Annotated in this window: 386 protein-coding genes, 32 tRNA genes, 1 other RNA gene and 11 pseudogenes (2 of these 430 only partly in view); 195 read left to right on the top strand and 235 right to left on the bottom strand. The window is 70.2% G+C overall.

The genetic code is table 11. The features are described 5' to 3' along the window. Positions 1-3,331, bottom strand: partial view of a cold-shock protein, DNA-binding protein gene (locus ACSP50_RS30315; RefSeq protein WP_014693119.1) — the 5' portion only. 1,058 nt of this gene lie to the left of the window's left edge; 3,331 of the gene's 4,389 nt are visible here — the first part of the coding sequence; it begins with the start codon at positions 3,329-3,331; the stop codon falls past the left edge of the window. A gap of 210 nt (positions 3,332-3,541) precedes the next feature. Here ACSP50_RS30315 and ACSP50_RS30310 point away from each other — a divergent pair, with 210 nt between their 5' ends. Next, positions 3,542-4,147, top strand: coding sequence for a hypothetical protein (locus ACSP50_RS30310; RefSeq protein WP_014693118.1), 606 nt, complete (start codon positions 3,542-3,544; stop codon positions 4,145-4,147). Between the two features lie 20 nt (positions 4,148-4,167). Here ACSP50_RS30310 and ACSP50_RS30305 read toward each other — a convergent pair whose 3' ends face one another. The 3 genes from ACSP50_RS30305 to ACSP50_RS30295 all read right to left on the bottom strand — a co-directional run bounded on the left by ACSP50_RS30305 (position 4,168) and on the right by ACSP50_RS30295 (position 8,004). Beyond that, on the bottom strand, positions 4,168-5,673 hold the full coding sequence (locus tag ACSP50_RS30305; protein ID WP_014693117.1) for an NYN domain-containing protein: 1,506 nt from the start codon (positions 5,671-5,673) through the stop codon (positions 4,168-4,170). 587 nt (positions 5,674-6,260) lie between these two features. Continuing rightward, the gene (locus ACSP50_RS30300; RefSeq protein ID WP_014693116.1) at positions 6,261-7,142 is read right to left on the bottom strand and encodes a hypothetical protein; all 882 of its coding nucleotides are present in this window, start codon (positions 7,140-7,142) and stop codon (positions 6,261-6,263) included. A gap of 184 nt (positions 7,143-7,326) precedes the next feature. After that, the gene (locus ACSP50_RS30295) at positions 7,327-8,004 is read right to left on the bottom strand and encodes a TetR/AcrR family transcriptional regulator (protein WP_014693115.1); all 678 of its coding nucleotides are present in this window, start codon (positions 8,002-8,004) and stop codon (positions 7,327-7,329) included. Positions 8,005-8,087: 83 nt separating this feature from the next. Here ACSP50_RS30295 and ACSP50_RS30290 point away from each other — a divergent pair, with 83 nt between their 5' ends. The 19 genes from ACSP50_RS30290 to ACSP50_RS30200 all read left to right on the top strand — a co-directional run bounded on the left by ACSP50_RS30290 (position 8,088) and on the right by ACSP50_RS30200 (position 50,451). Beyond that, positions 8,088-9,620: a DHA2 family efflux MFS transporter permease subunit gene (locus ACSP50_RS30290; RefSeq protein WP_014693114.1), complete on the top strand. Its 1,533-nt coding sequence runs from the start codon at positions 8,088-8,090 to the stop codon at positions 9,618-9,620. Beyond that, positions 9,551-11,395: an ABC transporter ATP-binding protein gene (locus ACSP50_RS30285; RefSeq protein WP_198149516.1), complete on the top strand. Its 1,845-nt coding sequence runs from the start codon at positions 9,551-9,553 to the stop codon at positions 11,393-11,395. The genes ACSP50_RS30290 and ACSP50_RS30285 overlap by 70 nt, the downstream gene beginning before the upstream one ends. Continuing rightward, on the top strand, positions 11,392-13,101 hold the full coding sequence (locus ACSP50_RS30280) for an ABC transporter ATP-binding protein (RefSeq protein WP_014693112.1): 1,710 nt from the start codon (positions 11,392-11,394) through the stop codon (positions 13,099-13,101). The genes ACSP50_RS30285 and ACSP50_RS30280 overlap by 4 nt, the downstream gene beginning before the upstream one ends. A gap of 200 nt (positions 13,102-13,301) precedes the next feature. After that, positions 13,302-17,600, top strand: coding sequence for a non-ribosomal peptide synthetase (locus tag ACSP50_RS30275; RefSeq protein WP_052311770.1), 4,299 nt, complete (start codon positions 13,302-13,304; stop codon positions 17,598-17,600). A gap of 36 nt (positions 17,601-17,636) precedes the next feature. Beyond that, a complete protein-coding gene (locus tag ACSP50_RS30270) occupies positions 17,637-18,446 on the top strand; it encodes a thioesterase II family protein (protein ID WP_014693110.1) in 810 nt (269 codons plus the stop codon). Between the two features lie 47 nt (positions 18,447-18,493). Then, positions 18,494-20,128 (top strand): (2,3-dihydroxybenzoyl)adenylate synthase, encoded by a 1,635-nt coding sequence (locus ACSP50_RS30265; RefSeq protein ID WP_014693109.1) that lies wholly within the window; start codon positions 18,494-18,496, stop codon positions 20,126-20,128. After that, positions 20,125-21,435 carry a salicylate synthase gene (locus ACSP50_RS30260; protein ID WP_014693108.1) on the top strand — a complete coding sequence of 437 codons (1,311 nt, stop codon included), beginning with the start codon at positions 20,125-20,127 and terminating at the stop codon, positions 21,433-21,435. The genes ACSP50_RS30265 and ACSP50_RS30260 overlap by 4 nt, the downstream gene beginning before the upstream one ends. Positions 21,436-21,475: 40 nt before the next feature. Then, a complete protein-coding gene (locus ACSP50_RS30255; RefSeq protein WP_014693107.1) occupies positions 21,476-23,341 on the top strand; it encodes an AfsR/SARP family transcriptional regulator in 1,866 nt (621 codons plus the stop codon). Between the two features lie 104 nt (positions 23,342-23,445). Then, positions 23,446-25,050 carry a radical SAM protein gene (locus ACSP50_RS30250; protein ID WP_014693106.1) on the top strand — a complete coding sequence of 535 codons (1,605 nt, stop codon included), beginning with the start codon at positions 23,446-23,448 and terminating at the stop codon, positions 25,048-25,050. A gap of 188 nt (positions 25,051-25,238) precedes the next feature. After that, positions 25,239-26,498, top strand: coding sequence for an NAD(P)/FAD-dependent oxidoreductase (locus tag ACSP50_RS30245; RefSeq protein ID WP_014693105.1), 1,260 nt, complete (start codon positions 25,239-25,241; stop codon positions 26,496-26,498). Next, on the top strand, positions 26,495-27,769 hold the full coding sequence (locus tag ACSP50_RS30240) for a cation:proton antiporter (protein ID WP_014693104.1): 1,275 nt from the start codon (positions 26,495-26,497) through the stop codon (positions 27,767-27,769). The genes ACSP50_RS30245 and ACSP50_RS30240 overlap by 4 nt, the downstream gene beginning before the upstream one ends. A 34-nt stretch (positions 27,770-27,803) precedes the next feature. Next, entirely contained in the window at positions 27,804-29,462 is a 1,659-nt protein-coding gene (locus ACSP50_RS30235; protein ID WP_014693103.1) for an NAD(P)/FAD-dependent oxidoreductase, read from the top strand. Positions 29,463-29,500: 38 nt separating this feature from the next. Next, positions 29,501-35,683, top strand: coding sequence for a type I polyketide synthase (locus tag ACSP50_RS30230; RefSeq protein WP_014693102.1), 6,183 nt, complete (start codon positions 29,501-29,503; stop codon positions 35,681-35,683). Further along, positions 35,680-44,550: a type I polyketide synthase gene (locus tag ACSP50_RS30225; protein WP_080128078.1), complete on the top strand. Its 8,871-nt coding sequence runs from the start codon at positions 35,680-35,682 to the stop codon at positions 44,548-44,550. The genes ACSP50_RS30230 and ACSP50_RS30225 overlap by 4 nt, the downstream gene beginning before the upstream one ends. A gap of 4 nt (positions 44,551-44,554) precedes the next feature. Next, positions 44,555-46,825: a type I polyketide synthase gene (locus ACSP50_RS30220; RefSeq protein WP_014693100.1), complete on the top strand. Its 2,271-nt coding sequence runs from the start codon at positions 44,555-44,557 to the stop codon at positions 46,823-46,825. Beyond that, positions 46,822-47,586, top strand: a complete 765-nt coding sequence (locus ACSP50_RS30215) for a thioesterase II family protein (protein ID WP_014693099.1) — start codon at positions 46,822-46,824, stop codon at positions 47,584-47,586. Before ACSP50_RS30220 ends, ACSP50_RS30215 begins: the two co-directional genes overlap by 4 nt. Positions 47,587-47,594: 8 nt before the next feature. Continuing rightward, positions 47,595-48,116, top strand: a complete 522-nt coding sequence (locus ACSP50_RS30210; RefSeq protein ID WP_043512456.1) for a flavin reductase family protein — start codon at positions 47,595-47,597, stop codon at positions 48,114-48,116. 23 nt (positions 48,117-48,139) lie between these two features. Then, positions 48,140-49,495 carry an NAD(P)/FAD-dependent oxidoreductase gene (locus tag ACSP50_RS30205; protein ID WP_014693097.1) on the top strand — a complete coding sequence of 452 codons (1,356 nt, stop codon included), beginning with the start codon at positions 48,140-48,142 and terminating at the stop codon, positions 49,493-49,495. Beyond that, the gene (locus tag ACSP50_RS30200) at positions 49,492-50,451 is read left to right on the top strand and encodes an alpha/beta fold hydrolase (protein ID WP_014693096.1); all 960 of its coding nucleotides are present in this window, start codon (positions 49,492-49,494) and stop codon (positions 50,449-50,451) included. Before ACSP50_RS30205 ends, ACSP50_RS30200 begins: the two co-directional genes overlap by 4 nt. Before the next feature lie 41 nt (positions 50,452-50,492). On the opposite strand, the gene ACSP50_RS30195 is transcribed toward ACSP50_RS30200, so the two are convergent. From ACSP50_RS30195 to ACSP50_RS30170, 6 genes are all read right to left on the bottom strand, one after another. Then, on the bottom strand, positions 50,493-51,689 hold the full coding sequence (locus ACSP50_RS30195; RefSeq protein ID WP_014693095.1) for a cytochrome P450: 1,197 nt from the start codon (positions 51,687-51,689) through the stop codon (positions 50,493-50,495). A gap of 128 nt (positions 51,690-51,817) precedes the next feature. Beyond that, positions 51,818-52,462 (bottom strand): TetR/AcrR family transcriptional regulator, encoded by a 645-nt coding sequence (locus tag ACSP50_RS30190; protein WP_014693094.1) that lies wholly within the window; start codon positions 52,460-52,462, stop codon positions 51,818-51,820. A gap of 51 nt (positions 52,463-52,513) precedes the next feature. Further along, positions 52,514-53,602: a Trans-acting enoyl reductase gene (locus ACSP50_RS30185; protein ID WP_014693093.1), complete on the bottom strand. Its 1,089-nt coding sequence runs from the start codon at positions 53,600-53,602 to the stop codon at positions 52,514-52,516. Beyond that, positions 53,595-59,072 carry a non-ribosomal peptide synthetase gene (locus ACSP50_RS30180; protein WP_014693092.1) on the bottom strand — a complete coding sequence of 1,826 codons (5,478 nt, stop codon included), beginning with the start codon at positions 59,070-59,072 and terminating at the stop codon, positions 53,595-53,597. Before ACSP50_RS30180 ends, ACSP50_RS30185 begins: the two co-directional genes overlap by 8 nt. A 165-nt stretch (positions 59,073-59,237) precedes the next feature. Next, entirely contained in the window at positions 59,238-60,593 is a 1,356-nt protein-coding gene (locus ACSP50_RS30175) for an ATP-binding protein (protein WP_014693091.1), read from the bottom strand. Continuing rightward, on the bottom strand, positions 60,590-61,159 hold the full coding sequence (locus ACSP50_RS30170) for a hypothetical protein (RefSeq protein WP_155123677.1): 570 nt from the start codon (positions 61,157-61,159) through the stop codon (positions 60,590-60,592). The genes ACSP50_RS30175 and ACSP50_RS30170 overlap by 4 nt, the downstream gene beginning before the upstream one ends. Before the next feature lie 27 nt (positions 61,160-61,186). Between ACSP50_RS30170 and ACSP50_RS30165 the strand changes: the two genes are divergently transcribed. From ACSP50_RS30165 to ACSP50_RS30155, 3 genes are all read left to right on the top strand, one after another. After that, positions 61,187-61,864: a response regulator transcription factor gene (locus ACSP50_RS30165; protein ID WP_043515780.1), complete on the top strand. Its 678-nt coding sequence runs from the start codon at positions 61,187-61,189 to the stop codon at positions 61,862-61,864. 258 nt (positions 61,865-62,122) lie between these two features. Continuing rightward, a complete protein-coding gene (locus ACSP50_RS30160) occupies positions 62,123-64,078 on the top strand; it encodes a M4 family metallopeptidase (RefSeq protein ID WP_014693088.1) in 1,956 nt (651 codons plus the stop codon). A gap of 85 nt (positions 64,079-64,163) precedes the next feature. Beyond that, complete coding sequence (locus ACSP50_RS30155) at positions 64,164-64,667, top strand: hypothetical protein (RefSeq protein ID WP_014693087.1); 504 nt, start codon at positions 64,164-64,166, stop codon at positions 64,665-64,667. Positions 64,668-64,723: 56 nt separating this feature from the next. On the opposite strand, the gene ACSP50_RS30150 is transcribed toward ACSP50_RS30155, so the two are convergent. Then, a complete protein-coding gene (locus ACSP50_RS30150) occupies positions 64,724-66,139 on the bottom strand; it encodes a GGDEF domain-containing protein (protein ID WP_014693086.1) in 1,416 nt (471 codons plus the stop codon). A gap of 80 nt (positions 66,140-66,219) precedes the next feature. On the opposite strand from ACSP50_RS30150, the gene ACSP50_RS42605 reads away from it, so the two are divergent. Beyond that, positions 66,220-66,423 carry a hypothetical protein gene (locus tag ACSP50_RS42605; RefSeq protein ID WP_099343902.1) on the top strand — a complete coding sequence of 68 codons (204 nt, stop codon included), beginning with the start codon at positions 66,220-66,222 and terminating at the stop codon, positions 66,421-66,423. Between the two features lie 68 nt (positions 66,424-66,491). Here the strand turns inward: ACSP50_RS42605 and ACSP50_RS30145 are convergent, their stop codons facing one another. Then, the gene (locus ACSP50_RS30145; protein ID WP_014693085.1) at positions 66,492-67,880 is read right to left on the bottom strand and encodes a S28 family serine protease; all 1,389 of its coding nucleotides are present in this window, start codon (positions 67,878-67,880) and stop codon (positions 66,492-66,494) included. A gap of 75 nt (positions 67,881-67,955) precedes the next feature. On the opposite strand from ACSP50_RS30145, the gene ACSP50_RS30140 reads away from it, so the two are divergent. Next, entirely contained in the window at positions 67,956-69,770 is a 1,815-nt protein-coding gene (locus ACSP50_RS30140; RefSeq protein ID WP_014693084.1) for an esterase-like activity of phytase family protein, read from the top strand. A gap of 53 nt (positions 69,771-69,823) precedes the next feature. Here the strand turns inward: ACSP50_RS30140 and ACSP50_RS30135 are convergent, their stop codons facing one another. From ACSP50_RS30135 to ACSP50_RS42590, 6 genes are all read right to left on the bottom strand, one after another. After that, positions 69,824-71,413: a cellulase family glycosylhydrolase gene (locus tag ACSP50_RS30135; RefSeq protein ID WP_014693083.1), complete on the bottom strand. Its 1,590-nt coding sequence runs from the start codon at positions 71,411-71,413 to the stop codon at positions 69,824-69,826. A gap of 136 nt (positions 71,414-71,549) precedes the next feature. Continuing rightward, entirely contained in the window at positions 71,550-74,369 is a 2,820-nt protein-coding gene (locus ACSP50_RS30130; protein WP_014693082.1) for a hypothetical protein, read from the bottom strand. Next, complete coding sequence (locus ACSP50_RS42600; RefSeq protein ID WP_014693081.1) at positions 74,366-76,255, bottom strand: WD40 repeat domain-containing protein; 1,890 nt, start codon at positions 76,253-76,255, stop codon at positions 74,366-74,368. The genes ACSP50_RS30130 and ACSP50_RS42600 overlap by 4 nt, the downstream gene beginning before the upstream one ends. An 80-nt stretch (positions 76,256-76,335) precedes the next feature. Further along, complete coding sequence (locus ACSP50_RS43200; protein WP_014693080.1) at positions 76,336-76,494, bottom strand: hypothetical protein; 159 nt, start codon at positions 76,492-76,494, stop codon at positions 76,336-76,338. A gap of 127 nt (positions 76,495-76,621) precedes the next feature. After that, positions 76,622-76,834, bottom strand: coding sequence for a hypothetical protein (locus tag ACSP50_RS42595; RefSeq protein ID WP_014693079.1), 213 nt, complete (start codon positions 76,832-76,834; stop codon positions 76,622-76,624). A gap of 151 nt (positions 76,835-76,985) precedes the next feature. Beyond that, on the bottom strand, positions 76,986-77,396 hold the full coding sequence (locus ACSP50_RS42590) for a hypothetical protein (protein WP_014693078.1): 411 nt from the start codon (positions 77,394-77,396) through the stop codon (positions 76,986-76,988). Positions 77,397-77,658: 262 nt separating this feature from the next. Between ACSP50_RS42590 and ACSP50_RS30120 the strand changes: the two genes are divergently transcribed. The 4 genes from ACSP50_RS30120 (at position 77,659) to ACSP50_RS30105 (ending at position 81,343) form a co-directional block, all read left to right on the top strand. Beyond that, entirely contained in the window at positions 77,659-78,129 is a 471-nt protein-coding gene (locus ACSP50_RS30120; RefSeq protein ID WP_014693077.1) for a hypothetical protein, read from the top strand. Between the two features lie 172 nt (positions 78,130-78,301). Beyond that, the gene (locus ACSP50_RS30115; RefSeq protein ID WP_155123676.1) at positions 78,302-78,586 is read left to right on the top strand and encodes a hypothetical protein; all 285 of its coding nucleotides are present in this window, start codon (positions 78,302-78,304) and stop codon (positions 78,584-78,586) included. A 42-nt stretch (positions 78,587-78,628) separates the two neighbouring features. Continuing rightward, entirely contained in the window at positions 78,629-79,318 is a 690-nt protein-coding gene (locus ACSP50_RS42585) for a hypothetical protein (protein WP_155123675.1), read from the top strand. A gap of 1,207 nt (positions 79,319-80,525) precedes the next feature. Continuing rightward, positions 80,526-81,343, top strand: a protein-coding gene (locus tag ACSP50_RS30105; RefSeq protein ID WP_085945659.1) for an IS5 family transposase whose coding sequence is annotated in 2 segments (ribosomal slippage) — positions 80,526-80,856 and positions 80,856-81,343 — 819 coding nt in all. Because the reading frame shifts where the segments join, the coding sequence is not laid out codon by codon here. Between the two features lie 443 nt (positions 81,344-81,786). Here ACSP50_RS30105 and ACSP50_RS30100 read toward each other — a convergent pair. From ACSP50_RS30100 to ACSP50_RS30070, 7 genes are all read right to left on the bottom strand, one after another. Further along, complete coding sequence (locus tag ACSP50_RS30100) at positions 81,787-83,124, bottom strand: glucose/sorbosone family PQQ-dependent dehydrogenase (protein ID WP_014693072.1); 1,338 nt, start codon at positions 83,122-83,124, stop codon at positions 81,787-81,789. Positions 83,125-83,160: 36 nt separating this feature from the next. Next, positions 83,161-83,694: a hypothetical protein gene (locus ACSP50_RS42580; protein ID WP_155123674.1), complete on the bottom strand. Its 534-nt coding sequence runs from the start codon at positions 83,692-83,694 to the stop codon at positions 83,161-83,163. Beyond that, positions 83,691-85,760 carry a galactose oxidase early set domain-containing protein gene (locus tag ACSP50_RS30090; RefSeq protein ID WP_052311768.1) on the bottom strand — a complete coding sequence of 690 codons (2,070 nt, stop codon included), beginning with the start codon at positions 85,758-85,760 and terminating at the stop codon, positions 83,691-83,693. Before ACSP50_RS30090 ends, ACSP50_RS42580 begins: the two co-directional genes overlap by 4 nt. Continuing rightward, on the bottom strand, positions 85,757-86,953 hold the full coding sequence (locus tag ACSP50_RS30085) for a glycosyltransferase (protein WP_014693071.1): 1,197 nt from the start codon (positions 86,951-86,953) through the stop codon (positions 85,757-85,759). Before ACSP50_RS30085 ends, ACSP50_RS30090 begins: the two co-directional genes overlap by 4 nt. Further along, positions 86,950-88,515 carry a glycosyltransferase family 39 protein gene (locus ACSP50_RS30080; protein ID WP_014693070.1) on the bottom strand — a complete coding sequence of 522 codons (1,566 nt, stop codon included), beginning with the start codon at positions 88,513-88,515 and terminating at the stop codon, positions 86,950-86,952. The genes ACSP50_RS30085 and ACSP50_RS30080 overlap by 4 nt, the downstream gene beginning before the upstream one ends. Next, positions 88,512-89,747 carry a glycosyltransferase gene (locus ACSP50_RS30075; protein ID WP_014693069.1) on the bottom strand — a complete coding sequence of 412 codons (1,236 nt, stop codon included), beginning with the start codon at positions 89,745-89,747 and terminating at the stop codon, positions 88,512-88,514. The genes ACSP50_RS30080 and ACSP50_RS30075 overlap by 4 nt, the downstream gene beginning before the upstream one ends. Before the next feature lie 298 nt (positions 89,748-90,045). Next, positions 90,046-90,642, bottom strand: coding sequence for a TetR/AcrR family transcriptional regulator (locus tag ACSP50_RS30070; RefSeq protein ID WP_043512443.1), 597 nt, complete (start codon positions 90,640-90,642; stop codon positions 90,046-90,048). Between the two features lie 191 nt (positions 90,643-90,833). Here ACSP50_RS30070 and ACSP50_RS30065 point away from each other — a divergent pair, with 191 nt between their 5' ends. The 6 genes and pseudogenes from ACSP50_RS30065 to atzF all read left to right on the top strand — a co-directional run bounded on the left by ACSP50_RS30065 (position 90,834) and on the right by atzF (position 98,915). Further along, complete coding sequence (locus ACSP50_RS30065; RefSeq protein ID WP_014693067.1) at positions 90,834-92,384, top strand: amino acid permease; 1,551 nt, start codon at positions 90,834-90,836, stop codon at positions 92,382-92,384. Continuing rightward, positions 92,381-93,187 carry an urea amidolyase associated protein UAAP1 gene (locus tag ACSP50_RS30060; protein ID WP_014693066.1) on the top strand — a complete coding sequence of 269 codons (807 nt, stop codon included), beginning with the start codon at positions 92,381-92,383 and terminating at the stop codon, positions 93,185-93,187. Before ACSP50_RS30065 ends, ACSP50_RS30060 begins: the two co-directional genes overlap by 4 nt. Beyond that, complete coding sequence (locus tag ACSP50_RS30055; protein ID WP_014693065.1) at positions 93,184-93,789, top strand: urea amidolyase associated protein UAAP2; 606 nt, start codon at positions 93,184-93,186, stop codon at positions 93,787-93,789. The genes ACSP50_RS30060 and ACSP50_RS30055 overlap by 4 nt, the downstream gene beginning before the upstream one ends. A gap of 3 nt (positions 93,790-93,792) precedes the next feature. After that, positions 93,793-95,109, top strand: a pseudogene (locus ACSP50_RS45225) (acetyl/propionyl/methylcrotonyl-CoA carboxylase subunit alpha); the annotation flags it as partial. A 3-nt stretch (positions 95,110-95,112) separates the two neighbouring features. After that, positions 95,113-97,272 (top strand): 5-oxoprolinase/urea amidolyase family protein, encoded by a 2,160-nt coding sequence (locus ACSP50_RS45220; RefSeq protein ID WP_369793967.1) that lies wholly within the window; start codon positions 95,113-95,115, stop codon positions 97,270-97,272. Continuing rightward, positions 97,269-98,915 carry an allophanate hydrolase gene (atzF, locus tag ACSP50_RS30045; RefSeq protein ID WP_014693063.1) on the top strand — a complete coding sequence of 549 codons (1,647 nt, stop codon included), beginning with the start codon at positions 97,269-97,271 and terminating at the stop codon, positions 98,913-98,915. The genes ACSP50_RS45220 and atzF overlap by 4 nt, the downstream gene beginning before the upstream one ends. Before the next feature lie 235 nt (positions 98,916-99,150). On the opposite strand, the gene ACSP50_RS30040 is transcribed toward atzF, so the two are convergent. Next, the gene (locus tag ACSP50_RS30040) at positions 99,151-99,867 is read right to left on the bottom strand and encodes a hypothetical protein (protein WP_014693061.1); all 717 of its coding nucleotides are present in this window, start codon (positions 99,865-99,867) and stop codon (positions 99,151-99,153) included. Positions 99,868-99,909: 42 nt separating this feature from the next. Here ACSP50_RS30040 and ACSP50_RS30035 point away from each other — a divergent pair, with 42 nt between their 5' ends. After that, complete coding sequence (locus ACSP50_RS30035) at positions 99,910-100,983, top strand: N-acetyltransferase (RefSeq protein ID WP_231956747.1); 1,074 nt, start codon at positions 99,910-99,912, stop codon at positions 100,981-100,983. 360 nt (positions 100,984-101,343) lie between these two features. On the opposite strand, the gene ACSP50_RS30030 is transcribed toward ACSP50_RS30035, so the two are convergent. Next, positions 101,344-101,640: a hypothetical protein gene (locus ACSP50_RS30030; protein WP_014693059.1), complete on the bottom strand. Its 297-nt coding sequence runs from the start codon at positions 101,638-101,640 to the stop codon at positions 101,344-101,346. A gap of 193 nt (positions 101,641-101,833) precedes the next feature. Between ACSP50_RS30030 and ACSP50_RS30025 the strand changes: the two genes are divergently transcribed. Next, positions 101,834-102,139, top strand: coding sequence for a hypothetical protein (locus ACSP50_RS30025; RefSeq protein WP_014693058.1), 306 nt, complete (start codon positions 101,834-101,836; stop codon positions 102,137-102,139). Positions 102,140-102,233: 94 nt separating this feature from the next. Here the strand turns inward: ACSP50_RS30025 and ACSP50_RS30020 are convergent, their stop codons facing one another. Beyond that, on the bottom strand, positions 102,234-102,674 hold the full coding sequence (locus tag ACSP50_RS30020; protein WP_014693057.1) for a MarR family winged helix-turn-helix transcriptional regulator: 441 nt from the start codon (positions 102,672-102,674) through the stop codon (positions 102,234-102,236). A gap of 111 nt (positions 102,675-102,785) precedes the next feature. On the opposite strand from ACSP50_RS30020, the gene ACSP50_RS30015 reads away from it, so the two are divergent. From ACSP50_RS30015 to eccCb, 3 genes and pseudogenes are all read left to right on the top strand, one after another. Next, positions 102,786-104,279, top strand: a complete 1,494-nt coding sequence (locus ACSP50_RS30015) for an MFS transporter (RefSeq protein WP_014693056.1) — start codon at positions 102,786-102,788, stop codon at positions 104,277-104,279. A 179-nt stretch (positions 104,280-104,458) separates the two neighbouring features. After that, positions 104,459-106,411 (top strand): annotated as a pseudogene (locus tag ACSP50_RS45215) (FtsK/SpoIIIE domain-containing protein); the annotation flags it as partial. Between the two features lie 109 nt (positions 106,412-106,520). Continuing rightward, on the top strand, positions 106,521-107,597 hold the full coding sequence (gene eccCb / locus ACSP50_RS30000) for a type VII secretion protein EccCb (RefSeq protein WP_014693054.1): 1,077 nt from the start codon (positions 106,521-106,523) through the stop codon (positions 107,595-107,597). Between the two features lie 53 nt (positions 107,598-107,650). Here eccCb and ACSP50_RS29995 read toward each other — a convergent pair whose 3' ends face one another. Together ACSP50_RS29995 and ACSP50_RS29990 are read right to left on the bottom strand one after the other, a co-directional pair. Then, complete coding sequence (locus ACSP50_RS29995; protein ID WP_014693053.1) at positions 107,651-109,048, bottom strand: hypothetical protein; 1,398 nt, start codon at positions 109,046-109,048, stop codon at positions 107,651-107,653. A 204-nt stretch (positions 109,049-109,252) separates the two neighbouring features. Beyond that, positions 109,253-110,176 (bottom strand): hypothetical protein, encoded by a 924-nt coding sequence (locus ACSP50_RS29990; RefSeq protein ID WP_014693052.1) that lies wholly within the window; start codon positions 110,174-110,176, stop codon positions 109,253-109,255. 269 nt (positions 110,177-110,445) lie between these two features. Here ACSP50_RS29990 and ACSP50_RS29985 point away from each other — a divergent pair, with 269 nt between their 5' ends. The 4 genes from ACSP50_RS29985 to ACSP50_RS44320 are packed head-to-tail and all read left to right on the top strand — an operon-like array spanning position 110,446 to position 114,203. Next, positions 110,446-111,726: an ABC transporter substrate-binding protein gene (locus tag ACSP50_RS29985; RefSeq protein WP_014693051.1), complete on the top strand. Its 1,281-nt coding sequence runs from the start codon at positions 110,446-110,448 to the stop codon at positions 111,724-111,726. A gap of 5 nt (positions 111,727-111,731) precedes the next feature. Then, positions 111,732-112,649, top strand: coding sequence for a carbohydrate ABC transporter permease (locus ACSP50_RS29980; RefSeq protein WP_014693050.1), 918 nt, complete (start codon positions 111,732-111,734; stop codon positions 112,647-112,649). A 2-nt stretch (positions 112,650-112,651) separates the two neighbouring features. Next, positions 112,652-113,476: a carbohydrate ABC transporter permease gene (locus ACSP50_RS29975; RefSeq protein ID WP_014693049.1), complete on the top strand. Its 825-nt coding sequence runs from the start codon at positions 112,652-112,654 to the stop codon at positions 113,474-113,476. 28 nt (positions 113,477-113,504) lie between these two features. Further along, positions 113,505-114,203 carry a DUF1565 domain-containing protein gene (locus ACSP50_RS44320; RefSeq protein WP_014693048.1) on the top strand — a complete coding sequence of 233 codons (699 nt, stop codon included), beginning with the start codon at positions 113,505-113,507 and terminating at the stop codon, positions 114,201-114,203. Positions 114,204-114,209: 6 nt separating this feature from the next. Here ACSP50_RS44320 and ACSP50_RS29965 read toward each other — a convergent pair whose 3' ends face one another. After that, positions 114,210-115,835, bottom strand: coding sequence for a membrane protein (locus ACSP50_RS29965; RefSeq protein ID WP_014693047.1), 1,626 nt, complete (start codon positions 115,833-115,835; stop codon positions 114,210-114,212). A 135-nt stretch (positions 115,836-115,970) separates the two neighbouring features. On the opposite strand from ACSP50_RS29965, the gene ACSP50_RS29960 reads away from it, so the two are divergent. Beyond that, positions 115,971-117,512 carry a diguanylate cyclase gene (locus ACSP50_RS29960; protein WP_014693046.1) on the top strand — a complete coding sequence of 514 codons (1,542 nt, stop codon included), beginning with the start codon at positions 115,971-115,973 and terminating at the stop codon, positions 117,510-117,512. Positions 117,513-117,522: 10 nt separating this feature from the next. On the opposite strand, the gene ACSP50_RS29955 is transcribed toward ACSP50_RS29960, so the two are convergent. Then, a complete protein-coding gene (locus ACSP50_RS29955; RefSeq protein WP_043515758.1) occupies positions 117,523-118,332 on the bottom strand; it encodes a mycofactocin-coupled SDR family oxidoreductase in 810 nt (269 codons plus the stop codon). A gap of 79 nt (positions 118,333-118,411) precedes the next feature. Between ACSP50_RS29955 and mftD the strand changes: the two genes are divergently transcribed. After that, positions 118,412-119,638: a pre-mycofactocin synthase MftD gene (mftD, locus tag ACSP50_RS29950; protein WP_014693044.1), complete on the top strand. Its 1,227-nt coding sequence runs from the start codon at positions 118,412-118,414 to the stop codon at positions 119,636-119,638. 7 nt (positions 119,639-119,645) lie between these two features. Here the strand turns inward: mftD and ACSP50_RS29945 are convergent, their stop codons facing one another. From ACSP50_RS29945 to ACSP50_RS29935, 3 genes are all read right to left on the bottom strand, one after another. Then, positions 119,646-119,918, bottom strand: a complete 273-nt coding sequence (locus tag ACSP50_RS29945) for a hypothetical protein (protein WP_014693043.1) — start codon at positions 119,916-119,918, stop codon at positions 119,646-119,648. Positions 119,919-120,183: 265 nt separating this feature from the next. Further along, positions 120,184-120,948, bottom strand: a complete 765-nt coding sequence (locus tag ACSP50_RS29940; RefSeq protein WP_014693042.1) for a thioesterase II family protein — start codon at positions 120,946-120,948, stop codon at positions 120,184-120,186. A 26-nt stretch (positions 120,949-120,974) separates the two neighbouring features. Then, a complete protein-coding gene (locus ACSP50_RS29935) occupies positions 120,975-121,316 on the bottom strand; it encodes a glyoxalase/bleomycin resistance/extradiol dioxygenase family protein (RefSeq protein WP_014693041.1) in 342 nt (113 codons plus the stop codon). A gap of 201 nt (positions 121,317-121,517) precedes the next feature. Here ACSP50_RS29935 and ACSP50_RS29930 point away from each other — a divergent pair, with 201 nt between their 5' ends. The 3 genes from ACSP50_RS29930 to ACSP50_RS29920 are packed head-to-tail and all read left to right on the top strand — an operon-like array spanning position 121,518 to position 125,046. After that, the gene (locus ACSP50_RS29930) at positions 121,518-122,846 is read left to right on the top strand and encodes a KamA family radical SAM protein (protein ID WP_014693040.1); all 1,329 of its coding nucleotides are present in this window, start codon (positions 121,518-121,520) and stop codon (positions 122,844-122,846) included. Beyond that, positions 122,843-124,096: a pyridoxal phosphate-dependent aminotransferase gene (locus tag ACSP50_RS29925; protein ID WP_014693039.1), complete on the top strand. Its 1,254-nt coding sequence runs from the start codon at positions 122,843-122,845 to the stop codon at positions 124,094-124,096. Before ACSP50_RS29930 ends, ACSP50_RS29925 begins: the two co-directional genes overlap by 4 nt. Before the next feature lie 11 nt (positions 124,097-124,107). After that, complete coding sequence (locus tag ACSP50_RS29920; RefSeq protein WP_014693038.1) at positions 124,108-125,046, top strand: ACP malonyltransferase; 939 nt, start codon at positions 124,108-124,110, stop codon at positions 125,044-125,046. Positions 125,047-125,095: 49 nt separating this feature from the next. On the opposite strand, the gene ACSP50_RS29915 is transcribed toward ACSP50_RS29920, so the two are convergent. Next, positions 125,096-125,344 (bottom strand): phosphopantetheine-binding protein, encoded by a 249-nt coding sequence (locus ACSP50_RS29915; RefSeq protein ID WP_014693037.1) that lies wholly within the window; start codon positions 125,342-125,344, stop codon positions 125,096-125,098. Between the two features lie 103 nt (positions 125,345-125,447). On the opposite strand from ACSP50_RS29915, the gene ACSP50_RS29910 reads away from it, so the two are divergent. Beyond that, complete coding sequence (locus ACSP50_RS29910; protein ID WP_014693036.1) at positions 125,448-126,983, top strand: AMP-binding protein; 1,536 nt, start codon at positions 125,448-125,450, stop codon at positions 126,981-126,983. 46 nt (positions 126,984-127,029) lie between these two features. On the opposite strand, the gene ACSP50_RS29905 is transcribed toward ACSP50_RS29910, so the two are convergent. Continuing rightward, on the bottom strand, positions 127,030-128,580 hold the full coding sequence (locus ACSP50_RS29905; RefSeq protein ID WP_043512436.1) for an AMP-binding protein: 1,551 nt from the start codon (positions 128,578-128,580) through the stop codon (positions 127,030-127,032). A gap of 125 nt (positions 128,581-128,705) precedes the next feature. Here ACSP50_RS29905 and ACSP50_RS29900 point away from each other — a divergent pair, with 125 nt between their 5' ends. The 4 genes from ACSP50_RS29900 to ACSP50_RS29885 are packed head-to-tail and all read left to right on the top strand — an operon-like array spanning position 128,706 to position 146,498. Then, on the top strand, positions 128,706-144,545 hold the full coding sequence (locus tag ACSP50_RS29900; RefSeq protein WP_014693034.1) for a type I polyketide synthase: 15,840 nt from the start codon (positions 128,706-128,708) through the stop codon (positions 144,543-144,545). After that, positions 144,545-145,459, top strand: coding sequence for a proline iminopeptidase-family hydrolase (locus ACSP50_RS29895; RefSeq protein ID WP_014693033.1), 915 nt, complete (start codon positions 144,545-144,547; stop codon positions 145,457-145,459). The genes ACSP50_RS29900 and ACSP50_RS29895 overlap by 1 nt, the downstream gene beginning before the upstream one ends. Then, complete coding sequence (locus tag ACSP50_RS29890; RefSeq protein ID WP_014693032.1) at positions 145,444-145,938, top strand: flavin reductase family protein; 495 nt, start codon at positions 145,444-145,446, stop codon at positions 145,936-145,938. Before ACSP50_RS29895 ends, ACSP50_RS29890 begins: the two co-directional genes overlap by 16 nt. A 38-nt stretch (positions 145,939-145,976) precedes the next feature. Then, positions 145,977-146,498: a hypothetical protein gene (locus ACSP50_RS29885; protein ID WP_043512432.1), complete on the top strand. Its 522-nt coding sequence runs from the start codon at positions 145,977-145,979 to the stop codon at positions 146,496-146,498. A 28-nt stretch (positions 146,499-146,526) separates the two neighbouring features. Here ACSP50_RS29885 and mftR read toward each other — a convergent pair whose 3' ends face one another. Further along, positions 146,527-147,138: a mycofactocin system transcriptional regulator gene (mftR, locus tag ACSP50_RS29880; protein ID WP_014693030.1), complete on the bottom strand. Its 612-nt coding sequence runs from the start codon at positions 147,136-147,138 to the stop codon at positions 146,527-146,529. A 153-nt stretch (positions 147,139-147,291) separates the two neighbouring features. Here mftR and ACSP50_RS29875 point away from each other — a divergent pair, with 153 nt between their 5' ends. Beyond that, positions 147,292-147,588 carry a hypothetical protein gene (locus tag ACSP50_RS29875; protein WP_014693029.1) on the top strand — a complete coding sequence of 99 codons (297 nt, stop codon included), beginning with the start codon at positions 147,292-147,294 and terminating at the stop codon, positions 147,586-147,588. On the opposite strand, the gene ACSP50_RS29870 is transcribed toward ACSP50_RS29875, so the two are convergent. Then, entirely contained in the window at positions 147,569-148,393 is an 825-nt protein-coding gene (locus ACSP50_RS29870; RefSeq protein ID WP_014693028.1) for an AfsR/SARP family transcriptional regulator, read from the bottom strand. The two genes, ACSP50_RS29875 and ACSP50_RS29870, sit on opposite strands and share 20 nt — an antisense overlap. Positions 148,394-149,124: 731 nt before the next feature. Here ACSP50_RS29870 and ACSP50_RS29865 point away from each other — a divergent pair. Then, positions 149,125-150,288 (top strand): IS110 family transposase, encoded by a 1,164-nt coding sequence (locus ACSP50_RS29865; protein WP_014691928.1) that lies wholly within the window; start codon positions 149,125-149,127, stop codon positions 150,286-150,288. Positions 150,289-150,846: 558 nt separating this feature from the next. Here the strand turns inward: ACSP50_RS29865 and ACSP50_RS29860 are convergent. Both ACSP50_RS29860 and ACSP50_RS29855 read right to left on the bottom strand, forming a co-directional pair. Beyond that, positions 150,847-151,116: a hypothetical protein gene (locus tag ACSP50_RS29860; RefSeq protein ID WP_014693027.1), complete on the bottom strand. Its 270-nt coding sequence runs from the start codon at positions 151,114-151,116 to the stop codon at positions 150,847-150,849. Between the two features lie 248 nt (positions 151,117-151,364). Beyond that, positions 151,365-151,955, bottom strand: coding sequence for a TetR/AcrR family transcriptional regulator (locus ACSP50_RS29855; RefSeq protein ID WP_014693026.1), 591 nt, complete (start codon positions 151,953-151,955; stop codon positions 151,365-151,367). Between ACSP50_RS29855 and ACSP50_RS29850 the strand changes: the two genes are divergently transcribed. From ACSP50_RS29850 to ACSP50_RS29840, 3 genes are read left to right on the top strand one after another with little or no spacing between them, the layout of a single operon-like run. Then, entirely contained in the window at positions 151,954-153,213 is a 1,260-nt protein-coding gene (locus tag ACSP50_RS29850; RefSeq protein WP_369793879.1) for an FAD-dependent monooxygenase, read from the top strand. The two genes, ACSP50_RS29855 and ACSP50_RS29850, sit on opposite strands and share 2 nt — an antisense overlap. Then, positions 153,210-153,659, top strand: a complete 450-nt coding sequence (locus ACSP50_RS29845; RefSeq protein ID WP_014693024.1) for a hypothetical protein — start codon at positions 153,210-153,212, stop codon at positions 153,657-153,659. The genes ACSP50_RS29850 and ACSP50_RS29845 overlap by 4 nt, the downstream gene beginning before the upstream one ends. A gap of 51 nt (positions 153,660-153,710) precedes the next feature. Continuing rightward, entirely contained in the window at positions 153,711-155,012 is a 1,302-nt protein-coding gene (locus ACSP50_RS29840) for an IS256 family transposase (protein ID WP_014693023.1), read from the top strand. Positions 155,013-155,161: 149 nt separating this feature from the next. Here the strand turns inward: ACSP50_RS29840 and ACSP50_RS29835 are convergent, their stop codons facing one another. Continuing rightward, on the bottom strand, positions 155,162-155,311 hold the full coding sequence (locus ACSP50_RS29835; protein WP_014693022.1) for a phage integrase family protein: 150 nt from the start codon (positions 155,309-155,311) through the stop codon (positions 155,162-155,164). Between the two features lie 181 nt (positions 155,312-155,492). On the opposite strand from ACSP50_RS29835, the gene ACSP50_RS29830 reads away from it, so the two are divergent. Then, a complete protein-coding gene (locus ACSP50_RS29830; protein WP_080128074.1) occupies positions 155,493-155,777 on the top strand; it encodes a putative quinol monooxygenase in 285 nt (94 codons plus the stop codon). A 91-nt stretch (positions 155,778-155,868) separates the two neighbouring features. Here ACSP50_RS29830 and ACSP50_RS29825 read toward each other — a convergent pair whose 3' ends face one another. Further along, the gene (locus tag ACSP50_RS29825) at positions 155,869-156,342 is read right to left on the bottom strand and encodes a hypothetical protein (protein WP_014693021.1); all 474 of its coding nucleotides are present in this window, start codon (positions 156,340-156,342) and stop codon (positions 155,869-155,871) included. A gap of 252 nt (positions 156,343-156,594) precedes the next feature. Between ACSP50_RS29825 and ACSP50_RS29820 the strand changes: the two genes are divergently transcribed. Together ACSP50_RS29820 and ACSP50_RS45210 are read left to right on the top strand one after the other, a co-directional pair. Beyond that, the gene (locus ACSP50_RS29820; RefSeq protein WP_014693020.1) at positions 156,595-157,671 is read left to right on the top strand and encodes a hypothetical protein; all 1,077 of its coding nucleotides are present in this window, start codon (positions 156,595-156,597) and stop codon (positions 157,669-157,671) included. A 22-nt stretch (positions 157,672-157,693) separates the two neighbouring features. Further along, a pseudogene (locus ACSP50_RS45210) lies at positions 157,694-157,848 on the top strand (transposase); the annotation flags it as partial. A 23-nt stretch (positions 157,849-157,871) separates the two neighbouring features. On the opposite strand, the gene ACSP50_RS29815 reads toward ACSP50_RS45210, so the two are convergent. The 3 genes from ACSP50_RS29815 to ACSP50_RS29805 form a co-directional block, all read right to left on the bottom strand. Beyond that, a complete protein-coding gene (locus ACSP50_RS29815) occupies positions 157,872-158,219 on the bottom strand; it encodes a transcriptional regulator (RefSeq protein ID WP_014693019.1) in 348 nt (115 codons plus the stop codon). Further along, complete coding sequence (locus tag ACSP50_RS29810; protein ID WP_014693018.1) at positions 158,216-158,659, bottom strand: hypothetical protein; 444 nt, start codon at positions 158,657-158,659, stop codon at positions 158,216-158,218. Before ACSP50_RS29810 ends, ACSP50_RS29815 begins: the two co-directional genes overlap by 4 nt. A gap of 416 nt (positions 158,660-159,075) precedes the next feature. Beyond that, positions 159,076-159,663 (bottom strand): TetR/AcrR family transcriptional regulator, encoded by a 588-nt coding sequence (locus ACSP50_RS29805; protein ID WP_043515742.1) that lies wholly within the window; start codon positions 159,661-159,663, stop codon positions 159,076-159,078. Between the two features lie 83 nt (positions 159,664-159,746). On the opposite strand from ACSP50_RS29805, the gene ACSP50_RS29800 reads away from it, so the two are divergent. From ACSP50_RS29800 to ACSP50_RS29760, 9 genes are all read left to right on the top strand, one after another. After that, complete coding sequence (locus ACSP50_RS29800; protein WP_014693016.1) at positions 159,747-161,330, top strand: MFS transporter; 1,584 nt, start codon at positions 159,747-159,749, stop codon at positions 161,328-161,330. 711 nt (positions 161,331-162,041) lie between these two features. Beyond that, positions 162,042-164,849 carry an AAA family ATPase gene (locus ACSP50_RS29795; RefSeq protein ID WP_014693015.1) on the top strand — a complete coding sequence of 936 codons (2,808 nt, stop codon included), beginning with the start codon at positions 162,042-162,044 and terminating at the stop codon, positions 164,847-164,849. A 165-nt stretch (positions 164,850-165,014) separates the two neighbouring features. Then, a complete protein-coding gene (locus ACSP50_RS29790; protein WP_014693014.1) occupies positions 165,015-165,446 on the top strand; it encodes an SRPBCC family protein in 432 nt (143 codons plus the stop codon). Positions 165,447-165,457: 11 nt separating this feature from the next. Further along, complete coding sequence (locus tag ACSP50_RS29785; RefSeq protein WP_014693013.1) at positions 165,458-166,885, top strand: NAD(P)/FAD-dependent oxidoreductase; 1,428 nt, start codon at positions 165,458-165,460, stop codon at positions 166,883-166,885. Positions 166,886-166,993: 108 nt separating this feature from the next. Next, on the top strand, positions 166,994-175,255 hold the full coding sequence (locus tag ACSP50_RS43575; protein ID WP_014693012.1) for a type I polyketide synthase: 8,262 nt from the start codon (positions 166,994-166,996) through the stop codon (positions 175,253-175,255). Further along, entirely contained in the window at positions 175,255-179,856 is a 4,602-nt protein-coding gene (locus tag ACSP50_RS29775; protein WP_014693011.1) for an SDR family NAD(P)-dependent oxidoreductase, read from the top strand. The genes ACSP50_RS43575 and ACSP50_RS29775 overlap by 1 nt, the downstream gene beginning before the upstream one ends. Positions 179,857-179,894: 38 nt before the next feature. Continuing rightward, positions 179,895-195,185, top strand: coding sequence for a type I polyketide synthase (locus ACSP50_RS29770; RefSeq protein WP_014693010.1), 15,291 nt, complete (start codon positions 179,895-179,897; stop codon positions 195,183-195,185). An 8-nt stretch (positions 195,186-195,193) separates the two neighbouring features. Further along, positions 195,194-210,844 carry a type I polyketide synthase gene (locus ACSP50_RS29765; protein ID WP_014693009.1) on the top strand — a complete coding sequence of 5,217 codons (15,651 nt, stop codon included), beginning with the start codon at positions 195,194-195,196 and terminating at the stop codon, positions 210,842-210,844. Between the two features lie 32 nt (positions 210,845-210,876). Beyond that, complete coding sequence (locus ACSP50_RS29760) at positions 210,877-216,027, top strand: type I polyketide synthase (protein ID WP_014693008.1); 5,151 nt, start codon at positions 210,877-210,879, stop codon at positions 216,025-216,027. 52 nt (positions 216,028-216,079) lie between these two features. Here the strand turns inward: ACSP50_RS29760 and ACSP50_RS29755 are convergent, their stop codons facing one another. From ACSP50_RS29755 to ACSP50_RS29745, 3 genes are all read right to left on the bottom strand, one after another. Further along, positions 216,080-217,339, bottom strand: a complete 1,260-nt coding sequence (locus ACSP50_RS29755) for an LLM class flavin-dependent oxidoreductase (protein ID WP_014693007.1) — start codon at positions 217,337-217,339, stop codon at positions 216,080-216,082. A 1-nt stretch (position 217,340) separates the two neighbouring features. Beyond that, positions 217,341-218,189 carry a mycofactocin-coupled SDR family oxidoreductase gene (locus tag ACSP50_RS29750; RefSeq protein ID WP_014693006.1) on the bottom strand — a complete coding sequence of 283 codons (849 nt, stop codon included), beginning with the start codon at positions 218,187-218,189 and terminating at the stop codon, positions 217,341-217,343. 117 nt (positions 218,190-218,306) lie between these two features. Then, positions 218,307-221,075: an AAA family ATPase gene (locus tag ACSP50_RS29745; RefSeq protein ID WP_155123672.1), complete on the bottom strand. Its 2,769-nt coding sequence runs from the start codon at positions 221,073-221,075 to the stop codon at positions 218,307-218,309. 279 nt (positions 221,076-221,354) lie between these two features. Between ACSP50_RS29745 and ACSP50_RS29740 the strand changes: the two genes are divergently transcribed. From ACSP50_RS29740 to mftE, 5 genes are read left to right on the top strand one after another with little or no spacing between them, the layout of a single operon-like run. After that, positions 221,355-221,558 (top strand): DUF5988 family protein, encoded by a 204-nt coding sequence (locus ACSP50_RS29740; protein ID WP_014693004.1) that lies wholly within the window; start codon positions 221,355-221,357, stop codon positions 221,556-221,558. 44 nt (positions 221,559-221,602) lie between these two features. Then, positions 221,603-221,755: a mycofactocin precursor MftA gene (gene mftA, locus ACSP50_RS29735; protein WP_014693003.1), complete on the top strand. Its 153-nt coding sequence runs from the start codon at positions 221,603-221,605 to the stop codon at positions 221,753-221,755. After that, a complete protein-coding gene (gene mftB / locus ACSP50_RS29730) occupies positions 221,745-222,041 on the top strand; it encodes a mycofactocin biosynthesis chaperone MftB (RefSeq protein ID WP_043515728.1) in 297 nt (98 codons plus the stop codon). The genes mftA and mftB overlap by 11 nt, the downstream gene beginning before the upstream one ends. Next, positions 222,041-223,450: a mycofactocin radical SAM maturase gene (gene mftC, locus ACSP50_RS29725; RefSeq protein ID WP_014693001.1), complete on the top strand. Its 1,410-nt coding sequence runs from the start codon at positions 222,041-222,043 to the stop codon at positions 223,448-223,450. Before mftB ends, mftC begins: the two co-directional genes overlap by 1 nt. A 1-nt stretch (position 223,451) precedes the next feature. Then, on the top strand, positions 223,452-224,141 hold the full coding sequence (mftE, locus tag ACSP50_RS29720) for a mycofactocin biosynthesis peptidyl-dipeptidase MftE (protein ID WP_014693000.1): 690 nt from the start codon (positions 223,452-223,454) through the stop codon (positions 224,139-224,141). Between the two features lie 359 nt (positions 224,142-224,500). Here the strand turns inward: mftE and mftF are convergent, their stop codons facing one another. From mftF to ACSP50_RS29705, 3 genes are all read right to left on the bottom strand, one after another. Further along, on the bottom strand, positions 224,501-225,901 hold the full coding sequence (mftF, locus tag ACSP50_RS29715; protein WP_014692999.1) for a mycofactocin biosynthesis glycosyltransferase MftF: 1,401 nt from the start codon (positions 225,899-225,901) through the stop codon (positions 224,501-224,503). A gap of 49 nt (positions 225,902-225,950) precedes the next feature. Further along, on the bottom strand, positions 225,951-226,799 hold the full coding sequence (locus ACSP50_RS29710) for a metallophosphoesterase (RefSeq protein ID WP_014692998.1): 849 nt from the start codon (positions 226,797-226,799) through the stop codon (positions 225,951-225,953). A gap of 102 nt (positions 226,800-226,901) precedes the next feature. After that, positions 226,902-227,399, bottom strand: coding sequence for a DUF4440 domain-containing protein (locus ACSP50_RS29705; RefSeq protein ID WP_197688099.1), 498 nt, complete (start codon positions 227,397-227,399; stop codon positions 226,902-226,904). On the opposite strand from ACSP50_RS29705, the pseudogene ACSP50_RS44315 reads away from it, so the two are divergent. Next, positions 227,394-227,519, top strand: a pseudogene (locus ACSP50_RS44315) (hypothetical protein); the annotation flags it as partial. The gene ACSP50_RS29705 and the pseudogene ACSP50_RS44315 sit on opposite strands and share 6 nt — an antisense overlap. Here ACSP50_RS44315 and ACSP50_RS29700 read toward each other — a convergent pair. Then, positions 227,471-228,580: a LacI family DNA-binding transcriptional regulator gene (locus ACSP50_RS29700; protein WP_014692996.1), complete on the bottom strand. Its 1,110-nt coding sequence runs from the start codon at positions 228,578-228,580 to the stop codon at positions 227,471-227,473. The pseudogene ACSP50_RS44315 and the gene ACSP50_RS29700 overlap by 49 nt on opposite strands. Positions 228,581-228,665: 85 nt before the next feature. On the opposite strand from ACSP50_RS29700, the gene ACSP50_RS29695 reads away from it, so the two are divergent. After that, positions 228,666-229,091, top strand: coding sequence for a ricin-type beta-trefoil lectin domain protein (locus tag ACSP50_RS29695; RefSeq protein ID WP_014692995.1), 426 nt, complete (start codon positions 228,666-228,668; stop codon positions 229,089-229,091). A gap of 97 nt (positions 229,092-229,188) precedes the next feature. Continuing rightward, on the top strand, positions 229,189-230,766 hold the full coding sequence (locus ACSP50_RS29690; protein WP_014692994.1) for a glycoside hydrolase family 27 protein: 1,578 nt from the start codon (positions 229,189-229,191) through the stop codon (positions 230,764-230,766). Positions 230,767-231,240: 474 nt separating this feature from the next. On the opposite strand, the gene ACSP50_RS29685 is transcribed toward ACSP50_RS29690, so the two are convergent. Continuing rightward, positions 231,241-233,235, bottom strand: coding sequence for a M4 family metallopeptidase (locus tag ACSP50_RS29685; RefSeq protein ID WP_014692993.1), 1,995 nt, complete (start codon positions 233,233-233,235; stop codon positions 231,241-231,243). Positions 233,236-233,592: 357 nt separating this feature from the next. On the opposite strand from ACSP50_RS29685, the gene ACSP50_RS29680 reads away from it, so the two are divergent. After that, a complete protein-coding gene (locus ACSP50_RS29680; protein ID WP_014692992.1) occupies positions 233,593-234,147 on the top strand; it encodes a Polycystic kidney disease protein 1-like 3 in 555 nt (184 codons plus the stop codon). Positions 234,148-234,172: 25 nt separating this feature from the next. Here ACSP50_RS29680 and ACSP50_RS29675 read toward each other — a convergent pair whose 3' ends face one another. Continuing rightward, complete coding sequence (locus ACSP50_RS29675) at positions 234,173-234,712, bottom strand: GNAT family N-acetyltransferase (protein WP_014692991.1); 540 nt, start codon at positions 234,710-234,712, stop codon at positions 234,173-234,175. A 118-nt stretch (positions 234,713-234,830) separates the two neighbouring features. Between ACSP50_RS29675 and ACSP50_RS29670 the strand changes: the two genes are divergently transcribed. Continuing rightward, positions 234,831-235,721: a DMT family transporter gene (locus tag ACSP50_RS29670; protein WP_014692990.1), complete on the top strand. Its 891-nt coding sequence runs from the start codon at positions 234,831-234,833 to the stop codon at positions 235,719-235,721. A 74-nt stretch (positions 235,722-235,795) separates the two neighbouring features. On the opposite strand, the gene ACSP50_RS29665 is transcribed toward ACSP50_RS29670, so the two are convergent. Both ACSP50_RS29665 and ACSP50_RS29660 read right to left on the bottom strand, forming a co-directional pair. After that, complete coding sequence (locus tag ACSP50_RS29665) at positions 235,796-236,278, bottom strand: hypothetical protein (RefSeq protein ID WP_197688098.1); 483 nt, start codon at positions 236,276-236,278, stop codon at positions 235,796-235,798. A 17-nt stretch (positions 236,279-236,295) separates the two neighbouring features. Next, positions 236,296-236,841, bottom strand: a complete 546-nt coding sequence (locus ACSP50_RS29660) for an oligopeptide:H+ symporter (RefSeq protein ID WP_014692988.1) — start codon at positions 236,839-236,841, stop codon at positions 236,296-236,298. A gap of 768 nt (positions 236,842-237,609) precedes the next feature. On the opposite strand from ACSP50_RS29660, the gene ACSP50_RS42535 reads away from it, so the two are divergent. The 3 genes from ACSP50_RS42535 to ACSP50_RS29645 all read left to right on the top strand — a co-directional run bounded on the left by ACSP50_RS42535 (position 237,610) and on the right by ACSP50_RS29645 (position 240,660). Continuing rightward, on the top strand, positions 237,610-239,274 hold the full coding sequence (locus ACSP50_RS42535) for a hypothetical protein (protein WP_155123670.1): 1,665 nt from the start codon (positions 237,610-237,612) through the stop codon (positions 239,272-239,274). 448 nt (positions 239,275-239,722) lie between these two features. Continuing rightward, a complete protein-coding gene (locus ACSP50_RS29650) occupies positions 239,723-240,028 on the top strand; it encodes a hypothetical protein (protein ID WP_014692985.1) in 306 nt (101 codons plus the stop codon). Between the two features lie 176 nt (positions 240,029-240,204). Next, on the top strand, positions 240,205-240,660 hold the full coding sequence (locus tag ACSP50_RS29645) for an RNA polymerase sigma factor (protein ID WP_014692984.1): 456 nt from the start codon (positions 240,205-240,207) through the stop codon (positions 240,658-240,660). Between the two features lie 178 nt (positions 240,661-240,838). Here ACSP50_RS29645 and ACSP50_RS42530 read toward each other — a convergent pair. The 9 genes from ACSP50_RS42530 to ACSP50_RS29605 all read right to left on the bottom strand — a co-directional run bounded on the left by ACSP50_RS42530 (position 240,839) and on the right by ACSP50_RS29605 (position 247,198). Further along, positions 240,839-240,913, bottom strand: a tRNA-Asp gene (locus ACSP50_RS42530). A 113-nt stretch (positions 240,914-241,026) separates the two neighbouring features. Next, the gene (locus tag ACSP50_RS29640; protein ID WP_014692983.1) at positions 241,027-242,232 is read right to left on the bottom strand and encodes an IS110 family transposase; all 1,206 of its coding nucleotides are present in this window, start codon (positions 242,230-242,232) and stop codon (positions 241,027-241,029) included. Between the two features lie 380 nt (positions 242,233-242,612). Further along, positions 242,613-242,685, bottom strand: a tRNA-Ala gene (locus ACSP50_RS29635). 152 nt (positions 242,686-242,837) lie between these two features. Further along, positions 242,838-242,912: transfer RNA gene (locus tag ACSP50_RS29630), tRNA-Leu, on the bottom strand. Between the two features lie 412 nt (positions 242,913-243,324). Then, positions 243,325-243,753, bottom strand: a complete 429-nt coding sequence (locus ACSP50_RS29625) for a hypothetical protein (RefSeq protein ID WP_155123669.1) — start codon at positions 243,751-243,753, stop codon at positions 243,325-243,327. Positions 243,754-243,999: 246 nt separating this feature from the next. Next, positions 244,000-244,614: a hypothetical protein gene (locus tag ACSP50_RS42525; protein WP_014692981.1), complete on the bottom strand. Its 615-nt coding sequence runs from the start codon at positions 244,612-244,614 to the stop codon at positions 244,000-244,002. Between the two features lie 365 nt (positions 244,615-244,979). Further along, positions 244,980-245,396, bottom strand: coding sequence for a hypothetical protein (locus tag ACSP50_RS29615; RefSeq protein ID WP_155123668.1), 417 nt, complete (start codon positions 245,394-245,396; stop codon positions 244,980-244,982). Positions 245,397-245,434: 38 nt separating this feature from the next. Then, a protein-coding gene (locus ACSP50_RS29610) for an IS5 family transposase (RefSeq protein ID WP_085945656.1) occupies positions 245,435-246,252 on the bottom strand; the annotation gives its coding sequence in 2 pieces (ribosomal slippage) (positions 245,435-245,922 and positions 245,922-246,252; 819 coding nt in all). A 121-nt stretch (positions 246,253-246,373) separates the two neighbouring features. After that, positions 246,374-247,198 carry an IS5 family transposase gene (locus ACSP50_RS29605; protein ID WP_014692977.1) on the bottom strand — a complete coding sequence of 275 codons (825 nt, stop codon included), beginning with the start codon at positions 247,196-247,198 and terminating at the stop codon, positions 246,374-246,376. Positions 247,199-247,596: 398 nt separating this feature from the next. On the opposite strand from ACSP50_RS29605, the gene ACSP50_RS29600 reads away from it, so the two are divergent. The 3 genes from ACSP50_RS29600 to ACSP50_RS29590 are packed head-to-tail and all read left to right on the top strand — an operon-like array spanning position 247,597 to position 250,600. After that, positions 247,597-248,265: a response regulator transcription factor gene (locus ACSP50_RS29600; protein ID WP_014692976.1), complete on the top strand. Its 669-nt coding sequence runs from the start codon at positions 247,597-247,599 to the stop codon at positions 248,263-248,265. Between the two features lie 2 nt (positions 248,266-248,267). Beyond that, positions 248,268-249,653 carry a HAMP domain-containing sensor histidine kinase gene (locus ACSP50_RS29595; RefSeq protein ID WP_080128068.1) on the top strand — a complete coding sequence of 462 codons (1,386 nt, stop codon included), beginning with the start codon at positions 248,268-248,270 and terminating at the stop codon, positions 249,651-249,653. Next, complete coding sequence (locus ACSP50_RS29590; protein WP_014692974.1) at positions 249,650-250,600, top strand: TAXI family TRAP transporter solute-binding subunit; 951 nt, start codon at positions 249,650-249,652, stop codon at positions 250,598-250,600. The genes ACSP50_RS29595 and ACSP50_RS29590 overlap by 4 nt, the downstream gene beginning before the upstream one ends. Here ACSP50_RS29590 and ACSP50_RS29585 read toward each other — a convergent pair. The 15 genes from ACSP50_RS29585 to ACSP50_RS42515 form a co-directional block, all read right to left on the bottom strand. Next, a complete protein-coding gene (locus tag ACSP50_RS29585) occupies positions 250,570-252,006 on the bottom strand; it encodes an NAD(P)/FAD-dependent oxidoreductase (RefSeq protein WP_014692973.1) in 1,437 nt (478 codons plus the stop codon). The two genes, ACSP50_RS29590 and ACSP50_RS29585, sit on opposite strands and share 31 nt — an antisense overlap. Beyond that, on the bottom strand, positions 252,003-253,151 hold the full coding sequence (locus ACSP50_RS29580; RefSeq protein ID WP_052311758.1) for a M23 family metallopeptidase: 1,149 nt from the start codon (positions 253,149-253,151) through the stop codon (positions 252,003-252,005). The genes ACSP50_RS29585 and ACSP50_RS29580 overlap by 4 nt, the downstream gene beginning before the upstream one ends. A gap of 7 nt (positions 253,152-253,158) precedes the next feature. Beyond that, on the bottom strand, positions 253,159-254,160 hold the full coding sequence (locus ACSP50_RS29575; protein WP_014692971.1) for an HTTM domain-containing protein: 1,002 nt from the start codon (positions 254,158-254,160) through the stop codon (positions 253,159-253,161). Beyond that, entirely contained in the window at positions 254,157-254,819 is a 663-nt protein-coding gene (locus ACSP50_RS29570) for a DUF5819 family protein (protein WP_014692970.1), read from the bottom strand. The genes ACSP50_RS29575 and ACSP50_RS29570 overlap by 4 nt, the downstream gene beginning before the upstream one ends. Before the next feature lie 25 nt (positions 254,820-254,844). After that, positions 254,845-256,623 (bottom strand): protease pro-enzyme activation domain-containing protein, encoded by a 1,779-nt coding sequence (locus ACSP50_RS29565; protein WP_014692969.1) that lies wholly within the window; start codon positions 256,621-256,623, stop codon positions 254,845-254,847. 104 nt (positions 256,624-256,727) lie between these two features. After that, positions 256,728-257,063 carry a hypothetical protein gene (locus tag ACSP50_RS29560; protein WP_014692968.1) on the bottom strand — a complete coding sequence of 112 codons (336 nt, stop codon included), beginning with the start codon at positions 257,061-257,063 and terminating at the stop codon, positions 256,728-256,730. A gap of 480 nt (positions 257,064-257,543) precedes the next feature. Further along, entirely contained in the window at positions 257,544-258,437 is an 894-nt protein-coding gene (locus ACSP50_RS29550; RefSeq protein ID WP_014692967.1) for an IS5 family transposase, read from the bottom strand. 237 nt (positions 258,438-258,674) lie between these two features. Then, entirely contained in the window at positions 258,675-258,896 is a 222-nt protein-coding gene (locus ACSP50_RS29545) for a hypothetical protein (RefSeq protein ID WP_014692966.1), read from the bottom strand. After that, positions 258,893-259,111 carry a hypothetical protein gene (locus ACSP50_RS42520; RefSeq protein WP_014692965.1) on the bottom strand — a complete coding sequence of 73 codons (219 nt, stop codon included), beginning with the start codon at positions 259,109-259,111 and terminating at the stop codon, positions 258,893-258,895. Before ACSP50_RS42520 ends, ACSP50_RS29545 begins: the two co-directional genes overlap by 4 nt. Beyond that, positions 259,108-259,512, bottom strand: coding sequence for a hypothetical protein (locus ACSP50_RS29540; RefSeq protein WP_014692964.1), 405 nt, complete (start codon positions 259,510-259,512; stop codon positions 259,108-259,110). The genes ACSP50_RS42520 and ACSP50_RS29540 overlap by 4 nt, the downstream gene beginning before the upstream one ends. 2 nt (positions 259,513-259,514) lie before the next feature. Then, positions 259,515-259,772: a hypothetical protein gene (locus ACSP50_RS29535; RefSeq protein ID WP_014692963.1), complete on the bottom strand. Its 258-nt coding sequence runs from the start codon at positions 259,770-259,772 to the stop codon at positions 259,515-259,517. Between the two features lie 61 nt (positions 259,773-259,833). Continuing rightward, on the bottom strand, positions 259,834-260,061 hold the full coding sequence (locus tag ACSP50_RS29530; RefSeq protein ID WP_014692962.1) for a hypothetical protein: 228 nt from the start codon (positions 260,059-260,061) through the stop codon (positions 259,834-259,836). Position 260,062: 1 nt separating this feature from the next. Continuing rightward, positions 260,063-260,278 (bottom strand): bacterioferritin-associated ferredoxin, encoded by a 216-nt coding sequence (locus ACSP50_RS29525; RefSeq protein WP_014692961.1) that lies wholly within the window; start codon positions 260,276-260,278, stop codon positions 260,063-260,065. Further along, complete coding sequence (locus ACSP50_RS29520) at positions 260,275-260,754, bottom strand: DUF6292 family protein (protein ID WP_014692960.1); 480 nt, start codon at positions 260,752-260,754, stop codon at positions 260,275-260,277. The genes ACSP50_RS29525 and ACSP50_RS29520 overlap by 4 nt, the downstream gene beginning before the upstream one ends. Next, positions 260,754-260,912 (bottom strand): hypothetical protein, encoded by a 159-nt coding sequence (locus ACSP50_RS42515; protein WP_014692959.1) that lies wholly within the window; start codon positions 260,910-260,912, stop codon positions 260,754-260,756. Before ACSP50_RS42515 ends, ACSP50_RS29520 begins: the two co-directional genes overlap by 1 nt. A gap of 101 nt (positions 260,913-261,013) precedes the next feature. Between ACSP50_RS42515 and ACSP50_RS42510 the strand changes: the two genes are divergently transcribed. Next, positions 261,014-261,247, top strand: coding sequence for a hypothetical protein (locus tag ACSP50_RS42510; protein WP_043512409.1), 234 nt, complete (start codon positions 261,014-261,016; stop codon positions 261,245-261,247). A 222-nt stretch (positions 261,248-261,469) separates the two neighbouring features. Here the strand turns inward: ACSP50_RS42510 and ACSP50_RS29510 are convergent, their stop codons facing one another. The 18 genes from ACSP50_RS29510 to ACSP50_RS29430 all read right to left on the bottom strand — a co-directional run bounded on the left by ACSP50_RS29510 (position 261,470) and on the right by ACSP50_RS29430 (position 266,382). Next, a complete protein-coding gene (locus tag ACSP50_RS29510) occupies positions 261,470-261,949 on the bottom strand; it encodes a hypothetical protein (protein ID WP_197688097.1) in 480 nt (159 codons plus the stop codon). A 204-nt stretch (positions 261,950-262,153) separates the two neighbouring features. Next, on the bottom strand, positions 262,154-262,336 hold the full coding sequence (locus tag ACSP50_RS29505) for a hypothetical protein (protein ID WP_014692955.1): 183 nt from the start codon (positions 262,334-262,336) through the stop codon (positions 262,154-262,156). Beyond that, the gene (locus ACSP50_RS44695; RefSeq protein WP_014692954.1) at positions 262,329-262,457 is read right to left on the bottom strand and encodes a hypothetical protein; all 129 of its coding nucleotides are present in this window, start codon (positions 262,455-262,457) and stop codon (positions 262,329-262,331) included. Before ACSP50_RS44695 ends, ACSP50_RS29505 begins: the two co-directional genes overlap by 8 nt. Before the next feature lie 71 nt (positions 262,458-262,528). Further along, a complete protein-coding gene (locus ACSP50_RS29500) occupies positions 262,529-262,753 on the bottom strand; it encodes a hypothetical protein (RefSeq protein ID WP_043512408.1) in 225 nt (74 codons plus the stop codon). Continuing rightward, positions 262,750-262,974, bottom strand: coding sequence for a hypothetical protein (locus tag ACSP50_RS29495; protein WP_014692952.1), 225 nt, complete (start codon positions 262,972-262,974; stop codon positions 262,750-262,752). Before ACSP50_RS29495 ends, ACSP50_RS29500 begins: the two co-directional genes overlap by 4 nt. Beyond that, complete coding sequence (locus ACSP50_RS29490) at positions 262,971-263,162, bottom strand: hypothetical protein (protein ID WP_155123666.1); 192 nt, start codon at positions 263,160-263,162, stop codon at positions 262,971-262,973. Before ACSP50_RS29490 ends, ACSP50_RS29495 begins: the two co-directional genes overlap by 4 nt. Then, the gene (locus ACSP50_RS29485) at positions 263,159-263,347 is read right to left on the bottom strand and encodes a hypothetical protein (protein ID WP_014692950.1); all 189 of its coding nucleotides are present in this window, start codon (positions 263,345-263,347) and stop codon (positions 263,159-263,161) included. The genes ACSP50_RS29490 and ACSP50_RS29485 overlap by 4 nt, the downstream gene beginning before the upstream one ends. Then, positions 263,344-263,607: a hypothetical protein gene (locus ACSP50_RS29480; RefSeq protein ID WP_014692949.1), complete on the bottom strand. Its 264-nt coding sequence runs from the start codon at positions 263,605-263,607 to the stop codon at positions 263,344-263,346. The genes ACSP50_RS29485 and ACSP50_RS29480 overlap by 4 nt, the downstream gene beginning before the upstream one ends. Further along, positions 263,604-263,822: a hypothetical protein gene (locus ACSP50_RS29475; protein ID WP_014692948.1), complete on the bottom strand. Its 219-nt coding sequence runs from the start codon at positions 263,820-263,822 to the stop codon at positions 263,604-263,606. Before ACSP50_RS29475 ends, ACSP50_RS29480 begins: the two co-directional genes overlap by 4 nt. Positions 263,823-263,841: 19 nt before the next feature. Beyond that, positions 263,842-264,099, bottom strand: coding sequence for a hypothetical protein (locus ACSP50_RS29470; RefSeq protein WP_014692947.1), 258 nt, complete (start codon positions 264,097-264,099; stop codon positions 263,842-263,844). Positions 264,100-264,182: 83 nt separating this feature from the next. Continuing rightward, positions 264,183-264,368, bottom strand: coding sequence for a hypothetical protein (locus ACSP50_RS29465; RefSeq protein WP_014692946.1), 186 nt, complete (start codon positions 264,366-264,368; stop codon positions 264,183-264,185). Continuing rightward, a complete protein-coding gene (locus ACSP50_RS29460) occupies positions 264,365-264,589 on the bottom strand; it encodes a hypothetical protein (protein ID WP_014692945.1) in 225 nt (74 codons plus the stop codon). The genes ACSP50_RS29465 and ACSP50_RS29460 overlap by 4 nt, the downstream gene beginning before the upstream one ends. Before the next feature lie 166 nt (positions 264,590-264,755). Further along, positions 264,756-264,920, bottom strand: coding sequence for a hypothetical protein (locus ACSP50_RS42505; protein ID WP_014692943.1), 165 nt, complete (start codon positions 264,918-264,920; stop codon positions 264,756-264,758). After that, a complete protein-coding gene (locus tag ACSP50_RS29455) occupies positions 264,917-265,168 on the bottom strand; it encodes a hypothetical protein (protein ID WP_014692942.1) in 252 nt (83 codons plus the stop codon). Before ACSP50_RS29455 ends, ACSP50_RS42505 begins: the two co-directional genes overlap by 4 nt. Beyond that, positions 265,165-265,371, bottom strand: a complete 207-nt coding sequence (locus ACSP50_RS29450) for a hypothetical protein (protein ID WP_014692941.1) — start codon at positions 265,369-265,371, stop codon at positions 265,165-265,167. Before ACSP50_RS29450 ends, ACSP50_RS29455 begins: the two co-directional genes overlap by 4 nt. A gap of 246 nt (positions 265,372-265,617) precedes the next feature. Next, entirely contained in the window at positions 265,618-265,812 is a 195-nt protein-coding gene (locus tag ACSP50_RS29440) for a hypothetical protein (protein ID WP_014692940.1), read from the bottom strand. An 82-nt stretch (positions 265,813-265,894) separates the two neighbouring features. Next, positions 265,895-266,104, bottom strand: coding sequence for a hypothetical protein (locus ACSP50_RS29435; RefSeq protein WP_014692939.1), 210 nt, complete (start codon positions 266,102-266,104; stop codon positions 265,895-265,897). Between the two features lie 2 nt (positions 266,105-266,106). After that, a complete protein-coding gene (locus ACSP50_RS29430; RefSeq protein ID WP_014692938.1) occupies positions 266,107-266,382 on the bottom strand; it encodes a hypothetical protein in 276 nt (91 codons plus the stop codon). A gap of 288 nt (positions 266,383-266,670) precedes the next feature. On the opposite strand from ACSP50_RS29430, the gene ACSP50_RS29425 reads away from it, so the two are divergent. The 3 genes from ACSP50_RS29425 (at position 266,671) to ACSP50_RS42500 (ending at position 268,501) form a co-directional block, all read left to right on the top strand. Beyond that, on the top strand, positions 266,671-266,898 hold the full coding sequence (locus ACSP50_RS29425; protein WP_014692937.1) for a hypothetical protein: 228 nt from the start codon (positions 266,671-266,673) through the stop codon (positions 266,896-266,898). A gap of 170 nt (positions 266,899-267,068) precedes the next feature. Continuing rightward, a complete protein-coding gene (locus tag ACSP50_RS29420; RefSeq protein ID WP_014692935.1) occupies positions 267,069-267,938 on the top strand; it encodes a Scr1 family TA system antitoxin-like transcriptional regulator in 870 nt (289 codons plus the stop codon). 8 nt (positions 267,939-267,946) lie between these two features. Continuing rightward, the gene (locus ACSP50_RS42500) at positions 267,947-268,501 is read left to right on the top strand and encodes a DUF6879 family protein (RefSeq protein WP_155123665.1); all 555 of its coding nucleotides are present in this window, start codon (positions 267,947-267,949) and stop codon (positions 268,499-268,501) included. 166 nt (positions 268,502-268,667) lie between these two features. Here ACSP50_RS42500 and cutA read toward each other — a convergent pair whose 3' ends face one another. Then, positions 268,668-269,012 carry a divalent-cation tolerance protein CutA gene (cutA, locus tag ACSP50_RS29415; protein WP_014692934.1) on the bottom strand — a complete coding sequence of 115 codons (345 nt, stop codon included), beginning with the start codon at positions 269,010-269,012 and terminating at the stop codon, positions 268,668-268,670. Positions 269,013-269,191: 179 nt separating this feature from the next. On the opposite strand from cutA, the gene ACSP50_RS29410 reads away from it, so the two are divergent. From ACSP50_RS29410 to ACSP50_RS29395, 4 genes are all read left to right on the top strand, one after another. Further along, a complete protein-coding gene (locus tag ACSP50_RS29410; protein ID WP_155123751.1) occupies positions 269,192-270,430 on the top strand; it encodes an IS701 family transposase in 1,239 nt (412 codons plus the stop codon). 35 nt (positions 270,431-270,465) lie between these two features. Then, positions 270,466-271,197: an alpha/beta fold hydrolase gene (locus ACSP50_RS29405; RefSeq protein ID WP_052311754.1), complete on the top strand. Its 732-nt coding sequence runs from the start codon at positions 270,466-270,468 to the stop codon at positions 271,195-271,197. A 310-nt stretch (positions 271,198-271,507) separates the two neighbouring features. Next, on the top strand, positions 271,508-271,930 hold the full coding sequence (locus ACSP50_RS29400) for an RIP homotypic interaction motif-containing protein (protein ID WP_014692931.1): 423 nt from the start codon (positions 271,508-271,510) through the stop codon (positions 271,928-271,930). Continuing rightward, positions 271,927-275,958 carry a hypothetical protein gene (locus tag ACSP50_RS29395; protein WP_014692930.1) on the top strand — a complete coding sequence of 1,344 codons (4,032 nt, stop codon included), beginning with the start codon at positions 271,927-271,929 and terminating at the stop codon, positions 275,956-275,958. Before ACSP50_RS29400 ends, ACSP50_RS29395 begins: the two co-directional genes overlap by 4 nt. Positions 275,959-276,178: 220 nt before the next feature. Here ACSP50_RS29395 and ACSP50_RS44310 read toward each other — a convergent pair whose 3' ends face one another. Continuing rightward, complete coding sequence (locus ACSP50_RS44310) at positions 276,179-276,565, bottom strand: hypothetical protein (protein ID WP_231956746.1); 387 nt, start codon at positions 276,563-276,565, stop codon at positions 276,179-276,181. A gap of 10 nt (positions 276,566-276,575) precedes the next feature. Here ACSP50_RS44310 and ACSP50_RS29385 point away from each other — a divergent pair, with 10 nt between their 5' ends. Beyond that, positions 276,576-279,746: an NACHT domain-containing NTPase gene (locus tag ACSP50_RS29385; protein WP_231956745.1), complete on the top strand. Its 3,171-nt coding sequence runs from the start codon at positions 276,576-276,578 to the stop codon at positions 279,744-279,746. A gap of 411 nt (positions 279,747-280,157) precedes the next feature. On the opposite strand, the gene ACSP50_RS42495 is transcribed toward ACSP50_RS29385, so the two are convergent. The 5 genes from ACSP50_RS42495 to ACSP50_RS29365 all read right to left on the bottom strand — a co-directional run bounded on the left by ACSP50_RS42495 (position 280,158) and on the right by ACSP50_RS29365 (position 285,441). Further along, a complete protein-coding gene (locus ACSP50_RS42495; RefSeq protein ID WP_014692928.1) occupies positions 280,158-281,054 on the bottom strand; it encodes a hypothetical protein in 897 nt (298 codons plus the stop codon). Positions 281,055-281,259: 205 nt separating this feature from the next. Further along, positions 281,260-281,658 (bottom strand): hypothetical protein, encoded by a 399-nt coding sequence (locus tag ACSP50_RS29380; RefSeq protein WP_014692927.1) that lies wholly within the window; start codon positions 281,656-281,658, stop codon positions 281,260-281,262. Further along, complete coding sequence (locus ACSP50_RS29375; RefSeq protein ID WP_014692926.1) at positions 281,655-282,089, bottom strand: hypothetical protein; 435 nt, start codon at positions 282,087-282,089, stop codon at positions 281,655-281,657. Before ACSP50_RS29375 ends, ACSP50_RS29380 begins: the two co-directional genes overlap by 4 nt. A gap of 571 nt (positions 282,090-282,660) precedes the next feature. Then, positions 282,661-283,056 (bottom strand): hypothetical protein, encoded by a 396-nt coding sequence (locus tag ACSP50_RS29370; RefSeq protein WP_080128064.1) that lies wholly within the window; start codon positions 283,054-283,056, stop codon positions 282,661-282,663. A 1,083-nt stretch (positions 283,057-284,139) separates the two neighbouring features. After that, on the bottom strand, positions 284,140-285,441 hold the full coding sequence (locus tag ACSP50_RS29365) for an IS256 family transposase (RefSeq protein WP_014692924.1): 1,302 nt from the start codon (positions 285,439-285,441) through the stop codon (positions 284,140-284,142). Positions 285,442-286,092: 651 nt separating this feature from the next. Between ACSP50_RS29365 and ACSP50_RS29360 the strand changes: the two genes are divergently transcribed. From ACSP50_RS29360 to ACSP50_RS29325, 8 genes are all read left to right on the top strand, one after another. Further along, positions 286,093-287,574, top strand: a complete 1,482-nt coding sequence (locus ACSP50_RS29360; protein ID WP_043512398.1) for a hypothetical protein — start codon at positions 286,093-286,095, stop codon at positions 287,572-287,574. Beyond that, positions 287,571-287,759, top strand: coding sequence for a hypothetical protein (locus tag ACSP50_RS29355; protein WP_014692922.1), 189 nt, complete (start codon positions 287,571-287,573; stop codon positions 287,757-287,759). Before ACSP50_RS29360 ends, ACSP50_RS29355 begins: the two co-directional genes overlap by 4 nt. Further along, positions 287,756-288,055 (top strand): hypothetical protein, encoded by a 300-nt coding sequence (locus ACSP50_RS29350; protein ID WP_014692921.1) that lies wholly within the window; start codon positions 287,756-287,758, stop codon positions 288,053-288,055. Before ACSP50_RS29355 ends, ACSP50_RS29350 begins: the two co-directional genes overlap by 4 nt. A 119-nt stretch (positions 288,056-288,174) precedes the next feature. After that, positions 288,175-288,414, top strand: coding sequence for a hypothetical protein (locus ACSP50_RS29345; protein WP_014692919.1), 240 nt, complete (start codon positions 288,175-288,177; stop codon positions 288,412-288,414). 176 nt (positions 288,415-288,590) lie between these two features. Further along, positions 288,591-289,016: a hypothetical protein gene (locus ACSP50_RS29340; RefSeq protein WP_014692918.1), complete on the top strand. Its 426-nt coding sequence runs from the start codon at positions 288,591-288,593 to the stop codon at positions 289,014-289,016. 28 nt (positions 289,017-289,044) lie between these two features. After that, a complete protein-coding gene (locus ACSP50_RS29335; protein WP_014692917.1) occupies positions 289,045-289,440 on the top strand; it encodes a hypothetical protein in 396 nt (131 codons plus the stop codon). A gap of 2 nt (positions 289,441-289,442) precedes the next feature. Continuing rightward, positions 289,443-290,963: a hypothetical protein gene (locus tag ACSP50_RS29330; RefSeq protein WP_014692916.1), complete on the top strand. Its 1,521-nt coding sequence runs from the start codon at positions 289,443-289,445 to the stop codon at positions 290,961-290,963. Between the two features lie 106 nt (positions 290,964-291,069). Then, positions 291,070-293,445 (top strand): cell division protein FtsK, encoded by a 2,376-nt coding sequence (locus ACSP50_RS29325; protein ID WP_014692915.1) that lies wholly within the window; start codon positions 291,070-291,072, stop codon positions 293,443-293,445. Between the two features lie 2 nt (positions 293,446-293,447). On the opposite strand, the gene ACSP50_RS29320 is transcribed toward ACSP50_RS29325, so the two are convergent. After that, positions 293,448-293,648: a hypothetical protein gene (locus tag ACSP50_RS29320; protein ID WP_014692914.1), complete on the bottom strand. Its 201-nt coding sequence runs from the start codon at positions 293,646-293,648 to the stop codon at positions 293,448-293,450. Between the two features lie 59 nt (positions 293,649-293,707). Here ACSP50_RS29320 and ACSP50_RS29315 point away from each other — a divergent pair, with 59 nt between their 5' ends. The 9 genes and pseudogenes from ACSP50_RS29315 (at position 293,708) to ACSP50_RS42485 (ending at position 299,363) form a co-directional block, all read left to right on the top strand. After that, entirely contained in the window at positions 293,708-294,139 is a 432-nt protein-coding gene (locus tag ACSP50_RS29315; RefSeq protein WP_014692913.1) for a metal-dependent hydrolase, read from the top strand. A 180-nt stretch (positions 294,140-294,319) separates the two neighbouring features. Further along, a pseudogene (locus tag ACSP50_RS29310) lies at positions 294,320-295,164 on the top strand (IS5 family transposase). Positions 295,165-295,213: 49 nt separating this feature from the next. Next, entirely contained in the window at positions 295,214-295,432 is a 219-nt protein-coding gene (locus ACSP50_RS29305) for a metal-dependent hydrolase (RefSeq protein ID WP_014692910.1), read from the top strand. After that, positions 295,429-295,707, top strand: coding sequence for a hypothetical protein (locus ACSP50_RS29300; protein WP_014692909.1), 279 nt, complete (start codon positions 295,429-295,431; stop codon positions 295,705-295,707). Before ACSP50_RS29305 ends, ACSP50_RS29300 begins: the two co-directional genes overlap by 4 nt. A gap of 30 nt (positions 295,708-295,737) precedes the next feature. Continuing rightward, the gene (locus ACSP50_RS29295) at positions 295,738-295,971 is read left to right on the top strand and encodes a hypothetical protein (RefSeq protein ID WP_014692908.1); all 234 of its coding nucleotides are present in this window, start codon (positions 295,738-295,740) and stop codon (positions 295,969-295,971) included. Continuing rightward, complete coding sequence (locus ACSP50_RS29290) at positions 295,968-296,345, top strand: hypothetical protein (RefSeq protein WP_014692907.1); 378 nt, start codon at positions 295,968-295,970, stop codon at positions 296,343-296,345. Before ACSP50_RS29295 ends, ACSP50_RS29290 begins: the two co-directional genes overlap by 4 nt. Positions 296,346-296,615: 270 nt before the next feature. After that, complete coding sequence (locus tag ACSP50_RS29285) at positions 296,616-298,418, top strand: deaminase (RefSeq protein WP_014692906.1); 1,803 nt, start codon at positions 296,616-296,618, stop codon at positions 298,416-298,418. Positions 298,419-298,432: 14 nt separating this feature from the next. Next, the gene (locus ACSP50_RS29280) at positions 298,433-298,804 is read left to right on the top strand and encodes a hypothetical protein (RefSeq protein WP_014692905.1); all 372 of its coding nucleotides are present in this window, start codon (positions 298,433-298,435) and stop codon (positions 298,802-298,804) included. 295 nt (positions 298,805-299,099) lie between these two features. Next, positions 299,100-299,363 carry a hypothetical protein gene (locus ACSP50_RS42485; protein WP_155123663.1) on the top strand — a complete coding sequence of 88 codons (264 nt, stop codon included), beginning with the start codon at positions 299,100-299,102 and terminating at the stop codon, positions 299,361-299,363. 901 nt (positions 299,364-300,264) lie between these two features. Here ACSP50_RS42485 and ACSP50_RS44305 read toward each other — a convergent pair. After that, positions 300,265-300,432: a hypothetical protein gene (locus tag ACSP50_RS44305; RefSeq protein WP_231956744.1), complete on the bottom strand. Its 168-nt coding sequence runs from the start codon at positions 300,430-300,432 to the stop codon at positions 300,265-300,267. Here ACSP50_RS44305 and ACSP50_RS29275 point away from each other — a divergent pair. Continuing rightward, positions 300,416-302,344, top strand: coding sequence for an MFS transporter (locus ACSP50_RS29275; RefSeq protein WP_369858110.1), 1,929 nt, complete (start codon positions 300,416-300,418; stop codon positions 302,342-302,344). The two genes, ACSP50_RS44305 and ACSP50_RS29275, sit on opposite strands and share 17 nt — an antisense overlap. 518 nt (positions 302,345-302,862) lie before the next feature. Here the strand turns inward: ACSP50_RS29275 and ACSP50_RS42480 are convergent. Together ACSP50_RS42480 and ACSP50_RS45205 are read right to left on the bottom strand one after the other, a co-directional pair. Next, positions 302,863-303,171, bottom strand: a complete 309-nt coding sequence (locus tag ACSP50_RS42480) for a hypothetical protein (protein WP_014692903.1) — start codon at positions 303,169-303,171, stop codon at positions 302,863-302,865. A 305-nt stretch (positions 303,172-303,476) separates the two neighbouring features. Continuing rightward, positions 303,477-303,530 (bottom strand): annotated as a pseudogene (locus ACSP50_RS45205) (hypothetical protein); the annotation flags it as partial. A 348-nt stretch (positions 303,531-303,878) separates the two neighbouring features. Between ACSP50_RS45205 and ACSP50_RS29265 the strand changes: the two are divergent. The 5 genes from ACSP50_RS29265 (at position 303,879) to ACSP50_RS29245 (ending at position 307,605) form a co-directional block, all read left to right on the top strand. After that, positions 303,879-304,163, top strand: coding sequence for a hypothetical protein (locus ACSP50_RS29265; protein ID WP_014692902.1), 285 nt, complete (start codon positions 303,879-303,881; stop codon positions 304,161-304,163). Beyond that, a complete protein-coding gene (locus ACSP50_RS29260) occupies positions 304,160-305,587 on the top strand; it encodes a hypothetical protein (RefSeq protein ID WP_014692901.1) in 1,428 nt (475 codons plus the stop codon). The genes ACSP50_RS29265 and ACSP50_RS29260 overlap by 4 nt, the downstream gene beginning before the upstream one ends. A gap of 22 nt (positions 305,588-305,609) precedes the next feature. Beyond that, on the top strand, positions 305,610-306,653 hold the full coding sequence (locus ACSP50_RS29255; RefSeq protein ID WP_014692900.1) for a hypothetical protein: 1,044 nt from the start codon (positions 305,610-305,612) through the stop codon (positions 306,651-306,653). Beyond that, a complete protein-coding gene (locus tag ACSP50_RS29250; RefSeq protein WP_014692899.1) occupies positions 306,650-307,177 on the top strand; it encodes a DUF4913 domain-containing protein in 528 nt (175 codons plus the stop codon). Before ACSP50_RS29255 ends, ACSP50_RS29250 begins: the two co-directional genes overlap by 4 nt. Positions 307,178-307,251: 74 nt before the next feature. After that, positions 307,252-307,605 (top strand): DUF4265 domain-containing protein, encoded by a 354-nt coding sequence (locus ACSP50_RS29245; protein WP_080128061.1) that lies wholly within the window; start codon positions 307,252-307,254, stop codon positions 307,603-307,605. On the opposite strand, the gene ACSP50_RS29240 is transcribed toward ACSP50_RS29245, so the two are convergent. The 12 genes from ACSP50_RS29240 to ACSP50_RS29185 all read right to left on the bottom strand — a co-directional run bounded on the left by ACSP50_RS29240 (position 307,559) and on the right by ACSP50_RS29185 (position 321,561). Further along, positions 307,559-308,542, bottom strand: coding sequence for a hypothetical protein (locus ACSP50_RS29240; RefSeq protein WP_080128060.1), 984 nt, complete (start codon positions 308,540-308,542; stop codon positions 307,559-307,561). The two genes, ACSP50_RS29245 and ACSP50_RS29240, sit on opposite strands and share 47 nt — an antisense overlap. 252 nt (positions 308,543-308,794) lie before the next feature. Next, on the bottom strand, positions 308,795-310,021 hold the full coding sequence (locus tag ACSP50_RS29235) for a toprim domain-containing protein (protein WP_014692897.1): 1,227 nt from the start codon (positions 310,019-310,021) through the stop codon (positions 308,795-308,797). A 6-nt stretch (positions 310,022-310,027) separates the two neighbouring features. After that, complete coding sequence (locus tag ACSP50_RS29230; RefSeq protein ID WP_014692896.1) at positions 310,028-311,944, bottom strand: type IV secretory system conjugative DNA transfer family protein; 1,917 nt, start codon at positions 311,942-311,944, stop codon at positions 310,028-310,030. A 21-nt stretch (positions 311,945-311,965) separates the two neighbouring features. Then, complete coding sequence (locus tag ACSP50_RS43570) at positions 311,966-314,899, bottom strand: LAGLIDADG family homing endonuclease (protein WP_014692895.1); 2,934 nt, start codon at positions 314,897-314,899, stop codon at positions 311,966-311,968. Between the two features lie 115 nt (positions 314,900-315,014). After that, on the bottom strand, positions 315,015-315,920 hold the full coding sequence (locus tag ACSP50_RS29220; RefSeq protein WP_014692894.1) for a hypothetical protein: 906 nt from the start codon (positions 315,918-315,920) through the stop codon (positions 315,015-315,017). Beyond that, entirely contained in the window at positions 315,917-316,309 is a 393-nt protein-coding gene (locus ACSP50_RS29215; protein ID WP_014692893.1) for a hypothetical protein, read from the bottom strand. The genes ACSP50_RS29220 and ACSP50_RS29215 overlap by 4 nt, the downstream gene beginning before the upstream one ends. Beyond that, the gene (locus ACSP50_RS29210; protein WP_014692892.1) at positions 316,306-317,232 is read right to left on the bottom strand and encodes a hypothetical protein; all 927 of its coding nucleotides are present in this window, start codon (positions 317,230-317,232) and stop codon (positions 316,306-316,308) included. Before ACSP50_RS29210 ends, ACSP50_RS29215 begins: the two co-directional genes overlap by 4 nt. Further along, positions 317,229-317,810: a hypothetical protein gene (locus ACSP50_RS29205; protein ID WP_014692891.1), complete on the bottom strand. Its 582-nt coding sequence runs from the start codon at positions 317,808-317,810 to the stop codon at positions 317,229-317,231. The genes ACSP50_RS29210 and ACSP50_RS29205 overlap by 4 nt, the downstream gene beginning before the upstream one ends. After that, entirely contained in the window at positions 317,807-318,415 is a 609-nt protein-coding gene (locus tag ACSP50_RS29200; RefSeq protein ID WP_014692890.1) for a hypothetical protein, read from the bottom strand. Before ACSP50_RS29200 ends, ACSP50_RS29205 begins: the two co-directional genes overlap by 4 nt. Before the next feature lie 46 nt (positions 318,416-318,461). Beyond that, the gene (locus ACSP50_RS29195) at positions 318,462-319,883 is read right to left on the bottom strand and encodes an SCO6880 family protein (protein WP_063714093.1); all 1,422 of its coding nucleotides are present in this window, start codon (positions 319,881-319,883) and stop codon (positions 318,462-318,464) included. Between the two features lie 47 nt (positions 319,884-319,930). Beyond that, the gene (locus ACSP50_RS29190; RefSeq protein WP_014692888.1) at positions 319,931-321,148 is read right to left on the bottom strand and encodes a hypothetical protein; all 1,218 of its coding nucleotides are present in this window, start codon (positions 321,146-321,148) and stop codon (positions 319,931-319,933) included. 122 nt (positions 321,149-321,270) lie between these two features. Next, positions 321,271-321,561 (bottom strand): hypothetical protein, encoded by a 291-nt coding sequence (locus ACSP50_RS29185; protein ID WP_014692887.1) that lies wholly within the window; start codon positions 321,559-321,561, stop codon positions 321,271-321,273. 395 nt (positions 321,562-321,956) lie between these two features. Here ACSP50_RS29185 and ACSP50_RS44300 point away from each other — a divergent pair, with 395 nt between their 5' ends. The 5 genes from ACSP50_RS44300 to ACSP50_RS45200 all read left to right on the top strand — a co-directional run bounded on the left by ACSP50_RS44300 (position 321,957) and on the right by ACSP50_RS45200 (position 341,284). Next, positions 321,957-322,865, top strand: a complete 909-nt coding sequence (locus tag ACSP50_RS44300) for a hypothetical protein (RefSeq protein ID WP_231956742.1) — start codon at positions 321,957-321,959, stop codon at positions 322,863-322,865. Positions 322,866-322,976: 111 nt separating this feature from the next. Then, positions 322,977-339,176: an AAA family ATPase gene (locus ACSP50_RS29175; RefSeq protein ID WP_014692885.1), complete on the top strand. Its 16,200-nt coding sequence runs from the start codon at positions 322,977-322,979 to the stop codon at positions 339,174-339,176. A gap of 53 nt (positions 339,177-339,229) precedes the next feature. Next, entirely contained in the window at positions 339,230-339,955 is a 726-nt protein-coding gene (locus ACSP50_RS29170; protein WP_014692884.1) for a hypothetical protein, read from the top strand. A 62-nt stretch (positions 339,956-340,017) separates the two neighbouring features. Next, entirely contained in the window at positions 340,018-340,470 is a 453-nt protein-coding gene (locus ACSP50_RS29165) for a hypothetical protein (protein WP_155123662.1), read from the top strand. Between the two features lie 304 nt (positions 340,471-340,774). Continuing rightward, positions 340,775-341,284, top strand: a complete 510-nt coding sequence (locus ACSP50_RS45200) for an RICIN domain-containing protein (protein ID WP_080128059.1) — start codon at positions 340,775-340,777, stop codon at positions 341,282-341,284. Between the two features lie 395 nt (positions 341,285-341,679). On the opposite strand, the gene ACSP50_RS29155 is transcribed toward ACSP50_RS45200, so the two are convergent. From ACSP50_RS29155 to ACSP50_RS29145, 3 genes are all read right to left on the bottom strand, one after another. Beyond that, positions 341,680-342,354: a hypothetical protein gene (locus ACSP50_RS29155; RefSeq protein WP_014692882.1), complete on the bottom strand. Its 675-nt coding sequence runs from the start codon at positions 342,352-342,354 to the stop codon at positions 341,680-341,682. A 210-nt stretch (positions 342,355-342,564) separates the two neighbouring features. Next, the gene (locus ACSP50_RS29150; RefSeq protein WP_014692881.1) at positions 342,565-343,041 is read right to left on the bottom strand and encodes a GNAT family N-acetyltransferase; all 477 of its coding nucleotides are present in this window, start codon (positions 343,039-343,041) and stop codon (positions 342,565-342,567) included. An 11-nt stretch (positions 343,042-343,052) separates the two neighbouring features. Continuing rightward, the gene (locus tag ACSP50_RS29145) at positions 343,053-344,411 is read right to left on the bottom strand and encodes a helix-turn-helix domain-containing protein (RefSeq protein WP_014692880.1); all 1,359 of its coding nucleotides are present in this window, start codon (positions 344,409-344,411) and stop codon (positions 343,053-343,055) included. Positions 344,412-344,720: 309 nt separating this feature from the next. Here ACSP50_RS29145 and ACSP50_RS29140 point away from each other — a divergent pair, with 309 nt between their 5' ends. Next, on the top strand, positions 344,721-345,416 hold the full coding sequence (locus ACSP50_RS29140; RefSeq protein ID WP_014692879.1) for a hypothetical protein: 696 nt from the start codon (positions 344,721-344,723) through the stop codon (positions 345,414-345,416). Positions 345,417-345,497: 81 nt separating this feature from the next. Here ACSP50_RS29140 and ACSP50_RS29135 read toward each other — a convergent pair whose 3' ends face one another. Beyond that, entirely contained in the window at positions 345,498-346,541 is a 1,044-nt protein-coding gene (locus ACSP50_RS29135; protein WP_014692878.1) for an ATP-dependent DNA ligase, read from the bottom strand. Between the two features lie 351 nt (positions 346,542-346,892). Between ACSP50_RS29135 and ACSP50_RS29130 the strand changes: the two genes are divergently transcribed. Further along, positions 346,893-347,468, top strand: a complete 576-nt coding sequence (locus tag ACSP50_RS29130; RefSeq protein WP_052311748.1) for a GNAT family N-acetyltransferase — start codon at positions 346,893-346,895, stop codon at positions 347,466-347,468. Positions 347,469-347,575: 107 nt separating this feature from the next. On the opposite strand, the gene ACSP50_RS44295 is transcribed toward ACSP50_RS29130, so the two are convergent. Together ACSP50_RS44295 and ACSP50_RS45195 are read right to left on the bottom strand one after the other, a co-directional pair. Next, positions 347,576-348,049, bottom strand: a complete 474-nt coding sequence (locus ACSP50_RS44295) for a transposase (protein WP_014692876.1) — start codon at positions 348,047-348,049, stop codon at positions 347,576-347,578. A 3-nt stretch (positions 348,050-348,052) separates the two neighbouring features. After that, complete coding sequence (locus tag ACSP50_RS45195; protein WP_369809694.1) at positions 348,053-348,190, bottom strand: helix-turn-helix domain-containing protein; 138 nt, start codon at positions 348,188-348,190, stop codon at positions 348,053-348,055. Between ACSP50_RS45195 and ACSP50_RS44290 the strand changes: the two genes are divergently transcribed. Next, complete coding sequence (locus ACSP50_RS44290; RefSeq protein WP_231956741.1) at positions 348,152-348,406, top strand: hypothetical protein; 255 nt, start codon at positions 348,152-348,154, stop codon at positions 348,404-348,406. The genes ACSP50_RS45195 and ACSP50_RS44290 overlap by 39 nt on opposite strands. A gap of 70 nt (positions 348,407-348,476) precedes the next feature. Here ACSP50_RS44290 and ACSP50_RS45190 read toward each other — a convergent pair. From ACSP50_RS45190 to ACSP50_RS29115, 3 genes and pseudogenes are all read right to left on the bottom strand, one after another. Beyond that, a pseudogene (locus ACSP50_RS45190) lies at positions 348,477-348,875 on the bottom strand (ISL3 family transposase); the annotation flags it as partial. Between the two features lie 273 nt (positions 348,876-349,148). Beyond that, positions 349,149-349,397: a DUF389 domain-containing protein gene (locus ACSP50_RS43190; protein ID WP_014692874.1), complete on the bottom strand. Its 249-nt coding sequence runs from the start codon at positions 349,395-349,397 to the stop codon at positions 349,149-349,151. A 194-nt stretch (positions 349,398-349,591) separates the two neighbouring features. Then, positions 349,592-350,209 carry a hypothetical protein gene (locus ACSP50_RS29115; RefSeq protein ID WP_014692872.1) on the bottom strand — a complete coding sequence of 206 codons (618 nt, stop codon included), beginning with the start codon at positions 350,207-350,209 and terminating at the stop codon, positions 349,592-349,594. A gap of 563 nt (positions 350,210-350,772) precedes the next feature. Between ACSP50_RS29115 and ACSP50_RS29110 the strand changes: the two genes are divergently transcribed. Continuing rightward, a complete protein-coding gene (locus tag ACSP50_RS29110; RefSeq protein ID WP_014692871.1) occupies positions 350,773-350,991 on the top strand; it encodes a hypothetical protein in 219 nt (72 codons plus the stop codon). 224 nt (positions 350,992-351,215) lie between these two features. On the opposite strand, the gene ACSP50_RS29105 is transcribed toward ACSP50_RS29110, so the two are convergent. Next, on the bottom strand, positions 351,216-351,887 hold the full coding sequence (locus ACSP50_RS29105; RefSeq protein WP_043515655.1) for a hypothetical protein: 672 nt from the start codon (positions 351,885-351,887) through the stop codon (positions 351,216-351,218). Between the two features lie 434 nt (positions 351,888-352,321). Here ACSP50_RS29105 and ACSP50_RS42455 point away from each other — a divergent pair, with 434 nt between their 5' ends. After that, the gene (locus tag ACSP50_RS42455) at positions 352,322-353,053 is read left to right on the top strand and encodes a hypothetical protein (protein WP_155123660.1); all 732 of its coding nucleotides are present in this window, start codon (positions 352,322-352,324) and stop codon (positions 353,051-353,053) included. 317 nt (positions 353,054-353,370) lie between these two features. On the opposite strand, the gene ACSP50_RS42450 is transcribed toward ACSP50_RS42455, so the two are convergent. Then, positions 353,371-353,547: a hypothetical protein gene (locus ACSP50_RS42450; protein WP_155123659.1), complete on the bottom strand. Its 177-nt coding sequence runs from the start codon at positions 353,545-353,547 to the stop codon at positions 353,371-353,373. 121 nt (positions 353,548-353,668) lie between these two features. Continuing rightward, on the bottom strand, positions 353,669-353,962 hold the full coding sequence (locus tag ACSP50_RS29100; RefSeq protein WP_014692868.1) for a YciI family protein: 294 nt from the start codon (positions 353,960-353,962) through the stop codon (positions 353,669-353,671). Between ACSP50_RS29100 and ACSP50_RS42445 the strand changes: the two genes are divergently transcribed. Then, positions 353,955-354,323 (top strand): hypothetical protein, encoded by a 369-nt coding sequence (locus tag ACSP50_RS42445; protein ID WP_155123658.1) that lies wholly within the window; start codon positions 353,955-353,957, stop codon positions 354,321-354,323. The two genes, ACSP50_RS29100 and ACSP50_RS42445, sit on opposite strands and share 8 nt — an antisense overlap. Before the next feature lie 73 nt (positions 354,324-354,396). Here ACSP50_RS42445 and ACSP50_RS29095 read toward each other — a convergent pair whose 3' ends face one another. Further along, positions 354,397-355,470, bottom strand: a complete 1,074-nt coding sequence (locus ACSP50_RS29095) for an alkene reductase (RefSeq protein WP_014692867.1) — start codon at positions 355,468-355,470, stop codon at positions 354,397-354,399. Positions 355,471-355,633: 163 nt separating this feature from the next. Here ACSP50_RS29095 and ACSP50_RS29090 point away from each other — a divergent pair, with 163 nt between their 5' ends. From ACSP50_RS29090 to ACSP50_RS29075, 4 genes are all read left to right on the top strand, one after another. Beyond that, positions 355,634-356,200: a TetR/AcrR family transcriptional regulator gene (locus ACSP50_RS29090; RefSeq protein WP_014692866.1), complete on the top strand. Its 567-nt coding sequence runs from the start codon at positions 355,634-355,636 to the stop codon at positions 356,198-356,200. Positions 356,201-356,612: 412 nt separating this feature from the next. Next, positions 356,613-358,229, top strand: coding sequence for a methyl-accepting chemotaxis protein (locus ACSP50_RS29085; protein ID WP_014692865.1), 1,617 nt, complete (start codon positions 356,613-356,615; stop codon positions 358,227-358,229). Positions 358,230-358,353: 124 nt separating this feature from the next. After that, the gene (locus tag ACSP50_RS29080) at positions 358,354-358,617 is read left to right on the top strand and encodes a hypothetical protein (protein WP_014692864.1); all 264 of its coding nucleotides are present in this window, start codon (positions 358,354-358,356) and stop codon (positions 358,615-358,617) included. Between the two features lie 56 nt (positions 358,618-358,673). Beyond that, complete coding sequence (locus ACSP50_RS29075) at positions 358,674-359,186, top strand: GAF domain-containing protein (RefSeq protein WP_014692863.1); 513 nt, start codon at positions 358,674-358,676, stop codon at positions 359,184-359,186. A gap of 424 nt (positions 359,187-359,610) precedes the next feature. Here the strand turns inward: ACSP50_RS29075 and ACSP50_RS29070 are convergent, their stop codons facing one another. Beyond that, entirely contained in the window at positions 359,611-360,030 is a 420-nt protein-coding gene (locus ACSP50_RS29070; RefSeq protein WP_014692862.1) for an STAS domain-containing protein, read from the bottom strand. 414 nt (positions 360,031-360,444) lie between these two features. On the opposite strand from ACSP50_RS29070, the gene ACSP50_RS29065 reads away from it, so the two are divergent. The 3 genes from ACSP50_RS29065 (at position 360,445) to ACSP50_RS42440 (ending at position 362,642) form a co-directional block, all read left to right on the top strand. Beyond that, complete coding sequence (locus tag ACSP50_RS29065) at positions 360,445-360,741, top strand: hypothetical protein (protein ID WP_014692861.1); 297 nt, start codon at positions 360,445-360,447, stop codon at positions 360,739-360,741. A gap of 364 nt (positions 360,742-361,105) precedes the next feature. Beyond that, positions 361,106-362,224: an IS630 family transposase gene (locus ACSP50_RS29060; RefSeq protein ID WP_014692860.1), complete on the top strand. Its 1,119-nt coding sequence runs from the start codon at positions 361,106-361,108 to the stop codon at positions 362,222-362,224. A gap of 22 nt (positions 362,225-362,246) precedes the next feature. Next, the gene (locus ACSP50_RS42440) at positions 362,247-362,642 is read left to right on the top strand and encodes a hypothetical protein (RefSeq protein WP_155123657.1); all 396 of its coding nucleotides are present in this window, start codon (positions 362,247-362,249) and stop codon (positions 362,640-362,642) included. Positions 362,643-363,234: 592 nt separating this feature from the next. Here ACSP50_RS42440 and ACSP50_RS29055 read toward each other — a convergent pair. Continuing rightward, positions 363,235-363,999 (bottom strand): hypothetical protein, encoded by a 765-nt coding sequence (locus ACSP50_RS29055; protein WP_155123656.1) that lies wholly within the window; start codon positions 363,997-363,999, stop codon positions 363,235-363,237. A gap of 488 nt (positions 364,000-364,487) precedes the next feature. Here ACSP50_RS29055 and ACSP50_RS43565 point away from each other — a divergent pair, with 488 nt between their 5' ends. Next, positions 364,488-364,967, top strand: coding sequence for an NUDIX domain-containing protein (locus tag ACSP50_RS43565; protein ID WP_014692858.1), 480 nt, complete (start codon positions 364,488-364,490; stop codon positions 364,965-364,967). 197 nt (positions 364,968-365,164) lie between these two features. After that, on the top strand, positions 365,165-365,635 hold the full coding sequence (locus ACSP50_RS29045; protein ID WP_043512382.1) for a permease-like cell division protein FtsX: 471 nt from the start codon (positions 365,165-365,167) through the stop codon (positions 365,633-365,635). Positions 365,636-365,875: 240 nt separating this feature from the next. Here the strand turns inward: ACSP50_RS29045 and ACSP50_RS29040 are convergent, their stop codons facing one another. After that, entirely contained in the window at positions 365,876-366,409 is a 534-nt protein-coding gene (locus ACSP50_RS29040; protein WP_014692855.1) for a prepilin peptidase, read from the bottom strand. A 621-nt stretch (positions 366,410-367,030) separates the two neighbouring features. On the opposite strand from ACSP50_RS29040, the gene ACSP50_RS42430 reads away from it, so the two are divergent. From ACSP50_RS42430 to ACSP50_RS28985, 12 genes are all read left to right on the top strand, one after another. Further along, positions 367,031-367,585 (top strand): hypothetical protein, encoded by a 555-nt coding sequence (locus tag ACSP50_RS42430; protein ID WP_155123655.1) that lies wholly within the window; start codon positions 367,031-367,033, stop codon positions 367,583-367,585. Further along, entirely contained in the window at positions 367,579-368,454 is an 876-nt protein-coding gene (locus tag ACSP50_RS29030; protein ID WP_014692853.1) for a hypothetical protein, read from the top strand. Before ACSP50_RS42430 ends, ACSP50_RS29030 begins: the two co-directional genes overlap by 7 nt. Continuing rightward, positions 368,451-369,143, top strand: coding sequence for an SAF domain-containing protein (locus tag ACSP50_RS29025; RefSeq protein WP_014692852.1), 693 nt, complete (start codon positions 368,451-368,453; stop codon positions 369,141-369,143). Before ACSP50_RS29030 ends, ACSP50_RS29025 begins: the two co-directional genes overlap by 4 nt. Positions 369,144-369,146: 3 nt before the next feature. Continuing rightward, a complete protein-coding gene (locus ACSP50_RS29020) occupies positions 369,147-369,953 on the top strand; it encodes a hypothetical protein (protein WP_014692851.1) in 807 nt (268 codons plus the stop codon). Continuing rightward, positions 369,946-371,469: a CpaF family protein gene (locus tag ACSP50_RS29015; protein ID WP_014692850.1), complete on the top strand. Its 1,524-nt coding sequence runs from the start codon at positions 369,946-369,948 to the stop codon at positions 371,467-371,469. Before ACSP50_RS29020 ends, ACSP50_RS29015 begins: the two co-directional genes overlap by 8 nt. Positions 371,470-371,475: 6 nt before the next feature. Beyond that, the gene (locus ACSP50_RS29010; protein WP_014692849.1) at positions 371,476-372,357 is read left to right on the top strand and encodes a type II secretion system F family protein; all 882 of its coding nucleotides are present in this window, start codon (positions 371,476-371,478) and stop codon (positions 372,355-372,357) included. Next, positions 372,354-373,220, top strand: a complete 867-nt coding sequence (locus ACSP50_RS29005; protein WP_014692848.1) for a type II secretion system F family protein — start codon at positions 372,354-372,356, stop codon at positions 373,218-373,220. The genes ACSP50_RS29010 and ACSP50_RS29005 overlap by 4 nt, the downstream gene beginning before the upstream one ends. Positions 373,221-373,253: 33 nt before the next feature. Then, the gene (locus ACSP50_RS43560) at positions 373,254-373,436 is read left to right on the top strand and encodes a hypothetical protein (protein ID WP_014692847.1); all 183 of its coding nucleotides are present in this window, start codon (positions 373,254-373,256) and stop codon (positions 373,434-373,436) included. Between the two features lie 77 nt (positions 373,437-373,513). Beyond that, the gene (locus ACSP50_RS43555) at positions 373,514-373,849 is read left to right on the top strand and encodes a hypothetical protein (RefSeq protein WP_014692846.1); all 336 of its coding nucleotides are present in this window, start codon (positions 373,514-373,516) and stop codon (positions 373,847-373,849) included. Then, positions 373,846-374,289: a hypothetical protein gene (locus ACSP50_RS28995; protein WP_014692845.1), complete on the top strand. Its 444-nt coding sequence runs from the start codon at positions 373,846-373,848 to the stop codon at positions 374,287-374,289. The genes ACSP50_RS43555 and ACSP50_RS28995 overlap by 4 nt, the downstream gene beginning before the upstream one ends. Next, positions 374,286-374,705 carry a hypothetical protein gene (locus tag ACSP50_RS28990; protein ID WP_014692844.1) on the top strand — a complete coding sequence of 140 codons (420 nt, stop codon included), beginning with the start codon at positions 374,286-374,288 and terminating at the stop codon, positions 374,703-374,705. Before ACSP50_RS28995 ends, ACSP50_RS28990 begins: the two co-directional genes overlap by 4 nt. 16 nt (positions 374,706-374,721) lie before the next feature. Beyond that, entirely contained in the window at positions 374,722-378,033 is a 3,312-nt protein-coding gene (locus ACSP50_RS28985; RefSeq protein ID WP_014692843.1) for a hypothetical protein, read from the top strand. A 104-nt stretch (positions 378,034-378,137) separates the two neighbouring features. On the opposite strand, the gene ACSP50_RS28980 is transcribed toward ACSP50_RS28985, so the two are convergent. Continuing rightward, on the bottom strand, positions 378,138-378,536 hold the full coding sequence (locus ACSP50_RS28980; RefSeq protein ID WP_014692842.1) for a hypothetical protein: 399 nt from the start codon (positions 378,534-378,536) through the stop codon (positions 378,138-378,140). A gap of 315 nt (positions 378,537-378,851) precedes the next feature. Here ACSP50_RS28980 and ACSP50_RS28975 point away from each other — a divergent pair, with 315 nt between their 5' ends. From ACSP50_RS28975 to ACSP50_RS28940, 8 genes are all read left to right on the top strand, one after another. After that, positions 378,852-379,394, top strand: a complete 543-nt coding sequence (locus ACSP50_RS28975) for a hypothetical protein (protein ID WP_014692841.1) — start codon at positions 378,852-378,854, stop codon at positions 379,392-379,394. A gap of 147 nt (positions 379,395-379,541) precedes the next feature. Next, a complete protein-coding gene (locus ACSP50_RS28970; RefSeq protein ID WP_155123654.1) occupies positions 379,542-379,721 on the top strand; it encodes a hypothetical protein in 180 nt (59 codons plus the stop codon). After that, positions 379,718-380,131 carry a hypothetical protein gene (locus tag ACSP50_RS28965; protein WP_014692839.1) on the top strand — a complete coding sequence of 138 codons (414 nt, stop codon included), beginning with the start codon at positions 379,718-379,720 and terminating at the stop codon, positions 380,129-380,131. The genes ACSP50_RS28970 and ACSP50_RS28965 overlap by 4 nt, the downstream gene beginning before the upstream one ends. Positions 380,132-380,327: 196 nt before the next feature. Next, on the top strand, positions 380,328-380,651 hold the full coding sequence (locus ACSP50_RS28960; RefSeq protein ID WP_099344186.1) for a hypothetical protein: 324 nt from the start codon (positions 380,328-380,330) through the stop codon (positions 380,649-380,651). A 583-nt stretch (positions 380,652-381,234) separates the two neighbouring features. Continuing rightward, positions 381,235-381,444, top strand: coding sequence for a hypothetical protein (locus tag ACSP50_RS28955; RefSeq protein WP_014692837.1), 210 nt, complete (start codon positions 381,235-381,237; stop codon positions 381,442-381,444). Positions 381,445-381,657: 213 nt separating this feature from the next. Then, complete coding sequence (locus tag ACSP50_RS28950) at positions 381,658-382,224, top strand: hypothetical protein (RefSeq protein WP_014692836.1); 567 nt, start codon at positions 381,658-381,660, stop codon at positions 382,222-382,224. 133 nt (positions 382,225-382,357) lie between these two features. Continuing rightward, positions 382,358-382,735 carry a hypothetical protein gene (locus tag ACSP50_RS28945; RefSeq protein ID WP_014692835.1) on the top strand — a complete coding sequence of 126 codons (378 nt, stop codon included), beginning with the start codon at positions 382,358-382,360 and terminating at the stop codon, positions 382,733-382,735. Between the two features lie 23 nt (positions 382,736-382,758). Next, the gene (locus ACSP50_RS28940; protein ID WP_014692834.1) at positions 382,759-383,127 is read left to right on the top strand and encodes a hypothetical protein; all 369 of its coding nucleotides are present in this window, start codon (positions 382,759-382,761) and stop codon (positions 383,125-383,127) included. 411 nt (positions 383,128-383,538) lie between these two features. Here ACSP50_RS28940 and ACSP50_RS28935 read toward each other — a convergent pair. From ACSP50_RS28935 to ACSP50_RS44690, 34 genes are all read right to left on the bottom strand, one after another. Next, positions 383,539-383,611 (bottom strand) — tRNA-Arg (locus ACSP50_RS28935). Positions 383,612-383,707: 96 nt separating this feature from the next. Further along, positions 383,708-383,778, bottom strand: a tRNA-His gene (locus tag ACSP50_RS28930). 2 nt (positions 383,779-383,780) lie between these two features. Beyond that, positions 383,781-383,854: transfer RNA gene (locus ACSP50_RS28925), tRNA-Val, on the bottom strand. 1 nt (position 383,855) lies between these two features. Continuing rightward, positions 383,856-383,941 (bottom strand) — tRNA-Ser (locus tag ACSP50_RS28920). 44 nt (positions 383,942-383,985) lie between these two features. Next, positions 383,986-384,059: transfer RNA gene (locus ACSP50_RS28915), tRNA-Asn, on the bottom strand. Positions 384,060-384,064: 5 nt separating this feature from the next. Then, positions 384,065-384,138, bottom strand: a tRNA-Glu gene (locus tag ACSP50_RS28910). 1 nt (position 384,139) lies between these two features. Further along, positions 384,140-384,215, bottom strand: a tRNA-Val gene (locus tag ACSP50_RS28905). Position 384,216: 1 nt separating this feature from the next. Beyond that, positions 384,217-384,292: transfer RNA gene (locus ACSP50_RS28900), tRNA-Met, on the bottom strand. 1 nt (position 384,293) lies between these two features. Beyond that, positions 384,294-384,367: transfer RNA gene (locus ACSP50_RS28895), tRNA-Lys, on the bottom strand. Positions 384,368-384,378: 11 nt separating this feature from the next. Then, positions 384,379-384,452: transfer RNA gene (locus tag ACSP50_RS28890), tRNA-Arg, on the bottom strand. A 14-nt stretch (positions 384,453-384,466) separates the two neighbouring features. Beyond that, positions 384,467-384,537 (bottom strand) — tRNA-Lys (locus tag ACSP50_RS28885). A 97-nt stretch (positions 384,538-384,634) separates the two neighbouring features. Next, positions 384,635-384,709 (bottom strand) — tRNA-Arg (locus tag ACSP50_RS28875). 7 nt (positions 384,710-384,716) lie between these two features. Next, an RNA gene (gene rnpB, locus ACSP50_RS28870) (RNase P RNA component class A) lies at positions 384,717-385,083 on the bottom strand. A 6-nt stretch (positions 385,084-385,089) separates the two neighbouring features. After that, positions 385,090-385,163 (bottom strand) — tRNA-Ile (locus ACSP50_RS28865). Between the two features lies 1 nt (position 385,164). After that, a tRNA-Ser gene (locus tag ACSP50_RS28860) sits at positions 385,165-385,252 on the bottom strand. Positions 385,253-385,257: 5 nt separating this feature from the next. Further along, positions 385,258-385,329 (bottom strand) — tRNA-Asp (locus ACSP50_RS28855). 30 nt (positions 385,330-385,359) lie between these two features. After that, a tRNA-Ala gene (locus ACSP50_RS28850) sits at positions 385,360-385,435 on the bottom strand. A gap of 5 nt (positions 385,436-385,440) precedes the next feature. Then, positions 385,441-385,515 (bottom strand) — tRNA-Leu (locus tag ACSP50_RS28845). A gap of 1 nt (position 385,516) precedes the next feature. Next, positions 385,517-385,592 (bottom strand) — tRNA-Thr (locus ACSP50_RS28840). A 4-nt stretch (positions 385,593-385,596) separates the two neighbouring features. Beyond that, positions 385,597-385,670: transfer RNA gene (locus ACSP50_RS28835), tRNA-Leu, on the bottom strand. 110 nt (positions 385,671-385,780) lie between these two features. After that, positions 385,781-385,853: transfer RNA gene (locus ACSP50_RS28830), tRNA-Gln, on the bottom strand. A 35-nt stretch (positions 385,854-385,888) separates the two neighbouring features. Next, positions 385,889-386,332, bottom strand: a complete 444-nt coding sequence (locus ACSP50_RS28825; RefSeq protein WP_014692832.1) for an HNH endonuclease — start codon at positions 386,330-386,332, stop codon at positions 385,889-385,891. A 34-nt stretch (positions 386,333-386,366) separates the two neighbouring features. Next, a tRNA-Gly gene (locus tag ACSP50_RS28820) sits at positions 386,367-386,438 on the bottom strand. A gap of 5 nt (positions 386,439-386,443) precedes the next feature. Then, positions 386,444-386,516, bottom strand: a tRNA-Thr gene (locus ACSP50_RS28815). Position 386,517: 1 nt separating this feature from the next. Then, a tRNA-Leu gene (locus tag ACSP50_RS28810) sits at positions 386,518-386,592 on the bottom strand. Between the two features lie 144 nt (positions 386,593-386,736). Next, positions 386,737-386,813 (bottom strand) — tRNA-Gln (locus ACSP50_RS42425). Positions 386,814-386,954: 141 nt separating this feature from the next. Next, positions 386,955-387,028 (bottom strand) — tRNA-Gly (locus ACSP50_RS28805). Positions 387,029-387,109: 81 nt separating this feature from the next. Further along, a tRNA-Glu gene (locus ACSP50_RS28800) sits at positions 387,110-387,181 on the bottom strand. A gap of 64 nt (positions 387,182-387,245) precedes the next feature. Continuing rightward, positions 387,246-387,318, bottom strand: a tRNA-Ala gene (locus tag ACSP50_RS28795). A 157-nt stretch (positions 387,319-387,475) separates the two neighbouring features. After that, positions 387,476-387,548, bottom strand: a tRNA-Gly gene (locus tag ACSP50_RS28790). Between the two features lie 199 nt (positions 387,549-387,747). Beyond that, positions 387,748-387,821, bottom strand: a tRNA-Trp gene (locus ACSP50_RS28785). A gap of 699 nt (positions 387,822-388,520) precedes the next feature. Beyond that, entirely contained in the window at positions 388,521-388,997 is a 477-nt protein-coding gene (locus ACSP50_RS28780; protein WP_014692830.1) for a phosphotransferase, read from the bottom strand. Next, complete coding sequence (locus ACSP50_RS28775) at positions 388,939-389,298, bottom strand: hypothetical protein (protein WP_014692829.1); 360 nt, start codon at positions 389,296-389,298, stop codon at positions 388,939-388,941. Before ACSP50_RS28775 ends, ACSP50_RS28780 begins: the two co-directional genes overlap by 59 nt. Before the next feature lie 292 nt (positions 389,299-389,590). Then, positions 389,591-389,725, bottom strand: a complete 135-nt coding sequence (locus ACSP50_RS44690) for a hypothetical protein (RefSeq protein WP_255344711.1) — start codon at positions 389,723-389,725, stop codon at positions 389,591-389,593. A 184-nt stretch (positions 389,726-389,909) separates the two neighbouring features. Between ACSP50_RS44690 and ACSP50_RS42420 the strand changes: the two genes are divergently transcribed. Then, the gene (locus ACSP50_RS42420; RefSeq protein WP_155123653.1) at positions 389,910-390,053 is read left to right on the top strand and encodes a hypothetical protein; all 144 of its coding nucleotides are present in this window, start codon (positions 389,910-389,912) and stop codon (positions 390,051-390,053) included. A 64-nt stretch (positions 390,054-390,117) separates the two neighbouring features. Here ACSP50_RS42420 and ACSP50_RS28770 read toward each other — a convergent pair whose 3' ends face one another. The 3 genes from ACSP50_RS28770 to ACSP50_RS28760 all read right to left on the bottom strand — a co-directional run bounded on the left by ACSP50_RS28770 (position 390,118) and on the right by ACSP50_RS28760 (position 393,078). After that, a complete protein-coding gene (locus ACSP50_RS28770; protein ID WP_014692827.1) occupies positions 390,118-390,732 on the bottom strand; it encodes a hypothetical protein in 615 nt (204 codons plus the stop codon). A gap of 217 nt (positions 390,733-390,949) precedes the next feature. After that, positions 390,950-392,188: an IS701 family transposase gene (locus tag ACSP50_RS28765; RefSeq protein WP_014692826.1), complete on the bottom strand. Its 1,239-nt coding sequence runs from the start codon at positions 392,186-392,188 to the stop codon at positions 390,950-390,952. A gap of 302 nt (positions 392,189-392,490) precedes the next feature. Beyond that, positions 392,491-393,078, bottom strand: a complete 588-nt coding sequence (locus ACSP50_RS28760; protein ID WP_014692825.1) for a DUF4240 domain-containing protein — start codon at positions 393,076-393,078, stop codon at positions 392,491-392,493. 170 nt (positions 393,079-393,248) lie between these two features. Between ACSP50_RS28760 and ACSP50_RS28755 the strand changes: the two genes are divergently transcribed. Continuing rightward, positions 393,249-393,644 carry an N-acetyltransferase GCN5 gene (locus ACSP50_RS28755; protein ID WP_014692824.1) on the top strand — a complete coding sequence of 132 codons (396 nt, stop codon included), beginning with the start codon at positions 393,249-393,251 and terminating at the stop codon, positions 393,642-393,644. Between the two features lie 139 nt (positions 393,645-393,783). Here ACSP50_RS28755 and ACSP50_RS42415 read toward each other — a convergent pair whose 3' ends face one another. After that, positions 393,784-394,173 carry a hypothetical protein gene (locus ACSP50_RS42415; protein ID WP_155123652.1) on the bottom strand — a complete coding sequence of 130 codons (390 nt, stop codon included), beginning with the start codon at positions 394,171-394,173 and terminating at the stop codon, positions 393,784-393,786. A 137-nt stretch (positions 394,174-394,310) separates the two neighbouring features. Here ACSP50_RS42415 and ACSP50_RS28750 point away from each other — a divergent pair, with 137 nt between their 5' ends. Both ACSP50_RS28750 and ACSP50_RS28745 read left to right on the top strand, forming a co-directional pair. Next, on the top strand, positions 394,311-394,835 hold the full coding sequence (locus ACSP50_RS28750) for a SigE family RNA polymerase sigma factor (RefSeq protein ID WP_014692823.1): 525 nt from the start codon (positions 394,311-394,313) through the stop codon (positions 394,833-394,835). 367 nt (positions 394,836-395,202) lie between these two features. Continuing rightward, a complete protein-coding gene (locus ACSP50_RS28745; protein WP_231956739.1) occupies positions 395,203-396,111 on the top strand; it encodes an RNA polymerase subunit sigma-70 in 909 nt (302 codons plus the stop codon). Between the two features lie 54 nt (positions 396,112-396,165). On the opposite strand, the gene ACSP50_RS28740 is transcribed toward ACSP50_RS28745, so the two are convergent. Next, the gene (locus ACSP50_RS28740) at positions 396,166-396,771 is read right to left on the bottom strand and encodes a hypothetical protein (protein ID WP_014692821.1); all 606 of its coding nucleotides are present in this window, start codon (positions 396,769-396,771) and stop codon (positions 396,166-396,168) included. A 256-nt stretch (positions 396,772-397,027) separates the two neighbouring features. Between ACSP50_RS28740 and ACSP50_RS28735 the strand changes: the two genes are divergently transcribed. The 19 genes from ACSP50_RS28735 to ACSP50_RS28645 all read left to right on the top strand — a co-directional run bounded on the left by ACSP50_RS28735 (position 397,028) and on the right by ACSP50_RS28645 (position 415,500). Continuing rightward, complete coding sequence (locus ACSP50_RS28735) at positions 397,028-397,441, top strand: YbaB/EbfC family nucleoid-associated protein (protein WP_014692820.1); 414 nt, start codon at positions 397,028-397,030, stop codon at positions 397,439-397,441. A 31-nt stretch (positions 397,442-397,472) separates the two neighbouring features. Further along, positions 397,473-398,492, top strand: coding sequence for an SMI1/KNR4 family protein (locus tag ACSP50_RS28730; protein ID WP_155123749.1), 1,020 nt, complete (start codon positions 397,473-397,475; stop codon positions 398,490-398,492). Positions 398,493-398,502: 10 nt separating this feature from the next. Then, on the top strand, positions 398,503-399,678 hold the full coding sequence (locus tag ACSP50_RS28725; RefSeq protein ID WP_014692818.1) for an SseB family protein: 1,176 nt from the start codon (positions 398,503-398,505) through the stop codon (positions 399,676-399,678). Between the two features lie 72 nt (positions 399,679-399,750). Then, positions 399,751-400,098: a hypothetical protein gene (locus tag ACSP50_RS28720; protein ID WP_014692817.1), complete on the top strand. Its 348-nt coding sequence runs from the start codon at positions 399,751-399,753 to the stop codon at positions 400,096-400,098. Between the two features lie 22 nt (positions 400,099-400,120). Next, complete coding sequence (locus ACSP50_RS28715) at positions 400,121-404,593, top strand: hypothetical protein (protein ID WP_014692816.1); 4,473 nt, start codon at positions 400,121-400,123, stop codon at positions 404,591-404,593. Between the two features lie 53 nt (positions 404,594-404,646). Continuing rightward, positions 404,647-405,111, top strand: a complete 465-nt coding sequence (locus ACSP50_RS28710; protein WP_014692815.1) for a DUF6301 family protein — start codon at positions 404,647-404,649, stop codon at positions 405,109-405,111. A gap of 1 nt (position 405,112) precedes the next feature. Beyond that, complete coding sequence (locus ACSP50_RS28705) at positions 405,113-405,571, top strand: hypothetical protein (RefSeq protein ID WP_014692814.1); 459 nt, start codon at positions 405,113-405,115, stop codon at positions 405,569-405,571. A gap of 431 nt (positions 405,572-406,002) precedes the next feature. Then, entirely contained in the window at positions 406,003-406,488 is a 486-nt protein-coding gene (locus ACSP50_RS28700) for a DUF6301 family protein (protein WP_014692813.1), read from the top strand. A 53-nt stretch (positions 406,489-406,541) separates the two neighbouring features. After that, complete coding sequence (locus ACSP50_RS28695) at positions 406,542-406,946, top strand: hypothetical protein (RefSeq protein ID WP_043512371.1); 405 nt, start codon at positions 406,542-406,544, stop codon at positions 406,944-406,946. A 103-nt stretch (positions 406,947-407,049) separates the two neighbouring features. Next, the gene (locus tag ACSP50_RS44685) at positions 407,050-407,181 is read left to right on the top strand and encodes a hypothetical protein (RefSeq protein WP_014692811.1); all 132 of its coding nucleotides are present in this window, start codon (positions 407,050-407,052) and stop codon (positions 407,179-407,181) included. Positions 407,182-407,195: 14 nt separating this feature from the next. Further along, positions 407,196-407,669: a DUF6301 family protein gene (locus tag ACSP50_RS28690; protein ID WP_014692810.1), complete on the top strand. Its 474-nt coding sequence runs from the start codon at positions 407,196-407,198 to the stop codon at positions 407,667-407,669. Positions 407,670-407,672: 3 nt separating this feature from the next. After that, positions 407,673-408,065, top strand: a complete 393-nt coding sequence (locus ACSP50_RS28685) for a hypothetical protein (RefSeq protein WP_014692809.1) — start codon at positions 407,673-407,675, stop codon at positions 408,063-408,065. An 86-nt stretch (positions 408,066-408,151) separates the two neighbouring features. Then, positions 408,152-408,469 (top strand): hypothetical protein, encoded by a 318-nt coding sequence (locus tag ACSP50_RS28680; RefSeq protein WP_014692808.1) that lies wholly within the window; start codon positions 408,152-408,154, stop codon positions 408,467-408,469. A gap of 72 nt (positions 408,470-408,541) precedes the next feature. Beyond that, positions 408,542-408,985 (top strand): DUF6301 family protein, encoded by a 444-nt coding sequence (locus tag ACSP50_RS28675; protein ID WP_231956738.1) that lies wholly within the window; start codon positions 408,542-408,544, stop codon positions 408,983-408,985. Beyond that, positions 408,982-409,443 (top strand): hypothetical protein, encoded by a 462-nt coding sequence (locus ACSP50_RS28670; RefSeq protein ID WP_099344182.1) that lies wholly within the window; start codon positions 408,982-408,984, stop codon positions 409,441-409,443. The genes ACSP50_RS28675 and ACSP50_RS28670 overlap by 4 nt, the downstream gene beginning before the upstream one ends. A 755-nt stretch (positions 409,444-410,198) precedes the next feature. Beyond that, positions 410,199-410,684, top strand: coding sequence for a hypothetical protein (locus ACSP50_RS28660; protein WP_014692805.1), 486 nt, complete (start codon positions 410,199-410,201; stop codon positions 410,682-410,684). Beyond that, positions 410,681-412,978: a M48 family metalloprotease gene (locus ACSP50_RS28655; protein ID WP_014692804.1), complete on the top strand. Its 2,298-nt coding sequence runs from the start codon at positions 410,681-410,683 to the stop codon at positions 412,976-412,978. Before ACSP50_RS28660 ends, ACSP50_RS28655 begins: the two co-directional genes overlap by 4 nt. Before the next feature lie 531 nt (positions 412,979-413,509). After that, positions 413,510-414,622 (top strand): Abi family protein, encoded by a 1,113-nt coding sequence (locus tag ACSP50_RS28650; protein ID WP_014692803.1) that lies wholly within the window; start codon positions 413,510-413,512, stop codon positions 414,620-414,622. A gap of 140 nt (positions 414,623-414,762) precedes the next feature. After that, positions 414,763-415,500 (top strand): lysozyme, encoded by a 738-nt coding sequence (locus tag ACSP50_RS28645; RefSeq protein ID WP_014692802.1) that lies wholly within the window; start codon positions 414,763-414,765, stop codon positions 415,498-415,500. Between the two features lie 242 nt (positions 415,501-415,742). Here ACSP50_RS28645 and ACSP50_RS28640 read toward each other — a convergent pair whose 3' ends face one another. The 3 genes from ACSP50_RS28640 to ACSP50_RS28630 form a co-directional block, all read right to left on the bottom strand. Then, positions 415,743-416,546 carry a DUF4259 domain-containing protein gene (locus ACSP50_RS28640; protein ID WP_014692801.1) on the bottom strand — a complete coding sequence of 268 codons (804 nt, stop codon included), beginning with the start codon at positions 416,544-416,546 and terminating at the stop codon, positions 415,743-415,745. Between the two features lie 192 nt (positions 416,547-416,738). Beyond that, the gene (locus ACSP50_RS28635) at positions 416,739-417,770 is read right to left on the bottom strand and encodes a Dyp-type peroxidase (RefSeq protein WP_014692800.1); all 1,032 of its coding nucleotides are present in this window, start codon (positions 417,768-417,770) and stop codon (positions 416,739-416,741) included. Between the two features lie 5 nt (positions 417,771-417,775). Further along, on the bottom strand, positions 417,776-423,493 hold the full coding sequence (locus tag ACSP50_RS28630) for an RHS repeat-associated core domain-containing protein (RefSeq protein ID WP_080128048.1): 5,718 nt from the start codon (positions 423,491-423,493) through the stop codon (positions 417,776-417,778). A 533-nt stretch (positions 423,494-424,026) separates the two neighbouring features. Between ACSP50_RS28630 and ACSP50_RS28620 the strand changes: the two genes are divergently transcribed. From ACSP50_RS28620 to ACSP50_RS28585, 8 genes and pseudogenes are all read left to right on the top strand, one after another. Next, a complete protein-coding gene (locus tag ACSP50_RS28620; protein WP_052311738.1) occupies positions 424,027-426,783 on the top strand; it encodes a tetratricopeptide repeat protein in 2,757 nt (918 codons plus the stop codon). 711 nt (positions 426,784-427,494) lie between these two features. Beyond that, positions 427,495-427,803 (top strand): STAS domain-containing protein, encoded by a 309-nt coding sequence (locus ACSP50_RS28615; protein ID WP_014692795.1) that lies wholly within the window; start codon positions 427,495-427,497, stop codon positions 427,801-427,803. A 74-nt stretch (positions 427,804-427,877) separates the two neighbouring features. After that, positions 427,878-428,183: a hypothetical protein gene (locus ACSP50_RS28610; RefSeq protein ID WP_014692794.1), complete on the top strand. Its 306-nt coding sequence runs from the start codon at positions 427,878-427,880 to the stop codon at positions 428,181-428,183. Between the two features lie 71 nt (positions 428,184-428,254). After that, positions 428,255-428,533 (top strand): annotated as a pseudogene (locus ACSP50_RS45185) (helix-turn-helix domain-containing protein); the annotation flags it as partial. 289 nt (positions 428,534-428,822) lie between these two features. Beyond that, entirely contained in the window at positions 428,823-430,004 is a 1,182-nt protein-coding gene (locus ACSP50_RS28600; protein WP_231956736.1) for a methyl-accepting chemotaxis protein, read from the top strand. Between the two features lie 67 nt (positions 430,005-430,071). Then, complete coding sequence (locus ACSP50_RS28595) at positions 430,072-430,335, top strand: hypothetical protein (protein ID WP_014692792.1); 264 nt, start codon at positions 430,072-430,074, stop codon at positions 430,333-430,335. A gap of 65 nt (positions 430,336-430,400) precedes the next feature. After that, positions 430,401-430,913, top strand: coding sequence for a GAF domain-containing protein (locus ACSP50_RS28590; RefSeq protein ID WP_014692791.1), 513 nt, complete (start codon positions 430,401-430,403; stop codon positions 430,911-430,913). A 211-nt stretch (positions 430,914-431,124) separates the two neighbouring features. Then, positions 431,125-431,691 carry a histidine kinase dimerization/phospho-acceptor domain-containing protein gene (locus ACSP50_RS28585; RefSeq protein WP_014692790.1) on the top strand — a complete coding sequence of 189 codons (567 nt, stop codon included), beginning with the start codon at positions 431,125-431,127 and terminating at the stop codon, positions 431,689-431,691. Positions 431,692-432,012: 321 nt separating this feature from the next. Here ACSP50_RS28585 and ACSP50_RS45180 read toward each other — a convergent pair whose 3' ends face one another. Continuing rightward, positions 432,013-432,282, bottom strand: a complete 270-nt coding sequence (locus ACSP50_RS45180; protein ID WP_369793965.1) for a pentapeptide repeat-containing protein — start codon at positions 432,280-432,282, stop codon at positions 432,013-432,015. A 62-nt stretch (positions 432,283-432,344) separates the two neighbouring features. On the opposite strand from ACSP50_RS45180, the gene ACSP50_RS44285 reads away from it, so the two are divergent. After that, positions 432,345-432,767, top strand: coding sequence for a hypothetical protein (locus tag ACSP50_RS44285; protein WP_231956735.1), 423 nt, complete (start codon positions 432,345-432,347; stop codon positions 432,765-432,767). 111 nt (positions 432,768-432,878) lie between these two features. On the opposite strand, the pseudogene dnaB reads toward ACSP50_RS44285, so the two are convergent. The 22 genes and pseudogenes from dnaB to ACSP50_RS28475 all read right to left on the bottom strand — a co-directional run. Further along, positions 432,879-434,000, bottom strand: a pseudogene (dnaB, locus tag ACSP50_RS28575) (replicative DNA helicase); the annotation flags it as partial. After that, a complete protein-coding gene (locus tag ACSP50_RS28570; RefSeq protein WP_014691959.1) occupies positions 433,997-434,995 on the bottom strand; it encodes an IS481 family transposase in 999 nt (332 codons plus the stop codon). The pseudogene dnaB and the gene ACSP50_RS28570, both read right to left, overlap by 4 nt. A 79-nt stretch (positions 434,996-435,074) precedes the next feature. Next, a pseudogene (locus tag ACSP50_RS28565) lies at positions 435,075-435,353 on the bottom strand (DnaB-like helicase N-terminal domain-containing protein); the annotation flags it as partial. Continuing rightward, the gene (locus ACSP50_RS28560; protein ID WP_014692787.1) at positions 435,304-435,750 is read right to left on the bottom strand and encodes a hypothetical protein; all 447 of its coding nucleotides are present in this window, start codon (positions 435,748-435,750) and stop codon (positions 435,304-435,306) included. The gene ACSP50_RS28560 and the pseudogene ACSP50_RS28565, both read right to left, overlap by 50 nt. Then, a complete protein-coding gene (locus tag ACSP50_RS42410) occupies positions 435,743-436,678 on the bottom strand; it encodes a hypothetical protein (RefSeq protein ID WP_014692786.1) in 936 nt (311 codons plus the stop codon). The genes ACSP50_RS28560 and ACSP50_RS42410 overlap by 8 nt, the downstream gene beginning before the upstream one ends. Then, a complete protein-coding gene (locus tag ACSP50_RS42405; RefSeq protein ID WP_014692785.1) occupies positions 436,678-437,463 on the bottom strand; it encodes a GIY-YIG nuclease family protein in 786 nt (261 codons plus the stop codon). Before ACSP50_RS42405 ends, ACSP50_RS42410 begins: the two co-directional genes overlap by 1 nt. 306 nt (positions 437,464-437,769) lie before the next feature. Continuing rightward, complete coding sequence (locus tag ACSP50_RS42400) at positions 437,770-438,033, bottom strand: hypothetical protein (protein WP_014692784.1); 264 nt, start codon at positions 438,031-438,033, stop codon at positions 437,770-437,772. Continuing rightward, entirely contained in the window at positions 438,012-438,410 is a 399-nt protein-coding gene (locus tag ACSP50_RS28545; RefSeq protein WP_014692783.1) for a helix-turn-helix transcriptional regulator, read from the bottom strand. The genes ACSP50_RS42400 and ACSP50_RS28545 overlap by 22 nt, the downstream gene beginning before the upstream one ends. After that, entirely contained in the window at positions 438,410-438,784 is a 375-nt protein-coding gene (locus ACSP50_RS28540) for a hypothetical protein (protein WP_014692782.1), read from the bottom strand. The genes ACSP50_RS28545 and ACSP50_RS28540 overlap by 1 nt, the downstream gene beginning before the upstream one ends. Next, positions 438,781-439,017 (bottom strand): hypothetical protein, encoded by a 237-nt coding sequence (locus ACSP50_RS28535; protein WP_014692781.1) that lies wholly within the window; start codon positions 439,015-439,017, stop codon positions 438,781-438,783. The genes ACSP50_RS28540 and ACSP50_RS28535 overlap by 4 nt, the downstream gene beginning before the upstream one ends. Beyond that, complete coding sequence (locus ACSP50_RS28530) at positions 439,014-439,229, bottom strand: response regulator transcription factor (RefSeq protein WP_014692780.1); 216 nt, start codon at positions 439,227-439,229, stop codon at positions 439,014-439,016. Before ACSP50_RS28530 ends, ACSP50_RS28535 begins: the two co-directional genes overlap by 4 nt. Further along, the gene (locus ACSP50_RS28525; protein WP_014692779.1) at positions 439,226-439,528 is read right to left on the bottom strand and encodes a hypothetical protein; all 303 of its coding nucleotides are present in this window, start codon (positions 439,526-439,528) and stop codon (positions 439,226-439,228) included. The genes ACSP50_RS28530 and ACSP50_RS28525 overlap by 4 nt, the downstream gene beginning before the upstream one ends. A gap of 91 nt (positions 439,529-439,619) precedes the next feature. Then, positions 439,620-439,928, bottom strand: coding sequence for a hypothetical protein (locus ACSP50_RS28520; protein WP_014692777.1), 309 nt, complete (start codon positions 439,926-439,928; stop codon positions 439,620-439,622). Further along, the gene (locus ACSP50_RS28515) at positions 439,925-440,155 is read right to left on the bottom strand and encodes a hypothetical protein (RefSeq protein ID WP_014692776.1); all 231 of its coding nucleotides are present in this window, start codon (positions 440,153-440,155) and stop codon (positions 439,925-439,927) included. Before ACSP50_RS28515 ends, ACSP50_RS28520 begins: the two co-directional genes overlap by 4 nt. Next, positions 440,155-440,397: a hypothetical protein gene (locus tag ACSP50_RS28510; RefSeq protein ID WP_014692775.1), complete on the bottom strand. Its 243-nt coding sequence runs from the start codon at positions 440,395-440,397 to the stop codon at positions 440,155-440,157. The genes ACSP50_RS28515 and ACSP50_RS28510 overlap by 1 nt, the downstream gene beginning before the upstream one ends. Continuing rightward, the gene (locus ACSP50_RS28505) at positions 440,394-440,810 is read right to left on the bottom strand and encodes a hypothetical protein (protein ID WP_014692774.1); all 417 of its coding nucleotides are present in this window, start codon (positions 440,808-440,810) and stop codon (positions 440,394-440,396) included. Before ACSP50_RS28505 ends, ACSP50_RS28510 begins: the two co-directional genes overlap by 4 nt. Continuing rightward, entirely contained in the window at positions 440,807-441,292 is a 486-nt protein-coding gene (locus ACSP50_RS28500) for a hypothetical protein (RefSeq protein WP_014692773.1), read from the bottom strand. The genes ACSP50_RS28505 and ACSP50_RS28500 overlap by 4 nt, the downstream gene beginning before the upstream one ends. Beyond that, on the bottom strand, positions 441,289-441,498 hold the full coding sequence (locus ACSP50_RS28495; protein ID WP_014692772.1) for a hypothetical protein: 210 nt from the start codon (positions 441,496-441,498) through the stop codon (positions 441,289-441,291). The genes ACSP50_RS28500 and ACSP50_RS28495 overlap by 4 nt, the downstream gene beginning before the upstream one ends. Then, positions 441,495-441,740, bottom strand: a complete 246-nt coding sequence (locus ACSP50_RS28490) for a hypothetical protein (RefSeq protein WP_014692771.1) — start codon at positions 441,738-441,740, stop codon at positions 441,495-441,497. The genes ACSP50_RS28495 and ACSP50_RS28490 overlap by 4 nt, the downstream gene beginning before the upstream one ends. Next, a complete protein-coding gene (locus ACSP50_RS28485) occupies positions 441,737-442,063 on the bottom strand; it encodes a hypothetical protein (RefSeq protein ID WP_014692770.1) in 327 nt (108 codons plus the stop codon). Before ACSP50_RS28485 ends, ACSP50_RS28490 begins: the two co-directional genes overlap by 4 nt. Then, positions 442,060-442,323: a hypothetical protein gene (locus tag ACSP50_RS28480; protein WP_014692769.1), complete on the bottom strand. Its 264-nt coding sequence runs from the start codon at positions 442,321-442,323 to the stop codon at positions 442,060-442,062. The genes ACSP50_RS28485 and ACSP50_RS28480 overlap by 4 nt, the downstream gene beginning before the upstream one ends. Further along, entirely contained in the window at positions 442,320-442,607 is a 288-nt protein-coding gene (locus ACSP50_RS28475; RefSeq protein WP_014692768.1) for a hypothetical protein, read from the bottom strand. Before ACSP50_RS28475 ends, ACSP50_RS28480 begins: the two co-directional genes overlap by 4 nt. Positions 442,608-442,728: 121 nt before the next feature. On the opposite strand from ACSP50_RS28475, the gene ACSP50_RS28470 reads away from it, so the two are divergent. Together ACSP50_RS28470 and ACSP50_RS28465 are read left to right on the top strand one after the other, a co-directional pair. Then, positions 442,729-442,965 (top strand): hypothetical protein, encoded by a 237-nt coding sequence (locus tag ACSP50_RS28470; protein WP_014692767.1) that lies wholly within the window; start codon positions 442,729-442,731, stop codon positions 442,963-442,965. A gap of 3 nt (positions 442,966-442,968) precedes the next feature. Further along, on the top strand, positions 442,969-443,301 hold the full coding sequence (locus ACSP50_RS28465; protein ID WP_080128042.1) for a GIY-YIG nuclease family protein: 333 nt from the start codon (positions 442,969-442,971) through the stop codon (positions 443,299-443,301). Between the two features lie 226 nt (positions 443,302-443,527). Here ACSP50_RS28465 and ACSP50_RS44280 read toward each other — a convergent pair whose 3' ends face one another. From ACSP50_RS44280 to ACSP50_RS28370, 20 genes and pseudogenes are all read right to left on the bottom strand, one after another. Continuing rightward, complete coding sequence (locus ACSP50_RS44280; protein WP_231956734.1) at positions 443,528-443,704, bottom strand: hypothetical protein; 177 nt, start codon at positions 443,702-443,704, stop codon at positions 443,528-443,530. 179 nt (positions 443,705-443,883) lie between these two features. Next, positions 443,884-444,126 carry a MarR family transcriptional regulator gene (locus ACSP50_RS28450; RefSeq protein WP_014692764.1) on the bottom strand — a complete coding sequence of 81 codons (243 nt, stop codon included), beginning with the start codon at positions 444,124-444,126 and terminating at the stop codon, positions 443,884-443,886. Continuing rightward, positions 444,123-444,305, bottom strand: a complete 183-nt coding sequence (locus ACSP50_RS42395) for a hypothetical protein (RefSeq protein WP_014692763.1) — start codon at positions 444,303-444,305, stop codon at positions 444,123-444,125. The genes ACSP50_RS28450 and ACSP50_RS42395 overlap by 4 nt, the downstream gene beginning before the upstream one ends. After that, positions 444,302-444,496 (bottom strand): hypothetical protein, encoded by a 195-nt coding sequence (locus tag ACSP50_RS28445; RefSeq protein WP_014692762.1) that lies wholly within the window; start codon positions 444,494-444,496, stop codon positions 444,302-444,304. Before ACSP50_RS28445 ends, ACSP50_RS42395 begins: the two co-directional genes overlap by 4 nt. Before the next feature lie 2 nt (positions 444,497-444,498). Beyond that, a complete protein-coding gene (locus ACSP50_RS28440; RefSeq protein WP_014692761.1) occupies positions 444,499-444,993 on the bottom strand; it encodes a single-stranded DNA-binding protein in 495 nt (164 codons plus the stop codon). After that, positions 444,993-445,223, bottom strand: a complete 231-nt coding sequence (locus ACSP50_RS45175; RefSeq protein ID WP_043512363.1) for a helix-turn-helix domain-containing protein — start codon at positions 445,221-445,223, stop codon at positions 444,993-444,995. The genes ACSP50_RS28440 and ACSP50_RS45175 overlap by 1 nt, the downstream gene beginning before the upstream one ends. After that, positions 445,220-445,351: pseudogene (locus tag ACSP50_RS45170) on the bottom strand (dCTP deaminase); the annotation flags it as partial. The gene ACSP50_RS45175 and the pseudogene ACSP50_RS45170, both read right to left, overlap by 4 nt. A gap of 288 nt (positions 445,352-445,639) precedes the next feature. Beyond that, the gene (locus ACSP50_RS28425; RefSeq protein ID WP_080128040.1) at positions 445,640-446,260 is read right to left on the bottom strand and encodes a hypothetical protein; all 621 of its coding nucleotides are present in this window, start codon (positions 446,258-446,260) and stop codon (positions 445,640-445,642) included. A 5-nt stretch (positions 446,261-446,265) separates the two neighbouring features. Beyond that, a complete protein-coding gene (locus tag ACSP50_RS28420) occupies positions 446,266-446,544 on the bottom strand; it encodes a hypothetical protein (RefSeq protein ID WP_014692758.1) in 279 nt (92 codons plus the stop codon). Further along, on the bottom strand, positions 446,541-446,705 hold the full coding sequence (locus ACSP50_RS42390; RefSeq protein ID WP_014692757.1) for a hypothetical protein: 165 nt from the start codon (positions 446,703-446,705) through the stop codon (positions 446,541-446,543). The genes ACSP50_RS28420 and ACSP50_RS42390 overlap by 4 nt, the downstream gene beginning before the upstream one ends. A gap of 9 nt (positions 446,706-446,714) precedes the next feature. After that, positions 446,715-447,218 (bottom strand): hypothetical protein, encoded by a 504-nt coding sequence (locus ACSP50_RS28415; protein WP_014692756.1) that lies wholly within the window; start codon positions 447,216-447,218, stop codon positions 446,715-446,717. Continuing rightward, positions 447,215-447,595 carry a hypothetical protein gene (locus ACSP50_RS28410; RefSeq protein WP_014692755.1) on the bottom strand — a complete coding sequence of 127 codons (381 nt, stop codon included), beginning with the start codon at positions 447,593-447,595 and terminating at the stop codon, positions 447,215-447,217. Before ACSP50_RS28410 ends, ACSP50_RS28415 begins: the two co-directional genes overlap by 4 nt. Before the next feature lie 13 nt (positions 447,596-447,608). Then, complete coding sequence (locus tag ACSP50_RS28405) at positions 447,609-448,025, bottom strand: hypothetical protein (RefSeq protein ID WP_052311734.1); 417 nt, start codon at positions 448,023-448,025, stop codon at positions 447,609-447,611. A 44-nt stretch (positions 448,026-448,069) separates the two neighbouring features. Further along, on the bottom strand, positions 448,070-448,450 hold the full coding sequence (locus ACSP50_RS28400) for a hypothetical protein (protein WP_014692753.1): 381 nt from the start codon (positions 448,448-448,450) through the stop codon (positions 448,070-448,072). Beyond that, the gene (locus tag ACSP50_RS28395) at positions 448,447-449,619 is read right to left on the bottom strand and encodes a hypothetical protein (RefSeq protein ID WP_014692752.1); all 1,173 of its coding nucleotides are present in this window, start codon (positions 449,617-449,619) and stop codon (positions 448,447-448,449) included. Before ACSP50_RS28395 ends, ACSP50_RS28400 begins: the two co-directional genes overlap by 4 nt. Before the next feature lie 10 nt (positions 449,620-449,629). After that, positions 449,630-450,697 (bottom strand): hypothetical protein, encoded by a 1,068-nt coding sequence (locus tag ACSP50_RS28390; protein WP_014692751.1) that lies wholly within the window; start codon positions 450,695-450,697, stop codon positions 449,630-449,632. Further along, positions 450,684-451,061 (bottom strand): hypothetical protein, encoded by a 378-nt coding sequence (locus ACSP50_RS28385; protein WP_014692750.1) that lies wholly within the window; start codon positions 451,059-451,061, stop codon positions 450,684-450,686. The genes ACSP50_RS28390 and ACSP50_RS28385 overlap by 14 nt, the downstream gene beginning before the upstream one ends. Further along, a complete protein-coding gene (locus ACSP50_RS28380) occupies positions 451,058-451,588 on the bottom strand; it encodes a hypothetical protein (protein WP_014692749.1) in 531 nt (176 codons plus the stop codon). Before ACSP50_RS28380 ends, ACSP50_RS28385 begins: the two co-directional genes overlap by 4 nt. After that, positions 451,585-451,716: a hypothetical protein gene (locus tag ACSP50_RS44680; protein WP_255344709.1), complete on the bottom strand. Its 132-nt coding sequence runs from the start codon at positions 451,714-451,716 to the stop codon at positions 451,585-451,587. The genes ACSP50_RS28380 and ACSP50_RS44680 overlap by 4 nt, the downstream gene beginning before the upstream one ends. Before the next feature lie 176 nt (positions 451,717-451,892). After that, a complete protein-coding gene (locus ACSP50_RS28370; RefSeq protein ID WP_014692747.1) occupies positions 451,893-452,216 on the bottom strand; it encodes a hypothetical protein in 324 nt (107 codons plus the stop codon). A 165-nt stretch (positions 452,217-452,381) separates the two neighbouring features. Here ACSP50_RS28370 and ACSP50_RS28365 point away from each other — a divergent pair, with 165 nt between their 5' ends. After that, positions 452,382-452,582, top strand: a complete 201-nt coding sequence (locus tag ACSP50_RS28365) for a hypothetical protein (RefSeq protein ID WP_043512357.1) — start codon at positions 452,382-452,384, stop codon at positions 452,580-452,582. A 444-nt stretch (positions 452,583-453,026) separates the two neighbouring features. Here ACSP50_RS28365 and ACSP50_RS28360 read toward each other — a convergent pair whose 3' ends face one another. The 6 genes from ACSP50_RS28360 to ACSP50_RS43180 form a co-directional block, all read right to left on the bottom strand. Continuing rightward, on the bottom strand, positions 453,027-454,766 hold the full coding sequence (locus ACSP50_RS28360) for a DNA cytosine methyltransferase (protein ID WP_014692745.1): 1,740 nt from the start codon (positions 454,764-454,766) through the stop codon (positions 453,027-453,029). A gap of 274 nt (positions 454,767-455,040) precedes the next feature. Further along, on the bottom strand, positions 455,041-455,247 hold the full coding sequence (locus ACSP50_RS28355) for a hypothetical protein (protein ID WP_014692744.1): 207 nt from the start codon (positions 455,245-455,247) through the stop codon (positions 455,041-455,043). After that, positions 455,244-455,804, bottom strand: a complete 561-nt coding sequence (locus ACSP50_RS28350) for a GIY-YIG nuclease family protein (RefSeq protein ID WP_014692743.1) — start codon at positions 455,802-455,804, stop codon at positions 455,244-455,246. Before ACSP50_RS28350 ends, ACSP50_RS28355 begins: the two co-directional genes overlap by 4 nt. Continuing rightward, positions 455,801-455,986: a hypothetical protein gene (locus ACSP50_RS42385; protein WP_155123650.1), complete on the bottom strand. Its 186-nt coding sequence runs from the start codon at positions 455,984-455,986 to the stop codon at positions 455,801-455,803. Before ACSP50_RS42385 ends, ACSP50_RS28350 begins: the two co-directional genes overlap by 4 nt. Continuing rightward, the gene (locus tag ACSP50_RS28345) at positions 455,983-456,585 is read right to left on the bottom strand and encodes a nucleotide excision repair endonuclease (protein WP_014692742.1); all 603 of its coding nucleotides are present in this window, start codon (positions 456,583-456,585) and stop codon (positions 455,983-455,985) included. Before ACSP50_RS28345 ends, ACSP50_RS42385 begins: the two co-directional genes overlap by 4 nt. Beyond that, complete coding sequence (locus ACSP50_RS43180) at positions 456,582-456,851, bottom strand: helix-turn-helix transcriptional regulator (protein WP_014692741.1); 270 nt, start codon at positions 456,849-456,851, stop codon at positions 456,582-456,584. The genes ACSP50_RS28345 and ACSP50_RS43180 overlap by 4 nt, the downstream gene beginning before the upstream one ends. 156 nt (positions 456,852-457,007) lie before the next feature. Here ACSP50_RS43180 and ACSP50_RS28340 point away from each other — a divergent pair, with 156 nt between their 5' ends. Further along, on the top strand, positions 457,008-457,436 hold the full coding sequence (locus tag ACSP50_RS28340; protein ID WP_014692740.1) for a helix-turn-helix domain-containing protein: 429 nt from the start codon (positions 457,008-457,010) through the stop codon (positions 457,434-457,436). A 396-nt stretch (positions 457,437-457,832) separates the two neighbouring features. On the opposite strand, the gene ACSP50_RS42380 is transcribed toward ACSP50_RS28340, so the two are convergent. From ACSP50_RS42380 to ACSP50_RS28320, 5 genes are all read right to left on the bottom strand, one after another. Next, positions 457,833-458,621, bottom strand: coding sequence for a hypothetical protein (locus ACSP50_RS42380; RefSeq protein WP_155123649.1), 789 nt, complete (start codon positions 458,619-458,621; stop codon positions 457,833-457,835). Positions 458,622-459,198: 577 nt separating this feature from the next. Beyond that, positions 459,199-459,843 carry an SMI1/KNR4 family protein gene (locus ACSP50_RS28335; RefSeq protein ID WP_014692738.1) on the bottom strand — a complete coding sequence of 215 codons (645 nt, stop codon included), beginning with the start codon at positions 459,841-459,843 and terminating at the stop codon, positions 459,199-459,201. A 95-nt stretch (positions 459,844-459,938) separates the two neighbouring features. Beyond that, positions 459,939-460,730, bottom strand: coding sequence for a hypothetical protein (locus ACSP50_RS28330; protein WP_014692737.1), 792 nt, complete (start codon positions 460,728-460,730; stop codon positions 459,939-459,941). 15 nt (positions 460,731-460,745) lie between these two features. Next, positions 460,746-461,060, bottom strand: a complete 315-nt coding sequence (locus ACSP50_RS28325; RefSeq protein WP_014692736.1) for a type VII secretion target — start codon at positions 461,058-461,060, stop codon at positions 460,746-460,748. Further along, positions 461,057-461,373, bottom strand: partial view of a hypothetical protein gene (locus tag ACSP50_RS28320; protein WP_043512352.1) — the 3' portion only. Its footprint extends 406 nt past the window's final position; the window shows 317 of its 723 coding nt (coding positions 407-723); its start codon lies off the right edge, out of view — the gene reads right to left on this strand; it ends in the stop codon at positions 461,057-461,059. The genes ACSP50_RS28325 and ACSP50_RS28320 overlap by 4 nt, the downstream gene beginning before the upstream one ends.

Raw genomic sequence — 461,373 nt, 5'->3', positions numbered from 1 at the left:
GTCCGTAGATCGCGACGCCAGCGCCGGGCCCGGTCGCCTCGACCAGCAGCGCCTCAATCTGATCGACGAGTTCCTCGCGTCCGAAGAACATATCTGGGTCGGTGACGGTACGGCCGGCGGCACCATCCTTGAACGGGTTAGGGCTGATCTTGGTGAAGTCGGCCTCGGACATCAGGCGTACGGCGAGCGTCGCACTGATCCGGCCCTTTTCGTTGGTACGGGTGCGGTAAGTGACGTCGATCGGCAGGCTGAAAGCGCCCGATGCGACCAGTTCCTTGCTCAGCTCCACCTGGATCGACGAGATCTTGGCGTCGCCGCCGCGCACGGTCGGCACGGACTTCACCACATCGAGCACCTTGATGCCATCGGCCGCGGCGGCGAGGTTGACGACCAACTCGGGCGACTCCACGGGCGCACAGCTAGGCTCATTGTAGAGCTTCACCTGCACGGTGATCCGGTTGTGCAGGTCCGGGGTGTACTCGACGAGCGCCAGCGAGAGGGTCGGGTCGGGCTCACGATCGGCGTAGAGCCGCTCTAACGTCTTGTCCACCTGAGCCAGGGTGCGGGAGGCGATCGGCAACAGGTTCCGAACGGCCAGCCGGGTCGGTGCCGCCTTCACCTGTTCGGCAAAGTCCCTCATCGCGCCTTGTACCTGCAGGTAGCGGAACTCGCGCTCCTCGAAACCGGGCTCCTTGAGCCCATACTGCAGCAGCCGGAAGTTCGTCTGCAACTTTCGGCAGGCTTCTCGGTCTACCGCCAGCGCGACCGTCCGCTCGCTGTGCAGGTTGTCCAACACCGTGAAGGCGCGATCAAGACTGACCTCGCCGACTTCTAGGCCATGCAGGAGTCGCAACTGCTGTTCGATCTCGTCGCGGTCGGACTGCCGGCGCAGACCTGCTTCCCGCCACGCCTCGATTACCCGTTCGGTGGTCACATCGGGGGACCGGAGATCCAGGAACTCGGCCAGGTGCCGGCGGGCCGCCCGGGCAAGCGAGGGGACGTGCTCGATCGCACGGATAGCCGACTCAGAGGCGAATCTGGTGCGGGCTGCGAGCTCGTCGACCGCCTCGAACAGCTGTTGAACACTTTGCTCGGGAACTTCCCGGAGGTCGTCGGCGAGGGCGGCGCCCACCTCGGCCGCCGACAGACTACTGTTGCCGCCTCGGTCGTGGGACACCGTGAGGGACTCCGGGCTGTCGAAAATCGACCGAAGGTAGCGCTGCAGGGCGTTCCAATACTCCTGCATGGTCGGTTGCCGGAGCTGATCGGCCAAGGCCAGAGCCTCGAAGTAGATTTCCCTGGCTACCTCGGTGTTGGTTGACAGCATGGTGTCACCGAGCGCGGTGAGCCCGCGTAGCAGCAGATCAAAGAAAGCTTGAGCGTTACGCTCAGCGCTTTCGGACCCGCCACCGTCAACGGTGGAGACCTCGAGCTCGATTCTCGCGGCCGAGATGTACGCGTCGTACCTCTCCCGGCTGCGCTTGTTGCGTGCCTCCTGTGCTCGAGTCCGAAGGTAGCGGATGTCGTTAGCGGCAAACTTGCGTTGCTGCCTGATGCCGTCGGCGGCCTCGGCGAAATTGTCCAGGATGTACTGACCAAAGTCGGAGATCGCCTCGAACCTGATGTCGGACAGGCGGCGGACCAGCAAGTCCAGGTCTGCTGTGCTGCCGCCCTCGCGCATCTGCCGGATCTTGTCCACGATCTCCAGTGCCTGCGCGTCCTCCTTGCTGCGCAGTTCCTCGATGACCTCTTCGGCTTGGTCCAGGTCGCCTGGTTGGTCCCGGCGCATCAATGCGATGGCGTATGTGCGGCGGGCCGACGCCTCCGACGGCGCGACCCGCAACAGCTCCTCAGCGTATGGCGTGGCGTCCTGCGAAAGGCTGAGTTTGGCCTGGCAGATCCGCCGCAACACCACCTTGCGCTGCCCCGCCTCCAAATGTCCGGCGAGCATCGGCTCCAGCAGCCGTAACGCGTCCTCGTACCGCTGGGAACCCATGTAAAAGTCGATGAGGATCTGATCTAGGGAGGCGCTCGGCGGCAACCGATCAGCGAACTCTTCCTCGATTACCTGTAGAGCGGCCTCCGGCCCATCGACCCTACGGGTCAGCCACGCCAGGTCCTTGATCGCACTCTCCGCATTGATGTTCTTTCGGATCGCGTCCCGATAGGCCATTTTCGCCCGCTCCAAGTCCTTGGCCCGGTGCTCGAGGTACTTGGCCTGGTCATACTCGTTCCGCTCCGCCCGTCGCTGGCGAGTGGCCGGCTTGGCCGGCGGTGGTAGCGGCCGCTGCGGGGGTGGTGCCGGCACGATTCGCGGTGTCACGCTCTTTGGGTTGATTCGGGCCGGCATATCCAGGGACGGGAGTGTCGGCACCGAGAGGACGGCCGCTTCAGGGCCGTTCTGCAGCATCTTCGCGGCACGGGCCGCGAGTTCCACATCACCCGCACTGCTGGCGAGGCTGTGGCAGGCCTCAAGCACCGAACGTCGTACCTCGGGCGTCGCCTCAGCCTCCGGGCGGATCAGGTGGAGCAGGCCAGCAGCGCCCAACCGTTCGCACAATGCCAGCAACGCCCACCATGCGTCTGGATCCTCCTGCGGCGTCGTGCCGTCGATATAGCGGATCAGCCCCTGCCGAGCGATATCCACCCGGTCGGCGCGAAGTGCCGCGATCGCCGTGTCGAGCCACCAATAGGGCGCGACATCCGGGACGATGAGCGCCGCACTTAGATAGCGGTCGCTGGCCGTCTGTAGATGGCCAGCCATGTAGTGCAGGTAGCCGGCCAGCCGGAAGGCCGAGCTCGAATGCGGTTCGCCGAGCAGGATCTGGTCCATCTCTGTGGCCATGCTCGTGCACCGGCCGAAGCGCGGATCGAGCTCTTTCACTCGAACGGCGTACTCGAGCTGCTGTCGGACGCGGTCCAGTGCAGCCTCGTGGCTGTGCACGTTGAACAGCTCGTCGTTGGCATACGTGACGAAATCCGGCGCGGCCAATGGACGCTGCATAATGATCGTCGCCGCGCCAGAGGGCACGATCAGGCGCGGAATGACCGGCGGTGCTTCCGGGATGCGCGCAGCCGGTTCGACCGGCGGCGGCACCGAGGCATTGGGCGGGATCGGTTCCGCAGCGGTGGCCTTCTGCGGCTGGCCGGTGGTCACGGTGATTATGCTGGCCAGCGCGACCGCGTGCTTGATCCCGGTGCCCTGCTCCTCCACTACGAGATGGCTCATGCTCAGCGTGGCCAACGTCCCAGCGATCTGATGGCCGGTGGTCTGGTACACATAGATGAAGTCGCCGACCTTGGCAACCGCCTGAACAAGGTCAAGATCCACCTTTGTCCTCATTGTTTCGGGAGCGGGTTGCCGGCACGAACGTGAGTGCCGCCCTGACTGCGTCCGGAAATCCGAGGCTACGCGGATGTTACGGCCTCGGCTATCATCGAACGGGCGATTCCATTCCGTCAATCGGACGCCCGTCGGTCACGTGGATCGCGAAGGTCCAGCCGATTGCAATGATCAATAGCTAAGCCCTACCATATGCCGATGAAGTCGGCCGACTGGGCCCTGATCATTTCTGCGGCTGCGTTGTTGATCTCCCTGGGCGGCACAGCAGCGGCGATCTGGCAGGCTCGTATTGCCCGGCACGCGGCGGAAATTTCCGGCCGAGCCGCGGATGCGAGCTCCGCCCAGGCCATCGCCGCTATCCAACAGACGAATGTGCTGAGACGCCAGCTTTCCGCCGAGGACGACGACCGCGCTTTGCGCGACGCCCCGGAATTCGTTATTGAATTCGTTGGTGAAGGCGAGTGGGGCACCTGGCGGACAGACCGCCGTGGCGGTCGCCGGTTTGCCGCGATCTCGCGGCACAACAACCCGTCGGTCCATGACTGGGTGAAGCGGCGCCAGCTAGTTCTCGGGCACCGACGCGGTCCGGCGGTGCGCACCTCGATCGCAGTCGACGGCCGGCAACCGCCAGATGCCGAACTGCTCGACCCTGGCCCGTTCGACATGGTCGAGGGCGCCAGCCGACGGATTCCGATCGTCACGGTGCACGCGCTCGAGGGCGCGGAGTTGACCGTGGTGATCACCAGCGAGGAGTTGTCCGGGCAGGGTCGCCGCTGGGTCAGCCGTCGCGTATTGGCACTGTGACGTCAGGAGTTGTGATCGCATCAGGAGATCCGTTCCAGCCACGGCGTACGTTTGAGCCGCACCATCGGCTCGCTGCCTTGCGGCCGGTCCAGCAAGCTGGAACGGCGCAGCACTCGCAGAAACCGCTGGCGGTCGCGGTTGTCGTAACCGAAGAGAACCTGGGCGTCGGCGTGCTCGTCTCGTTCGCGCATCAGAGCGAGCACCTCGTGCTCGGGAACGGCGACGCCGACTTGGTCCGCCAGGAGATTGCCGAGCGTACGCAGGGCGCTGGCAACCGAGTGGGCCACTGGGTGAGTCTCGATGACCGTCAGTGCATAGCCGTCCGATCCCGCTGGGATGGCGTCGATGACGCCGATCCGGCGGGCATGGTCGATGACCTCGTGCGCGGCCTTGCCGCCCTTCCGGTCTATGTCGGCGGCGATCGGGGTTGACCGCAGATCCTGGAATAGCCGATCGCGGGACACACCCTCGGTGTAGCTGGCGAATGCCCTCCGGTTGATCTCACAGATTACCCGCCACAGCGGCTCCAGCAGCCCGTCGGCCGACCACTCCAGGCGCGACTCGAACCGGCCGTCCGACCGCTCCATAAGCCAGCCCACGTCCTTCATCGCGCCGATGACCCGAGCAAGGCGCCGGCCGTCGTCGGCTGCGAACCGGCCTACCCCCAGGTCGCCGATGGTCGGCAGCCGTGCGGCATTGCCTGTACGCCTAAGCACCCAGTCCGCGTCTTCGACGATGTCCAGGACGGTCGCAGACGCGAAATTCAGGTAGGTGCGCCGCAGCACGGCGGGGCGGTTACCGGTGTCCCGCTTTGCTGGCACGGCGACCTTACGGGTATCGACCCGAGCGAACTGCTGCAGGCACGCAGTGTGCTCTACCTCTTCATCGCCCGGCTGCAGCAGGCCCCAATCCGCAAGCATGCGTATATTGCGGGTCTGGTCGCCGCCGAGGACACCGCCGGCCATGCACACCCGGTAGAGGCTTAGCACCCGGGTAGCGGCCGCTTCGGCGTCCGACTCCGGCAGCGGCTCGATGTCCAGGACGTCGGTGAGCGACAGCAGCCTGACGTTTTGCTGGGCCGCGATGCGCCGATACTCCGGGGAGAGCGTGCGCGTCGAGGCGACGACGAGCACAACCTCGGCCCGGGCCTCGATCATGCGGTCAACCAACGGAATGAAATCCTGGTCGCCGGTGGCCAGCAGAAACAGTCCGGGCCCGCCGCCTGGGGCGTGAATGTGATCCATCGCCAGCACCGCGAGCACAAGATCGGCCTGTTCCTTGGCGGTGCGGGTCTTGTGGATGCGAGCAATAAAGGTGCTGGTGATTGCACCTTCTACACTGGGCGCGAACTGCTCACCGACGAAGTGAGCGCGCACCAAGTCTGGCGAGCCATGCCGGGCGCACTCGTCACGAGCGATCTTGATCAGATCGCCGACCAGATCGGAGCCGAAGGACAGGCGCTGATTCTTCAGGTGGATGCTGAGATTGAGCCAGTCGACCAGGAGGACCGCTTCGTTGATCGTCATCAGCACACCATTCGAGTCGCTACGGAGGCAGCGCGCTTATTTTGGACCAAGAAGACCGGGAATGAAACCCTACGATCGGCTGACCGGGATTAGATAGCTCGGTAAGATCAAAAAAGACCATCGGAAACCTGCCGAAGAAAAAGTAAGCCCCGATGTAAATCGAGGCTTACTACGGGGTTCGTGGCTGGATTGTGCTTGTTGGTGACCGACATCGCCGGTCGCAATCCACCAGCCGCCCTCAGTATCTGCAACAGTACGCCGGACTTGAGCACATCGCAAACGTCGGTCGACGGCCTCAGCGGGATGGCACATGGGTACCCCCGTAGGTCGGTCTCCCATTGCGCGCGCTAGGTGTAGTGACCACGAGAGGTGTTGACACCGCGTGACTGCTTGATCAAATAGAAGCCCTCCGGCGAGGCGGAAGTTGCGACGGTTCACCCTTGACCGGAGGTCTCTAAAGCCGACCGTAAAGCCCGGCTGACCGTGTATGGCTGATGCTTGTCAATCCAGCGTCTCGTCACCGACCGGGGCCAGGTCGCGCACATGGTCTAAGAGCTCGGCATGTGGCGCCCGGTCGTGCCCGGGAGTCAGCGGTCTCGGCGCTGGGTGGCGAGGGCCGAGGGGAAGTTGAGGTCCGCCTTCATCACCGCGGCGCTCAACGGGGTCGTCAGGTCGGCCAGCCGGCCGCATCCGTCCGCTCCGATCGCCTCGTAAGGGTAGGTGGCCAGCTGGTCCGTGCGGGCTTCGAGGGATCGGCGCCAGCGCTCTCCTTCGGGGTTGAGGGTGAGGTCGGGGCCAGGGGCGAGCCATCCCCGCGCGCGGAGCCGGTCGATGCCCGCGTTCCACTGTTCGTCGCTCCAGAATCGGCTGACGCGCAGCGCCTCCGGCGGTACGGCACCGGTGGCGGCGTGGGTGATCAGTGCCTCCGGCCCGTCGAGTCCTTCGGTGTGCAGCAGCGCGACGTGGCTGTCCCCGCGGAACTCGCGGAGCAGCGTCTGCGCGTGCCAGAGCACCAGATGAGGCGCGCGTGGCCACGCCAGCGAGGCGTGCGCCGCGAACAGCGGCCGCCCCGGGAGACGGTCGCACGCCCGCTCGGCGGCGCGGCGCGCGAGGTCGGCGGCCTCGCGTACCGCGGAACCGCCGGTGTCGTCGCCCCAGGCCTGGCGCAGTGAACGGTCGACGGCCTCGTACCGCGCCTCGACGACCTGTGCCGCAGTGGCGATGTCCCAGGCCGCGGGAAGGGCGGACCGGACCGCGTCCGGGTTGAAGTTGAAGAACGTCGCCACGGTGACTTCCGCGGGCACCGGACCCATCGCGGCCGACCGCGGTGCGAAGTACGTCATGGCGCGGCCCGTCAGGCCGATGCCGGCATAGGTGTCGCGGCCGTGCGGTGAGAAGTAGATCATCCCGTGGATCGGCTCTGCGGCCCGGAACGTGAGCCGTGCGGTGTCCGGCGAAACGTCGCTCATGTGACTCCCATCGGGACGGAGGGCGAGGTCGGGCAAGGCCCGCCTGGTTCTCTGCCGGGCGGGCGGGACGGGGAACTCCCGAGGGTGCGGCCCGGGCACAGCGACATCCTTCCATTTCGTCGACCCGGTGAGCCACCTCCGGCGCACCGACGTCGAGGCCGCCGCGCCGGCCGTGGGAACGCCGTCACCCGTCCTGCGATGGCCCGGACCGGTCGCGGAGCACACCGTCGATGATGCCCGCCAGGCCCCGGTGCACGTGGTCGCCGGCGATGAGCTCGCCCCACTGCTCGGACAGCGCGGCCAGGTGCGGGTACTCCTCGGCGGGCAGCGTGGTCAGCAGCCGTTGGCGTCGCGACGGCTGCTCGGGCTTGCGCGTGCCCGCGTTGATGAACAGCTCCCCGGCCACGAAGCTCCACAGCAGCTGGTAGAGCTCGACCGCCTCCTGCCGGTCCAGGCCGCACCGGATGGCCGCCTCCAGCAGGTGTTCGACGGCCGGCAGGGTCACCACGCCGACCAGCTCCTGCGACCCGAGGATCTCGGGCAGCCACGGGCACCCGTCGAGCAGGTGGTGCAGGTGCACCGCCGCGGCCAGGAGATAGTCGCGCGGCTCGGCCGGGAAGTGCGGCAGCGGCGTGCTCTCGGTCTTGGTCGCCAGCAGCATCAACAGCAGCGCGTCGCGGTCCCGAACGTAGTGGTAGAGCGCCATCGGTGTGGTCTCCAGCTCGCGGGACAGCCGGCGCATGGACAGGTGCTGCACACCCTCGGCGTCCACGATGGCCTGTGCCCTGGCCGCGATCATCTCCTGCGTGATCCGGGCGGGGCGGCCCAGTTTGGCACGGCGTGGGGGGACGGCAGGTTGCACGGCGATTCCTTCCGGTCCGGGGGTGGCGATAGACTTATCTTACGCGTATAACTTGTGTGTAAGAAAACGATGAGGGAGTGCGCATGGCTCAGTTGGAGCCGAAGAGGGGCGGGGCTCTCGCCGCCGTCGCCCTGGCCCAGTTCATGGTCACGCTGGACATGACCATCGTGAATGTGGCCCTGCCGTCGCTCGGCGGTGACCTGGGGTTCGAGCCGACCCAGCTGCCCTGGGTCGTCAACGTCTACGCCCTGCTGTTCGGCGGTCTGCTGATGCTCGGCGGCCGGGCCGCCGACCTGTTCGGACAGCGCCGGATCCTGCTGTCCGGCACGGCGCTGTTCGCCCTCGCGTCGCTGGCCGGCGGCCTGGCGCAGGCGCCCTGGCAGCTGATCGCGGCACGGGCGGTGCAGGGCATGGGCGCCGCCCTGATGGCCCCGGCGGCGCTCGCCCTGCTCACCCTCACCCAGCGCGAGGGCCGGGAACGCACCCGCGCCCTCGGCGTCTACGCCGCGGTCTCGGCCGTGGGCGGCGCCGCCGGTGTGCTCAGTGGCGGTCTGCTCACCCAGTTCGCCGGGTGGCGGTGGGTGATGCTGGTCAACGTCCCGATGGCCGCCTGCGTCGTGGTGCTCGCCCTGATCGGCGTCCCGGGCGGGCAGCTCAGCTCCGGGCCCCGCCGCACACTGGACGTGCCCGGCGCGGTGCTGGTCACCGGCGGCGTCGGTGCGCTCGTGCTCGGGTTGCTGCGCACCGACCACTACGGCTGGGCCTCCGCGACCACCCTGGTCACCCTGGGCATCGCCGTACTGCTGATCGTGCTCTTCCTGCTCTGGGAGGCCCGCGGGATCAAGAGTGATCCACTCATCCGGCTCGGCCTGCTGGCCAAGCGCAACGTCGCCGGCGCCAACCTGTTCATCCTCCTGCTCTGCGCGGGCCAGTTCGCGGCGTTCTACTTCATCTCGCTCTACCTGCAGGACGTCCTGCATCTGGACGCGGCCCGCGCCGGCGCGGCCTTTCTGCCGCTCACCCTCACCGTGGTCGTGGCGATCAACATCTCCACCCGGCTGGTTCCCCGGCTCGGGCCCAAACCTCTGCTGGTGACCGGCGGCCTGCTGGCCGCCGCCGGGTTCGCGTGGTTCGGCGCCCTCGACGCCGACGGCGGCTTCCTCACCGACCTGCTGGGCCCCTCGCTGCTCACCGGGCTGGGCATGGGCCTGTCCTTCGTGCCGCTCACCGGCGCCGCGGTCGGTGGCCTCCCGCGGCACGAGGCCGGCATGGCCTCGGCGGTGCTCAACAGCTCCCGGCAGATCGGCGGCGCCCTCGGCCTGGCCGCCCTGGTGACCGCGCAGGCGTCGCGCACCGATGCCCGGCTCGCCGCCGGTGACCCGCCTCTGGAGGCGCTGACCAGCGGATTCGGGATCGGCCTGAGCCTGTCCGGCGCCCTACTGCTGGCCGCCGCACTGGTGGCCCTGATCGTGCTCCCCGGTAAGCGGGCCGCCGGCGTCCCGGCCGGCGAGCCAGCGGCCCAGCGCGGCGCGTCGTCGTCTTCCCCGTGGCCGACGAACGCGCCCGCTGGGTCGCCCCCGCTCGACGCCGCCTCGTCCGTGACCGAGCCGAGGTGACGGTGCCGATGACCCCGCCGACCGGCCTCTGGCCACTGCTCCGGCCGCACCGCTACCAACTGCTGGGCGCCCTGCTCCTGCAGACCGTCAGCGCCGTCGGCGGCGTCGTGCCCTACCTGGCCGTCGTCGAGCTCGGCCGCGAGCTGCTCGCCCCGCACGCCCCCGACCGGCACCGGGTCTGGCTCGTCGTGGCGGCCGGTGCGGCCGGCCTGCTGGTCCGGCTGGTCGCCGGGGCACTGGCCTCGGCCGTCGCGCACGCCGCCGACAGCAGCCTCCAGCTGTCGTTGCGCCGGCTGCTGGCGCGTCACCTGACCGCCGTGCCGATGAGCTGGTTCTCCCGCCAGAGCGCGGGCGGCCTCAACCAGATCGTCCAGAACGACGTCAACGACCTGCACACGCTGGTCGCGCACACCCCCGGCGAACTGACCTCGGCGGTGGTGGTCCCCGGCCTCGCCCTGGTCTACCTGGCCGCCGTCGACTGGCGGATGACGCTCGTGGCGCTCGTCCCGGTCCTGGTCGGGCTCGTCCTGCGCCGGGCGCTGTCCACCGAGCGACGCAAGCGCGACGAGCAGGAGGTGGACGCGGCGATGGGGCGCATCGCGGTCGCAGCGGTCGAGTTCGTCGAGGGCATCGCGGTGGTGAAGACATTCGGCGGGGGTGGCCGTGCCCACCACCGCTTCGTCGGCGCCGCTGACGACTTCGCCCGGCTCTTCCTGCGCTGGGTGGGCAGCGCGGCCTGGCTCGCGTCCCTGGCCACGCTGGTGCTGTCGCCGATGGTGGTGCTGCTGACCGTGCTGACCGGCGGCGCCGCGATGATCGGTGCGGGTGCCCTGGCACCGGCCGACCTGCTGCCGTTCCTGCTGCTGTCGCTGGCCCTGACCGCGCCGGTCGCCGCGCTGGCCCACGGCCTCGACAACGTCAACGCGGCCCGCCGGGCGGCCGGCCGGATCGGGGCGGTACTGGCCGAGCCGCCCGCCCCGCGTCCCGCGGCGCCGCGGCTGCCCGACGGCCACCTCATCGAGCTGCGTGACGTCGGGTTCGCCTACGACGAGGAGCACCCCGTGCTGCACCACCTCGACGTGGTCATCCCGCCCGGCAGCAAGGTGGCCCTGGTCGGTCCGTCCGGGGCCGGCAAGTCCACGATCGCGCAGCTGCTGCTCGGCTTCCTGACCCCGACCACCGGATCGGTCCGGCTCGGCGGCGTGGATCTGCGCGACATCGAGCCGTCGGCGCTCTACCGGCGGATCGCGTTCGTGCCGCAGGACGTGCGCCTGCTGCGCACCAGCGTGGCCGACAACATCGCGCTGGCCTCGTCGTCGGCCGGGCGCGACGAGGTGGTGGCCGCGGCCCGCGCGGCGGGTGTCGACGACCATCTGGGCAGCCTGCCCCGCGGCTACGACTCGGTGGTGGGCGAGGACGCCGGGCTGTCCGGCGGCGAGGCGCAGCGCGTCTCGGTCGCCCGGGCCCTGCTGCTCGACGCGCCGGTGCTGGTCCTGGACGAGGCGACCGCGTTCGCCGACCCGGTGACCGAGGCGGCGACCCGCGCGGCGATCGACCGCGCCGGGCAGGGCCGTACCCGGGTGGTGATCGCTCACCGGCTGGCGACGATCCGCGACGCCGACCTGGTCCTGGTCCTGTCCGAGGGCCGGGTCGCCGAGCGCGGCACCTTCGACGAACTGCTCGCCGCCGACGGGCTGCTCGCCGGCATGTGGCGCGCCCAGCAGGAGGACGCCACCGGGGTGGCGACCGCGCCGCAGAGAGGAACCGTACTGTGATCACCCTGCTGTCGCGCATCCTCGGACCCGACTATGCGCGCCCGCTGCACCGGGCGATCGCCCTGATGGCGATCGCGTCGATCGCCGAGGGCCTGGCCTACGCGCTGCTGATCCCGCTGCTGCGGGCATTGCTGGCCGGCGACACATCGGGCGCCTTGCCGTGGCTGGGCGCGTTCGCCGGTGCGACGGTGGTCGCCCTGCTGCTGCGGTTCCGCAGCGACGTCGCCGGCTTCGCCACCGGCGCCGCGCTGTCCCGGGGACTGCACCACCGCCTCGGCGACCACCTGGCCCGTTTGCCGCTCGGCTGGTTCACCCGCCGCCGGCTCGGCGAGGTCGGCATGCTCACCAGTCGCGGGGTGCTGTCCACGATGGCGGTGCCCGCCCACCGGCTGCAGCCGATGATCAGCGCCGTGCTGACCCCGGCGACCGTCGCGCTCGTGCTCTTCCTCGTCGACTGGCGGCTGGCGCTGGCCGCGGTGCTGACCGCACCGCTGATCCTGCTGGCCCAGGTCTGGACCGGCCGGACCACCGCGAGCCTCGATCGGGAGCGCTCGATCAGTGCCGACGAGGCCGCGAGCCGGGTCGTGGAGTATGTCCGGGCCCAGCCGGTGCTGCGGATGGGCGGCACCACCGGCCGTGGCTTCGGATTGCTCGACTCCGCGCTGGTCGAGCAGCAGCGCACCGGGCGCCGGGCCGCGATCAGGGCGATCCCCGGGGTGCTGGCGCTGTCGCTCACGGTCCAGGCCGGGCTGACCGCGCTGCTCGTGCTCGGCGCGGACCTGGCCCTCGGCGGGCGGATCGCGACGGTCGACCTGCTGGTCGCGCTGATCCTGGCCACCCGGTGCGTCGACCCGCTGCTGTCGCTGTCCGACCTCGCCGGCCAGATGCGCAACTCGCGGGAGGAGCTGGAACGGATCGACGGAGTGCTGTCCACTCCCACGCTGCACGAGCCGGCCGAGCCGGTCGCGGTGCGCGCCGGTGATCTCGAACTCGACGACGTCACCTTCCGGCGTGATGGCCGCGAGGTGCTGCACGGCGTCTCGGCCGTCGTCCCGAAGGGGGCACGCGTGGCGTTCGTCGGCCCGTCCGGCGCCGGCAAGAGCACCATTCTGCAGCTCATCGCCCGGTTCCATGATCCATATTCGGGAAGCGTCAGACTCGGTGGAAACGATCTCAAAACGCTGGCGTCCGGGCAGCTCGCGCAGAACGTTTCCATCGTGTTTCAAGATGTGTATCTTTTCGACGGGACGATCGCGGATAACGTGCGGATGGGCCGACCCGAAGCCACCAGCGAAGAGCTTTCCGCGGCGGCCCGGTCAGCGCATTTGACGGAGGTGATCGAGCGTCTTCCGCAGGGCTGGGACACCCGGGTCGGCGAGGGTGGCGCGGCGTTGTCCGGTGGCGAGCGTCAACGCGTTTCGATCGCGCGTGCGCTGCTGAAGGACGCACCCGTGCTGCTGCTCGACGAGCCCACCGCAGCGCTCGACCCGGTCAGTGAAGTAGCAGTTCAAAGTGCGTTGGACGGTCTCATGGTCGGCCGCACGGTGGTCATGGTGGCGCACCGTCTGCGTACCGTGCGGCATGTCGACCGCGTCTATTTCGTTGAGGAGGGGACTATCGTCGAGTCGGGGACCCATGACGAGCTGCTCGCGCAGGGAGGCCGGTATGCGAATTTTTGGAACATGACGCATATGAGGCACTGTTAAAAAGTGTCAAGCCATTTATAAATCTCTACTACTAGGCTAGTCTGGGCCAGGTTAGAGTCACCGCTCCGTAGGGGCGAGACATCTAAAGGAGGTCCCGGATGCCGACGAATTCCGCGCTTTCCGAAAACAGCGATACCATCGATCGGAGCTCTTATTCACAAGGTGCTGCCGACGATTTACGAGCCTTCGCCTCGACACTATTGGGCAGGTCGCTGACCCCCGACACCGACGGCACGTCACTGATCGAGCTCGGACTGCAGTCGTTGCACCTGATGCGGCTCGTCGGGCGGCTGCGGCGGGCGGGCCGGACGGTCGGCTTCGCCGAGCTGGCCGCCGATCCGACCATCACCGCGTGGGCCCGGCTGCTGGGCGACGATCCCCCCGCGGAACCGGCGGCGGACCGGGAGCCGGCGGGCGACGAGCCCGCCGGCGACGTGCCGTTCACGCTGACACCGGTGCAGCAGGCGTACTGGGTGGGTCGCGGCGACGACCAGCCGCTCGGTGGTGTCGGGTGCCACGCCTATCTCGAGTTCGAGACGCGTGACCTGGACGTCGCGCGGCTGGGCGAGGCCTTCCGCGCCCTGCTCGCGCGGCACCCGATGCTGCGCGCGGTGTTCGCCGGGGACGGCACCCAGACGATCGCCGCCGAGTCGGGCTGGTCCGGCCCCGAGGTGCACGACCTACGATCGAGCACGCCGGCCGAAGCCGGGGCGGCGCTGCGCCGGCTTCGGGAGGGCTTGTCGTACCGGCGGTTCGCGGTGTCCCGCGGCGAGGTCGTCGACCTGCAGGTCAGCCGCCTGCCCGGCATGGACCGGCTGCATTTCGACGTCGACCTGCTGGTCTGCGACGTGCAGAGCATCCGGGTGCTGCTGGCCGACCTGGCCGCGCTCTACGACGGGCGGCGGCCACCCGAGCTGAGCCTCACCTTCGCCGGCTACCTGCGCCGCCGTGCCGCGGGCGACGCGCCGGCCCGGGCCTCGGCCCGCGACTACTGGCACGCCCGGCTGGCCGACCTGCCGGGCGGGCCACGCCTTCCCCTCGCGATCGAGCCCGGCCGGCTGGACACCACCCGGTTCACCCGGCGGATCCGGCGATTGAGCCCACCGGAATGGGCGGCGCTGGGACAGCGCGCCGCGGCCTGCGGAGTCACCCCGGCCACCCTGCTGCTGACCGCCTACGCCGAGGTCCTCTCGCGCTGGAGCGGCGACCGGCGGTTCCTGGTCAACATCCCACTCTTCGACCGGGATCGCGAGGTCCACCCGGACGTCCCCCACCTGATCGCCGACTTCACCAGCCTCACCCTGCTCGACGTCGACCTCGACGCCGCCGGCGACTTCGCCGGGCGCGCCCGGGCGATCCAGCGACGCCTGCACGCCGACCTCGATCACAGCGCCTACAGCGGTGTCGAGGTTCTGCGCGACATGCTGCGCGCCGACCCGGAATCGCCGCGGACCGCGCCGGTGGTGTTCGCCTGCAACGTGGACGCGCCGCTGGTGCCGCCCGCCTTCGCCGAGCGGTTCGGTGACTTCACGTTCATGCTGTCCCAGACCCCGCAGGTCTGGCTCGACAACCAGGTCTACCTCGACCACGACGGCGGGCTGACGATCGCCTGGGACGCCGTCGAGGACCTCTTCCCGGTCGGCCTGCTCGACCACATGCAGGACGCGTACGCCGGCTTGCTGCGGTCGCTGGTCACCGCCGAGTGGGCCGGGGAGCCGGCGATCGGCCTGCCGGAGAGCACCCGGTCGCGCCGCGCCGAGGTCAACGGAGCCGTCCGCGCGCACAGCGGGCTCCGGTTGCACGACGGGTTCTTCGCCCGGGCGGCGCGAGACCCCGGGCGGCCGGCGCTGCTCGGGGGCCACGACGGCTGCCTGACCTACGGCGAGCTCGCCGACCGGGCGTGCCGGATCGGCGCCGCCCTGCGAGCCCGGGGTGTCGGCCGCGGCGACACCGTGCTGGTGAGTGCGCCCAAGGGGGCGGATCAGATCGCGGCGGTCCTGGGCGTGCTCGCCGCCGGCGCGGCGTATGTGCCGGTCGGCGTCGACCAGCCGGCGGCGCGCCGCGACCGGATCGCCGCCGTGTGCGGGGCCGCGGCGGTGCTCACCGCCGGCCCGGGCGCCGCGGACGGCGCCACGCTGCCGATCGCCGAGGCGCTGCGCGAGCGGCCCGTCGCGCCGGTGGCCGGCGAGCCCGGCGACACGGCGTATGTCATCTTCACCTCCGGCTCGACCGGCGAGCCCAAGGGCGTGGAGGTCAGCCACCGTGCGGCCGTCAACACGGTGGAGGAGGTCAACGAGCGCTTCGCCCTCCGGGAGGACGACCGCGTCCTGGCCGTGTCCGCGCTCGACTTCGACCTGTCCGTCTGGGACATCTTCGGTCTGCTGGCGGTCGGTGGGGCGGTGGCGCTGGTGGCGGAGGACGAGCGCCGCGACGCCGCCGGCTGGCTGCGGCTCTGCGCCCGGCACCAGGTGACCGTCTGGAACTCGGTGCCCGCCCTGATGGACATGCTGCTGACCGCGGCCGAACCGGATCCACTGCCCGCGACGCTGCGGCTCGCCCTGCTCTCGGGCGACTGGGTCGGGCTGGACCTGCCCGAGCGCCTGGCCAAGCAGACCGGCGGCCGGTGCCGGCTGGTCGCGCTCGGCGGCGCCACCGAGGCGGCGATCTGGTCGAATGCCTGGGTGGTGGAGTCGGTCCCGGCGCACTGGCGCTCCATTCCGTACGGCACACCGCTGCGCAACCAGAGCTACCGCGTGGTCGATCCGGCCGGCCGCGACTGCCCCGACTGGGTGCCCGGCGAGCTGTGGATCGGCGGGGACGGCGTCGCGGAGGGCTACCGGGGCGACCCGGAGCAGACCGCCCGGCGCTTCGTCCACCGGGACGGGCAACGCTGGTATCGCACCGGCGACCTGGGCCGCTACTGGCCCGACGGCACTCTGGAATTCCTCGGGCGCGCCGACCAGCAGATCAAGGTCAACGGCTTCCGGGTCGAGCTCGGCGAGGTCGAAGCGGCGCTCGTGGCCCACCCGAGCGTCGCGCGGGCCGTCGTGGTCGCCGACGGCGAGCGCAATCACCGGCTGTCCGCCCTGGTGGTCGAGGAGACTCCGGTGACCGGCCCGACACCGTCGCCGGGCCCGGCCGCGGAGCCCACCGCGGGCGGCCGGGACGCGGCCGCGGCCGTGCTCACCGCGCTGCTGGCCGACCTCGGGGCGAGCGACCAGCCGACGCCGATCGCGGGCCTGCCCGTGTCCGCGCGGCATCGGGACGCGCTGCACGCGTGGCTCGAGCTGCTGTCCGAGCGGGGCTGCGCCCGGGTCGAGGCCGGAGTGATCGACGAGCTGCACCGGGCGGACGCGACGCCCGGCGACGCCGGGACGGCGTCGCTCGACCGGGCCCGTCCGCTGCTGGCCGCGGTGCTCGCGGGCACGGCCGACCCGGCGGCCCTGCTGGACGACCCGGCGCTCTCGCCCGAAGGCGTGGACCTGCCCGGCGTCGCCGACTGCCTGCGGGCGGCCGGTGAGGTGGTCGGCGCGGCCGTCACCGCGCCCGGCGCGGCCGGTCTGGTCGTGGAGTACGCCGCGCACGGCGGTCGCACGGCCGACCTGCTGCTGGCCGGCGGCACCCGCGGCGAGGGCACGACCTACGTGACGGTCAGCCGCTTCCCGGAGGTGCCGGCGGCCGCCCGGGCCCGGCTCGCCGGTACGGCCACGATCCGTGGCGAGGACGGCACGACGGTGCCGGACGACCTGCTGCACCGCGCCGACATCGGGCTGATCAACGACACGTTCGCGATCACCTCACCGGCCGAGGCACTGGCCGGTCTGCGGCCCATGCTGCGCCCCGGCGCCCGGGTGCTCGTCGTGGCCGGCGCCGAGGACAGCCCGTCCGCGCTGGTGCTCGGTCCGCTGCTGCGCGGCCCGGGTCCGCGGCGGGCCGCCCCGCCGGTCGCGTCGTGGCTGGCCGGGTTCGCCACGGCCGGGTTCACCGCATGCGAGATCGTGTGCCCCGGCAACGGCGTGGCCCTGATCACGGGCTGCCTCGACGAGACCGCCCCGGTCGTGGCCGCCGGCCGGGTCCTGGACTGGGTCGCGACGCGCCTGCCCGGTCACATGGTGCCGGCCCGGCTGGTGGTGGTGCCGGCCCTGCCGCTGAGTGCCAACGGCAAGGTGGATCGGGGCGCCGCGCTGCGGCTGGCCGCGGCCACCCCGGTACCGGCGGCCGAGTCCGCGGCGCCACGGGGACACCTCGAGGAGGCCGTCGCCGGACTGTGGCGGCGCTCGCTCGGGCGGGACACGGTGGGCCGCCACGACAACTTCTTCCAGGCCGGCGGCGACAGCGTGCTGGCCACCCGGATGCTCGCCGACATCCGGGCGACGTTCGGCACGACCCTGCCGATGGTCGACGTTCTGCGGGCGCCGACGGTGGCCGGCATGGCCCGCCTGATCATCGAGCGCTCCGGCGCCGGTGCCACCGAAGAGACGGAATCCGGCGTGCTCTAGCCGCCGGGTCACCTTCTGTCCGTACATGGGGGATTCATGACAACGACCGAAGAAACCGCTGCGCGCGCGGCGCAGGGACCGCTGCGCCGATACGCCGTCCGCCCGCACGCCCGGGCCCGACTCGTCTGCCTGCCGCACGCGGGCGGGTCGGCCAGCCAGTTCCGCCGGTGGTCGGTGGACGCACCGTGGGATGTGGAGATCCTCGTGGCCCAGTATCCGGGTCGGGAGGACCGCTACGGCGAGCCGCCTCACGAGGCGATGTCCGCCCTGGTCGCCGAACTGCTCCCGGCAGTCGTGGCCGACCGCGGTTCACCCGCGCGCCGACCGACCGTCCTGTTCGGGCACAGCATGGGTGCCTCGGTGGCGTACGAGCTCGCGTGCCGGCTCACGGCTCTGGGTGACCCGCCGGCCGGGCTGGTCGTCTCCGGCCAGCCCGGACCCGGGCGCCTGCGCCGTACCAGCCTGCACACGGCCGGTGACGACGAGCTGATCGCGGATCTGACCCGGCTGCGGGGCACCGGCGAGGCCGTGCTGCGCGACCGGGCGCTGCTCGGTGCGCTGCTCCCGGCGATCCGCAGCGACTACCGGGTGATCGAGACCTATCGGCCACCGGTCCACCGCCCGCTCGGCATTCCGGTCACGGCGCTGCGCGCCGTCGACGACCCGGAGGCCGACGCGGACGAGGTCCAGGCCTGGCGTGCGGTCACCACCGGCAGTTTCCAGACGTACGTGCTGCCGGGCGATCACTTCACGCTGCTGGACCCCGGCGGCCCGGCGCTGGCCCGGGTCATGTCCGCCGTGCGCGCGGCGGTCGGTGCCACCGTGTCCCCAACCTTCGCGCCCTGATCGCACCGCACTGAACCCTCTCCTCCTCGGATCGACCCTGCACAGAGATGGACAGCCGCGTGCTCGAAAACTGTGTTCCCTGGCCCGACGAGATCACCGTCGCCTATCGGCAGGCGGGTTACTGGACCGACGAGGTCCTCGGTCGATGGCCGGCCGGTGACCCCGGCCGCGCCGGCCGCCCCGCCGTGGTGACCGCCGGGCGCACGATGACCTACGCCGAACTCGACCGGGCGGCCGACCGCCGCGCGGCCGGCCTGCTCGACCGCGGCATCGGACGTGCCGACCGGGTCGTCGTCCAGCTACCCAACGACGTCGACCTGGTCGTGTGCATCCTCGCGCTGCTGCGGATCGGCGCACTGCCGGTCTTCGCGCTGCCCGCACACCGCACCATGGAGATCGTCGACCTGGTCGAGGCGTCCGGCGCCCGGGCGTATCTGTGCGCCGACGTGCTCCTCGGTCACGACTTCCGGGCCATGGCGGCCGAGGTTGTGCGGCGGACCTCGACGCTCACCGAGGTCTTCGTGGCCGGTGCGCCCGGCGACTTCACCGCGCTCGCCGACGTCGACGCCGAGCCACGGCCGATCACCCCGCCGGCCCCCGGCGACGTGGCGATGTTCCTGCTCTCCGGCGGCACCACGGGCAAGCCCAAGCTGATCCCGCGCACCCATGCGGATTACGCGTACCAACTGCGCGCCAGCGCCGAGGTCTGCGGCGTGGGCCCGGACAGCCGGGTGCTGGCGGCGTTGCCCGTCGGACACAACTTCCCGCTGGGCTGCCCGGGCGTGCTCGGGGTGCTGCGCGCCGGCGGCGTGGCCGTGCTGGCGCCGTCGCCGGCGCCGGACGACTGCTTCCCGCTGATCGCGTCGGCGGGCGTGACCCTGACCGCCCTGGTGCCGCCGATGGTGCCGCTCTGGCTGGAAGCCGTCGAGTGGCTGCCGGACGACCTCTCCTCGCTGGAGGTGCTCCAGGTCGGCGGCGCGCGCCTGGATCCGGTGACGGCGGGCCGGGTCGTCGGCGGCCTCGGCTGCCGCCTGCAGCAGGTCTTCGGGATGGCCGAGGGGCTGCTCAACTTCACGCGCCTCGACGACCCGCCGGAGCTGGTGCTCACCACCCAGGGCCGCCCGCTCTCCCCGGCCGACGAGATCAGGATCGTCGCGCCGGACGGCACGGAGGTCGCCCCGGGCGAGCCCGGCGAGCTGCTCACCCGGGGGCCGTACACACTGCGCGGCTACTACCGGGCGCCCGAGGTCGACCGGGTCCGCTTCACCGAGGACGGGTTCTTCCGGACCGGCGACGTCGTCCGGGCCCGGCGCACCGGTCACCTGGAGGTGGTCGGACGGATCAACGACGTCGTCAACCGGGGCGGCGAGAAGGTGCCCGCGCAGGAGCTGGAGGAGCTGCTGACCACGCTGCCGGCGGTGGCCGGCGCCGCCGTCGTGGCCGTGCCCGACCCGGACATGGGCGAGCTGACCTGCGCCTGCATCGTCGCCCGGGAGTCGCAGGGCGCACCGGAGCTGCACGAGATCCGGGGCGCCCTGAGCGAGCGCGGGGTGGCCGCCTTCAAGCTGCCGGACCGCCTCGTCGTGCTGGACCGCTTGCCGCTCACCGCCGTCGGCAAGATCGACAAGAAGGCCCTCGCGGCGCGCGCCGCCGTGCAGACGACCGGAGGAGGAGCCCGATGACCAGGCACTATCGAACCGCGGTGATCGAGACGAGCGACGAGCCGATCGCCTGCGCCCTCGCAGTGGCCGACCTGTTCGACGACTACGTCGTCTACGAGGCGCCGGACGGCTGGTACGTCGCCGGCGGCTGGGCCGCCGAGGTCGTGGTCGGGCCGCGGACGGTGCGGTGCGTCCACGACGGACAGGTCACCGAGACGCCGTGGGACGACGACCCGCTCGTGCCGGTGCGCCGCTTCCTCGACGGGCTGCCCCTGGCCGGCTGGCGGGCGTACGGCTGGTGCGCCTTCGAGCTGGGCGCGGCGATCGCCGGCCTGGAGCCCCCGGAGGACGTGCTCGCCCACTTCCTGATCCCCACCGTCGAGACGCGGCTGCGGGGGACGCAGGCCACCGTGCGCGGCCTCACCGCCGAGGACCTCGCCCTGGTGGAGCGCCGGCTCACCACGCCGGTGCGCCGGGCCGGCCGGGCCGCCGGACGCGCCCGGGTCGACCTGGGCGCCGGCACCGCCGAGTACCAGGACGCCGTGGCCACCCTGGTCGGCGACATCCGGGCCGGAAAGCTGGAGAAGGCCGTGCTGTCCCGGGTGATCGGCGTGCCCGAGAAGATCGACTTCCCGGCGAGCTTCGAGGTCGGGCGCCGCCGCAACACGCCGGCCCGCTCGTTCCTGCTCGACATGCGCGGTCTGCAGGTCTTCGGCTTCAGTCCGGAGATCGTGCTGAGCGTCGATGCCGACGGCACGGTGGTGAGCCAGCCGCTGGCCGGCACCCGGGCGCTGTCCGGCGACGCCGAGACCGACGAGCGGCTGCGCCATCAACTGCGCACCGACCCCAAGGAGATCCACGAGCACGCGATCTCGGTCCGGGTCGCCGTCGAGGAGCTGCACGAGCCGTGCCGGCCGGACACCATCGCGGTGTCGGAGTTCATGGCGGTGAAGGAGCGCGGCTCGGTCCAGCACCTGGGCTCGCAGGTGACCGGCCGGCTGGCCGAGGGCCGGGACGCTTGGTCGGCTCTGGCCGCCGTGTTCCCCGCGGTCACCGCCTCGGGGGTGCCCAAGCAGGCCGCCTACGAGGCGATCAGTCGGCTCGAGGGCCAGCGGCGGGGGCCGTACGCGGGAGCGGTGGTGACCGTCGGCGCGGACGGGACCATGGACGCCGCTCTGGTGCTGCGCAGCGCGTACTCACGGGACGGGGTGACCTGGCTGCGGGCCGGCGCCGGCGTCGTCGGGCAGTCCCGGCCGGAACGTGAACTGGAGGAGACCCGCGAGAAACTCGGCTGCATCGCCGGTTATCTCGTGGTCAGCGAAGGCTGAGGCGGCTCGGCCGCATTTCGTCGTCAAGAGGTGATCGCAAGTGTCCACGGGGACGAACATCCACATCGAGTTGCTGGGGCCGGTCCGGGCCTGGCGCGACGGCCAGGCCGTGCACCTGGGCCCGCCGAAACAGCGTGCCGTGCTGGGGCTGCTGGCCAGCCGGGCGGGCGAGGTCGTCGGCGTCGAACAGATCGCCGACGCGGTCTGGGGATCCGACATCCCGCAGACCGCGGCCAACGGCGTGCACACCTACGTGGCGGGTCTGCGACGGGTGCTCGAGCCCAGCCGCAGCCGGCGGCAGACCGGCGAGGTGCTGGTCTCGGCGGTCGGCGGCTACTCGTTGCAGACCGACGCGCGGGCCGTCGACACCGCGCTCTTCACCCAGATGATCGGCGAGGCCCGCCAGCTGCGCGGCGGCGGCGACGTGACCGGGGCGGTGGAGACGTTCGAGGCCGCTCTCAAGCTGTGGCGCGGCGAGGCGTTCGGCGGCGTGCCCGGCCCGTTCGCCGCGCTGGAGCGCAGCCGGTTGCAGGACCTGCGCCTGACCGCGGCCGAGGACCACGCCGCGTGCCTGCTCGACGCGGGCCGCCACACCGAGGCGGTCGGCTGGCTGACCGAGGCGATCGGCGAGGACCCGCTGCGCGAACGGCTGCGGGGCTCCCTGATGATCAGCCTCTATCGGTCCGGCCGGCAGGCGCATGCGCTGCGGGTCTTCCGCGAGACCTGTGAGCTGCTGCGCGACGAGCTCGGCATCGACCCCAGCCCGGAGCTGCGTGAGCTGCACCGCCAGATCCTGGTCAGCGACCCGGCCCTGGGCGCCGCCGCCGCGCCGCCGAGCACCCCGGTCGCCGTGGTTCCACCGCTCCCGGCGGCGCCACCGGTGCAGTTGCCGGCCGTGCCGTCCGGGTTCGCCGGGCGCGACGAGGAACTGGCCCTGCTCAGCCGCGAGCTGCTGCGCGCGGACGGGGACGAGGGAGCGGTCCGGCTCGCCGTGGTCGACGGGCCACCCGGGGTGGGCAAGACCGCCTTCGCGCTGGAGCTGGCCAAGCGCATCGGCGGGTCCTTCCCGGACGGTCAGCTCTTCGTCGACCTGCGCGGCACCGACCCGGCCAGCGCGCCCGCCGGCCCGGCCGAGTGCCTGCTGTTCCTGCTGCGCAGTCTCGGCGTGCAGGACGCGCGCATCCCCGATGACCTGGTCGGGCGGATCGCGCACTACCAGAGCCTGGTGCACGCACGGCGTCTGCTGATCGTGCTGGACGACGCCCGCAGCGCCGACCAGGTCCGGCCCCTGCTTCCGCGCGGTTCGTCGTGCGTTCTGGTGACGAGCCGGGTCCGGCTCAGCGGCCTGGTCGCCCGCGACGGGGCGCACCGGGTGCCCATCCGGCCGCTCGATCCGGAGGTGTCGGCCGAACTGCTGGCGCACCTGGCCGGGCGGGAGCGGATGCGCCCGGACAGCCCGATCACCCGGCGCCTGGCGCACCTGTGCGGGCATCTTCCGCTCGCGCTGCGGCTGGCCGCCAACGCGTTCGCCACCGATCCCGGCCATCCCCCGGCCGAGCTGCTCGAACGTTACGTCGCCGAGCCCAGCCGGCTGGACCGGCTGGCCGTCGCCGACGATGCCTCGACCAGCCTGCGGGCGGCGCTGGACGTCTCCTTCCAGGCACTGCCGGACGACGCCGCCCGGATGCTGCGGAGTCTGGGCGCCGCCCGGCGCGAGACGATCACCGCCACCTTCGCCAGCGCGGTCACCGGCGCTCCCCGGCAGCAGGTGCAGCAGCAGCTGACCGTGCTGGCCGACAACCGGCTGATCGAGGAGGCCGGCCCGGGCGAGTACCGGCTCAACAACCTGGTGGCCCTCTACGCCCGGGAGTGTGCAGGCGATGCCGGCCGGGAGCGGGCGTCCTGAGCGGACGGTGCGGGAGGTACAGAGCGAAACCATAGGCCCTACAGACGTCGATGCCAGGCTGGTCAGGCCGGAACGGGACGTGCGCGAGAACGGGAGCGGCATACATGCGTGTCTTGCTGATGAGTGGGCTCGGCCCCGCCAACCTCAACTCGGGATACCTCTCCGGGTCGCTGCTGGAGGGGGACCGCGGCCCACGGGCGACGCAGGTGCTGCAGCGGGCCGGGCACCCCGACCTGGACGTGAACCAGCTGGCCTTCGAGAAGGGTGGGCGCCGGTACGCACTGCTGCGCCCCCGCCCCGACTCGGTGCCGCACCTGACCTCGGTCACCCTCACCTCGATCCTGGCCGCCAGCGGCCACGACTTCGTGCGGGTGCCGCTGGAGGAGGTGTGGACGTCGCAGGCCCGGCCACCTTCCGGTGACATCGACGTGGTGCTGCTCTCCTCGACCTTCATCTGGAACGAAGGGATCGTGGCCACCGCGCTGAAGTGGATCGCCACGCACGTGCCCGACACCCCGGTGGTGATGGGCGGCCAGTACACGAACCTGAAGTTCATGCCGGTGATGCGCGATCACCCCGAGGTGATCGCGGTGGTCCGCGGCGACGCCGAGGAGAGCCTGCCCCGGGTGCTCGACGCCCTGCAGGCCGCAGCCACGCTCGACGGCATCCCCAACGTGGTCTGGCGCGACGGGCCCCGGATCCAGATCAATCCCCTCGCGTACGTCGACATGGAGCTCTTTCCGTCCCCGACGGTGAGCGGCTCGGCGCCGATCGTCCCCTACGAGTCGATGCGCGGTTGTCCGTTCGACTGCAAGTTCTGCTCGTTCCCGGCCGCGTCGCCGAAGTGGCGGTACAAGTCGGCCGAGAAGATCGTGCACGACTGGACGGCGTACGCCGCGCACAACGACGCCAAGATGATCTCGGCGATGGACTCGACCTTCACGGTCCCGCCGACACGCCTGCGTCGCCTGCTGGAGTTGCTGCCCGGCGCCGAGACGCCGCCGTGGGAGGGCTTCAGCCGGGCCAACACCATCAACTCGCCCGAGCTGGTGGAGAACCTGGCCCGGTCGCGGTGCCGGCAACTGCACATCGGCTTCGAGTCGATGAACGACGAGACGCTCAAACGGATGAGCAAGCGGGTGAGCGTACGGCAGAACCGGCGGGCCGGTGAGTTGCTGAGCCGCAGCGACGTCGGCTATTACGTCTTCTTCATCGTCGGCTACCCGGGGGAGACCCCCGAGGCGTTCGCCGACACCAGCGACTTCCTGGTCGACGAGTACGTCGGTCACTTCGCGCTCAGCAGGTTCTCGATCACCGACGAGACGATGCCGCTCTGGCAGGACCGCGACGAGCTGCGCATCGTCTCCGACGACCCGACCGATCCGACCGCCGCGTGGTCCCACGTCGGCATGGACAGCGCCGAGGCGTCCCGGTTGCAGAAGGAGACCCTCGACCGGGTGCGCCACGGCAGCGAGACGGCCGTGCTGCACCTGTGGCAGCACTCCTTCCAGCACTGGCTCATGCCGCACCGGGACCGTTTGACCAACATCCGGGTCGAGAAGTGCGTGGAACGGATGGCGATGGCACCGGTCGACTATCCCGACGTCGCCCAGGCGGCGAAGGTCGTCAACGACGAACTCGGCAAACTGCGCGACCTCGGCATCGAACGGACCGACGATTCCCGGACGCTGTGCCGGGACGCGATATAGCGGAAAAGAACCACGCGCGGGCGCCGGATGCCACCGGCGCCCGCTCTTTTTTGCCGCATCGAGGCACCCCAGAAACCGTCCAGAAGGCCTCCAGAGAGACGACAGCGGAAGCGACCAAGATGAAGACGTACGTGGATCGAAGGCGGAATCCGCGCCCGGTCTGTTCGCCATCAGGAAGGTCGGTCTCGATGTCCTCCCAGCTATTCGGAGTCCCCGACGAATTCGACGTCATCGTCATCGGCGGTGGGCCGGCCGGTGCGACCACGGCCGGTCTGCTCGCCCAGCGGGGGCACAGCGTCCTGGTCCTCGATCGCGAGCGGTTCCCGCGCTACCACGTCGGGGAGTCGCTGATCCCCGCCTTCATGCGCCCGATGAAGGAGCTCGGGCTGACCGAGCGGATGGACGCCCGCGGCTTCGAGCGCAAGTACGGCGGCACCCTCATCTGGGGCAACGAGCAGGTGCCGTGGCAGTTCTCGTTCATCGAGGGCGGGTACGAGTACGCCTACCACACCCGTCGCGCCGACCTGGACGCGCTGATCCTCGACCGGGCCCGTGAGCTGGGCGCCTGCGTCGTCGAGGACGCCACGGTCCGCGAGACGATCGATGTCGACGGCCGGGTCACCGGCGTCCGCTACGCGCTGCGTGGCGGCGACGGCCTCGTCGAGGCCCGGGCCCGGCTGGTCGTCGACGCCTCCGGGCAGGCCCGGGTGATCGGCCGCCGGCAGACCGGCGTGAAGTGGCACGACGAACTGCGCAACGTCGCCGTCTGGACCTACTTCGACAACTGCGAGCGGCTGCCCGGCGACGAGTACACCAACATCCTCATCGAGGGCCTCGACGAGGGATGGTTCTGGGGGATCCCGATCGACAAGGGCACGATCAGCGTCGGCTACGTGACGCGCGCGTCCATGGCCGGCGAGGGCGACCAGAAGCTCGAGCAGATCTTCCGCGAGCAGGTCGAGCGCACCACCAAGCTGAAGAAGATGCTCGCGCCCGGGCGGCGCTCGGCCGGATTCCGGACGGCCCGGGACTGGTCCTATCACAGCGACCGTTTCTACGGCGACGGATGGGTTCTCGTCGGTGACGCGGCAGCCTTCGTCGACCCGCTGTTCTCGACCGGTGTCGCCCTGGCCACGCTGGCCGGCAGCACCCTCGCGAAAATCGTCGACCAGATCATCGAGCACCCGGAGATCGAGGAGAAGGCACTGGACCGGTACGCCACCGCGTACTCGAATTTCTTCGACGAGATCCGGACATTCGTCGAGCGGTTCTACGACCGTACGAAATATAAGGAGTTTTATCACAGCCTGGCGCAGGAAATGGTTGATCCGGAGCAGAAGAACAAGCCGTCGCAGGACTTCGTCACGCTGATCTCCGGAATGAGCGGCAAACACGCGATGTTCCACATCGACCTCAGCGACCTGATCGCCGCGGACGACGGGCGATGAGCAGCACCCAGGTGCAGCTGCTCTTCGTCGACCTGGCCCTCATCCTGCTCCTCGCCCAGGGGTTGGGGCGGCTCGCCGTCCTGGTGCGCCAGCCGCCGGTGATCGGCGAGATCGTCGCGGGCATCCTGCTCGGCCCCACCCTGCTGCACGGCCGGCTGTCCGCCACGCTCTTCCCCGGCGGCGTCCGGCCACTGCTGGGCGCGATGGCTGCCCTGGGTGTGCTGCTGTTCATGTTCGGCGTCGGGGTGGAGGTCGAGCACCACGTCCTGCGCGGCCGGGGACGGGCCACCGCGCTGTGCGCCCTGGGCTCGATGCTCGTGCCGTTCCTGCTCGGCGCCGGACTCGCCGGGACACTGCTGTCCGGCCACCGCACGGCGAGCCCGACCGGATACGTGCTCTTCGTCGGTTTGGCCGTTTCGGTGACCGCCTTCCCGGTGCTGGCCCGCATCCTCAGCGACCGCGGGCTCGCGACGACCGCGGTCGGCGGGGTGGCACTGGCCGTGGCCGCGCTCGTCGACGTGATCGCCTGGGCCGCGCTGGCCGGCGTGCAGGCGTTCACCGGCGGTCCCGGACAGCACTGGCGGGTGGCGCTGATCCTGCCCTTCGCCGCGTTCCTGGCGTTCGTGGTGCGCCCGCTGGCCCGCCGCTGGCTGCTGTCCGCCCGGGCCGGCGCCGACCCGGGGGAGCCGTCGCCGCTGCGCTTCGGCGTGGTGGTGATCGGGGCGCTGCTCAGCGGCGCGGCGACCGAGGTGATGGGCCTGCACTATCTCTTCGGCGCCTTCATGTTCGGGCTGGTCATGCCCCGTGAGGGGGCCCGTGGGCTGCGCGACGGTCTGTTGCGTCAGGTCGGGCGGGTCACCGCGCTGCTGCTGCCGGTCTACTTCGTCGTGGCCGGCCTGCAGGTCGACCTGAGCCACCTGGGCGTCACCGCGTTCCTCGAACTGGGCGCGATCCTGGTCGTGGCGATCGCCGGCAAGTTCGCCGGCGCCTACCTCGGCGCCCGCACGCAGGGCCTGGCCGCCCGGCCGTCGGCGGCGCTGGCGGTCCTGATGAACACCCGAGGCCTCACCGAGCTCATCATCCTGGGCGTCGGGCTCCAGCTCGGCCTGCTCGACGGCGGCCTCTACTCGCTGATGGTGGTCATGGCATTGGTCACCACCGCGATGACCGGACCACTGCTGGCCCTGGTCTACCGCAAGCCCGTCGAGATCACCGTCCCGGCCCCGGCCGCGTCCCCCGCGCTGTCCGGCGCGGCCGGCCGCGCCGGCTGACCGCCCGCCCGTCCCCGACCGGAGGAACGTACCGATGAATCAGCACATCGCCGGCAAGCGAGACACCTACGACGTCGCCATCCTGGGCGCCGGCATGGCCGGCGGCATGCTCGCCGCAGTGCTCGCCCGCCACGGCGTACGGGTCCTGTTGCTCGACGCCGGCGTCCACCCCCGCTTCGCCGTGGGGGAGTCGACCATCCCGTACACCTCCGGCATGACCCGGCTGATCGCGCAGCGCTACGACGTCCCCGAGCTCAAGGCACTGTCCAGCTTCAAGGGCATCCGCACCAGGGTCTCGCGCTCCTGCGGCCAGAAGCAGAACTTCGGCTTCGTCTACCACCGGGAGGGACAGGCACAGGATCCGGGACAGATCAACCAGCTGGTGGTCCCGTCGGCGATCCGGACCGAGACGCACCTGTTCCGGCAGGACGTCGACGCCTACCTGTTCCACCTGGCGGTGGCCAAGGGGGCCGTCCCGCGACTGGGCACCAGGATCGAGAACATCGAGATCGACCCGGACAGCGGGGCGGTGCTGCGCAGCACGACCGGCGAGGAGTTCCGGGCCGCTTACGTCGTCGACGGCAGCGGCTTCCGGTCCCCGCTGGCCGACGCGTTCAGCCTGCGGGAGACGCCGACCCGGGCGCGCACCCACAGCCGGACGATCTTCACCCACATGGTCGGGGTCACGCCGTTCGACGACGCGCCGGCGGCCCGGCACCACAAGAACCCGAACCCGTGGCACCACGGCACCCTGCACCACGTCTTCGACGGCGGGTGGCTCTGGGTGATCCCGTTCGACAACCACCCCAGCTCGCTCAACCCGCTCTGCAGCGTCGGTTTGACGCTCGACCCGCGGATCCATCCCCAGGACGGCCGGTCCGGGCAGCAGGAGTTCGACGACTTCCTGGCCCGGTTCCCGCAGATCGCCCACCAGTTCCGCGGAGCGTCCGCCGCGCGGCCCTGGGTGAGCACCGGACGACTGCAGTACTCGGCCAAGCAGGTGGTCGGCGACCGGTTCTGCCTGACCTCGCACGCCGCCGGCTTCATCGACGCCCTCTACTCCCGCGGCCTGACCAACACGATGGAACTGGTCAACGCCCTGGCCTGGCGCCTGATCGCCGCCGCCCGCGACGGCGACTGGTCGACCGAGCGCTTCGCCTACCTGGAGGCGCTGCAGCAGGGGCTGTTCGACTTCCACGACGACCTGGTGTACGCCTCGTTCGTCGGGTTCGGCGACTACGAGTTGTGGAACGCCGTCAACCGCACCTGGATGCTCGGCACGATGCTCGGCAACGTCATGCTCGAGGACGCGTACTACCGCTTCCTGCGCACCGGCGACGACGCGGTCTTCCTCGACCTGGAGAACAGCGCCCGCCCCGGCTCGCCGCTGCCGGTCAGCGACGGCTTCAACCGGATGGGCGTGCTGGCCCGCGAGCTGTGCGAGTCCGTCGAGGCCGGCACCACCAAGCCGGGTGATGCCGCCGCCGCGATCCTCGGCCACATCGGCGGCGCCGACTTCATCGCGCCCTCCTTCGCCTTCGGCGAGCGCGACACCCGCTGCTTCAACATGACGCCCGCCAAGATGGCGCGCAACGCGGTGTGGTGCCGCCGGGAGGCCCCGCCCGAGATCGGCCCTCGAATGATCAACGCCAGCAAGGGTCTCGTGCGGATGCGGCTGCGCGGCGGCGAGTGATCTCCCGCCCCAGCCGACCAGAGGAGAGGAGGAGCGGCATGGAGACACATCACCACATGGACGAGACCCCGCTTGCCGTGGTGGGCATGGCCGGCCGGTTTCCCGGCGCCGCCGACATCGACGGCCTGTGGAAGCTGCTGATCGACGGCGCCGACGCCATCGGCCCGGTCCCGGCCCGGCGCTGGGACGCGGGCGCCGTGCTCGACCCGGAACGGGCGATCCAGGGCGTCGGCGGCTTCATCGACGGCGTGGAGGAGTTCGACGCCGGGTTCTTCGGTGTCTCTCCGCGCGAGGCGGCCGCGATCGACCCGCAGCAGCGCCTGCTGCTGGAGACGGCCTGGCGCACCCTCGAGGACGCCGGCATCCCGGCGGCCGGTCTCGCCGGATCCCGAACCGGTGTCTACGTCGGCGCCTCCTGGCACGACTACGAGCTGGTCCGTGGGCGCAGCGCCGCACCGGCCACGCCGCACAGCCTGGTCGGCAACGCGCTGGACGTGATCGCCGCCCGGGTGTCCTACTTCCTCAAACTGCGCGGCCCGAGCATGACCGTCGAGACCGGCTGCTCATCGTCGCTGGTGGCGCTGCACCTGGCCGGGCAGGCCCTGCGCTCGGGGGAGATCGGCGCGGCGCTGGTCGCCGGGGTCAACCTCATCCTCGACCCGCACGTCACGGTCGGCCTGACCCACTTCGGGGCGCTCTCGCCGGACGGGCGCTGCGCCACGTTCTCCGACGAGGCCAACGGTTTCGTCCGGGGCGAGGGGGTCGCCGCGCTCTGTCTCAAGACTCTCGACCGGGCGCTGGCCGACGGCGACCGGATCCACGGGGTCATCGCGCGGACCGTGGTGAACAACGACGGCGGCGGGGAGAGTCTGGTCACTCCCAGCCCGGACGGGCAGGAGGACCTCATCCGCTCGGCGTACGGCCCGCCGGGCGAGCCCACCGGTCCGGCGCCCTTCTACATCGAGGCACACGGCACCGGCACCGACCGGGGCGACCCGATCGAGGTCACCACGCTCGGCCGGCTGCTCGGCCGTCCCGGTGACGAACCCCTGCACGTCGGATCGATCAAGACGAACATCGGCCACCTCGAGGCCTGCGCCGGCCTGGCCGGGCTGATCAAGCTGCTGCTCGTGCTGCGGCACCGGGTCGTGCCGCCGAGCCTCAACTCGGCGCGCCTCAACCCGGCCATCCCGTTCACCGACCTGGGCGTGCGGGTGGTGCGTGAACCGGTGCCGGTGCCGGCCGGCCCCGTCCGGCTGGGCGTGAGCTCGTTCGGCTGGGGCGGAACCAATGCCCACGTGGTGGTGCAGGACCCACCGGTGGGCGGGCCGGAGGCCGGGCGGGACGGGGCTTCGACCGGACTTCCCCCGGTGACCATGCTGTCCGCCAAGGACTGGCCGTCGCTGACCCGCCGGGCCGCTGACCTGGCCGCCGCCGTACCCGCCGCCGCCGACCGGGTGCCCGGGCTGGCGGGCACCCTGGCCTGGCGACGCGACCACTTCGGGGTGCGGGCCGCGGTGGTCGGATCTCGGCCGCAGGAGCTGCGCCGGCTGCTCGACGCGCTGGCCGGCCGGGCCGAGGACGCCCAGGACGACCCCGGTCTGGTCACCGGCCGCGCGGTCGAGACCGGCCGGGTCGCGTTCGTCTACCCCGGCCAGGGCGCGCAGTGGGCGGGGATGGGCCGCGAGCTGTACCGCGACAGCCCGGTGTTCCGGGACGTGATCGACCGGTGCGCCGTGGCCCTGCGCCCGCACCTCGACGAGGACCTGCTGGACGTGTTCGCCGCCGGCGGCGACGACCGCTGGATGGACCGCCTCGACCGGCTGCAGCCCGTCCTCTGGGCGACCGCACTCGGCCTGACCGCGCTGTGGCGTGCCTGCGGCGTGGAACCCGACGTGGTGATCGGCCACAGCCAGGGCGAGGTGGTGGCGGCCACCGTCACCGGCGCGCTCAGCCTCGACGACGCCGCCCTGGTGGTGGCCCGGCGCAGCCGGATCGCCGCCCGCACCAGCGGTCGCGGCCGGATGCTCATGGTCGACCTCGACGTCGACTCGGCGTACGCCGCGCTGGAGGGTTTCGAGGACACCGTCGCGCTGGCCGCGCACAACGGACCGACCTCGTGCGTGCTCTCCGGCGACGCCGACTCGGTGCTGATCCTCAAGGAACTGCTGGAGGCCGAGGGCACGTACTGCCGCCTGGTCAACGTCGACTACGCCTCGCACAGCCCGCAGATGGACGCGCTGCGCCCCGATCTGCTCGACGCGCTGAGCGCCGTCCGGCCCCGGCCGGGCCGTCCCGCGATGATGTCCACGGTGCGCCGGGCGCTGGTGTCCGGCACCGAGTTGGACGCCGCCTACTGGGTGGACAACCTGCGCCGTCCGGTGATGTTCGCGGACGCGATCGGCGACCTGCTCGACGACGGCGTCACGCACATCGTCGAGATCAGCCCGCACCCGATCCTGGTCACCCCGATCAAGCGGGTCTCGGCACGGCGCGCGCACGCCCCGGCCGTCCTGGCGACCCTGCGGCGCGGTCAGGGCACTGTCGGAGACTTCGCGACGGCCGCCGCGGCCGCCTACGTCGCCGGCCTGGAGCCGTTCGGCGGCCTGCCGCGCGAGGGTGTGGCCGCCGCCCCCGGATATCCGCTGCGGCCGGAGCCGTACTGGCCGGTGGAGGCCCCCGGCGCCTGGTCCGGCACCCAGGGCTTCGCCGCCCGGCTGCGCCCGGCACCGGACGACCCGGGCAGCTGGACCGCCACCTTCACGCTCTCCTGCGCCGGGGTGCCGTGGCTGGCCGAGCACCAGGTGCACGGTGTGCCGGTCCTGCCGGGCGCGGCCGTGCTGACGGCCCTGCTGTCCTGCGCACGGCAGCGGTGGCGGGCGGCCCCGGGGCTGATCACCGGGCTGCGGCTCACCGGCGCGGTGGCTCTCGGCGAGGCCCCGGTCGGGCTGGCCGCCCACTGGCGCGACACCGCCCGGGGCGCCACCGTCCGGCTGCTCGCGCTGCCCGAGGCGGCCACGACGTGGGAGGAGAAGGCGACCGCTCGTGTCGTCCGCGCTCAGCAGCCCCGCCTGGCGCCGGCCTTCCCCGACGATCTCGCCGCCCGGCTCACCCATGACGCCGACGACTTCTACCGCCTCTGGCACGGGCGCGGCCTGCAGTACGGGCCGGCTCTGCGCGGCATCCGGCGCCTGGCCGCCGGCGACGGGCGGGCGCTGGGCGAGATCGTGCTCGCCGAGCGGCTGCGCGCGGCCCCGTCCCACGGCGCCCCGCATCCGGCCCTGATCGACGCCGCACTGCAGGTGGCACTGGCCGCCTGTGAGCCGGCCGGCGACACCGCCGTGGTGCCGGTCGCGCTGGGCACGGTCGAGATTCTGCGGGCGCCCGAGGACACCACGGTCACGCTCTGGTCGTACGCCGAGCGCCGCGGTCCCGCCGATGCCGACGTGATCGTCTTCGACGAGGCCCGGCACCCGCTGATGGTGCTGCGCGGCCTGCGGTTCGAGCCCCTGGCCGAGCACGGCGCGAGCGCGGACGACGCGTTGCGCTACCACCTCGCCTGGACCGAGCCGGTCGAGCCGGACCCCGTGCCCGTCCCCGGCCGATGGGCGCTCTGCACCCCGCCGGCCGGGTCCGGTGACGCGCTGGCCGAGGCGATGGCGGAGCTGGGCGCCGAAGTCGTGCCTCACCGGTCGGGCGACACCGTGCCCGACGGCCTGGATGGCGTCGTCTTCCTCGCGCCGTCCGCGTCCGCCGACTGCGAAACCCAGGAACGTGGGCTCAGCGCGCTGGCCGGCCTCGCCACCGCCGGCACCGCCGCCGGGACCACGCCGCGCCTCGCGGTGATCACGGCCGGCGCACAGGCCGTGACGGCCGACGACGTCGTGAACCCCTGCGCCGCGCTCTACTGGGGCTTCACCCGGGTGCTGCGCCGCGAGCACGGCGAGCTCGGCGCGCGCCTGATCGACGTCGACGCGGCCGGTCCGGAGTGGGCCGCCCGGGCCGCCGCCGAGGTGCTCGGAGCCTCCGCCGAGGACCAGGTCGCCCTCCGCGGGCGACGGCGTCTCGTGGCCCGGCTCCGCCCCGGGCCGGGTGCGCCGCCCGTGCTGCCCCCGCCGGTCACCCCGCCGCAGCCGTTCCGCGGCGCGGTGACCGACGCGGGGCAGCTGATCTGGGTGCCGGACCGCGTGCGTCGCTGCGGCCCCGGCGAAGTGAGTGTCGCGGTGACCGCCGCGGCCGTCGACGAGCATGACGAGGCCCGGCTGCGCGGTGCCGCCACCGGTGACGGGGACACCAGCCTCGGCACCTCCTGTGCCGGCATGGTCACCGCGGTCGGACCGGACATCACCGGCATCGCGGTGGGCGACCGGGTCGTCGCCTGCACTCCGGGCGCGCTGGCCGCCGAGGTCACCGTCCGGGCCGATCACACCCGGCCGGCGCCTCCGGCGCTGAGCGACGCCGAGGCGGCCGCCCTGCCGCTGGTACTCACCACCGCCTGGCACGCCCTGGTCCGCCTGGGTGGGGTGGAGACCGGCGACACCGTGCTGATCCACGCGGGCACCGACGGCACCGCCCTGGCCGGCGTCGCGCTGGCCCGCCTGCGGGGCGCCCGGGTGCTGGCCACCGCGGGTGACACGACCGCGGGGGAACTGGCCGAGTCGGCCGGCGCCGCGCTCGTGGTCGACACCCGCGACCCGGACTGGACACGGACGGTGCTGTCCGCCACCGGTGGCCGCGGCGTCGACATGGTGCTGCACCCGCAGGCCAACCCGGACGTGGAGATCGAGGACAGCCTGACCGTGCTCGGCGTCGAGGGCCGCGTCGTGGTGCTGGGCGCCGACCCGGTCCGGGTGCACCCACCGGACCTGCTGCGTCCCGGCGTGGGGCTCAGCGTCTGCGACGTCCGGCAACTGCTCGGCCGGCACCCGCACCGCTTCGCCCGCACGCTCGAACTGGTGTGGGATCTGGTGGCGGCCGGCCGGGTGCCGGCCCTGCCGGTGCGGACCATGACGTACGGCCAAGCGGCCCGGGCGGCGCCGGACCGGAACCGCCGCGGCGCGCAGCGGCTGGCGCTGACCGACCCGGCCACCGCCACCGAGGTGACCCCGGTGCCCCGCCCCGACGGTCAGTTCCGGGCCGACGGCGCCTACCTGATCACCGGTGGGCTCGGCGCGCTCGGCCTGTCGCTGGCCGAGCATCTCGCCGACCGGGGAGCGGGCGCCTTGGTGCTGCTCGGCCGCTCCGGCCCGGACCCCACCGCGGAGCTGCGGGTCAAGGCGATGCGCGCCCAGAACGTCCAGGTCGAGGTCGTCGCCGGCGACGTCGCCGACAGGGACGCGCTCGGCGCGGCGCTGGCCGGCGTCCGGGACCGGATCCCCCCGCTGCGCGGCGTCGTGCACGCGGCCGGCGTCCTCGCCGACGCCACCGTGGCCAGCCTCACCGACCGGCACCTGCACACCGCCGTCGGCGTGAAACTCGGCGGAGCCCGGCACCTCGACGCGCTCACCCGCAACGACCCGCTCGACTTCTTCGTCCTCTTCAGCTCCGTGGCCGGGCTGCTGGGCAACCCGGGCCAGGCCGCCTACAGCGCGGCCAACGCCGCCCTCGACGCGTTCGCCGAGGCCCGGCGCCGGGCCGGCCGGGCGACCACGAGCATCCAGTGGGGGCCGTTCGCCGGCATCGGGCTGGCCGCGGCCGAGCGGGGACGCGGCGACCGGTTGGCCAGCCGGGGGATGGGCGGCATCGAGCCGGAGGCGGCGTGGGCGCTGCTGACCGCGGCGCTCGACGAGGACCGGCCGGTCACCGCCTATGTCGACCTGGACCTGCGGCGCTGGTTCGACGCGAACCCCGAGACGGCGGCCCTGCCCAGCTGGCGCACCCTGCTCGAGCTCTCGCGCCGGGACGGCGGCCCGGCGGTCGCCGACGGCGACTTCCTGGCCCGCCTGCACGCGGCGGAGGGTGCGGACCGGCTGCGGGTGGCCGAGATCAAGGTGCGCGAGCTGACCGGCCGGGTGCTGCGGCTGGACCCGGCGGCCATCGAGGCCGACGCCGGTTTCAAGTCCCTCGGCCTGGACTCCCTGCTCAGCCTGGAACTGCGCAACCGACTGGAGTCGATCTTCGGCCTGCGGCTGTCACCGACCGTGCTCTGGGCCCACAGCTCGGCCCGCGCCCTGGCCGGCGCACTCTGCGAGCGCCTGACCCCCCACGGAGGACCGACGTGACATCCGAGACCGAATCCGCCGACCGGGGCCCGCTGCGCCGGGCCATGGCCACGATCCGTACGTTGCAGAGCCGCCTCGCCGCCCAGGACGAGAACCGGCCCGTGGCGATCGTCGGCGCCGGCCTGCGGCTGCCGGGCGGGATCACGAGCCTGGCCGGCTACTGGGACGCGCTCGCCGCGGGCCGCGACCTGGTCGCTCCGATGCCGGCGGCCCGGCAGGCCCGGTTCGCCGCCGACTGGGCGACGCTGCCGCGGCGCGGCGCCTTCCTCGACGACGTCCTCGGCTTCGACGCCGCCTTCTTCGGCCTGAGCCCGCGGGAGGCCCGGCACCTCGACCCGCAGCACCGGCTGTTGATGGAGGTCGCCTGGGAGGCGCTGGAGGACGCGGCGCTGCCCGCCGACCGACTCGGCAGCCGCTCGGCCGGTCTCTTCCTGGGCATCATGTGGCAGGACTACCGCGACTGGCAGGCCGGCGAGCCGGACGCCTTCTGGACGACCGGCAACGGGCACAACTTCGCGGCCGGGCGGATCGCCTACACCCTGGGTCTGACCGGGCCCACCCTGGCCGTCGACACGGCCTGCTCCTCCTCGCTGGTCGCCCTGCACCTGGCCGTGCAGGCACTGCGCCGGGGCGAGTGCGAGGTGGCCCTGGCCGGTGGGGTGAACCTCATCCTGTCGCCGCGGTCGACGCGGCTGGTCGTCGAGACGCGCTCGCTGGCGCCGGACGGCCGCTGCAAGAGCTTCGACGCCGCCGCGAACGGCTTCACCCGCGGTGAGGGCTGCGGCGTGGTGGTCCTCAAGTCGCTCGACGCGGCGCGCCGTGACGGCGACCGCATCCATGCGGTGATCCACGGATCGGCGGTCAACCAGGACGGCCGGTCGGGTGGCTTCACCGTGCCCAACGTCCTGTCGCAGGTGCGGCTGATCGAGGACGCCCTCGCCGACGCGCGGCTCACCGCGGCCGACATCGGGTTCGTCGAGACGCACGGCACCGGCACCGCGCTCGGCGACCCGATCGAGGTGGAGGCGCTGGCCGCCGCGCTCGGGCGCCGCAACGGCGGCGCGCCGCTGCCGGTCGGGGCGGGCAAGACGAACCTGGGACACCTGGAGTCGGCGGCCGGCGTCGCCGGGCTGCTCAAGGCGGTGCTCAGCCTCCGGCATCGGCAGGTCCCGCCGGTCGTGCACTTCCGCACCCTCAACCCACGGATCGACCTCGACGGCACCGGTATCGTCGTGCCGGCGCGGCTCACCGAGTGGGCACCCGGGGCGGGCCGCTACGCAGGGGTCAGCTCGTTCGGCATGAGCGGCACCAACGCGCACGTCGTGCTGGGCGCCGCGGAGCCGTCCGGCCCGCCACCGGACGACGCCCCGGCCCCGGCCGGGTTCGAGATCTCGGCCCGGACCGAGCCGGCGCTGCGCGAGCTCGCCGCCCGGTACGCCGCCCGGCTGGCCACACTGCCCGCCGCCGACTTCCCGGCCCTCGCGTCCACCACCGCGACCGGTCGCAGCCGGCTGGCCGAGCGTGCCTGGATCGCCGCGGCCGAGCCCGCCGCGGCGGCCGCCGCCCTGCGCGAGCTGGCCGAGGGGTGGGCGACGCCGCAGGTCGTACGGCTCGGTCCGACCGACCCGGCCCCGGAACCACCGCCCGTCGTCCGCCGGGTCGTCGACCTGCCGAACTACCCGTGGCAGCGCAAACGCTACGAGCCGGAGCAGCGGGAGCAGCCGGTCGAGCCGGCGCCGCTGTTCACCCTCGACTGGCGCCCGGCGGCTCCGGCCGGCCCGTCGACCCGGCGGGACCCGCTCGTGGTGGCCGGCGACGACACCCGGCTGCTCGAGCTGATCGTGCGCGAGGCGGCCGCGGCCGACCTGACCGGGACCGTGCTCGGCCCGCTCGCCGGGCCGGTGCCGCCCGGCTGGGACATCGGCGACCTGCCGGCCGACCGGGACGGCTGGAGCGCCTTCTGGTCGGCGCGGACCGGCCGGGCCACCGTGCTCCTGGTGCCCGCCGCCACGCCGCTCGCGCAGGCCACGTCGACCGGGGCGGCCCGCTGCGCGGCGATCGTGGCGGCCGTCGGCGCGGCGGCCGACCGGCGCGGCGGCCGGACCCACCTGGTCACCCGGGCGGCCCGGCGGACCGGGGACGACGACCGTCCCGAGGCCACCGACCACGGCCTGCTGCACGGCCTGGCGCCGACCCTGGGCCTGGAGTACCCGGACGGTTGGGGTGGGGTGGTGGACCTGCCGGCCGATCCGCGGCCCACCGACGTCCGCCCGATGCTCGACCTGATCACCGCCGATGACCCGCCGGAGCTGACCGCCGTCCGCGCCGGCGTGGTGCTCGCCGCGCGGCTGACCCCGGCACGGCCCGGCGCGGGGCTGCCGGAGTTGCATCCGGACGCCACCTACCTGGTCACCGGCGGCCTCGGCGCGGTGGGCCGCCACCTGACCGCGGAGCTGGTCGCCCGCGGTGCCCGCCATCTGCTGATCATCGGCCGGCGGCCCCGCGCGGCGCTGCCCGACCCGGCCACCGGTTTCCTCGCCGAACTGGCCGCTCAGGGAGTCGACGTCCACTATCGCGGCGACGGCTGCGACACCGCCGTGGACCTGGCCGCGGCCTGCGCTCCCCTCGCCGGGCTGCCGCCCGTGCGGGGCATCCTGCACCTGGCCGGCACCGTGACCAGCGCCGCCCCCGCAGATCTGGACCCGGCCGCGTTCGCCGCGGCCGCCGCGGCCAAGGCCGGCGGTGCCTGGCTGCTGCACCGGGCCGCCGTCGACTGGCCGCTCGACTTCTTCGTGCTGGTTTCCTCGGTCTCGGCGCTCTGGGGCTCCAAGGGGCACGCCGCCTACGCCGCCGCGAACGGCGCGCTCGACCTGCTCGCCGCGTACCGGCGCGGGCAGGGACTCCCGGCGACCAGCGTGGCGTACGGGCCGTGGGCCCTCGACGGGGAGGGCATGGCGGACCGGGCGACCCGGGAGCGCGCCGAGCGCACCGGCATCGGCGCGATGGGCGCGGCCGAAGCCCGTTCGGCCCTGGCCGTGGCGGTGCCCGGCGCCGCGGGACACGTGATCGCCTGTCGCGCCGACCTGGTTCGCCTCGGCCGCGTCCTGCCCCGGTTGCGCGCCGGCCTGCTGGCCGGCCACGCCGAACCGGTCACCGGGACGGCCGCCGGACCGGTCAGCGGGACGACCGCCGGACCGGTCGCGCCGCCGGCGCCCGTCGATGCCGCCACGGTGCGCGACACGGTCGCCCACCTGCTCGCCGTGCAACTCGGCTACGACGGTGCCGCCGACATCCGACCCGACATGGGCTTCGCCGACCTCGGCCTCGACTCGATCAACGCGGTCGACCTGGCCGAGCGGCTCACCGCCCGGCTGGGCCGGGCCGTGCCGGTCACCGCGCTCTTCGACCACCCCAGCGTGGCCGAGCTGACCGCGTACCTGACCGGCGCCGGCCGCCCGGCCGCCCCCGCGCCGCCGGCCCGCCCGTGGTCGGCTGAGACACCGGCCGCCCCCGCGCCGCCGGCCCGCCCGTGGTCGGCTGAGACACCGGCCGCCCCCGCGCCGCCGGCCCGCCCGTGGTCGGCTGAGACATCGGCCGCCCCCGCGCCGCCGGCCCGCCCGCGGCCGGCCGAGACACCGGCGGCCGCCGACCCGACCCGGGTCCGGCCGTCGCCCGGCGGCGAGCCGATCGCGATCGTCGGCATGGCCTGCCGCTTCCCGCAGGCGGACTCGGCCGGGGAGCTCTGGGAACTGCTGGACGCCGGGATCGACGCGGTCGGCCCGGCGCCCGCGGACCGCTGGGGCAGCGGGATCCTGCGCGGCGGGCGGGTCACCACCGACCAGGGCGGCTACCTGCGTGGCATCGACCTGTTCGACGCCGGCTTCTTCGACGTGCCGGCCCGTGAGGCGCGCAGCATGGACCCGCAGCAGCGGCTGCTGATGGAGACGGCGTGGCACGCGCTGGAGGACGCCGGCATCGCCCCGTCGGCGCTGCGCGGAACCGCGACCGGGGTGTTCGTCGGGATCAGCTACGCCGACTACGCCCGGCTGTTGGCCCGGGGCGGCGCCGACGACGTCGACGCCTACTACGGGACCGGGACCGCGCTCAACGCGACGGCCGGGCGGCTCGCGTACGCCCTGGGACTACACGGACCGGCGCTGGCCGTGGACACGGCCTGCTCCTCCTCACTGGTGGCCGCGCACCTGGCGGTGCGCGCCCTGCGCGCCGGGGAAGCCGACGCGGCCCTGGTCGGCGGGGTCAACATCCTGCTCGACCCGATGTCGTCGGTGGCGGTGAGCCAGGCCCACATGCTGGCGCCGGACGGCCGGTGCCGGACCTTCGACGCCGACGCCGACGGCTTCGTCCGCGCCGAGGGGTGCGGTGTGCTGGTACTCAAACGCCTCGCCGACGCCCGCCGCGACGGTGACGACGTGCTCGCGGTGATCCGCGGCAGCGCGGTCAACTCCGACGGTGCCTCGTCCGGCCTCACCGTGCCCAACGGCAGCGCCCAGGAGCGGCTGCTCACCGCGGCGCTGGCCGACGCCGGGCTGCCCGGCCACGCCGTGTCCTACCTGGAGGCGCACGGCACCGGCACCCGGCTCGGCGACCCCATCGAGGTGGCCGCGGCCTGGCGTGCGCTCGGTCCCGGCCGGGACACCGGCGAGCCGCTGCTGGTCGGGTCGGTCAAGAGCAACATCGGGCACTGCGAGTCGGCGGCCGGGCTCGCCGGGATCGTCAAGGTGCTGCTCGCGCTGCGCCACGGCCGGATCCCGGCGAACCTGCACTTCCGTACGCCCAATCCGCACGTGGACTGGGCCGGGACGAATGTCCGGGTGGTGGCGGCCGGAACCCCGTGGCCGCGTGGCCCGGTTCCCCGGGTGGCCGGTGTCTCCGGCTTCGGCTTCACCGGGACGAACGCCCACCTGGTGCTGGCCGACCCCGATCAGCCCTCGGTGACACCACCGACCCGACCCGGCTCGGCACACCTGGTGACCGTGTCGGCGCCCGACCCGGACGGCCTGGCCCGGGTGACCGCGGCCTGGCACGACCGGCTCACCGGCGCGGCCGACGGCGACCTCGCCGCGCTGGCCGCGGTGAGCGGGCGCGGCCGCACCCACTTCCGGTACCGGCGGTCCGCGGTCGGGCGTACCGGCGCCGATCTGGCCAGGGAGCTGACCGCCGCCGGACCGGTGTACGGCGCGGCGCAACCGCCGCGGGTCGCGTTCCTCTTCACCGGCCAGGGCAGCCAGTACTTCGGCATGGGACGCGACCTGTACGAGACGGAGCCGGCTTTCCGCGAGGTGTTCGACCGGTGCGACGACCTGATGCGGCCGCGGCTGGGCACGAGCCTGACCGAGCTGGTCTTCACCGGGGAGGACGCGGCCGCGCTGCACCAGACGAGGGTCACCCAACCGGCGCTGGTCGCCCTGGCGCTGTCTCTGGTGGCGACCTGGCGCAGTTGGGGCGTGGAGCCGGCGACCGTCCTCGGGCACAGCGTCGGGGAGATCGCGGCGGCGGTCTGCGCCGGCATCCTCGACCTGCCTGCCGCCTGCGAGTTCGTGGTCCGGCGGGCGGAGCTGATGCAGAGCACCGGGCCCGGGCGGATGCTGTCGGTGCCGGCGCCGGAGAAGCTGGTCGAGGAGTGGATCCGGGACACCGGCCTGGATCTGGCCGCGGTCAACGGGCCGGAGGCGACGGTGGTCGCCGGGCCGGCCGACGCGATCGAGGCCCTGGCCGCGCGCCTGAGCGCCGAGAACGTACGGCACCGGCCACTGGCCACCTCGCACGCCTTCCACTCCCGGCTGATGGATCCGATCCTGGACCGGCTGCGCGGCGAGCTGGCCGGGCTGCGCACGGCCCCCGAGACGATTCCGCTGGTGGCCAACCTGACCGGGCAGACCGGGACCACCCTCGACGCCGAGTACTGGTGCGAGCAGGTCCGCCGGCCGGTGCGCTTCCACGACGGCCTGGTACGCCTGGGCGAAATCGGCGCCGACGTGCTGCTGGAGATCGGCCCCGACCGTACGCTCACCAACCTCGCCGGTGCCGCCGGGCTGGTACCGGCCGGTGGGGCCGTGTCCTCGCTGCGCCGGGGGATACCGGCACGCACGGCCATGCTGACCGCCGCGGCCGCGCTGTACCGGGCCGGGCAGCGGCTGGACTTCGACCGCGTGCACCCGACCCGCCCGGGACGGGTGGACACCCCGCGCTATCCGTTCGCCCGCACGTCGTACTGGGTGCGGCCGCAACCGGTCGCCGCCACGACACCGGACGCCTCGGCCGGCCCGGCGTGGGGAACCGAACTGCGCTCGCCGGCGCTGCCGGGGCGCGTGTTCGCGAGCCATCGCAGTACCACCTACCCGGCCCATCTGACCGACCACCGGCTCTTCGGCACGGTCTCCGTACCGGGCGCATCCCAGCTGGCCACGGTCCTGTCCGCGCTCTCCGGTGGCCGCGACACCGTCCGGCTGCAGGACGTGCACTTCCCCCGGGCGCTGGTGCTGCACGAGGGCGAGCGCTACGAGCAGCAGGTGATCGAGTCAGCGGGGCCGGACGGTCGCCGGGTCACCGTGCAGAGTCTGGTCCACGAGGAGACCGGCCGCTGGCAGGAGCATCTGGTCGCGCGGCTGCCGGCCGAGCCGCCCGCGACCGGCGCCGACGACGGCCCCCGGGCCGACCACCTGCGTCACCGGGCTGACCGGGAGCTGACCGGTGAACGGTTCTACCGGCACCTGCACCTGCTCGGCTACCACCTCGGCCCGTCGTTCCGCTGGATCGACCACATCTGGATCGCCGGTGACCAGGCGCTGGTCCGCCTGACCCGCCCGGTCGAGACACGGGAGGATCCGGGTGGGTACGCGGTGCACCCGGGACTGCTCGACAGCTGCCTGCAGAGTGCTGTCTGCTTCGCCGTCGACGGCGAGCCGGACGGCGAGCCGGACAGCGAGCCGGACAGCGGGGGCGCGGGGTTGGCCATCCCCTTCTCGGTGTCGCGCCTGGCCTGGCACGAACGCCCGGCCGCCGACGCGGAGCTGTGGGCCCACGTGCGGGTTCGGCGCGACGCCGATGGTGCCGGGCTGCTGCGGGTGGGCTCGGCCGACATCCGCCTGACCGGTCCGGATGGGCGGACGAGCGTGCTGATCGAGGACTTCCGGTTCCGGTACGCGCCGCGCGCGCTCGTGGAGGCGTCGCTGAGCGCCCGGGCGGAGGTGCGGCGCGTCGACTGGACGCCGGTCGTCGATGACGGCGAACGGCCGGGCAGCGTGACGGTGCTCGGTTCGCCGCCGATCGAGACCGCGTTGCGGGAGGCCGGTCTGCGACTCACCGGCCTCGACGCCGACGTGCTGGTCGACGCCCGGTTCACCGCCGATCGGCCGGCCCCCGCGCAGATCGCCGCCGAGGTGACCCGGATCCTCCGGACGCTGCCGGCGGATCGCGGCTACGCCTTCGTCGGCCCGCCCGGACCGGACGGCCGCCCCGTCGTGGAGGCGATCTCCGGGCTGTTGGCCGGCCTGCGGGCCGAGCAGCCGGACCGGCGGGTGCGCGTCGTCGAGCCCCGCGAAGGCTGGCGCCCGGAGCACCTCGCGGCCGCGCTGACCGCGGCGATCCCGGAGGACGGCGTACTGCTCGCCGCCGGCCCGGACGGCCTGCGCGCCCGGCATCTGACCGGCCTGCGGCCGCCGGCGTCACCACCGGTCTGGGACACGGCCGGGTCGGCGCTGATCACCGGCGGCCTCGGCGCGCTCGGCCTGAGCGTGGCCTCGTTCCTCGTCGCGCGCGGCGTCCGGCACCTCACCCTGATGGCCCGGTCCGGGCCCGACGAGCCGGCCCGTCAGGTCCTCGCCGACCTGGCCACCGCCGGCGCGACCGTCCAGGTCCTCACCGGCGACGTCACCGACCCGGCGGACTGCCGCACGGCGGTCGAGCAGGCCGGCCGGGACGCGCCCGTACGCTTCGTCCTGCACCTGGCCGGTACCACCGACGACCGGGCCTTCGACGGGCTGACGCCGGACTCGTTCGACTCCGTCTTCGCGGCCAAGGTCACCGGGGCGGTCCAGCTCGCCGCCGCGGTCGGCACCCGGCCGCTCACCGCGTTCGTCCTGTTCTCGTCGGCGTCGGCGGTGCTCGGATCGGCCGGTCAGGCCAACTACGCCGCCGCGAACGGGTACCTGGACGGGCTGGCCACGGTGCTGCGCGGAGCCGGCGTTCCGGCGACCAGCGTCGGCTGGGGGCCGTGGAGCACCCGCTACCGTGACGGGCTCGCCGACACCCCCGCGGTACGCCGGGCGATGAGCGTCCGTGGGCTCCGCGCCCTCACCGATGAGCAGGCCTGGCCGGTGCTCGACGCGGTGCTGGCCGGCGGCCCCGATCGGCTGGTCGTCGTGGCCGGGGGCGCCGAGCCGGCCGTCCCACCGTCCCCGGCGCCACCGGCCGCGGCGACCGACCGTGGCTGGCTGCGCGACCGGCTCGGCGACCCGGCCGGGCTGCGGGCCGCGATCGGGCGGATGGTGGGCGAGGTGCTCGGCGACCCGGGGCCGGTCGACCCCGGCCTCGGGTTCATGGACCTCGGCCTCGACTCGATCATGACGGTCGACCTGCAGCGGCGTCTCTCGCACGCGCTCGGCCGGGACCTCCCGGTGACCGTGGCGCTCGACCACCCCACGGTCGACCGGCTGGCCGCCCACATCGAACCCGCGGTGGCCGGGGAGGCCACCGAGCCGGCGGACGACCTCAATCGGCTCGACCGGGACGACCTCGATCCGCTCGACCGGGACGACCTCGATCCGCTCGACCGGGACGACCTCGGCGAGATGTCCCTCGACGACCTCGTCCGCGCGGTCCGCGCCGACGTCGCGACGGAAGGGTGAGCACATGGACCAGCAGGAGATCCGGCAGCTGATGGCGACCCAGCTGGAGAAGTCGCGCCGGCTGCAGGCCCGGATCGGTGAGCTCGAGGCGGCGTCGCGCGCCCCGGTGGCGGTGGTCGGCATGGGCCTGCGGCTGCCCGGCGGGGTGACCACGCCGGAGGACTACTGGGACCTGCTGCACCGTCCCGGCGACGCGTCCCGCGAGATCCCGGCGGACCGACCGGGGCTGCGCGCGGTCTACGACCCGGTGCCCGGCCGGGCCGGGCGGTCGTACGTGGACCGCGCCGGCTTCCTCGACGACGTGGCCGATTTCGACGCCGAGTTCTTCGGCATCTCGCAGCGGGAGGCGGCACGGCTCGACCCGCAGCAGCGGATGCTGCTCGAGACGGCGTGGGAGGCGCTGGAGCGCGCCGGCGTCGCGGTGCGGCGCGCCGACCGGCTCGACGTCGGCGTCTACCTGGGCATGATGGCCTCGGAGTACAACGAGCGGTTCGCCGACCGCGGCGACGCCGGCCGGGTCGACCCCTACTACACCACCGGCGGCGGTCTCTGCTTCGGCGCCGGCCGGATCAGCTACGTGATGGGCTTCAAGGGCCCGGTGATCAGCGTCGACACCGCCTGCTCGTCCTCGCTGTCGGCCCTGCACCTGGCCGTGCGCGCGCTACGTTCCGGCGAGTGCCGGTACGCCCTGGTCTGCGGCAGCAACCTGCTGCTGTCGGCCAACCTGATGGTCTCGCTGAGCCAGGCACGGGCCCTCTCGCCCGGCGGCCGGTCACGCTCGTTCCTGGCCGGAGCCGACGGATACGGGCGCGGCGAGGGCGTCGGCGTGCTGGTGCTGCAGCGCCTGGCCGACGCCGAGCGGGAACGCCGTCCCGTCCTGGCCGTGGTCCGGGGCACCGCGATGAACTCCGACGGCGCCGCTTCCGGGCTGACCGCGCCCAACGGCCCCGCGCAGCAGGAGGTGGTCCGGGCCGCGCTGCGCGACGCCGGCATCGACCCGGCTGAGCTCGGCTGGGTCGAGGCGCACGGCACCGGCACCGCACTGGGCGATCCGATCGAGGTGCACGCCCTGGCCGAGGTGCTGGGCGAGAGCATCCGGCGGCGCGGCGTCCCCCTGGCGATCGGCAGTGTCAAGGCACGCCTCGGCCACCTCGAGGCCGCGTCGGGGATCGCCGCCGTGATGAAGACCGCGCTGATGCTGCGGCACGGCGAGATTCCGGCGGCACTGGATCCGGAGGACGGGCCGCTCAACGAGCACATCGACTGGGCCGGCCTGCCGTTCACCGTGCCCCGCGACCACCAACCGTGGCCGGCGGTCCCGGGCGGGCGGGTCGCCTCGGTCAACTCGTTCGGCATGAGCGGGACGAACGTGCACGCGGTGCTCGCCGCCGCCCCGCCGGTCCCGGACGGCGACCCGGTCCCGCCCGAGCAGCCGCATCTGCTCACCCTGTCGGCCCGCAGCATGCCGGCGCTGACCGCGCTGGCCCGGGCGGTGGCCAGCCGGCTGGGCAAGGCGGCACCGGCCGAGATCGCGTCGATCTGCCACACGCTGCGATGCGGGCGCACCGCGTTCCCGTACCGGCTCGCTGTCGTCGCCTCGACCGGGCCGGACCTGGCGGTACGCATCGAGGAGGCGCTGCGGCGGCCGATCGCCGCCGCGCCCCGCGGCGGGCCCGGTCCGCTCCGCCTGCGGTCCGGTGACGCCGGCGCACCGCCGCTGCTGCACCGGCTCGGGGTGCGCACCGTGCCCGAGCCGGGCACCGGTCCGGCCCGGCTCGCCTGGGGTGACCGGCGGTATCCGCTGACCACCCCGGAACTCACCCTGACCGCCGTCGCGGCCCTGTTCGAGGACGGCGCCGACCTGCGGTTCGACGCCCTGCGCGGACCGCACGACCGTTTCGTCGACGACCTGCCGACCTATCCGTTCCAGCGGCGGCGCTGCTGGGTGGACGAGCCGGTGCCGGACGGCCCGGCCGTGACCGCCGCGCCCGAGCGGGCCGACGGCGCCGTACCGGACGCCGCCGACCGGACGGCCGTGCACGATTACCTGGCCGCGCGGCTGCGGGAGGTGCTCGACGCCGACGAGCTCGACGAGCAGCGCTCGTTCCTGGACAGCGGCGGTGACTCGTTCGCCTCGGTGCTGTTCGTCCAGCGGGTCGAGGAGGCTTACGAGGTCGGCGTGCGCCCCGAGGACCTGCCGCTCGACCTGCCGCTGGCCGAGTTCCTCGGACGGCTGGCGGCCGGCGTCACCCGGCGCACCGGGACAGCGTCGTGACCGGCCTGTTCGTGCAGCCCCGACGCCTGGCCGACCCGGAGCTCACCCTGGTGGTCTTCCACCACGCGGGCGGCTCGGCGGCCGGGTACCACCCGCTCACCCGGTGGCTGCCGGCGAGCTGGGATCTGCTGATCCTGGACATGCCGGGGCGCGGCAAACGCGTGCGCGAACCCCTGCCGGAGACACCGGCCCGGTTCTACGACGGGCTGCGCCGCGACCTGCTGAGCCTGCCCGGCACCGGGCCGTACGCGCTGTTCGGGCACAGCCTCGGCGCGGTCGTCGCGGTGGAGGCGGCGTACGCGCTGCGCGAGCGTGGCATGCCGCCGGTGTGGGTGGGCGTCTGCGGTCGTCTCCCACCGGGCCGGTCCCTCCGCACGCCCGGCCTCGCCGCCGACATGCCCGACGACCGGCTGCTGGCGGCGCTGCACGCCCTCGGCGGTCTGCCCGACGGCCTGGACAGCGTGCCCGCCTTCCAGCGGCGTTTCCTCGAGCTGCTCCGTCACGACCTGCGGATCCTCGACGCGCATCGGCCGGATCCGGCGCGCGGGCCGCTCGCCGTGCCGCTGACCGTCTTCGGGAGCACCGACGACCCGCTGACCCCGGTTCCGGAGCTCGCCGGCTGGGCGGCGGTGACGACCGCCCCGGTCCGGCAGCGGATCTTCCAGGGCGGCCACTTCCCCTTCCGGCGCGACGGCTTCCGGGAGCTGGGGGCGGCGATCACCACCGAGATCCGCGCGCTGTCGCTGACCGACGGGAGATGAACGGCCCCATGACCATCGATCCGATCATCGGCACGCCCCCGGCCGGCGACCTGCGGCTGCTGATGGCGTCGTTCCCGACCGGTGTCAGCGTGGTGACCGCGCTGGGGGAGTCGGCGGTTCCCCGCGGCATGACCTGCACGTCGCTGTGCAGCGTGTCGCTGGACCCGCCGGTCCTGCTGGTCTGCCTGCGCTCGGACAGCCCGACCCGGGAAGCGGTGGCGAGCAGCAGCCGGTTCGCGGTGAACCTGCTGCATGCCCGGTCCCGGCAGATCGCCCACATGTTCGGCTCCGGCCGGGCCGACCGCTTCGACCTGATCCAGTGGCGCCACGGCGACGGGGCGGCCGGGCCGCACCTGGTGGCGGACGCGCACACGGTCGCCGACTGCTCGGTCATGGCGACCCACGTCGTGGGGACCCACACGGTGGTCATGGGTCTGGTCGAGCGGGTCACCGCCCTCCGCGAGCAACACCCGCTGCTGTACGGCTTGCGCCGCTATGCCACCTGGCCCGACTCCCCTGAGCCGGCCTGAGCCCGCCGCTAGAGAGGACCCCCATGGTCGCAGGACCCACCCGGCACGCCCTGGTGCTCGGCGCCGGGCTGGCCGGCTCGCTCGCCGCGGCCGCCCTGGCCCGCCACTTCGACACGGTGACGCTGGTCGACCGCGACGACCTCGGCCCCGGCGCCGGCCCGCGCCGGGGCATCCCGCAGGCGCGCCAGTCCCACCTGCTGATGGGCGCGGGCGCCCGGGCGATGGAGCGCCTCGTGCCCGGGGTGCTCGCCGACCTGCGCGGCGCCGGCGCGCACTTCCTGGCCGCACCGACCGAGGTGGCCTTCCTGACCAAGTACGGCTGGCTGCCCCGCACACCCCACGACGAGTACGTCGTCTGCTGCGGACGTGATCTGCTCGACCGGGTGGTCCGTGACCGGGTGCTGGCCCGGCACCGGATCGACGTGCTCGGCGCGCACGACGTCGTGGGGCTGCTCGGCGGGCCGGCCGCGATCGACGGTGCGGTGCTGCGCGATCGGCGCACCGGCGAACGGTCCACGGTCGCCGCCGACTTCGTGGTCGCCGCGACCGGGCGGTCCAGCCGGGTCGCCTCCTGGCTGCGGGAGGTCGGTCTGCCCGAGGTGCCGGACGAGGTGGTCGACGCCGGCACGGCGTATGCGACCAGGATCTTCGACGCCGGCCTGCCCCCGGGCCGGCGCCCACCGGCGATCGTCATGATCGCCAACGTGACCGGTGACGCGGTCGGCGGCGTGTTGCTGCCGATCGAGGACGGCCTGATGACCGCCACGATGATCGGCATGCGCGGCTCGGAGCCGCCGACCGGCGACGCCGAGTTCCTCGCCTTCGCCAAGCAGCTGCCCCACCCGGGGATCGCCGACGCCCTCGCCGCCGCGCAGCCGGTCGGTCCGGCGCGCGGGTTCCGGGGCCTGGTCAACCGCCGTTCGCTCTTCGAGCGGCTGCCGACCTGGCCGGAGCGGTTCGTGGCGGTCGGCGACGCGGCGGCGGTGCTGAACCCGGCGCATGCGCACGGCATGTCGGTGGCGGCGTTCGGGGTGGCCGCGCTGGCCGCCGGCGTCGGGCGGCACGGCAACACGCCGGGCCTGGCCGGCCGCGTGCAGCGCGCCGTCCGGCGGCGCGGCCGCGACGCCTGGGACCTGTCGGTCAGCGACGACCTGCGTCATCCGCGGGTGCTCGGCCCGCGGCCCGGCCCGGCCGGACGTCTCCAGAACCGGTACGCCGACCGGATCACCCACGTCGCGACCGCCCGCCCGCCGGTGGCTCGGGCGCTCGTGGACGTCATCGCCCTGGCGAAGCCGGTGTCGGCGCTGCTGACACCGCGACTGCTCTGGGCCGCGGCCCGCGGACCGGATCGGACACGACGGCAGGAGGCCGGGAAGTGATCGAACATCACGACGTCGCACTGAGTGGAGTCCGTCTGCACGTGGCGGAGCAGGGCACCGGGCCCCTGGTGGTGCTGCTGCACGGGTTCCCGGAGTTCTGGTACTCGTGGCGTCACCAGCTCGCCGGCCTGGCCGCCGCCGGCTACCGCGTGGTCGCGCCGGACCAGCGCGGCTACGGCCGCAGCGACCGTCCCGCCGACGTCGAGGCGTACACGCTGCCGCAGCTGGCCGGTGACGTCGTCGGCCTGATCCGGGCGCTCGGCGAGAAGCAGGCGTTCGTGGTCGGGCACGACTGGGGTGCCCTGGTCGCCTGGGCGGTCGCCACCATGCGGCCCGACATGGTGCGCGCGGTGGCCGGCGTCAGCGTGCCGCCGCTGGCGCCGCGCGGCCCGCAGCCGCCGCTGCTCGCGGCCCGGGAGCGGTTCGGCGGCCGGTTCTACTGGAACTACTTCGAGACGCCGGGCGTGGCCGAGGCCGAATTCGGCAAGGACCTCGGCACGACGTTCCGCCGGATGCTGTTCGGTGCCTCGGGCAGCCGACCGGCCGACGCCGGTCCGGTGGCGCCCCTGGTGCCGCCCGGCGGCGGGTTCCTGGACCTGGCGCCCGAGCCGCCGGTCACCCTGCCGCCGTGGCTGACCGAGGCGGACATCGCGGCCTACGTCGAGGCGTTCACCGGGTCCGGCTTCACCGGCGGCCTCAACTGGTACCGCAACCTGGACCGCAACTGGGAGCTGACCGCCGTGTACGACGGCGCCGTCATCACCGTGCCGGCCCTGTTCGTCATCGGCGAGCGGGACAAGGCCTTCACCGGGGTGGCGGCGATGGACGCCGCGGTCGCCGCCCTCGCACCCGGCCACCGGGGAACGGTCGTCGTTCCGGGTGCCGGCCACTGGGTCCAGCAGGAGTCCCCGGAGCACGTGACCGGGATCCTGCGGGAGTTCCTGGCCACGGCCTGAGCCGGGGCGGGCCCGCTCCAGCACCGGAGCGGGCCCGCCGGTCAGGCCCGGGTGAACCGCACCGGCAGGTGGTGCGGCCCGCGGACCAGGATGCCGTGACGCCACGCCAGCGCGGCCGGGTGTGCGTCCAGCTCCAGACGGGCGAAGGCTCGCAGCAGGCCGGCGAACGCGATGCGGACCTCCATCCGGGCCAGCGCGTTGCCCAGGCAGTGGTGGATGCCGTGGCCGAACGCGACGTGGCCGGTGGTGGCCCTGCGGATGTCGAAGCGCTCGGGGTCGGCGAAGCGGCCGGCGTCGCGGTTGGCGGAGTTCAGGGCGACCATGACCGCCTCGCCCGGCGCGATCTTCACGTCGCCGATCGAGATCGGTTCGAGGGCGAAGCGGAACGTCGCGCTCTCCACCGGGCCGTCGTAGCGCAGCATCTCCTCGACGGCACCGTCGAGCAGACCGGGATCGGCCCGCAACGCCGCCATCTGGTCCGGATGGGCCATCAGGGCATACGCGCCGTTGCCGATCAGGTTGGTGGTGGTCTCGTGCCCGGCCACGATCAGCAGGAAGACCGTGCCGCGCAGCTCGTCGGCGCTGAGCCGGTCGCCGTCGGTGTCGGTGGTCCGGATCAGCGCGCTGAGCAGGTCGGGCCCGGGCTCGGCGCGCTTCTGCTCGATGAGCGCGTCGATGAAGCGGGCGGCGTCGCGCGCGGCGGCCTGCCGCTCGGCCGGAACGCTGGAGGAGACCGCAGCGTCGGCCCAGCGGCGCACCTCCGCGCGGTCCAGGAACGGCACCCCCAGCAGCTCGCAGATGACGGCCATCGGCAGCGGGAACGCGAAGTCGTCGACCAGGTCGAATCGGTCGCCCGGCCGGGCCAGCACCGCCTCCAGCAACTCGTCGGTGAGCTGCTGGACCCGCTCGCGCAACGCCTCCACCCGGCGCGGGGTGAACTCGCCGGCGACCAGGCGGCGCAGTCGGGTGTGCTGTGGCGGGTCGGAGTTCATCATGTGGCTGCCGGACGGGCTCTTGATCGGGAACGACTCGCTCGCGGAGTGCCACTGCTTCGACAGCCGGGTGTCGCTGAGCGCCGCGCGGGCCTCGTCGTAGCCGACGACGAGCCACACCTCGGCGCCCTCCGGCATCCAGACCCGGTGAACGGGGCCCTGCTCACGCAACCGGGTGTAGACGGGGTACGGATCGCGGGCGAAATCGTCGCCGAGCGCGGCGAGATCGAGGGGTGCGGTGGTCACAATTCCTCCAGAGCGCTGCCAAAAATGCGGGAATCAGGCGCTCTTCGATGCTATGGAAGGTGACCATGCGACCTTCTAAAGGAAATCTGGACGACAATTTCCCGTACGCGATGATCACCCCTTCCCGGTCAGCGTCCGACGGTCTGGCGCAGCAGCCCGTCGACGATCGCGATCAGCCCCGGCCGGTGCATGTCGCGCGAGGTCAGGGCCGGCCACAGTTCGGACAGTGAGGACAGGCGCGGGAACTGCTCGGGGTCCAGGTTCGCGAATGCCTTCTCCCGATGTGCGCCGGCGTCGGGTCGGGCGTAACGCTGTTCCCGAGCGACGCGCAGCATCAGTTCACCGGCGGTGTAATACCAGATCACCCGATAGGCGTACACGGCTTCTTCGGGCGTCATGCCGCAGCGCACGGCGCCATCGATGATATTCTCCACTATCCACAGGGCGGACACCGCCATCAGGTCGTCGGAGGCGAGCACCTCGACGATCCACGGGCAGTCGGCCAGGATGTCGTACAACAGCTGGGCGGCCTTGATCAGGTGGTCGCGCGGGTCATCCGGCATGTCGGTGCGCGGGAACTGCCCGGCGTGCGCCTCCAGCAGCAGGAGCAGGAGCTCGTCCTTGTCCTTGACGTGGTGGTAGAGCGCCATCGGGGTGCTCTCGAGGTCTTTGGCGACGCGGCGCATCGAGAGGTTCTTGGCACCCTCCTCGGCGAGGATCCGCTTGGCGGCCTCGACGATGGCCTCCCGGGACAGGCGGGGAGGGCGTCCCATCCGGCCGCCACGCGACGGGGAAGACTGCATACTGCTCGGTACCCCCTACCGTTAGAGGACGCCTTCGACCTGCTCCGCCGATGCCGTCGAACACGGGACGTCCCCGGTGAACCGCACCACCGTATCCGGCAGACGGCGCTGAAGGGCGGCCAGTAGCCGCCGCGAGTCGACGACGTCCGAGGCGTACCGGACACCGGGCCGCACCTGCCCGCCCAGCACGGACAGCACCGCCTCGGCCGCGACCACACCGGTCAGGGCGGAGCCGTCCGTCCCGCGGATCACCGCCGAGCGGTGCACCGGCCGGCCGTCGTCGGTGTATCCGTCGAGCTCGCCGTGCAACACCTGGTAGGGGCGACGGCCGGCGGCGTCGAGCCGGCTCGCCCGGACGAGCTCGGCGATCGCCTCCGCGCCGGGCGGCCCGGCCCCGCGTCGCCGGGTCGTCGCGGCCAGCAGGTGCGGGCCGTCGAAGGCGTTGAACCACGACGCCCGGGCCAGCGGCAGCATGAGCGCCTGCCGGCGCAGCTCCGCGGTCAGGTACGGATATCCGGTCAGCGCCCGGTCGACAGTCGGCACCCGGAAGTCCTCGTCGACCTGCAGCGCCCGCGGCACCTCCCGCCCGTGCCAGCCGGCCAGCGCGACGCCGTACCCGGCGTCCAGACTGAGCAGGTAGTCGGCGGCGGCGCCGGCGGTGAGGCCACCGAGGCCCGCGTACGCCCCGGTGAAGCTCAGCGGCCCGGTGAGTCCCTCGGCCAGCAGGCGCGGCAGCATCCCGGACAGACCCGGCGAGACGCCCGCGGCCAGCACGACGGTGCGCCCGGCGGGCGGGGGCGGCGTCCGCCCGTCGTCCATCACCGACACGTAGTCGGCGCCCGCGTCGACGACGGCGGCGCGCACCCGGTCCATCAGCGTGTACGCCGGGGCCGTGCAGTCCAGGACGAGACGGCAGCCGGTGGCGAAGCGCCGCACCGTGGCCGGGTCGGTCACGTCCACGGCCACCGGCCGCACCCCGGCCCGCGCCGGGCCCGGGCGGCGGCAACCGGCCCTCACCCGGACGCCACCCCCGGTGAGCAGGCAGGTCACCGCGACCGTGCCCACCGCGCCGCCGGCACCGAGCACCCCGACCAGGGCCGGCTCACGCATGCTCGCCCCGCGGCACGGCGAGGCGCACGGCCCGGGCCACGGCCGGCACGTTCGGTGGTCGCATGCAGGTGAAGTGATCACCGGGAACGTCGACGATGCGCAGCTCACCGGTGCACACGTCGCGCCAGTAGTCGCTCATGTCGCGGTGCATCCCCGGGAAGACCTGCGCCTCACCGCTCTGCCGGACGAAGGTCACCGGACCGTCGTACGGCGTGGGCCGGTGCGAGGCGACCGCGACCAGGCTGTGCTTGACGATCCGGAACTGGCGGCGCAGCCGGTCCACGGAGGTCAGCCCGGCGTCGGAGACCGGCATGGCCGCCCCGATCGCGGTCAGCCGCTCATCGGGGTCCATCGCGGCCAGGCGCCGGAATCCGGCGACCGTCTCCGGGCGTACGCCGTTTTCACCCGGCTCGAGCAGGCTGCCCTCCGGGACCCGCCCGCCGTGGCGGGCGACCGCCCCGGCGACGATCCGCCGGGTCTCGGTCTCGTCGGCCGGGTAACCGAGCCGGATCGGGTCGGCTCGCATCACCCGGGCGAAGATGTACTCGGCCAGCAGGTCGTCCTCGACCAGGTAGGGCACCCGGTAACTGCTGACGATCGTGGTCGCGGCGACCCGGATGCCGGCCGCCGTCAGCCGGGTGGCCAGCTCGGTGACGAGCAGCCCGCCCATGCAGTAACCGATCAGGTGGACCTCCTCGTGGCCGGCCGCGACCAGGGTGGCGGCGTGCCGCCGGGCCAGCGTGCCGGTCAGCGTGTGCGGGTCGCTGTCGAGGTACTCCTGCTCGTCGTCGAGGACGAGGCCGGCCATCGGCACGTCGGGGGAGAGCTCCCGGACCAGCGCCCGGTAGGGGATCAGGGTGCCGGTGCCGTCGTGCACGAGCACATGCAGCGGCTGCCCGGGGCCGGCGGCGGGCCGGCGGGCCCGGTCGCCCACGGAGACCAGCGACGACGGGGCCGGCGCCGGCCCGGACGACTCGAGCGAGCGCAGGTAGGCCGCGATGTCGGCGATCGTCGGCCGGTTCAGCACCCGGCGCAGCAGGTGGTCCCACTCGACGTCGCGGGCGGCCGGCACCCGGTCCCGGATCCGCCCGACCAGCTGGGCGACGAGCAGCGAGTCGCCACCCGCGGCGAAGAAGTCGGTGTCCCGGCCGATCCGGGTGACCGGCAGGATCGCGCACCAGATGTCGGCCAGCAGCCGTTCGGTCTCGTCGGCGGGCGCCGACGCCGCCGAGCCGGCCGCGTGCCGCCCGCCGCGGACCGTCCACCGGGCCAGCCGCCCGCGGTCCACCTTGGCGTTGCCGGTCAGCGGGATCCGGTCGAGGGTGTGCAGCTGGGCCGGAAGCATGTACTCCGGCAGGCGTTCGGCCAGGTGCCGCTGTACGTCCGCGACCTCCACCGGCGCGCGGTCGGCCTTGAACCGGGACACGAAGACGTGTTGCCCGATCAGCGACAGGGCGTCGTCGGCGGCCGGCAGTGTGGCCACCACCTCGGCGCCGGCCTCGTCGAGCAGGGACAGCCACCGGTCGCGGGGCACGAACGTGGTCCCGGTCTCCCGCCGCTCGTCCTCGAACCCGGTGAGCCCGGCATTGAACTCCATCGAGGTCATCACGTGGTACGCGTCGCGGGTGGCCTCGATGAAGACGAGCCAGCCACCGGGCCGCACCAACCCCTTCAGCAGCTCCAGCGCCCGGCCGGCGTGCACCGCGTTGTGCAGCACGTTGGCCAGCAGGATCACGTCGAACCCGTTGTCCGGCATCTGCTGCTCGACGTGGTCGGCGTTGAGATCGAACAGCCCGAACCGGACCCAGGGGTAGGCCGCGAAGCGCTCGGCCGCCGCATTGAGGAAGAAGTGCGAGAGGTCGGTGAACAGGTACTCGACGGCGAGGTCGTCCAGCGCGGGGATCAGCTCGGTGCTGGTGCCGCCGACCCCGGCGCCGATCTCCAGGATCCGCAGCGGGCCACCGCCGGAGTGCCCGGTGGCGATCGTGCGCAGCGCGGCGATGACGGCCGCGTTGTTGTAGCGGCTGATCAGGTTGTCGCGGTACGCGGCCTCGGCGGTGTCGAGCCGCCCGTGCGGGAACAGCAGCGTCTTGAGGTCGATGTCGTTGCGGACCAGCGCCTGCAGGTTCTCCTCGGAGGTCCGGTGATAGCGCACCAGCTCGGCGCCCCACCGGACGGCCGGTTCCAGGACGTCGACGCGGTCCCGCAGGCGCTTCGCCGCGGCCTCGTCCGGCCGGGTCAGGCCGTGGTACGCGCCGGTGTCCGGGTCCCGTCGGACGAGGCCCTCGTGCTCCAGGGCGCCCAGCCATCGTCGCACCAGATAATGGTTCGCCGGAGCGGCCTTGACCGTCTCGATGATCTCCTGGTCGCTGTGCCGGCTCCCGACACCGGCGAACAGCCCGCAGTCCACCAGCAGTCGGCTGATCGACTGCAGGGCGGCACGGTCGAGCAGCTCCACCATCTCGGCGACCCGACCCCGGTCGACGGCGCCGATGCGCGCCGCGGCCGCCGCGGCCATGGTCTCGGGCAGCCGCTCCGGCAGCGGGGCGCGGTCCGCCGCCGCGGGTTCGACGAAGGCGGCGAGATGGCGTCCGGCCTCGTCGTCGTACGGGATCACCGCGGCCGCCTGCACTCCGGGGTGGGCGAGCAGTGCCGCCTCGATCTCGGCGACCTCGATGCGGTGCCCGCGGATCTTGATCTGGCCGTCCTCGCGCCCGAGGAACTCGATCTCCCCGTCGGGAAGCCGCCGGCCGAGGTCGCCGGTGCGGTACAGCCGCCGTCCGTCGCGCGGGTGGTCGACGAACCGTTCGGCCGTGCGCGCCGCGTCGCCGAGGTAGCCGAGGGCCACGCCGGCGCCGCCGATGTACAGCTCGCCGACCACCAGCTCCGGGCACTCCCGCAGCACGTCGTCGAAGACGTGGAAGCTCTGGTTGGCCAGCGGTCGGCCGTACGGGATGCTCGGCTGGTCCGGGTCGACCGCGCCGACACGGTGGTGAATCGACCAGATCGAGGCTTCGGTCGCCCCGCCCAGGCTGATCACCTCGGCCGAGGGGGCGTGGCGGCGCACGGTGTCGGGCAGGGTGACCGGGATCCAGTCGCCGGAGAGCATGACCACCCGCAGCCGGCTCAGGTCGTGGCCGGGCGCCGCCGCCAGATACTCGGTCAACAGCTGCATCTGGGCGGGCACCGAGTTCCACACGCTGACCCGCTCGGTGACCATCAACTCGGCCCAGTGCGACGGGTCCCCGCGCCGTTCGGCCTGCGGCAGCACCAGGGCGCCGCCCACCGACAACGGGCCGAACACGTCGTAGACCGACAGGTCGAAGCCGAGCTGCGCGAGCCCGAGGACCCGGTCGTCGGCGCCGACGCCGAAGCGCCGGTTGATGTCGTCGACCGTGTTGCGGGCCGCCTCGTGGCTGATCATGACGCCCTTGGGCGTCCCGGTGGACCCCGAGGTGTAGATGACGTACGCCAGGTCGCCCCCGACGGGCCCGGGCGCCTCGGCCGGCCGGGCCGGTGTCGCGGGCAGCCGATCCGCCTCGATCGTGACCACGCCCGACCCGGCCAGCTCCCCGGCGTGGACCGCGTCGGTGACGACGAACCGGGCCCCGGCGTCGCGCAGGATCGTGTCCCGCCGCCGGGCCGGTTGCCCCAGATCGACCGGCAGGTAGGCGGCCGCGGCGAGCAGGATTCCCAGCACCGCCACGACCTGGTCCGCGCCCTTGGGGGCGACGACCCCGACCCGCTCGCCCGGCTCGCACCCGGCGTCGCGCAGCAGCCCGGCCAGCGACTCGGCCCGGGCGAGCAGCTCGCCGTAGGTCAGCGTGCACCCGGCCGCGATCACGGCGACCCGTCCGGGGTCGCGGCGCGCCCGGTCCAGGAACGCCGCGTGCAGGGGCCCGCGCACCCGCGGCTCGGCGGTGTCGTTGGCCGCGGCCACCAGCTCCCGCTGCCGGCGGGGCAGCACGACCGGGTCCGCCTCGTCGACGGCGTCACCGTCGGCGAGCCGCTCGACGAGCTCGGTGAAGGCGGCGAACATGTCGGCGGCGACCCCGTCGGGCAGGACGCCGTCCCGGACGTCCCAGTGCAGCAGCAGGCCGCCGTCCTCCGCCATCATCTGGCAGTCGATCCACACCTGCGGCGTCTGGCTGATCCCGTACCTCAGGCGCGCTCCCGGCATCAGGCCGGCGCCGGGCGTCGGGGCGCCGCTCACCGTGCTGGTGAACGTCACCGGCAGGGCCGCGGCCGCCCGGCCCCGGCGGCGCGCGATCTCCCGCAGCACCTCGACGCCGCCGCAGAGGCGGTGATCGAGGTCCTGCCACAGCCGTCCGTGCAGGGTGGCCAGACGCTCGCCGAACGCCGCGACCGGGGTCGTGTCCACGTCCAGAAGGCTGACCGAGCTGAAGTCGCCGATGACCCGGGCCACGTCCGGGTGCAGTGGCAGCCGGTTCTGCACGGTCAGGCTCAGGGTGAAACGGGGGTGGCGGCTCCACCGCCCGATCGTCTCGGCGTAGGCGCCCAGCACCGCGGTGGAGGCGGTGATCCCCAGGTCGGTCGCGCGCCGGTGCAGTTGCTGCCAGCGGGGCCCGGCCAGCCGGGTGGCGAAGCGGGTGAAGTGCGGCGCCGCGAGTGGCGCGTCCGCGCGGACCGGCAGCTCGGGCGCGGGCGGCAGCTCGTCGACCCGGCTGAACCAGTACTCACGGTCGCGCCGGTGACGTTCCGTCTCCCCGATGCCCTGCAGGGCCAGGACGTAGTCGCGGAAGGTGACGGCCGGCGCGGCGTCGCCGCCCTCGCCGGTCACCTCGCGCCGCAGCTCGTCCAGCAGCAGCCGGAAGCTGCTGTAGTCGCAGATCAGCAGGTCGATCGAGAAGTGCAGCAGCAGACCGTCGGGTGTGCTGGTCGCGCGCAGATCGAACAGCGGCCACCGATCGGTGGGCCGCACCCGGTGGGACAGCTGCTCGCGCACGGTGGCGATCGCCTCCCGGACCGCCTCCGGCCCGGCGTCACGCAGATCCGCGTGTGCGACCGGGTAATGGGGCACCTCGGCCGCGACCTGCTGGAATCCCTCGGCCGCGACGGTCGCGCGGAGCATGGCGTGCCGGGCCACCAGTCGGTTCCAGGCCGCCTCCACCTCGTGAACCGGCCAGTCCGGGACGGCCAGCTCCAGGTAACCGTGGCAGGCCACCCCGCCGAACTCGAACGCGCTGCCCCGGCCGAGCAGATACGCCGACTGCACCTCGGTCAGCGGGAACGGCTCGCCGGCCCGCTCGGGGTCGGCGGCGAGCGGGCCGCCGAACTCGTCGCCGTCCGCGCGCAGCACCGCCAGGACGTCCGGTTTGTGGTCACGCAGCCAGCGCAGCCGTTCCGGGGTGGCCACGCCCTTCGGCGCCTGATAGCGGAGGTCGTCGCCCTCGGCGTACAGCACCATGCCGGCCGCCCGCAGGGCCGCCACCGTCTCCACAATGGCCATGTTCTTCCTTCCCGGAAGCCCGTTGTCACTGTCTCGACACACCCTTGCAAAGGTGACTGGTGAATCTCTGGAGACCGGTCCCGGCGCCGCTTCGCGGTTACCGGTCGACCGCGAACTTCCGGGAATTCCCGCGCGGACCCGCCTGCGAGCCTGGAGCGACCGACGTCACCGGCGGGCGTGGGCGCCGCCGAGGCCGTGCCACCAGCGGCGCCGGCGCGGTGCGGCGGCCGGTGTCTCGTCCGGCAGCGTGCCCAGGGTGAGGCTGACCCGGGCGCCGCCCCATTCGTTGCCGCTCACCGTCAGTGTGCCGCCGGTGTCGGCGGCGAGCCGCTGGGCGATGTCGAGCCCCAGGCCGGTGGAGTTGGCGTCGCTGGCGCCGCGGGCCAGTGCGGCGTCCGGGTCGGTGAAGCCGGGGCCGGCGTCGTCGACGATCACGGTCGCCGACCCGTCCGACCGGACGACGGTGACCCGGCAGGCAGCGTCCTCGCCGGTGTGGTGGAAGACGTTGCCGAGCAGGACGTCCAGCGCTTCGGTGACCCGGGACCAGGCCGCCGGCACGGTGAGCCCGTCGGGCGGCGGGTCGGCCTGCCACGGCCGGCCCTGGTCCTCGGCGAGCGCGCCCCAGAACCCGGTACGGTCGGCCACGACGGCGCCGAGATCGCACTGCAGGCGCGGCCGGGCGGCCAGGGGACGGCTCGCCTCGCTGATCACCGCGCTGATCTCGTACTCCAGCCGGTCGACGACCCGCAGCTGGCGGTCCCGGTCCTCGCCGGCGGTCAGCGCCTCGGTGTTGAGTCGCAGCGCGGTCAGCGGCACCCGCAGCCGGTGGGACAGGTTCGCGGCGAGCGCCCGCTCCTTCGCGAGCAGCTCCAGGAACCGGTCGGCGAGCAGGTTGAGGGCCGCGCCGACCTCCTCGATCTCGCGGGGGCCGCTGGGGCGTACCCGGGCATGCAGTTGACCCGCGCCCAGGCTGGTCGCGGTCCGTGCCAGGTCGCGGGTGGACCGGACGATCCGGGCGGCCAGCCGGTCGGCGAGCGCCATGCAGAGCCCGACCAGCACCACCGCCTCCAGGACGAGGACCAGCACCGCCGTTCCGACGCCGGCCCGCAGCGCCGTGCCCGGGACGAACACCTCGATGACCGCGATCAGTCCCTGCGGCAGCGCCACCGGCCGCAGGTAGACCCGGCCGCCGTCGACATCGACGGTGCCGGCCGTCTCCCGCTGCCGCACCTGGATGACGGCGTCGGGCGTGACCCGGCTGACGCCGACGGTGCCCAGGGTGGGCAGGTGCGCGGCGAGCTCGCCGTTCTGCCCGGCGCGGGTGCTCATGATCGAGTTGAGGACGAGGTCGCGGTCGGTGGCGACCACCACCACGGCGGAGAGGCCGAGGGCCTGTCGTTCGGCCTCGCGCATCGCACGGTCCTGCACGGCGCTGTGCACCAGCAGCGCGAGCGGGATGACGAACGCCAGCGCCACCAGGGTGGTGACGGCGAGGGCGACCAGTGCGTAACTGCGTCTCATGCGCCGTAGTCCTCGATGACCTGGGCCGCCGGGCCATCGTTCCAGTACGCCGTGATGGCCGAGGTGTGGCCGGGGCGGGACAGCCGCGCCACGACGATGGTGTCGCTGCGCCGGACGACGTCGACCGTGTAACCGGGCAGTGGATCGGCGCCGACCACGTCCACCCGGGTCGCCGAATAGGCGACGGTGATCGTCCCGGCGTCGGCGTTGATCCGGTACCGGGGCCGCTGGTCCACCGTCGGCGTCGGTGACGGCGAGGGTGCCGACGGGGGCCGGGCGCTCGGCTGGCGGCTGGGCGTCCGGCTGTGCGCCGGCGGTGCCGGGGTGTGCGACGGAGGGGACTTCGACGGGCCGGGCGCGGCCCGGCTCGGCGTCGCGGACTCCGCGAGCCCGAACCGGATCTCGGTGTAACGGCGGTTCACGTCGATCGCCACCGGAGGCTCGTCCGTGATCGCCGGAGCCACGCCGAGCCGGACACCGAACCAGGAGACGGCGACCGCGGTGATCGTCACCGCGAGCCACCCCGCAACATAACTCCAGCTCCGGCCCATGGTCGTATTCTGCACGAGCGATACGGTGAGGCAATGCCCCAGGTGTTGGTGATCGAGGACGACGTCGACGTCCGGCAGGCGGTCGGCCGGTTGCTGAGCGCGACCGGGCACGACGTCCGGTTGTGCGCGACGGCCCTCGACGGTCTGCGCGAGGCGGCCGCGTGGGCGCCGGACGTGGTGGTGCTCGACCTCGGACTGCCCGATCTCGACGGCGCGGCCGTCCTGCGCCGGATCCGGGCCACCTCGCAGGTGCCGATCGTCGTCGCCACCGCCCGCGAGCAGGAGAGCGAGATGATCCGGCTGCTGCGGGCCGGCGCCGACGACTATGTGGTCAAGCCGTACTCGGCCGAGCAGATCGAGGCCCGGATCGCGGCCGTGCTGCGCCGCGGCCACGGCGGCCCGGCGGCCACCGGCCTGACCGTGGGCGGGCTGTCACTGGATCCGCAGGGGCGCACGGCCAGCCTCGACGGGGTGCCGCTGCAGCTGTCCCGGCTGGAGTTCGACCTGTTGGCGTACCTGATGCAGCGGGCGGGCACGGTGGTGACCCGCCGTCAGCTGCTGTCCGACGTGTGGCCGGCGGAGAGCCGATCGCTGGAGACGGTCGACGTCCACGTCACCTGGCTGCGCCGCAAACTCGGGGAACGGGCCGCCCAGCCCCGCTATCTGCACACTGTCCGCGGCGTCGGTGTCCGCCTCTCCGCGCCGGAACCCGGCCGATAGGACCCGTCGCTTGTCACCGCGACGACGCTCACCGTCACGTACCGCATCGCTCCGATAAAGGTTCCCGTAAGGGCTCCGTAAGGAACTGAAACGGAACGCTTCCGAGCTTTAATCATGCATTAAGTGCATTGACCGAGATATTGCTTCGACGAAGACTTGCAACGGCTCGGAACACGAGCGAATCCCTCACTTCGCGACGGCGGACGACTGGGCACGACCCGGAGAACGGCCCCGCGAGTATTCGTGCAAGGAGCATCGTTGAAGCACAAAGTCGCGGTGGCGAGCGGCATAGCGGCCGTCACCGTAGCGGGATCGATCGCCCTGACCATGCCGCAGGGCAACGCCGCTACCACCCCGAGCCACCAGCAGCCCGCGGCCGACGGGCCGGCGCCGGTCGCGCTGGCCACGTCCTCGGCCGCGGACCTGGTTACCAACAAACCCAAGACCTTCTTCAAGAGCCGGTACGACAAGCTCGACCGGCGCCAGGTGGTCAGCCAGAACGGCCTGCAGTACGTGGTGTACGAACGCACCTACCGCGGCCTGCCGGTGCACGGCGGTGACGCGGTGGTCGTCGCCGACAGCCGCGGCCGGGTGCTCAACGAGTACGTCGCGCAGGAGCAGGCGCTGTCCATCCCGGTCACCGCGAAGATCTCCGCGGCCGCCGCGGCGAAGACCGCGCGCAAGCAGCTCGCCAGGGTGACCACGGTGTCCCCGGCCACGTTGCAGGTCGTCGCGCAGGGTGCCGGTGTGCTGGCGTACGAGGTGGTCGTCGCCGGCGCCAAGCGTGCCCCCGGCGGTCTGGCCCCGAGCAACCTGCACGTCTTCGTCGACGCCACCACGGGCAAGGTGCTGCCCGACCTGACCCGGGACGACATCGTCGACGCGGCCGGGCACGGCGCCTACTACGGCGACGTCACGTTCGACGACACCAGCAGCGGCGGCCGGTTCACCATGAGTGACCCGAAGCGTCCCGGTCTGCAGTGTGGCGGGCAGAACGGTGTCGCGTTGAGCAAGGCCACCGACAGTTGGGGTGGTGGCGCGGCCACCGACCAGGAGACCGGTTGTGTCGATGCGATGTTCGTGGTCTCCCGCGAGTGGGACATGCTGCACGACTGGCTGGGCCGTAACGGTATCGACGGTAACGGGCATGCTTTCCCGATCCGTGAAGGCCTCAACGATGTGAACGCGTTCTGGAACGGCTCCCGGGTGGAGATCGGGCATTCCTCGGACGGTCGGCGGCTGCTCAACACGATCGACGTGTTGGGTCACGAGTTCGGTCACGCGATCAACCAGTTCACCCCGGGCGGGTCCAGTGGTGGCAACGAGGCCGGGGGGATGAACGAGTCGACCGGTGACATCTTCGGCGCGTTGACCGAGTTCTTCGCCAACAATCCCCTGGACAAGGGTGACTACACCGTCGGTGAGTTGGCGAACCTGACCGGTAACGGGCCGATCCGTAACATGGCGGACCCGTCGAAGCTGGGTGACCCGAACTGTTTCTCCAGCGCGATCCCGAACACCGAGGTGCACTCGGCGGCCGGGCCGCAGAACCACTGGTTCTATCTGCTGGCCGAGGGTTCGCGCCCGACTGATGGTCAGCCGGTCAGTCCGACCTGCAACAACAGCACGGTCACCGGGGTCGGGATCCGGAAGGCCGGTCAGATCTACATGGCCACGCTGATGCGTAAGACCACAGGCTGGAACCACGCCAAGGCCCGGGCCGCCTCGGTCGCCGCGGCCGCCCAACTGTTCGGCAACGGCACCGAATGCGCCACCGTCAAAGCCGCCTGGGACGCCGTCAGCGTACCGGCCGGCACCGGCGAACCGTCCTGCACCGGCGCCGGGACCCCGACCACCGGTCCCACCGCCACCAGCCCCGCTCCGACCCAGGCACCCACCGGTGACTGCCAGGCCGGGTTCTCCTCGCACGACAGCGGTGCGGTCACCGCCGGCCAGACCGTCGTCAGCGACACCTTCACCGCCGGCGGCGGCCGCCACAGCGCCTGCCTGGCCGGACCGGCCGGGACCGACTTCGACCTGTACCTCGACAAGTTGGTCAGCGGCCGGTGGACGGCCGTGGCCCGCTCGGTCGGGGAGACGTCCCGCGAGGCGATCTCCTACACCGGCACGGCCGGCAGCTACCGGTACCGGATCGTCTCGTACAGCGGCTCCGGCAACGCCGTTCTCGGCTGGAACGTCCCCGCCGCGAGCTGACCATCGGGATCGGGCCGGGGCCGCGCACCAGCGCCGTCCCGGCCCGATGCCGGCCTGCCATTCCGACGATCCTGGAGAGACCGCGGTGCGACAGTCACACATATCGGTAGTCCTCGCGGCGCTGCTGCTGGCCGGAGTCGCCGGCTGCGCCAACGGCGAGCCGGCCGCAGCGCCACCGCCGGTGGCCGCCTCGTCCTCCGCGACACCGGCGTCCTCCGCCATGTCGGCGCCCACGGCTTCCGCGGCCCGTGCCGTCCCGCTCACCGTCACCCGGCGCGGCGGCTTCGCCGGCGTCGAAGAGAGCGTCTCGATCGCCGCCGACGGCTCGGCCACCGCCACCCGCAAGGGTCAGGCGGCCGCGCCGGTCCGGGTGCCGACCGCCACCACCACCGAGTTGCGGCGGCTGCTGGGCACGCCGGGCCTGGCCGCGCAGGCGTCGCCGTCGCCCGGCGCGCCGGGCTGCGACGACGGCTTCGAGTACACGTTCGTCACCCCGTCGGCGACCACGGTCGTGCAGGACTGCGAGGGCGGGCACGGGGCCACCCTCGACCGGCTGCTGACCCTGGGCGCCGGCCTGTTCGCCCACTGACCGCCGGGCGGCGTCACCGGCAGCCGTCCTGCCGGTGACGTCGCGGCCCATGGCCGCTACGCCGCGACTACCCAGTTGCCCTTGCCGCGGTGCTTCGCCGCGTACATGGCCTCGTCGGCCGCGAGCAGCGCGGCCCGCCGCGCATCGGGGGACGTGGTGACGTGCGCGGCGATGCCGATGCTGACGCCGACGGCGAGCTGTCGCCCGCCGAACTCGACCGGGCGCGACACCTCCGTGACGATCCGCTGCGCCAGGTCCTGGCCGTACGTGACGTCCGCCGCGGTGCAGGCGATGACGAACTCGTCACCGCCGAGCCGGGCCACCAGGTCGCTGCTGCGAACCGCCGCGGTGAGCCGCTGGCCGACCGCCTTGAGCACGGCGTCTCCGGCCTCGTGACCGTCGCGGTCGTTGATTGCCTTGAACCCGTCGAGGTCGAGGTAGAGCAGCACTCCGGCGGTGTCCTCGTCCAGGTGCTCGGTGAAGGCGGCACGATTCGCCAGGCCGGTCAGCGGGTCGTGCCGGGCCTGGTAGGCCAGCTGGGCCTGGGTGCGTTCGAGCCCGCGGACGGCCTGCAGGAAGCGGATCAGCACGCAGGCGATGCAGGCGAGGGTGGCCGCCATCAGGATGGTGCGACCGCCGGGACCCAGGCCGGTGTGCGTGAGCACGACCGTGGGCGCGGTGGCCAGGGCCGCCCCGAGGAAGAGCACCCGGGCGGGGTGCAGCACCTCGACGGCCCGGCCCGGCTCGGTGAGCTCGCCGCGGCGGGGGTGCAACCCCGCCGCGGCGAGCAGGCAGTTGCCGAGCAGGACGGCGCCGTCCAGGTCCCACGAGACGTCGCTGTGCACCACGTACATGAGGACGTTGTTGGCCGAATCGGTGAGCAGGTACAGCGTCGCGGCGACGAGCATCAGGTAGGTGGGTCCGCCGCGTCGCCCGGGGGAGAGGAACAGCATGAGCACGCCGGCGAGCAGCATGACGTCGCCCAAGGGGTACAGGGCCGGTGTCACGCTCTCCAGGGTGCTGAAGCCCTCGTCGATGATCGGCAGGCAGAAGTAGACGTACGCCGCGATCCCGGCGGCGAACGTCAGCGTCAGCCCGTCCAGCACGACACCGCGGACGCGGCCGGCCGCCCGGTAGCGGGCCATCATCAGGAGGGCGGCCGCCATGGCGGGGTAGCCGGCGAGCCAGAGCACGTCCGAGAGCCCGAACGGCGGCACGTAGCCGGCGTAGTACTGCAGGGTCTGCACGCCGTCGCCGCTGAGCCACAGCACCAGCGCGAGGGCGATCAGGCACCACGGCGCCCGGTTCCGTCTGGCCGGCTGGCGCGCCGCGGTGACACAGACGGCGACGGCCAGCGGGACCGTCCAGGCGAAGTAGATGATGTCGGAGGTCGGCGTTCCCCGGCGCCACCACATCGCGGCTGCCGCCAGCACCGTCGCGCCGAGCAGCAGCCAGACCACCTTGTTCTTCACGCCGCGCCATGTCGTCGCAGCACGCCCGTCCTTGAGGTGAAGTGGCGTACGGCATACCGCCGGAGCGGGTCTCTCAGCCCGTGGCCGGTCCCCGCGCCCCGATGCCCGGCCCGCAGAGCGCCCCGAGCATGACCAACGGGTCGGTCACCGTCACGCTGCCCGCCCGCAGCGTGACGACGCTCGTGACCACCGTGGGCGGCACCGTCCCACCCGGCCCGGCGGCCAGCCCGTCGGCGAGTTCGTCGCCGGCCGGCGGCGCCGGGCCCGGGTGGTCTACACGATGAGCACCTGGAGACCGTCAAGATCGGGTTCCAGGCCACTCACACCGGCAACACCGCCGAACCGGCCGGTTTCACCCTCGACGGGGTGCCCTGCACCGTGGTGTGACGCACATGTCGTCCAGCGGCACATCGATGGGCGACGGGGCCGCCAGGCCGGCCGGCACCCCTGCCCACCGGCGCACCATGGCGGTCGCGGTGGCGTTGTCGGCCGGGGCGAGGCCGGCGATCTTCGCGCCGTGGTTCGCGCCCGGGGCGACGAACAGCGCCGAGTCGTGGCGGCTCGGGGTGAAGCGTTCGGCGCTCCACGGATCGTTCTGCCCGTACACGAAGAGCATCCGTTCCGAGGCGGTGCGGACCCACCAGTCGACGTCGAGCATCGGCAGCGGGTGGTGGACCCGGCGCAGTTCGGCCGGCAGGGACGAGTTCGCGGTGTAGAGGCCCGGGTAGTGGCGCAGGCCGCGCAGGTGCTCGAACCGCAGGCTGGGCCAGCCCAGCTGGCTCGCCGCCTGGTAGTAGTACGGCCAGTAGTACTCCAGGCCCTGGTCGGTGTAGAAGCTCCACCCGGCCACGGCGTCGGTCCAGGCGTACAACTCGTCGTCGGTCGCCGTGGCCGGCGGCACCGCCGCGCAGTCGGCGGCCGTGCTGTACTGCCAGAACGCCCACACCGAGTCCAGCACGGTCATCTCGAACGAGCGGTCCGCGGTGCCCAGCGTGCGGGTGAAGGTCCAGCCCTGCGCCGCGGCATCCGCTTGCAGGTGGGCGACCAGCCGGGTCCGGCGCCGCAGCGCTTCGCGCTGCACCTCGTCGAGCGCGGCGCGGCAGGAGGCGGTCCCGACGGTGTCGAAGAAGGCGTCGTACGCGCGGTCGACCGGATTGATCGCGTCATCCGGTGCCACATAGGCGACCACGCCGTCGACGTCACCGGGGTAGAAGCGCCGGTGGTACACCGAGGTCATGCCGCCCTTGCTGCCGCCGGTCTGAATCCAGCGACCGGTGTAGACGCCGCGCAGCGCGGTGACGATCCGGTGCTCGTCGGAGGCTTCCTGCCAGATGTCGAGATCCGACCAGTCGGCCGGGGCCGGGCGCGACGGGGTGAAGAAGCGGTGCTCGACCGACACCTGGTTGGCGCCCAGCAGCGCCGTCGGCTCGGTCTGCGTCGGACGCGGACTGGCGGCCAGGCCGTACCCGCTGGTGTAGAGGACGGTGGGCGCGGTGGTCGACCGGTGCAGCAGGGTCAGCCGCTGCTCGTAGCCACCCCGTCCCGGATGGCGGTGATCGGCGGGCTGGCGATAGGTCAGGACGAAGAACCGGTAGCCGGCGCCCTGGGTGTCGGAGACGACGGTGATGCCGGGGATCGCGGTCAGCTGATCCCGCAGCGGGTCGTCGGCGGCGCGTGCCGGCGTGACCGGGGTGACGGCCACCAGCAGGCAGGCGAGGATGGCGACAAGACGTTTTCGCACGCCGTCATGCTATCGATAAACCCTAATACATCAACGGGTCATCCGACGGCCATCTCCGGCCGCTTGGTTGCGGGGATGCTCCTGTTCACTTCTCGCGCCCGCAGGCGGGCGGCAGTCGTCGGCGGTACCACCGCCGTCCTCGTTCTTGCCTCGATCGGCACCGCCTGGGCCGACCCGTTCGGCTGGCGAGGCGGCCGCCAGCATCCGTTCGCCGTGCGGCCGGACACCGGTGCCGCGTCCGCCAACGTGCTGGCCAACGATCGCGGCGCCACCGCGGTGGTGCGCAGCACCGGCCTGGACGACCCGGCGGCCGGCAGCTTGGCGGTGCACCCCGACGGCTCGTACGTCTTCACGCCGGCGGTGCCGGGAAGCCACGGCACGGTGCACTTCGGCTACACCGCGACCGACGCGGTCACCGTCTACTCCAGTGCGGTGCGGGGCGGCGCCCGGATTCCGCCGCTGGGCGGCCTGGAGGGTGCGGACGGCAGCACCGTGCCGATCTCCGGTGGCGGTTACGGCTCCTCGTTCGTCGCGGCGCCGGGGCGGCCCGGCTGGTTCTACGGGGTCACCGACCGCGGGCCGAACGTGGACGACGACGGACCGAGCGGGCAGAAGGCCTTCGCCGATCCCGGATTCCACCCGCAGATCGGGCTGTTCCAGCTGGCCGGTGGCAGGGCGGTGCTGCAGCGGACGATCGTCCTGAAGGCGCCGGACGGCACCCCGTACAACGGCCTGCCGAATCCGGTGACCAAGCGGGCCGCGAGCTCCGAGAAGACCGAGGACCTGTACGGCGACTACATCGACCCGGCGCAGCCGTACACGGTGCCCGGCACCGGTCCGGCGGTGACCCTGGACCCGGACGACGGCTACGACTCCGAGGGTCTGGTCGCGCTGGCCGACGGCAGCTTCTGGGTCTCCGACGAGTACGGGCCGTTCCTCACCCACTTCGACCGGGACGGCACCGAGATCGAGCGGCTGTCGCCGTGGGGCGCCGACGCCGGGCACAACGTCGACACCGCGCACCCGCTGCCCGCCGAGCTGGCGCTGCGGACGAAGAACAAGGGCATGGAGGGCCTCACCGTCACCCCGGACGGTCGGACCCTGGTCGGCATCATGCAGGCGGCGCTGACCGTGCCCGACTACGGCACCGACGCCAAGGGTAAAACCGTTAAACCGGGCAACGTCTCGCCGGTCCGCATCGTGACGGTCGACCTGCGGACCCGGGCCGTCCACCAGTACCTGTATCTGCTCACCAACCCGAACGCCACGGGCGGTGCGGTCAGCGAGATCACCGCGCTGTCGGCCACCCGGTTCCTGGTCGACGAGCGCGACGGCCTGCAGGCCGGGCCGGGCCGGGCGGTGGCCAAGTACCTGTACGAGATCGATCTGACCGGCGCCACCGACGTCACCGGCACCGGCCCGCTCGGCTACCTGATCGGCGGCACATCGATCGAGGCGTACGTCGGTGACGCCCCCACCGCGAAGGCCGCGCTGCTGCTGTCCCAGGCCGGTGTCATCCCGGTCGGCAAGAGTCCGTACCTCGACCTCGGCTCCGTGCTGAACCAGCTCGACCCGTCCGGCAGGTTCTTCGGCCACGACAAGATCGAGGGCGTCGCGACCTCCGACGGCGGCCGCGTGCTGTACCTCGCCAACGACAGCGACTTCGGCATCGACCACCTGCTCGGCCGGGACGAGGCGGCCTGCGAGGCGTCCGGGCTGTCCGACACCACCGCCTGCGCGCCGGTGAAGTCGGCGACCACCGGGAAGTTCCTCGTCCACCAGAAGACGCTGGACGCCGCCGGCGTGGCCGACGACGGCGAACTGCTGCGGGTCGACCTGGCCAAGCTGCCGGTGGTGCTGGGCAGCACCACGGTCACCATCCGGTACTGAGCCCGCACGACGGCGGCCCGTTCCCGCGGGACCGGGCCGCCGTTCGGGAAGACTCAGCTGCAGGCGGCGCCGTTGAGGCGGAAGCCGGTCGGGGCGGCGGCGTTGCCGGTGTGGGTGGCCTGGTAGCCGATGGTGGTCGAGGCTCCGGCGGCGAGGGTGCCGTTGTAGCCGACGTCGGTCGCGGTGACGGTGCCGGTGGCGGGGCGGTAGGTGGCGTTCCAGCCGGAGGTGATCGTCTGTCCGGCGGCCAGGGTGAAGGTCAGCGTCCAGCCGTCGACCGCCGTACCGCCGGTGTTGACGATCGTGATGTTGTCGGTCAGCCCGGTGTTCCAGGCGCTGACCGCGGTGGTGACCCGGCAGGCGCCGGTCGGGGTGTTGGACGGCGAGGCGGACGGGGTCGCCGACGGGCTGCCGCCGGGCGGCGGGCTCGTGCTGGTGCCGCCGGCCGCGCTGATGATGGCGTCGATGATGCTCTGCTGGGTGACCGTCGCGGAGCTGCGGTTGAACAGCCCGAAGCCGTACGCCCCGGTGTAGCCGTTGTCCCAGTACGCGGTGGCCGCGCCGTACTTCTTGGCCGCGGTGACCAGGGCGCGCGCGTAGTCGGCGCGGTACCGGTTGTTGGTGGGGTCCGCCGCGGTCTTGTCGATCGAGCCGTACTCACCGACCAGGACCGGGTAGCCGCGCGCCACGAACGTGTCGTGCACCTTCTTCAGCTGGCCGTCGAGGTAGTCGGCCTGCCCCCAGGTGGACGTCTTCGCGGGGTTGGTGGCATTCGGGCCCCACTGGGTGACGGTGCCGTCCTCCTGGCCGGTGAAGTCCCACGGGTCGTAGTAGTGGACCGAGATCATGATCCGCTGCTCGGTGCCGGGGATCGACGTCGACCGGTACTGGTCGGTGGGCAGCGCGAATCCGTAGTTGCCGACCGTGTAGTCGATGTTGGTGTTCCAGCCGGGGACGAGCAGCCAGCGCGAGGCGTTGGTGCCACCGGTCCTGCGGACCGTGTCGACGAAGATCTGGTTGTACGCGTTGATGTTGGAGTAGCACGGCTGCGTCGGGTTGCCGTACTGGCCGTCGAACTCCTCGTTCATCGACTCGAGGATCAGGTGCTCGGTGTAGCTCGCGAACCTGGTCGCGACCTGCTGCCACACCTTCTGGTACCGGGCCCTGACCGTCGTCTGGTCGGCGGCGTCGCAGATCAGCCACGAGCCCGTGACGGATTTGTAGCCGTCACCGTGCATGTTGATCACCACGTACAAACCCTGGTTGTACGCGTAGTCGACCACCTCCTGGATCCGGTTCAGCCAGGTGGCGTCAACCGTGTAGGTCGGGGCGGCGCCGATGGCGCCCAGGTAGGAGACCGGAATCCGGATCGTCCTGAAGCCGGCCGCCTTCACCCGGTTGATCAGGGCCTGCGTGATGACCGGGTTGCCCCACGCCGTCTCGCCGGGGATGCCGTTGTTGCTGGCTTCGAGCTGGTTGCCGAGGTTCCAGCCGGCGCCCATGTCGGTCACCAGCTGAGGAGTGGTCAGCGGGGCGGCCGCCTCGGCGGACGCCGACGCCGACGTCACGCCGTACGCGGCTCCGGCCAGGGCCAGCGCGGCGGCGGTGAACGCGAGCCCGGCCTTTCTTGCCATCGATCTCATGGGGCTTCCTCTCGTGCGGTCCGCGGCGCCGAAACGGCGGTGAATCCGTTTCGCGCCTCGCCGAGAAGTGTCGAATGGGAACGCTCCCAGGTCAATCGAACCGCTTCGATAACGCGGCCCTCGGGGAAGGAACGGCCTACCGGAGCCGGAGGTCCCAGGTCAGCTCCCACACCCGGACCGTCGTGTCCCGGCAGGCGGCGACCAGGAAACGGCCGTCCGGGCTCAGGCAGGCCGCGGTGATCGCGTCCGGCCGGTCCGCGGGTTCGAACAGCGGGTCGCCGGTCGCGAGGTCGTGCAGACTCAGCAGGTGGTCGCCCGCGGCCACGGCGTAGCGGCCGTCGTGACTGAGCTGGACGTCGGCGAGGTGCGACCAGTCCGGCGGCTCGAAGGCGCGCAGCCGATCGCCCGACGCGAGGTCCCACAGCCCGGCGCGGCCGTCGGAGTCGACGGTGAGGACGCTGCCGCCGTCGGCGCTGAGCCGAACGACCTCCACTTCTTCGGGGTCGAGGACGCGCACACAGTCTCCGGTGTCCGGATCCCACACGCGGGCCGTGCCGTCGTGGCTGCCGGAGACGGCCAGCCGCCCGTCCGGGGTGATGGCGACGGTCGGCACGCCGCCGGTGTGGCCGTCCAGGCGGCGCAGGCGGGTGCCGGTGGTCAGGTCCCACACCAGCAGGCGGTCGCCGTCGCGGGCGCTGGACACCGCCCGGCGGCCGTCGGCACTGACCGCCACCGAGTACACGACGCTGCCCTGCCCGGTCAGCGTGCGCACACACGCACCGGACTCGGCATCCCAGACCCGGATCGTCTTGTCGCGGCCTGCCGAGACGATCGTACGACCGGTGCCGTCGGTGGTGACCGACAGCACCGAGCCGGTGTGGCCGGTGAGCGTGCGAAGGCACGCGCCCGATTCCAGGTCCCAGATCCGCAGCGTGCCGTCGCGGCCGCCGGAGATCGCGGTGCGGCTGCCCGGGACGGCGCAGATCGACTCGACGCGGTCGGTGTGACCGTGCAGCGTGCGCGTGACCAGCACGTCCTCGACCGCGACGCGGTCGATCCGGGCGCTCAGCCGCTGCCAGGCACGCAGGGCACGCGGCGTCCGATCATGCCGCCGGTCGGTGCGCAACCGGACCAGCAGGGCGTGCGCCGTGCCGAAATCCTCCTCGGCGATCGCCCGCTCCGCCCGATCGAGGAGGGTGTCCGCCTCGGCGTTGATCACGACGATTGCGGCGTACGAGCGTGGCACGCACGGCTGGGGCGGCGCGGCATAGCCGGTGGGCGCCGGGATGTCCCACACCCGCACCACGCCGCTCAACCCACCGGCCGCCGCGGTCCGGCCGTCCGCGCTCAGCGCCGCCGTGTCGTCGTAGTCGCTGGTGAACGTGCGCTGGCAGCGCCCGATCCGCAGATCCCAGAGCCGCACGGTGTGGTCGGTCCCGCCCGCCGACACGGCGTACCGGCCGTCGGCGCTGACGTCCAGCCCGCGTGCCTCACGGACATGCCCGGTGAGCCGATGGCGGCACTGTCCACTGTCGAGGTCCCAGACGCGCAGCACCGGGTCGAACTGGCCGGCGGAGACGGCCACCCGGCCGTCGGCGCTGAGCCGGATCACGCCGACGAGGGAACGGTGCCCTTCGAGGTGTGCCAGGCACTCTCCGGTCCGCAGGTCCCACAGCCGCAGGACACGGTCGAGGCCGGACGACACGGCCCGCGTCCCGTCGGCCGACACCCCGGCCCCGATGATCGGTCCGCCGGGGTCGATCACCCGCAGCAGCCGGCCCGCGTGCAGGTCCCACACCTGCAACCCACTCCGCACCGTGATCACGGCGGTCCGTGCCTCGGGGTCGGTCCAGATGTCGACGACCCGGTCGCCGGTCTCCAGCCGTCGCCGCAGCCTGCCGTCCTCAGCGGTGCGCCACGAGACGGTCCCGTCGCCGGTGCCGGACAGCACGTGCCCCCCATCCGGGGTGAGGTGCAGGGCGGTGGCCGTGGCGGTGTGCTCGTGCGCCTCCTGCAGGCATCGGCCCGTCCTGGTGTCCCACACCTGCACCGTCTCGTTCCCGGCGGTCGCGGCGATCCGGCCGTCGGCGCTCAGGCGTACGTGGTCGACCTGCCGGCCCGGGCCCGCGTGCAGCGAGTCCGAGCGGATCCCCGGCCGGACCTGAACCGTGCGCGGCTGCAGCCGGTGCGGGCGTTCGGCCTGCACGGCGTACCGGAAAGCGTCGGTGTCCTTCGCGGTCCGCAGCAGCAGCGGCAGCGCGGCGGCGGCATCGCCGCGCTCCAGATGGACCAGGGCGCGCAGGTGATCGCTGTCCAGGGCGGCCAGCAGCCGGTCGTCGGTCAGTTCGCCGGTGCGCCAGCGCAGCAGACCGCTGTGGTAGGTGGCCTCGGGGTGCCCCGGATGCACGGCCAGTGCCTGGTCGAAAAGGGACTGCGCGGCGTCGACGCGGCCGAGCACGGTCAGCATGATGCCGTGATCGGTGAGCTCATCCGACGTCCGGGTGAGCGGGACAGGGGCCGGTCGCGGGTAGGGCCGGCCGCACTCCTGCCGGTAGGTCCCGGTCAGGCGGTCGATGACGTCCGCCATCCGCAGGCCGTCCGGCAGGGCGGGCCCGCCCAGCTCGCGCACCAGTCTCCGGACGGCGGTCACGTCGGCCTGCCAGGCGGCCGCCGCGGGGACGCCGAAGCCGGTGATCTTGACGGTGCCGTCCGGGGTGACCAGCACGGCGTCCGGCCCCACCGCGCCGTGGGCGACGTCGTGGCGGTGCGCGTGCTCGAGGCCCCGGGCGGCCTGGATCGCGATGTCGAGGGCCTGGTCGATGGTGGACACGGCGTCGATGCGCAGCGGGCCGCCGTCGACCTGCTCGGCGTCGGCGTAGTAGCGGGCGCGGACGTTCGGGTGCCGACTCAGCGACATCCAGCGTTCCGCGGCTTCGTCCTCGGGCCGGGTGCTCATGCGACCGTCAGCACGGCGAGGCCCTCGGCACATCCGATCGCCAGCCGGGAGCCGGCCGCGGCCAGGGTGAGCACCTTGCTGCCCATCCGGTGCGAGCTCAGGCGGCGCCAGTCCAGCGGATCCCGCAACTCGACCTCGTCCCGGCGGGCGACGGCCAGCACCTGCCCGCCGCCGGCGTCGGTGAGCAGGCACGGGTGCCGGCCGGGTAGCTCGCCGAGGACCTCCCGGCTGACGACGTCGTGGACCTGGACCGTGCCGTCGGCGGTGCCGACCGCCAGCAGTACACGGTCGTGCCCGGCCGGTGTCGCGGCCAGCGACCACACCGGCGCCCGCTCGGCGAACGGGTCGCCGACCGGCAGCCCGGTGACCGGATCCCACAGCCGGGCCGCCCAGCTGCCGCCGCGTGCCGGCGTGGCGTTGCTCGCGGCCAGCAGCGTGCGGCCGTCCGGCATCGGCACCGCCGCGACCGCCCGCAGCGGCGGCCGGTCGAGCCGGGTGAACATGTCGCTGGCACTGGCCCCGGTCTCCGGATCGCGCAGCCGCAGGACGTTCACGTCGTTGCCGACGGCGAGCAGGGTGCGCCCGTCCGGCATGACGATCGGCGCCATCGAGCGGACCACGTGCGAGCGGGCCGCGGGCACCTCGGCGAGGAGCTTGCCGGTCACCGGGTCCCGGGAGCGGATGGTGCCGGCCTGGTCGCAGGTCACCAGCACGAGCCGGCCGTCCGGCAGGGATGCCGACGCCACGGCGGTGACAGCCCCGGCGTGCCCGGTCAGGGGAGCGCGGGCGGGTTCGCCGGTGAGCACGTCCCAGAAGCGGACGCCGGTGGTCAGCACCGTGCGGCCGCCGGGCAGCGTCACCGGCGCCAGCAGGTCCACCGGGCCGACCCGTTCGGCGTCGGGCAGCGGTGGTGTCTCCGCCGGATCCCACAGCCACAGGGTGCCGTCCGGGCCCGGCCCGGCCAGCAGGGTGGGGTCACCGGGCACTGCCGCCACCGGCCGCGGGACGCCGTTCGTGCCGGCGTCACCGACCCGGCGGCCGGAACCCGGATCCCACAGCCCGCCCCCGGCGGCCAGCAACGGAACCGGGCCGGGCACGGCCAGTGGGCCGGCACCCTCGATCGGGCCGCCGATCCGCCGGCCGGTGGCCGCGTCCCACAGCCGGGTGACGAGACCGTCGTCCTCGTCCCCTCGGGACACCGCCAGGATCAGCCGGCCGTCCGGTTGCGGCAGGGCCACCAGCCGATGCGGGTGGGCCTCGTCGTGCCGGGTACGCAGCACCTGGCCCAGCGGATCCCCGGTCAGCGGATCCCAGGAGCGGACCACCGCCTGGCTGTCGTCGCCGTGCAGGGTCAGCAGCAGGGGACGGCCGTCCGAGGTTTTCGCCGCCGTCACCGCCCAGATGCCCGGCGGCCACGGACCGGCCACCGGATCGCCGGTGGCCGGGTCCCACAGTCGCAGCGTGCCCGCCACCTCCTCGACGACGGCGAGCAGGTGACGGCCGTCCGGAACCGAAACCGCCGCCAGGCCCGACCCGTCGAACGGGCCGGGCAGGGGCGCGCCGACCCGCTCACCCGATGCCGGGCGCCACACCTGCACCAGCGGACCGTCGGCGTCGGCGTAGGCGACCGCGAGGAGGCCGGGCAGCGCCACCATCGCCAGGACCGCCTCCGCCGGGTGGGTCAGCGGCTCGCCGACCCGCTCGCCGGTCGCCGTGTCCCACAGCGACACGACCGCGGGCGGCCCGTCCCCGCCGGCGACCGCCAGCAGGGTGCGGCCGTCGCCGCCGGTGACGACGGCCACCACCTCGGCACCCTCCACGTCGACCCGGAGTGCCGGCCGCAGCCTGCGGGCCGGCCGCTCCCAGGCGATCACCGCGTCGTCCATGTCGGCCGCCTCCCCGATGTCGAGCCGACCGCCAGGTTACCCAGCGCCCGCACCCCGGGCCGGACGCCGCCGCCCGCCGGTCAGCGCAACGCGCGGCGTCCCTTGACGACCCCGAGGACGATCGAGGCGATCAGCGCCACGACGCCGATGATCAGCAGCCACTTCAGCGCTTTGAGCAGCAGTCCCAGCACGATCAGCACCACCGCGGCAACACCGAGGGTGACAAGCAGCGCACGCATGGCGGATCTCCTTCCGCGCCGGCACCCCGCCGGATCGCCAGCGGTGCGTACCCGGCGCCCGGCAGCTGTATGCACCGTCGGGGCCGCCGGTCCGCCTGCCGCGTGTGGCGGCCCGTCGAAGGGGCGATCAGGTACGCCGCTGCGATCGGCCGCCGTCAGTGGCGCGGATGCCGAAATTCCCGAACGCGGGCCTGACCGCCCTGGGATCAACGCCTTGGCCGGCCGGCCCACCGAGCGGCAATCCCACGGCATCGGCACCGCCGTCATTCACACCGCCGAGGCTTTCGCCGCCCGCCGCGGTCACCGCCACATCGGCCTCGGTGTCGGCGACGGCCGCCACCCGAGACTCCTCAGCTACGCGACGTGACGGTGCTCGTCGCCACGATCGCCGGCCGGACCACGGCGGTTGACCCTCCAGACCATCGAGCCGCCGAATGACTTGTCACCATCTCAAGGGCGTGCGCTGAACTGAGCAGCAGCAAGAGCCGCGGTCAACGCGGCACCGGGATCGGCTCTTGCGGCCAGTCGGCCACGATGACTAAGGGGTTTGAGTCCGGCGATCGATATTCGTCGCCGGGAAGGTACTCGATGTGCTGATGCCGGTTCACGCCCCGGTCGTCCGCGGCCTCGGCCAGATGCGCCACGCCGTCGAGCCCGTCCCACAAGATGTCGAGGTATTCGCGGCCGCCGGAAACATGCAACGTGGTCGCATCTCGCAGGCCGACGAGCAGCGGGCCGCCGGTCACCTCCTGCACCACAGAGCCGCCGGCGATCGCTACCTCCAGAGGTGTCGCACCTGACTGGCGGAGCCGCTGGCTGAGGGCACGGAGTGCGGCCGGCGGGCCGGCGAGCTCCAGTTCGCCGTCATTAACGGAAAGACGACAAAGCTGATGATCACCCATCCGCTCATTCTCGCTTCCCCTACCGCCAGGGCGGGAAGCACCCGCTCGCTGGTTCAGAGAAGGCACTGGGACAAGGTGAATGCGGCGGAACCAGCCGATCTAGCCTTCGACGCCGCCCGTCTCGTGGGCTCCTTCGATGCCTGGCTGGCAGTAGAAGACGTCCAGGCCGATCCCCGGTGAGTTCACGAATACTGACGCCGAACGCGTCTGAACTCGCGGCCGCAACAGCCCAGGGGCGGGCGAGTTCGACCTTCGTCGGGTGATGCTCGACGATGAACTCGTGGAGATCAGCGAACTGCTGCAGCCGGGTGTGACCAAGCCCCACGTCGATCACGCCGCGCGTGCTTCCTGGCTCGCCGCCATGCACGAGGCGATGAGAAGCGTCGGCGGGGCCGTTGTCACCGCTGCCGAGGAACCGGCGGTGGGCCGCAACTATTACCGGGTGGGCGTGGAAGCCCGTGACAGTATCGCAGGGGCCATCTTGTTCAACGCGGCCGCGGTGTTGGTCGCTGCGGCCGAGGCGACCGATCCTCAGGAGATCGCTGTGGTGTTCGCAGCCGTGCCAGGCAGCGGGGTGTTCTCGGAGCGAGGATTTCAGGTGGCCAGCCCAGAACAGCTCAATGAACCGCTCAGCGAGCACCATCTGCACGCGCTCACGGCGGATGAGCGGCGTGATGTCGTCTACCACCGTCCGTCTCGACTCGGAGATCTGCTGTTCAACTGGTTCGACTGACGCGTAATGCCATCAGGCGGAGCACGGCCGAGTGGGCGCCTTGCGATAGTGCCGATCGTGAACTTCCCTCTGGATGAGCTGGGGCCAGCCGTGTCGGCTCGGGCCGAGACCCTGGGAACGGCTGGGACTCGAATGGCGGCTTCGCCCGGTCGCGCCGAACCACGGCAAGCCGGTGATCGTCAGTGAGTTCGAGTCGGCGGCCTGGCAGGGCGGCCTGCTGATCTGGATCAGCGGCGAAGCGGAGCTTGATGCCGTCCGTGTCTCCGATGATCAAGCGGTTAGCAAGCACTACGACCTGACCGGGCTGGACGACCTGGAAGTGCTGCTCGGCGAACTGGACGCTCTGCTGACCTCCGGTCGCGTTCCCGATGCCGCCGTTGTCCACCAGCATCCGTTCTGCCAGATACCGGCCATCGCCGGACAACACGGCGCGATCGTGCCGAGAAGCGGACGTTGAACCAGCGGCCACGCATGCCTCACCGTGTCGGAGAATGGGCTGATGTCGCACGCGCACGTCCTTGTCCACCCTTCGCCGCTGGGCGCGCGTGCGCAGGATTTCTTGACTGCGCACGCGCGGGTGGTGCCTGTTGAGGCAGGACCGAGCGATGACGAGTGCCGGGCTGCGATGCGCTCGGTGCTTGGACACAGCGACGAGAGCGCCCTGACCACTTTCCGGCGCATCCAGCAACGATATTCGGGGTTGACCTACTTCAGCCATTTCCGCGGCGCCGAGATCGTGTTCGAGCCCTCGTTCGAGGTGGATCGCGATACCGCGCAGGTTCTTTTCGAGTACGCCGTCATGGACGTCACGCCCGACGGTTGTCGCAGTGGACTCGTACGGCCCGACGAAGCGGTGTGGTTCGGCTTTCTGCACGTGGATGTGCCGGCGTTTCCCTCGCTTGACCACTTTTTGGAGTGTGATGCCCTACTTCATCACGCCCGCCAGCAGCGGCTTTTGTCCGCCGCGACTCCGCTGGATGCCAATGCCTACCTGACCGCCCTCCGCGCTCGCCATCCAGGCCTACGGCCGGTGAAATCGGCAAGCGGATTCTCAGTGGGTTGGTGGAGCGATGACGAGCGACTCGTGTACGTCAACGGCTTCGAAGCGCGACTGGCGGCTGACGGACGCGCCATGAGCCCTGTGCCGACCGTCGTGACGACCTGGCTCATCGACGAACCCCTTCGATAGGGGAGCCCGCAGCCACTCTTGGCGACTCCGCACCCGCTCATGCCGATGACAGTGCGTGGTTATTTCAGCCTGCTGGTGTAAGAGGATTCTGCTAAGCGTGAGTAAGAAATCTTCGGAGTTCAGGCTCTGCCTCACGCCATGCACTGATTACCTCCGCGCGCCGCACGATTAGGCGCATCCTCCTCCCTGGCGGTGGGGCCCATGGTGGCGGTTCACCCCACGCCCGTTTCGGGCGGGTAGTGAACGCGAAGACCATATCTTGCTCGGTTGTTTCAAGCGTGATGGTCAGGTGGTCGAAGGTATCGCCAAGGATCAGAGGCTTCGGTCCGTGCGTGCTCCGCCATTCTGCGATGGCGACCAAGGTCTGTAGATCCTGGATATGCGGATAGAGGGCGGTGGTCGTGGCATCACCGAGCGCGTTGCCACGAACGTAGAGTTGGAAAATCCCGAAACGGCCGTCGTTGCTGGTCGGCGTGTACTCCGCCCTGAACTCCCAGATGTCTCCACCGCCGACCGTCGTGTCCCGCCGTACCGCGCGCTGCCAGATCAAGGGCCACGGCAAGCTGGCGCGAGGAGGAACTGGGGGGCGATCGCCCGACGCGTTCCAGGGATATGCCGACCGGTCCCAGGAGCGGGCTCCACAATGCGGACAATGCGGCGGCAGCCGAGTGCGCTCGCACGCCGGGCAGCGGTCAGCGGGGACTTCGCCTGACCGGTACGCGTCAATCAGGCGGGCCACCACTGTCACCAGGGGTTCCGTCGGGTGATGCTCCGGATCTGGGCAGAACGCGAGCCATTGCGGCCATGCATACCAAGCGTCATCGTCTCCAGGTCGACGTCGGCCCACAGCCTTATCCTTCCGACGTCGCACAGAGAACGCCTGCACTTCGGCGAGCCAGAGTCGTCGAGCGTCCTCCAATTCGGCAACGGCGCGAAGAAGCGAGTCAGGATCTGACTCCAACGACACGGGTATACCCGCTCGGAGGACCAGGTGGTGCCAGGTGGCACGAAAACCGTACGGGGCGAAATGCAGAACACATTCACGTAGCGCAAGTAAACGGTGGTGCAGCGGCAAACCGACGTTCCGAACTCGGCCCGCCTGTGCCGGGAAGCTACTCACGTCACGAGCTTAAAAGCACCTAACACGATCTGTTGAATCGATGTTCATCAGCGTTGCGGAGTGAGGATCAGTCTCGTTCCGGTCTTCGTGAGCAAGGCCTGGGTCGTCGATGACGAGTTGTGGAAGCTGATCGAGCCGGTGCTGCCTGCTTGGCCAGCGAGGGCGCCGGGACCGCGGCCGGTGCCGGACCGGCTGTGCTTGCAGGGCATCCTGTTCGTCCTGCACACCGGGATCGGCTGGGAGGACCTGCCGCAGGAGCTCGGGTTCGGCTCGGGGATGACCTGCTGGCGCAGGCTGCAGCGGTGGACCGAGGCAGGCGTGTTCGACCAGGTCCACCAGATACTGCTGGACAAGCTGAACGCGGCGAACCGGATCGACTGGTCGAGAGCGGCGATTGACGCCAGTCACATCGACGCTAAAAAGGGGGTGCCGGGACAGGCCCGTCGCCGGTCAACCGGGGCAAGCCCGGCTCCAAGCACCACCTGATCTGCGACGGCAACGGCACCCCGATCTACGTGCTGACCAGCGGCGCGAACGTACCTGACATCAAACGTGCCCTGGATCTGCTCGACTGCTACCCGCCGATCGCCGGCAGGCTGGGCCGGCCTCGGCGCCGGTTCGCGGCGCTGCTGGCTGACAAGGCCTACAGCAGTGCGGCGTTCCGCCAGGCCTGCCGTGAACGTGGCACCGAACCCCTCATCCCCAAACCGAAGGCCACCGGGATCAAGGGCCTCGGCAAGCTCCGGTACGTCGTCGAGCAGACCTTCGCTCTGCTGCATCAGTTCCGCCGATTGGCTGTTCGCTGGGAGCGCCGCCTCGACATCCACGACGGCTTCGTCAGCCTTGCCTGCGTCCTGATCTGCTGGCGCAGATTGATCAATTGGACCGATCAGAGATCGTGTTAGGAGTTTTAAGGATCTCCAAGGCCGAGAAACCAGCGTAATACCGCAGCTGTCGCTCACGCGGCCCGGCAGGCCCTCTCATGCCGCGATCCGGATGTCGATGAGCTTCTCCTGGTGGCCCGGAGTAGGTAGCGGAGCGGCATCACGTGGATGGTGCCGGGTCGGCGCTGCGGTGCGGGAGAATCCGGGCGCGGTCGGCTTCGTCGCCTCCGCACTCAGCCCCACCGCCGGCGAAGTCGAGGCACCTCCGCTCCAGCCGGCGCAGGCGATCCACCGGTAGGTGCGCGAACGTCCGCCAAGAGCCGGAGCCCTCCACCTCGACGACCCGCGTCGCCCGCCACGACTTCGCCGACCCCTGCCGGTTCCCGCTGAAGCCTCTCCGGACCGCGCCGGGCTGATGACCAGTCGGATCCCGGCCTCGACGACACGGGCGATCTCGCCGCGGGTCAGGAGGGTGCGGTGTGGTGGTAGGCGAGGATGGCGCCCGGGTGCTCCAGGTTCGTCGTGGGCCGGCCGTCGCGGCCGAGGGTGGTTCCGGACGGGTCGGTGGCGACGAAGACGGTGCGGCCGTCCGGGCTGATCGCGACGTCCCGGTAGCGGTCGACGGTGTGCAGTTCGGCGACCGGGTCGCCGGCGCCGCCGGGCGGGATCCGGTACACCGTGCCGTCCTTGAGGGCCGGCATCAGCAGCGACCCGCGCCAGGCCGGGATGCCCGGGGCGTCGTAGAAGTCCAGGCTCGACGGTGCCACGGTGGGCCAGCACATGTTCGCGGCGCCGGTGCAGCGTGCGTCGCGGAAATCGTAGCCGTCGGGCACGGTGCCGATGGTGCGCAGCGGATCGGTGTACGCCGGGCTGGTGAAGCCGGTCTCGGTGTAGGTGGGCACCGAGGGCGGGATCGTGTAGTCGCTGTAGGTCAGCGAGGAGCACGGCGCCGGCGCCGAAGCGGACCAGTCGGCGTACCGGTAGGCCTTGTCGTCGCGGCGGCCGGCGACCCGCGGCCAACCGTAGTCCCCGCCCGGGCGGATCTGGTTGATCTCGTCGTCGGTTTTCGGGCCCTGTTCGCTGGAGTACAGCCGGCCGTGCCCGAAGACCAGGCCCTGCGGATTGCGGTGGCCGTAGGACCAGACATGCGTGCGTACGCCGCCGAGCACCGGATTGTCGGCCGGAACCGTGCCGTCCCGGTCGAGCCGGAGCACCTTGCCCTGGTAGGCGGACCGGTCCCGTGGCCCGGCCGGCAGGTCGCGAGCCCGGTTCCGCAGGCAGAACCGGTCGAGCTGGTCGTTGCCCTGGTCGCCGATCGTGTAGTAGAGCTTGTCGTCCTCGCCCAGCACGAGCCGACCGGCGTCGTGATCCGGGCTGGCCGGCAGTCCGGTCAGCAGGTCGGCGTGGTGGCGCAGCGTGCCGGTCGAGGCGTCGTACCGGAAATCGGAGATCTTGAATTGCTCCCGCATGCCGGCGGACGGGTCGGCGTCGTAGCTGTAGGCGAGGTAGACGTCCGGCAACCGCAGCGCCATGCCGAGCAGGCCGTCCTGCCCCCGCGTGCCCCCGACCGCTTCGGTGACGGTGCCGGCCACCCTGGTGGCGCCGGTTCCCGGGTCGATGCGCAGCACCCGGTGCCCGCTGCGCTCGGTCACCCAGAGCCAGCCGTCCGGCCCGGTCAGCACCTCCCAGGGGTTCCGTAGGCCGGCGGCGAGCACCCGCATCGCGAAGCCGCCCGCCGCGGGCACCGTGGGGGAGCAGGTCAGCAGGACGGCGGTCGACGCCGCCAGCAGAAGTCCGCGCACCGGGCGCGCATACCCGGATCGGGACGGGACAATCGGCTACCGGCAGGCGACGTGGTCGCCGTCGGGGTCGAGCCTCTGGTCGTCCCGACCGGCCACGACAAGGCTGGTGAAGCCGTGCGCTGTCAGCCAGGCGCACTTCGTGGCGGCGTCGGTGAGACCGCCCGGGAAGGTCAGCGGGACGCACTGGGTCGGTGTGCCGTAGTTGTGGTCGCAGCCGTCCACGAACGCGGACACCTTGACCGGCCCCGCCGGCGACTTCCGTGGGGCCGCCGGGCTGGCTGCCGGCCCGCCGGCGAAGTGCTGGACGAAGGGCGCGGGCCTGACGGCCGGTACCGCGGCCGACGCCGTAGCCGGCCGCTCCGCCGGGGATGCCACCGGCGCGGGGGGCGAGGGCGGCACCGTCGCGGCGACGGCCGGAGCGGCCGCCACCACCGAGGGCGGCACCGTCGCGGCGACGGCCGGAGCGGCCGCCACCACCGAGGGCGGCGTGAAAGCCGCGCGGCCGAGCGTCACCAGGACCGCCGCGGCGGCCGCCGTCCCGACGGCCACCGAGAGCCAGGTGATCCTCATCCGACGTGCACCCACTGCGCCACCGACGGCACCCCGTTCGTCCCCACCACGAACAGCATGTACCAGCCGGGCGGCGCGATGTTCGGGTTCGACGTCAGGTTCAGCCCGATCGTGGTCCCGTTCACCGACATCGGCAGGTCGACGAACCGCTGGTTCGGGTCGCTGGAGTGCGTCACGGCCTCGGGCCGGATCAGTTCCGCCTTCAGGATCGGGCCGTCCACCGTGATCGTGTGGCTGGACCCGTATGCCCACCGGTTGTCGGGCATGGCCAGGATCTGCGGCCGCGCCCCGCGGAACAGATACGGCGGCGAGTAGACCGACAGCCGCATGTCGAACGTCCCGTCCCCCGGGTTGTCGCCCACCGCCATCACCCGGCCGTCCGGCAGCAGGAACGCCGACGAGTGATACGTGCGTGGCACCGGGTCGGTCGCCATGCCGGCGGTGAACGTGGCGGTGGCCGGGTCGTACATCGAGGCCTCGTAGACCGGATCGGCCCGGTTGTGCAGGCCTCCGCCGGTCTCGAACACCTTCCCGTCCGGCAGCAGCACCGCCGACACGTACATCTTTGCGGCCGGCAGTGCGGGCCCCGCCGCGTACACCGGATTCGCCTGTTTCAGATCGATGATGTCGGTGAGCCGGTTGGCGTCCACATTGGTGTTGATGTTGCCGCCGCCCAGGGTGAGCACCTTCTGGTCCTGCGCGGGCGGCAGCAGCACACTCGTCGACTGGTCGCGCTCGTCCTTGTTCCGCAGCCCACTCACCGCAGTGATGGTGTTCGCGCCGTAGTCGTAGATCGACGCCCCGGTGCCCGGCAACCCGTTCCCGAAGACGTGACTGCCGGTGTAGAAGAGCCGCCCGTCCTGCAGCAGGATCATCGACGGGTACAGCCCCCAGAAGGCCCACGTCTGGTGCGCCTCGCCCAGACCCAGCCACCGCTGCTGGGCATTCGAGAAGTACTGCGTCGCCACCGTGCCGGACGAGTCCTCCCCGAGGCCGCCCAGCGAGATGACATCCCCGTTGCCCAGGACGGTCGCCGACGGATACCAGGATCCCGCGGTCATGTCGTCGACCCGGGTGTAGCTGTCGGTGGCCGGGTCGAAGACGTACGAGCTCCGCAGACCCTCGTACCCGTGGCTGCCGTCGGCCGCCGGATAGGCCTTGTTCCCGCCCATGATCAACACCCGTCCGTCGGGCAGCTGCACATGCCCCGAGCAGAACAGGTCGGCCGGGGTCGCCACGCTGCTGAACGTGCCGCTCGCCGGGTGGTAGACCGCGGTTGTGAAGGTCTTCGCCGCGAAGTCGTCCGGGTTGTTCCCCGACCCGGCGACCAGCAGTACGTCCCCGTTGCGCAGCACCACCGAGTGGATGCCCCGGACCGGCGAGTCGAACGGCGACACCTGCCACACGCCCTTGGTGCAGGCGTCCCCGGCACTGCACGAGGTGCCGGTCGCCGGCGCGGTCACGTCGTTCATCGCGTAGTCGTCGGTCTGCAGTGTGCCGACGCCGTAGATGGTCACGCCCCAGACGATCTGGTCGGTGTTCGCGGGCACCTGCGGCGTGCGCACGGTCTTCCGCGTCCAGGCCGAGGCCACCGGCAGCGTCGCCAGATCGGTCCAGTACACCCACCCCTGCGCCAAGTCGTGCCGGAACACGGTCATCACGGTGTTCGCGGTGCTCGTCGTGTACCAGGCGGACAGGTCGTACTGGTGTCCCGGCGTGACGGTCGGCGCGCACGACGGGTTCTCCAGCATCATCGCCTTGCGGTCCCCGCTGGGCGAGGTGGCGAGGCTGATCCGCATGGCGGTGGCGCCGGTGTGGCCGGGGCTGCTCACCCCGAAGGTGAAGCTCTGATCACCCCAGCCGGACTTCTCCCAGCACACCGGGAAGCCGGCCGGGTCGAGGTTCTCCAGGCCGGGGTTGGCGACCAGGTTGGCGCTCGCCCGCGCCGGCCCTGCCGGGACCGTAGCGGCGAGCACCGCGAGGAGGGCGACGACGAGCGCTTGGCCGATGCGCTTGCGGTCCGTCCCGCTCAACCACGGCCTGGGGTACGACCTGAGCACCGTCACGCCGGCACCGGCCGGAGGGTGCGCGCCCGATAGATCACCTTGTCCGAGATGAGGAACCGGGCCGCGAACGACACCACCAGCGTGACCAGGTTCGCCGGCAGGACGCCGAGATGCGCCCCGTCGACCAGTAGCGCCAGCAGCGGGATGCGCAGCAGCAGGTCGGCGTTGCCGAGCAGGAAGAACCGGCTGAGCCGGCTCCGGAGGCTGCGGTGCGCCCGCCGGGAGCGGTAGAGCAGCGTGTCGGTCAGCGCGAAGTTCCACCCGACCGCGACCAGGTTGGCGAGTACGGCCGCGGCCAGGTAGTGCACCCCGGCCAGGTGGTTCAGCGCCCACAGCGCGGCCTGGTTGGGCAGCAGCCCGGAGAGGCCGATCAGCGCGAAGATCAGCAGCCGGGAGCGCTGGGCGCCGAACCGCAGCAGCCCGAGGTGCCGGAGGAAGCGCAGCCCCTCGGCGATCGACGACTTGGACTCGCCGGCGTGCCGCGGCTGGAAGGAGTACGGCACCTCGACGATCCGGCCGGGCCGGTTGCGGACCACCAGCTCCAGCAGGATCTTGTAGCCGAGCGGCCGCAGCTCGCCCACCTCCAGGGAGCTGGTGCGGATTGCGAACAGGCCGCTCATCGGGTCGCTGACCTGCAGCAGCGCAGTGCGGAACAGTAGCTTGGTGACGACCGTCGAGCCGCCGGAGACGAGCCGCCGGTATCCGCCGGCCAGCCCGTCGCGGTTGCCGCCGCCCGCGTACCGGCTGCCGACGACCAGGTCGGCGCCGTCCCGGACGCCCGCCGCGACCAGGCCGGGCACGATCTCCGGCGGGTGCTGCAGGTCGGCGTCCATCACCACGATCCATTCGCCGCGGGCCCGTCGCATGCCCTCGACGACCGCGCCGCCGAGGCCGCCGGCACCGTCCTCCCGGTGGTGCACGGTCACCGGGATCGGGCAGGTCTTCGCCGCCTCCCGGATCACCTCGGGGGTGTCGTCGGTGCTGTCGTCGACGAAGACGATCTCGGTCTGGTCGGCGGGCAGCGCTGCGGTGAGGCGGGCGAGCAGGGTGGCGATGTTGTCCCGCTCGTTGAAGGTCGGCACCACGACGGTCTGCCGCAGCGCGGTCCGCACCACCGGCTCCCCGATGGTCCCGCGCATCGTCGCGCGCGCCCTCCCGGGCTGCGCCGTCTCGGTGTGAACGGTGAGGGTCATGACGTTGCCTCCTTGGCCACACGGCGGATCTCGATCAGGCCGTCCGGCGGGCCGAACGAGGCGATCACGGTCGAGTTCGTCAGCAGGGTCCGGATGGTGGGCAGGCTGTTCGGGTCCTGCCGGATGGCCGGTGTCGAGACGATGTAGTCGACGTCGCGCCACCCGCCGGGCAGCCGCTCGGCGACCGCCGAGTCGAGGTCCACCTTGTAGAACCAGAGCACCCTGTCCGGCGGGTAACCGGCGTCGACACAGTCGAGCCAGAGCACGTCGTCGACCACGATCGTCCCGCCCTGCGAGCCGGCCAGCCGCTCGTGGAGATAGCCGGCGACCTGCGCGTACGGCGCGTTGTCGGTCGTGGTCAGCGCCCGGTGGTCTCCGACGTACCAGCGGGGGACCACCACCGTGAGTGACAGCGCCACCGCGGTGCCGAGGATCGCCCACCGCCACCGGGTGCGTCCGGGGCGCAGCGTGGCGACGGCCCAGGCGATCACCCCGGCGATCGCGATCGCGAAGAACGGCATCACCTGCACCACGTACATGGCCGGCAGGTAGCCGCCCGGCCGCAGCGCGACCAGCACCAGGATCGTCCCGGCCAGCGCGGCCGGCCGGACCCGCCGCAGCGCGAGCCCGGCGAAGGCGGCCACCGCCCCGGCGATCAGCAGCACCGAGTCGTAGTAGAGCCACGAGTGCAGCAGCGACGACGCCCCCGAGCCGGCCGAGAAGACGCTGCCCGAGCCGGCCCGGGAGCCCAGCTGGAACTCCCAGGCGCCGATCAGCGACACGTGCCCCGGGCCGGGGAACAGTTCGCCGCGCAGCACCGCGTACAGCGGGTAGAAGCAGCCGATGAGGACGAGGCCGCTGAGGAAGGCGCCGAACGCCCACGGCCGGGTGGAGCTGCGCGCCGCGTTCTGCCACAGTGCCACGACCACGGCCGGCAGGACGACGGCGATCGTCTCCTTCGACAGCACGGCGACCGCGGCCGCGCCGCCGGCCGCCGCGAAGTGCCACAGGTGCCTGCGCGGGGACAGCGCCAGGGCCAGCGCGCCGAGCATCCACACCACGGCGAACGCGTCCAGGTAGATCTGCCGTCCCATGGTCAGGTACAGCGGCGACAGGCCGTAGGTGACCAGCGCCAGCGCGGCCGCCCAGCGCGGCAGCCCGATCCGGCGGCTGACCAGGTGAACCAGGAGCAGCCCGGCGGCCTGCACCGGCAGCATCGCGATCCGTCCGGCGGCGACCGCGGTCAGCGCCGGGAAGAGCAGTTTCGGGAGCCAGGCGAGCCCGGCCAGCTGGACCCAGGCCAGCGGCGGATGGTCGTACCAGTAGGTGTAGTGCGCCAGACCCCGGCCGTGCTGCACCGCCCAGGCCTGCGCCAGGTAGGTGCCCTCGTCGTCGCTGGCCGCCGGGAAACCGGTGATGTTCCAGGTCAGCAGAGCGACGATCACCGCGGTCAGACCGAGGGCCACGGCCAGGTCCGCTCGTCCCTCGCGATGTCGCGGCGGTACGTCACTGCCCGCTGCCGGGACGACCGGGGCGGGCCGGGCCAGGTCGATCGTGGTCATGCCGCCGCCGCCTCGGTCAGGTGCGCGCCGACGTGGGAGGTGAGTTCCCAGTTGCGGCGGCCGGTGTATTCGCGCCAGACGGCTCGCAGCGCCGCCACGGCCAGCACGATGGCGTACGGGAAAGCGCCGATGATCAGGCGGGCGTAGTGGTGCCAACGGATCCGCAAGTCGTACTCCTTGCCGAAGTCGCGCAGCCCGATCACCTGGAACATCAGGGTGGCCACCATCGGCAGCACGGGCAGGAAGGTGACCAGGGCGACCAGCACGGGCAGCTGCGCCCAGAGTGCGATCGCCACCCCGATCGGGATCACCACGCCGGCGAAGGCCTGCACGAACGGGCTGGTCAGCGTGTAGCGGGCGAGGATCCGCTGGCGCAGCGTGGGCAGCCGCCGCCACTCGCCCTTGCGCAGCACCTGCAGGAAGCCCTGGTGCCACCGGGTGCGCTGCTTGAGCAGGCCGGGCAGCGAGTGCGGGGTCTCCTCGCGGGTGACGATCGTGGAGTCGTAGGCGACCACCACCTTGGCCCCGCGGCTCGACAGGCGCACCCCGAGGTCGCAGTCCTCGGCCAGGCAGGTGCCGTCCCAGCCGTTCGCGCCGCGTAGCACGTCGGTGCGCACGAACACGGTGTTGCCGCCGAGCGGGATGAAACCCTTCTTGGCGTGCAGGTGCAGCCGGCTGCGGAACCAGAAGAAATACTCCAGGCAGTTGTGCAGGCTGTACCAGCTGGAATGGAAATTGATCAGCTGAACACCGCCCTGAACCACGTCGGCGCCGGTCGCCCGGAATGCGTGGTCGACGTGTTCCAGCAGGTCGGGATGCACCTGATCCTCGGCGTCGAAAACACCGACCACGTCACCCCGCGCATAGGCCAGCGCGGTGTTCAGTGCCCGTGGTTTGTTCTTCACCTCGTTGTGGTCGGTGACCACCAGGATCCGGCCCGGCGCCCCCGCCGCGACCCGGTGGGCCACCGCGGCGGTCTCCGGGTCGTCGTGCCCGACGATCACGATGATCTCGAACGCCTCGTGGGTGGACCGCAGCAACCGCTGCACGGTGTGCTCCAGTACGGCCTGCTCGTGCCGGGCCGGGACGAGCAGGGAGAACGTCAGATGCTGTTCGCCGTCCGGCGGTGCGAACCGGGTGGCGGCCAGGGTCTCCGGCGTACGCCAGGCGTGCATCGTCCACCACAGGGTGACCACGGCGAACGCCGAGAGGACCACCGAGACGAAAACCATGACGGCGGCAGCCAATGTCTTGTGCCTTTCCGAAATCGGCGGGCCTCGCTCCCGCCGTTCGAGGCAGAGTCAACTGCGTGACGTCGATGCTGTTCAAGGCTCATGTCGACTATTTTGCAATGCGCCGGGAAGGGTTTTCGCGGCCGAAACACAGGCGCAACGCCAACTCCGACATGCCGGAAATGGCCGCCCGATCCGCTGCCGGGGAATGGGTTGCCGGAATGTTGCGCGCGAATATCCCGATTAGTGTGACCGGGCTCATTGCGACGGCGCGTGACGCCATTTATAACAGTAGAAATCAATCGTTCTCGATGAGGCGCAGGGCGGCCGCGGCGATGGCGTCCTGCAGTTGGTCGTGCGGCGGCAGCACGGCCAGATCGCGGCGCATCCCGATCACGCTCTCCACCAGGCCGAGGATCAGGTCGCCGGGGATGACGCCGCCGGCCAGCTCGCGGTAGGTGACGCGGAGCTGCTCCCGGCCGGCCCGGAAGTGCGCGAACGGCTCGGTGGCGATTTCCGGCAGCGCGTACAGGATACCGATGTTCCAGCGGGCGCCGAGCAGCACCCCGACGTCGTAGCGGACCAGGGCGCGCAACGTGTCGGCGGGGCCCAGGCCCTGCGCCGACAGGGCGGCCGCGTAGTCGACCGACGGCCGGACCGTGGCCTCCAGCATCTCGGCGAGGATCTGCTCCTTGGTCCGGAAGTGGTAGTACAGCGACGCCTGCCGGACGCCCACCCGCTCGGCGATCATCCGGGTCGAGGTGGCCGCGTACCCGCGCTCGGCGAACAGCGCGGCGGCGGCGTCCACGATCTCCTCGCGGGCGGAGCCGCCGAGGCGTCGCGCGCCGCTGGACCGGGGGCGGCCGACCGGGGCGGCGGGGTGCGGAGAACTCACCCCGGCATCGTGTCACGCGCCGTTTCGCACCGGCCGCACCGGAGCGATGTAACGCTGCCGACACATCCGGCAACTCAACGTTTACGACCGGGAAACCGCCCGCGGCCCGCGGTCGCCGAACCTGTCAATCGACAGGTATTCGGCGGCGGGCGAGCGGCGCCCGGCCGCCGCCTGCTCCCCGGGAGGCGGTTATGACCACCACCACCAGCACCGACGCCGCGGACCTGCGCGGCTTCGGCTACGAGCCCGAACTTCGCCGCAGCATCGGCAGCTACGCCTCGTTCGCCGCCGGCTTCTCCTTCGTCTCGATCCTGACCACGGTCTTCCAGCTGTTCGCCTTCGGCTTCTCGTTCGGCGGCCCGGCGTTCTTCTGGACCTGGCCGCTGGTCTTCCTGGGCCAGTTCACGGTGGCGCTCAACTTCGCCGAGCTGGCCGCCCGGTACCCGCTGTCCGGTTGCATCTACCAGTGGTCGCGGCGGCTCGCCGGGGCCACGGTCGGCTGGTTCGCCGGCTGGGTCATGATCATCGCGCAGATCGTCACGGTGGCCTCGGCCGCGATCGCCCTGCAGGTGGTGCTGCCGCAGATCTGGTCCGGCTTCCAGCTGGTCGGTGGCGACCCGTCGCTCACCTCGACCACCGGCGCGACCAACGCGGTCATCCTCGGCGCGATCCTGATCGCGCTGACCACCCTGGTGAACGTGATCGGCGTCCGGCTGATGTCGATCATCAACAGCACCGGCGTCACCCTGGAGATCATCGGCGTCGCCGCGGTGGTGGTGCTGTTGCTCGTGCACGCCGAGCGCGGCCCCGGCGTGGTCCTGCACACCGGCGGCCTGGGCAGCGGACTGTCCTATGTCGGCCCGTTCCTGGTGTCGGCACTGATGGCGGCGTACGTGGTGGTCGGCTTCGACAGCGCCGGGGAGCTCAGCGAGGAGACCCACGACCCGCGGCACACCGCGCCCCGGACCATCCTGCGGGCCCTCGCCGCGGCCGGGATCGGCGGCGGACTCCTGCTGCTGGTGGCACTGATGGCCGCCCCCAGCCTGACCGACGGCCGGCTCGCCACCGAGGGCCTGCCCTACGTGCTGACCAGCCGCCTCGGCGAGACCGGCGGCCGGATCCTGCTGATCGACGTGGCCATCGCGGTCGCGGTCTGCACCCTGGCGATCCAGACCGCGGGCAGCCGCATGATCTTCTCGATGGCCCGCGACGAGGTGCTGCCGTTCTCCGCCGCGCTCAGCAGGGTGAACCCGCGGACCGGCACCCCGGCGCTGCCGGCCATCGTGGTCGGCGTCGGCGCGGCCGCGCTGCTGCTGGTCAACATCGGACAGGCCGCCCTGTTCACCGCCCTGACCAGCGTCTGCATCGTGCTGCTCTACCTCGCCTACGCCCTGGTCACGATCCCGCTGCTGGTCCGCCGGATCAAGGGCTGGCCGGTGACCGGGCCGGACGTCACCACCACCGAGCGCGGCGGCCGGCTGTTCTCGCTCGGGCGGACCGGCATCGTGGTCAACGGGGTCGCCGTCGTCTACGGCCTCGGCATGATCCTCAACCTGGGCTGGCCGCGCGCGGAGGTCTACGACCCGGCCGGCGCCCACTGGTACCTGCACTACTTCTCGCTGCTGTTCGTCGCCGCCACGCTGATCGGCGGGGCCCTCGCCTACGCCCGCTACCGGACCCGGGCGATGTCGCTGCACCTGCCGTCGTTCCCGGCCGTCGTCGCCGAGGGGGACCCCGCATGAGTACCGCCACCACGGCCGGCGCCCGGCAGCACGCGCGGGCGCAGGCCGGGACCGTCACCGAACACATGCCGATCGTGCCGGCCAGCCGGGCCGGGGCGGGCCTGGTCTGGGCCGAGACCGTCCCGGGCGGCGGTTACGCGAGCAAGCGGCTGGCCCGCGGCACCACGCTGCGGCTGACCGCCCCGCACGGCGACGCCTGCGTCTCGGTGCTGCTGTTCAACGCCGACGAACCGTGGGAACGCCTCAACGTCGCCGACACCGTCAAGGTCCTCTGGCAGGCGTACGTCGGCGAGGGGCACCTGCTCCTGTCCGACCAGGGCCGGGTGCTCGCCTCGGTCACGGCGGGCGCCGCGGATCTCTCGGACACCTTCTGCGGGACGACGACGATCACGAGCAACATCCGGCGGTACGGCGACGGCAGCGCCCACTCGGGCACCCCCGCCGGGCGTGAGCTGTTCACCCTCGCCGCCGCGAAGCACGGGCTGACCCGCCGGGACCTGCCGCCGAGCATCTCGTTCTTCCAGGGGGTCCGGGTCGGCGACGACGGCCGGTTCGCCCCGCCCGCGGCGGCCGGGCCGGGTGCCACCGTGGAGCTGCGTGCCGAGATGCCGCTCACCGTGCTCCTGGTGAACGTGCCGCACCCACTCGATGAGCGGACGACGTACACCTGCAATGCCGTCGAGGTCAGAGCCGCGACCGGGGCCGCGACCGCGCCCACCGACCGCCTGTGGTCTCGCAGCCCGGAGGGCGAGCGGGCCTTCCTGAACACCGCCGACTACCTCACCGCGCGGGGGATCGCATGACGACCGTTCTCGACCAGATCGTCCCGGCGCGCGCGCCGTGGTCGGCGATCGTGCGCCACGACCAGACCTTGACCATCGTGGACCTGCACGGCAACCAGGCCGTCGACTGCCTGATCTACAACGCCGCCGACACCGCCGAGCGGTACTCGGCGCCGGACACCGTCGCGGCGCAGGGCGGGATCTTCCTGACCACCGGCAGTGTGCTGCGCTCCAGCGAGGGGAACCCGCTGATGACGGTGATCGCCGACGAGGTGGGGCGGCACGACACGGTCGGCGGGGCGTGCAGCCGGGAGAGCAACACGCTGCGCTACGGCCACCACACCCAGCATCAGCACGCCTGCGTGGAGAACTTCCTGATCGAGGGCAGCCGGTGGGGGCTCGGCAAACGCGATCTGGTCAGCAACATCAACTGGTACATGAACGTACCGGTCGACCCGGACGGCAGCCTCGGCATCGTCGACGGCCTCTCCGCCCCCGGGCTGACCGTCACGCTGCGCGCCGAGCTGGACGTGCTGGTGCTGGTCTCCAACTGTCCGCAGATCAACAACCCGTGCAACGGCTTCGACCCGACGCCGGTCCGCATGATCATCTCGGAGGGCTGACCGGTGTTCGACACCCTGCTCGTGGCCAACCGGGGTGAGATCGCCTGCCGGATCATCCGGACCGCCGCCCGGCTCGGCCTCAAGACGGTCGCCGTGTTCTCCGAGCCGGACCGGGCCGCGCCGCATGTGCGGATGGCCGATCAGGCCGTGCTGCTCGGACCGGCGCCGGCCCGGGAGAGCTACCTGGTGGTCGACCGGGTCCTGGCGGCGGCGCTGTCGACCGGGGCGGGCGCCGTGCACCCCGGATACGGGTTCCTGTCCGAGGACGCCGCGTTCGCCACCGCGGTGGAGGCGGCCGGGCTCGCGTTCGTCGGGCCGACACCCGCCCAGCTGACCGCGTTCGGCGCCAAGCACACCGCCCGTCAGCTGGCGAGCGCGGCCGGCGTGCCGATGATCCAGGGCACCGGGCTGCTGTCCGGTCTGGACGAGGCGCTCACCGCCGCCGCGGCGATCGGCTACCCGGTCATGCTGAAGGCGACCGGCGGCGGTGGCGGCATCGGCATGCAGGCGTGCTTCGGCCCGGACCAGCTCGCCCGGGCCTACGACCGGGTGGAACGCCTGGCGGTCGCCAACTTCGGCAGCGGCGGCGTGTTCCTGGAACGCTTCGTGCCGCGGGCCCGGCACGTCGAGGTGCAGGTCTTCGGCGACGGCGCCGGCCGCGTGGTGGCGCTCGGCGACCGGGACTGCAGCCTGCAGCGGCGTCATCAGAAGGTGGTCGAGGAGGCGCCCGCGCCCGGCCTGCCGGCGGCGGTCCGCGACCGGCTGCACGAGTCGGCGGCCGCGCTGTGCGCGTCGGTGGGCTACCGGTCGGCCGGCACCGTCGAGTTCGTCTACGACGCGGCCCGGGAGGAAGCCTCGTTCCTGGAGGTGAACACCCGGCTGCAGGTGGAGCACCCGGTCACCGAGGAGATCTTCGGGATCGACCTGGTCGCCTGGATGCTGCGCCTGGCCCGGGGCGACGCGGGCATGCTCGACGAGCCGCGGCGGGCGGCCGGGGTGGCGGTGGAGGCCCGCGTCTACGCCGAGGACCCCACCCAGGACCACCGGCCCGGCGCGGGACTGATCACCGACGCCGTCTTCCCCGGCGACGTGCGGGTGGACGGCTGGGTGGCCGCCGGGACCGAGGTGGGCACCGCCTACGACCCGATGCTGGCCAAGGTGATCGTCACCGGAGCGACCAGGGGCGAGGCGTTCGCCAACCTGCGTACCGCCCTGGCCGGAACCCGGATCGACGGGATCGAGACGAACCTGGGGCTGTTGCGCGCGGCCGCCGCGCACGAGGACGTGCTGGCGGCGCGACACTCGACGGCGACCCTGGCCGGAGTGCACGACACCGAGCCGCGGGTCGTGGTGCAGCGGCCCGGGACGCTGACGACGGTGCAGGACTGGCCCGGGCGCATCGGGCTGTGGGAGGTCGGGGTGCCGCCGTCCGGGCCGATGGACGACCTGTCGTTCCGGCTGGGCAACAGGGCGCTCGGCAATCCGGAGGGGGCGCCCGGCCTGGAGTGCACGGTGGACGGGCCGGCGCTGCGGTTCACCGCCGAGACCACGGTCTGCGTGACCGGGGCACCGGTGCCGGTGAGCGTGGACGGGCGGCCGGTGCCGCAGTGGGAGCCGGTGGTGGTGCCGGCCGGTGCGGTGCTCGACGTGGGGACGGCGACCGAGGGAGGGTTGCGGGCGTACGTGCTGTTCGCCGGGGGCCTGGACGTGCCGCGGTACCTGGGGAGCGCGGCGACGTTCACGCTCGGGCAGTTCGGCGGGCATGGCGGGCGGGCGTTGCGGGTCGGCGACGTGTTGCGCTCGGCTGTCGGCGCGATCGGGGCCGGCCGGCCCGTCGCCGCGCCCCCGCACATCGGTCATGACTGGCGGATCAGGGTGACCGAGGGGCCGCATGCCGCCCCGGAGTTCTTCACCCGTGAGGACATCGACGCCTTCTACGCCGCCGAGTGGCAGGTACACTTCAACTCCGCCCGCACCGGCGTGCGGCTGGTCGGACCGAAGCCCCGCTGGGCCCGCACCGACGGCGGCGAGGCCGGACTGCACCCCTCCAACATCCACGACACCCCGTACTCGGTCGGCGCCGTCGACTTCACCGGCGACGTGCCGATCCTGCTCGGCCCGGACGGTCCGAGCCTGGGCGGCTTCGTGTGCCCGGCCACGGTGATCACCTCGGAGCGGTGGAAGCTGGGGCAGCTCAGCCCGAGGGACACGGTTCGTTTCGTACCCGTCGACGACCTTGATTTCACGCCCTTGATCAGGACTCGGGACGACGGCGTCCTGGCGAGGACCGACGACGCCACCTACCGGCGTTCCGGCGACGACAACCTGCTCGTCGAATACGGCCCGATGACCCTCGACCTCGGCCTGCGGATGCGCGGGCACGCGCTGATGGACCGGCTGCGCGCCGAAGGCCTGCCGGGCGTCGTCGACCTCACCCCGGGCATCCGCTCGCTGCAGATCCACATCGACCCGGCGGTGCTGCCGGTCCGCAAGCTGCTCGACGTGGTCCGGTCGATCGAGCTGCCCGCGGTCCGCGATCTCGAGGTGCCCAGCCGCACCGTGCACCTGCCGCTGTCCTGGGACGACCCGGCGACCCGGGAGGCGATCGCCCGCTACATGAACGGGGTCCGCGACGACGCGCCCTGGTGCCCGTGGAACATCGAGTTCATCCGCCGGGTCAACGGCCTCGACGCGGTCGAGGATGTCTACCGGACGGTGTACGACGCCAGCTACCTCGTGCTCGGCCTCGGCGACGTGTACCTCGGCGCGCCGGTCGCCACCCCGCTCGACCCGCGGCACCGCCTGGTCACCACCAAGTACAACCCGGCGCGCACCTGGACGCCGGAGAACGCGGTCGGGATCGGCGGGGCGTACCTGTGCATCTACGGCATGGAGGGTCCGGGCGGCTACCAGTTCGTCGGGCGCACCGTGCAGGTCTGGTCCCGCTGGCAGCGCGAGGCCGGCGACCCGTGGCTGCTGCGCCACTTCGACCGGATCCGGTGGTACCCGGTCGGCGCGGAGGAACTGCTCGACCTGCGGGCCGACATGGCCGCCGGGCGGCACCGGCTGCGCATCGACGACGGCACCTTCCGGCTCGCCGACCACGAGGACTTCCTCGCCGCGAACGCGGACTCGATCGCGGCGTTCCGGGCCACCCAGGCGGCCGCGTTCGGCGCCGAACGCGACGCGTGGGCGGCGGCCGGTGAATTCGACCCGCGGCCCGAACCCGAAGCGGCGCCCGCCGCCGGGCAGGTGACCGTGCCGGACGGCGGCGCGCTCGTCGAGGCGCCGTTCGTGTCCAGCGTGTGGCGGGTCGACGTGCGGCCCGGCGACCGGGTGGCCGCGGGGCAGCCGCTGCTCGCGCTGGAGGCCATGAAGCTGGAAACCGTCGTCACCGCGCCGCGCGCCGCGACGGTCACCGACATCCTCGTCACCCCGGGTGCGCAGGTCGCGCCGGGCAGTCCGCTGGTGGTGCTGGCATGAGACCGACGACCCGGGTACGCGCCGCGTACGACCGCCTTGCCCGCAACGAGCGGCCGGAAGCGTGGATCACGCTGCGGCCGGTGACGGACCTGCTCGCCGACGCGGTCGTGGTGGAGGCGCGACTCGCCGCCGGAGAGGAACTGCCGCTGGCCGGGAAGCTCGTCGCGGTCAAGGACAACATCGACGTGGCGGGGCTGCCGACCACGGCCGGCTGCCCGGCGTACGCCTACCGGCCGGCGGTCAGCGCCACGGCCGTGCAACGGCTGGTGGACGCCGGGGCACTGATCCTCGGCAAGACCAATCTGGACCAGTTCGCCACCGGGCTGGTCGGGACCCGCAGCCCGTACGGGGCGGTCCGCGACGTGCGTGACCCGACCCGCGTCTCCGGCGGCTCCAGCTCGGGATCCGCGGTGGTCGTCGCGCTCGGCATCGCCGACCTGGCGCTCGGCACCGACACCGCGGGGTCGGGGCGGGTGCCGGCCGCGTTCCAGGGCATCGTCGGGATGAAACCCACACCGGGCCTGGTGCCGACCGACGGGGTGGTGCCCGCCTGCCGCAGCTTCGACTGCGTGACCGTTTTCGCCCGCACCCTCGGGGAGGGGCGTCAGGCGCTCGGCATCATCAGCGACCCGATGCCGCCCTCGGGCGCAGCGCCGCCGCATCCGATCGTCGCGGTGCCCGACCGCTGCGAGCTGACCGCGCTGTCACCGGACCGGCTCGATGCGTTCGAGCAGGTCACCAAGGATCTCGAAGCCGCCGGTGCCCGGCTGCGGCCGATCCGGCTCGCCCCGTTCCTGGCCGCGGCGAAGCTGCTCTACCAGGGCGGCTTCGTCGCGGAACGCTACGCCGCCGTCGGCGCGTTCATCGACGAGCATCCCGCCGAGGTCGACCCGACGGTGCGCGCCATCATCGGCGCCGCCCGCGACATCCCCGCCCACGTGCTGGTCGCCGACACCGAACGCCTCGACCGGCTGCGTGCCGAGGCGATGGCCGAGTGGGGCGACGCCGACGCGCTGCTGCTGCCGACCGCGCCGACGCACCCGACGAGCGCCGAGGTCGCCGCCGACCCGATCGGCGTCAACGCCACGCTCGGCACCTACACCAACTTCTGCAACCTGTTCGGCCTCAGCGCGGTCGCCGTTCCGGCCGCCTTCGGCGTCCAGATCATCGCCCGGGGATTCGCCGACACGGTCGCCGCCGACGTCGCGGCCCTCGTCCTCGGCGAAACACCCTGCGGCGGTACGACCGGAACCGGGCTGCCGTTGCTCGTGGTCGGCGCCCACCTGACCGGTCAGCCACTGAACCACCAGCTCACCGAGCCGGGCGGCCGCTTCCTGCGGGCCGTCCGCACCGCGGCGCACTACCGGCTGCACGCCCTGCCCACCGACCCGCCCAAGCCCGGGCTGGTCCGGGTGGCCGCGGGCGGCGCGGCGATCGAGGGGGAGGTGTGGGCGCTGCCGCCGGACGCGCTCGGCCGATTGCTGGCCGGGCTGCCGAGCCCGATGGCGCTCGGTCCGGTGCGGCTGGCGGACGGCACGACGGTCACCGGCTTCCTGTGCGAGGGTGTCGCCGCCGAAGGTGCCCCGGACATCACCGGGCACGGCGGATGGCGCGCCTACCTGTCGTCCCGGGCGGGATCGTGATGCGGCGCATCGGTCTGCGGGCGCCCCGCTATGTGCTCGGCGACCTGCTGCTCACCCTGCTGGGCCGGGCCTGGCGACGGATCCGGCGGAGAAGGCGCCGCTGACCGCCCGACCCGCGTGGGGCGGCCGAGCCGGCTCACCGTCCCGGCGCACCGCGCTCACCACGGCCGCCGGCAGAAGGTACGCCGGTCCGGCTCAGCCTGCGCAGCCGGCGCGCTCCTTGTCTCCTCGCCGGCTACGCCGGGTCGGCTGACGTGCTCCGGAATGCCTCGGTGACCAGGCGGAGGTCGCTTGATGTCAGCTCGGCGTCGGCGCTGCGGTAGGCGTGCGATCCGAGGCACACCAAGGCTTGGTCAACGATGGTCCATCCGCAGTCGCGCGTCCAGAAGCGAGGGCTGTCGAGCAACTCTTCGGCGACGGCGTGGGTACCGGACACGGCGCCGACAGCGGTGAGGGCGGCCGCCACCATCTCGGTCACGTCGCTGGGGCGGTCGCGATCTGCGCAGGCCGGCAGGAGAAGCAGCAGTCGTTCAGCGGACGTGTGAGGGGCGCCGGGGGGTCGCGCGGTGTCGATCAGCTCCGGCCAGGCGAGTGCCGGCCCTCGGAAGTGTCCGTCCAGCGCAGCGAGCGGAATCGACCTGCTCCCGGTGCCGGGGTCGAGAACGTAGTCGACACCGCCGTCGTCGGGAAGGTTCCGCATCACGACGTGCAGCTGACCGGTGCCGGCGAGCAGCAGCGAGAACACCGGCCACTCGTGCTCGTCCAGGAAAGCGTCGACCATCTCGTCGAGGTCGGCAGGATCAGCGCCGAAAGCGTACGGCGCCGTTGCAGATCCGCCCACGGTGGACAGGAACGCCGGCCAGAACAGGTCGTGCGCCATCAGCGCGGAGCCGTCGACCAGGGGCGAGTCGACGATCGGCGGTTCGTACCCGTCCAGATATCCCGGGATCATCACCCCGTCATGCTCGCAGCAACCCGGCGCCGACTACAACCGGTGACGTACACCCGGTGCCCGGCGCACACGGACGGCGGCAGATCCGGTCGTCGTGCCGATCGCGGCGGCTGTGGGGCCAGCCGTTATCCCCCTTTGACAAGGCGGTCGTGGAATCTTCATGCGCGCGAGTCATGGGCCGGCACTCTGGCGGCGAAAACCGATTGCGTGGTCTCTGCGGTGTGGTTGGGTCGACGCATGTCGATCACGATGCAGCTTGCGACGCCGGATTCGTTAGGCGAGATCGTTGAGGCGGTAGCGGTCTGGCAGCACACCGGCGGGCCCGTGCAGCTTCATCCAGGCGACCTCGGGTGGCACTGGAGGTTCGGCGGGCGGGAGTTGGCCGAGGCCGTCCGGGTGTGGACCCGTAACGGGCAGATCCTGGCCGTTGGCCTGGTGGACGACGGGGTGATCCGCATGGGCATCGCACCGGGCGTCGACGAGGACGCCGCGTTCGCCGCCCGGCTGCTGGCCGATCTGTCGGATCCGGGGCACGGGGTACTGCCCGACGGCGCCGGGGCCGTCGAGGCCCGTTTCGGCGCTGCTCTTCGACACCTCCTCCGTCGCAGCGGTTGGGTGCCCGACGAACCGTGGACCCCGTTGTCTCGCGAACTGATCGAGCCGGTGGAGGACTGCGGGCTCAGGGTCGAGGTCATCGAGGCGCACAACGTTCGGGATCGGTTCGTCGATGATCGGGTCGCGGTGCACCGGGCGGCGTTCGCCAACTCGACGTTCACTGTGGAGCGCTGGCGCGCGATGGCCGCTGCCCCGCCCTACCGTCGGGCCCGGTGCCTGGTCGGTTACGACGGCGACGGCGATGCGGTCGCCGCGGCGACGGTCTGGTCGGCCGGGGGCGGGCGACCGGGTCTGCTCGAACCAATGGGCGTTCATCGGGATCACCGTGGCCACGGGTACGGCCGCGCCATCACGGTGGCCGCGGCCGCCGCGTTGCAGGAGATGGGGTCGTCCAGCGCGATGGTGTGCACCCCGAGCAGCAACGTCGGCGGCGTGGCGACGTACGTCTCGGCCGGCTTTCAGAAGGTCCCGGACGTTACCGACTTCCGCCGCACGAGTTGACTGAACGACGAACTCGAAACACTCAATACGATCTCTGTGTATTCGCGCGCGGCTGGGTGACGGTATTGGTCGTACGATCAGGGGCACACGAAGTGGCTGATCGTCCTTGCCGTGAATTCTGAATCTGGCGTGCGTGGCACATTCAGCGTTGTCTTGCGAAGCCGCCGGCGGGCCGGCACGCTGTTGGTCCGGCGGCGGTTTGTCGTAGCGGTTCACCACCTGATCAGCGGAAATGGGGAGACTCCGGTGGCGCTTTCCTCCGTGCTTGATCCGACCGCTCGACGTGGCGCGGCTCGTACGGCACGGCGGGCGCTGCCGAGTCGCCATGCCCGGCAGCGCCCGCGGATGCTCGAAGACTTATCAGTGCGTGCGCGGGTCGACGTCGCTGCTGCGGCTACCGGCCTTGGCCAGGCCGCGGCTGATCATGTAGCCGATGGTCAGCAGCGTGATGTACCACCACGCTTTGTCAGCGGCGAAATGGTCGGTGCCGTTGTTGGCGGCCCCGTCGCCGACGGTGTAAGAGGCGATCAGTACGCCGATGACTGCGAGCACATAAACAATCAGCTCAGTGGTCTTGAAGGAGGGCTTGGTCTCCTCGCCCCGGAACCGGTTTCCCTTCACGGCGACGTTCTCGTGTGCGTGGGTGCTGGTAGCCATAATCAACTCCTGAAATTCACGTTTAAGCCGTCGGAAAACTGGCGTGACCACTGACTACCCGGCCGGTGAGGTGACAATCGGCAAACGCACGGGTGTTTCCAACCCGTTACCAAGACAAGGGCTCGCGGTCGCGGGAAAATAACGCACCGGTAACGGCACGTCGTGGTGCGGTCGCCAGCAGAGGAGGACGACGGTGGGTCCTGATGAGAACACCTATGTCCGGGATCAGAACGCCCGTGTGGATCCGATGCTCACCATCGGCACGATCACCGCCGCGGGGCTGCGGGACATTCTCGCCGACCTGCCCGACGACGCCGTGGTGGTCGTCGCGAGGGATGGAGCGGGCGACGACACCTGTTCACCGTTGGCCGATGTGGAGGAGTGCTGGTACCTCGCGGCGTCCGGTGAGTCCGTTCCCCTCGGGCGTGACGGCGACGGCAATGTCCACGAGCCCGGCCCCGGCGACCTGTACGCCGTCCTGCTGCGCCCCACCTGCTGACTCCGAGCAGCGGCGAACCTGCCCCGGGCTGTACGGCACGAAGTGCGGCAGGAGGGACGCCGGCTGCGAGACGCAGCCCGACGCACGGTGCCGGTCAGCTCTCGTCGAGGGCGGCGTGCATGCGGGTCAGCAGGGTGCCGAGCAGCGCCCGCTCGTCGTCGCTGAAGGCCGCGAGGGCCCGGTGGGTCGCCGCCATCTCGGCGCGCACCATTCCGACCACCTCCTCGCCCGCCGGCGTCCGCCCGATGATCTTGATGCGGCGGTCGGTGGGGGCGACGTCGCGGCGGACCAGGCCGCGGCGCTCCAGCCGGTCGACGAGGCCGGTGACGTTGGAGGCGTCGCAGGACAGCTGCTTGGCCAGCGCCCGCATGGACTGCGGCCGGTGCACCAGGATCAGCAGCTTGACCTGCGTGGAGTTGAGGTCGTGCCGGTCGGCCACGGCGGCGAACTCCTGGTAGTACGTGCTGCTGGCCAGCACGAACCGCTCGATGAGCTGGGTCGTCGAGGGGCTGTCCGGCTCCGGTGGGTGGCGCACGGCACCAGCGTACCGAGAAGCTTGACTTTTTCAACAGTTGCCATTTACGGTCCCATTCACTTGAAAAAATCAAGCTTTTAGCAAATCAAGCTTTGTGAAGGACACCCGACGATGTCTTCCCCCGCCGCGCGCCGCGAGACCGTGCTGGTGCTGGTCCTCGGTGTCGCCACCATGGTGGTGTCGATGATGCAGACCCTGGTCGTGCCGATCCTCGGCCTGATCGGGCACGACCTGCACGCCAGCACCTCCGAGGTCAGCTGGGTCACCACGGCCACGCTGCTGTCCGCCGCCGTCTTCACCCCGCTGCTCGGCCGGCTCGGCGACCAGTACGGCAAGAAGCCCACCCTGCTCGCCGTCCTGGTGGTGATGGTCGCCGGCTCCGTGCTGGCCGCCCTGACCCACTCGCTGGGCTGGCTGATCGTCGCCCGGGTGCTGCAGGGCGCGGCCACCGCCATCTTCCCGCTGGCCCTGTCCGTCGTCCGGGAGCACCTGCGCCCGGAACGGCTGCCCGGCGCGATGGCCCTGATCAGCGGCACCCTCGCGTTCGGCGGCGGCCTGGCACTGGTCACCACCGGCCTGCTCACCCAGGGCGCGGACGCCGACTTCCACCGGGTGTTCTGGCTCTCCGCCGGCCTCGCCGTGCTCGCCCTGCTCGCCGTCGCCGCGATCGTGCCGTCCGGCGGGCACCGCAGCGGCGGCCGGGTCGACGTGTGGGGCGCGCTCAGCCTGGCCGGCGTCCTGGTGGCGCTGCTCCTGCCGATCTCCCAGGGCCACGGCTGGGGCTGGGCCAGCGCCCGCACGCTGGGCTGTTTCGCCGCCGCGGCGGTCCTCGCCGTCGTCTGGGTGCTGATCGAGCGGAGCGTCGCCGAGCCGCTCGTCGACCTGCGGATGTTCACGCACCGGCCGGTGTTCTTCACCAACCTGGCCGGCATCCTGGTCGGGTTCGGCATGTTCACCCAGTCGATCGGCATCTCGTATCTGGTGCAGATGCCCACCGCGCTGGCCGGCTACGGCTTCGGCGCCTCGGTGCTGCGCGCGTCGGTGGAATACCTGCTCCCGGCCGCGGTCGCCTCGCTGCTCGCCGCCCAGCTCGGCGGCGTCCTGCTGCGCCGGATCGGCGCCCGCGCCACCCTGGTCGCCGGCGCCGCCCTCGGCGCGGGCGGCTTCGCCTGGCTGGCGGTCACCCACACCCGGCCGGCCTCGGTGATCGCCGCCGGCGCGGTGATCGGCGCCGGCGTCGCCCTGGGCTACGCTGCCATGCCCGCGCTGATCATGGCCAGCGTCCCGCACCACCAGTCCGGCATCGCGAACGGCATCAACTCCATCTCCCGCTCCACCGGCAGCGCGATCGGCAGCGCCACGGTCACCTCCCTGCTGGCCGCCGCCAGCGTGCCCGGCCTGCCGCCGGGTGTGCCGCCGCTGCCCGCCGAAAGCCAGTTCACGCTCAGCTTCGTCCTGGCCGGTGCCGCCTTCGCCGTCCTGATCGTGATCACCCTGACCGGCCTGCGCCGCCACCCGCAGACCCCGGCCACCCCGGCCGCCCCCGCCATCCCGGCGACCGACCCCATCCACCCCGATCCGGCGCCGGTGGCGGCCGCGCGCTGATCAGGCGTTCCGACGATCCGGCGCCGGTGGCGGCTGTGCGCTGATCAGGCGTTCCCATCATCCGGCGCCGGTGGCGGCCGCGCGCCGGCCGTCGGGCTGTCGGGCTGTCGGGCTGTCGGGAAACGGTGACGACCTACGATGGCGCCGTGCCCAGCGAGCGTGAGATCTTCTGGCGGCCGATGCGCGATCCGGGGCCGCGACCTCCCGACGGCGCGATGCCGGCCGGTGGCCGTGAGCAGCTGCGGTATGTCGCGCGGCGGCGAGCCGCCGAGCTCTGGCGACATCCGGAACCCGGGGCGCTCTGGTCGGTGGCGGCCTCGTCGCGGATGTGGGAGCGGCGGGTCACCGACGACGACTTCGCCGAGGTCCGGATCGGGACCACCGCGGTGCGCACGGACGGGTCGTACGGGTCGCTGGGCGCCACCGCGGTGGCGCAGCTGCCGGTGCGGCTGCGGCTGACGGATTTCCCGCGGGTGGTGCTGCACGGTGATCGGGACCACACCACCGCGCTGATCCGGGCGGTGCTGGCGCAGCTGGCGGTACTGCACGCGCCGGACGAGCTCGGCATCACGGTGGTCGCCGCGGCGCCGCGGCAGGTTGACTGGGCGTGGGTGGCGCAGCTGCCGCACGCCGATGCCGACGGTGCGCCGGCGCACCGGGTGCTGGTGCTGGACGGGGTGGAGCCGCCGCCGGTGGAGGGGCCCGGCACGGTCCTCGACATCGACGGGCGACTGCCGGGGGACGGGATCCACCTGACCGTCTCGGCGGGCGCCGTGTCGGTGATCGGCCGGGAGCACGAGGGCCCGGTGGCGGTCCCGGACGGGATGGACGAGGTCCACGCGGCGGGGCTGGCCGCGTTCCTGGCCGGATATCAGGCGCCGGCTCAGGCGTGGCAGCCGAACGAGACCCTCGCGCACCTGGTGGGGCTCGCGGACCCGGCCCGGCCGGGGCCGCGGCGGGAGCCGGGCGGGCTGCGGATCCCGATCGGGCGGACGCCGGACGCCTCGATCGTGGAGCTCGACCTCGGCGAGCACCCGCACGGCCTGCTGGTCGGTGCGACGGGCTCCGGCAAGAGCGAATTGTTGCGTACGATCGTCGCCGCCCTCGCCGTGACCCACGCGCCGGACGAGCTCACCTTCGCGGCCGTCGAGTACCGGGGTGGTGCGACCTTCCGGGAGCTGGACAGGTTGCCGCACGCGGCCGGCGTCATCAGCAACGTGGAGTTCTCCGAGGACTGGCGCACGCCGGAACGGATGCAGGCCGCCCTCGTCGGCGAGCTCGACCGGCGACGGCGGCTGCTGCGGGCGGCGGGGCCGTTCGCCTCCCGCGGGGAGTATGCGGCCGCCCGGGCCGGCGGCGCGCCCCTCGCCCCGCTCCCCGCGCTGCTCATCCTCGTCGACGAGTTCAACGGCCTCCTCTTGGACCGGCCGGATGTCGCCGACCTGTTCCTGCGGATCGTCCGGGTGGGCCGCGACCTCGGCGTCCACCTGCTGCTGGCCACGCAACGCCTGGAGGAGGGGCTGCTGCGCGGGCTGGAGAGTCACCTGAGCTACCGGATCGCACTGCGCACCTTCTCGTCCCGGGAAAGCCGGCAGGTGCTGGGCGTTCCGGACGCCTACGAGCTGCCCCGCCATCCCGGGCACGGCTACCTGCGGGCGGGCGCCGAGCCGACGGTGCGGTTCCACGCGGCGCACAGCTGCGGCTGGGCTCGGCTTCCCGACCTGGACGAGCTCGGCGACCCGACCGGTGTCGAGGAGCACGACCGCCGGAGCGACCTCGAGAAACTGGTCGACGCGCTGGCGGGCGAGGAGCCCCGCGCACACCGGATGTGGCTGCCGGTGCCGCCGGAGTCACCGTGCCTCACCGGGTTGCTCGCCGGGGCCGGAGGCGATCGACTGCGCGTGCCGGTCGGCATCGTCGACGAACCGTACGAGCACCGGTACGGCCCCTTGCTGCTGGACGTGGCCGGCAACGTCGCGATCGTGGGAGACACCCGCTCCGGCAAGAGCACCCTGGTGCACACGCTGACGACCGCGCTCGCCCTCCGGCACAGCCCCGCCGACCTGCAGTTCTTCCACCTCAACCCGGGCGCGGAGCCACTGCCGCACCGGTCGGCCGCGGCCGGCTGGGGCGACACCCACGGGGTGCGGCGGATCGTCGGGGAACTCCGGCGCCTCCTGGAGAATCGTGCGGCGGGCGAGACGTGGGACGACCCGTACCAGACGATTGTTGTGATCGTCGATGGCTGGAACGGGTTGCGCAACAGCCCCCCGGGGTCTGGAGGCCGCCGTCGTCGAGCTGGTCCGCCGCGGCCCGGAGCACCGCATCCACGTGGTGCTGACCGCCGACCGCTGGGCGGATCTCAGCGCCGGGCTGCCGGAGTCCGTCGGCACCCGGCTGGAGCTGCGGTTGCGCGACGCCGAGCGGTCGATGGTCAGCCGTCGTGCCGCGCTGGCCGTGCCGCGCCGCGATCCCGGGTACGGGCTCACCCCGGACGGCCGGCATTTCCGGTCCGCCGCGCCGTGGCCAGACGCGGCCGTGCCGATCCGGGCCGCCTGGTCGGGGCAGACGGCCCCGCAGATGCGGATGCTGCCGGAGCTGCTGAGCCCGGCGGACCTGCCGGACCGGCCCGGGGAGGGCTTCCCGATCGGATTGGACGAGTCCACTCTGGAACCGGTCCGGTTCGATCCGGGCGCCGACCAGCACCTGGTGGTCGTCGGCGATCCGGGATCCGGCCGGACCGGGGTGCTGCGGTTGATCGCGCAGTCGATCGTGGCCCGTTGCATGCCGGCGGAGGCCCGGCTGATGCTGGTCGATCCCCGCCGCGGCCTGACCGGCGCGGCCGACGGCCGGCACCTGCTGATCCACGCCGGCTCCCGGGCGGCGGTGGCCGACGCCGTCGCCACGGTCCGGCAGGCGATGACCGAACGGCTTCCCGGCCCGGAGGTGACCGCCGAACGGCTGCGCAAGGGCCGCTGGTGGCGAGGACCGGACCTGTTCGTGCTGGTCGACGACTACGACCTGGTCGCCGGCACGGACGGCGACCCGCTGGCCGAACTGGTCCCCCTCCTGCCGTACGCGCGGGACATCGGCCTGCACCTGATCGTCGCCCGTCGCACGGCGGGCGCGGCCCGGGCGATGTACGAGCCGCTGCCCCGCATGCTCACCCTGCTGAACAGCGCGTTCCTGCTGCTCTCCGGCAGCCCGGCGGAGGGCCCTATCGTCGGTGACGTCCGCCCCGCCAAGCAGCCCCCGGGCCGCGGCACGCTGGTCACCCGGGCCGGCGTCCGGGTGGTGCAGACGGCGTACCCGCAATAGCCGGGCGCCCGGCGGCACCGGCCCGGGGAGAGGGTGCGGGCCGTCCGGGTGCGTCACAGGATCATCAGGCCGGGGACGGTGCGGTGCCGGCTCAGGTGTCGCACCGCCTCGCCGGCCGGGATCGGGGGGCGCCGGCCGGGGGCCGTGGTGGCGTGCCGGAGGTAGTCGGTGGCGTGCCCGGCCGCCGCCGGCAGGGTGGGATACCGGCGGGCCAGCAGGTTGCCGACGGCGCCCCGGCCGGCGAAGGCGGCGATCGAACGCCAGTGCGCCGGGGCGGCCAGCCGGCCGTGCGGTGTCCCGGGCGGGTCGGGCAGCACGGTGATCCGGTCGTAGGGCCGGCTGCCGGCCAGCCACCACTCCGCGGCGGTGGCCGCGGCGTGCGACGACGACTCGCACCAGTAGGGCACGACGCCGGCGTCGAACGCCTGCCACGGATCGGTCATCCGGCCGGTGCCGACCAGGGCGTGCCGGGCGCCCGGCGGGGGTGACAGCCACGCCCGGTGCAGGTCGGCGACGGCGGCGCTGAGCGCGTGCGGGTCGCTGTAGAGCAACCGGTGGCCGGCCGATCCGCCGGCCGCGGCCACGGTCCGGATCTCCGCTTCCAGGCCGGGCTCGCCGCTGGTCTCGGCGTAGTGCCGGGGTGTGCCGGCCGGCGGGTCGGTCCAGTCGCCGGCGCCGATCCGGTGCAGCAGCCGGCCGAAGGCGTCATCGCCGCCGCGGTAGTCGGCCGGGTCGCCGCCGGCGACCGGCGACCCGATCTGGAAGCTGTAGCCGGGTGGGCCGCCGTCCACCGGCCAGGTCCGCAGGTCGCGGACGAACAGGTGGACGCCGTCCGGACCGCGGGTGGTGAGGAACGACCGGTACGCCGCGGGCAGCGTGCGCCACCGCACCTGCAGGGACACCGTCGCACCACACAGGACGCCGCGGGACACGGGATCGTGCACCTGCCGCACGGTGACCCCGGGATTGCGGTCCAGGATGGGCCCGGCCAGGCGGGCGCCCCAGTCCCGGGCGGCCGCCCAGTCACCGGGGTCCCCGCCCGGCCACGGGAGGGTGACCGTGAAGGACGTCGGCAGCCAGGCCGCCCCGCACGCGGCCGCCAGGTGCACCGCGGCGCCGTGCGGCGAGCCGAGGACCACTGCCGGATAGCGTGGTGACCGGTGGTGCCCGGTCACCCAGCGGGCGACCGCCTCCGCGTCCACGTGCCCGGCCAGCGCCACCGGCAGGGCCTCGCCGGCGGCCTCCGCGGTCAGCGCGGCGCGGCGGGCCCGGTCCGGCAGCTCGCCGTGACGGCCCAGCACCGGCACCCGGGAGAGGGTGTCGTCGCGACGATCCCCGGGCGGCACCGACAGGGCGAGCAGTGCCCGGCCGGTACTGTCGGCGCACATCACCCGGCCGGCGGGCAGGGCGGGCGTCCAGGCCGGGCCGCCGGTGGTGCGGTGAACGGTCATCGGGCGTCCTTTCCGGAGGGACGCCCGCGTTCCCCGGCCGCGCGCCGGTAAACCGGGGGTCACCGCACGGCGACGGCACCCGGCCATGAAATCACCGCGCCGCGACGGCACCCAGCCGCGAAATCACCGCGCCGCGATGACACCCAGCCACAAGATCGCCGTCGCGACGACACCCGGGTAGGAGATCGCCGCGCGGCGACGCCATCACCGCGCGGCGACGACACCGAGCCAGAAGATCAGCGGGAGGCCGAAGGCGAGCCAGTAACGGCTGACGGCGATCCCCTGCTGGCGTGCCTTGCCGGTGGCGATGACCGCGGGGATCAGGCCGAAGATGCCGAAGAACAGCGTGACCACGGCGACCGGCCAGACCGCGGGCGGCCGCATCGGCATCGCCGGCGGGTAGCCGTGCGCGGCGGCCGAGGCCTGCTGCGCGCCGGTGTACATGGCGGCGCCGCCGGCCGCGGTGGCCACCGCCCCGCCGGCCATGGCCGCGGTGCCGGCCACGGCGGTGGCGCCACCGGCGACCATCGCGGTGGTGCCGGCCGCGGCGCCGAAGCCGGCGGTGGCCATTCCGGCCATGATCATCGGGATGCCGACGATCGCGCCGATGATGGTCAGGCTCAGGAGGGCACCGAAGAACATCATGAAGAGGCCGGAGATCACCGAGGTGCCGGCGACGGCGGCACCGGTGGCCGCGACCGCGGTGCCGCCGGCCATGGCCGCCCCGCCGCCGACCATCGCCGCGGCGCCGCCCGCCATCGCGACGCCGCCACCGACCATCGCCGCCTGCCCGGGAGCCGCCCCGTAACCGGGAGCCGCGCCATAACCGGGAGCCGCGCCATAACCCGGAGCCATCCCGTATGCCGGTGCCGGCATCGCATATCCCTGGGCCGGCATCGCGTACCCCTGCGGCGGCATCGCGTACCCCTGCGGCGGCATCGCGTACCCCGGGGCCGGCATCGCGGAGGCCGGGGCCGGCATCGCGGAGGCCGGAGCCGGAGCCGGCATCTCGACCGCCGGACCGTAGGCGGGCGCGGCCGCCCCCGAAGCCGGCGGCGGTCCGTAGGCCGGACCGGCGAAGGTCGGGTCGGCGCTGGGCGGCAGAAGGACGGGCTCGGTGCCGGGCATGCGGGGTCTCCCTGGGCGGCGGTGATCGACGCCCCCAGGATTCGGTAGCCCCCGGGCCTACTTGAGGATCCCCAAAACTTTCGGTCAAAAACCCACAACTTCCGGCCCGCGCTCGCGCGGCACCGACAGCGGCGATCTCCACGTCCGATCACGCGCAGAAATCGATTTGCTCTGATGAACATCTTGACATTCCAAATGAGCGATCCCTAGTTTGGGCGCCATCTTCCGGAAACATTCCGAAACTTTCGCTGCCGAGAGGTGGTTCTTCGATGACACCCCGCAGGACTCTCGCCGTAGTAGCCGCACTGACCCTGAGCACACTCGGCCTCGCCGCCTGCGGAGGCGGTGACGACTCCAGCGGTGGCAACGTCACGATGGAGCTCTGGGAGAACGCCACCACCGGCCCCGGCCGGGCGTTCTGGGAGAAGGCGGCCGCCGACTACCAGGCCGCCCACCCCACCGTCACAATCAAGATCCAGGCCGTGCAGAACGAGGACCTTGACGGCAAGCTGCAGACCGCCCTCAACTCGGGCGCCGCGCCGGACATCTTCCTGCAGCGCGGCGGCGGCAAGATGGCCGCGATGGTGGACGCCGGTCAGGTCAAGGACATCACCGCGGACATCTCGGCGGAGACGAAGCAGGCGGTCCCGGAGGCGGCGCTCAAGACCGGGCAGATCGACGGCAAGGCGTACGCCGTGCCGGTCGCGATCCTGCCCGGCGGCCTCTGGTACAGCAAGGACGTGTTCCAGAAGGCCGGGATCACCGCCCCGCCGGCCACGATGGACGAGTTCAACGCCGCGGTCACCAAGCTGAAGGCGAACGGCACCCCGGTCGCGCTCGGCGCCAAGGACGCCTGGCCGGCCGCGCACTGGTTCTACTTCTTCGCACTGCGCTCCTGCAGCAAGGCGACCCTGGACGCGACCGCCGAGAGTAAGACCTTCGACGATCCCTGCTGGACCAGAGCCGGTCAGGATCTGCAGGCGTTCGCCGCCACCCAGCCCTTCAACAACGGCTTCCTGACCACCTCGGCGCAGCAGGGCGCGGGCAGCTCGGCCGGGCTGATCGCCAACCACAAGGCCGGCATGGAGCTGATGGGCGCCTGGGACCCGGGCACCATCGCCTCCCTCACCAAGGATGCCAAGCCGCTGCCCGACCTGGGCTTCTTCCCGTTCCCGTCGGTGCCGGGCGGCCAGGGTGACCCGGCCGCGGTGATGGGCGGCACGGACGGCTACTCGTGCTCGGCCAAGGCACCCAGGGAGTGCAGCGACTTTCTCAACTACCTGCTCACCAAGGACGTGCAGGAGGCGTACTACCGGGGCTTCAACGCGCTGCCGGTGAACAGGGCGGCCCAGGGCGCGGTCACCGAGGACTACCTCAAGGCGGTGCTCGACACCTACAACAAGGCGCCGTACGTGTCGGTCTGGCTGGACACCCTGTACGGCCAGAACGTCGGCAACGCCCTCAACGTCAGCATCGTCAACCTGCTCGCCGGCAAGGGTGACGTCGCCGGGATCATCAAGGCCGTGAACGACGCGGCCAAGAAGGGCTGAGCCGCGTGCCCGCACGACGGGGAGCCGGATGGGCGCAGCGGCTGGAGATCGCTGCCCTGTCCGGCCCGGCGATCCTGGTGTTCCTCGCCTTCGTGATCTTCCCGGTGCTGATGGCCGGGTACTACGGGTTCTACCGCTGGAAGGGGTTCGGGGTTCCGACCGACTTCGTCGGACTGGACAACTACCGCACCATCCTGCAGGACAGCGCGTTCCACGACGTGCTGCTGCACAACGGCCTGATCGTGGTGCTGTCCCTGGTCCTGCAGGGCCCGATCGCGGTCGGGCTGGCCATGCTGCTGAACCGCCGGATGCGCGGCCGGTCGATCCTGCGCGTGCTGATCTTCGTGCCGTACGTGATCGCCGAGGTGATCGTCGGCACGGCGTGGGGCCTGCTGCTGCAGAGCGAGGGCGCGGTCAACGGCGTGCTGCGCTCGATCGGGCTGGGCGGGCTGGCCGCGGACTGGCTCTCCGACCCGAAGCTCGCCATCTGGACCCTGATGCTGGTCCTGACCTGGAAGTACGTCGGGTTCGCGGTGATCCTGTTCCTGGCCGGCATGCAGAACATCCCGGAGGAGCTCAGTGAGGCGGCCGCGGTGGACGGGGCGTCGTTCTGGCAGACCCAGCGGCGGATCACCCTGCCGCTGCTCGGCCCGACCGTCCGAATCTGGGCGTTCCTGTCGATTCTCGGTGCGCTGCAGTTGTTCGACCTGGTCTACATCATCTGGGGGCAGTACGTCGCGTCGACCGCCGGCACCTCGACCATGGTGACGTACATGGTCACCGAGGGGCGCAACGCCGCGAACTACGGCTACGGCAACGCGGTCGCGGTCGTGCTGTTCGCCATCTCCATGATCATCGCGCTCGTGTACCAGCGTTTCGTGCTGCGCCGCGACACCGAGGGCGCGCTCACCGGAGGGCGGTAGGCATGAAGAGCAGAACAGCCGGCAACCCGGCGGTCTACCTGATCGCCCTGCTGCTGGTCGGTCTGATGCTCGGCCCGGTCGTCTACATCGTCATCGGGGGCTTCCGGACCAACTCGCAGATCATCACCGACCCGGCCGGCCTGCCCCGGCCGTGGGTGTTCACCAACTACGCCGACGTGCTGGCGAGCAGCACGTTCTGGCGCCAGGTGGGCAACTCGGCGATCACCGCGGTGGCGACGACGATCGGGGTCGTCACGCTCGGGGTGATGGCCAGCTACGTGCTGGCCCGCTACCGGTTCCGCGGGCGGGGCGCGATGTACGCGCTGTTCGCGGCCGGCCTGATGTTCCCGGCCACGGTGGCGATCACGCCGCTCTACATCCTGGTGAAGAACCTGGGCCTGGTGAACACCCTGCCCGGGGTGATCCTGCCGCAGATCGCCTTCGGGCTGCCCACCACGATCATCATCCTGGTGCCGTTCCTGCAGGCGATCCCGAAGGAGATCGAGGAGGCGGCGGCGATCGACCGGTGCAGCCGGCTCGGCTTCTTCTGGCGGATGGTGCTCCCGCTGTCGGTGCCGGGCCTGATCACCACCGGCATCCTGGCATTCATCACCAGCTGGAACAGCTACCTGCTGCCGCTGTTCATCCTGAACGACCAGGACAGCTTCACGCTGCCGCTGGGCGTGCAGGCGTTCGCGTCGCAGTATTCGGTGGACACCGCGAAGGTGCTCGCGTTCACGTCGCTGTCGATGATCCCCGCGCTGGTCTTCTTCAGCCTCTTCGAACGCCGCATCGTCGGCGGCCTGACCGGAGCCGTCAAAGGATGAGCAGGTCTCCACAGAAAGGGCCGACGACATGACATCGCTGCACGTGGCGACCACCGGAGCCGACGACACCGACGGGTCGGCGCGGCGGCCGTTGCGGACCATCAACCGGGCCGCGGCGCCGGCCCGCCCCGGCGACACCGTGGTGGTGCACGCCGGCGAGTACCGGGAGTGGGTGACCCCGCGACGCGGCGGGCTCAGCGACAACCGCCGGATCACCTATCGGGCCGCCGAGAGCGAGCACGTCGTCATCAAGGGCTCCGAGCGGATCACCGGCTGGCAGCCGGACGGCGGCACGGTGTGGACGGTGGCCGTGCCGAACACGCTGTTCGGCGACTTCAACCCGTTCGTCGAGGAGGTTGCCGGCCGCGACGTGAAACAGGCCGGGTACGCCCGGCGCAACGTCTACGCCGCGGGTGCCCGGCCGTTCGCCGGCGAACGCGACCCGGTGATCCTGGAGTGGGGGACCGCCACGGTGGTGGTGGACGGCGAGGAGGTGCACCTGGCGACCGACTTCCCGGCCGGGATCGACGAGGCCGCGGCGGTCCCGGTGGGTGGGCGGGACCTGGAACGGGTCCGGTTCGCCGACGCCGAGTTCGAGGAGCGCGACGGCCGCCCCGCCATGCTCACGACCGACCTGACCGGCGTCATCAAAGATCCGGAGCGGCGGTACGCGGCGGGTCCGATCGTCGCTCTCACCGCGGGGCCGCGCCGGGTCCGGGTCTGGTGACGTCGGTCAGCGGGGCGGCGTGTCGGGGTCGTGCCGGGTGATGCCGCACGGTGTGCCCCTGCTCAACGCGTACCGGGCCTCGATCGTGTAGGTGCCGGCCGTCGGCGCGGACAGCTCGGTCCACTCCCCGCTGCGGGCCAGGCAGGCCCGCGGCACCGAGTCGTCGGCGGCCCCGTCGATCGCCAGCCACGGTGACCAGGCCACCCGGACCAGTGCGCTGCCGGCCTGGGGCATGTGCACGGTGAGCGCGGCCGGCCCGGCCGACACGACGGTGGCGGGCGCCGAGACCAGGGGATCGGCGCCCTCCACCCGGTAGACCCGCCAGTCGGCGTCCTGCCACACCAGCGGCAGCCAGGGCTGCCCGGCCGTGATGATCTGCGCCTCGGCGATGCCCGAGCTGTCCGGTTCCATCGCGGGCAGCACCACGTACGCCACGCTCCAGTTGGTCAGCCAGGCACGGTACGAATCCGGGGTCAGCGTGTCGTCGTAGAACAACGGGTTGCGTTCCACGTCGGCCTGCCGGTTCCAGCCGCGGGCCAGGGCGATGTAGGGCGCCACCACGGACGCCTCCCAGTGGGTGCGCAGCGGCACCACCTCGACCCGGCTGCGCTGGGCGTCCAGCCGGAGCAGCTCGGTGATCAGCGGGCGCGCGTCGGCCGCGGTCCGGTCGGTCACCCGGGAGGTGTGGATCACGTCACTGACCGGCTGCACCATGGTCCAGACGGCGAGCGCGGCCGCCGCCAGATAGGTCACCGTGGCGCGGCGGGTGCGGCGCGCCGGGGCCGCGCAGAACAGGATCAGCGCGCCGACCAGCAGCGCGAGCCGTTCGACGTTGCTGCCGATCGGGGTGGGCAGCGCCCAGCACAGGGCCACGCCGACGGCGTACACCCAGGCACCGGCCCGGACCGTGCGCCAGGCCGGCGGGGTGAGCACGCCGACCGCGACCGCGGCGGCGACCGTGGCCAGCGCGGCGTACCAGGGGAACGGCTGCACCCCGGAGAACGGGAACAGCAACGAGGTGGCCGCGATCACCACCGGCGGGCCGGCCGCCAGCAGGTAGGCCCGGCGCCGCCGGCCGACCAGGAACAGCGCCGCGGCCAGCACCTCGATGAACAGCCCGGCGACCGGGCTGCACAGGGTGGCCAGCGCGCCGAGGGCCGCGGCCAGCACCGGGCGGTCCGGGCGCGGCCCGCTGCGCGGCGGGGCGAGCAGGGCGGCCATCAGGGCGAACACCATGCCGAGCAGGTAGGTGACCCGGCCGGCGGCCAGGTTGGCCCAGACCGCGATCGCCAGCCACACCGACGGCAGCAGCGGGCGGCGCACGCCGAACCGGGTCAGGGCCAGGCCGCCCAGGGCGGCACCGGCCGTGCAGGCGAGCACCCCGGTGGTGCGGACGCCCAGCCAAGCCATCAGATACGGCGAGATCACGCTGTACGACGCCGGGTGCATCCCGCCGTACCAGGACATGTTGTACGCCGACCAGGGATGCTCGCGGACGAACGAGGTCCAGGCGTACTGGGCGGCCAGGTCGCCGGCGTCGTGTGCGAACCAGAGCGTCCAGACCAGCCCCAGCACACCGGCGAGCAGCCCGGCGAGTACCGCCGGCCGCCGCACGTGGTCGAGAAGTGTCATCGGATCCGTTCGGTCGTTCCCCCGCCGGTGACGCAAGTGCCGACCCGGACGGCGCGGACCGTAACACGAGACCCGGGTAAAACATCAACTCCTTGCGGATCGGACCGATGTACATCACGAGCAAGGGAGTGTCGGATGCGCGTCGCACTGGTCACGCTGTACGTCGCTGCGGGCCTGGTCGCCGCGGCGTACTCGGCGCTGTCCTGGCGCCGGCGGCACCGCTCGTCCCTGGCGATCTCGCTGGGGGTGATCCTGGCGAGCGCCGCGCTCTGGTCGCTGGCCCAGGCGGTGGCGGCCGTCGCCACGTCCCGGGCGGTGGGGCTCGCCGCCACCTATGCCATGTTCCCGGGCGTCGCGGCGCTGGTCGCCGCGTTCTTCTGGCACACCACCGTGTTCACCGGGGGCCCGCCGGAAGCGCTCAGAGGGCGGCTCCGGCTGCTGCTCGTGCACCCGGTGCTGCTGACCGCGGTGGTGGTGACCGACCCGTGGCACCACGCGTTCTTCCGGTCGATCAGCGATTATCCGGGCGGTGGGGTCGTTCCGCACCCGGGCCCGCTGTACTGGGCACATACCGCGTACTGCTACACGATCCTGGCGACCGGCGCCGCGCGTGCGATCGGGGCGATGCGCCGGGCGGTCCGCGGGCATCGGCGGGTCTTCGTCATCTTCCTGGGCGGCGCGCTCGCCCCGGCGGCCGGCAACCTGGTGAGCGTCGTGGCCGGGCTGGGCGAGCAGCAGGTCGATCTGACCCCGGTGCTGTTCCTGATCACCGCCTCGATGTGGTGGTGGGCCGAACGGGCCGGGGTGACCTCCCGGCGGACCCCGGTGGCGTACAAGCAGGTCATCGCCGCGTTGCAGGACGCGGTGATGGTGCTGGACCCGGACGGCCGGTTCCTGGACGTCAACCCGGCCGCGGCCGAGTTGCTCGCCGGGCTGAACCCCGCGGCCGCCGGCGCCGTGGTGGGCCGCCGCTGGCAGGAGATCACCGGGCCGCGGCTGGCGGCGACGTTCGACGGCGAAGGCCAGCAGACGGTCACCGCGGCCAGCGGCCGGGTGTACGACGTGCGGGTGGTTCGGATGGGTGAACCGGGCGGCGACTCACCGGGCACCGTGGTGGTGGTCCGCGACGTGACCGAGCTGGAACGGCTCCGGGCCGAACTCACCGACCAGGCCGTCCGGGACGGTCTGACCGGGGTGTTCAACCGGCGGCACCTGACCGCGGTGCTGGACGGCCGGATCCGCGAGGCGGTCGCCGGCGGCCATCCGCTGTCGGTCGTGATGATCGACGTCGACCACTTCAAGGCGGTCAACGACAACTACGGCCACGCGGCCGGCGACGAGGTGCTGACCCGGCTGGCCGGGGAGCTGTCCGCGGCGGTCGGCACGGCCGGCACGGTGGCCCGCTACGGCGGCGAGGAGTTCGCGGTCGTGCTGCCCGGAACCGGCGTCCGGGAGGCCGCCGAGCTGGCCGAGGGATGGCGGGAGCGGTGCACCCGGCTCACCGTGCCCACCGCGTGCGGCCCGCTGCGGATGACGTTCAGCGCCGGGGTGGCGCAGCTGACCCCGTCGACCCGGGCCGAGGAGTTGCTGCGCCGTGCCGACCGGGCGCTCTACGGGGCCAAGGAGGCCGGCCGCAACCGGGTGGTCTGGGACTCCCTGACCGCCGCCACCCCCTGACCGCCCCGGGTCAGCCCGTGAAGCCGCCGTCGACGGCCAGGGCCGCGCCGGTGGTCGCCGAGGCGGCCGCCGAGCACAGCCAGGCGACCGCGGCGGCCACCTCGGCCGGGGTGAGCAGCCGCCCCAGCCGTTGGTGCCGGGCGAAATCCTGGGCCCCGGCCAGGCCGTAGGCACGGGCCGTCCGGGTCAGCAGCTCGGTGCCGGTGCTCCCGGGCAGGACCGCGTTGGCGGTGATCCCGGACGGGCCCAGGTCCGCGGCGAGGGCGCGGATGTAGCCGAGCGCGGCGTGTTTGGCCGCCACGTACGAGGCGAGCAGCGGCAGCCCGCGCTCGGCCGCGGACGATACGACGGCGACGAACCGGCATCGGGACGGATCGGCGGCGCCCAGCATGCCGGGGATGGCGGCGCGGGCCAGGTTGGCCACCCCGTGCAGGTTGACCGCGAGGTCGCGGTCGAGGTCCGCGGGAGACTGCTCCCAGGCCGGGCCGTCGGCGGCGATCACCCCGGCCACCGCGACCGCCGCGACCGGGGTGCCGCCGGCCGCCGCCACCAGTTCCGCCACCTGCCCGGGGTCGCGCACGTCGCAGCGGCGGGCAGCCACCCGGGCGCCGGCGGCCCGGCAGTCCGCGGCCACCGCGGTCAGCTCGGTGAGGGTGGCCAACCGGTAGCCCAGGCCGGTCTCGGCGGCCGGACCGGGCGCGTCGCCGAGGACCAGGTCGTAGTCGGCGGCCAGGGCGCGGGCCACCGCCGCGCCGATGCCGCGGCCGGCTCCGGTGATCACCGCGACCGGCCGGACGGGCTCCAGGGAATCGACTCTCATCTCCACCGCTTCCATTTGGCACTCGATGCCATTATTGTGATCCGGGACGGGCGGAAAGACCAGACGGAGGGACCGATCAATGGGCAGGGACTGGTTCGAGAGCGTCGCAGTGGCGCAGCGCCGGGCGCAGCGGCGGCTTCCCCGGTCGGTCTACGGCGCGATCGTCGCCGGCTCCGAGCGCGGCGTGACCCTCGACGACAACCTGGCCGCCTTCGCCGAGCTGGGGCTCGCCCCGCACGTGGCCGGTCAGGCCGCGCAGCGGTCGCTGGCCACCACGGTGATGGGCCAGCCGGTCGCCCTGCCGGTGATCATCTCGCCGACCGGGGTGCAGGCCGTGCACCCGGACGGGGAGGTCGCGGTGGCCCGGGCCGCGGCGGCGCGCGGCACGGCGATGTCGCTCAGCTCGTTCGCCAGCAAGCCGCTGGGCGAGGTGGTCGCCGCCAACCCGCAGACCTTCTTCCAGATGTACTGGATGGGTTCCCGCGACGAGATGCTGCGGCGCATGGACGACGCCCGCCGGGCCGGCGCCAAGGGCCTGATCGTCACCCTGGACTGGTCGTTCTCGCACAGCCGGGACTGGGGCAGCCCCACCATCCCGGATCGGATGAATCTGTCCGCGATGCTGCGCCACGCCCCGGAGACGCTGCGCCGGCCCCGCTGGCTGCTGGCCTACCTGCGGCAGCGCCGGATCCCCGACCTGACCGTGCCGAACCTGGCCGACGACGGGGTGGCCCCGACCTTCTTCGGCGCCTACGGCCGCTGGATGCAGACCCCGCCGCCCAGCTGGGACGACGTGCGCTGGCTGCGCGCGCAGTGGGGCGGGCCGTTCCTGCTCAAGGGCGTGATCCGGGTCGACGACGCGCGCCGCGCCGCCGACTGCGGCGTGACCGCGATCTCGGTCTCCAACCACGGCGGCAACAACCTGGACAGCACCCCGGCGCCGATCCGTGCGCTGCCGGCCGTGGTCGAGGCGGTCGGCGACCGGGTCGAGGTGCTCCTCGACGGCGGCATCCGGCGGGGCAGCGACGTGGTCAAGGCGGTCGCGCTCGGCGCCCGGGCGGTGCTGATCGGCCGGGCCTACCTGTGGGGGCTGGCCGCCAACGGTCAGGCCGGTGTGGAGAACGTGCTGGACGTGCTGCGCAACGGCATCGACTCGGCGCTGCTCGGCCTGGGCCGCGCCGACATCCGCGACCTGCGGCCGGAGGACGTGGTCGTCCCGGCCGGCTTCACCCGGCGGCTCGGCGCCGGGGTGCCCGCCGCGTCCGCCGCGCCCGCGGCCTCCGCGGCGTTCGAGGTGATCGGCTGAGCCCGGGTCAGTCCCGCTCCCGGCACATCAGGCCGGCGTCGCACCACTCGTCCACCCGGATCTCCACCTCGGTGCGCATGTTGATCCGGTCGATGTCCCACAGGTCCGCCAGCATGTCGGCGGCGGCGGTGCACTGCCCGCGGTGCTGCCGCAGCGCGATCCACACCGCCGCGCTGACCCGGCCCCACTGCAGGCGCCGGCCGGTGTCGCCGACGAAGAGCTCCAGGTGCCCGTTCTCCAGAATCCGGGACGTGACGCCCGGCGCCGGTGTTGTTCGCACGTTGTCCCCGAACCTTCCGATGCGTCAGGAGCTGGCCGGCGGTCGATTCCGATCGCCGGCGTGCAGCGGCCCCATCGGGCCCGCCGCCAACGGATCAGGACCGCGCGGTCGGCACCGCGCGTCGCGGGGTCGTCGACGTACTCACCAAGCCGGTGTTCTGCGATGAGCCGGCCACCGGGAGGGCGGCCGGCTCGGGTGCCGGGCGGAGCGTGGGTCTCATGGGAGAAGCGTAACCCACATCTATACAAATGTCTTAAAAATCTGTTCAGTACGTCGGAAGTGGGGCGAGCGTGGTGCTCAGCAGGTCGAGCACCGCGGCCGCCTGGGGCACCAGATAGAAGTGTCCACCCGGGAAGACCCGCAGGTCGAAGTGGCCGGTGGTGTGCGCGGCCCAGTCCCGCGCCTCGGCCACCGTGGTCATCGCGTCGCTGTCGCCGGTCAGCACGGTCAGCGCCGACCGCAGCGCCGCGTCCGGCCGGTGCCGGTAGGTCTCCACCGCGCGATAGTCGCCGCGGATCACCGGCAGGAACATCCGCTGCAGCTCCGGGTCGGTCAGCAGCCGCGGGTCGGTGCCGTCCATCCGCTGCAGCTCGGCCAGGATGCCCTCGTCGTCACGCTGATGCACGGATTCGCCGCGGTAACACGACGGCGCCCGGCGCCCGGAGGCGAACACGTGCGTCAGGTCGTGCCGTCCGGCGTCCTCCAGGCGCAGCCCCACCTCGTACGCGAGCATCGCGCCCATGCTGTGCCCGAAGAACGCCAGCCGCCGGTCGGTCAGCGGGGCGAGCGCTTCGGCGATCCGGTCGGCGAGCACGTGCAGATCGGTGAGCTGTGCCTCGGACCGCCGGTCCTGGCGGCCCGGATACTGCACGGCCAGCACCTCCATCCGCGGGCTCAGCGCCTTGGAGACCGGGAAGTAGAAGCTCGCGGAGCCGCCGGCGTGCGGGAAGCAGACCAGCCGGACGTCACCGGCCGGCGCGGGGTGGAAACGGCGGAACCACAGCCCCGGATCGGGTGCTTGCTGGGTCACGGGGAGAACCTCTCGGTCGGTGCTGGTCAACAGATCTGCGCCACCGGGGTGGCGGCGGGCTCGAGGACGATGCGGTGCCCGGTCGGGTCCCGGACGACGCCCGCCTCGACCGGCGCGCCGGCGGCCACCGCCCGGGCCAGCACCGCGCCCGGATCGGCGCACGGCAGCACCAGCGGCGCGCCGCCCGCGACCGCGCCCGGGTTCTCGACCAGCTCCAGCCGGTACGGGCCCAGCGCCAGCTCGGCCACCAGCGGGTGACCGTCGAGCAGGCACTCGCGGCTGACCTCGGCGGCGCCGAACACCGTCACGTAGAACGCGATCGCCGCCGCGCCGTCGCGAACCTCCAGCCGATGGTCTGGCCGATCCATCGCGCACCTCCCTGTACGAGCCTGGAGGGACGCTAACCACCCCGGGATCCGGGCGGACACCCTTAGATGCGCCACCGGTGCCGGGGCGGACGCGGTAAGGGGCCGGGCAGGGGCCCGCCTAGGGGTTCACAGCACCGCCGGGACTCATATGTTCACCGTCGCGGTCGGCTGACCGCCCCGCCGACACCCGAGGACTTAGGCATGACAATACTGGCCCCGACCCTCGTCGGAACGGAGCGCTTCCGGGCTCTGGGCCCGCGTCACATCGATGAGATCGCGGATCGCTACGGTCTTCCCGCGGACCTCCGCGAGTCCGTCCGGCTGGTGTCGGCGGTGCTCCCGTTCCGGGTCAACGAGCACGTGCTGAACACGTTGATCGACTGGGACCGGATCCCCGACGACCCGATCTTCCAGTTGGTTTTCCCGCAGGCCGGGATGCTGTCCGCCGACGACGGCCGGCAGGTCGCCGCCGCGCTGTCCGATGGGGACCGGACGCGGCTGCAGACGGTGGTCCGGGACATCCGCGGCCGGCTGAACCCGCACCCGTCCGGCCAGATGGAGCACAACGTGCCGCGCGGCGCGGACGGCGAACCGCTGGCCGGCGTGCAGCACAAGTACCGCAGCACGGTGCTGTACTTCCCGGGGCAGGGACAGACCTGCCACTCGTACTGCACCTACTGCTTCCGGTGGGCGCAGTTCGTCGGCGACGCCGACCTGCGGTTCGCCGCGCAGAGCCCGCACCAGCTGGTCGAGTACCTGCACCGGCACCCGTCGGTCACCGACGTGCTGGTGACCGGCGGCGACCCGATGGTGATGTCCACCGAACGGCTGCGCAGCCACCTGGAGCCGCTGCTCGCGGTGCCGACCGTGCGCACCATCCGGATCGGCACCAAGTCGCTGGCGTACTGGCCGCACCGGTTCGGCAGCGACGGCGACGCCGAGGAGGTGCTGCGGCTGTTCGAGCAGATCGTCGCGACCGGCCGCAACATCGCGGTGATGGCGCACTTCAGCCATCCGCGGGAGCTGGAGCCGGAGCCGGCCCGCTGGGCGATGGAGCGGATCCGGGCCACCGGGGCGCTGATCTACTGCCAGGCGCCGCTGATCGCCCGGGTCAACGACTCGGCCGCGGTGTGGCGCGAGATGTGGCACCGGGAACTCGCGGCCGGCGCCGTGCCGTACTACATGTTCGTCGAGCGGGACACCGGCCCGCACGAGTACTTCAAGGTGCCGCTGGAGCGGGCCGCGAGCATCTTCCGGGAGGCCTACCAGGATCTGTCCGGCCTGGCCCGGACGGTGCGCGGACCGGTCATGTCGGCCACCCCGGGCAAGGTGATCGTGGACGGGGTGACACCGGCCGGCGATGGCGAAGCACTGCAGCTGCGTTTCCTGCAGGCCCGTGATCCGGCCCTGGTCGGCCGGCCGTTCCTGGCCCACCGGTCGCCGACCGCGGCCTGGCTCGACGAGCTGGTGCTGCACCCGTCGACCCCGGCCGACATCGCCGCCGCGGTCGGCTCGGCGGTGTCCCGATGACCCGCCACATCGCCCCCAACATGGCCCTGGACCAGCGGATCGCCGAGCGGCAGGCGGCCGGCGAACGGATCGTGCACCTCGGCTTCGGCGAGGCCCGGCTGCCGGTCTTCGCCCCGCTGGCCGAACGGCTGGCGGCCGGCGCGGCCCGCAACCGGTACGGCGCGGTGGTCGGCGACCTGCCGGTGCGCACCGCGCTGGCCGGCTACTTCACCCGCCGCGGGCTGCCCACCGAGCCCGGCCAGGTGATGACCGCGCCGGGCAGCAAGGCGCTGCTGATCGGGGTGCAGCTGGCCCTGCCCGGCGACATCGTGCTGCCCGCGCCGTGCTGGAACACCTATCTGCCGCAGGCGGTGCTGGCCGGCAAGACGCCGATCACGGTGCCGATCCCGGCCGGCTGCGGCGGCGTGCCGGATCCGGAGCTGCTGCCCGGGGCGCTGCGGGCGGCCCGCGCGGCCGGCCACCATCCGCGGATCATGCTGCTCACCCTGCCGGACAACCCGACCGGGACGGTCGCCGACCCGGAGACGATCCGCCGGCTGTGCGCGATCGCCGACCGCGAGGATCTCTGGATCCTCTCCGACGAGATCTACCGCGACATCCTGCACGGTCCCGAGGTGGCCTTCCGCAGCCCGGCCGAGCTGCTGCCCGAGCGCACCGTGGTGACCACCGGGCTGAGCAAGAACCTGGCGCTGGGCGGGTGGCGGATCGGCGGGGCCCGGTTCCCGGCCTCGCCGCAGGGCGAGCGGCTGCGGGCCGACGTGGCCGCGGTGGCCAGCGAGACCTGGTCGGCGCTGGCCCAGCCGATGCAGGAGGTGGCCGCGTACGCCTTCAGCGAGCCGCCGGAGATCCGCCGGCACCTGGCGGCCGGGGCCCGGCTGCACGCCGTCGTGGCCCGCGCGGTGTACGAGATCATGGTGGGGGCCGGCGCCACCTGCCGCCCGCCGGCCGGTGGCTTCTACGTCTATCCGGACTTCGAGCCGCTGCGCGGTCACCTGGCCGGGCACGGCATCACCGATGCGGCGTCGCTGGAGCACGAACTGCTGGAGACCGCCGGGGTCGCCGTGCTCGGCGGGCACCACCAGGGCGACGACCCGGCGGCGCTGCGGTTCCGGGCGGCCACCAGCCTGCTCTACGGCGACACCGACGCGGAGCGTGCGGCGGCGCTGGCGGCGGCGGATCCGGTGGCGCTGCCGCACATCCGGGACATCCTGGCCCGGCTCGAGGAAGGCCTGGCCAAACTGTGCCGATAGGAGACTCGCGGGTGACGTACGACGGTGCGGCGATCGTCTTTCCCGGGATGGGTCCGCTCCGCTACGCGGAGGCGGCCCGCTTCCTGATGTTCAACCCGGCCGCGCGGCGGCTGGTCGCGGTCGCCGACGAGACGCTCGGCTACCGGCTGCTGGATCGCTGGCGCGACACCGAGGGCGACTATTCGGCGTACGCGCAGGCCGCCTTCCTGGTCACCTGCCTGGCCCTGGCCGAGTGGGTGGCCGAGACCCACGACGTGACACCGTCGGTGATCGCCGGTGCCAGCTTCGGCGGCAAGGCGGCGGCCGCGTACGCCGGCGCGATCTCGGCACCGGACGCGATCCGGATGACCGCCGGGATCGCCCGGTGTGAAGAGGAGTACTTCCGCCGCGAGCACCGCGACGTGGTCACCGTGTCGTTCGCCCGCACCCCCCGGGAGCGGCTCGACGAGATCCTGGCCGACCTGACCGCCGACGGCGGGTGGCACGACTTCTCCTGCTACGTCGACGACGACCTGCACATGGTGTCGATGTCCGCGCAGCGGCTGGACTGGTTCCACGCCCGGGTCCGCCAGGCCGGCGGGCTGCCGCTCTACGTCACCGACCCGCCGATGCACTCGGCCGCGTTCGGTCCGCTGCGCGAGATCGTCGAGCGCGAGGTGTTCGCCGGGGTGCGGTTCGCCGACCCGGATCTGCCGGTGCTGGCCGACCAGGACGGCAGCCTGCGGCGCACCGCCGCGGGGGTCCGCGACATGCTGCTGGACGGCCTGGTCATGCCGGTGCGCTGGCCGCGGGTGGTGACCGCGCTGCGCGACGCCGGCGTCGGCCGGGTGTACGTGGCCGGCCCGGACAGCCTGTTCGGCCGGGTCCGCCGCACCACCGACAACTTCGCGGTGGTGACCGCCAACCCGCGGCTGGCGATGACGCCGCGCCGCCGCCCGCTGCCGGTCTGAGTTCTCGCGCCCACGGTCCCGGCCGGTTGCCCGACCGGGACCGCCGCGGTCAGACCGCGGTCGGGACGATGCCGGACAGCGCGCCCCAGAGGGTGCGCGGGGTGGCGAAGGTGTCCATGCTCAGCATCTCGTCGGTGAAGCGGACCTGGTAGCCCTTCTCCAGCGCCGAGAGCAATTCCACGGTGCCCAGCGAATCGAGTCCCAGATCACGCAGATCGGCGTCCGCTTCGAGCTGTTCGCCGCTCGGGAGAAATGGCAAACAATGGCGGACCATCTCCTCGAACTTCACATCCCACATAATGTCGTCTCCCTCGTTGAAGAATGCCCTTTTCAGGTCGACGAAAGAACACCGCCGGGCGGCGGGCAACCCCTGTCGCGCCCCTAAAGCCGAAAGAGGAAAGATGGACGACGTCGCGCTCTCGCTGCCCTCGAGATTCCTGCGGGGGCTGGCGCTGGGCCCCGGCCGCACCGCCCTGCGGATCGGCTCCCAGCGGGTCTCCTACGCCGAGCTGCACGAGCTCGCCTGCGACTGGGCCGGCGCCCTGCGGGCCGCGCCGGACGGGCCGCCGGCCGCGGTCGGGGTGCTGGCCGGCAAGACCTTCGAAGGTTATGCCGGGGTGCTCGCCGCGCTGTACGCCGGGGCCACCGTGGTGCCGCTGCACCCGGACTTCCCGATCGCCCGGACCCGGTACATGCTGCAGACCGCCGGTGTCTCGGCGGTGATCGCCGACCCGGCCGGCTGGGCCGCCCTGGACCGGCTGCACGCCGAGGGGCTGCGCCTGCCCGCGGTCGGTGACGGGCCGGCCGGCGACCGGCTCACCATCGGCGTCCGCGCCGCCGACGCACTCGCCGGGCCGGTCGCGGCCGACCCGGACGGCGCCGCCTACATGCTGTTCACCTCCGGCTCGACCGGCCGGCCCAAGGGCGTGCCGATCGGCCGGGGCGCCGTCGCGCACTACTTCGGCCTGCTGGACGCCCGCTACGACTTCGGCCCTGACGACGTCTTCTCGCAGACCTTCGACCTGAACTTCGACTGCGCGATGTTCGACCTGTTCGGCGCCTGGGGGGCCGGCGCCACGGTCTGCCCGGTGCCCGCGCAGGCGTATCGGGACCTGCCCGGCTTCGTCGCCGACCGGCGGATGACCGTGTGGTTCTCCACGCCCAGCGCGATCGGGCTGATCCGCCGGATGGGCGGCCTGGGCGCGGGTGCGCTGAGCGGACTCCGCTGGAGCCTGTTCGCCGGGGAGGCGTTGCGCGCCGCCGACGCGGTGGACTGGCAGGCCGCCGCGGACCGGTCCACGCTGGAGAACATCTACGGTCCGACCGAGCTGACCATCACGGTCACCGGGCACCGGTGGTCGCCGGCCACCTCCCCGCAGCGCTGCGTCAACGGGCTGGCCCCGATCGGCACCGTGCACCCCGGCCACGACCACGTGCTACTCGGTGCCGACGGCGCGGAGGTGCCGGCCGAGGGCGAGCTGTGCATCACCGGTCCGCAGATGACCACCGGCTACCTCGACCCGGCCGACGACGCGGGCCGCTTCCTGGACCGCGACGGGCGGCGCTGGTACCGCACCGGTGACCGGGTCCGCCGGCTCGCCGACGGGGAGCTGGTCTACCTCGGCCGGCTCGACTCGCAGGTGCAGGTCCAGGGCTGGCGGGTGGAGCTGGCCGAGCTGGAGCACGCGCTGCGCAGCTGCCCCGGGGTGGAGGACGCGGTGGCCGTCACCCGGCCCGCCGAGGAGGGGCTGGAGCTGGTTGTCTACTACACCGGCCAGGTGACCCCGCCGGCGCTGCTGGCCCGCCGGCTGCGCGACATCCTGCCGGCCGGGATGCTGCCCCGCGTCTACCGTCACCTGGGCGAGCTGCCGCTGAACTCCAACCGCAAGGTGGACCGGGGCCGGCTGGCGCGGGACGCCGCCGCGGTCGGCGGGTGAGCTGTCCGGCGGGCCGCGGCGCAGCGGCGCCGCGGCCCGCCGCGCCTCACTCCCGGCCGGCCAGCAGTGCGGCCTTGTCCACCTTGCCGTTCACCGTGACCGGCAGCTCGCCGAGCAGCCGCACCTCGGACGGGATCATGTAGTCCGGTAGCGTCTCCTTGCAGAACGCGCTGACCCGCGCCTCCGTCAGGCCGGCCTCGGCAGCGACGGCCAGGAACGCGCACAGCACCGGCTCGCCGTCCGGCCGCGGCGGCGCCAGCACCGTGGCCGCGCCCACCCCGGGCAGGTCCAGCAGCCGGCGTTCCACCTCGCCGAGCTCCACCCGGTTCCCACGGATCTTCACCTGGGAGTCGGCGCGGCAGCTGTAGTAGAACAGCCCGTCGCCGCCCCGGGTCGCCAGGTCGCCGGTGCGGTACACGAGCTGGCCGGAGCGCGGCTCCACCGGGTCCGGCACCAGCACCCGGCCGGTGGTGGCCGGGTCGTCCCAGTACCCGCTGAACAGCGCCGGGCTGCGCAGGTACAGCTCGCCGAGCACGCCCGCGCCGGACACCGGGCGGCCGTCCTCGCCGAGCAGCAACAGCTCGGCACCCGGGTGGGCGGGGCCGATCGGCACGCCGTCGCCGCTGTCCGGCACCGGGTCCGGCACGTCGGTGAACGAGCAGGCGATCGACTCGGTGCTGCCGTAGCAGTTGACGATCCGCAGCCCCGGCCGCAGCTTGCGCAGCTGCCGCAGCTCGGGCAGCGGGAACGGCTCACCGGAGTAGAGCACCCCGCGCAGCGCGGTCAGCGTGCCCAGCTGGTCGGGCTCGTGGCGCAGCACCGGCCGCCAGATCGACGGCACGCCGTTGACCTGGGTGGCGCCGGTGGCCGCCAGGAAGCTCAGGAACCGCCGGGGCCAGCGCAGGAACGGGCGCGGCACGGGCAGCACCGCGGCCCCGCTGCCCAGCGCCAGGCCGATGTCGAGCAGCGAGAAGTCGAACTGCAGCGGCGAGGTGGTGGCCACCCGGTCGTCCGGGCCGACGATCCGGTGCGCCAGCATGCCGCGGAAGAAGCTGAGCACCGCGCGGTGGCTCATCACCACGCCCTTGGGCCGGCCGGTGGTGCCCGAGGTGAACACGATGTACGCCGGATCGACCGGGGTGCAGGCGGTCCGCCCGGTCGGCGCGATCGCCGGCAGGTGCGTCACCTCCAGGCTGTCCGGCCCGAACCGGCCGGCGCCGAGCTCCGGCGGCAGCCCGGTGCGCTCTCCCTCGGTCGTCTGCAGGTGCAGCACCGCGCCGGCCGCCGCGGCCACCGAGAGGACCCGCGGAGTGGGCGTCTCCGGGCTCACCGGGATGTAGGTCAGGCCCCGCATCGAGCAGGCGATCAGCATGGCGATCGCCGGAGCCGAGGTGTCCGCGTCGACCACGACCCGGTGGCCGATGCCGAGCCCGAGCCCGGCCAGCGCGGCGGCGTACGCCTCGGCCCGCTCGCGCAGTTCGCCGTACGAGGTGGTCCGCGACTGCTCGATCACGGCGGGCGCGCCGGGCCGGGTCGCGGCATGCTGCAGAAGAAATTCATGCAGCATTTCCGGCGCATGTATTTCGACAATGGTCATGAATGCGGAGTCTAGAGAGAATCGCGGGCGCGGTGGACCCGGGATAGGGGGATCTAGGGGTGGGTGAAACGGCGCGCTGCCGTAGGTTGCCATTCAATTAGCGGAGAAAAATGGAGCGTGCGGCCATGCGCGATTCTCGCGGGACCGGTTCGGTCGGCGATCACCTGGCACAGCGGCGGGCCGGTCTGGCCGGATCGCTGCGCGACCTGCCGGTGCCCGAGCAGGTGCGCCGGCTGCGGAGCCTGGTGACCGGGCAACTGCTGCCGATCCTGCGGACGATCCGCCCGGCCGAGGAGATCGTGGTGGCCGGCGCCACCCCGTTCCGCGAGCAGGGTCTCGACTCGCTGGGCCTGGTCGACCTGCACGCCCGGCTGAACGCCGCCACCGGGCTGGCGCTGCCGGTCACCGTGGGTTTCGACCACCCGACCCCGGATGCGCTCGCCGCGTATCTGCGGGCCGAGCTCCTCGGTCTGGCCGAGAGCGGCGCCGAGGTGGTGGCCGCGGCCCGGGCCAGCGACGAGCCGATCGCGATCGTCGGCATCGGCTGCCACTTCCCGGGCGGCGCCGACTCGCCCGAGCAACTGTGGCGGCTGGTCGCCGACGAGGAGCACGTGCACATGCCGTTCCCCGCCGACCGCGGCTGGGATCTGGACAACCTCTTCGACGACGACCCGGAGCGGGCCGGCACCACCTACGTGCGACACGGCGCCTTCCTCACCGGCGCGGCCGGCTTCGACGCCGCGTTCTTCGGGATCGGCCCGCGCGAGGCCGCCGCGATGGACCCGCAGCAGCGGCTCGTCCTGGAGACCACCTGGGAGGCGCTGGAGCGGGCCGGGATCGATCCGGGCACCCTGCGCGGTGGCCGGACCGGCGTCTTCATCGGAGCCGAACCGCAGGAGTACGCGGTACGCCTGCACGAGGCGCCCGACGGCCTCGACGCTTACCTGCTGACCGGCAACACCACCAGTGTCCTGTCCGGCCGGGTCGCCTACCTGCTCGGCCTGGAGGGACCGGCGCTCACCGTCGACACCGCGTGCTCCGGCGCCCTGGTCGCGCTGCACCTGGCCGCCGAGTCGCTGCGCCGCGGCGAGTCCGCCCTGGCGGTGGCCGGCGGCGTGGCGGTGATCGGCGCCCCCGGGGTGTTCACCGCGTTCAGCCGGCAGCGCGGGCTGGCCCCGGACGGGATCGCCAAGCCGTTCGCCGCGGCCGCCGACGGCACCTCGTTCGCCGAGGGCGCCGGCCTGTTCGTGCTGGAGCGGCTGGACGACGCCCGCCGCAACGGGCACCCGGTGCTGGCCGTGCTGGCCGGCACCGCGATCAACAACGACGGGGCCAGCAACGGCCTGACCGCGCCCAGTGGCGCCGCCCAGCGGCAGGTGATCCGGCAGGCGCTGGCCAACGCCGGGCTCACCGCCGACCAGGTGGACGCGGTGGACGCGCACGGCACCGGCACCACGCTGGGTGACCCGATCGAGGCGCGGGCGCTGATCGCCGCGTACGGCCCGGGCCGGGACGCGGACCACCCGCTCTGGCTGGGCTCGGTGAAGTCGAACATCGGGCACACCCAGGCGGCCGGCGGCGCCGCCGCGCTGATCAAGATGATCATGGCGATGCGTCACGACCTGCTGCCCCGCACCCTGCACGTCGACGCGCCCACCCCGAACGTGGACTGGTCGGCGGGGACGGTCCGGCTGCTCACCGAGGCGACACCCTGGCCGCGGCGGGACCGCCCGCGCCGGGCCGGCGTCTCCGGCTTCGGGATCAGCGGCACCAACGCGCACGTCATCATCGAGGAACCGGCCGCCGTCCCGGAGCCGGAGCGGCCCGCCGCGCCGGTCCCGCCGGTGCTGCCGATCGCCCTCGCGGCGCGCGGCGACGCGGCCCGCCGGGCACAGGCCGAGCGTCTGCTCACGGTGCTGGACGACGACGCCGCACCGGACCTGACCGACCTGGCCCGCGCGCTGCTCACCGGCCGCGCCGCCCTGCCGCAGCGGGCCGTCGTGGTCGCCGCCGACGCCGGCGAGGCCCGGCGTGGCCTGCGCGCGATCGCCGCCGGTGAGCCGGACCCGGCGGTGGTCACCGGCGTGGCCCGGGACGCCCGGCTCGCCTACCTGTTCACCGGGCAGGGCGCTCAGCGGTTCGGAGCCGGGCGCGAGCTGTACGCCGCGTACCCGGTATTCGCGGCCGCGCTCCAGGACGCCGTCGCCCACCTCGACCTGCACCTGGCCGTGCCGCTCGGCGAAGTCCTGTTCGGCGCCTCCGCCGACCTGCTGGACCGCACCGAGTACGCCCAGCCCGCCCTGTTCGCGATCGGGACGGCCCTGTTCCGGCTGCTGGAGTCGTGGGGCCTGCGCCCGGACTTCCTGGCCGGCCACTCGATCGGCGAGCTGACCGCGGCGCACCTGGCCGGCGTGCTGTCGCTGGCCGACGCGGCCGCCCTGGTCGCCGCCCGCGGCCGGCTGATGCAGCAACTGCCGGCCGGCGGCGCGATGGTCGCCGTGCAGGCCACCGAGGACGAGGCCGGCCCGCTGCGCGACGCCGATCTGGACCTGGCCGCGATCAACGGGCCCGAGCAGATCGTGCTCTCCGGCACCCGGGACGCGGCCGAGGCGGCCGCCGCCCGGTTCGCCGCGCTCGGCCGCCGTACCCGCTTCCTGGACGTCAGCCACGCCTTCCACTCGCCGCTGATGGAGCCGATGCTGGAGGAGTTCGGCCGGCTCGCCGCGGTGCTCGACTACCGCCCGCCGGCGATCCCGGTGATCTCCGGGGTCACCGGGCGCCCGGCCACCACCGAGGAGCTCACCGACCCCGGCTACTGGGTGCGGCACGTGCGGGCCGCGGTCCGCTTCCACGACAGCCTGACCTGGCTGCTCGACGAGAACGTCGGCACCTTCCTGGAGCTCGGCCCGGACCCGGTGCTGTCCGCGCTGGGCCGTGCGGCGGTCACCGACCGGGCGAACGCCCCGGTCTTCGCCGGCACGCTGCGCCGGGACCGCGACGAGGCCCGCGAGGTGGCCACCGCGGCCGCGACCGCGCACGTCCGCGGCGCCCGGCTGGACGGCACCGGGCTGTTCGGTGCGCCCGCCACGGCCGTGCCGCTGCCTACCTATCCCTTCCAGCACCAGCACTTCTGGCTGCACGGCGCGCAGACCGGCCGGGTCGACGCCCCGGGCCTCGGCCAGATCGCGGCCCGGCACCCGTTCCTCGGCGCGGTCGTCCCGATGGCCGGCGCCGGTGCGACCGTGCTGACCGGACGGCTCGCCCTGGCCGAACACCCCTGGCTCGCCGACCACGTGGTGGCCGGCGCCAATCTGCTGCCCGGCACCGCCTTCCTGGAGCTGGCGCTGCGCGCCGCCGAACAGGTCGGCTGCGCCGCGGTCGAGGAACTCACCCTGGCCGCGCCGCTGGTGCTGCCGGCGACCGGGGGCGTGGCCCTGCAGGTCGTCGCCGGCGCCCCGGACGCGACCGGCCGGCGCACCGTCGAGCTGCACTCCCGGGCCGGCGGCGAGCACGACGAGTGGACGCTGCACGCGACCGGCCGGCTCGGCGACGCCCCGGCCGCGGGCGACGGCCTCGGGGTCTGGCCGCCGGCCGGCGCCACCGCGGTGGACGTCGGCGGCTTCTACGCCGACCTGGCCGGGCAGGGCTACGGTTACGGGCCGGCCTTCCAGGGCCTGCGCGGCGTGTGGCGGCGCGGTGACGAGGTCTTCGCCGAGGTGACGCTGCCCGAGCCGGTGCGCGCCGGCGCCGCCGGGTTCGGGCTGCACCCGGCCCTGCTCGACGCGGTCCTGCAGGCCACCGACCACGCCACCCCACCCGCCGATCCGGGCGTGGTGCGGGTGCCGTTCGCCTGGACCGGGGTCACGCTCAGCAATCCGGGCGCGGCGGCCGTGCGCGTCCGGATCACCGCGACCGGCCCGGACACCGTGGCGCTGACGCTCGCCGACGCCGGGGGAGTGCCGGTGGCGACGATCGAGTCGTACGCGGTGCGCCCGCTCACCGCGCTGCCCGCGGCGCGGGCCGGCGCGCTGTACCGGGTCGGCTGGCGTCCGCTGCCGGTGCCGGCCGGGCTGCCGGCCGCCGCGCCGGTGCTGGCCGGTGTCACGTCCGCACCCGGCGACGCCCCGACGGCGGCCCGCGCCACCACCGCGGCCGCCCTGGGCCGGCTGCGCGACTGGCTGGCTGACGACCGTACCGCCGCAAGCCTGTTGGTCGTGACCACCCGCGGCGCGCAAGCGGTCGACGGACCGGCCGATCCGGTGCAGGCGCCGGTCTGGGGCCTGGTCCGCGCCGCCCAGGCCGAACACCCGGGCCGCTTCCTGCTCGCCGACCTCGACGACGACCCCCGCTCGGCGGACGCGCTCGCCGCCGCCGTCGCCGCGGCCGTGGCCGCCGGTGAACCGGAGATCGCGCTGCGCGGCGGCGAGACCCTCGTCCCGCGGCTGGCCGCGGTGCCCGCCGCGGTGCCCGGATCGGCGACCAGCTACGACACCGGCACCGTGCTGATCACCGGCGGCACCGGCGGAGCCGGCGCCCGGGTCGCGGTCCACCTGGCCGCCCACCGCGGCGCCCGGCGTCTGCTGCTGGCCGGCCGCCGCGGCCCGGACACCCCGGGCATCGACGCGCTGGTCGCCGAACTCGCCGCGCTCGGCGCCGAGACCACCGTGGCGGCCTGCGACGTCACCGACCGCGCCGCCCTGGCCGCGCTGCTCGACACCATCCCGGCCGAGCACCCGCTGACCGCCGTCGTGCACGCGGCCGGTGTCCTCGACGACGCCACCATCACCGGGCTGACCCCGGAGCGGCTGGACGCCGTCTTCGCGGTCAAGGCCGACGCCGCCTGGCACCTGCACGAGCTGACCGCCGGCCGGGATCTCACCGCGTTCGTGCTGTTCTCCTCGACCGCGACCCTGCTGGACGCCCCCGGCCAGGGCAACTACGCCGCCGCCAACCACTTCCTGGACGCGCTGGCCGGGCAGCGACATGCCGCCGGACTGCCGGCCACCGCGCTCGCCTGGGGACTCTGGAGCGATGCCGGCGGGATGGGCGCCGGGCTCGACGAGGCCGCGCTGCGCCGGATCGAACGGTCCGGCCTCGCCCCGCTGACCGCCGCCGCCAGCCTCGCCCTGCTCGACCGGGCGGTCGACGGCGAGGATCCGGCGGTGGTCCCGGTCCGGCTGGACGCCACCGCGGCGGGCCGCCGCCCGGACGGCGTCCCGGCGCTGCTGCGCGACCTGGTCCGCACCCCGGCCGCCCGGCGCGTCGCCCCGGCCGGGGCGGCCCGGCCGCTCGCCGCCGAGCTCGCCGCGCTGGACCCGGCGGCCCGCGCCGAGGCGCTGCTCACCCTGGTCCGGGCGCAGGCCGCCGCGGTGCTCGGGCACGACGACGCCGGGCAGGTCGACGAGGACCGGGCGTTCAGCGAGATCGGCTTCGACTCGCTGGCCGCCGTGGAACTGCGCAACCGGCTGGCCGACCTGACCGGCCTGCGCCTGCCGGCCACGCTGACCTTCGACTATCCGACCTCGGTCGCGCTCGCCGGCCACCTGGCCACCGCACTCGGCGAGGCGGCCGGCGCACCGGTCCCTGCGCCGTCCGCCGGCCCGGCGCCGACCGACGAGCCGATCGCGATCATCGGCATGGCGTGCCGCTATCCCGGCGACGTCAACTCCCCGGAACAGCTGTGGGACCTGGTGCTGCGCGGCGGGGACGCGATCTCCACGTTCCCCGAGGACCGCGGCTGGGACCCGGACACCTACGACCCGGCGCCCGGGGTGCCCGGGCGCAGCTACTCCAACGAGGGCGGCTTCCTGCGCGACGCCGCCGAGTTCGACGCCGGCTTCTTCGGGATCAGCCCGCGCGAGGCCCAGGCGATGGACCCGCAGCAGCGGCTGCTGCTCGAGGTGGCCTGGGAGACCTTCGAACGCTCCGGAGTGGACCCGGCGAGCGTGCGCGGCACCGGGACCGGTGTGTACGCCGGCGTCATGTACCACGACTGGGGCCTGCGACTCGGCACGCTGCCCGAGGAGCTCGCCGCGTACCACGGCAACGGGAGCCTGGCCAGCATCGCGACCGGGCGGATCGCGTACACCTTCGGCCTGGAGGGCCCGGCCGTCACGGTCGACACCGCCTGCTCGTCGTCGCTGGTCGCGATCCACCTGGCGGCCCAGGCGCTGCGCCGGGGCGAGATCGGGCTGGCGCTGGCCGGCGGTGTCACGGTGATGTCCACCCCGGACACCTTCGTCGACATGAGCCGGCAGGGCGGCCTCTCCTCGGACGGCCGGTGCCGGTCGTTCGGCGCCGGCGCGGACGGGGTCGGCTGGGGTGAGGGCGCGGGCCTGCTGCTGCTCGAACGGCTCTCCGACGCCCGCCGCAACGGCCACCGGGTGCTCGCACTCGTGCGCGGCTCGGCGATCAACCAGGACGGCGCCAGCAACGGCATGACCGCCCCGAACGGCCCGTCCCAGCAGCGGGTGATCCGGCAGGCGCTCGGCGCGGCCGGGTTGACCACGGCCGACGTGGACGTGATCGAGGGACACGGGACCGGCACCCGGCTCGGCGACCCGATCGAGGCCGAGGCGCTGCTCGCCACGTACGGCCGGGACCGGCCGGACGATCGGCCGGTCCGGCTGGGCTCGGTGAAGTCGAACATCGGGCACGCGCAGGCGGCCGCCGGCGTGGCCGGGGTGATCAAGATGGTCCTCGCGATGCGGCACGAACTGCTGCCCCGCACCCTGCACGTGGACGAGGCGTCGCCGCAGGTGGCCTGGGACTCCGGCGCGGTCGAGCTGCTCACCAGCGAACAGGCCTGGCCCCGGTCGGCGCGCCCGCGCCGGGCCGGTGTCTCCTCGTTCGGGATCAGTGGCACCAACGCCCACCTGATCCTTGAGGAGCCACCCGCGGCCGGACCCGTCCCGCCGGTCGGTGACCTGCCGCTACCCCTGCTGCTGTCCGGCCGGTCGGCCGCCGCCGTGCGCGAGCAGGCCGCCCTGCTGGACACCTACCTGCGGGAACGCCCGGACAGCGACCTGACGGCGGCCGCCCTGGCGCTGGCGACGACCCGGGCCGCACTGCCGTTCCGGGCGAGTGCCGCGGACCCCCGCGACCTGGCCGCGCCGGTGGTGACCGAGGCCGGGCCCGGCCGGACCGCCTTCGTCTTCTCCGGGCAGGGGGCGCAGCGGCTCGGGATGGGTCGTGGGTTGTATGCGGCGTTTCCGGTGTTCGCGGCCGCGTTCGATGCGGCGTTGACCGATCCGGGTCTGCGGGGGGTGATGTGGGGTGACGATGTCGAGGCGTTGAATGCGACGGGTGTGGCGCAGCCGGCGCTGTTCGCTTTCGAGGTGGCGCTGTTCCGGCTGGTGGAGTCGTGGGGTGTGCGGGCCGATTTCGTGGCCGGGCATTCGGTGGGTGAGCTGGCCGCGGCGCATGTGGCCGGGGTGTTGTCGCTGGATGACGCGCGGCGTCTGGTCGCTGCGCGGGCGGGTCTGATGCAGGCCCTGCCGCCGGGCGGGGTGATGGTCGCCGTGCAGGCCGCCGAGTCGGTGGTCCGGCCGCTGCTGGTCGAGGGCGCCGACGTCGCCGCGGTGAACGCGGCCGGCTCGGTGGTGCTGTCCGGCGAACCCGCGGCGGTCGACGTGGTGCTGGCCGGCCTGCCCGGGGTGAAGACCTCCCGGCTGCGGGTGTCGCACGCGTTCCACTCGTCGCTGATGGACCCGATGCTTGCCGAGTTCGCCGAGGTCGCCGCCGGAATCGACCACGGTGTGGCGCGGATCCCGGTGGTGTCGACGCTGACCGGTGCGGTGGCCGACTTCGACGCCGATCACTGGGTGCGCCAGGTGCGGCAGGCGGTGCGGTTCGCCGACGCCGTGCAGCACCTGGAAGCCGCCGGCGTGACGCGGTTCGTCGAGATCGGGCCGGATGCCGCGCTCACCCCGCTGATCGACGCGACCGGCATCGCGACCCAGCGCCGCGACCGGGACGAGGTGACCGAGCTGCTCGCCGCGACCGGCCGGGCCTGGACCCACGGCGTGCGCGTCGACTGGACCGCGGTGCGCCCGGCGCCGGTCGCCGCGCTGCCGCACGATCTGCCGACCTACGCGTTCCAGCGGCGCCGCTACTGGCTCGACGTCACCCCCGCCGGTGACGTCGGCGCGGCCGGGCTCGACCCGGTCGAGCACCCGATGCTGGCCGCCGCGGTCGTCTCTGCCGCCGACGGCGGGCTGGTGCTCACCGGCCGGCTCAGCGCGGCCGGCCCCGGCTGGCTCGCCGACCATGACGTCCTGGGCCGGGTCCTGCTGCCCGGCACCGGCTTCGTCGAGTTGGCGCTGCGCGCCGCCGACCAGGTGGGCGGCGCGGGCGTCGAGGAGCTCACCATCGAGGCGCCGCTGACCCTGCCGGCCCGCGGCGGCGTGGCCGTCCAGGTGGTGGTCGGCCCGGCCTCCGGCGCCGGGATCCGCACGGTGGCCGTGCACTCCCGCGCCGAGGCCGGCGCGCCCTGGCAGCGGCACGCCACCGGCACCCTCACCGCCGTCGCGGCCGAGCCGGACTTCGACCTGATGGCCTGGCCGCCGGCCGGCGCCGCCCCGATCGAGGTGACCGGCGCGTACGAGCGGCTGCGCGACCGTGGCTACGCGTACGGCCCGGCGTTCCGCGGCCTGCGCGCCGCCTGGCGGCACGGCGACGAGGTGTACGCCGAGGTCGCCCTCCCGGAGAGCGCCCACGCCGACGGCCGTCGCTTCGGCCTGCACCCCGCCCTGCTCGACGCCGCCATGCACGCCGACCTGCTCGGCGACGACCCGGACGCGCCGACCCTGATGCCGTTCGCCTGGACCGGTGTCACCCTGCACGCCACCGGGGCCACCGCGCTGCGGGTCCGGATCCGCCGGGTGCGCGGCGACGAGGTGTCCGCGATGTGGATCGCCGACGACACCGGCCGCCCGGTGGCCACCGTCGGCACCCTGGTCTCCCGACCGGTCTCGGCCGCCCAGCTGCGCGGGTCCACCGCGGCCGGCGACGCGATGTTCCGGATCGGCTGGCAGGCCCGCCCGGTCACCCCGGACGGCCGGGTGCTGCCCGAGGCCGGCGCCGCGGCGCCCGGCCCGCTGGTGGCGCTCACCCTGCGGGCCTCCGGGGCGGATGTCCCGGCCACCGTCCGTGCCGTCACCGGCGACCTGCTCGACCGGCTGCGCGCCTGGCTCGACGACGACGCGACCGCCGGTTCCCGCCTCGTGGTGGTCACCGACCGGGCGGCCGCCGTGCGGGACGGTGACGACGCCGACCCGCGCACCGCCCCCGTCTGGGGTCTGGTCCGGGCCGCGCAGGCCGAACACCCCGGCCGGCTTCAGCTGATCGACACCGACGGCACGCCGGAATCGGACGCCGTCCTGGCGGCCGCCGCCGCGACCGGTGAGCCGGAACTCGCCGTCCGGGCCGGTCAGGTGCTGATCCCGCGGTTCGAGCCGGCGCCCGGCGGCGACCGGGAGATCCCGTGGCCGACCGGCGGCACCGTACTGGTCACCGGCGGCACCGGCGGGCTCGGCGCCCTGCTGGCCCGGCACCTGGTCACCGAGCACGGCGTGCGGCACCTGCTGCTCACCAGCCGACGCGGGCCGGACGCGCCGGGGGCCGCCGCCCTGGCCGACGAGCTGCGCGCCGCGGGCGCCGAGGTCACCGTCGTCGCCGGCGACGTCGCCCGCCGGGACGACGTGGCCGCGATGATCGCCGCGGTGCCGGCCGACCGGCCGCTGCGCGCCGTGCTGCACGCCGCCGGTGCGGTCGCCGGCGGCACCCTCGCCGCGCTCACCGGCGAGCACCTGGACACGGTGCTGGCACCCAAGGTGGACGGCGCCTGGCACCTGCACGACCTGACCCGGGACCGGCAGCTCGACGCGTTCGTGCTGATCTCCTCGGCCGGCGGGTCGGTGCTGGCGGCCGGGCAGGGCGACTACGCCGCGGCGAACGTCTTCCTGGACGCGCTGGCCGCGCACCGCCGGGCCGCCGGACTGCCGGCCACCTCGCTCGCCTACGGCATGTGGGCGGTCGACACCGGGCTCGGCGGCGCGCTGGGCCGGGCCGACCTGGAGCGGATGCGCCGGCTCGGCCTACCCGCCCTGGAACCCGCCGCGGCCCTCGAACTGTTCGACGCGGCGGTCCGCCAGGACAGCCCGGCCGTGCTGCTCACCCGGGTGGACCGGACCGCGCTGGGCGCCCGCACCGACGAGCTCCCGGCCCTGCTGCGCCGGCTCGCGCCCCCGGCCCGGCGCCGTGCCCCGGCCGCGACCGAACCGACCGCGTTCACCGACCGGCTGGCCGGGCTGGCCGAGGCGGACCTGCTGCGCACCCTGATCGACCTGGTGCGTGGTCAGGTCGCCACGGTCCTCGGGCACGAGGGTGCCGCGGCGGTCGCCCCCGACCGGGCGTTCCGCGAGCTCGGCTTCGACTCGCTGGCCGCGGTGGAGCTGCGCAACGCGCTGAGCGCCACCACGGGTCTGCGGCTGGCCGCCACCCTGGTCTTCGACCATCCGACGCCGCGGGCGGTCGCCACCGAGCTGGCCACCATGATCGGCGGCCGGCCGGCGGCCGAGCCGGCGGCGCCGGAGCGCCCGGCCACCGTGCGCCCGGCCGACGACCCGATCGCCATCGTCGGGATCAGCTGCCGGTTCCCCGGCGGGGTGCGCTCGGCCGAGGACCTGTGGCGGCTGGTCGCCGCCGGGGAGGACGCGATCGGCCCGTTCCCGGCCGACCGCGGCTGGGCCGGGGACAGCATCTACGACCCCGAGCCGGGGGTACCGGGCAAGACGTACACCCGGGCCGGTGGTTTCCTCTACGACGCCGCCTACTTCGACCCGGAGTTCTTCGGCATCATGCCGCGTGAGGCGCTGGCCATGGACCCGCAGCAGCGCCTGCTGCTGGAGGGCGCCTGGGAGGCGTTCGAGCGGGCCGGCATCGACCCGGCCGGGATGCGCGGCAGCCGCACCGGCGTCTACGCCGGCGTGATGTACCACGACTACGCCAGCCGGCTCCCCGAGATCCCCGCCGAGCTGACCGGATACGTCGGCAACGGCAGCGCCGCGAGCATCGCCTCCGGCCGGGTCGCCTACACCCTCGGCCTGGAGGGCCCGGCCGTCACGGTCGACACCGCCTGCTCGTCGTCGCTGGTGGCGATCCACCTGGCGGCCCAGGCGCTGCGCAACGGCGAGGTCGCCATGGCGCTGGCCGGCGGTGTCACGGTGATGTCCGCGCCGGAGATCTTCGTCGAGTTCAGCGAGCAGCGCGGCCTGGCCGCCGACGGCCGGTGCAAGGCGTTCGCGGCCGCCGCGGACGGCACCGCCTGGGCCGAGGGGCTCGGCATGCTGCTGCTGGAGCGGCTCTCCGACGCCCGCCGCAACGACCACCCGGTGCTCGCCGTGATCCGTGGCTCGGCGATCAACCAGGACGGCGCCTCGAACGGGCTGACCGCCCCGAACGGACCGTCCCAGCAGCGGGTGATCCGGGCCGCGCTGGACGCCGCCGGGCTCGCCCCGGCCGAGGTGGACGCGGTCGAGGGGCATGGCACCGGCACCCGGCTCGGCGACCCGATCGAGGCGCAGGCGCTGCTGGCCACCTATGGCCGGGACCGGACGGACGAGGACCCGCTCTGGCTCGGCTCGGTCAAGTCGAACATCGGGCACGCCCAGGCCGCGGCCGGGGTGAGCGGCCTGATCAAGATGGTGATGGCGCTGCGCCACGAGCAGCTGCCCCGCACGCTGCACGTGGATCAGCCGTCCCCGCAGGTGGACTGGACGGCCGGGGCGGTCCGGCTGCTCACCGAGCCGGTCGCGTGGCAACGCGGTGGGCGCCCGCGCCGGGCCGGCATCTCCTCGTTCGGGCTCAGCGGCACCAACGCCCACCTGATCCTGGAGGAGGCCCCGGCCGAGCCGGTGACCACACCGGTGCGCGTTCCCGGCCCGGTGCTGCTGCCGATCTCGGCCCGCACCGCGGCGGCCCTGCCCGACCAGGCCGGTGCGCTCCGCGCCCACCTGGCCGAGCAGCCGGACGCGGACCTGGGCGACGTCGCGTACTCGCTGGCCACCGGCCGTGCCGCGCTCGGCCACCGGGCCGTGGTGCTGGCCGCCGACCGGGATGCGGCCCTGGCCGGGCTGGCCGAGGTGGAGCCGGTGACCGCCGGCGACGGGCTGACCGCCTTCGTCTTCTCCGGGCAGGGGGCGCAGCGGCTCGGGATGGGTCGTGGGTTGTATGCGGCGTTTCCGGTGTTCGCGGCTGCGTTCGATGCGGCGTTGACCGATCCGGGTCTGCGGGGGGTGATGTGGGGTGACGATGTCGAGGCGTTGAATGCGACGGGTGTGGCGCAGCCGGCGCTGTTCGCTTTCGAGGTGGCGCTGTTCCGGCTGGTGGAGTCGTGGGGTGTGCGGGCCGATTTCGTGGCCGGGCATTCGGTGGGTGAGCTGGCCGCGGCGCATGTGGCCGGGGTGTTGTCGCTGGATGACGCGCGGCGTCTGGTCGCTGCGCGGGCGGGTTTGATGCAGGCCCTGCCGCCGGGCGGGGCGATGGTCGCCCTGCCGGTGCCCCTGGACCGGGTCGAGCCGCTGCTCACCGCGGGGGTGGACATCGCCGCGGTGAACGGTCCGGCCTCGGTGGTGATCTCCGGCGCCGAGGACGAGGTGCTGACGATCGCCGCCGCCTTCCCGAGCGCGCGCCGGCTGCGGGTGTCGCACGCGTTCCACTCGTCGCTGATGGACCCGATGCTCGCCGACTTCGCCGAGGTCGCCGCCGGAATCGACCACGGTGCGGCGCGGATCCCGGTGGTGTCGACGCTGACCGGTGCGGTGGCCGACTTCGACGCCGATCACTGGGTGCGCCAGGTGCGGCAGGCGGTGCGGTTCGCCGACGCCGTGCAGCACCTGGAAGCCGCCGGCGTGACGCGGTTCGTCGAGATCGGGCCGGATGCCGCGCTCACCCCGCTGATCGACGCGACCGGCATCGCGACCCAGCGCCGCGACCGGGACGAGGTGACCGAGCTGCTCGCCGCGACCGGCCGGGCCTGGACCCACGGCGTGCCGGTCGACTGGGCCGCGCTCACCCCGGCCGGCCGGACGGTCGACCTGCCCACGTACGCCTTCCAGCGCCGCCGCTACTGGCTGGAGGCGCCCCCGTCGCGTCCCGGCGACCCGGCCGGACTGGGCCAGCACGACGCCGCCCACCCGATGCTCGGCGCGGTCGTGGTCGCCGCCGAATCCGGCACGGTCACCCTGACCGGCCGGCTGTCGGTGCCCACCCACCCGTGGATCGGCGACCACTCGGTGCTCGGCACCGTGCTGCTGGCCGGCACCAGCTACGTCGAACTGGCGCTGCGGGCCGCCGCCGAGGTCGGCTGCGACGTGGTCGAGGAGCTGACCATCGAGGCCATGATGACGCTGCCCGACCAGGGCGGCGCCGCGGTGCAGGTCGCGGTCGGCGCCCCGGACGCGGCCGGCCGGCGCGGCTTCACCATCCACTCCCGGGCCGAGGACGCCCCGGCCGAGGTGGGTTGGACCCGGCACGTCTCCGGCTTCCTGGCCCCCGGCGCGCCGGTCGCCACCACCGCGTCGTTCGGGCTGACCGCCTGGCCGCCGCCGGGCGCCGAGCCGGTCGACATCAGCGACGTCTACGACTACCTGACCGGGCAGGGCTACCACTACGGCCCGATGTTCCGCGGCCTGCGCGCCGTCTGGCGGCAGGGCCGGGAGGTCTTCGCCGAGGTGGCCCTGCCGGACGAGGCGCGCTCCGAAGCCGGCCGGTTCGGGCTGCACCCGTCGCTGCTGGACGCCGCGCTCAGCGCCACCGACTTCCTCGACGGGCGCCGCCCGCAGGATGTCGGCGGCACCCAGCTCCCGTTCGCCTGGACCGGGGTGGCCCTGCACGCCGGCGGCGCCAACCGGCTCCGGGTCCGGATCAACTGGGTCGGCTCGGATGCCGGCGCCGGCTCCGAAGCGGTCCGGCTGCAGCTCGCCGACCCGGCCGGCCGGCCGGTGGCCACGGTCGAATCCCTGGTGGTCCGCCCGGTCACCCCGGACCGGGTGGCCGCCGCGGCCACCGCGGCCAGCGGCGCCCGCCGGCTGGACACGGTGTTCCGGGTGAACTGGACACACCTACCGCTGGGCGGGGCGAACACGGCGGTCGCCGGGCGCTGGGCGGTGCTCGGCGAGGACGTCTTCGGGCTCGGCCCGACCGTGCCGGTCTTCGCCGATCTGACCGCCCTGCGCGCCGCCGGCCGGCCGGCTCCCGAGGTGGTGCTGACCGGCACCGCGCCGGCCGGGGGAGACGTGCCCGGCGCCACCCGGGACCGGTTCGACGAGATGCTCCGGCTGTGCCAGGAGTGGAGCGCCGACCAGCGGTTCGCCCAGTCCCGGCTGATGGTGGTGACCACCGGCGCGGTCGCCGTCGACGACGAGGCCGCCGAACTCACCCAGGCCCCGGTCTGGGGGCTGGTGCGCGCCGCCGAACAGGAGAACCGGGACCGGTTCGTGCTGGTCGACGTGGACGACCCGGGGCGGGCCGCGCCGCTGCTGGCCCCCATCGCGGCGGCCGGGGAACCGGAGGCGGCGGTTCGCGGCAGCCAGGTGCGGGTGCCGCGCCTGACCCGGGCCACCGCACCGGCCACCGGTCATCCGGCGCCCTGGGATCCGGCCGGAACCGTCCTGATCACCGGCGGCACCAGCGGCCTCGGCGCAGTCCTGGCCCGGCACCTGGTCACCGCGCACGGCGTGCGGTATCTGCTGCTGCTCAGCCGGCGCGGCGCGGACACGCCGGAGGCCAAGGCGCTCAGCGCCGATCTGACCCTGCTCGGCGCCGAGGTCACCGTGGCCGCCTGCGACGTCGCCGACCGGGAGGCGCTGGCCGGGGTGCTCGCCGCGGTGCCGGCCGACCGGCCGCTGCGGGCCGTGGTGCACGCCGCCGGGGTGATGGACAACGCCATGCTCGGCTCGCTCACCGCGGACCGGGCCGGCCGGGTGCTGCGGCCCAAGGTGGACGGCTCCTGGAACCTGCACGAACTGACCGGAGACCTGGACACCTTCCTGCTCTTCTCGTCCACCTCCGGTCTGCTGATCGGGGCCGGTCAGGCGAGCTACGCGGCGGCCAACCGGTTCGCCGACGCGCTCGCCACCCACCGGCGGGCGGCCGGACTGCCGGCCACCGCGCTCGCCTTCGGGCTCTGGACCACCCCGACCGGACTGGGCGGTGGCGGATTCGACGCGGCGGCCGAGGAACAGCGGATGGCCCGGCTCGGCATGCCGGCCTTCGACACGGCCGACGGACTGGCGATGATCGACGAGGCGCTGGCGCTGGGGGAGGCGTCACTGGTGACGATGCGGGTGGACACCGGGGCGCTGGCCGCGGCGCCGGCCGCAGCCGTGCCACCACTGCTGCGGGAGCTGGCGGGCACGCCGGTGACGCGTACGCCGCAATCGTCGGTGACCGCCGTGGCGCCCGCACCGGAGGCGAGCCTGGAGCAGCGACTCTCCGCCCTGACCGGCGCGGAACGCGCCGACCTCCTGCTCGACCTGGTGGTGGCGCACGTCGCGCAGGTCCGCCACGACGAACCGGACGCGGTCGACCGGACCCGCGGCTTCACCGAACTCGGCCTGGACTCGCTGGCCGCGATCGAACTGCGCAACCGGCTCAGCACGGCGATCGGCATGCGGCTGCCCGCCACCCTGATGTTCGACTACCCGAACCCGACGGCGCTGGCCGGATTCCTGCTCGAAGAGCTGGAGCCGACCCTGGCACCGCCGCCGGCCGCGCCGGACCCCGACGCCGAACGGCTCCAGGCGGCGCTGGCCGCCCTGACCCCGGCCCGGCTGCGCGAGGCCGGACTCTTCGACCGCCTGCTCGCGCTGGCCGCGGGCGACACCGGCCCGTCGATCGAGGAGATGGACGTGGCCGACCTCGTGGCGGCCGCGATGGCGACCACCGACAACGGAGGAGAATGATGCCGACAGCCAAGGGAACCGTCGCGTTCGGCCCGCACCGCACCTGGTACCGGGTGACCGGGCAGCTCGGCGCCGGCCGCCCCGCCCTCGTCGTGCTGCACGGCGGGCCCGGGATCACCCACGACTATCTGAAGAACATCGCCGACCTGGCCGCCGACGGCTGGCCGGTGGTCCACTACGACCAGCTCGGCAACGGCGGGTCGACCCACCTGCCGGAGCGCGGCGCCGACTTCTGGACGCCCGCACTGTTCCTCGCCGAACTCGACAACCTGCTCACCGGGCTCGGGATCGCCGACGACTACGTGCTGCTCGGGCACTCCTGGGGCGGCATGCTCGGCGCCGCGCACGCCGCCACCCGCCCGGCCGGGCTGCGCGGCCTGATCGTCGCCAACTCGCCGGCGTCCTACCCGCTCTGGCTGCAGGAGATGAAGGTCCTGCGCGACCGGCTCCCGGACGGGGTGAACGACACCCTGCTGCGGCACGAGGCGGCCGGCACCGTCGACGACCCCGAATACCTGGCGGCGAGCCGGGCGTTCTACGAGCGGCACGTGTGCCGGCGGGTGCCCTGGCCCAGCGACTACATGGCCTCGTTCTACGAGCTGTACAACGACCCGACCGTGTACCGGACGATGAACGGGCCGACCGAATTCCACGTCATCGGCACGCTGCGCGACTGGTCGGTCATCGACCTGCTGCCCTCGGTCGCGGTGCCCACCCTGGTGATCAGCGGGCGGCACGACGAGGCCACCCCGGCCACCCTCCAGCCGTACCTCGACCTGGTGCCGGACGTGCGCTGGGAGCTGTTCGAGGAGTCCAGCCACACGCCGAACCTCGAGGAGCCGGACCGTTTCCGCGAGGTGCTCGGCGCCTTCCTCAGCGAGTTGACAAGGAGCCCGCGATGGCAGCAGGACTGACCGAACGGACGTCGATCGCCGGGTTCCGCGAGGCGATGGCGTCCTTCCCCAGCGGCGTCACCATCGTCACCACCACCGACCAGGACGGCCACTGGTGCGGCTTCACCGCCACCTCGTTCTGCTCGCTCTCGATGGACCCGCCGCTGGTGCTGGTCTGCCTGGCCCGCACCGCGCGCTGCCACCCCGGCTTCCGGACCGCGCGATCCTGGGTGATCCACACGCTGACGCCGGGCCAGGCCGGGCTGGCGATGCGGTTCGCGGACCGGACGGCGGACAAGTTCGGCGGCGGCGAATTCGTGGCCAACGCGCAGGGACACCCGGTGCTGCCCGGCGCCTGCGCCATCGTCGAATGCGACGCGTACTCGCAGCACGAGGCGGGCGATCACACCATCCTGATCGGACGGGTCACCGCCGCCCGGGTGCAGGCGGCCGAGCCGGCCGTCTACTTCCGGCGCGGCTTCCGCGAACTGTCCTCCTGACTCCCGGCCCCCTTGCCATCCCCCTGCACCATGGGGCCGTGACGGAACGGGAACAGGCGTTGGCGATGGGCTCCATCGCGGAGTATGGCCGCTACGTGCGATTCGCGTGTCCGGCCTACTCCGGTGAATGGCTCTTCTTCGCCCCGATCGGCACGCTGACGACGGCCGGCGGCATCGTGGGCATCGTCAAGGGCGGCGGCGGCCTGGCAGACTGGATCTTCCTGCCGCTGAGTCTGATCGTGGGCCTGGCGATGGTCGGTCTGTGCTTCCGGCCGGCGTTCGAGCGGCGCCGAGGCGGCCCCACGCCGCGGCTCTACTGCTTCGAGGACGGTGTCGTGGTGGCCACCCGCGGCGAGCTGCGGGCGTTCCGCTGGACCGAGCTCACCGTGCACAGCGTCGACTGGACCTCCGGCAGCGGGGAGAACTACAGCAGCGGGACGCGCCGGACCTGGACCGGGCCGGACGGGGCCGAAGTCGTCACCTTCCGCGGGGACGAGCCGGAGCGGGCCGGGGACCGGGACATGCGCAAGCTCCACGAGGCGGCGCTGCGGTCCCGGTGAGATCGGGGCGCCCGGGCCGGCCACGATGTCACGCGTGGTGGTGCGGGCCGGTCAGCACCCGCAGGGACTCGGCCAGCAGCGCCGGCAGGTCGGCGGTCTCGTCCTCCAGCCAGACCTCGTACGCGGCGAGCGCCGCGCCCAGTGCACAGTGACCGATCGTCACCGGGTAGAGCTCGTCCGGGCGGCCGCCGCGCCGGGCCGCCACGAAATCCGCGATCACCTGCCGCCACTGCACGAACCGCAGCGTCGAATCGGCCCGCAGACTGGGCACCCGCAGGATCAGGGCCATCCGCTCCCGGTGCAGCGCCACCTGCGCGGCCGGGTAGGTGTTGAACGCGATCACCCCGTGCCGGATCGCGTCCAGCATCGGCCGGTCGGCCGGCACCGCCGCGAACCAGGCCCGGAACACCGCCAGCTCGCCGTCGAAGTCACCCCAGACCAGGTCGTTCTTCGAGGCGAAGTAGCGGAAGAAGGTACGCCGCCCGATGCCGGCCGCGTCGCTGATCCCGTCGATCGTGGTGGCGTCGAAGCCGCTCTCCGCGAACAGCCGGAACGCCACCTTCTCCAGATGGTCCCGGGAGGTGATCTGCGGGCGGCCGGACCGGGACTTGGCCGCGGAAGCATCCTGGTGCGTTGCCATGGTGAAGGCAGTCTAGGACGCCGCCGGTTCAGCCCGGCTTTAGCGCGGGGCAAGGGCGGCGTTAGTGCGCCCCGCTACCTTTCTCGGGACACAGGGAAGTGGTCGGGGTGAATGGGTGACGGATCCGGCACCCCGCTGACAAGCGGAGGCGCTATGAGCGTGAACGGCAAGTGGCAGATCGTCGTCAACTCCCCGGTCGGCCGCCAGGAGGCCATCTGCGAGTTCGAGGCCGAGGGCGCCGTGCTCACCGGCAAGTGCTACAGCAACGACGTCGTGGTGGAGATCCAGGACGGCGTGGTCGCCGGCAACCAGGTGAAGTTCGTCTGCAAGATCAAGCAGCCGATGCCGATGAAGCTCTCGTACACCTTGGTGATCAACGGCGACAAGATCAGTGGTGAGGTCAAGCCGGGCCTGTTCCCGAAGCAGGCCGTCACCGGCGTTCGCCTCTGAGCCCCCGGTACAACTGCTCGTCGCCGTTCAGGATGGCGAAATGCAGGTCGGCGAGGGCCCGGCCGGGCTCCACGCCGACCTGCTCACGCAGCACCGCCCGGGCATCCTGAAACACCAGCAGGGCGTCGGCGCGCCGATCCGATCGGTACAGCGCGATCATCAGCTGGTGCCGGAACGCCTCCCGCAACGGCTGCTCCGCGGTCAACCCGTACAACCGGCCCACCAGATCACGGTGCCGCCCCAGCGCCAGCCCCGATCCGATCAGCAGCTCGTGACACTCCAGCCGGAGCTCCTGCAGCCAGGTGGCGAACGCCCGCACCCGCGCGCTGTCGTGCAACCCGTCCAGCGGCGTGCCCCGCCACAGCGCCAGCGCCTCCTCCAACACGGTCACCGCCGCCGCGTGCCGCCCCTCTCGGGCCAGCGTCCTGCCCTGCGCCAGCAGCGACTGGAAGACATGGTGATCCACCTCGCCCATGTCCAGCGTGACCAGGTAGCCGTTCTTCTGCGTGGCGATGCTCAGATCGCCGTCCGCCGGCCGCAGCACCTTGCGCAGCCGTGAGATGTACACCTGCAACGCCGCCACCGCCCGACGCGGCGGATCCGCGCCCCAGATGTCGTCGATCAGCTGCTCCGGGGTGGCCACCTGCCCGGCCCGGATCAACAGCAGCGCCAGCAGCAGCCGCATCTTGTGCGGCCCCGGATCGATCTCGTCCGGGCCGGTACCCACCCGGAACCGGCCCAGCACCCCGTACCGGACCTGCCGCACGCCGGCCGGGCGCGCGACCGTAGTGACGAGTGTGCTCATCGTTTCGCCCCATCCTCGCTGACATCTGCCCGGCCACGGTGCCGTTCAGCGGGTGGGCGGCCCACCCGCACCAACCCCTAACCTGCACCGCCCCGGTGCCCGGCCTCCGGCCGCGCCGGGCCGGGGCGTCGCTGGTGGGGGTACGCACCTGCGCCCGGCCGGAGACCCTTCGCGGGGCCGCTTCGTTCCGGCGGTCTTCCCACGCGTCGCACCGCCCTCACGGCTTGGTTCCGCGCGTCCGATCGCCTGGGGAAGATCTCCGGGAGCAGGAGCTGCGGGGTGAGAGCGGTGGTGTCTGAAGCGGCGTGGTTGCTCGAGCCGGGGGTCGGACTGGAGGTCGCCGGGCCGGCGGCGGTCGGGTCGGGGGCGGTCGGACCTTGAGTCTGCCGTTCAACCTCCGGCTCCGGCCTGGCGTCCCCGCGGACCAGCGCCGCTGCGTCATCCAGGGTGCCGGCGATCGAGCCGCTGCGGGTCGCGACCAGCCACGACCGCGCGTTGTCCGCGGCTACTTATCTACTGGTGGGACGACCGCAGCCCGGGCCAGGCTTGGTCGAGGTGACCGGTGGGATCGCTCGTATTGCGGCTGTCCACCGCTGGTTGGTATGACTCACTCATGGCATGCGTCCTGCCGGTCACCGTGGCGCGGAGAGGCTCAAGAGGGGACTGCCCAGCTCGAAGTAGCGCTGCCCTCCTCGCCGGATTCACCCCCGGTTCGATCGAGGAGAGCAGGCATGGGACAGGTCATCATCGGTATGGACCCGCACAAGCGGTCCGCGACCATCGAGATCATCAACGACCGGGAGAAGATTCTCGCGCAAGGCCGGTTCGGCACCGACCGCGACGGATACCAGACGATGCTCAAGCTCGGCCGGCAGCACAAGGACCGGGTCTGGGCAGTCGAGGGCTGCAACGGCATCGGCAAACACCTCGCCCAGCGCTTGGTCGCCGACGGCGAAACCGTCCTCGATGTCCCGGCAAAGTTGTCCGCCCGTGCCCGGGTGTTCGACACCGGCCAGGGACGCAAAACCGACCCGGCCGACGCCCACCACATCGCGGTCGCCGCCCTGCGCAGCAAGGGCTTGCGGCAAGTGGCCGCCGACGACGCGACGGTGGCGCTGCGGCTGCTGGTCGACCGCCGCGACGAACTGGGCCGCGCCCACACCGATCTGCTCAACCGGATCCACAAACTGCTGCTCGAACTACTGCCCGGCGGCGCCAAGAAGTATCTGTCCGCTACCCAGGCCCGTGAACTGCTCGCCACGATCCGCCCGCGTGACCTGGTCGGCCGGACCCGGCGCCGGCTCGCCTCCGAGCTGATCAGCGAACTCGTCCAGGTCGACAAGAAGACCAAAGCGGCCGACAAGGAACTGCGTGAGCTTGTCGAGGCGACCGGCAGCAGCCTGCAGGACCTGCACGGCATCGGCCCGTCCGGCGCAGCCCGGCTCATCGGCGACGTCGCCGACATCAACCGCTTCGCCAGCCGCGGGCACTTCGCATCCTGGAACGGCACCGCACCGATCGACGCCTCCTCCGGCGACCAGACTCGGCACCGGCTGTCCCGAGCCGGGAACCGGCGCATCAACCGCACCCTGCACATCATGGCCGTCGTCCAGCTGCGCAACGACACCGAAGGCCGCGCCTACTACCGGCGCAAACTCGCCGCCGGTAAAACCCCGATGGAAGCCATGCGCGCGCTCAAACGACGACTGTCCGACGTCGTCTACCAGCAGATGGTCAACGACGCCAAAACCGTCGAGACGGGCCCGGGAGGACACGCGGGGGCGACTCTGAAATCCAGCGCGGCCGATCCAATCCCCATGATCGACACTTCGGACAAGTCACTTCCCGGACCCGCCGAACCCCAGCCTAGAACACCACTTCCGACCACCTCTTGACACAGAGGGGTGCCATGAGAGTAATGCGGTTACATGCTCGATGTCAGAGCATAGCGGATGCCGCCGGGGGGAAATTTAATGCGCTTTGGGTTCCACGCTGCAGGCGCGGAGCCCTTCCGTGACCATGGTTATAGCACGGGCTCGATCAAACTCTGCCACTCATTGCCGGCCCACGCCTCACTCACGCCCGACCGAAAAGATCGAATCTCACCTAGGTGCGCTTATCAAAGCGAGCCGAAAAAGGTTAGGCTATCTCGTTACCTGCGTGATCCAATCGCGGTGGTTCCATGCGCATGTCGTCCTCGTTCTCCGGATAGTATTGCGCGGGGGTACTATGCTTCTTGAATTCTTCTATCGCTTCGTCGATTTCCTCGGGTGTGGCATGGCTAGGAGGAAGATTTGCCAGGGCGATCGCGGAATTTTCTTTCCACGCCTGTTCGATTACCTCCCATCGGCTGAGCGTGTGTTAGCTGACCAGGCGGACATGGCGTGACGAGCCCGAAAGGCGCGGTGCGCACTATCCGCGGCTAGAGGAGTAAGCCGGCCACGGTCAAAGAATCACGGCTCGAGAAACGCCTCATCGTGCCAAATATACTCATAGCCTGGAGCGAGGATGACGCCGATGCCGGGTGGGAGAGCCAGGTAGGCCACCAACTCGGGAAAGTGGATGTTGGCGTGCTCGACGTGGATCGGGCTGAAGAAGTCGTCATCCTGTGGCGCCGGGCCGCCTTGCCATACGTACCAACCGTTGGACTGCCCGACGGGAGAGTGACGGACGGCATTGATCGGCAGCAGCCCTGAGCTGCGGCTCAAGCCGACGCCGATCATCGTCCCACGGCTTGGAAGAAGCGGCTTGACCCCGAAACGCCGGCAGACTCGGCGTTGCGCTCAAGAGATCACATCGCATCCTTGCATGCGTGCGGCGCACCGTGGGCGGTGCGCCGGTCCGAGTAGAAGGCTCGACGCGTGCGGATTGCGGCAGATGAGCGTGCCTCCGGAGGTGAGGCCCGGGCGGTACGGATGGTTCTATCGCGACGAGCGCCCCCTTTCTATTGGCCTTTCGGTGCGGGGGCGGGTCAGGGATCTACGTCGCGCGCGGGTAGTACGGCATTGATGAGGTCTCGCGTAGCCGCATTGAGTTCTATGACGTCGATGGCGTTGTTCGAGTTGGCGCCGGCAATGTTGTCGAAAAGGATGCCGTCGATGCAGGCGACGAGCCATCGCGCTTGGCGGGGAGGATCGCTGGCATGAAGTCCGGCGAGAATCACCGTGATCCGCTGGCGCAGGCCGCTTCCGGAATGGCGGAGTTCGGCGGCGACCTCTGGCCGGCGCACCGACTCCAAGGTGAGTTCGTAGCGGGCCAGGTGGCGCTGTCGACCGGTGGTCAGCCAGCGGTGCAGGACCTCCGCAAGGGATTGAGCCAAGGTGGTCGGGTCCGACGCAGTGATCGTGGATGCCATAGCGTCGAGTTCGGTGTTGTCGTGTTCCACCAGTCGCTGGACGCAGGCACTCAGCAGAGCCGCGCGCGACCGGTAGTAGTAGGACGTTGAGCCAGGTGGTAAGTCGGCGGCTGCGTCGACCGCGCGGTGCGTCAGGCCTCGTGAACCATGGCGGGCCAGCACGTCGAGGGCGGCGTCGGCGACAAGCTGGTGCCGCGCAGAGATCATGAGCACACTCTACCGCCGTAGAGGTTGTTCAGCCAGTCTCTACAGCTGTAGGGTCACCTCTATGGATGTAGAGGAACGGCGATCGGCGGCAATAGTCGGGGGTGGCATCGGGGGGCTCGCCGCCGCCGTTGCCCTGCACCGGGCGGGGTGGACGGTAGCGGTCTACGAACGATCTCCAACCCGGAGCGGGATCGGTGCGGGGCTGACCTTGTGGCCGAACGCGGTGCGAGCCTTGCATGCCTTGGGGCTCGCCGAAGCGCTACGGTCCCGGGCGATGGCCGTACGCGCTACGGCCGTGCGCCGCCCTGACGGCCGTTGCCTGACACAAACCCATGCCGGCCAGTTGCTTTCCCGTTACGGCTCTCCGCAGATGGCGATCGTGCGAGCTGATCTGGTGGAGATGCTCGCGTCCGCGCTGCCGCCCGGGTGTCTGCGGCCGGGCATGAACGTTACCGACATCGACGCCGGCGGCCTGGACCGGCAAGCAGGCATCCGCTGCGGTGACCAACTTATCCGCGCCGATCTCGTCGTCGCGGCCGACGGCGTCAACTCCGGGCTGCGCCAGGCGCTCTGGCCGGCCCAGCCGCCAGCGGAGTATCGCGGATACGTGGCCTGGCGCGCCATCGTGCGCGCCCCCTCAGCCCAAGTCGGCGGGGCCAGTGAGACGTGGGGCCGAGCAGCGCGGTTCGGTATCGTTCCGATAGGCGATGACCTGGTCTATCTCTACGCCACCGCGACCACCACTGCTCGCGAGCCCGGCGCGGACGAACTGGTCGACCTCCGCCACCGGTTCAGGCACTGGCACGACCCGATTCCGGCCCTGCTCGATGCTATCGAACCCGGCGCTCTGTTGCGCCACGACATCACGGCGCTACATCCGCCGCTGCGACGTCTTCACCACGGCAGGGTGGCGTTCCTGGGCGACGCCGCCCACGCCATGGAGCCCAATCTCGGCCAGGGCGCCGGCCTGGCCATCGAGGACGCCGTCGTCTTGGCACACGCGGTAGCCGACGGTTCGTCGATCGTCACTGGCCTCGCCCTCTATGACCAAGCCCGAGCCGGACGCGTCACCCGGCTCGCCCAGCAGTCCCGCCTACTGGGCCGACTCACGCAGAGTCCCTCCGCTGCCGTCGCAGCCTTGCGCAACATCACCATTCGCCTGATACCCGATCGGCTCGCGCTGCGCGGGTTCGACGCCGCAGCAAGCTGGCATCCGCCGACGCTGCGTCCGGCAACCACCACACAGGAGCACCTATGAACCCCCAAATTTCGCCGCGCCGCAGCGCCTGCGCCATCGGAGCCTGGTCTCTGATCGCCACCGGTGCCGTCCATGCGGCCGCCATCGCCTTGGGCACCGCAGCAGCCACACCTCCCGCCGAACGGGTCGCCCGCCAGGCGATGGCCGCCACACACGTCGACATAGCCGGAATCGACCGCACCCTGTGGCAGCTTTTCACCGGGTTCAGTGCGGCAATGGCACTATTCATCTTCGGTCTGGGAGCACTGAACCTGCTCGCGCTGCGCCGCGCACCACAACTGTTCTTCGACACTCGGGCCGCTCTCGCGCTCAACCTCAGCATCCTGCTTCCGGCATTCGTTCTGTCAGTCCTGTTATTCCCTCCGCCGCCGATCGTGTTCCTCGGCGCCAGCTGCGCGGCATTCGGATACGCCCTCACCCGGTCTTCCACGCGAACCCGAGGGTAAATGGGGACTGTAAAACGAACGGTGTAACTCCTGATCAAGGAGACGCACCTGATGACGGTCATGACGGATGCCGTGGATACTTCCGCGGTGGCGAAGAAGAAGACTCCGGCGAACACGCCTGAAGGCGTGGACGCCGAACTGGTCGGCCGGCTGGTCGAGCAGGCCCGGGCTGCGGGCCTGCAGCTGACCGGTGAAGGCGGCCTGCTGCAACAGCTAACGAAGCGGGTGATCGAGGCCGCGCTGGACGGCGAGATCACCGACCACCTCGGTTATGAGAAACACGACCCGGTCGGCAAGGACGGCGGGAACTCGCGCAACGGCACCCGTGCCAAGACCGTGCTCACCGACGTCGGCCCGGTCGAGATCACCGTGCCGCGGGATCGAGACGGCTCATTCGAGCCGCAGATCGTCAAGAAACGGCAGCGGCGGCTGACCGGCGTCGAGGACATGGTCCTGTCGCTGTCCGCCAAAGGCCTGACCACCGGAGAAATCAGCGCTCACCTGGCCGAGGTCTATGGCGCCGACGTCTCTCGCCAGACGATCTCCACGATCACCGACAAGGTCATGGACGGCATGGCCGAGTGGCAGAACCGGCCCCTCGACCGGGTCTATCCGGTCGTGTTCCTGGACGCGATCAACGTCAAGATCCGCGATGGGAAGGTCGCCAACCGGCCCGTCTACGTCGCTCTGGCGGTCACTGTCGAGGGCACCCGCGACATCCTCGGGCTGTGGGCCGGCGACGGCGGTGAGGGCGCAAAGTTCTGGTTCAGCGTGTGCACCGAGCTCAAGAATCGTGGCGTCGAGGACGTGCTGATGGCCGTCTGCGACGGCTTGACCGGCCTGCCTGACGCGATCAACACCGTCTGGCCCAGGACTGTGGTCCAGACTTGCGTGGTGCACCTGCTGCGCAACTCGTTCAAGTACGCCGGCCGCCAGCACTACGACGCGATCGCCAAGGCGCTGAGGCCCGTCTACACCGCACCGACCGAGGCCGCCGCCGAGCATCGGTTCCTGGAGTTCGCCGAGGCCTGGGGCGGGCGATACCCGGCCATCGTCCGGCTCTGGGAGAACGCCTGGGCCGAGTTCGTGCCGTTCCTGGCGTTCGACGCCGAGATCCGCAAGGTTGTCTGCTCGACGAACGCCATCGAGAGCGTGAACGCCCGGATCCGCCGGGCGGTCCGGGCCCGCGGGCACTTCCCGAATGAGCAGGCCGCCCTGAAATGCGTCTACCTCGCCGTGATGTCCCTCGACCCGACCGGCACCGGCCGCCGCCGCTGGGCGATCCGCTGGAAACCCGCCCTCAACGCCTTCGACCTCGCCTTCGAAGGACGACTCACCGCAGGCCGCAACTGACCTTCAACAACATCGAGTTACACCGTTTTCTTGACAGTCCCGGTAAATGCGGAAAAGTCAAATTCTCATCACAGCTTTTGGTACGAAAGGAAGCGAACTGAGGCAGATCGGATCGCCTCATCTCGGCATGGTCGCGTGTCTGACCTGGCCTACGTTCCGGAGGCCATGAAGGCGGCCAGGATGTAGTTCGGGTGTCGGTCGAGGTTCTTGCGGGCCCGGTCGTAGCGGATGGTGGTGCGCGGGTCGGCGTGGCGGGCAGCGATCTGGACGTCGCGGAGGTTAACGCCGGCGTCGAGCATGGTGGTGACGAAGGCATGGCGGCGATCACCTCGGTTGAGGTCGGAGCGCTATGTCCGCGGCAGATCCGCGCACCCAGATCGGTCCCGCTCCGTCAAAGCGGGGGAACTCAGGTGCAGCGGTCAGAAATGCACTGTGGCATCGTCAGGGCGATGATCTCGATGCGGGCGTCAGGGAGATGAAGTGATCATAATTGCGGGAAGGCTTCACGTTGCACCGGCCGATCGTGATCGCTACCTCGCCGAGGTGGCGAACGTTGCTCGCTTGGCTCGCGAGGCCCCGGGATGCTCGGACTTCGTGCAGGCGGCGGACGCACTGGACGACACGCGGATAAACGTCTACGAGCGATGGGAATCTGATGATGATCTGCACCGATTCCGTGCCGCAGGAGGGCCGGCCTTGGACCTTCCACCCCTACAGGACGCGAACGTACGGAAGTACAGAATCTCCAGTGACGAGGAGCCGTAACAACGCACGAACGGCGCACTCACCTCGGCACGACAAGACGCGGGTCCGTCACGGTCGTCCCCGGTCGTGACGGCTGCGGCCCGCTGCCGCATCATTCCCGCGAAATGACCGGTGGCAGCTGCCAGCCCAGAAGCGACAGCATGTCAGGGCGGGGCTCATCGGTCGGCCGTACCGTCAGGTTGCGACAGCGGGTCTGAAGCAGAGCAAGAGCCCGCTCCGAGACGACGAGCCCCTCGCCCCACCCGTAGAAAAAGTCCGCCGCCGGATCCCCGCCGACGATAAGGCGGACCAGCTCGGGTGGGGTCATAACCCCCGCGCCGTCGAAGGCGTCTTCGTCGTACGTGGCCCGCGCCGGACCGGTGATGAAACCGGTGAGCCCATCTGCCAACAGTGCCGCAACCAACTCCGGACTGGCGGCTAGTTCCGGCGGGCGGCCGACCAACGGGTCGGGCACCCACGACAGCACGACGGTGAGCACGCCGTCCTGGTCGTCCGACCCGTCCCAAGCCGGATCCGGATCGATCTCGTATCGGCGTGGCACGCCGCTCGCCTCGTCGGTGCTCATGGCTTGAACCTATCTGGATCTGATCAAGACACGTCAGCGGCCGGGGCTGCCCCCGCGCCGCCGGGCCGGGTTCAGCGCGGCGGGCGAACGCCGCTGCCGGGCTGGGCGGCCTCGGGCCGGTCGTGACGGCGGCCGGGTGGCCGGCCCCGCGCGGATCGCGGCAGGAGAGTGCGCTGTCGCCCGGCTCCGGAAGCCGCAGGTATGGTGGCGTCCGCTGACCGTTCAAGGTGCAGTCCACAAAGAGGGTGTGGGATGTCGGATTCCATGGGAAATGCGGTGGAGGTATCGCTGCCGTCGGAGGCCGGCGTGATCGTGGATTTGGCGCCGATTTCCACTGGCGGGTCCGCTTGGCTGTTTCTGGACGATGCCGGGCAGATCGGCAAATGGGATCGCAGCACAGCGACGGTTCGGCATCTTGCGACAACGACGGTGCCCGACGAATCGGGCCGTGAGCCGTGGAACGGTCGCGTTGTTCGTCGACGTCTGCATGCCTCTGCCGACGGAGCTTTTGCTGCGGTGGTGAACGATTATGGCCGCTTCGGTGAGGTGTTGGACCTGGGGGCCGGCGGGGTCACATTAACCTTGGACGGCGGCGGATACGAGGAGGGGACTGTCCCTTTCTCCCTCGTTTTCGCCGAGCACGACGGCGCTACGGTGGTGGTGCACCGCACCAATTGGAACCGCTTGGACGTGTCGCACGCCGGCACGGGAGCGTTGGTGACCGCTCGATCGTCGACGTCCACCGATTCACACATGGAGAGTGAGCACGGTCTCGACTACTTCCACGGTGCGTTGTATCTCAGCCCTGACGGTCGGCGGATCCTCGACGATGGATGGGTATGGCATCCCGTCGGTTTCCCGGTGGTGTGGCGTATGGACCAGTGGCTGTCCGTAAACCCGTGGGAATCCGAAGATGGCCAGAGCCGGATGGGCCTGTGCGGCCGGGAATACTACTGGGATCACCCGATGGTCTGGATCGATGAAACTCGGGTAGCCGTCGAAGGCATCGGCGATGACGCCGATGACATCCGGCCCGGGGCTCGGCTGTTCGATACGACCCGGTCCAGCCAGGGCGGATTGTGGCGAGAGGAGACCGCCGTCGAAACGGCGTGCATCCCCGGCCCGTCGGGCCGCTTCTTCAGCGACGGGGTGCACCTGTTCAGTTCCGGCGATGACGAACTGGCGGCTTGGGATCTGGCAACCGCTGCTCTGGTCGGCGTTGTCAGACGGTTTGCGCCCACCCATTACAACCGGCACACAGGCGAGTTTCTCCAGCTCAGTGACGAAAACAGCGTGCTGGTTTGGGCGCACCCGAAGACGGCGAGCTAGCGCACTCAATTCGCACGACCAGCCCTCGCCAGCGCGTGCACCGAAACCCAGCCGCCGCGGCCCCGGACGCCCGGCTCCCGCAACCGGCAACCCGCTGGCCGCCACGACGTCGGGCTCATCCCGGTCACCGGGCAGGCGCACCAACGACCGGCCCACCACGAGAAGGGCATCAAGCCCGCCGAACTGGTTGAACGACAAGCTCAGGTGGCCGGGCCGGGGATCGCCGGGCCGGCGGTGGTCGGGCCGGCGGTGGTCGGGTCCAGGGCGGCGCCGAGGAGGGTGCGCAGGGCGCGGGCGTGGTCGGTGAGGGCGTGGCGGCCGCTGTCGGTGAGCCGGGCGGTCGCGCGGCGGCCGGTGCGGCGGACCTCGACGTAGCCGGCGTCCTGCAGGGTGGTCAGCTGTTTGCTGAGGGCCGAGTCGCTGAGGCCGGTCGCCTCGCGCAGATAGCTGAAGTCGGCGTGGGCGGCGGGGGCGAGCAGGGACACCAGGGACAGCCGGACCGGGAAGTGCAGCAGTTCGTTGAAGCCGTCCGGCCGTGCGGTGGTCATGCCGGGTTCCGCGGGGCACCGGCGGCGGCCTGGGTGGGGCCGATGGCGGTGATCCAGACCAGGGCCCCGGCCAGGCCGGACAGGGTGCCGTCGGCCGGGACGTCGAGCAGGCGCAGCACCGTGCCGACGCCGATGACGGTGGCCAGGACGGCGGCGGCGAACAGGGCCCACGGGGCCCGGCGGACGGCGCGCATCCGCAGCCGGACGCCGGTCACCCGGTCCATCGCGGCGGCCAGGATGATCAGTGTGGCGGCGCCGGTCAGGAGCATCGCGGTGCGGACCCAGCCGGTCATGTCGTTGCCGGCGCAGGCCAGGGCCAGGGCGGCCGCCGAACCGTAGGCGAACCAGGCGGGGACCCGGCGCGGGCTGCCCTGGCGCAGGGTCTGCCGGCCGCGCTGGTCGATCTCGGCAAGCGCCTTCGCGGCCTCGGTGGCGTCCATGACGGCATTCCTTCCTGACGGGAAAATGTTTCCTGTCAGGAAACTATAGGCCGAATCTTTCCTCGCAGGCAAGTATCGACCCGTGCGCCGCTGCGTCGGGTGCGGGCGATGTCGGTCGAGCTGACGACCGGGATCCCGGGCGGCGCCAGGTCGAGCGGCCGCGGCGGGCGCGGCGCCCATCCCCGCGCCATGCCGAAGCGCGGCCGCGGCGCCCGTCCCGCCGCTCCACGGGGGAGCGGCCACGGCGCCCGTCCCGCCGCTCCACGGGGGAGCGGCCACGGCGCCCGTCCCGCCGCTCCGCGGGGAAGCGGCCACAGCGCTCGTCCCGCCGCTCCACGGGGGAGCGACCGCGGCGCCCACCCCGCCGCTCCGCCGAAGAGCCACCCGGCGCAGGGCGCCGACCAGGGCCCCCACTCCTACGCCCCGCCGGCGGTGGCTCCGGTGAGCTCGGCGACCAGGGCGCGCATCGCGACCGCCAGGTCGGCGCCGGTCGCCGAGCTGGCCGGGTCGATCAGCCACTGTGCCATCACCCCGGTCATCAGCGCGTGGCAGAAGGTGCCGATGGCGCGGCGGGTGTCGTCGTCGTCGCCCCGGTAGAACATCCGGCCGAGCCCCTCGCGACCCTCGTTGAGACCGGACAGCAGCATTTCGCGGACGTCGGCGTTGTTCTGCGCGTGTGCGAACACCTCGAAGTTCGCCGCCAGCAGGCCGCCGTGCCGGCCGAACAGGCTGACGACCCGGGTCCAGGTGAGCTGGAACCGCTCGACCGGGCCGGCCTCCGGGTCGGGTTGCGCGGCCAGGGCGGCGGCCAGTTCGGTGCCCCACTCGCCGAGGGCCTCGATCAGCGCCAGGTTGAGCAGCACCTCCTTGGATCCGAAGTGGTAGCCGATCGAGCCGAGGTTGGTCCCTGAGGCGGCGACGATGTCCCGGGTGGTGGTGCGGAGGTAACCCTTCGCGTAGAGGCAGGCCTTGGCACCTTCTAGCAGATCTTCGCGATGTCCCACGGAGGTCAGCATACAGATATTCATACGTCCGTCACACACAAGCGTACTAGACCGTTGAATAAAACATCTGTATAGTTCTGCCCATGACGCAGATCAAGCGGCAAGCAGGGCGCCGGGAGTGGATCGCACTCGCCGTCCTCTCCATCCCTCCGCTCCTGGTTTCGATGGACATCACCGTCCTCTACTTCGCGATTCCGCAGATCACGAATGACCTTCGGCCCACCACCACGCAGCAGCTGTGGATGATCGACATCTACGGCTTCCTGCTCGCCGGCATGCTGATCGCGCTGGGTGACCTCGCCGACCGTCTTGGCCGGCGCACACTGCTGCTGCTGGGCCTCGCCGTGTTCGGTCTCGCGTCGCTCGGTGCCTCCTTCGCCAACAGCCCCGAGACGCTGATCGTGGCCCGAGCCGTGCAGGGGATCGGGGCGGCCGCGCTGATGCCCGCCGGCCTCGCCCTGCTGCGCAACCTCTTCGAGGATGACGGGCAGCGGCGGACGGCGATCACCATCTGGTCGATCGGTGTCGCCTCCGGCGCCGGCATCGGCCCGGTGATCAGCGGCGTGCTGCTGCACAACTTCTGGTGGGGCTCGGTCTTCCTGGTCAACGTCCCGATCATCGCGGTGGCGCTGATCCTGACCGCGGTTCTGGTGCCCAACTTCAAGGTCGCGCCCGGCAGCATGGGGCGCTTCGACTTCTTCGGCGCGCTGCTGTCGCTGGTCGCGGTGCTGGCCATCATCTGGGGTGTCAAGGAGGGTGCGATCAACGGCTTCCACGCCAAGCCGCTGACCGCGCTGATCGGTGGCCTGGTCGCCGCCGCGCTGTTCCTCTACCGGCAGACCCACCTCACGCACCCGATGATCGACCCGAAGCTGTTCCGCACCAAGGGCTTCACCCCGGTGCTCGTGCTCAGCCTCACCGGCTTCTTCTGCGTGATCGGCTTCGGTGTCTTCAGCACCCAGTGGCTGATGGAGGTCAAGGGTCTCGGCCCGCTGCAGGCCGGTCTCTGGATGATGGCGTCGCCGCTGCTGGCCGGCGGCATCGTCCCGGTCGCCACCGGCATGGTCAACAAGGTCCGCCCGGCCTACCTGATCACCGGCGGCTTCGTCCTGGCCACCATCGGCTACGTGATCATGTCGCAGGTCAAGGCGGACAGCCCGATCCTGCTGGTGGTCTCCGGCACGGTATGCATCGGTATCGGTACCGCGTCGATCTTCGCGCTGCTCACCGACATGGTCATCGCGGTGGCCCCGGTCGACCAGACGGCCGCGGTCTCGGCGCTGTCCAAGACCATGCAGGAGCTCGGCGGCGCCCTGGGCATCGCGATCTTCGGCACCGTCGGCGCCTCGGTCTACCGGCACTACTTCGACGCGCACCTGCCGAGCGGTCTGCCGGCCGACGTGGTCGCCGGTGCCCGCCAGACGATGGGCGCCGCGAGCGGCATCGCCGCCTCGCTGCCTGACCAGGTGGCCAAGCCGCTGCTGGAGGTCGCCCGGATCGGCTTCTCCAACTCGCTGGCCACCACGGCGGTGGTGGGCATCGCGGTGGCCGCCGGCTCGGCGCTGCTGACCGTGACCCGCCTGCGCCACGTGCGGTACACGACCGAGGAGGTGGCGGCGAAGGCCACCGCCGAGCCGGCCGAGGCCGAGATCGCGCCGGTCGCCTGACAGCGCCGCGCACCACGGTCCACCCTTCCGGCGAGCCGGCGCCTGTCCGAAGCGGATTCCCGCTGCGGATGGCGCCGGTTCCGTTGTGTCCACAGCCGGATAGTTGTTTCCAAAACATTACTGCGGTTTAACACCTTGCGGCATTCGTGGTTAGCGGTTCCGGGGCGACGGGAATGTCATCCCCTAATGAACCCCTACCGTGACGGAGTCGGTGCCGGTCGCGGGGCGCGGGCCGGGTGCGACCCCCGCGCCGGCCGCCGGAGAAAGGTGAAGGCTGATCACCTTATGGCCGGTGCTGATCTGTGCAAAGCTCGCAGAAGTGGCAGGCCGCATCGGAGCGTCTTGCCTGGCAGCGCCGCAAGATAGCGGTTCACCGAGCGGCTGTCATCAGTCTCCGGTGCCAGATCTTATGACCGAAAAGATCTTGGCCAAAATTAGCGTCTTATGTCCGATCCGTGACGTGGGGCCGAGCCCGCCCCGACGCCCCCGACATGCGCGACGACCTGCCGGAGTTCCGGCGCTCCGGTGCCATTCCCGGAAGATCTGCGGCCGCGCCACGCCGACGGATTGCAGACTTTTCCGAGCATCGACTTAGGCATATCTTTCTTTCGGCTTCAGGTCGTCCGGTGGGAACACCCGGGTCCGGCCTGCGTGGGAAAGACCTATGCGAACGATTAATTGTCACCAGGTGTACTTGCGGGGGCCGACGCCTTGGAATTCATAGAAATCGGTAATGCGCTGGAGCGCCTGCTCGCCATCCTGGCGGTGGTGGCGCACGGACTGGGCCGGCTGGTGCTGGTCAGCGGGGGACTCGGCAGCGGCAAGAGCACGCTGCTGCACCGGTTCTGGCGGGAGGCCGGTCAGGGGGACGCGGTCTTCCTGAGCGCGTCCGGTTCGGTCGCCGAGAGCGGCCTGCAGTTCGGCGTCGTCGAGCAGTTGTTCGTCAGCGGCGACCTGCCCGGCGACCTCGCCGACCGGGTGCTCCTGCGGGTCGGCGAGGCGGCCGGCCAGAGCGAGGAAGCGCCGGACCCGGAGGCGCTGACCGAGATCGCCCGGGAATCCTGCGCCGCGCTGCTCGCCCTGTCCCGGGAGCGCACCGTCGTGGTGCTCGTCGACGACCTGCAGTTCGTCGACCAGGCGTCCCGCGAGGTGCTGCTGTTCCTGGCCCGCCGGCTGCGCTCGGCTCCCGTGCTGTTCGTCTTCAGTGAGTGGCTCTGGCCGCAGCCCACCCTGCCCGGGTACCGCGCCGAGCTGTCCCGGCTGCCGCACCGCCAGATGTGCCTGTCCGCGCTGACCGAGCGCACCGTCACCCGGATGGTGGAGCGGGAGCTGCCGGCGGCGGCCGCGGCGGCGGTGGCGCCGGCCATCTACCGGCAGAGCGCGGGCAACCCGCTGCTGGTGGCGGCGCTGCTGGACGAGTACCGGGCCCGGCCCGGCTCGCTGGCCGACGGGCTCGCCTCGGGCCGGGCGTTCGGCCAGGCCGTGGTCGCCTCCCTGCGGCGCTGGGGTCCCTGGCTGCTGGACGTGGTCCAGGCGCTGGTGGTGCTCGGCGACCGGGCCACCGCCGCCGACGTCTCCCGGCTGTGCGGGGTGCGGGTCGGCAAGGTGCAGCAGGTGCTGGAGATCATGACCTCGGCCGGCCTGGTCGAGGACGGCCGGCTGCGGCACGTCGCGGCCAGCGACGCGGTACTCGACAGCATGCCGCCGGACCGCCTGGCGCGGCTCAACGGGCAGGCGGCCGAGGTGCTGCTGCAGGCCGGGGACACCGGGATGCGGCTGGCCGAGCACCTGGTCGCGGCCGGTGCGGCGGAGACCTCCTGGGCGGTCACCGCACTGCTCGACGGCGCCGAGCGGGCGCTGGCCGCGGACCGGGTCGAGTTCGCCATGCAATGCCTGGAGCTGGCCCTGCGGGGCAGCCGGGAGCCGGAGCGCAAGGCGGTGATCGGTGCCAGCATCGTGCGCGCGGCGTGGCGGATCCAGCCGTCGCTGGGCGCGCCCTACCGGGAGCACCTGCGGACCGCGGCGCTGACCGGCGGCCTGTCCGACACCGACGTGTTCGTGGCGCTGCGGCAGGCGCTGTGGCAGGGCGACCTGGAGAACGCGACCGCGACGTACCAGGCGCTGACCGGCCCCGGGCGGCACTCGGATCCACAGGTCGCGGCCCGTGCCCGGCTGGCCTACCAGTGGGTGCACGGCCCCGGGCAGACCCTGGTGGCCGAGGCCGACCAGCCGGACCCGCGGACCGGCGACGACCTGTGGAGCCAGGCCGCGCACACGCTGGGCAAGGTCTGGGGCGAGCGGGTCCGCAAGTCGATCACGATCAGTGCCGAGCACGTGCTGCGCAGCAGCCCGCTGGGCGACACCACGATCGAGGCGATCGGCACCGCGCTGCTCGCGCTGACCCTGAGCAACCGGGCCGAGGAGGCGGCGGTCTGGTGCGACCGGCTGATCGACGAGGCCCGCCGCCGCGGCGCGCGCACCTGGCAGGCGGTGCTGAGCAGCCTGCGGGCCCGGATCGCGCTGCACCGCGGCGAGCTGGGCACGGCGGTGCGGCTGGCCGAGGACTCGCTGCGGCTGATGCAGCCCTCCGACTGGGGCATCTGCGTGGGCCTGCCGCTGGGCACCCTGGCGATGGCGCAGACCGCGCTGGGCCGGCACGAGGAGGCCGAGGCCACCCTGCACCGGCCGGTCCCGGACGCGATGTTCGGCACCCGCCACGGCCTGTGGTACCTGCGCGCCCGCGGCCACCACCACCTGGCCTGCGACCGGTTGCTCGCGGCGCTCACCGACTTCCAGGACTGCGGCCGGCTGGCCCGAAACTGGGGGATGGACGTGCCGGCCCTGCTGCCCTGGCGCAGCGACCTGGCCGAGGCGTACCTGCGGCTGGGCGAGCCGGGCACCGCCCGCCCGCTGGTCGAGGCGCAGCTGGAGCGGGCCGGTACCGCCGACGTGGCGACCCGCGGCATGTCGCTGCGCATCCTGGCGGCGTGCGGCGAGGCGGACTGGCGGGAGTCGCTGTTGCGCGAGGCGGTCGAGGCGCTGGAGAAGACCGGGGACCGGCGGGAGCTGTCCCGGGCGCTGGTCGACCTGAGCCAGGTCTACTACGACTCCGGTGATCTGGGTCAGGCCCGGAACCTGGCGCGCCGGGCCGAGCAGGAGGCCAAGGCGTGCGAGATCCCGCTGCGGGCGGCGCACCGCGACGTGGCCTGCCATGCCGGGGCGGTCCGCGGTGCCGAGCCGGTCGTGCCGACCGCCGCCGCCGGGGACGAACAGGTCCCGGTCTCCGGCGCGGTGCTCAGCGGTGCGGAGATCCGGGTGGCCCGGCTGGCCGGGCTCGGCCACACCAACCGGGAGATCAGCAAGAAGCTGTTCCTGACCGTCAGCACGGTCGAGCAGCACCTGACCCGGGTGTACCGCAAGCTGGGCATCACCAGCCGGGCCGAGCTGCCGGCCGGACTGGCCGCGCGAGGCCAGGAGTTGGGCGTGGCCGAGCCGTCCGAGCTGTACACCGCCGGCTGACCGGGGCCCCTACCCGCGTCGTACGACGGCAATCGTCTGTTGATCTGCACCGCAGGTAGGGGCGGCGGCAAGTTAGGGGTCCGCCGCTGTGGTGCCCGCCTGGATTGACTTGTTCACTGTGCGCCGGTCGGCTCCGACCGAATCTCCTAGCTTTGGGGTTGCGACATGGTGGCGTTCAGCGAGTCAGCGGTCATCGACGGCGATGCCGCCGCGATGTGGAGGGTGTTGACGGATCTCCCGGCACTGCCGCAGTGGGATCCGCACATGGAGGGGATCGGCTTCGACGGGCCGTTCCAGGTCGGTGCCGAGGGCTGGACCAAGCCCAAGGGCGCGCCGAAGGGCAGGTTCACCGTCACCGCCATCGAGCCGGAGCGCAGCTACTCCACCCGGTCGCCGATGCCGATGGGATCGATGAGCGTCACCAACACGCTCGAGCCGGTGGCCGGTGGCGGCGTGAAGATCACCCGGCAGATCGAGGTGCGCGGCGGTTTCTCGCCGATGTTCAAGTGGTTCTTCATGAAGCCGATGCGCCGTGACCTGCTGGCGACCTTCCAGGCGCTGGGTGCCGAGGCCGGCCGCCGCTCCACGGCCGGCTGAGGGGGACCGTGATGACCAAGGCTGTTGTGCTCGGTGGCGGGATGGCCGGGATGCTCGCGGCGAGCGTGCTCGCCGAGCGGGTGGACCGGGTGACCATCGTGGAGAGCGACACGTTCCCGGGCGGGCCCCAGGCGCGCCGCGGACTCCCGCAGGGCCACCACTTCCACATGTTCATGGGCGGCGGTGTGGACGCCCTCGACGAGCTGCTGCCCGGCATGAGCGACGCGCTGTACCTGGCCGGGGCGCACCGCCGGCGGTTCGGCGACGAGTTCCTCGGCGTCTCCGGCAACGGCTGGGGTCGCCCCTACGACGGCCGGGCCTACGTGCTGGCCTGCAGCCGGCCGCTGCTCGACCACATGGTGCGCACCCGGGTGCTGGCCGACGACCGGATCGAGGTGCTCCCGGCGACCAAGGCGATCGGCCTGCTCGGCGACCGGACCCGGGTGACCGGCGTACGGGTCGAGTCCAGCGACCGCAGCCGGGCCGGCGCCGGCGGCCTCGGCATCGCCGCCGACCTGGTGATCGACGCGACCGGGCGGACCTCGCACGCCCCCGAGTGGCTGACCGAGCTCGGCGCCCCGCGGGTGCACATGGACACCCAGGACGCCGGGTTCGCCTACGCCGGGCGCACCTACGAGGCGCCGACCGGGGCCGGCGTCGACTTCCCGGCGATCCTGGTGCAGGCCGACGCCGGCACCGGGCGCCCGGGCCGGGGTGGCGGCATCCTGCCGAACGAGGACGGCCGCTGGATCGTCGCGATGATCGGCACCCGGGGCGGGCACCCGCCGACCGACGAGGCCGGCTACCTGGAGTACGCCCGCGGGCTGGCCGACCCGCTGATCGGCGAGCTGCTCGCGGCGGCCCGCCCGGTCACCGAGATCCGCGCCTACCGGGGGCTGGTCAACCAGCGGCGCTACTACGACCGGCTGCCGGTGCCGGAGGGTTTCCTGGTGGTCGGCGACGCGGCGATGACGCTGAACCCGAACTACGCCACCGGCATGTCGATGGCCGCGTTCGGCGCCCTGGAGCTGCGCGACGAGCTGGGCCGGCACGGCCTGACCGGCGACCTGACCCGGCGGGTGCAGACCGCGATCGGCAAGGCGGGCTCGGTGTCCTGGCTGGCCGCCACCACCAACGACAGCTGGTTCCCGGGCTCGGAGGCGAACTTCAAGCTGCGCGGGGCGAAGGCGCAGAAGGGTTTCGTGCAGCGCTGGAACCGGGTGGCCGCGGAGAACGCCGACGTGGCCCGGGCGACCTACGAGGTGGCCACCTTCCTGGCGCCACGCAAGGCGATGATGACGCTGCCGCTGATGCTGACCGTGATGCGCGGGCCGCGGCTGCCGCAGCTCACGCTGGACGAGGCGATCCGGTCGTACCCCAATTTCGCGGACCCCCTGGCCAAGCTGGACCTGGGCGTCGGGGTGCCCGGCGCCCGCTGATCGCGACCGGTCGTTTCCGGGGCCGATAAGGGTGGTCGCCCCGGACGGCCGGCCCCTACTTTGCGACCGACCGAAGCTGCTGATGTGCTGATCGAAGGGCGTGCCTGCGTGGGCGACGAGGAAAAGCTCCTAACGTATCTGCGGAAGGCCACCGCCGAGTTGCGGGACGCCCGTCAGCGCATCACCGAACTGGAGTCGGCCGGCACCGCCGACGATCCGGTCGCGATCGTCGCGATGGCGTGCCGCTACCCGGGCGGGGTCACCTCCCCGGAGGACCTCGCCGACCTGGTGCTCGACGGCCGGGACGCGGTCGCCGGCTTCCCCGACGACCGCGGCTGGAACGTGGAGGGCGTCTACCACCCCGAGCCGGGGGAGCCGGGCCGGACGTACACCCGGCAGGGTGCCTTCCTGCACGACGCCGCCTGGTTCGACGCCGGCTTCTTCGGGATCGGCCCGAACGAGGCGCTGCTGATGGACCCGCAGCAGCGGCTGCTGCTGGAGATCTCGTGGGAGGCCTTCGAACGGGCCGGGATCGACCCCCGGTCGGTGCGCGGCAGCGCGACCGGGGTGTTCACCGGCATGATGTACCACGACTATCCGGAGGCGCACAGCACCGGATCGGTCGCCTCCGGGCGGGTGTCGTACGTGTTCGGGCTGGAGGGCCCGTGCGTCACCGTCGACACCGCCTGCTCCTCCTCGCTGGTCGCCGTTCACCAGGCGGTCCAGTCGCTGCGCACCGGGGAGTGCCGGCTGGCGCTGGCCGGCGGGGTGGCGGTGATGGCCACCATGGACACCTTCATCGAGTTCAGCAAGCAGCGGGCGCTGTCCGCGGACGGCCGGTGCAAGCCGTTCGCGGCTGCCGCCGACGGCACCGGCTGGGGCGAGGGCGCCGGGGTGCTGCTGCTGGAACGGCTCTCCGACGCCCGCCGCAACGGCCACCCGGTGCTCGCCGTGATCCGCGGCGTCGCCACCAACCAGGACGGCGCCAGCAGCGGGCTGACCGCCCCGAACGGGCCGTCGCAGCAGCGCCTGATCGCCGCCGCGCTGGCCGACGCCGGCCTGACCGCGGCCGACGTGGACGCGGTCGAGGGGCACGGCACCGGCACCGTGCTGGGCGACCCGATCGAGGCGCAGGCGCTGCTCGCCACGTACGGCGCGGACCGGCCCGCGGACCGCCCGCTCTGGCTCGGCTCGCTCAAGTCGAACATCGGGCACACCCAGTCGGCCGCCGCGGTCGGCGGCATCATCAAGATGGTCATGGCGATGCGCCGCGGCGTGCTGCCCCGCACCCTGCACGTCGACGCGCCGTCACCCAAGGTGGACTGGTCCGCCGGACGGGTCGAGCTGCTCACCGAGGCCCGTCCGTGGCCGGCGGGGGAGCGCCGCCGCCGGGCCGGGGTGTCCTCGTTCGGGGTGAGCGGCACGAACGCGCACGTCATCCTGGAGGACGTCGCCGACGAGCCGGCGCCCGACGACACGGCGCCGGCACCGGGAATCGTCGCCTGGCCGCTGTCCGCGGCCAGCGCCGACGGGCTGCGCGGCCAGGCCGCCCGGCTGGCCGAGCGGCTCCCCGACGCCACCCCGGCCGCGATCGGCCACGCCCTGGCCACCGGCCGGGCCGCGCTGTCGCACCGCGCCGTGGTGGTCGGCGCCGACCTGCCCGAGCTGCTGTCCGGCCTGGCCGAGGTGGCCGCCGGGGAGCACGAGGCGGGGGTCAGCCACGACCGGCCCGCGGTGGTGTTCACCTTCCCCGGCCAGGGCGCGCAGTGGGACGGCATGGCGGTCGAGCTGATCGAGACCGCCCCGGCCTTCGCCGCGGCCCTGGAGCGCTGCGCCGACGCGCTCGCGGAGTTCGTCGACTGGAACCTGCTCGACGTGCTGCGCGGCGTTCCCGGCGCGCCCACCTTCGACCGGGTCGACGTGGTCCAGCCGGTGCTCTGGGCGGTCATGGTGTCGCTCGCCGAGCTGTGGCGCGAGCACGGCGTCGAGCCGGCCGCCGTGCTCGGCCACTCGCAGGGCGAGATCGCCGCGGCCTGCGTGGCCGGCGCCCTGTCGCTGGCCGACGGCGCGCGCGTGGTGGCCCTGCGCAGCCGGGTGATCGCGACCGGGCTGGCCGGCAAGGGCGGCATGCTGTCCGTGCCGCTCTCCCGGGCGGTCGCCGAACAGCGCATCGAGCGGTTCGCCGGCCGGCTGGGCCTGGCCGCGGTCAACGGCCCCGGCTCGGTGGTGGTCTGCGGCGAACCGACCGCCCTCGACGACCTGGTCGCCGAGCTCACCGAGGCCGGGCTGCAACCGAAACGGATCAAGGTCGACTATGCGTCGCACTCGCACTACGTGGCGGAGATCGAGGCGGAGGTCCGGGCGGCGCTGGCCCCGGTGCGGCCCCGGCCGGCGAGCGTCCCGTTCTACTCCGCGGTCACCGGCGGCCTGCTCGCCGACACCACCGTGCTCGACGCCGGGTACTGGTACCGCAACCTGCGCCAGACCGTGCAGTTCGAGGACGCCACCCGGGCGCTGCTGGACGACGGGCACGCGCTGTTCGTCGAGTGCAGCGCCCACCCGGTGCTGCAGGTCGGCCTGCAGGACACCATCGCCGACGCGGGCGCACCGGCCGGCACCGTGGAGTCACTGCGCCGCCAGGACGGCGGGCTGCGCCGGTTCGCCGGTTCGCTGGCCGCCGCCTGGGCGCGCGGTGCGACGGTCGACTGGGCGCGGTTCTCGCCCGCGGCCCGGCCCGCCGACCTGCCCACCTACGCGTTCCAGCGGGAGCGGTACTGGATGGCGCCGGTGGCCGGCGCCGACCCGGTGTCGCTGGGCCAGCAGCCGCTGCGTCACCCGCTGCTGGGCGCCGCGGTCCCGCTGCCCGGCACCGACGGCCTGGTCGCCACCGGCCGGGTGTCGCTGACCTCGCACGCCTGGCTGGCCGACCACGACGCGCTCGGCGCCGTGCTGCTGCCCGGCACCGCGTTCGTCGAGCTGGCGATCAACGCCGGCGCCCAGGTCGGCTGCGGGGTGCTCGCCGAGCTGACCGTGCAGGCCCCGCTGGTGTTGCCGGACCGTGGTCCGGTGGCGCTGCAGGTGCTGGTCGGCGGGCCGGACGAGGACGGTGCCCGCCCGGTCGCGGTGCACGCCCGCGCCGAGGGCGGCGACGCCCCGTGGGTCTGCCACGCGGCCGGCCTGCTCACCCCGGACGACGGTGGGCCGGCCCCGGGTCACCCGGACGACAGCTGGCCGCCGGCCGGCGCGGTCGCCGTCGACGTCACCGGAGCCTACGACGGGCTGCTCGGGCGCGGCTACGCGTACGGGCCGGTCTTCCAGGGCCTGCGGGCGCTGTGGCGGCGCGGCGACGAGGTGTACGCCGAGGTCGCCCTGCCCGAGCCGGCGCACGCCGACGCCGCGCTGTTCGGCCTGCACCCGGCCGCCCTGGACGCGGCCCTGCACGCCGCCCTGCTCACCTCCGACCCGGACGGCACGGTGCTGCCGTTCGCCTGGACCGGCGTCCGGCTGCACGCCACCGGCGCCACCGAGCTGCGGGTCCGGCTCGCCCCGGCCGGCACCGGCTCGTCGATCCACCTCACCGATCCGGCCGGCCGGCCGGTGCTCTCCGCGGACGGCCTGGTCAGTCGGCCGGTCTCGGCCGAGCAGCTGGCCGCGCCCGGTGCGCCGCGGGACGTCCCGTACCGGCTGGACTGGATGCCGATGCCGGCGGCCGGGACCGCGCCGCCGGTCCGCTGGCGGGAGGTCGGCGGCCTCGACGAGCTGACCGGCGACGACGATCTGCCCGACGTGGTGCTGCTGCGCGCGCCCGCCGCCGACCCGGCCGATCTGCCGGCCGCACTGCGCGAGACCGGCGCCGCGACCCTGGCCACGCTGCGCCGCTGGCTTTCCGAACCGGCGCTGGACGGCCGCCGGCTGGCCCTGCTGGTCGAGCCGGACACGCTGCTCGGCGACACGGTCCGCGGCATGCTGCGCGCCGCCCAGGCGGAGCACCCGGACACCTTCCTGGTGCTCGACCACGACGGGCGTCCCGAGTCGCTGGCCGCCCTGCCGGACGCGCTGGCCGCCGGCGAGCCCGAGGTGTCCATCCGGTCCGGCCGCCCGCACCTGCCGCGGCTGGTCGCCGCCGGTCCGCCGGACGCCGCTGCGCGGCCGGATCCGGCGGGCACGGTGCTGGTCACCGGCGGCACCGGCGGTCTCGGTGCGCTGGTGGCACGGCAGTTGACCACCGATTGCGGCGTACGGCATCTGCTGCTCACCAGTCGCCGAGGACCCGCCGCCCCGGGTGCCGAGGAGCTGGTCGCCGAACTGACCGAGCGGGGCGTCCAGGTGACCGTGGCCGCGTGCGACGCCGGCGACCGGGCCGCGCTGGCCGCCGTGCTCGCCGCGGTGCCCGCCGAGCACCCGCTGACCGGTGTGGTGCACGCCGCCGGGGTGCTCGACGACGGCCTGATCGCGGCGCAGACCCCGGAGCGACTGGACGCGGTGCTGCGCGCCAAGGCCGACGGCGCCTGGCATCTGCACGAGCTCACCGCCGACGCCGACCTGGCGATGTTCGTGCTCTTCTCCTCCGTCGCCGCGACCCTGGGCGGCCCGGGGCAGACCACCTACGCGGCCGCCAACGGCTTCCTCGACGCGCTCGCCGCGCATCGCCGCGCGGCCGGGCTGCCGGCCACCGCGATGGCCTGGGGCCTGTGGACCGGCGCCGGGATGGGTGACCGGCTGCGCGAGGCCGACGTGCGGCGGATGGCGGCCGACGGCCTGCCCCCGCTGCCGGTCGCCGACGGCCTGACACTGTTCGCCGCCGCGCTGCGCACCGACGCCGGCCACCAGGCGCTGCTGCGGCTGGACCCGGTGGTGCTGCGCGCCCAGGCCGCCGCCGGCGAGCTGCACCCCAAGCTGCGCGCGCTGATCCGGGTGCCGGCCCGGCGCGCGGCCGGCGAGACGTCCCTGCCCCGGCGGCTGGCCGGGCTGGGCCGCCCGGAGCGGCTCGCGCTGCTCGCCGACGAGGTGCGCCGGCGGGCCGCCGCCGTGCTCGGCTTCACCGACCCGGCCGGGGTCGACCCGGGCCGGGCCTTCCGGGAGCTCGGCTTCGACTCGCTGGCCTCGCTGCAGCTGCGCAACGCGCTGAACGCGCTGACCGGGCTGCGCCTGCCGGCCACCCTGGTCTTCGACCACCCGTCCTGCGCCGCGGTCGCCGGGCACCTCGACGAGCTGCTGATGGGCGCCGCCACCGCGGACGACCGCGCGGGGGACCGGGTGGCGACCGCGGACGGCGAGCCGATCGCGATCGTCGGGATCGGCTGCCGGTTCCCCGGCGGCGCCCGTGGCCCGGCCGGGCTGTGGCGGATCGTCGACGAGGGCGCCGACGTGATCGCCGGCCTGCCCGCCGACCGTGGCTGGGACCTGGACAACGGTTACCACCCGGAGCCCGGCACGCCGGGCCGGCACTACGCCCGCGGCGGCGGATACCTGCACGACGCGGCCGAGTTCGACGCCGAGTTCTTCGGGATCAGCCCGGCCGAGGCGCTCACCATGGACCCGCAGCAGCGGCTGCTGCTGGAGGTCTCCTGGGAGGCCCTGGAGCACGCCGGCATCGACCCGGCCACGCTGGCCGGCACCGACACCGGGGTGTTCGCCGGCCTGATGTACCACGACTACCCGCTGAACACCGCGACCGGCTCGATCGCCTCCGGCCGCCTCGCCTACACCTACGGCTTCGAGGGCCCGGCCGTCACCGTCGACACCGCCTGCTCGTCGTCGCTGGTCGCGGTCCACCTCGCGGTGCAGGCGCTGCGCCGCGGCGAGTGCGGGCTGGCTTTGGCCGGCGGCGCGACCGTGATGTCGACGACCGAGACCCTGGTCGACTTCAGCATGCAGGCCGGCCTGTCGCCGGACGGGCGCTGCCGCTCGTTCGCCGCCGGGGCCGACGGCACCGGTTTCGCCGAGGGCGCCGGCCTGCTCGTGCTGGAACGCCTCGCCGACGCCCGCCGCCACGGCCACCCGGTGCTCGCCCTGATCTCCGGCACGGCGATCAACCAGGACGGCGCGTCCAACGGGCTGACCGCCCCGAACGGCCTCGCCCAGCAGCGGGTGATCCGCGCGGCGCTGGCCGACGCCCGGCTCACCGCGGCCGACGTCGACGTGGTCGAGGCGCACGGCACCGGCACCGTCCTGGGCGACCCGATCGAGGCGAACGCGCTGCTCGCCACGTACGGCCGGGACCGTCCCGCGGACCGGCCGGTGCGCCTCGGCTCGATCAAGTCGAACATCGGGCACGCCCAGGCGGCCGCCGGAGTGGCCGGCGTGATCAAGATGGTCGAGGCGCTGCGGCACGACACGCTGCCGCGCACCCTGCACGCCGTGCAGCCGTCCCCGCACGTCGACTGGGACGCCGGCGCGATGCGGCTGCTCACCGAGCCGGCCGCGTGGCCGGGTGGGGACCGGCCGCGGCGCGCCGCGGTCTCCTCGTTCGGGATCAGCGGCACCAATGCCCACCTGATCCTGACCGAGCCGCCGGCCGCCGCGCCGGCGGAGGCACCGGTCGCCGCCGGTGCCCCGGTGGTGCCGTGGCTGCTGTCCGCCCGCAGCCCGCAGGCACTGCGCGAGCACGCCGCCGGGATCGCCCGGGTGGCGGCCGGGCTGCGGCCCGCCGACGTCGCCGCGACCCTGGCCCGCCGGGCGGCGCTGCCGCACCGGGCGGTCCTGGCCGTCGCCGACCCGGCCGAGGGGATCGCGGCACTGACCGCGCTCGCCGCCGGCGACCCGGCCGCGCCGCCGGTCGAGACCGCTGCCACCGCCACCGGCTGCGTCTTCCTGTTCACCGGTCAGGGTGCGCAGCGTCTGGGGATGGGTCGTGGGTTGTACGAGCGGTTCCCGGTGTTCGCGGGTGCGTTCGATGAGGTGTTGGCGGGGTTGGTGCCGGGGTTGCGGGACGTGATGTGGGGTGGTGACGCGGCGGCGTTGGATCGGACGGGTCATGCGCAGGGTGCGTTGTTCGCCGTCGAGGTGGCGTTGTTCCGGCTGGTGGAGTCGTGGGGTGTGGTGCCTGCGGCGGTGGCTGGTCATTCGATCGGTGAGGTTGCTGCGGCGCATGTGGCGGGGGTGTTGTCGCTGTCGGATGCGTGTGCGTTGGTGGTGGCTCGGAGCCGGTTGATGCAGGCGTTGCCGGTGGGTGGGGCGATGACGGTCGTCGAGGCTTCGGAGGCGGAGATCGGGCCGTATCTGGGTCGGGTCGATCTGGCCGCGGTCAACGGGCTCACCTCGGTCGTGGTCTCCGGTGCGGCGGATGCGGTGGCGGAGGTGGCCGCGGTCTTCGCGGGCCGGGGCCGCCGTACCCGCGCGCTGCGGGTCTCGCACGCCTTCCACTCCGCCCACATGGACCCGATGCTGGACGACCTGCGCGACGTTGCCGCCGGACTGGAGGCGGCCGCCCCGCGGATCCCGCTGCTGTCGACGCTCACCGGACGCTGGGCGACGGCCGAGGACATCACCACCGCCGGGTACTGGGCGCGGCAGGTCCGCGAGCCGGTCCGGTTCCACGACGCGGTGGTGGCGCTGGCCGCGACCGGCGCCCGGGTGGCGCTCGAACTCGGCCCGGACGCGGTCCTCGCCGGGCTGGGGCCGCACTGCGTACCGGACAGCGATCTGGACTTCCTGCCCACCCTGCGGCGGGACCGGGACGAGGAGCGGGCCCTGGTCACCGCGGTCACCGCGGCACACGCCCGGGGTGTCCCGATGGACCGGGCCGCGTTGCTGGCCGGGACCGGCGGCGTGCCGGTCGACCTGCCCACCTACCCGTTCCAGCGCCGGACCTACTGGCTGACCGCCGGGGACAGCTCCGGGATCGCCGCGCTGGCCGGCGCGGTCGACAGCGGGGACGACGCGTTCGACGCCGGACTGCCCGCGATGATCGCCGGGCAGAGCCCGGCCCAGCGGCACCTGACCCTGGTCGACATGGTCCGGGTGCACGCCGCCGCGGTGCTCGGGCACCCCGACGTGGCTGCGGTGCCGATCGACCGGCCGCTGCAGGAACTGGGCTTCGACTCGATGGCCGCGGTGTCGCTGCGCCGCCGGCTGACCGCCGCGACCGGCCTCACCCTGCCCAGCACCCTGGCCTTCGACCACCCCACCTGCGAGGCGGCGGCCCGGTTCCTGGCCACCCGGCTGGCCGAGGAGCGGGAACCGGACGAGGCGCTGGCGACCGTGGTGCGGCTGGAGACGCTGCTGGCCGACACTACCCCGACCGCCGAGGTCACCGCACGCCTCGAGGCGCTGCTGCGGACCTGGAACGACCGGGCCGCCACCGGCGGCGACGGGCTCAGCGACGAGGAACTGTTCGCCCGGCTCGACCGGGAATACGGGGGCGTCTGATGGGACAGGACGAGACGATGAGCGACGACCGACTCCGGGGCTACCTGCGGCGGGCCGTCGCCGACCTGGACGACGCCAAACGCCGGCTGCGCGAGGCCGAGCAGAGCCGCCACGAGCCGATCGCGATCGTGTCGGCCGCCTGCCGGTTCCCGGGCGGGGCCGACACCTCGGAACGGCTCTGGGACCTGCTGGCCGCCGGGACCGATGCGATCAGCGACTTCCCGATGGACCGCGGCTGGGACCTGGCCGCCCTGTACGACCCGGAGCCCGGCACGCCGGGTAGGACCTACGTCCGTACCGGCGGGTTCCTGCACGACGCCGCCGACTTCGACGCCGACTTCTTCCGGATGAGCCCGCGCGAGGCCCGGGAGACCGACCCGCAGCAGCGGCTGCTGCTGGAGACCGCGTGGGAGGCGGTGGAACGGGCCGGGATCGCACCGACCGCGCTGCGGGGCACCCCGACCGGGGTGTTCGCCGGCGTCGTCTACCACGACTACAGCACCGACGGCGGGCCCGGCGGCCTGGCCAGCGTCGCCTCCGGCCGGATCGCCTACCTGATGGACCTGACCGGCCCGGTGGTCACCGTGGACACCGCCTGCTCGTCCTCGCTGGTCGCCCTGCACTGGGCGGTGCGGGCGCTGCGCTCCGGCGAATGTTCCCTGGCCCTGGTCGGCGGCGCCACCGTGATGGCCGGCCCGGCCTCGTTCGTCGGATTCAGCCAGGACCGCGGACTCTCCCCGGACGGCCGCTGCCGGTCGTTCGCGGCCGCCGCCGACGGCACCGCCTGGGGCGAGGGCGCCGGCATGCTGCTGCTGGAACGGCTCGGCGACGCCCGCCGCAACGGGCACCCGGTGCTGGCCGTGGTGCGCGGCAGCGCGGTCAACTCGGACGGCGCCAGCAACGGCCTGACCGCCCCCAACGGGCCGGCCCAGCAGCGGCTGATCCGGGCCGCGCTGGCCGACGCCCGGCTGCGCGCCGACCAGGTCGACGCGGTCGAGGCGCACGGCACCGGCACCACGCTGGGCGACCCGATCGAGGCCGAGGCGCTGCTCGCCACCTACGGCCGGCAGCGCCGCGACGGGCGGCCACTGTGGCTAGGCTCGGTCAAGTCGAACATCGGGCACACCCAGGCCGCGGCCGGCGTCGGCGGCATCATCAAGCTCCTCGAGGCGCTGCGGCACGAAACCCTGCCACCGACCCTGCACGTCGACGAACCCTCCGGGCACGTCGACTGGACCACCGGTGACGTCCGGCTGCTCACCGAGGCGGTGGCCTGGCCGGCCGGGGACACCCCGCGCCGGGCCGCGGTCTCCGCCTTCGGGCTCAGCGGCACCAACGCGCACGTGATCCTGGAGGAGGCGCCGGCCGAACCGGCCGCCGGCCGGGTGCCACCCGCCGCCGGCAGCGTGCCGGTGCTCGTCTCGGCCCACTCGGCGGCGGCCCTGCCGGCGCAGGCCGCCGCGCTCGCCGCGCACCTGCGGGCCCGGCCCGACGACCGGCTGTCCGACCTCGCCTACACCGTGGCCACCGGCCGGGCGGCGCTGCCGTACCGGGCGTCGGTGGTCGCCGCCGACCCGGCCGGCCTGCTCCGCGGCCTCGACGAGATCGCCGCGGGCGAGCGCCGGCCGGCCCGGCACCGCCCGGGCGGCCGGACCGCCGTCCTGTTCACCGGTCAGGGTGCGCAGCGTCTGGGGATGGGTCGTGGGTTGTACGAGCGGTTCCCGGTGTTCGCGGGTGCGTTCGATGAGGTGTTGGCGGGGTTGGTGCCGGGGTTGCGGGACGTGATGTGGGGTGGTGACGCGGCGGCGTTGGATCGGACGGGTCATGCGCAGGGTGCGTTGTTCGCCGTCGAGGTGGCGTTGTTCCGGCTGGTGGAGTCGTGGGGTGTGGTGCCTGCGGCGGTGGCTGGTCATTCGATCGGTGAGGTTGCTGCGGCGCATGTGGCGGGGGTGTTGTCGCTGTCGGATGCGTGTGCGTTGGTGGTGGCTCGGAGCCGGTTGATGCAGGCGTTGCCGGTGGGTGGGGCGATGACGGTCGTCGAGGCTTCGGAGGCGGAGATCGGGCCGTATCTGGGTCGGGTCGATCTGGCCGCGGTCAACGGGCTCACCTCGGTCGTGGTCTCCGGTGCGGCGGATGCGGTGGCGGAGGTGGCCGCGGTCTTCGCCGGCCGGGGCCGCCGTACCCGCGCGCTGCGGGTCTCGCACGCCTTCCACTCCACGCTGATGGACCCAATCCTCGACGAATTCTCGACCACGATCGCTTCGCTGGAGTACGCCGTACCGGCCATCCCGATCGTCTCCACGCTCACCGGCCGCCCGGCCACCGGGGACGACCTGCGCTCCGCCGACTACTGGACGCGGCAACTGCGGCAGCCCGTCCGCTACGCCGACGCCGTCCGCGCCCTGCACGACACCGGCGTCACCATCGCCGTCGAGATCGGCCCCGACGGCGTGCTCAGCGCGATGGGCCCCGGCTGCCTGGACCCGGAGGCCGCGGTCACCTTCGTGCCGCTGCTCAAAGCCGGCCGTCCCGAGCCGGACGAACTGGTCGGCGGCCTCGCCACGGCCCACGACCACGGCGCCGCGGTGGACTGGCCCGCATTCTTCGCCGGGACCGGCGCCGCCCGGACCGACCTGCCCACCTACCGCTTCCAGCGCAGCCCGTACTGGCGGGACACCCCGGCGGTCACCGCCGACCCGCTGGCCCCGCTGCACTACCGGGTCGAGTGGGCGCCGGTCGACATCGGTCCGGGCGCCCTGACCGGCCGCTGGCTCGTCCTGCACGGCTGGGCCGACCGGCGCGTCACCACGGTCCTGGACGCGCTGGCCGCGCACGGCGCCGAGGTCGTCGCGATCCCGGTCTCCGGCCTGGACCGCCCGGCGATCGCCGCCCTGCTGGCCGCCGCCCCGGCCGCCCTGCCGGCGCCGGTCGGCGTGCTCTCCCTGCTCGCCCTCGACACCACCGCGCACCGCGACCACCCGGAGATCAGCCGCGGCCTGGCCGACACGGTCACCCTGGCCCAGGTGCTCGGCGACGCCGGCGTCACCGCACCCCTGTGGTGCCTGACCCAGCACGCGGTCGCGGCCGGCGACCGGCACGACGTGGACGCCGGGCAGAGCGCGGTCTGGGGCCTCGGCGCCGGCCTCGCCCTGGAACGCCCGGACACCTGGGGCGGCCTGATCGACCTGCCGCCGGTCCTCGGCCCGGCCACCGCCGGCCGGCTCGCCGCCGTGCTCAGCGGCGCCACCGGCGAGGACCAGGTGGCGCTGCGGCCGGACGGCGCCTACGCCCGCCGGCTCACCCGGCCCAGCCCCGGCACCACCGGCGACAGCTGGCAGCCGCGCGGCACGGTGCTGGTCACCGGCGGCACCGGCGCCCTCGGCGGGCACGTCGCCCGGTGGCTGGCGACCGCCGGCGCGGACCGGATCGTGCTGGTCAGCCGCCGCGGCGAGGCCGCCGACGGAGCCACCGAGCTGGCCGCCGAGATCACCGCGCTCGGCGCCGAACCGGTGATCGTGGCCGGCGACGTCGCCGACCGTGACGCGCTCGCCGCCGTCCTGGACCGGTTCCCGGTCGACGCGGTCGTCCACGCGGCCGGTACCGCCCAGCCGATGGCCCCGCTCGAAGAGCTCACCCTGGCCGGGTTCGCGGCCACCGCCGGCGCCAAGACCACCGGCGCCGTCCACCTCGACGCCCTGCTGGCCGACACCCCGCTGGACGCTTTCATCCTGTTCTCCTCCGGCTCCGCCGTCTGGGGCAGCGCCGCCCAGGCCGCCTACGGCAGCGCCAACGCCCACCTGGACGGCATTGCCGCCGCCCGCCGGGCCCGCGGCGGCGCCGCCGTGTCGATCGGCTGGGGCTCCTGGGACGCCGGCATGGTCGACGCCCCGATCGCCGCCGCCATGCGCCGGATCGGCGCCCCGGCGATGAACCCCGCCCTCGCCGTCCGGGCGCTCGGCCGGGTCGGCGCCGGCGCCGACCCGCAACCGGTCATCGCCGACATCCAGTGGGACCGGTTCAGCCCCGCCTACACGCTGGCCCGGCCCCGGCCGCTGCTGCACGACCTGCCCGAAGCGGCCGTGGCGCCATCCGCCCCGACGGCCGCCGTCGACACCCTGGCCGCGCTGTCCGCCGCGGACCGCGCCGACGCCATCGACCGCCTGGTCCGCACCGCGGTGGCCGGCCTGCTCGGCTATGCCGACCCGGACGCCGTCGACACCGACCGGCCGTTCACCGACCTCGGCTTCGACTCGGTCTCCGCGGTCGGCCTGCGCACCCGGCTCAACGAGCGGACCGGCCGCAACCTGCCCAGCACGCTGGTCTTCGATCACGTCACCCCGGGCGCGCTCACCGACCACCTGATCGGCCTGTACGCCGCGGACGGCGCGCCGCCCTCGGCCATGGATCACCTGGCCCGGCTGGAACAGGCGGTGGACGCCGCCGCCCCGGACGACCCGGACCGGCGCCCGCTGGCCGCCCGGCTGCGCGCCCTGCTCGGCCGCCTCGACGGGGCCGCCGACGCCGACGACGTCAACCAGCGTCTCGACGGCGCCACGGCCGACGACGTGCTGGCCTTCATCGACGCCGAATTCGGCTCCTGACCCCTCTTCGGCTCCTGACCCATTAAGGAAGCAGCACCATGGCGACTGACGACAAGGTCCTCGAATACCTCAAGCGGGTTACCGCGGACCTGCACCAGACCCGGCGCCAACTGCAGGAGCGCGAGGAGGCCGACGCCGAGCCGATCGCGATCATCGGGATGGCCTGTCGCTACCCGGGCGGGGCCGACACCCCGGAACAACTCTGGGGCCTGGTCGCCGGCGGCACCGACGCGATCGCCGCGTTTCCCGGCGACCGCGGCTGGGACCTCGGCCCGGACAGCGCCGGCTTCGCCCGGGTCGGCGGTTTCCTCGACGGGGCCGGCGACTTCGACCCCGCGTTCTTCGGCATGAGCCCGCGCGAGGCCCTGGTCACCGACCCGCAGCAGCGGCTCGTCCTGGAGACCGCGTGGGAGGCCTTCGAACGGGCCGGCATCGCGCCCGCCACGGTCCGCGGCCAAGCCGTCGGCGTCTACATCGGCTCCGGCATGCAGGACTACGGCGCCCTGCTCGACCTGTCGCCGGAACTCACCGAGGCGTTCCTGGGCACCGCCGCGACCAGCGCGGTGATCTCCGGCCGGCTGTCGTTCGTGCTGGGCCTCGAAGGCCCGTCGCTGACCGTCGACACCGCCTGCTCGTCGTCGCTGGTCGCGCTGCATTTGGCCGGCCAGGCGCTGCGGGCCGGGGAGTGCACCCTCGCGCTGGCCGGCGGCGTCATGGTGATGGCCACCCCCGGACCGTTCCAGGCGATGAGCCGGCAGGGCGGCCTGTCCAGCGACGGTAGGTGCAAGTCCTTCGCCGCGGGTGCCGACGGCACGGCCTGGGGCGAGGGCGCGGGTGTGCTGCTGGTCGAGCGGCTGTCCGACGCGCAGCGTCTCGGTCACCCGATTCTTGCGGTGGTACGCGGTTCCGCCGTCAACTCCGACGGCGCGTCCAACGGGTTGACGGCGCCGAACGGCCCGTCGCAGCGTCGGGTGATCCGCAAGGCGCTGGCGTCGGCTCGCCTGTCGTCGGCGGATGTCGACGTGGTGGAGGCGCACGGCACGGGGACCGTCCTCGGTGACCCGATCGAGGCGCAGGCGCTGCTGGAAACGTATGGCCAGGATCGTGAGCGGCCGCTGCTGTTGGGGTCGATCAAGTCGAACATCGGGCACACGCAGGCTGCCGCGGGTGTGGCGGGTGTGATCAAGATGGTGATGGCGATGCGGCACGGGGTCGCCCCGCGGTCCCTGCACCTGGACGAACCGACACCCCATGTGGACTGGTCGACGGGAAACATCCGGCTGCTGTCGGAGCCTCAGGAGTGGGTGGCCGACGGCCGTCCCCGCCGTGCCGGTGTCTCCTCGTTCGGGATCAGTGGCACCAACGCGCACGTGATCATCGAGCAGGCCGAGACCGTCGCCCCGCCCGGCGACGATCAGGGGCCGGTCGTGCTGCCGCTGTCGGCGCGCACACCGGATGCGCTGGCCGACCTCGCCGAGCGCCTCCGCGGGGTCGCCGGGGACCTGCGGCCGGTGGACGTGGGGTATTCGGTGGCTACCGGGCGCCAGGTGTTCGAGCAGCGTGCGGCGGTGGTGGCCGGGTCCCGGACCGAGCTGACCGACCGGCTGAGCACGGTGACCGCGTCGACCGCCCGTGCCGGTGACCTGGGTGTCGTCTTCACGGGTCAGGGGTCGCAGCGTCTGGGGATGGGTCGGGAGTTGCATGCGCGGTTCGCGGTGTTCGCGGCGGCGTTCGATGAGGTGCTCGCCGGATTCACCGCTGATGTCCGGAAGGTCGTGTGGGGTGATGACGCTGAGGCGTTGAACCGGACCGGTTCTGCCCAGCCGGCTCTGTTCGCTTTCGAGGTGGCCCTGTTCCGACTGTTCGAGTCCTGGGGCATCCGCCCGACCGTGCTCGGCGGCCACTCGATCGGCGAACTGGCGGCGGCGTACGTCGCCGGAGTGTGGTCCCTCGAAGACGCGTGTCGTCTGGTGGAGGCCCGCGGCCGGCTCATGCAGGCGCTGCCTGCGGGTGGGGCGATGGTGGCTCTGCCGGTCAGCGCGGACCAGCTGGTTTTGACGCCCGGCGTCGGCATCGCCGCACTCAACGGCCCCACGTCCACGGTGATCTCGGGCGTCGAGTCGGAAGTCTTGGCGATCGCCGAGCAGTTCCCGAACGCGCGCCGGTTGAAGGTGTCGCATGCGTTCCACTCGCCGCTGATGGAACCCATGCTGGCGGAGTTCGCTGAGATCGCGGGCGGCGTGACGTACCACCAATCGTCTCTTCCGATCTTGACCTCCGGCGACGTCACCGATCCGGCGTTCTGGGTCGCCCACGTCCGCGACGCCGTGCGTTTCACCGACACCGTCACCCGGATGATCGACCACGGCGTCGGCACGGTCCTGGAGATCGGCCCCGACTCCACACTGACGACGCTGATCGGCTACAACACCGACGAGCTCGCCACCATCCCCGCCCAGCAGCGGGACACCGGCGAACTGCTCGCCACCGCCACCGCCGCCGGCCGCCTGTTCGAGACCGGCACCGCGATCGACTGGACCGCCTTCTACGCCGGCCGCGACCCCCGGCAGGTGGAGCTGCCCACCTACCCGTTCCAGCGCGACCGCTACTGGTTGGACGCCGAGTTCCGCGCCGCCGACGTCGCCTCGGCCGGCATCGACTCCACCGACCACCCGCTGCTCGGCGCCGTCGTCACCCTCGCCGACCCGGACACCGTGGTCCTCACCGGCCGGCTGTCGCTGCCCACCCACCGCTGGGTCGCCGACCACGTCATCGCCGGCGCCGTGCTGTTCCCGGGCACCGGCTTCGTCGAACTCGCCGTCCAGGCCGGCGACCAGGTCGGCCACGACGTGGTGCAGGACCTGTCGCTGATCGCCCCGCTCGTCCTGACCGAAACCGACCGCTTCCAGATCCGGGTCGTCGTCGGCGCCCCCGAGGCCGGCCGCCGCCCCCTGTCCATCTACTCCCGCCCCGAGGGCGCCTCCACCGAACCCTGGCTGCTGCACGCCACCGGCCAGCTCGCCGCCGCCTCGGCCACCACCTCGCCCGGCGCCTCGCTCAGCGGCACGTGGCCACCGGCCGGCGCCGAGCCGATCGAGGTGGGCGAGGTGTACCGGGAACTCGCCGAGGGCGGCTACACCTACGGCCCGGCCTTCCGGAACCTGCGCGCCGCCTGGACCTCCGGCAGCGACGTGTACGCGGAGATCGCCCCGGAAAACCTCGGCACCGACCGGTTCCTGCTGCACCCCGCCCTGCTCGACGCGGCCCTGCACGCCGTCTCACACACCGGGGTCCTGGGGGACAGCGCGGTTGTCCCGTTCTCCTTCACCGGAGTCACCCTGCGTGCCTCCGGCGCGGCGGCGCTACGGGTGCGGCTGTCGCACACCGGGCCGCGCACCCTGTCCATCACGATCGCCGACTCGGCCGGCTCACCGGTGGCCACGGTGGACTCCCTGGTCATGCGGCCGATCAGCGAGGCGGTGGGGAGTGCCGCCGAGCCGGTCCACCAGCTCGTCTGGCAGCCGATCGACAACGCCGGCGCGGCCGCCCCGACCGCCGGCACCGGCCACGCCGCCGGGGGAGCCGCCCAGGCCATCAGCGCCGCGGCGAACGTCACCGGCCAGGCGTTGAGCGCGGCGGCGACCGCCACCGGCCAGGCGCTGAGCGCGGCGGTGACCGCCACCGCCCAGGCCCTCAGCGTGGCCGCCCAGGCCATCAGCGCCGCCGCCCACGGCACCGGCCGTGCCGCCGGACCGGCTGCCCCGGCCGCTACCGCATCTGCCCACGCCACCAGCGGTGCCGTCTACGCCACCGGACCCGACGGCGCTCAGGTCGAGGTGGTCGAGGCGGGAGCGTTCGACCCGGGGCCGGGGGCCGCAGTCCCACTGCGGGTGCGTGCGGTGCTGGCCGGGGTGCTGCGGAAGCTGCAGGAGGGCACCGCCGTCGTCGTGGTGACCCGGTACGCGGTCGCGGTCGCGGACGGCGATGTGGTGGACGTGGTGCAGGCGCCGGTGTGGGGTCTGGTGCGGTCGGCGCAGGCGGAGAACCTGGGCCGGATCGTGCTGGTCGACACCGACGGCGGCGACATCGCCGGAGCCCTGGCCAGCGGTGAGCCGGAGGCCGCCGTCCGCGGCGCGCGGGTCTTCGCGCCACGGCTGGTCCGGGCCGCCCCCGGCGAGGGCGTCTCGTTCTCGGGCCGGGTCCTGGTGACCGGTGGTACCGGTGGGCTGGGTGCGATCATCGCCCGCCACCTCACCGAGAATCATGAGATTTCGGATCTGCTGCTGGTCAGCCGGCGTGGACTGGAGGCGCCGGGCGCCCGCGAGTTGCGGGCGGATCTGGAGCGGCTCGGGGCAACGGTGCACGTGGTCGCCTGCGACGTGTCCGACCGGGAGGCGGTCGCGGCGCTGCTGGCCGCCTTCCCGGTCGACGGCGTGGTGCACACGGCCGGCGTGCTGGACGACGGGGTGCTCGACGCGATGACCCCGGAGCGCCTCGACCGGGTCCTCGCCCCCAAGGCGGACGCCGCCTGGCACCTGCACGAGCTGGCCGGTGACCTGACCGCCTTCGTGCTGTACTCCTCCGCCTCCGGGGTGCTCGGCAACCCGGGCCAGGCGAACTACGCGGCGGCCAACAATTTCCTCGACGGGCTGGCCCAGTTCCGGCGCGCCCGGGGTCTTCCGGCTGTCTCGCTGGCCTGGGGGCTGTGGGGCTCCACCGGCGGCATGGGTGGTGAACTGTCGGCCGCGGACGCCACCCGGCTCAACGCCAACGGCATCCGCCCGATCACCCCGGAACGCGGCGTCGCCCTGTTCGACGCCGCCCTCGCCGCCGGCACGCCGGTGGCCGTCCCGGTCTCGCTGGACCTCGGCGTGATCCGGCGGCGGCTCGACTTCGTGCCCGCGCTGCTGCGCACCCTGGTGCCGAGCACCCGCCGGCGGCGGCCCGCAACCGCGCAGTCGTCGCTGCGGCGCACCCTGGCCGCCCTTCCCGAGCAGGAATGGCCGGCCGCCGTGCTGCAGGTCGTCCGCGGTCAGGTCGCGTCGGCTCTGGGCTACGCCACCCCGGCCGGGGTGGAGATCGGCCGCGCCTTCTCCGATCTGGGTTTCGACTCGCTGTCCGCGGTCGAGTTCCGCAACGCCCTGGCCGCGGTGGTGGGCATCAAGCTGTCGCCGACGCTGATCTTCGACTACCCGACCCCGTCGGCGCTGGCGGACTTCCTGCTGGCGGAGCTGTCCGGCGCCGCCGAGGAGTCGGCTGTGGCCGTGGCGGCCGTCGATGACGACCCGATCGTGATCGTGGGCATGGCCTGCCGCTATCCGGGCGGCGTGGTCTCCCCCGAAGGCCTGTGGGACCTGGTCGCCGACGGCGTCGACGGCGTCACGGAGTTCCCGACGAGCCGTGGTTGGGGCAGTGAGGTCTTCGATCCGGTTCCGGGCACGGCCGGTAAGTCGTATGTGCGTGAGGGTGGTTTCCTGCACGACGCGGATCTGTTCGATCCGGGCTTCTTCGGGATCTCGCCGAATGAGGCGCTCGTGATGGATCCGCAGCAGCGGCTGCTGCTCGAAGTGTCGTGGGAGGTGTTCGAGCGCGCCGGCATCGATCCGACCACTCTGCGCGGCTCCGACACGGGTGTGTTCGTCGGCATGATGTATCACGACTACGCCGCCAACTCCTCGACCGGCGCGGTCGCCTCGGGCCGGTTGTCCTATGTGCTCGGGCTGGAAGGGCCGTCGATGACGGTCGACACCGCGTGCTCGTCCTCTCTCGTCTCGCTGCACCTTGCGGCGCAGGCGCTGCGGGCGGGGGAGTGTTCGCTGGCGGTTGTCGGCGGGGTTGCGGTGATGGCGACGCCTGAGGTGTTCGTCGAGTTTTCGCGGCAGGGTGGTTTGTCGCGTGACGGTCGTTGCAAGTCTTTCGCCGCGGGTGCTGACGGCACGGCGTGGGGCGAGGGTGCCGGGGTTTTGCTGGTGGAGCGTTTGTCGGACGCTCAGCGTCTCGGTCATCGGATTCTTGCGGTGGTACGGGGTTCGGCGGTGAATCAGGATGGCGCGTCGAACGGGTTGACGGCGCCGAACGGGCCGTCGCAGCGTCGGGTGATCCGTAAGGCGCTGGCGTCGGCGGGCCTTTCCACCGCGGACGTCGACGTGGTCGAAGCCCACGGCACCGGCACGGTGTTGGGTGATCCGATCGAGGCGCAGGCGCTGCTGGAAACGTATGGCCAGGATCGTGAGCGGCCTTTGCTGTTGGGGTCGATCAAGTCGAACATCGGGCACACGCAGGCTGCCGCGGGTGTGGCGGGTGTGATCAAGATGGTGATGGCGATGCGGCACGGGGTTGCCCCGCGCACGCTGCACCTGGACGAGCCGTCTCCGCACGTGGACTGGACCGCCGGCAACATCCAGCTCCTGTCGGAGGCCCAGGAATGGGTGGTCGACGGCCGTCCCCGCCGGGCGGGTATCTCGTCGTTCGGCATCAGTGGCACCAACGCCCACGTGATCATCGAGCAGGCCGAGGAGTCTCCGGTGACGCCGGGGGCTGATGATGACGGTCCGGTGGTGGTGCCGTTGTCGGCGCGGACGCCGGAGGCGCTTGCTGATCTTGCCGATCGGCTGGGTGAGGTCGCGGCGAGTCTGCGTCCGGTGGATCTCGGGTTCTCGGTCGCGACGAGCCGTGCGGTGTTCGAGCAGCGCGCCGCCGTGGTCGCCACCTCTCGCGCCTCCCTGGGGGAGGCCTTGCGCACCGCTACCGCCTCGACCGCTCGCCCCGGGGACCTGGGTGTCGTCTTCACGGGTCAGGGGTCGCAGCGTCTGGGGATGGGTCGGGAGCTGCATGCGCGGTTCCCGGTGTTCGCGGCGGCGTTTGATGAGGTGCTCGCCGGCTTCACCGCTGATGTCCGGAAGGTCGTGTGGGGTGATGACGCTGAGGCGTTGAACCGGACCGGTTTCGCCCAGCCGGCTCTGTTCGCTTTCGAGGTGGCCCTGTTCCGTCTGTTCGAGTCCTGGGGCATCCGCCCGACCGTGCTCGGCGGCCACTCGATCGGCGAACTGGCAGCGGCGTATGTCGCCGGGGTGTGGTCCCTCGAAGACGCGTGTCGTCTGGTGGAGGCCCGCGGCCGGCTCATGCAGGCGCTGCCTGCGGGTGGGGCGATGGTGGCCCTGCCGGTCAGCGCGGACCAGCTGGTTTTGACGCCCGGCGTCGGCATCGCCGCTTTGAACGGCCCCACGTCCACGGTGATCTCGGGCGTCGAGTCGGAAGTCTTGGCGATCGCCGAGCAGTTCCCGAACGCGCGCCGGTTGAAGGTGTCGCATGCCTTCCACTCGCCGCTGATGGAACCGATGCTGGCGGAGTTCGCTGAGATCGCGGGTGGCGTGACGTACCACCAATCGTCTCTTCCGATTTTGACCTCTGGCGACGTCACCGATCCGGCGTTCTGGGTCGCCCACGTCCGCGACGCCGTGCGTTTCACCGACACCGTCGCTGCCCTGGTCGAGCGCGGCGTCGGCACGGTCCTGGAGATCGGCCCGGACGCGACGTTGACGACGTTGATCGGTTACAACACCGACGAGCTGGCGACGATCGCCGGCCAGCACCGCGATGCCGGGGAGACCACCGCGGTGGCGACCGCCGCCGGCCGCCTGTTCGAGACCGGCACCGCGATCGACTGGACCGCCTTCTACGCCGGCCGCGACACCCGCCGGGTCGACCTGCCCACCTACCCCTTCCAGCGGCGGCGTTTCTGGATGGACTCGCTCGACTACTGGCGGGAGGCGTGGTCCGGCGCCGCTGCCGGCCTCGGCTCGGGCGACGTCTCCTCCGCCGGCCTGACCGCTCCCGATCACCCCCTGCTGGGGGCGGTGGTGACCCTGCCCAGCACCGGCGGTGTCGTGCTGACCGGCCGCCTCGCGGTGTCCGCGCAGCCGTGGCTGGCCGATCATGTCGTCGGCGGCACGATCCTGTTCCCCGGCACCGGCTTCGTCGAACTCGCCGTCCGGGCCGGTGACGAGGTCGACTGTCCGTTCGTCGAGGAGCTGACCCTGATCGCGCCGCTGGCGCTGGCCGGTCCGGACGCCGCCGCCCAGCTGCGGGTGACCGTCATGCCTACCGGCGAGGCCGGCCGGCACCGGGTCGAGGTGCACTCCCGGGCCGAGCACGGCGCCGCCGAGTGGCGGTTGCACGCCGAGGCGGTTCTCGCCGACCGTGCCCCGGCAGCCGGGTTCGACCTGTTCCAGTGGCCGCCGGCCGGTGCCGAGCCGCTGGATGTCACCGGCCTGTATCCGGCGCTGGCCGAGGCCGGTCTGCCCTACGGTGCGGCCTTCCGCGGGCTGCGCGCGGCCTGGCGGCAGGGCGCCGATGTGCTCGCCGAGGTCGCCGTCGAGGGGGCCGAGTCCGGCCGGTACGGGCTGCATCCCGCGGTCCTGGACGCCTGCCTGCACGCCATCGCGCTGACCGAGGGCAGCGGGGAGACGGCGAGCCTGCCGTTCGCCTGGTCGGGCGTGACCCTGCACGCGGCCGGAGCCGCCGCGGTACGGGTCCGGGTCACCCCTACCGCCCCCGGTGAGGGGGTGCGCCTGCAGGTCGCCGACGCCACCGGCAGCCCGGTGGCCACCGTCGACTCGCTGACCCTGCGCCCGGTCGACGCGGCCGCGATGCGCACGACCGGTGTGGACGGTCTGCTACGTCTCGCCTGGCAGCCGGTCGTTTCCGGCACCGCCGTCCCGGATGACGTCGTCGTTCTGGAGGCGGCACGGTTCGACCCGGGTCCGGGTGTCGCCGTTCCGGTACGGGTGCGTGCGGTGCTGGCCGGGGTGCTGGCGAAGGTGCGGGAGGGTGATCCGCTTGCGGTGGTGACCCGGCATGCGGTGGCGGTCGCGGATGGCGATGTGGTGGATGTGGTGCAGGCGCCGGTGTGGGGCCTGGTGCGGTCGGCGCAGGCGGAGAATCCGGGTCGGTTCGTGTTGGTGGACACCGATGGTGGTGATGTGGCCGGGGCTCTCGCCGGTGGTGCGGCTGAGGTGGCGGTCCGTGGGGGCGAGGTGTTCGCGCCGCGTCTGGTGCGGTCCGGTGTCGGCGGTGACGGGTCGGTGTTCTCGGGTCGGGTCCTGGTGACCGGCGGTACGGGTGGTCTGGGTGCGGTCGTCGCTCGTCACCTGGTGGATCATCACGGGATCACCGACCTGGTGCTGGTGAGTCGTCGTGGTGTGGATGCCCCGGGTGCGGCTGAGCTGCGGGCTGATCTGGAGCTGCTCGGCGCGACGGTCAACGTGGTGGCGTGTGACGTGTCGGATCGGGACGCGGTCGCGGCGTTGCTGGACGAGTTCCCGGTCGACGGCATCGTGCATACGGCGGGTGTCCTCGACGATGGTGTGCTCGGTTCGATGACGCCGGAGCGCCTCGATCGGGTGCTGGCGCCCAAGGCGGATGCCGCGTGGTATCTGCATGAGCTTGCCGGTGAGCTGTCGGCGTTCGTGGTGTTCTCCTCGGCGGCGGGTGTGTTCGGCAATCCGGGTCAGGCGAACTATGCGGCGGCGAACAACTTCCTGGATGGTCTGGCGCAGCTTCGGCGGGCGCAGGGACTCCCGGCCCTCTCGCTGGCCTGGGGGCTGTGGGGTTCCGCCGACAGCGGCATGGGCGGCGACCTCTCGGCCGCCGACCTCGGCCGGATGCGCCGCAGCGGTGTCGTCCCGCTGACCGAGGCGAAGGGCCTGGCCCTGTTCGACGCCGCGGTCTCCACCCCGGCCCCGGTCCTGGTCCCGCTCGGCCTGGATCTTTCGGGCGCCGACCCGCTGGCCGTCCCGGAGCTCATGCAGGGTCTGCTGCGCCGCCGACCGTCCCGCACCGCCGTCTCGGCCGGCGCGTCGGTCTGGCGCTCCCGCCTCGCCGACCTGGACGAGCCCGGCCGCCTGGCCCTGATGAGCGACCTGGTTTGCGCGCAGGCCGCATCGGTGCTCGGCTTCGCCTCGGCGGATGCCGTCGACGCCGGGCGTGCCTTCTCCGATCTGGGTTTCGACTCGCTGTCCGCGGTCGAGTTCCGCAACACGCTCGCGGCGGCGGTCGGCATCAAGCTGTCCCCGACGCTGATCTTCGACTACCCGACCCCGTCGGCGCTGGCGGACTTCCTGCTGGCGGAGCTGTCCGGCGCCGCCGAGGAGTCGGCTGTGGCCGTGGCGGCCGTCGATGACGACCCGATCGTGATCGTGGGCATGGCCTGCCGCTATCCGGGCGGCGTGGTCTCCCCCGAAGGCCTGTGGGACCTGGTCGCCGACGGCGTCGACGGCGTCACGGAGTTCCCGACGAGCCGTGGTTGGGGCAGTGAGGTCTTCGATCCGGTTCCGGGCACAGCCGGTAAGTCGTATGTGCGTGAGGGTGGTTTCCTGCACGACGCGGATCTGTTCGATCCGGGCTTCTTCGGGATCTCGCCGAATGAGGCGCTCGTGATGGATCCGCAGCAGCGGCTGCTGCTCGAAGTGTCGTGGGAGGTGTTCGAGCGCGCCGGCATCGATCCGACCACTCTGCGCGGCTCCGACACGGGTGTGTTCGTCGGCATGATGTATCACGACTACGCCGCCAACTCCTCGACCGGCGCGGTCGCCTCGGGCCGGTTGTCCTATGTGCTCGGCCTGGAAGGGCCGTCGATGACGGTCGACACCGCCTGCTCGTCCTCTCTCGTCTCGCTGCACCTTGCGGCGCAGGCGCTGCGGGCGGGGGAGTGTTCGCTGGCGGTTGTCGGCGGGGTTGCGGTGATGGCGACGCCTGAGGTGTTCGTCGAGTTTTCGCGGCAGGGTGGTTTGTCGCGTGACGGTCGTTGCAAGTCTTTCGCCGCGGGTGCTGACGGCACCGCGTGGGGCGAGGGTGCCGGGGTTTTGCTGGTGGAGCGTTTGTCGGACGCCAAGCGTCTCGGTCATCGGATTCTTGCGGTGGTACGGGGTTCGGCGGTGAATCAGGATGGCGCGTCGAACGGGTTGACGGCGCCGAACGGGCCGTCGCAGCGTCGGGTGATCCGTAAGGCGCTGGCGTCGGCGGGCCTTTCCACCGCGGACGTCGACGTGGTCGAAGCCCACGGCACCGGCACGGTGTTGGGTGACCCGATCGAGGCGCAGGCGCTGTTGGAGACCTACGGCCAGGACCGGCCGGACGACCGGCCGCTGCTGCTCGGCTCGATCAAGTCGAACATCGGGCACACGCAGGCTGCCGCGGGTGTGGCGGGTGTGATCAAGATGGTGATGGCGATGCGGCACGGGGTCGCCCCGCGCACGCTGCACCTGGACGAGCCGTCTCCGCACGTGGACTGGACCGCCGGCAACATCCAACTGTTGACCGAGGCCCAGGAATGGGCGGTTGACGGCCGTCCCCGCCGGGCGGGTGTCTCCTCGTTCGGGATCAGTGGCACCAACGCGCACGTGATCATCGAGCAGGCCGAGGAGCCCCCGGTGACCCCGGGGACCGACGACGAGAGCCCGATTGTCGTGCCGCTGTCGGCCCGCACCCCGGACGCTCTCGCCGCTCTCGCCGGCCGGTTCGCCGATCTGCTGGAGGCCGACCCCGCGATCCGACCGCTCGACCTCGCCTTCTCGGTCGGCACCAAGCGCGCGGCATTCGAGCAGCGCACCGCCCTGTCCGGCGCGGACCGCGCCGGGTTGGTGGCCCGGGCGCGACGGGCGGCAGGGGGTGCACCGACCCCTACCCCGATCCGCAAGGGTCCGGTCGGGGTGGTGTTCACCGGCCAGGGCTCGCAGCGTCTGGGCATGGGCCGCGAGTTGTACACAGCGTTCCCGGTGTTCGCGGCGGCCCTCGACGAGGTGCTCGCCGGCTTCACCGCGGAGGTGCGTGAGGTGATGTGGGGCGACGACCCCGCACCCCTGCACGAGACCGGTTTCGCCCAGCCCGCCCTGTTCGCTTTCGAGGTGGCCCTGTTCCGTCTGTTCGAGTCCTGGGGCGTACGCCCCGGGGTGGTCGGCGGGCATTCGATCGGCGAGCTGGCGGCGGCCTACGTCGCGGGCGTGTGGTCGCTCGAAGACGCGTGTCGTCTGGTGGAGGCCCGGGGCCGTCTGATGCAGGCGCTGCCGGCGGGTGGGGCGATGGTGGCCCTGCCGGTGAGCGCGGACCGGGTCGCTCTGACGGCCGGTGTCGGCATCGCCGCGCTGAACGGGCCCGCGTCCACGGTGATCTCGGGTGTCGAGGCCGAGGTGCTGGCGATCGCCGAGCAGTTCCCGAACGCACGCCGGCTCAAGGTGTCGCATGCCTTCCACTCACCGTTGATGGAGCCGATGCTGGCCGAGTTCGCCGCCGTCGCCGCCGGCCTCACCTACGCGAAGCCGGCGTATCCGGTGCTCGCCGCGGGTGACGTGACGGATCCGGCGTTCTGGGTCGCCCATGTCCGCGATGCGGTGCGTTTCACCGACACCGTCGCCGGTTTGGTCGAGCGCGGCGTCGGCACGGTCCTGGAGATCGGCCCAGACGCGACGCTGACGACGTTGATCGGTTACAACACCGACGAGCTGGCGACGATCGCCGCCCAGCAGCGGGACACCGGCGAACTGCTCGCCACCGCCACCGCCGCCGGCCGCCTGTTCGAGACCGGCGCCGCGATCGACTGGACCGCCTTCTACGCCGGCCGCGACGCCCGCGCGGTCGAGCTGCCGACCTACCCGTTCCAGCGGCAGCGCTTCTGGCTGGACGCCCTCGACTACTGGAAAGAGGCGTGGTCCGGCGCCGCCGCCGGCCTCGGCTCGGGCGACGTGTCGTCGGCCGGCCTGACCGCTCCCGATCACCCGCTGCTGGGCGCCGTGGTGGTCCTGCCGGACGACGAGGGCGTCGTGCTGACCGGCCGCCTGGCGGTGTCCGCGCAGCCGTGGCTGGCCGATCATGTGGTCGGTGGCACGATCCTGTTCCCCGGCACCGGCTTCGTCGAACTCGCCGTCCGGGCCGGTGACGAGGTCGGCTGCCCGACGGTCGAAGAGCTCACCCTCGTCGCGCCGCTGGCGCTGACCGGCCCGGACGCCGGCGCCCAGCTGCGGGTGGTGGTCTCGCCCGCCGACGCCTCCGGCCGCCGCCGGGTCCGGGTGCACTCCCGCCCGGAGCACAGCGCCGGCGAGTGGCAGCTGCACGCCGAGGCGACCCTCACCGAGGAGACCGCTCCCGCCGGGTTCGACCTGCTGCAGTGGCCGCCGACCGGCGCCGAACCGGTCGACCTGACCGGCGGTTACCCGGCCCTGGCGGAGGCCGGCTACGGCTACGGTCCGGCGTTCCAGGGGTTGCGTGCCGCCTGGCGCCGGGGCGACGAGATCTTCGCCGAGGTCGCGACCGACGAGGCCGACGCCGACCGGTACACGCTGCACCCGGCCCTGCTGGACGCCGCGCTGCACGCGGTGCTGCTCACCCACGCGGACGGCGACGGTGACGGCCGAATCGTGCTGCCGTTCGCCTGGTCGGGCGTGCAAGCGTTCGCCGACGGCGGCCCGGCGACGATCCGGGTCCGGATCTCCCCGGCCGGGACCGGCGACGATCTCACCATCCGGGTCGCCGACCGGGCCGGGCGGCCGATGCTGACCGTTGCGGCGCTGACCTCCCGTCCGGTCGATCCGGCGGCGATGCGAGCCGCCGACGTGGACGGCCTGCTGCGCCTGTCGTGGCAGGCGGTCGCACCCGGCACCGCGGTCGCTGAGGACATCGTCGTGCTGGAGGCGGCGCGGTTCGACCCCGGTCCGGGTGTCGCCGTCCCGGTACGGGTTCGCGCGGTTCTCGACGCGGTCCTGGCGAGGCTTCAGGAGGGTGAGCCGTCGGTGGTGGTGACCCGGCATGCGGTCGCGGTCGCGGACGGTGATGTGGTGGATGTGGTGCAGGCGCCGGTGTGGGGTCTGGTGCGGTCGGCGCAGGCGGAGAATCCGGGTCGGTTCGTGCTGGTGGACACCGATGGTGGTGATGTCGCCGCGGCCTTGGCCGGTGGCGAGGCTGAGGTGGCGATTCGTGGGAGCGAGCTGTTCGCGCCACGGTTGGTGCGGTCCACCGTCACCGCCGGTGGGCCGGCTTTCGCGGGTCGGGTCCTGGTGACCGGTGGTACCGGCGGTCTGGGTGCGGTCGTCGCCCGTCACCTGGTCGATCAGCACGGGATCGTCGACCTGCTGCTGGTGAGCCGGCGCGGCCCGGACGCCCCGGGGGCGGCTGAGCTGCGGACTGACCTGGAGCGGCTCGGCGCGACGGTCAACGTGGTCGCCTGCGACGTCTCGGATCGGGACGCGGTCGCCGGGCTCCTGGAGGAGTTCCCGGTCGACGGTGTGGTGCACACGGCCGGTGTGCTGGATGACGGTGTGCTCGCCTCGATGACACCCGAACGGCTCGACAGGGTGCTGGCGCCCAAGGCGGATGCCGCGTGGCATCTGCATGAGCTTGCCGGTGAGCTGTCGGCGTTCGTGGTGTTCTCCTCGGCGGCGGGTGTGTTCGGCAATCCGGGTCAGGCGAACTATGCGGCGGCGAACAACTTCCTGGATGGTCTGGCGCAGCTCCGGCGGGCCCAGGGTCTGCCGGCGGTGTCGATGGCCTGGGGGCTGTGGGGTTCGACCGGTGGTGGGATGGGCGGGGAGTTGTCCCCGGCCGACGTCGCGCGGATGCGCCGCGGTGGTGTCGTCCCGCTGACCGGGGCCAAGGGCCTGGCCCTGTTCGACGCCGCGGTCTCCACTCCGGCCCCGGTCCTGGTGCCACTCGGCCTGGACCTCGACGGCGCCGACCCGCAGCTGGTGCCGCCGCTGCTGCAGGGCCTGCTGCGCCGCCGCCCGGCCCGCTCGGCGGGTGCGGCCGGCACCCCGGACGGCGCCGAGTGGCGGGCCCGGCTCGCCGGCCTGGACCGGCCCGACCGGCTCGCCCTGCTGCTCACCCTGGTCCGCGGTCAGGCCGCGACGGTGCTCGGCTTCGCCTCGGCGGATGCCGTCGACGCCGGTCGGGCCTTCTCCGACCTGGGCTTCGACTCGCTGTCCGCGGTCGAGTTCCGCAACGCCCTCACGGCGGCGGCCGGCATCCGCCTGTCGCCGACCCTGATCTTCGACTATCCGACCCCCGCGGCCCTGGCCGAGCACCTGCTCAGCCACTTCGCCGACGGCCCGGAGACGGACGGCGGCGAGGCCGAGGTGCGGCAGGTGCTGCGGGACATCCCGCTCAGCCGGCTGCGCGACGCCGGCCTGTTGGACGCCCTGCTCGAACTGGGCGGCGTCCGCGTCGCCGCGGCGGAGAGCCCGGAGCCGGCGGAAACCCTGTCCATCGACGAGATGGACACCGAAAGCCTGATCTCTCGGGCACTCGAAGACTTTGACTTCGGCGACACGACGCAGGGAGCGTGAGAACGGTAATGCCCAGTTCTGAGGAAAAGCTTGTCGAAGCCCTCCGAGCGTCGCTGAAGGAAGCGGACCGCCTGCGTGGCCAGAACCGCAAACTGACCGCCGCCAGCCAGGAACCCATCGCCATCGTCGGCATGGCCTGCCGGTATCCGGGCGGCGTGGTCTCCCCCGAAGGCCTGTGGGACCTGGTCGCCGACGGCGTTGACGGCGTCTCCGAGTTCCCGACCGGCCGGGGCTGGGGCACCGACATCTTCGACCCGGTCCCGGGCGCGGCCGGCAAGTCCTACGTCCGTGAGGGTGGTTTCCTGCACGACGCGGATCTGTTCGATCCGGGCTTCTTCGGGATCTCGCCGAACGAGGCGCTCGTGATGGATCCGCAGCAGCGGCTGCTGCTCGAAGTGTCGTGGGAGGTGTTCGAGCGGGCGGGCATCGACCCGGTGTCGCTGCGCGGCTCCGATACCGGCGTGTTCGTCGGCATGATGTACCACGACTACGCCGCCAACTCGTCCACGGGCGCGGTCGCCTCGGGCCGGTTGTCCTATGTGCTCGGGCTGGAAGGGCCGTCGATGACGGTCGACACCGCGTGCTCGTCCTCTCTCGTCTCGCTGCATCTCGCGGCGCAGGCGTTGCGGGCGGGGGAGTGTTCGCTGGCGGTCGTGGGTGGTGTCGCCGTGATGGCCACGCCTGAGGTGTTCGTGGAGTTCTCCCGTCAGCGTGGGCTCTCTCCTGATGGGCGTTGCAAGTCTTTCGCCGCGGGTGCTGACGGCACCGCGTGGGGCGAGGGCGCGGGTGTGCTGCTGGTCGAGCGTTTGTCGGATGCGAAGCGTCTCGGTCATCGGATTCTTGCGGTGGTACGGGGTTCGGCGGTGAATCAGGATGGCGCGTCGAACGGGTTGACGGCGCCGAACGGGCCGTCGCAGCGTCGGGTGATCCGTAAGGCGCTGGCGTCGGCTCGCCTGTCGTCGGCGGATGTCGACGTGGTCGAAGCCCACGGCACCGGCACCGTGCTGGGCGACCCGATCGAGGCGCAAGCCCTGCTGGAAACCTACGGTCAGGATCGTGAGCGGCCGCTGCTGCTCGGCTCGATCAAGTCGAACATCGGGCACACGCAGGCTGCCGCGGGTGTGGCGAGTGTGATCAAGATGGTGATGGCGATGCGGCACGGGGTCGCCCCGCGCACGCTGCACCTGGACGAGCCGTCCCCGCACGTGGACTGGACCGCCGGCAACATCCAACTGTTGACCGAAGCCGAGGAGTGGGTGGTCGACGGCCGTCCTCGCCGGGCGGGTATCTCGTCGTTCGGGATCAGTGGCACCAACGCGCACGTGATCATCGAGCAGGCCGAGGAGCCCCCGGCGGCCTCGGGGACCGACGACGAGAGCCCGATTGTCGTGCCGCTGTCGGCCCGCACGCCGGAAGCACTTGCCGACCTGGCCGACCGGCTGAGCCGGGCCGCCGCGGATCTGCGTCCGGTCGACGTCGGCTTCACGGTGGCCACCGGCCGCTCGGTGTTCGAGCAGCGTGCCGCTGTCGTGGCCGGCACCGGTGCCGAGCTGACCGCCGCCCTGAGTACGGTGACCGCGTCGACCGCCCGTGCCGGTGACCTGGGTGTCGTCTTCACGGGTCAGGGGTCGCAGCGTCTGGGGATGGGTCGGGAGCTGCACGCGAGGTTCCCCGTGTTCGCGGCGGCGTTCGATGAGGTGCTCGCCGGCTTCACCGCTGATGTCCGGAAGATCGTGTGGGGTGATGACGCTGAGGCGTTGAACCGGACCGGTTCTGCCCAGCCGGCTCTGTTCGCTTTCGAGGTGGCCCTGTTCCGACTGTTCGAGTCCTGGGGCATCCGCCCGACCGTGCTCGGCGGCCACTCGATCGGCGAACTGGCGGCGGCGTATGTCGCCGGGGTGTGGTCCCTCGAAGACGCGTGTCGTCTGGTGGAGGCCCGCGGCCGGCTCATGCAGGCGCTGCCTGCGGGTGGGGCGATGGTGGCTGTGCCGGTCAGCGCTGATCAGCTGGTTTTGACGCCCGGCGTCGGCATCGCCGCGCTGAACGGGCCCGCGTCCACGGTGATCTCGGGCGTCGAGTCGGAAGTCTTGGCGATCGCCGAGCAGTTCCCGAACGCGCGCCGGTTGAAGGTGTCGCATGCCTTCCACTCGCCGCTGATGGAACCGATGCTGGCGGAGTTCGCTGAGATCGCGGGTGGCGTGACGTACCACCAATCGTCTCTTCCGATTTTGACCTCTGGCGACGTCACCGATCCGGCGTTCTGGGTCGCCCACGTCCGCGACGCCGTGCGTTTCACCGACACCGTCGCTGCCCTGGTCGAGCGCGGCGTCGGCACGGTCCTGGAGATCGGCCCGGACGCGACGTTGACGACGTTGATCGGTTACAACACCGACGAGCTGGCGACGATCGCCGGCCAGCACCGCGATGCCGGGGAGACCACCGCGGTGGCGACCGCCGCCGGCCGCCTGTTCGAGACCGGCACCGCGATCGACTGGACCGCCTTCTACGCCGGCCGCGACGCCCGCCGGGTCGACCTGCCCACCTACCCGTTCCAGCGCAGGTCGTTCTGGCTGGAGGTCACCGAATACCTCGCCGAGTCCTGGCTCGCTCAGGAGTTCGGCGGCTTGCGCTCGACCGGCCTGGTCGCTTCCGGTCACCCGATGGTGGGTGCGGTCGTCACCGCCCCGGACGGCCCGCGCGTGGTGCTGAGCGGGCGGCTGTCGCTGGCCGCCCAGCCGTGGCTGGCCGACCACGCGGTCGGCGGCACCGTCCTGGTCCCCGGCACCGGTCTGCTGGAGCTGGCGCTGACCGCCGGCCGCCAGGTCGACCTGCCCGTGGTGGACGAGCTGACCCTGATGGCCCCGCTGCTGATCCCGCCGGCCGACGGCGTGGTGGTGCAGGTCGTCGTCGACGACCCGGACGCCGCCGGCCGCCGGGCCGTCGCGGTGTACTCCCGGGTCGAGGACGCCGCCGACGACCAGCCGTGGACGCTGCACGCCCAGGGCACGGTCAGCGACGAGCTCGGCGGCGACCGCTGGGACGCGCTGCAATGGCCCCCGGCCGGCGCCGAACCGGTCGACCTGACCGGCGGTTACCCGGCCCTGGCCGAGGCCGGCTACGGTTACGGCCCGGCGTTCCAGGGGCTGCGGGCCGCCTGGCGCCGGGGCGACGACATCTTCGCCGAGGTCGCCACCGACGAGGCCGACGCCGACCGGTACACGCTGCACCCGGCCCTGCTGGACGCGGCCCTGCACGCGGTGCTGCTCACCCGCGACGGCGACGGTGACGGCCGGATCGTGCTGCCGTTCGCCTGGTCGGAGGTCAGCGTCCACGCCGGCACCGGCCCGTCCTCGATCCGGGTCCGGATCTCCCCGGCCGGGACCGGCGACGACCTCACCATCCGGGTCGCCGACCAGGCCGGCCGCGCGATCCTGACGGTCGCCGCGCTGACCTCGCGTCCGGTCGATCCGGCGGCGATGCGCGCCACCGACATGGACGGCCTGCTGCACCTCGCGTGGGACCGGATCGAGGCGGGTACCGCGGCCCCCGGCGACCACGAGGTCGTGATGGCGGCCGCTTTCGACCCGGGTACCGGGACGCCGGTCCCGGAGCGGGTGCGTGCGGTGCTGGCCGGGGTGCTGGCGAAGCTGCAGGAGGGCACCTCCCTCGCGGTGGTGACCCGTAACGCGGTCGCGGTCGCGGACGGCGATCCGGTCGATGTCGTGCAGGCGCCGGTATGGGGCCTGGTGCGGTCGGCGCAGGCCGAGAACCCGGGTCGGTTCGTGCTGGTGGACACCGACGGTGGTGACGTCGCCGGGGCTCTCGCCGGTGGTGCGGCCGAGGTCGCGATCCGTGGAAACGAGCTGTTCGCGCCACGGCTGGTGCGGGCGAGTGTGGCCGACAGCCCGGTGTTCACCGGCCGGGTGCTGGTGACCGGCGGCACGGGTGGTCTGGGGGCGGTCGTCGCCCGCCACCTGATCACCGGTTACGCCGTACGGGACCTGGTGCTGGTGAGTCGTCGTGGTGTGGATGCCCCGGGTGCGGCTGAGCTGCGGGCTGATCTGGAGCTGCTCGGCGCGGCGGTCAACGTGGTGGCGTGTGACGTGTCGGATCGGGACGCGGTCGCGGCGTTGCTGGGCGAGTTCCCGGTCGACGGCATCGTGCATACGGCGGGTGTCCTCGACGATGGTGTGCTCGGTTCGATGACGCCGGAGCGCCTCGATCGGGTGCTGGCGCCCAAGGCGGATGCCGCGTGGTATCTGCATGAGCTTGCCGGTGAGCTGTCGGCGTTCGTGGTGTTCTCCTCGGCGGCGGGTGTGTTCGGCAATCCGGGTCAGGCGAACTATGCGGCGGCGAACAACTTCCTGGATGGTCTGGCGCAGCTCCGGCGGGCGCTGGGACTGCCGGCGGTGTCGATGGCCTGGGGGCTGTGGGGTTCGACCGGTGGTGGGATGGGCGGGGAGTTGTCCCCGGCCGACGTCGCGCGGATGCGCCGCGGTGGTGTCGTCCCCCTGACCGGGGACAAGGGCCTGGCCCTGTTCGACGCGGCGGCCGCCGCGCCCGTCGTCATCCCGATGGGCCTGGACCTGACCGGGGCCGACCCGCTGCTCGTGCCGCCGCTGCTGCAGGGTCTGCTGCGCCGACGACCGTCCCGCACCGCCGTCTCGGCCGGCGCGTCGGTCTGGCGCTCCCGCCTCGCCGACCTGGACGAGCCCGGCCGCCTGGCCCTGATGAGCGACCTGGTTCGCGCGCAGGCCGCATCGGTGCTCGGCTTCGCCTCGGCGGATGCCGTCGACGCCGGACGTGCCTTCTCCGATCTGGGTTTCGACTCGCTGTCCGCGGTCGAGTTCCGCAACGCCCTGGCCGCGGTGGTGGGCATCAAGCTGTCCCCGACGCTGATCTTCGACTACCCGACGCCGGCCGTGCTGGCCGAATTCCTGCTCGCCGAGCTGACCGGTGCCGGCGAGGATGTGATCACCTCGACGGTCGTGGCCGACGACGACCCGATCGTGATCGTGGGCATGGCCTGCCGCTATCCGGGCGGCGTGGTCTCCCCCGAAGGCCTGTGGAACCTGGTCGCCGACGGCGTCGACGGTGTGACGGAGTTCCCGACCGGCCGTGGTTGGGGCAGTGACGTCTTCGACCCGAACCCGGGGACGCCGGGCAAGTCGTACGTCCGTGAGGGCGGTTTCCTGCACGACGCGGACCTGTTCGATCCGGGCTTCTTCGGGATCTCGCCGAATGAGGCGCTGATCATGGATCCGCAGCAGCGGCTGCTGCTCGAAGTGTCGTGGGAGGTGTTCGAGCGGGCGGGCATCGACCCGGTGTCGCTGCGCGGCTCCGATACCGGTGTGTTCGTCGGCATGATGTATCACGACTACGCCGCCAACTCGTCCACGGGCGCGGTGGCCTCGGGCCGGTTGTCCTATGTGCTCGGTTTGGAAGGGCCGTCGATGACGGTCGACACCGCCTGCTCGTCCTCTCTCGTCTCGCTGCACCTTGCGGCGCAGGCGCTGCGGGCGGGGGAGTGTTCGCTGGCGGTTGTCGGCGGGGTTGCGGTGATGGCGACGCCTGAGGTGTTCGTCGAGTTTTCGCGGCAGGGTGGTTTGTCGCGTGACGGTCGTTGCAAGTCTTTCGCCGCGGGTGCTGACGGCACCGCGTGGGGCGAGGGTGCCGGGGTTTTGCTGGTGGAGCGTTTGTCGGACGCCAAGCGTCTCGGTCATCAGATTCTTGCGGTGGTACGGGGTTCGGCGGTGAACCAGGATGGCGCGTCGAACGGGTTGACGGCGCCGAACGGGCCGTCGCAGCGTCGGGTGATCCGTAGGGCGCTGGCGTCGGCGGGCCTTTCCACCGCGGACGTCGACGTGGTCGAAGCCCACGGCACCGGCACCGTGCTGGGCGATCCGATCGAGGCGCAGGCGCTGCTGGAAACGTATGGCCAGGATCGTGAGCGGCCTTTGCTGTTGGGGTCGATCAAGTCGAACATCGGGCACACGCAGGCTGCCGCGGGTGTGGCGGGTGTGATCAAGATGGTGATGGCGATGCGGCACGGGGTTGCCCCGCGCACGCTGCACCTGGACGAGCCGTCCCCGCACGTGGACTGGACCGCCGGCAACATCCAACTGTTGACCGAAGCCCAGGAGTGGGTGGTCGACGGCCGTCCCCGCCGGGCGGGTATCTCGTCGTTCGGGATCAGTGGCACCAACGCCCACGTGATCATCGAGCACGTTGACGAGCCCTCGGTGACGCCGGGGGCTGATGACGACGGTCCGGTGGTGGTGCCGCTGTCGGCGCGGACGCCGGAAGCGCTTGCCGATCTTGCCGATCGGCTGGGTGAGGTCGCGGCGAGTCTGCGTCCGGTGGATCTCGGGTTCTCGGTCGCGACGAGCCGTACGGTGTTCGAGCAGCGCGCCGCCGTGGTCGCCACCTCGCGTGAAGGATTGCGCGCAGGCCTCCAGGCTGTGACCGCATCCGTTCCGCGTTCCGGCAGCCTGGGTGTCGTCTTCACGGGTCAGGGGTCGCAGCGTCTGGGGATGGGTCGGGAGCTGCATGCGCGGTTCCCGGTGTTCGCGGCGGCGTTTGATGAGGTGCTCGCCGGCTTCACCGTGGACATCCGGCAGGTCGTCTGGGGCGGTGACGCCGCGACGCTGAGCCAGACCGGTTTCGCCCAGCCGGCTCTGTTTGCTTTCGAGGTGGCCCTGTTCCGTCTGTTCGAGTCCTGGGGCATCCGCCCGACCGTGCTCGGCGGCCACTCGATCGGCGAACTGGCGGCGGCGTATGTCGCCGGGGTGTGGTCCCTCGAAGACGCGTGTCGTCTGGTGGAGGCCCGCGGCCGGCTCATGCAGGCGCTGCCTGCGGGTGGGGCGATGGTGGCTCTGCCGGTCAGCGCGGACCAGCTGGTTTTGACGCCCGGCGTCGGCATCGCCGCTTTGAACGGCCCCACGTCCACGGTGATCTCGGGCGTCGAGTCGGAAGTCTTGGCGATCGCCGAGCAGTTCCCGAACGCGCGCCGGTTGAAGGTGTCGCATGCGTTCCACTCGCCGCTGATGGAACCCATGCTGGCGGAGTTCGCTGAGATCGCGGGCGGCGTGACGTACCACCAATCGTCTCTTCCGATCTTGACCTCCGGCGACGTCACCGATCCGGCGTTCTGGGTCGCCCACGTCCGCGACGCCGTGCGTTTCACCGACACCGTCACCCGGATGATCGACCACGGCGTCGGCACGGTCCTGGAGATCGGCCCCGACGCCACACTGACGACGCTGATCGGCTACAACACCGACGAGCTCGCCACCATCCCCGCCCAGCAGCGGGACACCGGCGAACTGCTCGCCACCGCCACCGCCGCCGGCCGCCTGTTCGAGACCGGCACCGCGATCGACTGGACCGCCTTCTACGCCGGCCGCGACACCCACCGGGCCGACCTGCCCACCTACCCCTTCCAGCGCAGGTCGTTCTGGCTGGAGGTGACCGACTATCTCGCCGAGTCCTGGCTGGCTGAGGAGATCGGCGGACTGCGTTCCACCGGCATGACCGCTTCCGGTCACCCGATGATCGGCGCGGTGCTGTCCGCGGCCGACAGCACCCGGGTCGTGCTCACCGGCCGGTTGTCCCTGAACTCGCTGCCCTGGCTGGCCGATCACGCGGTCGGCGGCACCGTCCTGGTCCCCGGCACCGGTCTGCTGGAGCTGGCACTGACCGCCGGCCGGCACGTCGACTGCCCGGTGGTGGACGAGCTGACCCTGATGGCCCCGCTGCTGATCCCGCCGGCCGACGGCGTGGTGGTGCAGGTCGTCGTCGACGACCCGGACGCCGCCGGCCGGCGCGCCGTGTCGATCTATTCGCAGGACGGCGACCGGCCCTGGGTGCGGCATGCCCAGGGCACGCTGAGCGCCGACGCCGGAGCAGAGCGCTGGGATGTGCTGCAGTGGCCCCCGGCCGGTGCCGAACCGGTCGACCTGACCGGCGGTTACCCGGCCCTGGCCGATCTCGGCTACGGCTACGGCCCGGTCTTCCAGGGGCTGCGCGCCGCCTGGCGGCAGGGCGACGAGATCTTCGCCGAGGTGGCCTTCGACGAGGTGGACGCCGACCGGTACACGCTGCACCCGGCCCTGCTGGACGCCTCGCTGCACGCGGTGCTGCTGACCCACGACGGCAGCGCCGGCGACGGCCGGATCGTGCTGCCGTTCGCCTGGTCGACGGTGAGCGCCTTCGGCGACCCGGGCACCGGGCCGAAGGCGATCCGGGTGCGGATCTCGCCGGTCGGGGACAGCGGTGACATCACCGTCCGGGTCGCCGACCAGACCGGCCGGGCGGTCCTGACCGTCTCGGCGCTCACCTCCCGCCCGGTGGACCCGGCCGCGATGCGCGCCGCGGACAGCGCCCACCTCCTCGAGGTCGCCTGGCAGCCGGTCGAGGCCGGCACGGCGGCCGCCGAGGACGTCGTCGTGCTGGAGGCGGCCGCCTTCGACCCGGGCCCGGGCATCCCGGTGCCGGTGCGGGTCCGCGCCGTCCTCGACGCGGTCCTCGCCCGGCTGCAGGAGGGCGCCGCGCTCGCGGTGGTCACCCGGCACGCGGTCGCGGTGGCCGACGGCGATGTGGTGGACGTCGTGCAGAGCCCGGTGTGGGGCCTGGTCCGGGCCGCCCAGGCGGAGAACCCGGGGCGGATCGTTCTGATCGACAGTGACGGTGGGGATGTCTCCGGCGCGCTCGGCGCGGGGGAGCCGGAGGTCGCGGTCCGCGGTGGTGTGCTGTCGGTGCCTCGGCTGGTGCGTTCGTCCGGGGGCGGCGGCGGTGTCTCGTTCACCGGCCGGGTTCTGGTGACCGGTGGGACGGGTGGTCTGGGTGCGGTCATCGCCCGCCATCTCGTCGAGAATCTCGATGTTCGCGAGTTGTTGCTCGTCAGTCGTCGTGGTCGGGATGCTCCGGGTGCCGGTGATCTCAAAGCGGATCTGGAGGGGCTCGGCGCGACGGTGAATGTGGTCGCGTGTGACGTGTCGGACCGTGACGAGGTGGCGGCGTTGTTGGCGGCGTTCCCGGTCGACGGTGTGGTGCATGCGGCTGGTGTGGCGGACAACGGGGTGATCGGCTCGATGACCCCGGAGCGTTTCGACCGGGTTCTGGCGCCGAAGGCCGACGCGGCGTGGCACCTGCACGAGCTGGCCGGGGATCTGACGGCGTTCGTGATGTTCTCCTCGGCCGGTGGCATGGTCCTCGCGGCCGGGCAGGCCCCGTACGCGGCGGCCAACAACTTCCTCGACGGTCTCGCCCACCTGCGCCACGCCCGGGGCCTGCCGGCGGTGTCGATGGCGTTCGGCCTGTGGGCGGTCGACGCCGGCCTGAGCGCGTTCCTGCAGGAGGCCGACTTCGAGCGGCTGCGCCGCCAGGGCCTGCCCCCGCTCACCGAGCAGGAGGGCCTGGCCGCCTTCGACGCCGCGCTCACCGCCGGGGCCGCCCTGGTCGTGCCGCTGAAGGTCGACCCGGCCGTCCCGGCACGCGGCGACGACACCCCGGCGCTGCTGCGCTCGCTGATGAAACCGGCGTCGTCCCGGGCCCGCCGGGCCGGTGGCAGCCAGGTGCTGCTGCGCCAGCTCGCCGGGCTCGGCGCCGCCGACCGGGCCGCCGCCCTGCTCGACCTCGTCCGCAACCAGGTCGCCGCGGTGCTCGGGCACAGCTCGCCGGCCGTGGTCGAGCCGGACCGCGCCTTCCAGGAGCTCGGCTTCGACTCGCTCTCCGCGGTCGAGCTGCGCAACGTGCTCAACGAGGTCACCGGTCTGCGACTGCCGGCCACCCTCGTCTTCGACTACCCGTCGGCCACCGCGGTCGCCGGCTACCTCGACACCCAGCTGACCGGCGCCGGAGCCGACGCCGCGCCGCCGGTGACCACCACCCGCCGGGCCGACGACGAGCCGATCGCGATCGTGGCGATGGCCTGCCGCTACCCCGGCGACGTGACCACCCCCGAGGAACTGTGGCGGCTGGTCCACGACGGGATCGACACGGTCTCCGACTTCCCGGACAACCGGGGCTGGGACACCGCCCGGATCTACGACCCGGAGCCCGGCAAGTTCGGCAGGACGTACTCCAAGGAGGGCGCGTTCCTGCACGACGCGGCCATGTTCGACCCGGCGTTCTTCGGGATCAGCCCGAACGAGGCGATCGCCATGGACCCGCAGCAGCGGCTGCTCCTGGAGCTTGCCTGGGAGGCCGCGGAACGCGCCGGGATCGACCCGGTCACCCTGCGCGGCAGCTCCACCGGGGTGTTCGCCGGGCTGATGTACCACGACTACGGGCAGGGCTCGGACCGCGCCTCGTCCAGCGGCGGCAGCCTGGTCTCCGGCCGGATCGCCTACACCCTGGGGCTGGAGGGCCCGGCCGTCACGGTCGACACCGCGTGCTCGTCGTCGCTGGTGGCGCTGCACTGGGCGGTACAGGCGCTGCGCTCCGGCGAGTGCTCGCTCGCCCTGGCCGGCGGTGTCACGGTGATGTCCACGCCGGCCATGTTCGTCGACTTCAGCCGGCAGCGCGGGCTGTCGCCGGCCGGGCGGTGCAAGTCGTTCGCGGCCGGCGCGGACGGCACCGGCTGGGGCGAGGGCGCCGGCCTGCTGCTGGTCGAGCGGCTCTCCGACGCGCGGCGGCTGGGCCACCCGGTGCTCGCCGTGGTCAAGGCCACCGCGCTCAACCAGGACGGCGCCAGCAACGGCTTCAGCGCCCCCAACGGGCCGTCCCAGCAGCGGCTGATCCGGCAGGCGCTGTCGGTGGCCGGCCTCGGCACGGCCGACGTCGACGTGGTCGAGGGACACGGCACCGGCACCGTGCTGGGCGACCCGATCGAGGCGCAGGCGCTGCTGGAGACCTACGGCCGGGACCGGCCGGACGACCGGCCGCTGCTGCTCGGCTCGATCAAGTCGAACATCGGGCACACCCAGGCCGCGGCCGGCGTGGCCGGGGTGATCAAGATGGTGATGGCGATGCGGCACGGGGTGGTGCCCCGCACGCTGCACGTCGACCAGCCGTCCCCGCACGTCGACTGGACCACCGGCAACATCCGGCTGGCCACCGAAACCCGGGACTGGCCCGCGGTGGACCGGCCGCGGCGCGCCGCGGTGTCCTCGTTCGGGATCAGCGGCACCAACGCGCACGTCATCGTCGAGCACGCCGAGGACCCCGCGCCGCGCCGGGAGCCGGTGACCGTGCAGGGCTCCGCCCTGGTCTGGCCGCTGTCGGCGCGCACCCCGGAGGCGCTGACCGCGCTGGCCGGGCGGCTGGTGCGGCTGCTGGAGGCGGACCCGGGCCTGCGCGCCGTGGACGTCGGCTACTCGCTGGGCGGGCGCCCGGTGTTCGAGCACCGCGCGGCGATCACCGGCGGCTACCGCTCCGAGCTGCTGTCCCGGGCGCGGAAGGTGACACCGGTCGCGGCCCGTCCCGGGGCGGTCGGGGTGGTCTTCACCGGTCAGGGGTCGCAGCGGCCGGGCATGGGCCGCGAGCTGTACGCGGCGTTCCCGGTGTTCGCGGCGGCGTTCGACGAGGTGCTCGCCGGATTCACCGTGGACATCCGGCAGGTCGTCTGGGGCGGTGACGCCGCGACGCTGAGCCAGACCGGGTTCGCCCAGCCGGCTCTGTTCGCTTTCGAGGTGGCCCTGTTCCGTCTGTTCGAGTCGTGGGGCATCCGCCCGACCGTGCTCGGCGGCCACTCGGTCGGCGAACTGGCGGCGGCGTATGTCGCCGGGGTGTGGTCCCTCGACGACGCGTGTCGTCTGGTGGAGGCCCGCGGCCGGCTCATGCAGGCGCTGCCTGCGGGTGGGGCGATGGTGGCTGTGCCGGTCAGCGCTGATCAGCTGGTTTTGACGCCCGGCGTGGGCATTGCTGCTTTGAACGGCCCCACGTCCACGGTGATCTCGGGTGTCGAGGCCGAGGTGCTGGCGATCGCCGAGCAGTTCCCGAACGCACGCCGGCTCAAGGTGTCGCATGCCTTCCACTCGCCGCTGATGGAACCGATGCTGGCGGAGTTCGCTGAGATCGCGGGCGGCGTGACGTACAACAATCCGCGTTTTCCGATCTTGACCTCTGGCGACGTCACCGATCCGGCGTTCTGGGTCGCCCACGTCCGCGACGCCGTGCGTTTCACCGACACCGTCGCCGGCCTGGTCGAGCGCGGCGTCGGCACGGTCCTGGAGATCGGCCCCGACTCCACCCTGTCCACGCTGATCGGCCTGAACACCGCCGCCCTGACGACCGTTCCCGGCCAGCAGCGCGACGCCGACGAGGCGGACGCCGCGGTCGCCGCCGTCGCCCGGCTGTTCGAGACCGGCACCCGGGTCGACTGGACCGCGTTCTACGCCGGCCGCGGCGCCCTCCGCACCGAACTGCCCACCTACCCGTTCCAGCGCGACGAGTACTGGCCCGGCGAGCAACTCCTGCTCACCCCGGACGCGACCAGCATCGGCGTGGACACCATGGAGCACCCGCTGCTCGGCGCGGCGGTGCCGCTGGCCGACTCGGACAGCTTCCTGCTGACCGGCCGGATCGCCCGGCAGTCCCAGCGCTGGCTCACCGACCACCAGGTCTTCGACAGCGTGCTGCTGCCCGGCACCGGGTTCGTCGAGATCGCCGTGCAGGCCGGCGAGCAGGCCGGCTGCGACCTGGTCGAGGAGCTGACCCTGATCGCGCCGCTGGTCATGCCGGACTCCGGCGCGGTGCTGCAGGCCCGGGTCAGCGCGCCGGACGAGACCGGCCGGCGGACCGTCACCGTCCACTCGCGGGCGCAGGACGCGGCCCCGGACAGCCGGTGGACGCTGCACGCCGAAGGGGTGCTCGGCCACGGCGACGGCGCGCTCCCGGACGATGTCGCGGTGTGGCCGCCGGCCGGAGCCACCCCGATCGACCTGGACGGCGGCTACGACCTGCTGGCCGACCGGGGCTACGGCTACGGGCCGGCCTTCCAGGGGCTGCGGGCCGCCTGGCAGCTCGGCGACGACCTGTACGCCGAGGTGGAACTGCCCGAACCGGTCCGGGCCGAGGCGGCCTTCTACGGACTGCATCCGGCGCTGCTCGACGCGACCATGCACGTCCTGAACTTCGCGGGCGGCGAGGGCGCTCCCGAGGGGCAGGCGATGATCCCGTTCTCCTGGTCCGGGGTCACCCTGCACGCCACCGGGAGCACCGCGGTCCGGGTCGCGCTGATCCGGCAGGACCCGGCCTCGCTCACCATGCGGATCAGCGATCCGGCCGGGGCGCCGGTCGCCACGGTGGCCGGGCTGAATCTGCGTCCGGTCGCGGTCGAGCAACTGCGGCCGGGGGGACGCGCGGACGCGCTGTACCGGCTGGACTGGGTGGGTCGGAAGGCGGCCGGTGGCACGCTGCCCGCGTACGCCGACATCCGCCTGGAACCGACCGTCGGTGACGTGCCCGCGGCCGTACGCCGCAACACCGCCCTGGTCCTCGACCGGGTGCAGGCGTTCCTGGCGGACGAATCGCGGGCCGGGACGGTGCTGGCCGTGGTGACCCGGCACGCGTTCGCGGTGGCCGACGGTGACCCGGTGGACATCGCGCACACGCCGGTGTGGGGTCTCGTGCGGTCGGCGCAGGCCGAGAACCCGGGGCGGATCGTGCTGGTCGACAGCGACGGTGGGGATGTCTCCGCAGCGCTTGCGAGCGGCGAGCCGGAGATCGCGGTGCGTGGCGGTGAGCTGTCGGTGCCCCGGCTGGTGCGTTCGTCCGGGGGCGGCGGCGGTGTCTCGTTCACCGGCCGGGTTCTGGTGACCGGCGGGACGGGTGGTCTGGGCGCGGTCATCGCCCGCCATCTAGTGGAAAAACATGAAATCTCGGACCTGGTGCTCGTCAGTCGTCGCGGTCTGGACGCCCCGGAAGCTCTCCCGTTGCGTGCTGACCTGCAGCGGCTCGGTGCGACCGTGAATGTGGTCGCGTGTGACGTGTCCGAGCGTGACGAGGTGGCGGCGTTGTTGGCGGCGTTCCCGGTCGACGGTGTGGTGCATGCGGCCGGGGTGGCGGACAACGGGGTGATCGGCTCGATGACCCCGGAGCGTTTCGACCGGGTTCTGGCGCCGAAGGCCGACGCGGCGTGGCACCTGCACGAGCTGGCCGGGGATCTGACGGCGTTCGTGATGTTCTCCTCGGCCGGTGGCATGGTCCTCGCGGCCGGGCAGGCCCCGTACGCGGCGGCCAACAACTTCCTCGACGGTCTCGCCCACCTGCGCCACGCCCGGGGCCTGCCGGCGGTGTCGATGGCCTTCGGCCTCTGGGCGGTCGACACCGGCCTCAGCGCCTACCTCCAGGACTCCGACCTGGAACGGCTGCGCCGCCAGGGCCTGCCCCCGCTCACCGAGCAGGAAGCCCTGGCCGCCTTCGACGCCGGCCTCACCGAGGGCCACCCCCTGGTCGCCCCGCTGCGCGTCGACCAGGCGGCGCTGCGGTCCCGGGTCGGCGACCTGCCGCCCCTGCTGCGCGGCCTGGTCCCGGTCACCCGCCGCCGGGCCGCCACCGGCGCCGCCGACGCCGCCAAGCTCCGCGCCCGGTTCGCCGGCCTGGACGCCACGGCGCAGGAGGCGGAGCTGCGCGACCTGGTGCTCGGCTTCGCCGCCACCCTGCTCGGCCACGCCGACCCGGCCGCGCTCGACCCGGAACGCGACTTCCTGGAGGCCGGCTTCGACTCGCTGACCGCCATGGACCTGCGCAACCACCTGAACGCGGCGACCGGGCTCGACCTGCCGCCGATGGTCATCTTCGACAACAAGAGCCCGGCCCGGCTGGCCGCCTGGCTGCGCGCCGAACTCGCCGTGGACACGACCGCGGCGGAGACCGGCGGGGACACGCTCAGCGCGCTGTTCCGGTCCGGTCTGGAGGCCGGGGCGGTGGGGGAGGCGTACGACCTGCTCCGCTCGGTGGTCCGGCTCCGGCCGCGGTTCCGCACCGTGGACGAGGTCGGCGACCTGGCGCCCGCGGTCACCCTGCGGGAGAGCGACTCGGAGCTGCCCCGGCTGATCTGCCTGAGCACCCCGATGGCCACCGGCGGCATGCACCAGCACTCCCGGGTGGTCGCACACCTGGGTTCGCCGCGGCACGTGGTCGCCATCCCGACCCCCGGTTTCGTGGCCGGCGAACGCCTGCCCGCCTCGGTGGACGTGGCCGTGCAGGCGCTCGCCGAGCAGGTGCTGCGGGCCGCCGACGGGCACCCGTTCCTGCTGCTCGGCTACTCCTCGGGCGGCTCCCTCGCCTACGCGGTGGCCGGCTACCTGGAGGAGCGCGGCATCGAGCCGGCCGGCGTGGTCATGCTCGACTCGTTCCGGGTCGAGGACGAGGCGGCCGGCGCCACCATGCCGATCCGCGAACTGACCCTGCGGCTGTACGACCAGGAGTCGCTGTTCGGCCGCTTCGACAGCGCCCGGCTGTCCGCGATGGCCTGCTGGTTCGACCTGGTGCCGCAGCTGCCGGTGCGGCCGGTACGGGCGCAGACCCTGTTCGTCCGGTGCACCCAGAGCTTCCTGGAGCTCGAGGAGGGCCAGCGGGACTGGGAGGCCGAGCCGCTCGGGCCCGGCCAGACCCTGGTGCCACTCGCCGCGAACCACTTCTCGATCATCGCCGAGCGGTCCGACGCGACCGCCGAGGTGATCGACCGGTGGCTCACCGCGCACGCCCTCTGACAGCACCCCTTCCTTCACAGAAAGGCCGGCCGGTGGCCACTTCCGTCGACCAGATCGTTGACGCGCTGCGCAAGCAGATGCGCGAGAACGAGACCCTCCGCCAGCAGAACGGCAGCCTGAACGCGGCGCTGGCCGCGGCCGCCGAGCCGATCGCCATCGTCTCCATGGCGTGCCGCTACCCGGGCGCCGTGACCTCCCCCGACGAGCTGTGGAAGCTGGTCGCCGACGGCACCGACGCGGTGTCGGCGTTCCCGTCCGACCGCGGCTGGCCCACCGACGTCTACGACCCGCAGGAGGGCCGGCCCGGCCGCAGCGTCGCCCGCGAGGGCGGCTTCCTGCCCCGCGCCACCGACTTCGACGCCGACTTCTTCGGAATCAGCCCGCGCGAGGCGCTGACCATGGATCCGCAGCAGCGGATCCTGCTCGAATGCGCCTGGGAGGCGATCGAGAACGCCGGCGTCGACCCGCGCTCGCTGCGCGGCACCCCGACCGGCGTCTGGGCCGGCGTGATGTATCACGACTACGGGTTCGGGACCAGCGACGGCAGCATCGTCAGTGGCCGGGTCGCGTACTGCCTGGGGCTGGAGGGCCCGGCCGTCACCGTCGACACGGCCTGTTCCTCCTCGCTGGTGGCGCTGCACTCCGCGGTCCAGGCGCTGCGCGCCGGCGACTGCACGCTGGCCCTGGCCGGTGGTGTCACGGTGATGGCCAACCCGGACATGTTCGTCTACTTCAGCACCCAGCGCGGCCTCGCCCGAGACGGCCGGTGCAAGTCGTTCTCGGCGCGGGCGGACGGCACCGGCTGCTCCGAGGGCGCCGGCCTGCTGCTGCTCGAACGACTCTCCGACGCCCGCCGCAACGGACACCCGGTGCTGGCCGTGGTGCGCGGCAGCGCGGTCAACTCCGACGGCGCGTCCAGCGGCCTGACCACCCCGAACGGCCGGTCCCAGCAGCGGGTGATCCGGCGGGCGGTGGCCGACGCCGGCCTCACCCTGGCCGACATCGACGCGGTCGAGGCACACGGCACCGGCACCCGACTCGGCGACCCGATCGAGGCGCAGGCGCTGCTCGCCACCTACGGCCGGGAGCGGGCGCCGGGCGGCGCGCCGCTGCTGCTCGGCTCGCTCAAGTCGAACCTCGGGCACACCCAGGCCGCGGCCGGGGTCGGCGGGATCATCAAGATGGTCCAGGCCCTGCGCCACGAGGAACTGCCGATCTCGCGGTACGCCGACGACCCCACCCCGCACGTCGACTGGACCGCCGGCGCGGTCGAGCTGCTCACCGCCAACCGGCCCTGGCCGCGCGGCGAGCGGGTCCGCCGCGCCGGCGTGTCGTCGTTCGGGCTGAGCGGCACCAACGCCCACGTCATCCTGGAGGAGGCGCCCGACGCGCCGGCCCCCGCCCCGGCACCGGCGTCGGGACACTGGCCGCTCGCCCTGTCCGGGACCACCCCGGAGGCGTTGCGCGCCCAGGCCGCCGCGCTCGCCGAGCGGCTGCGGGCCGCCGCCGACCTGCGCCCGGCCGACGTCGCCTACTCGCTGGCCACCGGCCGGACCGCGTTCGCCTGCCGGGCCGTGGTGCTGGCCACCGACCGGGCACAGGCGGTCACCGCGCTGGACGCGGTGGCCGCCGGCGAGCCGCACCCGGACGTGCTGACCGGCACCGTCCCGGCCGGCGCCCCGCCGCGCGCCGGGTTCCTGTTCACCGGCCAGGGCTCGCAACGGCACGGGATGGGCCGCGAACTCTACGACGCCTTCCCCGGCTTCGCCACCGCGTACGACGCCGTGCTCGCCGAACTCGACCCGCACCTGGGCCGGCCGCTACGGGACATCGGGCCGGACCTGCTCGACACCACCGAATACGCCCAGCCCGCGCTGTTCGCCTTCGAGGTGGCGCTGGCCCGGCTGGTCGAGTCGTGCGGGGTCCGTCCCGCCGTGCTCGGCGGCCACTCGATCGGTGAGATCAGCGCCGCCCACCTGGCCGGGGTGCTGCCGCTCGCCGACGCCTGCCGGCTGGTCGCCGCCCGCGGCCGGCTGATCCAGCAGCTGCCGTCCGGCGGCGCGATGGTCGCCGTGGCCGCCTCCGAGGACGAGGTGACGCCGCTGCTCACCGCGGACACCGGGATCGCCGCGGTGAACGGGCCGGCCGCGGTGGTGGTCTCCGGCGACGCCGGCACGGTGCTCGGCATCGCCGCGCGGTTCCCCCGCACCACCCGGCTGCGCACCTCGCACGCCTTCCACTCACCGCTGATGGACCCGGCGCTGCCCGCGTTCCAGCAGATCGCCACGACCATGTCGTACGCCGTTCCGGACACCCGCATCGTCTCGATGACCACCGGCCGGCGGGCCGAGGCCGGCGTGATCGACACGCCCGGGCACTGGGTGCGGCACGTCCGGGAACCGGTCCGCTTCCTCGACGGGGTCCGGGCGATGGCCGCCGAGGGCGCCGCGCTGCTGCTGGAGCTGGGCCCGGACGCGGTGCTGTCGCCGCTCGCCGAGACCGCGCTGCCGGACCTGGTCGCCTGCCCGGCCAGCCGGCGTGACCAGCCGGAAGTGCGCACCCTGCTGGCCGCGCTGGCCACCGCGTACGTCACCGGGATCACGGTGGACTGGGCGGCCCTGCACGCCGGCTCGGATGTGGTCCGGGTGCCGCTGCCGACCTACGCGTTCCAGCGCCGCCGGTTCTGGTCCGAGGCCCAGGTGTGGCCCGCCCCGGAACCGGCCGCGCTCGGCCTCGCCGCGGCCGCGCACCCGTTGCTGTCCGCCCTGCTGCGGCTGCCCGACGGCGGCGCGGTGCTGACCGGCCGGCTGACCGCCGCGGCCCACCCGTGGATCGCCGACCACGCGGTGCACGCCACCGTGCTGCTGCCCGGCACCGCCCTGGTCGAACTGGCCGTGTCCGCCGGCACCCGGCTCGGCTCGCCGGCCCTGGATGAGCTGGTCCTGGCCGCGCCGCTGACCCTGTCCGGCGCCGAGGCCCGCGACCTCACGGTCACCGTCGGCCCGCCCGGCCCGGACGAGCGGCGCCCGATCCGGATCCACTCCCGCCCGGCCGGTGCCGAGCACGCGCCGTGGCAGTTGCACGCCGACGGCTCGCTCGGCGCCGCCCACCCGCGAATCCCGGCCGCGGACCTGGCGACCTGGCCGCCGGTCGGCGCCGAGCCGATCGACGTGGCCGACGCCTACCCGCGGATGGCGCGCCGCGGCTACGACTACGGCCCCGCCTTCCAGGGCCTGCGGGCGGCCTGGCGGCGCGGGGCGGACACCTTCGCCGAGGTGCGGCTGCCGGCCACCGACGACGGGTACGGCCTGCATCCCGCGCTGCTGGACGCGGCCATGCACGCCGACATCCTGGCCGACGACGGGCCGGCGCTGCTGCCGTTCAGCTGGAACCGGGTGGCCGTGCACGCGACCGGCGCCGGCACGCTGCGGGTGCGGATCCGGCACGACGACGGCGACGCGGCCACCATCGCGCTGGAGGCCGCCGACGAGACCGGGCAACCGGTGCTCACCGTCGGCTCGCTCGTCTCCCGGCCGGTCACCGCCCTCCCCGCGGGCGACGGCCACCACGAGTCGCTGTACGACATCGCATGGCGGGCCGTCACGCCGCCGGCCGGCGTCACCGAGTCGGCCGAGGTGCACGTCTGCGTCACCCCGGCCGGCCTGGACGTGCCGGCCGCGGTCCGGGCGGTCGCCGGGGAAACCCTGCACGCCGTCCAGCGGTGGCTCGGCGACGCCGGCCGCCGCCGGCTGGTCGTGGTCACCCGCGGCGCGGTCGCGGTGCCCGGCGACGACGGCGTCGACGTCTGCCAGGCCCCGGTCTGGGGGCTGATCCGGGCCGCCCAGGCCGAACACCCGGGCCGGATCGTGCTGGTCGACGCGGACCCGGCGACCAGCGTTCCGGACGCGGTGGGCACCGCGCTCGCGGCCGGCGAACCGGAGCTGGCCCTGCGCGGCCCGGCCGGATACGTGCCGCGGCTGGCTCCGGCCCCGGCCGGCACCGGCCCGGGCTGGCCGACGACCGGCACCGTGCTGGTCACCGGTGGCACCGGTGGCCTCGGCGCGCTGGTCGCCCGGCACCTGGTGGCCCGGCACGGCGTCGGCCGGCTGCTGCTGGTCAGCCGCCGCGGCCCGGCCGCACCCGGCGCCGACCGGCTGCACGCGGAGCTGACCGCGCTCGGCGCCGAGGTCACCGTCGCGGCCTGCGACGTGGCCGACCGTGCGGCGCTGCAGCGGTTGCTCGCCGAGGTGCCCGACCTGACCGGGGTGGTGCACTGCGCCGGTACCGCGGAGAACGCCCTGCTCGAGGCGGTCACCGAGACGCAGCTGCGGGACGGGCTGCGGGCCAAGGCGGACGCCGCCTGGCACCTGCACGAGCTCACCGCGGACCGGCCGCTCACCGCGTTCGTGCTGTTCTCCTCGGCCGGCGGTCTGGTGCTCGCCTCCGGCCAGGCCGCCTATGCCGCGGCCAACGTCTTCCTGGACGCGCTGGCCGTGCACCGGCGGGCCGCCGGCCTGCCCGGCACCTCGGTCGCCTACGGCCTGTGGGACGTCGACACCGGGCTCAGCGCCGGCCTGGCGGAGACCCACCGGGCCCGGATGCGGCACCTCGGGCTGCCGCCGCTGGCCGCCGAGGACGGGCTGGCCCTGCTGGACGCCGCGCTCACCGCGGACCGGCCGCTGTCGGTGCCGATCCGGGTCGACGCGACCGCGCTGCGCAACCGCACCGACGAGGTGCCGGCGCTGCTCTGGACGCTGGCCGGGCGGACCCGGCGGCGGGTGGTCGCGGCCGAGCCGGCGGCCGGCCCGGCGGCGCTGGTGGCCCGGCTCGCGGCGCTGCCCGCGGCGGCCCAGGAACGCGCCGTGCTGGAGCTGGTCCGCAAGGACGCGGCCGCGGTGCTGGGACACGACCGGCCCAGCGGAATCGCCGCCGAACGAGGCTTCCTCGACCTCGGCTTCGACTCGCTGACCGCGCTGGAACTGCGGAACCGGCTCAACGACGCGACCGGGCACCGGCTGCCGCCGACGCTGATCTTCGACTTCCCCAGCCCGGGGGCGCTCGCCGCGCACCTGCACCGGAAGCTGGTCGCCCCGGCCGCCGCGCCCATCCCGGCCCGGGCGGACCTGTCCACCGCCAACGCCGAAGACCTGTTCGCCATGCTCGACGCGGAGCTCGGCGGCTGAGCTCCGGCACGAAAAAAGCGCCGGGGAGCCCCGGCGCTTTTTTCGTGGGCGGTCAGCGCCGCATCATCTCCGGGCGCTCGGCCCGGGCCACGTAGTCCGAGACGTCGGCGCTCTGCCGCGGCTTGCGGGCCACCGCCGCCTGCACCGCCGCGGCCAGCCGCTCCTGCTTGGCGGCCTCCCGCGCGGGCCGCCGCTCGGCGAATTCCGGGAGCACCTCGGCCGCGAACAGCTCCAGCGACTCCAGGATGTCGCAGTGCCGGTTCGCGCCGATCTGGGCCTGGAAGATGATCTGGTCGACGCCGGCCTCCTCGTACGCCCGGATCGTCTCGGTCAGCTGCTTCGGCGTGCCGATGCAACGGCGCAGCGCGGCCCGCTCCTCGCGGGTCTTGTCGTCCACCGCGGCCAGGAACGCCGCGCCCGGGTCACGGACCAGGCCGAGTTGGCCGCGCAACCGCTGGAAGTCCTCGGTCACGTTGGACTGGCCGGGCCGGTGCTTGCCGTTCACGTAGTAGTGCATGAACGAGTAGGCGAAGAAGTGCGCGCCCTCCAGACCGCGGTCCAGCGCCACCTCCTCGTCCTCGTGACACGAGAACGGCAGCACCAGGGCGAACTGCGGGTTGACCGCGAAACCGGCCGGGACGCACTGCTCGGACGCGATCACCCGGTAGTACGCGTCGACCCGGGCCTTGGCCTCCTCGGGCGAGATGAAGGCGAACGACAGTGCCCCCAGCCCGTTGCGCGCGGCCTGCTCCACCGCCTCCGGGCGGCTGCACGCGGCCCACAGCGGCGGATGCGGCTTCTGCTTCGGCTTCGGCACCACGTTGCGCGGCGGCAGGTCCAGGAACGCGCCGGAATGCCCGGTGAACGGCGACTCGGTGAGCAGCCGGGTCACCACCTCCAGCGCCTCCTGCCACTGCTCCTGCTTGGTGGCCCGGGACACCCCGAACGCCTCCAGCTCCAGCTGGGTGCTGCCCTGGCCGGTGCCGAAGTCGACCCGGCCGCCGGAGATCAGGTCCAGGGTGGCCAGTCGCTCGGCGACCCGGACCGGGTGGTTGACCCCGGGCGGGAGCGAGACGATGCCGTGCGCCAGCCGGATCCGCGAGGTGCGGGCCGCCGCGGCCGCCAGGAACACCTCGGGGGCGGAGGAGTGCGAATACTCCTCCATGAAGTGGTGCTCGGTCTCCCACACGTAGTCGAAGCCGAGCTTGTCGGCCAGCTCGATCTGCTCCAGGGACTCCAGGAGCATCCGCTCCTCGCTGTCGTCGGCCCACGGCCGGGGCAGCTGGTGGTGGTACAGCAGTCCGAATCGCATGTCAGCGGCCCATCTTGCCGAGCGCGCCGGCGTCGATCTTGAACTGCAGACCGGTCACGTACCGGGACTCGTCCGAGGCCAGGTAGACGATCGCGTGCGAGACGTCCTGCGGCTCCATGTAGGGGATCGGCATGCCCTGGAACGCGTAGAAGCCCTCCCGGGCGTCCTCGGCGGTCGGCTCGTCCAGGTCGGGGCGGAAGATCTCGTACGTCGCCCGGTTCTGGATCATGTGGGTGTTGACGTTCGCCGGGTGCACCGCGTTGATCCGGATGTTCAGCGGCGCCAGCTGCACCGAGAACAGGCTGGTGTACAGCACCAGGGTCTGCTTGGCCATCGAGTACGCGGCCCCGCCCAGACCCATCGGGCCGGACTCGCCGTGCCCGGGCATCAGCCCGACCGCCGAACCGATGATGATGATCGAGGCGCCCGCGCCCAGGTGCGGGATCGCGCCGTGCACCGTGTTCAGCACGCCGGACAGGTTCACGTCGACGATCTCGGTGAACGTCCGCAGCGGCCGGTCGGCGCCCAGCTGGTTCACGCCGGCGCTGGGGATCACCACGTCCAGCCGGCCCAGCTCGGCCACCCCGTCGTCGATCGCGGCGTGCACCGCGGCCCGGTCCCGGACGTCGACCCGGCGGTGGAAGACCCGCCGGCCGGCCTTCTCCACCAGGCGGGCGGTCTCCTCCAGCTCCTCCGCCGTGCCCATCGGGTAGTCGATGACGTCGATGTCCTCGCAGATGTCGAGCGCGATGATGTCCGCGCCCTCCTCGGCGAGGCGGACCGCGTGGCTGCGGCCCTGTCCCCGTGCGGCGCCCGTGATCAGGGCGACCTTGTTCTCCACGCGGCCCATCTGGAGGCCCTCCTCGAGTCGGTGGGGCCACCGTCGGTGACCCTGCCCGGCTAGAGGTACCGGCTGTGCCCGGCCGCCGGAATCCGGAGCGGCCCCTAACCCCGGCTTAGGGGTCGCTCAGAACACCCGCGGACCGGCCAGCAGCAGCGCGAGGTCCTCGCGGCACCGGGCGTTGAGCTTGCGGTAGACCCGGGTCAGGTGCTGCTCCACGGTGCTCATCGTGATGTACAGCGTGCGGGCGATCTGCCGGTTCGAGTGACCCTGCGCGGCCAGCGTCGCCACCCGCTGCTCGGCCTTGCTCAGCGTCATGTCGGCGGCCCGGTCGTCGGCCGCGGCCGCCCGGGGGCGCCCGGCCGGCGGGCTGCCCGGCTCCGGTGCGGCCACCGGCGCGAGCCCGGTGTCCGAGGCGTGGCAGGCCTTCATCTCCTGCGCGGCGCGGCTCGCCGTCTGCCGGGACCGTTCCACGTCACCGGCCTGCCGCTGGGCCTGACTCAGGTCGTGCAGGGCACGGCCCAGCTCGTACCGGTCGCAGGCCGCCTCCAGGGCGGACACCGACTGCTTGAGCAGCCCCACCCGGCGGGCCGGGTCGCCCAGCCCGGCCAGCAGCCGCAGCGCCGCACCGCGGGCCCGGCCGTCCAGACCACGCTGCTGGAACTGCTGGTGCAGCAGGTCCCGGGCCTCGGCCGGGCGGTTCAGCTGGGCGCTGGCCTCGGCCAGATCGGTGCGCCACGGGACCAGTGACGGCACGTCCAGATTGCGTTCCCGGGCCAGCGTGCCCACCTGCCGGAAGTCCTTGGCGGCGGCGAACACCCGCTCGGTGGCCAGGTAGTGCCGCCCGCGGGCCTGCAGATAGCGGATCCCGCACAGCGTGGACAGCATCGGCGCCGGGGTGACCGTCGTGCGCATCACCTCGCCGGCCCGGTCGTGCTCGCCGAGCCAGGTCAGCGCGTTCGCCAGCACCGACAGGGGATAGCCGACCAGCACACCCCAGTGTTCCGGGGCGAGCCGGCGCAGCGCCTCCTCGGCGTAGTCGCGGGCCACCGCGAGATCGCCGCGACGCAGCGCCACCTCGGCCCGCAGATAACTGAAGACCGCGGTCCAGCTCGCCGCGCCGCGCCGGGTGGCGTCCGCGATCAGCCGCTCGCACCACGTCGCGGCCTCGTCGTGCCGGTTGCCGTGGGTGAAGATGGACAGCGCCGCGGCGATCGTGCTCACCGTCGTGTCGCCGAGCGAATAGTTGGTCAGCACCTGCTCGGCACTGGCGATCACCGACGCGTCCGGGCCGGACCGCCACATCGTGCACAGCGCGTCGATCGCCCGCGCGAAGATGTTGCCGGCCGCGTCCTCCCGGGCCGGGAAGCTCTCCGGCAGCTGACCGAACAGGATGTACTGGTTGAGCCGCAGCTCGGCGGCGATCCCCGGCTCGGTCAGCAGGGCGTGCGTGTTCGCCGTGCGCATCAGGTCGGCCACCTCGGTGAGCCGGCCGTTCCACAGCGCGTTGCGGATCACCACCGCGGTGTCCCGGCCGGTCAGCTCGCCACGGCGCAGCGCCGACAGCAGCTCCGGCAGGTGCGGCGCGGCCGCCGCCGGGTTGAGCCGGTCCAGGGCGCGGACCAGCATCGCGGTGATCCGGATCCGCTGCCCGTCGGTCAGCCCGGCGGACAGCGCCAGCCGCAGGCACTTGATCGCGAACTGCACGCGGTCGGCGGCGAGCGCCTGATCGGCCGCCTCGCGCAGCACCGGCACCGCCCACGGCTCCGGCGGCTGCCCGCCCATCACCAGCTGGCGGGCGATCTCGGTGGGCGGGGCGCCGCACCGATCGAGCAGGCTGGCGGCGGCCAGGTTCTGCGCGCCGCGCTGCTCGGCCGGCATCGTCTCGAGCAGCAGCTCCGGGACGCTGGGGTGGCGGAACGCGCCGTCGCTGAGCAGCCCCGCCTCGGTGAGCACGGCGACCGCCTGGGCCACCTCGTCGGTGGTGATCCCGAGCAGCCGGCTGACGTTGTCGGCCTGCGCGTAGTCACCGAGCACGGCGAGGCTGTACGCGACGTCGCGCAGCGGGGCGTCACACCGGTACAGGCATTCGAGCACGGCGTGCCGGAAGGCGACGCCCGGCTCCCGGCCACCGGGGACGCCGGCGTTGTGCAGGTCCATCGCCAGGGCCAGGGCGAGCAGCGCGTTGCCGCCGCTGAGCCGGTGCACCAGGGGCGCCAGCGCGGCCCCACCGGCGCCCAGCCGCGGGGTGATCAGCCCGGCCACCTCGGCCACGCCGGGCCGGGCCAGCAGCACCCGCTCGTGCGGGCGGCGGGTCAGCTCGGCGCTGAACGCCGAGGTGCCCGGGCGCGGCGTGTTCCACTCGGTGACCACCAGCAGGATCCGGGCCGGTCCGAGCCGCCGGTGCAGGTAGAGCAGCAGCTGCTGGGACTGCGGGTCGGCGAACTGGACGTCGTCGACGGTGACCACCAGCGGGCCGCCGCGGGCCAGGTCCAGCATCACCGCGAAGATCGCCCGGAACGCGGTGGTGTCCTCACCGCCGGCGGTGAGCAGCCCGGCGATCCGGTCGGCCACCCCGATCGGCAGCCGGGTGGTGCAGAACAACTGCTCGACGATGCCGAACCGGAGGGCCGACTCGCCGCGCGAGGCGGACGCCCGCAGCAGCAGCGCGCCGCCCTCCTCGGCGGTCTCGGCGAACTCGTTGAGCAGCCGGGTCTTGCCGCTGGCCTGGCCGCCGGAGACGACCGCGAGCCGGCCCCGGCTGGCGGACGACTCGGTCAGCAGGTCCTGGAGCAGGGTGAGTGTGCCCGGATAGGGCAGGGCCGGGGGAAAGCCCGCCGTCGTGGGCGCCCGGCTCTGCAATTCCATCCGGTCGTACGCATTCTCGAAATCCACACCCACCCCAGTCGCCGCGCCGTATCGGTGCCCAGAGCGGTTGTTCTATCACATGGGCGCAACGGCCACGGGACGTCGCGCCGCTCATTGTCGGAAAACAGTCCCCTATGAATTGGCGGTGCCCGGGCGGGCGGTGGGAAAGGCTGGTATGTCCGAAAAGGAGGGACCCTCTTTAGGGGGGTCACAGGGGTTACCGCGCCCGGCGTCCCGGAGCAGTCTCCGGGGAGCGCTTCATCCGGAATGACGCCTGACCGGCGCCATGGCGAACAGGAGGCAATGATGAACGACGTGAGTCGGACAATCGACGCCACGCTCATCGGCGGTCCGGCGGACTTTCCCCCGGAGTTTCGTAACCAGCAGGTCGCCGCCGGCGCGGGAAAAGTTAAGGTTGCCTTCTATGGCGGTTACGAGCACTTCGAGAACCGGGACAGCGAAACGCCGGAAATCCTGGTATGGGTCGGCCGGACCCGCGTCGCCGAATGAGATAGGCGCGCCCTTATCAAGAACCGACAAATCGGGAGACTTCAATGGTTGAGGCTTCAATGGCGCAGGACGACAGCACGGTGACCGAGCCGGCGCTCGCCTCCGGCGTCCCGGTGCCGGCCTCCGGCGTCCCGGAGCTCCTCGAGGAGCTGCTGGTCGAGTCCGTGTCGATCGATGGTATGTGTGGTGTCTACTGACCCGCACCGCCGCCCCTTCGATCTGGACCTGGCCTGGGAGCTGCACCCGCGGGTGGCGGTCCGGCCGGAGGGGTTCGGCGCCCTGCTCTACCACTTCGGCACCCGGGAGCTCTCCTTCCTGAAGAGCCCGGACCTGCTCACCGTCGTGCGCGGGCTCGGCGAGCGCGACACCGCCCGAGCCGCGTGCGTCGCGGCCGGGCTGCGCCCTGACCAACTACCCGGATACGCCGTGGCCCTGGCCAGCCTGGCCGGATCCGGCATGATCCGCCGCCGCGAGGACACCTGATGACGACACCGATGCCGCTGACCGGTCACTTCGAGCGGGGACTGGCCGCGCCGATCTGCCTGACCTGGGAACTCACCTACGCGTGCAACCTGTCCTGCGTGCACTGCCTGTCCAGCTCCGGCCGGCGGGACCCGGGCGAGCTGACCACGCAGGAGTGCCGGCGGCTGATCGACGAGTTCGAGCGGATGCAGGTCTTCTACGTCAACATCGGCGGCGGCGAGCCGACCATCCGCCCCGACTTCTGGGACCTGGTCGACTACGCCACCGCCCACCGGGTCGGCGTCAAGTTCTCCACCAACGGTGTGCGGATCAACCGGGAGCGGGCCGCCCGGCTGGCCGGCTCCGACTACGTCGACGTGCAGATCTCGCTGGACGGCGCGACCGCCGAGGTGAACGATGCGGTCCGCGGCGCCGGCACCTACGCCACCGCACTGCGCGCGATGGACAACCTGGCCGAGGCCGGATTCGCCGGCTTCAAGATCTCGGTGGTGGTGACCCGGGAGAACGTCGGCCAGCTCGACGACTTCGCGGCCCTCGCCGCCCGCTACGACGCCCAGCTGCGACTCACCCGGCTGCGGCCGGCCGGGCGCGGCGCCGACGTCTGGCCGCGCCTGCACCCGACCGCCGACCAGCAGCGCGTCCTCTACGACTGGCTGGTCGACCACGACGGCGAAGTGCTCACCGGCGACTCCTTCTTCCACCTCGCCGCGTACGGCAAGCCGCTGTCCGGGCTCAACCTGTGCGGCGCCGGCCGGGTCGTCTGCCTCGTCGACCCGGTCGGCGACGTGTACGCCTGCCCGTTCGCCATCCACGACACCTTCCGCGCCGGCAACGTCCGCGACCACGGCGGCTTCGCCGCGGTGTGGCGGTCCTCCGAGCTGTTCGCCGGCCTGCGCGGCGAACAGTCCGGCGGCGCCTGCACCTCCTGCTCCGCCTACGACGCGTGCCGGGGCGGCTGCATGGCCGCGAAGTTCTTCACCGGCCTGCCCCTCGACGGACCCGACCCGGAATGCGTCCGCGGCCACGGCGCTACCGCACTGGCCACCGCCGGGGCGACGCCGCGACCCAGCCCCGACCACTCGCGGCCGGCGCGGGCGGCGCGCGCCGTCCCGATCAGCATCGGCCGCCCCGGAAGCGTCCCCGTCGGCATCGGCCACTCCGGTGCTGCTGCTGTCCCGGCCGGCATTGGTCACTCCGGTGCTGCTGCTGTCCCGGCCGGCATTGGTCACTCCGGTGCTGCTGCTGTCCCGGCCGGCATTGGTCACTCCGGTGCTGCTGCTGTCCCGGCCGGCATTGGTCACTCCGGTGCTGCTGCTGTCCCGGCCGGCATCGGTCACTCCGGTGCCGCCGCCGTCCCGGCCCGGCCGTGCGACGAGAACCCGCTCGCCGGCCTGCCGGCCTGGAACTGACGTGCGGCTAGCCGACCTGAGCTGGCCGGAGACCAAGGCCCGGGCGGCCGCCGGCGCCCTGCTCGCCATCCCGCTCGGCGCCACCGAACAGCACGGCCCGCACCTGCCGCTCGCCACCGACACCGACGTCGCCGTGGCGCTCTGCGAAAGGCTTGCGGCGGTACGCGACGACGTGCTGATCGCCCCGCCCGTCCCCTACGGTTCCAGCGGCGAGCACGCCGGCTTCGCGGGCACCCTCTCGATCGGCCAGCAGGCCACCGAGACGCTGATCGTCGAACTCGGCCGGTCCGCCGCCGAGACCTTCGACCGGCTCCTGTTCGTCTCCGCCCACGGCGGCAACGCCGAACCGGTCACCCGCGCCGTCCGCCAGCTCCGCGCCGAAGGCCGCGACACCCTGCTCTACACGCCACGATGGGCCGGCGAACCGCACGCCGGCGCGGCCGAGACGTCGATGATGCTGGTGCTCCGGCCGCAGACGGTGGCGATGGAGCGCGCGGTCGCCGGAGACCTCCGCCCGCTCGCCGAGATCCTGCCCGACCTGCGCCGCGGTGGAGTACTCGCGGTGAGCCCGACCGGGGTGCTCGGCGACCCGACCGGGGCGACCGAGGAGTCCGGGCGCGCGCTGCTCGACCGGCTCACCGCCGACCTGCTGACCCGCACCGCGCAGTGGGCGCCGCGGCCGACGTCGTAGCGGCATATCACGCCGCGAAGCTTCGCGCGGAAAATCCACACCAGCGCGTTGTCCACAGGCTATCGCCGGACCGGCTCGAGCTCGCGCCACAATGTCAAGGGCGGTTCCCCCTGGGAGGGCGGGCTATTGGTGGGGCACGGCTTCCGGCGGGGCGGGCTTCCGGCGGGGCGGGCTTCCGGCGGGGCAGGCCCCCGGCGGGGCAGGCCCGCGGCGGGGCAGGCTTCCGGCGGGGCGGGCTTCCGGCGGGGCAGGCCCCCGGCGGGGCAGGCTTCCGATGGGGCGGACTTCCGGCGGAGCGGACCGTTGGTGGGGCAGGCGTTCCCATGGAGCGGCCCCTCACCAAGCCCGCCGTCTCCCGTTCACCCGCGCAGTCGCGGCCGCAGCGCGGTCGCCGACCGGCCCTTGGCCGCCGACCACCACACCCCCGCGCCGTAGGCGATGTCGTCGAGTCGCCGGGCCACCCCGTACCGCACCGGGTCCAGCCGGATCCGCCCGCGGGACCCCTGGGTCGCATACTCCAGCACCACGTCGGTCACCGCGGCCACCGCCGCGACCCGCCGCACCCGCGCCGAGAACAGGCAGCCGACCGCGGTCGCCGGCCACCAGTGCCGGGTGACCAGCGCGGACGCCTGCTGCAGCACGGTGACGGCGCCGCCGCCGGTCAGGCGCATCCCGAGGCCGGCCGCCCCGTCGACGTCGAGTTTGCGGGCGATCCGGGCGGCGGTCACCGCGTACACCGCGGCCGCCACCGGCAGGGACCAGCGGCGCTGCGCCAGCAGGGCGGCGCCCAGCGCGACACCCCAGGGTGGCAGGACGGCCGGGGCGACCGACTCGGGGTGCCGCAGGGCGAGCGGGTGCGCGCCGGTTCCGTATTCGGCTTTGCGGACGAACCAGTCGCCGAACCGCACCCGGTGCTCGTGCGCCGCCGCCACTGACGGCTCGAACCGGACCCGCCAACCGGCCCGCACCGCCCGCCAGCCGAAGTCCACGTCCTCGCCGACCCGCATGTCCTCGTCGAAGCCGTCGCCGGTGGCGCTGACCCGGGCCACCAGGCAGGCGGTCGAAACCCAGGAGACGTACGACCCGGGGCGCACCGACGCGGGGCGCGAGCCCAGGTCGAGTGACGAGCGGGATTCCTCGTACCGCCCGATCCAGGTTTCCGAACGTGCGGTCCGCAGCCCGGTGATCCGGGGGACCGCCACCGCCGTGCGCGGGTCGGCGAAGTGCCGCAGCAGCGTCGGGACGGTGCCGGGGTCCAGGACGATGTCGGAGTCGACGAAGGCGACGAACGGTGTCCGCACCGATCGCAGGCCGGCGTTGCGGGCGCCCGCCGGGCCCCGGTTCACCGGCAGGGCCAGCAGGCGGGCCCGGTACCGCGCGGCGACCGCCGCGATCGCCGCCGGGTTCCGTGAGGCGTCGTCGACCACGATGACGTCACTGCCCGCCGGGATGCTGGCCAGCAGCCGGGCCAGGGGCGCCGGCCGGTCGCGCACCGGGATCACGTAGGTGACGCCGGCGTCGGCCGGGGCCGGCAGGTCGGCCACGACCGGGTGGGCGACCGCCAGATCGAGGAGGCGCTCGGCGAGCGCCGCGCTGGCCGGGTCGGTCACCCGCAGGGTGCGGCCGGCCAGCAGCCGTCGCGCTTTCGGGGTGAGCCGCAGCAGGTGGGTGCCGGGCGCCCCGCCGAGCAGCGCGCGGCCGCCGTCGACGACACGGGTGCGCACGTCCAGGGCGACGGTGTATCCGTGCGGCAGCTGCATTGCCGGAAGCTATCCGGGCCCGGCCCGGCCGGGCACCCCTACCGCGCAGTCAAGGGGTGCCGAGGATCCGCCGCACCGGCTGGGGCTGGTCGCCGCGCCGGCCCCACTCGCGCGGGTAGCCGAGCGACACCTCCTCGAAGCGCACCCCGTCGTACCGGGTGGTGCGGGGGATGTGCAGGTGGCCGTAGACCGCGACGGCGGCCCGGAACCGCAGGTGCCAGTCCGCGGTCCGGTCGGTGCCGCACCACTGGCGGAACTCCGGATGCCAGAGCACGTCGGTCGGTTCCCGCCGCAGCGGCCAGTGGCTGACCAGCACGGTCGGCAGGGCCGGGTCGATCGCGGACAGCCGCTGCTCGGTGTAGGCGACCCGGGCCGCGCACCATGCCGCCCGGTCCGGGTACGGGTCGGGGAAGAGCATCATCTCGTCGGTGCAGACGACACCCGCGTCGTACGCCAGCTTCAGCGACTCCTCCCGGGTGGTCGCGCCCGGCGCCAGCCACGAGTAGTCGTAGAGCACGAACAGCGGGGCGACGACCACCGGCCCGCCGGCGCCGGTCCACATCGGATATTCGTCCTCCGGGGTGACCACGTCCAGGTCGCGGCACAGCTCGACCAGTGACTGATACCGCTCGTCGCCGCGCAGCCGGACCGGATCCTGGGGATGGGTCCACAGCTCGTGGTTGCCGGGCGCCCAGATCACCCGGGCGAACCGGTCGCGCAGCAGGCCGAGCGCCCAGCCGATGTCGGCTGGGCGCTCGCCCACGTCACCCGCGACGATCAGCCAGTCGTCCCCGGTCCCGGGCCGGATCCGTTCGACGACCTCGCGGTTCTGCTGGTAGGAGACGTGCAGGTCGCTGACCGCCAGGAGAGATCCCGTCACGGCGGTCAACAATGCCATCCCGGCGTCGGAAAGTGCTCCGCAGGCCGGGCCGGGCTGCGGTCGTACCACCGGCAGAAGGCAGCCGACGGGAGTGCTCGGCCATGACCACCGGCACGTCGTTCAGTTGCCGGGAGACGCCGACAGCGCGCCATCTGCCGGCCTGATCGGCGTGTTCTGCGCGGCGGCCAGCCACCACCGGCCCGCGCGTTCCACGAGTACGTAGAGCGCCATCTCCGAGAAGCCGCCCGCGGCCAGTGCCTGCCGACGGATCTGCGCCACGACGACGCCGGGCGCGGGTGCCAGAACCGACACGACTTCGAACCGCGAGGCCGGCGCCGGGGGCGCGGTCACCGGCGCCGACCGGTCCATCAAGCGGTGGTGAATCGCGTTCAATCCCTCGAAACCCGTCAGGGTCGCTCCGTACGGGCTGCCCCACAGGATGTCGGCGGCGAACCAGGCGTCGTATACGTCGGCGTCCAAGGTGTCGCCGCCTCGTTGCAACTGTGCCGCCAGGTCCGCGGCGACATTCTCTGCAGTCGTTCGAGCCGCCGGGTCGTCCAGCACCACTCGTTGCGGTATTTCGTCCATCAGCCGTTCCTCGCGATCGGTGCCATGCATGCGAGGAACGTTAGGAACTCAACCAAGGTTGAGGTCAAGCCGTGGTCCGCGGTGACCGCCACCAACCTCGGTCACCACGGCGTGCCGGCCCCCGGGGCGTCGCTGAGCTTCGGCTTCAACGGCACGTCGACCGGCGCGGATCCGCGGCCGGTCGACGTCACGCGCAACGGGGCGGCCTGCACGGTCGCCTGACCCCGGCTGCTCTCCCGGATCCGCAGCTCGGTCAGCAGGGTGACCGTGGACGGGGGCCGGTCGGGGTCGGCGATCCGTTCGGCGAGCAGCGTGGCGGCGGTGCGTCCCAGCTCGTAGGTGGGCTGGGCGACCGTCGACAGGGCCGGGCGCAGCAGCCGGGCGCCCGGCGCCTCGTCGAAGCCGATCACGCCGAGCCCGGCCGGGATGGCGACGCCCCGATCGACCAGGCACTCGACCGCGCCGACGGTCATCAGGTTGTTGGCGGTGAACACCGCGTCCGGGGGTTCGCCGGCGTCCAGCAGCGAGGCCATCGCGGTGTAGCCGCCGTCCTCACGGAAGTCGGCGTGGCGTACCAGCGCATCATCGATCTTGATCTTGTGGGTCTGCAGCGCGCGCCGGTAGCCGCGCAGCCGCTGGACGGCGGTCGAGACCGCGGCCGGCCCGGTGATGCAGGCGATCCGGCGGTATCCGTTCCCGATCAGGTGGGCGGTGGCCGCCTCGGCGCCGTGCTCGTTGTCGACCAGCACGCTGTCCACCCGGGTGCCGCCGATCTGCCGGTCGATCGCGACCACCGGGGTGCCGGCCTCGATCAGCCGGGTCACGTTCGCGGTACTGCCCGCACTGGAGATGATCACGCCGGCCATCCGGTCCTCCAGGGCGGCGGTCACGTATCGCGCCTCCTTGGCCGGGTCCTCGTCGCTGTTGCAGAGCACCACCGAGTAGCCGGCCCGCTGGGCGACATCCTCGACGCCGCGCACGAGCGCGGTGAAGAACGGGTTTTCGACGTCCGAGATGATCACCGCCCACAGCGTGGTGCGGCTGCGGCGCAGGTTGCGGGCGACCATGTTGGGCCGGTAGTTCAGCTCGCGGACCGCGTCGCGCACCCGGTCGGCCAACCCGGGATCGACGCTGTCGTTCCCGTTGAGCACCCGGGAGACGGTGGCCGGAGAGACCCGCGCACGCTGCGCGACGTCATAGATGGTCGCCATGATCCTCATTCTGCTCGTCGCGCCACCCGGCGGTGTACCCGGCAATCGCCTGCGGTGGTGTGCCGGAGTTCCTAGAGTGACTCCCATGCCGCGTCTCCCGCGTGTCCTGGCCGCTCTGGTGGCCGGCACGACCGCGTTCGCGCCGGTGCCGGCCCCGCCACCGCTGCATCAGGGCCGCGTCTTCACCAAGGCCGACGACACCCGCTGCCTGACCGGCGGCGCCGTCGGCGCGCTGCTGAGCGTCCGCGCCTGCGACGACCAGACGCCCGGTCAACGCTGGTATCAGGCGAGCACCGGCGCGCTGTACAACGGGCTGAACTGCATCCGGGCCGAGGGCGCGCTGGTGCGGGTGGCGGCCTGCAACGGCGGCGACCCGGCCCAGGACTGGTGGTTCATCGAGGAGATCCGCAGCGGACGGTACGGGCCCTGTCTGACCGACGAGGGCGACGGCACCGTCCGGCTGCAGCCGTGCACGTGGACGCTGAACCAGAAATGGATCTCCAGCTCCTGAACATTTTCGCACATAGATAGCCACACTTGAATGTCTTGAAACATTCTGGCAATCTCGGCGTGTGACCACCGATTCATGTCGAGGAATACGTGCGAACGTGCGCCGGCTGCTGATCCGGTCGGCGGTGCTCCTGCTCGGAGCGGGTTTGATCAGTAGCGTCGCCGCCTCCCCGGCGCAGGCGCTGCCCAACAATCTGGCGCTCACCCCGCCGATGGGCTGGAACGACTGGAACGCCTACGGCTGCAACGTGTCGGAGGCGCTGGTCAAACAGACCGCCGACAAGATCGTCTCGGCGGGCCTGGCGACCGCCGGCTACCAGTACGTCAACATCGACGACTGCTGGATGCAGAAGAGCCGCGACGCGGCCGGCAACCTGCAGCCCGACCTCGGCAAGTTTCCCGACGGCATCGCCGGCACCGCGGCGTACGTGCACGGCAAGGGTCTGAAACTCGGCATCTACGAGGACGCCGGGACGGCCACCTGCGCCGGCTACCCGGGCAGCCTCGGACACGAGGCGCAGGACGCGCGCTCGTTCGCCGCGTGGGGCGTCGACTACCTGAAATACGACAACTGCAACAACAGCGGCTCCACCACCACCGCGCAGTACATCGCCCGGTACTCGGCGATGCGTGACGCGCTGGCCGCCACCGGCCGGCCGATCGTCTACAGCATCTGCGAGTGGGGGGTGAACGCGCCGTGGACCTGGGCCGGTGACGTCGGCAACCTGTGGCGCACCACCGGTGACATCCAGGCGAACTACGCCAGCATGCTGTCGATCTTCCACCAGAACGTGGGTCTGGCCGCCTACGCCGGGCCCGGCCGGTGGAACGACCCGGACATGCTGGAGGTCGGCAACGGCATGACCGCCACCGAGGACCGCGCGCACTTCAGCCTCTGGGCCGAGATGGCCGCGCCGCTGTTGGCCGGCAACAACCTGGTCACCGCCAGTGCCACCACGCTGTCCATCCTCGGCAACCGCTCGGTGATCGCGGTCGACCAGGACTCCGCCGGTCGGCAGGGTCACCTGGTCAGCTCCACCGGCGGGCTCGACGTACTGGCCAAACCCCTCGCGAACGGCGACGTGTCGGTGGTGCTGTTCAACGAGAACGCGGCGACCGCCACGATCAGCACCACGGTCGCGGCGATCGGCAAGTCCGGGGCGTCCAGCTACGGGCTGGCCGACCTGTGGGCCGGAACCAGCGGCAGCACCACCGGGACGATCAGCGCCGGCGTCCCCGGGCACGGCGTGGTCATGTACCGGGTGTCCGGCGGCACCACCGGCGGCGGCACCGACACCGTCGTCACCATCCGCGGCGCCGGCTCGGGCCGCTGCCTGGACGACCCGAACAGCAGCACCACCAACGGCACCCAGGTGGTCATCTGGGACTGCAACGGGGGCGGCAACCAGCGCTGGACCCGGGTCGGCAACCAGCTCCAGGTCCTCGGCAAGTGCCTGGACGCCTACAACAACCAGACCACCAACGGCACCAAGGTGGAGATCTGGGACTGCAACGGCCAGACCAATCAGCAGTGGACGGTCAACGCCGACGGCACCATCACCGGCGTGCAGTCCGGCCTCTGCCTGGACGTGACCGGCGCCGCCACCGCCAACAACACGCTCGTCGAACTGTGGACCTGCAACGGCGGCAGCAATCAGAAGTGGACGCTGAGCTGACCCTGCCGGTCGGCGTTCGGTAATCCGCTGCTCGGCGTTCAGCAATGCGACGCCGGGCAGCGCCTCGACCGCGCGTTCTCCGCCGCTTCCGATTTCTCGGGGCGCGGGGCCCGGCGGCTCGGCACCCCCCAGTATGGAACCGCCGGACCCCGCTGGACTGCCGGCACCGGTGCGGTGCGCGACAGTATTCACCGGCTCGTCGGGAACGGGCCGATGAATGGGGAGAGGCGTCTGTTCCGCGGAGGGATTCCCCCGTTTTTGATCTCCCCGCGGGTAGCAGGACACTACCAAGCCGAGTGCCGGGGCTTTCCGCATATTTCGCCGCGAAGCGCGCTATAACCGGGCGAAAAAATTAGGGTGATCTAATCAACATCAAACATTTCGCATTGCAAGTAATAAACCGTATAGTTCAATCCTGTACGACAGACGGCGGTGCCGGGACCGCCGCGCGGTCCCGGCACCGCGGAATCCCGGTCAGGCCGGGGCGTTCCAGCCGAGCACGGCCTTGCCCGAGCCGGCGTACGACACCACCCGGTACCGGTAGGTCCCGGCCGCGGCGCTGAAGGTGATCGCCTCGCGGGACGTCTCCCCGGTCGATTTCGCCACGGTGGTCCACCGGCCGCCGACGTTGCGGTCCAGGTACAGGTCGAAGTCGGTGCCGGACGGTCCGGCCAGGCAGGCGGTCTGCCGGCCACGGCGCGCGGTGAACGACGCGCCCACCACGGTGGCGCCCTCGCCGATCTGGCCGGTGGCGTGCGACGCGAACCCGCTCTGGCAGGCCCCGGACGGCGCCGGAGCGGACGTCGGCGAGGTGGCCGGGCTGCGCGACGGCGTGGCGGTCGGGGTCTGCGGCGGTGTGGCGGTGGGGGTCCGCACCGGGGTGCCGGCGCCGGTGCAGGACGGTTCGCCGGTGCCGGCCGGTACGCTGACGGCGTCCCAGGCGGCTTTGACGGTGGCGCATTCGGTGCCGTTGCCGAACAGTTGGGCGGCCGCGGCGACCGAGGCGGCCCGGGCCTTGGCGTGGTTCCAGCCGGTGGTCTTACGCATCAGCGTGGCCATGTAGATCTGACCGGCCTTCCGGATCCCGACCCCGGTGACCGTGCTGTTGTTGCAGGTCGGACTGACCGGCTGACCATCAGTCGGGCGCGAACCCTCGGCCAGCAGATAGAACCAGTGGTTCTGCGGCCCGGCCGCCGAGTGCACCTCGGTGTTCGGGATCGCGCTGGAGAAACAGTTCGGGTCACCCAGCTTCGACGGGTCCGCCATGTTACGGATCGGCCCGTTACCGGTCAGGTTCGCCAACTCACCGACGGTGTAGTCACCCTTGTCCAGGGGATTGTTGGCGAAGAACTCGGTCAACGCGCCGAAGATGTCACCGGTCGACTCGTTCATGCCGCCGGCCTCGTTGCCGCCGCTGGACCCGCCCGGGGTGAACTGGTTGATCGCGTGACCGAACTCGTGACCCAACACGTCGATCGTGTTGAGCAGCCGCCGACCGTCCGAGGAATGCCCGATCTCGACCCGGGAGCCGTTCCAGAACGCGTTCACATCGTTGAGGCCTTCACGGATCGGGAAAGCATGCCCGTTACCGTCGATACCGTTACGGCCCAGCCAGTCGTGCAGCATGTCCCACTCGCGGGAGACCACGAACATCGCATCGACACAACCGGTCTCCTGGTCGGTGGCCGCGCCACCACCCCAACTGTCGGTGGCCTTGCTCAACGCGACACCGTTCTGCCCGCCACACTGCAGACCGGGACGCTTCGGGTCACTCATGGTGAACCGGCCGCCGCTGCTGGTGTCGTCGAACGTCACATCACCGTAGTAGGCGCCGTGCCCGGCCGCGTCGACGATGTCGTCCCGGGTCAGCTCCGGCAGCACCTTGCCCGTGGTGGCATCCACGAACACATGCAGATTACTCGGCACCACACCGCCGGCAGCACGCTTGGCACCCGCCACGACCACCTCGTACGCCAGCACACCGGCACCCTGCGCCACCACCTGCAACGCCGCCGGAGACACCGCGCTCACCTTGACCAACTGCTTCTGCGCGGTCCGCGCCGCCGCGGCCGCCGAAACCTTCGCGGTCACCGGAACCGACAACGCCTGCTCCTGCGCAACATACTCGTTGAGCACCCGGCCGCGGCTGTCGGTGACCACCACCGCATCACCACCATGCACCGGCAAACCCCGATAGGTCCGCTCGTACACCACATACTGCAAACCGTTCTGACTGACCACCTGACGCCGATCAAGCCTGTCGAACCGACTCTTGAAAAACGCCTTCGGCTTCTTGGCGACCAGATCCGCGGCCGAGGACGTGGCCAACGCCACCGGCGCCGGCCCATCGGCCGCAGGCGGCTGATGACCCGCGGTGGTGGCCGCGTTGCCCTGCGGCATGGTGAGTGCGATGGAACCCGCGACGGTGACGGCCGTCAGGGTCGTCGCCAGCGCGACTTTGTGCTTCAAGCGTTGCTCCTTGAGGGGTCCCGCGCCATCGGCACACCGGATCGTGCCCGGCGTTGCCCGGTCGGCCCGGGGTGTGCGGGAGAGCGCGGACGGCGGGGCCGGCTCGCGGCCGCCGCACTCTCGTCGGTTCGACGCGAGCATCCGCAACGAATAGGCCGGCGGCAATGGAAATAAGAAACCCTTAAAACTTCGGTCACCGTACGGAGATCTTCTACCGCATGGGGTTACCTGTCGGTAGCAGAACGTCATAGCGGCACGTCACGGTGGGTTACATTTAAGAAGGGTTATGGAATACGGAGCGGGTGCCGGTCGTCTAGAATCGCCTCCCGGCCTATCCACCGAACTCCGGGAATGCTGATGAGAAATGCTTTCGCCGCGCGCGTGCTGCCGGCCCTGCTGATCGCCGGACTCGCCGGCTGCTCGACCGGCACCACCGCGGCCGGGTCCCCGGCGACATCCCCGGTCGCGTCGTCACCGGTGTCCACGCCCGGGTCCACGCCCGCCTCCCCGGCCGGCTCGCCGGCCGTGACCTCCGCCGCGGTCCCGGCCGCGCCGTCCACGGCGGTGGCGGACGCCGCCGCCTTCCCGGTGGTGATCACCCGCACCGGGGGCATCGCCGGCGTCGACGACCGGGTGTCGATCGATGCGGACGGCGCCGCGACGGTGACCCGGCGCGGGCAGAAGGCGCGGCACGTCACGGTGCCGCCGGCCATGATGACCGGCCTGCGCCGCGCCCTGGCGGCCCCGATGCCCCGTGGCGCGGCCGTCCCGCCGGCGGGTGCCTGCTCCGACGGGTTCGTCTACCAGATCACCCGGCCGGCCGGCAGCGTGACCGTGGCGGACTGCGGCAAGCCGGCCGATCCCGGCGTCACCGCGATCCTCGACGTCGCCAAGGCGCTGTTGGCGGGCTGACCGGCGGGCCGTGGAACCGCCGGACTCACCAGACGTCGCCGTCGCGCCAGTCGCAGACCACCGGGTCGGTGACGCTCAGTGGTGTGCCGCCCGGGACGAGCCGCAGCAGCGTGCTGTCGTCGTCCCCGGGCGTCGGCGTGACGCCGGCCGGCCCGAGCACCGCGGTCCCGCCCGGCCAGCGCCGCCACCCCCGCCCCCGATAGAGATCGACAGCGGAGGCCGACGCGGACAGCCCGCCCAGCGCGTACCCGTGGTCGATCAGCCGCTCCGCCTCGGTCATCACCGCTGAGCCGAATCCGCGCCGCCGATGCGCCGGATGCACCGCGACCGCTTCCACGTACCCGCACCGCACCGACCGGCCCTGGTGCAGGAACTGCCGGCGGACCACCGAACCGTGCGCGATCAGGGTGCCGTCCACGCTGATCAGAATGTGCAGTCCGCCGAGTGCGTGCTCCCAGTCGTGATCGTCGAACCGGCCGCCGAACGCGTCGTCCAGCAGATCCCGGATCCGGCTGCGGTCACTCGGGCTCAGGTCCGCGGTGTGCACCGAATGGAGAACGGTCATGCCGCATAATCGCAGAAATCCGGCACGATGGCGCTGATCGCCGCGCGTGGCCGTGAGCCGGCCCCGGCCCTGGACACTGCGGTGACCGCCGAACCGTCGGCGGTCTACGGTGACCCGCATGTCCACCCCCGTCGCCCCGGCCCGCGTCCGTCCCTCGATCACCGTGCTCACCGCTGTCGTGGTCACCGTCACCGCCTGGGCCTCGGCCTTCGTCGCGATCCGCGCCGTACACGCCCACTTCGGCGCCGGCCCGCTCGCCCTCGGCCGCCTCGCCACCGGCACCGTCGCGCTCACCGCCGCCCTGCTGATCACCCGCGGCTGGGTCCGCCCCACCGCCCGCGAGTGGTCCCTGGTCGCCGGCGTCGGGGTGATCTGGTTCGGTCTCTACAACGTCGCCCTGAACGCCGCCGAGCAACGCCTCGACGCCGGCACCTCGGCGATGCTGGTCAACGTCGGCCCGATCCTGATCGCCGTCCTGGCCGGCGTCTTCCTCGGCGAGGGCTTCCCGCGCCGCCTGCTGATCGGCGCCGGGGTGGCGTTCTGCGGCGTCCTGCTGATCGGGTTCGCCGGCCGCGGCGGCAGCGCCGCCGACCCGCTCGGCGTCGCCCTGTGCCTGCTGGCGGCGGCCGCCTGGGCGGTCGGTGTCACCCTGCAGAAGCCGGCCCTGCGCCGCCTCCCCGCGTTGCAGGTGACCCAGATGGCCTGCACCGTCGGCATGCTGACCACGCTCCCGTTCACCGGCGGTCTCCTGCACGACCTGCGCACCGCTCCGCCCGCCTCGATCGCCGGCGTCGTCTACCTGGGCCTGATCCCCACCGCCCTGGCCTTCGGCACCTGGGCGTACGCCCTGACCCGGATGACCGCCGGCCGCCTCGGCGTCACCACCTACCTGGTTCCGCCGCTGACCATCCTGCTGGCCTGGCCCCTGCTCGCGGAAACCCCGCACCTGCTCGCCCTGGCCGGCGGCGCCGTCGCCCTGACCGGCGTAGCCCTCTCCCGCCGCCGCTGACGGCGCTGTCCAAGATCTGTATTCGCGAGGGCGGCTTCCGCCCTGAACGCGTCGAGTGGAGGTGGGGTCCGGGGTCAGGTGCGGCCGTCGCGTTCCTGGGCGGCGCGCAGCGAGGCGGCGTGCGGGACCCAGTCGGCCAGCCGCACCGGATAGCCGTCCCGCTTGAGCCGCCGCACCACATCCGGGTCGTCGTCCACGACCACCGCGATGGTGCCCTGCGCCGCCAGGCGTTCGAGCCGGCCGGCCTTGAAATCGCGGGCCGGGCGCCGGTCGTCGTCGCCGCGCATCAGCAGTCGTCCGGCGGGCAGCCCGCGCTCGACGAACCACCGCTCGGTCACCGCGCGCAGCCGTTCCGGGCGCCCGGTCAGCCACACCAGTTCGTGGTCACGGGCGTATTCCCGGACCAGGTCCGCCCCCTCCGCGAGCAGCGGATCCCGCCCGGCCGCCGCGAAGAAGGCCGGCCAGTTCCTCGGCCGGTTCGCGATGTGCCGCAGCCGGTGCCGCACATCCGCCACCACCCCGTCCACGTCGAAAACCGCCATCGCCCGCTCCGTCATGATCGACAGCATGGCATTCAGCGGACGTCGCCCATCAGGCGGGAGATCGGGCGGGCCGCCGCGCCCAGTGCCACGCCCAGGATGATCGCCACAGCGCCGAGGATGCCGAAGTAGGCGACCTCGTGCTCGGGGCTGTAGAGCTGCGCCAGGCTCCCGGACGCCGCCGTGCCCAGCGCGACGGACAGGAAGAACAGGGCCACCATCTGCGTCTGGAAGGCGTGCGGCGCCAGCTTGGTGGCCAGGGACAGGCCGACCGGGGAGAGCAGCAGTTCGGCCACGGTGAAGACGAACAGGATGCCGGCCAGGGCGAGCAGCGGCGCGCTGTGCGGTCCGCCGCCGGCCAGCGGCAGGAAGAGCAGGAACGCCAGCCCCATCAACGTCGTACCGGCGGCGAATTTGATCGGGGTCGAGGGTTGCCGGTCGCCGAGGCGGGTCCAGAGCGCGGCGAACGCCCCGGACAGGATGATGATGAAGACCGGGTTGATCGACTGCACCCAGGACACCGGCATCTCCCAGCCGCCCAGGTTGCGGTCCAGGCGCTCGTCCGAATAGATCGTGACCACCGTGAGTTGTCAGATCATTAGTAAAGCGTGTCGGCGGTGCACGGCACGCGCTGAGGGCGTTGGTACAGCTAGGAGCGGGTTTGCCACCGTTCGCTGGGGTAGGCGGCTGCCGAACCATCCGGCTGGATCACCCAGGAGACGGGTACCCCGTCGGTGATGTCGTGGGCGGTTCGCTTCTCCGCGGTCGGCATCCGGATGGCCACTGTCGCTCCGGTCGGCGGGACCAGGTCTTGGGGTTCGGCTGATCGCGCACGACTACACCATGACGTCACGCCGCCCTCCCGGATGTGCAAGCGCTTTGCGCCCAAGTAGATCAATGATCCGGGACGATCCGCCGCCGGTTGCCGGATTCGGTGCGACCGTGTGACTCAGAATCTCATACGCGCCGGCCCCCGGGTTGCCTTGCCGGCGGCGCATTTCGGTGAGCGGTCGAAATTTCCGAACCAGCAACCTCACGCGCACGGCCCCTGGTGGATCTATCCCTCGTACGAGCCAGCACTCACAAGGGGCTTGACCACCTTGGCGGGCTGCACGTCTTCACTTATGTTGCCAAGGCCGAAGCCGCCGGCCAGGCCACCGCGGTCGGTCAAACCGGGACGGCTGGCCAAACTGCCCCGGCCGGGCGCTTTTAGATCAGCCGCAGCCGCGGCGGGCGCACCCTGCCACCCGCGTGAGAACTCACGACCCCGGGTGGCAGCCGCAAACCTGCCGGCGATGCCAGGCCCACCCGATCCTGAGCGGTCCCGGGAAACAGAAGTATCTCTGCTGGTGGTGCGTGTTCCCGGTCAAGACCCGCCCCCGCCTTGCAAAGTCTGCGGCGAAGGCAAGCACTGGACCAAGGGCTACTGCCGCAACTGCCACCCGAGCGCGAGCCAGCGTGGTTGCCTTGACTGTCTCTCCTGGGGACCCGTCCGCATCGGTGGCCTACCTGCCTTTCAGGGCAGCTGGTGCTACGCCTGCTCGCAGAACCGTCGGCGCTATCCGGTCGGGCCCTGCCGGTTTTGCCACCGCGAGGCAGCGCTCCTGCACGGCGTCTGTCGCCTCTGCCGGCACGAGGCCGGCCGTCGGGCCGGCTCGGGTCACCAGATCAGGCCCCTTGACCGGCTCAAGCAGCATCCGAGTCAACAGCTGTTCTTCGCCGAGATGCTGCGGCATCTCCAACTGGGCGGGCTCCGCCGTGTCGAGCCGCGGCCGCCGCCGCCAGCGCCAGCATCCTGGGGACCACCCGTCGGGGTCCAGGGCGTCCTGTTCGACCTGAACCGGGACTTGTCGCTCTTCGTCCGCAAGGAGGCCGCCGTTTGCGACGATCCCCGGCTGTTTCACGCTCATGCTGTGTCGGCCAGACTCGCGGATAGGGGCGGCTGGTCCCATCACACCGTCCTCGGGGTCAACCGGGCGCTGACCGCAGTTCTGGGCTGCCGGCCGGACGACGGACAGCAGATTCGCATGTCGGAGCTACGCCAGCTCGGGCGCCGGAAGATGTCCGCTGAGCGCACCGCCGAGGTCCTGAACGAGATGGGCCTCCTGCACGACGACACCCCGGACGCCCTCGCGGCATGGGTCGACCGGCAACTCGACGGGCTGGCGCCACGGATCGAGCACGAGGTCCGTCACTGGATCGACTTCCTTCGAGGACGGCTGCCGCGGTCGAAGTCCAGGCCCGTCGAGGGCGTCTACCGCGAGCTGGCCTACCTGCTGCCGCCGCTGCGGGCATGGTCAGATCGATACGACTCGTTACGCGAGGTCGTCCGGGACGACATCAAGGCGGTCGCCTTCGCCAGGGGACAAGACTTGGACTACCGCACGCACCAGCTCACGGCCCTGCGGTCGCTGTTCCGGCGGCTCAAGCGGGACCAGCTGATCTTCCGCAATCCGACCACCCCCCTATCCCTTCCTGGCCGGGACCGGCTTGTCGCCGCCCGGCCACTGCCCGACGAGGAGCTTCGGCGAGCCGTCTCCTGGGCGGCAGGCCGACCGGAACGAACCGTGCTGGTCGGCCTGGCGATCGGACAGGCTCTCCGGCCGGTTCAGATGCGTCGGCTGCTCGTCGTCGACGTCAACCTCGGCGAGCGGATGCTGGTGGTCGAGGGCCAGCCCTGGCCTCTGCATGACTTGACGTTCAACGCGCTGACCAGCTATCTCGACCACAGGCGGACCCGCTGGCCGAACACCCGGAACCCGCACCTGCTGATCACCCAGCAGACCGCGGCCGAGATCGGGCCGGTCAGCAAGTCATGGTCCAAGATAGTGATGAAGCCTTTGGGGATCACCCTGGTCCAGCTGCGCCAGGACCGGCTGCTCGATGAGCTGATCGCTCACGGCCCGGATCCGCTCCACTTCATGACCGTGTTCGGATGCAGTGACACCACCGCGCTGAGGTTTCTCCGGGTCGCCGAGCAGTTGCTCGGGCACGATCCGCGTTTCCGTCGCTGACGCTGCGATCGTCGGCGCGGTGCGTATGCGTTCACGACGTTGGCGCAGTGGCGGGATCATTCCTAGATGGGGCCGCACCCGAAGTTTGGTTTGGGTCCGCCGCCTAAATCTCTTGGCCGGAGCGGACGACGGACCCGACTGACACAGTTTCCCGCGTCTACTAGTAAGAGTTTCCGAACGACCGGTTCGCTTACACAAGCAAGATCATAGTGACCTGAATCACAAAATAAGTCGCCTAGTGATCTAAACGCGCGCTTGTGCGAGATGTCGAGCCACGTCGATAGTCAAGAGTGATCGGTCGGGCCTATATGTGAATTATGTCACGCGCTAGGCCCTGTTGGTTGAGTCGAGGCCGGACAGAGAGGACGATACCTCTCGCACAATTCAACACGGCGATACCCAATCTTTGGCCGGAGCGGGGGTCGCCAGCTGACACAGGAGTACCCCTTTGAGCGAGATCACTGCGGGTGAGCGCAGCCATGACTGCGAACAGCACTCGCGCGCCTTGAAGCGCAGGACCATCACCGGCGGCACGATGGTAACGAGCCTGGGACTGCACTTTGTCCCCTGGGAGTCATTCACCACTGCCGGAAACGTCACCGACCCGACCCTGCACGGGGTGGCGGTCGTTGCCGGCGCCGTTTTCGCCATCGACGTGGCGATCTCCACGATCAGGCGCGTGAAGGACTGGGCGAAGGACCGTGTCGTTGTCGTCCACCTCGGATCGCGGGGCCGGCCGCCAGGCGACGAGTGATCTTGACTTTCTCGTCCACATCGTCCGAGCGGGGCTCGGGAGCAAGGCCGGCGATCCCGGAGCGCTCCGAGTCCCGCACCGGTGGCGAGGTTGACGACCGTCGACCTCGCCAACCTTCGCCTGGCCGTGACAAGGACCCCATTCGGGGTTCGGACCCCGCGTTCGACGCCTTCTTCATGAATACCTTCGGGCAGGTCGTGCGGCGACTGCTCTATTCGGGTGCCTCACGCGCGGACGCGGAAGACGCGGTCCAGCAAGCAATGGCTGCCGTCTACGAACGCTGGTCCGAGATCGGCGAACCTGACCGTTTCGTTCATGTCGTAGCCCGACATGCGCTGATCAAAATGCAGTCACGGGCGCATAGGGAGGCCCAGCGGTGGGCCCTGCAAGGCGGACCTTTCGTGGTCTCCGAGGAATCGGGACTCGACTCGGCTGCCCTGGAGGCCGATGCCGTTAGGGGCCTCTTCGCACTCCTTACGCCCATGCAGCGCCAGGTCATATCCCTCTACTACGACGGTTACCCCACCAACGAGATCGCCGACAGCCTGAACATCAGCCAGAGCACCGTCCGAGTGCACCTCCAGAGAGCCCGCCAGATTCTGCGGAAAGCACTCTCGTCGGTCGACGGGTAGAGACGGTCCCGCAAAGGGCCCCGTGGATGCCGCTCTGCGGCCCAACCGGGGCCCTTCCGACGCCCCACGCTCCCGGACCAGCTTCCTCCGGAACTTAGAGGCGAGGTGCTGCTCAGGGCGTTGCAGGGGTTTCAAGTTCGCCCTGAGGCAGCTTCAGTTCCCATGAACTTGCCGCAGGCGTCTCCGGCGGGACTCGGACCCGCGGTCTTCACCGTGACAGGGTGACGGGGACTCCAGGCTCCCCTACGGAGACAGGGCGGGCGAGAGGTCCGCAGCGGTGCCGGGTCGATCGAGTCGGGGCCGGGCACCTGGCAGAAAAGATCGGTACTGTTCGCTGCTTGTCGGGGGGTGTCCCTATAGCTTTTGTCAAGCAGCGAGCGCAAGGTTTTCTACCGGTTTGTGCTGGTAGGGCGTTGAGGTGCGGAGCATGGCGTGCAGGACGTCGACGCGGCGGCGGGCCAGGCAGATGAGGGCCGCGTTGTGTTTCTTGCCTTCGGCTCTTTTCCGGTCGTAGTAGGCCCGGCTGAGTGGATCGGACAGGGCAGCGAATGCGGACAGGAAGAACGCTCGTTTGAGCTGCTTGTTGCCGCCTTTGGGTGGATGCTCGCCGCGGATGCTGGTGCCCGAGCGGCGGGTGACCGGTGCCAGGCCGGCGTAGGCGGCCAGGTGTCCGGAGGTGGGAAACGCGGCGACGTCGCCGACTTCGAGCAGGATCCGGGCTGCGGTCCTGACCCCGACGCCGGGCATCGAGATCAGGACCGAGGAAAGAGGGTGAGCGTCAAGCATCTCCTCGACTTGGACAGCGACTTGGTCTCGTTGTTTCAGCAGGTCACGCAGATTTTCGGCCAGCTTCGGCAGGATGGTCTCGGCCGCGGTGGTGCCGGGAACGACCACGGTTTGCGCGTCGAGAGCGGTGAAGATTTGTTCGACGAGCCGGACGCCCATGCGAGGTGCCCGCGGCTTGGCGATCTCGACGAGTTTCGACCGGCCGGCCTTGCGCAGCCCGGTCGGGCCGCCGCAGCGCGATAACAGGTCCAGGACGGCCGCGTGCTGGACTTTCGGGCCCAGGACTCGTTCCAGGGGCGGGTGGATCTGGGTGAGCAGACCGCGGATCCGGTTGCTGATGCGGGTGACCTCACCGGCGAGGTCGTCGTCGTAGCCGACCAGCATTTCCAGCTCGGCCAGAGTGTCGTCGCCGGCGTCGACGCGGCGCAGCGTGTGCGGCAGGGTCCGGGCGGCGTCGGCGATCACGTAGGCGTCACGGGCGTCGGTCTTGGCCGTTCCTGGGTGCAGGTCAGCGAGTCGGCGCATGACCAGGCCTGGCAGGTAGGCGATCTGGTGCCCGCAGGCTCGGGCAACCGCGACGGGCAGGGCGCCGATCGAGGCCGGCTGGTCGACCACCGCCAGGATCTGGCCGTGACGGGCCAGCTTGTCGAACAGTTTCCGCAGCCCGGCCTCGGTGTTCGGCAGGGCTGCGTCGTGCAGCCGTTTGCCCTCCGGGTTCAACGCGACCGCGTGATGATCAGTTTTGCCGACGTCCAGGCCGAGGAACACGCCGTACGCGTTGTCCACGCTTTGCCTCCCACGATGTCCACCATGGGCTCGGCCGCTGGTCAGAGCGTCGGACTGCCGGCAGCCACGTTACGGAGAGACCTACCCAGCATCGGGTGGCCGGGTCCCTATCAGCGGTCTTGCCGACGCCACCCGGCCCGGCGACAACACCCCCCGGATCATGTGTGCGACAGGGGCGGTAAGTCATACCGGGCCGAGCGACCGAGCAGCCCCCGGCTGGGGGCGATCAAAAAGGTAACGGGGCAGGGGAGATGCGGGTCCCAGCCGCAGCGCTCGCACCTGGCCCGGTGTGCACAGACGTGAAAAGGGCGCTGGGTCGTCCGGTCTGGTCACCACGATCCGTCAGCAGGCCGTAGCCGCTGAGTGGATGCACCCCTGCGTGGAGAAAACCGGATTCGAACCGGTGACCTCTGGATTGCAAAACCAGTGCTCTGCCACCTGAGCTATTTCCCCATGTGCCGGCCGAAAGCGCCGGCATCGAGCCTCTTCCCTTCGGAGGAGCGGCCGCGACCCCATCATGTTCGACGGTCTCCCGAGCACCGGCCGTCTTCGGCCGGCCTGGGCGGCGCCTTCCCGTGGGTTGCAGGTTCCACGAGGGTGCTGCGTACCCGGAGCGTGATTCGAACGCGCACTGTGCTGGTTCTGGACCAGCCGCCTCCTGCCAATTGGGCTACCCGGGCATGGGTCCGACAGGGTTCGCACCCGCCGATGTTCCCGCGACCACGAGCCGGATGGCACGGCATCGGGATCGCGCCGAGCGGTGCGCCATAACGCCCGCGCGGCGTTTCGAGCCAGCGGGCGATCGCCGGCGACGACGACGTAAACGGCGGCACCGTGTTGTTGTTCCGGTACCGCGACGGCTCCCAGCGCAACGGCGTCGGCCTCGACAGGCGGTCGCCCATGTGGTGGAGGTTGTCCGGTCCCGCACGAACGCGGGCCCGTCAGCCGCCTGATCGCCGATTTCCAGAGGGGCCCGTTCCGGCCGGGCGCCCTCGGCGTTCCTGTCGCTGGTGCGTTCTTCGCCGGTGCGCCGGCGGAATCACGCTCACAACGTTCCCGACGGTCGCGGGTCGGACGGGGACAACCATGAAGTCATTTCCTGATGCTGTCCCTCCATCGATCAAGAAATTCCAGCTGTTCTTCCACGGTCACGACGTCATCCAGCTGCGCCGGTTCTAGAATGTCGATCATTTCGGCCCGCACCACCTGGCGGCCCATACGGCAAAAATACATTTTTCGCCCGCCATACATGTCGCGCAGCATGCCCGAGGCGTAAGCCCCGCGCAGCGCGGCTTGCACCGCCAGCCGCCAGCCAGACGGCTCCAACTCGAGCCGCAACCGCTGGACCGCATCGAACAGGTCGCGTCCTACCAGGACTTTTTCGCCGTCGGGTGATTGGGTGGTGATGCGGTAGCTATGGTCGGGAAGGCATTCCCAGTCCAAACGTGTGACGAGCTGCTCGTCTCCACGGAAATAGCGCACATCGCGGTGTCCCCGAGAGTTCCCTTCATCCATCGTCATCCTATGAAACCCTCATTCTCGATGAGTGGGCTTATCGGCTCGCCCCATCCGCCGGTGACGAAGAACCGGTTCTGCTCGGAGAGTAACATCGGCCGCTATGCATGTGGCCGCCTCACCGCGCTCGCCGGCCGCCAGGGCTGGTGGTGTCGGCTCTTAATAGTGGTGAGAGCGCCTATTCAACTTTCGCGTATTGACGATCAACCGCTCGACCGGTGTCACACCGAGTTACGGACGATCCTGGGTTGATCAGTTCGAGCCTGTCCCGGCCTGTTGCGAGCGGTATGCGTCAAAGAGTTCTCGATCAAGGGTCTTCATGGGGTCGTCGTAGGTGTCTTGGACGAGAGGGATCAGACCGAGTTCGGCGCGGATGGCGTTGACGAAGGCCAGCTCCGAATGCCAGAACATGTCGTCGATGCGGGTGGGAACGGTCTTCGATCCATAGATCGTCTTTGCCACCGCAGTCCTTCGCGCCATGCTCACAAGGGTCCGAGCAGCGCTAGCAGTCTCCTGCTGTTGCGCGATGAACTGGACCTGCGCCAGCGCTGCGTCGAGCGCTTGCTTGTGAACCATCCCCTGCTCGTCCAGGCGTGGCGACAATCGGATGCCATCCGCGTAGGGCGCGAGCTCGAAGGGTGTCTCGTGGCGCCCCACGTATGTTCGGTAGCGGCGCACCGCAGCGAGGAAGTCTCCATATGTGGCCTGGCGAAGGTCGCGCCACCGTTGGGATTCCGCCTGCTTCCAGCCCTTCGCCTGGGTACGAAAAGTCAAGCGGCCGCCTATCCAAACTCCGACCAAGGCGACGATAGAACTCACGATGGCGAGGTAGTTCGTCACTGTGCCCTCCGGTGCGGCGTAGGCCATCGAAGTGCTTCTTCATTGAAGTATGGGCGGCCAAGGCACTCCGGAGCGACGATGGACGGGTCCGACTTTCACCGTCCGTGGTCGCCGGGGCGTAGTTGGACCAGGTGGTGTGCCTGCTCCGGCGGCGAGACGGGCGGTGGTGACTTGGTGGTAGCGGAGTGCGGTGGCGACAATCGGGGCCGGTGTGTCGAGGACGTGCCGGCGGATCGCGGCGGCGTGGGCGGCGATGGACGGGGCCGAGGGCCTGCACCGGGGTTGAGAGAGTGCTGGGTTGCAGTGGTTCGCCGGCGCGGCGGCCGGGGAATAGCCAGCGTGATTCGCGGTTGGTGGCGGTGCGCGTGTTGGTGCGCTGGCCGGTCGCCAGTCTATGCAGTGAAGCCAGCCTCCCGGTCGGCGGCAGCGACCTGATCGTGAAATCGCTTGTGGACCCAGCACTGTTCGCCGAGTAGTTTCATCTGACTCCATCGGCCGGACATCGGGCCGAGCTGGGTGCGGCGTGGCAACGTGCCGATCAGGCGTTGCGGTTTGCCGCCGCCCGATACCTTGCTGCTCTCCAACACGTAGATGGCGTCTTGGGTGACTGCTACGCAGCGGTACTTGGCCCAGAAAATCGCGAGTCCGGTGAGGTAGATGAGGACGAAGATCAGGAAGTTCGCCGCAGTCTGGTAGATGAACACCTGCCGGATTTCACTGTCTGACGGCAGGAACGGTGCTGAACGATGCACTAAGTCGGCGCGCGGCTGCGACTGGCGGCGGGCCATCGGGTCGGGTCTGCGAGTCACGTGCCCGTTCATACCACCCCGTAGCCAGCTAAAAACTCCTAACACGATCTCTGATCGGTCCAATTGATCAATCTGCGCCAGCAGATCAGGACGCAGGCAAGGCTGACGAAGCCGTCGTGGATGTCGAGGCGGCGCTCCCAGCGAACAGCCAATCGGCGGAACTGATGCAGCAGAGCGAAGGTCTGCTCGACGACGTACCGGAGCTTGCCGAGGCCCTTGATCCCGGTGGTCTTCGGTTTGGGGATGAGGGGTTCGGTGCCACGTTCACGGCAGGCCTGGCGGAACGCCGCACTGCTGTAGGCCTTGTCGGCCAGCAGCGCCGCGAACCGGCGCCGAGGCCGGCCCAGCCTGCCGGCGATCGGCGGGTAGCAGTCGAGCAGATCCAGGGCACGTTTGATGTCAGGTACGTTCGCGCCGCTGGTCAGCACGTAGATCGGGGTGCCGTTGCCGTCGCAGATCAGGTGGTGCTTGGAGCCGGGCTTGCCCCGGTTGACCGGCGACGGGCCTGTCCCGGCACCCCCTTTTTAGCGTCGATGTGACTGGCGTCAATCGCCGCTCTCGACCAGTCGATCCGGTTCGCCGCGTTCAGCTTGTCCAGCAGTATCTGGTGGACCTGGTCGAACACGCCTGCCTCGGCCCACCGCTGCAGCCTGCGCCAGCAGGTCATCCCCGAGCCGAACCCGAGCTCCTGCGGCAGGTCCTCCCAGCCGATCCCGGTGTGCAGGACGAACAGGATGCCCTGCAAGCACAGCCGGTCCGGCACCGGCCGCGGTCCCGGCGCCCTCGCTGGCCAAGCAGGCAGCACCGGCTCGATCAGCTTCCACAACTCGTCATCGATGACCCAGGCCTTGCTCACGAAGACCGGAACGAGACTGATCTTCACTCCGCAACGCTGATGAACATCGATTCAACAGATCGTGTTAGGTGCTTTAAGAGGGCATCTGATCCCGGATTGTCCGCTTGGTAAGGGAATGCAGTCATAGCCGCTGCCAAGTTTGGGTGGATTCGCCGGTCAGTCTGAGCATGATTGTGTTAGTCATCGCCCAATAGACCATCGTGGCCGATCGCTGCGGCAGCGCCTCGTAGTCGCGAGCTAGGCGTCGGTGCTGCATCAGCCACCCGAACGTCCGCTCGACCACCCATCGGCGAGCAAGGACCTGAAATCCTTTCTCCGCACGGCGTGGCACCCGCTCGACGTCGATGCCGAGGCCTGCGCCGTGACGGAGCACGGTGTTCTGGTAGCCGCCGTCGACCCAGACCTTGCTCACCGTCGGATGCTCGGCGGCCAGCGTGCTCAGCAGGCCCTTGCCGGCTGCGGAATCGGACACCGACGCCGCCGTGACCACGACCGCCAGCAGCAGTCCGAGGGTGTCGGTAGCGATGTGCCGTTTCCGCCCTTTGATCTTCTTCGCCGCGTCGATGCCCTGCTCGGATTCCCTTACGTTGCAAGACGTTTTGACGCTTTGAGCATCCAGCACCGCGGCGCTCGGTTCGGCGTCTCGGCCGAGCGCCTCACGTACCCACGACCGTAGAAGATCGTGGATGCGGGCCGTGGTGCCGTCGGCCTCCCACTTGGCGTAGTAGTCATAGACGGTCTTCGCCGGCGGAAAGTCGTGCGGCAGGTACTCCCACGCCATGCCGGTCCGCGCCACATACAAGATCGCATTGACGATCTCCCGTAAATCATGGACCGGCGGCCGGATCCCCAGACCCCGCCGTGCCTCACGCCACTGCGTCAGAACCGGCTCGATCAACGCCCACCGCGCATCCGACAGATCAGTTCGATATGGAAGTCGCTCCATCCCCATGCTCGACCAACGAACGATCACAGCCGATGACGTGCACAAACGTGAACTATCCCCTTAGAGGATCAGATGCCCTCTAAGGCCGAACGCCGCCAGCAGATGCGGGCCGGGCGGCGGATTCCCGCGGCACCGCCGCTGCTCGCTGGCTGAGGCGCGCCAGTTCGCAGCACCACCCAATCAGCCTCTTGGCAGCTGCGTCGACACGCAGCCCGATGATCGAGGCGAATCACCACTGTCGATCAATGCTATGCTTCCGTGCGTCACAACGCAGGGGGAGTGTGGTGTCTATCGGTGAGTCGCGTTGTCCGGGCGCTTCGCCGCCCTCTCATGGAGTCCAAGGTCGCCGTTGCGGTGGCGGCCGATGCAAACCCGGCGGGGAAACGGGGACTGCGTCCATGCGAATGCTTCTTGTCGACGACGACACCCGGTTCGCCGAGGTGCTCATTGTGGCACTCGGGAAGATCGGCTACCAGCTCGACCACGTTGAGCGGGCCGGCGATGCTGTCGCAGTCTCGGCGTACGATGCGGTGCTGCTCGACCTTAATCTGCCCGATTTGGACGGCCTAGACGTGTGCCGGCGGATCCGGCAGCACAGCAACGTACCGATCATCATCCTCACCGCCCGCGGCGCGCTGGGTGACAAGGTCATCGGCCTGCGCCGCGGCGCCGACGACTACCTAATCAAACCGTTCAGCGTGATGGAGCTACAGGCGCGGCTCGAGGCTGTGTTGCGGCGCGGGCGCCCGCTGCTGCCGGCCGCGCAGACCCTAGGCGACCTCACCCTCGACCCCGATCGGCACCGGGCGACGGTGGACGGGTGCGAGATCGAGCTGACCCGCAAGGAGTTCCACCTGCTCGGCGTCCTGGCCGAGGCACCGGGCTCGGTGTTGCGCAAGAACCAGCTGATGGTGCGGGTGTGGCAGGCGGCCGACCCGTCGGCGGCCCGCACGCTCGAGGTGCACATCAGTTCACTACGCACCAAGCTGCGGCGGGCGGTCACCATCGAGACCGTGCGCGGCGTTGGCTACCGGCTGGTCCCGCGCGGCGACGGAAACGCCGGCTAGCTGTGCGTAACCGCCTGATGAGCTGCTATTCGGTGTTGCTGGCCGCGGTGCTGACCGGGTTGATCGTGCCGCTGGCCATCTCCACGGTCACCCGCGACACCCAGGCGATGTTCATCGACCGGCTTAACGACACCGACAGGCTCGCCTCGCTGGCCGACCCGGCCTTGCGGACCGGCCACATTACGGCGTTGAGCATGGAACTGCGGCAGTACCACCAGATCTACGGCGTGGACGTACTGCTGGTGGACCGTGACGGCGTCACGGTCCTCGAGCAGGGTGACGGTCAGGTGGCTAGCCGGGCGATGCTGCGCCGCTACGTCGATGAGGCGCTCACGGGCGAGCGGCACGACGTGAGCGGAGCGATTTGGCCTTGGCGCGATCAGCCGCTGGTGGTGGCGACCCCGATCGGTCGCGGCGGCGAGATTATCGGCGGCATTCTGACTATTTCACCGGTACGCGGACTTCAATTGGAGGTCTGGCGCTACCTGGCGGTGCTGGCGGCATGCGGCGTGTTAGCGATGATTGCGGGCATCGCGGTCGGCCAGCCGCTGGTGCGCTGGATCCTGCGCCCGGTGTACGATCTCGACGCGATGGTGACATCGCTGCCGGAGCAGCTCCACCGCAGCCGGGCGGCCGAGTCCGGACCGCCGGAGCTGCAGCGCCTGGCCGCCTCGGTCAACCAGATGGCCGACCGGATCACCGAGCTGATCGATCGGCAGGGCTCCTTCGTCTCGTATGCGGGTCACCAGCTGCGCACCCCGCTGGCCTCCCTGCGCATTGCCCTCGACAACCTCGCGCCGGCACCGGGCAAGCGCGACCGGTCACACGAGATTGCGGTGCAGGAGGCCGACCGCTCGGCCGCGATCATCGACTCGCTGCTCGCCTATGCCAGCGCCAACGCCCGGGCCGCCGCGGCCACCGAGATCGACGCTGTGCCCGCGATCGAGGCGTGGGTAGCGGCGCGGCAGCCGATGGCCGAGGCGGCTAGAGTGCAGCTGGTCTGCCGGGCCGCCGGGCCGCGGTGGGTGCGGGTGGCACCGTCAGTGCTCGACCAAGCCGTGGAGGTCCTAGTGGACAACGCGGTGAAGTACGGTGAGACGCGTACCCGCATTTTTATAGAGGTGGCGGCCCCCGAGCCCGGCTGGGTCGAAGTCTCCGTCGAGGACGACGGGGTCGGCATCCCGGACGATGAGCTGCTGCATGCGGTCGAGCCGTTCTGGCGGCACCCGTCCCGGCAGGTGCACGACGGGAGCGGCCTGGGCCTGAGTATCATCGGCGCGCTGGTCACCGCGTCCGGAGGCGAGCTTCAACTGGCCGGCGTCCGGCCACACGGGTTGCGTGCGACGGTCCGTCTGCCTGCCGCCAGAACTGAGTGCGATGCCCGATGAAGCGCCGCGATCTCGGTCGGCTCGCGCTTGGGTCAGCGTTGCTAGCGGCGGGATGCAGTGGCTCAAGCGCGGAAGCGGACGAGTTGGTGATCGCGACCGGCAGCGTGGGCGGCGTCTACGACCGGCTGGGAACCGCTCTGGCGTCGGTCGGCCAGCGCTTCGCCCTGCAGATGAGCGCCGTCCGCACGGCCGCCTCGATTGAGAACATGACGCTGCTAGGCAACCGGGCTGCCGACATCGGCTTCACCACGGTGGACTGCGCCAGCTTGGCCCTAGGCGGTGAGGCGCCGTTCCCGGCGCCGGTGCCGATTGCCGCGCTCGCCGCCCTCTACGACGATTACCTGCAGCTGGTGGTGCGGGCTGACGCGAGCATCGGCACGCTGGCCGATTTGGCGGGTCGTCGGGTGTCCACCGGCGAGGTCGGCTCCGGCACCGACATCGCCGCCGAGAGGGTGCTGGCGGCGGCCGGGCTGGCCGGACGTGTACGCATAGCACGGCAGTCCCTGTCGACCGCCGTGGCCGGGGTCCGGGCCGGCGCGCTGGACGCGTTCTTCTTCAGCGCTGGTCTCCCGACCCCGGCCATCAACGACCTCGTGCGGGCCGAGCCGGGGATCATCCGGCTGCTGCCGCTGAGCCAGCTGGTGGGCAGGCTGCAGTCGGAGTTCGGCGAGGTGTACGCCGAGCGCACCGTCCCCCGAGTGACCTATCGGATGACAGCCGATGTCGGCACGATCGGCATCACCAACGTGCTAGTGGTCCGGCGCGACATGTCCGACAACGTGGCCCGACGGCTCACCGCGCTGCTGTTCGAGGCCGGCTTCCAGTTGCGCGACGCCCACATCGACGCCGAGCAGATCGACCCGCGTTCGGCCCTGGGCACGTATCCGGTACCGCTGCATCCCGGAGCACAGCAGTACTACCGAGCCGCCAAGCTCTTCGTCGACTGAATGTGACGGAGCGCCGATCGGGCCGCTTGGTAGCCGCACATGCCGTGTACACCTGCGCCAGGCGGCGTGGCGGCCGAGCAGAGGAAGACGCCGGGGACGCCGGTCGCGTACGGGTCGATGGCCCAGCGCGGCCGTGCCACCAGCTGCGCCGGCGTATTGGCCCCGGTGAGGATGTCCCCGCGCACGTAGTTGGGGTTGCCGCCAGAGAACTGGGACACCGTATGCACCGACCGGGCGACGATCCGCTCGCGCAGTCCGGGCGCGAACCGTTCGATCTGGTCGAGGACGGCGTCGGTGGCGTCTCCGTCCCATCCGCTCGGCACGTGAGCGTAGGCGTAGACCGGGTGGATGTCACCCTGTGACCGGGCCGGGTCGGCCAGGTACTGCTGGGCGACCAGAACGAACGGCCGCGTAGGTAGGCGTCCGTCGGTGACCTGCCTTTCCGCGTACGCAATCTCGTTCAGCTCTCCCCCGACATGCACTGTGCCCGCCTGCCGGGCCGCCTCCAGCCGCCACGGCACACCGCCCTCGACTGCGAGGTCCACCTTGAATGCCGCGGGACCGTGCCGCCACCGGCGGTAGGCGCGCGCGACCCGGGGCGGCAGTCGGTCGCCACAGATGCGCGCGGCCGCGGACGGCGCGACGTCGAGCAGCACCACCCTGGCCGGCGGCAGATCGGCCAGCGACCGCACCAGCGCGCCGGTCTGGATCGTGCCGCCTAGTTCAAACAGATGCCGGGCCAGCGCGTCGGTGATCGCCCGGGAACCACCCCGGGCCACTGGCCAGCCGTGCCGGTGACCGGCCGCGATCAACATCGCCCCGATGGCGGTGCTCCCAGGCGTGTGCAACGGCCGCATGGCGTGCGCGGCGGTCCCCGCGAACAGCGCCCGGCTTTCGGCCGTACGCCACAGCCGGGCCAGGGCCGACGCCGGCGCGGCCGCCCGCAGTCCGAAGCGGCCGAGCCGGACCGGATGCCGGGGAACCCGCAGCACCGGGCCGAGCAGGTCAGTTGCGAGCGTGTCGAAGTCCGCGGCCAGCGGGCCGAACAGCCGTCGCCAGGTCGCGCCGTCGTCGCCGAGCGCGGCTGCGGTGCGCTCGATCGACCGGTACAGCGCGGCGCCCCGGCCGCCGTCGAGCGGATGCGCCAGCTCCACCGGCGCCCAGGTCCAGGTCAGCCCGTGCTGGTCGAGGGGGAGCGAGGCCAGGAACGGTGAGGCCACCGCCATCGGGTGGACCGCGGAGCAGTGGTCGTGCAGCACGCCGGGGACGGTCAGCTCGCCGCTGCGGGTGCCTCCGCCTATGGTTTCGGCCGCCTCGAGCACGGTCACGGTCAGGCCTTGCCTGGCCAGCGCGACCGCGCCTGCCAGGCCGTTGGGGCCGGAGCCGACCACGATCACGTCGATCATGGCCGCCGCTTCGGGGCGCGCACGCGACGACCGCGGTACAGCGAGCCGTTGATGCAGGCGAAGCGCAGTTGGAGGCCCACTCCGGCCCGGTCGGCCTGCAGATGCAGGTGGGGCATGCTGCTGTTGCCGGAATTGCCGACCGCGCCGATCAGCTGGCCGGCCTCGACCGTGTCGCCGAGGCGGACGGTGACCGTGCCCGGTTTCAGATGGGCGACTGTGACCAGCTCACTGCCGTTGTCGATGGTCACGCGGTTGCCGTACGGGGGCGCAAACCGAATCGTGCCGGGCGCCTGGTCCTCGATGCCATCGACGGCGGTTACGACCCGGCCGGCGCAGGGCGCGACGACCGGCTCGCCGTAGGCCAGGTACGACTCGAGCCGGCTCGCATCACCCCGCTGGGGGCCGATGCGGACTAGGTCGACGGCGCCGCGCTGCTCGGGGACGGTAGCGTGATGGTTAATCAGACGGCCGCCGCCTTGCAGTACATACCAGTCACCGTCGACGGGAAACACTGCCAGCGGCCGCTCGGTGCTTTCGGGCCACCGGTGCCGGCGGGCCGGCACAAGCAGCGCGACTACCGCGACGACCAGAACGACGCCGACGATCAGACTGTCGGCACCGCCCTCAGCGGTCAGCCGCGGCAGGCGGGCCGTCGAGGCGAGGGCGAGAGTGAACAGCAGAGTGAGGGGATGGTTCGCCCACCAAGGCCGTACGGGCAGAGCGCCGAGCCCGCGGATGAACGTGTACATCGCCACGGTGGTCAGCAGGAGCCCAGCCCAGCCCAGCACCGACCTGGCTGTCCAGCAGCCGATCGCCCCCCACAGCATCGGTACGTAGGGCACCGCGTACCCGATCAGCTCAGCCCGGCGCCCGGAACGGACACGTCCGCGCCGTGCCCCGGCGATCCACAGTCCGCTCAGCGCGCCGCCCTCGTCCGTTTCGGCCCAGGCCAGCACCTGCCCCTGCGGTCCTTCGATCGCTAGGCCGTCTGGGGTATCGATGACGCCGGTGATGCCGCCGAGCCGGCCGTGGGCCTCGTCAACGACTTCGCGAAGCCGCTGCTCACCTGCCCGGGCCACCAGCGCTGGCGCCAGCCGCGGCCAGGTCTGCGGATCAGCGCGCAAGAACGCGTCCAGCGCCCGCACCTGGGCATCATGCGGCGACACGCGTGTCCTCCTCCATGGCGACGACCGCTGAGGGCACCGGCGCAGTGAAGCGCCGGCGATAACGGGCTAGGGTCGCGTCACGCAGCCTCAGCGCGTACCGGTACATGGTCTTGTAGTCGTCGTCGCGCAGGCAGACGCTGTCAGCGCCCAGCATCAACAACCCAAAGCAGACTAGACCCATGAATACCATAATGCCCAGATGCATCCCCTCGATGGCGAGGATGACCGTCTTGCGGACCCAGCCGCGCACCGATAGCACCGCGAACGGGAACGCGAGCTCGGTAAAGACGGTGAAGTAAGTGACGGCGGTGCCGATGAACGCATTGCTCATTAACGCCGCATAGGTGGATGACAGCGCGAAGCCGGTCACGTGACTGATGTAGTACATGGCCACGCCGTCCTGCCACTGCTCGCCGGTCACCTTCCAGTACCCAGCCATGAAATAGAGGACGCAGATCTGGAACACCATGAGGTACGCGGCCAGGTTGTGCACCGCGGTCCGCAGGACCGGCGCCTCCCGGGCGAGCATGCGCTCCCGGCGATTGCGGGCTCCGGGCGCGAAGTAGGCGTTGGACACCGTGAAGATCATGAAGATGATCACGATCTGGGCCAAGTTGTCGCCGCCCTCGAGGACATCCTGGTTGCGCCAGTGCAGCGACCAGAGCAGCACCGCCTGCGCGATGGTCAACGATCGCCCACCAAAGATCATGAACGCCAGTGAGACGACGATGACTAGGTGGAACACGATCTCAAACCACACCCGCGAGTCACTGAGCAGGAACAGCGAGAACCCGTGGTGCGGCAAGGCGGTACGGGCGACGCCGGCCGAGTAGTACGACGTCGGTCCCCAAAGGAATTCACGACGGTCGTAGTCAGCCAGGCAGTACAGGATGGTCGCGAACCCGATGACGATGCGCATCAGCGCGATGCCGATGAGCCGGTGCTCGCGCACGCTGATCCGCGCCAGGAAGGTGTCGAGTCGGTTCATCGTGCTATCCCCGGTATGTAGGTGAGCCAGCTCGTGTCGAGCAGTTCCTTCTCGGGTTGTGCCGGCGGTGGGTCTTGGTAGCGCTGCGAGAACGGCACGATCGATCGCGTACGGAACCGAGCCCGCACCGCGACGATGTCCCGGCCCGGGTAGAGCCCGTCGGCGCTGGCGGAGAAGAACCGCTGCATCTCGACAAAGAAGTTGGCGTACTCGTCGAACAGCTTCTTGCGGGCGTCGGCCTGCTGATCGGCCGGCATCTTGGCGATCGCGCTCGCGGCCCGGGCGAAGTTGTTGGCCGACGCGTTGAAGGCCAGCATGATGCCGGGGGTCTTGGTCGGATTGGTCCGGAAGCTGCGCGGCTGCCGGTCGATGGCCTGCTCAATCTCGGCCGGCGCGCTCTCGGTTACCTGCCCGGTTGCGTCGCGCAGCCGCACCTCCAGGTAGATGAGGTTGTTGGTGACCGGCGGGTTGGGGCCGAACAGCTGCCAGTCCTGCCAGAAGTAGGGCTGTAGGAGTTTGGGCACGAAGTCGAGACGGTTGCGGGCCGGTGAGGCCGGCGCGTTGTAGATCAGCGTGGCCGCGGTGAACAGCGCCACCACCAGCAGTAGCAGCGGCACGGCGACCCGGATGCGCACGGGTAGGGCTTCGCGTGGGGACATGACGGTTCCGTTCCTCCCAGTGAACTCAGTGCCTTCGGAACCAGGAGAGGTACGCGGGACCGGGTGAGCCTAAGCCGGTAGCGGCGTCGTACCCGGTGGTGGCCGACAGGCCGTAGTCCTGGCCCAGAGTGAACAGGACGTATCGCAGATCGCCCTGGTCGGCGCCGAGATCGCGCACCGCCGTCACCGGTGCGGTCGGCTCGGTCACGTCGTGCAGGACACCAGCCCGGGACAGCCGGTACAGCAGCGGGTTGGCGAACCCGATCGTGCGCCCCGATACCTGCTCGGCGCCGGCCTGGATGGCCGCGAACCCGGGGCTGGCCGCCGACGTGCCGGCGTACCCGATCAGCTGGAACGTCCCGCCGAGGGTATAGCCGACCAGCACTGGCACGGCGAAGTCGCCCTCCAGCGCGACGTCGGGGGTGACGCGGCGGGCCTGACCCCCGGCCGCAGCGAGCGCAGCCGGCACCACGCCACGCTGGTACCACGGCTGAGGGGCGTCGCCCGGCCCGCCGCCGCCTCCGAAGACGAAGACCCCGGGCAGCGGCGTCCAGGCCGTGCCGTCCGCCGAACGGATTGAGAGGTCGTCGCCCATGCTCGTCTCCCAGGCGTACCGGCCGTGTGCATCGGTGCCTAGCGCCGTCCCGCCGACCGCCGTCACCCACGGCGAGGCGGCCGGCCACTCGGCCTGGGCCGCGGTTGTGGCCGGGTCGCAGTTCAGTCCTGCGTGGGCGGCACCCGGCGAGGCGTCGCCGCAGTCACCGGAGGCGAAGTAGACGCCGATGCCCTCGACGGCCGCTTGCTCGAACAGCCGGTTCCAGGCCGCCACGAGGTCGGGCGTGAGGTGGCCGGGATCGGCATGGATGATCTCGGCCCACGAGTTGGTGATCAGGTCGGCCGAGCGGTTGTCGATGATCGAGCTCTCGGCGTCCATCAGGTCTTCGTCGAGGCACGAGTTGGCCCCGACGTAGCGGACGGCGGCGTCCGGCGCGTAGCCGTGCACGGTCTCCACGTCCAAAGCCTGCTCACCGGCCCAATCAGCAGGTGGCGCACAGTCCGGGGTGAGGTTCCACGCGTTCGGGTCGACGTCCTCGCGGTACTGGCCGGGCCGGAACGGCTTGTCGCCGACAGCGGTGGCAAATCGGTCGGCGTCGGCGCGCATGGTGGGCGAGCCGTAGGCGCCGACGATGGCCACGGTCCTGCCGCGGCCGGTGGTCGTGACGTGGTAAGCCTTGCGCAGCTGGTCCGGGCGGTACGGGCAGGTGGCGTAGGACGAAATGCTGCCGTACGCGGGTGGCATGTCGGCCGCCGGTGACTCGCCGAGCCAGGAGGAGCACTTGGCCGGCTCGTCAGCATCCGCCTTCTCTCGCACCCGGGCCTGTGGCCCGGCCAGCCTCGCGGCAGCGTCGGCAGCCGCGCTGACCGGGGTGGACAGTGAATGGGCCGCAGCGCTGGCGCCCGCCACCCGGGCGACTGCCGCGGCCGGGCCGGTGATCCGCAGGTAGTGCGAGGTCTCGCCGGTCACCCGGATGCCGTCGGCGGCCAGCCGAGTCAGCAGGTCGCGGTGCTGCGCATCGGTGAGCGCGAATCGCCGTCGGTAATCGGCGGGCGACAGGAAATGGCGGTACGACGGCGACCGCGGATCGGTGACTGCCCGTGCCAGAGAATCAAGATCATTCTGATCGCGTACGTCGATATAGAGGCGGGCGACCGCGCTTCCCGCTGTTTCGGCAGCGGCCGGAAAAGTATTTCCTACCGACATCACTATTGCCGCCGCCGCGGCCAACAATGCAATCGCCCGCACCGTAAGTAACCTTTCTAGAAAAGAGTGGTCCCCTGCCGACGGCAGCCGTAGGTCACCGCCGGCAGGGCTGTCCCACTATGGGAAAGAGAGCGCCGGAGCTGGCGTCAGCTGGCCACGTCGAACTGCGCGTCGCCGGATCGATCCGCGGCCGTGCCGGTGGCTGGGCCGCCGGAGCTGGAGCTGGACGACTTCGGAGCCAGTGCCGCCGCCACCACCGCGGCCGCCACCGCCCCGGCGGCCGCGTTGGCGGCGGCCTGGGCGACGGCACCCCAGAACTGCGGATCGGCCGAACCGTTGAAAGCGACGATCGGGGCGACCGAGGCGGGCTTGACAGCCTCGGGTGCGGGCGACGCCATGGCCGCCTGGTCCAATCCCACGAGCGAGGCCGTCAGAAATGTCGGTACGGCTACGCCCAGGGCGACAAACCTTTTGATGGACATCGAGATCCTTTCGAGAAGACAGATTCCGCGCGCGTGCCCTTACGTTAAGACATCGACGGCCGCAAAACAGGAAGGGTTCTCGATATCGGTTCTTCCTTGAGGTTCGTTTGAGCCTCGAGCTTGACCAGTTGACAGTGCCGGTGTTCTCTAGTAGGGCAGCCGCCATTCGTGATCATGGCTGAGTTTTGAGGGTGAGGCGGCGGGCGTAGTGGGCTCGTCTGGCTCGTGCCTGGTGACGGCGTCGCCAACGTGACCAACGCAAACGGTGAGCGATGCTGCGTGCCGGCCGAATCAGTAGGACGTTGATCAGGCGGCGGATCTCGTTGACGGTCAGGTCGATCATGTCGGGCTGACCGGGACGGTCCGCCGATCGGACGTCGGCGGTGCAGATCGCGAGGACCGCAAGCGCTGCCAGGGCAAGGGTGGTGAACCGGTGCCAAGACGTCCAGCGACGGACCTAAGGCGTGTTTTAGAAGCTGGTCATAGCCACTCGCCGATGATCACGATGGTTAGGGCGGCTTGGAAGCGGACTGCCAGCTTTTCGTAGCGGGTGGCGATGCCCCGGTAGCGCTTGAGTCGGGCGATGCTGTTCTCGACGGCGTGACGCATGCGGTAGAGGGCCTTGTCGAACTTCGGCGGGCGTCCGCCGCGGGATCCTTTGGCCTTGCGGTGGGCGTCCTGGTCCTTCTTGCTGGGGATGCAGGCCTTGATCCCTCGTTTGCGCAGGTAGGCACGGTTGGCTCGGCTCGTGTAGGCCTTGTCGGCCAGGACCAGGTCGGGACAGGTGCGGGGCCGGCCGACACCGAGGCGGGTGACCCTGATGCGGCGCAGGACCGGGATGAACTGGGGGCTGTCGCCGCGATGCCCGGCGGTCACGACCATCGACAACACCTTCTGGCCCTGTTCGCAGGCCAGGTGCGTCTTGGTGGTCAAACCGCCGTGGGAACGGCCGAGTGCGTGGTCGGCGGGTTCGTCGTGGACGCCGCCGGGTGGCTCTTTCTGCAGGTGGCCGTTGGTGCGAGCGCCGGCGGCGTGCTGATGGGCGCGGCTGGTCATCGAGTCGACGCTGACCGTCCAGATGATCCTGCCGTTGGTATCGGCGGCGGCCTGCAATGCCGCGAGGATCCGGTCCCAGGTGCCGTCGCGCTGCCAGCGGCGGAACAGGCCGTAGACCGTCTGCCAGGGCGGGTAGACGGCAGGGACGTCACGCCACGGGGTGCCCATCCGGATTCGCCACCGGATCCCGTCGATGAGCTGCCGTTTGTCCCACTTCGGCGGACGACCTGTCGTGGACGCGGCAGGAAGAAGCGGGGCCAGCACGGCCCACTGCCGGTCGGTCAGGTCATGCCGCCTCGTCACCGCTAAGGTGGCCACGAGGTCTCCGGTATGAAGTTCTTGCTTGGTCGCAGAACCAGATACCGGAGACCTCTTCAGTTATCGATCACCGCCACGCCGGAACATCGATCAACCATCAGCTTCTAAAACACGCCTTAGCGCCTTTACGCCAGCACCACCAGGGCGAGGGGCTTCATCCAGCACCAGTTCGATGTTGCCGAAACCGCTGCCGCGGGAATATCCGAAGTTGTAGGAGACGTAATACCAGCTCAATGGTCACGCCCCCAGCGCGCTGGTCGCGGTGAGCTGTCGGATCTCGTCACGGGCCGCTTTCGCTTTCGCCAGCGCATCCGTGAGTTCGTCCAGGTAGCCGGCGTACTGGCCGGACCGAATCATCTCCTGCAGCTCAGCCACCCGCGCCGATTCCGGGGTGACCATCTGGTCGTGGCCCGGATCGCGCTGGGCCGGGATGTGCATGTCGGTGACGGTGACGGTCATCGGGTCGCCTCCGGAAACAGCACCCCAACTTTGCCGAGGAACGCTTCGCCGGCGGGGGTGAGGCCCATGGTGTCGTCCTTCGTGATAAAGCCGTTCCAGACGGCTGACACAAACCCCTCGGTTGTCCAATCGTTAGTACCGCCGAGTTGTCCGTCGCGGGCTAGCCGGAGTACGTGAACGACATCCTTAAGCGGAACAGCGGCGGTATCGGTCATCGGACGGCCGCCTCGTCTGCAAACCTAATGCGCGTCCAATTTCGATGGCTGATCTCCAGGTCGCCAGCCTCGAAGTCGGCCAGCATCGCAGCGCAGTCGGCCTCGCTGTAGGTACCGTCGCCGTAGCCCCAGCCGGACAGGTTGCACGGGCCGCGGTAGCCGTTACGGCAGTCCAGGACGGTATAGAGGACGTCGCAGTCGTTGCTGGTCGGACCGTCTTCCGGGTCATCGTCGCCGTTTTCCCACTCGGGATCGTCCAGTCGGGTGAGCACAGCGAAGTTGGCGGTAACGGCTTTGACGGTCCACGGGTTCGGATCGTCGTCCAGCAGGGTCGTGTTACCGATGCGGAAGAGGCGGGGCTGCATGGCCCAGCGTCCGTCGGCGGGCGGGTGGAAGCTCATGGTCAGTTCTCCTCAAGGTTGAAACGGTCGACGATCACGGCGGCCAGGGCTTCCGGGCCGACCGGTTTCGGGTGCCGGTAGCCGGCGCCGCGGTTCTGTTCCTCAGCGAAGTCCGACACCGCGTGTGCCTGCACGGGCGTGACCAGGCCGCGGTCGAGGAGGAATTCGCTGATCGAGGAAGCAAGCTGGTACGGGCTCAGTTCGTTGTCCTTGTCGGCTTCGCGGATGAGCACGGCCAGGTCATCGCGGAGCGTGGTCACTGGTCGTCTCCGTCCAGGCCGAATTCGGCGACGATCAGTTCCGCCAGCGCGCCGGCACCCATCAGGCGCTCCGGCTGAGGTAACGGGCGTTGTCGCCGTCCGGCCCTGCCAGCACCTGCATCACGGCGAGTACGTCGGTTACCATCTCATCGGTACGCACCTCGGGCCGGCCGGCGCCGTACTTGCCGGTGCACCGCAGCACCCGAGCAATCGCAGCCGCCTCATCCAAGTTGACGTGCTCCTTTTCGACATAGATCAAGTCGCGGATGCGCCCTCCAATCAAGGACATGTCAGTTCTCCTCGTCGATGGTGAGTTGTTCGCCGTGGGCGTGCAGCCCGTCCGGCCCGTCGTAGATCAGCCCCTCGTTGAGCAGGCTGTCGAGCACCTGGCGAAGGGTGGGGGAGTGCGATAGCACCTGGAAGTGGGCGGCGATGTCATCAAGACTCCGGGCGCCACTGCGGATCGCGGCCAGCACCGTGTCCCTGTTGACCTGACGGACACTCACGCCGGCTCCCGGTATTGGGCCAGCGCCTGGTCGAACGGGATGTCGTCGTCCTCGAAGGTGTGCTCCGGGAAGTCGACGTCCGGGTAGTCGTCGCTCGCAACGTGCGCGTCGATGCCTGCCTGCTCCGCGACCGCGTTCGCCACCGTCTCCGGTGACGCCAGCCGGGCGATAGCGAGCTCGAACACGTACCGGGAGTCCCGGCCGTTGCGGTCGTCGATACACAGCAGGTGCCAGCCGCGATTTTCGGACCAGCCGATACCGACTTCGTCGTAGGACCAGACCGGCTCGCCGTTTCGGTGGGGCTGCTGTTCCATGTCGAAGCCGATCCAGCCGTCTCGCGGATCGTTTGGGTCCGACCACGAGATGTCGGTTTTGAAGCCGGCCTCGTCGAGTGCTTTGGCCACGGCGTCGATGTACGGGCCGTGCGCATCGTGGTAGCCGTGGCCGTCCGGATACAGGTCCTCCATGGTGGTCATCAGGCGCCTACCAGTCGGGCCAGCTCGCGCAGGTCGCCGAGGGTGAGGGTGTCTGCGTCGTCGCCGACGATCGCGGCGAGAACTATCCGGTCGTCGGGCAGGGCCCGGTACAGGTGGAGCAGGCGGTGCAGGCGGGCGGTCAGGTCCGTGTCGGGCATGGCTCTCCTTGAAGCGTGATGCAGAATTAGTGGCAAGCCACTAAAGGGTAGTGTCTCAGTGCTGCTAGAAGGTGGCAAGCCGCCTATGGGATGATCCGGCAGTGAGTAGCCAGCACCGGCACGTAAACCGGAACTATCGACCCGCTGACGACGAGTACGACCCAGTCCGGGCCGAGGTGGAAAGGGCTGGCTTCACCATGAACACGTTCTTCCGGGCCGTGCTGCGCTGGGTCCGCAACGATCCGCGCCGGCTCGCCCAGTTCAAAGCTCTGATGGTCGAAGTGGATGCCGAGACGCCACGTGGCCGGCCAAAAAAGAACGCCCCGCAGGAGTAGCGGGGCGCCTCTTTCAGTTACCGGTCCATTCCACTTCGCGGCCGGACTCCCTAACTGCGAACGGACCAACATCGGCCGTCCGGAACAGTCGCACCTCGAGACCTGACCCGATTGGCTGCCACGCCAGCGCGTCAAGGGCGGCGGCATCATCCAAGTACTGCGCCTCCCAACGGTCAATCACCCCGTCACAGGCATCGACCGTTTCGAACCGGTAGCCACCCATCAGACTGCTGCCAGCTTCCGGGCGCGAGACGTCAGGTAGGCCTCGGCTGCGGCGACCTCGGCACGGTTGGGTCGCTCATCGTCCGGGTCGTCGGTCTCGTCCGGGCGCTGGAACCAGTCGCGCAGGTGCGCCCACTCGATGCGGGATTCGGAGCCCGGTTTGGTGGCTGTCTGCCACGGCTGCGATGCCTGGATGAGGGTGCGTAGGTCGGCTGGTGACAGTGCGCTGTACCGGGCGATGACGTACCCGATGGTGTTCAGGGCTGCTTCGTCCGTGATCTGAGGCTCAGCGCTGTCCGCGCTGGCGTCGATCTCAACGGCTCGTTCGGTGGCGTGCATGGGCTCGTCGAACAGGGCCCGGTCGCGCCAGGCAAGGTGGTGGCCCTGCATAAAGAACATCAGCATGTGCTGTTTTGCGGGCTTCAGGCCCGGCCGTCGGGTGTTGATGGCGGTGATGACTGAGCTGGCGCTGGTGGTCATCGGCGCAACGTAGGTGTTTCGGAAGGTCATCGTTCCTCCGTGTGCTGACTCGGCAAGGTTGTGATCAAGGATTCAGAGCTTGGTGATGTCGTAGTAGTCCCACCTGCTTCTTCAGCGGCGGGTTCTTCCACTGCCGGAACGGGTCCCCGCCGAACTGCCTGTACAGGGCGGCGTTCTCGGCGACGCGATCGTCAGCGGGTGGGCTCAGGCCGGTACCGCTGCACGTTCGGCATGCTGGCCGATCACGTCGTTGTGCTCGGCGATCTGCTCACCATTCCGGTACACGGTGACCCCGCCAGGCCACGGGCAGTATGTGACCTGCTCGTACCGGGTGACGCTGTCGTCGTGGTGCACGATCACCAGCAGGTCGGCGGGCAGGTCAGCCATCAGCCGGCCGCCGGTCGTCGCGTTTGCCGCTGGACTCGCGGAGCAGGTCGGCCATCATGACCGCGGCCTGATCCTGGATCAGGGGAGGCTGACGCCGCCACCGGTGGGTAATGTGCAACATGAGATCTCCTTCCCAGGGCTTCTCGAACGGCGGGCCCGTACATCCACGCAGCGGGCCCGCCGTCATTTCAGTCAGAAGTCGTCGTAGATGTGGACGCCGCCGGCGTCGACCGGATGCAGTTCGTCCCGTTCGATCACCGCGTTCGGCACGTCCTTGCACAGCTCACCGGACGCCCAGAAGGTGCAGCTACGGTCCGCGCACACCAGCCGGACCATCTTGGTGCCGGCGACCCGGAGCTCGTGGACGGCTTCGCTCGTGTACTGGCACAGCGGGTTTTGACACATGACCGTGGTCACTGCGGGTCCCCGATCACAGACCTGATGGCCTCATCGGCGGTCCCGAACTCCGGCAGCTCAGTCATGAGGTTCTCGTCGACCGGCCACGCCACCCAGGTCGCGCCGTCAATGAACGGACGTACCCGGGCGACCGGCTCACCGTCCGGCTTGTCGGCGACGAGGAACAGCGTGCCGCGGCCGGTCACATCGTTCACCCGCGGGTCGTTGGCGTAAGCGCTCATGCCGTCGCCCGCTCGGAACGCCAGTGCGCCACCTCGTCGACCGTGATCACCGGATTGTCGAACCGGCGGTTGAGTCGGTCGGCGATCTGCTGATCGGACCAGTCGGGGTGGGCATCGATCATCTCGTTCGACACGATGCGGCTGCAACGCTCGCCGCCTATGGACCTGCCCGGATCGTAGGCGGTCACCGGGCCATGCCCGGCCGCCACCGGGCAACCTCAGCCACGGTGATGACCGGCTCGTCGTATTCCCGGTTAATCCGGTCCGTGACCTGCTGGTCCGACCAGTCGGGGTGCGAGGAAACCAGCGCCTCGACGATCGTCTTGCCGACCGGATCCCGGCCGACCACCTCGCCCGTGTAGTCGATGCTCACGCCTGCACCTCGGCCATGCAAACCGTCCAGCCGGTAGTGCGGGTCTCATCGGCGCATACCAGGCCGTCCGGTGTCTCGATCAGGTCCAGGTCGGCGGGGGTTAGGGTCAGGACCAGCGCGCCCGGGTAGGTATCAACCCTGCCGCCGGGGTCGGTGCGGACGAGTACCTCGCGGCCGGTGCTGTCGTCCCACCAGACGTGCTGCTGCTGCCGAAGCCGCTGCATCTGGCTGGGCTTGAGCGTAAGGATACGGGCGGTCACGCGCCGTCCTCCTCGATGCTGACGATCGCCGCGGCGTTGATGGCCTGGCGCGGGTTCTCGCCCTGCGGGTCGTCGGCGAAGACTGGCTGCAGCTCGCAGTCTTCGGGGCCGCCGATCTGCAGCGGATGACCATCGGCCATGAGCTTGTAGGCCTGGTCGAGGGTGTAGGTGTTGGTTTCGACGGTGCGGCCGTCAACCAGTCTGATGCGGATCATGGTGTCCTTTCGGGGCCGGTCAGGCCCACACCGACACGGCGTAAACGCTGCCGTCATCGGCGGTGACCTGGTAGTCGCGGCTGTCCTTGGCGGTGATCTTCTGGAACTGGTCGGGTGTCAGGACCACGCGGGGCAGGCCATCGGTCGGCGCCATTTCGCCGCCCTTGACGTCGAACGCCACCTTGTTGCTGTAGGTGCCGTCCGCGACGGTCATGAACGTGGTGGTGCCGTTGCGGGCAGACATAAGTTCCGCCGCGTTGGTGTGAATGTGCTGCATGGGGCTCCTTCGGCATGTACGGGTCGGGCACGCCCACCAGCACCGGGGGAGGGGAGGCTGGTGCTGGTGGGCGAGGCGGCCCGTCAGACCGAGGCCGGCTCGAGGATTTCGGCGGCGAGCAGGTCGGCGATCTGCCGGGCTGCTTTCGCCGCCTCGTAGTCCGCGATCTCTGCCCGGATCGCCGACTGTTCAGGGCCGTCCTTTTCGGCGGCTTCCAGAGCCTTGGACCAGGTCGTGTACAGGGTGAGCAGCGCGTTCAGGTCGGTCACGGCGCCACCACGTTCTTCAGCCAGATCGCCGGCTTCGAACTGTTGGCCTTGCGCCAGCCCCAGTTGTCGTGATCGGTGTAGCCATGCTTGGCAAGCCACCGATCGGCGTCGTCGTGCCCGTAGATCGGGTACACCTCAAGGTCGTACGGGACGTTCGGATTCCCGTCCTTGATTAGGCGCAGGTCCTGGCCCTCAATCTCAGCCACGTAGACGGTACTCACGACATCACCTCAGCCACGATCACCGCAGCGTCGTCCGCCGCCGTCTCGCAGTCGTCGCACACAAGCCGGCCGGCGTCGTCTCGCCGCATCAGCCGGCCACACCCACAGAACGCGTGTTCGTCCTGCGGCCACGTGGACGGCGCCGACAGTTCCAGATCATGGCCGGTCATCGGGCTACCGCCCGGGATGGGTCGCCGAGCAGGATGACCGTAACGCCGGTCGGGACCTGACCGTGCCACTCGTTTTCACCAGTCTCGACGCGTACGCCGAGGTCGAACGGATTGGCGGGACGGTTAGCGCGACCGAGCAGCCGGCGGATAGTGGCGGTCATGACGCCACCCCGGTCAGAACATGGTCGACGTGCCGGCGACAGCGATGCTTGAAGTCCGGATCCCGGCTGGTGTCTTCGCCTTCCCACACGAGCAAGTGCAGCGGATACGGCCGAGGCGGGCGGTTGGCGTCGATGGTAGCGGCGTAAGCGCGGCCGAAGTCCTCAGCGTTGTCATGCTGGAAGTCGCTGTTCACACCCTCGGCTTCGACCTTGCCGCGGTAGACAAGCCGGTAAGAGAAGACGTTCATACGTCCTCAATCCATACGCCGCGAAGCTCACCCCAAGGCACGGAGATCGCGCCCCTGTTGTGCTCGATAGTCAGGATTTCGTCCGCGGGCATCCCCTGCCGGAGCAGGTCAACGAGGGACTCGGCGAACTCCCGATCACTGTCCGGCGCGTTCCGGATGGCCACCGTGCCGTTTGCGCTTTTCAGGTACAGGTCGAACGGCATGTCAGTTCTCCCGTCGCTCGTTGGTGCCGTGCTGGTGGTGGGCAGGGCCGGTAAAGGGATCACGGACGCTTGTCGCGGCAACTGCCAGCGGCAGGGCGGTCCAGCCGCACACGTCGCAGCTCGTGAGGCCGCAGTACTGGCAGCAGCCCGACCGGTCCTGGCCGGCAGTTGCACGGCCGAACGTGCCAACGCAGTCCGAGTCACCGCACCGGCAGTCGTCGATTCCCTGCGGGTGAAGGGTCATGGTCAGTCCCTGCGCTCGTTGGTGCGGTGCCGGTGGTAGCCGAGGGCTTCGTCGATGGCGTGCTGGTCCTCGCGGCGCAGCGCCGCCTTCGACGGCCGGAAGTGGTGCCGGGTGTCGCCGACCAGCTCCTTCTCCCAGCGGTCGAAGTCGTCCGGGTTGTCGGCGCCAGCGGGCGGGGCGTAGGTGGTGGTGGACATCGGGTCCTCCTGGAAGTGCGGGTGTGAAGCTAGGAAGTACAGGTGTGAAGTGCAAAGCGCGGATGCGAAGTAGGTGCGAAGCTCAGCGGCCCGTCGCCATGAGCTGCCGGAATTGCGGGACCATGTCGATCGGGATGCGCAGCCTCAGCGCGGCGTCTTCGTCGGGAAGGCTGTCGACTTCGATCAGGAAGTTGCCGATCTCGCGCTCGTCGTCGGGAGTCAGAGCGAAAGCCTGCGGGCCAGCGGCGGCCAGGGCGGCGCGGTCAGCAGTGAGCGGATGGGTGGTCCGCACTGTCACCACGCTCCAACCGCGTGACGCAGCAGCTCACGGACCACAGCAACGTCCGGATCGGCCTGCATGTGCAGGGTTTCGGCGAGACCCGCAATCGTTTCGTGAGCGAGAGCGTGAACAACCTGCCGGGCCGGCTCGCTGGCGCTGGCGGCCAGAACACGTACGCCGTCCTCGCTCAGCCTGCTGATGACGGAAACAGTCTGCTTCTCGGTGAGCCCCGCGCCCAGGAGCATGTCCTGGGCGGTGCTGTACGGGTAGGTGGCGGGTGCGGTGTGCACGGAATGCCTCCAGGTGAGGGGTCATTCCGGCCGGGGCAGGGGAGTCTCAGTCACGCCAACCCCGACCGGGAGACGACGGCTTCTTGCCTACCCACACCATGCGCTCGATGGACACTGCGGTCAAGAAAAAGCTAGAAATTTCTCTTACACTGATGGACGCCAGGTCCCCAGGACACGCTGCAGCCCCGACTTCGACCTCGAATGCGGGGCTGTTGTGTGATCTCATACTTCGGTGGGATGCTGGCCTAGGAATTTCTCGCAATCGCGCAGCGATCGGAAGGCGGCGCCATGCAAGATTTCAACATCGAGTTCCTCTGGAAGGACGTGGCTTCCGGCGGCAACGGATGCCACGCCATCCTCAAGACAGACGGCGGTTACTACGTTCAGGGCCGGGTGGTTACCGGCGACGAACGGGCGGCAGTCCTCAGTCACTCCGAAGCCAACAGGTCTGGGCTTCTCGACGATGAGGATGTCATCTTCGTCCATGGCAACGTCCTGGACCGGCTCAACAGCTAGGACCCCGGCATCAGCACGGCTACCCAGGGACGCCTCCATGGATCCCTGGGTGCAGTCGTATGCAGACCCGAGCCTCTTTGAGAGGTGGAACTACCACATGAACGGATCCAGCGGACGCGTGTCCGGCGGGACCTGGCAAACCGCCTGACGAAAGCGAGGGAGACACGCGCATGCAGGACCGCGAACTCAAGAAATGGCTGCTTCAGCCCGGAGGCGTCGTCGAACGCCTCCGTCAGCTACAAAGCACGGGTACCACCAAGACCTCCAACAACGATCTTGCCGCTCGCGCCGGCTGGATCCCGTCGAAGGTGTCCAAGCTTCGTCTGGGACAGCAAACGCCCACGGCGGATGACATCCGGAGTTGGGTTGCTGCTACCGGCGGTAGCGAACAGGATGAGCATGAACTCTTGGTCATGTTGGCAGATGCCGAACGGCATACCACCAGCTTCCAAAAGGCGCTCAAGAAGGGTCAGGCCGCCCACCAGCAGACCTACAACGAACTCGTTGAACAGGCCGATGTTGTTCGCATGATCGAACGGTCCTTTGTGCCGAGCGTCATGCAAACGCGCGAATACGCGACCGCAGTGCTCACCGGCTCGATGAAGCTGCATAAGACCGCTGACGACGTTGCAGAAGCTGTCGCCGCGCGCATGCAGCGTCGCAAGTTCCTTCTCGACGAGAAGTACCGGTTCGAGTTCATCATCGACGAAACAGTGCTCACCCGGCGAGTGGCGCCACCCGAAGTTATGTATTCCCAGGTTGACCGCATCCTGGAATACATGGACCTGCCAAACGTCCGGCTCGGCATCCTGCCCGTTTACGGCACCTTCCATGATGTCGTCCGCAACAGTTTCGAGCTCTACGGCAAGATTGGTGTCGTTGAAACCTACTACGACGATGACGAGCTCGATGCAGATGGATGGACCGCCCATGCCAACGCAATGCGTGACGTCTGGCAGGACGCGGTCGAAGGCGACGAGGCGCGAAAGCTGCTCCGCGCCGCCATGAAGTACCACGCATCCGACATGAACAAGTCGTAGGAGGAGCAATGCGGAAAGTCCTCACCGACGGCGGACCTGGAACCGAGTTTTGGCGAGCGTTCGAAACTTTTAAGCGGTCAGCTTGGCGCTGGGAGCAGCAGCCTGCTTATCACTTGGGCTACGAGCAGGCACAGTTCGATCAGTTCCTTGCTGGCCATCCGGAGTCGCCGCTTGAAAATGAAGAGCTTGGCTCGTGGATGAAGCAAGTTGCCGCGCACGTCAACCACGGCAGAACGATCGGGCGCGTGCGAATCGTAGAAACCCCGCCTACCGACTACCAGCGGTGGATGCGCTGGATGGACAAGTTCAACCGCGGCGCGGGCGAAACCATCCAGTACTTGACCAGGCATGGAGCACAAAAGGCGGGAATCATCCCTGGCATCGGCGCCGAGGACTGGTGGCTTTTCGATGATCGAAGGCTCCTCCTAATGCGCCACGATGACAAGGGCCGCAGGGTAAGGGTGGAAGCTGTCGAGGATGAACCAGAAGTAGAAAAGGCGATCTGGTGGCGAGCGCAAGCAATCGCTGCAGCGAATCGCGAAGCTGCGAGTCTAGAAGTTTGATAGGAAGAGCAAAGTGGCCCGCGCTTGAGGTGCCGGCCACTTTGCATTATGGGCTACTTGACGCCAGGTCCATCGTGACGCCACGATTGCTTATGGGTGTTTTGCTGCGACTGCAGAAGCATAGGCAGGTGCCAGAGGTTGCCGCCTGTCTCGGGAAAGCGCGCAGCTAGTCGGCAGCCCCGCCGACGGTGGACGTTATCCAGACCAAGTATTCGCTGGACCCGGCGGCTACCCGCAGCGCAAGTACCTCCGGGTTTTTCCACGGATGGCGCTCCACCAGCATGGCCTTAAGCGGCTCAAACCGGCTGGCATGTGTTCGCAGCACCAGTCGCCACTCCTCGCCGACGCCGAACTCTCCCAGGTGCCAGAACACCGACTTCGCTGGGCCGCTAATTTGCGCCCCGGCAGCAAGCCGCGCCTTCACAGCTTGCTTCGCAAGCTCAAGCGCCTCCTGCTCAGTCCCGGTAGCGGTGCTGACCTCAATCACGTCGCCGATGCTGTCGGAATCCATAACCTGACCCTAGTACTCCAGCAGGAGATCCGTTCTGAGCTGCTGTGATGGTGTGGTTTTGTCCGTGGACAGCAAGCAGCCACCGCCAAGTCTTGAAGGTTGTGTGGACCCAAGATGCGGCGGTGGCTGCCGCCTACAGAGTAGACGCTCAACGATGGTCTGAGCTGTTCAGCGAGCTGATGAACACGATCGAGGCACGTTTCGCCCGACCCGAACCCCGGCGCCGGGTCCGTGACTTCGTTGCCGGGCTGCTCGCACCGTTGCCGACGAAGAACTGCTGGACGATTGCCGAGCACGCCGGCGACGACGGTCCGGGCGGGATGCAGGATCTGATCAGCCGTGCCAGTTGGGACGACGCCCTGGTGCGGGCCGATGTGCGCGACTTCGTGGCGGCCCGTCTCGGGCACCCGGACGGGGTGCTGCTGGTCGACGAGACCGGCGATCTTAAGAAAGGCACCCACACTGTCGGCGTGCAACGGCAATACTCCGGAACCGCCGGGAAGATCGAGAACTGCCAGCTCGCGGTGCACCTGTCATACGCTTCCCCACTCGGGCACAGCCTGGTCGACGTTGCTCTCTACCTGCCGAAATCCTGGATCGACGACCCTCAGCGACGGGCAGAGGCAGGGGTTCCTGGCGCCGTCACGTTCGCTACGAAACCGGAGCTGGCACGCCGCTTGATCGAGACCGCAGTAGCTGGCGGGCTGCCATGCCGGTGGGTCGCCGGCGACGAAGCTTACGGCGGTGACCCGCAGCTGGCCACCGCACTACGCCGGCATCAGCTCGGCTACGTCCTCGCGGTCGCCTGCTCACACCGAGCACCGACCGGCCTCGGCGTCCAGCGGGCCGACCAGATCGCCGCCGGACTACCGAAACACGCATGGCAGCGGATATCGGCCGGCAACGGCGCGAAAGGCCACCGCTACTACGACTGGGCTTTCATCACCCTGCCGCACGCAGCTGACCCGCACCAAGGCCATCACTGGCTACTGATTCGCCGCAACCGGACCACCGGTGAACTGGCGTTCTACCGCTGCTGGTCACCGCAACTCGTCGCGCTGCACCACCTGGTCGCCGTCGCCGGAAGACGCTGGAGCATTGAGGAGTCGTTCCAAGCAACCAAAAGCGGACTCGGACTGGATCAGCACCAGCACCGCCGCTGGAAAGCCTGGCACCGCTGGACCACCCTGGTCATCGCCGCCCACGCATTCCTCGCCGCCGCGACCACGGCCAGCACCACGAGCCCGGACGGCCTGATCGTGATCACCGTCAACGAACTCCGCCGGCTGTTCCACGCTCTGGTCATCGAACCCGGCAGACGCGTCGTCGACGTCATTGCCTGGTCAATCTATCGCCGCCGTCATCAATCCGCCGCCAGGACCAGCCACTACGCCCGCCAAGCACTCACGGAACCCTGAAACGGATCTCCTGCTGGAGTACTAGTCTCGAACGAGTGACGGCCTACAGCGCTCAAGGACCCGACCCGCTTGTCGTGTTCATCTCTCAGCTCGGCTGCGGCGCCGAGGCCTGGAAGCCAGTGCTTGACCACCTGGGCCAGCTGCGTGCCTTCACCTACACCCGGCCCGGAATCGGCAGTGCAGACCCGCGGTCAGCACCGAATCCGCCCTTACCGCACAGCCGGTTCGCCGACGAGCTGGCAGCCCTACTCGACAGCGCAGGGCTGTCGGAGCCAGCGGTGATCGTCGGGCATTCGTTCGGCGGGAACATCGCCCGCATGTACGCCGCCCGATACCCGCACCGGGTTGTCGGCCTGGTCTTCGTTGACGCATCTATCCCCCGGCAGCGCATCAACCCCGCAGACAGCCGGCTCGTCGACGGGGACGGCCCGGACGCCACCGAAATTGACTTCCTCACCGGCGAAGTAGAGATCTTGAACGCCACCCTGCCAGACGTCCCCGCCGTAGTGCTGCAAGGTGACGCCCGGCTGTGGCCTGACCTCGTCAGCCCGGTCCATGCCGACCTGTGGGACACCTACCAGCGGATCCTTGCCCGGCAACTCGGTTGCCCACTGATCCTCGCTGACAGCGTCGGCCACCAGGTACCCACAGACGCCCCAGCGCTTACCGCGATCGTGATCGCCGCCGTTGCAAAGGCTGCGGCCAACGGCAGTGCAGTGCACCTGGACGCGACGAAGTTCGGCCAGGCCGGTGGGGTCATGCTGTAAGCCTCAGGCCGGTACGACGGCGGCTCGCACTCCGGAGCGCGAGTCTCGATAGGGTCGACGCGACGGTTGACGGGCTCTCCGTCGACCCGCCAAGAACTTATGCCAGTTCTCGACGCCCGCCGCACCGCCAACCGCGCCGACCCGGTAGGCATCTGCTTCCGCCGGGACATGACCGATGACCGCCCATGGCGAATACCAGGACCGGAAGCGGCCGGGCGCCCGATACCTGCGCCCGGTCGTACGAGTGATCCCGGCTCGACGCACTGTATACAGTCGGGTCAGTGGCGCCGCGTGATGGATTGGTGACGGTATGGATCTTGACGAGTTGTCGGCTGCGGTGATGCCCTACGTGTCGGCCGCGGTCGCTGCGTACGGCGGTGCGATGGCACAGCGGGCCACGGATGCCGCCGTCGACAGTGGCAGCACCGCGACCGTCGCCTGGGGCCGCCAGCTCCTGGCTCGGCTCGTTGCCTCGAGGCGCGGCCGCCAGGTCACCGAGGCAGTGGAGGAGCTAGCTCGCGACCCAGCTGACGATGCGTCTCGCGTGCTCCTGCAGGCCCAAGTGCTGAAGGCGGTGTCTATCGATGCTCACCTGGCGGCCGAACTCGAGCACATCGTGCAGGAAGCCCGGGCTGACGGCGATCATTACACGGTCTCGGTGCACCACAGCAGCGGGTTCCAGATCGGCTCAAACAATCAGCAGAACGTCTTCATGAGACCGTCCACCGAATGAACGGCAACATTTCCTCAAGCAGCCACTTCCAGCAGGGCGACGACAATACTCAAAACTTTTATTACTTCATCTCCTACGGTGCCGACGGCGAGGCCGTACGCCCAGAGGCGATGCTCGGGCACGTACGCGAGCTGACGCCGGCCACGCTCGAGGACCGCGATGAGGAATTGGCTGAGTTGGCGGAGTTTTGCTTTGGAGACGAGCCTTACATGCGGTGGGAAGGCGAGCCGTGGGCCGGCAAGACCGCACTGCTCGGCTTCTTCGTGTTGCACCCGCCCGAGCGGGTCGACGTGCTGCACTTCTTCATTCGGGGCGGCCAAGCGTCTTGGAACGACAGTTTCGCGTTCGAACAGGTACTCCGCGCACAACTGCAGGCCTATCTGGCAACGACCGACCCCGGGACGGTGAACCCCAGCCTTCTGCACCTCGACCGGACGGATCTGCTTGACCGCGCGGTGAAGCACGCGGCCGCGACGGGCCGGCGCTTGGCCCTGGTGGTCGACGGCATCGACGAGGATCAGAGCCGGAGCCGGGCCACGCGGCTGCCGAGCATCCTCAGCCTGCTCCCGGCCGACCCGTCTCCGGTCCTGCGTGTCATTCTGGCCAGCCGTCACCAGCTCGATCAGCCGACCGATGTAGTAGACCATCCCGCGCTCAGCTGCCGAGTCCGCCGTTTGTCCGGCTCGGCTCGGGCCGCTCGCCTGCAGCGCGCGGCGCGGCTGGAGCTCGACACCCTGCTCGGTATGGGGTCATTGGCGACGGATGTGCTCGGTTTCGCTGTCGCCTCGGAGGGAGGCCTCAGCATTGCGGAAGTCGCCGAGCTCAGCGGGGCGGAAGCAGAGAAGGTGCGTGAGACGCTGGTCAACGGCGCCGGCCGCACACTCGTGCTCACTGCGTTCCCGGACGGCGGTACCGGTTTCGCGTTCAGCCACGACTCCCTGCGCCTGGGGGCCAGCGAGGTGCTCGGCGCATCCAAGATGAGACAGTATCGCGCACGGATTGACGACTGGGCCCGCGCGTACCGGTCCCTGCGATGGCCGGCCGAGACACCGTTTTTTCTGCTCGCCCGGTACGGCAAGCGTCTCGCTGACGCTGGTGAGGTGGGTCCGCTTACCGAGCTTGCACGGGACACCAGCCGGCACGCCCGTATGCGAGACGAACTGGGTGGCGACGGCCCGGCGTTGACGGAGGTCGTTTCCGCCCAGGCCTTGTGGCAACTTCAGCGAGATCCCGATTTGCGCAGCGCCGCGCAGCTGGCCAGGATCCGCTGGGAATTGACGTCACCCAACCTGCATATGCCGCCGGAGTTGCCCGCGGTCTGGGCGCTGCTGGGCCAGCCCGGACGGGGGCTGAACCTGATCGACGCCCTGGAACGGAGTCCGCAACGGACGGAACTCCAGCAGTCAATGATCGACGCGTTGCTGCATGCCGGCCGGCCGGATATAGCAGCCTACGTGGCCTCGGACCTGCCGGACCCGGAGCGCGAGGTGGCGTTGCACTCGGTGGCCACCGCCCTGCTCGCCGCCGGGCAAACGGACGAAGCTGACGGCGTCATCGGCTTCGCCGCCGAGAAGTGCGCGAACGGCATTGAGGTAGTGATCCGGTATGCCCGGCTACGCGGCGCGACCTACGCCCGGCAGTTCCGGCACCCCGGCGTCCGTGAAGCTGCGTTTTACCAGGTCATCGAGGGGCTGTGCGAGGACGGCCGGATTTCGGAAGCCCAGGAAGTGGCCGCCGAGATACGAGACGCCCAGGTACGCGGGCTCGCCGATTTGACGATCGCTGACGCCGCCGGCCACCCGATCAGCCCGACCCTTCACCGGCGCGTGCTGGAACTAGCCGCGGAGAATCCACACCTGAGCGAAACCATCCTGGCAACCCTTGCTCGCTGTTTAGCCCGGGCTGGGAGCTACCAGGAGGCCGAAACAGCCCTGTTGCGCACGGCCGACCCGGCCGACGCCGGTCGACCCGTGCTGGCGATCTGCGTTGAGGCGGGGTCATTCGCCGACGCCGAAGCGCTGGCCGCACGGCTGGCCCGCGCCGCGCACCGGCTGAGTCCCGTCAACGACCTCTGCGACCTGCTCGTCGATGCCGACCGCCCGGACCGGGCGCTGGCGCTGGCGCGCACCCTGCCGACAGCCGCCGAGCAGGTGGGCAGGGTCGCGGCCGTTGGAGCCCGGCTCATGTCGCGCGGTGACCCTCGTGGCCCGGGCGTGCTCGAGGAGGCGGAACGGCTCGCCAGCGAAACCGGCCCGAAAGGGTACGCCCACCTGGCGATCCTGGCTGCCCGTATGGCCGACGACGCTTTGATGACGCGGAGCCTGCGACGCGTGCCCGACGACGCCCTCGTTTCGGTCGCCTCCGCGATCGCCGAGGGCGGTTGGGAGAGTGCCGCCATGCAGGCCGTCGACCTCCTTGATGATCCGGTCCAGGAGGCCTACGTCGCCCTTCAACTCGCCGAGGCCGCCATCGAACAGAACCGGCCACAGGTGGCCCGGCGAGCCGCGTTGTTCGCAGTTGAGCGCCGGCTGACCGGCACCGATTTCGACGTCGACGAGCCTGACTTCGATGCCACAGAGGTCGATCCGCTCGACCTTGACGAGGCTGGCGTGATACTTGCAAGGGCCGCGCGGATTCTGGCCACAGTGGGTGACGTTAGGGCGGCGTTGCGGGTGGCCACGGCCGCCGACACCGCGTCACGCCAGACCACCGATCCGGAGCGGGCGGACGAGGACCTGGCGTTAGTTGCGTGCGCCGAGGCGGAGTTGGGTGATCTCGAGGGGGCCGAGAAGCGGATCCGGCGCATCGGTGACAAAGAGACTCGCAGGGAAGCGCTCAGCCAGCTCGCCCGGCTTGCCACCGGAAAGCCGCGCGCCGACACAGAGGCGAGTGATGAGGATGGGACGGGAGAGCTCGCAGCCCGGCTCGCCGAGGAGCTGCAGGGTGACATCCTGCAGGAGGTCACCGCAGCGCTCGTGGCGAGCCAGCGCCTACGGCTGGCCTCCCGGCTGGCTGGCCGGGCCGCGGAGCCTGGCGAGCGTGCCCACGCCCTCGCCGTCGTAGCTCAGGGCTACCTCGAGGTTCGGGACGCCGACCATGCCGATCTACTTGCCATACACGCACTGAGAATCCTGCCCACGGGAGAAAGCGTCGAGCACTCCGAGACGGCGGCATGCATCGCCACCGTCTTCCTAGCGGCCGGGCATGCCGATCGGATCCCGGCCGTCGAGCAGCAGCTGCGACTCGCCTGGCAGCGGGCCGTCTTTCACGCGGAGCTGGCGGTGCAGACGATTGCCGGCGGCACGCTGACCCCCGATGCCGCTGTCCGCTATATCCGCCGAGCAGAGCAGATCGCCGAGGCACTGGTGGATCCATGGGAACGGTGCTGCGCCTTCAGCCGGCTGATCACCGCTTGGAGCGCGGTCGGCGACGCCCCGAGCGTCACGCGGATGATCGCCGCTGCCACGGAGGCCGCCGTCGGCTGCGACGGTTCGTGGATGCTTCCCGAACCGGTCGTTCTAGGCATCGACGCATTGCTGCGGTTGGACCGGCCGGAGGAGGCCGCTCGGCTGCTCCAAGACGACGCCGAGCACACCCCGGCGATGGAGGTCTACTTGGCCGAGGCGCTCGCCGAGCACGGCCACCTAGATGCCGCGCTGCATTTTGCCCGCTCGTTGGCGCCGGAGCGTGCGTTCACGCAACGCTGGAACGTGTTCACCTCGGGACCGGGCGGTGACGACGTCCGCGACCAAGCTCTCGCCCGCATAGTCGCTGTCATGGCGCGGGACGGCGGACGCCCCGACGATGCGCTGCGGATCGTCGAGGAGATAACCAGCCCGTGGGCGAAGGCCGGAGCCATGACCGATCTTGCGGTAGGCCTGGCCCGCGGGCGACGGCCCATCCGCGCGAAGCAGGTCATGGCGGCCGCACTGGCGCTGGGAGAGTGGACGATCCCGTTGCGCGGTCTCGTTGTGGTTGAACCCGACGCCATCCGGGCCGCTGTCTCCCAGCGCGTCATTGACCTGTAAGAGCTGGATTGCAGACAAATCACGCGGAAAGGGTCGCTTCGTGATCGCTTGTACGCAGCGTCAGCGGACTCCTTGACCGCCGTCGGTGCCGACGGCGGTCAAGGTCCGCGAGAGGTGCCGGTTCTCACGAGTATTGCGACGAGCGGCGCTGGCGAAATGGTGTCGAACGTCGGCTCTGGCACGAACTGCGTTAATAATCTTGAATGGCGCAGATATCGCGCTAGGGCGTGTATCGAAGGCATAGCCATTCGTTGATCGCGGCGGTGGTCACGGTTGCTTCGTAGCACACGGCGAGTTTGTCGAAGCTGGTGGCGACTGCGCGGTGGCGTTTGAAGCGGTTGATGCCGCACTCCACGGCGTGGCGCTGCTGGTAGATCGCCGGGTCGAAGGCCGGTGGTCGGCCGGACAAGCTGCGTTGTCCGGCGGATGCGGACGGTAGCGGCCAAAGGCATGATGACACCATGACGCGTCGACGGCGTATCTGGGTGATTTCCAGCGTGGTCGTGTTCACCGTCGTCTTGACGACGGTGGTCAGCGTACGAGCCACCTTGAACACCGCCAGCACGCTCTGGGGCGTGATCAGTGCGTTGGTTGCCTTCGGCTCCACTGTGGCGGGTATGAAACTGCTCAAGCCCGATGTCACGCCGTCGGATGGAGCGGAGCTTGAAGCTGCGCTGGTGGCCGACGTGCGCCGCCAATTGCAGGAGGAGGAGCGTCGGCAACGGCTGAATGATCCTTGGCCGATACCGGTGCAACTAAGGCCAGCGGATGCGGCGATCACCGATCATTGGCAGGTGATCCGTGCGGGAGACGGTGATGGCACCCCGCTGCCGCTAACCGGCAACCTGTCGCAAATCGACACCCTTTTTTCGGCCATACCTTCCGGCCGAATGGTGCTGATCGGCCCGGCTGGCTGCGGAAAGACTGTCGCCGCGCGCAGGCTGGCGGTGCTGCGAGCCGACGCCTGGCAATCCGGCCAGCCCGTACCCGTGTTGCTGTCCCTGGCGGCATGGAACGTCACCCGCCAGCCGTTGCCGCAATGGCTAGTGCAGCAAATCGCCGACGATCATCCGGCGGTGCCGCAGGCGCGAACTGTGGCGAGGACGCTGCTGGTGGCTGGTCGGCTGTTGGTGATTCTGGACGGGTTCGACGAACTGCTGCCACAGGCGCGTCGGCAAGCCTTACACGAAATCAACCAGAGCCTGTCGGCCCCGCAGCTTCTGGTAATCACCAGTCGCGCGGACGAATACACCGCCGAGGTTACCGCCAGCGACGTGTTGACAGCGGCTGCTGTGCTGCGATTGCAGCCGGTGCCTTTGGCGACCGCCTTCACCTTCCTGCAGGAGGCCGGGCCGCCAACAACCGCGGCCCGCTGGCGCGACGTGCAGGCACGGGTGACTGAGCGGGACCCGCTTGCCCTGGTATTGCGGACTCCGCTGTTCGTGACCATGGCCCGTGCCCTGTACGACACTGCAGCGGCCAATCCCGCCGAGCTCCTTGACCGTGCCCGACTGCCCGACCGTGCTGCGCTGGAGCGAACCTTGCTCGGCCAATACGTTGATCAGGCTGCCCGCAGCATCGCAGCAGACAGCGGGGGCGTCATCTCGCCCCGGCGAGTGGCCACAGTGCATCGGCATCTGCGAACGCTGGCCGCGATAGTCCGTACGGGCCGGACGGGTGACCTCAGCTGGTGGCAAACCCCCCACGTTGTACCTGCCGTAGCGGCGGCTGCGCCGATTTCCATGACACTCGGCCTGCTAGGTGCGGTGAGTTTTGCGGTGGTGCTCGGCGGCAAGTGGCAGGTGGCCTGCACCTCCTTGTTCGCCACCCTGGCCGGGGTCTTCGTGGCCGTGACCGTGGGGGCTATCACTCTTCCTCCGCGGCCTACCGCAGGCGGCCGGTACGTCGAGAAGCCGCACTGGATGCGGGCCATTCCGGTGCCGGCACTCGTTGCCGGGGCAGGTGCCGTAAGCCTTCTGGCTGCTGCCGTTGGCGGGGTCGCCGCGGTGTATGGCGCGCGTACGCTCGTCGTGGATCTCACGGGGCTGCTCTTCGTCGTTTTCGCCACGGTCTGGTTGTTGTCGCCCTCGTGGGCCGATCTTCGCTACACCGACTGGGATCGGCGTCGGGAAAGGTGGCTGGGCACCGCGCTAGCTTTCACCTGCGGAGGCGCGGTGTTCGTGGCCGGCGCGGTGGAGGGACAGGTGAGCCCCGGGCGGGTCTATCAGTTCGCCGTGCTGGCCGGGTTTGCTGTCGCCGCGGCCGTGAGCGGCATCATTGCCGGCCGACGCCCTCGTGTGCGATCACGTCACAGGCGGCATCGCGCGTCGCGCCGCCGCGTGATGCTGAGCTGGCTGGTTGCGGTGACCGTGGCGGCGCTGCTGACCGCAGTAGATCCGTTTCTGTGGTGGGGTGCGGTCCAGGCCGCGGTGGTGGCCTTGGCTCTGCGGCTGCTTGGAGAAACGTTGGTGAGCATCGGACCCGGCTACCGAACTCCGCGCCGGGTCGCCCCTCGGCTCGGTGACGCAGCTCCGGTCATCGTGCCACGTGTCGGTCTGGGCGCAATTGCGGGAGCGATTGCCGTGACCGTTATGACGTTACTGTTCCCTGCACTTTCCTGGCCGGTGTGGTGGGCGGCGGGGATCAGTACAGGCGACCTTCCGGTGCCGGCGTTGCCGGCGTTGGCGGACATGGCACCGTTCGTGTTCGTCGGCGCTTTGACAGGATTGCTGGTCGGTGTGCTGCATTGGGTCTTGGCCCCCATCGACCATGGCCGGATGGCGGGCCCCCGACAGGCACTACACACCGACGCCACAGTGTTAGGGCTGCTGCTGGCCGTGCCGGCTGCTGTTGCCGGCACATTGGCGGCCGTCCTGGTCGGTCAGCACCCGCATCGGCCCGCACTCGTGTTCGTCTGCGCGGTCCTGCTGATCATGCTGCCGGTACTGGTCGCAGTCGTACGTACGTCGGCATGGTTGCAATACCGCACGGCACATCTGTGGCTGGCTGGGACCGGCCGGCTGCCATGGCGGTTCCTGCGCCTGCTCGAGCAGGCCCGAGACGCCGGCGTGCTGCGACAGACTGGAAGCACCCATCGGTTCCGGCACGTACGCCTGCTCCATCAACTGCACGTACCTGCGACGAATGTGACCGGTTCCCGCCGTCGCGCCTGGCCGCCGGAGGAGTGGCCTGCGGCCTGGCGTTGGTCGGCCGGCGCGGCAGTGTGCTTGCTCATCGCCGGCGGCGCCGTCCGCCAGGCCGACATCGTTGCAGCCGCTGAACAGACTCAACCGACGCTAGCCACGCCGACCTGGCAGGACCTGCAGCGGCACGGCGCATGCTTACCCGGGTGTCGGGTGACCGGACACGTCGCCGTCAATCACAAGTCCTGGGGGCCTGTCACATTGCTTAGCACGTTGGACGAAAGCGGAGATGAGCCGATCGCTGGCGTCGTCGTCACCGACCGGACCGGGAAGGTACGTTGGCAGCAAGAGTTGGACACGTGGACTGAACTCACGATCGCGGGCCGGGACCGTACCGGTAATGTTTTCCTCATTTTCAGTATGGGCGGGGACAAAGGGGTGGTGGTGCTTCATCCAGTCCGCCGCGGCTTCGCCGAACTCGGCCCCTCGCCGGAAGATCCGTACTTCTTCTCAAGCAATCTCATCGATGCCGGGGACGGCTCGTACGCCATTGACCAAAGCATCAACGACTGTAGTCCACCTTGCGCCGACGGCGCGGTAACGCATACTCGCTACTACTGGACCGGCAAAAGTTACCGTCCTTGACGAGTGGCATGCTCTTGCGAGTTACTGGTGCGTCAGCGATGCAGACCTCCACCAACTGCGGGACCAGCAGCGTCTGAACAAATTTTGCAGAGTCGCCGGCTGCTCGGACGAAGGTTGGGCAAGCGGGTGGCGACGTATGCGGAAAGCTGGTACGACCAGCACCCGCCGATGCTGGCCTACCGGGTCGCCCAGGATCACGCGGTATTTCTTGCCGGTTCGTAGCGCCCCCGACAGAGCTGCCTTCCGTCGCTTCCCTCGCCACGCACTAATGACCGCGCACCGCGAAGCCGCGTTGTACTGGTGAGCGATTTGCAAAGTAACGGCCGTTCCTGGCCGCCGTTCACGGCTGGCAGTAAATGAGTGAATCGCTTGCCTTCGCTTTCAGTTCAGCGTGCGCCATTCTCGTTGTCTTCACTTTCCAGCCCGGAGCGAACGCTGATCTCTCCCAGCGAATATCATATCTCGCCGTAAGATCATGGCTACTGGAAGTCCATCTACGGCTTGAGTAATTGCGAATGCCCGGCTCAGTGGCACGCCGGTCGCGAGCAGTGTGTAGAAGATAGTACTCCATCGTTTCCAAGCATCACTATCAAGAGTTCCCGTGGCGGCCGACGGGGCGATCTCTGCAGCGACTGATGCTGAGGCGCATGCTGCTAGAACGACGAGTTTCGGTCGTGACTGACGTACGACCTCGCCAAGTCCGCGCGGCGGAAGCGAATCGCTTCCGATCTGTATGCTTCCGCTTCCCTCAACTTGGGCAGAGAGCTGCCAAACTTGAGCGTGTGCCCCTAACGTCAAGAGTGCCTGACTGAAGCCTGCTGCGGTTTCTGCGGGCTCAACCGAAACAGTGGAGCCCGGAAATGCCGCAGTGATAATTCCGCGGTCTTCTTCGAGAAAACGGTCCCATGGTGCGGCTTCTGAGCCGGCTATCAAGAATTTCGGATTCTCGACGACTTCTGCCACGCCGCCGTCCTGAGTATCAGGCGATCCTGATCCGGCGGGCGCTTTCGCTATCGAAACGACTATCTCCGGCGTTTTCCCGTACAGCGATTCGGGCCGCCATACCGCCATTCCGGTGACGAGTAGGATCAGCGACGCTACGAGGCCGATCATGCCGAGAACCAGATAAGTCTGGTTAGGCCCGCTCGTGAGCCCTACCCCCACAGCGAGGATGCCTTCAACGGCGAGCACGACCAGCGCAAAGAAGCCGAGGGGCGTCTTGACTGCTTCAACAATCGCAGGCCAGTCGTCTCGCGGCCTGTTGGCCTCGCGTCGTTCCTCTTGACCTTCAAACTCAGGACCAGCCACGGTGCCAACATAGGGGCGGAGTTGCGCGAGTGCAACGACATCGACTATGCAGGCAATCTGATACCTGACAGTCAGGTAGCCCGGCGCTCTACAGAATTAGCAACGTAAGCGCGAGTCCCGGAGCGACTGGCTTCGATCGTGAAAGCGCGGTCGGATGACGGCACTGACACTTCCTGATCGGTCCGCCACGGAAGCCTCCACCTGGCTACGCTTCCACCGGCATGATTGCCACCTCGTAGCCGGCATACATGCTCGGCATCTGAGTGACGACCACCGCGTTAAGTGCCTGCGCCTCGAACGCCACCTGACCGGCCATCAGCGGGCCCGCCACCGCGCCGGGCAACTGCGGATCAGCCAGTCGCGCGGCCTCCACCGCGGTATGCATGGTCAGATCAAGCGTGGTGACGCCCCGGGACATCAGGAACGGGGTCCACAAGGCGAGTCCCACGTTCAGCGCCGCTTCGGCCTCCGCGACCGCCACCGTCGGCAGTAGCAGGAACACATTGCCGCGCTCGGCGTCATCGAGCATCTCCATGAGGTCCGGATGCCCGCCGAACATCGCAATCAGCGCGGACGCGTCCAGGACGCGGGGAGAGTGCGTCACGCGGCCGACGGCGTGTTGCGACGCTCGATGATTTCCCGCAGGTCCGCGTCCGCGCGATCCATACGCGCCTGATAGCCGGCCCGCTGTTCGGGCGTCATCGGTGCTGGCGCTGACCTGCCAAGCAGCGCCATGAGCCGCTCGGACGCGCGCGGCGGGCGGCCGGTCTCGTCAGCGGGGATGGGGGCGTCGGAGTCCATGCCAACCACCTTAGCGGGGCGGAGGGAACTGTCGTCATCTTGAACAAGATCGATACGTTTCGAGAACGCCTGCTGCTGGAATTCCCGTCCCGTCTGCAGCTCGCAGGTGGCCGCGCGTTCCCGGCGTTCAGCCAGGAACTGCCGCCAGTAGGCCCTGCCGGAGTGGCGCAGCCACCGTTGGAGCTTCTCGTCGAAGTACCAGTCGTCTGGGCCCTCATGCGGCGGCTCATTCATGGGATGACGGTATCGGCCGGTACTGTCGGCGGGGTAAGTCCGCCACTCGTACGGATGTGCCAACCTCAAGGCGCCCGGGGCGAGTGCTGCCGCGCCGACCACGTGCTATGCCGGTCGAGGATACCGGCGACCACCAGTTGATCGAGCAACTGTTGGACCAGGTCGTGCAGCTCGGCGCTAGTTCGTAGCTTCGCCGGCCTGAGTCGTAAACGACGCGCCGGGGTGGTGGTGAGGTGCGGCCGGCCACTGCTCGAACAGCGCATCCTGCGGGTGGGTGATGCAGCCGATGTCCTGGCAGTGCACTTCACCGGCGTAGTCGTTGGTCGGTCGTCCTTCGATGGTAAAGGTGACGGCGACGATGCGCCCGTTGTGCTCGGTGCCGGTAATACGGCGGTGTAGTACCCCGGATGTTCCTGGCTGATATTGCCGGACTGCGGGTTGGACTCCAGTTCGGCGCCGAAGCTGGCGACCTTAACCAGAAGGTCGCCAGCTGGTGGGTCATGGCGGGTCCATTCGCGGACTGCGTTCATGAACCCGAACAGTCGGAACTTGGCTGCGGGCAATCAACGCCTCACATTCTCGCCTTAACGTCGGCGATGAACGCCTCGATCTCTTCGGGAGAGTCGGGCGTGGCGGCTCTCGGCGGACGCTGGTCTGCAGGGCGCAGCATCGCCTGGCGCAGGGACTGGGGATAGCCGGAGACGTTGCCCTCCGGGATCTCCTGCTGGGCGCGGACGGTGTCGCGAATGACTGTGATGTCGATGGCCTTGCCGGTGGGTGTAGCCGTCCAGGGGCCCTGCCCTCGGACCAGCGCCTCCAGGTCCATGGCGCTCAGCGCGCCGAAGGAGGCAACAGCAAACCGGGCTGCGTCGTACTGGACATCGGTGAGGTTGCTGCTTAGCCCGTATGGGATCTGCGCCTGTGCTTGTTCGCGTAGGGCGGCAGCGATGTCGGTCGCGGTGCTCATCGCCGCAACGTATGCCGTCATGGGGGTAGGGGGTAGACCCTCGCCAGGTGATGGATTCCGCACATCTGCGCGGGTCGAAGTCGTCGAGTCTGGCACCTTCCGGACGGGGTTTGCTGAACTCCCGGCACTTCGTAGCGTATCGATGCGGCTACCCGATTGGTGTCGGATCACGGACTTGTCACGGAAGGTCATCATTCCTCCATGTGCTAACTCAGCAGGGTTGGGACCAAGGGATTCAGGGCTTGCTGATGTCGCAGTACGCCTTGACATCTTCGGGCGCCGTGTTCTTTCGCGGTCGGCGCGGTTGCCGCCGGAACTTCTCATATAGCGCCTGGTTCTCCGCAACGCGCTGATCCGCTGGCGACCGAGGCTGCAGGTACCCGCTGTTGGGGTTCGCCAGCACCTCTGCGACAAGTTGTCGCAGGTCGCCGTTGCCGTGAACGGTGCGCCACCAGGCGAGAGACCGAGGTTGACAGCGGCGAACGAGTTCATCCCGGATCTCGGTGAGTTTTTCGTCGGGAGCGCCGGCGGCAGCGAGCCAGTTGTTGACCGGGTTAGCTTCTTGATGATCTAGGCGATGATCTCTTTCTCGATCTTCTTCGGGCGCCAGGGAAGGCGGACCTTGGTTCGCGCGCGGAGAGAGAGACTGTGAGTGGTTGAAGTTATGAGCGGTTCTTTGAGGAGAAGGCCCCCGGATCTGTCGCACCTTAGGCACGGATCTGTCGCACCTTGCTGACGGATCTGTCGCACCTAACTCGCCAGTAGCCCCCGGATTTGTCGCACCTTCGTCGTCGTAAGCTCCCGGATCCATCGCACCTTTAGCCCCCGGATCTGTCGCACCTTCAGGTACCTTCCCAAACTTGGGAAAGCGGAAGGTAACCCGCCTGCCAGGCACCGAATAGAACGGCTGGCCGTGCCGGTCCTTGCCTAGAACGACTCGCAGATCAATCCACTTTTGCGCCACTCGCCGCAGGGCCTCTTGGATACTTCGCTCCGACAGATCCGTCAGTTGAGCCAGTACCTCACTGCCTGGCCAACCTTCGGGACTGTCAAGAAAACGGTGTAACTCGATGTTGTTGAAGGTCAGTTGCGGCCTGCGGTGAGTCGTCCTTCGAAGGCGAGGTCGAAGGCGTTGAGGGCGGGTTTCCAGCGGATCGCCCAGCGGCGGCGGCCGGTGCCGGTCGGGTCGAGGGACATCACGGCGAGGTAGACGCATTTCAGGGCGGCCTGCTCATTCGGGAAGTGCCCGCGGGCCCGGACCGCCCGGCGGATCCGGGCGTTCACGCTCTCGATGGCGTTCGTCGAGCAGACAACCTTGCGGATCTCGGCGTCGAACGCCAGGAACGGCACGAACTCGGCCCAGGCGTTCTCCCAGAGCCGGACGATGGCCGGGTATCGCCCGCCCCAGGCCTCGGCGAACTCCAAAAACCGATGCTCGGCAGCGGCCTCGGTCGGTGCGGTGTAGACGGGCCTCAGCGCCTTGGCGATCGCGTCGTAATGCTGGCGGCCGGCGTACTTGAACGAGTTGCGCAGCAGGTGCACCACGCAAGTCTGGACCACAGTCCTGGGCCAGACGGTGTTGATCGCGTCAGGCAGGCCGGTCAAGCCGTCGCAGACGGCCATCAGCACGTCCTCGACGCCACGATTCTTGAGCTCGGTGCACACGCTGAACCAGAACTTTGCGCCCTCACCGCCGTCGCCGGCCCACAGCCCGAGGATGTCGCGGGTGCCCTCGACAGTGACCGCCAGAGCGACGTAGATGGGCCGGTTGGCGACCTTCCCATCGCGGATCTTGGCGTTGATCGCGTCCAGGAACACGACCGGATAGACCCGGTCGAGGGGCCGGTTCTGCCACTCGGCCATGCCGTCCATGACCTTGTCGGTGATCGTGGAGATCGTCTGGCGAGAGACGTCGGCGCCATAGACCTCGGCCAGGTGAGCGCTGATTTCTCCGGTGGTCAGGCCTTTGGCGGACAGCGACAGGACCATGTCCTCGACGCCGGTCAGCCGCCGCTGCCGTTTCTTGACGATCTGCGGCTCGAATGAGCCGTCTCGATCCCGCGGCACGGTGATCTCGACCGGGCCGACGTCGGTGAGCACGGTCTTGGCACGGGTGCCGTTGCGCGAGTTCCCGCCGTCCTTGCCGACCGGGTCGTGTTTCTCATAACCGAGGTGGTCAGTGATCTCGCCGTCCAGCGCGGCTTCGATCACCCGCTTCGTTAGCTGTTGCAGCAGGCCGCCTTCACCAGTCAGCTGCAGGCCCGCAGCCCGAGCCTGCTCGACCAGCCGGCCGACCAGCTCGGCGTCCACGCCTTCAGGCGTGTTCGCCGGAGTCTTCTTCTTCGCCACCGCGGAAGTATCCACGGCATCCGTCATGACCGTCATCAGGTGCGTCTCCTTGATCAGGAGTTACACCGTTCGTTTTACAGTCCCCAACCTTCCCGTGTGGTGTCGCTGCATGCATCGGCGAGCTCAAGCACCAGAAGTCGTTCGGCAGCCGTCAGCAGGCCAGGCGGTAAAGCGTCGCGGACTTCGCGCCGTAGTAGGTAGCCCATCAGCACGTTCCACGGAGAAGCTCGACGGCGCAGAGGTGCTGCCGTTCGACAGATTGGGTTAACTTCAAGGGAGTCTCCTGCGTGCAAGCAAGTGCATGAACTAAACGGCCGTGGTGTTCGCGCACCGCGGCCGTCGTCATGCCTGAGTCCTGGCCAGTTGCTTCTCCAAGAGCGCGAGGTCGTCAAGGACTTGGCGGTAAGAGACTCGATGCCGCGGGCCCGGCTCGCAGATACCGCGCTCCCAGAGCGAAACCGCAGCTTCGCTGACTCCTACGGCGGCAGCAACATGACGGATCTTGGCGCCAACTGCTCGCCTTCGACGCCGACGCTCGGCGGGAGATGGCAGCGCCTCCTCCAATAGCTTGTCGATCAATGTGACGCCTGCTTGGGGCGGAGCGGGTGAGGGGAACATGCCCTCAGCATAGGTGCGCTACTTGAGAAATAGCTAGAATTTTCTCAATCCGCCTGCTAGTGTCGAGGCATGCCCGTGACGGTGTTCCTCGCCAAGCCCGACAACGGCCCCGCCCTGCCCACCGGACACCCGGCCGCAGCACGAAGCTGGATCGACGCTGTCTCGGCGCAGGTCACCGCCGTCACGCACTCCACCTGGCTCATCTACGGGGTATGCGGCGTCCTCGCCGGACTGCTGACCATGTCCCTGTACGGACGGAACCGGCGCACCAAGAACACCGACAAAGCTGAGCTCACCGGCACCGACCGGGCCGTCACCCGCATCACCGGCATCCTCGCCACCGCCGTCGTCGCCCTCGGCGCCTGGAAAGTGTTCGGTGACGTGCTGCACCTGCACTGGTTCTTCCGCATGGTGCTGTTCTTCTTCGCCGAAGCACAGATCGTCGCCGCCTGGCGACGGGTACGCCGCCACATCCACCGGCACGCCACCCTCGGCCCCGGCATTCGCACCATCTACGGCATCGCCCTCGGCTCCGCCCTGGTCGCCGCCATGGACGCCGACCGGATGGTCGAGGTAGTCCTGCGCTTCTTCGCCGCACTCGTCGCCGCCTACATGATCTCCGAGGAGTTGGCGGAAGAACTCGACATCCACCTCCAGGCCCACCCCGCCCTCGCCGGCACCGCGAAGAAGGTCCGCGGCCGGATCAAATGGGCGCTCACCCCCGAACGGATCCTTGTCTGGCTGCGCCTCGCCGAACCCTCCGAACGCACCGTCGAAGAAGTCGAGCGGCAGCGGCGCATCGCCCGATTCGCCCGCACCGCATACCGGCTGCACCTGCTCCGCGAGAACAACGCCAAGAAGTGGCGCATCAACCTCGCGCAGTGGTCGCTGCGCAGGCAGACCGAAGCCGCGAACGAACACCTGCGCCTCGCCACCGACCAAGCACTACTCAGCGACATGCGCGCCCAACTCGCCCTGCTGTACCAAGTCGAGGACACCACCACTCGGGCCGCGGTCGCCGACCTGAACCCGCTCCGCCCCACCCACCCCGACACCCAGCCCGGCTCGCAGACGGTACGCACCAGAACTCGCAGCAGCGAGACTCGCAGCGAAACCGAACGCACCCAGCCGCCCACCCAGACCGCGAACCAGGCTGCGAAACCCAGCGAGAACCCAGCCGAGGGCACCGTTGAGAAGCCGGCCGAGAAGGCCACTGCGAACTCGGGTGCGAACCCCAAAACGGTCGCTGCGAAACCCAGCCACCCGCTCGCCGACCACCCCGTCGACAGCGTCCGCAAACTCGCCCGAGCCTTCGCACGCAACCGGGCTCTCACCAACGCTGACCTGGGAAGAAAGGCCGGAGTGAGTACCGGCACTGCGAACCGGTACATGCCCGATGTGCGGGCCGCGTTCAACGCCGCTGAGAACCAGACGACCCGGCCAGAGCGAACCCAGCAGGTTCGCATCCCGGTACCCATTCCGCAGCCTTCGCAGCCCGTCCTTGCGGGCGTCAACGGCTACCACCAAACCCCCGAGGAGAACCTCCGATGACCGACACGATGACCACCACCGCCGAAGCCACGGTGACCCTCACCGTCAACGGCGTCACCAAGACGTTCACCGCAACTGTGAACAGCGACGGTGACCCCAGCAACGCCGCTTTGTCCGCCCTCTCCGCTGCGAGGGGCGACGCCGCCGACTGGACCGGCCGACCGCTGCGGGAGGCCCTGCGATGACCACCGACCTGACCCCGTACCGCGCCCTCGACCTAGGCACCGTAGGGGAGCCGGCCGCCCTGGTCGACAAGCCCATCGGCCCGGTCACTCTGCCGCCGCAGCCGCCGAAACCCAGCAAAAGGCAGGCCGTCGACACCGCGGGCAGCCTCACCCTCATCGCCGGCGCCCTCACCGGGCTCGCGTTCCACGCCGGCAGCAGCCCCGAGCTGGTCATCTACCCGGTCGGGGCGTCGATCGCCGCGATGGTGATCGCCGCCGTCGTGCACCTGCGCAGCATGCCCAAGGTCGCACGGTGAAGCACCACGCCAGCCTGCAGGCCCTGCGGTTCATCGCCTTGTACGTGCTCGGCGCCGGACTGGCCGGACTCATTGCGTACCTCATCGCCGCCTGACCAGCACAAACACTGAAGGGATCAATGTTGAAGGCCGTCCGTGGCACTACCGCCGAGCAGCGTGCGAAAGCCCGTCGCCTCGTTCGCGGCCAACGCCGCCTCGCGTTCTTCAAAGAGAAGATCAAAGACGCCATCGAGGGTAAAAGCCGGGTCGAGCAGGCCTGCTACTACGTCCAGGCCGTCGCCGCTGACCTTGACGAGCGCGGACGCAACGAACTGGCTCTGGCAGTCGCGGAAATAGCCGATCGGCGGAACCCGCGATGACCCGGAACACCGCCGGAAGGTCCACCGGACGGCATGGCAGTCATGGCATGGCAGTCGTCGTGGCAGTCACTGCGATGCCATCCAGCGGGCGCGGTGCCCGTGCACCCGTGCGGGCGCGCGATTCTACCGACCAACATCCACGATCTCCAAACGCGACCTTGAGGAGGTGCACCACCATGACCATCGCTGACGCGTTCGACGGGGTGTTCCCGGAAGCCCCGTCGAACGCGGCTACCACCACCGCGACCCGGCCGGCCCGGCCGACGGTGGTGCCCCTGCGCCCCGCCGATACCACCCGGGCGAAAGCCCGGCAGCGTCCCCACGCCGTGATCCGGCTGGCCCGCATCGTCTATCTCGACGCCGCCGACTCGTGGATCACCGAGGAACGCTCCCCGTCCGCGAAAACCGTGTGGCGCACCGACTACACCGCCGGCCTCGACACCGTCTGGACCCCGTACCGGTACTGGACGTACGCGTGGCGGCCCATCGCCGTGCTCGCCGCCCTGTTCTTAGACGCCCTGAAATTTCTGTTCATCCACCCGTTCCGCGGCCCGGTCAGCACCGCCATCATCGCCGCGCTGATCCTGCTTGCCACCCACTGACCACGTCTCCCGAAAGGAGAACCTAGCCATGCTCAACATGTTCAGCAGCCTGCTCGCCACCGTCGGGGGACTCATCGTCTTCGCCGGGGCCTGGTACATCCACCAGAAGGTGCGACTCACTCGCACCGCCTGCGTCATGGCCGCCGTCGGCGGCTTCGTCACCTACTCCGGTGTCGTCGGCTCCTGGGCCAACCAGTACGCCAGGCAGCTCGGCATCGTCTGCGCCGTTGCCGTGTTCGTCGGCGTGTGCATCATCGTCGCTGACATCAAGGGCAAGAAGAAGGGCGCCGACCGGCCCGCCTTGATTGCGTTCTTCCTCGTCCCGATCTTCCTGGCGTCTGGGATCGGTGTCCTGCCCACGATCACCAAGGGTTTGCGTGACGGCGTGCAGAAGAACACCACCCAGATGCAGAAGATGGGCTGACCGTGGGCCTCGAGTTCCTGGTCTGCCTGCTGCTGGCGGCCTTGTTCACCGGTGGCCGGTTCGTGCAGGACACCATCGCCACCGCCAAAGGCACCACGCCACCGCATGTGGAACGGGCCCGGATCCGCGCCGAGGGACGCGCCCGGGCCCGGGAGGCAGCTAAACCGGAGAAGGAACGGTCACCGTACGCGGCCGGCAAACCCGGCCTGAAGGACGTTGCTGCCGTCTACTGGGGTGACGCCCTGCAGGACGTGATCGACGCCCACGAGCAGCGCCGCGCCGAGAAGAAGGCGCAGCGGCAGGAGAACCAGGCCGCGAAAGCGGAGAACCGTCCGGCCCGGCACTTTCGTCCGTCGCTGGCCGAGCGGGTCGAACGCCTCGCGAAGTTGCTGTGGGAAGGCCCGCAACGCCCCGCCGAGGACGAACTGGTGCCCAGCGTTGACGAAGTACTCATCGCCGAACCGGCGGCCGGTGCCGACACCAGCCCGCCGCCGGGTGGGCCCGGCGGATCCCGGGTACTCATGCGATGGGACTGCGAGCGCTGCGGCACCGGCTGCGGCGGCTATGACTCCGACGACGCAGCCGCTCAAGACGCGCAACTGCATCTCAACAAGGTGCATGGGGGCTGCGGCAAAGTCGTTGCCGGTCGCATCGAGTTTCTCCCCGGCGACCCGGACGGGGAAAGCCCGGCCCGCCACTGTGATACCTGCGGCACCACGGTCGGCATGACCCGCAATGTGACCCGTTGCATCCCGTGTATTGCTATCAACGCGACGCGGGAGCAGCCCCACGGAACGCGCCCGACCCGGCACACGCAGGGGCACTGGGGCAACGGCACGTTTGTTCGTGCCTCCGCCCGGGATTCGCAGACGGGGGATGCCTACAACTGGGCATGCCAGCACTGCGGTCAAACAACGCGCCGGGAGTTCCCCAGCCCTGCCGCTGCGGACGCCGACTACTACAGCACCCACATGCCGTGCCCGATAGCTGGCGACCTGAAGCCGGGCAGCGGCGGCCTCTGCTTCTTCACCTGCGGGCAGTGTGGGTTCGACAGCGGGCAAATCTATCCCGACCAGGATGCCGCCCACGCCGCCCTGAAAGCCCACCGATGCTCCAACCCCAACAACCAGGAGGACGCCATGACCACACCGGCAACCAGCGGATCCGCCACCGGCGACGCCCACGACCTCGAATCGGCCAGCAACGAGTGCGACCTGCTCGACGGCGACCTCACGGCGGTTGACACCGCCCTGGACCTGATCGACGAACGGATCACCTCGGCTGGTGCTGCTGCCGAGCGGCTCAAGGGGTTTCTGGACTCGAAGAGCATGCCGGACAGCATCACCGCCGGAATGGCCACCGCTCTGGAGATGCTGTCTCCGGAGCACATCAAAGCGCTCATCGATGCCATCGCCGCGGCCAAGACCGGCGTGCGCGCCTCCAAGGAGGCGATCGACACGATGAACGAGCAGGCCACCGAGGCGCTGCAGGGCGCCGACGGATCCGCCGTCAACGGACGCTGACCCTGCCGGACTCCATCCGTGACTGCCAAGCCCTCGAGGTTTGGCGGTTGCGGTACCAGCCCGGAACCCCCCTTTTCCTTCTGCGCAGCCTTCTCCGGAGTGAGCCATGAGTGTTGACCAACGCCCCGCCCCGACCCGTGACATGCCGCCCGGCGGCAGCCCGCCGACCCGCCCCCGCACGGCGTCCCGCGGCCCGGACGGTCAACTCACCGTGCCCAGCGGCGCCGCATTCCTGTCCTGGCACTACCGGGCCGCGGACGGCAAAACGGTGAAAGCCCGCAAGCAGCCGGTACCGGTCAGCGACGGCGGGGAACTCACCCATTACGAGATGGAATGCCCCGCCTGCCCGGACAGTGGACAGTGGGTCAGCGTCAAATCCAAGGTCCACCGGCCGCTGTGCGCGGTGTGCTGCACCGAACTACGCCGGCCCGGCCAGCGTCAGTGGAGGCTGTCGAGAATCCCGGTGCGGCAACTGCTGCAGGAACGCCGCGCGCACGTCAACGCCACCGCTACAACCGCCGCGGTGGGAGCCGCCGGGCTGGTTCTCGACGCCGCTGACTTCCCGTGGTGGGGCGAAATCGCGCAGGCCGCCGCCGTCCCGGCGTGCGTCGCCGGGTCGTGGTGGTTCACCCGCGCCTGGCTGACCCGGTACAGCAACACCGCCGACTTCCCGGACCCGACCGTGGAACCGACGAACGCTGTGATCGCCCAGCGGGCCCGGACCGCCGCATACCTGGCCGCCGCAGCCGGCGTGTGGTGCGAGCTTGCCGACGCCATCAACCTGAACATCACCACTGGAGACGGCGGACTCGCCGTGGCGGCGCTGCTCGGGCTCGGTGTGATCGGTTCCCGCCCCTACCTCCGCTGGGCGCAGGCGCGGCGGGTTCCTGCACCGCAGCCTGCTATCGACGAGGACGACGAGCCGGTCGACGATACGCCGCAGCCGACTGAAGCTGAGCTGCTGCGCGCCTACGTGCTGGAGCGGTGGGAGAAAGTGTCGGTGAAGGGCCGGGTGTTGCACGGCACCCGGCTGGAGGACATCATGCCGTCGGTGGGTGGCTGGTCTGGGCGGATCATCGCCCATGAGGACTCCGACTTGGACCCGGAGAAGTTCGACACCGCCGAGCCTCTGCGGAAGATCGCCCGCGCGTACTCGGTGGGCACGAGCATGGTGTCGATCGTCGCGGACCCGTTCGACGCGAACCAGGCCACCATCCTTGTGCAGCGGACCAGCCCGCTCACCAAGGGAAACGACTGGTCCGGCAACGGCATCGACCTGAAAACCGGGTTTGCGGAGACGATGACCCTGGAGGACGGCACCCGCGGACGGCACCCGTTTTGGCGCCCGGGATGGGGTGCGGTCATGGAGCTCATTGCTGGCGCGACAGGTGCCGGTAAGAGCGAGTACCTGAACCTGCTGGCCGCGCTGGAGCGGCAGTCCGGTGTTGTGGTGTCGTGGATCGGTGACCCGCAGATGGGTCAAAGCCTGGGTGACCTGCGCGACGGGGTGGACTGGTTCGCGCCGTCGGTCGAGGAAATCCTGGTGATGCTCCGTGTCGCCGCCATGGTCATGATCGCCCGGAATTTGGTGACGACCCGCATGCGGCGCGAAGAGACCCGCCCCGATGGCCGGGTGGTGCAGCGCCGCGTCAAGTACCGGGAGGTGTCCCCGGACTTCCCGCTGCTGGCGATCACCATCGACGAGGCGCACATTCCGATGAACGACCCCGACCATGGCAAGGAGATCACCAAGCTGCTGGCGCTGCTGTCGAAATCCGGCCGCAAGGCCAACATCAAGGTCAGGTTGCTGTCCCAGTCGGTCCTGCTGTCGGAGATCAAAGACTCGGTGCTGCGCGGCCAGCTCGCATCCGGATTCGTTGCGGTGTTCCGCACCGCCGACAAACTCACCGGCACCGCCGCCTGGCCGGGTGGCCGGATGCCGGGCGACCCGGCGAACCTGCCTGCCGCGTGGGAAGACGGCTTCTCCACCGCCGGACTCGGCTACGCGTCATCGACCAAGCGGATGCGGATGCGCACCGACTATGCCGGCGACCTCTACGACCTGATCACCACCGGTGACACGCTGGGCCTCGAAGCATCAGTGCTCGGCGTAGCCGGGCCGTTGTACGCCGACCGGTGGAAGCGCCTCGAAGCCTTCGACAGCATGGACCCGGCCGAACTGCTGGGGGCCGGCATCCCGGCGAACCTGCTCGACAGCGCCCCCGGCGACACAGCACCGCCGACCGGCGGCCGAGAGGCCGTGCTGCGGTTCTTCGCCGAACGGTGGCTGGACGGCGACCGCGACCCCGTGCCGTTCGGGGAGCTCGCGGGTGCGGTCCGCACCGTCATCAAGACCCGCGCATGCACCAACGCCGTCAACAAGCTCGTCGACGAGCAGATCCTGGCCACCGACAAGGGCGCCTACTGGCTGACCGAGTCGGGCGCCGAGCAGATGGGCGTTCTCGAAGAGGTGCCAGCGTGACGTCAGCGCCGCATGTCGCGCAGCTCGTCGATGAGAGTGTGCTGGATGAGGGTGATGCCATCGTGGAGCTCTTTGACCAGCGACGCGAAGCCCTTTTCGATGGCGCCGACGATGGCTTTGTTCCGTTCGTCGGCGGCACGTTCCCGCCTGCTGGCGTCGTCCAGGTAGCGAGTAAGGGCGCGCATGGTGTCGGCGTCGGTCATGCGCTCAGCGTAGCGGCCGGATCGCCGTCCGACGATCTCAGCCAGCGCGGTGACCTCTCATGATGGGTAAGTCTCATGCCCTGTCCGGCGCCGTCGGCTGGCTTGCTGGCTGTGCGGTACTCGCGGCTGCCGGTTCGGAACCTTCACCTCTGACCGTGGCGATCGGGGCGGCCGTAGCTACCGGCATGGCCCTCGCTCCCGACGTCGACCACCCGCAGTCCACGATCGCGCACTCGCTGGGCTGGCTCACCTGCTTGATCGCTGGGGGAGTCGAGCGCGCCGCCGCAGTCCTGCGCACCTCGTCCTGCCGGCACTGCTCGACCGGCCCCGATCGGGGCGGGCATCGCGGGATCACCCATACCGCGCTCTGTGCTGTTCTGGCCGGGGCCATCACCACGACCGCATGCCTGGCCGCCGGCCGGGTCGCCGCCCTCATCGTGGTCGGAGTGGCGGTGTGGCTGCCGCGCACGCCGCCCTGTCGTCGCGGCTGAGGGCGAAGATCGGCGACCTGATTCTGCCCGGCAAGTTCCGCTACCACAGCAGAGGCGCACACCGGTTTGCCGCCAGCATCGGAGCGCTGCTCATCGGCGCCGCTGCTGCCGCGATCGCGGACACTGCCACGCCTAGGCCGTGTCTTCAAAGGATCATGACCGTGGATGATGTACGGCGTGATGCGCCGCTATGAGCTGACCGACGCCGAGTGGGAATCGTTGTCACCGCACCTGCCGTCGGTGATCACCGGTGGTCGCCCTCGTGAGGACGACCGCCGGGTCCTCAACGGCATCGTGTGGAAGATTCGTTCCGGCGCACCGTGGCGCGATGTGCCCGCCCGGTACGGCTCCTGGAAGTCGATCTACACCCGTTTCCGCAGGTGGGCACTCAACGGCACGTTCACCAAGATGCTCACCGCCGCCCACGCCGCAGCAGACGCCAACGCCGACATCGACTGGTTGGTCTCGGTCGACTCCACGATCGTGCGGGCCCACCAGCACGCCGCCGGCGCAAAAAGGGGCGCTCGGAAACGGATAAACCGGATCACGCCTTCGGACGATCCCGTGGTGGACTGACCACCAAAATCCACCTGGCCTGCGACGGCGCCGGGCGGGTACTGGCATTCGTACTGTCCGGTGGCAACGTCAACGACTGCACCCGCTTCGAGCAGGTCATGGCGGCCATCCGCGTCGAACGCATCGGACCGGGACGCCCCCGCACACGACCGGATCATGTCATCGCCGACAAGGGGTACAGCAGCCGCGCGATCCGCCGCTACCTGAGCCGCCGCGGCATCGCGCACACCATCCCAGAGCGCTCGGACCAGCAGAAAGGCCGCCGCAACCGTGGGCCTCGCGGCGGCCGTCCACCGACGTTCAACAAGCTGATCTACCGGCACCGCAACGTGGTGGAACGCTGCTCCAACCGACTTAAGCAATGCCGGTCCGTGGCCACTCGCTACGACAAAACCGGCAGCTCGTTCCAGGCCACCGTCACCATCGCCGCACTGCTGCAGTGGCTATGACCCTTTGGCGACACGGCCTAGCGAGTCATGGTGGTGGCTCGGCCTCGCCGTGCTCTGGGGGTGGCTCGCCCACAACCTCGGCGACGCGCTGACCCTCTCCCGGGTGCCGCTGCTGTGGCCGCTCCGGATCCGGGGCTGCCGGTGGACACCGGTCGGCACGCCTCGGTGGATGCGGTTCCGGACCGGCTCCGGGATAGAAACGGTTGTCGTGTGGATGCTCGCCGTAACCGGCGCTGCTTCCCTACTGGCGCTCGGACTCGCGCAATGACCGAAGCTAACGAGCACCCGCCGTGGTGCACCCGGGAGGAAACCCTGCAGTCGCTGACCCGGCACCGCTCCAACGAGGTGCGTGTCGGGACGTGGCGACGGCCCGCGAACGGCGGACAAGTTTCGGCCCGGCTCACCTCCGCCTACGACGGACCACCCGCCATCGCAGTCAACGTGTGGATCGGCGTCGGCGTGACCGCGTCGATCAGTCTGGAGCAGGCCGAAGCATTCCGGGACGGGCTCACCCAACTACTCAACCTCGCTGGCCGCGGGTAGCGACCCGCAATCGCGCAACGGTGATACACCATGCCCACCCAGTACGAACGCGCCGTCATCTCGGCCGGCACTCGCTACGAGGCCGGGGTGATTACTGACGCGCAGGCCGTCCACGAAATCCGGCAAGCGGCCTACACGGCAGGCAGTGATGCCACCGTGGCCACCGCCACCCACACGCCGACGAACTGGCGGGAGCTTGCCGGCCTCAACCAGAGTGCCGTCGATGGGCCGTCTAACGGCGAAACGGTGAGAATGCTGGCATGACAACGCGGAAAACGGTGCCCGTCCCCGAGGACGTCCTGATGCACCTCACCCACGCTCTGGTCACTGATACCGCCCGACTCACCCTCGACGCCTGGTCGCCCGGCGATGTGGTTCGCATGGGTGACCCGTTCGGCAAAGTGCTGTCGTGGTTGTGGGTGACCGACCCCGATCGTGCTGTCGAGCTGTACAACACCACCTTGGACCACGTGCGCCGGCTAGCGCCGGGCGCCACCAAGCAGATCACGTTGGATTTGGCGCTGCAGGGACTCCCGCAAGACCTGCCGCCATCGGATGGCAGCAACGCCCGCCTGATCGAGCGCCTGCGCCAGGACATTCCGCAGCTTGCCTTCGGAGACCCTAACTCAGAAAGCTAACGGTAGACGAAGAAGCGGCCCGCCCCGCACAGGTTCGCCTGGCGGGGCGAACTGCTGTACAGGGCGGGCCGAAGCACCGGGCCGGTTGTGACAACACTGGGACATACCCGCCTGGGGGAGATCAAGAAGTGAAAACTTGCGGGCGGTCACCACCGTGGAGATCAGCTGCGGCTGCCGTGAACAGCATCACCGACATGCGGCCCAGGGAAACCCGGCAACCGCCGCGTACGGCAGGATAGCTCGACACTAATCGATCTACTCGGAGACGCGATGACCGCCGAACAGCCCTACCAACCCATCAACGCGCTGCCGCCGCCACCCACATTCGGCGTGGTCCCACCGGACCCGCTTCACCCCGCAAGCCCGCCCAGACACTCACACCGCCGTTGGTGGATCATCGGCATCGCCGCCGCTGCCGTCCTTCTGATCGCGGTCGGCGCCACCATCTGGTTTCTCCGCGACCGGCCCAAAGCCGACCGGGGCCCCTTCGACCGAGCCGTCGCGAACCTCGCCGCAGCACCCATGCTGCGATACACGACGACTATCGCCGGCGTTACCGCCGACCTCACCGTCACCGGTAACGGCGACAGTTTCGGCGCGATATCCATCGCCGGACAGCACGTAGATCTGCTCACCATCAACAAGCGAAACTATGTGAAATTCACGACCGGCCTACTCGGGACAAAATTCCAAAACCGGTGGGTGACCGGGCCGGCCTCCACAGCAGCACCCCTGTCCGGCACATGGCCAGCACCAGCCGACCTGGCTGACACCCTATTCACCGCCCTCGACCAGGCCGGGCCCTTCCCCAAAGACGGCGGCCCCACCAGCAATATCAACGGCGTGGCCGCCCGAAAAGTAGCCACCCCCAACGTCACGATCTACATCACCGACACGGCACCGTTCCGCGTCCTGCGGCTCGACCCGGCCAGCAGCGGCAAAACCCTGCCCACCATGCCGTCGCTGCCAGCCGTCCCCACCCTGCCGTCCCTACCCGCCTTGCCGGATCTGCCGTCACTACCCGGCCTGCCCGCTCTGCCGACCGGAGTGCTACGCCAGCAACTGCTGCACCACCAGCAGCCGGAACGAGCCCCGCCGCCGGCCGCCGGTAAACCAATCCCCGGGCAGATGGATCTGTTCTCGCTGGACTCGGCCGCCACCGACAAAGCCTTCGGCACTCTTGCCGGCAACACGGCTCAACTGACGGACGCCGTCGACACGAGCGTGCAGTTCAGCGCACAGGGCACCGGCACCATCTCCTGCGGTGTCTCCGGCTGCCGGATCACCACGCAAGTCAGCAACAAACTCGCCACCACCAGCCCCGGGAAAATCGCCGACAGCAGCGTGTCTGCGGTCCTCAACGCCGACATCCGCATTGACGGCCAGCCCGCCGGTAGCTGCGAGGCCGGGCCCATCCCGATGAAACCGAACGGCGCCACGTCGATCTCCTGCACCTCACCAGAAGCCGGCGCAACCTTTGCCGCCATCAAAGCAGAGAAAGAAGCAGCCGCCAAAGCCGCCGGCGGCGGCACCGTCACGGTCAGCTCGACGGCCAGCGCGCAGGTATACGCCACCGCACAGACCGAGGTCGAGGTCACCAAGAAGACCAAAGAGTTGGCCGCCGAACAGCAGCAGGCGCAGGCCTACCAGTGCCCGGTAACCGGGAAGGCATGCACCGGCGACCCGTTCAACGACCTCGCCGCATTCCGTAAGCGCCAGGGCATGCCGGAAGCGGGCACCGACGCAGACAAGGACACCGCGGCCCGGCTCGACGTCGGCGGACAAATCTTCTACGGGCGCAACGGCAAAGGCAAAGTCACCGACATCCCGGTGAACGCCTACACCCGCGACCATGCCGAAGGCGACGTTTTCCAGCAGGCCAAGAACGCGAAAATCACTGCCGACCGGGCGGTCATGTATGTCGATCGGCCGCTGTGCGACGGCTGCGGCGCCTATGGAGGAGTAGGCAGCCTTCTCCGCGGCACCGGCATCAAAGAGGTCGTAGTCGTTGCGCCCAACGGCCGCTTTTTGATCACCGCAGCGCGGCCATCCACCCCGCAGCCGCTGGATTGATAGCGTCGACGCCTATGGCATGGCATTTCGCAGACGAGACCGAGCCGGTGACGGGCATTGACGCAGCTCGCAAACTGCGGGCCTGCGCCGCCGCAGGGAACCTGGAAACCGCGCTGCAGCACGACGACGGCCGACTGCTGGTCATTTCGTCGAACGGCGACCGGGCGCTGGTGATGTCGATGGATGAGCCGGGTGATCCGGGCCAGCATGCCATCGACCCTGGTGCGAGCGGAGAGGTTGGCGGGTACCTGCTGTCCAACGGTCAGGAAGACCGCCGCGACAACCAGGACACGATTGCATTCGACGTGGCTGTTGATCTGGTTCGGGAGATGGTGGATCACGACCGATGGCTTCCGGGCGTGCAGTGGATGAACGACCGCGGATAGCAGAGGTCGGGGTGCGGTGGCCGGTTTCTCGGCCGTCGCCGCACCCCGACACGACAATCAGCGGTCGACGACAGCGCCGTCGATGATGCGGTCCTTGACGAGCCGGACCGGACCGCCGCGCGCTGGGCGCTGGTGCCGCGGGGCAGCCCGACGTGGGCGGCGACTGCGACGCACCTGGACGCTTGTGCCGGCCGGCTACGACGGATCCGGGCAACCGATCGACGGCCGGCCCTGGGTGAAACGCGGCAACGACTGGGTGCTGCCCGAAGAAGGCGCTGGCGGTTAGCCTGCCCTCATGGGGGCAGACGAGGTGACATGGCGCCGGGCCTGGCAGTCGAAGCGCGGCCTGATCCGGCTCGGTGAGCATGCGGACGGCCGGTGGCTGGTGTGGCGCAGCACCGGCAAACACCGCGAGTTCTGGGATGAACGGGCCGCCTGCGAGTACCTGCAAAAGGCCATGAGCCGATCTCGGTGGGAGGAAGTGACCACCGCTGGTACCAGTCATCGGCCGGATGGCGCCGTCGTGTTTTCTAGCGATCGAGTAGCTCAGCCAGACTAGTTGAACTGCCACGCCGACGCGCTTCAGCGGGGTGACGCGGCCGGCATGTATCGAAGTGTCATATGGAGCAGGCTTTGATCGCAGCCTGCCGCTCAGCTGGCCGGCCTTCCTGCCGCGTCGACGCCGCAGCGCATACCTCGGCCGAGGGCACCTGCCGGCTGAGCGTCATGTAGGGCCGCGACAAGCGGCTCGAGGGCGGCAAGTAGCCGCTCCGCCTCGTCAACCCCCAGTTCAGCTGAACCCAGGTAAAGGCGCGGCACAGTGTCGTACTCGGCCTGCGCCAGTTGCAGAAGTAGCGGCCGCTGAGGGCACGGATCTGGCAACTGTGGAACATGCACGGGAGCCGACTCGTGCACCACAACCTCTCCGGGCGACTCGTCGTGGACACGCCGACAGAACGGCGGACAGATCAGCGACACCGGGCACCTCCAGGTCACAACGGCGTAGATCGAGAAAGCAATCCACCGGTGGCCCTGCCCCGGATGGATTGCCTTCACCATGACAGCCGCCTATGCCCGACAGCGCTGCTGAAGCGCTACCTGCGACGGTGCTGGCGCGCCCCTGACCTGGCCCTCCGGCATCACCACGCCCGGCTAGGCGCGAACCGGCCAGTAGTAGCAGGCAAATGCCGGCCATCACCAAAGAGACGACGCCTACCAAGCCGGCGCGTGATACCGCATGTGCCGCTCCCGAGCAGCGCTCCTGTCAACGCCACCGCTCCTACAGCATCCCGGCCATCCAGCGGCAGCAACGAATCGGTGCTTCGGTAGCGGCCCGGTCACGGAGCGCCCCCCACACTGATCGACAACCGCATAACCTGGCGGACCGGGACGAGTTCCCACGAAAGGAAATCGCGCGAGGTGAAACCGTTCAACGACCAGCTCGCGAGTTTCTGGACGGACTACGCGGCGCTGGTGCTGCTCGCCGGCGGTGTGCTCGGCATCGTCCTGCTGATCAGCTTCGCGATCTGGGCGAAACGCTCCGGCCGGCCGCTGCGCCCGCTGGCGCTGTCGTTCAGCATGAACCTGGCGCTGCTGCTCAACGCCGAGGGCATGTGGGTGATCGCCACCGAGCAGCTGCACCTGCCCAAGGTGTTCGCGGTGCTGGTCTTCGCGGTCTTCGAGATCTGCTTCCTGACCGCCACCAGCCTTGCCGCCGAGCAGTACCGCAACACCTCGGTGTACGCGCCGGACGGCAGGATCGAGACGCCCGGGCACCCCGGCCCGATGCTGTGGATCGCGGCGCTGATCGCGGCCGTCTCCGGCATCATCGTGGCCAGCAACGCGGTCACCGGTACCGAGAAGCTGCTGCGGCTCGCCGTGCCCTGCGTGATCTTCCTGATGTGGTGGGCGGCGCTGACCGCGGCCGGGCAGCGGGTCCGGCGTGGACGCTTCGCCTACAGCCCGCGGCGGCTCGCCGAGCGGTGGGGCTGGCTGATCCCGGACGACGACCCGGATCTGGAGCGGATGGCGGCCGAGCGGCAGATGCGTCGGATGGTGGTCAACCATCACCGGGTGAGCTCGGGGCGCTGGCCGAAGGCCTGGTGGCGCAGCCGGCTGCTGAAGGACGCGCGGACCGCCGGGGAGCCGGTCGTCGAGGACGTGGTGGAGCAGCTGGCGCGGATCCAGCGGGTGATGGATCTGCTGGCGCCCGGGTCGGTGCGGATCGGACCGATCGCAGGAGCCGCACCCATGCCGGCGAGCCCCGTCTCCCCGGCCCGGCCCGCGCAGGTCACCCCGCCCCCACCAGCGGCCGAGGACCAGCCAGCACAACCTTCGGTGACTCAGCCGATGGCGCCGGTGAACGCTGCCGCCCCGGCGCTGGCGGCGGGATCGCATCAGCAGCGGCCTACGGCGCCAGTAACGCCGGACGAGATGCTCAAGATGACGACGCCGGAAACCTCAGCCGAAGTGCCGACCGATCGGACATCAGCCTGGGCCGCCATACCGACAACCAGCGTCCATCACGCCGCCACCATCGTCGGCTCCCCCTGGTGGCGGCTCGCCGTCGAACGCCTCGCGTGGATCATCCACCGCGAGATCACACCAGACGACCTGCCGCGCATGACCTACTCCCGGCTGGCTGAACAGATCACCTCGACCACCCTACGTGTCCCCGAACTGGGCAGAGGCGTGGTCGAGGCGTTCGTCAACGACTACATCCGCGCGATGAACGGCGAACCCGGCAAGGCCACCTACCCGTGGCGCGACCTGCTGCCGCAGCCGGTCACCACGCCGGTCGGCTCCGAACTATGGAAGCAACAGATCGGGGACCTGCGCGTCGCGCTGATCAATGAGCTAGACGGCAGCGACGAGACCGACCCGCGCGAACTGGCGATGACGCTCGCGCCAACCGTCCCGCGGCTCGACGACGCAACGCTCTACGCGTTCGTCAACGACTACGTCTGCGCGCTCGGTGGTCACCCGGTCAGCGGGGACCCGGCGTGGCAGCACCTACTACCTCACCAGAAGCAGTCGCAACGAGCGAGCCCGCGCATTCCCTTACCTCATCGCGGTGCAGAGGGCGCCGGTGCCGGCGCTCAGCGACAGGCGGTCATTGCGCCAGAGGGGCACGGCCAGCGACGGGCCGCTCGCCGGCAGGACGTCGTCCGGGAGAAAGCCTCGATCGCTGCCGCCACCCCCCGGCCCGCGGCGGTCACGCATCGTGTTCCGCAGCCGCGGCCGGCTGGCGATCCCCAAGAGCAGAAGCTGGCAAGTTCGCCCCGTGAGCTACGGGAGCAATTGGCTGACATGATGGCGTCTGGGCAGATGGAGACGTGCACGGAAAAGTGGAAGCGCGAAACCGCCCGGCAGCTGTACCGCGATATCACCGCCGCTGGCGAGCGGATCACCGGGACTGACCTCGCGGCGTTGTTCGGCCGCGACCCGCGGTGGGGTCAGCGGCGCAAGGAAGATGTGGACCGGGGGCGCCGCACTCAGGATGTAGCTCGCGCCCGAAATCGGTCGGCAACCAAGGAGTAGCGGCGAGGGGCAATTCGACTCGGGTCGTATCCACCCGCCGTCTCCTGACCGAGCTTTTCCCTCAGTTCCTTCTTCTGCAGGCCGAGCGCCGAAAGTGTCGCTTACACCGAGGACCCTGCGACAGCGACAGTTGACGCCGCCGCCTGACAACCGGCGGTGCCGAAACGCATGCGGACACAGGCTCCGGGGCCGACGTCGACATCGGAGGCGCCGCCATCGAACCTTCCCGCAGCGCAACTGTGCCGCCAGACCGCTAAGCGGTGCATCCCGTGTCCTGCGAATACGACACTTTTTCCGATCGAAGCGACACTCGGGTAGCAGCGTCTGAAGCGACACCCTGACGGCTGGCGTGCTTCCCGTCTAAAGCCCGGTTTGGTACAACGCGGCCGCTACTGGTAGCGGCGTTGTCGCGGCTGTGCCGCTACCAGTAGCAGCCGAAGCAGCCCGCCAGGTTGATGATGCTGGCCGCGGCTGCGATGCGCCCGACAAAGGGCGAGGAAGGAACACATCGGCGTCTTTCACCGCTTGTCCTTTCGGGTCGGTCGCTGGTCGGCGGGGTCTCGGTCCGTCAGTAACACGAGATGGTCGAGGTCGCCCGCGATCGTCGTCATCGCAGTGGCATCCAGGTCGGTGAAGAACTGGTGCTCCAAGGCGTAGTTGATGTCGTCGATGATCCGAGCGATTGCCGCCCGGTCGGGCGCAGCAGGGTAGGAGCGCAGGTAGCGCTCCAGCTTCGGCCGCAGGTGGTCAGCCCAGGTCCGCGCGATGCTGGTTTTGCGGGTGCGATGCCGTCTTGCTTCGCGGGGAGTAGGTCGCCGCCAACGCACAGCGCGAGCATCCGTCGAGCGTCTGCGGTGATCGCGTGCCGCCGCGCCGCCGCGCCGCGCGGGAAAAATGCGCGTACGGCCGGCCGGGTTCCGATGTAAACGATCGTCAGCAAGACGGCCAGCATGCCGAGGACGATCAGCAAGAACCACGCCAGGCCGCGTCCGGGCGTAATCGTGGTGAAGAGCCGCGAGGTGTCGAGGCTGTAAAGGTGAGGGCTCATCGTGATCACGGGCTCCGAAGGGGGCGCAGGGTCGGCGGCGTCGAGTGTGACCGCGCAGGTCGATGGTCAACGGTTGGGTGGCGCTCATACGAGCTGGCATTGAGGGAAGTGGCGGTAAAGGGTGGCGCGGCTGACGCCGAACGCGTCGGCGACCTCGTCGACGTTAGCTGTTCATCAACAAGTCAGGCGTCATGCCCAGTAGTAGCGTCCGGTCTCCCGCCGAGAGCAAGATGTAGAACGGGTAACCGGACCGAGCGCGGTCCACAGGGCGTCCTGCGGCGCGGTCGCCTAGGCCGGCGCGGTGAGCTCCAGTCGCGGCAGCATCAACGGGTGCCCGCCACTGTGGGCGGTGTGGATGACGACACGACCGGGAAAGTGCGTGGCCGGGACCGGCGGCACCTGTATCCGGGTAGGCCGGGACGGCTGGCGCCGCGGTTTACCGCAGCGGAGCTGGCCGATCTCACCGAGGCGGCAGCAGCGGCGGGGATGACCCCGACGGGCTTCCTGGCCGAGGCCGGGCTGGCATTCGCCCGCCAGGCACGCCCGGCCCGGCTGGATCCACTGCGCGAGCAGCTGCGGCAGCTGCAAGTAGACCTGCTGCAAGCGCGGACTGCAGTAGCCGGGATCGGCGAGAACCTCGAACGGGCGGTCACCGCAGCCGATCGCACTGGTGTCGTCCCGCCCTGGTTGGTGGACGCGGTCGCCGTCTGCCGGCGGCGCCTCGACGCGCTCGACGCGGTGGTGGAGCGGGTCGACGGGCGTCTGCCGTGATTACGAAGATCGCGGCGCAGGGGCAGCGGGTCGGGGGGCTGCTGCGCTACCTGTACGGCCCGGGCCGGTGCGAGGAGCACGTCAATCCGCACCTAGTAGCGGTGTGGGATCCCAGCCGGTCACCGGGCGACCTGGAACCCGTGGCCGGTGTCGGAGGTCGACCGGACGTCAGCATGCTGGCCCGGCTGCTGGAGCAGCCGGTACGGGCGGGGCGGAACCCGCCGCGGCAGCCGGTGTGGCACTGCTCGATCCGTAACCACGGCTCGGACCGGGTGCTGTCGGACGCCGAGTGGGGCCAGATCGCCCGGGAGATGGTCGCCGGTGTCGGCCTGGCAGCAGCCGACGGCCGGCCCGGAGTCCGCTGGCTCGCGGTGCGTCACGCCGCCGATCACATCCACGTGGTGGCGACCCTGGTCCGGCAGGACGGGGAGACGGTGTGGCCGGGCAACGAACGTTGGCGCTGCCAGGCCACCGCACGCCGGTTGGAGCGACGCTACGGGCTGTACCAGGTGGCTCCGGCGGACTGGACGGCGCACCGGCGCCCGCACACCCCTGAGGTGCACAAGGCGATCCGGGCCGGGCGCAGTAGCACCGCGCGGGACGAGCTGCGCCGCCGCGTGCGGGCCGTGGCGGCGACCGCTACTTCGGAATCGGAGTTCGTGGCGCTGCTGCGCGAGTCCGGGCTGCTGGTGCGGCTGCGGGCCAGCACCGTCGATCCGGCTCAGATCACCGGATACGCGGTAGCGCTGCCCGGCCGGGGCGGCGGCAGCCCGCCGGTGTACTTCGGCGGCGGGAAGCTTGCCGCCGACCTGACGCTGCCCCGGCTCCGGGTCCGCTGGGGCATGCCCACGCCGGATGCCGGGCCGCCGCGGCCGCCGGTGGACCGGGCTGCTCGAGTGGCGGCGCTGCATCAGGCGGCGGCCGCGGCGCAGCAGGCTACGCAGGTCGTCCGGGATGGGCTGGGTGCCGGGCAAGCGGCGACGCAGGCGACGGTGGCGGCCGCTGCGGACCTGCTCACCGTGCTAGCGCAGGCCAGCGAAGGTGACCGGCCCGGTCCGCTGCACCGTGCCGCCGAGCATTTTGACCGCGCCGCGCGCCTTCGCTGCGGCCGGACGGTTCCCGCCGACGGCCGGTCGCAGGACCTGCGGGCACTGTCCCGGCTGATCGCCCTGATGGGCCAGATCTCCGGCAACCCGGACCGGTCCGCAGCGCTGGCCCTGACTCTGAAACTGGCGCTACTGGCCGACGCGGTCGAACAACTCCGCGGCGCGCAGCACCGGCTGCACCAGGCGCGGGACGCGCGCACTGCCGCCCGGGCGCTACGGGCTCTCGCCCCTGCCGGGGCCGGCCGGGTAGCGGCACCGGCAACGGTGCGCCTTACACCGATGCGGACAGTCAACGATGGCTGGCGGACACCCGGCTGAGGATCAGAGAGGAGGTGAGCCCATGACGGATCTGACGCAGCAAGTACACGAGGATCCGTTCGCGGAAGGCCGGCAGAGCATGCTGCAGGCGATGAGTGCGCTGGTGACGGTCTTCGAGGCGGCGGCCCGCTACGCGGCGGTCGGCGTCCAGGACCGTGCTGCCGAGGCTGAGCGGCAGGCCCAGCGTGAGGACCAGGCCGCGCGGATGCAGCAGCAAGCCAACCGGCTGCGGGCAGCAGAACAGCGCGAGACGGACCGCTACGCCCGGCAGATCGCTGAGGCCAACCGGCCGCTGCGCGAGCGCGGCACGTTGTTCGAAGCGGCCGAGGCGTGGCGGTGGGGGACCGTGCACGGGGACACCCCGGTCGGCCGGCAGACCGCCGCGGACGCGCTGCACCGGCTGCGGCACCTGGCGCCGGACCTCGTCGACGGATACGAGCGCCGATGCCGGGCCGGCGTCGCTCCGCACGAGGCGATGGCGGACGCGGCCGTCGACTGGTGGGAGCAGCAGCATGCCGCCGAGCCGCAGCCGGGCCGCCCGTCCCGTCGCCAGCTGACCCACGTTCCGGACGCTGTCGACGAGTTCGACCAGGCGGTCCGGGCGCAGGTCGCCGTGCTGGCCCGCGACGTCGACCCGGCCGCGGTAGCGGCGTTTCAGGCGGATTTGCGGCGGCAGAACATGGTCGCCGCTGACGGGCTCGACCTGCTGCTGCAGTTCACCGTCGAGCAGGCGAAGACCATGCCCGCCGATACCGAGCTCCTCGTGGGACGGGCGATCGAAAGGGCCTATCGTGCCGACGGCCGGACCGCTGCCGGTGCGCTGGACCGGCCAGCAACGGCCGCCGACGAGCACACCGAAGGGCAGGTGGCCGCGAAAGTGCTCGACGCCGACGCGGATCAGGTCGCCGCGAGCATCGGCCGCCACCACAACGCCAGCGGATCCCCGCGAGCGGTCAGCGCGCAAGCGTTCCCGCCGCTGCGGCTGGCCGCCCCGGGCGCCCAGCTGCGGCCGACGCCCGCCGGCGGGCCGGGACGAGCCCCTCACCGGACAGGACCACGCCGATGACCACCACGAACCGGGCCCACCCCGCCACCCTGTTTGACCCGGTGACCCCCGAGGAGCCGATCAGGCTGCCCAGCGAACCGGCTGGCCCGGCGCGCGATATGGAACCGGCGCCGGCCGCCTCGGCCGCCGCGGCGGCTGTGCCAGCCGGGGAGGAGGGCGCGGAGCCGCTGTACTCCACGGTCGAGGAGTGGGTGAACACGTACCTGCTGCCGACCTTCCCCCGCCCGGTGGGCGCGGTCGGGATGACCCGCTGGTACTGGTGCCGGCAGTGGTGGCGCCACGAAGAGGCCGTCACCAGGCTGACCGCGCTCTGGTACGCGTGGGAAAGCGCCCGGCTGGAGGTGACCGGCATGGTCGGGTGGCTTCCGTTGCTGGATCACAACCTGCCGCTGCTGTGCGGCGAGGACGGCCCGTTCCGCGGCTGCACCGTGGGCAAGACCGCCGACACCGCCCGGCACGAACTACCAGCGATCGCCGCCACCGAGACGGCTCCCGACGGCTGGTGGAACTGGTGGGATAACTGACCCTCATGGCCTGATGGCGCTGTCCGCACGCGCGGACAGCGCCATCCTTTCGCGGTTGCTGCGTCGGCGCCGAGGTGTCGGTTCCTGGACCGACTACATCGGCGCGGCTGGAGGCGTCAGGCCATTGCGTCATCAGGGTCCTGCCGGTACCGTCCGGTCCGCTGGCCCCGAACGCGTCGGCCGTCCACGCTGCGTTCGCACGTTTCGGCGTGGGCGGTGAAGTGTTCAGCGCCGAGTTGCCGCTCGTAGCTTTCGACGTCCCTGCCGATGCCGACTTCAGTGAGATCCAGCAGGTACTCACGGATGGCAAGTCGCACGGCTGGCGGCACTTTGAGGTGGGCTGTGGGACTGGCCGTTGGTGGAACTCGGCGGGGCCTGAGCTTAGCCGTGGTCTTCCCAATCTTCGACGCCGAATCGGGCTTCGCTGATCACGACGTCGCCGGCCCGTGCCGCCCGGACCAACATACTCAGATCGAGCGGCCCTACGTCTCCGTTGCAGCCAAAGGCCAGGGTTACACCTTCGTTGCCCGCATGCTGGTAGAGGGTGGCTTCGAGAGCAGGAATGCTCTTGCCGATCAGATCGATGCCGTCGTAGGCGACCTGTGGGCCGGTACGCCCGTGCACGGTGACGGCCGCCAGCGAGGGGATGTCCCAGCCCTGGTAGTGGGCGGTGACCCCGGTAACGTCGAATCGCTCCTCGCTGGGAAACCACTGTCCGGCCTTCTCCAGCAGCGGCGAGGGGTAGTAACCGCGGCGGGCAGCCGGCGCTTCGCCGCCCAACGCGGCCGACACCTGCAACGGGGTCATCCCGAACTCGAGCGGTCCCACTGCCTTCAACGGCGTCCAGTCCCAGCGCGCACGGCTCTCCTCGGGGATCACGAGCCATGCCCCGGGATCACATTCCCATCCGCGGACATCGCGCCATCTGATGATCGGCTCGGACGAATACGGATCCTCCGCCAACTCGGCACCGACGAACAGCGCGTCGGTGACCATCATGCCGGTGCGTTCCAACGCTCCGGACGGCGAAAGTCCCCACTGCGGCGTAGCGCCCAGGGAAAGCCCCCAGGCCGCCACCTCAGGATCACCGCTCCAGTTCACGGTGACGACAGCGTCGTCGCGGCCCGCGAGTTGCTGGATGCCGGCTGCCACCGCGGACGGCTTGCCGCCGACGAGGTCCAGTTCCCGCAGCCGGACCATGGGGCCGGCCAGCGCGTCGATCGCCACCGCGACGAGGCCTCCCTGGTCATAGATCGCGGTTACGCCGCCATCGCTGTACCGCTGCCATGACTCCTTACCTTCGTAGCCTCGATACGATTCCAAAGACTCAGCGCCTAGAACTGCTTTGACCTGCTGTGACGTCATCCCGAACCGTAGGGGTCCCACGCCTTCCAGCGGGTCGAAAGACCACGTGGCGCGATCTTTAGGTTTCCTTTGCCACCAGCGCATACTTGTCCCCCGCTACCCTCGCCAGGCCGGCATCAGCGCCGGTCGATCGTGCGAGGCATCCTAGGCGCGCCCTCTGACAAAAATGTGGGGCCATTGAGGGAGTGCACGAACGGATTTCATCGCCGAGAACCGAGACGGCGGCCGCCCGTGACGGCGCCCCTCGACGGCTTACCGGCGGCGCGTCGGGTGCGTTGCACGGGCCGTTGCGGGAGACGGCTGCGACGCGACCATGCCGCGCGGACGTAAGGGTGGAAAGGCGCTTTGGGAAGCCGGAGGTGCCGGACCGGCGCTGTTCAGCGTTCCGGCGGCTTCGGACCAGGACGCTTCGACATAGTCCACGGCGATCTCGACGAGGGCCTGGACGCTGATGCCGGTGCGCTGGGTGATGAGTGCGCCGATGCGGATCGCTTCGGCCTTGTCGTCGGCGTCGAACATCAGCGTGACCAGGTGCCGGGCGGTTTCGACGCGGCCGCCGACGTCGTCCAGCAGCCGTGGATTGCGGTCGAGGAGGGTGTCCAGGCGGTGGTTGACGACGGTTTCCAGCAGCGGCTGGGTGTGTGCCTGCAGCGTATCCCGCAGGTCGACGCGGCCGTCGGGCCGGGTCAGTAGGGTGGCCGGGTCGGCGCCGGCGGGCAGTACGGCATGGTGCAGCAGCCGGGACGGCAGCCGGGCGTGCAGCAGGGACCAGGCGCGGTCGGTGGCGGCGCGTCCGGCGGGGTCGTTGTCGTAGGCGGTGACCACACCGTGCTGCTGGGCGCCGAGCACGGCGCTGACCTGCTCGGCCTGGGCCGGGGTCAGCGCGGTGCCGCAGGCGGCCACCGCCGCGATGCCGCGGTCGCCGTCACGGCTGTAGGACAGCCAGACCGCCAGCACATCGGTGGGGCCTTCGACCAGTGCCGGCTGCCAGCCGGCCTGCAGCCGGTCCTGTTGTTCGGCCAGGCCGAACAGCAGCTGGCTCTTGTCGTACAGCGGGGTCTGCGCGGTGTTGAGGTATTTCGGGGTGTCGGGTCCGGCGCCGGGGGCGGCCCGGCCGGTGAAGCCGACCGGGCCGTGCTGGTCGCGGACCGGGAACATCAGCCGGTCCCGGAACACGTCCAGCAGCCGGCCGGGATCGGCGTGCTGACGCCGGCACAGGCCGGCGGCGACCAGCTCCTCGGCGGTGTACCCGCTGGCCTGCAGGTGCCGGGCCAGGTTCTGCCAGCCGGGCGGGGCGTAGCCGATCTGCCACGGCCCGGCCCGGTCGACGACCGGCTGCAGGCCACGCTGCCGCAGGTAGGTGCGGGCCGGGCCGCCGGCCGGGCCGGTCAGCTGACGGCGGTAGAAGTCGACCGCTGCGCGGACCGCGACCCGCAGCCGGACCGGATCGGCGGCGGAAGCTGGACCGGCGGTGGTCACGGCCGATCACCCCCGGGTTCGGCCCGCGCGGCGGGCCCGGTCGTGGTCGTGCTCGGCGGCCCCGCCCGCGCCGTCGTCGTCCGGGCTGCGGCCAGTGCGGTGGCCGGTGTGCCCGGCGCGGTCGGCGTACCGGGCGCGGCGTGCGGCGCGTGCCTGCCCGGCCCGCCGGGTCATGTCCGCGGTGTTCGCGGCGACCGCCGTCGACAGCTGTTGCGCTTGCGGGCCTTCGTACCAGGGCAGCAGGGTCAGCATCGCGACCCGGACACCGGTGGCCAGCAGCAGCGCCGTGCCCTTGGGCAGCGCCCGGATCTGGGCGGCTTCCAGGATCCGCTGCCGGCGGGTGGACACCTGGTGGGAGGTGGTGCCGGAGCCGTCGCGGGTGCGCGAAGCGACGGTCACCTCGTGCTCACCGACGAGCCGGGACAGGTCTTCGGCGAACCGGGCGTCGTCGATGCCGGCGCCGACGAGTTTGACGGTGGCCGCCGACCACAGAGCGTCCATGCCGCGCTCACCCCACACCCGGGCGCCCTGCCGGTACGACTGCAGGATCGTGATCGGGCAGATCCCCCGGGACCCGAAGTGCGAGTACAGGTCCGGCAGGTCCCGGATCTTGCAGATGTTCGCCGCCTCGTCCAGCACGGCCAGCAGCGGCGGGTCGAGCCGGCCACCGGTGGCTTCGGCCAGGGTGACCGCGGCGCGCAGCACCTGGTCGGTGAGGCCGGCGACCAGCGGCGCGGCCGCCGCGGCACCATCCTTGGACAGCAGGTAGAGCGTGTCGGGGGAGCCGGCGAAAGCGTCAACGTCCAGAGAGCGCAGCCGCCGGTCGCCGGGGGCGGTGACCCACTGCATGATCTCCGGGTTGGCCAGGCACGCGGCCGCGGTCCGGGCGGTTTCGTAAATGCCCTCGCGGGTTTCCGGGGCGCCGGCCTGCCGGCCGGCCAGGGCCCGGGCGGACGCGGCGAACCCGGCCTGCTCCAGGAGTTGCCCGGGCACCCGGGTGATCGAGTCCGACAGCCACTCCTGCACCGCGTCCAGTCCGGCCCCGCTGACCGCGGCGGCCAGGATCAGCGAGGTCAGCAGGTCCAGGGCACCTTTGGCCCAGAAGTCGTCGGAACCGTTCTCCGCGCGGATCTCCTGAATGAAGTGGTCGGCGAGCCGCTGCGCGTCCTCGACCGTTTCAACCGCGGCGAGGGGATTCCACCACCAGGTCTGCTCGACGTGGGTGATGTGCTGCGGGTCGAACGTCCACACCCTGCCCCGTCCGGCGCGGGCGGTGGCCGTGGTCGCCCACAGGTCGGCCTTGTTCGAGGTGGCCAACGCCGGGCCGGGCGCCGACAGGACCGCCGTGACCGCCAGCGCGGTCGTCTTACCCGAGCGGGGCGCCATCACCGCCAGCACCACGTCTTCCCACGACCCGTACACGCGGTCACCGCGACCGTGCCGGCGGCGGTGCTCGCCGAGCAGCACCCCGGCCGCTTCCTCGGCCACCTCTTTGACCGGAGTCTGCTGCAGCGACGGACGCAGCCGGCGGGCCTTGGCCGCCGTCTGCGCCAGACTCATCGGAGCAACCTCCGCCCGGCTGGCGAGCGCGGGCAGCGGATCCTCCGCATCGGGCCGGAACCGCTGCCAGACCGCTACCCCCACGCTGACCAGCACAACCAGCGCCAGTAGCAGCACCGCGTAGACGACCGCTACTACCGTCGGGGACACCCCCGGCCACAGCCGCGCCCAACCGGCATGCACCACACCCTGGGTGAAATCAGCCCCGAACCCTGGCCCGGCCGGCCGGCCGGTGAACACCGCGACCAGGCGCCCGGCCAGCCAGCCCAGCCACACCACCACCCAGCCGGCCGCGCACAACCCGAGAACCACCCACGGTGTGGTCGCCCCACCGGCGTTACCGCGCGGCTCGACCGGGCGCATCGACACCATCCCCGGCCCCGATCAGATCCGCCCGGCCACGGCCGGGCGAACGTCACGGATCGCGGCGTCGGTGTCGTAGAGCGGTATCTCCTCGTCGACCAGCGTCATGGCGACCGGCAGGCCCGGCCGCTCACCGGTTTTGATCAAATATTTGCCGCGGCCGGGATGCGCTGCCCCGGTGAACCAGGCTTCCGGCGCGGCCCACGAGGCGACCAGGTCCTGCTCACGGCCCGATAGCCGGACCACGTCGTTGACCCGGGCCAGCTCCCGCGGCGGCAGCCCGGCCAGGATTTTGATCGCGGCCCGCTCGATGAACCCCTGCGCCTTAGCCCGGTCCGCTTCGGTAGGCAGCGCGTCCAGGTCGGCCAGGGAATGCGTGACCATCACCGACGCCATCCCCTTCTGCCGATTCAACCTGGTTAGCGCGTCGGCGTGCTCGACCAGGCCGGACGCGCCGCGCAGCGCCCGCCACAGCTCATCCATCACCCCGAGGTACTGCCGGCGCGGCGCCAAGCCATGATCAGCGAGGGCGGCGGCGGCGTCGACCATCGCGTACCCGTAGCTCCAGGTGCACAGCATCGCAGCCGCCACCAGCTGGTCCCCGGCGGCGGCGACCTGCGAGATGTCCACGCTGACCGCCGGCGCGTCCAGGTCGAGGGCAGTGCTGGTCGGCCCGTCGAACACCCCGCGCAGCGACCCCTCGCACAGCAACGCCAAGGTGGGTACCAGCTGGTCGACGCGGCGCCGGTACTCACCCTCAGTCCGGGCCCGCGCCGCCGCCCGCAGCTCGTCGGCGCCGGACTCCACCAGGTGCAGCACGTCCGGCACCGTCGGATCATGCGGCAGGCGTTCGGCGAGGACGTCGATCGCCCGGCCCAGGATCACCTCCTCGGTGTTCGACAGCGGACCGCCGCGCACCAGCGCGCACAGCGCGAGCAGCAGCGACATGCGCCGGCCGCGGACCTCCAGGCGCAGCTGCCGCGACTCCTCGGCACCCATCCGGCTCAGGACGGCGCCCAACGGCCCCGAGTCCAGGGGGTTGATCCGGTCCAGGCCGCGGCCGACCCGGATCACCTGACCCTCCAGATGCCGGACCAGCGGGGTGTAGTCCGGTTTGGTGTCGCCCAGGATCAGGGTGTGTGTGCCGCACCCGGACATGCCGGTGACCAGGCGCTTGACGATGGTGGAGTTGTGGGTGGCGATGAAGGCCCGGGTGACCAGGAACTGGCCGGAGGGGTTGGCGACCTGGATGCAGCGCACCGGCCGTGAGGGCACCGGCTCGACGGCCACGATGTAACGCACCGCGGTCCGGAGTGTCGCGGCCCGGCGTCGCTGCCGGTGGGCGTCACGTTTGCGGGCGAGTCCGAAAACCTCGTCGGTGGTGGTGAAGCCGATCTGATAGGCGTACCGGTGTGCGGTGACGGTGCTGCCGGTTGCCCGGCGGTTCATCGCCGGTCGGTAGCCCAGCGACGCGATCAGGTCGAAGACGTCCTCGGCGAGCCGCTGGTCACAGCTGGTGTATTGGACCTGCCCGCCGGGGCTGACCGTGCCGTCGGTGTCGAGCAGCCCGGACAGCAGCTGTCGCCGCTGCTCAACGCTGGCCCGCAGGTATTCAGCGGGAATGTGCTTGTCGCCCAGGACGCCGAGCGCGCGCAGCTGCCCCACCAGAGTCTGCGCGTGAGCGCACGCCCGGTGCCGCTGCCCGGTGCTCGAGCGGCGCAGGGGCTGCCGGCAGTGCTGACACGTCCGGGCCTGCCGGTGGCCGGTCTGCGGGGCGCGGGCCGCGCACGGCCGGGAACAGTACTGCTGCCCGGTGTAGGTGGCGTCGAACGGCTTCCGGCAGCGCCGGCAGACAATTCCGGCTGGTGGTGCGGGAAGGCGCTGGCTGCTGATGCTGTACCGGTAGCGGCGCCCGGCGAGCACCCGGTAGCCGGCGGCCGAGAACTCGGCGGCCAGGGCCGGGTCGGCGGTGGTGAACATCGCCCGGTCGGTGGCGCCGTCGCCCAGCCACAGCCCGAGCAGCCGCGCCGGGACAGGCAGCGGCCGATCATGGCCTGATACCGGCGGCGCAACCGGCACCGCATGGTTGGTCTTCCCGGCGTGCGTCAGCGTCTGCCGGATCTGCCTCGTGGTCACCGTCCCGGTGTCTTCACGCTGATCGTTGACGGGGGCGGCGAGCATCAGCGCGGTCTGCTGCAGGGTGCTGTACCGGTCGAACAAGCGGGCGTTGCCGGCGCGGCCGGTGACCGGCCAGCCGGTGGCCCACCGGTACAGCCGGTCCCGGACCGACGGCTGATCCCAGCCCACCTGCGCGGCAAGGTCCGGCAGCGTCGTGTCCTGCCCGGGCGTGGCCGCGGCCAGCAACTCGGCGACCCGGGCCTGTTCCGCCGCGGTGCCCAGCGGCCGACGCGCCGGCGGCCGGAGCCGGGCCACTACCCGGGCCTGCCGCTGCGCCTGGGTTTGGGTGACCCACAGATGTTCGTCGTCAGCGACCACCGTGGTGGCGTCGGAGAACCGCAGCCGGGAACACGTCCGGCCGGTCCACACCTCGGACACCGCCACCACCGTGGTCGGCCGGCCGTGCTCGTCGAACACCGCGTCGCCCGGCTTCAGGTCACCCAGCCGGGCCACACCGTGCGGAGTCGGCACCGGCGTGTCGACGTCCAACGCCTTGCCGACACCGGGCTGTCCGAGAACGAAAACACCTGGGTTGGTGACCAGACCCGCGCGCAGCCATTCGAGCGGGTCGAGGCAGACGACCTCGCCCCAGAGCATGTGCCGGCCGATCGGCACGCCGAGAGTGGGGGCGCCGCTGCCGGCGGTGAACGGGAACAGCCCGCACATCTGATGGGTGGTGCCCTGGTACTCCATGCCGGGAGCGACGTGTGAGGCGCGGCCGGCGTGGGGGCCGCGGTGTCCCCACGACGGGGCGATGCGGACAGGGTTGGACGGCATTGTGCCTCCTCAGGCAGTGAACGGGGTGTCGAAGGTGAGCAGGCGGTAGGTCATCAGGCGGGTGTTGCCGCCGTCGTTGCCGGTCGCGCTGCCCGGTAGCGGTGCCTGGCGGGCGCTACCGGGCGCGGTGCCGCTGCTGGCCCGGGCCGGTTGCCGGCGGCAACCCGGCGGGCATGCTGGCCGGCGCGGGGAAGGGGACGGCGCGGGCCGGGAACGCGGCGGCCGCGCTGGACGTGGGCCGACTGGTCAGGTCGACGGTTTCGGTGTAGGTGGTTCCGTTGCGCCAGCCGACGATCCGCGATGCGCTGACCCGGGTGTTGTTGTACGGCCGGTGCTCGGCGGCCAACTTGCGGGCTTCCTCGACGGTGGCCACGGTGTAGGTTTCCCGGCCGCGTTCGCTAATCGCGTTGGCGAAGTCCACTTCGATCCGGCCGACCTTGGAGGCTTCGATCTGGCGCAGCAGGGTGTCGGCGGCGCCCGGGTCGTAATCGGGGCCGGGCAGGCCCGGGATGCGGGGCACGTGCTCGCGGATCCAGGCGAACGCGGCGTCGCGGCGTTGCGGCAGGCTCAGCGACGGATGCAGCAGCCGGCGGGCGTCGGCTTGGTCCCGGTCGGTGTACCGGTACGGCGGCGGCATCCAGGCGGTGATCTCCACCCATGACCTGTCGGGCAGGGTGGCGTGGCCGCCCGGGTTATCGGTGACCTGGCGGTCGCCGGTCTTCCAGGTCACGGCGGGGTCGAGCAAGGCGGCGTGCAGGCGGGGTAGGACCAGCGCGGGCAGGGTGGCGCGTAGTTGCCGGTTGCGGCTGTTGTCGGCGGCGGTGAACAGCTCCCACTGCGGGTCGCCGCGCGGCACGGTGACGGCGAGGGTGAAGTGGGCGTTGAGGACCTCGGCCTGCCGGGGCGGGTTGCCGAACGCGACGGTTCGGCTGGTGGTTTCGAACTGGAACGAGTGCGAGTCTGTCTCGAATCGCCAGCCGTGGTGGGGGCCGTCGTCGGTGATGGTGTACGAGCCGATCATCGGGTCCTCCCGAGCGGGTGCTGGCTGGCGGCGGCCGGTGCTTGCGGTGCCCGGTGCGGTGTCGGGGCCAGCGGCGGGAACGCCGTGGCCGCCGGACTCCGGGTGCCGGTGCGGATCCGGTCGTGGTGCAGGGCCAGGGTGTTCGCGGAGATCTGCCACTGCCGGGCGGCGGCCCGGACCGGGCCGGGCTCGGCGGCGGCGACCAGCACGAATTGCGGGCGGGCCACGCCGTCGTCCGGGTAGGGGCGCAGGGACGCCATCCAGCGGCCGGCGGCCGGGTGGACGGTGAGCGTCCACGACCCGGCCGGGACCTGTTTGGCCTGCACACCGTGGTCGGTCAGGAACGCCAGCTCCCGGTTCACGGCGAACGCGGCCGGGATAGCGGTCATCGCCGGGGTCCCGGTGTGGGTGCGGGCCGGGACGGCGGCGCGACCGCTGGCCGTGTCCCGGGGGTCCCCGGGACGATGACGGCGGGGCGAGGGAACGCGGTCGCGGTGGGTTGCGCCCGCTTGGGGCTGTCGGCCGGATCCAGGGTGATGGGCCGGATGATCGGCAGGCCGTGGTCGATGGCGACGACCTGCTCGGCGGTGACCGCGGTGTTGTTGAACGGCCGGTACGAGCCCGCCATGATGGTCGCCTCGTGGAGCGTGTCGGCGACCCGGTGACGAAGGCCGTCGCCGGTGCCGTTGCGGAAGGTCAGCACGATCTGCCCGACGTGCGGCTGGCCGGGTAGCGGGGTGCGCAGGAACGTGTCGGTGGCGGCGGTCCACGCCGTGCGGTCTTGCCCGGCCGGCAGCGCCTGCCGCCAGGACTGTTGCAGCAGCCAGGCGAAGGTAGCGGTCAGCCCATCGCGGTTCATCCGGTCCCCGAGCGATATGCCGGACCGGTGGCGGCGAAACGAATCGGCCGCGGCCACCTGCACGGTGCTCGCCGGTCCGGTCAGGTCGGCCAGCTGGCCGCTGATGCCCGCAGTGATCGACGATGCCCGGCTCATCAGCCAGCCGTCCCGGACCGCCAGTTGCGCCTGTACACGGGGTAGTAGCAGGCCCAGGGCGATCTCCCGGATCTGCCGGGCGGTGGGGGTGTTTTGCTGGGTGCGGCCGAAGATCCGCATGACCTCCCACTGCGGGTCACCCGGCTCCAGGTGCAGGCTCAGGGACACCCGGGGACTGCCCGGCGCGCTGTCGGGCAGGTTCGGCGGATGCACGGTGATCGTCTGCGACAGCAGTCGCAGGCCGATGGCCGCGCTGTAGTGGGTGCCGGACCAGCCGCGCAGCGGCCCGTCGTCGATCCGGAACCGCAGCTCGCTCATCGGGCGCGCCGCTGCGGGATGCAGCCGGCCGCCGGGCTCGGTATCACGGCCGGTGCCGTCCCGGGTGCCGGCCGCAGCCGAGGGAATGCCTGCCCGCTGTGGTAGGCCTGACCCGGCACGGGATCGGCCGGGCCACTCGGAGCCAGGGCGTCGGCCACCGTCGCGAGCACCGCGGACCGCGGATCACGCCGGCTGAGCGAGTCGCGGATCAGCAGCAGGCTGGTGCGGTGAAAGCCCAGGTTGTCGGTCTGCACCATGTCGCGCAGGCCCGCCATCAGCACATCCGGTGCGTAGCCGACCGGCCAGCCGTCGGGGACCAGGGGCGGCTCGTTGCGCGCGTAGTACAGCTCGGCGAGCGTCTGCAGCAGGTCGGCCTGCAGGGTGCGGGCGGCGGCTCGCTTAGGCTGCGCAACGGCCAGTCGCCGATGGATGTGGGCGAGTTCGGCCAGGGCCAGCGCCCGGTTCAGGTCGGTGCCCGCGCCGGCCAGCTGCTGAAGGGTCGTGGTAGTGCGCTGGTTGAGGACGTGCACCATGCCGTTGCGGCCGCCGGCCCGGTAGCCGCTGGGGGCGCGGCTCACCGGGACCGTCCCATGGCCGGGCGGGTCGCGGCCCGGCCGAGCGCGACACCGGCGGCCGCGAACGAGGCCCGCGGGTGCAGCGGCGGGAAACCCTGCCCGGCGGGGCGTAGCTGCGGACGTACCGTCCCGGCCAACGGGGCCGCGTTCGGTGCGGGCAGGTGGGCGCGTAGCTGTGCTACTGCGGTCAGCGCGGGGTCGTGCGGGTCGGCAGCCGCCAGCGTGCTGGCGGTCTGGGCCAGCAGCGCTGCCTGTTCCCGCCGGTCTGCGGCGATCGTCATGGCCTGCAGCAGCCTGCGGACCGGTGGGGTGAAGGCGGTAGCCGGGCCCGGGCCGGGCAGAAAGTATCCGGCGCGGGTGTAATAGACGTGCGACAGGGAGCGCAGCATCGCGATCTGCCGGTCCGAGCGGCCGGCGTTGTCGGGGTCGAGGTCGGTCAGTCTTTCGGTGGTGCGGGCAGATCGGGCCAGCAGGTCGGCCAGGGTGGTGTCGTGCGGCTCGGCGCGGCCGGCGCCCGGCAGTAGCGCGGCACCCCGATCGGTGTGGGTGGGTGTGGCTGGCGCGAAACGCGCCCGCAGGCGCTGGGTGAAGCTCGACAGGACGCCCATGACATCTCCGATCAAGCGGACTGGTGGCGCGGGAAGGAAGGGGCGGTCAGCGCGGCCATTGCCGGGCCAGCTGCGGCGGGCAAATGCCGCACGGCAGAGTGGCGGCGAAGCCGGTGGACTGCGCGGCCCGCTGCCGGCGGAGCCGGATCTTGGCGATGTCGGCGCGGGACTCGACGTCGGCGACGGCCCGGCCCAGGTCGTCCGGATCCAGGACGGTGGTGGTGACCCACAGGCTCAGCAGGCCCACGCCGGCGCCGACGGCTTCCTCCCGGGCGGTCTGCTGCGCCCGTTCCCGGTCGGCCAGGTCCCGGGCGGTTTCGTCGCGGCGCTTCGCCCGGTTGTAGGCGGCCCGGAACACAGCCGCGTTGACCTCGGACTCGACGGCCCGGGCGGCTTCCCCGGCCGGCAGCGGCCGATACAGCAGGGTGACCCGGCGCGGGTAGGCGCCCGGGGCCATCAGCCGGGCCAGGACGTCGGCGTGCACCGACTGGCGGGGAGCCTCATGCCACGCCCAAGAGACGCTGACGCCGGAGTCGTGGACGTACCGGTCGATGTGCTCCTCGGCGAACACCGGCCCGCAGCTGCTCCAGTCGACCCACCGGTCCAGATCCAGCGGGGACAGCCGGGCCAGGTCGGCGCGGGCGGCCGGGTCGAACGCGCCGCGCACGGTCGCGGCCAGTTGCGCCGTGGTGGCCCGGCCCAGCACGGTCAGCCCGCAACTGCCGAGCGCGTCCTGCAGACCTGGCAGGGTCCGGGCGATCTCCTGCAGTGCCTCGTCGATGGTGCGCGGCCGGGCCGGGGACGCGGCCGGCCGGAACGTGATCGTCACCCGGGTTTCGACGTCGGCGGCCGCGGCCGGGGACACCTCCACCAGGCGGCGCAGGACCCGCTGGGCGGAGGCCGGGCTGTGCGGCATGATCCGCCGCCCGACGTGCTCGGCGAGCCGGGAACCCTGGTCGGGGCAGGTGTCTACGGTGACCGCGACGTGGTCGATCATCGGCAGGTAGCCGAGGTTGGCGAGCCAGCCACCCCATGAGGCCACCCACGTGTCGGTCGTCGACGCGTCCGCCAGCCAGGTCGAGGTGGCCGCGCAGCGCAGCGTGACGGCCATGGTGCCCAGCCGCTGATGGTGCACGACCCCGAAGTCACCGCCGGGATCGTCGACCGCCAAGAGCCGGGTGGCAGCCAGCACCCCAGGCAGCTGCCATCCGTGGTCCCCGGTAACGGCCGGGCCGCTGTGGTAGCGGGTGTAGCCGCGCCGGGACCCGGCCTGCCACCGCACCCGCTGCGCGATCCCGGCCGCCAGTGAAACCCCATCCCAGCGGGCGACCATCACGATGACCACGATCAGGGCGGGTGGTGCGGTCACCGCCAGCAGACCCAGGCTCAGCGACCCGGAAATCACCATCGTGACGACCGCGCCGAGCACCACCACGGTCTGCACCGATCCGAGCCCGAAAAGGCCCATGCCCCTGGACCGGCGCCACCCCGCATACGTGCGCACCGGTTCGGCGGTCACCGGTCACCGCCCGGGCTGGTGGCCGACTGCGCGGTGTTGCCGACGGACCGGGCCGCGGCCCCGGCCGCCTGCACCGCCATCGCCCCCGCCGCGACCGTCGCACCGGCGGGACCTGCCGCAGCGGCCGGCGCAACCGTAGTCGCCGCCGTCCGCGCCCCCGCAGTCCCGGCCGCCCCCGCCGCCCCGGCCGCCGGCCCGGCGGACATGGGCATCGGGCTCGGCGCGGGCGCGGCACCGCTCGGCGCGGGTTTGCCCGGGCCGTTGCTGTCCAGGTAGCGGGCGTGTTCGGCGGCGCTACCACCGCCCAGGCTGCGCATCGACGCCGCGGCGTGCAACGCGGACGCGCCGCCGGAGGCCGCGGTGGCCAGGCCGCCGCCACCGCTGGACATCTGCCCGGTGAAGTGGGTAAAGAACTTCATCAGCGCAGGCATCGCGACGATGCTGACGATCAGCATGGCCAGGCCGGTGAACCTGTCCCGGCCCGAGTCGCTCTGCAGCAGCTTCGCGTCCGCAGCGAAGATCAGCACGACGGCAGGCTTGTAGGCGATCAACGCCGCCGACCAGCTGAGGTTGCGGTTCAACCAGCCGCTGGTGATCCCGGTGGTCTTCCCGGCCGCGGCGAACTGGGTCGTCCCGGCCAACAGGATCACCCCGGCGGTGCGGAAAGTCATCATGACGACCAGCGCGATCAGGAACAGAATCATGATCACGGAAATGAAGAAGCCGGCCATGCCCGTCACCTCAGGTGAATCGGCAACCATCGAGGTCAGCAGGTGCTGCAGCTTCTCGTTCGGTGCCCCGTCGCCGGGAATGCTTTCGTCGATCACCCAGACGCAGAATCCGTCGCTGGCCTTGAGCAGCAGATGCGCGACGGCCAAGCTCAGGCCGCCCCACAGCACGGTGCTGATCAGCCCGCGGCCGGCCTGCAGCAGCGGTTCGCCCTTACGGGTCACCACCATCATGATTGCCTGCCAGATCAGGCCAATAGTGAGCGTCAGCCCGGTCAGCGGCAGCATCAGATGCTGGATGCTCTGGGCGGCCGATGCGGTGCTGTTGCAGTTCTGCGCCCAGTTCGGATCCCAGCTGGCCGGATCGGCGCCGTTGGTGGGGCAGATATTCGCGGAGGTGGTCAGGATCCAGGCGGCCAGCGACCCGGCGAGATAGGCCAGGCCCTTAGCGGCCTCACCCATCAAGTAGTCGAGCACGAAATCCATAACGATGAGTCCCTTGACAAGGGATGCACGGTGGCCGGCGTCCTGCCTGCACCAATCACGGCGCAGGCGCGCGGCGCCATCCGCGGCATCCGAAGGTGGCGGCCGAGGGCCGGGACGAGCGCCTACAGGAAGGCGCCGACGATGACGGCGGACATGCCGCCGAGCATCAGCCCGCCGATGACCCACGGAATGCCGGCGGCGCCGTCAGAGGCCATCGCGGACCGGTTACGCCGGCCGACGGTCATCATGATCCCGCAGGCCACCAGGCCACCGACCCCGCAAAGGATCAGGATCCACTTCATGTAGCCGACGATCTGCGGTCCGAGGGTCTCCAGGCCGGGGACCGGCTTCACCGGGGTGTCCGGGACATTGCCGGCGGCCAGGACGTGGTCGAGCACCAACTGAGCGTTCACTTTCAACTCCTGCAAGCGGTCGTGCCGTCCCCGAGCGGGACGAGCACCGACCACATTCGGCAGGGGGTGTTGTCGCTGGTATCGCCGCTGCCGCTACCGCCGCTACGGTCGCGCTACCAGCCGCCGGCAGCAGCGGTAACGCTGCTACCCGGCTGCGAGCGTGCCCTCATGACCGTGATCATGTGCCGCACCGGGTCGGCATTGCCGTCGACTGCTGCCGGCTGTTCCGCCCCGTCGGGATCCCTGATTCCCGGCCCGCTCGCAAGGTCGGCAGGCCCGCGATGAGCAGCCGATCCTCAATGTGGGTTGCCGCCGCCGGAGCCGCCCTGCTGCTGGCCCCGTGCATGCTGCTCGGCATTGGGATAGCTGGCGTCGCCGCTACCGGCGCCTCCTGCATGGTGAGTCTGCCAACCGGAGCCAGCTCGTCCACCACCGCGACCGCGAGCACTGCGTGGGACAACGAGCAGGTAGGCAACGCGAGCACGATCGTGGCCGTCGGCAGCCGGCTGCGGATACCCCGCTACGGCTGGGTGATCGCGGTCGCCACCGCCATGCAGGAATCGAGCCTGCGCAACCTCGGCGACCTCGGCGCCCACAACGACCACGACTCGCTCGGGCTGTTCCAGCAACGCCCGAGCCAGGGCTGGGGAACCCCCGCGCAGATCATGCAGCCGGAGTACGCGGCCACCCAGTTCTACCAGCACCTGCTGCGGGTCGACGGCTGGCAGACGATGACCCTGACCCGCGCCGCGCAGGCGGTGCAGCGCAGCGCCTACCCGGACGCGTACGCCAAATGGCAGCCCGACGCCGAACGGCTCGTCACCACGGTCACCGGCAGCAGCGGCGCCGGGTTCGGCTGCGCCGCCGCCGGCGGCACCGCCGATGCAGTGTTCCGCAATCCCGACGGCTCCTATCCGCCGGAACCCTGCAGCATCCGGCCCGATCCGACCACCGGCCGCGGCTGCCTGACGCCCCGCACCCTGCACCTGGTCCAACAGACCCGCGCTGCCGGCTTCCCGGCACCCAGCTGCTGGGATCAGCGCAGCGAAGGCGAGCACCCGCTCGGTCGGGCCTGTGACTTCATGATGACCTCCGGCGGTGAAGCCACCGGAGCCGAGAAAGCCCGGGGCGACGCGATGGCGGCCTGGGCCGTCGCCAACGCCGACCGGCTCGGTCTCAAATACGTGATCTGGTTCCGGCGGATCTGGACCCGGCGGACCGGCAGCTGGCAGCCCTACCAGACGATCGCCGGCAACGATCCCAGCGGCTGGCACACCAACCACGTGCATATCTCCGTCGAATGAACCGTCGCATTTCATCAGATGACGGATCCGTGCTGTCCACCGCTGCCTACGGACGCCCGCAGCAACCCCCGACTCCGGCGTGAACGCCCTTAGCCGTCAGGAGAGAACGCCGTGACCGACCCTGCGCCGCGGACCGTCGAGCAGATACAGCTCAACGACTACATCACCACGACCGACACCAGCGGCGACCGTGCCCGGCCGATCGCCGGATACGTCGCCGAGCGCACCGGCAGCGCCCTCACCTTGTCGGCCTACCCCGACGGCGAGGGCCTCACCAGGACGGTGACTGTGCAGCCCGACACCGTGGTGACGGTCGGCGTCGGCCTGGCGGTCGAGGACGTCCTCGTATGGAAAGACCCAGTCACCGGCGCGCCGGTGACCGACCCGAGCCTCGACGCGCTCGCCGCGGGCACGGTCCTCCGCGACCGGGAACGCGCGCACCGGATCCGGGAGCGGATCGCCGAGGTCAACGCCGCCGCCACCGTCCTGGCCGACGGCGTGTCCCGGCTCGCCTTACTGTCCCCGGTTGCCCAAGCCGAGCTGCGCGTCGCCGTCGAGGCCCACGGCCCTACCTACCGGCGCAACCCGATGCTGCAGCCCGGCTCGGGGAGCATCGACTACGCCGCGATCGGCCGCTACGTCACCGAGGGCCACCTGCGCGACCTGGACGCCCGGTACGGATTCCGGCTGGTCTGGGAAGCGGTCGAGGAATACGCCCGGCAAGCCCAGGACCGCGAGCAGATCCTGACCCGCACCCCGCAGCAGATCGCAACGCACGCCGAGCAGCGGACCCGGCAGTGCGCCGAGCACGCCGCCGCCGCGGGAACGGCGATGACGGCCGGTGACTACGCCGCCGCCTACTACCGGATTGACCAGGGCCAGCAGATCTATCCCGGATACCAGCACGGGGCAGGGAGATACACCTGGAACGAGCTACGCGGCAAAGTGGCCGCCCGCGAACTGGCCGCCGTGCAGACCAGCACCCCCGCCAACCCCGACCAGCACGCCGAGCCGACGCCGGCGGACACACCGCGGCCCACGATCCCAGGGCTTGACTGCGGCGGTCACGATGAGCCGGCAACTGAAGCCCCGACGGCCAACCCCGCCCCCGAACTACCCGCTATCGGCATCCCGCAGCCGGCAGCCACCCCGGGCGGGGAGGTCCATGCGTCGCAGGCCGCCGCCGAGCCGGACGCCACGAGCCCGGCACCAGTGATCGACGGCAGCACGCAGCATGCTGCGGCCGAGGCGGACCCGCCCATGCCGGCGCCGGTGGCGACCAGCGGGGTACTCGCCGAGTTCGATGCCGTGCAGCAGGCCCGGATCCGGGTCGCGGTGGAAGACAACGCCGGGCGATACGCCGGCACGCCAGGAATCGGCCGAAGCCCGGGTGCGGTCGCCCGGTACATCGGCGAATCCGCCGGCCTTGCCGACATCGGGGCCGGTGACCGGTGGAAACGCGTCGCCGCCGCGGCCCGCGAAATCCTGGAACGCCGGCCCGAGCTGATGGACCTGGACACCGACGACAAGCGGACAGCGGCCGCCCGCGATCGCACCGGCGCCGTGACCCGCATCCTCGCCGCCATCGACGCGGCCTACGCCGCCGGCGACTTCACGCGCACGCTCGCCCTGCTCGAGCGCGGCGAGCTACTCGACCCGACCCACCGGCCGAACGGCAACAACACCTGGGAACGCCTGCGACAGTTCGTCGCCAAGCGACAACGCGCGGCGTCCCCGCCTGCCGTACCGGGCATCGGCCAGCCGGAGCCCAGCCCCGTCGCGGCCGGATCCGCGGCTCCGGCCGCGGTAGCCGGCCACCTTGACCCGGCGCCGCCGGGTACCGCCAAGCAGGCAGCAGACCTCCAAGGCCGACCTGCCCAGCGTGATCAGGCGCCCACGGTAGACGCCACCCCACCGCAGCAGTACACCGCCGCGGCGCCAACCCTAGGATCCGCCGAGCAGCCCTCTGACCTGACCACACCCCCGGCGAAGGCCCCCGTATCGGATCCCCACCAGCCGATGGCCACCACCGCCGCCGGCAGCCCGGAACAGCTGGTACCAGCCGTCGACCCGCACAACATCGAAGACACGGCGGCCGCACGACGCCAGCAGATCCAGGCCGTCGCCGTCAACCGCGGCCCAGCCCTCGACAAACTGCTCGCCGAGATCGGGAACCCGCGGCTGGCGCAGCCAGTGGTGGAGGACGACGCCCGCCGATACGCGCTCGGCTATCCGGCCGTCCGCAAAGGCCGCGGCGACTACTCCTGGGCCTGCCCGATCCCCGACTGCGACACCGTCCGCGGCGACCTGCCGAGCATGCGGGCCACACGGTCGATGTGGCTGGCCCATGCCGAAGCAGCACACCCCATGTATAGCCCGAGCTGGGACGAGCATTCCTGGCCGGTCACCGACCTGCGGCAGGACGGCCGCACCACCCCAGCCCCGATGCCACGTATAGACGACCCGGCATTCGGCGTCGACCGGGCACGCCGGAGTAACCCGTCAGCCTTGGACCTTGAGACCGGCGAACCGTCGATACCCAGCAGCTTCGTCGACCTGAGCCCCGACCAAATCGCCGCACTGGAACGCGCCGGCGACGTGCTGGGCATGGTGTACGGGATCGTCGTGCACCGTGACGCCGGCCGAGCGATGGTGACCGGCCCGTTCATCAACGCCGACGCCGCCTGGTCCTGGTGGCACGTGCCCACCAACAGGGCCGTCCGTCACCACAACCCAACAGTGATGTTCACCCTGCTCGCCCGAGCTGAGCAGGAACAGCACCCGTTGTACCTGCAGGCGGAAGCCGACGAGATCATGGCCACCGCCGGGCCGGGCAGCGACCGTCGTCAGGTGACCTGGGCCATCGGCGTCAGCGAAGCCACGTATGCCGACACCATCGTGAGCGCATGGGCCGCCACATACCCCGGCTTCCAGCCGAATCCCAACGACGGAGGCACCCTTCGCCCGCGAGGCACCAATAGGGTCCGCTGGGCACACCTCACCCCCGAGGGGTTCCGGCTCACCGCAGACGAGACCGGCAAGCAGGAACTATTCACCGCCACCTGGCCAGAAATCCGCGCCCACATCGCCCGGGACCGGCTGCCCCACACCACGGTCCAACGGCTGGAGGACGCCTACGCACAGCAGCAGGCCACCCACACCACCTACGACGATCCGCACCAGCACGACCCTGAACATCAAGCGCTGGAGGAAGCCGCCAGCCGCGAAAACGAGGCCGCTGCCGCAGCCGCATGGGCCACCGTTCGCCCATCCGACACCACCGACCGGAGACGAGTCCTGCCGCCGGCCGCCCCGGCCCGGTCTGCGCGCGAGGTGGCAGCTCAACCCCGCCAGGTAGCCCCGGGACTGGCGGTCGACGCCCCTCCCGCCGACTACCCGGCGGCGATCAACCGCCTGCAAACTGTCCCGAATACCGAGCAGCTCGGCCGCGCGCCTATCGACGAGGTTGCCACCAGCGCCTACGTGCAGGTGACCGGCCTGCTACCCGACGGACGCACCACGACGTTGGCCGGCTACCTCGTTGACGTGCAACACCACTACGACGGCTGGGCGGGCTGGGTACCCGGTAGGCACGCGCTGGTCACCCTCGCTGACCGTCCGAGCGCCCTGACAGGCGTAGAGATCGCCGTCGCCCCCGATGAACAGGCAACTGTGCTGTCCGCGCCGGCGGGCATGCCCGGAGGGACCTATCCGTGGCAGCTGCCCAGCCCGCTGGACCGGGTTATCGCCGCGCTCGCCCTGCAGGGCCGCACGCTGCAACCGGTGACGACGACTTCCGGGCCGGGCTGGCTCCTGCCCGACGTCGACCATCCGTTCACGGGCGACAACGCAGCCGCGACCATGCTGCGACACCTGACCTCCTCGTGGGGGCAACGGCACGCCGTGCCCGTCCTGCGGCAAGAACTCATTGACGCCGCGGTGGCCGAGAACCGGTGGACCGGTCCCGACCCGGCTGGCCCCACCCCGCTGCAACTCACCCCCTCCGGCGCGCACGGCACCGTTACCGGCCTGGTCGACGGCGAACACCACACCGTCACCGGCACCCTGCAATGGATCAAGCCGGACAGTCCCGACCGCACCGGGCTGACCACCACCGTCACCGCGCAGATGCGCATCGACGACCAGCAGGCCGCGGCGCTCGGCATCGATGGTCCGTCGCGGGTCATCGCCGTGCACGTGCCAGCGAGCGACGCAACATTCACCATCGAGCGCCGGCCGGGCCCGGTCAGCACACCACAGCAGACCTCCGGTGCTGTCACCAATCACAGCCCGGACGGCCAGCAAGACCTATTTGCCATGCTGTGGGGCGGACAACCGCAGCAATCATCCGACGAGAGGGCAGGGCGTGAACCAATACGGTCGACAGATCGAGCAGCACTGGCAGAAGTACCTGCCGATCCAGTACGCACAGCTCAGCGCCCCGGAGACCTTCTTCGCCGAGCAAGGAGAGAGCGCGGCGGCACAGATTCAGAACTTGACGGATTCGCTGGCCGGGCAGGATCCGCCGGGGGAGAGCTTCATGGCCAAGCTGGGCCGGATCAACATGGCACGGACGAACGCCGAGGACGCGGTGATGCGGGACATGCTGCCGCCGCAGGAGACCACCACGACCTGACCGGCCCGGCCGCCGGCGGGCAACCGCCGCGGTTCCGGCCGGGCGGCCAGCACGACCTGGCGCCGAGCGGCGAGCTCGCCCGGATCCGGGCGAACCTGGCCGCGCTGCGCACCCTGCGCGCCGTCCAAGCAGAGCAGCGGCCCGCAACCAGCGACGAACAGGCGATCCTGGCTCGCTGGTCCGGCTGGGGCGCGATCCCGGCCGCCCTGGACGACCAGAAGCCCCAGTACGCGTGGGTGCGCCAGGAGCTCGCGCAGCTGCTCGACGAGCGTGAGATGGCCGCGGCGAAGCGCACCGTCATCAACGCCCACTACACCGACGCAGCACTGGTGCAGGTCATCTGGGACGCGGTGACCGACCTGGGCTTCGCTGGCGGGCAGGTCCTCGAACCGGGCTGCGGATCCGGCAACTTTCTGGCCTTCGCCCCGGACGCGGCGACGCTGACCGGGGTCGAACTGGACCCGAGCACCGCGGCGATCGCCGCCGCCCTGTATCCGCACGCCACAATCCTGGCCGAGTCGTTCGCCGACACCCGGGTGGCCACCGGCGGTGTCGACCTGACCATCGGCAACGTGCCATTCGGCGCCGTCCGCCTGCACGACAAACGCGACAACGGCGGCAACCACAGCATTCACAACCACTTCATCCTCAAGAGCCTGCGCGCCACCCGGCCCGGCGGTCTGGTCGCCGTCATCACCTCCGCCTACACCCTGGACGCGCTCAACCCGGCCGCCCGCCGCGAGATCCAGGCCATGGGCGACCTGGTGGGTGCGGTGCGGCTTCCCAGCCGCGCCCACGCGAAAGCTGCCGGCACCGACGCCCTCACGGACGTGCTGATCTTCCGGCGGCGCGGCGACCACGAACCGGCAGCCCCGTTCACCTGGGAGTACACCCGCCAGGTCGACGTCGACGACGTCACCCTGCCGGTCAACAACTACTTCGTCGAGCAGCCACAGCGGGTTCTGGGCCGGCTCGCGGCCAAGGACGGCCTCTACCGCGGCGACGAACTGACGGTGACCGGCGACCCCGCAGCCGCCCCCGACCAGCTGCGTGACGCGCTCGCCGCGATCGCTGCTGAGGCGCAAACCCTCGGGCTGACGATGAGCACCCGGCACGAGCCCGCTCCCGCGCCGCCCGCGGCGGCACTGCCGCGCAGCGTGCATCGCCCGGACGGATTCCTGCGCGCCAACGACGACGGCACCTTCAGCCGGCTCGACGACGGCCAGTGGGAGTCCTACACCGTCCCCAAGGCCCACGCCGCTGAACTACGCGCGCTGCTGCAACTGCGCGACACCGCCGTCGCGCTGCTGGAAGCAGAAGCGGCCAGCCTCGACAACTCCGCCGACATCGACCAGCTGCGCACCGAGCTGGATCGCCGCTACCACGCGTACACCGGCCGGTACGAGGCGATCAACCGGTTCACCGACGTGCCGGCGCTGCGCAAGGACAAAGCCACCGACAAGATGGTCCCGGCCGTCGACGAAGAGACCGGCGAGCCGATCATGCGCCGCCAGCGGCCGCCCGCCGTGAGCCGGTTCCGCGCCGACCCGTTCGCGCCGGTCGTGCTCGCCCTGGAAATCTTCGACGCCGAGACGCAGACCGCAACCAAGGCCGACATCTTCACCCAGCGCGTCGTCGCCCGCCGCGCGCCGCGGCTGGGCGCCGACACCCCGGCCGAAGCGCTGGCGATCTGCCTCGACGAGCACGGCGAGGTCCGCCTCGACGTCATCGGCTGGCTGCTCGGCGTCACCCCGGAGCAGGCCCGCACCGCGCTTGGCACCCTGGTCTTCGACGACCCGGCTGCTCGACGCCTGGAACTGGCCGCCGCGTACCTGTCCGGCGACGTGAAGACCAAACTCGCGATCGCCGCGGCCGCGGCCGACGAGGACCCGATCTACCTGGTCAACGTCACCGCGCTGACCGAGGCCGTTCCCCGCGATCTGAGCCCGGATGAGATCACCATCAAGATGGACGCGCCGTGGATCGGCGCCTCCTACATCCAGCAGTTCCTCACCGAGATCCTCGACGACCCCACCGTCAAAGTCGAATACGGCGGCGGGGTCATGTGGTCGGTCACCTCGAGCCGCACCGACACGGTGGCTGCCCGCTCAACCTGGGGCACCGAGCGCCGGCCGGCCACCGAGATCGCCCAGAACATCCTGGAACAACGCGACATCGTCATCAAGGACACCATCAAGCGCGACGGCGACAAACGGCAGGTCGTCAACCTCGACGCAACCATGGAGGCGATCGACAAAGCCGTCGAGATCCGCGAACGCTTCGCCGACTGGGTGTGGGAGGATCCGGAGCGCGCCGCGACGCTGGTCGCCAGATACAACGACCTGTTCCGCCGGTACGTGCCGCGGGACTACTCGGGCACCGAGATGTCGCTGCCCGGCCTGGCGACCGCGTTCCTGCCGGACCCGCACCAGAAGACCGCGGTCGCCCGGATCCTCCACGAACCGGGCGTCGGGCTCTACCACAGTGTCGGCGCCGGCAAGACCGCCAGCATGATCATGGGCGCGATGGAGCTGCGCCGGCTCGGCATGGCCCGCAAACCGGCGATCATCGTCCCTAATCAGCTGATCGACCAGTGGGTCCGCGAGTTCGTCCGGCTCTACCCCCAGGCCAAGATCCTGGCCGCGGGCGCTGAGGAACTGACAGGCACCACCGCCGACAAGACCGCCGACATCCGCCGGCGCACCGTGGCACGCATGGCGACCGGCGACTGGGACGCGGTCATCCTCACCGAGACGGCGTTCGAGATGCTGCCAATGAGCATCGAAGCCGAACACGCCTACCTCGAAAACGAGCTTGCCGCGCTCAAGGAACGCGTTGCCGAGGCGAAAGCCCACGGCAACGAGACCATCCTCAAACGGCTTGAGACGAAACTCGCCAACCGCGAAGAACGTCTCAAGAATCGGCTCGACAATGCCAAGGACGCCGGCGTCTGGTGGGAACTGACCGGCATCGACTACCTGTTCCGCGACGAGAGCCACCGCGACAAGAACCTGCGCACCGTCTCCAACGTGCCGGGCATGACGATCCCCGGCTCGCAGCGCGCCACCCAGATGGACATGAAACTGGCCTGGCTGCGCGACCGGCAGCCGCGCTGGGGTACCCGGGCCACCGGCACGCCGATCGCCAACTCGATCGTTGAGCTCTACACCGAATTCCGCTACCTGCGCCCCGACCTGATGGCCGCACTGGGTGTCACCGACATCGACAGTTTCCTGGCCACCTTCGCCGAAGGCGAAGCCATCATCGAGGTAACCCCGGACGGCGGAGGCCTGCGCAACAAGATCCGGCACAAGTTCGTCAACCTCGACGAGCTGATCACCTCCACCCGGGTCTTCGCCGACGTCAAGACCAAGGACCAGCTCGACCTGGAACGGCCCGCGCTGGCCGAACGCGCCGACGGCCAGCGCACCCCCGAGATGGTCATCGTGGAGCCCAGCGCCGAGCTGCTCGACAAGGTCGCCGAGCTGGTCCAGCGCGCCGCCGACCTGAAAGGCCGCGGCCGGCCGGAAAAAGGCGAAGACAACATCCTCAAGATCGTCGGGGAGGGTGCGGCGGCTGCCCTCGACCTGGCCCTGGTCGGCCTGGACACCGACGAACCGCAGAAACTCGACGTCGCCGCCGACCACATCGCGCAGATCTACCACGACAACGCCGACCGGGTCTACGGCGGCCCGGACGGCCAGCCGCACCCGGTCCCGGGTGCCCTGCAGATGGTGTTCTGCGACCTGGGCACCCCCAGCGGCAAGCCCGGCAAGTTCAACGCCTACGCCAAACTGCGCCGCCTGCTCGCCGACCAGGGCGTGCCGATCGACAAGGTCCGCTTCATCCACGACGCGACCAACGACCGGGAACGCGCCGAACTGTTCGCCGCCTGCCGTGACGGGCGCGTCGCCGTGCTAATCGGCTCGACCGAGAAGATGGGCACCGGCGTCAACGTCCAGCAACGGCTCCTGGCCCTGCACCACCTGGACTGCCCGTGGCGGCCCTGCGACCTCGAGCAGCGCGAAGGCCGCATCGACCGGCGCGGCAACCAGAACCCCGAGATCCGGATCCTGCGGTACTCCGTGGAACGATCCCTGGACGCGTTCCGCTGGCAGAAGGTCGCCTACAAAGCACGTCTGGCCGACCAGGTGCTGCTCGGCCAGGCCGGCCGCGAAGCCGACGACATCGGCGACACCACCCTGTCGTACGAGGAGATGAAGGCCGCCACCACCGGCAACCCGCTGCTGATCGAGCACGCTGAAGCGCAACGCGACTTCGGCCGCCTCGAACGGCTGCAGCGCGGCTACCACCGCAACCGCTCACAGCTGGAATGGACCGTCCGCAGCAACCGGCAGACGATCACCATCAACGAGCAACTGGTCGCCGAGGCCACCGCCGCGATCAGCCGGCGACAGCCCGCCACCGGGGATCAGTTCTCGATGACGGTCCGCGGCCGCCGCCACGGCAAGCGCCGCGACGCCAACGACCACCTCAAAGGCGTGCTCGGCCTCGCGGTCAATGACCCGGCTTACCGCGATACCGACACCACCATCGGCGAGTACGGCGGACTCAGCCTGACCGCCCGCACCGCCGAGGTCTGGGTCAAGACCGGCAACAGCGTCGACCGAGGCATAGAGGTCGTGCTCTCCCTCGCCGACGTCCCGCAATCCGAGGTGTCGCTGCTACCCACCGACCTTGCGAAAGCGGACCTGGTGACCCGGCTGGAGAACCGGCTTACCAACCTCGACACCCTCATCACCAAGACCACCACCGATACCGAGCGCTGCCACCAGCAGATCGAACGCGCCGAACAAGAACTCACCAAACCGTTCCGGCACGCTGACGCTCACGCCGAGGCCCGCCACCGATTCCACACCCTCGACGCCCAAGTCCGGGCGCTGGCCGCCGCAAGCGACCAGGAAACCGGCGTGGGCGAACCCGAAAGCCCCACCACCGTCTCGACGCCCGAGCCCGCAGAAGCAGCACCCGAACCGCATGCTGCCCGGCCTGCAGCCATCCCCGCCCGCAACGCCCCGTCCGCCGGTCCCGGGCCAGCGACACCGGCAGCCACCAGCGCGCCCACGCCCGACTCGCTGCCGGCCACGCACGACAGCGACACCCCGCCAGACCTGCTGGAGATCCTGGCTGCACTTCCCGTCAACCAGGAGCAATGGCTGATCCGAAGTGTCACCCGGCTCGCCGGCGATGACCAGATCCGCGCACTCGCCCACGCCAACTCATACGACCGTATCGCCAACATCCTGCACGAGCGACTCGACGAGATGGTCGCCGCCGGCGCCGTTGACGACGATCCGTCTCTAGCCGACGGCATGTCCTTGCTGACCAGATACTTCGACGACGACACGCTGCGCGGTCCGTTCCTCGCGGCCGCCGGCCCCCACCTCTACGCCCAGGGCCGCGCCGCGGCACCCACCGATCCCACGCTGTCCGACCCGGCACCATCGACGTCGGCCGGGGCACAACCTGGAGGAGTCGTCGGCGCCGCAGCACGCCTAGACCAGCTACTGACCGCACGCGAGATCACCCAGCGTCAGCGTCAATGGTTGATCAGCCAGGTCGAAGCACTGGCGCGGGAACCGCGGACAGTCGCAGCAGTCCATGCCAACGACTACGACAACTTCCACCTCGCGGTGAAGGAACCGATTGCCGACCTCCTCTCGCTCGTCGCCGGCGACGAGCTCAGCGACGACGGATTCGACCTCCACAGTAAGCTCACCGGCCGCCCCGGACCGCTGGCCGACGCGTTCATCAGCACCGTCAGCGAATACCTGTACGAAGCCGCTGGATCCGCTGACATGCTGACAGCGCCGAGCACTGACCCTGCACCGGCGCCGGGCCTAGGCCGGGGCCAGCAGAAGCCAGCGTCAACCACCGCGAAGGTCGACGGCGAGGTGCTGGCACAGGCCGAACAGTATGGTCGCGAGGCGTACGCGCATGCGGATACCGCCGCACCCGCTGCCGACCCGCGCACGCTGGCCCTGGTGGCGGACTGGCCGGTTGGTGCCGGCGCCGACCAGGTATTCGCCGCGTTCAGCCGCGGCTACGCTGCGGCCGCCGACCAGGCCGCCGCAGCAGTTTTGGGTGACGGCGGACCTGTTGTGGAAGCGGTCGCGGGCCCGGCCGTGTCCGAGTCGACTATGTCGCTTGCCGCGCCGTCGGTCTCCACCGACGCTCCCGCATCGGGTGACGACGAGCAGTTGCTGCGTCCACCGGCAGCGCGGACACCGCAGGTGTGGGAGTTCACCAGCACCGGCGTGGCCTACGACGCTGTCAACAGCTCAGACGACATCGTCTCCGGCGACATCCTGCACGTACCACACGAACACATCGTTGCGATCGCCTCTGCGGCGTGGCCTGTCGCGGTCACCGCCGAGCCCGGCGCCTTCCACCCCGCAGACCTTGCTGGCCTTGCCGCAATCGGGTACGCCGACAGCATCCGGCTCGCCCAGAACCTGGCCACCGCCCACGGATATGCCCTCGACGGCGAGCCAGCACAACACGCCGAAGCCGCGACCTCCGACGCTGCCTCGACCGCGGTGGGCGCCGGGGGGCTCGAGGACAGCCCGCAAGCCGGCAACCCGCAGGCGGCCGAACCTGATCCGGACCGCGTTTCCGCACCGGCCGAACCGGTTGGCCCCAATCCGGCGTCTCCAGCCGGGGGAGTGCTCCCGGACGGGGCGGAACCGATCGACGAAGTTTCTGGCTATCACGAGCACGACCTGAACGGGCAGATCACCATCTACGGGCCGGACCACAGTGTGGTCGCCACCGCGGACCCCGGTGCTCGCATCGGCCTGGTCGGCGGCGTGCGGATCCCCGCAGACCGGGCCGGACGGTACCGATTCGGGGTCCTGGCCGCACGTCAGCACCGCGCTCAGCAACTGCCGCGGGACAGCCAGGACCGAGTGTGGATTCAGCTCGTTCCCGACCGCACGGCGAAGGCCGGCTACATCGTCGAGGTGCACGGGACCGTCCAAGGTGATGCCGCCGATGACCGCGCCGTGCGTGACCGGGCCGCCTTGAACTGGTCCGGCAAGAAGAAGGCTCGGGTCACCAGCCGTACCTGGAACCCCGCGACGGTGCGCAACAAACTGTATGAACTGCTGACCGAATTCACCCGGCAGAACCGCAACGTCGTCGTGCGCGACAGCGACCCACGGCCCAGCACGCCCCTTTCGGAACCAGCTCAGAACCCCACCGAGCAGCGCATCGAGCGGGACACGGCGACCGCAGCAGAGCCCGCGATGGGCCCAGCCGCTGAAGCCGAACCCGCAGCCGGAACCGACCATGAGCCCGGCCTAAGGCCGCCGTCCGACGGTCAGCAACACACGACGGGATCCGGCGGGCCCGACCGGGCACCGGATGCGCCTGAAGCGTTGCCCACGGCCTCCAACATCGCTGGTCAGCCCGCCGGGAACCAAACTCCAGGTCAAGCTGGCCACGAGCTTGAGGGCCGTGCTGCTCTGCCCATGCCGACCCCGGATACGACCGCGCCTCCCTCAGCCGCTGCCGTACCCACCGCGGCCGACACCATGCCCCTACCCGCCGGCGATCAGACGCTGTTGACGCCTGCAGCACCTGCTGCCGACCAATCCACCGCCACCGAACCCCCGCCGGGAGCTGGGCCCGGGACGCCTGTCGCAGCGGCGACACCACCACCTGCGGGCGACACCGAACGCGACGCCGACACGGCGGCGGCCGGGCCGGACGTCGACCGGTCGAAGCCGCAGCCGCCCCAGACCGCACCACCGATCCCGGCGGCCGCCGGCGACCCGAACCTTCACACGGAGGCGACGACGATGCCAGAGCCCCGCGCTGCGGGCACCCACGCGTGGGACCACATCACGGTGATTACCGACGATGGTTTTGCCCGCGTCACCGGAACGACCGGCAGCCCCGCCGAAGCACCCCTACGTGATTTTCTGAAAGACCCCGCGAACTTTCCGGGCCGGCTGCGTTTCACCCTGCGGCGCGACAAGAGCGAGTGGGTGCTGCGCGGCACCACCGCCCAGGCTAGCGAGGCCGCCCGCACCGTACGGCGCTGGCTGGCTGATCCCCTGACGAGGCTGAGCGGCACCACCACCAAGGCTGATCTGCGCGCTACCCCGGCCCCGCCCGCGCCAAAGACACCAAAGATCACTCTCAGCGAGCAGCAACAGGCGATCCGGCAGGCGTACCTGGACGGCAAGAACATCGCCGTGCAAGCGCTCGCCGGCACCGGCAAAACGTCGACGCTGGTCGCGCTTGCCGAGGCAACACCCGGCAAGAGGATCGCCTACTTCGCGTTCAACCGGGCGATCGCCGACGAGGCGAAGGCCAAGTTCAATCCCACGGTGCAGGCCGAGACCAGCCACTACTTCGCCCGGACCGGGCTACGCACCCACGCGATCGCACCGAAGCTCACCCGGGTCGTCGATGGCGACGGCTGGCCGAGCGAGTGGGCAACGCCACTGCAGATCAAGGACCTGATCCTGCACGACAGCGAGCACTCCGAACTGGTGAGCAAGGAGCGGATCGCCGGCGCGGTGATGGCCACGATCAACGCGTTCCGGCAGAGCGCTGACCCGGAGCTGTCCACCGCACACCTGCCCGAGCACCTTGCCCACGGCAACAAACGGCTGCGCGACGTCGTATTCCGGCATGCCGTCCGTGCCTGGGTCGACAAGACGAGCGTCACGGGCACGCTGCCGTTCTGCCACGACGACTACCGCAAGATCTGGGCCCTGACTAACCCGATCCTCACCTACGACGTGATCTTCTTCGACGAGGCACAGGACATGCAGCCGGTCATGGAGAAGGTCATCCTCGACCGGCAGAACGCCGGGAAACAGGTGGTCATCGTCGGTGACTCCCAGCAGTCGATCTACGGATTCACCGGGGCCAGCGACGCGATCAGCCGATGGCCAGCCGACGTAGTGCTTCCCCTGACCCAGTCCTGGCGCTTCGGCGCCGCAGTCGCCGAAGTCGGCAACCGGCTCCTGACCAGCCTCGAATCACGGTGGCAGCTGCAGGGCAACCCGAACCTCAACAGCTCCATCGGGCCCGTTCCCTACCCGGACGCCGTCTTGGCCCGCACCAACGCCGGCGCCGTCGCCGCCGTCTTCGACGCCCTCGACCAGCAGCGCAAGGTGGCACTGGTCGGCGGCAGCAAAGTCATCGAGAACATTGCCAAGGCCGCACTCAAACTCCAGGCCGGCCGCCGCACCAGCCACCCCGACCTGGCCGGGTTCACCACCTGGTCCGACGTGGTCGACGCCGTCGAGAACCAGGAGAACGGCGTCCACCCACTGCGGGCGTTCGTGCGCCTGGTCGAATCCCGCGGCGCCCAGAAGCTACTCGACATGGCCCGCGACCTGGTGCCGGACACGGCGACCACCCCAGACGGCAAACCCGCCTACGACGTGATCGTGTGCACCGCCCACAAGGCCAAAGGCCTGGAATGGGACTTCGTCCGGATCGCCTCCGACTTCCCCCAACCGGAACTGGATGAAGCCACCGGCGAGACCCGGCTCCCGGGGGCAGAAGACCAGCGCCTGGCCTACGTGGCACTGACCCGAGGCCGCACCCGCACCCAACTCGGCTCCCTGGACTACGTGACCAGTTCCGCGCTGGACAGACCAGCGACCAGCCACGCCGCCATCGCCGGCCCCCAGCAGCAAGCTCTCAAGCCCGGACCGGATCTGGCCGACACGTCCACCCGGGTCGAACCACGTGCTGCCGAGCCGCTACCGCCGGTCGCCGTAGCCGCCGGCGAGCCGGAGCAGCCGGATACCGACGCCGCCAGTGCCACCGCCGAGCCTGCTATCACGGGCAATCCCGATGTCACAGCGCAGTTGGTTCCCGCCGACATGCCTGCCACCGACCCGGTCGCCGCAGCCGCGGGGGAGCGGCAGCCGACGCTATTCGAGACCGTCATGCCGCCAGCGGCGACCACGTCGAACACCGCAGCCCAGCAGCCGCCACCGCACCCGGCAGCAGCGGCGACACCGGACGCCGACCAGGCTGCCCTGACCACCGCCGACCAGCTCCCACAGAATGCCGAGGAGACCATGACCGCCGACATCCCGGACGCCGAGCACCCGAGGGCCACCCCACCAGCGGCGGCAACCGACCCGGATCCGGTCCACCCGGCTGCTCCCGACGACGGCGCACCGATCACCCCGCCCGTCAGCCAGCCGGAGCCGGAGGAGTCGCCGACCCTCTCAGGGCCCGCCACGGCGCCGAGCGCCGATGCCCCGATCATCGCGGCCCCGGCCCCGGATGCTGACAGCACGGCCGGACCGCAGCCGACCTCGGCGGGCACCACCGGGCCGGACGTGTGGCAGCAGGCCCGCACGATCCTGGCCGGGCACGAGCAGGAGCCGGAGGCCCGGCTTGCGTGGGCGCTGGCGGCCACCGCAGTCCAGTCCGGCCTCGCCGCCGGCACCTGGTCGATGACGCCCGACGCAACCGTCGGAGTGACGGGCGTCGTCAACGGCCACGTCAACGACCAGCTGCGGGTGCGGGCGGACACCGGCGCAGCCCGCCTCGAGCGCCACGACGGCACCATCGTGTACGCCGCTGACTGGCAGCGGATGATGCGGATCCTCACCCCGCAGCAAACGAGCAGGCTGGCCGCGGTGAGTACCGCCGCCGCTGATGCCAAGCAGCGCCTGTCCGGCTTCGTCACCCGGTCCCGGCAGAAACTCACCGAGCAGCGGCAGAAGCTCGTAACCCGGTGGGAGAACCTGCGCGACAAGGCCCTGGCGACCGCCGCAGACATCTGGGCGCACGTCAGAAACGTCCGGCCCGCGATGCAGAGCACAATCAACCGGCTGGCGCGGACCGTGCTCGCCGCCACCGAACCGCCCCCTGCCGCGGCCCGAGACCAGCAGAAGGCGGAGCAGGCTGGCCCCGACCCGGTCGGCACTGCGCAGCCCTCTACATCCGCGAACCGCAGCGACGACAAGGCGGCAGACGACAAGGCGGCATCAGCGCCGAGCCCGGAAGCCGCCATCGCGGCGCCTGCCACCCACGCCGAAGACCAGGTTGACGCGAACACTCCGGCGGTGATGCAGCCGGCCGACCTCACCCACATCCGCCTCGTGGTCATCGACACGGCCGCCGAGTACTTCGCCGGATCACAGGGCCACGGCATCGCCGGCACCGCCGTGCACCTCGCCCAAACCGCACTGCAGGCCGAAACCGCCCGGTTCGGCCTGGCCCCGGTGGTCCAAGCCGCCGCGGACGTCATGGCCGACGACCGCAGCATCCTGACCCGCACCCCCGAACAGCGGCAGACGGCACGGGCGCAGCGCACCGCCCAGTCCGAGATGTTCGCCGACTTGATCCGTTCCCTGGCCGCCGCCGGTGACAACGAGGCAGCGCTGCGGCTGATCGACGACGCCGCACGCCACGACCCGCGCCACCGCACCACCTGGGCCCAGGAACCCAACCTCAGCTGGAGCGAGGTCAGCGACCGTGTCCGCAGCACCCGCCCGGCCGGCACGGCGTTCGTCCCGATGCCCCGCGCAGCGTCGGCGGGACGCCCGGCGCCAGCCGGCGCCGGGCAGGCCTTCACCGCCGCCGGAACCCGGAGCACCCCGGCACCGGCGATCCGCCGCCCGGTCCCGCCGCAGCCGGCCAGCACCGGCCACCGCCCCCACCGCTGAACGATCCGAACTCCGGCTCTGCCCACCCCACCACCCGTTTTAAGGAGACCGTCATGACCAGCACCCTCGCCGAGGTCCGCATGAGCGACGCGGTCCGCCGCCTGCTCGGCCCGGACCTGACCGCGCGCGTTGCCGCCACCCCGCTGGCCGGCGGCCGCTGCCAGGACTGCCACCTGCCGTTGCCGCAGCACAGCGTCGTCAACGTCGTGGTCTTCCAGGACCAGGACAGCTGCGTGGTCGGCTGCCTGCACCCGGACTGCGGCACCTCCCAGATCAGGCTGCTGCCCGCCGGAGCGCTCGCTCGCACCGGCCCGGCCTCGGTGCCGATGCGGCTGGTCGCCGGGGTGATGCCGCACGGCGGCCGGCCGCTGCCGGTGCTCACCCTCCAACCGATCATGCAGGTTGTGGATGTCGCCCGGCCGGTGGCCGTCGATGCGTTCCTCGACGTCCTGGTGCAGGCCGGGATGACCACCGAGCTCGACTTTCTCCGGGCGCCTGAGCCGCTGCTGGGCTGGCCGGTGGCGATCAGCCAGGCCAGTGCCGGCCAGGCAGCCATCCAAATCCGGATGCCCGGCGGCGCGCTGCTGGTCGACGGGGTCACCGCGGTGTCACCGGCGTGGCGCGACGCCGCCAGCCGGTACGGGTGGTGCGTGCTGTACGCCGGCCGGAACCTCGGGGACATTCCGGCCGGGCAGCCGCACAACGGGTCGCTTCCCCAGGCCGGGCTGGTGGCTGGGGCCCGGCTGCGACTGTTCGGCGCCAGCCGCAACCTCGGATGAGCCCCCATCACCACCCTGCGACGCCACCAGAGCTCGCCGTGCCGGCCCGCAACGACATCCGGGTGGCGGCCCTGCTGACCTCTCAAGCCGGTCGGCAGGTACCGACTGTGGCCATCGAACACCAGCCGCCGACCACCACCGCACCCACCAGCCGCAGCCAGCACGGCAGCACACTGCTATCCACCCTCGTCGCCTACGGCATGACCACCGAGGTGAACCTCCATCAGACGGCCCGGCCACTGCTGAACTGGCCGGTCAGCATCGGGCCGTCCGGCCCGATGCGCGCTCGCATCCGGATCGTTCTGCCCGGAAACCTAGCGCCGATCGACGGTGTAACCGCCTACACCCCACTCTGGCGAACGGCGGCTACCCGCACGGGGTGGCTGCTGCTCTACGCCGGATACCAACTGTGGGACCCCACCGAGGCCGCACCTACCTCGGCATCGATCGCCGCTGCCTGGCGGGCCGGAACGCTAGCGGCCGCCAGGCTGCAGATTCGCCGACCTCGATGCTGACCACTCAATGCCTGCCTTGCCCGTCACCATCAGTAAGCGCGAGGAGGACGGTGGCATCATCTGCCAGTTCGCTCTTCTGCCGAGAAGAGTGCACTGCATGAGTAAGGCGTGGCCTTTTCGATGTGATCGAGCGCCGCATTCTAGTGGAGTTCTCGACGGAACCACGTCACGCGAAGGAATATCAGTCTTACTAGTGAGTAGCGGATCACAAGCGGCAAAGTAGCCGATGGCCCAAGACGCCATTCGGATGACGGGACGCCAGACGTTCTTCGTCTAGTTGAGATCTCCCGTAGGCTCGCGCCCGATGTCCAATATCAAGCTTCGGAGATCAACGATGAAATTGTTCTCATCTGCAGTTGCCGTCGTGACGGTTCTGGCCTCGACAGTCACGCTTTCGCCGACGGCCGCGTCGGCGGCAACCTCTACCCGGCTTGCGAATGTGGGTAGTGGAGAGGCTCAGTGTATGGATGTCGGCTCATATGCCGTCGGCACCAAACTGATCCTGTTTCCATGCGGAAGCCAAGTCAGCCAGCGCTGGAGCGGCTTCAATGCCCAAGACGGAAAGGTGGTCAGCGCCGGAAGCGGAGGTGCACAGTGCTTGGACGTCTCTTCCTATGCGAAGTTTACGCCGGTAATCTTGGCGCCGTGTGGCTCGGTTGCCAGTCAACAGTGGAACATTGGCCCTAACCGGCAAATTCGTAGTACTGGAAGTGGAAACATTCAGTGCATGGACGTTACATCTTATGCTTCGAGTAGTCCGGTGCAACTCTACCCTTGCTCCGCTACGCGGAGTCAACGTTGGGCCTTCAGCTGATACGTCTGAGGCGACGTGCGGTCGGCCCAGCAGTCTGACCCAAACGGCCGACGCGGGCCGGACTGCTGAGCCAGTCCGGCAAACCTTTATAGTCTCGCGCCGCTATCTGATGGCGTGAATTGTAACGCGCTTTCGCATTATCACGAGAGGTCAACAGACGGCATCGAGGGATCCGACGCGGCCAAGTATGTCCCGAACGGCTGGCTTCTGCTGACGTACTGTCATGCCGCGAGTCGCGCGTCACGACCGTCGCCACCCGCCATTCGCGGTGATGGGTGCTTCGGGGCACGGCCGACGCCCGCTTTTGCCGAAATCCGTATAATGGATCGCGTGCGCCTACCTCGGTGGGCCGTCGGCCGGGCCCGTGTTGCCAGACCCCCACCCCAGCCAAGTCATTACCGGCGGAAAACCTGCTCGGACACGCGGAACGTGGTGCCGCACTGGGTGCAGGTGGCACGGCCGAACAGGTATGTAAGGGCAGCGGCGACGGATTGCTGCCCGGCCGCCAGGCTCATCAGATGCAACCGTTGACCGACGCCGGTCAACTCGGCCGGTTCGGCTGGCAGCAACGGCGTCTGCTCGACGTCCGGCTTTGTCGCGTAGTCCTCGTGGGTGGCGAAGCAGCCGTCTTTCCCGAACGCCACAAACAGCGACGTTGTGCACTGCGGGCACTCGACTTCGACCTCATCGTTCCCGATCCGATCGAGCTCCGCGCCCCAGACTTCATCGCCCTCCAGCGCCAGCACCGCCTGCAGACGATAGACGAACGAGCCCGGATCGATCGGTGTGACAAGCCAGTCGTCCGCCAGCCGGTGCATGGTCGCGAACGCTTCGGCATACCGCGGCCAGTTAGCCTCATCAAGATCCGCGGCAATCCTGCCCGCAAGCATCAGAACGTTATCGCGGTCCGCCGGTGCGTACCGGCCTGCGAGATCGGCCAGACGCGGAATGAGAAAGGCTTCGTCCGCATCCAAGAATCTCTCCTGCCCCGCCTTCTCGTGCAACGAGTCCCAAGCATCCGCGTACGGATCGGCCGCAGCAGCCGCCAGCAACCCCTCGACCTCTATCACGGCATGAATCCAACCATGACGCGGGATCGTGCCGGCGGCGCTCGAGGCGAAGATCCAACCCCGTGGCGGAACGACATGATTGGTGCGCTCATCTGCCGCTGATAAGGCACGTTTGGTCCGGTCGCCGCCGTACCGTCAGCAACGCAATAGGTGCTCCGTCGGAGTGCCTGGGCCGGGTCGGAGGTACCGACAAGCTCAGGTCGGCTCCAGTTAGGGCAGGGACTTGGTCATCCGGATGCCCGGGATCAGGCCGTGCTGTTCCCAGCTGGTGACGGTGTATCCCGCGCTGCGGTACAAGTCGATGGCGGGATGCTGGTCGGGGCCGGTCAGGAGCACGGCCCGGCGGTAGCCGAGTCTGACGGCGTGATCCTCCAGTGCGTGCAGCATGCTGCGACCGTAGCCACGCCCTTGCACGGGAGCCGCGACCCGCATCCGGGTGATCTCGCAGGAGTCGCGGTCGACCTCCTGCAGCGCCCCCATCGCGACTACGCGGCCGTCGGCTTCCCCCACTAGCAGGATGGCCCGGCCCCGGAGGTATGTCGCCGCCGGGTCGTCGAGGTCACCGGCGTACACGTCGGCGTCAGCAGGTACCCCGGCGGCGGCCAGGCCGGCCCGGTTGAGTTCGTGGACCACCAGGAGGTCGGCCGGCTGGTAGACACGGATCCGCAGCGGCGGCACGTCGGTCATGGGGGAGCAGGCTATCGGCCGGCGATGACCGCGTGCAGGTCCCGGGCGGCTGTCACCGTCCGCCGCTGGGCCGGAACGGATGCGACCACCGTGGCGGCCCGGCGCAAGATGATCGCCGGGCGATAGTCGGCGGGCAAGTCCAGCAGCACGGTCTGCGCGTGCGTGACGCCACCGCCGATGTCACCGGCGACGACCATGCACCGGGCCCGATCCAGCTGCACCAAGGCCGGGTCAAGCATCTCTCCCGGGCCGAACGCGGCGAGCGCCTGGTCCTGGGCCTGCATCGCGGCCCGGGTGTCGCCCAGGTTGGTGTAGGCGTCGGAGGCGTAAAAGTGCAGCTGGCCGAGAGTGAACGTGTTCGCGGTGTTCCCCATCTCGGGCCCGTCCGGGCAGGCAGGAAACGTGTGCTGCGCCTGCTGGAGAGCATGACGGGCGGTATCCGCGTCGCCAGTGACGGCGGCGGTGCGGGCCATGATGGCCCACGCCATGGCGGACAGCCGGGACGGGTGGCGGCGGGTCAGCATCTCCGCTTCGGCGGCCACGGTCGTCGCGGTGACCGGATCTCCCAGATGCAGCGCGGTCACCGCGGCCCGGGTCGCGACCCATGCCCGCAGCACCGGCTGAGCGGTCTCGTCGGCCGCGAGGCGGGCGGTGTGCAACCACTGCCGGGCCTGCCGGTAGCGGCCCTGGTTTACCGCCACCATCGACACCAGCCCGGCCAACTTCGCGATCACCACACACAGGTCCCGGCGCTGCCCGGTCGGTAGTTTCCGGTCGGCGAGCCGCCACGCCTCCTCCAGGTCGGCGAACAAGTCGGCGAGGAAAACCGGCCGATGGTTGTCGGTTTTGTAGAGCCGGCCGTGCTGGTCGGCGACCTGCAGCAGGTGGTCGATGGTGGCATCGCTGACGGTCGTGGCCGACAGCGTGGCATCGACATTGCGGCGCAACTCATCGGCCGCGGCAAGCACGTCGGCATTGTCGGCCGTAGGCCCGGCCGGCGTCAGTGACGTTGCGGCAATCGGCCGGATGTCGCAGTCGATCCCCGCCAGATCGGTGTCATAGATCGTGAACAGCGCCTGCAGCGAAGCAGGGCTCGGGCGCTCCTTGCCGGTTTCCCACCGCGAAACCGTGGTCGCCGCCAGCCGACTGCCGGCGCCGAGGACCTGCCGCAACCTGCCGACCAGGTCACTGCTGGTCCAGCCGCGCGCCAGCCGCTGGGCCCGCAGCCTGCTGTGCCCGCACCGCTGGATGATCGTGTCGACCAGCGCGGTCAGCGGCCACCCGTCGGTGGTGGCCTGCGCCCGCAGCGCCGCGGTGCACCGGCACCGGGGCGAGTGCGGCATCGACATCTGCCCGGTCAATGTGTTCACGACTCCACCCAACCACGCCGTCACACTCGCAGCCGACCGTGAATCACCCGCACGGTGCCGGCTGAAATTGCGGTATCCGCACGTTCCGCCGCCGCCACGCCCGCACGGACGACAACATGCGCGCACCGTGCGCGGGCACCGATTGCCGCCTGCTGCGAGATGCGGGATTCTGCCTGGCAGATCCCGCCGATCACGAGTCCTCTCCCCGTGAGGCCTCACGTCGGCGGGAACCATCTCGCACAGTCCGCCCAGCCGCCGTGGCCCTGGCCCCGCCAGCCGCCCGCGGCCCGACCCCGGAGCGAATCCGCGATGCATCCCAGCCTGCCGCCTCCCGCAGACCGCGCCGTCACGCCGGCCGCCGCGAGCCGCACGCTGCCCCCTGCCCGGTTCGCCCAGGCCATCCTGCTCAACCCCGGACCGGCCATCCGCGCCCTCAACCGCAGCACACTGCCGGCAGGCCAGCGGCTGGCCCTGCTGGCCGAGGCCCTTTTGAGGCTGGGCCGGACCGAGCCGGCCATCACCGCCGCGATCCAAGCCGTCACGGTTGTCGGCGCCCAACGCCCGATGCCGGCCACTGACCTGCTCGCCGCGAGCACGGTCTGCACCGACATTGCCGTCTGGGTCGGTGACCTCGGCGCCGCCCGAGCCTGCACCACCCTCGAACAGCTGGCGCTCGACTGGGACGACCATCCGCGCCGGTTCCTGGCGGTCGCCCTGCGGGCCGTCGCGCTGTACCAGCACACGTCCTGCCGGACCGGGCTAGCGTTGCTGGACCGGCTGACCGGCTTCTACCAAGCCCGTAACAGCAGCGACCCCATCGGCCAGACGCTCACTAGCACCGTCCGCCTGATGACTGACATCTGCGCCAGCTCGCACCGCCCGCCCGCGCCTTTGCGTGCCGACCCGGTACCCGGCGGCCTGCTGCACCCCGACATCACGCACCCGAATGCCGGCTACCTGCAATCGCGGCTGCTGCGCCACCCGGGCCGGCACACCTGCCAATGACATTCCTCAACCCGGGCGCTCACTGTGACGACAAGATCAGGCGGCGGCGGGGCGAGCCGGTGTGTCTGCCTGGCTGGCTGATCACCGTCCGGCCGCGGATCCAACCCGATCACCGCTGGCGGTCTGTTCGAGGGTGATGTCAGCTGGGCGCAGATCCATCCGGACCCTGATCAGGCGCGCCCCGTGTCGGGCTCGGCCGAACGGCCCGTCGATGGCCGTGTCGACCTCGACCTCGACAACGGCTGTCGGTTCCACCGGCGTGTAGGTTAACGGCCGCCGGTCGTTGAACCGGGCGGTCCATGCCGTTGGCAACGGTATTGGCCACGGATGCCCGGCCTGCGGGCCGCGGAATACCAGAGCGTGCAGGACCGCGGCGAGGTCAGCGCGATGCTCGGGCCGGACCGGATGCGTTTGGCCGGTATACCGCAGCGTCCCCGTCCGGTCGTAACGCCCGAGAAGAAGGGTCACCGGATGATCCACGGTCCCGGTCACCCCACCCACCACGTATTCGGCGGTGTCCCGAGTGCGGACCTTCGTCCACGACCGGGTGCCGGGACGGTACCGTTCATCAATCTTCTTGATGACGACGCCTTCAATTCCGGCGGTACCGAGGTCCTGCATCCAGCCGCGTGCCACCGCCGGCACCGCAGTCTGGGGACACAACACCAGCTGCGGCGGGGCGGTCCGCAGCATCCGCTCCAGCTTCGCCCGGCGCACCGACAGCGGCTGATCCAGCAGCTCGGTGCCGCGCCCGTCGCGCAGAAGGTCAAAGGCGACCAGGTGAGCGGGATGTTTGCGGGATACCTCAGCGATCCGCCGGCCGGCCACGAGGCGGCGTTGGAGCAACCCGAAGCTGCACCGGCCGCGATCGGGATCCCAGACCAGGAGCTCGCCGTCGAGGACAGCCCTCGGCGGTAATGCTGCGGTCAGCGGACCAACAAGATCAGGAAAGTACGCAGTGAGGTCTGTGCCGTGGCGCGACTGGACGCGCACACCATCAGCGTTTCGCCAGATGATGGTCCGGAAACCATCCCACTTCATTTCGTAGATCACAGGGGTGGCGCCCGGTTCGGGAAGTGCCCGCAGTGACGCAGTGCCGACAGGGACGACCGGCCAGTGCAGCACGAGGGCCCCCTCTGTCCGCGGGAAACCTCACGCTAGCCCCGGCCATGCACCGTTCACCTGGGAAAACGCAAAATCAGATGACGGCCGCGGCCGCGGGAAGGTGACCGGCCGCCCTCGGGTCCTGTGGCGCACGGTGATGGCTGCGGCCGAAGGAGGCGGGAGCCTGCACCGTGATTCTGACGGGTAACGGTGGGTTCTGGCACACGAAGTGTGACTGATCTTGGTTTTGGGGGGTGAAGCCTCGGTACTCCGGCGTGGCGCAGGCATGGGCGGTATCGCGTTGATGCCGCCGACGCGGTGGCGGGGGTTATTGGTTTGGCACCGTCAGCGCAGATCGTTACCTTGCCCGCCATGACCCTTCGTATTGAGCAACCGCATCACTATGACCCGGTAGGTGCTGTCCATCGAAGTGCCTTCGGTGGACAGCACGGCAGCACGGTGGCCGAGCTTGTGGACGCGTTGCGGCGCGATGATCCGGCAGCACTCTCACTGGTGTCTGAGCAGGCGGGCGAGGTCGTGGGGCACATCATGTTCAGCAGGGCGCTGCTGGACGCACCACGGCAGCTCGTGGCGGTTCAGTCTCTGAGCCCGCTCACGGTCGCGCCGCAGTGGCAACGCCGAGGAATCGGTTCTGAGCTCATCCGCGGTGGTCTGCAACGACTCGACGAGGGCGGTATCCCGTTGGTGTTCCTGGAGGGAGATCCCGGCTACTACTCCCGTCTGGGGTTCAGCCCCGCAGTGGAGCAGGGCTTCCGTAAGCCCTCGTTGCGGATTCCCGATGAGGCGTTCCAGGTCGTAAAGCTGTCGGCCTACGAGCCCTGGATGGTCGGGACGTTCGTCTACTCGAACATCTTTTGGGAGCATGACTGCGTCGGCCTGCGTGAGGCAACGCATAGCGATATGGGCGTCTTGTCAGGCACTGAGTAGGACTCGTTTGCGGAGCAGGTCGAATCCAGCGCGGCCGTACATCTGTCGTTTGATCATCTTGATTCGGTTGACGTTGCCCTCGACGGGACCGGAGCTGTGGGGCAAGGTCAGGCCGCCGTGACGGCGTCGAGGTCGTTGGTCAGGCCGGTAGCGAATCCCGTGAGGCCGGGCAGTGCTGCCTGCTGAGCGGCGGTAATCCAGACGCTGAGCTGGTTTCCGCGCAGGTTAGTCAGCATGCCGGCGAACGAGCGCACGAGGTCGGCAGCGGTGGCCAGTTCCGGGCAGCGGTCAAGAAGGGCTCGGAGCCGGTCGCTGTCCCGCTCGACAAGGTGATCGGGATGGCGGCAGATCCAGCCGGTTACTTCGCGGACCGACGGGAGTTTGACCATCACGCTCAGATCCGGGCGGGCGCGGTGCTGTTCGACGAAGGCGCGGACGATGCCGTAGCCGCCGTTGAAGCCCTGTGCGGTGATCTCGCGGTGCAGGACTGTGGCTTTGGAACAGCCTTCGCTGATGCGCCGGAGGAGATGAGCCTTGAACGGGTCGAGGCTGCTCGGGCGTGGTTTCTGCCCGACGATCATCTCTTACCAGGTAGCGGCACGGGCGTAGCGCTGCACGGTGTGCCGGCCCCAGCCGAGGTGCCGGGCGATCTGCCGAATTCCGGCACCCTCGGCGAGCAGGCCATGAACGAGCTGGTGGTGTTCACGGCGGCGCTGTGCCATCGCCCCGCGGGGTTCCGGTACCTCAGCTGCAGCGGCCCGATCACCGCCCGGTGTGGTGACTGGTTCCCGCAGGCAGTCCTTGTGTCGGGCGACGCACCGCTCGACGACCTTGGCGAGGTTCTGCCACAGATGGAACCGGTCCGCGACCTGCACGGCGTCCGGTGCACCGGTGCGGGCTCCTTCGACGTAGGCGCTGGCCCGGTGCCCGGCAGATGACCTGCGGCTTTGCGTGTTCGGTGAGCCACTGGGCGAGCGGGGCGGCGTCACGGCCAGGCAGCAGGTCAACGACCCGCCCGTCCTCGCAATCAATCAGGACGGTGCCGTAGTTCTGACCTCGCCTGATGGCGAAATCATCGACGCCCAGCACCGTCACCGGCGACTCCGGTAGATCCGGCAGTGCCCGCACCAGCCGTACCAGGGTGCTGCGGCTGGTCACCATCCCCATGTCCGCGGCAAGCCGAGACCCGGCCCGGCCGGCGAGAGCCAGACCGATCCGCGTGAACGTCTTCCGCAAACCATGGGTGCTCCGCAACCGGCGGCGGGTCAACCCATCGACTTGCTCAGCGAACGTCCGCACCGCGCAGCCGGCGTTTCCGCAGACGAACCGGCGGACCCGCAGCCAGATCCGGACGGCTGTCCCGGCGACCGGAACATCGGCCAGTTCCCGCCAGTAACGCCCGTGCACCCTCTTCGTTGCCGAGCCGCTGGACAGGCAGGTCGCCGAGGAGGCTCGGACGCTGGCCCACAGCCGCACACCGACATCCAACCGCTCAACCCTTTCGATCTTAAGGGGGCTGAGATGCGGCAGAAGCTGCTGGACCGTCGCGTCACACAGGAGCGCAACGAGCCATCAACGATGGCCGATCACACTTCCTGTGCCAGAACCCACCGCAGGCCGCCAGAATCATGCACCGCGGTCGCGGTGATCCCTGCCGACCCGGGTTGTCAGCAAGCAGTATCAGGCTTGTGTGGTGCGGCGCTGGCGTTTGCGGTGAATGCCGACGACGAGATACGCGCAGGCAAAGACGATGAGCGCGTCGTGAACCCAACGCAGGGCCGCGCCGCCGGCCGTGGCCGGGTCACCGACGACCAGCGCGTACCCGCCGAGCGCCGCGGCCGGTACCAAGCTCAGGGCCATCATCACGCCGGCCAGCAGCACCGACCGGTTCACGGCGATCAGCAGGGCACCGGTGAGGCCGACAGCCACCGTGGCGACAGCTTCCGTCCGGGTGATGCCGCCCCAATAGTGCAGCAGAAACCGGCAGGCAGGAAGCGCTCCCCGCCGGCGATCGCGTCGACACCGATCAGCCGCAGCACCAGCCCGGTGACCATGGCGCGCGGGCTTCCTAGCGGCGGCCGTGCCTACCGACTCGCCCGCGCGCCGGGACGAACTGGTGTCGCTCAGGCCTTCTTCTGCCGGCCGACAGGGATGGCGAACCCCTGCTCACGAAGCTGGTTAGCCCAGTTGCCGATCGTGCCGATCGACTTGCCGTACTCCTCAGCGAGCGCCTTGAACGAGCCCAGGGTATTAAGGTCGGTGAGGAACTGCTCACCGCTCGGCCGCTCACTCCGGCGTCCCGACGCCGTGCGGACAACCGGTGCTGACGTCGCAGCGGCCGAAGCCTTGCCGGTCTTGCCGGCACGCCGACCGGTGGACTTCGCCGCCCGAGTGCGCGCCGGCCGGGCAGCCGACACCGGTTCGTCTACCGGACCCGAACCCGGCTCGGCGGCGACCTGAGGCTCCGCCTCAGCTCCCCGCTCCCCAGCGGCCGCTACCGGTGCCAGGGTCTGGTGGCCTGGCAAAGTCCCCGGATACTGCGTAGGCGTTCCCGCAACAACATCCTCAGAGGCGATATTCGACGGCATGCCAGCGCCCGGATTGTCCGCGGACACGGGACCGCCATTGGTGTCCGCAAGCGCCGCTGACAACCACACCAAGACACGCTGTTGAGCACTCGCGTCGAGCGGAGACAACAACTCGAACGCAGTCTGCATCGCCTGAAGTTCTTGCAAAGCCATGTCTTCTCCACCTTCAACGTCGCGACCGCGACAGTCGCGTCGTGACTGCGCATCCGATGAGCGGGTGAAACGCTAGATCGCCCAAACGCGATCATGCCTCAAATTAATGATCACACATGCCATCGAGTGCGAGTCTGCCCGGGCCTACCAACGCATACGCCACCAACCCCCGTCACCCGCTCGGTCGTTGGCACCTCTGCCGGTAACACTGAGGGTGGTCAAGGCGAACACGGCGTAGGAGTTGCTGATCAGGCCCAGCTCCCGGAACGCCGCCCACGCCAAGAGTCGTGATCAGTAGGAGGCGCCCGGGCGTTCCGGCGGCGAACGGAAGTCGCGGGAGGTGAAGGCCGCTGTTAGAGCCTCTCCATCCGCTCGGCAAGATCAAGAAGGTCCGTTTCGCATCACGCCTACTGACTTGGCTCGCCCAGAACGGCGGGCTCACCGTCCGCCAGCGCAAGCAGCTGCGGAGCCTGTTCCGGGTTGCGGGCTTTGAGGAAGTGGAATCGGCAGGCGCGCTATGGCTCCAGGACGGTCCCGCAATAGCGCCTGAACTACTGAAGGCCTTGCCGAAGTACCTGGCCGACGACCTGTACGCGCCCCAGGCGCTGCGCGTCCTCGCACTGATGGGGCCGCATGCGCGGCCGATACTTCCCTACCTGGATCGGTTCTTGGCCTCGCGGCAGCGGGTGGACCTCACCCTCGGCGACCTCGACGCCGATATGCGTGCGGACGACATGCTGCTCGCCGCTATGAGCGCCACCCGCGAGCAGATCACCAGGTGAATCGGGTCGTCTGGGACTCACAGGCTGCCACTGCACGTCAACGAAGCCCATGGCGCGATCTGAGCCCGGGAGCTCAGGCCCGCCATGGGCCGGCGAGGAACACCACGCGGTCCTCGCCTTGCCGCCGAAGCAGGCACCACCTGGTCCAGCTACGCCCCTGGCCGCGGCCGTGACCAGTAGGTGCACCACATCGGGGAGTTGGCCACTCGCACGAGGGTTGAGCGCTATGCCAGCTGCGAGGGATAGCCGATATAAGACAAGTCGGCGATGAGAGCGGCTGTCGATCGGTCAGCGTTCAGGCGCCGCACCAGGCTCGTGGTCAGCGGGGACAACGCGAGGATCTCGCGGACGGCATCAAGATCTACGGCCTTGCCGTAGTAGTCCTCGGCGAAGCGGTGGTAGGCCAGGCCGGTCGGATCGAGCAGCACGGAAAACAGCCGTTCGGCGCCGTCAGGATCGGGACGGTCGGGAAAGTCGATGTCGCCGGCATGCCAACGGTCGTCGTCCGTTTGCCGCCACAGACAGACCGTCGCTTCCAGCGTGCCTTCGTAACTGAACGCCGGTTCGTTCACCGCGGCAGAGAAGACGTCCGGCACCGTGTCGACCAGTCCCGGCCACAACTCCTCATTGTTCACGGCCGGGCTCATCGAAGATTCATGATCGAATCCCCAAAGAAAGGCGCCTGCAGGGGAGAACACGATCGACCAGGCGTCCCCGGAGCCGTTGTCCATAGACGCTAGCTCCTCGCCCTCCGACCAGGCCGACGTGAACGAGTAGTACCGAGACTCCTCTTCCGGGCTCAGGATCGCCTCAAGCACCGCCAACGCGCGACAGCGCTCCCGCAGAGTCGCGATATCCGGCAGGCTTCCAGCAACATCATGAGCGGTCACTGCCACATTCAACCCCACGCGCCCGGCCGTCCGGCCTGTCCCCAGGCACTACGGAAAGTGATGGAGAGGACGGGATTGGTAGGCGAACCCGTGACAGTTGAACACGCGGTCTCACCAGTAGGGCGGCCCGTACTGGGTCGGCGACCTGATGACCCTGGTGGCCGGGCCCGAGTTCGCCGCAGCGGTGACGAGCGGCAGGCCTGGATGGCCGCCAGCCTCCACGCCTTCGACAGCGCCCGCCGGCTCGGCTGGTTCACCGAGGACCTGCCTGCCGCGGCGGCCGCCGCCGGTGTGAGTTCGGGCAGGCTATCCCGGTGCTGGCGTGTCCTTCCGCAGTCGCGGTTCTATAACCGTCGGGAGGGCGCGCAGGACGCATCTCAAGAAGGTCAACATGTCGGTTCTGAGGTTGGAGAACCGTTAGGCCCCCTACGCTTAAGCGCATGCGTCCCGCCATGCTTGCCTTGCTTGCCGTTGCCGGCATTCAGGCCGTAATCTTCGGTCCGGTGGCAGCAGCGGGAAATCCGCCCGATGACGCCTGCTTAGAAGGCTACGTCTGGCGGGAGGCATTTGTCGGCGACCACGTATGTGTGCCCCCTGACTTGCGTCGTCAGGCCTGGGCAGATAACGAAGCAGCCGCCTCCCGAACGGTGCACATTCCGGCTACACCACTTACCCCAGTGAGCAGTGATTTCTGCCAAGAGCCGTATGTATGGCGCGATGCCAGGCCCTCTGACCAGGTCTGCGTCACCCCTCAGAACCGTCTTCTTAATCAGTACTACAACAAAATGGCTCCGCAGAACCGACTGGATCTGAAGATTACCGTGGGTCGCTGGTGGCCGCAGCCTGTGTGCGGCGCGGACAACATATGTTCCTCCGATTCGACTGACGATATTCCGCGCTTCCGGGTTTCCGCCTCTCAGTTCAGCGTAGGACCTGTCACTATCCGTCTGCACGAGACCTCAAGTGGGAAGGTGCTGTGGGAGCGAACCGTCCAGTCCACCCCGCGACCATTCAATTTACCGGGCGGCTCGTTCACCGTTGACATTAATAGATATGACTGTTCTTGGTTCGGAAATGATGTTCCTCTGGATGCTTATATTCAGGCTGAAGATCACGGTAGCGGCGGGCTCTCTCCAGCAGTGCCCGTACGGACCGGCTGCAGGGTCCTATAAAGCCTGTTTCTGGCCTTCACGGCGATGCTTATAGTACGTGGATGGCGGTCAGTATGGCGGCCGTCCATAGAAGCGCGCGCTTGCTGCAGTCCAGCGACAGCTCCGCGAGGGCCTTTCGCAGGGCGCTCGCGATGGCCACCGCGGAGGGCGGCTGAGTTCCTCAGCCTTAGCTGCAGGATGTCCAAACACCCGAACGGCCTGCATGGTCGCTGCACCCGGCATGCCATCAATCCGGTCGAGCTCGGTCGCGACGTCGCCGATCATCGGGGCGTATTCGAACAGCCGATCAATGATGGTGGTGATCTGCTCTTCCACCGTCAGTCCTGGCTTGCGGCAAACAATCTTCCAGCTGTGGAAGCGGGTCGCACCGGTTCCACATGACGGCTGCCCCGGATCACGACCTCATCAGGATCAATCAGCAACCGCGCGGTGGTCTCAGCGGCCGACACCTGGTTCGAGGAGAGCGCGAAGTAGGCGTACTGGTGCACGAGCATGCGCCGGACACTACTGATGGCAACACAGTAAGACGCACGAATAACCGCTAGGACTTGACCCTTCGCGCTATCGGAGGTCTACCCAAGCGCAGGGCCTCCTTGGTCGCGCTGGTCAACCACGTCATCCCACCGGCATCAGGAAGTCCAGCCGCGGGTCGGTCGCGCCCGGCGTGATTTCCAGGATCTCGGCGTCGACGACCCGGTGGATGACGAACGGGTCGGCGTCGACCCGTTGTTGCAACTGCGGTAGGGACGTGTTGTGCGCCAGCACCGCGCCCCCGAGTTGTGGCTGGATGCCGCCCACGAGCAGGAATACCTGATCTTCCAGACCTTGCTTGATCCACTGCTGGTGGCCGGGCATGTGCTCGCCGGCGGCGGCTTTGTTTTCGGTGAACCGGAGCAAGACGATGAACATGCCGTTCCTTTACGGGTTGGGTCTTGGCGGATGTGACGATGCGGGCGGCGGGCAGGATTTCCCCGAGTTGCGCCTCATGTTGCAGGAGATCCCGGTCACCGAAGGCGTCGGCGAGTGTCGCAAGGCCCTGCTGGGAAGCCGGGACATAGGCCGGTGTTTGTACGAACCTGTTTCGGTACCAGCGATCGAACTTCTCTTGGCTTCACCCCACTGCGTACCAAGACCATTCGGCGCCACCTTTGGCCTGCGGATTCTTCTCTTTGGCGCGCTCTTGGCCCGGAGTCACTGGTACCGAAAGAAGTTCGCCCAGTGGGGCCAAGTCTGGTTCTTCGAAACAGGCCGGCGATTGTTAACGCGGTAGATCGCGTCCAGGGTTCGTCGCCGCATGTGACGTCGCCGACGACCTCGGGTTTGGGGATCTGTTTCAGATGAGGTCAGGCGTCGTACGTGGGGTAGTCAATGTATCCGAGTGGGCCGCCTGTGTAGTAGGTGGACGGGTCGGCGGTGTTGAGGGGGAGGCCGTCGCGGTAGCGGCGGACCAGATCGGGGTTGGCCAGGAACGGGACACCGAAGGCGATGAGGTCGGCGGCGCCGTCCCGGATCGCTGTCTGGGCACGGGGGAGGTCATATCCGTTGTTGGCGATGTAGGTGCCGGTGAACGCGTCGCGAAGAGCGCGGTAGTCGAGGGCGCTGGTTTTCGTCGTCATGTCACCTTCGAGCATGTGGACATAGGCGAGGTCGCGGGTCCGGAGCTGTTCGAGGAAGTACCGGAAGTGCGCCTGTGGGTTGGTATCCGCCATCGAGTTGAAGCTGTTCTCGGGGGTGAACCGCACTCCCACCCGGTGTGCCGGCCACACTGCACACACCGCGTCGAGGATCTCGTTGAGCAGGCGCATCCGGTTGCGGGGACTGCCTCCGTACGCGTCGGTGCGGATGTTTGTCGCATCGCGCAGGAACTGGTCGACGAGGTAGCCGTTGCCTGCATGTACTTCGACGCCGTCGAATCCGGCGTCGAGCGCCCGTTTGGCGGCATGCTCGAATTGAGCGACGATCTCCGGCACCTCGTGGGCTTCGAGTTCGCGTGGCATGACGAACTCCTGAAGCCCCGAAGGCGTAAAAGTCTGGCCCGACGGCCGTAGCGCCGATGGCGCCACCGGGGTGCTGCCGTCCGGCAGCAGGCTCGGGTGCGAGATCCGCCCACAGTGCTGCAGTTGGACGAAGACGCGACCTGATTCTGCGTGGACCGCCTCGGTGAGGCGGAGCCAGCCGGCCGCCTGGGCCTCGGTGTGAATGCCGGGGGTGTTGGGGTAGCCGACGCCCTCGGCCGAGACGGGAGTGGACTCGCTGATGATCAGGCCTGTGGTAGCACGCTGACGGTAGTGGGTGACCATCATCGGCGTGACGACCCCGTCATGGTCGGCGCGATTGCGGGTCAGCGGTGCCATGACCATGCGGTTCGCGAGGGTCAGATCTCCCAGAGGGAACGGCTCGAAAAGGCCGGTTGACAAGGTGACCTCCGCTGCTATCTCTTCACTAGGACGGGCGTCCCAGGCCGAAACATTAGGACGGGCGACCTAAAGACGTCAAGCGGGAGCGCTCTTGCCGACGCGTCACGTAGGACGGGCGACCTAGCCGGGTGTTAGAATCTGCGTCCTGACGAGGGGGTGTGTGATGGGCGGCGTCAAGGCGACCCGAGAGCAGATCATCGAGGCGGCCGATCGGCTGTTTTATCAGCAGGGGTACGAGCACACCTCGTTCGCCGCGATCGCCGAGGCCGTCCAGATATCGCGAGGGAACTTTTACTACCACTTCAAGACGAAGGACGACATCCTGGCGGCCGTGATCGATGCCCGTCTCGCCGAGAGGCGGCGGATGCTCGAGCGATGGGAGACCGAGGAGCCCACACCTGCCGGGCGGATCCGCAGGTACATCGAGATTCCGCTGACCAATCGGGCTGATGTCCAGATGTACGGGTGCCCGGTAGGCACTTTGACCACCGAACTGGCGAAGTTGAATCATGCGTCGTTCGCTGAAGCCAACAGCGTGTTCACCCTGTTCCGCACCTGGTTGCGTGAACAGTTCGCGTTGCTCGGGCACGAATCGGAGGCCGATGCACTCGCCATGCACGTCATAGCGTTCAGTCAAGGCGTTGCGACCTTGGCGAACGCCTTCCACGACGAAGGGTTCATCTGGCGCGAGGTCAAGCAGATGTCCGACTGGCTAACCGCCTACGAGTAGGACCGAACCATCCGCCCACGCCTGGAGCGGCAGGAGGATTTGAAGATCTGGGCGGGCGGGCCCGCTGTACGGGCAGGCCCTGGCCGGTTGTCGCCGGGTGCTCGGTGACGACCCACCCGATTACCCGAGTGGTGCAGGAGAATTGGTCATCGCTCTGAAGCGGTGAACCTGAGGCCTCCCCGCCGCCGGACTGGCGGCATGGTGAACCGGCCGGTGATCCGGGCAGGGATCACCGGCCGGGTCCACCTGGGTGGGTGGACACGGTCGACCGTCAGACTTATCGGCAGGGCTGCTGCCGGTCTGAGATGGGTTGCATCTCGGGTGCGCTGCTAAGCCGGGTTGTCGGGTAGGTCGAAGAGGCAGCGAGGGTAGCGGGGGCAGCCGCAGCCCCTGAGGCTGAAGGACCACTCTGATGGCCCGTACTGATGGTGTCGTGCGCCGTACCGGGAACCCGGCCGGCCGTTGGTTCGCTGATCTTCCGGTGGCGGTGAAGATTTTCACCGCGGTGGGTGTCGTCGCGGCCGCGGCGGTTGCTGCGGGCTTGCTGGCGATCGCCAGTTTGGCCGCCGTGTACCGCAGCGGTGAGGCCATCCAGCAGAAGAGCCTGGTCCCGGCGGTGCAGCTGGCCCAGTTGCGTCAGCAGGCGTTGACCGCCCGGATCGCGGTGCGTGACGTGGCGCTGCTGGCGGACAAGAAGGCCGCGCAGGCCAAGCTGGATGCGGCCGACAAGGCTGTCGCCGCGGCGGCGGCCGCCTACCGGGCCGACGCGAACGACCCGGCCGGCGTCGACGAGTTCACCCAGCTGTGGCAGCAGTACGTCAATGTGCGGGACACACAGCAGCTTCCGGCGGCGCTTGCCGGCGATTACCCGACGTTCGAGAAGGTGGCCACCACCACCGCCAACCCGATCATGACCAAGGTGATGGCCGCGCTCGACACCGCCGGCGCCGCCGAGCAGGCGCAGGGCGTCGCGCGGGTGACGGAGGCCGCTGACACCTACCACCACGCCCGCACCAACCTGATCATTCTGCTCAGCGTGGGTGTGCTGGTCGGCGCGATCGTTGCCGCGTACACGGTGCGGTGCATCGTGCGGCCGCTGCGCGAGGTCGGCACAGTGCTGACCGGGATGGCCGGGGGTGACTTGACCGGTATCGCCGAGGTGGGCTCCCGGGATGAGATCGGCCGGATGGCCGCCGTGCTGACGCAGGCCACCACGGGTGTGCGGGAGACGGTGCGGGCAGTCGCCGAAACGGCTGACGGCGTCGCGAGCTCGGCCACTCAGCTGGCGGCCACCAGCACCGCGATCGCCGGGACCGCCGAGGACACCTCCGGCCGGTCGCAGTCAGTCGCGGCCGCGGCCAGCCAGGTGTCGGCCAGTGTGCAGTCGGTTGTCGCGGGCGCCGAGGAGATGTCCGCGGCGATCCGGGAGATCGCCGAGTCTGCCTCGGATGCGGCCCGGGTCGCCGCGTCGGCCGTTGATGCGGCGGCCAGCGCCTCGGGCACGGTCACCCGGCTTGATGCCTCCAGCGCCGAGATCGGCAACGTGCTCCAGCTGATCACCGCGATCGCCGAGCAGACCAACCTGCTCGCCCTCAACGCCACCATCGAGGCCGCCCGCGCCGGCGACGCCGGTAAGGGTTTCGCCGTGGTCGCCAGCGAGGTCAAGGACCTGGCCCAGGAAACCGCCCGCGCTACCGAAGACATCGCCGCCCGCGTCTCGGCGATCCAGTCCGACGCCCGCGCCGCCGCCGGCTCGATCGGCGAGATTTCCCGGGTGATCGAGCAGATCAACCAGTACCAGACCACGATCGCCGCGGCGGTCGAGGAACAGACCGCCACCACCGCAGAGATCGGCCGCAACATCGCTCAGGCAGCGATCGGGGCCGGTGACATCGCCGGCACCATCGGCGGCGTCGCCGACGGTGCCGCCAGCACCAGCGCCGGGATGACCGAGGCTCGCACCGCGACCGCGGAACTGTCCCGGGCCGCGACCGGCCTGCAGGACCTCGTCCAGCGCTTCCACTACTGAGATCCGCCCGGGCGCCGGACAACCGACGCGCTCAGGGCCGCCGCAGCAACGTCGCCGGCAGCCCGTAAACACCGCACCCGCCACCCGGCCGCGCCCCGCGATTGCCACAGCTAGGAGTCCTGCAATGACCATCCCCGGCTACGACTATGCGCAACCTACCGAGAAAAGCCTGCTCACCGCGCTCACCGCATCCGTCGGCGCCGACGCGGCCAGGGCTCTCACCGACCTCGCGGTCAAGAAGGCCGGCCGCCGAACCTCGGCCAGCACCGACGACCTGGTCAAGATGACCGAGTACCTCATGGAGCTCGGCGACCTGGTACGCGTCACTGCCCGATCCGAGAAGATCCGCGCCGTCACCTACCGGGCGTTGCACGACACGGTGAAGTAAGCCCGGCTCACTGCCAGCTGCACCAGGCCCTCCCGCACCATCCCCAGGAGAACACCATGTCCGCCGCTCCCGCCGCTCACACCCTGACCGATCCTGCCCGGATGCGTGTCCTGGCCGCAATCGACTTCGACAACCCCGCCCTGCGCGCCGGGCTCAACCACGTTGCCGAAGACACCGCACAAGCCACCGGCATGCCGATCAGCCTGGTCACCTTGGTCCTCGACACCTCACAGCTGTTCGCCGGTTCCACCAGCCTTGACGGCTGCTGGATCGCCGCGGCCGGCGGCACCCCGATCGAGTGGTCGTTCTGCGTCAACACCGTCACCACCGGACAGCCCTACGTGATCCCCGACATGGCCGCGTCCACACACGCCGCCAACCCGCTGGTGACCGTCGACAACGTAGCCAGCTACGCCGGCGTGCCGATCGTCCTCGCCGGGCAGACCGTCGGCGCCCACTGCATCATCGGCGTCACCGCCCAGCAGTTCACCGCCGACCAGCTCCAACAGCTGCACACCGGAGCACAACAGGCCGGCGCTCTCCTGCAGCAGTTCAGCAACCTCACCTGAGCGATATCCCGCCGCCGATTTACCGGCGAGACGAGCACCCGGGCACGGGCTACACCGAGACGAGAGCGCCCGATGGCTTGAATTCAGATCCGGCCCACTCTGAGAGGCAAACTCCTGCCCGAGCACAACAGGCGACCCTCAGCCATGCACACACCGGCTGAAGCACCGAAAGCCGTACCTATCGGCACTGGCGACGACTGCCTTGAGGACAACGGCGCAGAATCAACGCGGTCTCCGGCACGATCACGCCGTGTGTGATGCAGGTGTGATCGCCGGGCTGCAGCCGCGACAGGATCATGCCCCCGTCGACAGGGTCCGCGACCCTGGCTGACATGCCGCCCGGGTACGACGGCGCAATCACTGCCCCCGCCGACTGCCCGCCGGGCGGCGACAGCGCGGCGGTGAGACCGTGACCGAACCGTTGTCAGACCTCAGGCTCAGGCGGCCCTTGAGGAATCTCAAGGTGACCGGCCGGGTTGAGCGGGCCTGGACACCCGGATTGTCGCTCGCATGCCGCAGTGTCGAGGTGCCACTGCATGCCGGCGATGCGCAGCATCCAGCAGACAGTCGCACTGGCAGCCACCAGCCGCAGCCGCTTGCCTGACGCTGTGACGGCACGCTCCAACGTCCGCAGACCGGCACAGTCGAGAAACGACACGTCCGCCAAATCCAGGTCGATGTGGCCGACCCCGGCCGCCAGCGCTTCGGCTAAGGCCACGCCGAGTATCCCCGCAGTTGCCAGATCGAGTTCACCGGCGACGCGCACCTGAATTCCGCGCCGGCTGGCGACGGTTTCAACCTGCAGCGCCGTGGCTGCCATCTGCATCACCTCGTGATTGACCATAGTCCCCGTCAATAGCTGGCAGGGATCGTGAAGACAGCCCGGTGCAGACCCCAACCGGACGAACCCGATCGGGACCGCCCCGGGACCCCGCCGCCACGCGAACCACCAGCGAAGACGGAGCGTCGAAATCCCTGCGGCGCAAGATTCTGTCTCCGTGATCAGCATTGCCACGTCATACAGGAAAGCGACTCATCAGTAATTTCAAAGATTGGCTGATGCCCGTTCATGTATGCAACTTGCACATATGAACAATACTGCATTTCGCGGTCGGCGCTAATATCACGACCTGGCTTCCCGTCGGAAGCCGTTTGCAGGAAATTTGACTTTTGTTTTATCTGTGATTACTGATCTTCGTGGAGGGGATTAGAGCCCCCGTTCGAGCAACACCCCCTACGGTTGAACGGAGATTCTCTGATGCGTATCCGTACCGCTGTCGCCGCCCTCGCCCTGACCGCCGGCGCCGCCGCCGGCAGCCTCGCGCTGACCGGTCCTGCCATGGCGACCCCGCAGAACGGCCTGGTCAACGTCTACGTCCAGGACGTCGCCAGCGGCAACCAGGTCATCGCGCTGCAGAACGTGCCGGTCGACGTCGCCGCCAACGTGTGCGGCCTGACCGTCAACGTGCTCAGCACCGAACTGCTCTCGGGCAACCACGCCGTCTGCACCGCCAAGAACACCCCGACCACCAAGTCCTGGGTTTCCTACAGCTGAACCAGCAAGCCCGGCGACTTCCCTCGACACCCCCTACGCCGAGGACCGTAGCAACCGGGCACCGTGATACCTGCGGCCAGATCAGCTAAGTAATCGGCAGCAGGCAGCCTCACGCCCCCTACGGCGTGAGGCTGCCCGCATATCCACCCTCCACCACCCGGGCAATTCTCGCTGAGCACCACCGGTGGACAGTCCAAGATTTTCCACCCTGCGGCCATATACCGTCGGCTCGACAAGGTGGCTAGTGCGTTGACCACGAACGTTCGCCGGGTCGATGACACGCCGGATCACTTCCACCGGTAACTGCTGGGGACACCTCACTCTCAACGGCAGTGACATTCGTCGTGGAGAGTGAGGTAGCGGGTTGGTCGAGCCGGTCAGGGCACGGCGGTTGACGCAAGAAGAAGGCCGCAAGCTGCAACAACTAGTCCGCAGGGGCAAGCACGATTCGGTCCGGGTGCGCCGGGCGTTGATCATCATGGCGTCCGCGTCCGGGACACCAGTGCCGGCGATCGCGAGCCTGATCGCCGGGCATGAGGACACCGTCCGCGACGTGATCCACTCGTTCAACGAGATCGGCTTACGTGCGCTGGACCCTCAGTGGGCGGGAGGCCGTCCCCGCCGGATCAGTGACGACGATGAAGCGTTCATCGTCGCGACGGCCACGGCCCGCCCGAGCACGCTCGGGCGGCCCTTCACCTGCTGGAGCCTGCGCAAACTCGCCGATTTCCTGGCCACCGACGCCACTCGCGAAGTCATCATCGGCCGGGAACGGCTGCGGCAGATCCTGCGCCGTAACCAGGTCAGCTGGCAGCGGACCCGGACCTGGAAGGAGTCGAAGGACCCGGACTTCGACGCCAAACTCGACCGGATCGAGGAAGTCACCACCCGATTCCCGGCCCGCAGCTTTGCGTTCAACCAGTTCGGGCCGTTGTCGATCCGCCCGCACCACGGCCGCGGCTGGGCCCCGCGATCGCATCCGGACCGGCTGCCGGCGGCCTACCATCGCACGCACGGCATCCGCTACTTCCACGGCTGCTACAGCCTCGGCGACGACCAGCTCTGGGGCGTGAACCGGCGACGTAAAGGCGCAGACCACACCCTGTCCGCGCTGAAATCGATCCGGAAAGCGCGGCCGGACGGCGCGCCGATCTACGTGATCATGGACAACCTGTCGGCGAACAAAACGCCGACCATCCGGGCCTGGGCAGTTCGTAACAAGGTCGAGCTGTGCCTGACGCCGACCAGCGCGTCCTGGGCCAACCCGATCGAGGCGCAGTTCGGGCCGCTGCGCATGTTCACCATGGCGAACTCGAACCACCCGAACCACACCGTCTTAGCTCGCAAGCTGCAGAAATACTTGCGCTGGCGCAACGCCAACGCCCGCCACCCCGACGTCCTGGCCGCGCAACGCCGCGAACGAGCCCGAGTCCGCAGCGAACGCCAACAACGCTGGGGCCGACCCCGAACCAAGGCCGCCTGACGATCAGACCCGGTGAACGTTCGTGGTCAACGCACTAGCCGGCTTCAGCGTGATCGATTCCCCAGCCGGCGGGCGTGTTGCTATCAAACCGGTGGGTCAGTCGCAGGGGCTGGCTGTGCAGGCCGGCGAGGTTCTGCTCATCGGGCAGGTCGAGCCTGATCCGCGTCGGCGGATCACGATTGCGAATTTGGCGGCGGCTACTGCTGCTGGCGCGGACCCGAGGCTGGGCCTGTCGGCCGTCGCTATCACGCGCTTCTTCCGGGCGGCAGTCGCCGACGCCGCCACGTCGCCAAACCCGTCACTTCGCCTGTGGTCAGCGTTGATCCGAGACGGTGTTCCCAGCAACACCTGGCGGCAATCTGATCCGGGTAGCCTGCCACTTGACCCGCTTCAAGCTAATCCGCATCCGGAGCGGTAAGTTCCGCGTCAGCCGCCGTCTGGACCGGCTGCCATCAACGCTGTCGCCCCACGCGTGCGGGCGCCCGCCTCGACCCTGGCGAGGACGGCGCGCACATCGGCGACACCGCCGATTCGGCGGTCCCCGCTCCACGACGCGCCCACGCCAACTCCCCACGCCTGTCCACGCTGCGGGGAAGTGCAGCTCAATCCGTGGATCCTCGATCCGTTTCGCGGTCGAATCGAACATCCGTACGATGGTCAGCGTAGCCTATGCCGCCTCGGTGGCAAGTGGGATGGTGTGACGGACAGCGATAGTTGTCACCAGGACAGCGATAGTTGACACCTCGCCGGCCATGGCCGGCTGAGGTCCGCCCGAGCGCCAGACGTGTACGGGTAACCCTCTGTTACCAACGTGGGAGCTGGCCACCCAGGATCTGTAGAACGCCTTTAGCCGATTAGCGGATGCCGCTGCACCGGCCTCACCGTTGTCGGCGCCGACCTTTTCGCCTCCGAGGACCGCCCGGCGGCGATTGCCGCACCTCTATCGTCCTGGCTGCGGGTAGAAGTCCTGCCTCCACGGCCCCATTGATATCAAGGCGCGGAATTACGGTTCAAAGAATCCAGAAGCACTTTTCCTCGTGCCGATCCGGTAGATCCAAGCGGTAGGGAATTTTGCTGGCCTCCACGATCTCCCGGATTTGCGCGGCCCGCCGCTTCAGCTCCAATACGGTGGGTTCGCGCGCAGGCCGGGACGAACCCGGCACCGGACGCCGGAAGGCTGCGTCGGGATCGAGGTCGTCCACGGTGTAAGTGACCGATTCGGGGCAGCCGACGGCCACGGAATGCCAAGACATCTTGTCGCCGAAGATCCGATAGCCGAGGTCGGCTAGCAGCTTCTCGAGGATCTGGAGCCGTTCCGCCGCCGAGGCAGGCTCGGTCGTTTCCACCGACTTGAGGGTCGGCGCCTTGCGGTACCGCGTGTTGACTCGGGCATCCCCACCCTCGTGCCGCACCCAGAAGGCGTGGAGGAGATCATTACGGCTGCGCAGCACGTCCGGCGCCCGCACAAGCACCTTGATTAGCTCGCGGGTGTCCTCGGTGTGGGAAAAGCTCGGCTCACGCAATACCGCGAGGCAGTTGTCGACGAGCCAACCAGCATTCTGTCCGGACGCGACAACCGAGGCTCGCCGGGTGCCCATGAGGGCCACGAAGATCTGCTGGAGGCACACCTCAACTGCGCCCGACGATTCGGCGATCGCCCCCATCGACTGCCACCGCAGTAGGACTGAAGCAGGGATGACCACCTGCTCGGCGAGATCGGGGTCCTCCGAGAACCAGCGATCCAGTCCCAACCATGATCCGTCTTCGAGTCTCACCGATCCATGGTGCTAGTCCACCGGTAGATCTGTCTATCGCCTTCGGGGCCGCCGGTCCGCGCAATCCTCATCAGGATTACGCCCACGGCGATCGCGCCGACGATGCCGACGCGGCCTGTGACACCATATGATTTGGTCTGCGCGTGCTATATGGAGGTTGCGGCGAGCCGCAGTCGCCGCTTGGCGCAAACAATCATGACCGTAACCTGCCGCTGGACCTCGATCCGGTGTAGCCGCGATCCGGGCAGTTTGACACGACGGGTCACCACGCACGGTAAGGGCCGCAGGCGGCTTACGCCGCCCCGGGCACTCCGTGGACTCCTGGACGCACGAGGCGTTAGGTGACAACTATCGCTGCTCGTTGGTGACAGGTAGCGCTGTCCGTTCCGGAGCCCGTCGAGGTCAGCCGGTGTATCCGGTGACAACTATCGCCGTCCGTCACAGATGGACCAGGTCAGACGACCTGGCGAGGCGACAGGGGAGCCGGCGTGGGGAACGTACGACCCGAACGGGAGATCCCGCTGGCGCGGGCTACATATGTTGCCGCTGCGGGCCGTTACCTCAACGCGGTCAGAAACGTAGCGGCCCGCGGCGTTCCGATCGATCCGGGGGATCCGGTGCGGGAGTGGACGGCCGCCGACGCCGCCGCACGAGAGATCCGCGAAGAACTCGGACTTGATCTGAGCCCCGGCCGGCTGCTGGTTGTCGACTGGGTGCCCGCCCAGCCGGACGGACGGCCACCGCTGGCCAACTACATCTTCGACGGCGGCCAACTCACCGCCGACCAACTGCACAACCTGCGGCTGCCCGCCGACGAACTGACCGCATGGCAGCTGACCACCGCCGCTGAATGGCCCCGCCTGCTAGCCGAGCACCTGGTTCGCCGACTGCACGCCTGCGCCCACGCGCTGGCCACCAACACCACCGCCTACCTGAACCACGGATGGCACCCCACCGACCCGACCTGAGCCACCCGCGCCGCACGGTTGCCCGGGTGGCCCGGGCAACAACGAACGGACATACCGATGACCGACACGCCGACCAACCTGCTCCACTCCGTCCGGCTGGACATCCCGGTCGCCACCGCCGTCCAAGGGCTGCGCAGCGCGCGTAACCGGGTCGAGTTGGATTGGCGCGCACGGTAATGTCGCGGCTCGTGCGAACTGTGAAGATCATCGTTGCCCTGTTGCTGCTGGTGGCCGGGTCGGCCGGCTGCAGCCTTTTCGGTGACGACGCACCCACGCGGGACGAGCAGATTCAAAAGATCCTCGATGAGAACGCTGAATTCACCGTGTTCCTGCGTGACGACGCCACCGACGCCCAGCGCAACGATGTCGAGGCGGCGCTGCGGGCTCTACCGGGGGTCACCGAGGTCAGCTACGTGAATCGTGACGAGGCCTACCAGCAGATGACCAAGCTCTTCTCGGCGGATCCGGCATCCGTGGCCGACGTCAGCAGGGACGCGCTGCCGGAAAGCTTCAAGGTGAAGATGAGCGACATCGCCGCGGTCCGCCAGATCCGCGACGAAGGCACGGTCGGCAAGCTGCCCGGCGTGGAAAGGGCGGTCTTTACCTGCCTTGACGTGCAAGAGTGCAAAAAGATGTCCACGCCCGGTCCGACGGGATCACCGAGCTGATGTGATTGATCGGCTTCGTGCCTGCACGGAGGTCCAGCCCGGCGGCACCCCGTCCGTGCGGAGTCTGCCTAGGCACCCGATGCCCCTGGCGCGCCATCGACTTGATCGGTCCCTCCACGGCGCCGCATTGTCGCCAGCATTGATCCGGATAGCGGCAGCCAGCGTGTTCAACCGTACTAGGTGAGCTACCGCGGACCCAGATCGTGCCGGCGATAGAACGGGCAAGTCCAATGCCCAGGACTACTGCACCGTGGGCATCAGGGCGCAGACGACCACGGCACCAGCAACCAGAAATGGTCCGAACCGGACGGCCTGCTTCCGGTGTGCGCGGCCGCGGAGGATGACGAATATCAGGGCGAAAGTGAATGACAGGAAGATCCCTGCATACGCCGCCGCCCAGCCGAGCCAGCCGAGTGCGATGCCGGCGACACCGATCGCCCGAACGTCACCCCAGCCCAGCTGGCCTGGCCGAACCAGCGCAACCAATCCGAACAGAACGGTCAACACAATTCCCAAGGCCAGCGCCTGAAGCCACGAGGTGAACCGGTGCTGCGCGAGAGCCGGAATCAGAAGCCCAGCCAGTAGCCCGGCACCCCAGAACGCGGTGAGAAGGTTCGGGAGACGGCGCACGGCGATGTCGACGCAGGCCAGGACGACGCCGAGGACGGCGAACCACAGATAGGCGGTCCGTTCCAGGTCAGATCGGGCTCCGAACAGCACGAGGCCGGCGGCGACGAGCGTGCCGGCTTCCAGCCACCATGCCGCCGGTCCCACCGGGACCCTGCAGCGCGCGCATCGGCCGGTCACAGTGGTGCCCGGCCCGCTCAGGGCGAGCAGTGGTGCGCCGCACCTCGGGCAGCGACGCTGCGGGGCGGTGCCGAAGGGCACGCAGTATGCGGTTGCAGAGGCCCGCAGCCATGCCAGCGGAGACAGCCGTCGGCCCCAGCGGGCCAGTACGTGGTCGCCGGTCGTTCCGGTGGGTGGGAGTGAGGGAAGGGAATCATTGCTCATGACGATGTCTCAGAACGCGACCGTTCCGTCCCGCTTTCCGGGAAGTGTCCGACGGTTGTCGAGAATTCACCGTCTGTGACTGCCATTCGCGCGGCCCCCCGTTGGCTTATGCCTGCTGTATTGGCTGCTTGCGGAGGGCTTATCTGGTAACCGCAGCGCCGCCTACGACGTCCTTTGTCCGCAAAGTACCTTCACGGCCTGACATCCCATTGATCACTTTGCGTCACGTAATTGGTGATCATGAGCGTGGCTGGGAAGTTACTGCCTGGTCATGACATTGGTCAATTGCTAGAGTCCGGCCACGCGAGCGTGATCCACACTGGGTGCACCGGAGCGCTACTCCGCGTGTGCCCGCTAGACGCCATGGGGAGGCGACGACACGGCATGCGCGCACTCTATGCACTGCGTGTGGCGGCAGCTGCGACAGTCCTTGCTGGACTTGCAGGCTGTACGCACAAGTCGGCGGCTGCGCCGATTCCGCCGCCCGCGCCGACTTCAGCCAGCCCATCGACCGACCCTGCGGTAGCGGCTGCCAGCGCGGAGATCCTTGATCGCTTTCGGTCGTTCCGGCAGGCCTACGACACGGCTGGGCTGACCGCCGACTACAAGAGCGAAGATCTCACCCGCTACTTGGAGGATCCGCTTCAAAAAGACGTCGTTGCGTTCATGCTCAACACCAAAATCCACGGCGCGGTCTACCGGGGAGAAGCGCAGTCGACTCCCACGATCAGCAAGATCGACCTCAAGGCGAAGACCGCCACCATCACCGAGTGCTACGACACGACGAAGTTCAAGCTGTACTTCACCAAGAACAATTCGCCGGTGCCGGTGCCTAGTGGCCCTCGGCGAGGAATCATCGAAACCCTGGCCAAAGACTACGGCGGCAAAAAAGGCTGGATGTTCTACAAGTCCCAAGCCTTGACGGATCCCACATGCTAGCCCGGCTGGTGCAGGTAACAGTCCTCGTTGCGGCTTTGGTAGCTGGCACGCTGGCCGCGCCGGCTTTAGCCGACGACGGTGGCGGCGCCTGTTCCGGCTGGGACTGCGGATCCTGGGGCGATCAACCCGGTGCGAGTGGCGGCACCGGTAGCAGCACTGGTGGTGGCGGGGGCGGCGACGGCGGTTGTAACTGGCTCGGCATGCCGGTGCCCTGCGACGGCGGAAGTCTGGGCTGGTACGACGGCAAAAGCTGCTACCTCAAACCGGTGGCGGAAGGGCCCGCCGGCGATTCGCACGGCGGGACTGGGTTCTGGTACTGGGCCACCTGCTTTACCGGCGTGGTGCTCGGTGGCGGTTTGGGCGCGCCGGTCCTGCGGTGGTACCCGACCGCGCAGGGACCCAGCCCGGAAGAACTTGCCCGCCGCGCCCTGGCGACGATCACGCTGAAGCCGCCGACGATGGGTGTTGACACCGCCGGCCTCGTGTTCACCCCGGTCTGGCTGTGGACCGCCAAGACCCCGAACACGTGGGGTCCGATCAGCGCGTCGGCGTCCGCGGCCGGGCTCACGGTGACGATTACCGCCCGCGCGAGCCAGATCGTCTGGCAGATGGGCAACGGTGACAGCGTCACCTGCACCAACCCGGGCACCGCGCAGAAGGCGGGGGAGGCCGATCGCCGGTCGCCGACCTGCGGCTACGACGGTTACCCGCAGCCGAGCCGGACCCGGCCCGGCGGCAAGTACACGATCACCGCGACGACCTCGTGGCGCGTCGACTGGGCGGGCGGCGGCCAGACCGGCGTCATCGACCAGACCCGGGTCGCCACCACCACCGTCGCGGTCAAGGAAGCCCAGGTGGTCAACCAATGAGCCTGACCGACACCCGCACCAGCCCTGCCCCGGCCGGGCCGCTGCCGTTGACCGGCGCCCCGGCCGCGCGGATGCCCCGCCGGCGTCGGCCCGGCCTGCTGGCCGCCGGCATCGTGGTGATGGTCGTGGCGACCTTGGGCGCCTACACCTACGCCCGGACCGCCGGTGACACGGTGCCGGTACTTGCCGTCGCGACCACCGTCACCGCCGGCCACCAGATCGCCGCCGGCGACCTGAAAACCGTGCAGGTTAACCGCGGTTCCGGGCTGGCCCCGATCCCGGCTGACCAGCAGTCCACGGTGATCGGCAAATACGCCGCGGTGGAACTGGTCGACGGCACCCTGCTCACCGCAGGGCAGCTCACCGACAAAGCGGTCCCCGGCGCCGGCAAGCAGCTGATCGGCCTGGAACTGACCCCGGCGCAACTGCCGGCCCGGCCGCTGCACCCCGGTGACACCGTGCAATTGGTGGTCACCTCGGATCCGCACAACGTCACCGTGGACCCCAAGGCCGCGGCCCAGGATGCGCTGCCCCGGCCGGTGACCGTGCCCGCGACGGTGGCCGGGGTCGGGGACAAGGCGACCGACGGCAACACCGTCGTCGACGTGGTCGTCGCCGAAGCCTTCGGCCCGGGCCTGGTCGACCGCGCGCAGCAGGGCCGGGTCGCGATCACCGTGGTCGCGGGGTAGCTCGTGTCGTTGATCGCCGTGGTCGCCGGCAAAGGATCGCCGGGCGCCACCGTCACCAGCCTTGCCCTCACCCTGACCTGGCCGCGGGATGTGCTGCTGGCCGAATGCGATGCGTCGGGCGGCAGCGTTCTGACCGGCTACCTCGGCGGGCAGGTCCCCGCTGATCGGGGAATCGCGCAGCTCAGCGTCGCCGACTACCACAACCGGCTCTACGACGCCTTCTCCCAGCAGTTGCGGTCGCTCACCGAGACCGCCCCGTACCGGCTGCTGCTGCCCGGCACCACCGAGCCGGGGCAGGCTGCCGGCCTGAGCCGGCTGTGGGACCAGCTCGGCCAGTATCTACGCGACCTCGAGCGCTCCGACCCGCCCGTCGACGTGATCGCCGACTGCGGACGGGTCCCCGCCCCGCACGCGCCGCTGCCGCTGCTGCGGCATGCCGATGCCACGCTGATGATCGTCGGCCGGACCCTGACCGCGGTCGCCGCTGCGCGCACCCGGTTGCCGCAGTTGCAGGCCGAGGTCGGCAAGGGTGGTGGCGTGCTGCGGCTGCTGGTCACCGGCGCCGGCGACTACGACGCCCCGGAGATCGCCAAACACCTCGGCGTCGAGCTGCTGGCGGAGCTGCCCGAGGACGGCAGGACGGCCGGCATGTTCACCAACGGCACCGGCGTCCCCCGGCCGAGCGCCACCCTGCTGCGCGCCGCGAACTCCGCCGCGGCTGGCCTGCGCACGCTGATCGAGCAGCGACGGGCCGCGGCCGCGCCGACGCCGGTCACCCCGAGTGCCTCCCGGGAGGACAGTTATGCCTGACCGGCCGCCCTTGAACCTGTACCGGCCGGTGGAGCCGCGCCGTCCGAGCCCGCGCCCCGGTGCCGGGGCACCGGCCGCGCCGGCGCGGACCCTGCCGTCGCTGCCGTCGATCGTGACCCAGTTGCCCCCGCCGCCGCCGCTTCCCGCTCAGGGCCGCCGCCGGCCGCCGGTCGAGCTCGACTACGAGGTGGTCCTGGCTCTGCACTCCCTGGTCAGCGATCGCGTCAGCGACAACCTGCGGGGCCGACAGGTCGGCCCGGACAGCCAGCGGCAGCTGACCATCGAAACCACGCGCGAGGTCGTGCGGGAACACATCGACAACCGGATCCAAGCCGGCGACCAGATCCCGCTCGGCTACGAGGATGCGCTGACCGATGCGGTCGCCGCCCAGCTGCTGGGGCTGGGCCGGCTGCAGCCGCTGCTCGACGACCCGCAGGTCAAAAACATTCACGTGTCAGGCCATGACCGGGTACGGGTTGAATACGCCGACGGCCGCGTCGACGAGCAGACTTTCACCGCGGCGGGCAGCGACGCCGAGCTCCTCGAGCTATTGCAGCGGCGCGCCGCCCGCGACGGCCTCTCCGAGCGGTCGCTGTCGACGTCGCAGCCGATCCTGCACCTGCGGCTGGCGGACGGCTCCCGGATGGTCGCCGCGATCGCCGTCACCCCACGCCCGGTCGTGGTCATCCGCCGGCACCGCATCACCAAGGTCACCCTCGACGACATGGTCAAGCTCGGGTCGATCACCCCGCTGCTCGCCGACTTTCTCAAGGCGATCGTCGCCGGCAAGGTCAACACGATCGTCGCCGGGCTGGCCGGCTCCGGGAAGACGACCCTGCTGCGCGCGCTCGCGTCCGAGATTGACCGCGAGGAGTGGTTCGCGGTCATGGAGACCGAGCGGGAGCTGGCCCTGGACCCGCAGCGGCACCCGTGGGCGGTCGAGTTCGAAGAACGGCAGGGCCACGGTGAGCGTGACGCTCAGGGCCGGCCCGAAGGTGAACTGCGGCTGGTGGACCTGTTTCCGGCGATGCTGCGGATGAACATGCAGCGGGTCGTGGTCGGTGAGGTCCGGGCCGCGGAGATCGTGTCGATGCTCGACGCCGGCGCGACCACGCAGGGCACCCTGTCGACCATCCACGCCCGCAGCGCTGATGCCGCCCTGACCCGGCTGGCGGAGCTGCTGCTGCGCTACGGCGCGACGCCGACCCCGACCGGCGCCTACATGCAGATCACCGGCGCCATCGACCTGTTGATCTTCCAGCGGGTCGATAAGCGCCCCGGCCAGCCGGACCGGCACTACGTGTCCGACGTGATCGAACTCAACGGGCTGGCCGACAACGGCCTCAGCGTCGCCCGCAGCCACCTGTTCCGGGCCCAGGAACCGGGCGGGCTGGCGATGCCGACGGGAGTGCGGCCCAACGACCACATCCTGCAGGCCCTCAGCTACGGCGGCTTCGATGTGCAGCGCCTGTTCCCCGAGACCGCGGCCGCCGCTGGCACGCCGTGGGGACGGTGACCGGCCATGCCACCGTTGATGTTTGCCCTGCTGGCCGCCGCAGGCGTGGCCGGGATCATGCTGATCGTCGCCGGTGCGGTCGGGACCCGGCCGGCTCCGGCCCGCCCGGACGGCCGGCTCCAGCGGGCCCGCCGATACTGGCGCGGCGCGAACCTGTCGCGCCGTGACCGACTGACCCGCCAGATCATCCTGGTCGCGGCGGCCGCGATCACCGTACTGGTGTGGCTGCTCGTCAAGATTCCGCTGCTGGCGCTGCTCGCCGGGCTCATCGTGCTCGGCGTGCGATGGTTGTTCGGCGCCGGCGCCGGCGAGCAACGCGCGATCGCGCAGCTGGAGGCCCTCGAGAGCTGGACGCGGCGGCTGTCCGACGTCGTGCGCACCGGGCTCGGACTTGGCGAGGCGATCCTGGTCAGCACCCGCGACGCGCCGCAGGCGCTCGCCGAGGATCTGCAGCTGCTCGCCGCGCACCTGCGCGGCGGGGTCACCATCGTGACCGCTCTCGACCGGCTCGCTGACCGGCTGTCCGATGCCACCAGCGACGAGGTGATCGTGGCGCTGCGGCTGCACGCCACCGACCGTGGGCAGCGGCTGTCCGACATCCTCGACGAGCTGACCGCCAGCGTGGCCCGGGAGATCACCGTGCGGCGCGAGGTGTGGGCCAGCCGCGCCGACCCGCGGCTGACCACCAAGATCATGACCTGTCTGGGCATCGGCACCTACGTGCTGCTGGTGACCAACCCGACCTACATCCGCCCCTACGCCACCTTGATGGGGCAGGCCGTCATCGCGGTCTGCACCGGAGTGTTCCTCGCCCTGCTCATCTGGATCCGCAAGCTGAGCACCACCCGCAAGGCGCCGCGGCTGCTGAGCACGCAGGAGAGCCGATGAGCGTCACCATCGCCGCGGTGTTCGGCGTGCTCTTCGGCGCCGGCGTCTATCTGCTGCTGCGCGGCGCCGTGCCCGCCGCGCCTCGCCTCGACCTGGCCCTGCAACGGCTGTATGCCACACCGATGCCGGCCGCCGGCGAGAAGGACAGCCCGATTGCCCGGTGGCTGACCACCCGGATCGGCCCGCGCCTGCGCATCCCGACCCGGGAGCTGCGGCTGCTGGGCAAAAGCACCGAGCGCTATGTGCTGGAGAAGGTGGGGCTGCCGGTCGTCGGGCTGCTGTTCGTGCCCGTGGTGACCGTCGCGGTCGACACCATGGGCCTGCACCTGCCCGTCGTCGTGCCGGTAGCCGGGTCCCTGCTGCTGGCCGCCCTGTTCTTTCTGCTGGTCGACATCGCCATCAAGCAGCAAGCCGAAGAAGCCCGGGAGCAGTTCGTCCGGGCGGTCGCGGTCTACCTGAGCCTGGTTGCGCTGGAACGCTCCGCCGCGCACGGACCGGTCGAATCCCTCGAGCGGGCGGCGCAGGTCGGCACCTCCTGGGTGTTCGTCCGCATCCGGGAAACCCTGGCGGCGGCCCGAATCGCCGGCATCCCGCCGTGGGACGGGCTCAGCCAGGTCGCCGACGAGATAGGGGTGCCCGCACTCGGCGACGTCGGCGACATCATGCGTCTGTCGGGCAACGAAGGCGCCCAGGTGTCGCAGACGCTGATCAGCCGCGCCCAGTCGCTGCGGATCGCGCTGCAGACCAAGGACCACGACCGGGCCAACACCGGCACCACCCTGCTCTACGGCACGGGCAGCCTGATGGTCATGGTCCTGTTCGTTCTCGTCGGCTATCCGTTCTTGATCCGGCTGCTCGCATGAACAGTCCCCGTCCCACCCGTCAAGGAGTTGTCCATGTCAGAACTCGCTGTTTACGCCCTGACCTGGGTGAAGGCCCGCGCCGCGGAGTCGCGCCGCGACGACGGGGCGCTGTCGGTCGAACAGGTCGTCCTGACCGTCTGCGTGCTGGCGGCGGCCCTGCTGGTCGCCGCCGCGATCACCGCGGCGGTCCAGGGCCGGATCGGCAACATCACCTGAGCTGCGAGGCCGCCGCGAACCGCCGCCGATCGTGGTGGTCCGCGGCGGCCCGCGACGACGGCGCCGCGTCCCTCGAGATGGTGGTCATCATCCCGACGGCGCTACTGCTGCTGTTTCTGAGCCTGCAGGTGGCCATGTGGTCGTACGCACGGTCGATCGCGCTGACCGCCGCGCAGGAAGGCCTCACCGCGGCCCGCGGCTACAACAGCAGCGCCGCGGCGGGCACCGCCCGCGCGCAAGACTTCATCACCCGGGCCGGCGGCGACTCGCTGACCGGCGCCCGGGTCAGCGTCACCCGCACCGCCACCCAAGCCTCGGTGACCGTCACCGGCAGCAGCCTGTCCCTGGTCCCTGGCCTGCGGTTCCGGGTCTCGCAGACCGCGACCGGGCCCGTCGAAAGATTTGTCCGATGACCCGCCGCCAGCCTGCACCCCGCTGGTGCCGTGACGACGGCTCCGCCTCCGTGGAACTGGTCATTCTCGCCATGCCCTTGATGGCGCTGCTCGCCCTGGCCGTCATCGGGATGCGTGTCGAAGTCGCCGGCGGCTCGATCGAAGGCGCCGCGCACGACGCGGCCCGTGCCGCCAGCCTGACCCGTAACAGCAGCGCGGCCAGCGCGGCCGCGCTGCGCACCGCCCGCGCCAGCCTGGCCCGGCAAGGCCTGAGCTGCAACCCGAGCGTCGTGGTCGACACGTCCGGCTTTTCTGTCCCTGCCGGACGCGTCGGCACCGTGCGCGTCACCATCAGCTGCGTCGTGCGGTTCTCTGACGTCACCGTGCCCGGCATGCCCGGCAGCAAGCGCATCACCAGCAGCTTCGTTTCTGTCATCGACGCCTACCGGGCCCGGTCATGACCGGCTGGTGGCACCAGATTCGCCGTGACGACGGCACCATCGGCCTGTTCGTGGCCGTCGCCGCGTTCGGGATCCTCGCCGCGATCGGCCTGGCCGTCGACGGCGGCGGCCGGATGCGCACCCTGCAGCACGCCGACGACATCGCCGCCGAAGCCGCCCGGGCCGCCGGCCAAGCCGTCGACCTGAACCGGGCCGCCGCGACCGGAGAGACCGTCGTCGACCCGCAGCAGGCCATCACCGCCGGCGAGCAGTACCTGAGCGCCGCCGGGGTCAGCGGCACCGTCACCATCTCCGCCGACCGGCAGCAGATCACCGTGGTCGTCACCGACCACTACGACACGATCTTCCTCGGGATCCTCGGCTACGGCCGGTTGCCCGTGGACGGTCACGGCAGCGCGCAGCTGCTCACCGGCTGACGAGAGGACACCCCTCATGGCATCTCGCGCGTTGCGCCGCACCCGGCAGATCATCACCGGCGTCGGGGCGCTGCTGCTGCTCCTGGCGATCATTGCCGGGGCCCCGGCCGCGCTGGTCTGGCTCGGCGGCAACCCGCTGCCCGACCACCTACCGGCGCTCGGCCAGTTCAGCGATGCGCTGCTACGCCCCGATGACGGCACCCTGTTCCTGCAGGCGCTGACCGTGGCCGGCTGGGCCGCGTGGGCGTGGTTCACCATCCCGCTGCTCGTGGAAAGCGTCGCCCGGCTGCGGGGTGTGCGGACTCCGAGGCTGCCCGCGTTCACCGGCGCGCAGAAGGTCGCCGCCGGCCTGCTGTCCGCAATCGGCCTGCTGGTCGCTTCCCCGGCGGTCGCCGCCAGCGGCCCCGCCTACGCCGCCCCCCTCACCACCACCAGCACGGCTGCGACCACCACAGCGGTGGCCGACCAGCCGGGCAGCAGCCCGCTGACTACGTCCACGCCAACGGCGCACCACGCTGCCACAGCCCGCCCGCAGACCGCGCCGCTGGTCTACCGGGTCGCCCACGGTGACCAGCTGTCCGCAATCGCCGCGCGGTTCCTGGGCAACGCCGACCGCTATCCCGAGATCGCCCGGGCCAACCCCCGGCTGGAGCACCGCGACCACCGATTCCCGGACCACATCGAGGGCAACTGGCGAATCACCCTGCCCGCCGGCGCCCACGACCGCGGCGCCCGCGAACACGCCCACGGCAGCGTCGTGCAGCCCGGCCATCCCGAACACACACCCACCCCCGCTACGCCGCCCAGCAGCGCACCCGCCCCGTCTCGTCCCGCGGTCCCGCAGTCCGGCACGGCATCGCAACCTGCAACCGCGCCCTCGGATACCAGCGGGGCAGGCACCACCCGCACCGCAACACCTACCACCAGCACCTCCGCTACTGGCCGTCCTTCCACCGCCCCGGCGACACCGCCAGCGGCCAGCACAACGGCCGGTCACCACACCAGTCCTACACTGTCCGCATCAACGCCCTCCGCCGAGCAGGCCCCCACCAGGCCGGACCAGGCACCCGCCGCCGGCACGGACGAGTCCGTCGACAGTTCCCAGATCGTCACCGGCGCCAGCCTGGCTGGCGCCGGCATCCTGACCGCACTACTGCTGACCGGCCTCTACCGGCGTCGCCGTACCCAGCGCCAGCACCGCCGCACCGGCCGCCGGCTGCCGCACCCCGCCGACGGCACGACCGAACGGGCCATGCGTGCCGCCGAACAACCCGCTGACGTCGACCGACTCGACGCCGCCCTGCGCAGCCTCGCCACCGGCCTCACCGGCCGCCCCGAGCACGAACTGCCGGACATCGCCGGAGCGTGGATCACCACCGGCCCCGGCGCCGGGCACCCGCTCACCAAACCCGTCGTCAGCCTCATCCTGACCCGGCCGTGCCCGAACCCGCCGGCACCCTGGATCGCCGACGGCACCGCATGGACGCTGCCCGCAGACGCCGACCCCGGCGAACCAGACGACCTCCTAGCCCCGCTGCCCACCCTGGTCACCATCGGCTCCCAACCCGGCCAGCACCTGCTGCTCGACCTGGAACGCCTCGGCCAACTCACCATCGTCGGCGCCAGCGACAACACCGCGGCGCTGCTGCGCTACCTGATCACCGAACTGGCGTGCAACCAATGGTCCGACGACGCCGAAATCATCATCGCCGGATTCGAGCCCGATGAGGCCGAACTCCTCGCCGCCCTCAACCCCGACCGGATCCAGGCCAGCACCGCGGTCCCTACCGCCACCAGCCGGCTGCGCCGCCGCTGCGCGGCGGTCACCACGGCGCTGCACGCCGCCGGCGTTGCTGACACCCTGACTGGGCGGCTGACCGACATTGGTGAGGCCTGGGCTCCGCACGTCCTGGTCGCCGCCGACCCCAGCGAGCACGACCGCACCGAACTCGACGAACTCGGCCAGCAACTCACCACGCTCGGCCGGTGCTCAGTCGCCAGCGTGGTCGCAACCACCACGCTCGGCGCCGCCACCGACAACGGACACGTCCTGACCCTGCTCGATAATGGGGTCTTGCAGATCACCCTCGCCGACGGCGGCGCCCCGTTCCTGGCCGCGACGATCCGGGCAGCTGCCCTGCCCCGCACCGAGCTCGCACCCCTCGCCGACATCATGACGCAGGCCCGGTCGACCAGCGACGAACCAGTGCCGGCCGCCCCCGAACCCGAGCCGTGGGCGCAGGGCACCGACGCGGCCGGCAGCCTCCTGCCGCACCACCTGTTCGCCGCCGAGCCCAGTCCCACCCCGCCGACGCCAGCCGTCGACCCGGCACCCCCGCAGCCCGAGCCGGAGCAACCGGCCGACTCGCTGACCGAGCCCGGCACAGCCGTCGACGATCCGATCACCAGTATCGTCCTGGTCGACACCCGGCAGCCGGCCCGCCACGAGCCGCCGACGATTCCCCGGCAGCAGCGTCCACCAGTCGACGGTGACCTCGACGCCGACCTGCGGGCCTGGCACAACCAGGACCCGACCCGCCCGCTGATCAGCATCCTCGGGCCGGTCGCCGTCACCGCGCCGGGCACCGAACCCGACCGCCGCCGCTTCTACGCCGAAATCGTCGTGTTGCTGGCCGGCCGGGGCACCCGCGGGATCACCGGCGACCAGATGAGCGACGCGCTGTGGCCCGACCAGCAGATCTCGCCGTCCTCCCGCCGGGTCGCGATCGCCCGGGTCCGCCGCTGGCTCGGGGACACCCCGACCGGCGAGCTGTGGCTACCCGACATGGGCCCCGACCGGCTGTACCGGCTCACCCCCGGCTACCTGCTGGACTGGCACCTATTCCGCCGCGCCCGCGCCCGCGGCGAAAGCCAGGGCGCCGCCGGCATCAAGTACCTGCGGGCCGCCCTGGAACTCGTGCGAGGAGTTCCGTTCGACGGCGCCGACCGGGCATACGCGGTCGGCGCCCGCAACCCGTACGCGTGGCTGCCCGAGTCAGACCTGTACCCCGGGCACATCGTGTCCGCCGTGGTCGACACCGCCCACCGGCTGGCGCAGCTCTACCTGGACATCGGCGACTACACCAACGCCCGGTGGACCGTCCAGCAAGCCTGGGCCGCCGACCCAGACCGCGGTGACGACGGCCCCTGGCAGGACCTGATGCGCATCGAGCACGCCGAGAACAACATGGCCGAGCTGCGCACCCTGGTCGGCGAGCTGATGCGCGCCCGAGAAGCCGAATACCCCGAGGACCTCGCGCCGAGCACCTACACCTGGCTGCGCACCCTCGTACCGGAACTGCTCAGCAGCGGAACGTTCGCCGGATGACCTCTGCATTCGAGCTTCACGCAAGGCGAGAAGCCAGCCACCCACAGTTGGTTTTGTACGCGAGTTCCGGGCTCTGGCGCGAACTCCGTGATTGACCTTGCTGGCTATGGCGCTTGGGTAGGGCCTCGTCGGCTTCGGACGTAGTCCATGTATTCCTCGCCGGCTACAGCGTGGTTGACCCAGCGGTCGGGGCGGGCGTCGGTGAGGCGCTCGGCGAGCGACATCGCTTCGGCCCCGTCGTCGGTGACGCCCAACTCCCGGCCTTCGCCGACATACTCCTCTTCGGCCGGGTCGAGCGAGATGAGGTTGGGCAGGTCGCCTACTCGGTCGTCATCAAGGTCTTGCACGGTGTGAAGTGAGACCCGGTATTGCCTGTTCATGGGGCTAATCTCTACCCACCGGATGGCGGGCTCGTCCTCGATCTGGACACCGCCGAGGAACTGTTCGATGCCGTTGCCTCGGCGCAGGGCGCCGATCGCGAACTGCCGGGTGAGATAGCGCATCGGCAGAGCGTAGTGCCAGCGCGGGTCGCCTCCGAACCCTTCTTCAGCGATCTGTCATCGGCTGAGCCCGGCGTGATGATCGTGCAGTCTCGGCCGGCGTACGCGGTCAGCGGTATGAGAGGGCGTTCGGGTCTGGAAGAGACCGTCCCCGGCGGGCATGCTGTCACATGCTTCCGTCCGCACTCCGCTCCAATCGCTCACTTATCGTCGGTTGGTAAGGCAGGATGGCGAGCAACTTGTTCGCTTGACAGGCGAGATTCCCGGTCCATCCGTGTATCTGTCCGCGATAGAGGAATGCGGCCTCCTGGAGAAAACGTGGCTACGTGGGTCAACGTCTACGACAGCGACGATCCCTGGGACGAAGACCCGCCGATACTCGGATCCTTCGACTACGACCGGGTGCTCCGCTTCGACCGGCTGCCCACACCGGTCGGCAGCAGCCGTGCTGGTATCGGCACGACCGGCGACAACGCCTACGAGATCATCAATACGGAATACCTGCTCCGGACCGCATGCGGCCGTTGGGTGTGTGAGCACTTCTTTCAACAGCCACCGGGCGAGCCCAAGATCAACCGCTGGTTCTACAACGATGAGATGGCTGCGACCTGGCTACGGAGCCGCAACCTGCAAAACGTCGTCGAGCACTACTTCGGTACACCCCCGCCGATGCCGCCGGGCAGCCAGCCTTCGCCCGACGGTGACCCGATCTTCTTCCAGCCGGACGCGGAGACCTCGAGCAGAATCGACGCGTACGCCACTGCCTCAGGATTTGACCGACGATACGGAATGTACTGGCTACTACTTCAAGGCCTCAACGCCGCCGAGGCTGCGGCTGGACCCGAAAATCCTCACACGTAGTGTCCTACGTTGCAGAGGCGGGTCGCCGCGGACCTTGACCACCGAACACCCCGATGATCGACCGGTGAAAGCCTGGGCGGGCGGAGGGCGATAGTTTCGCCCCCACGGTGATGGGATCGGGCGGCGAACACCCGTACGATGGGCGGCATGACGCAGCCCGACACCCGTGCCACCCTCGCCGAGGACATGGCCGCGCACGGCCGGCCGGTCCCTCCGGCTGGGCTGGCCAGGGCCCGCCGCACCCTCGAAGCGGCAGCGCAGCGCCGCGAGCCGGATGCCCGCAAGGCCGCGCTCGAGCAACTGCGGTCCGGTTTGCCCGCCACGTGACCGAGTCCGAAACACCGGTCGTCAGCCTGGTCCTGGACACCTCGGCGATCGCTGCCTGGGTACGCGGATCTGCTGCCGTCGGAGAGCTGCTGGCAGAAATCGATGCCGAAGGCGGCAAGGTCGTTATCCCGCTGACTTGCCTGCTTGCCGCAGCGTCCCAGATCACCACAGACCGCGAATGGCTGTACCTGCTGCTCGACCATCCCACAACGGTCTTGATCTCGGACGACCCCGAGGATTGGGAAATGTTGTCGAGCACCATCAGCCTGCTCGGCACCGCTGATCTAGCATCGGCAGCCTGGATCGCTCTGGATTGGAACACCGAAGTCCTCACCCAGCACAGCGACCGATACGCCAAGCTGGCTGGCGGAAACCTCGCCCTCCAGATTCACGACTACTTCGACGGCTGACCGGAGTCCGAGTCCGATAGTCCGAGCCGGACGGCCTGGGGACACTCCGCCGGAACGCTCAATAGCACGGCGCGGGGAAGCGCGGGACAGGCGACAGCGCAATGTCAGTGAGCGACACGCAACAGCGACGCGAGCTGGACATTTCGAGGCGCTAGTGTCGCGTGTCTGATTTCGTTTGACGGTTAGCATCGTCGTCGTGAGTAGTGACGTGGCGTTCTGGAAGATCGCCGAGGGCGATCCTGGTGACATCTTCGATGGATTGGCCGACGGGATCACCGAGCGGCTTGAGCCGCACTCGGACGTAGCGTGGTTTCGTGGAGAGTTGCTGTCACGGTGGCCGGACCTGGTCAACGTGCTCGAGCCGACCGAAGACGATCTGCTCGACGTGCCCGAAGACAGCGCAAAGTACGTTCTGCTCACCTTGCCGGTGCGCATGCTCGACCGGCTTGACAGCATCTTCGATTTGGCCCAGAAGTATGGGTTGAGCGGCTACAGCGGCGTTGCCGGCCAAGCGTTCTGACTAGTCGCGTACGGCCTTGGCGACGATCTGGTCGGCGGTCTTAGTCCAGCGAAACGGCCCTAGCGATCTTTATCGTTCTCTGGCTCTACTGAGCGCCCCGGGGCGGACTACGCCCCGCACCCTGTCGCCGCTGATCCACGAACTCGGCGTCTGTCAGTGACAGCAACCTGACCACCGCCGGGCACATCGCTGTAATCGTCAGCATTTCCTCGACCTGCCCGCACCCATCGTCGCCACCGCGCTCGGCCCCCACCAGGTCACCACCGCTCGCCTGGCCGGAGCAGCGGGTGCTACCTGGTCCAACTACGCGCCCAACGACCACCGCCGGCGAGAGTCGTAGCGGTCGGATGTCTCGGTAGGTCAAGATCGTCGACATGGATCGGTACGAAGGTCGCGGTTGGCTGGATTAACCTCGACGTTCCCGCAGAGGCCCTGGTGGATGCCGCATCGTGGTCGGACTGGTGTACCGCCGGATGAACCGGCGGTCGCGCCACCGACAACCCCAGTAGCGCTGGGCAGAAGACGGGAACAGACGACATCTAGCTTCGTGACATGTCCTAGTCGACAACCTATAGTCGCGGGTATGGCAGCGAAGGTCATCCGGCTCATGGGCGCACACGAAATCAGGATTCGGTTGGGTGGCGTGAGCCGCCAGCGCGCCTACCAGATCACCAGCCGTGCGGACTTCCCGAAAGAGGTCGCCGACCTGGCGCAGGGAAAAGTCTGGCTGACCGAAGATGTCGAGGCCTGGATGAAGGCCCATCGACGCGACGAGGCCGAGGACGGGGTGTAGCCCTCGCGGAGCCACCCGCGCCGGGGATCGCCCACCCGGGCCGCGCCCGCTGATCAGTTCAACCATGGCGATGGAGGCGACGCTGGCCTCAGGGTTGAGCAGCATGTCCCCGGGCCGCACGGATGATCTCCGCCGGTCTGACCGCGCTCGACCCGGAGCAGCGGCGCGCTGATCACGAATCCCTCCCGCCAACTCGCCCGCCTACTCACCGGCGTGCGGTTGACCGCCGGACTGCACCGCGACGCCCTCGCTGAGCACGCTGGTGAGGTCGTCAGCCTCTACCGGGCGCCCGACGGCCGGCTCACCGCCGAGATCGGCACCACCACCAGCGATACCCGCCGCCACCTGGCCATCGAATGGCCCACCGGGCTGCCCGACGGATGGACCGACGACACCCGCATCGCCGCCGACGACCCCGGCACCGGTCCCGCCCTCGTGGTCGCCCTCACCCCGGACCCCGACGCCGGCGGATTGCGTACCGACCTGCTGCCCAACCCCGGGCACGAGCCCCGCTACACCTGGGGTTATGACGGCGGCAACCCCCGGATGCTCTATGCCGCCCTGGTGCGCTGTGCCACCGGGCGATGGGATCACCCGCTTGCCAGCGGAACCATGGTGGCCCGGATCTCCAGACACCCGGAGACCAGCCCGCTCTACCAGACGATCAGCACCCATCGCGGACCGCTTCGTCTGCGCTGGCATGACATCCGCAGCCAGATCCACCAGCAGCTGCAGGCCCTGCGCAACCCGGCACCCGCCGACGATGAGGACCCGCGGTGAGGACCAGGGGTTCCGGCAACCCGGTCCCGTTGCCGCCCCTGCCCAGGATCACCAGCCGCCGCGCCGACGATCCTGCAATCAGGGCGGCCGGACATGAGTACGTCGCCCCGAGCAAGTCCCGAAGCGAGGAGGAGTGACGATCTACGGGATCATCGTGGTCATACTGCTACTGGCCTACACCGGCATCGTCTGGTGGGCAGTCGACGCGGTCACCGCGGAGGCAATCCTCGTTCAGACTCTGATCGCCGGGGCAGGACTGTGCGCGCTCATCGGCGTCGTGCAGATCCTGCTTCACGCTGGCGACGGCCCGGTACCCAACTTCGGCGCCGTGTGGATCACCGCTGCCGTGTTGATCGGCGGGGCGTTGGTCATCTTTGGCATCGCGCTGCGCATCCAAAGACACAAGGACAGGGCGATTGAACTGCCCCGATACGATCACGATGTCACATGGGAAAACGCGACCGCCTCCGACATCGAGGGCATGCGAGACACTTCATATCCACCGCGCTGACCGATTCCCCACAGAAAGCGACCATGAACCTTTTCACCGTAACCTCGGGCATCCTGCTCGGAGCGCCGACGGCCTACACAGGCGCCCTTGCGCTGTCGCGTGCCGTAGCGACCCTCGCCGAGATCACGGCGACCCGGCACGAGGTGAGCGGTCTGCCTACTGAACCGTTCGCCGCCCGGGTGCACGCCGACCGCCGACGCGGGGTGGCCGTGGCCGGGACCAGCCTGGCTTTGGTCGCTGGCATCGCCCTTGGGGTGGTCCTCGCCGTGACCGTCGCAGACCTGTTCTGGGTCGGCATCTCGGGCGCGGCGCTGTGCGCGATCGCCTACTGGGCGGCGGTCCGGCCACGGCAGACGGCCCTGAGGCAACCGATGTCGGGCGCAGACGGCTGACGTTGATCCGGATGCGAACCGGTGCATCAGATGCGCGCGACTCACCCCGCCCGGGTGCACGCGGCACCGGACCGGGACATCGTCGAGGCCATCGGCCCGGTACGCGACCAAGTAGCCTGGCCAGCCTGTCCGACAAGGCAGCCAGTCGAACCGTCGCGCGCTGCAGCCCCGGAGTCCGTGGGTTCCGGGGCTGCAGCGTCTCCGAGGGGCAGGCGATTTTTTTCGGCTCCGCCTAAAAACTGACCACGTGGTTCCGATGCGCGTCTCATCCGGCGTCCGATAGGCAGTGGCACTGATCCACAGCGTGAATGACACGAATCGAGGCCAAGGCCGGACTCGAACCGGACCGCGTGAGGTAACCCGCTTTGCAGGCGGGCGGCCCCACCCGGGACCTACCAAGGCCATCATGTGCGCCCCCGAGAGGAATCGAACCTCCGGCCTCCGGACTCGGCATCCGGCGCTCTGTCCCCTTAGCTACAAAGGCAAGGTGTGCGTGCGGGAGGTGGGATTCGAACCCACTCAGGCGATGCGCCTGCTTTACAGGCAGGCCCGACTCTCCTTGTCGTCGGCGCTCCCGCGGGGCGATCGAGCGGAGTTGAACCGCTACCTTCGGGGCCACAACCCGGCGCTCTACCGTTGAGCTACGACCGCAGTCCCCGCACCTGGGATCGAACCAGGGAACCTCTCCGGTGTGAACGGAGCGCTCATTCCGCTGAGCTATGCGGGGGTGGCGGAGGGAGAGGGATTTGAACCCTCGGCGCGTCGCCGCGCCCACGATTTCCAGTCGTGGTTCCGAAGCCAGGCCGGCCCCTCCCAATCCGACCACGTCGGCGTGAGGATCGCCCGTCATGGTCGGAGCTCCCTCGGTCAGATTCGAACTGACACCAGTACGCATTAACAGTGCGCTGCCCTGCCTGTTGGGCGACGAGGGAATGAGTAGAGCCGACCGGATTCGAACCGGCACCTTCCGGGGTGAAAACCCGGCGACCTTGCCAGTTAGTCGACGGCTCTGTGTCCGACGCTGGATTTGAACCAGCGAAACCTCCCGCGTGTCGGGCGGGTGCTCTACCGGGCTGAGCTAGTCGGACGTGGCGGAGGGCGGATTTGAACCGCCGGTCTCGGGGTTATGGGTCCCGCGGGGACGACCGAGCTCCCCTACTCCGCAGTGCCGCCGGGAGGACTTGAACCCACCTCAGTCCGGATTAAAAGTCCGGTGCCCGTCCAGTCGGGCGCCAACGGCGTGATGGTGCGTGCCCTCGGCAGGAGTTGAACCTGCTGCATCTCGCTTAGAAGGCGAGCGCTCTGTCCAGGTGAGCTACGAAGGCCCGTACTGCGTACGTACGCCGCCTCGGGATCGAACCGAGGTCTCCCGCTTAAGAGGCGGGTGCTAAACCACTCAGCTAGCGGCGCACCCAGATGAGTCGGGATGGCGGGAATCGAGCCCGCGAAACCCCTGCTCTCCCGAGCCGGCCCGCTACCAGGCTGCCCCATATCCCGTTCCGTGCCGTGCCCGCTGCAGGATTCGAACCTGCGCATGTCCCGGCTTCGTAGGCCGGCGCTCTTTCCGCTGAGCTACGCGGGCGTTGTGCGAGTGAGGAGAACCGATACGCCGGGTTCTGTCCCGCGAGCTGACGCCCGCGGTGGCGACCATCCATCTCGTCCGGCCGTCACCGGCCGGATCTAGCGTCCTACCCGCGCGCATCGGCCGGGCCGGCCGCGCGCGTTTGGACTTGTCCGGGGCGAGGTTTACATAGCCGGCCCGTCACCGGGACCGCTGGTGCGCTCTTGCCGCACCGTTTCATCCTTACCGCCCGGGCCGGAGCCCGAGCGGCGGTCTGCTCTCTGTTGCACTGGCTCGCGGCTCTCGCCGGGTTGCCGTTAGCAACCGCCCTGCCCTGTGGAGCCCGGACGTTCCTCGGCACCCTCCCCGGGTGACGCGATTGCCTGGCCATCCGTCTCGCGTCCTGGTGCACGGGATCGAACCGCGGACCTCAGAGTTATCAGCTCTGCGCTCTCACCGACTGAGCTACACCAGGTTGGCGGAGTCGGAGGGATTTGAACCCTCGTCGGGTTTCCCCGATCTGCCTTAGCAGGGCAGCGCCTTCGGCCACTCGGCCACGACTCCATGAGCGCCGATGAAGGGAATCGAACCCTCGGCGACCCGCTCGACAGGCGGGTGCTCTACCACTGAGCTACATCGGCATAGTGACCAGCCCCAACGTCGGGCCAGTGTGGTGGAGAAGAGGAGACTCGAACTCCCAACCTCCCGGTTGCGGGCCGGGCGCTCTACCAATTGAGCTACAACCCCTTGCGTACCCGCGGCGCGATTCGAACGCGCACTGTCCGCGCCCTGAACGCGGTGCCTCCTGCCAATTGGGCTACGCGGGCATGGAGCCGACGCCCGGGCTTGAACCGGGTACCTCGCCGTTACGAGCGGCGCGCTCTGCCAGGTGAGCTACGTCGGCACGGTGTCCTCGGCGGGAGTTGAACCCGCACTGGCGACGTCCTCAACGTCGGGCCTCTGCCGGTTGGGCTACGAGGACATGGGCCACAGAGCAGGACTGGGAACCTGCATCTCCGGGCCCGAGACCCGGCGTTCTAGCTGGTGCACCAGCTCCCCACGGCGCGAGCGCGCCTTGAACTACCTGCTGCGCTCCGAGAGGAGGACTCGAACCTCCAACCTTCCGCTCCAGAGGCGGACGTGCTGCCAGTTGCACCATCTCGGATCGAGCCGGCCGCCGCGGTGGCGGCCGGCTGGGGGTCATGCGCGAACGGCCGACACCCACGTGGGCGTGCGGGGCTCGAACCGCAGGACCATCCCCGCCTGCCGCGGGGTCCGGTCGGCCTTGCGCTGGTTGCAGGCGTAGCACGCGGCGATCGTGTTGAGCCACGTGTTCTGGCCGCCCTGCGAGCGCGGGACGATGTGGTCGACCGTGGTGGCCGACTGCCGGCAGTAGCCGCAGCGGCGGTGGTCGCGGGCCAGGACCCCACGCCGGGACCAGGCCGGGCCGTCGGTGTGCCGCCACCGGGCGTAGACCCAGCGGACGAGCCGGACGACGGTGGGTACAGGCCAGATGCCGATCGCCCGGTCGGGGACGTGGTCGTGGATCTCGGCGACCTGGCGGACGAGCATCTTAACGGCGTGGCGGAGGCTGACCCGGGTCAGCGGTTCCATGTCGGCGTTCAGGACCAGGACGTCCGACACCCGGGTCACCTCCCTTCGCGATATTGATGTTGAGAGCGGACGACGGGACTCGAACCCGCGACCCTCACCTTGGCAAGGTGATGCGCTACCGCTGCGCCACGTCCGCATGAGAGCCACCGGCCGGAATCGAACCGGCTGCCTCGGTCGTACCAGGACCGCGCTCTACCAGGTGAGCTACGGCGGCGTGCCCCGGGCGGGACTCGAACCCGCACTGCGCGCCTTTTGAGGGCGCCGTCTCCTGCCGGTTGGACTACCAGGGCGATCGTTTTGCGGGGTCTGCCCGGCTGTGGCGCTCGCGCCGCCCCTTGCGGGGGTAGGGCCACGTAGCTCGCGGGCCCTGTTGACCGTCTTCGCCGGTGGGGGAGCTACCGCCCGCCGACCGCGCCGTCCTAGCGAGCCCCTCGCTCCGGGTGCAGGAATCGAACCTGCGTCTGTGCCGGGGGCCAAAACCCCGTCGAGCCTGCCAGCAGCCCAACCCGGAAGGTGCTTAGGGTGCCGAGGTCCCAGGGGCGGCTACTTCCGCCTCCGCCCGGGGAGCAATTCCCGGGCCGCCGGGTTGGCTGCGCTGCGCAACGCGGCCGCCGGCAGGCGGCGTCTGGCCGGCCCGTGCCTCGGCACCTTGAGCGGACGGCCGGTTTCGAACCGGCGACAACCCAGGGTGGAAACCTGGTGCTCTACCTGCTGAGCTACATCCGCGCGGTATGCGATCTTGCAGGAATCGAAACCCGCCCGGCAGACGCCGGCCGATCCGCCCCCGCGGGGCTGGTCGCATACTCGTAGACCCGACCGGGATCGAACCGGCGTCTCGTCCTTGAGAGGGACGTGAGCGTTCCGCTGCTCCACGGGTCCAAGTGCTGGGTGGGCGGCCATACCCGGGGGTGTTCGGCGTTGGGTGTGGTGCATCCCTTCCTTGTGGACCTCGCCGGAGTCGAACCGGCGGCCCCCGCCATGCCGAGGCGGTGCTCTACCTACTGAGCTAGAGGCCCATGCCAAGATCCCGGGGACCAGCCAGGGCAGGTGCGGGTCCCAGCCGCAGAGCTGCTACCTGGCCCGGTGTGCGCGGACGTGGGGGTGCTGGGTCACCCATCCGGCCACCACGGCCCGCCGGCCGTCGTGGTGACGGCGGCCGGGCGTTCCCGTGCGTGAAGCCTGCGAGGGTCGAACTCGCGTCGACCGGTCGGGGTGACCGGTGCTCTACCTGTTGAGCTAAGGCTCCGTCCGTGCCGGCCGCCGGTGGGCGTCCGGCACGGACTGGTCGACCAGGTGGTTACTGGTCGAGGGGTGTCCCGGCGGCAGGCCCGTGGTGGCGCCAGGCGGCGGGGACTTTCTCATGTCATTCACGCTGTGGAGTTTTCAACTCCCCGGCCATGCCGGGACGTGTCCATTCCCGCAGATTCCTGCGGGGGACAATTGAGCAGGGGTGGCAGGATTTGAACCTGCAACCTTCGGATTTGGAGGCCGCTGCGCTACCGAATTGCGCCACACCCCTATAAGGAATTGTCGGTGAAACAGAAAAGCCGCCTTCCCGGTCCGGGGGGCGGCTTCGGCGCGAAGGGCGCTTCGGCGGGCGCTAGGTGCGCCTCCCGGTGGGCTTGCTGATGTGGGTCTGCTCTTGGTGCGCCCCGGAGGCGCAGGCAGCCGTACCCGGCAGCAGGGGCTGCGGGTTCGCTTCGGCGTGCCAGCGGTACATCGGGATGCTCCCTTTGGGTGTCGGGCTGATGGACTCAACCGTAGGGTTGACGTCCTGGTGAGGCAAATACTTTTCCTGGACGAGCGTCCGATCACCGGCCGCTCTCACTCATTATGAGAGTGACCAGCGGCCGCGTCAATGCGAATTAAGCGCAGTTTGCTGTGGCACATTAGCCGGGCGGTGAGGGCATTCACTGCCCGGGGCTACTTCAAGGTTGTTGCGGTGGGGTCAGGCATCGGTTATTGGGTTGCCTTTTCCCCGGGCGGCCCTGGAGCGTGGGCCGGGGCCGTATCCCTGCCGTCGGTCTTGGCCGCGCCGGGTTGTCATGCGGGTGACAGGAGTTGGGCGGCGGCGGCGAGGTTCGGCTAGGCCGGGGTGGGCCAGGTTTCTGGCCGGTCGTGGTGGGCGTCGATGAGGATGCTTCCGCAGATGCCGGCGCGCACCGCCCCAGCAGTGGCTGCGCGAGGCGGGTGGGTGCCGTCGAAGACGGTGGCTGTTTCAGCCGAGCAGCTGGGCGCGGTGGGTGAGGATCCAGGCGGCCGCGGCGCGGTAGCCGCTGCCGTGGTCCTCGGCCTGGTGCACGGCGAAGGCCGGGTCGTCGGCGCGGATGCGGTCCTCGATGTGCGCGCCGATACTCAGCAGCCGCATCGCAGCCAGGTCGACGAGTTCGGCGGCGGTGACCGGCGCCCCATACGCTTGCGTGAACAGGCGCAGCCGGCCGGCCCGGTCGGGTTCGCTGTCCCAGCCCCAGGCGGCCAGAGCCTCGGTGGGATGGAACGGGACGAACTGGTGGGCCGCATAGGCCAGGTCCCAGGCGCGGCTCGTGGGAGCGGCGAAGTCCCAGTCGATGATGCCGGTGACCTGCTCGCCGTCGAAGACGATGTTCCACGGTGCCAGGTCGAAGTGCCCGATACAGTCAGGCTCGACCGGGCCGGCGTAGTCGTGGCCGCTCCACCGGCCCGGCTCCGGAGCCACGAAGCCCTGCGTCGCGTCGTGCAGCCGCCGGGACCGCCCCCGCCACGCCGGTCAGCGCCTGCTCCAAGCGCAGCGCGGCGGCAAGCGGCGGGTAGCCGGTGTCGCCGGGCAAGAACGACAGGGTCTCGCGGGCACCGTCGTCGCTGACCTCGAGCACCTGCGGGGACAGGTCGAACCCGTGGTCGTGCAGATGGGTCAGCAAGGCGTGAATGTCGACCGCGCCCGGGCCCGCGGCCCGGTCCACGGCCTCGCCGCGGCGTACCGGTGCGGCGAATCTGCCGCGCTGCACCGCGTCGGTCATCGATGCTCCCCTGCCGGCATCACGTCGTCGTCCGCTCGTTCGACGGTAGCCGCCGGACAGCACGACACCGCCCGGGCCCTGTTCAAACTCGCGCTCTACGCCGCGACCGACGGGAGCGATGGCACAACGTCGCAAGACGCACCACGCCCTCGTTCATGGGCTGGTCGCCCAGGGTGCTGGGTTCCGGCAGATCGCGCGTCATCTGGGCTGGAGCCACAACACGGTCTCCCGCTACGCCCACGCCGCGACCTGGCAGGAACTCGTGACCACCCAGAAACAGCGGCCGAGCCTGCTAGACCCGTTCAAGCCCTACCTGATCAGTCGGATCGACAGCGGCTGCCTCAAAGCCAAGCTTCTGCATCGTGAGGTCGTCGCCCAGGGCTTCAGCGGCGGTTACGGCATTGTCAGGGCCTTCATCGAACAGCACCGGATTAAGCGGCCGGACCTACGAAAGGCGTCCCGGCCACTGTCACCTCGCCAGATCACCGGCTGGATCTGCCGGCACCCCGACACCATCACCGAGCACGACATCAGCCGGCTGCAGACCGTCCTCGATCGCTGTCCGGAACTACGCACCGCTGCAGACCTCGTCCGCTTCCTTCGGCGAGATCATGACCCACCGGCACGGCCATCGCCTCGCCGACTGGATCAACACCGCAGAACAAGCAGAGCTGCCCGGCATCACCCGTTTCGTCAACGGTGTGAAATCCGACCTCGCCGCCGTCACCGCCGGCCTCAAAGCAACGTGTTCCTAGATAGGCCAAGACTTTCATTTGGGCCTAGCCAGCACGATGCCTCTGAGAGCTTTGTGCCGCCGGGCTACTCCAGCTCCAAGACGATAGCGTCCGGGAAGACGGCTGGTTCGCAGTGTCGATATGCCGTGGTCAGGGCCCTTGAGGGCAGGCCGAGCGCCGCAAGGAGCTCCTCGTGCTGAACCTCGGCCATCACGTGCGCGGAGGTGCCCTCGTTACGCAGGGCAGCGGCGATCGCGTTTAAATCGGGCACACCGACCGCGAACGAGGCGAAAGCGGCCGGATCATCGCCGGCAGGGCCCTTGGGGATTTTGAAGTCGACCGAGTGGACGACACCATCGATCATTGGGTGAAACTGGCCGTCTTCTTCCGGGACCCACTCGACCGTCATCTCCACGTCGTTGATGTATGTGTGGACGATTCCGCCGTCGCGAATCACGTAGCAGCAGAGGAGATCGGAATCGAAGACCGACATGGCCAATGCCGGACAGCTCAGGCTTACGCTTAGCCCCTCGCCGATCGAGCGGACGGGAGCTTGGTCCCACTCACTCTCCTTGGGCAGTACCGCCACCCGATGCTCGGCCAGCGGCACTACGACTCCGACGACCCCGGCGTCGCACAGCGCATCCACGGTCGCGTCGAAATCAGCGGCGACCAGTAATGTCTGGTATGTCGATCCCATTGCGCCACATGATAGCCGATCGTCAGGAAACTTAGTCCCGCCGAGGTGTAGCCGACGGCGATTGCACCGGACATACATATGGCCCGCTCGGACTCTGAAAAGGGGCGGGAACCAACAAGGGCACCCGAACCGACTCGGTCCTTATCGGCGCATCGATGAACACGGAACCAAACTAATGAGAACACTACAGTACTAGTACTCCAGCAGGAGATCCGTTTCAGGGTTCCGTGAGTGCTTGGCGGGCGTAGTGGCTGGTCCTGGCGGCGGCTTGATGACGGCGGCGATAGATTGACCAGGCAATGACGTCGACGACGCGTCTGCCGGGTTCGATGACCAGAGCGTGGAACAGCCGGCGGAGTTCGTTGACGGTGATCACGATCAGGCCGTCCGGGCTCGTGGTGCTGGCCGTGGTCGCGGCGGCGAGAAATGCGTGGGCGGCGATGACCAGGGTGGTCCAGCGGTGCCAGGCTTTCCAGCGGCGGTGCTGGTGCTGATCCAGTCCGAGTCCGCTTTTGGTTGCTTGGAACGACTCCTCAATGCTCCAGCGTCTTCCGGCGACGGCGACCAGGTGGTGCAGCGCGACGAGTTGCGGTGACCAGCAGCGGTAGAACGCCAGTTCACCGGTGGTCCGGTTGCGGCGAATCAGTAGCCGGTGATGGCCTTGGTGCTGGTCAGCTGCGTGCGGCAGGGTGATGAAAGCCCAGTCGTAGTAGCGGTGGCCTTTCGCGCCGTTGCCGGCCGATATCCGCTGCCATGCGTGTTTCGGTAGTCCGGCGGCGATCTGGTCGGCCCGCTGGACGCCGAGGCCGGTCGGTGCTCGGTGTGAGCAGGCGACCGCGAGGACGTAGCCGAGCTGATGCCGGCGTAGTGCGGTGGCCAGCTGCGGGTCACCGCCGTAAGCTTCGTCGCCGGCGACCCACCGGCATGGCAGCCCGCCAGCTACTGCGGTCTCGATCAAGCGGCGTGCCAGCTCCGGTTTCGTAGCGAACGTGACGGCGCCAGGAACCCCTGCCTCTGCCCGTCGCTGAGGGTCGTCGATCCAGGATTTCGGCAGGTAGAGAGCAACGTCGACCAGGCTGTGCCCGAGTGGGGAAGCGTATGACAGGTGCACCGCGAGCTGGCAGTTCTCGATCTTCCCGGCGGTTCCGGAGTATTGCCGTTGCACGCCGACAGTGTGGGTGCCTTTCTTAAGATCGCCGGTCTCGTCGACCAGCAGCACCCCGTCCGGGTGCCCGAGACGGGCCGCCACGAAGTCGCGCACATCGGCCCGCACCAGGGCGTCGTCCCAACTGGCACGGCTGATCAGATCCTGCATCCCGCCCGGACCGTCGTCGCCGGCGTGCTCGGCAATCGTCCAGCAGTTCTTCGTCGGCAACGGTGCGAGCAGCCCGGCAACGAAGTCACGGACCCGGCGCCGGGGTTCGGGTCGGGCGAAACGTGCCTCGATCGTGTTCATCAGCTCGCTGAACAGCTCAGACCATCGTTGAGCGTCTACTCTGTAGGCGGCAGCCACCGCCGCATCTTGGGTCCACACAACCTTCAAGACTTGGCGGTGGCTGCTTGCTGTCCACGGACAAAACCACACCATCACAGCAGCTCAGAACGGATCTCCTGCTGGAGTACTAGACCGGAGTGGTGGGGCGGCAGCGAGCCTTCGAGCCACTTGGCTAGGCTGGCCTCGGCGTACGGCTCAAACGGCAGCGCCGCGTTCAGGCCGGAAGGTGCATTCACGCTCTGGAACGACGCCGTATGGCTGGGTCACGGCTTGGTGTAGCGTCGGCGTGGGAACACGCGGCTGAGCCGCGGCAGGCGCTGGCTGATCGCGGCCAGGCTGTCGGAATCCCACGGCACGCCATCCGGTCGAGGGTCGAAGGGGCGGATGTGGCCGCGGTCGAGCAGGGCGTCGTCGATGCCTTCCTCCTCCCCGGTGACGCGGTCGTAAGCGTTGGAAGCAACGCATGCCAACTGCTCCCAATGGGGCCACGCGGCGTCTTCCCATTCTCCGGGCTGGCTGCCAGCGAGTGCCTGCATAGCGGGGAGCTCGACCAGGTTGTCCGGGTGTCGGGCAGCGTGCTGCCACCAGCGCCGGCCTTGACCGATGAGCCAGGTTTGGAAGTACCAGAAGCTGTCGCCGCTGCACAGGCCGTCCATGATCTGGTTTGCGGCGGCCCACATGTCGTAGGTGTCGATAGGGCGCCGAGCGGCATCCAGGTGGATCTGGAAGTCGACGACGTGAGTGAGGGCGATGCGGCTCAGCCGATCTTCCAGCCAAAGCGCTCGCCGGTTTGGATCAGATTCGGCGTCGGCCGACCGTTCCACGAAGCGCCAGAAATCTGCCACATCCACGACGCGAGACTTTATGTGACCGTCGGGACGAACGGCGCCCTAAGTTCCGCCACCAGCCGGAAAGAAGGAGATGACGATGGCAGCGTCGACCACGCAGCGCCCGGCGGCGCTGCCCCATCCCGCTGCCACGCTCAGCCATCGCCGCGACCGTCTCCGCCGGCCAGACCTGGATGGTCTGGGACGACCACGACCCGGCTGCCACCATCACCCTCACCGCCTACGTGGACGTCGACTCGCTCTGGAAACCCGACCGTGACCCCGAGGCACTCTGGTATCCCGAAGACGATCCGGCCGACGCGCTCTACGCCGCCAAGATGATGGCGCCGCTGAACCGGTCAGGATCGCGCCTTGGCAGCGAGATGCTCGACTGGGCAGCCGGGCGCGCCTGGGACGCCGGACTCACCTGGCTCCGATTCGACGCCTGGACCACCAACCCCCGCCTACACGCCTACTACGTAGGCCTCGGGTTCCGGCACGTCCGTACCATCGCAAGCCGCGTCTCCGGCGCCTGCTTCCGGCGCCCGAGCCAGCCTTACCACGGCTATCTCAAGACCGACGGCGAATAGCCGTGGTGCCTTCGCGGCAGGAGCCTGCAATGCCTCGCGGGCTATAAGGCAGCAGCAGACCGCAGGGCAGGGCAACTGGGAAAGATCAGCAGTCGGGGCACTCCACCAGGGCACATGGCCGGTCTCGGAGCCGGACGCGTCAACGCAGCAGCAGGATCAGGGCCAAGGCGATGGTCGGTACGACGACCAGCGTGGTCCACAGGGTGACTCGGATGCCCCGCCGGTGGGCCAGGTAGGTGGTGAGTCGGGCGGTGAGCTGCTGGTGGGCGATGAGGTCGTCGGCATGTGGTGCGCGCTCGGGTGGCAGCAGGGGCTGGGCTTCGGGTGCGGTGAGCAGCAGGCCGATGGCCGCCTCGAGGTCGCGGGCGTATAGCTGGGCTACCCGGATTTTCGCGAGACGCCGGTCCCCAACGGTAGGTCCAACTCTCGTACGCGGCGGCCCTCTGTTCGACGGCTTTCGGGTGGTCGGCGAGCGCCCTTCGCGAGCACCACACGGGAGCAGCTGGTCCCCTGCTGAGTAGCAGCGCACTAGGTTCGTTGGTGGCGCATCGGAAGATCGAAAGTAGAAATTTCCGGAGTTGCGGCAACCTTCCCGGAGCTCCAAAGCGTAGGTAGTAGTCGTGGATTTGGGGCTGATGGCGTGGGGGCTGATGATGTGGGGGGCTGATGCGCGATCGCGAGGATAGCGAGGTGACAGCCTTCGTGCGAGCGCGTTACGGATCGCTGCTCCGGACCGCGTTCCTACTGTGCGGCGACCGCGGCAAGGCCGAGGATCTGGTTCAGACGACGTTGGCGAAGACCGTTGTGGCCTGGTCCAGGCTGCAACGGGCGGAAAGCATCGACAACTACGTTCAGCGTGTTCTTGTCAACACCTTCGTGAGCTCTAGGCGGCGACGTTCCTGGTGGGAGCAGCCCTTAGGCCGGCTGATGGATACTGCGGCGCGCGACGAATACGTGACTGTGGAACAGCGGGACTTGCTCCGCCGGGCGCTGGATGGGCTGCCAGCACGGCAACGAGCGGCCGTTGTGCTGCGCTATTACGAGGACCTATCTGAGCAGGACACCGCCAGCGCCCTGGGATGTTCGGTGGGAACGGTCAAGAGTCTTTGCTCGAGGGGTCTGCAGGCTCTGCGCAAGCAGTGGGTTGCAGCGGAAGCGGTTACTGATCAAAAGGTGCGGAATTATGCATGACACGACGGAGTTGCGTGACGGCCTGGTAGATCTGGCCGAGCCGGTGCTACCGGTCGAGGGCTATGAGAACCAGGTCATGAGGCGAGCGGCCCGACTACGCGGACGGCGCCGAGTCGCAGCCGGGGCCGGAGCTGCCGTGTGTCTGGCGATTTTGGCAACGATGTTCCGGGTCGTTGGATTCGGCTCCACCGCCGAACTCGCGGCATCTCCGCCGGACGGCCCGTTCTTAGGTTGGTCTCCGGTGGGAGACTTAGACGTTGGTCTAGTGCGCGACGCCACTGGCGTCTGGGACCATGCCAGCTCGACGGGTCCGCATACGGCCGTCCGGGCCCTCGTCGCGATGCACAGCCCGCGCCTACATTCAGCGGTGGTCGTCCTGGAGGGATACGACAAGCAGGGAGCCGCACGGTTGGCCTTCTTCACCGGTGATTCCGGTGCGGCGGACGCCCTGCGGATGCGGGTCGACCGACCGGCGCCAGACCCGGTGAAGACGCAGGTCATCAGTCTGGTGAGCCCCCGGTTGACTGGCGCTCCGGGCGCGGCAAGTGTTGACCTCGCGGGAACCTCCGCTATTGCTGTGGCTATGCCGGGGGTTACCGCGGTGCGTGTATCGAGCACCGCGATCGACGATGAAATGACACAAGATCCGGACGGGCCCACTAGCCGCCTTGTTGTAGAGCGATTTCCGATCACTGCGACAGCGCAAACAGTGACGATTACTGGCTTCATCAAGCCGGATAGGCCCTTCGCTAAAGCGACGAAGGTTTTCGAAGTTCCCGGTGAAGATGGTGTTACCGGCGACCCGCGAGCCGTGCCTGCCCAGGTGGTCGCTAGAGGTGGCGAGCAGTTAATCGTGGCGTTCTCGACAGATCAGGCGGTTCGGAAGGGGCAGCTCGCTGTCGTAGCGGCAGGTTTGGTCGGACGGGTTGGGGCAGTAGACGCGACGCGCGGCCAAGCCACTATTGACCTGGTTACCAGTGCCGGTTTCGCAGGCCAGGTGTATACCGATATCAGCAACGTCCCGGGATCCGTGCGTGGCACTGGCGGAGGTTTGGTGATGGAAAATGTGCCGGCAGGCGGTGAGATATATCAGGATAATCGCGTCGTGATGCCGGACCCTTCCCAACAGAACAACCAGATTGGCGCTGTCACGGTTGGACGAGCGTCTGCAGAGAAGGTGGCCGGAGCCACCACGGTGAAACTCAGCCCTACAGCTGATATTGCACATATAACAACGTTGTCCATTATGACGCCGCCAGCCGGCGGCGGCCGCTAAAAAGGATGCGCGGAGGCGAGTTGCCTCCGCGCATCTCAACTATTCAGGTGACGTTCACGAATAGCGGACCCGGCCGCTACCGGAAGCCTTTGCGATGTCGCCATTGACATTTTCCGTAGAGTAATAGTAGAAGTTGATGATCGTGTTCGTCGGAACGCCCGACCAGCAGTAGGAACGCGCCACCCCGTCGGTGGGGACGGTGACATCCGAGCCGCGAAGGCCGACTTTGAATTTGTGATACGAACCTTGAGGAATATCCCACTCGGCTTCAATGTCCATGCAGACCGTCTTATGGGCAGACCTGAACTCTCGGCCGTCGTGGTCCCAGAAATGAGTGAACGTGAAGGAGAACGGAAGTGTGGCGACCGCGAAAGTCGATACTCCCGTTGTCGTTGTGGGACCGTCCTGGGTGTAGTGGTCAATCGGGCCCTCAAGCTTCGGCAGTTTCCCCATAACTGTCATAGTTACGTTCGACGGCAGCGACGCCCGCACGGCGGCATTGTTGGCCTCAATCTCAGCAGCGGTAGGTGCCGGAGGTTTCGGCGTGGCGTTGGCGGCTCCCGCCGAAGGTGCCGCCTGGGCCGGTGCTGCTAGCAGCAGCAGACCTGCGGTCGCAGCAACGGCAACGCCAGCGAGCCGCTTCGAGTGCAGATGTGACACTTAGTAACCCTCCCCGTGGGTTTCGGTGTTGTTCCGATCCTGACAACGGTCGGTCAACTGCCACAAGGGCCACAGTGATCTGTCTCTTGTGTTGCTTGTCATCGATCTCGAGGCGGGGCACCCCAGCGGAGACGTGTTAAGGCGAACGTCTCGTCGCTCGGGTGACTGGAATGTTTCCGTCGCAGGCGGGCGGTAGCGTTGTGCCGTTCCCTACTCTGATGTACGCAAGGTCGTACTAGCGTTCCTGGGTGGTGGCATGAGCGAGGTTGATCCGTCAGCCCTGATGAGCTTGGCTCAGGAGTTGCGGCGTTCGTTAGGGGATGCGGCGGAGACGCAGCGGCGGGTGTTGAGCGTCACCGGGTCTGCGACGTCGCCGGATGGGCTGGTGACGGTGGTGGTGGGTCCGCGGGGCCAGTTGGTGGATTTGCGGATTGATCCGCGGGTGTATCGGCGGCCGAATGCGGGTGCGTTGGCGGCGACGATTCTGGCGACGGCGCGGGCCGCGGTGGAGCAGGCGGTGGAGCAGACGCGGGAGTTGGTGGATGCGCGGCTGCCGAAGATCGGCGGTCTGCTGGCATCGGGTGCACAGCGTCCGCTGGGGGTGCGGGACTTGATGCGGGCCCATGACGGTGATCTGAGTCGGGTGCTGGATGCCGGTGAATGGTCGTGAGCGGCCGGTGATGCCGGGTGCGTGGCAGGCGATGACGGTGATCCATCCCGGGTCGGCAGGTCTGCGGGTGCGGTATCGGCAGGGTGTGCTGATCGATGCCGCCGGGTTTCCGGATTGGGTGTTGTATGCGCGTACGGTGGTCGAGTTGCCGGCGCCGATCGCCGAGTTGACCGGTGATGAGCACCGGGTTTTCGATGTGCTCGCGGCGAATCGGGTGATGCTGGGTGCTGATCCGCTGTGGCCGGACCTGCGGGTGGGTTTGCCTCACGCGACGGCGACGCCGCCGGGCTGGTGCTGGGCGCGGCTGCCGGTGAGTGGTGAGCGGGCACGGCGGGTGGCGTTGGTGCCGGTCGAGTTGCACGGCGCGTTCCGGCATGGCGGCGGCAGCCGTACGCTGCCGGTGGGCCGGCCGGGCTCCGGAGTACGGACCGGCGTGGCGCCGGTCGAGCGTGGTAACGGCGAAGTGGTTTCCGAGCCGATCATTGCTGAGGTGGAGGCGTTGCTCGGGTACGGCCTGCCGCCGGCGTATCGGCGTTTTCTGGCGGCGGGTAATGGTGTGGGCCCGGCCGAGCCGGCAGTGTCGGCGGTCGCGGGGATGGTGGTCGATCAGCCGCTGTTCGGTTTGGGCCGCGACGACATGCTGCAGGATCTGGGGTATGCGCCGCGGTGGCTGGGGGACCGGTTCACGGGCGAATTCCTGCCGGTCGGGTTTGTGCAGGGCGGGATCCTCGCGATACGGGTGGCTGGTCCGGATGCGGGCAGTGTGTGGTTCTTCGACGACGACGATCCGCGTGATGACGACAGTCTGGGGCCAGCGGAGATCTGCGGGCGGTTGTTGCGGCGCTGCGCCGGGGACTTCGACGAGTTCTGGGCGGGGTTGCGGCGGCCGGCTGCGGTGCTGCTGGAGGTGGTCGAGGATCTGGTGGCCGGCGGGCTGGTCCGTGAGGTGCGGCCGGAGCTTGCCGGTGCGGCGCTTCCTGAACGGATGCGTGCCGAGTGGCAGGCCGTCCCGCAGCAGCGTTCGATATCTGTCGATGATCTGATGTTGTAGGTTGCGGGGTGTGGGCGGGGCAGCGTGGGCAGCGGCGAACAGTGCTGAGCGGCGGCTGGCGCGAGCATGGGCGGATGACGACGCGGACAGGTTCGCCGACGTACTGCTCCATGCTGACCTGTTTTTGCCGGGCTTCGCCGATGACGGTGCGAGCGGGCAGCGGCTGCTGACCCGTGAGCGGGGTGGCCGGACGTTTCTGCTGGTCTACACCTCGGTGGAAGCCTTGCAGGAGGCGATTCCGGCGGTGGGCGTCGGCTGGCGGCGCACGACGTTCGCCGAGCTGGCCGGGTCGTGGCCGAACCCGGCGTGGGGACTCGCCGTCAGCCCGAACACCCCGATCGGCGCCTACCTGGACGCGGAGCAGGTGCGTCTGCTGGGCGAGGAGGTGGCCGCGGAGCCTCCGTTCGCGCCGGGTGGTGAGCGGGAGCGGGCGATGCGTGCCGCGCAGCGCGCCGGTGATGCCGAGGTCTATCTCGATCTGCTGGTCACCGCGGACGTGTTGCTGCCGCTGGCCGGTCCGGCCGGTGCGGATGATCTCGGGAAGCCGGGCTTTCCGTGGCTGGTGCAGCGCGCCGCGGGTGTGGCCACGGTGCCGCTGTTCACCTCGCGGCAGCGGTTACGGGATGTGTGGCCCGATTCGGCGGACAGGCCCGCGGTTGTCGAGGTGCCGCTGCTGTCGGTGGTGCGTGCCTGGCCCGGCGCCGCGTACCGGATGGTGGTCAACCCGGGCTCGCCGATGATCGCCGAGTTCACCGGGGCCCAAGTGCCGGATCTGTGGCGCTGGGCGCAGGAACTGGTGCTCCGTCGGACCTCAGCCTCGCAGAGCGGTTCTGAGAACGAGCCGCTCGCTGAGCAGCCGGTAGTGGCCGGGCCGCGGATGCGCCGGGTGCAGGCGCTGGTCGACCCTAGCGTGGCGTTGGGCTGGTTGGCCGCCGGTGGCGGGCGGATCAGTGCTTCGGTCGGGCCGGCTGGTGCGGTCGGGATCCTTGACGGGTATCTGGTGCGCTGGCACGAGGACGAGACTCTCGGTGCGGCAACGCGCCCGGTGGTGGAGCTGGAGCTGCCGTACGGCGCGCAGCTGGTCCGGCTGGTAGCCGGGCAGGAGATCGTGGTTGCCACCTACGATGCCGAGCTGTCGTGGTGGCGGCCGTCGATCATGAGTGTGTTGCGTGGTGAAGCGCGGTGACAGCTATCCTCCGTACTCTTGGCATGAGTCAGGCACAATGAGCTTCGATCCGGGCGGGGAGGGTTTGCGTCGATGAGTTCGTATCTGGAGTTGCCGGAGGGCACGGAAGCGGTCGCGCAGATCGGTGCCCGGTTGCGGGCGCAAGCGCAGGATTTCAAGGAGCAGGCGCGGCAGATCCTCGGTGACATCCAAGGCCTCGACCAGGGTCAGCCGTGGGGCAATGATCAGGCGGGTAAGGCGTTCGCTGAGCAGTACCACAAGCCGGTGGAAGGCGCCGGCTCGCTCGCGCTGGCCATGCAGGATCGGCTGCACGCCGCGGGTGACCTGCTCGATGAGTTGGGTGGCACGGTGGTGACCGCGATGCAGACCGTCGAGTCGGCGGATCTGACCGGCGGCGCCGACATCGCGGGCGCGGTGTGATCCGGCCGATCGGCGGGTTCTGATGGCGGGCAGTAACGGCGTCGGGTCGGTCATCGACACGGTCCTGGACGAGTTCCTGGATTTCTTCCGCGAGTGTGAGCAGTGGGTGCCGATCCTGGGCCCGGTCCTGGAGATGCTGGTCGACATTCCCGAGGGCCGGGAGCTTGAGTTGTACGACCTGGCCGACGCCTACGGCCGGGCCGCGGACCTGCACCGCCAGCACTCGCACGAGGTGCAGGCGCTGCTGGGTGACCTGACCCGCACCTGGCTGGGCGACGGCGCGGCCACCAAGACGCACGAGCGGCTGCAGAAGTATCTGGAGCAGGTGAACGCGGACGCCGATGCGTTCGGGCAGATGCAGCAGATGGTGTCCGGTGCGGCGCTCAGCGTCGAGGCCGCGAAGATGATGGACGTCGTCAACCTGGCCATGCTGGCGATGGCCACCTTCGAGGTGATCATGACGATCATCGAGACGGTGGGATTGTCGGCCATCGGTGAGGGCCTCGCGATCGCCACCTGCCGCCAAGCGATCAAAACCGCGCTCAAGGAACTCGTCGACAAACTCATCAAGCAGGGCTTCAAGGGCGCCCTGACCGCCGCTTTGAAAGCCGGTGCCTGGCGTGGGCTGCAGTTCGCGGCGTTCACTGCCGGCACCAAGCTCGGGATCATGGGCATCCAGCAGGCTGAGGGCCATGACCCGCTGTCGCATTTCGACGGGTACGAGTTCGCCGGTGAGGTCACCGACTCGTTCTTCGCCGGGTTCCTCGGCGGCCCCCTCGCGATGGGCGGCCACAACCCGCTCACCGAGGCCGGCGCGATGGCCCTCGGCCAGCTCGGCGACAACTACCTGCGCCTGTACCGCGACGACCTGTTCGACGCGCTCGGTGGCACCGACTGGGCCAAGGAACACGGCCTGTACGTCGACCGGGACAGCTTCAACCCCCTCGACGGGGTAGCGACCGCGGCCCTGTTCGGCGGGGTGCTCGGGGCCAAAGGGATGCGCGGAGGAATCCGTGACGCCGGCGCCGACCTGCGGCTACGCCTCGGCGAGAACAACGCTCTGGGAGAACTGGGCACGCCGGGTGCCGAGGCGGGCGTGGGGTCGGCCGGCGACATCGGGTCGCAAGCTGGGACACGGGCTGCTGGCGAGCCCGGGTTCGAAGCTGGCCCGCGGCCCGCAGCCGATCACGGCACCGGCGGCAGCGAGCAGACGTCGACCAGTGGCGGATCAGAGCACTCTACTGGCAGTTCGGGCGCCGACCAGCAGGCGCGCGGCGAATCAGGCGATCGTGCGAGCACCGAGCCGGGCCAGCGCAGCGAGTCGACCGGGGGCGTGCAGCAGGCGGAGCCAGGCGGCGGTCCGCAGCGGGCCGAACCAGGCACCGGTGAGCAGCGGTCCGGCTTCGGTGACACGGCGCGGGACGAGTCTCCGCAGGCGAGTGGCAAGCCAGAGCAGACTTCTGCCGGCCAGAGCGGCACGGCGGATCGCGGCGACCAGCGCGTGGTCGAACCCGATGGGGGAGGCCGCCAGGAGACCGGCCACCCGGACCGGTTCCCCGAGGCGGCCAACGACAGCGACACCGGCCGCGGCGACATGTCTGCAGGTTCGGATCGGGCCGTGCCGGAGCGCGCAGCGGATGGTTCTGACGGCGTAGCTGACCCAGGCCGGGAGGCGCAGCGGCTGGCCGGCGCTGACAACAGTCACGCTCGGGAAGTGCACGGCGACAGCCGTGAAGGCACGGCGGGGGCCGGACGCGGTGCGCCGGCCCTCCATGGAGCGCGATTCGAGGGCGCCGATGGTGGCAGGCCAGCTGAAGCCGGGGTGCCGGCGTATGGGCGGCACGCCGAGATCGGCGGCCCCCGCATTCCCGAACCAGCCGCAGTCCGATCCGCAGTCCCAGAGACCGCATTTTCCGGTGGCGAGCCGGCACGGCCGGTTGCACCGGAACCGATCGCGGCCCGGACCGCGGAGATCGGCCGGTCCGACCTGTCTACCCCCCGACCTGCCGATCTCGCACCCGGCGAAACCACGAGCCCCCGCACGGAAGGCCCGACGCCGCGAATCGCCGGTCCGGACCGGCCACCCGGCGAACCGGCCTCATCGGCGCCGGGCCGGGATCCGCGCGGCGACACAGCCGGCACGAAACCGGACGGCAGCGGCCCGGAACGACCGGCGCGCGACAACGGCAACAGCCGTACCGCGACCGGCGATGAATCCCGTGACCAGGGAGACCGGCCGTCGCAGCGAGACGACGGCCACGATGATCCCCGTCGGCGGGCGTCGGATCCGGACGGGCGGCGTTGGCGCGACTACGCGCGGCGGATCCAACGCTGGTCGGAGAACCGGGCCGCTGACCAGGCGGCGATGGACCGTGCGCTGTTCCGCCGGTTCAAGCCGGAGCAGGACGGCACCGCGCGGCTACGGCCGGAGACAGTGCAGCGGGTCCTGGACACCCCGGCCGACCGGTTGGACGGCACCGGGCAGCGGTTCAAGCAGATGGTGGAACAGCATTTCACCGATCCGGCGTTCAAGGACGGCCAGCCGGTCCGGCGCTCTGCCTCGCCCGACGACATCGCCGCCCGGCTCGGCGAGCTGCGCACTTCCCGTCCGCCCAGCCTGACTGGCCGGCTGCTGCACATCGACAAACTGCGTGACGCGCTGCCGGATTGGCCGCGCCGGCTTCCGGAGCTGGATCCGATCCACTCCGAGCATGTCATCGGCGGCGAGTATCACGGCTTCGGCCGGCCGGCGGACACCGTGTCGGTGGGCCGGGAGATCCGTGAAGCGGTGCCGGAAGTCCTCGACCGGCTGTTCAAGAACGTCGACTTCCACCGGCCCGAAGACGGCGGCCCTGACGTGCTCCGGACCGGCGACGGCCGTGACATCAAGGTCGACTTCGGCGCCGAATCGATGGACCGCAAGCACGTCGGCACCTCCGAGCGCGACAGACGCGGCGGCATGTGGCGGGTCCGGGCGAACTCGGGGACCAAACCCGAACACATCTCCACCGTGACCAGCCACGAACTCGCCGAGATCCTGCAGAAAGAGCGCTTGCGAGCGGCCGGCGAACGGTTTCCACCCAAGAAGAACATGCTCAGCCCCAAGGACACCGGCGCGCGGGAACTGAGCCCGGATGACCACGGCCGGATCGCCGAGATGCTCGACTGGCACGAACGCTCGCTGACGGGAGAAGCAGGAGCGCGCGACCGGCTGGGTGAGCTCCTCGACCACCTCGGACTGCGTGGAGACGAGTCGCGCGCTGTTGCGAGCCGCCAGGCTGTCACCGATCTTCTCGGCGATCCGTCGGCGCACCATTTCAGCGATGGTGCCGCAGCCCGGTTCAACGACCTGCTTAACGGTCCGGCACGCGATTTGCCGCCCGCACCCAGTGTGCGGACTTTCACCGAAGCTGATCTGAAGCTTCCGCCTACCGACGTTCCTCGTCCGCCATGGATGGACGAGTCCAAGACCATCCTGGTGGAGGCCCACCAGCAGACGGGCCAGTCGCTGCGATACCACGTCGTGGGGGACGCCGCGGATACCTTCCGCACTACCGACGGCACACTGCAGAAGTACGGGCACGGCCGACCCGAGTTCCTCGACGACCCGTTCCGTAAAGCGAAGGGCTGGGACGTCACCGCGGAGAAGGACAAGTTGCCGGAACTTCGACATGATCCGGCCGCTGAGCACACCGGGCAGATCGCCGGTGACAGCAAGCAGTACCACGATCTAGCAGATCCACTCGACCGTGCGGCTCGCGATCGTGCGGCGAAGATGGACGATCTGAATGCCGTCCTGGACCGCATTGAAGCGCAGACCGGGCAGCCGGCCGGCAGCCTGCGACACGTCACCGCCGACGATCTCGGACGTAGATCATTTGCCAAGACCAGATCGAGCCTGGCTCCGCTGGCCATCGAGCATCCCGAGTTGCGCTCCCGTATCGAGGCGCTGCAGGATGCGGTGGACGACTACGCCGACCTGCATCGCGACCGCGGGATGGCCTCCAACCGCGTCGGTATGATCGCCGGCCGCGAGTATGCCAAGTCGCTGGGGGTGCCGGAGGGCGACATCCACGGCGAGGTCCACGACGATCCGAAATCAGGGGAACTCGACGTCTGGGGTGTGGCCCGCGACGAACACGGCAACGCCACCAGACTCGTTGTCGTCGAAGCCAAAGGTGGCAGTGCCGGCCTCGACGGCCGGGAACGCCTCCAGCAAGGCAGCGGACCCTACCTGGAACGCGTCATGCAGCTGGACAAGAAATTCCAGCTGTTCCTCCGCGCCCATTCGGACATCGCGGCGGGACTTCGTTCCGGTGCGATCCGCGTCGAGTATTACCTGGTCAGTCAGCCGCACATGCCCAGCCGCGGCACTGTCGTGCCACCCGCCAAGGTATCGCAATTCCGGTTCCACTACCGAGACGTCGACCAGGACTTCGGCGACGACCTTAACGTGTTCGACCCGCGCAACATCGGGCCAGAACTGCCCGAATGAAGCCGGTAGGGTGGTCGATGGCGAACCAGACAGTGGTGAACGGAGGTGCCAGGATGGCAGCATGGCAAGCCCTCGATGAGGAGCAGGTGCTCCGAGCGGCACAGGAACTTCTGTCTGCCTCCAGGCTACTGGCAACTCCTGCGCAGGAGGCTGCGGCCGCGCTCGGCTGGACAGTCACCGATTTCACCCGCCGATCGGGGCTTCTCGACTCGGGATACGGCCTCGGGCCTTACAGCGCGTATTTCGCCATCGACCGGCAGGGACGTCTTGAGGAGGTGATCCTCAATATCTGTGAACGTATCCCGGGCAGCAGCCCTGAGATCGACGCCTTCAAACAGGACACTTTTGCTGCGGCCGCCAGCGTCATGACCGGTGTTTATGGCAAGCCGACCGATCTGCAGCCCGGCAAGGAACCCGAGCTGTGGTGGGATCAGGGCGAGGTCACGCTCCGTCTGATTACCACCCAGGACACCGTCGCCCTGCAGATCACCCCCACCGAGCTGCTCCAGGAAATCTGACATGGCGGGCGAGGACTGGGAGGCGTTTCGCAACGGACTGGCGCGCAGCTTGGCGGTCTTGCCCGACGGTGGTGCGTTGATCGTCCGCGATCAACAACGCACCGTGTGCTTCGTGCAATTCCTGTTCAACTACGACCACATCCGCGCTGAAGTAGCAAGCGGCTGGGATCTGACACATCAACCGAACCTGACGCCGGAAGAGTTCGCGGCGATCGAACGCATCGGCTGGTTGTCACCGGTACACGACCACACTCTTAACCATGGCCTCAACATCGCTTGGCCGGCACCGTCAGCGGAGTATCGCCGGGTGGCCGATATATCGGTGGTCACGTTGCGCGACGTTTTTCTGGTGCCCTCACCCGCTAGCCTTTGCTACCAATCGTTCATCTCTCCGGGTAACAGGCCACTATTGATGCACAGTCTGGGGATCCCGCTGCAGGAAGGGAAATCGGGTCGCTGACATGTCGTGGCCGTGTTGCAGGAAGTTTTGGGATCCGGTCGCCGGTGTCGCTCGCCTACAAAGCGTTCATCATCTCGATTGGCTGGAACGTGCCCATTTCTCGTGGGAAACTCTTTCGCGCCCTGATCTGTGGACCTGGCAACAGGCGTCCTGAGGAAGGCAAGCTGCCGCAATTGGCAGATTTTGCGTACGCTACTGCGGACATCGTCAAGCAGATCCTTAACGGGACGATCACGCTTCACTATCTACTGGTCAGTCACGGTTATGCAAATACGAACAGGAAAGTGCCGCACGCCAAGGTATACCCAGTTCATCTATGGCAATCCGGATTACCGCTAAAACGCCTTCTGCCCTCGCGGTATCGACCCACCAGCGACGTCCTGATCAGGCGCTAAGGTGCAAACCGACGACGACAACGGAGGTACGGGACAGTGGCTGACTGGCAGGCACTCGACGAAGCCGGGATACTGCAGACGGCGCAGAGGTTGTTGTCTGCCGAGCCGTGGCTGATGACGACCTCCCTCACGGACATGGCGGCCAGGTTCGGCTGGACGGTGTCGAATTTCAATCCCGACTATCCGACCCTGGGCGCGTTCATCGATGACGGCCGGGGGCTAGGCCCGGAAAGCGGCTTCGTGCGCCTCGACGAGCAGAGCCGGGTGCAGCACATTTTGCTCAGCCTTACTGAATCGGTGGCCGAGGAAGGCCCTGACGTCGATGCGTTCCTGCAGGACGTATTCGCCGATGCGACCGCAGCCCTGACGGGCGAGTTCGGGCGTCCCACGCCAACCGTGTACGGCGAGGAACCGCAGCTGTGGTGGCAGCGCCCGGCCACGATGTTCGGGCTGCTCACCGAGATCGACGCGGTCAGCCTGCAGTTGTCGCCGAACGAGCTGATGGGCGGTGAGTGGGAGTGACCGACGTGGATTGGCCGGCGTTTCGCGATGCTTTGGCACGTAGCATCGCGACCTTGCCCAACGGTGCCGCGTTGATCGTCAGCGACGCGGAACGGACGGTGTGCTACGTCCAGTTCCTGCTCGACCGGAACACCGTCACCGCCGAGGTGGCCAGCGGCCTGGATCGGTGGGACCGCCCGTTCCTCACCGAGGAGGAGACGGCGACAGTGGAACAGATCGGCTGGCTGCCCCCGGACAATCCGGTGGTCAACCATGGAGTGAAGCTGACCTGGCCGACCCGTTCAGCCGAGTGCCGCCGGGTGGCCGACATGTCGGTGGCCGCCCTCCGCGACGTCTTCGAGATCCCGTCGCCCGCCAACCTTCGGTACAAGGCCTTCAAGGTCGCGGGCGGCGCCGGCGTGCCGATGCCGAAGCTCGGCATCCCCGCCCGCAAAGACCAACCGCCAGCGACACGGTGAGTCGGTCCGGTTCGGCGGCGGGCAATAGTTGCACGCTGAGGGCGAGTAAGGCCGCGGGGCCGGCTCCGGTGAGCTGCTGCCTCCCTGTGAAGGGTGGTCCACGGTGATCCGTCCGGGCAAGATCAGCTATCTGGTGGTGCAAGCCTCGGAAACCGGCGGTATCGAGGTTACCGGCTACCTGACTGATGAAACCGTGTTGGACCGGGCGACCATTCAGATGGCCGGATCGCAGTGACAGGAGGCTTTTCCGTGACCTACCGGGTGATCGACGGCCAGGCGCTGAAAGACATGCTGGTTGTCATCCGCGAGACCGACTGGGACTGGTCGGCCACGGCCACGCCCGGCCTGCTTGCGCAGCTAGGCTGGGATGTCATCGAGGAACTTCCTGGCAAAGGGTTGGAAGCAGAGACCCATCTGGGAGTTGAGCCCAGCACCGTGGTGCTGGGATTCGTCGACGGGAAAGTGGACACCCTGATGGTGTCGCTGACCGATCTGCTTCCCGCGCAGGAAACTGCCCTGCGGCAGGATGCGTTCGCCGGCTGTGTCTCGCAGGCCACCGGCATCCTCGGCGCACCGACGGATCGCCGCCCGGGTGTATCGCCTTCGGCCAGCTGGCGAGGTCCGATCGCCACCGTCGAAATCCGAAAGGTCGACAGCGGCGTCTACCTGACCTGGACCCATAACGCCTTCGCCGACCTCGTACGGTCTGTCGAGGAGGACTAACCGGTGGAGACGACCGACTGGGGCACCCTCACCGATGAGCTCGTGCAGCACATGTTCGAGATGGCTGAAGGTGATGTGCTGATCCTCAGCTACGGTGCGCACTACGTGCAGATGAAGCAGGGACCGCGGTGGCTGTCCATCGAAGCGGTCGCCAACGAATTCTTGCCCGATGAAGTCAGATTGGACGAGGCGGGGCAGCGACGGTTGACCGAACTCGGCTGGGCAGCCCCCGACCCGCCTGCCAGTTACAACTGGCACCAGGACACCGCATTCCCTATCCGCTCGGACGAAGCACGCCGGCTCGCTACGATGATGGCCGTCACGCTGGATGAAGTCTTTCGGGTAACCCATCCCGCCGAACTGAGCCGCGACGAATTTAACGTCCGCACCGTTTGACGCGGCCGCGTCAATGACGATCCGAATTCCTGTGAACTCGGCATTCGAGGCGCGAGCCGGAACGTCACGGAAACGCCGTCCTAATCGTGGTAAAGGCCAAGGGTGGCATCGTCGGCACCGGCGGCCGCGGCCGCCTGCAGCAGGGCAGCGCACTGTACCTGGAACTGACCATGCGACTCGACGCGAAGTTCCAGGCGTTTCTCCGGGACAACCCGGTGATCGCCGAAAATATCCGCATCGGTGTCATTAAGGTCGAGTACTACCTGGTGAGCCAAGGTTATGCGGAGGCGAGCGGTGTCCCGGACGCCAAGGTATACCGGTTCATGTTCGACGGCGTCGACCCGGGCAATGTCTTCGAACCTGGCAACCCCGACGTTCCCCGGGCACGGTCAATGCGTCGGTAGGGTAGCTCAGGCGGCATGACGGAGGTAGGAATGGTTCAGTGGCGGGAGGTTGACGAAGCCACGGTGTTGCGGGTGGCACAGACGCTGCTGTCGTTGGAACCGCTACTGCTATCCGCTTCGGTCCAGGAGGTGGCGGCCAAGGCCGGCTGGACGGTGACCCGTTTCGACCCGGAACGGCCGAACAGGAGCGCGTTCCTGGACACCGGATACGGCTTCGGTTCCAGAAGTGCCTTCTTCAAGACTGACGCCAGCGGCAAGGTGACATCCATCCTGGTGAGCGTGACCGAGGAAGTGGCCGGGGGCGGCATGGCAGCCGACGAGTACAAGCTGGACGCCTTCGCCGTCGCAGCCTCCGCACTGACCAGTGCTTTCGGGAAACCGGACCGACCCCGGCCCGGCGAAGAACCACAGCTGTGGTGGCAACGGGACACGACGTGGTTCGGTCTGATCACCGAACACGACGGCGTCAGCCTGCAACTGACCCCCGCCGAACGGATGGTGGGTGAGTGGTCGTGACCGGTCTCGACTGGCAGACGTTCCGGGACGGCCTGGTACGCAGCATCGCGTCTCTGCCCAACAGTGGTGCGCTGATCGTCGGTGACGAGGAACGTACGGAGTGTTTCGTGCAGTTCATGCTCGACTACGACCATGTCGTCGCTGAGGTAGCCAGCGGCATGGACCCGTGGGACCGGCCGAACCTTACGGAGCATGAGGCGGCCGCGTTGGAGAAGCTCGGTTGGTTACCGCCCCCGGAGCTGCAGGAGCATTGCAACCACGGGGTGAAGATCGCCTGGCCGGCGCCTTCGGCGGAGTACCGGCGGGTTGCTGACATGTCCGTGGCTGCCCTGCGGGACGTCTTCGGGATTCCTTCACCGGACTCGCTGGTCTACAAAGCGTTCGTCGTCAGTGCAACAGGCGACCCCCTGCAAATGCCCCGCCTCGGAATCCCATACCGGCCCGACTGGCGTTCCTGAGCCTCGCGGCGGCCGCCCCTTGACAAGGGAGCCGGTTCATGGGCGGGAGTCGTCTTCGCTGTAGGTGGCGCCATGGACACGGCCCAGGCGTAAGCCGCACCCAGCCGTGCTATGGACCCCGAAGTCCTTCACGATCTGCTCCACCGTCACGCCAGGGTCCCGGTCACGGGCCACCCGCACGACGTCATCGCGGAACTCCCGGGGTAGGGCTTGGGCACAGCAACATCGAGCAATAGTCAAGATTTCTTATCCACAAGTCTTGACTATTGCTCGTGGCTGGCTCGTGGCTGGAACGTCCCGGCACACTGTCATGGATCGGCGTGCGTTCCGGCAGCGGCTCATGCATCTTCTGATGCTGCGCATGCGCGTTGCCGCCATGTGAGCTGCAATAGCGCCTACAGCAGCAGCGAGCACCCAGTCTAGGACTCGACCCTCGGCGGGGTGCCAACCTTCGGTAATCCGCCGCCACTGAACGGCCCGGGCGCCAGCACGGCTGCCGTGTACCCCTCGAGTGCGGCCGGATACGCCTCGATGAATCAGCGCGGACCATGCCACCAGTAGCACGCATCCGGCACCACCATGGCCCGGAGGGCGTGATCGGCAGACCCTAGATCACAGCAGGCACGTTGAGGTCGCGCGGGAAATCAGAGCCATTTCGCAAGAGGTAATTGCTACGTCTGCCCTGTTATGAGCCGTATGGTGACGACTACCGCTGCACGCGCGCTGCAAGCTCACGCATCACGAAAGAGGAGAGCATGTCGAACCAGCAGCCGCCCGCCATAAACCGGGACTTGGTGACGACCCTGACCGCGGCCGCGCTGGCCGCCGCCGCACCGGAAGAGCTGACGATCCTCAATGAGATCGCCGAGGAGTACTTCGCCGACCCGGACGCGGTCCTCAATCCTCGCCGACGGGATGAAGCAGTAGGCTTCGGCGTCGATCTGGCACTACTTGCTCCTTATGCTCTGGCCATCGCGACACCCGTGGTGCACTTCCTCATCGAGACGGCCTCCAGTGAGATGCAGAACGCCGCGAGGCCGTTGGTCGCCCAGACGGTGCGCCGTCTGTTGCGCCGTTCCGCAGGCGAAATGGACGCACCCAGCGCGACGCCCTTGAACTCTCAACAGGCCCGACGGGTACGGGAGATCGCATACGACCGGGCACGGCAGCTCGACCTACCGGAAGCCCAGTGTGTCGTGCTGGCCGACGCGATCGCCGGTGCCATCCTGGTGTCCGCGTGAGCGATCCAGACGCGCCCTCGTCGACCGGCGATAGCCCGACCCGGCCCAACGGGCCCCGTCCCAACGTGCTCGCCTGCCCTTCGCCCACCACCGCACGTTTCATCCTGCTCGTGGTGGCGACGTTGGCGACCGGCCTATTCGTCGGGGTGTTCGTACACAACATGGTGCTCGGCGACCGGTGGCAACGCGAGGTTGTTGCTTGCGCCTCCGGGCTGCCCTATGCCGAGGCCGAGGGAGCCGATGTCCTAACCACCTGGCAGGCTTGGGCCGAATGCACGGCCGACGCCGAGCATCGACGCGCGATCTTCGCCTTCGCCGGCTTGGCCGTCGCCGCAGTCGCTGCCTTTGTAATCTTCAAACGCTCTCCCCGCCGCCTGGAGCGCCGCCGCCGGCTGCGCCCGGCCGACGAGAGGTTCGCCGCGGCGCGGCAACGATTCACCGAGCTGTCCCACGCCGCTGGGCTGACCCGGCCGCCGACGCTGATGATCGGCCCCGCGACGCAGCGGGACGCTTTCAGTTACGGACTTCCCGGCAGCCAGCGGGTGGTTATGCCGGTGGCCGCGCTCATCCGACCCCAGTGTCCCGAGTTCACTGCCCTGGCGGCACATGAACTCGCCCATGTGGCCCGCCGGGACGTCACCGTGGCGTGGGCTGCCAAGTCGATCGGATACGCCGTTGCCCCGCTGCTACTGGTCCCCGCTCTCCTTGCCGTATTGACGGGTGAGCTGTCGCTACTAACCGACTACGTCTGGCGCGCTGTCCTGCTGGGTGCGGTAGTTACGCTCACCCGTGCAGCAATTCTGCGGTCCCGCGAACACGACGCCGACCTACTTGCCGCCCGTATGGGAAGCAGCGTCCCCGAACTTTCGGCCGTGCTGGCCCAGATGCCCGACATGAGAAGCCGGCACCTGCGCCACCTGATCGCCAACCACCCGTACGCCCACCGCCGGATCGCCGTGCTCGACAACCCGGCCAGCATCGCTCGGGCAAGCTTCGTGGACGCCGCAGCGGCCGCCTTCCTCGCCGGTCTGATGCCTTACCTCATCGACCTTGTCGTCGTCCCGCTCTTGACCGGCACAGCCGGCGTCGGCGTTACTGACCTGGTCGCCGCCGCGGTAATGGGACCGTTGGTCGGCGCGACGATAGGGCTCGCGTCCTGGCGTGCTTGCCTGGTAAGCCGAGTCTCCGGTGCTGCTGTCCATCGGGGACCGGTGGCCGCCGGCGTCCTTGTCGGCTTTCTGCTCGGCGAAGCGGCATCGCTCGCACAGTACGGTCCGGGCGGGTACCACCCACATCCCAGCCCGCTACTCCTGTCCGTGACAGCGCTGTCCGCCGTGGGGGCGACGGTGGCCACAGTTGGCTTGGGAGAGCTGTGGGCGGACGCCGCCGGCCGGTTACCCAGCGCCCGCAGTTTTTGGCTGACCGCGGTCCTGGTGCCGGGCCTACTCTTCACGGCAACGCTCTGGGCGGCGATGAAGGTGCAAAAGAGTCTTGAGTGGGGTGGCTGGGGCATGGCGAGCCTCACGCTGACAGACTATTTTGCACGCCCCACCATGGTCGTAGGGACACTGGTACTCGCTCTGGCCGCTGCCTGGCCGATATGGTTGGCACGGCGCGACACGGTGACCCCGGCATGGTTGCTGGAGTCCGGCACAGGGCGCTCCTGGCCCGCTACCGACCGCCCGGCCGCCCGCTTCACCGTCATAGCCGGGTTGCTGGCTGGGACCTGTGGCGCGGCCGTCATCGCCGTGTTCCGGGCGCTGGCGGGCGCGGCCGCAGACGACGCTCAGGCGGCCCAACGCCTATACAGCTACGTCTTTCTCGCGGGCGCCGTCGCAGCCGCCGCGACGATCACAGTGGAGTGCTTCTGGCCGGGCCGGGGTGCCGGAGCTGCGCTGATCTCCGCTCCGGTCGCAGCGGTTACTGCGATGGCTGGCCTCGTCGTGATCAACACACTTCTCGGTGGCACCTTGACATGGACCTTCGCGTACGACATCGGCAGACAACCGATCGGTCTTGCACTGTTGAGTCAGACATTCGCGCTCAGCATCGTGGCGTTCCTGCCCAGAGGACGCCGCACTTCGCGCAGAATCGGGCTGGCCGCCATTGTCGTGGTGGCCACACTCGCCATTCTCGCAGCATCAGCTGTGATTACCGCGCGCGACGTGCTCGTACCGATAGCCGCGAAATCTATCGCAAGCGGCGAACCCCGCCCTTTAGACGAGGACGTGGCATGTGGGTCGTGCCGGGTCATCGGTCCAGTGACCGGCCACGCCAATCGGCAGTACTGGTGAGGTTTGGCGGTCAGCCCGGATGTCCTACGCCGTACGGGCATAACCTGCTGGTAGGACAGCATCGCTCGCGAGGAATCTCCGCGGTTGCGGTTGAACCAGTGGCTGAAGTGGGCCACTGAAAGTTCATACCAGCAACGGGCAGGCAATCTCGCTGCCGGTCATAGCGGCTGGATGCCTGAGTATCGGCGCCGCGGAGCGCTGCCGCCATCATGAAGATCGCGCACATACTCCGCCCGCCTAGGAGCAGCCCCTCAGCCTAAACTGCCCTACACGGGCCCCGTGCTCTTGCTGCTGCGCGGGGCCCGGCATCTTCACGATGCCGCCAGCATCACCCCAGCGGCACCCCCGCGCTCGGCTTGACGGGCGACATGTGACTAGGTACTGTTATCACGTACGCCCCAGTCTCGCCTCTGCCATGTGCATGCCGCTGGGGCTCCTTTTTTGCCCAAAAGATCGAGCAAGCTGACTCGATCGGGTTCTTTCCCCGCCCTCGCACCCACACAAGCCGCCAAGCCTACTACCGTTGTTCAGGTGGTGGGCCATCAACATGCCGCAGCAATCCCGCAGTGGATCTCCCCGGACCGGTTCGAGCCATACCTGCGCCACGCCGGCCACGACCGCGACAAAGCGTGCGAACTCTACGAATGGGCCGCAGAGCTCAACTCCGCCGCGTTCCAGGCCATCCACTACGTCGAGGTCATCCTGCGGAACGCCATCGACCTGCAGCTGCAGAAACGCCGCAATGAAGATGCCGCCAAGATTCCCTGGTTCCTGACCCCGCTAGGCAGCGACAACAAAAGCCAGCAAGAGATCGACTACGCGGTAGCGCAAGTCCGAGAACGACTCCGCAAGGTAGACAAGCGCAAAGACACCCGCGCCCAGATCGTCGCCGGCCTGACCTTCGGATTCTGGGCCAACCTGCTGCAGACCCGCCACGAAGACCTCTGGCGCTCAACGATCCGCCACGCCTTCCCGCGCTCCTCCGGCAACCGCTCCGACGTCGCACCCATCGTGTTCAAGCTGCGCACCTTCCGCAACCGGCTCGCCCACCACGATTCCCTGCTCGCCGTCGACGTGCCGTTCCAGATCAACCAAATGATCACCCTGCTCGATTGGATCGACGAAGACGCCGCCCACTGGCTGCGCTCCACCGAAAAGGCCACCGCGGTGCACGCCCAACGACCGTTCGCCCGCAACGACACCGTGGTCGTCGCCGGCGCCGACGCTTGGCCGCTCTACCAGAAAGTCCACGCCTACGTCTGCCAGCCCGGCCGTGCCTTCCAACCTGTCGAACACCTCGCCTTCTATACGGCCCGAGCCATCCAGCCAGAAATCCCCGTCATCCGCGAGCGCATCGACAACGTCGACTGGACCACCGCCGAGAGCCGCCGACGGCGCGCCACCGGCGACCCCAAAGACCAGCGCCTCGCCGACATCATCGACCAAAGCATCGCCGACGGCTGGACCGGCGGCCGATACCAAGTCTTCCTGCTCTCCGCCCCCGGCGACACAGGCCACCACACCCGCCGATCGACCATCCCCCACACTGCCCCGCCCGGCCGTGGGCAGGCCTACACCCAAGGCCAGCGCTACGCAGTCCGGCAAAAGCTGATCAGCGCCCGCACCACCAGCGACCTCACCTAGTACTCCAGCAGGAGAACATTCTGAGTTGCTGTGCCGGCCGGCTTGACCAAACTCCGGTAACGCGCTCGCCTAGCTCGATCTTGCACCCAGTCGATCCATGTGGCTAAATCTGTCTACCTCTCGTGAAAGAAGAGTCAGACATGCCTCGACGGTCCCCTCGGCTGTGGTTGCTCACCATAACCACCGCTGCCGTTTCCCTGCTGGCCAGCCTTCCGGCTGCCGTCTCCGTGCAGGCAGCCGCAGCTACCGCGTACGGCCAGGATGTCTCCGACTATCAAGGCAACGTCAACTGGGCCGCACAGTGGAACGCCGGCTCGCGCTTTGCCTACATCAAGGCCAGCGAAGGCAACTACTACGCCGCTTCCTACTTCGCCAGCCAGTACAACGGCGCCTACAACCAAGGCATGATCCGCGGCGCCTACCACTTCGCCATCCCGAACGCCTCCAGCGGCATCAGCCAGGCCGATTACTTCATCGCACACGGCGGCGGCTGGTCAAAAGACGGCCGGACCCTGCCCGGAGCGCTGGACATCGAATACAACCCATACGGCGCCACCTGTTACGGCCTGTCCCAAGCCAGCATGCGCACCTGGATCACGAAGTTCCTGAACCGCTACCACGATCGGACCGGCCGCTGGGCCGTCATCTACACCACCACCGACTGGTGGAGCACCTGCACCGGCAACTACAACGGGTTCTGGGCGAACTCGCCGCTCTGGCTCGCCCATTACGCGAGCACACCGGGAACGCTGCCGGCCGGCGCATCGACGTGGTCGTTCTGGCAGTACTCGGACAGCGGCCCGTTCGCCGGCGACTCGAACCAATGGAACGGCAGCCTCGACCGGCTCAGGGCCCTCGCCTGCAACGGCTCCTGCTGAGCAGACGACTTGGGGTTGTATTCAATGGCGTTGGACAGCAGGTGATCGATGATCTGCCGGAGGCGGTGCGGGTCGGCTTCGACTAGCAGCGTGGGGGGCATGTCGGTGTGGATGCGTCGTTGGGCGTCGACGGGCACGGCGGCGACCGCGGCGTTGACGATTCGGCGGCAGGCTGGAACTGAACCAGAAATTTCTCATGGATGCTGATCGCATCAGCGGCTTACCGATGAGGGAAGCTATTCCTATCCACGGTTGAAGTCGTCCGGGGTTTCGACGGCCTTCGCTCTGAACGCCTTGCCCAGCAGATCAGGTCCGCCGTCGACGAGGGCGTAGAAGTCGACGTCGGCCGGCACCGAGTCGTGGGATTCACTGTTTAGGGCCTCATCGAGCAAGGTGGCAGCCTCGGCCATCCCGAAGTAGCGCAGGGCGATGATCGCGCGCCTGACGCGGGACGGCTCGTTGGCCTCCAGGGCGAAGTACAGGCCGCCGCCCATCGCCGAGTTGTAGACGCGCATCAGGTGAGTCAGGTGCTCGATACCGGGCGGGGTGCCGTCGGGCACCCCGCCCTCGATGCCGTAGTCGTTGGCTTCTTCCCAGATGAGGTCGAGGTCGTCCGGGCTGTCGCAACCATGGGCGAGCACCTGGGACAGGGTGGCGAAGGTGTCGCGTGCCTCGGCGTTGGCCAATTCGGTCGTCCATCCCTGCAGCCAGGGGTCTGCAACGGAGAGCAGAGCTTCCCGGGTGTGGCCGACCAGGTCTTGCAGGGGCGAAATCAGTCGGATGTTGGGGATGAGGTCGAGTTCCTCGAGCCTAGCGAGCTCCTCGTCGAACTGCTGCCCGCCGGGCAGAGCAGCCGCGACGACGGCTGCAACTGCGACGATCTCGTCCGGGAAGAACTCCCTCCCGAGGAGGTCGGGGTTCTCCTTGACCAGCAAGAAGGTGCGTCTGAGGACGGCCTGCCGCTCGGCCGGAGGGTGGCCGGCGAGCTCGCCGAGGAAATCCATGGCGCCGTCACTAGAGAACGGACCGGCGCCGAAAGTGCCCATGGTCCCCGACGGTACAAGATCGTGCGGAGGGGTTGTGGAGGGGCGGGACCAACGGCGGAAATCTATTGGAGGATGACGGAGTTCAACAAACTCGATGTCGACATCAACGTAGTCAGGCGTCAGGCGGCCAGGCGATGAGCAGCGCTTTGTCAGCGACAAAAGAGCGCGATCGCCTTCCGGCCGCTGCCGCGGTCAGGGGCGGGCGTCTGCCCCTGACCGGCCAGCGTCCAGCAGCGGCTGGCCGAGACGATCCGCGGCCGGCAGTACGAAGAAGTAGCCGCCGCCGACTGGCAACACGTACCGCTCGAGTGGTTCGCCGGCGAGCCGGCGCTGCACGGCGGCGAACCCGCGCTCGATGCTGTTCTGGTAACAGATGAAGAGATGGCCCTCGTCAGGTTGGCCGGTGGGGTCAAGGCCCCGCCGGAACGAGTATCCCCGGCGCAGGATGCCGCCGCCGGGAGGTCCGGCAGTGCCCGGATCAGCCCGGCGGACGTGCGCGTCGAGCGGTGTCCGGCCGAGCGGCGCGCCGTCGCTCTTACGCCGCCCGATGATCAACTCCTGCCGACTGACCGGATCATAGTTCCACCGGGCGAGTGCCAGCCGGATTGTGCGCACCACCAGGTATGTACCCCCGGCCGCCCACGCGTCTCCGGCACCGACCGGCCGCACCCAGAGCCGATCGTCCCCCTCGGGGTTGCCCGCACCCTCCGAAAAGCCGAACAGGTTGCGGCTGGTCGGCCGGCCGTGCGCGTCGGTGCCGTTCCCGGCCCGGAATCCGGTAATCCGCCACCGGAGCCGGATATCCGGTGTCAGTAGTGACCGCAGAGCCCGCTGGGCCGTACCGGGCAGGTCCGCGCCGACCTGCAGCAGCAGATCTCCATGGCATTGCGCTGGATCAAGCAGGTCGTTGCGGAAGGCAGGCATTGGCACGAGCTCGGGTGGGCGTGCCGTAGCCAAGCCGAACCTGGCGTCGAACAGCGACGCGCCGACGCTCACCGTCGTCTCCACCTGCCCGCCGAGGGCACGAATGCCCCGGTCCAGCATCGCGAACAGGCGCGTCACGACGTCGAGCCCGGCACCGCGTAGGTCAAGGGCGGCCAGCACGGTGGCGTTCGGGGGCAGGCTGACGATGCCGGGCTGATGCCGCGGGGCGCCGGTGGTGCGGAATTTCGCCGCCGCGGCGACGGGCCATGCGAGGACCGCGCGGCGGGTGACTTCTCCCATCTGATCTACACCTCCATCGGCGAGTTGAAACTGTCCGCCGCCGGCGGCATGATCAGGAACGGGAAGGGATTCAGGAGTTCGGTCCAGTCGCGTTCGTCGAGGTAGCCGTTCCCATCGACATCTACGATCGACATAAAAATGCCCTTGAGTGACGTGTCGTAGAAGACGTGACCGCCGGGCAGGTGACGGCCTCGCTCATCCAGACCGTGGTAGTGATTGGCTCCGGTGCCATGCGCTTCGCGATGGCATGCCCGACCGCCGCCACCGGCGGCCGTACTAACGTCTTTGGCCAGCTTTCGCGCGCCCTTGGCGCTGTTGGTGGCAACATGCAGACCGGCTTGGTAGAGGCGCATAGCCTCGGCCCTCGCCACCTCGCGGATGACTCGGAACCCCGCGCCGCTGACGAGCGCGACCTCCTTCCACACCATGCCGGTCGGGTCCGCTCGGCTGATGGGCTCTCCAGCTGCGTAGGCGTAGAGACTCCCGCCTGTGCCGGCCGGGTCCTCGCTGATGAATCTGCCGATGGCGGGCGAGTAGTACCGGGCTCGGTAGTAGTAGAGGCCGGTGCCGTCGTTCTCCCGGCCGGTGTACTGGTAGCGGTTGGTGCTCGGCGTGCCGGTCGTGGTGGTGGCACCGTACGGTTCGTAGCTGTAGCGGGTGGCGATGCCGTTGGCGTCGGTCAGAGCGACGGTGCTGCCGAGCGCGTCGGTGAGGTGGTATGTGGCGGTGTTGCCCTCGATGCGTCCGAAGTGGTCGTCCAGGTCGAGTCCGCCGAGGAGCGTGGCGGTCGGTCGTGCAGTGGTCTGCTCCTGGACGGCGTTTTTTCCGTCGTACAAGTAGTTGCTGGTGACGGCGCCGACCGTGACGCTGGTGCGCCGACCGAACTGGTCATAGCGGAAGGCGGCGTTGCCGACGGCCGTGAGCTGGTCGCGGTCGTTCCAGCGGTAGTTGCGGGTGCCGTCGGAGGTGAGGTTGCCGTTGCTGTCGTAGGCCAGGGCGGCGTTGCCCCACCGAGTGAGACGATCTGCGGCGTCGTAGGTGGCGCCGGTGACGGCGGGTGGTAGGTCGACCTGGGTCAGGCTGCCGTCGACGCCCTGGCGACGCCCCGCTGTGTCGTAGCGGTAGGTGATGCCGCCGAGCGTGGCGGTGCCGCGCCGGTAGTCGACGGCGGTCGCCTGACCGGTCGTGTCGTACGCGTAACTGGTGGTGACCCCGTCCGGCAGGCTGACCGAGGTGCGTCGGCCGGCGGTGTCCCAGCCCAGCCGCACCGCCGCACCGCCGCGGGTGACGCTGGTCAGCCGGTCGGCGGCGTCGTAGGCGTAGCCGACGGCGGGCTGGCCCTGCACCGTCATGCCGGTGCGACGGTCGGCGCTGTCGTAGCTGTAGTCGACGCGCCCCTGTGGTGTCTGCTCGGTGACCAGCCGGTCGAGCGGGTCGTAGGCACGGCTGATGACGCCGGCGGCGGTGGCCGGGGCGGTGCTGACTTGCAGGAGCCGGTCGCCAGCGTCGTAGGCGTAGGTGTCGACACCGCTGCCGCCGTGCGCCACGGCGGTGGGCCGGTCCAGGGCGTCGAAGGTGACGGTGCTGGTGACGCCGCGCCGGTCGGTGTAACCGGTGAGGTTGTCGCCGCGGTCGTAGGTGTAGCGCTCGGTCTTGGCCAGCGGGTCGGTGCGGCTCGCCACCCGTCCCTTGGCGTCGTAGGACCACCGGGTGACGCCGCCGCGCGGGCCGGTCAGGGACACCAGGTTGCCGCCGGGATCGTAGGCCATCCGGCTCACCCCGCCGTGAGCGTCGGTGACCTGCACGATCCGGTCGAGCGGATCGTAGGTGCGGGTCTGCACGGCGCCGACGGCGTCGGTAACGAAGACGGGGCGACCTCCCGGATCCACCCACTGGCCGCCGGTACGGCCGAGCGGGTCGGTGACGGTCGCCAGCAGGCCCGCCCGGTAGGTCAGGCGCGTCGTGGCGTTCACCGGGTCGGTGACCTCGGTCGGCCGGCCCGCGGCGTCGGAGCGGAACGTGGTCCGGTCGCCGGCCGCGTCCGTGACCGAGCTCAGGGCGCCGCGGTCGTCGTAGGCCAAGGCGGTGGCCCGGCCGAGTGGATCGACCACGGAAGTGATCTGCCCGAACCGGGGTTCGTAGGAGAAGCGCCAGGTCACCTGCCCGGACGTGCCGGCCAACCGGGTCACCGAGGTGAGGTTGCCGCGGTCGTCGTAGGTGTAGCCAGTCCGTCGGTTCAACGGGTCGACCACGCCGATGACGCGGTTGGCGGCATCCCGGCTTAGAGTCACGCTTCGGCCGACCGGCGTGCCCGCAGCACGAGTTTCCACGGTGGCGTAACCGGCCGCGTTGAACGTCGTGCTCCGCTGCACGCCGCGAGGGTCGGTGGCCACAGTCCGGGTGATCCGGCCGCCAGCCCCGGTCTCGTACGCAAATCGCCAGGTTCCGCCGTCGGCCAGGGTCTGGGTGGCGACCCGGCCGTGGCTGTCGTAGGTGTTGCGAACCTTGACGATGCCCGCCGGGGTGGTGACCGATAGCATGCGGTGGGCGCTGTCGTACGTGTAGGCGGTGATCCCACCGGTCGGATCAGTCACCTGTGTCAGGCGTCCCGCCGTGTCGTACGCGTACCGGACGGTGCGGCCGAGATTGTCGCGGGCCTGCGTGATTCGACCGTTGGTGTCGTCGGCGAAGCTGATCCACCGGCCGCTCGGCGACGTGACCTGGGTGATCCGACCGTCGCCGTCCCGGGTGATCGTGATCCGGTTGCCGAACCGGTCGCGTACCGCCGCCAGCGGCCGGTACTGCGGGAACTCCAGCACCGTGCCATCGCGCAGTGTCAGCAGCCAGCCGCCCGCGGCGCCCCAACTGATCCGCGAACGGTAGAACTCGCCGGGGCTGCCGGTGTGTTCGAACACGGCGTCGGACCAGCCCGTGCCCGCCGAGGTGCGCACGTAGTGGACCCGGCCGCCGTCTGGCAGCACCAGGTCGACCTGGCGGTACTGCTCGGCCGACCACAGGAACATGTCGTAGGTCAGCGTGGTGCCGATGCCGAACGCCCGGGACCTTGGGTCGCCGGGCCGATACGTGCGTTCCAGGCCGATCGGCAGCACGTCGTCGAGGCGCAGGTCGGTCTCTGAGTGCAGGAAGAGGCCGGTGGCGCAGTCCACCGGGTCGCCGGCCTGGCTGCAGCCACCCGGCGGGGGCCCGACGTCCGGCGGCAGGTTGCCGGCGTTGAACATGGCGCCGGTGAACTCGTACACGCCGACGCCGGGCGCGGGCTCCACCTGCCGCCGGTCCGGTGACACCTGGCCGTGGCCGTAGACGTGCCAGCCGCGGCCGCCCGGTTCATAGCTCCAGAACTCGACTTTCTGGCGCGCCGGCAGCCGGCTGTGGTTGGGGTAGATGATGCGGGCGCCGCGCGGCCACAGGTAGGCCCCACCGGGCTGCACCGTGAAGTAGACGGGCGCGTGGACGCCCAGGTGCGGCAGCGGGAACGGTGGCCGGTGGGGCGGGATCGCGGTGATGCCGAGCCGGCGTACCACCGCGCCGTTCTCGTCCCGGATCACGGTGCCGGCCGGGATGTGCACCTCCAGGCCAGGCACCTTCGGGTTGGTCAGTACGACTTCGCGGGTCGTGGGCGACGCGACGCGGACTTCGTGGGCGGTGTCCAGTTCAGGCATCCAGACGGTGAACGGCAGCACGTTGGCGGTGTCCGCCACCAGGTCCACCGTCGCTTCGAACACGCCGTACCGGCGGCCGGCACGGTTGGCGGCGTGGCCGTCGATGTGCAGCTTATGCCGCCCGGACGGCAGGCCGGTGATGGTGAAGTTTCCGGCTGGATCAGCGACCGCGGCCCGATTACCGACCCGCAGCGTCACCTTGGCCAGGCCGGCGCCGTTCAGCCGGGCTACCCTGCCCGTCAGCGACGTGGTCGGCGCGGCCAGCCGGGGGCGCTCCGCCGGACGCGCTCCGCCGGACGCTGCCGTCAGCGCCACCTGCAGGGTGCCGGTGTGCTGGTCGCGAGGATCGACGACGATCGTGTAGGTGCCGGCTGTGGGCAACGTCAGGGGATCGGGGGTGAGCTCGTTTCCGCTGGAAAACGTCCAGTAGTCCAACTCTTCGCCATCCGGCTTGAGTACCGTCAGGACGCCCGAGTCGATCGTGATGCCGGTCGCCCGCAACGTCACCCGCTGGCCCACCGACCCGGGAAAGGTGCGCCGGCCGTTCTGCCCGGCGGCGGTGATGCGGACGGTCGACGCCGGCCCGCCCACCGTGACAGCCGCCGTGTCGTCGGCCGGCACCGCCGCCAACGCCACCTGGAGGGTGCCGGTGTGCTGGTCGCGGGGGTCGACGACGATCGTGTAGGTGCCGGCCATGGGCAAGGTCAAGGTGTCGGTGAATAGCTCGCCGCCGCTGGAAAACGTCCAGTAGTCCAACTCTTCGCCATCCGGCTTGAGTACCGTCAGGACGCCCGAGTCGATCGTGATGCCGGTCGCCCGCAACGTCACCCGCTGGCCCACCGACCCGGGAAAGGTGCGCCGGCCGTTCTGCCCGGCGGCGGTGATGCGGACGGTCGACGCCGGCCCGCCCACCGTGACAGCCGCCGTGTCGTCGGCCGGCACCGCCGCCAACGCCACCTGGAGGGTGCCGGTGTGCTGGTCGCGGGGGTCGACGACGATTGTGTAGGTGCCGGCCATGGGCAAGGTCAAGGTGTCGGTGAATAGCTCGCCGCCGCTGGAAAACGTCCAGTAGTCCAACTCTTCGCCATCCGGCTTGAGTACCGTCAGGACGCCCGAGTCGATCGTGATGCCGGTCGCCCGCAACGTCACTCGCTGACCCGCATAGCCGGCGAGGACAACCATCGCGATCTTCTCTGGTTTCGACACCCGGACCGTGGTGGCGGCTCCCGTGGCCAGCGACGTGGTGAAGTCGACGTCAGCCACCCCGAACGATGACGGCGGCACGTACGCGTATCCCGAACTGCGTGTCTGCCCGAAGGGGGTAGACACGCCGATCGGCCCAGAGGTGACGCCCGCCGGCGCCCGAACAGTCAGCGTGCTCGCTGTGGCAGCGACCACCTCGCCGAGCTGGCCGTTGAAGTCGACCGCGTTCTCTGCGAGGCGGGGTGAGAAGTTGCCACCCTCGATCCGCACGGTCGATCCGGCCGCGACGGTCACTGGACTGATGCCGGTGACCGCTGGTCCAGGCGGTGGAAACCGGAACGGCTGGGCGCTGGTGTACGCACCGGTCGGCGTGGCCACCCGGATCGGGCCCGACGTCCCGTCGCTGGGCACCCGAACTACCAGCCGGGTCGTGGAGGCGGACAACACGGCGGCGGGAGCGGAGCCGAACTGCACTGAGTTCTGTGCCGCCGTCGCGGCGAAGCCGCGGCCCAGGATGGTCACGTCGGTGCCGGCCCGGCCCAGGCGCGGGTCAAAATCGATAACCCCGGCCGTGGTGGGGTTCTCCCGCCGGACGGCGGTGATGTTGCCGGCCGTGTCGTACTCGTATCGGGCTACGCCGTCGGCGCCACCGGCGCCTCTGACAACGGTAACGAGGCGGCCGAGCTCGTCGTAGACGAAGTCCGCGCCGCTGCCCACAGCGCGGGCCGTCGCCGGTAACGCGTCGACAATCACGGCAGACGGTGCCAGCAGTGCAACGATGATCAGATATATGAACGCTGAACCGAAGCCATGCTTACCTCGAAAGCCCCAGATAACCATACTAGGAACTTAAGGCATCTACTTGTTCAAAGCGGGAAAAGCTCGCGGTCTAGCATCTGGGCCGGGCGATCCCGCTGTGCGAGCAGGCGTTGGCCATCGACGCTGGGTGCTCGGCGACCACCACCCTGACACGCTAAGCTCGGTGAACAACCTTGCCGGCGCCTACGAGACGGTCGGGGATCTGGGGCGGGCGATTCCGCGATACGAGCAACACGCGCACCGCCACCAACCGCGACTCACGGTGGCTATTTCCCGGCCGCCGCGCCGGCCAACCGCTCCAGGCGCGCACCCCGTCGCCACTGATCCCCGAACTTGGCGTCCCGACCACCAGCGGCCGCACCGCCGCAATCCGCCAGCACGTCCTTGACCTGCCAGCCCCGATCGTCGTGGAATCCTTGAGGCGTGACGGGCCGAGTTCAGCGGGTAGGCGTCTGTTGTGACGGTTGCCGCTGCTGAGAGGTTGGCAGTGGGCACGACCTGCCGGGGATGGGCACGGCGTTCGTTGTGGTGGCGGCCTGACAAGGGGGATCACTGTGGTGCGGGAGCACGGCGACGTCCAGCCGGGCGCGCAGGCGGCCGGTGACGGCGGTGTCACGGTCTCCCATGCTCAGGGTCTGCAAGTAGGTGATCGCAACGTCCAGCACAACCATTTCCCTGCCGCCGCTGTGTCGCCGGTGTCGGTGCGGCCGGCTGCGGTGCCGGCGCCGGACGGGTTGGTCAACGTGGCGGTGGCGCCGGGTGTGTTCGTCGGCCGTGGCACGCAGCTCCGCCAGCTCGATGAGGTGCTGGCCGAGCCGGGGGCCGCGGTGGTTCAGGCTGTCCACGGGTTGGGTGGGGTCGGTAAGAGCACACTGGCGGCACAGTGGGCGTGGCAGCACCGTGACCGGTACCGGCCGGTGTGGTGGATCGACGCGGACACGACAGCCGGTATCGACGCCGGGTTGGCCACGTTGGCGACCGCTTTGCAGACCGACCTGCCCGATGGCCTATCGCTGGAGGTGCTGCGGGAACGGGCGCTGCAGTGGCTCGCCTCGCACGACGGGTGGCTGCTGGTCCTGGACAACGTCAACGACCCGGGCGATGTCGCCCGCTTGTCGGCTCGTGTCGGCACCGGCCGGGTGCTGGTCACCAGCCGGCGGGCCACCGGCTGGGCGGGCATTGCCACCGCGATCGCGTTGGATGTGCTCGACCTCGATGACGCTGTCGAGGCGATGCGGCAGGTCTTGGCCGGCAGTGGCCGTGACCGCGACGCCGACGGGCTGGTGCAAGTGGCCCGGGAGCTGGGCTGTCTGCCGCTGGCGGTGGACCAGGCCGCGGCATACCTCGCCGAAACAGGCCTGTCCAGCTCCGCCTACCTTCAGCTGTTGAAGCAATATCCCGCCAACATGTTCGCCCACGGCGGTGAAGGTGCCGGTGAGCGCACCATCGCCCGGGTCTGGCGGGTCACCCTCGACCGGCTCGCTGACACACCTCTGGCGGGCAAGATTCTGCGGGTCGTGGCCTGGTACGCCCCAGACGCCATTTATCGTGCCCTGCTTGCCGGATTGGCTGACCCGCCGACGATCGCCCGGGCGCTCGGCCGACTCGCCGCCTACAGCATGATCACTCTCGACGAGCACACGCTGACTGTGCATCGGCTGGTTCAGGCGGTCGCTCGTACTCCGGATCCTGAGGACCCGCACCGGCAGCCTGATGACATCGACACCGCCCGTACCCAGGCGATCGCTGAGTTGCGGGCGGCTATGCCCGATGACTGGCGCCTGCCGAAGCATTGGCCTCGCTGGCGTGCATTGGTGTCCCAAGTAGAAGCCCTCGCCGAGCACAGCAGCAATCGCATCGACAACGACACCGCGGCCAGTTCGCTCTACAACCAAGCAGCAGTATTTCTCCACGACCAAGGCGTCGTAGCTCGAACCATCCCGCTGTTTAAGCAGGCGCTCTCGGATCGGCGTCGGTTGCTCAGTGATGACCACCCCGACACTCTGACCTCGGTGAACAACTTAGCCAGCGCCTATAAGGCGGCGGGGGACTTAGGCCGCGCTATTCCGCTGTTTAAGCAGGCGCTCTCGGATCGGCGTCGGTTGCTCGGTGACGACCACCCAGGCACTCTGACCTTGATGCTCAACCTCGCCGGCGCCTACGAACAGGCGGGTGATGTGGGCCGAGCTGTGCCGCTGCTTGAGCGGACACTCAGCGCCTACAAGCGGATACTCGGAGATGATCACGCGGACACTCTGAACGCGATGAATGGTCTTGCCTCGGCCTGCGCCTCAACGGGTGATCTGGGCCGGGCTGTTCCGTTGTTCGAGCAGTCGCTTACCGACTGCCGTCGAGTGCTCGGCGAGGACCACCCGCAAACTCTGATTGTGGCGAGCAACCTTGCCTCCGCCTATACCTCAGCGGGTGATGTAGGCCCGGCTGTTCCGTCCTGCGAGCAGTCGCTCACCGACTGCCGTCGTGTATTTGGCGACGATCACCCGCAAACTCTAAGCGCGGTCCGCAGTCTGGCCCATGCTTACGAGGTTGCGGGTGATGTAGCCCGAGCTATTCCGTTGCTCGAGCAGTCGCTCACCGACTACCGTCGAACACTCGGCGACGACCACCCAGATACCTTGAGCGCGGTGAATAGCCTTGCCTTCGCCTGGGCTTCGGCGGGTGATGTGGGCCGTGCTGTTCCGTTGTTCGAGCAGTCGCTCACCGACTGCCGTCGAGTGCTCGGCGACGACCACCCGCATACCCTGACCTTGATGAACAACCTTGCCAGCGCCTACGAGCATGCCGGTGATGTGGGCCGGGCTATTCCCTTGTTCGAGCAGTCGCTGACGGGACGTCGTCGAGTGCTCGGCGACCGCCATCCGGACACACTGGCATCGATGAACAACCTTGCCAACGCCTACGAGCAGGCCGGTGATATGGGTCGGGCTGTTCCTTTGTTCGAACAGGCGTTCACGGGACGTCGTCGAGTGCTCGGCGACCACCATCCCGATACTGTGCTTTCGTTGAACAACCTTGCCACCGCGTACTGGACGGTGGGTGATGTGGACAAGGCGGTTCCGTTGCTCGAGCAGTCGATCACCTACTGCCGTCGGGTCTTTGGTGACGATGCCCCCGGTACCGTGCTCTCATTGAATAATCTCGCCTTTGCATACCGAGCGAGAGGCGACGTGAGCCGTGCTGTTCCCTTGTTCGAACAGGCGCTTGCTGGCTGCCGGCGCGTCTTTGGCGACGATGATCCTCGCACCAAGCTCGTGGAGGAGAGTCTGACGCTGCTTTGTGGCAGCAACGAATAGCGTTCCACTTCCATGGTTGTGGAACGCGGGTAGACGCGTAGGAAGCCCCGCATCTGCCGGGGCTTCCTGCATCGTCGGTGCCGGGGTGTGGCTGTCAGCCGATGGACCAGGAGCCGTCCGGCGCAGCACCTGCACGCATTGGCCGAGGGGGCCGGTGATGCTGCGGGCGAACCACACCCCGATCGCCACGCTCAGCAGCAGCACGCCGGCGACAGCGCTGAGCACGATGGCCCGGACCCGGTGGTAGGTGTCCTGGCTGTCCTGGTGCTGGGCGGCGGCGTCGGCGACGGTGGACTTGGCCATCTTCGTCAGCGCGTCGCGGATCGCCGCTTTCGGCTGGGGTTGCCGGCACCTGGAGGGCGGCAAGCTTGTCTTGGCTGCGTTGCGCTGAACCTCTTTCGGCGAACCGATCAGGCCAGGTGGAGGGCTCGCCGCGCCCATCCGAGGTGGCGCGAGCGGCCTGTAGGGTGCCGTGTGCTGGTTGTAGCCGAGACCGGCCAGGTGTTATCCCGAGGCGATGAGTCATCGTCGTTGAAGGACTGCAGCCCGTACCCCGTACGCGCGGGAACTCGCTGGCCTGCTGGAAATCCTCTACGACAGCGCCGTACCGAAAACCAACCGACACAGCGGCGGTGAGCAGACTATGACCATGCAACGGCTTCCAAGACGGCACCGCTCGGGGCCCCGCTCTCTCGACCGCCAGGGCCAACAGTGAACATCATCGTCAGTACGGACGCCGGCACTGTGTATCTGAACGTGGCCGGTGAACTGGACATGGACACGGCTGACGACCTGCATAAACCTCTGCACCAAGCGGTCACTCGGCCCGGCACCACCACGATCGTGATCGACTTCGCCCAGGTCAGCTTCTGCGACTCCTCCGGTATCGCAGTCCTCGACCGCGCCTACGGTGAGGCCCGGGATGCAGGCATCACCCTGCGACTGGTGAACCCGCAGCCGACAGTCCGCCGGGTCCTGAGCCTGCTCCGCATGTTGCAGACCCTCACCGGCGCGGATTGACCTCGTAGGGGGATCGTCGCAGCCGTCGAGTAGGCATATGGTGCTACGAACGGCGACGCTCCAGCCTCCTGGCTATGGCCGTCATGCGCCGTCGCGACCACCTCACCGGCTACGAGCTGACCGTGCTCGGCTCGCTGACGGACCCCGTTGAGGCGCTCAGCGCAAAGATCACCTGCGAATTGGCCGCCGGTCACGACGAACAGCACACGGCATTCCTCATCGCCACCCAGCACGGCGACCACTGGTGGATCCGCTGGGACGCCGGTCAGCGCGCGCTGACCCTCGCGGACTTCTGCGACCACCACAACCAGCAGAGCGACGACGACTGCCTGCTTCCCAAAGCGCACCCCGGCCGATACAGCTTCGAGTTCGAGTCGTAGCGAGTTCACCGCTTGGTCTACTCCATTCCTCTGACTCTTCCGGTGCCGGATGTTTCGGCACCGGAGGACTCATGTCCTTGCCGAGTCGAGCCGATGGGCTCGGTGTGAACGCAGTCGAGGTCCGGACCCTCCCGGTCGAGTTGTTGATCAGTGATGTGGGGCGCCGGATGACGGCGCAGGCCCTTGCCGCTTTGGAGGAGCTGGGTCTCAGCGAGGGCGGCTGGTGGGTGCTCAGCGCGCTGGCGGCGGCCGCGGACGGGCTGTCGCTGGTCGATGTGGTGCAGCGGACGGCGTTGAGCTCGTCGACGGTTACCACGGTCACCGAGCAGCTCGCCGAGCGTGGCTGGATCGAGCGCCGGCGTGCTGTCGATGATCGCAGGCGGGTCCTGGTGGCTATCACACCGGCCGGGTGCGCCTTGCTGGATGCCGGGCGGGCTCGATGTGAGCAGGTGTTCGCGGCACATCATGACGTGTTCAGCGATGGGGAGTGGCAGCAGCTCGCCACCCTGCTGGGCCGGCTGCACGCCGTCGCGAGCACAGCCGTGCCGCAGGCGGGTGACCGGGCAGTCGATGCCGGCGCCCGAGCGGCGGTGGCAGCACAGCATCGCGACGGCGTTGCTGGTCCGCGTCGGGGTGGCGATGTTCCTGCCGATCAGCATCGCCACGGTGTGGCTGCTGATCGACCCGCAGGGCCGGCAACTGCTGCAGATCGACCTGTCGCGGCGCATGTTGTACGTGATGGCGCTGCTGCTGACGCTGCTGTTCGCCGAGGCCGTCATCGACATGCGGCGCCGGTTCGCGCGGGTGCGCACCCTGCTGGCGGCGATGGAGTCGCTGGCCGCCGGTGACGTCGACGTGCGCGTCGACGACCGGGGCCGTGACGAGATCACGCTGGCCGCGGCGTGCGTCAACCGGGGCGCGAAAGGCCTCGCCATGCTGCTGGGCCAGGTGGCCGATCACGCCCGGGAGTTGCATGCCGCCAGCGATGGGCTGTCGGAGCACGCGGGGGCGGTGACCCGGCACACCGCCGAGACCGCGCAGCAGGCGATGCTGCTGTCGCAGTCCATCGGCGAGGTCAACACCACCCTGCACCAGCTGCGCGACGGCGCCGGCGAAGTGCGTTCCAGCATCGACGCGATCGCCGCCCGGGCCGCCACCGCCGGGCAGGCCGCCACCGACGGAGTGACGGCCGCGGCGACCACCCGCGACAGCGTGACCCGGCTGGAAACCTCCAGCACCCAGATCAGCGGCGTCGTCGCGTTCATCAACAGCGTCGCCGCGCAAACCAACCTGCTGGCCCTCAACGCCACCATCGAAGCCGCCCGCGCCGGCGACGCGGGTAAGGGGTTCGCGGTGGTGGCCGGTGAGGTGAAGGGCTTGGCGCAGCAGACCGAGCAGGCCACCGGCAGCATCGACGCCCAAGTCGACGCGATCCGCGAGGACGCCGCGGCCACCGTCACCGCGTTGCAGGGCATCGCCGGTGCCATCGCGCAGATCAACACCGAGCAGGAATACATCGGCGCGGCCGTCGACGCGCAACGGGCCAGCACCACCGCGATGACCCAACGCGTCAACGACACCGCCGACACCGCGCTCGCGCTGACCGCCACCATCACCGACCTCGCGCACACCGCCAGCCGATCGACCGAAGGCACCCGCGAAGTCGCCGACGAGATCGCCACCCTGGCCTGCATCGCCGCCGGCCTCGACCAGCTCACCGCCCGCTACAGCACCAGTACGCCTCGAACGCAGCCCGTCCCGGCGGCCCCGCGCACCGCGCGGCCCGCCCCGGTCGAGCAAGCCGCGATCGAACTGTTCTGACCTGGCCTGCCAGCCAGCACCGTCCTGCCGACACACCTCCCGAGACCAGCACAAGGAGCCCGCCACCGTGCCCACCGTCCCCGGCTACGACCTCGACCAGCCCACCCAGGCGTCCCTGACCGCCGCCCTCAGCGCCCAACTCGGGCCCGAAACCGCCCGCGCGCTGGTCGACCTCACCGCCAAGAAACTGCGCCTGACCCGATCCGGCACCACCGACGACCTGGTCCGCCTCACCGAGGAACTCATGACCATCGGCGACGTCCTGCGCGTAACCGCCCGCTCCGAGAAAATCCGGGCCGTCACCTACCGCGCCCTGCACCAGAACGTCTGAGCCGCCAGCATGCGCGCCCTCACCACGTCGGTACCCGCCCCGTGCCAGCAGCCTCGGAGAAACTGATGATCAACAACCAGCAGTCCACCACACTGGCCGCCCCTGAACGCATGCGCGTGCTGGCCAGCATCGACTTCGACAACCTCGACCTACGGACGGCGCTCAACCGGATCACCGCGCGCACCGCCGAACGCACCGGCCTGCCGATCAGCCTGGCCACCCTGGTGTTCAACACCTCCCAGATGACCGTCGGCGCCACCGGCCTCGACGACACCTGGATCGCCGCCGCGGACGGCACCCCGGTGGAATGGTCCTTCTGCGCCAACATGATCACCACCGGCCGGCCGTACGTCATCCCCGATGCCCACCACTCCGAACAAGCCACCAACCCCCTGGTCACCATCGACGGCATCGGCAGCTACGCCGGTGTGCCCCTGACCGTCGGCGGCCAGATCGTCGGCGCCCACTGCATTCTCGGCACCCAGGCTCACCAGTTCACTCCCGAGCAGCTGGCGGAACTGGCCTGCGCTGCGCAGGAAATCACCGCGCTGCTGCAGGAGTTCAGCGACCTGGACTGACACCCTGAGCCACTGGGCTACCGCCGATACGCGAGCTGCTGTAACGCCACCCTGGCCGCTGGCATTCAACCCTGCACGGTGGAGTGGCACGACCACCCACCCGGGCCAGGAACCCCGGTATCTGAAGGCTTATACCGGCAACGCCGACGCCGATGAGTAAGCCACCTACCCGCCCTCCGCCTGCCGCTCAACAGCCCGGCCAAGGAGCACAATGCAACTCGTCCACGCCGGCGGCTGGCGGCTGCTGCAGATCCCCGACATCACCGACCCGGGCCTGTGCTACCGGCTGTGCCGCGACCGGATCTGGGCCGGCGACTGCCACACCACCGAACTGCACGACCGCCTGGCCTTGCTCGGCCTGAGCCTGGACGACTTCACCACCGCCGGCATCGACTGCTGCATCATGGTCGACCCCAGCTCCCACATCGCCTGCCTGCGTCCCGCCGAACCCGTCGACGGACAAGCCCACCTGCCCTTGTGCAGCCTGTGCCGGCACAACCTGACCCAGATGCGCGGCTTCCCCCGCCACCGCGACATCCACCAGCCGGCAGCCGCCATACCGCACCTGAGCACCCTGTGGCAGCATCTGGACACCGACCACGATCGGCGGGAACTGTCCCACCACCTGCGCCATCCCATCGCCAAGATCCTCGGCTGGGCCGAAGTCCTGCACGACGACACCACCATGCGCCCCGCCCAGGCACACCAGATCAACGTCATCTACCAATCAGCCTGCGACCTGCAGCAACTGCTCGACAACGCAGCCTCACCGCTCTAACTGCCAGGCACAAGGCGCCACCCTGGGCCCTGACCGTGCCGGCCGACGACGAATCACCAGCGGCGAGCAGCAGTTGTGTGACGCACAGACCGCGTAGCCGGACCGAAAACCAGTCGGGCTCACAGCTGCCCAGGTTGGCAGGCCGACGCGACGCGTCGGGTGATCACTCGACCTCGCCGACGTCCGGATCACGCAGCGCCTGATAGGCACGTCCTTACCCGCTCCAAGATCACCGCTAGCGCCAGTTCTCGTTGCAATGCTCCTCAAGGGCTTTGTCCGTTCCACTTCCTTAGAAGTGGAACGGCGAATCATGGAAGTCGCTCAAGCGGCCGCAGCCGGTCCCTCCGGCACCAGAAGGTCACAATTGCTACTGGGGTCGTCTTGGATGCGCCAGCCAGATGGCCAGGTGTCCTTCCGGTTTGCGCGCCGCATCACTCGCGCGCCGGCCAGGGACAGGCTGCTGCCGGGTTCCAAGATCGCTTTGCCGAGCTCGGCATCACCGGTGAACGTCGCCTCATCGAACCACGCGAAGCCGGTGAAGGTCGCCCCGACGAACCAGGCGCCGTCGGTGAACGTCTTGCGGCGTGCGATAGGTCTTCGTCGACATGATGACCGAAGATGCGCAGTGATCGATGCCTGGTTGAGGATGGGGTATGCGGCTTCGTGAAGCGGAAAAGATTCGGCAGGACGCTCTCGAACTGATCGACAGTGCGAACAAGTGCAGCAACGTCGGTGATGCGGCGGTGCTGGCGCAGCAGGCGTCAGCGATGGCAACGCTGGCTGTTGCCGCCGAACTCGGCGACCTCCGCGACAGTGTTCTCGGCGTCAAGTCCGCGCTCGGAGATCAGGACGGGTATGGGGCGGCCGGGCATCTGCGGTTCATCAGCGACTGGTTGGGGAGAAGATCGCCGACCGACCTCGGTAAGAGGGCAGGCGGCCTTGAGGCCTGTGGTTCCGATGGTGCAAGCGCGGTGGCGCCCGGCCGGTGGGTGGATATGACATCCAGAGATCCATGGCTTCCGCCGGCTTGGGCGTCCCGCCAGCATCAACGATCGGCCGCCTACAGCAGCAGCTGAGCGGGTGGCGGCTCCGGGCCGAGAGACATGTCGTCACGCCACTTCCCCGCCCGCTGGATCGTCCGGACGCGGTGCGCGGTGCCGCTGCTCGTTCAGCTGCCCACCACCGCCTTAAAGGGCCATGTCCACGAACCGGGACAGGTGTAGTTGCGCCGCCACGGTGATCGTGTCTGTCGGCCCGTTCCGATGCTTGGCCACGATGAAATCCGCCTCGCCGGCCCGCGCGGACTCTTTGTCGTAGTAGTCGTCGCGGTGCAGCAGGATCACCACATCGGCGTCCTGCTCGATCGACCCGGACTCGCGCAGGTCGGACAGTTGGGGGCGTTTGTCCTGCCGCTGCTCCGGGCCGCGGTTCAGCTGAGAGATCACGATGATCGGGCAGCCGATCTCCTTGCTCAGCAGCTTCAGGCCGCGGGACAGCTCAGAAACTTCCTGCTGCCGGCTTTCCGTCTTCTTCGGCGACGACATCAACTGCAGGTAGTCGATCACCAGTAGCCGCAGGTTGTGCTTCTTCTTCAAGCTGCGCGCCTTCGACCGGATCTCCGACATGCCCATGCTCGGCGTGTCATCCACAAAAATCGGTGCGTCGGCGATCTGACCCATGCAGCGAGCCATCCGCGCCCAGTCATCGTCGGACAACTGCCCGGACCGCAGCACGTGCAGGGGCACCCGCGCTTCGGCCGACAGTAGCCGGGTCACCATCTCCACCTTCGACATCTCCAAGGTGAAAAACCCGGACGGCATCCCTGCCCGGATCGCAGCATGCCGGGCAATGTCGAGGCCGACCGTGGATTTACCGAGCCCTGGTCGGCCGGCCACGATGATGACCTGGCCTGGTTGCAGTCCGTTCAGTAGCCGGTCGAGGTCTTTGAACCCGGTCGGGACTCCCAGCATCGACCCGTCGCGGCTGCCCGCCGACTCGATGTCATCCATGACCGGCTGGAACACGTCACCGACCTGTGCCGTCTCTCCGGCGCCGCGGTCAATGGTGATGTCGTAGACGGCCTGCTGCGCCAGATCAACAACGGCGCCAAGTTCGAGGCCGTCACCGTTGGCCGAGCCGTAGCCGAGCTGTGCGATCCGTATCCCGGCTTCGACCAAGCGCCGTGACACGGCCCGCCGCTGCACGATCCGCGCGTAGTAGCCGGCATTCGCCGCCGTCGGCACGGCTTCGATGCAGGTGTGCAGGTACGGGACCCCGCCGAGCCGGACCAGGTCATTGGACTCGGCTAGGTGTACTGACCCGAGAGGTTGGGGACGCGGCTGGCGGGTGGTAGGCCGTTGAGTGCGGTGTGTCCGCGGTGGTGATTGTAGGTGTGTAGCCAGGCGGGCAGGGCTTCGCGGCGTTCGGTTTCGGTGCGGTAGGCCCGGGCGTAGGCCCATTCGTCGAGCATGGTGCGGTTGAAGCGTTCGACTTTTCCGTTGGTCTGGGGCCGGTAGGGGCGGGTGCGTTTGTGGGTGATGCCGGCGGCGGCGAGTGCGTCATGCCATAGGTGGGAGCGGTAGCAGGAGCCGTTGTCGGTCAGTACCCGTTTGACGGTGATGCCCCGGCTGGTGAACCAGGCGTGGGCGCGTTGCCAGAAGGCTGTGGCTGTCTCGCGGGTCTCGTCGGGCAGGATTTCGGTGTAGGCCAGCCGGGAGTGGTCGTCAACAGCGTTGTGCAGGTAGTGGTAGCCGAGGTTGGGCCGGCCGTGGTGGGTGCGGGGACGGGCCGGGTCCCGGTGGGCCGAGCTGTGGCGGTTGCCGTCGGCCCGGCCGTGGACGCGGTGGCCGCCGCCGTCGGGGATGTTGCCGAGTTTCTTGATGTCGACATGGACCAGATCGCCTGGTGTGTCGTGTTCGTAGCGGCGGATCGGCCGGCTGGTGGCCCGGTCCAGGTGGGTGAGCCTGGCGAGCCGGTAGCGGGTCAGGACCCGGTGCACGGTGGCCGGGTTCAGGCTCAGGAAGTAGGCGATCCGGGCGGGTCCCCAACGGCGCAGGATGCGGACCTTGATGATTCGCCGCTCAGTGCGGGTCGGAGTCTGTGACGGGCTGTGGTGTGGTCGCGAGGAACGGTCGGTCATACCCGCCGGCCCGTCGGTGCGGTAGCGGTCGGCCCACCGTTTCGCTGTGGTCGTGCTGACCTGGAAACGTTCGGCGGCTCGCCGTAGCGGCCATCGGTCATCGACCACGCAGCGCGCCAGGCGCAGCCTGCCGGTCTCGGACAAGGGTGCATTACGGTGGGGCATGAGGGCCTCCGCAGGTTCGGGGTAGGACGTCGCAATCCACACCGAACCCGAAGGCCCTCACCTATTTCAAGATCTCCCCGTCACCAACGTCCGTGGTCAGTACAGCTAGGGCGGCGGCCACGGTGAGCGCGTCAGCCGGTTCCCCTTTACCGTGCAGCGTCAGGATCGTCTCGAACACGGTGCGATGAACCGGCCGGTAGAAGTCAGTACCGGTGATGATCTCGGTGACTTCGTCGACTGCCGCAGCCGACAGCAGCATGCCGCCCAGAACGGCCTGCTCCGCCTCAACGTCGTGTGGGGGCACCCTGTCACTCACCGGACACCTCCGAGGCGTCAGCGTCCCAGTTAGGGCCCGCAGTGAGCGCCCTCAACTGGTCCATGGCCGATACCGAAGGCGGTGACTGCGCTTCGAGGTGATGGCCGACCGCCGCCAGCACCTCCCGCACATGCGCCCCGCCGGCCTGCATACGCACCTGCCGGTTCATGTCGTCCTCAAACTTCGACGGCAACTGCAGCGCCTCCGACGGCTCCAAACGGCGCCGCTCCGCACGGATCGCCTTCACGCCGGCCCGGACGTGCGCGGGCATCAACCGGTCGGTCTGATCCCGGTAATGCCGTACCACCGCGGCTTTCGCGTCGTCCAAGTCGATGTCGTCGAGCGCCAGGTACCAGGCTTCGACGTCGGCCTCACCGATGCGCCGGTAGTCGAAGGTGGCTGCCAGGGTCAGCAGCAGCACCACCTCGGCCTTATCCATGCTGAGCCTCCTCAAGCTTGCGGTACCTCTGATACAGGTCTTGGTTGTCGGCAACCCGCTGATCTGCGGGGGAGCGCGGAATGGGGGCGCGACGAGCAAGTTCGGAGCTTCCGCGGCCTTGAAGGTCGTGGGCAGCTGCGTTCCTCGGCTGGGCGTCCCCCATGTCCATCTCGTCGTTCCATCGTTCACCGGAAAGCCACCCGTCGGGATGCTTGGTTTTGTCCCTGGGGATGCCTTCACGTCGGACGCGGTCTCGATAGGACTCGGCGCCGGCGATGATGTCCTCCGGCTTGGCGCCCTTTTGGACGGCTGCGGCGTAACGGGTGCGTGCTTCCTTCTTTGACACCTTGAGCGGGTAGGCGTCCCAAAACTTGCACCAGTTGGGGTCATCGTCGGCGCCGGGCGCCGGTGTCCTCACCGGCGGAGGCGGTGGGGGTAGTAGTTCTCCCTGTTCCTCTTTTCCCTGTTCCTTCTTCCCTATTCCGGGCGCGAGTGTTTCGCGAGGCTCTCGCGAGGGTGTCGCGAATGCTGTCTCCGGCTCGTCAGCCTGCCCAGCGTTTTCGCTGCTCAGATGCTGTGCGCCGGGATCCTCGGGTCCGGGGTAGCGCGCCTTGCCTGGCCTGTCGATCTTTTGATGCTCGTTCCAGTTGACAACGGCCAGGTAACGCTTGCCGTTGACGGTGTAACGAACTATCCGACCGGCTGCGTGAAGCCTCGCGAGATCCTCGCGAACGTTGTTACGGGCCTCGCGAGGATCCTCCTCAAGGCCGAAAAGTTCGGCGGCGATCAACTTAAAGTTGTCGAGTCCAACGCCGTTGTCGTCAACGTAGGTCCACAGTCCGATAAAAAACAGACGTGCCCGAAATGGGAGAACGGCAATGCTCTCAGACTTCCAAAAATCCGGCTTGACCGTTCGGATGCGTGGCATTAGACCTGTACCTGCTTCCGGCTACGGCCCGGCCGTGGCTGATTGAAAGATTTGGCGAGTAGGTAGCTCAGGTGTCGAAGTACGTCGACCATTTTGTCTTCCCAGGGCGCCTCTGGTTCTCCCGCGCAGGACCAGTCGCGCTCCGCCGCTTCGGTTGCGGCTGCCAGCATGCCGGCAGGTACTGCATCGAAGACGTACCGGGCAATCAAGCGAAGCCGGGCAGTGTCATCAGCAACCCGCTCGACAAGTGAAAGCGCAGTGAGGACCACAGCGTTGTCGTCTGGATAAGTCCGCTCCGGCACCGGAAGTTCCAGATGCGCTGCGGCGAACTTCGCCGCATCAAGAAGGCGCTGGTCTTCGCCCAGGACTCCTCGTACCTCGTCGATGACCATAACGGCAAGATCATCGCGCCCTTGCCACCACTTATCTTCATGATGGCTACGACAAGCGGTCGTGCATCTATCTCCACAGGGTGACTGGCTGCCTAGTGTTGCGGCAGAAGCTTCCATGAAGACGTTGTGCTGGTCATTTTCCAGCGGCTTCTCTGCTTTGATCGCTTCCCGCTCGGCGTCTAGGGCTGCGCGCCGGCTGTCGTAGTAGTCGACCTGGGTGGCGCTGCGGTCGACACGTACCCACCAGTCTTTTTCTTTGGCGTGGGTTGCCATGCGGTCGGCGAAGTCGACGGTGATGCCGACGTAGAGCAGGACGCCGGTGCGGTCGTAGAACCGGTAGAGGATGTGGGGCCGGTTTTCGAGCTCGGCGCGGCCGACGGAGATGCGTGCCATCAGGCAATCACCGCCACGGTCTGGATGGTGACAGCGGCGGCTGCGTGTGTGTGGTGCGTGACGTACGATGGGGTTCTAGGCTTCAACACAGCCTGAACCTCCCTTCCGTTGTCTGAGAACAGAAGCGTGAGGAGCGGGTTAGCGCGGTCATCGGTGGTAGGACACTGTTGGCCGCGCGTCTTTTTATCTTAGTCGAACCGGCGTTCGATTCCACGTTTCGGCCCGCCTCCTTTGTGCGATTCCAGCCCGACAATGATCAATTAGGTGAGGGTATCTATGTCGCCTTGTTGAACTATTAGAACGGAATCACGAAAGACGTGTAGCTGGCTCGGATGATGTGCTCTTTGCCCGCCTGATCCCACCTCGCGACGTCAACACCCGGTAGCCGTCCGCGAACTCGATCAGCGCACTGTTCATGCCGCCACGCACCAGCACTCGACAGGGCTGGCTGGCCCGGTCCACGCCGTCACCGAACCACGGCACCCGCACGCGAACACCCGGGTACTCGAAGGTGCGCGTCGACCACGCCCAGACGTACGGGAAGTCGCCTACTGCTGCCCGTGCATCCATGGCGTCTCCTTCCGGTCGAACACCGAGACCGGGCACCTGAGCGTCGCGGCGATGTCGGTGAGCACCTTGCGCGACAAGCCCCGAGTACCCTTCTCGGCTTCGCATAGCAGCGACGCCGAGATTCCGACAGCTTTCGCCAGGTCAGCTTGTTTCCATCCGGCCTGCTTGCGCGCCCACTTGAGAGCGGCATGGTCGTGTTCCACCCGGGAGATTCGGCGTGGTCTTGCGGCGCCGGGTTTGGGGATCAGTCGGTAGTCGCGTTTGATGATGGCAAGGATGTCGTTGATGACGGCTTCCAGCCACGCGTCGATCGGGGTAGCGCCGTTGATGTCCATGCGCCGTTTGGCAGCGGCGATCAGCTCGTCGGTCGGTTCCATCACCGCGGTCCCACTTTGAGGGCCTGTCCCGCGAGTTCCGCAATGCCGTCCATGCCGGGCCGCTCCGACCGGGCCACGGCGAACGCGCGGATGTCTTCGAGTGCTTGCCGATACCTTCCGATCCCGCCATTCGGCGGCTGGTACTGCTCGTGGAGGGTGAGCGCCTGGCCGGCGTCGGTAAGCCGTGCCCGGATGCTTTTCTCGACGATGCCGTTGAGGAGTGTGACGAGGCCGCGATCGGCGAGCTCGCGCAGCGGCTTCTGCACGGTGGTGTGGAGCGGCCACACCTGCTCGCCGAGCCGGTAGCGGGCGGCAAGTACATCCAGGATGAGCTGCTGGGTGGGCGGCAGGTTGTCGATGTTGATGCCGCTCACCCGCTGAACCTCATGTTCAGTGGCCCGTCCGGCATGATCCGGTCGGGCTCGTCGGCGTGTGGCTGCAGGGTCAGGATGGGCCGCGGTGTTGTCACGCGGATGCCGTGCTTGGTGGCGTACGCCGTGACGACGTCGATGTTGTGGGCGGTGAACTGGCGAAGGGTACCGTCGTCGTCGCGCCAGATGAGCCGCCAGCGGCCTTCGTGTTTGTCGAGGTATCCGGGGATCGTCATGTCAGTTCCCCCGTCTTGAACGCTAGGTAGACGGCGTTGGCGGCGTTGCGGGCGCCGAGCCGTGCGAGGATCGCCTTGATGTTGGCTTTGATCGTGGTGATGCCGACACCCATCAGCTTTGCCGTGTCGGTGTTGGTGTGGCCGGCGGCGATGTAGCGCAGCGTTTCTTGTTGGCGTGGGGTGAGCGGCCGGGCCGCGGCGGGCGCGGTCACTGGGCTAGCTCCATCAGCGCGGCCGGAATGACACCGAGAACGCCGAGAGTGTTGAGGGCATCGGCTGCGGACGTCGGTTCGCCGTCGTAGCGGGCGGCGCCGTTGACGACGGTCATGTCCGGGTTGGTACTACCTGCGTACGAGCCGACGGTGATACGCGCCCCGGTCGGCAGGGTCCACTGGTGGCAGATGTATGCAGGGCTGTACTGCCGGTATTTGGTGACCTTGACGTCGGCTCCGACGGTTCTGGCCCAGTGCATGACAGCGCCGATTGCACGCCAGTCGGGGAAGATGGTCATGCAGTCACCGTCACCGGTGTGAACAGGTCTCGGAATTCGGCATCGGGCTTGTTGGCCCACAGCCGGTCGGTAAGAGTGTCGATCCACGTGATCATCGGGCCACCTCCCAGAAAACACCGCCGGGCGCAGTGTCGGTCAGGTAGCGCAGGTAGTGCTCACGGGCCGGGCCGTCTGGGCTGCAGTGCGACGAGTTCCACCACTGCATGTACAGGCTTTCGTCTTTGAGGGTGGTTAGGGCCAAGTCGTACCCGCGGCGAGTAGCCTCACGAAGCTTGGCGTGCAGGGCCTTGATCTCCTCTTCCTGCACGTGCCGAGCCGCCTTCAAGTGTTCGAGGAACAGACCGCGTAGTTCTGGAGGGATGTCCTCAATGTGCTCGATCGGCTGGGCCTGATCGGTCATGATGCCGCCTCCGGATCGTCGTATTCCGCGTCCTGCCAGTCGCCGCTGTAGCCGCTCGCGGCCCACCGGTCCATGCGCTCAGCGACCGCGCTCCAGCCGGCTTCCTCGATCCCGGGGGTGAAGTGGTCGCTGCACACGTTGGGCACGCACTTGTTGCAGCCGCCGGCAGCAGCCTGGTCCAGGGTGGCGCGCACGAGGGTTTCGTGCAGGGTCTGAGCGGTCAGCATCAGGCCACCTCATCGTCGTGGAGAAAGTCCGGGCCGCCGTGCGCGGCCAGCAGTTGCAGAGCAGCCCGGCCGCCATTGTGTCGGCGTACCTGCTGCAGGACCTTCCGACCGAGGCTGATCTGTTCGCAGTTGCCGACGGTCAGCAGGTTGATCAGCCGGGATACGTCGTGGGTGCCTTCGGCGACCAGGACGACCACCGGGTCGCCGTGCTCATTGTCGTATGCACGAGAGTCGTAGCTCACCGGGCTACCTCCGCCGCACGGCTGGGGCTGCGGAAGTGGCTGGTCTCGTATCGCTCGTTGAGGTCGGCCGGGTTAATGCCTGCCCGGTCGAGAACGGAGACGATGTATTCTTCGATCCTTTCGCCGTTGAGGGCGTCGCCGTCCGGGTCGTAATGCCACAGCAAGGACGGCAGGTCACGAGGGGACGCGTCGAGGCCGAGAACCGCGGCGACCGAGGTTTGGCCGATGAGCGCCAGGTAGCCGATCTCTGGGCGGTCGTTCCCGGTCCTCGGCTCGTGGGTCACGTCGTAGAAGCCGGCAAACGCGGCCATGGCCTGCGCGGCGTAGTGCCGGATCCACTCCTCGCGGGTGCCGTGCTCGCCGGGCGTCGCGGCGAGCTCGTTGGCACGGTTCAGGCGGTCGATCGGGGTCATCGCCCGGCCTCCTGAGCTGCCACAATTCGCGCGTTCTGCTCGACGATCTGCCTCAGGTGGTTCGTCTTTGACTGGGCGCGCTCGGCAGTAGCGCCTTCGGGCCACGGATTGCAGTACTCGATGTCGCAGGACCAGCTCACGGTGCGCGCCTCGGCTACCGCCCGCCGGGTCTCGTCCGGCAGTGCTCGCATGAACTCGGCCCCACCTCCAGCGGTGATCGCCGACCAGTCGACCCCAGTCGCCACCAGAGCCTTCCCGGCCGACCGGCAGCACTCGATGCAGCCCGGCCCGTCAGAAACGTGCAGTCCGGTTGCCCGGTGGGTGATGAGGAAGTCTCCGCCGAGGACCGCGCGGAAGTCTTCGGTCATGCCGAAAACGGGGGTGATGGCAAGGTCGTCACTGATCGGCTCGCAGGGCACAGTCACGGGCCCGTTCGAGGTGACGACGGTGCAGGCCGGAAAGGACGGGATCTTCGTGGTCATCGGGTTTCCTCCCGGGTGAGGACGTCGAGCATCTGCCGCGTGGCAGCAAGCTCAGTGGTGAGATGCTGGATGTAGCTGATCAGGGCGGGCACGTCGTCGGTGAAGTGGAGGCGTACCGCTGCGGGCACGGCCAGCGACTGCCAGTCAGCCCAGCGGTGGGCCTTGTCGACGCGGTCACGGACTGCATCGAGGTCCAAGTCGGTCATCGGTCAACCTCCGCAGTGGCCGAGCAAGAGCACATGCCCACGCCGCAGCACTGGCCGTCGCAGTCCTCGTTGCGTGAGGCGGGCCCGTCCATCTCGCACAGGCACTCGCGCAGGCCGCGGTTGAGGTGGATCACCGCGGCTGCGGCGTCGATCGGGGAGAACATGGAGCCGATCCACTCGTTACCGCGGTAGATGGCCAGCGGCTCGTGGGGGTCGACGTGGTAGCGAACAGAGATGCTCATCGGGCCACCTCTGCGAAGATCTCGCCGTGTAGCCGCTCCAACTCGGCATACACGGCGTCGTCGGTGGTGCCGGCCGCGACGATCCGGTCCAGGGTGTCGCGGATGACCGGGTTCGACAGGGCGGACGGCTCGCAGCCGTCGTGGAACCGGCAGCCACCGTCGTTGGACGGCTGGTGCATGTAGATCTCGTTGAAGCGGGCCTTGGTGCTGGACTCAATAACGGTCAAGGCGAGCATGTGAGGGCCGTTAGAAACCCACCAGTGGAAGAAGCCGCCTTCGCCGCCGTCGAACGGCTCGGTGGTGTGGAAACGGGTGAGGGTCACTGGGCCTCCTTGTCGCGGCGGAACGCATCTCGTGTGCTGGCGTCAGGCCACAACGCCCGCAGGATTGCATCTGCGTTTGGCGTGTAGTCGCTATCGAGCAGGGCCTGCACCCGGTGGCGGATCGCATCAACCTCGGCCTGCGAGTCGGCCAACTGCTCGGTAAGCGAGTCGATCAGGCGGGTGGCGGTGTCGCGGGTCAGGCTGAACGATGCGGTGACGATCTGAGCGACCAGGTCATCGTGATCGGTCTGAGCGGTCACGCCGTACCTGCCGCGTTGAGGCCGGCAACCATGGCCTGAACCTGCACCCAGCGGATCTTGGCCTCGTCGTACTCGACGTCTTCCCATAATTCGATGACGTCGTCGCCGGAGAAGCTGCGCGGCCAGTCGAGGAGACCGCCACCGAGATCGACAGGGATGGCAGTGCCCCGGCAAATGCTGAAGTCGGCACCGTCTTCGCCGTTGAGAGCTGCGATGTCAGGCAGGGGCTCCCCGCGATAGCTGAGAACGGCCTGCCATGGGCCGCGAAGGTGGTCGTTGGTCATGAATGCTCCTCCGTCTGCGGTATTGGATGCCACCTCAGTGTGGCCTACAGTTGGTGGCATGACAAGTCAGCTTTCAGTGCCACCCGGTGTTGGCCACCTTCGTGTCTGCCAGTATTTGTCTGTGACGGACAAACAGCTTGCCGACGTACTCGCCGCTTACCGCCGCGCCGAGAAGGCGCTCGACACCCGCCGGGATGAGCTGTTCAAGGCCATCGGTGAAGCCGTCACCACCGGTCGCGTCCGCCAGTCTGACGTGGTAAAGCAGATGGGCTACACCCGCGAGCACGTCCGCCGCATCTGCCGGGCGTACGAAGACTGGCGAGACGGCAAGACCACCGAACTGAAGCTTGCGCGGTAGAGCGTGACCCTGACAACGCTGCGTCTGCCCGTCGTGCCGCCGCGCCCTACGGGCTGGCTTGACCCCTGCTGCATTTACCGCTTTTACAACGACGCGGGTGTGCTGCTCTACGTCGGCATCACGGGAAGCCCGTCGGTTCGCTTTGAATCCCACCGAGCCAACTCGGCATGGTGGGGCCAGGCTGACCTGACGCGGACGCTGGTCTACTGGCGGGAGACCAAAGGCCACGCTGAGGCCGAAGAGATTGCGGCGATCATTGTTAAACGCCCGGTCTTCAACATCGCGCACCGGCCAGGCCCGCGGATCACTAACCGGCAGCCTGCGTACCGGGGATGAGTTTGAGTGAACTCAGAGTCCAACTCGGCAGCAGGGTGGAAGCGGCCTTTATGCGTGGCGAGTCGACCATCATCAGGCATGGGTCGAGGAACATCGCGCGGGCCGTACTGGTGCCGTACGAGGTGGGCCCCGAACCCACGCCAGTAACCGTCAGCGGCGAGACGCAGTCGTACTTGGTTTCGCCCGAATGGTTTGAGCGCGCCCGGGAGGCGCTGGGCGAGAAGGGTCACCCGCCGACCTCCGGCACCTGACCGGCACCCGCACACGGCTCGTCGCTGCTCTCCACCCCGTCCCGCGTGACCTGCCACCGGCCGTGCCCGACGATCAACCCGTCCTCGGTCGCAATGTCCCAACCGCACACCGGGCACAGGCCGTGCTGCGCCTCGGCCAGAACGACGCACAACGGGTGGGCGCCTTCCGGGGTTGCGGCCGGCTGCTGCGCGGGCGCCCAACCTCCACGCCGACCCGTGCCGTTGAACGACCGCCCGCACAACATCTGCGGCAACCCAGTGCGGCGCACACACCACTCGTCCCGGTGCTCGCCCGTCGTTGCCCACTCGAAGCCGTCAGCCAGCCGGACCATCAGTCGCCGCCCGTCTCCGGGTCCAGCACCCGGATCGCCCGCGGCGTATTAGGCACCCGGCTAATCCACCCGGCGCCCTGCAACCGGATCAGCTGGTGGGCGACCGCAGACGGGGACAGGTGCACACCGGCCCCGATCTCCTTCATGGTGGGCGGGAACTGTTTCTCTGCAGCGTAGGACTGGATGAACGTGAGGATCCGCTGCTGCGTGCCAGACAACAGAGGCACCACCTTGGCGCTCACCGCAGCACCTTACGAGCGGCAGCCGCCAAGCTGACGGCACTCACAATGCGCTTGCCGAACGGCTCAGCTTCCGGGTCATCCAGCAGGGCTACCTGCTCCACAAATGCTCGCAGCCGCTGATTCTCGGCCAGCGCATCGAAGAGCCGGCCCGTCATTGATCGGGTATCGGGCATAGTCATGACGCCTCCACAGGCACGGGGGACAGGATGTGACCGGCCGCAGCAAGCGGGTTGAGGTTCAGGGCGGCCCGCCGCTGCTCCGGCTCGCGATGATTTGCGGAGTACTTGTGGTAGCCCTTGGTGCCGGGCAGGCACTGCACCTCATGCATCGCTTCGGCGAGTGCCTGCACCAGCTCTGACGCTCTAGTCATGATCAAAAAGGTGGCTCGTCGTCGAACGAACGCTGACCGCCTGAGCTTGCTGCCGATCGAGCGCCCTGCGTTGCCCACGGATCACCGCCACCGCGAGGCGCTTGCTGCGGCCGTAGTCCGCCGTCACCACCGGACCGCTGCGCCTTCTGCACCTTCACCGTCGCGTACCTCAGCGATGGCCCGATCTCGTCCACGTCCAGCTCGACGACGGTGCGCTTCTCGCCGTCCTTCTCATATGACCGCTGCTTCAGCCGGCCCTGCACGATTACCCGGGCGCCGCGCTGCAGCGACTCGGCGACATGCTCGGCGGGCTCCCGCCACACGCTGCAGGACAGGTACAGTGGCTCACCGTCGCGGTAGTCCTGCGTCTGCTTGTCAAAAACGCGTGGGGTAGAAGCAATGCGGAACGAGCAGACCGCGGCACCGGACTGCGTGTACCTCAGCTCCGGATCCGCGACGATGTTGCCAACAACGGTGATCACTGTTTCTCCGGCCATCAGGCTGGCATCCTTTCGTCGGTGCGCTCACGACAGACGAGGGCAAGGTCGTAGCCCAGGGCGTCAGCCCAAGCGCGGAGGGTGTCAAGGCGGGGGCTGTGCAGCCCGGCCTCTGTGCGGTAGACGTACTGCTGCGACAGCCCAGCCAACCCAGCCAGAACGTATGGCTTGAGACCGCGCTGGTTCCGGCGGTCGCGTAGCTGGGCGATGATCGGGTCAACGGAAGTCACTGGCCACCACCGGTAGGCCAGGTTCGGAAGTTCTGCCACGATCGGGACGCTGTCGGCCCGCGCTGCCCCATGTAACGCGAGCCCAACGACGCCGTCCCGTACGGAACCTCAGCCGGGGACGACAGCCGCGGCGTACGTCGATGCTGGAAGGCTGCACCAGGGACGACTCGAACGGCTCCAAGCCGAGCTCACCAGCCCGGATTTCAGCTCGCAGGTCACGGTCGGACAGCAGCATTAGGCAGCCTCCGCCTTGACCGCACGGAACCGAGGCTGCGGCTGAGGCTTGTGCGCCTCACGCCGCGGCCCGCCCGGATACGGGCGCGTGTCCGGGCGGCCACACGGCGCCGTCACCTCACCCAGCACAGTGCCGGAGTTGCACGGGCCAGCCGACGGGCGAATGGGCTTCACTGCGGCGGTCATGGCTGCGCCTCGCAGCCGGCATGCTGCTCCATGAACAAATTCCGATACGGGCCGGAGTCTTCTAGCCTGCGAACCGTCACCACGATCTGATGCCGAGCCGGGCACCGGAACGTCCATGCCGTCGTCGCCGACATCAGCCGGCGCTCGGTCTCGAAACCGCCCGTCGGCTGCCCGGTCAGGTCGACGATCGTGACCACGGCCAGGCCAAGCGGGTACTCCTTGCGCGACACCTTTTCGCCCAGCACTGGAAATGGCCCATCCAGGTGCGCCGGGTTGTCGTCCGGGATCAGCCCGTACCCGACATCCACCCTGATCTCGCCGTTACGCTGCCGAGAGGTCTTCGTCGGGCCGAGCCCATCCGCAATCGGTTTGAGTACGTACGGATGCCAGTTCGCGTCGTCGCGGTTCCTAGCTACCGTGTGATGCAGGCACACATCAATCCGGACCCGCTCCAGCCCGGTCGGAAGCTTCGCCTGCCGCGCCAGCGTGAACGTTGCCTCACGCCACGCCTTCCGGATCCGGCTGGCGGCCTGGTGGTGGGGACGGTCGTTGGCCGATAGCATCTTTGCCGGCGCCGGGATCCGGAGAGTCCACGTGCGGGTCTCAGTTTTGGTCATAACGGTCACCGGCCTACCTCCACCAGCCGCGATCCGGCGATCCTGTACAGGCGCCGCCGCGGCCGGAACTCGGAGACTGGGCCCGGCTCCCACTCGGACGCCACAACACCCGCCGCCTGCAGCCGGTCCAGCGCCGCATGCACACGGGGCTGACTGATGTGAGCCAGCCGGCCGATCGGATAGCCGCCAGCCTGCGACGGCCGCAGCATCCGGATCGCCTGCAGCACCCGCTGCTCGTCATACCGGCGCTGTTGCTCCCTGCGCCGCTTCCACCAGCCGATCACGACGCATCCCAGTAGTCGTCATCGTCGGACCGATCCCAAGCGGGTCGGTCGGTGTCGGACGGTGCCCGCAGTACGTCGCCCTGCCCGGCGATCAGCACCCGGGCGTCAGCCCACGGGTCACGGTCGAAATGCTGCAGGTAGTCATCGGCGATCAGATCCATCACGCCACCTCAGTCGTGGGAGTAGGAGTCGACGGTGATCCCGGACGGCCGAACAGTCACTTGCGCATGGTCACCGAACGCCTCCAGGAGCACATCCTCAAACGCGCCCGAACTAATGGCATCCGACAGTGCCCGGACACGGTCGTAACGGGCTTCATCAGGCCCCGTGTAAGCGCCCGGAATACGTTCCCGGTCGCGCCAGTCAAACTCACGGCGGCCGAGGGAAGGGTGGTCCCCGTAGTCGACTCCGTACTCGTACGTGTCGTCAATATCGTCCGGGTCTGGATCGTTGACCGTCAGGAACCACGGTGACCCGACGGAGAAGACGCACGGCTCCCCGTCGTTGAAGTACGGGGTGTACTGCTCCCAGCCGAACGCCTTCATGTGCGGATCGTCAAGAACGGCCCTCATCAGTGGCTCCAGCTCGGACAGCGGCTTCTGCGGGACACGCTTGTCTCCGCGGGTGATGTCGCCCTCGACCGGAATGCCGAGGAAGTTAGCGTGACGGCTCATGCGGGTTCTCCTTGCAGTAGGTGAGAGAGGGGAAGTTCTTTGCGCTGTGATCCCGACATCCACGGCTTGATCGGCATGCCGGCGATGTAGTCGGCGGGGGAGGGAAGCCAGCCGAGATCTTCGATGACGTGCCGTTCCGCGATCAGACGGACGGGGATGTCGACGCTGCCGTGCCCGTTGATTTTCGGCACGGTGATAGTGCGGCCGAAGATGCGCTGGCACAGCCAAACGCCTGCGGTGTGGTGGTACATGGAGCGATGACGTACGTCGCCGAAGATCTCTTTAGAGGAGTCCAGAAACTCCTCGACGGCGATGTAGTGATCGGGTTCGCCGCCCCACTTCCGGGCGGCCGATACGGCGTGATTCCAGGAATTCATACGGTTCGCCTCCTTAGGCAGCGGAGAGGGAAGAATCAAGCTGGGCGCGGACCTCCGCCTCAACGGCGTCCTTCGCCCACCAGCCGATGTGCAGATAGCCGCGGCACGGCACCGGCTTGGGCAGCCGGCGCACGTCGGCTAGAACGAGGTGCCAGGCCGGTTTACCGCGGTACAGGCGCATGCCCCACCGGCCGCAGCAGGTCAGCGACGGGTCGTCCGGCTGACGGGCTTGATGGCAGCCGACCAGCCGGGCGACAGCAACGATCGCGCCGCGGGTCGCGGCGTGGCTGGCGTTCTCGCCCAGCAGGCCGATGATCCGGGAGTCACTGTCGGCAGCCGGATCCGCCTGCATGCCGGCGTGGATGGCGATTTCGCCCCGCCACTTGATATTGACGGCCCGGTTCTCGACGAGCTTCGCCCCGACCGCCACAGCCTCAGACCAGGGAGCTCGAAGTGTGATCGCGCGCAGAGTGCTCACCGGTTCACCCCGACCGCGTTGTACGCCGACGTTACCGACTTGTTGATCGACTGAAGAGCACGCAGCTCATCCTCAAGAGCCGCAGCCAACTCACGCGCGTACTTGTACTCCTCGTACGCCGAGTCCCGGGCATCCCGTTCCTCGATTGTCGCCAGCTCCGCCGCATGCTTCTTCTCGGCCTGTGTGCCGGGATAGTGAAGGAACGCCTGCGCTCTAGCGCGGTCCAAGGTCCGTTTCGCGGCCTGGTAGGTCTTGTACCGGCTGGCGACGATTCGCACACCTTTTGCGATGCGGTCCGCGCAGTTCTGGATGGCTTGTTCCACCGTCACCGGGTTGTAAATCTCCTCGGTGGCACTGCCGCTTTCTAGGTCGGTCACCGCACCTCACCGGCCTTGATCGCCTCAAGAAGGCGGGTCAGGTCGAATGCGTCCGCATCGTCCGATGACTTGTTCAAGAACTGCTGCACCCGCTGTTCCAACTCGGCGGCACTCCAGCGCAACTCGCCGGCCACCGATTGGATCTGGACGAACACTGCATCAGCGTCATCAGCGAACTCGGCGTCAACCACCTCATCCACTTCCACCTGCGAGCCAGGGGACGTATGGCTGTCCTTCTCGGCTGCGGGTGCCGGCGTCAGCTCGGCGGCACGCGCTTTCAGAACCGCCTGCAGCTTCTCGGTCAGCACGCCGTCCTTCGCGGCATCCCGCCACAAGTCCTGCACCTGCTTGACCGTCTCCGCCTCGTCGGCAAGCGTCTGAACGTCCTCGGCAGTCAACTTCGGCCGCGCCCGCTCGGCCTGCGCCGACTCGATGGCGTGCCGCTGCACGGCTGCCGCACCCAACGCAGCCCGCGCCGCCGCACCCAACTCGCCGCCGAACGCCTGTGCCGGGGTCAGCCAGTCGAAGTGCAGGACCGGCACCATGAACACCTTCGACTCGATCTGCTTGCCCTGCGGCTTGGACGGGTCGAAGTCCTTCTTCTCCCGTACCTGCACCTCGAGGCGGGCCGGGATCGGCTGCGGCGCCGACTCGATCGACGCAGCGAGGGTCGGCAGCTCGGCGGCAGCGTTCCAGCCGTGGCTTTCGATCTTCCAGGTGCCGAGTGACGGAACATCGGCGAGCATCACCGACATGCGCGTCGTCGGCTTGCACAACTCCCGGGAGTCGATACGCCGGCCGCCCTGCTGCATCTGCGCGCACAGACACGGACGCTGCCGGATGGTTTCGGTTTCCCCGTCGCACATGCGATCGCGGTAGCCGTTACCCCAGTGCTCCATGTTCGGGTCGATCCGCTGCGGCGGCACCAGTACCGGGATCTCTTTGACGCCGGTGATGACTTCCCACTGCGGGCCGGTGTTGGCCTGCCACGCCTTCACCTCGCCGCCGTACAGCTTTGCGACAGCATCGATGAGGGGACGTGAGGGGCTGGTGAAGCGCAGCGTCTCCAGCTTTCCCGGTCGGGTGTTGCCGTTGCTGGTCGGTACCTTCTGACCGAGCCGGATCACACCGACCTGGGTCAGACGCTGCTGCAGGGTCTTTATGGCCATGGGTGACTCCTCAGGCTTCGGACGCGGTGGCGGGGGAGATGGCCTGTTCCTGCGCGGCCTTGCGGGCGCGGGCGGCCACCGTCTCCGGGAGGACAAAGGTGCGGCTGGACACCGCGGCATGACCGGACTCGGTCAGCCAGCGGTACAAGTTCAGGGCAGGTAAAAACCCCTGCTCATAGGTGTTGCGGTCACAGACGACCGGGCGGACTGTGTATCCGTCGGGCCGGAGCTGGATGATGACGCCGCCGTCGGTGGGCTGCAGCGGCTCCTCATGGTCCGAGTTTTTGATCCGGACGACGGGGAAATGGCGGTAGCCGGCTTCCTGCAGCGCGTACTCCGGGTAGATGTGCGGGTCGTCGCCCTCACGGGTTTTGTAGTCGATCAGCAGGTCCAGGGTGAGTTTCTGCTTCTGCGCCTGCCGCCATTTCACCGGCGTGCCCGCATAGGTCAGCATCCGCGAGATGAGCTTCGCCGCAGCCTCGGATCGCTCGGCTCTGAACCGGATGATCCCGTCGGTCGTGCCTGCGGCGCCGATGTCCCGGTGCACCAGCAGCGCCTCAGCGAGCAGCACATCATCGGGCACGACGCCGTAATCGGTGACGAATTCCTGGAACGTCTTCACGTACGGGGCGATGTCCGGGTCGTGGTCGCGGATGGTTCCGTGGAACGACCACCACTCCGCAACGTCATGAACACGGGTGCCCTCATCGGCGCGGCGGGCGGTCTCCCGCACGTGTCGGTCGGCGATCCACTTCTGCACGCAGAGCCGGCACACCCGGCACGGGCACTTCTCGCATGACTCAGCCGGTTCGTGGCGGCACCGCGACCACGTGTTGTCGCACAACCGGCGCCGCGAGGCAGACACCAACGTTGGCAGATCAGCAAACGCCTGCTCCGCGGCAAGCCCGGCGGCCCAGGGGATCAGGCCGCGTTTCGCGATCGCGTTGAACGCTGTGGTGACAGACATGAGCCGCTGCCCGTCGATGATGTACCAGCGGCCGTCGTCCGATTCCTCCACCGAGTGGAACGGGAACTCGCGGACCGTTAGTGTCTGTTCGGCACCCTCAGTGATCGGCATCTGCGGCCTCCCACATCTCGCAGCCAACGACCGGGCCGGGCTTGATCTCGCAGCCGTCGTCGATGTGCCCCACCGTCGTCTCCGAGGTGCGCTTCACCTCGCCACCCGCGCTGTTGTCGCGCCAGCCGTGACCTCCGCAGCCGCGGCACGCAGGCCGCCCACCGAGGTTGACGCCCACCTCGCAGCGTTCCTCGCCCATGGACTGCCACGGGCCAACGAAGTGCCGGCACGTCTTGCAGCCACGGGCGTCGGGGTTCCACCAGCAGCGAGCCATGTGCTCGACCGCGCGCTGCCGGGACGAGTGGGTATGCCCGCAGTGCGGGTCCTTGTACCGGGTCACCCGCACCGGGATCGGGCCGCTCACCGCGCACCTGCCAGTTCGGCCAGCGCGTCAGCAAGCGCCTGCTCGCCGGCCTCACTCAGCCGAGCACGGACTTCGGCCAGGTCGGTGACGTCCCGGATGACACGCGGCTTCGGCTCCGGATGCGCATACGGCCGGCCCAGCCGGCACTCGCAGGCCTCGTTGTGCAGCCACGGGTCACGGCAGCGCGCGTACATCTGCTTCTCCCGCGCCCGAGCCGCCTCTTTGATCTGCTGAAAGCCCGCGTCGATAGCCGCACGGGTCGCCAACTGATCCGCGGTCAGGGGTTTCGCCAGGATCGCTTCCGTCTTGTCGCGTCGAGCCTTCTCCTCAGCCCGAAGCTTCTGGACAGCGTCGTCCCGCTGCTGCCTGTTCAGGTGCGCGACAGCCTTGATCCGAGCTGCATGGAAGCCGACCGTGTAGCCACCGATGCTGCGGCAGTCCGAGCCGCGCGGTGACCGGCAGAACGGGCAGGCAGCGGTACGAGGAACCTCGTAGTAGGCCCGGTCGAAGCTGGCAGCGGCGGTCATGCGAACACCGCCGCGACCACGACGCTCGTGCCCTCAGCGTCGAACATGGCGTCGACCACGGCTGCCGTGTCCTGGTGCAGGAGCCCGTTCTGGAGCAGACCGATCCGCTCCAGAACCGCGCCAGACATGCCGGCAGGTTGGTGTCCGGGAACCCGAGCCATCCCCACCAGTTCGTACACCGCGCCCCTGTGACCCTGGTCGAGCAGAGTTTCAACAGCCCGACAGATCGTGTCGAAGGCCGACGACGGAACCTCAGCGCCCGTGCGCAGCAAGACCACGTCAGCCGGGACAAAGAACTTCCGCCTCATGCGGTCACCGCGCCAGCCGTGTAAGCGCTGAGCAGGTTCAGCGCGTCGGCGAGCGCGAAGCTCGGAATGAGCGCGGCCCGCTGCTTCGCGGCGTTGCGGGCGGCCTTGCCGCGAGCGACCGAGTACTCCCACGTGAGAGCGGTCATGATGTGCGTGCCGTCAGTGAACTTGATGCAGCGCTCGGCGTACGGAGTCGTCTTCGTGTTACTCGCGACCACCCGGTAGGTGGCGGGCAGGAGAGTTTCGGTGCTGTCGGACGCGACGGTCTTGATGACCATGCCGGGCTTGAGGTTGACGGTGGTACGGGTCTTGGTGCGCACAGGGGGCTCCTTCGGTGAGGGTTCGGATGGGCTCACGCCTTGCGCTGTAGCCACAACTGTAGCCACACTTGTGTCATGACTCAAGGGATCCTGCGAACCAGACACGGAAGTGACCTGTCGCCACAGTCGTTGCCTCACGCGAAGATCAGCACCTACGCTGGCGTCGTGCCCGACAACTTGCGCCGCTTCCGCATGGACGAAGAGACCTGGAAGGAATACGGCAAGCTCGTCGGCGACGCCGGCCGGTCCGCCGATCTCAAGGCCTACATCGAATGGCGACTTGACAACCCGGACACACCACTGCCGGGCAAGCGGCGCGGACCCGTCAAAAAGACCCGCCCCGCAAAGCCCGAAGCCGACGCCTAACTTCACGCGGCATCACTCCGCCACAACCAGGGCAACCCCGCGCGCGACTCCCGCTGCCGCTCGGCGACACAGGCCACGTTCTGACCGCCAGCTAGCTGCACACACGACCGGCAATCCCGCCATCCCGCCGTAGGCCGCGCATCAGCCCTGTTCAAGACGACTACCGCCGGCGACGCACGGCCGCTCATGCCAGCGGCGGCGACGGCGTCTTGACCGATGGCGATCGCCGTCGTCAACGAACCGCTACATCCCGCCATGCCGACTACCATCGCCAGCGGGCGTCAGCGGGACCGTTAACGGCGCTGCCTTGCCGGTTGTCTATCCAGCGCACGGACTGGTAATCCGGAGACCGGCGTCGCGGCGGAACGGCTCGCGTCATCGTGCAGACACGCGCAGGCTCGGACGAGCGACGAGTCAGCACAGCACGCCACCACGACCGGGCCGTCATGCTGCCACCGCCAGATCCCGCGGCTCGATGAACCGATCCAACTCTTCGCCGCTAATGCATTCGGTCAGCGCCGAGAAGACGACCTCGGCGATCGAAGCAGGTACGGCATTCCCGAAAAGACGAACGTTGATCCGCTTCGTGGTTGTCGAGGTTCGATACGTTGGCGCGAATGACTGAGCGCGAGCGATCTCGTGCGGCTCCAGCATGCGGAACAGCACGTCGTCCAGGTCGAAACTATTAGCAATCCTGTCCGCATCCGAGGTGACCAGCGCGTACTTGTCCTTAGTAGTCAGCGTGCCGATCGGCTGCGACGACGGCAACGCCGAAGTCGACGCCCCGTAATACGGGACCAGCAGTGGCCGGGCGAACGCTACGGACTGCTTACCGCTCGCCGTCACCATCCTGATCGCCTCGGTGGCCGGCGTGGTCCCGGACTCTTCGTGACCCGAATTCTGGCGCGTGATCAGCGGAGGCAACGCCAAGCCGTGATGGTTACCGGAGGCAGTGACCGTCGATAGCGGCTCGGAGATGCGCCGGGCGTTCTCCTTGTCGCCTCCGCCGCGCAGCGGGGTGATGAACGGCGGAAGCGGCAACGAAGCCACCCCATCACATTCCCGTGTTGTCCTGGTCGGCATCGGATCGAGTGCCGATGAAGGAGCGTTACGCCAGGTATCGCCAGCAGGCGACAGGAACGGCGCGTACGCGTACCCGGTCTCGTTGCGGCACGTCTGCGTCCGCAACGGGGCCGATGCTGGCGCGGCCGTTTTGCCGTCGCGGCCCTCGCCCGGAACCATCAGCGGCGCCCAGTATCGGCGCACCCCGGCCCGCAACCGCCCCAAGGTGGCGTCCTTCAGGTCGGGAAGACCATGCGCGGCCCGATCGCGGATCCGGATGCCAGGAACGCTCGGGTCGATCGCAGCCAACGCGGCCAGCGTCGCTGGGAACACCTCGCGACCCCGGCAGGAAACCCTCGGGCACTGATACACCCACTGCGAGCCGTAGGCGCCCATATCCGCGCCGGGCTTCTTGAACACCTGGATTGCCTGAACCCTCATGTCGCACGACGGGCAGTGGGCGTGCGGACGCAGCCACTTGTCCCAGTCCGGCAGCCGCCCGATGCTCTTGTGGACGTAGGCGATGATCAGCCGGTTGCGGGACTGCGGAGTCTTCAGCGAACGAACTGGCTCCATGTGCATGGCATTCAGAGCGAAAAACCACAGGTGGTAGCCGCGGCCGATGTTGCGGATCTCGCGGAGGAAGGCATCCCACTCATGCCACTTGCGGCACTGGATGACGTTTTCCATCATCCCGGCCAGCACTGGTGTTCCGCGGCCGTTCATGGCGCGCAGGTAACGGGGGATTTCCTTCATCAGCAGCCGAGAGCGTTTGTACTCCTCGAGCCGCTTCTTCAGCGCGGGATCAGGTTCCGCCTCGGCCAGGTCAAACAGTGTCTGCGCTTCTGCGTTGGCCCGGTCGAAGTCCCGCTTCACCCCGTTCGCATCTGTCCAGGCCGGGCAAGCCGGGCTCGCCGAAAACAACTCCGCGTATGGCATCTTCTCGACCGGCAGCTTCGTGATGTCGGCCTGGAAATGCCGAGCACCGGGAAAGTTCAGGTTGTGCGAGTCAACGGCGTGCCGGTCATGGTTTGCTGCCGCATACACCTCAATCCCGGGCACGTAGGATGCGCCGTGGCTAGTACCGCCCACGCCGGCGAACTCGTCGTAGAGGCGCAGCATCAGGCCGCCGCCTTCTTCAAGGCGGGCCGGACCGCGATCTCACGCCAAGTGGTTTCGGAGCTGTAGTGGTCACGCCGGCACTGCTCCGGGGTAGAGCACCCGACGGCACCGCAATAGCACGCAGGGCTGACGGTCGTGCCAGAAAGTTCGGGGTTGTCGTGCGCCACCGTGGGTTCGCTGCTACGGTCAGGCATATAGAGCCTCGTCTCAGGGTGATTGAGCGGGGTCGAGTACCAAAACGGTCCCCAGGTGGAGCTGGGGGCCGTTTCGCGTTTCAGGACGGCGGCGACTGCACCGGCACGTCGTCGGGCAGGCGAAGGGCACGCAGGAAAGCGCGGGCCTCGTCTTCGGTGTGGCAGTACGTGGGGATTCCGTCCCCGACCTCGACCACATAGCCAGCCGTGTGCAACTTGTGGATGCTGCCCGGCACGCGGGTTAGCTGCATCCAGCCGGCGACACGGGCATCTGCGGTAGTGGTCATGCGGCGGCCCGCCGTTCCATACGGTGTCGGAGAGAAGCGCTGGGCGTGCCGGTAAAGGGGCCAGGCAAGTCGGCATGCATGTCCAGCAAGGTCTTGATCTGGGCAGGGCTCATGACGAACTCCCGGCGGTCAATCGACCGAGCGAATTGGTCGTAGATGCAGCCCTGATGCAGGTAGCTCCGCTCGAACTGGGGATGCATGGCTGCAACGTCGGCCATGGTGAACCGGCCGTGTTCCAGCGGGACCGTCGTCCAACGGCCCGCAACATGGTTGGCCACGACTGTCTTGGCGACCCGTAACACCTGGTCCCAGTTGACGTGCTGGAAGTACTCGCGCCGATGACGCTGGCAGGCGAGAAACGTCATCTGAGCGATGAGGGTCTGCTCAGTGCTCTGATAGCCGTCGTGCTCGTCGGACAACCACTGATCGAGGACTTGGTGTCCGAAGCCGGCCGCTTCACCGGCGTGGGTGCGCAAACGTGCCTGCGGCGTCCGGGTAGAGCCGACTTTGATGACGCCGTTGGAGAACTTGATGGCGTAAAGGAAACCGCTGCTCATGCGGCCCGCCTTGTCGGCCTGGTTGCAACCTTGAGGGTGGGCAGTGGCGTCACGGTAGAGATTTGAGCGCTGGGTTTGAGGATGCGTCGCAGTTCGGTGATCTGAGTGCTGGTGAGCGCGGGGGCAGCGGATACGGCGACTTCGACCATGCGGCGGGTCTGCTCATCAAGGTCGGCCTTCATGCTGCACCGACCCACTCGCGCTGCGGAACACTGCGCCGGTTGTAGAGGGGCTTCTCGGAGCGGATTGCAGCCGTCTCTGCGGCAAGACCCTCTTCCTCGGTCTCAAACCATTCAACCGAAGCGTGAACCTGGTGGATCCACCAGCGCTGGGACTTGGGATCGCGGGAGTGCTGCTTGATCCGGTGAAGCACCGTCCGGCTATAACCCACGTAGAGAAGGCGGTCGTCGGCGTCGAAGAACCGGTAGACAGCCGGACGAAGGTACTCAGCCAGCGCGCATTCGTCGCATATCTCTAGGCCGGCTGGCGCGTCCATGCTGGTGGTGAACCATGTGAGGTATCGGCCGCACATGGTCTGCGCTTGGTAGCGAGGCGGTTGATCTTCCCGCCAGGCAACGGCGGCAGCACGGGGGAGGTGAAACCGTGTGTTGTAGCGATGCTTGTTCGGGGTGTAGACGAACGCGTTGCGCAGCATGACTCGTCCGACCGGGTACTTGGTCTTTCGGGTTCCCGTGTCGATGAACGCGCGGAGCGACCACTCGCGATCGTCGAGCGGGCCGCCGTGGCGGGGGTGGCCAGAGATGGAGGAAAGCGGGCTCATGCCGCTGCCTCCAGATTGTCCGGCCACAGGTCGTCGATGTTGCGCCCGAGACGCTTGGCGATCCGGCGGGCGGTAGGCAGGGTAGGGACTACTTCGCCGGCCAGGTAGCGCTCGGTGAGACGGCGGGACGTGCCAATCAGGTCGGCTCGCTCCTGGCCGGTGGCGCATCCTTTGTCGGCGAAGGCGTTGAGGAACAGGTCTTTGTTGACCGCAACTCGGCTTGTGTCGATTGCGGCGCGCCGAGTGGGCTTGGCTGCGTCACTCATGGCATCGAGCGTAGGCCTCGCGCCAGCTGTGGCGCAAGGGCCGACGCGAAAGTGACGCAACATCGTCCATGTCCGATGGACGGGAGCCTTTGCCGCTGCTAGCGTGCAGCTAGGAAGCGCCTGTTGGGCGCGCCAAATATGGCGCGAGGTGGGCTCATGCGAACCGTTCTGACCGACACCCGCTATGGTTGCGCCATGAGCGGCGCAACTCCGGGGCCGACCTTCGGCAAACTCCTCACGCAAGGACGCACTGCCAAAACCTGGTCACAGGACCGCCTAGCCGCTGAAACCGGCATCAGCCGAACCACCATCAGCCGCTACGAGCGAGAGATCACCAGCACACCCGAAGCCGAACACGTCCGCGCTCTTTGCGCAGCTCTCGACATCGATCCGCGGCGGGCAGCCGTGAGCCTTGGCTACCTCACCGCAGATGAGATCCAACCTGCCGTACCGGTGCCGGCCAAACTTAAAGAGATCCTTGATGTCCTGGAGGACCCCAATATCCCGGCCGCCGACAAGCAAAGCTGGATTGACTACCTGCTCTACCTCAAAGCGAAGGCACAGGACTCGGCCAGCGCGAGCTAGTGCGCTGGCCATGAACGTTTATGGGGTCGGTGATACGCCGGTCGGGGCTGTGGATCACGGTACTGACCCGTCCGAGGGAGCCGGGGTTGCCGCAACGCCCCTGCGCCCGTCGGTAGGGGAGCCTGGTCAGTGCTCGCCGAGCAACAAGTCAGAAGGTGGCCGCCGGGGAGGTGTCACGTCAGCAAGCTGGGTATCGTGGTTGCGGTGCAGGGCCGTGACGGGTTCGCTTCTGGTCTCGCCTGTGGTGGGGTCGGTGGCGAGGAGCAGATCAGTGCGTCGACCCGAGCATCTTGGATCATCAGCGATGGGTGTTCAGGCCGAACTTGATGTGGCGGAGGAACGGGTATGCCGCCGCATTTAGGGATCGGCCCATCCCTAGGTAACGTTTGTTGCGCCTCAGGTCGCGTCGCCGCGATAGCCCATGTTTTCGTAATCGATATCACTGGGCTCGAATTCCGAATCTTCGCGTGGCGTATCGACGTATGCATAACGCTTTGCGCGCTCAAAAAGCTTCTTGACTTCAACTAGCCCGAAGACAAGCTCATGGTTCGACGGGCGAAATCCTAAGAACAATCCACCGCCAGGTAGTTTCTCTATGCTGGGGCTTTTCCGTTTTGTGTCGGCGGGGTTGCGCCAGGCTGCGGCTTCGGTGAAGCGAGCGTCGCTGAGGTGCTCAATCGTGTTACGGAGAAGTCGCTCTAACTCCTTGTCTTCTGCGAACTCTCCCTCGTCTGAGGTTTCGCCTCCCGAAACTCGGTATGCGGCCAACCATTGTTCCATTTGGTGAGCAGCCATTACGAGTTGGTATCCGCGCACCCAAGATTCCTCCAGGGCTTCGCGGAGGTTAGCTTCAGTGGGCGACCAGTCCTCCATGTACTCAATCGCCCGGTCAGTCCATTCGGCCTTAACCGTTGCCTGGTAATAGCTGTGAGCGGCGCGCTGAACCTCTCGTGCCCATATGCTCAACATCCGGGTTACGCGCCGAAGGTGTATCGCGTCCTGCTCCTCGGCCGTCGGCTCGACCGGCGCAGCCTCGCCCGGAATCGGCGGAAGAAGGTACAGATCGCCATCTGGCGTCATCGGGATTCCTCGACCAGGCTGCCAGAACTCGGGCGGCGTCCAGTCATCGAACGGCGGGCGCCAGTTCGCGGGCGGTGGCCAGGACGGCGGAGGTATGTAGCCCATCGGGCCAGCATTTCTCACCACTGCTCCGACAGTCAACCGTGTTCAGTGGCATCCGAGTGCCTATTTTATTGATGCGTTTGGGCACCGAGATGATCATGAACGTCAAGCGGTGAGGGAATGGGTACGCTACGTCAGGTTCCAGCGACCAGTCGACTAAGGCGACCTGGCGTGACGTAGTCAGAGCCGCGGTGAGGCGCGCGAATATCGCGGCAGATCCGTATGCCTTCGGTTATTGCTTCTTCGGCTTTCGGCTGACCTCGTCTCGGCTTCTTGATTGGCGCCACGCGAGGCCGCACAGCATTCCTCCGAAGGAAGCGAGGCCGGAGGCCAAGAACGGTACGTTCACATTCACGAGGTAGTCAGAGGAGATCAGCAGTCCAACAGCCGCCATGAGAGCGCCCAAGACAGTGAGCGCCCTCCAAGTGCCACGTCGCAGGTCGCGCACTCTCGTACTCAAGCAGACCGACAGGTACGGCACACCAAACTTCGCAGATCCGGGCCTCGCCTACGCGAGGCCAGTGGTCCAACGTAACGACGCGGCTCGGTTCGAGCGCGGATCGCGGCTAGAAGAGCGCAGTTATCGTTCAGACGATGTCCGTTCTGACTGGCGGAGCCAGGTGCGGTACCAGGCAGCGAAGGTCATGCGGCTGCTGTCCGGGTTGTGAAGGGGACGGAAGCCCTCTCCATCTGCTGTGTCATCGGCCCACATCTGACCGCGAGAGGGGCCAGTTACCACCAGAGCCTCACGTAGGGCGCAGCCGAGGTGGCAGAGGTAGAGCAGGCCTGTCACGTGGGCCGGATCGGAGAGAACCTCGTCGTGCAGCTCCCACAAGGCGTCATCATTCCGTCCGATCTGCGGCGGGTTGTCCAAGTCGTCGGCGGGATTGAAGGCTCGGATGTGGCCGAACGGTCGGGTGAGTGTCTCGCGGTCATTGAGAGAGGCGCCGTCGCCCTCCCATGCCCAACGTCCTTCTACGCGGCGCACAGGGAAGAGTCCGTATGCCGGGCCGGCGCCGCCGCGGCTCACATCGGTTAGGAACGAACCGTAATCAACCGGAAGCTCGACACCCAGCTGGCCCTCCAGCTCGGCGAGTTCATCGGCGGTCAACGCAGGTGCTAGCCGCCAGCCGTGCGAGATCGCGCCGAAGACCTCCGCGGCACCGGCGAGTCCCGCCAAGACGGCGATGCGGGGCCGGACGTCTGACCAGTCGATCTCTGTCATGGCGGGACCCTAGCGCCACCCACCGACAAAATGGTCCGAGGCGGCAACTCTCAACGCACTCAATTCGGCATGTGAGCGCGGGGTTGGAAGGTGTCCTAGTCCTTCTTCAGACTCCAGTCGGCGTCGCCGTCCTTGACGGTCGCGTCGCTGAACGCGCTGGCGTTCGTTCGTGGCCACATGCCGCCCGGGAAGTTGGCCGGGTCGCTGGAGTCGCTGTGCAGCGAGATCATGACTCGGGCCTGGTCGCCAAGGAAACCGGAAAGCAGGCCGGCCGCTGTGGCGAGCGCGGTGATGTTGACGCCGCCTTCTTCCAGGAAGATCATGGCGCCGATCTCCGAGAAGATGGCGCTGCTGAACGCGGCCACCGAAGCGGCCGCCGCGACGATCAATTTCGCGAGGACTGCCGCCACCGTGAGGTAGAAGGCGGAGCCGGCGATGGCGCACTCCAGCAGGGAATTACTGGTGTTGCCGGCGATCGAGCTGAGGCGGCCGGCGGCAGCGGACTGCGCTTCGGCGACGGTGAGGTAGGCGTCCTTGGCGTCGCCGGCCCACTTCGAGTCATCGACGACGAGATTCTGGGTGGTCAGCTGGGTGGAGACGGCGCTGAAACCGCTCTTGATGTCCGTCCAGGTCCATGAGTCGCGGAACATGAAGATCGGAGCGCCGCAGCCTTTCAGCAGGTCGAGGATGAAGTTCCCGATCTCCGTGGCTAGGTCTACGGTCTCCTTGGCGAGGTAGTGGATTGCCTCGGCGATGACGTCGGCAACCCACCATTGGCTTGCCAAGTGATCGGCTGCGGGGATGACCTGGGCGATCTTGGCGTCGTAGGTCTGCTTCCCTTGGTTGATCTCTGCGATCACGGCCTCGAACTGCGCCACGCTGAACATCGACGTGCTCCCCCGTCAGTAGACGTTCTTGATGCGGTGGGCCCCGGCCCGGTCCTCTTGTTCGTAGGTGTCCGCGGCCTGGTGCAGCGTGTCGGCGATCTCCTTCATCGCCGTCACCCCCTCGTTGGCGCGGGCCGTGACGGCGTGGATGACGTCGTTGTACGGACCGACCATCATCTGGAAGAGCCCGGCCTCTAGCCGGCCGAACTCCAAGGTTGCCGTCTTGGCGCTCAGCGCCTTCGTGGTGTCGCTCTGGTTGTTCCAGGTGCCGGACTCCGTGCGCAGCGCGTCGGTGGCCACTCGCACCTCGTCGGGGGTGGGCTGGCTCATCGGTGATCACCTCGGTGCTGCTGAGTCCGGGTAAGGGCTGACAAGGTGGCCAGGGCATCAGCCACCAACGCATCGACCTCGCCGAAGGTCGTGGAGGACGGCTTCAGCTCGCGCTTGGCCTGCTGCAACGCCGTCCGCAGAGCGCCGCTGATCGCGGTGCCCGAACTGCTGCGCGCCCACCGCGTGTCGATGTCGCAGCCGACAAACCCACCCTGGCCGAGGCGTACGGTGACGTTGCGCTGGGCGTCGGTGCCCTGCGCGGACGCCGGCGGCTGCTGGGAAGCCTGCTCGCGGGCGTTGCGCAAGGTCTTCA

Origin of the sequence: Actinoplanes sp. SE50/110, assembly GCF_900119315.1 — a bacterium.
In the GTDB taxonomy this organism is placed as follows: domain Bacteria; phylum Actinomycetota; class Actinomycetes; order Mycobacteriales; family Micromonosporaceae; genus Actinoplanes.
This window is presented reverse-complemented; position numbering and strand designations above follow the sequence as displayed.

Coding starts and splice junctions, on each gene's coding strand:
- ACSP50_RS30310 (WP_014693118.1), top strand. CDS start 3,542: ATGAAGTCGGCCGACTGGGCCCTGATCATTTCTGCGGCTGCGTTGTTG.
- ACSP50_RS30305 (WP_014693117.1), bottom strand. CDS start 5,673: ATGACGATCAACGAAGCGGTCCTCCTGGTCGACTGGCTCAATCTCAGC.
- ACSP50_RS30300 (WP_014693116.1), bottom strand. CDS start 7,142: ATGAGCGACGTTTCGCCGGACACCGCACGGCTCACGTTCCGGGCCGCA.
- ACSP50_RS30290 (WP_014693114.1), top strand. CDS start 8,088: ATGGCTCAGTTGGAGCCGAAGAGGGGCGGGGCTCTCGCCGCCGTCGCC.
- ACSP50_RS30270 (WP_014693110.1), top strand. CDS start 17,637: ATGACAACGACCGAAGAAACCGCTGCGCGCGCGGCGCAGGGACCGCTG.
- ACSP50_RS30265 (WP_014693109.1), top strand. CDS start 18,494: ATGGACAGCCGCGTGCTCGAAAACTGTGTTCCCTGGCCCGACGAGATC.
- ACSP50_RS30260 (WP_014693108.1), top strand. CDS start 20,125: ATGACCAGGCACTATCGAACCGCGGTGATCGAGACGAGCGACGAGCCG.
- ACSP50_RS30250 (WP_014693106.1), top strand. CDS start 23,446: ATGCGTGTCTTGCTGATGAGTGGGCTCGGCCCCGCCAACCTCAACTCG.
- ACSP50_RS30245 (WP_014693105.1), top strand. CDS start 25,239: ATGTCCTCCCAGCTATTCGGAGTCCCCGACGAATTCGACGTCATCGTC.
- ACSP50_RS30240 (WP_014693104.1), top strand. CDS start 26,495: ATGAGCAGCACCCAGGTGCAGCTGCTCTTCGTCGACCTGGCCCTCATC.
- ACSP50_RS30235 (WP_014693103.1), top strand. CDS start 27,804: ATGAATCAGCACATCGCCGGCAAGCGAGACACCTACGACGTCGCCATC.
- ACSP50_RS30230 (WP_014693102.1), top strand. CDS start 29,501: ATGGAGACACATCACCACATGGACGAGACCCCGCTTGCCGTGGTGGGC.
- ACSP50_RS30220 (WP_014693100.1), top strand. CDS start 44,555: ATGGACCAGCAGGAGATCCGGCAGCTGATGGCGACCCAGCTGGAGAAG.
- ACSP50_RS30210 (WP_043512456.1), top strand. CDS start 47,595: ATGACCATCGATCCGATCATCGGCACGCCCCCGGCCGGCGACCTGCGG.
- ACSP50_RS30205 (WP_014693097.1), top strand. CDS start 48,140: ATGGTCGCAGGACCCACCCGGCACGCCCTGGTGCTCGGCGCCGGGCTG.
- ACSP50_RS30190 (WP_014693094.1), bottom strand. CDS start 52,462: ATGGGACGCCCTCCCCGCCTGTCCCGGGAGGCCATCGTCGAGGCCGCC.
- ACSP50_RS30185 (WP_014693093.1), bottom strand. CDS start 53,602: ATGCGTGAGCCGGCCCTGGTCGGGGTGCTCGGTGCCGGCGGCGCGGTG.
- ACSP50_RS30180 (WP_014693092.1), bottom strand. CDS start 59,072: ATGGCCATTGTGGAGACGGTGGCGGCCCTGCGGGCGGCCGGCATGGTG.
- ACSP50_RS30175 (WP_014693091.1), bottom strand. CDS start 60,593: ATGAGACGCAGTTACGCACTGGTCGCCCTCGCCGTCACCACCCTGGTG.
- ACSP50_RS30140 (WP_014693084.1), top strand. CDS start 67,956: ATGCTCCTGTTCACTTCTCGCGCCCGCAGGCGGGCGGCAGTCGTCGGC.
- ACSP50_RS30135 (WP_014693083.1), bottom strand. CDS start 71,413: ATGAGATCGATGGCAAGAAAGGCCGGGCTCGCGTTCACCGCCGCCGCG.
- ACSP50_RS30130 (WP_014693082.1), bottom strand. CDS start 74,369: ATGAGCACCCGGCCCGAGGACGAAGCCGCGGAACGCTGGATGTCGCTG.
- ACSP50_RS42600 (WP_014693081.1), bottom strand. CDS start 76,255: ATGGACGACGCGGTGATCGCCTGGGAGCGGCCGGCCCGCAGGCTGCGG.
- ACSP50_RS43200 (WP_014693080.1), bottom strand. CDS start 76,494: ATGCGTGCGCTGCTTGTCACCCTCGGTGTTGCCGCGGTGGTGCTGATC.
- ACSP50_RS42590 (WP_014693078.1), bottom strand. CDS start 77,396: ATGGGTGATCATCAGCTTTGTCGTCTTTCCGTTAATGACGGCGAACTG.
- ACSP50_RS30120 (WP_014693077.1), top strand. CDS start 77,659: ATGCTCGACGATGAACTCGTGGAGATCAGCGAACTGCTGCAGCCGGGT.
- ACSP50_RS42585 (WP_155123675.1), top strand. CDS start 78,629: ATGTCGCACGCGCACGTCCTTGTCCACCCTTCGCCGCTGGGCGCGCGT.
- ACSP50_RS42580 (WP_155123674.1), bottom strand. CDS start 83,694: ATGAGGATCACCTGGCTCTCGGTGGCCGTCGGGACGGCGGCCGCCGCG.
- ACSP50_RS30085 (WP_014693071.1), bottom strand. CDS start 86,953: ATGACCCTCACCGTTCACACCGAGACGGCGCAGCCCGGGAGGGCGCGC.
- ACSP50_RS30080 (WP_014693070.1), bottom strand. CDS start 88,515: ATGACCACGATCGACCTGGCCCGGCCCGCCCCGGTCGTCCCGGCAGCG.
- ACSP50_RS30075 (WP_014693069.1), bottom strand. CDS start 89,747: ATGGTTTTCGTCTCGGTGGTCCTCTCGGCGTTCGCCGTGGTCACCCTG.
- ACSP50_RS30065 (WP_014693067.1), top strand. CDS start 90,834: ATGACCACCACCACCAGCACCGACGCCGCGGACCTGCGCGGCTTCGGC.
- ACSP50_RS30060 (WP_014693066.1), top strand. CDS start 92,381: ATGAGTACCGCCACCACGGCCGGCGCCCGGCAGCACGCGCGGGCGCAG.
- ACSP50_RS30055 (WP_014693065.1), top strand. CDS start 93,184: ATGACGACCGTTCTCGACCAGATCGTCCCGGCGCGCGCGCCGTGGTCG.
- atzF (WP_014693063.1), top strand. CDS start 97,269: ATGAGACCGACGACCCGGGTACGCGCCGCGTACGACCGCCTTGCCCGC.
- ACSP50_RS30040 (WP_014693061.1), bottom strand. CDS start 99,867: ATGATCCCGGGATATCTGGACGGGTACGAACCGCCGATCGTCGACTCG.
- ACSP50_RS30030 (WP_014693059.1), bottom strand. CDS start 101,640: ATGGCTACCAGCACCCACGCACACGAGAACGTCGCCGTGAAGGGAAAC.
- ACSP50_RS30015 (WP_014693056.1), top strand. CDS start 102,786: ATGTCTTCCCCCGCCGCGCGCCGCGAGACCGTGCTGGTGCTGGTCCTC.
- eccCb (WP_014693054.1), top strand. CDS start 106,521: ATGGCTGGAACGGGTTGCGCAACAGCCCCCCGGGGTCTGGAGGCCGCC.
- ACSP50_RS29995 (WP_014693053.1), bottom strand. CDS start 109,048: ATGACCGTTCACCGCACCACCGGCGGCCCGGCCTGGACGCCCGCCCTG.
- ACSP50_RS29990 (WP_014693052.1), bottom strand. CDS start 110,176: ATGCCCGGCACCGAGCCCGTCCTTCTGCCGCCCAGCGCCGACCCGACC.
- ACSP50_RS29985 (WP_014693051.1), top strand. CDS start 110,446: ATGACACCCCGCAGGACTCTCGCCGTAGTAGCCGCACTGACCCTGAGC.
- ACSP50_RS29975 (WP_014693049.1), top strand. CDS start 112,652: ATGAAGAGCAGAACAGCCGGCAACCCGGCGGTCTACCTGATCGCCCTG.
- ACSP50_RS44320 (WP_014693048.1), top strand. CDS start 113,505: ATGACATCGCTGCACGTGGCGACCACCGGAGCCGACGACACCGACGGG.
- ACSP50_RS29965 (WP_014693047.1), bottom strand. CDS start 115,835: ATGACACTTCTCGACCACGTGCGGCGGCCGGCGGTACTCGCCGGGCTG.
- ACSP50_RS29960 (WP_014693046.1), top strand. CDS start 115,971: ATGCGCGTCGCACTGGTCACGCTGTACGTCGCTGCGGGCCTGGTCGCC.
- ACSP50_RS29955 (WP_043515758.1), bottom strand. CDS start 118,332: ATGAGAGTCGATTCCCTGGAGCCCGTCCGGCCGGTCGCGGTGATCACC.
- mftD (WP_014693044.1), top strand. CDS start 118,412: ATGGGCAGGGACTGGTTCGAGAGCGTCGCAGTGGCGCAGCGCCGGGCG.
- ACSP50_RS29935 (WP_014693041.1), bottom strand. CDS start 121,316: ATGGATCGGCCAGACCATCGGCTGGAGGTTCGCGACGGCGCGGCGGCG.
- ACSP50_RS29930 (WP_014693040.1), top strand. CDS start 121,518: ATGACAATACTGGCCCCGACCCTCGTCGGAACGGAGCGCTTCCGGGCT.
- ACSP50_RS29925 (WP_014693039.1), top strand. CDS start 122,843: ATGACCCGCCACATCGCCCCCAACATGGCCCTGGACCAGCGGATCGCC.
- ACSP50_RS29915 (WP_014693037.1), bottom strand. CDS start 125,344: ATGTGGGATGTGAAGTTCGAGGAGATGGTCCGCCATTGTTTGCCATTT.
- ACSP50_RS29910 (WP_014693036.1), top strand. CDS start 125,448: ATGGACGACGTCGCGCTCTCGCTGCCCTCGAGATTCCTGCGGGGGCTG.
- ACSP50_RS29905 (WP_043512436.1), bottom strand. CDS start 128,580: ATGACCATTGTCGAAATACATGCGCCGGAAATGCTGCATGAATTTCTT.
- ACSP50_RS29900 (WP_014693034.1), top strand. CDS start 128,706: ATGCGCGATTCTCGCGGGACCGGTTCGGTCGGCGATCACCTGGCACAG.
- ACSP50_RS29895 (WP_014693033.1), top strand. CDS start 144,545: ATGCCGACAGCCAAGGGAACCGTCGCGTTCGGCCCGCACCGCACCTGG.
- ACSP50_RS29890 (WP_014693032.1), top strand. CDS start 145,444: ATGGCAGCAGGACTGACCGAACGGACGTCGATCGCCGGGTTCCGCGAG.
- mftR (WP_014693030.1), bottom strand. CDS start 147,138: ATGGCAACGCACCAGGATGCTTCCGCGGCCAAGTCCCGGTCCGGCCGC.
- ACSP50_RS29875 (WP_014693029.1), top strand. CDS start 147,292: ATGAGCGTGAACGGCAAGTGGCAGATCGTCGTCAACTCCCCGGTCGGC.
- ACSP50_RS29870 (WP_014693028.1), bottom strand. CDS start 148,393: ATGAGCACACTCGTCACTACGGTCGCGCGCCCGGCCGGCGTGCGGCAG.
- ACSP50_RS29865 (WP_014691928.1), top strand. CDS start 149,125: ATGGGACAGGTCATCATCGGTATGGACCCGCACAAGCGGTCCGCGACC.
- ACSP50_RS29860 (WP_014693027.1), bottom strand. CDS start 151,116: ATGATCGGCGTCGGCTTGAGCCGCAGCTCAGGGCTGCTGCCGATCAAT.
- ACSP50_RS29850 (WP_369793879.1), top strand. CDS start 151,954: ATGAGCACACTCTACCGCCGTAGAGGTTGTTCAGCCAGTCTCTACAGC.
- ACSP50_RS29855 (WP_014693026.1), bottom strand. CDS start 151,955: ATGATCTCTGCGCGGCACCAGCTTGTCGCCGACGCCGCCCTCGACGTG.
- ACSP50_RS29845 (WP_014693024.1), top strand. CDS start 153,210: ATGAACCCCCAAATTTCGCCGCGCCGCAGCGCCTGCGCCATCGGAGCC.
- ACSP50_RS29840 (WP_014693023.1), top strand. CDS start 153,711: ATGACGGTCATGACGGATGCCGTGGATACTTCCGCGGTGGCGAAGAAG.
- ACSP50_RS29835 (WP_014693022.1), bottom strand. CDS start 155,311: ATGCTCGACGCCGGCGTTAACCTCCGCGACGTCCAGATCGCTGCCCGC.
- ACSP50_RS29825 (WP_014693021.1), bottom strand. CDS start 156,342: ATGAGCACCGACGAGGCGAGCGGCGTGCCACGCCGATACGAGATCGAT.
- ACSP50_RS29820 (WP_014693020.1), top strand. CDS start 156,595: ATGTCGGATTCCATGGGAAATGCGGTGGAGGTATCGCTGCCGTCGGAG.
- ACSP50_RS29815 (WP_014693019.1), bottom strand. CDS start 158,219: ATGACCACCGCACGGCCGGACGGCTTCAACGAACTGCTGCACTTCCCG.
- ACSP50_RS29810 (WP_014693018.1), bottom strand. CDS start 158,659: ATGGACGCCACCGAGGCCGCGAAGGCGCTTGCCGAGATCGACCAGCGC.
- ACSP50_RS29800 (WP_014693016.1), top strand. CDS start 159,747: ATGACGCAGATCAAGCGGCAAGCAGGGCGCCGGGAGTGGATCGCACTC.
- ACSP50_RS29790 (WP_014693014.1), top strand. CDS start 165,015: ATGGTGGCGTTCAGCGAGTCAGCGGTCATCGACGGCGATGCCGCCGCG.
- ACSP50_RS29785 (WP_014693013.1), top strand. CDS start 165,458: ATGACCAAGGCTGTTGTGCTCGGTGGCGGGATGGCCGGGATGCTCGCG.
- ACSP50_RS29775 (WP_014693011.1), top strand. CDS start 175,255: ATGGGACAGGACGAGACGATGAGCGACGACCGACTCCGGGGCTACCTG.
- ACSP50_RS29770 (WP_014693010.1), top strand. CDS start 179,895: ATGGCGACTGACGACAAGGTCCTCGAATACCTCAAGCGGGTTACCGCG.
- ACSP50_RS29765 (WP_014693009.1), top strand. CDS start 195,194: ATGCCCAGTTCTGAGGAAAAGCTTGTCGAAGCCCTCCGAGCGTCGCTG.
- ACSP50_RS29755 (WP_014693007.1), bottom strand. CDS start 217,339: ATGCGATTCGGACTGCTGTACCACCACCAGCTGCCCCGGCCGTGGGCC.
- ACSP50_RS29750 (WP_014693006.1), bottom strand. CDS start 218,189: ATGGGCCGCGTGGAGAACAAGGTCGCCCTGATCACGGGCGCCGCACGG.
- ACSP50_RS29740 (WP_014693004.1), top strand. CDS start 221,355: ATGAACGACGTGAGTCGGACAATCGACGCCACGCTCATCGGCGGTCCG.
- mftA (WP_014693003.1), top strand. CDS start 221,603: ATGGTTGAGGCTTCAATGGCGCAGGACGACAGCACGGTGACCGAGCCG.
- mftC (WP_014693001.1), top strand. CDS start 222,041: ATGACGACACCGATGCCGCTGACCGGTCACTTCGAGCGGGGACTGGCC.
- mftF (WP_014692999.1), bottom strand. CDS start 225,901: ATGCAGCTGCCGCACGGATACACCGTCGCCCTGGACGTGCGCACCCGT.
- ACSP50_RS29710 (WP_014692998.1), bottom strand. CDS start 226,799: ATGGCATTGTTGACCGCCGTGACGGGATCTCTCCTGGCGGTCAGCGAC.
- ACSP50_RS29705 (WP_197688099.1), bottom strand. CDS start 227,399: ATGCATGGCACCGATCGCGAGGAACGGCTGATGGACGAAATACCGCAA.
- ACSP50_RS29700 (WP_014692996.1), bottom strand. CDS start 228,580: ATGGCGACCATCTATGACGTCGCGCAGCGTGCGCGGGTCTCTCCGGCC.
- ACSP50_RS29695 (WP_014692995.1), top strand. CDS start 228,666: ATGCCGCGTCTCCCGCGTGTCCTGGCCGCTCTGGTGGCCGGCACGACC.
- ACSP50_RS29680 (WP_014692992.1), top strand. CDS start 233,593: ATGAGAAATGCTTTCGCCGCGCGCGTGCTGCCGGCCCTGCTGATCGCC.
- ACSP50_RS29675 (WP_014692991.1), bottom strand. CDS start 234,712: ATGACCGTTCTCCATTCGGTGCACACCGCGGACCTGAGCCCGAGTGAC.
- ACSP50_RS29670 (WP_014692990.1), top strand. CDS start 234,831: ATGTCCACCCCCGTCGCCCCGGCCCGCGTCCGTCCCTCGATCACCGTG.
- ACSP50_RS29665 (WP_197688098.1), bottom strand. CDS start 236,278: ATGACGGAGCGGGCGATGGCGGTTTTCGACGTGGACGGGGTGGTGGCG.
- ACSP50_RS29645 (WP_014692984.1), top strand. CDS start 240,205: ATGAATACCTTCGGGCAGGTCGTGCGGCGACTGCTCTATTCGGGTGCC.
- ACSP50_RS29625 (WP_155123669.1), bottom strand. CDS start 243,753: ATGACGATGGATGAAGGGAACTCTCGGGGACACCGCGATGTGCGCTAT.
- ACSP50_RS42525 (WP_014692981.1), bottom strand. CDS start 244,614: ATGGCCTACGCCGCACCGGAGGGCACAGTGACGAACTACCTCGCCATC.
- ACSP50_RS29605 (WP_014692977.1), bottom strand. CDS start 247,198: ATGGAGCGACTTCCATATCGAACTGATCTGTCGGATGCGCGGTGGGCG.
- ACSP50_RS29600 (WP_014692976.1), top strand. CDS start 247,597: ATGCGAATGCTTCTTGTCGACGACGACACCCGGTTCGCCGAGGTGCTC.
- ACSP50_RS29590 (WP_014692974.1), top strand. CDS start 249,650: ATGAAGCGCCGCGATCTCGGTCGGCTCGCGCTTGGGTCAGCGTTGCTA.
- ACSP50_RS29585 (WP_014692973.1), bottom strand. CDS start 252,006: ATGATCGACGTGATCGTGGTCGGCTCCGGCCCCAACGGCCTGGCAGGC.
- ACSP50_RS29575 (WP_014692971.1), bottom strand. CDS start 254,160: ATGAACCGACTCGACACCTTCCTGGCGCGGATCAGCGTGCGCGAGCAC.
- ACSP50_RS29570 (WP_014692970.1), bottom strand. CDS start 254,819: ATGTCCCCACGCGAAGCCCTACCCGTGCGCATCCGGGTCGCCGTGCCG.
- ACSP50_RS29560 (WP_014692968.1), bottom strand. CDS start 257,063: ATGTCCATCAAAAGGTTTGTCGCCCTGGGCGTAGCCGTACCGACATTT.
- ACSP50_RS29545 (WP_014692966.1), bottom strand. CDS start 258,896: ATGACCGTCACCGTCACCGACATGCACATCCCGGCCCAGCGCGATCCG.
- ACSP50_RS42520 (WP_014692965.1), bottom strand. CDS start 259,111: ATGACCGATACCGCCGCTGTTCCGCTTAAGGATGTCGTTCACGTACTC.
- ACSP50_RS29540 (WP_014692964.1), bottom strand. CDS start 259,512: ATGAGCTTCCACCCGCCCGCCGACGGACGCTGGGCCATGCAGCCCCGC.
- ACSP50_RS29530 (WP_014692962.1), bottom strand. CDS start 260,061: ATGTCCTTGATTGGAGGGCGCATCCGCGACTTGATCTATGTCGAAAAG.
- ACSP50_RS29520 (WP_014692960.1), bottom strand. CDS start 260,754: ATGACCACCATGGAGGACCTGTATCCGGACGGCCACGGCTACCACGAT.
- ACSP50_RS42515 (WP_014692959.1), bottom strand. CDS start 260,912: ATGCCCGACACGGACCTGACCGCCCGCCTGCACCGCCTGCTCCACCTG.
- ACSP50_RS29510 (WP_197688097.1), bottom strand. CDS start 261,949: ATGACCACCAGCGCCAGCTCAGTCATCACCGCCATCAACACCCGACGG.
- ACSP50_RS29505 (WP_014692955.1), bottom strand. CDS start 262,336: ATGGCTGACCTGCCCGCCGACCTGCTGGTGATCGTGCACCACGACGAC.
- ACSP50_RS44695 (WP_014692954.1), bottom strand. CDS start 262,457: ATGTTGCACATTACCCACCGGTGGCGGCGTCAGCCTCCCCTGATCCAG.
- ACSP50_RS29495 (WP_014692952.1), bottom strand. CDS start 262,974: ATGAGCGCTTACGCCAACGACCCGCGGGTGAACGATGTGACCGGCCGC.
- ACSP50_RS29475 (WP_014692948.1), bottom strand. CDS start 263,822: ATGATCCGCATCAGACTGGTTGACGGCCGCACCGTCGAAACCAACACC.
- ACSP50_RS29470 (WP_014692947.1), bottom strand. CDS start 264,099: ATGCAGCACATTCACACCAACGCGGCGGAACTTATGTCTGCCCGCAAC.
- ACSP50_RS42505 (WP_014692943.1), bottom strand. CDS start 264,920: ATGACCGCCACTATCCGCCGGCTGCTCGGTCGCGCTAACCGTCCCGCC.
- ACSP50_RS29455 (WP_014692942.1), bottom strand. CDS start 265,168: ATGAACGTCTTCTCTTACCGGCTTGTCTACCGCGGCAAGGTCGAAGCC.
- ACSP50_RS29450 (WP_014692941.1), bottom strand. CDS start 265,371: ATGCCGTTCGACCTGTACCTGAAAAGCGCAAACGGCACGGTGGCCATC.
- ACSP50_RS29440 (WP_014692940.1), bottom strand. CDS start 265,812: ATGTCCACCACCACCTACGCCCCGCCCGCTGGCGCCGACAACCCGGAC.
- ACSP50_RS29425 (WP_014692937.1), top strand. CDS start 266,671: ATGCAAGATTTCAACATCGAGTTCCTCTGGAAGGACGTGGCTTCCGGC.
- ACSP50_RS29420 (WP_014692935.1), top strand. CDS start 267,069: ATGCAGGACCGCGAACTCAAGAAATGGCTGCTTCAGCCCGGAGGCGTC.
- ACSP50_RS42500 (WP_155123665.1), top strand. CDS start 267,947: ATGCGGAAAGTCCTCACCGACGGCGGACCTGGAACCGAGTTTTGGCGA.
- cutA (WP_014692934.1), bottom strand. CDS start 269,012: ATGGATTCCGACAGCATCGGCGACGTGATTGAGGTCAGCACCGCTACC.
- ACSP50_RS29410 (WP_155123751.1), top strand. CDS start 269,192: ATGAACACGATCGAGGCACGTTTCGCCCGACCCGAACCCCGGCGCCGG.
- ACSP50_RS29400 (WP_014692931.1), top strand. CDS start 271,508: ATGGATCTTGACGAGTTGTCGGCTGCGGTGATGCCCTACGTGTCGGCC.
- ACSP50_RS29395 (WP_014692930.1), top strand. CDS start 271,927: ATGAACGGCAACATTTCCTCAAGCAGCCACTTCCAGCAGGGCGACGAC.
- ACSP50_RS29385 (WP_231956745.1), top strand. CDS start 276,576: ATGAAACTGCTCAAGCCCGATGTCACGCCGTCGGATGGAGCGGAGCTT.
- ACSP50_RS29375 (WP_014692926.1), bottom strand. CDS start 282,089: ATGAATGAGCCGCCGCATGAGGGCCCAGACGACTGGTACTTCGACGAG.
- ACSP50_RS29370 (WP_080128064.1), bottom strand. CDS start 283,056: ATGAGCACCGCGACCGACATCGCTGCCGCCCTACGCGAACAAGCACAG.
- ACSP50_RS29365 (WP_014692924.1), bottom strand. CDS start 285,441: ATGACGGTCATGACGGATGCCGTGGATACTTCCGCGGTGGCGAAGAAG.
- ACSP50_RS29360 (WP_043512398.1), top strand. CDS start 286,093: ATGCCCGTGACGGTGTTCCTCGCCAAGCCCGACAACGGCCCCGCCCTG.
- ACSP50_RS29355 (WP_014692922.1), top strand. CDS start 287,571: ATGACCGACACGATGACCACCACCGCCGAAGCCACGGTGACCCTCACC.
- ACSP50_RS29350 (WP_014692921.1), top strand. CDS start 287,756: ATGACCACCGACCTGACCCCGTACCGCGCCCTCGACCTAGGCACCGTA.
- ACSP50_RS29345 (WP_014692919.1), top strand. CDS start 288,175: ATGTTGAAGGCCGTCCGTGGCACTACCGCCGAGCAGCGTGCGAAAGCC.
- ACSP50_RS29340 (WP_014692918.1), top strand. CDS start 288,591: ATGACCATCGCTGACGCGTTCGACGGGGTGTTCCCGGAAGCCCCGTCG.
- ACSP50_RS29335 (WP_014692917.1), top strand. CDS start 289,045: ATGCTCAACATGTTCAGCAGCCTGCTCGCCACCGTCGGGGGACTCATC.
- ACSP50_RS29325 (WP_014692915.1), top strand. CDS start 291,070: ATGAGTGTTGACCAACGCCCCGCCCCGACCCGTGACATGCCGCCCGGC.
- ACSP50_RS29320 (WP_014692914.1), bottom strand. CDS start 293,648: ATGACCGACGCCGACACCATGCGCGCCCTTACTCGCTACCTGGACGAC.
- ACSP50_RS29315 (WP_014692913.1), top strand. CDS start 293,708: ATGATGGGTAAGTCTCATGCCCTGTCCGGCGCCGTCGGCTGGCTTGCT.
- ACSP50_RS29300 (WP_014692909.1), top strand. CDS start 295,429: ATGACCGAAGCTAACGAGCACCCGCCGTGGTGCACCCGGGAGGAAACC.
- ACSP50_RS29295 (WP_014692908.1), top strand. CDS start 295,738: ATGCCCACCCAGTACGAACGCGCCGTCATCTCGGCCGGCACTCGCTAC.
- ACSP50_RS29290 (WP_014692907.1), top strand. CDS start 295,968: ATGACAACGCGGAAAACGGTGCCCGTCCCCGAGGACGTCCTGATGCAC.
- ACSP50_RS29285 (WP_014692906.1), top strand. CDS start 296,616: ATGACCGCCGAACAGCCCTACCAACCCATCAACGCGCTGCCGCCGCCA.
- ACSP50_RS29280 (WP_014692905.1), top strand. CDS start 298,433: ATGGCATGGCATTTCGCAGACGAGACCGAGCCGGTGACGGGCATTGAC.
- ACSP50_RS42485 (WP_155123663.1), top strand. CDS start 299,100: ATGGGGGCAGACGAGGTGACATGGCGCCGGGCCTGGCAGTCGAAGCGC.
- ACSP50_RS29275 (WP_369858110.1), top strand. CDS start 300,416: ATGTGGGTGATCGCCACCGAGCAGCTGCACCTGCCCAAGGTGTTCGCG.
- ACSP50_RS29265 (WP_014692902.1), top strand. CDS start 303,879: ATGACCCCGACGGGCTTCCTGGCCGAGGCCGGGCTGGCATTCGCCCGC.
- ACSP50_RS29255 (WP_014692900.1), top strand. CDS start 305,610: ATGACGGATCTGACGCAGCAAGTACACGAGGATCCGTTCGCGGAAGGC.
- ACSP50_RS29250 (WP_014692899.1), top strand. CDS start 306,650: ATGACCACCACGAACCGGGCCCACCCCGCCACCCTGTTTGACCCGGTG.
- ACSP50_RS29240 (WP_080128060.1), bottom strand. CDS start 308,542: ATGACGTCACAGCAGGTCAAAGCAGTTCTAGGCGCTGAGTCTTTGGAA.
- ACSP50_RS29230 (WP_014692896.1), bottom strand. CDS start 311,944: ATGCGCCCGGTCGAGCCGCGCGGTAACGCCGGTGGGGCGACCACACCG.
- ACSP50_RS43570 (WP_014692895.1), bottom strand. CDS start 314,899: ATGCCGTCCAACCCTGTCCGCATCGCCCCGTCGTGGGGACACCGCGGC.
- ACSP50_RS29220 (WP_014692894.1), bottom strand. CDS start 315,920: ATGATCGGCTCGTACACCATCACCGACGACGGCCCCCACCACGGCTGG.
- ACSP50_RS29215 (WP_014692893.1), bottom strand. CDS start 316,309: ATGACCGCTATCCCGGCCGCGTTCGCCGTGAACCGGGAGCTGGCGTTC.
- ACSP50_RS29210 (WP_014692892.1), bottom strand. CDS start 317,232: ATGAGCGAGCTGCGGTTCCGGATCGACGACGGGCCGCTGCGCGGCTGG.
- ACSP50_RS29200 (WP_014692890.1), bottom strand. CDS start 318,415: ATGGGCGTCCTGTCGAGCTTCACCCAGCGCCTGCGGGCGCGTTTCGCG.
- ACSP50_RS29195 (WP_063714093.1), bottom strand. CDS start 319,883: ATGGGCCTTTTCGGGCTCGGATCGGTGCAGACCGTGGTGGTGCTCGGC.
- ACSP50_RS29190 (WP_014692888.1), bottom strand. CDS start 321,148: ATGGATTTCGTGCTCGACTACTTGATGGGTGAGGCCGCTAAGGGCCTG.
- ACSP50_RS44300 (WP_231956742.1), top strand. CDS start 321,957: ATGGTGAGTCTGCCAACCGGAGCCAGCTCGTCCACCACCGCGACCGCG.
- ACSP50_RS29170 (WP_014692884.1), top strand. CDS start 339,230: ATGACCAGCACCCTCGCCGAGGTCCGCATGAGCGACGCGGTCCGCCGC.
- ACSP50_RS45200 (WP_080128059.1), top strand. CDS start 340,775: ATGTCCAATATCAAGCTTCGGAGATCAACGATGAAATTGTTCTCATCT.
- ACSP50_RS29150 (WP_014692881.1), bottom strand. CDS start 343,041: ATGACCGACGTGCCGCCGCTGCGGATCCGTGTCTACCAGCCGGCCGAC.
- ACSP50_RS29140 (WP_014692879.1), top strand. CDS start 344,721: ATGCATCCCAGCCTGCCGCCTCCCGCAGACCGCGCCGTCACGCCGGCC.
- ACSP50_RS29130 (WP_052311748.1), top strand. CDS start 346,893: ATGACCCTTCGTATTGAGCAACCGCATCACTATGACCCGGTAGGTGCT.
- ACSP50_RS44295 (WP_014692876.1), bottom strand. CDS start 348,049: ATGATCGTCGGGCAGAAACCACGCCCGAGCAGCCTCGACCCGTTCAAG.
- ACSP50_RS44290 (WP_231956741.1), top strand. CDS start 348,152: ATGAACGAGCTGGTGGTGTTCACGGCGGCGCTGTGCCATCGCCCCGCG.
- ACSP50_RS45195 (WP_369809694.1), bottom strand. CDS start 348,190: ATGGCACAGCGCCGCCGTGAACACCACCAGCTCGTTCATGGCCTGCTC.
- ACSP50_RS29115 (WP_014692872.1), bottom strand. CDS start 350,209: ATGGCTTTGCAAGAACTTCAGGCGATGCAGACTGCGTTCGAGTTGTTG.
- ACSP50_RS42455 (WP_155123660.1), top strand. CDS start 352,322: ATGCGTCCCGCCATGCTTGCCTTGCTTGCCGTTGCCGGCATTCAGGCC.
- ACSP50_RS42450 (WP_155123659.1), bottom strand. CDS start 353,547: ATGCTCGTGCACCAGTACGCCTACTTCGCGCTCTCCTCGAACCAGGTG.
- ACSP50_RS42445 (WP_155123658.1), top strand. CDS start 353,955: ATGAACATGCCGTTCCTTTACGGGTTGGGTCTTGGCGGATGTGACGAT.
- ACSP50_RS29100 (WP_014692868.1), bottom strand. CDS start 353,962: ATGTTCATCGTCTTGCTCCGGTTCACCGAAAACAAAGCCGCCGCCGGC.
- ACSP50_RS29090 (WP_014692866.1), top strand. CDS start 355,634: ATGGGCGGCGTCAAGGCGACCCGAGAGCAGATCATCGAGGCGGCCGAT.
- ACSP50_RS29085 (WP_014692865.1), top strand. CDS start 356,613: ATGGCCCGTACTGATGGTGTCGTGCGCCGTACCGGGAACCCGGCCGGC.
- ACSP50_RS29080 (WP_014692864.1), top strand. CDS start 358,354: ATGACCATCCCCGGCTACGACTATGCGCAACCTACCGAGAAAAGCCTG.
- ACSP50_RS29075 (WP_014692863.1), top strand. CDS start 358,674: ATGTCCGCCGCTCCCGCCGCTCACACCCTGACCGATCCTGCCCGGATG.
- ACSP50_RS29070 (WP_014692862.1), bottom strand. CDS start 360,030: ATGGTCAATCACGAGGTGATGCAGATGGCAGCCACGGCGCTGCAGGTT.
- ACSP50_RS29065 (WP_014692861.1), top strand. CDS start 360,445: ATGCGTATCCGTACCGCTGTCGCCGCCCTCGCCCTGACCGCCGGCGCC.
- ACSP50_RS42430 (WP_155123655.1), top strand. CDS start 367,031: ATGCGCGCACTCTATGCACTGCGTGTGGCGGCAGCTGCGACAGTCCTT.
- ACSP50_RS29030 (WP_014692853.1), top strand. CDS start 367,579: ATGCTAGCCCGGCTGGTGCAGGTAACAGTCCTCGTTGCGGCTTTGGTA.
- ACSP50_RS29025 (WP_014692852.1), top strand. CDS start 368,451: ATGAGCCTGACCGACACCCGCACCAGCCCTGCCCCGGCCGGGCCGCTG.
- ACSP50_RS29015 (WP_014692850.1), top strand. CDS start 369,946: ATGCCTGACCGGCCGCCCTTGAACCTGTACCGGCCGGTGGAGCCGCGC.
- ACSP50_RS29010 (WP_014692849.1), top strand. CDS start 371,476: ATGCCACCGTTGATGTTTGCCCTGCTGGCCGCCGCAGGCGTGGCCGGG.
- ACSP50_RS29005 (WP_014692848.1), top strand. CDS start 372,354: ATGAGCGTCACCATCGCCGCGGTGTTCGGCGTGCTCTTCGGCGCCGGC.
- ACSP50_RS43560 (WP_014692847.1), top strand. CDS start 373,254: ATGTCAGAACTCGCTGTTTACGCCCTGACCTGGGTGAAGGCCCGCGCC.
- ACSP50_RS43555 (WP_014692846.1), top strand. CDS start 373,514: ATGGTGGTCATCATCCCGACGGCGCTACTGCTGCTGTTTCTGAGCCTG.
- ACSP50_RS28995 (WP_014692845.1), top strand. CDS start 373,846: ATGACCCGCCGCCAGCCTGCACCCCGCTGGTGCCGTGACGACGGCTCC.
- ACSP50_RS28990 (WP_014692844.1), top strand. CDS start 374,286: ATGACCGGCTGGTGGCACCAGATTCGCCGTGACGACGGCACCATCGGC.
- ACSP50_RS28985 (WP_014692843.1), top strand. CDS start 374,722: ATGGCATCTCGCGCGTTGCGCCGCACCCGGCAGATCATCACCGGCGTC.
- ACSP50_RS28980 (WP_014692842.1), bottom strand. CDS start 378,536: ATGCGCTATCTCACCCGGCAGTTCGCGATCGGCGCCCTGCGCCGAGGC.
- ACSP50_RS28970 (WP_155123654.1), top strand. CDS start 379,542: ATGACGCAGCCCGACACCCGTGCCACCCTCGCCGAGGACATGGCCGCG.
- ACSP50_RS28955 (WP_014692837.1), top strand. CDS start 381,235: ATGGCAGCGAAGGTCATCCGGCTCATGGGCGCACACGAAATCAGGATT.
- ACSP50_RS28940 (WP_014692834.1), top strand. CDS start 382,759: ATGAACCTTTTCACCGTAACCTCGGGCATCCTGCTCGGAGCGCCGACG.
- ACSP50_RS28775 (WP_014692829.1), bottom strand. CDS start 389,298: ATGACCGACGCGGTGCAGCGCGGCAGATTCGCCGCACCGGTACGCCGC.
- ACSP50_RS42420 (WP_155123653.1), top strand. CDS start 389,910: ATGACCCACCGGCACGGCCATCGCCTCGCCGACTGGATCAACACCGCA.
- ACSP50_RS28770 (WP_014692827.1), bottom strand. CDS start 390,732: ATGGGATCGACATACCAGACATTACTGGTCGCCGCTGATTTCGACGCG.
- ACSP50_RS28765 (WP_014692826.1), bottom strand. CDS start 392,188: ATGAACACGATCGAGGCACGTTTCGCCCGACCCGAACCCCGGCGCCGG.
- ACSP50_RS28755 (WP_014692824.1), top strand. CDS start 393,249: ATGGTCTGGGACGACCACGACCCGGCTGCCACCATCACCCTCACCGCC.
- ACSP50_RS28750 (WP_014692823.1), top strand. CDS start 394,311: ATGCGCGATCGCGAGGATAGCGAGGTGACAGCCTTCGTGCGAGCGCGT.
- ACSP50_RS28735 (WP_014692820.1), top strand. CDS start 397,028: ATGAGCGAGGTTGATCCGTCAGCCCTGATGAGCTTGGCTCAGGAGTTG.
- ACSP50_RS28730 (WP_155123749.1), top strand. CDS start 397,473: ATGACGGTGATCCATCCCGGGTCGGCAGGTCTGCGGGTGCGGTATCGG.
- ACSP50_RS28720 (WP_014692817.1), top strand. CDS start 399,751: ATGAGTTCGTATCTGGAGTTGCCGGAGGGCACGGAAGCGGTCGCGCAG.
- ACSP50_RS28715 (WP_014692816.1), top strand. CDS start 400,121: ATGGCGGGCAGTAACGGCGTCGGGTCGGTCATCGACACGGTCCTGGAC.
- ACSP50_RS28710 (WP_014692815.1), top strand. CDS start 404,647: ATGGCAGCATGGCAAGCCCTCGATGAGGAGCAGGTGCTCCGAGCGGCA.
- ACSP50_RS28705 (WP_014692814.1), top strand. CDS start 405,113: ATGGCGGGCGAGGACTGGGAGGCGTTTCGCAACGGACTGGCGCGCAGC.
- ACSP50_RS28660 (WP_014692805.1), top strand. CDS start 410,199: ATGTCGAACCAGCAGCCGCCCGCCATAAACCGGGACTTGGTGACGACC.
- ACSP50_RS28645 (WP_014692802.1), top strand. CDS start 414,763: ATGCCTCGACGGTCCCCTCGGCTGTGGTTGCTCACCATAACCACCGCT.
- ACSP50_RS28640 (WP_014692801.1), bottom strand. CDS start 416,546: ATGGGCACTTTCGGCGCCGGTCCGTTCTCTAGTGACGGCGCCATGGAT.
- ACSP50_RS28635 (WP_014692800.1), bottom strand. CDS start 417,770: ATGGGAGAAGTCACCCGCCGCGCGGTCCTCGCATGGCCCGTCGCCGCG.
- ACSP50_RS28630 (WP_080128048.1), bottom strand. CDS start 423,493: ATGGTTATCTGGGGCTTTCGAGGTAAGCATGGCTTCGGTTCAGCGTTC.
- ACSP50_RS28610 (WP_014692794.1), top strand. CDS start 427,878: ATGGCCGTCATGCGCCGTCGCGACCACCTCACCGGCTACGAGCTGACC.
- ACSP50_RS28600 (WP_231956736.1), top strand. CDS start 428,823: ATGTTCCTGCCGATCAGCATCGCCACGGTGTGGCTGCTGATCGACCCG.
- ACSP50_RS28590 (WP_014692791.1), top strand. CDS start 430,401: ATGATCAACAACCAGCAGTCCACCACACTGGCCGCCCCTGAACGCATG.
- ACSP50_RS28585 (WP_014692790.1), top strand. CDS start 431,125: ATGCAACTCGTCCACGCCGGCGGCTGGCGGCTGCTGCAGATCCCCGAC.
- ACSP50_RS44285 (WP_231956735.1), top strand. CDS start 432,345: ATGCGGCTTCGTGAAGCGGAAAAGATTCGGCAGGACGCTCTCGAACTG.
- ACSP50_RS28570 (WP_014691959.1), bottom strand. CDS start 434,995: ATGCCCCACCGTAATGCACCCTTGTCCGAGACCGGCAGGCTGCGCCTG.
- ACSP50_RS28560 (WP_014692787.1), bottom strand. CDS start 435,750: ATGGATAAGGCCGAGGTGGTGCTGCTGCTGACCCTGGCAGCCACCTTC.
- ACSP50_RS42410 (WP_014692786.1), bottom strand. CDS start 436,678: ATGCCACGCATCCGAACGGTCAAGCCGGATTTTTGGAAGTCTGAGAGC.
- ACSP50_RS42405 (WP_014692785.1), bottom strand. CDS start 437,463: ATGGCACGCATCTCCGTCGGCCGCGCCGAGCTCGAAAACCGGCCCCAC.
- ACSP50_RS42400 (WP_014692784.1), bottom strand. CDS start 438,033: ATGGATGCACGGGCAGCAGTAGGCGACTTCCCGTACGTCTGGGCGTGG.
- ACSP50_RS28545 (WP_014692783.1), bottom strand. CDS start 438,410: ATGGAACCGACCGACGAGCTGATCGCCGCTGCCAAACGGCGCATGGAC.
- ACSP50_RS28535 (WP_014692781.1), bottom strand. CDS start 439,017: ATGACGATCCCCGGATACCTCGACAAACACGAAGGCCGCTGGCGGCTC.
- ACSP50_RS28525 (WP_014692779.1), bottom strand. CDS start 439,528: ATGACCATCTTCCCCGACTGGCGTGCAATCGGCGCTGTCATGCACTGG.
- ACSP50_RS28520 (WP_014692777.1), bottom strand. CDS start 439,928: ATGACCGATCAGGCCCAGCCGATCGAGCACATTGAGGACATCCCTCCA.
- ACSP50_RS28515 (WP_014692776.1), bottom strand. CDS start 440,155: ATGCTGACCGCTCAGACCCTGCACGAAACCCTCGTGCGCGCCACCCTG.
- ACSP50_RS28505 (WP_014692774.1), bottom strand. CDS start 440,810: ATGACCCCGATCGACCGCCTGAACCGTGCCAACGAGCTCGCCGCGACG.
- ACSP50_RS28500 (WP_014692773.1), bottom strand. CDS start 441,292: ATGACCACGAAGATCCCGTCCTTTCCGGCCTGCACCGTCGTCACCTCG.
- ACSP50_RS28495 (WP_014692772.1), bottom strand. CDS start 441,498: ATGACCGACTTGGACCTCGATGCAGTCCGTGACCGCGTCGACAAGGCC.
- ACSP50_RS28490 (WP_014692771.1), bottom strand. CDS start 441,740: ATGAGCATCTCTGTTCGCTACCACGTCGACCCCCACGAGCCGCTGGCC.
- ACSP50_RS28475 (WP_014692768.1), bottom strand. CDS start 442,607: ATGACCAACGACCACCTTCGCGGCCCATGGCAGGCCGTTCTCAGCTAT.
- ACSP50_RS42395 (WP_014692763.1), bottom strand. CDS start 444,305: ATGACTATGCCCGATACCCGATCAATGACGGGCCGGCTCTTCGATGCG.
- ACSP50_RS28445 (WP_014692762.1), bottom strand. CDS start 444,496: ATGACTAGAGCGTCAGAGCTGGTGCAGGCACTCGCCGAAGCGATGCAT.
- ACSP50_RS28440 (WP_014692761.1), bottom strand. CDS start 444,993: ATGGCCGGAGAAACAGTGATCACCGTTGTTGGCAACATCGTCGCGGAT.
- ACSP50_RS28425 (WP_080128040.1), bottom strand. CDS start 446,260: ATGACCAAAACTGAGACCCGCACGTGGACTCTCCGGATCCCGGCGCCG.
- ACSP50_RS42390 (WP_014692757.1), bottom strand. CDS start 446,705: ATGGATCTGATCGCCGATGACTACCTGCAGCATTTCGACCGTGACCCG.
- ACSP50_RS28415 (WP_014692756.1), bottom strand. CDS start 447,218: ATGAGCCGTCACGCTAACTTCCTCGGCATTCCGGTCGAGGGCGACATC.
- ACSP50_RS28410 (WP_014692755.1), bottom strand. CDS start 447,595: ATGAATTCCTGGAATCACGCCGTATCGGCCGCCCGGAAGTGGGGCGGC.
- ACSP50_RS28395 (WP_014692752.1), bottom strand. CDS start 449,619: ATGGCCATAAAGACCCTGCAGCAGCGTCTGACCCAGGTCGGTGTGATC.
- ACSP50_RS28390 (WP_014692751.1), bottom strand. CDS start 450,697: ATGCCGATCACTGAGGGTGCCGAACAGACACTAACGGTCCGCGAGTTC.
- ACSP50_RS28380 (WP_014692749.1), bottom strand. CDS start 451,588: ATGACCGCCGCTGCCAGCTTCGACCGGGCCTACTACGAGGTTCCTCGT.
- ACSP50_RS44680 (WP_255344709.1), bottom strand. CDS start 451,716: ATGTCTGGCGCGGTTCTGGAGCGGATCGGTCTGCTCCAGAACGGGCTC.
- ACSP50_RS28360 (WP_014692745.1), bottom strand. CDS start 454,766: ATGCTGCGCCTCTACGACGAGTTCGCCGGCGTGGGCGGTACTAGCCAC.
- ACSP50_RS28355 (WP_014692744.1), bottom strand. CDS start 455,247: ATGACCACTACCGCAGATGCCCGTGTCGCCGGCTGGATGCAGCTAACC.
- ACSP50_RS28350 (WP_014692743.1), bottom strand. CDS start 455,804: ATGAGCAGCGGTTTCCTTTACGCCATCAAGTTCTCCAACGGCGTCATC.
- ACSP50_RS42385 (WP_155123650.1), bottom strand. CDS start 455,986: ATGAAGGCCGACCTTGATGAGCAGACCCGCCGCATGGTCGAAGTCGCC.
- ACSP50_RS28345 (WP_014692742.1), bottom strand. CDS start 456,585: ATGAGCCCGCTTTCCTCCATCTCTGGCCACCCCCGCCACGGCGGCCCG.
- ACSP50_RS43180 (WP_014692741.1), bottom strand. CDS start 456,851: ATGAGTGACGCAGCCAAGCCCACTCGGCGCGCCGCAATCGACACAAGC.
- ACSP50_RS28340 (WP_014692740.1), top strand. CDS start 457,008: ATGCGAACCGTTCTGACCGACACCCGCTATGGTTGCGCCATGAGCGGC.
- ACSP50_RS42380 (WP_155123649.1), bottom strand. CDS start 458,621: ATGGGCTACATACCTCCGCCGTCCTGGCCACCGCCCGCGAACTGGCGC.
- ACSP50_RS28335 (WP_014692738.1), bottom strand. CDS start 459,843: ATGACAGAGATCGACTGGTCAGACGTCCGGCCCCGCATCGCCGTCTTG.
- ACSP50_RS28330 (WP_014692737.1), bottom strand. CDS start 460,730: ATGTTCAGCGTGGCGCAGTTCGAGGCCGTGATCGCAGAGATCAACCAA.
- ACSP50_RS28325 (WP_014692736.1), bottom strand. CDS start 461,060: ATGAGCCAGCCCACCCCCGACGAGGTGCGAGTGGCCACCGACGCGCTG.